The 448,128-nt window shown below is 65.5% G+C and carries 439 protein-coding genes, 11 tRNA genes, 1 other RNA gene and 1 riboswitch (2 of these 452 only partly in view); of the genes, 179 read left to right on the plus strand and 272 right to left on the minus strand.

The window, feature by feature from the left end; all coding sequences use genetic code 11:
• The 7 genes from ACVENA_RS08020 to ACVENA_RS08050 all read left to right on the plus strand — a co-directional run.
• On the plus strand, positions 1–337 hold the 3' end of the coding sequence (locus ACVENA_RS08020) for a pyruvate dehydrogenase complex dihydrolipoamide acetyltransferase (protein WP_449328351.1). Its footprint begins 989 nt before the window's first position; 337 of the gene's 1,326 nt are visible here — the last part of the coding sequence; the start codon falls outside the window, past its left edge; the stop codon is at positions 335–337.
• 91 nt (positions 338–428) lie between these two features.
• Complete coding sequence (locus ACVENA_RS08025; RefSeq protein WP_257549912.1) at positions 429–803, plus strand: endonuclease domain-containing protein; 375 nt, start codon at positions 429–431, stop codon at positions 801–803.
• Positions 796–2,193, plus strand: coding sequence for a dihydrolipoyl dehydrogenase (gene lpdA / locus ACVENA_RS08030; protein ID WP_449328352.1), 1,398 nt, complete (start codon positions 796–798; stop codon positions 2,191–2,193). Before ACVENA_RS08025 ends, lpdA begins: the two co-directional genes overlap by 8 nt.
• Positions 2,194–2,199: 6 nt before the next feature.
• Positions 2,200–2,793: a hypothetical protein gene (locus tag ACVENA_RS08035; protein ID WP_449328353.1), complete on the plus strand. Its 594-nt coding sequence runs from the start codon at positions 2,200–2,202 to the stop codon at positions 2,791–2,793.
• On the plus strand, positions 2,790–3,413 hold the full coding sequence (locus tag ACVENA_RS08040; RefSeq protein WP_449328354.1) for a phosphatase PAP2 family protein: 624 nt from the start codon (positions 2,790–2,792) through the stop codon (positions 3,411–3,413). The genes ACVENA_RS08035 and ACVENA_RS08040 overlap by 4 nt, the downstream gene beginning before the upstream one ends.
• A 54-nt stretch (positions 3,414–3,467) precedes the next feature.
• Positions 3,468–4,175 carry a hypothetical protein gene (locus tag ACVENA_RS08045; protein WP_449328355.1) on the plus strand — a complete coding sequence of 236 codons (708 nt, stop codon included), beginning with the start codon at positions 3,468–3,470 and terminating at the stop codon, positions 4,173–4,175.
• Positions 4,176–4,252: 77 nt separating this feature from the next.
• A complete protein-coding gene (locus tag ACVENA_RS08050) occupies positions 4,253–5,572 on the plus strand; it encodes a Xaa-Pro dipeptidase (protein WP_449328356.1) in 1,320 nt (439 codons plus the stop codon).
• A gap of 100 nt (positions 5,573–5,672) precedes the next feature.
• Here the strand turns inward: ACVENA_RS08050 and ACVENA_RS08055 are convergent, their stop codons facing one another.
• From ACVENA_RS08055 to ACVENA_RS08090, 8 genes are all read right to left on the minus strand, one after another.
• On the minus strand, positions 5,673–6,458 hold the full coding sequence (locus ACVENA_RS08055) for a tyrosine-protein phosphatase (RefSeq protein WP_449328357.1): 786 nt from the start codon (positions 6,456–6,458) through the stop codon (positions 5,673–5,675).
• A 2-nt stretch (positions 6,459–6,460) separates the two neighbouring features.
• On the minus strand, positions 6,461–7,264 hold the full coding sequence (locus ACVENA_RS08060) for a crotonase/enoyl-CoA hydratase family protein (protein WP_449328358.1): 804 nt from the start codon (positions 7,262–7,264) through the stop codon (positions 6,461–6,463).
• Positions 7,265–7,330: 66 nt separating this feature from the next.
• A complete protein-coding gene (locus ACVENA_RS08065) occupies positions 7,331–8,461 on the minus strand; it encodes a CaiB/BaiF CoA transferase family protein (RefSeq protein ID WP_449328359.1) in 1,131 nt (376 codons plus the stop codon).
• 76 nt (positions 8,462–8,537) lie between these two features.
• Positions 8,538–9,788 carry an acetyl-CoA C-acetyltransferase gene (locus ACVENA_RS08070; RefSeq protein ID WP_449328360.1) on the minus strand — a complete coding sequence of 417 codons (1,251 nt, stop codon included), beginning with the start codon at positions 9,786–9,788 and terminating at the stop codon, positions 8,538–8,540.
• A 45-nt stretch (positions 9,789–9,833) separates the two neighbouring features.
• Complete coding sequence (locus ACVENA_RS08075) at positions 9,834–10,616, minus strand: SDR family NAD(P)-dependent oxidoreductase (protein ID WP_257549932.1); 783 nt, start codon at positions 10,614–10,616, stop codon at positions 9,834–9,836.
• A 13-nt stretch (positions 10,617–10,629) separates the two neighbouring features.
• Positions 10,630–11,835, minus strand: coding sequence for an acyl-CoA dehydrogenase family protein (locus ACVENA_RS08080; RefSeq protein WP_449328361.1), 1,206 nt, complete (start codon positions 11,833–11,835; stop codon positions 10,630–10,632).
• Positions 11,832–12,917, minus strand: a complete 1,086-nt coding sequence (locus ACVENA_RS08085) for an acyl-CoA dehydrogenase family protein (protein ID WP_449328362.1) — start codon at positions 12,915–12,917, stop codon at positions 11,832–11,834. Before ACVENA_RS08085 ends, ACVENA_RS08080 begins: the two co-directional genes overlap by 4 nt.
• 104 nt (positions 12,918–13,021) lie before the next feature.
• The gene (locus ACVENA_RS08090) at positions 13,022–14,206 is read right to left on the minus strand and encodes an acyl-CoA dehydrogenase family protein (RefSeq protein ID WP_449328363.1); all 1,185 of its coding nucleotides are present in this window, start codon (positions 14,204–14,206) and stop codon (positions 13,022–13,024) included.
• Between the two features lie 120 nt (positions 14,207–14,326).
• On the opposite strand from ACVENA_RS08090, the gene ACVENA_RS08095 reads away from it, so the two are divergent.
• The 3 genes from ACVENA_RS08095 (at position 14,327) to ACVENA_RS08105 (ending at position 16,844) form a co-directional block, all read left to right on the plus strand.
• On the plus strand, positions 14,327–15,307 hold the full coding sequence (locus ACVENA_RS08095) for an NAD(P)H-dependent flavin oxidoreductase (protein WP_449328364.1): 981 nt from the start codon (positions 14,327–14,329) through the stop codon (positions 15,305–15,307).
• A gap of 77 nt (positions 15,308–15,384) precedes the next feature.
• Positions 15,385–16,482, plus strand: a complete 1,098-nt coding sequence (locus ACVENA_RS08100; protein WP_449328365.1) for a flavin reductase — start codon at positions 15,385–15,387, stop codon at positions 16,480–16,482.
• A gap of 125 nt (positions 16,483–16,607) precedes the next feature.
• Positions 16,608–16,844 (plus strand): hypothetical protein, encoded by a 237-nt coding sequence (locus ACVENA_RS08105; RefSeq protein WP_449328366.1) that lies wholly within the window; start codon positions 16,608–16,610, stop codon positions 16,842–16,844.
• A 9-nt stretch (positions 16,845–16,853) separates the two neighbouring features.
• Here ACVENA_RS08105 and ACVENA_RS08110 read toward each other — a convergent pair.
• Positions 16,854–16,929, minus strand: a tRNA-Lys gene (locus ACVENA_RS08110).
• A 42-nt stretch (positions 16,930–16,971) separates the two neighbouring features.
• Positions 16,972–17,505 carry a 2-amino-4-hydroxy-6-hydroxymethyldihydropteridine diphosphokinase gene (folK, locus tag ACVENA_RS08115; protein WP_449328367.1) on the minus strand — a complete coding sequence of 178 codons (534 nt, stop codon included), beginning with the start codon at positions 17,503–17,505 and terminating at the stop codon, positions 16,972–16,974.
• Between the two features lie 22 nt (positions 17,506–17,527).
• On the opposite strand from folK, the gene ACVENA_RS08120 reads away from it, so the two are divergent.
• A complete protein-coding gene (locus ACVENA_RS08120; protein ID WP_257549948.1) occupies positions 17,528–18,217 on the plus strand; it encodes a uracil-DNA glycosylase in 690 nt (229 codons plus the stop codon).
• On the opposite strand, the gene ACVENA_RS08125 is transcribed toward ACVENA_RS08120, so the two are convergent.
• Together ACVENA_RS08125 and ACVENA_RS08130 are read right to left on the minus strand one after the other, a co-directional pair.
• A complete protein-coding gene (locus ACVENA_RS08125) occupies positions 18,178–18,651 on the minus strand; it encodes an RNA pyrophosphohydrolase (protein ID WP_257549950.1) in 474 nt (157 codons plus the stop codon). The genes ACVENA_RS08120 and ACVENA_RS08125 overlap by 40 nt on opposite strands.
• The gene (locus ACVENA_RS08130) at positions 18,648–19,589 is read right to left on the minus strand and encodes an alpha/beta hydrolase (protein ID WP_449328368.1); all 942 of its coding nucleotides are present in this window, start codon (positions 19,587–19,589) and stop codon (positions 18,648–18,650) included. Before ACVENA_RS08130 ends, ACVENA_RS08125 begins: the two co-directional genes overlap by 4 nt.
• A gap of 185 nt (positions 19,590–19,774) precedes the next feature.
• Here ACVENA_RS08130 and ACVENA_RS08135 point away from each other — a divergent pair, with 185 nt between their 5' ends.
• From ACVENA_RS08135 to ACVENA_RS08155, 5 genes are all read left to right on the plus strand, one after another.
• Entirely contained in the window at positions 19,775–21,637 is a 1,863-nt protein-coding gene (locus ACVENA_RS08135; RefSeq protein ID WP_449328369.1) for a 2-oxoacid:acceptor oxidoreductase subunit alpha, read from the plus strand.
• Positions 21,634–22,671, plus strand: a complete 1,038-nt coding sequence (locus tag ACVENA_RS08140) for a 2-oxoacid:ferredoxin oxidoreductase subunit beta (RefSeq protein WP_449328370.1) — start codon at positions 21,634–21,636, stop codon at positions 22,669–22,671. Before ACVENA_RS08135 ends, ACVENA_RS08140 begins: the two co-directional genes overlap by 4 nt.
• Positions 22,672–22,711: 40 nt before the next feature.
• Positions 22,712–23,665 (plus strand): metal-dependent hydrolase, encoded by a 954-nt coding sequence (locus ACVENA_RS08145; protein ID WP_449328371.1) that lies wholly within the window; start codon positions 22,712–22,714, stop codon positions 23,663–23,665.
• A 145-nt stretch (positions 23,666–23,810) separates the two neighbouring features.
• On the plus strand, positions 23,811–25,091 hold the full coding sequence (locus ACVENA_RS08150; protein ID WP_449328372.1) for a class I SAM-dependent methyltransferase: 1,281 nt from the start codon (positions 23,811–23,813) through the stop codon (positions 25,089–25,091).
• Positions 25,092–25,108: 17 nt separating this feature from the next.
• Positions 25,109–26,293: a serine hydrolase domain-containing protein gene (locus ACVENA_RS08155; RefSeq protein WP_449328912.1), complete on the plus strand. Its 1,185-nt coding sequence runs from the start codon at positions 25,109–25,111 to the stop codon at positions 26,291–26,293.
• 83 nt (positions 26,294–26,376) lie between these two features.
• Here ACVENA_RS08155 and ACVENA_RS08160 read toward each other — a convergent pair whose 3' ends face one another.
• The 3 genes from ACVENA_RS08160 to purF form a co-directional block, all read right to left on the minus strand.
• Positions 26,377–26,760 (minus strand): hypothetical protein, encoded by a 384-nt coding sequence (locus ACVENA_RS08160; RefSeq protein ID WP_449328373.1) that lies wholly within the window; start codon positions 26,758–26,760, stop codon positions 26,377–26,379.
• Positions 26,761–26,823: 63 nt separating this feature from the next.
• On the minus strand, positions 26,824–27,558 hold the full coding sequence (locus ACVENA_RS08165) for an SDR family NAD(P)-dependent oxidoreductase (protein WP_257549968.1): 735 nt from the start codon (positions 27,556–27,558) through the stop codon (positions 26,824–26,826).
• A gap of 4 nt (positions 27,559–27,562) precedes the next feature.
• Positions 27,563–29,020 (minus strand): amidophosphoribosyltransferase, encoded by a 1,458-nt coding sequence (gene purF, locus ACVENA_RS08170; RefSeq protein ID WP_449328374.1) that lies wholly within the window; start codon positions 29,018–29,020, stop codon positions 27,563–27,565.
• Positions 29,021–29,164: 144 nt separating this feature from the next.
• Between purF and hisI the strand changes: the two genes are divergently transcribed.
• From hisI to ACVENA_RS08200, 6 genes are all read left to right on the plus strand, one after another.
• Complete coding sequence (gene hisI / locus ACVENA_RS08175) at positions 29,165–29,539, plus strand: phosphoribosyl-AMP cyclohydrolase (RefSeq protein WP_449328375.1); 375 nt, start codon at positions 29,165–29,167, stop codon at positions 29,537–29,539.
• Positions 29,532–30,071 carry a hypothetical protein gene (locus ACVENA_RS08180; RefSeq protein WP_449328376.1) on the plus strand — a complete coding sequence of 180 codons (540 nt, stop codon included), beginning with the start codon at positions 29,532–29,534 and terminating at the stop codon, positions 30,069–30,071. The genes hisI and ACVENA_RS08180 overlap by 8 nt, the downstream gene beginning before the upstream one ends.
• A gap of 65 nt (positions 30,072–30,136) precedes the next feature.
• On the plus strand, positions 30,137–30,568 hold the full coding sequence (locus ACVENA_RS08185; protein ID WP_257549977.1) for a MerR family transcriptional regulator: 432 nt from the start codon (positions 30,137–30,139) through the stop codon (positions 30,566–30,568).
• Between the two features lie 64 nt (positions 30,569–30,632).
• Positions 30,633–32,435 (plus strand): acyl-CoA dehydrogenase C-terminal domain-containing protein, encoded by a 1,803-nt coding sequence (locus ACVENA_RS08190; protein WP_449328377.1) that lies wholly within the window; start codon positions 30,633–30,635, stop codon positions 32,433–32,435.
• A gap of 46 nt (positions 32,436–32,481) precedes the next feature.
• Positions 32,482–33,966, plus strand: coding sequence for a phospholipase D-like domain-containing protein (locus ACVENA_RS08195; RefSeq protein WP_449328378.1), 1,485 nt, complete (start codon positions 32,482–32,484; stop codon positions 33,964–33,966).
• 58 nt (positions 33,967–34,024) lie between these two features.
• A complete protein-coding gene (locus ACVENA_RS08200) occupies positions 34,025–35,032 on the plus strand; it encodes a TIR domain-containing protein (protein WP_449328379.1) in 1,008 nt (335 codons plus the stop codon).
• On the opposite strand, the gene ACVENA_RS08205 is transcribed toward ACVENA_RS08200, so the two are convergent.
• From ACVENA_RS08205 to ACVENA_RS08230, 6 genes are all read right to left on the minus strand, one after another.
• Positions 35,033–35,884, minus strand: a complete 852-nt coding sequence (locus tag ACVENA_RS08205) for an HpcH/HpaI aldolase/citrate lyase family protein (RefSeq protein ID WP_449328380.1) — start codon at positions 35,882–35,884, stop codon at positions 35,033–35,035.
• Positions 35,884–36,336, minus strand: a complete 453-nt coding sequence (locus ACVENA_RS08210) for a MaoC family dehydratase (protein WP_449328381.1) — start codon at positions 36,334–36,336, stop codon at positions 35,884–35,886. The genes ACVENA_RS08205 and ACVENA_RS08210 overlap by 1 nt, the downstream gene beginning before the upstream one ends.
• Positions 36,337–36,338: 2 nt before the next feature.
• Positions 36,339–36,797, minus strand: a complete 459-nt coding sequence (locus ACVENA_RS08215; protein ID WP_449328382.1) for an N-acetyltransferase family protein — start codon at positions 36,795–36,797, stop codon at positions 36,339–36,341.
• Positions 36,794–38,632 (minus strand): acetyl/propionyl/methylcrotonyl-CoA carboxylase subunit alpha, encoded by a 1,839-nt coding sequence (locus ACVENA_RS08220; protein ID WP_449328383.1) that lies wholly within the window; start codon positions 38,630–38,632, stop codon positions 36,794–36,796. Before ACVENA_RS08220 ends, ACVENA_RS08215 begins: the two co-directional genes overlap by 4 nt.
• On the minus strand, positions 38,629–39,075 hold the full coding sequence (locus tag ACVENA_RS08225; protein ID WP_449328384.1) for an endonuclease domain-containing protein: 447 nt from the start codon (positions 39,073–39,075) through the stop codon (positions 38,629–38,631). Before ACVENA_RS08225 ends, ACVENA_RS08220 begins: the two co-directional genes overlap by 4 nt.
• Positions 39,076–39,151: 76 nt before the next feature.
• The gene (locus ACVENA_RS08230; RefSeq protein ID WP_449328385.1) at positions 39,152–40,750 is read right to left on the minus strand and encodes a carboxyl transferase domain-containing protein; all 1,599 of its coding nucleotides are present in this window, start codon (positions 40,748–40,750) and stop codon (positions 39,152–39,154) included.
• A 146-nt stretch (positions 40,751–40,896) separates the two neighbouring features.
• Here ACVENA_RS08230 and ACVENA_RS08235 point away from each other — a divergent pair, with 146 nt between their 5' ends.
• Complete coding sequence (locus tag ACVENA_RS08235; protein WP_449328386.1) at positions 40,897–42,984, plus strand: M13 family metallopeptidase; 2,088 nt, start codon at positions 40,897–40,899, stop codon at positions 42,982–42,984.
• A 20-nt stretch (positions 42,985–43,004) separates the two neighbouring features.
• Here ACVENA_RS08235 and ACVENA_RS08240 read toward each other — a convergent pair whose 3' ends face one another.
• Genes ACVENA_RS08240 through ACVENA_RS08250 form a run of 3 tightly spaced genes read right to left on the minus strand, consistent with a single transcriptional unit; the run spans position 43,005 to position 44,796 of the window.
• Positions 43,005–43,283, minus strand: a complete 279-nt coding sequence (locus tag ACVENA_RS08240) for a hypothetical protein (protein ID WP_257550002.1) — start codon at positions 43,281–43,283, stop codon at positions 43,005–43,007.
• Complete coding sequence (locus ACVENA_RS08245; protein ID WP_449328387.1) at positions 43,280–43,630, minus strand: hypothetical protein; 351 nt, start codon at positions 43,628–43,630, stop codon at positions 43,280–43,282. The genes ACVENA_RS08240 and ACVENA_RS08245 overlap by 4 nt, the downstream gene beginning before the upstream one ends.
• Entirely contained in the window at positions 43,627–44,796 is a 1,170-nt protein-coding gene (locus ACVENA_RS08250) for an isovaleryl-CoA dehydrogenase (RefSeq protein ID WP_449328388.1), read from the minus strand. Before ACVENA_RS08250 ends, ACVENA_RS08245 begins: the two co-directional genes overlap by 4 nt.
• Before the next feature lie 100 nt (positions 44,797–44,896).
• Here ACVENA_RS08250 and ACVENA_RS08255 point away from each other — a divergent pair, with 100 nt between their 5' ends.
• The 5 genes from ACVENA_RS08255 to ACVENA_RS08275 all read left to right on the plus strand — a co-directional run bounded on the left by ACVENA_RS08255 (position 44,897) and on the right by ACVENA_RS08275 (position 50,894).
• Positions 44,897–45,799 carry a LysR family transcriptional regulator gene (locus tag ACVENA_RS08255; protein WP_449328389.1) on the plus strand — a complete coding sequence of 301 codons (903 nt, stop codon included), beginning with the start codon at positions 44,897–44,899 and terminating at the stop codon, positions 45,797–45,799.
• A 240-nt stretch (positions 45,800–46,039) separates the two neighbouring features.
• Entirely contained in the window at positions 46,040–46,891 is an 852-nt protein-coding gene (cysD, locus tag ACVENA_RS08260) for a sulfate adenylyltransferase subunit CysD (RefSeq protein WP_449328913.1), read from the plus strand.
• 142 nt (positions 46,892–47,033) lie between these two features.
• Positions 47,034–48,935: a sulfate adenylyltransferase subunit CysN gene (cysN, locus tag ACVENA_RS08265; RefSeq protein WP_449328390.1), complete on the plus strand. Its 1,902-nt coding sequence runs from the start codon at positions 47,034–47,036 to the stop codon at positions 48,933–48,935.
• A gap of 2 nt (positions 48,936–48,937) precedes the next feature.
• A complete protein-coding gene (locus ACVENA_RS08270) occupies positions 48,938–49,681 on the plus strand; it encodes a 3'(2'),5'-bisphosphate nucleotidase CysQ (RefSeq protein ID WP_257550012.1) in 744 nt (247 codons plus the stop codon).
• 76 nt (positions 49,682–49,757) lie between these two features.
• Complete coding sequence (locus ACVENA_RS08275) at positions 49,758–50,894, plus strand: zinc-binding dehydrogenase (RefSeq protein WP_449328391.1); 1,137 nt, start codon at positions 49,758–49,760, stop codon at positions 50,892–50,894.
• A gap of 267 nt (positions 50,895–51,161) precedes the next feature.
• Here ACVENA_RS08275 and ACVENA_RS08280 read toward each other — a convergent pair whose 3' ends face one another.
• The 5 genes from ACVENA_RS08280 to ACVENA_RS08300 form a co-directional block, all read right to left on the minus strand.
• Positions 51,162–52,388, minus strand: a complete 1,227-nt coding sequence (locus ACVENA_RS08280) for a hypothetical protein (RefSeq protein WP_257550016.1) — start codon at positions 52,386–52,388, stop codon at positions 51,162–51,164.
• Between the two features lie 98 nt (positions 52,389–52,486).
• Positions 52,487–53,668 (minus strand): cell wall hydrolase, encoded by a 1,182-nt coding sequence (locus tag ACVENA_RS08285; RefSeq protein ID WP_257550018.1) that lies wholly within the window; start codon positions 53,666–53,668, stop codon positions 52,487–52,489.
• Between the two features lie 8 nt (positions 53,669–53,676).
• Positions 53,677–54,597 (minus strand): cysteine synthase A, encoded by a 921-nt coding sequence (gene cysK / locus ACVENA_RS08290; protein ID WP_257550020.1) that lies wholly within the window; start codon positions 54,595–54,597, stop codon positions 53,677–53,679.
• Entirely contained in the window at positions 54,594–55,262 is a 669-nt protein-coding gene (locus ACVENA_RS08295; protein WP_449328392.1) for an RBBP9/YdeN family alpha/beta hydrolase, read from the minus strand. The genes cysK and ACVENA_RS08295 overlap by 4 nt, the downstream gene beginning before the upstream one ends.
• 151 nt (positions 55,263–55,413) lie before the next feature.
• Positions 55,414–56,724, minus strand: coding sequence for an MFS transporter (locus tag ACVENA_RS08300; protein ID WP_449328393.1), 1,311 nt, complete (start codon positions 56,722–56,724; stop codon positions 55,414–55,416).
• 127 nt (positions 56,725–56,851) lie between these two features.
• On the opposite strand from ACVENA_RS08300, the gene ACVENA_RS08305 reads away from it, so the two are divergent.
• The 3 genes from ACVENA_RS08305 to ACVENA_RS08315 are packed head-to-tail and all read left to right on the plus strand — an operon-like array spanning position 56,852 to position 61,544.
• A complete protein-coding gene (locus ACVENA_RS08305) occupies positions 56,852–58,573 on the plus strand; it encodes a DUF885 domain-containing protein (protein ID WP_449328394.1) in 1,722 nt (573 codons plus the stop codon).
• Positions 58,574–58,626: 53 nt separating this feature from the next.
• Positions 58,627–59,772: a YARHG domain-containing protein gene (locus tag ACVENA_RS08310; protein WP_449328395.1), complete on the plus strand. Its 1,146-nt coding sequence runs from the start codon at positions 58,627–58,629 to the stop codon at positions 59,770–59,772.
• Positions 59,769–61,544: a TRAFs-binding domain-containing protein gene (locus ACVENA_RS08315; RefSeq protein ID WP_449328396.1), complete on the plus strand. Its 1,776-nt coding sequence runs from the start codon at positions 59,769–59,771 to the stop codon at positions 61,542–61,544. The genes ACVENA_RS08310 and ACVENA_RS08315 overlap by 4 nt, the downstream gene beginning before the upstream one ends.
• On the opposite strand, the gene ACVENA_RS08320 is transcribed toward ACVENA_RS08315, so the two are convergent.
• Positions 61,533–62,828 carry an RsmB/NOP family class I SAM-dependent RNA methyltransferase gene (locus ACVENA_RS08320; protein WP_449328397.1) on the minus strand — a complete coding sequence of 432 codons (1,296 nt, stop codon included), beginning with the start codon at positions 62,826–62,828 and terminating at the stop codon, positions 61,533–61,535. The two genes, ACVENA_RS08315 and ACVENA_RS08320, sit on opposite strands and share 12 nt — an antisense overlap.
• A gap of 58 nt (positions 62,829–62,886) precedes the next feature.
• Here ACVENA_RS08320 and ACVENA_RS08325 point away from each other — a divergent pair, with 58 nt between their 5' ends.
• Positions 62,887–63,093 (plus strand): DUF1674 domain-containing protein, encoded by a 207-nt coding sequence (locus tag ACVENA_RS08325; RefSeq protein WP_449328398.1) that lies wholly within the window; start codon positions 62,887–62,889, stop codon positions 63,091–63,093.
• Between the two features lie 83 nt (positions 63,094–63,176).
• Here ACVENA_RS08325 and ACVENA_RS08330 read toward each other — a convergent pair whose 3' ends face one another.
• Together ACVENA_RS08330 and ACVENA_RS08335 are read right to left on the minus strand one after the other, a co-directional pair.
• Positions 63,177–63,953: a SapC family protein gene (locus ACVENA_RS08330; protein ID WP_449328399.1), complete on the minus strand. Its 777-nt coding sequence runs from the start codon at positions 63,951–63,953 to the stop codon at positions 63,177–63,179.
• Between the two features lie 113 nt (positions 63,954–64,066).
• Complete coding sequence (locus ACVENA_RS08335; RefSeq protein ID WP_449328400.1) at positions 64,067–65,491, minus strand: FAD-binding oxidoreductase; 1,425 nt, start codon at positions 65,489–65,491, stop codon at positions 64,067–64,069.
• A 210-nt stretch (positions 65,492–65,701) separates the two neighbouring features.
• Here ACVENA_RS08335 and ACVENA_RS08340 point away from each other — a divergent pair, with 210 nt between their 5' ends.
• Both ACVENA_RS08340 and ACVENA_RS08345 read left to right on the plus strand, forming a co-directional pair.
• Positions 65,702–66,205: a hypothetical protein gene (locus tag ACVENA_RS08340; RefSeq protein WP_449328401.1), complete on the plus strand. Its 504-nt coding sequence runs from the start codon at positions 65,702–65,704 to the stop codon at positions 66,203–66,205.
• A 114-nt stretch (positions 66,206–66,319) separates the two neighbouring features.
• Positions 66,320–67,690 carry a DEAD/DEAH box helicase gene (locus ACVENA_RS08345; RefSeq protein WP_449328402.1) on the plus strand — a complete coding sequence of 457 codons (1,371 nt, stop codon included), beginning with the start codon at positions 66,320–66,322 and terminating at the stop codon, positions 67,688–67,690.
• Positions 67,691–67,798: 108 nt separating this feature from the next.
• On the opposite strand, the gene ACVENA_RS08350 is transcribed toward ACVENA_RS08345, so the two are convergent.
• The gene (locus ACVENA_RS08350; protein WP_449328403.1) at positions 67,799–68,815 is read right to left on the minus strand and encodes an NADP-dependent oxidoreductase; all 1,017 of its coding nucleotides are present in this window, start codon (positions 68,813–68,815) and stop codon (positions 67,799–67,801) included.
• A gap of 95 nt (positions 68,816–68,910) precedes the next feature.
• Here ACVENA_RS08350 and ACVENA_RS08355 point away from each other — a divergent pair.
• Positions 68,911–68,986, plus strand: a tRNA-Ala gene (locus tag ACVENA_RS08355).
• A gap of 68 nt (positions 68,987–69,054) precedes the next feature.
• Here the strand turns inward: ACVENA_RS08355 and ACVENA_RS08360 are convergent.
• The 3 genes from ACVENA_RS08360 to ACVENA_RS08370 form a co-directional block, all read right to left on the minus strand.
• A complete protein-coding gene (locus ACVENA_RS08360) occupies positions 69,055–69,915 on the minus strand; it encodes a DUF4349 domain-containing protein (protein ID WP_449328404.1) in 861 nt (286 codons plus the stop codon).
• 74 nt (positions 69,916–69,989) lie between these two features.
• Complete coding sequence (locus ACVENA_RS08365; RefSeq protein WP_449328405.1) at positions 69,990–72,287, minus strand: ATP-dependent helicase; 2,298 nt, start codon at positions 72,285–72,287, stop codon at positions 69,990–69,992.
• 10 nt (positions 72,288–72,297) lie between these two features.
• On the minus strand, positions 72,298–73,158 hold the full coding sequence (locus tag ACVENA_RS08370; RefSeq protein WP_449328406.1) for a Rossmann-like and DUF2520 domain-containing protein: 861 nt from the start codon (positions 73,156–73,158) through the stop codon (positions 72,298–72,300).
• Between the two features lie 258 nt (positions 73,159–73,416).
• Here ACVENA_RS08370 and ACVENA_RS08375 point away from each other — a divergent pair, with 258 nt between their 5' ends.
• On the plus strand, positions 73,417–74,688 hold the full coding sequence (locus tag ACVENA_RS08375; RefSeq protein WP_449328407.1) for an MFS transporter: 1,272 nt from the start codon (positions 73,417–73,419) through the stop codon (positions 74,686–74,688).
• On the opposite strand, the gene rsmD is transcribed toward ACVENA_RS08375, so the two are convergent.
• On the minus strand, positions 74,674–75,216 hold the full coding sequence (gene rsmD, locus ACVENA_RS08380; RefSeq protein ID WP_449328408.1) for a 16S rRNA (guanine(966)-N(2))-methyltransferase RsmD: 543 nt from the start codon (positions 75,214–75,216) through the stop codon (positions 74,674–74,676). The two genes, ACVENA_RS08375 and rsmD, sit on opposite strands and share 15 nt — an antisense overlap.
• On the minus strand, positions 75,213–76,058 hold the full coding sequence (locus tag ACVENA_RS08385) for a pseudouridine synthase (protein WP_449328409.1): 846 nt from the start codon (positions 76,056–76,058) through the stop codon (positions 75,213–75,215). Before ACVENA_RS08385 ends, rsmD begins: the two co-directional genes overlap by 4 nt.
• 154 nt (positions 76,059–76,212) lie before the next feature.
• Between ACVENA_RS08385 and ACVENA_RS08390 the strand changes: the two genes are divergently transcribed.
• Positions 76,213–76,650 carry a response regulator gene (locus tag ACVENA_RS08390; RefSeq protein WP_449328410.1) on the plus strand — a complete coding sequence of 146 codons (438 nt, stop codon included), beginning with the start codon at positions 76,213–76,215 and terminating at the stop codon, positions 76,648–76,650.
• Between the two features lie 102 nt (positions 76,651–76,752).
• Positions 76,753–78,072, plus strand: a complete 1,320-nt coding sequence (locus tag ACVENA_RS08395) for an AmpG family muropeptide MFS transporter (protein ID WP_449328411.1) — start codon at positions 76,753–76,755, stop codon at positions 78,070–78,072.
• 14 nt (positions 78,073–78,086) lie between these two features.
• Here the strand turns inward: ACVENA_RS08395 and ACVENA_RS08400 are convergent, their stop codons facing one another.
• The 8 genes from ACVENA_RS08400 to purB form a co-directional block, all read right to left on the minus strand.
• Positions 78,087–79,424: a bifunctional folylpolyglutamate synthase/dihydrofolate synthase gene (locus ACVENA_RS08400; RefSeq protein ID WP_449328412.1), complete on the minus strand. Its 1,338-nt coding sequence runs from the start codon at positions 79,422–79,424 to the stop codon at positions 78,087–78,089.
• Between the two features lie 128 nt (positions 79,425–79,552).
• Positions 79,553–80,404, minus strand: coding sequence for an acetyl-CoA carboxylase, carboxyltransferase subunit beta (gene accD / locus ACVENA_RS08405; protein ID WP_449328413.1), 852 nt, complete (start codon positions 80,402–80,404; stop codon positions 79,553–79,555).
• On the minus strand, positions 80,401–81,192 hold the full coding sequence (trpA, locus tag ACVENA_RS08410; RefSeq protein WP_449328414.1) for a tryptophan synthase subunit alpha: 792 nt from the start codon (positions 81,190–81,192) through the stop codon (positions 80,401–80,403). Before trpA ends, accD begins: the two co-directional genes overlap by 4 nt.
• Positions 81,189–82,400, minus strand: a complete 1,212-nt coding sequence (trpB, locus tag ACVENA_RS08415) for a tryptophan synthase subunit beta (protein WP_449328415.1) — start codon at positions 82,398–82,400, stop codon at positions 81,189–81,191. The genes trpA and trpB overlap by 4 nt, the downstream gene beginning before the upstream one ends.
• Positions 82,397–83,026, minus strand: coding sequence for a phosphoribosylanthranilate isomerase (locus ACVENA_RS08420; protein ID WP_449328416.1), 630 nt, complete (start codon positions 83,024–83,026; stop codon positions 82,397–82,399). Before ACVENA_RS08420 ends, trpB begins: the two co-directional genes overlap by 4 nt.
• 119 nt (positions 83,027–83,145) lie before the next feature.
• Positions 83,146–83,820 (minus strand): orotidine-5'-phosphate decarboxylase, encoded by a 675-nt coding sequence (gene pyrF, locus ACVENA_RS08425; protein ID WP_449328417.1) that lies wholly within the window; start codon positions 83,818–83,820, stop codon positions 83,146–83,148.
• Complete coding sequence (locus ACVENA_RS08430; RefSeq protein ID WP_449328418.1) at positions 83,817–84,161, minus strand: lipopolysaccharide assembly protein LapA domain-containing protein; 345 nt, start codon at positions 84,159–84,161, stop codon at positions 83,817–83,819. Before ACVENA_RS08430 ends, pyrF begins: the two co-directional genes overlap by 4 nt.
• An 82-nt stretch (positions 84,162–84,243) precedes the next feature.
• Positions 84,244–85,554 carry an adenylosuccinate lyase gene (purB, locus tag ACVENA_RS08435; RefSeq protein ID WP_449328419.1) on the minus strand — a complete coding sequence of 437 codons (1,311 nt, stop codon included), beginning with the start codon at positions 85,552–85,554 and terminating at the stop codon, positions 84,244–84,246.
• Positions 85,555–85,749: 195 nt separating this feature from the next.
• On the opposite strand from purB, the gene ACVENA_RS08440 reads away from it, so the two are divergent.
• Positions 85,750–86,019 carry a hypothetical protein gene (locus ACVENA_RS08440; RefSeq protein WP_449328420.1) on the plus strand — a complete coding sequence of 90 codons (270 nt, stop codon included), beginning with the start codon at positions 85,750–85,752 and terminating at the stop codon, positions 86,017–86,019.
• Positions 86,020–86,034: 15 nt separating this feature from the next.
• The gene (locus ACVENA_RS08445) at positions 86,035–86,508 is read left to right on the plus strand and encodes a calcium-binding protein (RefSeq protein ID WP_449328421.1); all 474 of its coding nucleotides are present in this window, start codon (positions 86,035–86,037) and stop codon (positions 86,506–86,508) included.
• A 69-nt stretch (positions 86,509–86,577) separates the two neighbouring features.
• Here ACVENA_RS08445 and rnk read toward each other — a convergent pair whose 3' ends face one another.
• Complete coding sequence (gene rnk / locus ACVENA_RS08450) at positions 86,578–86,952, minus strand: nucleoside diphosphate kinase regulator (protein WP_449328422.1); 375 nt, start codon at positions 86,950–86,952, stop codon at positions 86,578–86,580.
• Positions 86,953–87,210: 258 nt separating this feature from the next.
• Positions 87,211–87,888: a RadC family protein gene (gene radC / locus ACVENA_RS08455; protein ID WP_449328423.1), complete on the minus strand. Its 678-nt coding sequence runs from the start codon at positions 87,886–87,888 to the stop codon at positions 87,211–87,213.
• Between the two features lie 210 nt (positions 87,889–88,098).
• On the opposite strand from radC, the gene ACVENA_RS08460 reads away from it, so the two are divergent.
• From ACVENA_RS08460 to ACVENA_RS08495, 8 genes are all read left to right on the plus strand, one after another.
• Positions 88,099–91,254, plus strand: coding sequence for an intermembrane phospholipid transport protein YdbH family protein (locus ACVENA_RS08460; RefSeq protein WP_449328424.1), 3,156 nt, complete (start codon positions 88,099–88,101; stop codon positions 91,252–91,254).
• Positions 91,255–91,301: 47 nt separating this feature from the next.
• A complete protein-coding gene (locus ACVENA_RS08465) occupies positions 91,302–91,463 on the plus strand; it encodes a YnbE family lipoprotein (protein ID WP_449328425.1) in 162 nt (53 codons plus the stop codon).
• 10 nt (positions 91,464–91,473) lie between these two features.
• Positions 91,474–91,875 (plus strand): YdbL family protein, encoded by a 402-nt coding sequence (locus ACVENA_RS08470; RefSeq protein ID WP_449328426.1) that lies wholly within the window; start codon positions 91,474–91,476, stop codon positions 91,873–91,875.
• A gap of 207 nt (positions 91,876–92,082) precedes the next feature.
• Positions 92,083–92,418: an AtpZ/AtpI family protein gene (locus ACVENA_RS08475; RefSeq protein ID WP_449328427.1), complete on the plus strand. Its 336-nt coding sequence runs from the start codon at positions 92,083–92,085 to the stop codon at positions 92,416–92,418.
• Positions 92,419–92,472: 54 nt separating this feature from the next.
• The gene (locus tag ACVENA_RS08480) at positions 92,473–93,255 is read left to right on the plus strand and encodes a F0F1 ATP synthase subunit A (RefSeq protein ID WP_257550093.1); all 783 of its coding nucleotides are present in this window, start codon (positions 92,473–92,475) and stop codon (positions 93,253–93,255) included.
• Between the two features lie 39 nt (positions 93,256–93,294).
• Complete coding sequence (locus ACVENA_RS08485; protein WP_067108963.1) at positions 93,295–93,525, plus strand: F0F1 ATP synthase subunit C; 231 nt, start codon at positions 93,295–93,297, stop codon at positions 93,523–93,525.
• A 106-nt stretch (positions 93,526–93,631) separates the two neighbouring features.
• Positions 93,632–94,129 (plus strand): F0F1 ATP synthase subunit B family protein, encoded by a 498-nt coding sequence (locus ACVENA_RS08490; RefSeq protein ID WP_449328428.1) that lies wholly within the window; start codon positions 93,632–93,634, stop codon positions 94,127–94,129.
• Positions 94,122–94,655: a F0F1 ATP synthase subunit B family protein gene (locus ACVENA_RS08495; protein WP_449328429.1), complete on the plus strand. Its 534-nt coding sequence runs from the start codon at positions 94,122–94,124 to the stop codon at positions 94,653–94,655. The genes ACVENA_RS08490 and ACVENA_RS08495 overlap by 8 nt, the downstream gene beginning before the upstream one ends.
• A gap of 255 nt (positions 94,656–94,910) precedes the next feature.
• On the opposite strand, the gene ACVENA_RS08500 is transcribed toward ACVENA_RS08495, so the two are convergent.
• Positions 94,911–95,630 carry an SDR family oxidoreductase gene (locus ACVENA_RS08500; RefSeq protein ID WP_449328430.1) on the minus strand — a complete coding sequence of 240 codons (720 nt, stop codon included), beginning with the start codon at positions 95,628–95,630 and terminating at the stop codon, positions 94,911–94,913.
• Positions 95,631–95,699: 69 nt separating this feature from the next.
• Here ACVENA_RS08500 and uvrC point away from each other — a divergent pair, with 69 nt between their 5' ends.
• From uvrC to ACVENA_RS08535, 7 genes are all read left to right on the plus strand, one after another.
• Positions 95,700–97,634, plus strand: coding sequence for an excinuclease ABC subunit UvrC (gene uvrC / locus ACVENA_RS08505; RefSeq protein ID WP_257550107.1), 1,935 nt, complete (start codon positions 95,700–95,702; stop codon positions 97,632–97,634).
• A 38-nt stretch (positions 97,635–97,672) separates the two neighbouring features.
• Positions 97,673–98,065, plus strand: a complete 393-nt coding sequence (locus ACVENA_RS08510; protein ID WP_257550109.1) for a PaaI family thioesterase — start codon at positions 97,673–97,675, stop codon at positions 98,063–98,065.
• Positions 98,053–98,790, plus strand: a complete 738-nt coding sequence (gene recO, locus ACVENA_RS08515; RefSeq protein ID WP_257550111.1) for a DNA repair protein RecO — start codon at positions 98,053–98,055, stop codon at positions 98,788–98,790. Before ACVENA_RS08510 ends, recO begins: the two co-directional genes overlap by 13 nt.
• A 217-nt stretch (positions 98,791–99,007) precedes the next feature.
• Positions 99,008–100,009 carry a 3-isopropylmalate dehydrogenase gene (leuB, locus tag ACVENA_RS08520; protein ID WP_449328914.1) on the plus strand — a complete coding sequence of 334 codons (1,002 nt, stop codon included), beginning with the start codon at positions 99,008–99,010 and terminating at the stop codon, positions 100,007–100,009.
• Between the two features lie 13 nt (positions 100,010–100,022).
• A complete protein-coding gene (locus tag ACVENA_RS08525) occupies positions 100,023–101,231 on the plus strand; it encodes a trans-sulfuration enzyme family protein (RefSeq protein WP_449328431.1) in 1,209 nt (402 codons plus the stop codon).
• 17 nt (positions 101,232–101,248) lie between these two features.
• A complete protein-coding gene (gene apaG, locus ACVENA_RS08530; RefSeq protein WP_449328432.1) occupies positions 101,249–101,650 on the plus strand; it encodes a Co2+/Mg2+ efflux protein ApaG in 402 nt (133 codons plus the stop codon).
• Positions 101,647–102,441 (plus strand): LysR family transcriptional regulator, encoded by a 795-nt coding sequence (locus tag ACVENA_RS08535; RefSeq protein WP_449328433.1) that lies wholly within the window; start codon positions 101,647–101,649, stop codon positions 102,439–102,441. The genes apaG and ACVENA_RS08535 overlap by 4 nt, the downstream gene beginning before the upstream one ends.
• 107 nt (positions 102,442–102,548) lie before the next feature.
• Here ACVENA_RS08535 and ACVENA_RS08540 read toward each other — a convergent pair whose 3' ends face one another.
• The 4 genes from ACVENA_RS08540 to parE all read right to left on the minus strand — a co-directional run bounded on the left by ACVENA_RS08540 (position 102,549) and on the right by parE (position 107,032).
• Positions 102,549–103,865, minus strand: coding sequence for a serine hydrolase (locus ACVENA_RS08540; RefSeq protein WP_449328434.1), 1,317 nt, complete (start codon positions 103,863–103,865; stop codon positions 102,549–102,551).
• A complete protein-coding gene (locus ACVENA_RS08545; protein ID WP_449328435.1) occupies positions 103,862–104,452 on the minus strand; it encodes a hypothetical protein in 591 nt (196 codons plus the stop codon). Before ACVENA_RS08545 ends, ACVENA_RS08540 begins: the two co-directional genes overlap by 4 nt.
• Positions 104,449–104,970, minus strand: a complete 522-nt coding sequence (locus ACVENA_RS08550; protein WP_449328436.1) for an RNA polymerase sigma factor — start codon at positions 104,968–104,970, stop codon at positions 104,449–104,451. Before ACVENA_RS08550 ends, ACVENA_RS08545 begins: the two co-directional genes overlap by 4 nt.
• An 82-nt stretch (positions 104,971–105,052) precedes the next feature.
• Positions 105,053–107,032 carry a DNA topoisomerase IV subunit B gene (parE, locus tag ACVENA_RS08555; RefSeq protein ID WP_449328437.1) on the minus strand — a complete coding sequence of 660 codons (1,980 nt, stop codon included), beginning with the start codon at positions 107,030–107,032 and terminating at the stop codon, positions 105,053–105,055.
• Positions 107,033–107,203: 171 nt separating this feature from the next.
• Here parE and ACVENA_RS08560 point away from each other — a divergent pair, with 171 nt between their 5' ends.
• Entirely contained in the window at positions 107,204–108,040 is an 837-nt protein-coding gene (locus tag ACVENA_RS08560; RefSeq protein ID WP_449328438.1) for an outer membrane protein, read from the plus strand.
• A gap of 54 nt (positions 108,041–108,094) precedes the next feature.
• Here ACVENA_RS08560 and ACVENA_RS08565 read toward each other — a convergent pair whose 3' ends face one another.
• Both ACVENA_RS08565 and ACVENA_RS08570 read right to left on the minus strand, forming a co-directional pair.
• The gene (locus ACVENA_RS08565; protein ID WP_257550131.1) at positions 108,095–108,496 is read right to left on the minus strand and encodes a PaaI family thioesterase; all 402 of its coding nucleotides are present in this window, start codon (positions 108,494–108,496) and stop codon (positions 108,095–108,097) included.
• A gap of 9 nt (positions 108,497–108,505) precedes the next feature.
• A complete protein-coding gene (locus ACVENA_RS08570) occupies positions 108,506–109,192 on the minus strand; it encodes a GcrA family cell cycle regulator (RefSeq protein ID WP_449328439.1) in 687 nt (228 codons plus the stop codon).
• A gap of 111 nt (positions 109,193–109,303) precedes the next feature.
• Between ACVENA_RS08570 and ACVENA_RS08575 the strand changes: the two genes are divergently transcribed.
• Complete coding sequence (locus ACVENA_RS08575; RefSeq protein WP_449328440.1) at positions 109,304–110,176, plus strand: ABC transporter permease; 873 nt, start codon at positions 109,304–109,306, stop codon at positions 110,174–110,176.
• Positions 110,177–110,200: 24 nt separating this feature from the next.
• Here ACVENA_RS08575 and hspQ read toward each other — a convergent pair whose 3' ends face one another.
• The gene (hspQ, locus tag ACVENA_RS08580; protein ID WP_257550137.1) at positions 110,201–110,587 is read right to left on the minus strand and encodes a heat shock protein HspQ; all 387 of its coding nucleotides are present in this window, start codon (positions 110,585–110,587) and stop codon (positions 110,201–110,203) included.
• Between the two features lie 184 nt (positions 110,588–110,771).
• Between hspQ and ACVENA_RS08585 the strand changes: the two genes are divergently transcribed.
• Both ACVENA_RS08585 and ACVENA_RS08590 read left to right on the plus strand, forming a co-directional pair.
• Positions 110,772–111,395: a Yip1 family protein gene (locus ACVENA_RS08585; RefSeq protein WP_449328441.1), complete on the plus strand. Its 624-nt coding sequence runs from the start codon at positions 110,772–110,774 to the stop codon at positions 111,393–111,395.
• Between the two features lie 172 nt (positions 111,396–111,567).
• Positions 111,568–112,173, plus strand: coding sequence for a heme-binding beta-barrel domain-containing protein (locus ACVENA_RS08590; protein WP_449328442.1), 606 nt, complete (start codon positions 111,568–111,570; stop codon positions 112,171–112,173).
• Positions 112,174–112,662: 489 nt separating this feature from the next.
• Here ACVENA_RS08590 and ACVENA_RS08595 read toward each other — a convergent pair whose 3' ends face one another.
• From ACVENA_RS08595 to rlxS, 20 genes are all read right to left on the minus strand, one after another.
• On the minus strand, positions 112,663–113,655 hold the full coding sequence (locus ACVENA_RS08595) for a hypothetical protein (RefSeq protein ID WP_449328443.1): 993 nt from the start codon (positions 113,653–113,655) through the stop codon (positions 112,663–112,665).
• A 256-nt stretch (positions 113,656–113,911) separates the two neighbouring features.
• Complete coding sequence (locus ACVENA_RS08600; RefSeq protein ID WP_067183694.1) at positions 113,912–114,133, minus strand: helix-turn-helix transcriptional regulator; 222 nt, start codon at positions 114,131–114,133, stop codon at positions 113,912–113,914.
• A 1-nt stretch (position 114,134) separates the two neighbouring features.
• Positions 114,135–114,365 carry a DUF2274 domain-containing protein gene (locus ACVENA_RS08605; protein WP_449328444.1) on the minus strand — a complete coding sequence of 77 codons (231 nt, stop codon included), beginning with the start codon at positions 114,363–114,365 and terminating at the stop codon, positions 114,135–114,137.
• On the minus strand, positions 114,358–115,590 hold the full coding sequence (locus ACVENA_RS08610) for a TrbI/VirB10 family protein (protein WP_449328445.1): 1,233 nt from the start codon (positions 115,588–115,590) through the stop codon (positions 114,358–114,360). The genes ACVENA_RS08605 and ACVENA_RS08610 overlap by 8 nt, the downstream gene beginning before the upstream one ends.
• The gene (gene trbG / locus ACVENA_RS08615; protein WP_449328446.1) at positions 115,583–116,404 is read right to left on the minus strand and encodes a P-type conjugative transfer protein TrbG; all 822 of its coding nucleotides are present in this window, start codon (positions 116,402–116,404) and stop codon (positions 115,583–115,585) included. Before trbG ends, ACVENA_RS08610 begins: the two co-directional genes overlap by 8 nt.
• Entirely contained in the window at positions 116,401–117,216 is an 816-nt protein-coding gene (gene trbF / locus ACVENA_RS08620) for a conjugal transfer protein TrbF (protein ID WP_449328447.1), read from the minus strand. The genes trbG and trbF overlap by 4 nt, the downstream gene beginning before the upstream one ends.
• 3 nt (positions 117,217–117,219) lie before the next feature.
• Positions 117,220–118,524 carry a P-type conjugative transfer protein TrbL gene (trbL, locus tag ACVENA_RS08625; protein ID WP_449328448.1) on the minus strand — a complete coding sequence of 435 codons (1,305 nt, stop codon included), beginning with the start codon at positions 118,522–118,524 and terminating at the stop codon, positions 117,220–117,222.
• Between the two features lie 132 nt (positions 118,525–118,656).
• Positions 118,657–119,409 carry a P-type conjugative transfer protein TrbJ gene (trbJ, locus tag ACVENA_RS08630; protein WP_449328449.1) on the minus strand — a complete coding sequence of 251 codons (753 nt, stop codon included), beginning with the start codon at positions 119,407–119,409 and terminating at the stop codon, positions 118,657–118,659.
• A 4-nt stretch (positions 119,410–119,413) separates the two neighbouring features.
• Positions 119,414–121,888: a conjugal transfer protein TrbE gene (gene trbE, locus ACVENA_RS08635; RefSeq protein WP_449328450.1), complete on the minus strand. Its 2,475-nt coding sequence runs from the start codon at positions 121,886–121,888 to the stop codon at positions 119,414–119,416.
• On the minus strand, positions 121,882–122,154 hold the full coding sequence (locus ACVENA_RS08640) for a VirB3 family type IV secretion system protein (protein WP_449328451.1): 273 nt from the start codon (positions 122,152–122,154) through the stop codon (positions 121,882–121,884). Before ACVENA_RS08640 ends, trbE begins: the two co-directional genes overlap by 7 nt.
• Entirely contained in the window at positions 122,151–122,486 is a 336-nt protein-coding gene (locus ACVENA_RS08645; protein ID WP_449328452.1) for a TrbC/VirB2 family protein, read from the minus strand. The genes ACVENA_RS08640 and ACVENA_RS08645 overlap by 4 nt, the downstream gene beginning before the upstream one ends.
• Before the next feature lies 1 nt (position 122,487).
• The gene (gene trbB, locus ACVENA_RS08650; protein ID WP_449328453.1) at positions 122,488–123,492 is read right to left on the minus strand and encodes a P-type conjugative transfer ATPase TrbB; all 1,005 of its coding nucleotides are present in this window, start codon (positions 123,490–123,492) and stop codon (positions 122,488–122,490) included.
• Positions 123,489–123,860: a CopG family transcriptional regulator gene (locus tag ACVENA_RS08655; RefSeq protein WP_449328454.1), complete on the minus strand. Its 372-nt coding sequence runs from the start codon at positions 123,858–123,860 to the stop codon at positions 123,489–123,491. Before ACVENA_RS08655 ends, trbB begins: the two co-directional genes overlap by 4 nt.
• Positions 123,861–123,916: 56 nt before the next feature.
• On the minus strand, positions 123,917–125,944 hold the full coding sequence (locus ACVENA_RS08660) for a conjugal transfer protein TraG (protein WP_449328455.1): 2,028 nt from the start codon (positions 125,942–125,944) through the stop codon (positions 123,917–123,919).
• 410 nt (positions 125,945–126,354) lie between these two features.
• Positions 126,355–126,900 (minus strand): phospholipase D-like domain-containing protein, encoded by a 546-nt coding sequence (locus ACVENA_RS08665; protein WP_449328456.1) that lies wholly within the window; start codon positions 126,898–126,900, stop codon positions 126,355–126,357.
• Complete coding sequence (locus ACVENA_RS08670; RefSeq protein WP_449328457.1) at positions 126,900–129,119, minus strand: hypothetical protein; 2,220 nt, start codon at positions 129,117–129,119, stop codon at positions 126,900–126,902. Before ACVENA_RS08670 ends, ACVENA_RS08665 begins: the two co-directional genes overlap by 1 nt.
• Positions 129,112–133,452, minus strand: a complete 4,341-nt coding sequence (locus ACVENA_RS08675) for a DEAD/DEAH box helicase family protein (RefSeq protein ID WP_449328458.1) — start codon at positions 133,450–133,452, stop codon at positions 129,112–129,114. The genes ACVENA_RS08670 and ACVENA_RS08675 overlap by 8 nt, the downstream gene beginning before the upstream one ends.
• Positions 133,449–136,163 (minus strand): hypothetical protein, encoded by a 2,715-nt coding sequence (locus tag ACVENA_RS08680; protein WP_449328459.1) that lies wholly within the window; start codon positions 136,161–136,163, stop codon positions 133,449–133,451. Before ACVENA_RS08680 ends, ACVENA_RS08675 begins: the two co-directional genes overlap by 4 nt.
• Positions 136,164–136,198: 35 nt before the next feature.
• Positions 136,199–137,857 (minus strand): N-6 DNA methylase, encoded by a 1,659-nt coding sequence (locus tag ACVENA_RS08685; RefSeq protein WP_449328460.1) that lies wholly within the window; start codon positions 137,855–137,857, stop codon positions 136,199–136,201.
• A 429-nt stretch (positions 137,858–138,286) separates the two neighbouring features.
• Complete coding sequence (gene rlxS, locus ACVENA_RS08690) at positions 138,287–140,248, minus strand: relaxase/mobilization nuclease RlxS (RefSeq protein WP_449328461.1); 1,962 nt, start codon at positions 140,246–140,248, stop codon at positions 138,287–138,289.
• 225 nt (positions 140,249–140,473) lie between these two features.
• On the opposite strand from rlxS, the gene ACVENA_RS08695 reads away from it, so the two are divergent.
• Positions 140,474–140,785, plus strand: a complete 312-nt coding sequence (locus tag ACVENA_RS08695) for a hypothetical protein (RefSeq protein ID WP_449328462.1) — start codon at positions 140,474–140,476, stop codon at positions 140,783–140,785.
• On the opposite strand, the gene ACVENA_RS08700 is transcribed toward ACVENA_RS08695, so the two are convergent.
• From ACVENA_RS08700 to ACVENA_RS08720, 5 genes are all read right to left on the minus strand, one after another.
• Positions 140,782–141,270 carry a MucR family transcriptional regulator gene (locus ACVENA_RS08700; RefSeq protein WP_449328463.1) on the minus strand — a complete coding sequence of 163 codons (489 nt, stop codon included), beginning with the start codon at positions 141,268–141,270 and terminating at the stop codon, positions 140,782–140,784. The two genes, ACVENA_RS08695 and ACVENA_RS08700, sit on opposite strands and share 4 nt — an antisense overlap.
• Positions 141,271–141,406: 136 nt before the next feature.
• The gene (locus ACVENA_RS08705; RefSeq protein ID WP_449328464.1) at positions 141,407–141,595 is read right to left on the minus strand and encodes a hypothetical protein; all 189 of its coding nucleotides are present in this window, start codon (positions 141,593–141,595) and stop codon (positions 141,407–141,409) included.
• Positions 141,596–141,649: 54 nt separating this feature from the next.
• On the minus strand, positions 141,650–143,461 hold the full coding sequence (locus ACVENA_RS08710; protein ID WP_449328465.1) for a ParB/RepB/Spo0J family partition protein: 1,812 nt from the start codon (positions 143,459–143,461) through the stop codon (positions 141,650–141,652).
• 82 nt (positions 143,462–143,543) lie between these two features.
• Entirely contained in the window at positions 143,544–143,948 is a 405-nt protein-coding gene (locus ACVENA_RS08715) for a DUF2958 domain-containing protein (RefSeq protein WP_449328466.1), read from the minus strand.
• Entirely contained in the window at positions 143,945–144,868 is a 924-nt protein-coding gene (locus ACVENA_RS08720; RefSeq protein WP_449328467.1) for an ArdC family protein, read from the minus strand. The genes ACVENA_RS08715 and ACVENA_RS08720 overlap by 4 nt, the downstream gene beginning before the upstream one ends.
• An 856-nt stretch (positions 144,869–145,724) precedes the next feature.
• Between ACVENA_RS08720 and ACVENA_RS08725 the strand changes: the two genes are divergently transcribed.
• From ACVENA_RS08725 to ACVENA_RS08735, 3 genes are all read left to right on the plus strand, one after another.
• On the plus strand, positions 145,725–146,351 hold the full coding sequence (locus ACVENA_RS08725) for a hypothetical protein (RefSeq protein WP_449328468.1): 627 nt from the start codon (positions 145,725–145,727) through the stop codon (positions 146,349–146,351).
• A gap of 390 nt (positions 146,352–146,741) precedes the next feature.
• On the plus strand, positions 146,742–147,335 hold the full coding sequence (locus ACVENA_RS08730; RefSeq protein WP_449328469.1) for a TPM domain-containing protein: 594 nt from the start codon (positions 146,742–146,744) through the stop codon (positions 147,333–147,335).
• Positions 147,332–148,222, plus strand: coding sequence for a hypothetical protein (locus ACVENA_RS08735; RefSeq protein WP_449328470.1), 891 nt, complete (start codon positions 147,332–147,334; stop codon positions 148,220–148,222). The genes ACVENA_RS08730 and ACVENA_RS08735 overlap by 4 nt, the downstream gene beginning before the upstream one ends.
• 1 nt (position 148,223) lies before the next feature.
• Here the strand turns inward: ACVENA_RS08735 and ACVENA_RS08740 are convergent, their stop codons facing one another.
• Both ACVENA_RS08740 and ACVENA_RS08745 read right to left on the minus strand, forming a co-directional pair.
• The gene (locus ACVENA_RS08740; RefSeq protein ID WP_449328471.1) at positions 148,224–148,682 is read right to left on the minus strand and encodes a hypothetical protein; all 459 of its coding nucleotides are present in this window, start codon (positions 148,680–148,682) and stop codon (positions 148,224–148,226) included.
• 91 nt (positions 148,683–148,773) lie between these two features.
• Entirely contained in the window at positions 148,774–149,739 is a 966-nt protein-coding gene (locus ACVENA_RS08745) for an AraC family transcriptional regulator (protein ID WP_449328472.1), read from the minus strand.
• 467 nt (positions 149,740–150,206) lie between these two features.
• Between ACVENA_RS08745 and ACVENA_RS08750 the strand changes: the two genes are divergently transcribed.
• The 5 genes from ACVENA_RS08750 to ACVENA_RS08770 are packed head-to-tail and all read left to right on the plus strand — an operon-like array spanning position 150,207 to position 153,782.
• Positions 150,207–150,944, plus strand: coding sequence for a hypothetical protein (locus tag ACVENA_RS08750; RefSeq protein ID WP_449328473.1), 738 nt, complete (start codon positions 150,207–150,209; stop codon positions 150,942–150,944).
• 55 nt (positions 150,945–150,999) lie between these two features.
• The gene (locus ACVENA_RS08755) at positions 151,000–152,229 is read left to right on the plus strand and encodes a lysozyme inhibitor LprI family protein (protein WP_449328474.1); all 1,230 of its coding nucleotides are present in this window, start codon (positions 151,000–151,002) and stop codon (positions 152,227–152,229) included.
• A 3-nt stretch (positions 152,230–152,232) separates the two neighbouring features.
• Positions 152,233–152,658 (plus strand): hypothetical protein, encoded by a 426-nt coding sequence (locus tag ACVENA_RS08760; protein ID WP_449328475.1) that lies wholly within the window; start codon positions 152,233–152,235, stop codon positions 152,656–152,658.
• A gap of 12 nt (positions 152,659–152,670) precedes the next feature.
• The gene (locus ACVENA_RS08765; protein WP_449328476.1) at positions 152,671–153,348 is read left to right on the plus strand and encodes an SHOCT domain-containing protein; all 678 of its coding nucleotides are present in this window, start codon (positions 152,671–152,673) and stop codon (positions 153,346–153,348) included.
• 2 nt (positions 153,349–153,350) lie between these two features.
• Positions 153,351–153,782: a hypothetical protein gene (locus tag ACVENA_RS08770; RefSeq protein ID WP_449328477.1), complete on the plus strand. Its 432-nt coding sequence runs from the start codon at positions 153,351–153,353 to the stop codon at positions 153,780–153,782.
• A gap of 61 nt (positions 153,783–153,843) precedes the next feature.
• Here ACVENA_RS08770 and ACVENA_RS08775 read toward each other — a convergent pair whose 3' ends face one another.
• The 3 genes from ACVENA_RS08775 to ACVENA_RS08785 are packed head-to-tail and all read right to left on the minus strand — an operon-like array spanning position 153,844 to position 155,211.
• Positions 153,844–154,449 carry a lytic transglycosylase domain-containing protein gene (locus ACVENA_RS08775; protein WP_449328478.1) on the minus strand — a complete coding sequence of 202 codons (606 nt, stop codon included), beginning with the start codon at positions 154,447–154,449 and terminating at the stop codon, positions 153,844–153,846.
• Entirely contained in the window at positions 154,437–154,997 is a 561-nt protein-coding gene (locus ACVENA_RS08780; RefSeq protein ID WP_449328479.1) for a S26 family signal peptidase, read from the minus strand. Before ACVENA_RS08780 ends, ACVENA_RS08775 begins: the two co-directional genes overlap by 13 nt.
• A complete protein-coding gene (locus tag ACVENA_RS08785; RefSeq protein WP_449328480.1) occupies positions 154,990–155,211 on the minus strand; it encodes a helix-turn-helix domain-containing protein in 222 nt (73 codons plus the stop codon). The genes ACVENA_RS08780 and ACVENA_RS08785 overlap by 8 nt, the downstream gene beginning before the upstream one ends.
• Before the next feature lie 224 nt (positions 155,212–155,435).
• Between ACVENA_RS08785 and ACVENA_RS08790 the strand changes: the two genes are divergently transcribed.
• Entirely contained in the window at positions 155,436–155,648 is a 213-nt protein-coding gene (locus tag ACVENA_RS08790; RefSeq protein ID WP_449328481.1) for a helix-turn-helix transcriptional regulator, read from the plus strand.
• A 12-nt stretch (positions 155,649–155,660) separates the two neighbouring features.
• On the opposite strand, the gene ACVENA_RS08795 is transcribed toward ACVENA_RS08790, so the two are convergent.
• From ACVENA_RS08795 to ACVENA_RS08850, 12 genes are all read right to left on the minus strand, one after another.
• Positions 155,661–156,404, minus strand: a complete 744-nt coding sequence (locus tag ACVENA_RS08795) for a DNA -binding domain-containing protein (protein WP_449328482.1) — start codon at positions 156,402–156,404, stop codon at positions 155,661–155,663.
• 11 nt (positions 156,405–156,415) lie between these two features.
• Complete coding sequence (locus ACVENA_RS08800) at positions 156,416–157,294, minus strand: phytanoyl-CoA dioxygenase family protein (protein ID WP_449328483.1); 879 nt, start codon at positions 157,292–157,294, stop codon at positions 156,416–156,418.
• A 10-nt stretch (positions 157,295–157,304) separates the two neighbouring features.
• Positions 157,305–157,916 carry an acyl-homoserine-lactone synthase gene (locus ACVENA_RS08805; protein ID WP_449328484.1) on the minus strand — a complete coding sequence of 204 codons (612 nt, stop codon included), beginning with the start codon at positions 157,914–157,916 and terminating at the stop codon, positions 157,305–157,307.
• A 67-nt stretch (positions 157,917–157,983) separates the two neighbouring features.
• Positions 157,984–158,730, minus strand: a complete 747-nt coding sequence (locus ACVENA_RS08810) for a helix-turn-helix transcriptional regulator (RefSeq protein ID WP_329629598.1) — start codon at positions 158,728–158,730, stop codon at positions 157,984–157,986.
• Positions 158,731–158,919: 189 nt separating this feature from the next.
• On the minus strand, positions 158,920–159,354 hold the full coding sequence (locus ACVENA_RS08815; protein ID WP_449328485.1) for a DUF2147 domain-containing protein: 435 nt from the start codon (positions 159,352–159,354) through the stop codon (positions 158,920–158,922).
• Positions 159,355–159,362: 8 nt separating this feature from the next.
• Positions 159,363–160,220 (minus strand): metal-dependent hydrolase, encoded by an 858-nt coding sequence (locus tag ACVENA_RS08820; RefSeq protein WP_449328486.1) that lies wholly within the window; start codon positions 160,218–160,220, stop codon positions 159,363–159,365.
• Between the two features lie 193 nt (positions 160,221–160,413).
• Entirely contained in the window at positions 160,414–163,776 is a 3,363-nt protein-coding gene (locus tag ACVENA_RS08825) for a TonB-dependent receptor domain-containing protein (protein ID WP_449328487.1), read from the minus strand.
• A gap of 203 nt (positions 163,777–163,979) precedes the next feature.
• A complete protein-coding gene (locus ACVENA_RS08830; RefSeq protein ID WP_449328488.1) occupies positions 163,980–165,059 on the minus strand; it encodes a FecR family protein in 1,080 nt (359 codons plus the stop codon).
• A 9-nt stretch (positions 165,060–165,068) separates the two neighbouring features.
• Entirely contained in the window at positions 165,069–165,335 is a 267-nt protein-coding gene (locus ACVENA_RS08835; RefSeq protein ID WP_449328489.1) for a hypothetical protein, read from the minus strand.
• Positions 165,332–165,877 (minus strand): RNA polymerase sigma factor, encoded by a 546-nt coding sequence (locus ACVENA_RS08840; RefSeq protein WP_449328490.1) that lies wholly within the window; start codon positions 165,875–165,877, stop codon positions 165,332–165,334. Before ACVENA_RS08840 ends, ACVENA_RS08835 begins: the two co-directional genes overlap by 4 nt.
• Positions 165,878–166,558: 681 nt before the next feature.
• Positions 166,559–167,899 (minus strand): tyrosine-type recombinase/integrase, encoded by a 1,341-nt coding sequence (locus ACVENA_RS08845; RefSeq protein WP_449328491.1) that lies wholly within the window; start codon positions 167,897–167,899, stop codon positions 166,559–166,561.
• 167 nt (positions 167,900–168,066) lie between these two features.
• Positions 168,067–168,156, minus strand: a tRNA-Ser gene (locus ACVENA_RS08850).
• Between the two features lie 146 nt (positions 168,157–168,302).
• On the opposite strand from ACVENA_RS08850, the gene ACVENA_RS08855 reads away from it, so the two are divergent.
• The 5 genes from ACVENA_RS08855 to ACVENA_RS08875 all read left to right on the plus strand — a co-directional run bounded on the left by ACVENA_RS08855 (position 168,303) and on the right by ACVENA_RS08875 (position 173,663).
• On the plus strand, positions 168,303–169,508 hold the full coding sequence (locus tag ACVENA_RS08855) for a CaiB/BaiF CoA transferase family protein (RefSeq protein WP_449328492.1): 1,206 nt from the start codon (positions 168,303–168,305) through the stop codon (positions 169,506–169,508).
• A 73-nt stretch (positions 169,509–169,581) separates the two neighbouring features.
• Entirely contained in the window at positions 169,582–170,466 is an 885-nt protein-coding gene (gene yghU / locus ACVENA_RS08860) for a glutathione-dependent disulfide-bond oxidoreductase (RefSeq protein WP_449328493.1), read from the plus strand.
• A 155-nt stretch (positions 170,467–170,621) separates the two neighbouring features.
• Positions 170,622–171,068 (plus strand): TadE/TadG family type IV pilus assembly protein, encoded by a 447-nt coding sequence (locus tag ACVENA_RS08865; RefSeq protein ID WP_449328494.1) that lies wholly within the window; start codon positions 170,622–170,624, stop codon positions 171,066–171,068.
• A 1-nt stretch (position 171,069) separates the two neighbouring features.
• Positions 171,070–172,689, plus strand: coding sequence for a TadG family pilus assembly protein (locus ACVENA_RS08870; protein ID WP_449328495.1), 1,620 nt, complete (start codon positions 171,070–171,072; stop codon positions 172,687–172,689).
• A 119-nt stretch (positions 172,690–172,808) separates the two neighbouring features.
• Positions 172,809–173,663 (plus strand): PAS domain-containing protein, encoded by an 855-nt coding sequence (locus ACVENA_RS08875; protein WP_449328496.1) that lies wholly within the window; start codon positions 172,809–172,811, stop codon positions 173,661–173,663.
• A gap of 71 nt (positions 173,664–173,734) precedes the next feature.
• Here the strand turns inward: ACVENA_RS08875 and ACVENA_RS08880 are convergent, their stop codons facing one another.
• Positions 173,735–174,814, minus strand: a complete 1,080-nt coding sequence (locus tag ACVENA_RS08880) for an MBL fold metallo-hydrolase (protein WP_449328497.1) — start codon at positions 174,812–174,814, stop codon at positions 173,735–173,737.
• A gap of 145 nt (positions 174,815–174,959) precedes the next feature.
• Here ACVENA_RS08880 and ACVENA_RS08885 point away from each other — a divergent pair, with 145 nt between their 5' ends.
• Both ACVENA_RS08885 and ACVENA_RS08890 read left to right on the plus strand, forming a co-directional pair.
• Complete coding sequence (locus tag ACVENA_RS08885) at positions 174,960–176,153, plus strand: acyl-CoA dehydrogenase family protein (RefSeq protein ID WP_257550157.1); 1,194 nt, start codon at positions 174,960–174,962, stop codon at positions 176,151–176,153.
• A 110-nt stretch (positions 176,154–176,263) separates the two neighbouring features.
• Positions 176,264–177,403 (plus strand): acyl-CoA dehydrogenase family protein, encoded by a 1,140-nt coding sequence (locus ACVENA_RS08890; protein WP_449328498.1) that lies wholly within the window; start codon positions 176,264–176,266, stop codon positions 177,401–177,403.
• Positions 177,404–177,533: 130 nt separating this feature from the next.
• On the opposite strand, the gene ACVENA_RS08895 is transcribed toward ACVENA_RS08890, so the two are convergent.
• The 4 genes from ACVENA_RS08895 to ACVENA_RS08910 form a co-directional block, all read right to left on the minus strand.
• On the minus strand, positions 177,534–179,930 hold the full coding sequence (locus ACVENA_RS08895; RefSeq protein WP_449328499.1) for a TonB-dependent receptor domain-containing protein: 2,397 nt from the start codon (positions 179,928–179,930) through the stop codon (positions 177,534–177,536).
• Positions 179,931–179,932: 2 nt separating this feature from the next.
• Positions 179,933–180,868 (minus strand): FecR family protein, encoded by a 936-nt coding sequence (locus ACVENA_RS08900; protein ID WP_449328500.1) that lies wholly within the window; start codon positions 180,866–180,868, stop codon positions 179,933–179,935.
• Positions 180,861–181,544, minus strand: a complete 684-nt coding sequence (locus ACVENA_RS08905; RefSeq protein WP_449328501.1) for an RNA polymerase sigma factor — start codon at positions 181,542–181,544, stop codon at positions 180,861–180,863. The genes ACVENA_RS08900 and ACVENA_RS08905 overlap by 8 nt, the downstream gene beginning before the upstream one ends.
• Positions 181,545–181,630: 86 nt before the next feature.
• Entirely contained in the window at positions 181,631–184,834 is a 3,204-nt protein-coding gene (locus tag ACVENA_RS08910) for an autotransporter outer membrane beta-barrel domain-containing protein (RefSeq protein ID WP_449328502.1), read from the minus strand.
• Positions 184,835–184,994: 160 nt separating this feature from the next.
• Between ACVENA_RS08910 and ACVENA_RS08915 the strand changes: the two genes are divergently transcribed.
• The gene (locus ACVENA_RS08915; protein WP_449328503.1) at positions 184,995–185,711 is read left to right on the plus strand and encodes a 2OG-Fe(II) oxygenase; all 717 of its coding nucleotides are present in this window, start codon (positions 184,995–184,997) and stop codon (positions 185,709–185,711) included.
• Between the two features lie 606 nt (positions 185,712–186,317).
• On the opposite strand, the gene ACVENA_RS08920 is transcribed toward ACVENA_RS08915, so the two are convergent.
• Positions 186,318–187,670: a flavin monoamine oxidase family protein gene (locus ACVENA_RS08920; protein WP_449328504.1), complete on the minus strand. Its 1,353-nt coding sequence runs from the start codon at positions 187,668–187,670 to the stop codon at positions 186,318–186,320.
• 4 nt (positions 187,671–187,674) lie between these two features.
• Positions 187,675–189,108, minus strand: a complete 1,434-nt coding sequence (locus ACVENA_RS08925) for a flavin monoamine oxidase family protein (protein WP_449328505.1) — start codon at positions 189,106–189,108, stop codon at positions 187,675–187,677.
• Positions 189,109–189,395: 287 nt separating this feature from the next.
• Here ACVENA_RS08925 and ACVENA_RS08930 point away from each other — a divergent pair, with 287 nt between their 5' ends.
• Complete coding sequence (locus ACVENA_RS08930) at positions 189,396–191,702, plus strand: TonB-dependent receptor (RefSeq protein ID WP_449328506.1); 2,307 nt, start codon at positions 189,396–189,398, stop codon at positions 191,700–191,702.
• Positions 191,703–191,809: 107 nt separating this feature from the next.
• On the opposite strand, the gene ACVENA_RS08935 is transcribed toward ACVENA_RS08930, so the two are convergent.
• A complete protein-coding gene (locus ACVENA_RS08935) occupies positions 191,810–192,193 on the minus strand; it encodes a cupin domain-containing protein (RefSeq protein WP_449328507.1) in 384 nt (127 codons plus the stop codon).
• Between the two features lie 190 nt (positions 192,194–192,383).
• Between ACVENA_RS08935 and ACVENA_RS08940 the strand changes: the two genes are divergently transcribed.
• From ACVENA_RS08940 to ACVENA_RS08965, 6 genes are all read left to right on the plus strand, one after another.
• Positions 192,384–193,070 (plus strand): TetR/AcrR family transcriptional regulator, encoded by a 687-nt coding sequence (locus ACVENA_RS08940; RefSeq protein WP_449328508.1) that lies wholly within the window; start codon positions 192,384–192,386, stop codon positions 193,068–193,070.
• A gap of 234 nt (positions 193,071–193,304) precedes the next feature.
• Positions 193,305–194,213 carry a tyrosine-type recombinase/integrase gene (locus tag ACVENA_RS08945; protein WP_449328509.1) on the plus strand — a complete coding sequence of 303 codons (909 nt, stop codon included), beginning with the start codon at positions 193,305–193,307 and terminating at the stop codon, positions 194,211–194,213.
• A gap of 4 nt (positions 194,214–194,217) precedes the next feature.
• Complete coding sequence (locus ACVENA_RS08950; RefSeq protein ID WP_449328510.1) at positions 194,218–195,408, plus strand: IS91 family transposase; 1,191 nt, start codon at positions 194,218–194,220, stop codon at positions 195,406–195,408.
• A gap of 510 nt (positions 195,409–195,918) precedes the next feature.
• A complete protein-coding gene (locus ACVENA_RS08955; protein ID WP_449328511.1) occupies positions 195,919–196,122 on the plus strand; it encodes a hypothetical protein in 204 nt (67 codons plus the stop codon).
• A 6-nt stretch (positions 196,123–196,128) separates the two neighbouring features.
• Complete coding sequence (locus ACVENA_RS08960; protein WP_449328512.1) at positions 196,129–197,169, plus strand: ATP-grasp domain-containing protein; 1,041 nt, start codon at positions 196,129–196,131, stop codon at positions 197,167–197,169.
• A gap of 216 nt (positions 197,170–197,385) precedes the next feature.
• Positions 197,386–198,765 (plus strand): peptide MFS transporter, encoded by a 1,380-nt coding sequence (locus ACVENA_RS08965; RefSeq protein ID WP_449328513.1) that lies wholly within the window; start codon positions 197,386–197,388, stop codon positions 198,763–198,765.
• 1,216 nt (positions 198,766–199,981) lie between these two features.
• Here ACVENA_RS08965 and ACVENA_RS08970 read toward each other — a convergent pair.
• The 5 genes from ACVENA_RS08970 to ACVENA_RS08990 all read right to left on the minus strand — a co-directional run bounded on the left by ACVENA_RS08970 (position 199,982) and on the right by ACVENA_RS08990 (position 203,795).
• Positions 199,982–200,428 carry a hypothetical protein gene (locus ACVENA_RS08970; protein ID WP_440514786.1) on the minus strand — a complete coding sequence of 149 codons (447 nt, stop codon included), beginning with the start codon at positions 200,426–200,428 and terminating at the stop codon, positions 199,982–199,984.
• A gap of 755 nt (positions 200,429–201,183) precedes the next feature.
• Positions 201,184–202,113, minus strand: coding sequence for a nucleotidyltransferase and HEPN domain-containing protein (locus ACVENA_RS08975; protein WP_257542029.1), 930 nt, complete (start codon positions 202,111–202,113; stop codon positions 201,184–201,186).
• A 52-nt stretch (positions 202,114–202,165) separates the two neighbouring features.
• Positions 202,166–202,414 carry a sigma factor-like helix-turn-helix DNA-binding protein gene (locus ACVENA_RS08980; protein WP_257541689.1) on the minus strand — a complete coding sequence of 83 codons (249 nt, stop codon included), beginning with the start codon at positions 202,412–202,414 and terminating at the stop codon, positions 202,166–202,168.
• Positions 202,411–203,733, minus strand: coding sequence for a tyrosine-type recombinase/integrase (locus ACVENA_RS08985; protein WP_449328514.1), 1,323 nt, complete (start codon positions 203,731–203,733; stop codon positions 202,411–202,413). Before ACVENA_RS08985 ends, ACVENA_RS08980 begins: the two co-directional genes overlap by 4 nt.
• A tRNA-Ser gene (locus ACVENA_RS08990) sits at positions 203,706–203,795 on the minus strand. Before ACVENA_RS08990 ends, ACVENA_RS08985 begins: the two co-directional genes overlap by 28 nt.
• A gap of 214 nt (positions 203,796–204,009) precedes the next feature.
• Here ACVENA_RS08990 and ACVENA_RS08995 point away from each other — a divergent pair.
• The 10 genes from ACVENA_RS08995 to mazG all read left to right on the plus strand — a co-directional run bounded on the left by ACVENA_RS08995 (position 204,010) and on the right by mazG (position 213,145).
• The gene (locus ACVENA_RS08995) at positions 204,010–204,999 is read left to right on the plus strand and encodes a lytic murein transglycosylase (RefSeq protein ID WP_449328915.1); all 990 of its coding nucleotides are present in this window, start codon (positions 204,010–204,012) and stop codon (positions 204,997–204,999) included.
• The gene (locus ACVENA_RS09000) at positions 204,983–205,942 is read left to right on the plus strand and encodes a septal ring lytic transglycosylase RlpA family protein (RefSeq protein ID WP_449328515.1); all 960 of its coding nucleotides are present in this window, start codon (positions 204,983–204,985) and stop codon (positions 205,940–205,942) included. Before ACVENA_RS08995 ends, ACVENA_RS09000 begins: the two co-directional genes overlap by 17 nt.
• Positions 205,943–205,950: 8 nt before the next feature.
• The gene (locus ACVENA_RS09005) at positions 205,951–207,174 is read left to right on the plus strand and encodes a D-alanyl-D-alanine carboxypeptidase family protein (protein ID WP_449328516.1); all 1,224 of its coding nucleotides are present in this window, start codon (positions 205,951–205,953) and stop codon (positions 207,172–207,174) included.
• Positions 207,168–207,794, plus strand: coding sequence for a dTMP kinase (gene tmk, locus ACVENA_RS09010; protein WP_449328916.1), 627 nt, complete (start codon positions 207,168–207,170; stop codon positions 207,792–207,794). Before ACVENA_RS09005 ends, tmk begins: the two co-directional genes overlap by 7 nt.
• Positions 207,791–208,771 carry a DNA polymerase III subunit delta' gene (locus tag ACVENA_RS09015; protein ID WP_449328517.1) on the plus strand — a complete coding sequence of 327 codons (981 nt, stop codon included), beginning with the start codon at positions 207,791–207,793 and terminating at the stop codon, positions 208,769–208,771. Before tmk ends, ACVENA_RS09015 begins: the two co-directional genes overlap by 4 nt.
• A gap of 72 nt (positions 208,772–208,843) precedes the next feature.
• Complete coding sequence (metG, locus tag ACVENA_RS09020; protein WP_449328518.1) at positions 208,844–210,412, plus strand: methionine--tRNA ligase; 1,569 nt, start codon at positions 208,844–208,846, stop codon at positions 210,410–210,412.
• On the plus strand, positions 210,412–211,188 hold the full coding sequence (locus ACVENA_RS09025; protein ID WP_449328519.1) for a TatD family hydrolase: 777 nt from the start codon (positions 210,412–210,414) through the stop codon (positions 211,186–211,188). Before metG ends, ACVENA_RS09025 begins: the two co-directional genes overlap by 1 nt.
• Positions 211,189–211,351: 163 nt before the next feature.
• Complete coding sequence (locus ACVENA_RS09030; protein ID WP_449328520.1) at positions 211,352–212,116, plus strand: MBL fold metallo-hydrolase; 765 nt, start codon at positions 211,352–211,354, stop codon at positions 212,114–212,116.
• Positions 212,113–212,295, plus strand: coding sequence for a hypothetical protein (locus tag ACVENA_RS09035; protein WP_449328521.1), 183 nt, complete (start codon positions 212,113–212,115; stop codon positions 212,293–212,295). Before ACVENA_RS09030 ends, ACVENA_RS09035 begins: the two co-directional genes overlap by 4 nt.
• A 67-nt stretch (positions 212,296–212,362) precedes the next feature.
• Positions 212,363–213,145: a nucleoside triphosphate pyrophosphohydrolase gene (mazG, locus tag ACVENA_RS09040; RefSeq protein ID WP_449328522.1), complete on the plus strand. Its 783-nt coding sequence runs from the start codon at positions 212,363–212,365 to the stop codon at positions 213,143–213,145.
• A gap of 144 nt (positions 213,146–213,289) precedes the next feature.
• Here the strand turns inward: mazG and hflX are convergent, their stop codons facing one another.
• The 7 genes from hflX to dusB form a co-directional block, all read right to left on the minus strand.
• Positions 213,290–214,615 carry a GTPase HflX gene (gene hflX, locus ACVENA_RS09045; RefSeq protein WP_449328523.1) on the minus strand — a complete coding sequence of 442 codons (1,326 nt, stop codon included), beginning with the start codon at positions 214,613–214,615 and terminating at the stop codon, positions 213,290–213,292.
• A gap of 8 nt (positions 214,616–214,623) precedes the next feature.
• Positions 214,624–215,118, minus strand: a complete 495-nt coding sequence (hfq, locus tag ACVENA_RS09050; protein WP_449328524.1) for an RNA chaperone Hfq — start codon at positions 215,116–215,118, stop codon at positions 214,624–214,626.
• A 117-nt stretch (positions 215,119–215,235) separates the two neighbouring features.
• Positions 215,236–216,615, minus strand: a complete 1,380-nt coding sequence (ntrX, locus tag ACVENA_RS09055; RefSeq protein WP_449328525.1) for a nitrogen assimilation response regulator NtrX — start codon at positions 216,613–216,615, stop codon at positions 215,236–215,238.
• Positions 216,605–218,896, minus strand: a complete 2,292-nt coding sequence (locus ACVENA_RS09060) for a sensor histidine kinase (RefSeq protein ID WP_449328526.1) — start codon at positions 218,894–218,896, stop codon at positions 216,605–216,607. The genes ntrX and ACVENA_RS09060 overlap by 11 nt, the downstream gene beginning before the upstream one ends.
• A 92-nt stretch (positions 218,897–218,988) precedes the next feature.
• On the minus strand, positions 218,989–220,407 hold the full coding sequence (locus ACVENA_RS09065; RefSeq protein ID WP_449328527.1) for a sigma 54-interacting transcriptional regulator: 1,419 nt from the start codon (positions 220,405–220,407) through the stop codon (positions 218,989–218,991).
• Entirely contained in the window at positions 220,404–221,498 is a 1,095-nt protein-coding gene (locus ACVENA_RS09070) for a two-component system sensor histidine kinase NtrB (RefSeq protein ID WP_329628562.1), read from the minus strand. Before ACVENA_RS09070 ends, ACVENA_RS09065 begins: the two co-directional genes overlap by 4 nt.
• A complete protein-coding gene (dusB, locus tag ACVENA_RS09075; protein WP_449328528.1) occupies positions 221,495–222,493 on the minus strand; it encodes a tRNA dihydrouridine synthase DusB in 999 nt (332 codons plus the stop codon). Before dusB ends, ACVENA_RS09070 begins: the two co-directional genes overlap by 4 nt.
• Before the next feature lie 98 nt (positions 222,494–222,591).
• On the opposite strand from dusB, the gene ACVENA_RS09080 reads away from it, so the two are divergent.
• Together ACVENA_RS09080 and ACVENA_RS09085 are read left to right on the plus strand one after the other, a co-directional pair.
• Complete coding sequence (locus ACVENA_RS09080) at positions 222,592–223,770, plus strand: bifunctional 2-C-methyl-D-erythritol 4-phosphate cytidylyltransferase/2-C-methyl-D-erythritol 2,4-cyclodiphosphate synthase (RefSeq protein WP_449328529.1); 1,179 nt, start codon at positions 222,592–222,594, stop codon at positions 223,768–223,770.
• A gap of 51 nt (positions 223,771–223,821) precedes the next feature.
• Complete coding sequence (locus ACVENA_RS09085; protein ID WP_449328530.1) at positions 223,822–224,328, plus strand: CinA family protein; 507 nt, start codon at positions 223,822–223,824, stop codon at positions 224,326–224,328.
• A 6-nt stretch (positions 224,329–224,334) separates the two neighbouring features.
• On the opposite strand, the gene ACVENA_RS09090 is transcribed toward ACVENA_RS09085, so the two are convergent.
• Together ACVENA_RS09090 and ettA are read right to left on the minus strand one after the other, a co-directional pair.
• Entirely contained in the window at positions 224,335–224,760 is a 426-nt protein-coding gene (locus ACVENA_RS09090) for a PaaI family thioesterase (protein ID WP_449328531.1), read from the minus strand.
• A gap of 38 nt (positions 224,761–224,798) precedes the next feature.
• On the minus strand, positions 224,799–226,478 hold the full coding sequence (gene ettA, locus ACVENA_RS09095; protein WP_257550199.1) for an energy-dependent translational throttle protein EttA: 1,680 nt from the start codon (positions 226,476–226,478) through the stop codon (positions 224,799–224,801).
• A gap of 140 nt (positions 226,479–226,618) precedes the next feature.
• Between ettA and ACVENA_RS09100 the strand changes: the two genes are divergently transcribed.
• Together ACVENA_RS09100 and ACVENA_RS09105 are read left to right on the plus strand one after the other, a co-directional pair.
• Entirely contained in the window at positions 226,619–227,983 is a 1,365-nt protein-coding gene (locus ACVENA_RS09100) for a M20/M25/M40 family metallo-hydrolase (protein WP_257550200.1), read from the plus strand.
• A 259-nt stretch (positions 227,984–228,242) separates the two neighbouring features.
• The gene (locus tag ACVENA_RS09105) at positions 228,243–228,521 is read left to right on the plus strand and encodes a hypothetical protein (protein WP_449328532.1); all 279 of its coding nucleotides are present in this window, start codon (positions 228,243–228,245) and stop codon (positions 228,519–228,521) included.
• Here ACVENA_RS09105 and ACVENA_RS09110 read toward each other — a convergent pair.
• From ACVENA_RS09110 to ACVENA_RS09120, 3 genes are all read right to left on the minus strand, one after another.
• Positions 228,514–230,376 carry a CshA/CshB family fibrillar adhesin-related protein gene (locus ACVENA_RS09110; protein WP_449328917.1) on the minus strand — a complete coding sequence of 621 codons (1,863 nt, stop codon included), beginning with the start codon at positions 230,374–230,376 and terminating at the stop codon, positions 228,514–228,516. The genes ACVENA_RS09105 and ACVENA_RS09110 overlap by 8 nt on opposite strands.
• A gap of 123 nt (positions 230,377–230,499) precedes the next feature.
• A tRNA-Pro gene (locus tag ACVENA_RS09115) sits at positions 230,500–230,576 on the minus strand.
• A gap of 37 nt (positions 230,577–230,613) precedes the next feature.
• Positions 230,614–232,089, minus strand: a complete 1,476-nt coding sequence (locus ACVENA_RS09120; RefSeq protein ID WP_449328533.1) for a M20 family peptidase — start codon at positions 232,087–232,089, stop codon at positions 230,614–230,616.
• A 146-nt stretch (positions 232,090–232,235) separates the two neighbouring features.
• Here ACVENA_RS09120 and ACVENA_RS09125 point away from each other — a divergent pair, with 146 nt between their 5' ends.
• On the plus strand, positions 232,236–232,853 hold the full coding sequence (locus ACVENA_RS09125) for a sulfotransferase family 2 domain-containing protein (protein ID WP_449328534.1): 618 nt from the start codon (positions 232,236–232,238) through the stop codon (positions 232,851–232,853).
• 7 nt (positions 232,854–232,860) lie between these two features.
• Here ACVENA_RS09125 and ACVENA_RS09130 read toward each other — a convergent pair whose 3' ends face one another.
• The 4 genes from ACVENA_RS09130 to ACVENA_RS09145 are packed head-to-tail and all read right to left on the minus strand — an operon-like array spanning position 232,861 to position 237,360.
• Positions 232,861–233,682, minus strand: a complete 822-nt coding sequence (locus tag ACVENA_RS09130; protein WP_449328535.1) for a TauD/TfdA dioxygenase family protein — start codon at positions 233,680–233,682, stop codon at positions 232,861–232,863.
• Positions 233,682–234,524 (minus strand): phytanoyl-CoA dioxygenase family protein, encoded by an 843-nt coding sequence (locus ACVENA_RS09135; protein WP_449328536.1) that lies wholly within the window; start codon positions 234,522–234,524, stop codon positions 233,682–233,684. Before ACVENA_RS09135 ends, ACVENA_RS09130 begins: the two co-directional genes overlap by 1 nt.
• On the minus strand, positions 234,511–237,162 hold the full coding sequence (locus ACVENA_RS09140; RefSeq protein ID WP_449328537.1) for a class III lanthionine synthetase LanKC N-terminal domain-containing protein: 2,652 nt from the start codon (positions 237,160–237,162) through the stop codon (positions 234,511–234,513). The genes ACVENA_RS09135 and ACVENA_RS09140 overlap by 14 nt, the downstream gene beginning before the upstream one ends.
• 21 nt (positions 237,163–237,183) lie before the next feature.
• The gene (locus ACVENA_RS09145; protein ID WP_449328538.1) at positions 237,184–237,360 is read right to left on the minus strand and encodes a hypothetical protein; all 177 of its coding nucleotides are present in this window, start codon (positions 237,358–237,360) and stop codon (positions 237,184–237,186) included.
• Between the two features lie 148 nt (positions 237,361–237,508).
• On the opposite strand from ACVENA_RS09145, the gene ACVENA_RS09150 reads away from it, so the two are divergent.
• Complete coding sequence (locus ACVENA_RS09150; protein WP_449328539.1) at positions 237,509–238,678, plus strand: cytochrome P450; 1,170 nt, start codon at positions 237,509–237,511, stop codon at positions 238,676–238,678.
• 41 nt (positions 238,679–238,719) lie between these two features.
• Here the strand turns inward: ACVENA_RS09150 and ACVENA_RS09155 are convergent.
• The 3 genes from ACVENA_RS09155 to ACVENA_RS09165 all read right to left on the minus strand — a co-directional run bounded on the left by ACVENA_RS09155 (position 238,720) and on the right by ACVENA_RS09165 (position 241,550).
• Positions 238,720–238,795, minus strand: a tRNA-Ile gene (locus ACVENA_RS09155).
• A 68-nt stretch (positions 238,796–238,863) separates the two neighbouring features.
• Entirely contained in the window at positions 238,864–239,889 is a 1,026-nt protein-coding gene (locus ACVENA_RS09160) for a polysaccharide deacetylase family protein (RefSeq protein WP_449328540.1), read from the minus strand.
• Between the two features lie 35 nt (positions 239,890–239,924).
• Positions 239,925–241,550 (minus strand): histidine kinase dimerization/phospho-acceptor domain-containing protein, encoded by a 1,626-nt coding sequence (locus ACVENA_RS09165; RefSeq protein WP_449328541.1) that lies wholly within the window; start codon positions 241,548–241,550, stop codon positions 239,925–239,927.
• Between the two features lie 168 nt (positions 241,551–241,718).
• Here ACVENA_RS09165 and ACVENA_RS09170 point away from each other — a divergent pair, with 168 nt between their 5' ends.
• A complete protein-coding gene (locus ACVENA_RS09170) occupies positions 241,719–242,192 on the plus strand; it encodes an Lrp/AsnC family transcriptional regulator (protein ID WP_257550227.1) in 474 nt (157 codons plus the stop codon).
• A gap of 68 nt (positions 242,193–242,260) precedes the next feature.
• Here the strand turns inward: ACVENA_RS09170 and ACVENA_RS09175 are convergent, their stop codons facing one another.
• Together ACVENA_RS09175 and ACVENA_RS09180 are read right to left on the minus strand one after the other, a co-directional pair.
• On the minus strand, positions 242,261–243,547 hold the full coding sequence (locus ACVENA_RS09175) for a tetratricopeptide repeat protein (RefSeq protein WP_449328542.1): 1,287 nt from the start codon (positions 243,545–243,547) through the stop codon (positions 242,261–242,263).
• A gap of 168 nt (positions 243,548–243,715) precedes the next feature.
• Positions 243,716–244,012 carry an Hpt domain-containing protein gene (locus ACVENA_RS09180; protein ID WP_449328543.1) on the minus strand — a complete coding sequence of 99 codons (297 nt, stop codon included), beginning with the start codon at positions 244,010–244,012 and terminating at the stop codon, positions 243,716–243,718.
• A 68-nt stretch (positions 244,013–244,080) separates the two neighbouring features.
• On the opposite strand from ACVENA_RS09180, the gene ACVENA_RS09185 reads away from it, so the two are divergent.
• Positions 244,081–246,456 carry a hypothetical protein gene (locus ACVENA_RS09185; RefSeq protein ID WP_449328544.1) on the plus strand — a complete coding sequence of 792 codons (2,376 nt, stop codon included), beginning with the start codon at positions 244,081–244,083 and terminating at the stop codon, positions 246,454–246,456.
• A 200-nt stretch (positions 246,457–246,656) separates the two neighbouring features.
• On the opposite strand, the gene ACVENA_RS09190 is transcribed toward ACVENA_RS09185, so the two are convergent.
• The 25 genes from ACVENA_RS09190 to ACVENA_RS09310 all read right to left on the minus strand — a co-directional run bounded on the left by ACVENA_RS09190 (position 246,657) and on the right by ACVENA_RS09310 (position 268,112).
• Entirely contained in the window at positions 246,657–246,917 is a 261-nt protein-coding gene (locus ACVENA_RS09190) for a DUF1467 family protein (protein WP_449328545.1), read from the minus strand.
• Between the two features lie 3 nt (positions 246,918–246,920).
• Positions 246,921–248,555 (minus strand): ribonuclease J, encoded by a 1,635-nt coding sequence (locus ACVENA_RS09195; RefSeq protein WP_449328546.1) that lies wholly within the window; start codon positions 248,553–248,555, stop codon positions 246,921–246,923.
• Positions 248,552–249,337 (minus strand): type III pantothenate kinase, encoded by a 786-nt coding sequence (locus tag ACVENA_RS09200; RefSeq protein ID WP_449328547.1) that lies wholly within the window; start codon positions 249,335–249,337, stop codon positions 248,552–248,554. The genes ACVENA_RS09195 and ACVENA_RS09200 overlap by 4 nt, the downstream gene beginning before the upstream one ends.
• A gap of 1 nt (position 249,338) precedes the next feature.
• The gene (locus ACVENA_RS09205) at positions 249,339–250,139 is read right to left on the minus strand and encodes a biotin--[acetyl-CoA-carboxylase] ligase (protein WP_449328548.1); all 801 of its coding nucleotides are present in this window, start codon (positions 250,137–250,139) and stop codon (positions 249,339–249,341) included.
• Positions 250,061–251,494 carry an NADH-quinone oxidoreductase subunit NuoN gene (gene nuoN, locus ACVENA_RS09210; protein WP_449328549.1) on the minus strand — a complete coding sequence of 478 codons (1,434 nt, stop codon included), beginning with the start codon at positions 251,492–251,494 and terminating at the stop codon, positions 250,061–250,063. The genes ACVENA_RS09205 and nuoN overlap by 79 nt, the downstream gene beginning before the upstream one ends.
• Positions 251,491–253,047 carry an NADH-quinone oxidoreductase subunit M gene (locus ACVENA_RS09215; protein ID WP_449328550.1) on the minus strand — a complete coding sequence of 519 codons (1,557 nt, stop codon included), beginning with the start codon at positions 253,045–253,047 and terminating at the stop codon, positions 251,491–251,493. Before ACVENA_RS09215 ends, nuoN begins: the two co-directional genes overlap by 4 nt.
• The gene (nuoL, locus tag ACVENA_RS09220) at positions 253,044–255,077 is read right to left on the minus strand and encodes an NADH-quinone oxidoreductase subunit L (protein ID WP_449328551.1); all 2,034 of its coding nucleotides are present in this window, start codon (positions 255,075–255,077) and stop codon (positions 253,044–253,046) included. Before nuoL ends, ACVENA_RS09215 begins: the two co-directional genes overlap by 4 nt.
• A 114-nt stretch (positions 255,078–255,191) precedes the next feature.
• A complete protein-coding gene (gene nuoK, locus ACVENA_RS09225) occupies positions 255,192–255,497 on the minus strand; it encodes an NADH-quinone oxidoreductase subunit NuoK (protein ID WP_338113190.1) in 306 nt (101 codons plus the stop codon).
• Positions 255,494–256,105, minus strand: coding sequence for an NADH-quinone oxidoreductase subunit J (locus tag ACVENA_RS09230; protein ID WP_449328552.1), 612 nt, complete (start codon positions 256,103–256,105; stop codon positions 255,494–255,496). Before ACVENA_RS09230 ends, nuoK begins: the two co-directional genes overlap by 4 nt.
• A gap of 12 nt (positions 256,106–256,117) precedes the next feature.
• Positions 256,118–256,603 carry an NADH-quinone oxidoreductase subunit NuoI gene (nuoI, locus tag ACVENA_RS09235; RefSeq protein WP_449328553.1) on the minus strand — a complete coding sequence of 162 codons (486 nt, stop codon included), beginning with the start codon at positions 256,601–256,603 and terminating at the stop codon, positions 256,118–256,120.
• A 10-nt stretch (positions 256,604–256,613) separates the two neighbouring features.
• Entirely contained in the window at positions 256,614–257,057 is a 444-nt protein-coding gene (locus tag ACVENA_RS09240; protein WP_449328554.1) for a hypothetical protein, read from the minus strand.
• Complete coding sequence (gene nuoH / locus ACVENA_RS09245; RefSeq protein ID WP_257550264.1) at positions 257,054–258,100, minus strand: NADH-quinone oxidoreductase subunit NuoH; 1,047 nt, start codon at positions 258,098–258,100, stop codon at positions 257,054–257,056. The genes ACVENA_RS09240 and nuoH overlap by 4 nt, the downstream gene beginning before the upstream one ends.
• Positions 258,097–260,109, minus strand: a complete 2,013-nt coding sequence (gene nuoG, locus ACVENA_RS09250; RefSeq protein ID WP_449328555.1) for an NADH-quinone oxidoreductase subunit NuoG — start codon at positions 260,107–260,109, stop codon at positions 258,097–258,099. The genes nuoH and nuoG overlap by 4 nt, the downstream gene beginning before the upstream one ends.
• Positions 260,109–260,867 carry a hypothetical protein gene (locus ACVENA_RS09255; RefSeq protein ID WP_449328556.1) on the minus strand — a complete coding sequence of 253 codons (759 nt, stop codon included), beginning with the start codon at positions 260,865–260,867 and terminating at the stop codon, positions 260,109–260,111. The genes nuoG and ACVENA_RS09255 overlap by 1 nt, the downstream gene beginning before the upstream one ends.
• Before the next feature lie 67 nt (positions 260,868–260,934).
• On the minus strand, positions 260,935–261,714 hold the full coding sequence (locus tag ACVENA_RS09260) for a hypothetical protein (protein ID WP_449328557.1): 780 nt from the start codon (positions 261,712–261,714) through the stop codon (positions 260,935–260,937).
• Positions 261,715–261,725: 11 nt separating this feature from the next.
• Positions 261,726–262,307, minus strand: a complete 582-nt coding sequence (locus ACVENA_RS09265; RefSeq protein WP_449328558.1) for a hypothetical protein — start codon at positions 262,305–262,307, stop codon at positions 261,726–261,728.
• Entirely contained in the window at positions 262,307–263,596 is a 1,290-nt protein-coding gene (gene nuoF, locus ACVENA_RS09270) for an NADH-quinone oxidoreductase subunit NuoF (RefSeq protein WP_449328559.1), read from the minus strand. The genes ACVENA_RS09265 and nuoF overlap by 1 nt, the downstream gene beginning before the upstream one ends.
• A complete protein-coding gene (locus ACVENA_RS09275) occupies positions 263,586–263,807 on the minus strand; it encodes a hypothetical protein (RefSeq protein WP_449328560.1) in 222 nt (73 codons plus the stop codon). Before ACVENA_RS09275 ends, nuoF begins: the two co-directional genes overlap by 11 nt.
• Positions 263,804–263,962, minus strand: a complete 159-nt coding sequence (locus tag ACVENA_RS09280) for a hypothetical protein (protein WP_449328561.1) — start codon at positions 263,960–263,962, stop codon at positions 263,804–263,806. The genes ACVENA_RS09275 and ACVENA_RS09280 overlap by 4 nt, the downstream gene beginning before the upstream one ends.
• Before the next feature lie 115 nt (positions 263,963–264,077).
• The gene (locus ACVENA_RS09285) at positions 264,078–264,746 is read right to left on the minus strand and encodes a complex I 24 kDa subunit family protein (protein WP_449328562.1); all 669 of its coding nucleotides are present in this window, start codon (positions 264,744–264,746) and stop codon (positions 264,078–264,080) included.
• On the minus strand, positions 264,739–264,876 hold the full coding sequence (locus ACVENA_RS09290) for a hypothetical protein (protein WP_449328918.1): 138 nt from the start codon (positions 264,874–264,876) through the stop codon (positions 264,739–264,741). Before ACVENA_RS09290 ends, ACVENA_RS09285 begins: the two co-directional genes overlap by 8 nt.
• A gap of 104 nt (positions 264,877–264,980) precedes the next feature.
• Complete coding sequence (locus ACVENA_RS09295; RefSeq protein ID WP_449328919.1) at positions 264,981–266,198, minus strand: NADH-quinone oxidoreductase subunit D; 1,218 nt, start codon at positions 266,196–266,198, stop codon at positions 264,981–264,983.
• Positions 266,199–266,233: 35 nt separating this feature from the next.
• Entirely contained in the window at positions 266,234–267,154 is a 921-nt protein-coding gene (locus ACVENA_RS09300; RefSeq protein ID WP_449328563.1) for an NADH-quinone oxidoreductase subunit C, read from the minus strand.
• The gene (locus tag ACVENA_RS09305; protein WP_449328920.1) at positions 267,154–267,708 is read right to left on the minus strand and encodes a NuoB/complex I 20 kDa subunit family protein; all 555 of its coding nucleotides are present in this window, start codon (positions 267,706–267,708) and stop codon (positions 267,154–267,156) included. The genes ACVENA_RS09300 and ACVENA_RS09305 overlap by 1 nt, the downstream gene beginning before the upstream one ends.
• A gap of 29 nt (positions 267,709–267,737) precedes the next feature.
• On the minus strand, positions 267,738–268,112 hold the full coding sequence (locus ACVENA_RS09310; protein ID WP_449328564.1) for an NADH-quinone oxidoreductase subunit A: 375 nt from the start codon (positions 268,110–268,112) through the stop codon (positions 267,738–267,740).
• A 215-nt stretch (positions 268,113–268,327) separates the two neighbouring features.
• Here ACVENA_RS09310 and ACVENA_RS09315 point away from each other — a divergent pair, with 215 nt between their 5' ends.
• On the plus strand, positions 268,328–268,810 hold the full coding sequence (locus ACVENA_RS09315) for a YbjN domain-containing protein (protein WP_449328565.1): 483 nt from the start codon (positions 268,328–268,330) through the stop codon (positions 268,808–268,810).
• 65 nt (positions 268,811–268,875) lie between these two features.
• Here the strand turns inward: ACVENA_RS09315 and ACVENA_RS09320 are convergent, their stop codons facing one another.
• From ACVENA_RS09320 to ACVENA_RS09330, 3 genes are all read right to left on the minus strand, one after another.
• Positions 268,876–269,694, minus strand: coding sequence for an inositol monophosphatase family protein (locus ACVENA_RS09320; protein ID WP_449328566.1), 819 nt, complete (start codon positions 269,692–269,694; stop codon positions 268,876–268,878).
• Between the two features lie 95 nt (positions 269,695–269,789).
• Entirely contained in the window at positions 269,790–270,353 is a 564-nt protein-coding gene (gene efp, locus ACVENA_RS09325) for an elongation factor P (RefSeq protein WP_449328567.1), read from the minus strand.
• 108 nt (positions 270,354–270,461) lie between these two features.
• Entirely contained in the window at positions 270,462–272,429 is a 1,968-nt protein-coding gene (locus ACVENA_RS09330) for an OPT family oligopeptide transporter (RefSeq protein ID WP_449328568.1), read from the minus strand.
• Between the two features lie 123 nt (positions 272,430–272,552).
• Here ACVENA_RS09330 and ACVENA_RS09335 point away from each other — a divergent pair, with 123 nt between their 5' ends.
• Positions 272,553–272,705: a hypothetical protein gene (locus ACVENA_RS09335; RefSeq protein WP_449328569.1), complete on the plus strand. Its 153-nt coding sequence runs from the start codon at positions 272,553–272,555 to the stop codon at positions 272,703–272,705.
• Here ACVENA_RS09335 and ACVENA_RS09340 read toward each other — a convergent pair.
• Both ACVENA_RS09340 and thiE read right to left on the minus strand, forming a co-directional pair.
• Entirely contained in the window at positions 272,702–273,190 is a 489-nt protein-coding gene (locus ACVENA_RS09340) for a M23 family metallopeptidase (RefSeq protein WP_449328570.1), read from the minus strand. The two genes, ACVENA_RS09335 and ACVENA_RS09340, sit on opposite strands and share 4 nt — an antisense overlap.
• A gap of 29 nt (positions 273,191–273,219) precedes the next feature.
• Positions 273,220–273,846, minus strand: a complete 627-nt coding sequence (thiE, locus tag ACVENA_RS09345; protein WP_449328571.1) for a thiamine phosphate synthase — start codon at positions 273,844–273,846, stop codon at positions 273,220–273,222.
• Between the two features lie 44 nt (positions 273,847–273,890).
• On the opposite strand from thiE, the gene ACVENA_RS09350 reads away from it, so the two are divergent.
• Positions 273,891–274,295: a hypothetical protein gene (locus tag ACVENA_RS09350; RefSeq protein ID WP_449328572.1), complete on the plus strand. Its 405-nt coding sequence runs from the start codon at positions 273,891–273,893 to the stop codon at positions 274,293–274,295.
• Here ACVENA_RS09350 and ACVENA_RS09355 read toward each other — a convergent pair whose 3' ends face one another.
• The 6 genes from ACVENA_RS09355 to tkt all read right to left on the minus strand — a co-directional run bounded on the left by ACVENA_RS09355 (position 274,296) and on the right by tkt (position 280,484).
• Positions 274,296–274,574, minus strand: coding sequence for a hypothetical protein (locus ACVENA_RS09355; RefSeq protein ID WP_449328573.1), 279 nt, complete (start codon positions 274,572–274,574; stop codon positions 274,296–274,298).
• Between the two features lie 56 nt (positions 274,575–274,630).
• Complete coding sequence (locus ACVENA_RS09360) at positions 274,631–275,287, minus strand: O-methyltransferase (protein ID WP_449328574.1); 657 nt, start codon at positions 275,285–275,287, stop codon at positions 274,631–274,633.
• On the minus strand, positions 275,287–276,156 hold the full coding sequence (locus ACVENA_RS09365; protein WP_449328921.1) for a fructose bisphosphate aldolase: 870 nt from the start codon (positions 276,154–276,156) through the stop codon (positions 275,287–275,289). Before ACVENA_RS09365 ends, ACVENA_RS09360 begins: the two co-directional genes overlap by 1 nt.
• A gap of 99 nt (positions 276,157–276,255) precedes the next feature.
• Complete coding sequence (locus tag ACVENA_RS09370) at positions 276,256–277,452, minus strand: phosphoglycerate kinase (RefSeq protein ID WP_449328575.1); 1,197 nt, start codon at positions 277,450–277,452, stop codon at positions 276,256–276,258.
• 19 nt (positions 277,453–277,471) lie between these two features.
• Positions 277,472–278,479, minus strand: coding sequence for a type I glyceraldehyde-3-phosphate dehydrogenase (gap, locus tag ACVENA_RS09375; protein ID WP_449328576.1), 1,008 nt, complete (start codon positions 278,477–278,479; stop codon positions 277,472–277,474).
• A gap of 37 nt (positions 278,480–278,516) precedes the next feature.
• Positions 278,517–280,484 (minus strand): transketolase, encoded by a 1,968-nt coding sequence (gene tkt / locus ACVENA_RS09380; protein WP_449328577.1) that lies wholly within the window; start codon positions 280,482–280,484, stop codon positions 278,517–278,519.
• A 156-nt stretch (positions 280,485–280,640) separates the two neighbouring features.
• Between tkt and ACVENA_RS09385 the strand changes: the two genes are divergently transcribed.
• The 4 genes from ACVENA_RS09385 (at position 280,641) to ACVENA_RS09400 (ending at position 282,296) form a co-directional block, all read left to right on the plus strand.
• The gene (locus ACVENA_RS09385) at positions 280,641–280,841 is read left to right on the plus strand and encodes a hypothetical protein (RefSeq protein ID WP_449328578.1); all 201 of its coding nucleotides are present in this window, start codon (positions 280,641–280,643) and stop codon (positions 280,839–280,841) included.
• On the plus strand, positions 280,834–281,259 hold the full coding sequence (locus ACVENA_RS09390; protein ID WP_449328579.1) for a cell division protein ZapA: 426 nt from the start codon (positions 280,834–280,836) through the stop codon (positions 281,257–281,259). Before ACVENA_RS09385 ends, ACVENA_RS09390 begins: the two co-directional genes overlap by 8 nt.
• 186 nt (positions 281,260–281,445) lie before the next feature.
• Entirely contained in the window at positions 281,446–282,069 is a 624-nt protein-coding gene (locus ACVENA_RS09395; protein ID WP_449328580.1) for a 5-formyltetrahydrofolate cyclo-ligase, read from the plus strand.
• Entirely contained in the window at positions 282,066–282,296 is a 231-nt protein-coding gene (locus ACVENA_RS09400; protein WP_449328581.1) for a DUF2842 domain-containing protein, read from the plus strand. Before ACVENA_RS09395 ends, ACVENA_RS09400 begins: the two co-directional genes overlap by 4 nt.
• 81 nt (positions 282,297–282,377) lie before the next feature.
• Here ACVENA_RS09400 and ACVENA_RS09405 read toward each other — a convergent pair.
• Positions 282,378–282,454, minus strand: a tRNA-Asp gene (locus tag ACVENA_RS09405).
• A gap of 43 nt (positions 282,455–282,497) precedes the next feature.
• Positions 282,498–283,697 carry an AI-2E family transporter gene (locus ACVENA_RS09410; RefSeq protein ID WP_449328582.1) on the minus strand — a complete coding sequence of 400 codons (1,200 nt, stop codon included), beginning with the start codon at positions 283,695–283,697 and terminating at the stop codon, positions 282,498–282,500.
• Positions 283,698–283,890: 193 nt separating this feature from the next.
• Between ACVENA_RS09410 and ACVENA_RS09415 the strand changes: the two genes are divergently transcribed.
• From ACVENA_RS09415 to ACVENA_RS09430, 4 genes are all read left to right on the plus strand, one after another.
• Complete coding sequence (locus tag ACVENA_RS09415; protein WP_449328583.1) at positions 283,891–284,892, plus strand: hypothetical protein; 1,002 nt, start codon at positions 283,891–283,893, stop codon at positions 284,890–284,892.
• Positions 284,893–284,903: 11 nt separating this feature from the next.
• Entirely contained in the window at positions 284,904–285,368 is a 465-nt protein-coding gene (locus ACVENA_RS09420) for a hypothetical protein (RefSeq protein ID WP_449328584.1), read from the plus strand.
• Positions 285,369–285,442: 74 nt separating this feature from the next.
• On the plus strand, positions 285,443–286,504 hold the full coding sequence (locus ACVENA_RS09425; RefSeq protein ID WP_449328585.1) for a hypothetical protein: 1,062 nt from the start codon (positions 285,443–285,445) through the stop codon (positions 286,502–286,504).
• Between the two features lie 90 nt (positions 286,505–286,594).
• Entirely contained in the window at positions 286,595–291,664 is a 5,070-nt protein-coding gene (locus tag ACVENA_RS09430; RefSeq protein ID WP_449328586.1) for a hypothetical protein, read from the plus strand.
• A 96-nt stretch (positions 291,665–291,760) separates the two neighbouring features.
• On the opposite strand, the gene ACVENA_RS09435 is transcribed toward ACVENA_RS09430, so the two are convergent.
• The 4 genes from ACVENA_RS09435 to thyA form a co-directional block, all read right to left on the minus strand.
• Complete coding sequence (locus ACVENA_RS09435) at positions 291,761–293,065, minus strand: dihydrolipoamide acetyltransferase family protein (protein ID WP_257550312.1); 1,305 nt, start codon at positions 293,063–293,065, stop codon at positions 291,761–291,763.
• Between the two features lie 4 nt (positions 293,066–293,069).
• Positions 293,070–294,074: an alpha-ketoacid dehydrogenase subunit beta gene (locus tag ACVENA_RS09440; RefSeq protein ID WP_257551351.1), complete on the minus strand. Its 1,005-nt coding sequence runs from the start codon at positions 294,072–294,074 to the stop codon at positions 293,070–293,072.
• Between the two features lie 17 nt (positions 294,075–294,091).
• Positions 294,092–295,399, minus strand: coding sequence for a 3-methyl-2-oxobutanoate dehydrogenase (2-methylpropanoyl-transferring) subunit alpha (locus ACVENA_RS09445; protein ID WP_257550314.1), 1,308 nt, complete (start codon positions 295,397–295,399; stop codon positions 294,092–294,094).
• Positions 295,400–295,492: 93 nt separating this feature from the next.
• Positions 295,493–296,386, minus strand: a complete 894-nt coding sequence (gene thyA / locus ACVENA_RS09450) for a thymidylate synthase (RefSeq protein ID WP_449328922.1) — start codon at positions 296,384–296,386, stop codon at positions 295,493–295,495.
• Positions 296,387–296,465: 79 nt separating this feature from the next.
• Between thyA and ACVENA_RS09455 the strand changes: the two genes are divergently transcribed.
• Both ACVENA_RS09455 and ACVENA_RS09460 read left to right on the plus strand, forming a co-directional pair.
• Positions 296,466–296,996 (plus strand): JAB domain-containing protein, encoded by a 531-nt coding sequence (locus ACVENA_RS09455; RefSeq protein WP_449328587.1) that lies wholly within the window; start codon positions 296,466–296,468, stop codon positions 296,994–296,996.
• 103 nt (positions 296,997–297,099) lie between these two features.
• Positions 297,100–297,176: transfer RNA gene (locus ACVENA_RS09460), tRNA-Pro, on the plus strand.
• Between the two features lie 241 nt (positions 297,177–297,417).
• Here ACVENA_RS09460 and ACVENA_RS09465 read toward each other — a convergent pair.
• The gene (locus ACVENA_RS09465; protein WP_449328588.1) at positions 297,418–298,284 is read right to left on the minus strand and encodes an N-formylglutamate amidohydrolase; all 867 of its coding nucleotides are present in this window, start codon (positions 298,282–298,284) and stop codon (positions 297,418–297,420) included.
• Positions 298,285–298,422: 138 nt separating this feature from the next.
• Here ACVENA_RS09465 and cpdR point away from each other — a divergent pair, with 138 nt between their 5' ends.
• Together cpdR and ACVENA_RS09475 are read left to right on the plus strand one after the other, a co-directional pair.
• Positions 298,423–298,800, plus strand: a complete 378-nt coding sequence (cpdR, locus tag ACVENA_RS09470; RefSeq protein ID WP_297662596.1) for a cell cycle two-component system response regulator CpdR — start codon at positions 298,423–298,425, stop codon at positions 298,798–298,800.
• 213 nt (positions 298,801–299,013) lie between these two features.
• Positions 299,014–299,088: transfer RNA gene (locus ACVENA_RS09475), tRNA-Val, on the plus strand.
• Positions 299,089–299,131: 43 nt separating this feature from the next.
• Here ACVENA_RS09475 and ACVENA_RS09480 read toward each other — a convergent pair.
• Entirely contained in the window at positions 299,132–299,923 is a 792-nt protein-coding gene (locus ACVENA_RS09480; RefSeq protein WP_449328589.1) for an SDR family oxidoreductase, read from the minus strand.
• An 89-nt stretch (positions 299,924–300,012) separates the two neighbouring features.
• Here ACVENA_RS09480 and ACVENA_RS09485 point away from each other — a divergent pair, with 89 nt between their 5' ends.
• The 7 genes from ACVENA_RS09485 (at position 300,013) to ACVENA_RS09515 (ending at position 304,706) form a co-directional block, all read left to right on the plus strand.
• Positions 300,013–300,882, plus strand: a complete 870-nt coding sequence (locus ACVENA_RS09485) for an alpha/beta fold hydrolase (protein ID WP_449328590.1) — start codon at positions 300,013–300,015, stop codon at positions 300,880–300,882.
• Positions 300,883–300,926: 44 nt separating this feature from the next.
• On the plus strand, positions 300,927–301,655 hold the full coding sequence (locus ACVENA_RS09490; protein WP_449328591.1) for an energy transducer TonB: 729 nt from the start codon (positions 300,927–300,929) through the stop codon (positions 301,653–301,655).
• Between the two features lie 148 nt (positions 301,656–301,803).
• Entirely contained in the window at positions 301,804–302,775 is a 972-nt protein-coding gene (locus ACVENA_RS09495; RefSeq protein ID WP_449328592.1) for a helix-turn-helix transcriptional regulator, read from the plus strand.
• A gap of 115 nt (positions 302,776–302,890) precedes the next feature.
• On the plus strand, positions 302,891–303,367 hold the full coding sequence (locus ACVENA_RS09500) for a hypothetical protein (RefSeq protein ID WP_449328593.1): 477 nt from the start codon (positions 302,891–302,893) through the stop codon (positions 303,365–303,367).
• Between the two features lie 7 nt (positions 303,368–303,374).
• The gene (locus ACVENA_RS09505) at positions 303,375–303,848 is read left to right on the plus strand and encodes a hypothetical protein (protein ID WP_449328594.1); all 474 of its coding nucleotides are present in this window, start codon (positions 303,375–303,377) and stop codon (positions 303,846–303,848) included.
• A 10-nt stretch (positions 303,849–303,858) separates the two neighbouring features.
• Positions 303,859–304,194 carry a hypothetical protein gene (locus tag ACVENA_RS09510; protein WP_449328595.1) on the plus strand — a complete coding sequence of 112 codons (336 nt, stop codon included), beginning with the start codon at positions 303,859–303,861 and terminating at the stop codon, positions 304,192–304,194.
• Positions 304,195–304,214: 20 nt separating this feature from the next.
• Positions 304,215–304,706 (plus strand): hypothetical protein, encoded by a 492-nt coding sequence (locus ACVENA_RS09515; protein ID WP_449328596.1) that lies wholly within the window; start codon positions 304,215–304,217, stop codon positions 304,704–304,706.
• Positions 304,707–304,728: 22 nt separating this feature from the next.
• Here ACVENA_RS09515 and ACVENA_RS09520 read toward each other — a convergent pair whose 3' ends face one another.
• The gene (locus ACVENA_RS09520; RefSeq protein ID WP_449328597.1) at positions 304,729–305,652 is read right to left on the minus strand and encodes a hypothetical protein; all 924 of its coding nucleotides are present in this window, start codon (positions 305,650–305,652) and stop codon (positions 304,729–304,731) included.
• 517 nt (positions 305,653–306,169) lie between these two features.
• Here ACVENA_RS09520 and ACVENA_RS09525 point away from each other — a divergent pair.
• From ACVENA_RS09525 to ACVENA_RS09535, 3 genes are all read left to right on the plus strand, one after another.
• Entirely contained in the window at positions 306,170–308,473 is a 2,304-nt protein-coding gene (locus ACVENA_RS09525) for a catecholate siderophore receptor Fiu (protein WP_449328598.1), read from the plus strand.
• Positions 308,474–308,558: 85 nt separating this feature from the next.
• Positions 308,559–309,236: a Fe2+-dependent dioxygenase gene (locus ACVENA_RS09530; RefSeq protein ID WP_449328599.1), complete on the plus strand. Its 678-nt coding sequence runs from the start codon at positions 308,559–308,561 to the stop codon at positions 309,234–309,236.
• 13 nt (positions 309,237–309,249) lie between these two features.
• Positions 309,250–309,951 carry an energy transducer TonB gene (locus ACVENA_RS09535; protein ID WP_449328600.1) on the plus strand — a complete coding sequence of 234 codons (702 nt, stop codon included), beginning with the start codon at positions 309,250–309,252 and terminating at the stop codon, positions 309,949–309,951.
• A 9-nt stretch (positions 309,952–309,960) separates the two neighbouring features.
• Here ACVENA_RS09535 and ACVENA_RS09540 read toward each other — a convergent pair whose 3' ends face one another.
• The 4 genes from ACVENA_RS09540 to ACVENA_RS09555 form a co-directional block, all read right to left on the minus strand.
• A complete protein-coding gene (locus ACVENA_RS09540; protein WP_449328601.1) occupies positions 309,961–310,818 on the minus strand; it encodes an FAD:protein FMN transferase in 858 nt (285 codons plus the stop codon).
• A gap of 104 nt (positions 310,819–310,922) precedes the next feature.
• Positions 310,923–311,771, minus strand: coding sequence for a DUF4198 domain-containing protein (locus ACVENA_RS09545; protein ID WP_449328602.1), 849 nt, complete (start codon positions 311,769–311,771; stop codon positions 310,923–310,925).
• Positions 311,772–311,791: 20 nt separating this feature from the next.
• Positions 311,792–312,316 (minus strand): DUF2271 domain-containing protein, encoded by a 525-nt coding sequence (locus ACVENA_RS09550; protein ID WP_449328603.1) that lies wholly within the window; start codon positions 312,314–312,316, stop codon positions 311,792–311,794.
• Between the two features lie 11 nt (positions 312,317–312,327).
• On the minus strand, positions 312,328–312,981 hold the full coding sequence (locus ACVENA_RS09555; protein ID WP_449328604.1) for a PepSY-associated TM helix domain-containing protein: 654 nt from the start codon (positions 312,979–312,981) through the stop codon (positions 312,328–312,330).
• A 181-nt stretch (positions 312,982–313,162) separates the two neighbouring features.
• On the opposite strand from ACVENA_RS09555, the gene ACVENA_RS09560 reads away from it, so the two are divergent.
• A complete protein-coding gene (locus ACVENA_RS09560) occupies positions 313,163–313,954 on the plus strand; it encodes a hypothetical protein (RefSeq protein ID WP_449328605.1) in 792 nt (263 codons plus the stop codon).
• A gap of 138 nt (positions 313,955–314,092) precedes the next feature.
• Here ACVENA_RS09560 and ACVENA_RS09565 read toward each other — a convergent pair whose 3' ends face one another.
• Positions 314,093–315,775: a PP2C family protein-serine/threonine phosphatase gene (locus ACVENA_RS09565; RefSeq protein ID WP_449328606.1), complete on the minus strand. Its 1,683-nt coding sequence runs from the start codon at positions 315,773–315,775 to the stop codon at positions 314,093–314,095.
• 53 nt (positions 315,776–315,828) lie between these two features.
• Here ACVENA_RS09565 and ACVENA_RS09570 point away from each other — a divergent pair, with 53 nt between their 5' ends.
• Genes ACVENA_RS09570 through ACVENA_RS09580 form a run of 3 tightly spaced genes read left to right on the plus strand, consistent with a single transcriptional unit; the run spans position 315,829 to position 320,823 of the window.
• Positions 315,829–318,228, plus strand: coding sequence for an MFS transporter (locus ACVENA_RS09570; protein WP_449328607.1), 2,400 nt, complete (start codon positions 315,829–315,831; stop codon positions 318,226–318,228).
• A complete protein-coding gene (locus ACVENA_RS09575; RefSeq protein WP_449328608.1) occupies positions 318,218–319,609 on the plus strand; it encodes a HAMP domain-containing protein in 1,392 nt (463 codons plus the stop codon). Before ACVENA_RS09570 ends, ACVENA_RS09575 begins: the two co-directional genes overlap by 11 nt.
• On the plus strand, positions 319,600–320,823 hold the full coding sequence (locus ACVENA_RS09580) for a hypothetical protein (protein WP_449328609.1): 1,224 nt from the start codon (positions 319,600–319,602) through the stop codon (positions 320,821–320,823). Before ACVENA_RS09575 ends, ACVENA_RS09580 begins: the two co-directional genes overlap by 10 nt.
• Here ACVENA_RS09580 and ACVENA_RS09585 read toward each other — a convergent pair whose 3' ends face one another.
• Positions 320,824–321,156, minus strand: a complete 333-nt coding sequence (locus tag ACVENA_RS09585; RefSeq protein WP_257550376.1) for an STAS domain-containing protein — start codon at positions 321,154–321,156, stop codon at positions 320,824–320,826. It lies immediately after the preceding gene.
• 127 nt (positions 321,157–321,283) lie between these two features.
• Here ACVENA_RS09585 and ACVENA_RS09590 point away from each other — a divergent pair, with 127 nt between their 5' ends.
• From ACVENA_RS09590 to ACVENA_RS09600, 3 genes are read left to right on the plus strand one after another with little or no spacing between them, the layout of a single operon-like run.
• Entirely contained in the window at positions 321,284–321,712 is a 429-nt protein-coding gene (locus ACVENA_RS09590; protein WP_449328610.1) for an ATP-binding protein, read from the plus strand.
• 47 nt (positions 321,713–321,759) lie between these two features.
• Entirely contained in the window at positions 321,760–322,236 is a 477-nt protein-coding gene (locus ACVENA_RS09595) for an SET domain-containing protein-lysine N-methyltransferase (RefSeq protein ID WP_449328611.1), read from the plus strand.
• A gap of 12 nt (positions 322,237–322,248) precedes the next feature.
• Positions 322,249–323,454 carry a diaminopimelate decarboxylase gene (locus ACVENA_RS09600; protein WP_449328612.1) on the plus strand — a complete coding sequence of 402 codons (1,206 nt, stop codon included), beginning with the start codon at positions 322,249–322,251 and terminating at the stop codon, positions 323,452–323,454.
• Positions 323,455–323,461: 7 nt separating this feature from the next.
• Here the strand turns inward: ACVENA_RS09600 and ACVENA_RS09605 are convergent, their stop codons facing one another.
• A complete protein-coding gene (locus ACVENA_RS09605; protein WP_449328613.1) occupies positions 323,462–324,826 on the minus strand; it encodes a porin in 1,365 nt (454 codons plus the stop codon).
• A 207-nt stretch (positions 324,827–325,033) separates the two neighbouring features.
• Here ACVENA_RS09605 and ACVENA_RS09610 point away from each other — a divergent pair, with 207 nt between their 5' ends.
• From ACVENA_RS09610 to ACVENA_RS09620, 3 genes are all read left to right on the plus strand, one after another.
• Positions 325,034–325,936, plus strand: coding sequence for an SDR family oxidoreductase (locus ACVENA_RS09610; RefSeq protein WP_449328614.1), 903 nt, complete (start codon positions 325,034–325,036; stop codon positions 325,934–325,936).
• A 63-nt stretch (positions 325,937–325,999) separates the two neighbouring features.
• Complete coding sequence (locus tag ACVENA_RS09615) at positions 326,000–326,656, plus strand: DUF4328 domain-containing protein (protein ID WP_449328615.1); 657 nt, start codon at positions 326,000–326,002, stop codon at positions 326,654–326,656.
• Positions 326,657–326,736: 80 nt separating this feature from the next.
• Complete coding sequence (locus ACVENA_RS09620; protein ID WP_449328616.1) at positions 326,737–327,801, plus strand: hypothetical protein; 1,065 nt, start codon at positions 326,737–326,739, stop codon at positions 327,799–327,801.
• Between the two features lie 99 nt (positions 327,802–327,900).
• On the opposite strand, the gene ACVENA_RS09625 is transcribed toward ACVENA_RS09620, so the two are convergent.
• The 9 genes from ACVENA_RS09625 to ACVENA_RS09665 all read right to left on the minus strand — a co-directional run bounded on the left by ACVENA_RS09625 (position 327,901) and on the right by ACVENA_RS09665 (position 335,104).
• The gene (locus ACVENA_RS09625; protein WP_257550387.1) at positions 327,901–328,248 is read right to left on the minus strand and encodes a DUF2794 domain-containing protein; all 348 of its coding nucleotides are present in this window, start codon (positions 328,246–328,248) and stop codon (positions 327,901–327,903) included.
• Positions 328,248–328,967, minus strand: a complete 720-nt coding sequence (gene cysE / locus ACVENA_RS09630) for a serine O-acetyltransferase (RefSeq protein WP_449328617.1) — start codon at positions 328,965–328,967, stop codon at positions 328,248–328,250. The genes ACVENA_RS09625 and cysE overlap by 1 nt, the downstream gene beginning before the upstream one ends.
• An 87-nt stretch (positions 328,968–329,054) precedes the next feature.
• Entirely contained in the window at positions 329,055–329,690 is a 636-nt protein-coding gene (locus ACVENA_RS09635; protein WP_449328618.1) for a hypothetical protein, read from the minus strand.
• Positions 329,691–329,812: 122 nt separating this feature from the next.
• Positions 329,813–331,210, minus strand: a complete 1,398-nt coding sequence (locus ACVENA_RS09640; RefSeq protein ID WP_449328619.1) for a pyruvate dehydrogenase complex E1 component subunit beta — start codon at positions 331,208–331,210, stop codon at positions 329,813–329,815.
• A 1-nt stretch (position 331,211) separates the two neighbouring features.
• Positions 331,212–332,282: a pyruvate dehydrogenase (acetyl-transferring) E1 component subunit alpha gene (pdhA, locus tag ACVENA_RS09645; RefSeq protein WP_257550391.1), complete on the minus strand. Its 1,071-nt coding sequence runs from the start codon at positions 332,280–332,282 to the stop codon at positions 331,212–331,214.
• Positions 332,283–332,489: 207 nt separating this feature from the next.
• A complete protein-coding gene (locus ACVENA_RS09650) occupies positions 332,490–332,816 on the minus strand; it encodes an FtsB family cell division protein (protein WP_449328620.1) in 327 nt (108 codons plus the stop codon).
• A gap of 79 nt (positions 332,817–332,895) precedes the next feature.
• The gene (locus tag ACVENA_RS09655) at positions 332,896–333,714 is read right to left on the minus strand and encodes a universal stress protein (protein WP_449328621.1); all 819 of its coding nucleotides are present in this window, start codon (positions 333,712–333,714) and stop codon (positions 332,896–332,898) included.
• 1 nt (position 333,715) lies between these two features.
• Positions 333,716–334,183, minus strand: a complete 468-nt coding sequence (gene crcB, locus ACVENA_RS09660) for a fluoride efflux transporter CrcB (RefSeq protein WP_449328622.1) — start codon at positions 334,181–334,183, stop codon at positions 333,716–333,718.
• A gap of 17 nt (positions 334,184–334,200) precedes the next feature.
• Positions 334,201–334,262: riboswitch (Fluoride riboswitch) on the minus strand.
• A gap of 71 nt (positions 334,263–334,333) precedes the next feature.
• Positions 334,334–335,104, minus strand: coding sequence for a helix-turn-helix transcriptional regulator (locus ACVENA_RS09665; RefSeq protein ID WP_449328623.1), 771 nt, complete (start codon positions 335,102–335,104; stop codon positions 334,334–334,336).
• An 88-nt stretch (positions 335,105–335,192) separates the two neighbouring features.
• On the opposite strand from ACVENA_RS09665, the gene ACVENA_RS09670 reads away from it, so the two are divergent.
• On the plus strand, positions 335,193–335,951 hold the full coding sequence (locus ACVENA_RS09670; RefSeq protein WP_449328624.1) for a class I SAM-dependent methyltransferase: 759 nt from the start codon (positions 335,193–335,195) through the stop codon (positions 335,949–335,951).
• Positions 335,952–335,963: 12 nt separating this feature from the next.
• Here the strand turns inward: ACVENA_RS09670 and eno are convergent, their stop codons facing one another.
• Positions 335,964–337,238: a phosphopyruvate hydratase gene (eno, locus tag ACVENA_RS09675; protein WP_449328625.1), complete on the minus strand. Its 1,275-nt coding sequence runs from the start codon at positions 337,236–337,238 to the stop codon at positions 335,964–335,966.
• A 215-nt stretch (positions 337,239–337,453) separates the two neighbouring features.
• Between eno and ACVENA_RS09680 the strand changes: the two genes are divergently transcribed.
• The 5 genes from ACVENA_RS09680 (at position 337,454) to ACVENA_RS09700 (ending at position 339,476) form a co-directional block, all read left to right on the plus strand.
• On the plus strand, positions 337,454–337,993 hold the full coding sequence (locus ACVENA_RS09680; protein WP_257550399.1) for a hypothetical protein: 540 nt from the start codon (positions 337,454–337,456) through the stop codon (positions 337,991–337,993).
• A gap of 7 nt (positions 337,994–338,000) precedes the next feature.
• On the plus strand, positions 338,001–338,453 hold the full coding sequence (locus ACVENA_RS09685; protein ID WP_449328626.1) for a phage holin family protein: 453 nt from the start codon (positions 338,001–338,003) through the stop codon (positions 338,451–338,453).
• The gene (locus ACVENA_RS09690) at positions 338,453–338,824 is read left to right on the plus strand and encodes a hypothetical protein (protein WP_257550403.1); all 372 of its coding nucleotides are present in this window, start codon (positions 338,453–338,455) and stop codon (positions 338,822–338,824) included. Before ACVENA_RS09685 ends, ACVENA_RS09690 begins: the two co-directional genes overlap by 1 nt.
• On the plus strand, positions 338,805–339,179 hold the full coding sequence (locus tag ACVENA_RS09695; protein WP_449328627.1) for a hypothetical protein: 375 nt from the start codon (positions 338,805–338,807) through the stop codon (positions 339,177–339,179). Before ACVENA_RS09690 ends, ACVENA_RS09695 begins: the two co-directional genes overlap by 20 nt.
• An 81-nt stretch (positions 339,180–339,260) precedes the next feature.
• Positions 339,261–339,476 carry a DUF4170 domain-containing protein gene (locus ACVENA_RS09700; protein ID WP_106000506.1) on the plus strand — a complete coding sequence of 72 codons (216 nt, stop codon included), beginning with the start codon at positions 339,261–339,263 and terminating at the stop codon, positions 339,474–339,476.
• 189 nt (positions 339,477–339,665) lie between these two features.
• On the opposite strand, the gene ACVENA_RS09705 is transcribed toward ACVENA_RS09700, so the two are convergent.
• The 3 genes from ACVENA_RS09705 to ACVENA_RS09715 form a co-directional block, all read right to left on the minus strand.
• Complete coding sequence (locus tag ACVENA_RS09705; RefSeq protein WP_449328628.1) at positions 339,666–339,944, minus strand: ETC complex I subunit; 279 nt, start codon at positions 339,942–339,944, stop codon at positions 339,666–339,668.
• A gap of 67 nt (positions 339,945–340,011) precedes the next feature.
• On the minus strand, positions 340,012–342,480 hold the full coding sequence (gene hrpB, locus ACVENA_RS09710; protein WP_449328629.1) for an ATP-dependent helicase HrpB: 2,469 nt from the start codon (positions 342,478–342,480) through the stop codon (positions 340,012–340,014).
• A 164-nt stretch (positions 342,481–342,644) separates the two neighbouring features.
• Positions 342,645–343,658, minus strand: a complete 1,014-nt coding sequence (locus ACVENA_RS09715; RefSeq protein ID WP_257550415.1) for a polyprenyl synthetase family protein — start codon at positions 343,656–343,658, stop codon at positions 342,645–342,647.
• A gap of 104 nt (positions 343,659–343,762) precedes the next feature.
• Here ACVENA_RS09715 and ACVENA_RS09720 point away from each other — a divergent pair, with 104 nt between their 5' ends.
• The 3 genes from ACVENA_RS09720 to ACVENA_RS09730 all read left to right on the plus strand — a co-directional run bounded on the left by ACVENA_RS09720 (position 343,763) and on the right by ACVENA_RS09730 (position 345,831).
• Positions 343,763–344,050, plus strand: a complete 288-nt coding sequence (locus ACVENA_RS09720) for a chorismate mutase (protein WP_257550417.1) — start codon at positions 343,763–343,765, stop codon at positions 344,048–344,050.
• A complete protein-coding gene (locus ACVENA_RS09725) occupies positions 344,047–344,736 on the plus strand; it encodes a glutathione S-transferase N-terminal domain-containing protein (RefSeq protein WP_449328630.1) in 690 nt (229 codons plus the stop codon). Before ACVENA_RS09720 ends, ACVENA_RS09725 begins: the two co-directional genes overlap by 4 nt.
• A gap of 117 nt (positions 344,737–344,853) precedes the next feature.
• The gene (locus ACVENA_RS09730; protein WP_449328631.1) at positions 344,854–345,831 is read left to right on the plus strand and encodes an alpha/beta hydrolase fold domain-containing protein; all 978 of its coding nucleotides are present in this window, start codon (positions 344,854–344,856) and stop codon (positions 345,829–345,831) included.
• Between the two features lie 47 nt (positions 345,832–345,878).
• On the opposite strand, the gene ACVENA_RS09735 is transcribed toward ACVENA_RS09730, so the two are convergent.
• From ACVENA_RS09735 to ACVENA_RS09795, 13 genes are all read right to left on the minus strand, one after another.
• Complete coding sequence (locus tag ACVENA_RS09735; RefSeq protein ID WP_449328632.1) at positions 345,879–347,648, minus strand: hypothetical protein; 1,770 nt, start codon at positions 347,646–347,648, stop codon at positions 345,879–345,881.
• A 367-nt stretch (positions 347,649–348,015) separates the two neighbouring features.
• Positions 348,016–349,320 (minus strand): sensor histidine kinase, encoded by a 1,305-nt coding sequence (locus ACVENA_RS09740; protein WP_257551353.1) that lies wholly within the window; start codon positions 349,318–349,320, stop codon positions 348,016–348,018.
• A gap of 97 nt (positions 349,321–349,417) precedes the next feature.
• On the minus strand, positions 349,418–350,083 hold the full coding sequence (locus ACVENA_RS09745; protein ID WP_106000501.1) for a response regulator transcription factor: 666 nt from the start codon (positions 350,081–350,083) through the stop codon (positions 349,418–349,420).
• A gap of 112 nt (positions 350,084–350,195) precedes the next feature.
• Complete coding sequence (locus ACVENA_RS09750) at positions 350,196–350,501, minus strand: PepSY domain-containing protein (RefSeq protein WP_449328633.1); 306 nt, start codon at positions 350,499–350,501, stop codon at positions 350,196–350,198.
• 95 nt (positions 350,502–350,596) lie between these two features.
• Positions 350,597–350,671 (minus strand) — tRNA-Val (locus ACVENA_RS09755).
• A gap of 170 nt (positions 350,672–350,841) precedes the next feature.
• Positions 350,842–351,114, minus strand: a complete 273-nt coding sequence (locus tag ACVENA_RS09760) for an HU family DNA-binding protein (RefSeq protein ID WP_003044445.1) — start codon at positions 351,112–351,114, stop codon at positions 350,842–350,844.
• Positions 351,115–351,287: 173 nt separating this feature from the next.
• Positions 351,288–353,684 carry an endopeptidase La gene (gene lon, locus ACVENA_RS09765; protein ID WP_449328634.1) on the minus strand — a complete coding sequence of 799 codons (2,397 nt, stop codon included), beginning with the start codon at positions 353,682–353,684 and terminating at the stop codon, positions 351,288–351,290.
• Between the two features lie 224 nt (positions 353,685–353,908).
• Positions 353,909–354,244 carry a YbaB/EbfC family nucleoid-associated protein gene (locus tag ACVENA_RS09770; protein ID WP_257550443.1) on the minus strand — a complete coding sequence of 112 codons (336 nt, stop codon included), beginning with the start codon at positions 354,242–354,244 and terminating at the stop codon, positions 353,909–353,911.
• Complete coding sequence (locus ACVENA_RS09775) at positions 354,241–355,953, minus strand: DNA polymerase III subunit gamma/tau (RefSeq protein ID WP_449328635.1); 1,713 nt, start codon at positions 355,951–355,953, stop codon at positions 354,241–354,243. The genes ACVENA_RS09770 and ACVENA_RS09775 overlap by 4 nt, the downstream gene beginning before the upstream one ends.
• 157 nt (positions 355,954–356,110) lie before the next feature.
• An RNA gene (ffs, locus tag ACVENA_RS09780) (signal recognition particle sRNA small type) lies at positions 356,111–356,208 on the minus strand.
• 41 nt (positions 356,209–356,249) lie between these two features.
• Positions 356,250–357,131 carry a class A beta-lactamase gene (gene bla / locus ACVENA_RS09785; RefSeq protein WP_449328636.1) on the minus strand — a complete coding sequence of 294 codons (882 nt, stop codon included), beginning with the start codon at positions 357,129–357,131 and terminating at the stop codon, positions 356,250–356,252.
• Positions 357,131–357,466: a 2Fe-2S iron-sulfur cluster-binding protein gene (locus tag ACVENA_RS09790; RefSeq protein WP_449328637.1), complete on the minus strand. Its 336-nt coding sequence runs from the start codon at positions 357,464–357,466 to the stop codon at positions 357,131–357,133. Before ACVENA_RS09790 ends, bla begins: the two co-directional genes overlap by 1 nt.
• Positions 357,467–358,558: a cysteine desulfurase family protein gene (locus ACVENA_RS09795; protein WP_449328638.1), complete on the minus strand. Its 1,092-nt coding sequence runs from the start codon at positions 358,556–358,558 to the stop codon at positions 357,467–357,469. It lies immediately after the preceding gene.
• Positions 358,559–358,697: 139 nt separating this feature from the next.
• Here ACVENA_RS09795 and ACVENA_RS09800 point away from each other — a divergent pair, with 139 nt between their 5' ends.
• Entirely contained in the window at positions 358,698–359,354 is a 657-nt protein-coding gene (locus ACVENA_RS09800) for an alpha/beta hydrolase (RefSeq protein ID WP_058453864.1), read from the plus strand.
• 161 nt (positions 359,355–359,515) lie between these two features.
• On the opposite strand, the gene ACVENA_RS09805 is transcribed toward ACVENA_RS09800, so the two are convergent.
• Positions 359,516–359,680, minus strand: coding sequence for a hypothetical protein (locus tag ACVENA_RS09805; RefSeq protein ID WP_449328639.1), 165 nt, complete (start codon positions 359,678–359,680; stop codon positions 359,516–359,518).
• Positions 359,681–359,794: 114 nt separating this feature from the next.
• Between ACVENA_RS09805 and rpiB the strand changes: the two genes are divergently transcribed.
• Genes rpiB through ACVENA_RS09830 form a run of 5 tightly spaced genes read left to right on the plus strand, consistent with a single transcriptional unit; the run spans position 359,795 to position 362,983 of the window.
• The gene (rpiB, locus tag ACVENA_RS09810) at positions 359,795–360,247 is read left to right on the plus strand and encodes a ribose 5-phosphate isomerase B (protein WP_449328640.1); all 453 of its coding nucleotides are present in this window, start codon (positions 359,795–359,797) and stop codon (positions 360,245–360,247) included.
• The gene (gene glyA, locus ACVENA_RS09815) at positions 360,244–361,545 is read left to right on the plus strand and encodes a serine hydroxymethyltransferase (RefSeq protein ID WP_449328641.1); all 1,302 of its coding nucleotides are present in this window, start codon (positions 360,244–360,246) and stop codon (positions 361,543–361,545) included. The genes rpiB and glyA overlap by 4 nt, the downstream gene beginning before the upstream one ends.
• 5 nt (positions 361,546–361,550) lie before the next feature.
• Positions 361,551–361,769 carry a hypothetical protein gene (locus ACVENA_RS09820; RefSeq protein ID WP_257550465.1) on the plus strand — a complete coding sequence of 73 codons (219 nt, stop codon included), beginning with the start codon at positions 361,551–361,553 and terminating at the stop codon, positions 361,767–361,769.
• A 3-nt stretch (positions 361,770–361,772) separates the two neighbouring features.
• Positions 361,773–362,240: a transcriptional regulator NrdR gene (nrdR, locus tag ACVENA_RS09825; RefSeq protein WP_257550467.1), complete on the plus strand. Its 468-nt coding sequence runs from the start codon at positions 361,773–361,775 to the stop codon at positions 362,238–362,240.
• The gene (locus ACVENA_RS09830) at positions 362,237–362,983 is read left to right on the plus strand and encodes an RNA methyltransferase (RefSeq protein ID WP_449328642.1); all 747 of its coding nucleotides are present in this window, start codon (positions 362,237–362,239) and stop codon (positions 362,981–362,983) included. Before nrdR ends, ACVENA_RS09830 begins: the two co-directional genes overlap by 4 nt.
• A gap of 118 nt (positions 362,984–363,101) precedes the next feature.
• Here the strand turns inward: ACVENA_RS09830 and ACVENA_RS09835 are convergent, their stop codons facing one another.
• Positions 363,102–363,410: a chorismate mutase gene (locus tag ACVENA_RS09835; protein ID WP_449328643.1), complete on the minus strand. Its 309-nt coding sequence runs from the start codon at positions 363,408–363,410 to the stop codon at positions 363,102–363,104.
• A 213-nt stretch (positions 363,411–363,623) separates the two neighbouring features.
• Between ACVENA_RS09835 and rpsD the strand changes: the two genes are divergently transcribed.
• The 5 genes from rpsD to ACVENA_RS09860 all read left to right on the plus strand — a co-directional run bounded on the left by rpsD (position 363,624) and on the right by ACVENA_RS09860 (position 368,713).
• The gene (gene rpsD, locus ACVENA_RS09840) at positions 363,624–364,235 is read left to right on the plus strand and encodes a 30S ribosomal protein S4 (protein ID WP_257550473.1); all 612 of its coding nucleotides are present in this window, start codon (positions 363,624–363,626) and stop codon (positions 364,233–364,235) included.
• A 115-nt stretch (positions 364,236–364,350) separates the two neighbouring features.
• Positions 364,351–366,036, plus strand: a complete 1,686-nt coding sequence (locus tag ACVENA_RS09845; RefSeq protein WP_449328644.1) for a M28 family metallopeptidase — start codon at positions 364,351–364,353, stop codon at positions 366,034–366,036.
• A gap of 13 nt (positions 366,037–366,049) precedes the next feature.
• Entirely contained in the window at positions 366,050–367,033 is a 984-nt protein-coding gene (locus ACVENA_RS09850; protein ID WP_449328645.1) for an agmatine deiminase family protein, read from the plus strand.
• 152 nt (positions 367,034–367,185) lie between these two features.
• On the plus strand, positions 367,186–368,037 hold the full coding sequence (aguB, locus tag ACVENA_RS09855) for an N-carbamoylputrescine amidase (RefSeq protein WP_449328646.1): 852 nt from the start codon (positions 367,186–367,188) through the stop codon (positions 368,035–368,037).
• 19 nt (positions 368,038–368,056) lie between these two features.
• Entirely contained in the window at positions 368,057–368,713 is a 657-nt protein-coding gene (locus tag ACVENA_RS09860) for an FABP family protein (protein ID WP_449328647.1), read from the plus strand.
• A 149-nt stretch (positions 368,714–368,862) separates the two neighbouring features.
• On the opposite strand, the gene ACVENA_RS09865 is transcribed toward ACVENA_RS09860, so the two are convergent.
• From ACVENA_RS09865 to ACVENA_RS09875, 3 genes are all read right to left on the minus strand, one after another.
• The gene (locus ACVENA_RS09865) at positions 368,863–369,483 is read right to left on the minus strand and encodes a PilZ domain-containing protein (protein WP_257550483.1); all 621 of its coding nucleotides are present in this window, start codon (positions 369,481–369,483) and stop codon (positions 368,863–368,865) included.
• Between the two features lie 286 nt (positions 369,484–369,769).
• Entirely contained in the window at positions 369,770–371,107 is a 1,338-nt protein-coding gene (locus ACVENA_RS09870; RefSeq protein ID WP_449328648.1) for a sigma-54-dependent transcriptional regulator, read from the minus strand.
• Entirely contained in the window at positions 371,104–372,858 is a 1,755-nt protein-coding gene (locus ACVENA_RS09875; RefSeq protein ID WP_449328649.1) for a sensor histidine kinase, read from the minus strand. Before ACVENA_RS09875 ends, ACVENA_RS09870 begins: the two co-directional genes overlap by 4 nt.
• A gap of 190 nt (positions 372,859–373,048) precedes the next feature.
• On the opposite strand from ACVENA_RS09875, the gene ACVENA_RS09880 reads away from it, so the two are divergent.
• Genes ACVENA_RS09880 through ACVENA_RS09890 form a run of 3 tightly spaced genes read left to right on the plus strand, consistent with a single transcriptional unit; the run spans position 373,049 to position 378,439 of the window.
• A complete protein-coding gene (locus ACVENA_RS09880; RefSeq protein ID WP_449328650.1) occupies positions 373,049–374,395 on the plus strand; it encodes a dicarboxylate/amino acid:cation symporter in 1,347 nt (448 codons plus the stop codon).
• 19 nt (positions 374,396–374,414) lie between these two features.
• The gene (locus ACVENA_RS09885; protein WP_449328651.1) at positions 374,415–377,483 is read left to right on the plus strand and encodes a TonB-dependent receptor plug domain-containing protein; all 3,069 of its coding nucleotides are present in this window, start codon (positions 374,415–374,417) and stop codon (positions 377,481–377,483) included.
• A gap of 2 nt (positions 377,484–377,485) precedes the next feature.
• A complete protein-coding gene (locus ACVENA_RS09890; protein ID WP_449328652.1) occupies positions 377,486–378,439 on the plus strand; it encodes a DUF4886 domain-containing protein in 954 nt (317 codons plus the stop codon).
• 3 nt (positions 378,440–378,442) lie between these two features.
• On the opposite strand, the gene ACVENA_RS09895 is transcribed toward ACVENA_RS09890, so the two are convergent.
• Together ACVENA_RS09895 and ACVENA_RS09900 are read right to left on the minus strand one after the other, a co-directional pair.
• Positions 378,443–379,513 (minus strand): NAD(P)H-dependent flavin oxidoreductase, encoded by a 1,071-nt coding sequence (locus ACVENA_RS09895; protein WP_449328653.1) that lies wholly within the window; start codon positions 379,511–379,513, stop codon positions 378,443–378,445.
• A gap of 56 nt (positions 379,514–379,569) precedes the next feature.
• Positions 379,570–379,662: transfer RNA gene (locus ACVENA_RS09900), tRNA-Ser, on the minus strand.
• A 239-nt stretch (positions 379,663–379,901) separates the two neighbouring features.
• Here ACVENA_RS09900 and ACVENA_RS09905 point away from each other — a divergent pair.
• A complete protein-coding gene (locus ACVENA_RS09905) occupies positions 379,902–380,678 on the plus strand; it encodes a DUF1134 domain-containing protein (RefSeq protein WP_449328654.1) in 777 nt (258 codons plus the stop codon).
• 160 nt (positions 380,679–380,838) lie between these two features.
• Positions 380,839–381,645, plus strand: a complete 807-nt coding sequence (locus tag ACVENA_RS09910; RefSeq protein ID WP_449328655.1) for a hypothetical protein — start codon at positions 380,839–380,841, stop codon at positions 381,643–381,645.
• A 91-nt stretch (positions 381,646–381,736) separates the two neighbouring features.
• Here the strand turns inward: ACVENA_RS09910 and ACVENA_RS09915 are convergent, their stop codons facing one another.
• From ACVENA_RS09915 to petA, 4 genes are read right to left on the minus strand one after another with little or no spacing between them, the layout of a single operon-like run.
• Positions 381,737–382,291, minus strand: a complete 555-nt coding sequence (locus ACVENA_RS09915; protein ID WP_449328656.1) for an adenine phosphoribosyltransferase — start codon at positions 382,289–382,291, stop codon at positions 381,737–381,739.
• Positions 382,292–382,317: 26 nt separating this feature from the next.
• Positions 382,318–383,130: a cytochrome c1 gene (locus ACVENA_RS09920; protein ID WP_257550502.1), complete on the minus strand. Its 813-nt coding sequence runs from the start codon at positions 383,128–383,130 to the stop codon at positions 382,318–382,320.
• 31 nt (positions 383,131–383,161) lie between these two features.
• Positions 383,162–384,442 carry a cytochrome b gene (locus ACVENA_RS09925; protein ID WP_257550504.1) on the minus strand — a complete coding sequence of 427 codons (1,281 nt, stop codon included), beginning with the start codon at positions 384,440–384,442 and terminating at the stop codon, positions 383,162–383,164.
• Positions 384,443–384,455: 13 nt separating this feature from the next.
• Positions 384,456–385,013, minus strand: a complete 558-nt coding sequence (gene petA / locus ACVENA_RS09930; protein WP_297661676.1) for a ubiquinol-cytochrome c reductase iron-sulfur subunit — start codon at positions 385,011–385,013, stop codon at positions 384,456–384,458.
• 224 nt (positions 385,014–385,237) lie between these two features.
• Between petA and ACVENA_RS09935 the strand changes: the two genes are divergently transcribed.
• Together ACVENA_RS09935 and hemF are read left to right on the plus strand one after the other, a co-directional pair.
• Positions 385,238–385,696, plus strand: coding sequence for a tRNA (cytidine(34)-2'-O)-methyltransferase (locus tag ACVENA_RS09935; protein WP_449328657.1), 459 nt, complete (start codon positions 385,238–385,240; stop codon positions 385,694–385,696).
• Positions 385,693–386,553, plus strand: a complete 861-nt coding sequence (gene hemF, locus ACVENA_RS09940) for an oxygen-dependent coproporphyrinogen oxidase (RefSeq protein ID WP_449328658.1) — start codon at positions 385,693–385,695, stop codon at positions 386,551–386,553. Before ACVENA_RS09935 ends, hemF begins: the two co-directional genes overlap by 4 nt.
• Positions 386,554–386,607: 54 nt before the next feature.
• Here hemF and ACVENA_RS09945 read toward each other — a convergent pair whose 3' ends face one another.
• Together ACVENA_RS09945 and ACVENA_RS09950 are read right to left on the minus strand one after the other, a co-directional pair.
• Positions 386,608–387,504, minus strand: coding sequence for a hypothetical protein (locus tag ACVENA_RS09945; protein WP_449328659.1), 897 nt, complete (start codon positions 387,502–387,504; stop codon positions 386,608–386,610).
• Positions 387,505–387,564: 60 nt separating this feature from the next.
• Positions 387,565–388,308, minus strand: a complete 744-nt coding sequence (locus tag ACVENA_RS09950; protein ID WP_449328660.1) for a hypothetical protein — start codon at positions 388,306–388,308, stop codon at positions 387,565–387,567.
• A gap of 106 nt (positions 388,309–388,414) precedes the next feature.
• Here ACVENA_RS09950 and lipB point away from each other — a divergent pair, with 106 nt between their 5' ends.
• Complete coding sequence (gene lipB, locus ACVENA_RS09955; protein WP_449328661.1) at positions 388,415–389,068, plus strand: lipoyl(octanoyl) transferase LipB; 654 nt, start codon at positions 388,415–388,417, stop codon at positions 389,066–389,068.
• A 10-nt stretch (positions 389,069–389,078) separates the two neighbouring features.
• Positions 389,079–389,408, plus strand: a complete 330-nt coding sequence (locus ACVENA_RS09960) for a hypothetical protein (RefSeq protein ID WP_449328662.1) — start codon at positions 389,079–389,081, stop codon at positions 389,406–389,408.
• 110 nt (positions 389,409–389,518) lie between these two features.
• Here the strand turns inward: ACVENA_RS09960 and queE are convergent, their stop codons facing one another.
• The 8 genes from queE to ACVENA_RS10000 all read right to left on the minus strand — a co-directional run bounded on the left by queE (position 389,519) and on the right by ACVENA_RS10000 (position 396,288).
• Positions 389,519–390,151: a 7-carboxy-7-deazaguanine synthase gene (queE, locus tag ACVENA_RS09965; protein WP_449328663.1), complete on the minus strand. Its 633-nt coding sequence runs from the start codon at positions 390,149–390,151 to the stop codon at positions 389,519–389,521.
• 4 nt (positions 390,152–390,155) lie between these two features.
• Positions 390,156–390,839 carry a 7-cyano-7-deazaguanine synthase QueC gene (gene queC, locus ACVENA_RS09970; protein ID WP_449328664.1) on the minus strand — a complete coding sequence of 228 codons (684 nt, stop codon included), beginning with the start codon at positions 390,837–390,839 and terminating at the stop codon, positions 390,156–390,158.
• 181 nt (positions 390,840–391,020) lie between these two features.
• Positions 391,021–391,425 (minus strand): DUF3617 domain-containing protein, encoded by a 405-nt coding sequence (locus ACVENA_RS09975; protein ID WP_257550527.1) that lies wholly within the window; start codon positions 391,423–391,425, stop codon positions 391,021–391,023.
• Positions 391,426–391,562: 137 nt separating this feature from the next.
• Positions 391,563–392,486, minus strand: a complete 924-nt coding sequence (gene hslO / locus ACVENA_RS09980) for an Hsp33 family molecular chaperone HslO (protein ID WP_449328665.1) — start codon at positions 392,484–392,486, stop codon at positions 391,563–391,565.
• Entirely contained in the window at positions 392,483–393,406 is a 924-nt protein-coding gene (gene argF, locus ACVENA_RS09985) for an ornithine carbamoyltransferase (RefSeq protein ID WP_449328666.1), read from the minus strand. The genes hslO and argF overlap by 4 nt, the downstream gene beginning before the upstream one ends.
• Complete coding sequence (locus ACVENA_RS09990) at positions 393,406–394,593, minus strand: acetylornithine transaminase (RefSeq protein WP_449328667.1); 1,188 nt, start codon at positions 394,591–394,593, stop codon at positions 393,406–393,408. Before ACVENA_RS09990 ends, argF begins: the two co-directional genes overlap by 1 nt.
• 109 nt (positions 394,594–394,702) lie before the next feature.
• The gene (locus tag ACVENA_RS09995; protein WP_449328668.1) at positions 394,703–395,689 is read right to left on the minus strand and encodes an LLM class flavin-dependent oxidoreductase; all 987 of its coding nucleotides are present in this window, start codon (positions 395,687–395,689) and stop codon (positions 394,703–394,705) included.
• Positions 395,690–395,835: 146 nt separating this feature from the next.
• Entirely contained in the window at positions 395,836–396,288 is a 453-nt protein-coding gene (locus tag ACVENA_RS10000) for an Lrp/AsnC family transcriptional regulator (protein WP_257550539.1), read from the minus strand.
• Positions 396,289–396,360: 72 nt separating this feature from the next.
• On the opposite strand from ACVENA_RS10000, the gene ACVENA_RS10005 reads away from it, so the two are divergent.
• Together ACVENA_RS10005 and ACVENA_RS10010 are read left to right on the plus strand one after the other, a co-directional pair.
• The gene (locus ACVENA_RS10005; RefSeq protein WP_257550542.1) at positions 396,361–396,951 is read left to right on the plus strand and encodes a LysE family translocator; all 591 of its coding nucleotides are present in this window, start codon (positions 396,361–396,363) and stop codon (positions 396,949–396,951) included.
• Positions 396,952–397,014: 63 nt separating this feature from the next.
• On the plus strand, positions 397,015–398,031 hold the full coding sequence (locus tag ACVENA_RS10010) for an aldo/keto reductase (RefSeq protein WP_257550544.1): 1,017 nt from the start codon (positions 397,015–397,017) through the stop codon (positions 398,029–398,031).
• On the opposite strand, the gene ACVENA_RS10015 is transcribed toward ACVENA_RS10010, so the two are convergent.
• The 10 genes from ACVENA_RS10015 to glmU all read right to left on the minus strand — a co-directional run bounded on the left by ACVENA_RS10015 (position 398,016) and on the right by glmU (position 405,820).
• Positions 398,016–398,597 (minus strand): hypothetical protein, encoded by a 582-nt coding sequence (locus tag ACVENA_RS10015; RefSeq protein ID WP_257550546.1) that lies wholly within the window; start codon positions 398,595–398,597, stop codon positions 398,016–398,018. The two genes, ACVENA_RS10010 and ACVENA_RS10015, sit on opposite strands and share 16 nt — an antisense overlap.
• Before the next feature lie 16 nt (positions 398,598–398,613).
• Positions 398,614–399,483, minus strand: a complete 870-nt coding sequence (locus tag ACVENA_RS10020) for a dienelactone hydrolase family protein (RefSeq protein ID WP_449328669.1) — start codon at positions 399,481–399,483, stop codon at positions 398,614–398,616.
• A gap of 275 nt (positions 399,484–399,758) precedes the next feature.
• The gene (locus ACVENA_RS10025) at positions 399,759–400,418 is read right to left on the minus strand and encodes an HAD family hydrolase (RefSeq protein ID WP_449328670.1); all 660 of its coding nucleotides are present in this window, start codon (positions 400,416–400,418) and stop codon (positions 399,759–399,761) included.
• Positions 400,418–401,023 (minus strand): hypothetical protein, encoded by a 606-nt coding sequence (locus ACVENA_RS10030; RefSeq protein WP_257550553.1) that lies wholly within the window; start codon positions 401,021–401,023, stop codon positions 400,418–400,420. The genes ACVENA_RS10025 and ACVENA_RS10030 overlap by 1 nt, the downstream gene beginning before the upstream one ends.
• Positions 401,020–402,843: a glutamine--fructose-6-phosphate transaminase (isomerizing) gene (glmS, locus tag ACVENA_RS10035; RefSeq protein WP_449328671.1), complete on the minus strand. Its 1,824-nt coding sequence runs from the start codon at positions 402,841–402,843 to the stop codon at positions 401,020–401,022. The genes ACVENA_RS10030 and glmS overlap by 4 nt, the downstream gene beginning before the upstream one ends.
• 17 nt (positions 402,844–402,860) lie before the next feature.
• Entirely contained in the window at positions 402,861–403,238 is a 378-nt protein-coding gene (locus tag ACVENA_RS10040; protein ID WP_449328672.1) for a PIN domain-containing protein, read from the minus strand.
• Positions 403,235–403,666 carry a ribbon-helix-helix domain-containing protein gene (locus ACVENA_RS10045; protein ID WP_257550559.1) on the minus strand — a complete coding sequence of 144 codons (432 nt, stop codon included), beginning with the start codon at positions 403,664–403,666 and terminating at the stop codon, positions 403,235–403,237. Before ACVENA_RS10045 ends, ACVENA_RS10040 begins: the two co-directional genes overlap by 4 nt.
• 30 nt (positions 403,667–403,696) lie before the next feature.
• Positions 403,697–404,152, minus strand: a complete 456-nt coding sequence (locus tag ACVENA_RS10050) for an N-acetyltransferase family protein (RefSeq protein WP_449328673.1) — start codon at positions 404,150–404,152, stop codon at positions 403,697–403,699.
• A 1-nt stretch (position 404,153) separates the two neighbouring features.
• Positions 404,154–404,468 (minus strand): hypothetical protein, encoded by a 315-nt coding sequence (locus tag ACVENA_RS10055; RefSeq protein WP_257550563.1) that lies wholly within the window; start codon positions 404,466–404,468, stop codon positions 404,154–404,156.
• Positions 404,465–405,820: a bifunctional UDP-N-acetylglucosamine diphosphorylase/glucosamine-1-phosphate N-acetyltransferase GlmU gene (gene glmU / locus ACVENA_RS10060; RefSeq protein ID WP_449328674.1), complete on the minus strand. Its 1,356-nt coding sequence runs from the start codon at positions 405,818–405,820 to the stop codon at positions 404,465–404,467. Before glmU ends, ACVENA_RS10055 begins: the two co-directional genes overlap by 4 nt.
• A 60-nt stretch (positions 405,821–405,880) precedes the next feature.
• Between glmU and ACVENA_RS10065 the strand changes: the two genes are divergently transcribed.
• Positions 405,881–406,543 carry an HAD-IA family hydrolase gene (locus tag ACVENA_RS10065; RefSeq protein WP_449328675.1) on the plus strand — a complete coding sequence of 221 codons (663 nt, stop codon included), beginning with the start codon at positions 405,881–405,883 and terminating at the stop codon, positions 406,541–406,543.
• Here ACVENA_RS10065 and ACVENA_RS10070 read toward each other — a convergent pair.
• From ACVENA_RS10070 to ACVENA_RS10105, 8 genes are all read right to left on the minus strand, one after another.
• Positions 406,540–407,553: a nucleotidyltransferase domain-containing protein gene (locus ACVENA_RS10070; RefSeq protein ID WP_449328676.1), complete on the minus strand. Its 1,014-nt coding sequence runs from the start codon at positions 407,551–407,553 to the stop codon at positions 406,540–406,542. The genes ACVENA_RS10065 and ACVENA_RS10070 overlap by 4 nt on opposite strands.
• Positions 407,550–408,416 carry an HprK-related kinase A gene (locus ACVENA_RS10075; RefSeq protein ID WP_449328677.1) on the minus strand — a complete coding sequence of 289 codons (867 nt, stop codon included), beginning with the start codon at positions 408,414–408,416 and terminating at the stop codon, positions 407,550–407,552. Before ACVENA_RS10075 ends, ACVENA_RS10070 begins: the two co-directional genes overlap by 4 nt.
• Positions 408,413–408,694: an HPr-rel-A system PqqD family peptide chaperone gene (locus tag ACVENA_RS10080; RefSeq protein ID WP_449328678.1), complete on the minus strand. Its 282-nt coding sequence runs from the start codon at positions 408,692–408,694 to the stop codon at positions 408,413–408,415. The genes ACVENA_RS10075 and ACVENA_RS10080 overlap by 4 nt, the downstream gene beginning before the upstream one ends.
• Entirely contained in the window at positions 408,687–409,133 is a 447-nt protein-coding gene (locus ACVENA_RS10085) for a MarR family winged helix-turn-helix transcriptional regulator (RefSeq protein WP_257550578.1), read from the minus strand. The genes ACVENA_RS10080 and ACVENA_RS10085 overlap by 8 nt, the downstream gene beginning before the upstream one ends.
• A gap of 69 nt (positions 409,134–409,202) precedes the next feature.
• On the minus strand, positions 409,203–411,263 hold the full coding sequence (locus tag ACVENA_RS10090; protein ID WP_449328679.1) for a TonB-dependent receptor: 2,061 nt from the start codon (positions 411,261–411,263) through the stop codon (positions 409,203–409,205).
• The gene (maiA, locus tag ACVENA_RS10095) at positions 411,260–411,892 is read right to left on the minus strand and encodes a maleylacetoacetate isomerase (RefSeq protein WP_257550582.1); all 633 of its coding nucleotides are present in this window, start codon (positions 411,890–411,892) and stop codon (positions 411,260–411,262) included. The genes ACVENA_RS10090 and maiA overlap by 4 nt, the downstream gene beginning before the upstream one ends.
• Positions 411,893–412,040: 148 nt before the next feature.
• Entirely contained in the window at positions 412,041–413,063 is a 1,023-nt protein-coding gene (locus tag ACVENA_RS10100) for an SO2930 family diheme c-type cytochrome (RefSeq protein WP_257550584.1), read from the minus strand.
• Entirely contained in the window at positions 413,060–414,277 is a 1,218-nt protein-coding gene (locus ACVENA_RS10105) for a parallel beta-helix domain-containing protein (protein WP_257550586.1), read from the minus strand. Before ACVENA_RS10105 ends, ACVENA_RS10100 begins: the two co-directional genes overlap by 4 nt.
• Positions 414,278–414,388: 111 nt before the next feature.
• On the opposite strand from ACVENA_RS10105, the gene ACVENA_RS10110 reads away from it, so the two are divergent.
• On the plus strand, positions 414,389–414,790 hold the full coding sequence (locus tag ACVENA_RS10110; protein ID WP_257550588.1) for a DUF2147 domain-containing protein: 402 nt from the start codon (positions 414,389–414,391) through the stop codon (positions 414,788–414,790).
• A gap of 30 nt (positions 414,791–414,820) precedes the next feature.
• On the opposite strand, the gene ACVENA_RS10115 is transcribed toward ACVENA_RS10110, so the two are convergent.
• On the minus strand, positions 414,821–415,519 hold the full coding sequence (locus tag ACVENA_RS10115; RefSeq protein ID WP_257550591.1) for an aspartate/glutamate racemase family protein: 699 nt from the start codon (positions 415,517–415,519) through the stop codon (positions 414,821–414,823).
• A gap of 146 nt (positions 415,520–415,665) precedes the next feature.
• Between ACVENA_RS10115 and ACVENA_RS10120 the strand changes: the two genes are divergently transcribed.
• The 3 genes from ACVENA_RS10120 to ACVENA_RS10130 are packed head-to-tail and all read left to right on the plus strand — an operon-like array spanning position 415,666 to position 417,424.
• Positions 415,666–416,073: a DUF4383 domain-containing protein gene (locus ACVENA_RS10120; protein WP_257550593.1), complete on the plus strand. Its 408-nt coding sequence runs from the start codon at positions 415,666–415,668 to the stop codon at positions 416,071–416,073.
• Positions 416,070–417,131, plus strand: a complete 1,062-nt coding sequence (locus ACVENA_RS10125) for a hypothetical protein (protein ID WP_449328680.1) — start codon at positions 416,070–416,072, stop codon at positions 417,129–417,131. Before ACVENA_RS10120 ends, ACVENA_RS10125 begins: the two co-directional genes overlap by 4 nt.
• Positions 417,131–417,424, plus strand: a complete 294-nt coding sequence (locus tag ACVENA_RS10130; protein ID WP_257550597.1) for a hypothetical protein — start codon at positions 417,131–417,133, stop codon at positions 417,422–417,424. The genes ACVENA_RS10125 and ACVENA_RS10130 overlap by 1 nt, the downstream gene beginning before the upstream one ends.
• On the opposite strand, the gene ACVENA_RS10135 is transcribed toward ACVENA_RS10130, so the two are convergent.
• The 5 genes from ACVENA_RS10135 to ACVENA_RS10155 form a co-directional block, all read right to left on the minus strand.
• The gene (locus ACVENA_RS10135) at positions 417,414–418,979 is read right to left on the minus strand and encodes an FAD-binding oxidoreductase (RefSeq protein WP_449328681.1); all 1,566 of its coding nucleotides are present in this window, start codon (positions 418,977–418,979) and stop codon (positions 417,414–417,416) included. The two genes, ACVENA_RS10130 and ACVENA_RS10135, sit on opposite strands and share 11 nt — an antisense overlap.
• Positions 418,980–418,992: 13 nt before the next feature.
• Complete coding sequence (locus ACVENA_RS10140) at positions 418,993–420,462, minus strand: NAD(P)(+) transhydrogenase (Re/Si-specific) subunit beta (protein ID WP_449328682.1); 1,470 nt, start codon at positions 420,460–420,462, stop codon at positions 418,993–418,995.
• 112 nt (positions 420,463–420,574) lie between these two features.
• Entirely contained in the window at positions 420,575–420,856 is a 282-nt protein-coding gene (locus tag ACVENA_RS10145; protein ID WP_257550601.1) for a proton-translocating transhydrogenase family protein, read from the minus strand.
• Positions 420,857–420,880: 24 nt separating this feature from the next.
• Positions 420,881–422,002 carry an NAD(P) transhydrogenase subunit alpha gene (locus tag ACVENA_RS10150; protein ID WP_449328683.1) on the minus strand — a complete coding sequence of 374 codons (1,122 nt, stop codon included), beginning with the start codon at positions 422,000–422,002 and terminating at the stop codon, positions 420,881–420,883.
• A gap of 13 nt (positions 422,003–422,015) precedes the next feature.
• Positions 422,016–422,135 carry an aa3-type cytochrome c oxidase subunit IV gene (locus ACVENA_RS10155; protein WP_449328684.1) on the minus strand — a complete coding sequence of 40 codons (120 nt, stop codon included), beginning with the start codon at positions 422,133–422,135 and terminating at the stop codon, positions 422,016–422,018.
• A 233-nt stretch (positions 422,136–422,368) separates the two neighbouring features.
• Here ACVENA_RS10155 and ACVENA_RS10160 point away from each other — a divergent pair, with 233 nt between their 5' ends.
• Positions 422,369–423,802 carry a sigma-54-dependent transcriptional regulator gene (locus ACVENA_RS10160; protein ID WP_449328685.1) on the plus strand — a complete coding sequence of 478 codons (1,434 nt, stop codon included), beginning with the start codon at positions 422,369–422,371 and terminating at the stop codon, positions 423,800–423,802.
• A 10-nt stretch (positions 423,803–423,812) separates the two neighbouring features.
• A complete protein-coding gene (locus ACVENA_RS10165; RefSeq protein WP_449328686.1) occupies positions 423,813–424,325 on the plus strand; it encodes a hypothetical protein in 513 nt (170 codons plus the stop codon).
• Between the two features lie 7 nt (positions 424,326–424,332).
• On the opposite strand, the gene folP is transcribed toward ACVENA_RS10165, so the two are convergent.
• The 8 genes from folP to glmM form a co-directional block, all read right to left on the minus strand.
• Positions 424,333–425,463, minus strand: a complete 1,131-nt coding sequence (gene folP, locus ACVENA_RS10170) for a dihydropteroate synthase (RefSeq protein WP_449328687.1) — start codon at positions 425,461–425,463, stop codon at positions 424,333–424,335.
• 101 nt (positions 425,464–425,564) lie between these two features.
• Complete coding sequence (locus ACVENA_RS10175; protein ID WP_306998976.1) at positions 425,565–426,704, minus strand: site-specific DNA-methyltransferase; 1,140 nt, start codon at positions 426,702–426,704, stop codon at positions 425,565–425,567.
• Positions 426,705–426,925: 221 nt separating this feature from the next.
• Positions 426,926–427,948 (minus strand): DUF2804 domain-containing protein, encoded by a 1,023-nt coding sequence (locus tag ACVENA_RS10180; RefSeq protein WP_449328688.1) that lies wholly within the window; start codon positions 427,946–427,948, stop codon positions 426,926–426,928.
• Between the two features lie 14 nt (positions 427,949–427,962).
• A complete protein-coding gene (locus tag ACVENA_RS10185) occupies positions 427,963–428,859 on the minus strand; it encodes an oxidoreductase (RefSeq protein WP_449328689.1) in 897 nt (298 codons plus the stop codon).
• A 16-nt stretch (positions 428,860–428,875) separates the two neighbouring features.
• Positions 428,876–429,430 (minus strand): ribonuclease HII, encoded by a 555-nt coding sequence (locus ACVENA_RS10190; protein WP_449328690.1) that lies wholly within the window; start codon positions 429,428–429,430, stop codon positions 428,876–428,878.
• Between the two features lie 103 nt (positions 429,431–429,533).
• Positions 429,534–430,676: a bifunctional hydroxymethylpyrimidine kinase/phosphomethylpyrimidine kinase gene (thiD, locus tag ACVENA_RS10195; protein ID WP_449328691.1), complete on the minus strand. Its 1,143-nt coding sequence runs from the start codon at positions 430,674–430,676 to the stop codon at positions 429,534–429,536.
• Positions 430,673–430,897 carry a DUF1272 domain-containing protein gene (locus tag ACVENA_RS10200; protein ID WP_257550621.1) on the minus strand — a complete coding sequence of 75 codons (225 nt, stop codon included), beginning with the start codon at positions 430,895–430,897 and terminating at the stop codon, positions 430,673–430,675. Before ACVENA_RS10200 ends, thiD begins: the two co-directional genes overlap by 4 nt.
• Positions 430,898–431,021: 124 nt before the next feature.
• Positions 431,022–432,362 carry a phosphoglucosamine mutase gene (glmM, locus tag ACVENA_RS10205; protein ID WP_449328692.1) on the minus strand — a complete coding sequence of 447 codons (1,341 nt, stop codon included), beginning with the start codon at positions 432,360–432,362 and terminating at the stop codon, positions 431,022–431,024.
• 119 nt (positions 432,363–432,481) lie between these two features.
• Between glmM and ACVENA_RS10210 the strand changes: the two genes are divergently transcribed.
• Together ACVENA_RS10210 and ACVENA_RS10215 are read left to right on the plus strand one after the other, a co-directional pair.
• Complete coding sequence (locus ACVENA_RS10210; RefSeq protein WP_449328693.1) at positions 432,482–433,729, plus strand: dicarboxylate/amino acid:cation symporter; 1,248 nt, start codon at positions 432,482–432,484, stop codon at positions 433,727–433,729.
• The gene (locus ACVENA_RS10215) at positions 433,726–434,721 is read left to right on the plus strand and encodes an aldo/keto reductase (RefSeq protein ID WP_449328694.1); all 996 of its coding nucleotides are present in this window, start codon (positions 433,726–433,728) and stop codon (positions 434,719–434,721) included. The genes ACVENA_RS10210 and ACVENA_RS10215 overlap by 4 nt, the downstream gene beginning before the upstream one ends.
• A gap of 148 nt (positions 434,722–434,869) precedes the next feature.
• Here the strand turns inward: ACVENA_RS10215 and ACVENA_RS10220 are convergent, their stop codons facing one another.
• The 5 genes from ACVENA_RS10220 to ACVENA_RS10240 all read right to left on the minus strand — a co-directional run bounded on the left by ACVENA_RS10220 (position 434,870) and on the right by ACVENA_RS10240 (position 440,641).
• Entirely contained in the window at positions 434,870–435,418 is a 549-nt protein-coding gene (locus tag ACVENA_RS10220; protein WP_449328695.1) for a DUF1003 domain-containing protein, read from the minus strand.
• A gap of 6 nt (positions 435,419–435,424) precedes the next feature.
• Positions 435,425–436,126 (minus strand): NnrU family protein, encoded by a 702-nt coding sequence (locus tag ACVENA_RS10225; RefSeq protein WP_449328696.1) that lies wholly within the window; start codon positions 436,124–436,126, stop codon positions 435,425–435,427.
• A gap of 149 nt (positions 436,127–436,275) precedes the next feature.
• Positions 436,276–437,577, minus strand: a complete 1,302-nt coding sequence (locus tag ACVENA_RS10230) for an amidohydrolase family protein (protein WP_449328697.1) — start codon at positions 437,575–437,577, stop codon at positions 436,276–436,278.
• Positions 437,574–438,992 carry an amidohydrolase gene (locus ACVENA_RS10235; protein ID WP_449328923.1) on the minus strand — a complete coding sequence of 473 codons (1,419 nt, stop codon included), beginning with the start codon at positions 438,990–438,992 and terminating at the stop codon, positions 437,574–437,576. Before ACVENA_RS10235 ends, ACVENA_RS10230 begins: the two co-directional genes overlap by 4 nt.
• Before the next feature lie 2 nt (positions 438,993–438,994).
• On the minus strand, positions 438,995–440,641 hold the full coding sequence (locus tag ACVENA_RS10240; protein WP_449328698.1) for a peptide MFS transporter: 1,647 nt from the start codon (positions 440,639–440,641) through the stop codon (positions 438,995–438,997).
• A gap of 188 nt (positions 440,642–440,829) precedes the next feature.
• Between ACVENA_RS10240 and ACVENA_RS10245 the strand changes: the two genes are divergently transcribed.
• The gene (locus tag ACVENA_RS10245) at positions 440,830–441,411 is read left to right on the plus strand and encodes a nitroreductase family protein (protein ID WP_449328699.1); all 582 of its coding nucleotides are present in this window, start codon (positions 440,830–440,832) and stop codon (positions 441,409–441,411) included.
• A 70-nt stretch (positions 441,412–441,481) separates the two neighbouring features.
• On the plus strand, positions 441,482–441,829 hold the full coding sequence (locus ACVENA_RS10250) for a GntR family transcriptional regulator (protein ID WP_449328700.1): 348 nt from the start codon (positions 441,482–441,484) through the stop codon (positions 441,827–441,829).
• 215 nt (positions 441,830–442,044) lie between these two features.
• Here ACVENA_RS10250 and ACVENA_RS10255 read toward each other — a convergent pair whose 3' ends face one another.
• The 4 genes in view from ACVENA_RS10255 to ACVENA_RS10270 are tightly spaced (at most 2 nt apart) and all read right to left on the minus strand, a layout consistent with a single transcriptional unit that may run on beyond the window.
• On the minus strand, positions 442,045–443,889 hold the full coding sequence (locus ACVENA_RS10255) for a tetratricopeptide repeat protein (protein ID WP_449328701.1): 1,845 nt from the start codon (positions 443,887–443,889) through the stop codon (positions 442,045–442,047).
• Positions 443,890–445,263 (minus strand): PEP-CTERM-box response regulator transcription factor, encoded by a 1,374-nt coding sequence (gene prsR, locus ACVENA_RS10260; RefSeq protein WP_449328702.1) that lies wholly within the window; start codon positions 445,261–445,263, stop codon positions 443,890–443,892.
• Position 445,264: 1 nt separating this feature from the next.
• Positions 445,265–447,367, minus strand: a complete 2,103-nt coding sequence (gene prsK / locus ACVENA_RS10265) for an XrtA/PEP-CTERM system histidine kinase PrsK (RefSeq protein WP_449328703.1) — start codon at positions 447,365–447,367, stop codon at positions 445,265–445,267.
• Positions 447,368–447,369: 2 nt separating this feature from the next.
• On the minus strand, positions 447,370–448,128 hold the 3' portion of the coding sequence (locus tag ACVENA_RS10270; RefSeq protein ID WP_449328704.1) for a TIGR03013 family XrtA/PEP-CTERM system glycosyltransferase. It continues 630 nt past the right edge of the window; only the last 759 of its 1,389 coding nucleotides appear in the window; its start codon lies off the right edge, out of view; it ends in the stop codon at positions 447,370–447,372.

Below are 448,128 nucleotides of genomic sequence, written 5' to 3' on the forward strand. Positions count from 1 at the left end.
GTCGAAGATCTCGACCGAAATGTCCGAACTCGCCGCGAAGGCGAAGGAAGGCAAGCTCCAGCCCAGCGAATATCAGGGCGGCACCGCCAGCATCTCGAACATGGGGATGATGGGGATCAAGCAGTTCACCGCCGTGATCAACCCGCCGCAGGCGATGATCATGGCGATCGGCGCGGGCGAGAAGCGGCCTTACGTGGTCGACGACGCGCTGGCGATCGCCACGGTGATGTCGGCGACCGGCAGCTTCGACCACCGCGCGATCGACGGCGCCGACGGGGCACTGCTGATGAAGACCTTCAAGGAACTGGTGGAGAACCCGCTGGGGCTGGTGGCGTAAAATGCCCGAGGGGCCGCAAAGCCCCTCTCCCCTTGCGGGAGAGGGGTTGGGGAGAGGGGGGCGGCCTGTCGCACTCGCCAGAGCGAAGCGCATGCGGTCCGAACCCACCGATGCTGAAAGGGCTTTATGGCACCTCCTGCGCGGCAAGCGATTTTCGGGACACAAGTTCAAGCGTCAGGTTCCGATCGATCGCTACATCGTCGATTTCGTCTGTTTCGCACATCGTCTGATCATCGAGGCGGATGGCGCTCAACATGCGGAAAATGATTACGATGCAGAACGCGACGCGTATCTTGTCGAGCAGCGCTTTCGCGTCATCCGTTTCTGGAACAATGATATTCTGCTTAACATCGAGGGCGTGAGCGAAGCCATCTGGGCGGCGCTTCAGGACGAGACGTTCACCCCCTCTCCCCAACCCCTCTCCCGCAAGGGGAGAGGGGCTTTTGAAGGAGCCCATAATGGCTGACACCAATTACGACCTCATCGTCCTCGGCTCAGGCCCCGGCGGCTATGTCGCGGCGATCCGCGCGGCGCAGCTTGGGCTGAAAACCGCAATCGTCGAGCGCGAACTGCTCGGCGGCATCTGCCTCAACTGGGGCTGCATTCCGACCAAGGCGCTGCTGCGCTCGGCCGAAATCTATCATTATATGCAGCACGCGGGCGATTATGGGCTCAAGGTCGCGCAGATCAGCGCCGACATCGACGCGGTCGTGAAGCGGTCGCGGGGGGTCGCGAAGCAGCTCAATCAGGGCGTCGCGCACCTGATGAAGAAGCACAAGATCACCGTCCATATGGGCACCGGCAAGCTGACGGCGCCGGGCAAGCTCGAAGTCGCGGGCGAAAAGGGCAGCGAAACGCTGACCGCCAAGAATATCATCGTCGCAACCGGTGCCCGCGCGCGCGACCTGCCGTTCGCGCCCGCCGACGGCAAACGCATCTGGACCTATCGCCACGCGCTCGTTCCGCCTGAAATGCCGAAGAAGCTGCTCGTCATCGGATCGGGTGCGATCGGGATCGAATTCGCGAGCTTCTACAAGGATATGGGCGCCGAGGTGACGGTAGTCGAAATGCTCGACCGCCTCGTTCCCGTCGAGGACGCCGACGTCTCGGCCTTCCTTGAAAAGGCGCTCAAGAAACAGGGGATGACGATCCTCACCGGCGCCGGGGTCGAGGAATTGAAGGCGACCGCGACCGGCGTCACCGCGAAGATCAAGACGAAGGACGGCAAGGTCGAGCAGGGCGATTACAGCCACGCGATCGTCGCGATCGGCATCGTCCCGAACACCGAGAATATCGGCCTCGAAGCGCTCGGTGTGAAGACCACGAAAGGCCATATCGACACCGACGCGATGTGCCGCACCAACGTCCCCGGCCTATGGGCGATCGGCGACGTCACCGCGCCGCCGTGGCTCGCGCACAAGGCGATGCACGAATCGATCATCGCGGTCGAGGCGATCGCGGGCAATCATCCGCACGCGATGGATCCGCGCAATATCCCGGGCTGCACCTATTGCCGCCCGCAGATCGCGAGCGTCGGGCTGACCGAGGCGAAGGCGAAGGAACTTGGTTACGAGGTCAAGGCCGGAACCTTCCCCTTCATCGGCAACGGCAAGGCGATCGCGCTGGGCGAGGCGGAAGGCTTCACCAAGACGGTGTTCGATGCCAAGACCGGCGAACTGCTCGGCGCCCACATGATCGGCGCCGAAGTCACCGAACTGATCCAGGGCTATACGATCGGCAAGACCGCCGAACTGGTCGAGGATGATTTCATCGGCACCGTCTTCCCGCACCCTACGCTCAGCGAGACGATGCACGAAGGCGTGCTCGCCGCGTTCGGGCGACCGTTGCATATCTAGGCGCGCTTGAATCCTGCGATCCTTCATTTCTCCCGAACGGGCAGCGTCGTCAAGGCGCTGTTCTTTCTGGGCGTCGCGGCGATTGCGTTCGCTGTGGCGGCGCTGATGCACAGCGAGCGTGCATCGTCGTCGCCGATCGTCGTCGGCGCCCCGGACATGGTGCTGCCCGCACCGGCGCCGCATCGCGACCCGCTGACGCCGTTCAAGATACCGCTTCTCGTCATCGCTGGGGTTACCTGCCTTTTCTACGCCGGGCGGCACGGTCTGCGCGCGCTGACGCGGCAGACGGCGGTCCGGATCGAAGGGGGGTGGCTCCATTTCCATCCGAGCTATGGCGCCGACCCGAACCCCTTGCCGACTGCTGACATTGCGGAAGCGATCTGCGATCGCGCCGACCGACTGCCGGGCGAGATGTCGGGGGCGGTCAGGTTCGGCGCGCGCGCCCGGCACGGCCTCTATCTTCGCTATCGAACCGATGGAGCGAACCGAGAGCTGCGAGTGATCGACAACGACGTCGACGGCGGCACCGAGCAATTGCGCCGCTTCGCAGCACAAATCGACGCCTGGCGCCGGTCGGCGGCGGCAAAGGCAGAGCGATGATCGGCAAGCCAAAAGCTATTCTTGCGGCGATCATGCTCATCGTCGCGGTGATCCTGCTCGGCCTGATCGTCAGCGCGGGCTGGACCGTCACCGCCGACCTTCGCATTTCGAACGCGCTGTCGCTGCGCGTCGGGCAGAGCGATCCGGCGCTCATCGCTTTCATGCAGGGGGTGAGCTGGATCGGCGGGGGGACGCCGCGCTGGATCATCGTCATCCTGCTTTCGGCGCTTGTCTGGCACTGGTGCGGGCGGCGCTGCGCGGTTGCGCTCGCTGGAGCATCACTGCTGGCGAATCTCGCCTCGAACGCGCTCAAATTCGCGTTCGACCGCGCGCGTCCCGACATCATCGAGCATCTCGATCATGTGAACAGTGCTTCCTATCCGAGCGGTCATGCGACGAGCGCCGCGGTCGTCTATCTGCTGCTCGCCTGGCTCGCGCCATCGCGCTGGCGGCCGTTCGCCTGGACGCTAGCCACCGCGATGATCCTGCTCAACGCAGCCTCGCGCATCATGCTCGGCGTTCATTGGGCGAGCGACATCGCGGGCGGCACGATGCTCGGCGCAGCCTTCGCGCTGCTCGGGGCGTGGTGGGCGTCGCGGTCCGATCTAAGATTATCGTAAGTTTTCCCTGCTAACGCGGCGGTGGTGGGCCGCGATACGCGGGGGAGAATGGGTTTGAAGACCGTTGCTTACAGCAGGGCAAAGCTCGTCAAGACGGCGGTCGGCGCGCCGATCCTCGCGGTGGCGGGGCTCGCTTGCCTTGGCCGTTTCGGCCTGTTCGTCAGCGCGATCATCCTGATCGGCGCGGTCGTTCTGGTCGCTTGCGGGGTGCAGGCGGCGCGCAAGCTGATGGGCGATGCACCCGCGCTTCGCTACGATCGCGACCGGCTCACCATCTCGACCATGTGGTCGGAAAAGACGGTAGCGTGGCGCGACGTGGCGGCGGTCGGCACCTCGGCGCTCAACACCTATGCCTTCTACGGCCTGATCAAGGTCGGCAGCACCCAATATCTCGACATCAGGATGCACGGCGGCCTGCTGGCGAAGAAGCACCGGCTGCTCAGCGACATGCTCGATCTGGACAAGCCCGGACTTGCGGCGCTCCTCGACGATCTGGCAGCGCATCGGCAGGCGGCCGAGGGGCGTCCGGCGAGTCCGGCCGATCAAGCGGCGCCGGTCGGGGTTGTGACCGCGCCGCAGGCCGACATCTTCGACCCCGATGCCGCGCTCGCCAATTATCTTCGCCGCCAGCAGGCCGGCGAGCCACGTTCGCCGGAACCCGCGGCCGCGCCCGCCTTCGGTCGCCGCGATGCGCTCGAAAGCGCGCCGCGACCGTCGCTGACCGGGCCGCGCCCCGGCGGCTTCGGGCGAAAGATCGTCTGAGCCCTAAAATTCCGCTGTCCTAAAAAGTCTCGTTTTGCCATCTATCGGACAGGCAACAGCAACAGACGGGGCGGGATATGCAATCCAGTGTGAAGTTCGGCGGTTTTCTGCGGGGAATCGCTTTCGGCGCGAGCGCGCTTTTCGCGGCGGCCACGCTGCCCGCGACGGCGCAGGACGGGGCGGGGCAGACGGTGATCACCGCCGCGCGCTATCTCGACGTGCAGAGCGGCAAGATGGTCGAGTATCCGGCGATCTTCGTCGGCGCCGACGGACGCATCGCGAGCATCGCCGACGCGCGCACGGTGCGCTGGGGTGCCGGGGTCAAGCATATCGACCTGGGTGAGCGAACCCTGCTTCCCGGCCTGATCGACATGCACGTCCATCTGACCTCGCTGGCCGAGGTCGGCGGCTATCAGGGGCTGCGCTATACCGACAGCTTCTGGACCGTGATGGGCGTCGTCAACGCGAAGAAGACGCTCGATGCGGGCTTCACCACGGTGCGCAACGTTGGGTCGGCTGATTTCGGCGACGTCGGGCTGAAGCAGGCGATCGAGGGTGGCTATGTCCAGGGACCGCGGATCATTCCCGCGGGCTATGCGATCGGCGCGACCGGCGGCCATTGCGACGAGGGCGGCCTGCCGCCGTCGATGGATCACAAGGGACCGTCGGTCGTCGACAGTCCGCAGGAAGCGCGCGCCAAGGTGCGCTGGCTGCACAAATATGGCGCGCGCGTCATCAAGATCTGCGCGACCGGCGGCGTCTTCTCGCTCGGCGACAGCGTCGGCGCGCAGCAGCTCAGCTTCGACGAGATGAAGGCGATCGCCGACGAGGCGCATATGCTAGGGCTCAAGGTCGCGGCGCACGCGCACGGCGACGACGGGATCAAGACCGCGATCCTTGCCGGGATCGACACGATCGAGCATTGCAGCCTTGCGAGCGACGAGGCGATCAAGCTCGCGATCGCGCACAACACCTGGTTCGACATGGATATCTATAACGACGACTATATCCTCGCGACCGGGACCGCGAACGGCACCGAGCAGGAAAGCCTCGACAAGGAAAAGGCGATCGGCCTCGCGCAGCGCCAGACTTTTCAGCGCGCGGTCAAGGCGGGCGTGCACATGATCTTCGGCACCGACGCGGGCGTCTATCCGCACGGCGACAATGGCCGGCAGTTTGCCAAGATGGTCGAATGGGGCATGACCCCGCTGCAGGCGATCCGCGCCGCGACGCTGAATGGGGCCGAGGCGCTGAGCATGACCGGCGACGTCGGCACGATCGCGGTCGGCCGCTATGCCGACCTCATCGCGGTCGATGGCGATCCGCTGGCGGACGTGCGACAGCTCGAGCATGTCGACGCGGTGGTCAAGGGCGGGGTGCTGGTGAAGGAACTCTGATCGTCATTGCGAGCGGAGCGAAGCAATCCAGAGCGGTTTACGCCACCTCTGGATTGCCGCGTCGCTTCGCTCCTCGCAATGACGAGGGAGGCTTGGACGCTCAGACCACCAGCCGGTCGATCATCGCCTCGCGCATCGCGGGCGTCAGGTTGAGCACCGCTTCGGCATAGGTCGGGATGTCGCCATGGTCGCGCCGCACGGTGGCGAGCGCAGCCTCCAGATAGACGGGGTTCACCGACATCAGCGCGCGCACCGCGTCGTCGCTGATCGCAGCGCCGTGGCGCGCGCGAATATGCTGGGCGCCCTGCGCGATCCGCTCCTCGATCCGCCCGGCGGTATTGGTGAGCAGATAGTCCTGGATCAGGTCGTCCTCGTGCACGCCGAGCAGCCGGTGAACGATCGCGACGGCGAAGCCAGTGCGGTCCTTGCCGGCGACACAGTGGACGAGGCTCGGCGTGTCATATTCGGCGAGCGCGGCGAGATAGAGGCGCAGCGTCGCGACGAGCGCGGGGCGATAGGGCATCCCAGCATAGGTATCGATCATCCGCGCCCGCGCGGTCTCGAAATCGATCGCGCCGCCCGCGGCTGCGGCCTGCAGGTGCGGGGCGAGGCCCGCGGTGACGCCGCCTGCGAACAGCACGCGGCCCGCGAAATTTCCCGATCGGCGGCACGGGTGCACCTCGCGCTCGTCGTCGCCGCGCAGGTCGATGATCGTGTCGAGGCCGATCGCGTCGATTGCGGTCAGGTCCTCGTCGGTCGCCGCCTCGTGCTGCGCCGAACGCCAGAGCATTCCATTGCGCAACCGCCCGCCGCCTTCGACGGCATAGCCGCCATAGTCGCGGAAATTGTGGACGCCCGACAGGGGCAGGACGCGTTCGGCCTGCATCGTCATTCTCCCGTGAACACCGGCGGCCGTTTCTCGACGAAGGCGTTGATCGCCTCGCGGTTGTCCGCGGTTTCGTGAACGATCGCCTGATAGGCGGCGCTGAGTTCGAGGATGTCGCTCATCCGGCTTTGCTGCGCCTCGCGGAGCAGCCGCTTGGTGAGGCGTAGCGCGCGCGGCGGGTTGCAGACGATGCGCTCGGCAATCGCGACGGCGTGGTCGAGCAGTTCGGCGTCGGGAACGACTTCGGTGACGAGGCCATAATCCTTCGCCGCCTGCGCATCGAAGCGGTCGCCGGTCAGGAACAGTTCGGCGGCGCGCGGATAGCCGAGCACGCGCTGGAGCAGCCAGGCGCCGCCGTCGCCGGGGACGATCCCGACCTTGATGAAGCTGCACGCGAATTTGGCGCTCTCCGCCGCGATGCGGATGTCGCAGGTGCAGGCAAGGTCGCAGCCGAGCCCGATCGCATGACCGTTGACCGCGGCGATCATCGGGATTTCGCAGTCCATCAGCGCGCGGATCACCGCCTGCACCCCGCGGCGATAATTGGCGCGCGTCGAATCGGGCTGGTCGAGCACGCCGATGCCCTGGCGCTCCTGCATCGACTTGAGGTTGCCGCCGGCGCTGAACGCCTTGCCGCTGCCGGTCAGGATGATCGCGCTGACGCTGCGATCCTCGCCGAGCGAGCGGAGCGTGTCGATGATGTCGTCGCAGTCCGCATGGGTGCCGATCGCGTTCATGCTCTCGGGCTTGATCATCGTCAGGATCGCGATCTTGCCCCGCCGCTCGACACTCAGAAATTCACCCATCGAAAACTCTCCTGCACCCGCGAAGGCTATGCCTCGCGGATCATGCTTGCAAGCAAAGGATGGCGATCAGCGGACCGCGCCGCCGCCCCGAAGCGCCGCGATCCGCGCCGCGTCGTAACCGAGCGCGGCGAGCACAGCGTCGCCGTCGGCGCCGACCGCCGGGGCGGGGCGCGGGATATCGGTCACGCTCGCCGAATAGCGCGGCGCGGGGGCGGGCTGTGTGACGCCGCCGACGGTCAGGAAGGTTTCGCGTGCGACGTTATGCGGATGCTGCGGCGCTTCGTTCAGCGAGAGCACCGGCGCGAAACAGACGTCCGTCATCTCCATGATCTCGCACCATTCGTCGCGGGTCTTCGTCGCGAACAAAGCGGTGAGCTTGTCCTTGAGCGGTCCCCATTGCGTGGGGTCCATCTGCGCGTCGAAAGCGGGATCGGCGTCGAGCCCGGTCTTCTCGCGCAGCAGGGCATAGAATTGCGGCTCGATCGACCCGATCGAGATGAACTTGCCGTCGGCGCAGGCATAGGTGTCATAGAAATGGGCGCCGGTATCGAGCATGTTGGTGCCCGGTGCGTCGTTCAGCCGGCCCATGGCGAGGAAGCCCCAGCTCATGCCCGCGAGCAGCGCCGAGCCGTCGGTCATCGCGCAGTCGATCACCTGACCCTGGCCGGTCTTCGCGGCGTGGAGCAGCGCGCTCGCCATGCCGAAGGCAAGCATCATGCCGCCGCCGCCGAAATCACCGACATAATTGACCGGCGGCACCGGCTTCTCGCCCGCGCGGCCCACAGTGTGGAGGACGCCCGACAGCGCGATATAGTTGATGTCGTGTCCAGCGGCCTGCGAATAGGGGCCGAACTGGCCCCAGCCGGTCATGCGCCCATAGACGAGCTTTGGATTGTCGGCGAGCAGCACCTCGGGGCCGAGCCCCAGCCGCTCCATCACGCCGGGGCGATAGCCCTCGATGATCCCGTCGGCGCTCTTGCAGAGATCGCGCGCGATCCGGACGGCCTCGGGATTCTTCATGTCGAGCGCGATCGAGGTGCGGTTTCGCGACAGCGGGTCGCGCGGATCCATGAACCCGCTGGGACGATCGATGCGGATCACCTCGGCGCCATGGTCCGCGAGCATCATGCCGCAATAGGGGCCGGGGCCGATGCCTGCGAATTCGATGATCCTGATGCCGCTGAGCGGTCCCGCCATGTCGTGTCTCCCGAAAGATGCGGGGGCGGCCGTTGCGCCGCCCCCGAATATTGCTTCGCCCAGAGGGGCGCCGTGGTCAGATGCGTTCGATAATGATCGCGGGCGCCATGCCGCCCGCGGCACACATGGTGACGAGGCCGTAGCGGCCGCCCGAACGCTCAAGCTCGTCGAGCGCGGTGCCGATCAGGATCGAGCCGGTGGCGCCGATCGGGTGGCCGAGCGCCATCGCGCCGCCGTTGATGTTCACCTTCTCGCGGTCGAGGTCGAGGTCGCGGATGAACTTTTCCGCGACGACCGAGAAGGCCTCGTTGATTTCCCAGACGTCGATGTCTTCCTTCTTGAGGCCGGCCTTTTCGAGCACCTTCTTCGCTGCGGGAACCGGGGCGTTGAGCATCAGCGTCGGATCGTCGCCGATGTTCGCATAGGCGACGACGCGCGCGCGCGGCTTCAGCCCATGCTTGTCGGCATAATCCTTCGACGTCAGCAGGATCGCCGCGGCGCCGTCGACGACCCCCGACGAGTTGCCGGCATGGTGGAAATGCTGGATTTCAAGGTCGGGATAGCGGCGGTTGATCTGCTTCCGGAAGGTGAAGCCGTCGCCCATGTCGAAATCGGCGATCTTGGAGAAGCTGGGATTCAGCGCGGCAAGACCTTCGGCGGTCGTTTCGGGGCGCGGGAACTCCTCATGGTCGAGCGCGACGCTGCCGTCGGTATTGAGCACCGGAACGACCGACTTGTCGAAGCGGCCTTCCTTGATCGCCTTGTCGGCGCGCTGCTGGCTCACCAGCGCGAGCGCGTCGAGCGCTTCGCGGCTGATGCCTTCCATCGTCGCGATCGCGTCGCCGCAGATGCCCTGATGCGACTGGGGGTGGATTTCGTCGAGCGCTTCATGGCCCGAGCCCATCAGGCGCGGCGGCAGCCCGGCGTTGGCCTGTTCGGCGGCATAGGCGGTGGTGTAGCTCATCATCTCGGTGCCGCCGGCGATGACGCAATCCTCCATGCCGCTCATCACGCTCGCCGCGGCGAAGTTCACCGAGCTGATGCCGCCGCCGCAGAAGCGGTCGAGCGTCGTGCCGCTGGCCTTGGTGTCATAACCTGCCGACAGCGCCGCCATGCGGCCGAGGTCGCCGCCCTGCTTGCCGTTCTGGCTGGAGGTCGACCAGACGATGTCGTCGACGGTCGCGGTGTCGAGGTTGTTGCGGTCGCGGATCGCGGCGAGCACGGTCGCGGCGAGGTGCTGCGGGTGGAGGTGTGACAGCGCGCCCTTGCCGGGCTTGCCGATCCCGCGCGGGGTGCGGACGGCGTCGATGATATAGGCTTCGGACATGAGATGTTCCTTTCGGGAATGAGGTGATTGCGTAGAGTCAGGGATTTACCGGGGCGCCATGCGGATCGCGCCGTCGAGGCGGACGGCCTGGCCGTTGAAATAGGTGTTGCGGACCATCTCCATCGCGAGGCTCGCATATTCCTCGGCCTTGCCGAGGCGCTTGGGGAAGGGGACCGAGGCTTCCAGGCTCTCCTTGACCTTCGGATTCATGTTGCCGAGCAGGGGCGTGCCGAACACGCCGGGCATGATCGAATTGACGCGGATGCCGAGATCCATCAGATCGCGCGCCATCGGCAGGACGAGGCCGTTCACCCCCGCCTTGGCCGAGCCGTAGATCACCTGCCCGATCTGCGCGTCCTGCGCCGCGACCGAGGCGGTGAAGATGATCGCGCCGCGCTCGCCGTCTTCGAGTTCTGGCAGGGTCGCCATGCCCTCGGCGGCGATCGAGCCGATGCGGTAGCTCGCGGTCAATATGCCCGCCACGCCATATTCATAGTCGGCGGTCGGGGTGCGGCGGAATTTCCCCGTTTCCTTGTCATAGGCAAGCGTCTTGCCGCGACGCGAAGTCATCGCGCAGTGGACGGCGATGCGTTCCTGCCCGTGCGCCGCGCGCGCCTTGGCGAAGCCGTCGAGCACCGACTGTTCGTCAGTGATGTCGACATGGACGAACAGCCCGCCGATCGACTGCGCGACCTCTTCGCCGAGCGCGTCGTTGATGTCGAAGATCGCGACTTTCACGCCTGCGGCGGCGAGCGCTTCGGCGGTCGCGCGACCGAGGCCGGAGGCGCCGCCGGTGACGACGGCCGCGGTGGAGGAATCGAGTTTCATGGGGAGGCTCCTGTCAGGCTGGTATCTGGTTGAAGGGGATGCCCTTGTCGGGGCGGTGATCTTGCGGCAAGCCGAGGATGCGCTCCGCGATGGTGTTGAGCAGCGTCTCGTCGGAGCCGCCCGCGATGCGGCCCGTCGGTGCGTTGATCCAGCTCGATGCCCAATCGTCCTTGGGCGAGGCATGTTCGTCGAAGGCGAAACCGCCCGCACCCTGCAGGTCGAGCGCGAGTTCGGACAATTTCTGGCGCGAGCGCACCGCGACGAGCTTGTTGAGCGAGCCCTCGGGGCCGGGCGTCATCCCCGCCTCCATCATGCGCCGGGCGCGGACGTTGATCGAATCGAGCCCGGCGCGCATCGCATAGTTGCGCGCGATCTGCTGGCGGATGCGCCCGTCCTCGATCGCGGGCTTGCCGTTCAATCGCACTTCCTTCGCGAGGTCGATGAACAGGTCGAGATGCGGGCCGAAGCCGGCGCTGTCGGTCGCGACATAGCGTTCGATCATCAAGGTCGCGAGCGCGACCGCGAAGCCTCCGCCGACCGGCGACATGCGATGATCGTCGCTGATCTTCACATCGTCGAAAAAGACTTCGTTGACGTGACTGTCGCCGCCCGCGAGCTTGATCGGGCGCACGGTGACCCCGGGCGCCTTCATGTCGACCCAGAAGTAGGTCAGGCCCTTGTGCTTGGCGACGGTCGGGTCGGTGCGGACGACGATGACGCCGTAATCGCTATATTGCGCCCAGCTCGTCCAGACCTTCTGCCCGTTGATCTTCCAGCCGTTGCCGTCGGTTTCGGCGCGGGTGCGAAGCCCTGCGAGATCGGTGCCGCCCGAGGGTTCCGAAAAGAGCTGGCACCAGATTTCCTCGCCCTGCAGCGCCTTGAGCACGCGCTCCTTCACGAAATCGCGGTCGGGGCCGAACTGCATCAGCACCGGCACCGGCATGCCGAGCGAAATGCCGAAATAGACGTTGGGGAAGCCGTGCTTCATCTCCTCGGCTTCGAAGGTGATCTTCTCGATATGGCCGAGACCCTGGCCGCCGAGGTCGGTTGGCCAGTTGATCCCGGCAAAGCCGGCGTCGAACTTCGCCTTCTGATAGCGGCGACCGAGCGCGAGATCGTCTTCGACGCTCAGTCCTTTGCGCGCCGCCTTGCCGAAGGTCGGCACCATCGATTCGCACCAGGCGGCGGCCTTGGCGTGCCAGGCTTCGAGATCGCTCATGCTTCGTCTCCTGCAAGGCGGCCGACCAGCACATCTTCCCAGAAGAAGCTGCTTCCCTGTTCGAGCGCGAGGCTGCGCGCACGGCGCATGTGGAGGTGGAGGCCGATTTCCCACGTCACCCCGATGCCGCCATGAATCTGCACGCAGTCGCGCGCCGCGGTGTCATAGGCCTCGGTCGCCGACAGCCGCGCCGCGGCGGCGGCGGTGATGAAATCGGCCTGATCCTCGCGCGAGGCGGCGTGGATGCAGTTCGCGCGCGCGAGTTCGACGAGGCCGTAAAGCTCGGCGATGCGATGCTTGATCGACTGGAAGGCGCCGATCGGCTGACCAAATGCCTTGCGGGTCACGGCATAGTCGCGCGCGATCTCCATCAGCGCCTCGGCGCCGCCGGTCTGCTCGTGCGCGGTGACGACGGCCTGCAGGGCGAGAATATGGAGCGCGGCGGCGCGGGCGGCATCGCCGGTCGCCAGCGTATCGGCGGGGGTATCGGCGAAGGAAAGGTCGGCGATGCAGCGGCTGTTGTCGAAACTGTCGATGGCCGTGCGCTCGACCCCGGTCAGGTCGACCAGCACGAGCGTCGGTCCGCTCGCCAGCACCACCGCGACATCGGCGAACAGGCCGCCCGAAACGGCGCCCGCGATGCCGGTCAGCCGACCGCCGGTCAACGCGACCGGGGGCTGGTCGGGCAGGGGGTCGGGGCCGGCTGCGAAGGCGATCGCGCCGATCGTTTCGCCGCTGGCGAGACCGGGGAGCCAGCGCGCCCTCTGCTCATCGCTGCCGTAAAGCTCGATCGCTTTCGCGGCGCCAAAGCTCGAGGTCAGGAAGGGCGCGCCGCTCAGCGTGCGGCCCGCCTGATGCGCGATCAGCCCGAGTTCGATCAGGCCGAGCGCGAGTCCGCCATAAGCCTCGGGCAGCGCGAGCGCGGTCCAGCCCTGTTCCTTCGCGGTCGCCCAAAACGGCTGGTGATAGGCACCCTGCGTCTGGAGCAGCGGCAGCAACTCGTCCTTGCTGACCCGCGCTTCGAGCGCGCGGCGCGACTCGGTCGCGATCGCCTGCTGCCCTTCGTCGTACAAAATCGACATCGGCCCGATTCCTCTCGCCCTTGGTTAGCCCATCATCCGGACGTTAACGTAAACGTCAAGTTGTTTTGACGTTACGGCTTGCCGAGCGTCAACTGACAGGCATGTCAGGCACGCCCGGCTTTCCAGTCGCGCTTGATCTTTTTGGCGAGGCTCCATTTGTGAACCTCGGTCGGGCCGTCATAGATGCGGAAGGCACGGACTTCGCGGAAGACCTGCTCGACGATCGTGCGGTCGGTGACCCCGGTGCCGCCCATCACCTGGACGCAGCGGTCGGCGATGCGCATCAAGGCTTCGGACACCGCGACCTTCGCCATCGAGCTTTCGACGGTGCCGAGCGATCCCGTGTCGAGCACGCCCGCGCACCAGTCGATCATCAGTTCGGCCTGCTTGAGGTCGATCATATTCTCGGCGAGCATGAAGCCGACGCCTTCATGGTCGATCAGCGGCTTGCCAAACGCCTCGCGGCGGTTGGCATAATCGCTCGCGATCTCGTGGGCGCGGATGCAGCAGCCGAGCCAGCGCATGCAATGCGACAGGCGGGCCGGCGACAGACGCACCTGCGCATAGCGAAAGCCTTCGCCCGCCCGGCCCAGCATCTGGTCGGCGGGAACGCGCAGATTGTCGATGGTCAGCGTCGCATGGCCGCCGGGCATCGAACTGTCGATCGTGTTCGGAATTTCCTCGATGCGGATCGCCGGATCGGGCAGGTCGACGAGGAACATGCACGCGCCTTCCTCGGCCTTCGCCATGACGATCCCGACGCGTGCGCCCTCGGCGCCGGTGATGAAGGTCTTGCGGCCGTTCACGACCCAGTGATTGCCGTCGGGGCGGCATGTCGTCTTCATCATCGACGGGTCCGACCCCGCGCCGCCTTCATCGGCGGGCTCAGTCATGAAGAAGGCCGACCGCACGCGCCCTTCGACCATCGGTTTCAGGAAGCGTTCCTTGAGTTCGGGGCTTCCCTCCTTGCCGAGCAGATACATATTGCCCTCGTCGGGCGCCATCGTGTTACAGGCGAGCGGGCCGAGCGGCGACAGGCCCGACTTGATCAGCACTATCGCGGTTTCGCGCTGGTTGAGGTGGCTGCCGTCCTTCAGAATGTGCGGCGTCAGCACGCCCGCGGCGCGCGCATGCTCGCGCATCTCCATCACCAGTTCGTCGGTCGGCGCGCCATGATGGTCGCGGCGGGGATCCTTTTCATAGGGGATCACGGTCTCGCGAACGAAGGCTTCGACCTTCGCGGCGATCGCTCGCGCCCGATCCGATATGCCCATATCCGTCGTCATCATGATTTCCTTCGATGTCTAACCATTCTGGAGTCTCAACCCGACGTTGACGTAAGCGTCAAGTTAATTCAAGGGAGAAGGTAATGGTGCCGTAACGGCAGGAACAATGGAGAAGGACCGACAATGGCTTTCAAGACGCGCATTACCGAAATGCTCGGCATCGAACACCCGATCGTGCAGGGCGGGATGCAGAGCGTCGGCTATGCCGAGCTGGCAAGCGCGGTGTCGAACGCCGGCGGCCTCGGCATATTGACCGCGCTGACCCAGCCGAGCCCCGAGGCGCTGCGCGACGAGATCGAGCGCTGCCGGTCGATGACCGACAAGCCTTTCGGCGTGAATATGACGGTGTTCCCGACGATCAATGCGCCTGATTACAAGGCCTATGCGCAAGCGATCATCGATGGCGGCGTGAAGATCGTCGAGACCGCGGGCACGCAGGCAGTGCGCGAAATCTGGGAGATGTTGAAGCCGCACGGCGTCATCATCCTGCATAAATGCACCGCGGTCCGTCACGCGCTGTCGGCCGAAAAGGCGGGCTGCGACATCATCTCGATCGACGGCTTCGAATGCGCGGGCCATCCGGGCGAGGACGATATTCCGGGCCTGATCCTGATCCCCGCCGCCGCCGACAAGGTGAAGATTCCGATGCTCGCCTCGGGCGGCTTCGGCGACGGGCGCGGCCTTGTCGCCGCGCTCACGCTCGGTGCCGAGGGGATCAACATGGGCACGCGCTTCTGCGCGACGGCCGAGGCGCCGATCCACGACAATGTGAAGCAGGCCTATATCGACAATGACGAGCGCGGCAGCTTCCTGATCTTCCGCAATTTCAAGAACACCGCACGCGTCGGCCGCAGCCCGGTCAGCGAAGAAGTCGCGCGCCGTCTCGCCAATCCCGACGCGCAGTTCAGCGACGTGCAGGAACTGGTGTCGGGCGTCGCGGGCCGCGAACTGCTCAAGTCCGGCGATCTGACCAAGGGCGTTTTCTGGGCGGGCATGGTTCAGGGGCTGATCCATGACATTCCCACCTGCCAACAGTTGATCGACCGCATCATCGCCGAAGCGGATGCGATCATCGACCAGCGGCTCGCGGGCTTTCGCGCCTGAACTGCTGACGCCACGCCTTGCGGCAGGGTTGCGGGTGCCGCTATGCAGGCGGCTCCACAACCAGTCAGGGAGCAGGCTTGTCTATCGTCGAATATAAGGGCTTTGGCGGGGTTCGCCTCTCGGCCGATCTGATCGGTGACGAAAATAATCCGGTCGTCCTGCTGGTGCCCGACGCCGGACAAGGCCGCGAGGCGTGGCGCGCGGTTGCCGAGGCGCTCGTTCTTTCGGGGCGGCGCGTCGTCAATCTGGAACCGCGCCCGCTGTCCAGCTCCGGCTGGAGCGCCGACGAACAGGTCGCGCATGTCGAGGATCTGCGTGCGGTACTAGCCCAGATGGGGTCGCGCCCCGTCGTTGTCGCGGCGCGGCGCGGCGGCTGGATTGCAGCACAGGCGCTCGCCCCCGATGGCGCACATCTCGCCGCTGGACTCGTGCTGGTCGATATGCCGGCGACCGACGAGGCGGTCGGCGCGGCGCCGCGTCTCGCGCTGCCGACGCTTGTCGTGCGCGGCGGCTTCGCGCCTGCCGAATGCACGCCGGCGAGCGATGCTTTCCGCGCCGCGCTGCCGGTCGGCGAAAGCGCCGATATCGGGGAGGCTGACATGGCGTTCACCGCCGATCGCGGCGAAGCGCTGCTCGGCCAGCTCCTCGAATTTCTCGAACGACGGCAGCCGCGCGAGGCAACCGAGTTCAAGGCGGGGTCGGATCCGCGGACGCTGCGCGACGCGATGGGATGTTTCGCGACGGGGGTGACGATCGTCACCACTCTCGACGCAGCCGGCCAGCCGGTCGGCCTCACCGCAAACAGCTTCACGTCGGTCTCGCTCGATCCACCGCTGCTGCTCGTCTGCATCGCCAACACGGCGGGCACCGCGCCGGCGCTGCGGGGCGCAACGCACTTCGGCGTCAATGTGCTGCAGATCGGGCAGCAGCCTGCCTCGAACCGCTTTGCGGCGAAAGGCGAAGACCGATTCGCGAACCTGCCCTGGGCGCCCGGCCAGACCGGCGTGCCCTTGCTCGAAAGCTCGCTCGTCTCGTTCGAATGCGAGGGCGAGTCGCTGCACGAAGCAGGCGACCACTTCATTCTTGTCGGCCGCGTCGTGCGCGCGCAATTCGAACCGCACCGCGATCCGCTCCTCTATTTTCGCGGCAAATACCGGCGTCTGCATTTCGCCTGACCGCGCCGCTTCCTTTTGGACCGTGCCGTTTCGACGCCGAACCGAGCCATTGCGCGCCCTGTTTACGGAGCTTTCGCCGCGTTCGGCGGTTGATGCATCGATACCACCCATCAGGAGGATATGAGATGCACCCGATTTCCCGAGCCGCGATTGCCCTGACCGCCGCGTCGATCGCCATTGCTCCGGTCGCCGCTTCGGCTGCGCCGGCCATTGATGGAACACGCGCCGTATCGGCGACGAGCGGCGCGAACCAACTCGAAGGGAATTCGAGCTGGCTTATCGGGCTCATCGGCCTGCTCGCGGGCGTTGCCGCGATCATCATCGTTGCGAGCAACGACGACGATGCGCCGGTCAGTCCCTGACGGAAAAGATGGTGAGCCCTGCTGGGTTCGAACCAGCGACCTACTGATTAAAAGTCAGTTGCTCTACCGACTGAGCTAAGGGCCCATCGTGGTGCCGATGATCGGCACCAGAAAAGGAGGGGTCGCCCTAGTGCGCTGCGACGCTCTGGTCAACCGGCTTGGGGCGGATAAGGCGCGCGGCAAGCTGACGGATCGTGCGGCGGCTCAGCGGATGGCGCCAATCGGGCGCGATGGCGCGGAGGGGGCCGAGCACGAAGGCTCGCCTGGCCATCGCGGGATGCGGGATGTGGAGGGCGCCGTCGCTCCACGCGCCGCCCGACCATAATAATATATCGAGATCGAGCGTTCGCGCGCTCCAGCGCTGACCGGTGCGGCGGCCGAATTCGGTCTCGATCCGTTGCAGGCGTGCGAGCATTTCGGGCGGGCTGAGCGGCGAGGCGACCAGCGCAACCGCGTTGGCGTAGCGCCGGCGCGAGGGACCGATCGGCTCACTGGTGATGATCGGGCTGACATCGACCGGCTCGATATCGTCCGCCTCAAGCGCGCCCAGCGCCGCCAGCAGGACCCGCCGCGGATCACCGTGACGCGCGTGCCGACGGTTCGAGCCAAGCCCGATCGCATAAAGCGGCAAGGGCACGGGGAAGGGCGTTGCGCTGGTCATCCCCTGCGCCTATCGCAGCCGCGTGGAGATTGACAGCCCTTTGCCCGAAAGCGAGCCGCCGCGTGATTGCCCGCGCTGTCCGCGGCTCGTGGCGCTACGGCATGCGTGCCAGGCCGAATATCCCGACTGGTGGAATGCGCCTGTTCCCGCTTTCGGCGACCCCGATGCGTGGCTGGCCTTTGCGGGACTCGCGCCCGGCAAGCATGGCGCGAACCGCACGGGACGGCCCTTTACCGGCGACTATGCCGGCGATCTGCTGTTCGCGACGCTCGCCGAATTCGGGCTCAGTAAGGGGCATTATGCGGCGCGCATTGACGACGGGCTGACTCTCGACGGCGCGATCATCGTCAACAGCGTCAAATGCCTCCCGCTACAGAACAAGCCGATCCCCAGCGAAATCGCCCATTGCCGCCCCTTTTTCGAGGGGCAGATGGCGGCGCTGTCGAAGGTCAAGGTTGTCATCGCGCTGGGACGCATCGCGCATGATGCCGCGTTGAGAGCGGAGGGCGTTCGGCTCGCCGCCTGTCGTTTCGCGCACGGGGCGGTCCATGCGCTGCCGAGCGGGCGGCATCTCGTCGACAGCTATCATTGCTCTCGCTACAATACGAACACCGGGCGGCTTACGCCCGCGATGTTCGCCGACGTCTTCCGTACCGCGCTCGCGCTGCGCGATCAGACGAGCGAACGGAATTCCTCGACGACGGCGCGGTAGAGCTGGCGCTTGAACGGCACGATCAGCTTTTCGAGATCGTCGAGTTCGACCCAGCGCCACGAACGGAATTCGGGGTGCGGGGTCGCAATATTGACGTCGCCGTCGTCGCCCATGAAGCGCATCAGGAACCAGTGCTGGCGCTGGCCGCGGTATCGGCCGCCCCACATCTTGCCCATCAGATGGTCGGGCAGGTCGTAAAAATGCTCGGTCTTGCTGCGCGCGATGATCTCGACGAGGCCGCCGTGGATGCCGGTTTCCTCGCCAAGCTCGCGGATCGCCGCGTCCTCGGCCTCTTCGCCCGGATCGATCCCGCCCTGCGGCATCTGCCACGCGTCGGCCGACGAATCGAGTCGCTGGCCGACGAAGACGCGGCCGTCGCGGTTCGCCAGCATCACGCCGGCGCAGGGGCGATAGGGGAGGGACTCGTCGCTCATGCGGTCGCTTCGGTGACGATCGCCTTCAGCACTGTCAAGGCGCCGCGAATGTCGTCCCTCGCGCTCGGGATGCCCTGCGCGAGGCAGATATAGCCGTGGATATTGCCCTTCGCCTCGCGATAGGTCGTCGGCACGCCCGCCTCGATCAGCTTCGCGGCATAGGCCCGGCCCTGGTCGCGCAGCGGGTCGAGCCCGGCGGTGATCAGCAGCGTCGGCGGCAGGCCCTCGGCGGGAAAATCGATCGGCGAGGCGCGGCGATCGGCGGGGTCGGCGGCGTATTGCTCGCCGAACCAGATCATGCCGGCCTCGGTGAGCAGATGGCCCTCGCTGAAATCGCGGTAGCTCTGCCAGTCGTTGTGCGTCGTCACGGCGGGATAGATCGGATGGATCGCCACTACCGGCTTCGACGCTGGTGCGTCGCGCAGCGCGAGCGCGGTGACGATGGTCAGATTGCCGCCCGCGCTGTCGCCCGAGAGGACAAGGCCGGTACAGGGAATATTTTCCGCGACCCAACGCGTCGCCGCCTCGCAGTCGATCGGCGCGGCAGGGAAGGGATGTTCGGGCGCGAGCCGGTAATCGACCGCGACCACCGGCATGTCGAGGATGCGCGCGGCTTCGGCGCAATAGGGATCGTGGGTTTCGAGGTCGCCGATCACCCAGCCGCCGCCGTGATAGAAGACCATCACCGGCCCCGCCGCACGGTCGGGACGATTGTCATAGATGCGGATCGGGATGTCGCCCGCGGGGCCGGGAATCGCCTTGTCCTCGACCTTCGCGATTTCGCCGCGCGGCACGTCGGCCATCTGCCCCATCACGCGCATCATCTGGCGGCCCGCCTCGGGCGGCATCTCCTCCATTTTCGGGCCTTCCTGGGCATTCAGGAAAGCGAGAAAGGCGGCCACGTCGGGCCGGGTATAATGGGTCGTGCCGTCGGTCATCCTGTCATCCCTCGATTGTTTTTCGGCCCCAGCTATTCGGCATCGCCCGCCGATATTCAATCGCAAAATGAAACCCGTCACGCGCTTCGCCTTTGCAGCGCACAATTTTTTCTGAATTGCGGCTTGCGGCTCGCGGGCCTAGGCCCATGTCAGAGGTTCGCAAGATTCAAAGGCAGATACAGAAAATGGCGACAGCGGTAGCGGACGGAGCCGACCAGCGGCAGTCCCCTCTTTCCGACGCAGTGGTGGTACGATTTGCAGGCGATAGCGGCGACGGGATGCAACTGACCGGCGGTCAGTTCACGCTGTCGTCGGCCCTGGCGGGCAATGATTTCGCGACCTTCCCCGATTTTCCGGCAGAAATCCGGGCGCCGCAGGGGACATTGTTCGGTGTCTCCGCCTTTCAGATCAACTTCGGCTCGTCGTCGATCGACACCGCGGGCGACGCGCCCGACGTGCTCGTCGCGATGAACCCCGCGGCGCTCAAGACCAATGTGGGCAATCTGAAACTCGGCGGCCTGATCATCGCCGATGAGGGCGAGTTCAACGACCGCAACCTTGCCAAGGCCAAATATGAGTCGAACCCGCTCGACGACGGTAGCCTTGCGAAGTGGCAGCTCCTCAAGCTCAATATCAGCCAGCTCACAATGGATGCGGTGAAGCCGTTCGGGCTGGGCAACAAGGAAGCGTTGCGCTGCAAGAATATGTGGACGCTGGGGCTCGCGCTCTGGATGTTCGACCGCGATCGTCAGCCGCTGATCGACTGGCTGAACGCCAAATTCGCCAAGGCGCCCGAACTGGCGGCGGCGAACGTCGCGGCGCTCAACGCGGGCCACGCCTATGGCGAGACCGCCGAACTCGCGGGACCGCTCAAGCAGCATCATGTCGATCCCGCGCCGGTCGCGCCGGGCCTCTATCGCACGCTGACAGGGGCGGAGGGCATCGCGCTCGGCCTCGTCGCGGGGGCGCAGCTTGCCAAGCTGCCGATGTTCTTCGGCGGCTATCCGATCACGCCTGCGTCGGCGATCCTGCATCATCTGTCGCGGCTCAAGGAATATGACGTCACGACCTTCCAGGCCGAGGACGAAATCGCGGCGATCTGCTCGGCGATCGGTGCGAGCTATGGCGGCTCGCTCGGCGTGACCTCTTCGTCCGGCCCCGGCATTGCGCTCAAGGGCGAGGCGATGGGGCTCGCGATCATGACCGAGCTGCCGCTCGTCATCGTCAATTCGCAGCGCGGCGGCCCGTCGACGGGCCTTCCCACCAAGACCGAGCAATCGGACCTCTATCAGGCGGTTTACGGCCGCAACGGCGACGCGCCGATGCCGGTGATCGCGGCGCGCTCGCCCGGCGATGCGTTCGAATGCGCGATCGAGGCGTGCCGGATCGCGGTGCAATATATGACCCCGGTGATGCTGCTGACCGACGGTTATATCGCCAACGCCGCCGAGCCCTGGGCAGTCCCCGACCTTGCCAGTTATGAGGATTTCCCGGTTCAATTCCTGACCGAGGTCCCCGAAGGTGGTTTCAAGCCCTATGGCCGCGACGAAAAGCTCGCACGGCCATGGGTCAAGCCGGGTACCCCCGGCCTTCTCCACCGCATCGGCGGGATCGAGAAGGAGGTCGACACCGGCCACATCAACTATGCCCCGTCGAACCATCAGGCGATGACCGACATCCGCAAGGACAAGATCGACGGCATCAAGGTGCCCGATCAGGTCGTCGAACTCGGCGCCCAGGGCGGCAAGCTCGCGGTCGTCGGCTGGGGCTCGACCTTCGGTCCGATCCATCAGGCGGTGCGCCGCAAGCGCGCCGAGGGTGTGGACGTCAGCCATATCCACATCCGCCACATCTGGCCGCTGCCGGCGAATCTGGGCGCGCTGCTCAAAAGCTATGACAAGGTGATCGTGCCGGAGATGAACACGGGACAGCTCAAAACCGTGCTGCGCGACCAGTATCTGGTCGATGCGAAGCCGGTGAACAAGGTTTCGGGCCAGCCTTTCACCATCGCCGAAATCGAGAGCGCGATCGAGGAGGCGCTGCAATGAACGAAATGACCACCATCGCGCGGACGACGACGCTCAAGGATTGGGAGACCGATCAGGAGGTCCGCTGGTGCCCCGGCTGCGGCGATTATGCGATCCTGAAGGCGGTACAGCGCACCTTGCCCGACATCGGCGCGGTGCCGGAGAATACGGTGTTCATCAGCGGCATCGGCTGCTCATCGCGCTTTCCCTATTATATGGAAAGCTATGGCTTCCACACGATCCACGGCCGCGCGCCGGCGTTCGCGACCGGGTTGAAGCTCGCCAATCCCGAACTCGACGTGTGGATCGTCACCGGCGACGGTGACGGGCTGTCGATCGGCGGCAACCACACGATGCACCTGATCCGCCGCAATCTCGATTGCCAGATCATGCTGTTCAACAACGAGATCTATGGCCTGACCAAAGGGCAATATTCGCCGACCAGCCGTGTCGGCACGACCAGCCCCTCGACCCCATACGGCTCGGTCGACCGTCCCGCGCAGCCCGCGGCGTTCGCGCTCGGCGCCGGCGCGCGCTTCGTCGCGCGCGGGTTCGACGTCTCGAAGGAGTTGCCGAACGTGCTGAAGGCCGCGCACGCGCACAAGGGCGCTGCCTTTATCGAGATTTTCCAGAACTGTATCGTTTACAATAAAGACGTGTTCGAGGATTTCGCCGCGCCCAAGGGTGCCGAGGACCGCCAGCTCTGGCTCAAGCAGGGTGAGCCGATGCTGTTCGCCAAGGGCACGAAGGGCATCGCACTCGATAGTCAGGCGCTGACGCTGAAAGTCGTCGATGTCGTCGACGGCGACTGGCAGGCGGCGGGGGTGATCGTCCACGACGTCACCAACCGCAGCGTGGCGCATATGCTCGTCGAGATGCGTTTCGGCGAATTCCCGATGGCGCTCGGTGTCCTCTACGACGACCCGCGCCCGACCTTCGAGGCTGACGTCTGGCGCCAGAACAAGGCCGCGAGCGAAGGCAAGACGGCGGACCTGCAAAACCTGCTGAAGAAAGGGCAGACCTGGACGGTGACAGAAAGCGGGCCGGATCTTTGATCTCCTGCGAAGCCGGCCCGGACCGGCTCTATAAGCAGTCATGGACAATCTGACCCACAGTCTCGTCGGTGCCGTTCTCGGTCAGCTGGGGCTCAAGCGGAAGACCGGCCTTGCGATGCCGGCGTTGATTCTGGCCGCTAACCTGCCCGACATCGACGCGGGCTGCACCCTCTATGGCATCGAATCGCTCGCGATGCGGCGCGGGATCACGCATGGGCCGATTGCGTTGCTCGTTCTGCCCCTATTGCTGTGGGCGCTGCTGATCGCGCTCGATCGCTGGCAGGCGCGGCGCGGCACGCGGCCGGCGAAGCGCGTGCCCATCGATAAGGGCTGGTTGCTCGCGCTCTGCTATATCGGCTGTCTCAGCCATCCGGCGTTCGACTGGCTCAACAACTACGGCATCCGGCTGCTCGAACCCTTCAGTTCGCGCTGGTTCTACGGTGACACGCTGTTCATCATCGACCTTTGGATATGGCTTGCGCTCGGCCTGTCGGTCTGGCTCTCGTTGCGGAGCGAACGGCGTGGCCAGGCCGGTTGGCGGCGCCCCGCCTGGACCGGCTTTGCGGCGGTGTGCGTCTATATCGCCGCGAACGGCCTGATCACGAATGTTGCGGAGCGAACGACCACCGAAGCGCTGCGCGCGACCGGAAAGACCGACATAGTCGCCGTCGCCAGTCCGCCGCCGCTGGCCTTCTGGAAACGCGACATCTTCTGGCGCGCCGGCGATCGCTACGGCAGCGGCACCTTCGCGCCCGGCGTCGGGGGCACGCTCGACATTGTCGGCAAGCCGACGGGGATGGACGATCCGCGCCTTGCGACATGGGTGAAGGCCGACCCGGCGGCGCGTGCCTTTCTGTTCTGGGCGCGGATGCCGATCGCCGAGCGCGACGGCAATGCGATCGTCCTGCACGACCAACGCTATATGCAATCCTTCGCACGCGACCGATTCATGGTTCGCGTGACGGCGCCCGACACCGCCAGCCATCCTGAATGACCGCCGCGCAACCCTCAAAAGGCTATGCGCGTTCCTCGTTCGGAAACGCCGATCGCCGCGCGTTTCGCTCCCTTTCATCGTGTGACGCCATGACGGCGTGCACGGCCGATTGTCAGGATGCCGCTTTTGCGGCAGGAAGGCGATAATGAACACGCATGTCAGTCCCCGCCGCGGCAAGGAGCTGCTTCGCGCCGACCGGGCGTTCGGCTCGGGGGGGGCGCTGGCGCGGCTGATGGCGCTGGCGCCGGCGCGCTTTTTTCATCGTCAGCTCGACCGGATCGACGCCGGGCTCGCGCACGGAACGCTCGAGGGCTATTTGCCCGACGGCAGCGTGCGTATTCTCGGCGGGCGTGGCAAGGGGCCGACCGCGGTCGTCTATCTCAAAAGCTGGACCGCGCTGGTGCGGCTCGCTTTGTCGGGGTCGGTCGGCTGGTATCGCGCGTGGGACTTGGGGGAATGGGATTCGCCCGACCCGGTGCCGCTGTTCGACCTGTTCATGCGCAATGGCGAGGCGCTCGGCAATGCGGGGCGGTCGCGCGGGCCGTGGCGATGGATGGCGCGGGCGGCGCATTTCCTGAACCGCAACAGCCGCGCGGGCGCTCGCCGCAATATCCATGCGCATTATGACCTCGGCAATGATTTCTACCGCCTATGGCTCGACAAGGGGATGAACTATTCCAGCGCGCTTTTCGCCGATCCGGGCCAGTCGCTCGAAGACGCGCAGGCGGCGAAGGTCGATGCGATTCTGGACCGTCTCGACCTTCGATCGGGTAGTCGGTTGCTGGAGATCGGCTGCGGCTGGGGGGCGCTCGCCGAGCGTGCGGTCGAACGTCACGACGTGATCTATACCGGTATCACCCTGTCTCCCGCGCAGGCAGAGGTCGCGGACCGGCGGCTGAACGCCGTCGATCTGTCGGGCCGTTCGGCAATCGAGCTTTGCGACTATCGCGATGCCGTGGGTCCCTATGACGCGATTGCCAGCGTCGAGATGGTCGAGGCGGTGGGACAGGCCTATTGGCCTGCCTATATGGATGCGATCGCGCGGCTGCTGCGTCCCGGCGGGCGCGCCGCGATCCAGTATATCCTGATCACCGACGCGCTGTTCGAACGCTATGCGGCGAGCACCGATTTCATCCAGGCCTATATTTTTCCGGGCGGCTGCCTGATGTCCGAAAGCCGTTTTCGCGCGCTCGCCGAGGAGCGGGGTCTTGCGTGGCGCGACGTCCACCGCTTCGGCACCGACTATGCCGAGACACTGCGCCAGTGGCGCGAGCGCTTCGACGTCGCAGTCGCGGACGGGCGGCTGCCAGCGGGCTTCGACGAGCGTTTCGTGCGGCTCTGGCGCTATTATCTGCAATATTGCGAAGGCGGTTTTCGCGGCGGCGGTATCGACGTTGCGCAGGTCACTTTGGAAAAAACAGCCTGAAAACAGGGGAGAGAATGATGCGAAGATTTTGGGCGGCCGTGCTGTTGGGCACGGCGACGGCGGCGCTGACCGCCCCCGCGACGGCGCAGACCGCCGACACCATTTCCCAGAAACTGCCGGAGGATTTGAACGTGCTGTTTTGGAGCCAGGACCAGCGTGACGCCGCTTTCCGCACGATGGAGACGGTTCCCAAGGTCGTCGTCCACACGATCAAGGCGGGCGGCCCCGTTTACCCGCTGCCCGAGGGCAAACCGATCGACCTCGGCCTCGATGTCGACGCGCATATGGCGCAGCAACGCAACGCGGGACTGATCATCGTCCAGGACGGCAAGATCCGGCTCGAAAAATATGCGCTCGGCTATGCCGCGGCAGGCCGCTGGACCAGCTTTTCGGTCGCCAAGAGCTTCACCTCGACGCTCGTCGGCGCGGCGGTGAAGGACGGCTATATCAAAAGCCTCGACGACAAGGTGACCGTCTATATCCCCGGCCTGCGCGGCTCGGCCTATGACGACGTCAGCGTGCGACAGCTTTTGACGATGACGTCGGGCGTCAAATGGAACGAGGATTATACCGATCCCAAATCCGACGTCGCGCAGTTCAATCTGCAAAAGCCGGTCGCGGGCGAGGATATCACCGTCAGCTATATGAAGACGCTGCCCCGCGAGGCGCCTGCGGGGTCGAAATGGGTCTACAAGACCGGCGAGACCAATTTGATCGGCGTGCTGGTGTCGAGCGCGACCGGCAAGACACTGTCCGACTATCTGTCGGAGAAGGTGTGGAAGCCCTTCGGCATGGAGCAGGACGCGGTGTGGATGCTCGGGCCGACGGGGCATGAGATCAGCGGCTGCTGCATCTCGGCGAGCCTGCGCGATTATGCGCGGCTCGGCGAATTCATCCTGAACGGCGGCGTCGCGGGCGGGCAGAAAGTGCTGCCCGACGACTGGCTGCCCGCAGCCACCACCAAGCAGGCCGACATCGACTTGCCGGGGCGCGGCTATGGCTATCAATGGTGGACGAACGACGACGGCAGCTTCGCCGCGCAGGGCATTTTCGGTCAGGGCATCTTCATCGACCCGAAGCGTAAGCTGGTGATCGCCTCGAATGGCAACTGGCCGACCGCCACCGACCCCGAAGGCGTTGGCAAGGCGCGCGAGGCCTTTTACAAGGCGGTGCAGGCGGCGGTGGATCGGGAGGCGAAATAAAACCTGTCGCCCCCGCGAAGGCGAGGGCAGCTGGTCGCCTTGCGCTACGCTGATAGCGGCCCCCGCCTTCGCGGGGGCGACGATCAGGCCGCGGCGCCCGCAGCCCGCTGCGCGACCCAAGCTGCGGCGAAGGGAACGAGCACGCCCAACGCCATGATCCACCAGCTATCCGAAAAATCGGCGGCGCTATAGAGCGCCGCGCCGATCACTGCGCCGGCGACGACCCAGCCCGGGCCGTTGCCGCCCGAAACCCGCATAGCGAGCCACGCGCCACCGAAGGTGCCGACGAACCAGCCGACGATCAGCGCGATCGTCGAGCCCAGCGGGATCAGGATTTCTCCCGTATTAACGTCATATTCGGCGGGGGCGATCTCGCTGCCCGCATATTGCGCCAGCCAGAGCAGGGCGAAGGCGACGAGGATGCCGACCAAAGCGGCGATCGCCGATCGCAAGATGCTGTTTTTCATTCCCAAAACCTTCGCCCCAACTCCAAACCTGCCCGCATTTGGCACAGAGTTGCAAAGAACGGGTTAAGCGTCCAGCATCACTTTGGGCAGCGCGTGAAAAGCGGTGCTGTCGAAACCCTCGACCATCATCGCAGCGACGAATTCGCCGACCGCCGCGGGATCCTTGATGCTGTGCGGATCTTCGCCCGGATAGGCGCGCGCGCGCATCTGGGTGCGGGTGCCGCCGGGATCGAGGATCGCGGTGCGGACGCCCGAGATATTGCGCATTTCCGCGCCATAGCTGGTCACCAGCGCTTCGAGCGCGGCCTTCGACGCGGCATAGGCGCCCCAATAGGCGCGCGGGTTGCGTGCGACGCCGCTCGACAGCGCGAGCAGGCGGCCGCTTGTCGCACGGCGAAGTAGCGGGTCGAAATTGGCGATCAGCGCCTGCTGCGCGATCAGGTTCAGCGTCAGCAGGCGGTTGAATTCCTTGCCGTCGATCGCCGCGACCGGAGTCAGCGTGCCGAGCATCGCGGCGTTCAGGACCAACATGTCGAGCTTTTTCCAGCGCTCGGCCATCGCGCTCGCGAGGCGGGCGATGCTGTCGCCGTCGGTGAGGTCGAGCGGCGCGATCGTCGCGCTGCCGCCGGCGTTGTGGATGCGGTCCTCGAGGTCCTCAAGCCCGCCCGCGGTGCGCGCGGTGATCACGACATGCGCGCCGCGCGCCGCGAGCGATTCCGCGATCGCTTCGCCGATGCCGCGGCTCGCCCCGGTGACGAGCGCGACCTGGCCCGCCAATTCTTCAGATTTTATGGTCATGTCGTCAGACAACCCGCTCGGCAAGCAGCGAAAACTGATCGTCGATGCTGTTTTCGTCGAAATCGGTCAGCGTCGTCGGATAGTCGCCGGTGAAGCAGGCGTCGCAATATTGCGGAGCGTCGTCGGCGCGCTTCGCTTCGCCGAGCGCACGATAGAGGCCGTCGATGGTCAGGAAGGACAGGCTGTCCGCGTTGATGAAATTCGCCATCTGCCCGACCGTCATCTGCGCCGCGAGCAGTTTCGCGCGCTCGGGCGTGTCGACGCCGTAAAAGCAGCTATGCTGGGTCGGCGGGCTGGCGATCCGCATATGCACCTCGGCCGCGCCCGCATCGCGCATCATCTGCACGATCTTGAGGCTGGTCGTGCCGCGCACGATCGAATCGTCGATCAGCACGATGCGCTTGCCCGCGATCAGCGCGCGGTTGGCATTGTGCTTCAGCTTGACGCCGAGGTGGCGAACCTTGTCGCCCGGCTGGATGAAGGTGCGGCCGACATAGTGTGAACGGATGATCCCAAGCTCGAAGGGAATGCCCGATTCCTGCGCATAGCCGATCGCCGCCGGGGTGCCCGAATCGGGGACCGGAATGACGAGGTCGGCATCGACCGGATTTTCGCGCGCCAGTTCGGCGCCGATCGCCTTGCGCACCGAATAGACGCTCGTCCCGTCGACGATCGAATCGGGGCGCGAGAAATAGACATATTCGAAGATGCACGGCCGCGCCGCGCGTTCGGCGAAGGGGTGGTGCGACGTCAGTTCGCCCTCGCGGATGATCACCAGTTCGCCGGGCTCGACCGAGCGGACGAATTCGGCCCCGACGACGTCTAGCGCCACCGTCTCCGACGCGAGGATATAGGCGTCGCCCAGCTTGCCGAGAACGAGCGGGCGGATGCCGAGCGGGTCGCGGCATCCGATCATGCCCTCGGCGGTCAGGCAGATCAGCGAATAGGCGCCCTCGACCTGTTTCAGCGCGTCGATGAAGCGGTCGAGCAGGGTGCGGTAGTTGGACGTCGCGACGAGGTGGATGATCACCTCGGTATCGCTGGTCGACTGGAAGATCGAACCGCGACGCACGAGAATCTTGCGCAGCGCCGTCGCGTTCGAGATATTGCCGTTGTGCGCGACCGCGAAGCCGCCGGTCGCCAGGTCGGCGAACAAGGGCTGGACGTTGCGCAGCGCGGTTTCGCCCGTCGTCGAATAGCGGACATGGCCGATCGACGAATTACCGCCAAGCTGGCGCATGATGTCGTCGCGGTCGAAATTGCCCGCGACATGCCCCATCGCCCGGTGGGTGTGGAATTCCTTGCCGTCGAAGGCGGTGATCCCGGCGGCTTCCTGCCCGCGGTGCTGCAGGGCGTGCAGCCCCAGCGCGACCACGGCGGCGGCGCTTTCGGCGCCATGGATACCAAAGACGCCGCACTCCTCGCGGAGCTTGTCGTCATCGAAAGGATGCGTCGTCAGCATGTCGATCCAGGGGCAGGGGGCGGTGACTGCCGCGCATATAGGAGCGGTTGTTCCAAATGTCGCCCCCCAACTTCACACTATTGTCATCGAGCGCCGCCACCGGTGGGGTGACAGCGGCCCCGGTCCTGCTCTAAAGCGCTGCGCATGGACCCTGCCAGCGACGAAACCGACCGCTTCCTGCCGCGCTTCGACGCCGCGGGCCTCGTCACCGCGATCGTCACCGATGCGGAGACCGGCACGTTGCTGATGGTGGCGCATATGAACGCCGATGCGATCCGGCTGACGCAGCAGACCGGCGCGGCGCATTTCTGGTCGCGCTCGCGCCGCTCGCTGTGGCGCAAGGGCGAGACGTCGGGCAATGAGCTGACACTGGTCGAGATGCGCGTGGATTGCGACCAGGATGCGCTGCTGCTGCGCGTCCGACCGGCGGGGCCAGCGTGCCACACCGGGCGCCGCTCGTGCTTCTATCGCCGGGTCGAACGCGATGGGTCGCTGACGTTCCTTGATGACGATGCCTGATCGCCGCGCTCTCTGGTTGATCCTGCCGCTGTTGCTTGCCGGCTGCGACCGGGGGGCGCCCGATCGCGCGGGCAGCGAAATCGACGCGGGCAATCCGCTCGAAATCGCGGCGCGCGAGCGCGGGGTCGTTCGTCCCGACACGGCGACACCCACCGGCGTGTTCGAGCGAAGCCATGAACTGGGGCGCGACGCGATGTGCGCGGTCCCCGATGGAGCGGGGCGCTGGCGCTTCGCGGTCACGGCGTCCTTCGGCCCCGGCCTGCGCTGCACCGCGCGCGGCACGATGACGAGCGAGCGCGACGGTTGGCGGATGCGCTTTGCCGGTGTCGAGGACTGCGACATGCTGGTGCGCGAGGAAGAGGACGAGCTTCGCCTGCCCGGAAAGCTGTCGTCGCAATGCGACAGCCTGTGCCCCGCGCGCGCTTCGCTCGCCGGGCTCGATCTGCCGCGCGCGAGCTGGTCCGAAGAGGATGCGAAACGCTTGCGTATCAGCGACGGGCGCGGCAATATCATCGGGCTCTGCGGCGATTGATGTTGCAGGCGCCCTGCCGCTCGGCCAGCCTTGACGTTCACGTCAACGGAAACTATCCTCGCCGCATGACCGAAGAATACGGCCACGCCCATATCGATACGCCCGATCACCTCGGCCGCGACCAGTTCAGCATCACCGATCTGTCGACCGAATTCGGTGTCACCGCGCGCGCGCTGCGCTTTTACGAGGACGAAGGGCTGATCAGCCCTTCGCGCCGCGGCTTGTCGCGCATCTATTCGAAGCGCGACCGCGCGCGGCTCGCCTGGATATTGCGCGCGAAGCGCACCGGTTTCAGCCTGGCCGACATTCGCGAGATGATCGACCTCTACGACGTCGGCGACGGGCGCAAGACCCAGCGCCAGGTGACGATAGAAAAGTGCGAGCAGCGGATTGCGTTGTTGCAGCGCCAGCGCGACGATATCGATAGCGCCGTCGACGAACTGACACGGTTCATCGATACGGTCAAAAAGGTCGAGGCAGGCCGAAAAGTGCGCTGAGCTTCGGCTCCTGGCCTCCCCGGGCGAGATATTTGCCAACCCGTGATTTTCAGAAAGACGAGTCATGCCCGTTTACCGCGCCCCCGTTCAAGATACGCTGTTCCTGCTCAACGACGTGCTCGGCATCGATCGCTATGCGGCCCTGCCGGGCTTCGCCAATGCGTCGCCCGACATGGTCGAGGCGGTGCTGACCGAAGCGGCCAAATTCTGCGAGGAAGTGCTGTTTCCGATCAACTATTCGGGCGACCAGCAGGGCTGCACCCGCCACGACGACGGATCGGTGACGACGCCCGACGGGTTCAAAGAGGCCTATAAGGCCTATTGCGAGTCCGGCTGGACGCTGCTGACCCAGCCCGAGGAATTCGGCGGGCAGGGCCTGCCGCACGTCGTCGGCTTTCCGGTCGAGGAATATCGCATGGCCGCGAACCAGGCCTTCGCCATGTATCCGGGGCTGACGCAGGCCGCGGTCGCCGCGATCCTCGTCAAGGGATCGGATGAGCAGAAGGCGACCTATGCGCCGCGGATGATCTCGGGCGAATGGGGCGGGACGATGAACCTGACCGAGCCGCACTGCGGCACCGACCTCGGCCTGATCCGCACCCGCGCGGTGCCGAACGGCGACGGCAGCCACGCGATCACCGGCACCAAGATCTTCATTTCGTCGGGCGAGCACGACCTGACCGACAACATCATCCACCTCGTCCTCGCGAAGACTCCCGACGCGCCCGACAGCGTCAAGGGCATCTCGCTGTTCATCGTGCCAAAGTTCCTCGTCAACGACGACGGCTCGCTCGGCGAGCGCAATACGCTGTCGTGCGGCTCGATCGAGCACAAGATGGGTATCCACGCCAATGCGACCTGCGTGATGAATTATGACGGCGCGAAAGGCTGGATGGTCGGCGAGGAGAATAAGGGCCTCGCCGCGATGTTCGTGATGATGAACGCCGCGCGCCTCGGCGTCGGCATCCAGGGGCTGGGACAGGCCGACATCGCCTTCCAGAATGCGGTGCAATATGCGCAGGACCGCCGTCAGGGCCGCGCGCTCACCGGCCCCGCCGACCCGCAGGAAAAGGCCGATCCGTTGTTCGTCCACCCCGACGTGCGCCGGATGCTGATGGACGGCAAGGCGGTGGTCGAGGGGCTGCGCGCGCTCTGCCTGTGGGGCGCGCTGCAGGTTGACCTCACCCATGCCGCCGAAAGCGAGGAGGAGCGCCAGCAGGCCGACGACCTCGTCAGCCTGCTTACCCCCGTCATCAAGGGCTATGGCACCGACAAGGGGTTCGAGGTCGCGGTGAACGCGCAGCAGGTGTTCGGCGGCCACGGCTACATCGAGGAACAGGGCATGAGCCAATATGTCCGCGATGCCCGCATCACCATGATCTACGAAGGCGCGAACGGGGTGCAGGCGATGGACCTCGTCGGGCGCAAGCTCGCGCAGAACGGCGGCCGTGCGATCCAGGCCCTCTTCGCGATCGTCGACGCCGAATGCGCCGCCGCGAAGGGCAAGCCCGCCTTCGCCGATTTCGCGGGACGCCTCGAAAAGGCGAACGGCGAGCTCAAGGCCGCGACCATGTGGTTCATGGCGAACGGCATGACCAACCCGAACAATGTCGGCGCGGGTGCGCATCACTATATGCACATCACCGGCATCGTCGCGCTCGGCCTGATGTGGCTGCGCATGGCAGAAGCCGCGCAGAAAGCGCTCGACGACGGGCGCGGCAACAAGGAGTTTCTCGAGGCGAAGATCGTGACGGCGCGCCACTTCGGCGAACGCTTCATCCCCGACGCCGGCGCACTGCGCCGCAAGATCGAGGCGGGTAGTGAGGCGATGATGGCGCTGACGCCGGAGCAATTCTTCGCCGCCTGAGGAAAAGCGCTTGCAACCATCACCGCCATCATGCGTGCTGGCGGCGATGGGGAGCGAACTGACACCGATCGTCGTCGAGGGCCGCAACTGCTGGCGGATCGAGCGCGCCGACAAGGTGCGGATGATCGTCGATGCCGCCGATTATTATGCGCTGCTCGAACGGCTCATGGCCGATGCGAAGGAACGTATCCTGCTCATCGGCTGGGACTTCGACCCGCGCATCGCGCTGAAGCCCGACAGCCAAGGGAAGGGCGAACCGCTCGGCGACTATCTGCTCCGCCTCGCGAAGAACTGCCCCGATCGCGACATCGACATCCTGCGCTGGAATTTCGGCGGGCTCAAGCAGTTCGCGATGCCGCGCATCGTCTCGATGGTGCTGCGCTGGAAGCTGACGCGCTCGATCAGTTTTCGCCTCGACAGCGCGCATCCGGTCGGGTGCAGTCACCATCAGAAGGTCGCGGTGTTCGACGATCACCTCGCGGTGTGCGGCGGCATCGATGTCGGCGCGAACCGCTGGGACACGCGCGAGCACAAGGATGCCGATCCGCATCGCACCGCGCCCGACGGCAAGCCCTATATGCCGTGGCACGACAGCACGATGATCCTTGCGGGGCCGGTCGGCAACGCACTCGCCGACCTCGGCAACGAGCGCTGGCAGCGCGCGACGAAAAAGCCGCTGCGCGAATTGAGCGGCAAGGGAGAGAATTGGCCGGACGACCTCGACCCGGACTTCGAGGGCGTCGACGTCGCCATTTCGCGCACGCGCGCCGAATATGACGGCCATCCCGAAATCCGCGAGATCGAGCGCCTCTATCTCGACATGATCGCCGCCGCGAAGCGTTTCGTCTATTTCGAGAATCAATATTTCACCTGCGGCAAGATCGCCGCCGCGATCGCCGAGCGGCTGGACGAGGATGATCCGCCCGAATTCGTGATGGTGATGCCCAAGACCGCCGACGGCTGGCTCGAACAGATGGCGATGGACGCGGCACGCGTTCAGCTCGTCCGCGCGGTCGCGAAGGCGAAGCACGGCGACCGGCTGAAAGTCTATTATCCGCGCACGCAGGATGGCGAGCCCATCTATGTCCACGCCAAGACCGCGATCGTCGACGACCGGATGCTGCGCGTCGGATCGGCGAACATGAACAACCGATCGATGGGACTCGACAGCGAGTGCGACGTGACGATCGACACTGCGCTGCCCGCGAACCGCGGCGTCGAGCCCACTATCCGGCGCCTGCGCGAGTCCTTAATCGCCGAGCATCTGGACGTCGACCCCGAAGAGGTCGCGCACCATTTCGATGCCGCGGGATCGCTGATCGAAACGATCGAGGCGCTGCGCGGCGACGGCCGCTCGCTCGAAATGCTCGACCTCGTCCCGCCGGGGCCGCTCGACGAGTTCATCGCCGATAACGAACTGCTTGACCCCACGAGCCCCGATGCGATGTTCGAAGGCATCGCCGAGCGTGGGCTGAAGAAGAGCTGGCACCGCGGCCGCGACTGGATGCGACGGAGACTGCGTCGGTCGTGATTTAGGCTGTGCGCATAATCACTTGCGGGCGCTGCATTCGCTCATATGATGTTCTGCGATGCCGGACGCCGCTGCCATGCCTGTCGATCCGAAGCGGCCTTCCGCCTTCATCAGCCATCACAGTTCGCAGGTCGCCATCGCGCGGCGTCTCAAGACGCTGTTGGCGGCGCGCGGGATCGACGGCTGGCTCGCGCCCGACGATATTGCAGCGGGCACTGCTTTCGATCAGGCGATCCTGGATCAGATCGCGCGGTCCGATGCGATCGTCCTGCTCTTTTGCGCCCAGTCCGACCAGTCGCGCCATGTGAAGCGCGAATTGATGCTGGGTGAAGACGGCAACAAGACGATTCTTCCGGTGCGGCTGGAGGATGTCCCGGCGCAGGGGCTCGCCTATTGGCTCAAGGATTATCAGTGGATCGACTGGTTCGCGGGTGAGGAGCAGGCGGTCGACCGTATCGTCGCAGCAATATCGGGTAAGCCGACGCCAAGCGCGTTCGCGCCCACCGCAGCGACTCACTCTACCGCACCGCGCCGCCGGACCTTGTGGCTGCGGCTTGCGGGGGCGGTGCTCGTCGCGGCGCTGGCGGGGGGCTTATGGTGGCATTCTCGCGGATTGGATGCCGTGCCGGCGGGCGAGGTCGCCGCCAATCCGATCGAGCCGGGCATCTGGACCGGCAAGCGCGAGATGGTGCAGATATTGTTCCCCGAGCTTCCGCCCGAATATCAGAAACAGATCAAGGACATGGTTGAAACCGACCCCGATCCCGAGGACTGCATAAGCGAGAAAGTCGCTGCAAAGCCCGATGTCGAACTGTTCGACCCCCGGCATGAATCGCAATGCACGATCGGGTCGTTCAAGATGAACGGCGGCCGCGTGAGCGGCTATCTCAACTGCAAGATCGCGGGAGATCCGAAGGGCAATCTCCAGATCACGATCCGCGGCACTTATACGCGTACCAGCATGGAGTTCGACAATGTCGTCACCATGCAGACCAGTCAGGGCATGGTGCGCTTTCGCACCCACGAAACGCAGAAATGGCTGCGCGGCCCCGCTTGCAGCGCCTGATCAATCGGCCAGCGACAATATATGCTGCGCCTGCTTGAGGTGCGGCGCATCGACCATCTTGCCGTCGACCTGCAGCACGCCGACCCCCGGATTGGCGGCGAAGGCATCGACGATCGCCTGCGCGCGCGCGACCTCATCGGCCGAGGGCGTGAAGGCGGCGTTGATCGGCGCGACCTGCGAAGGATGAATCGCCATCATGCCGGTAAAGCCGTCGCGCCGCGCGCGCGCGGCATAGGCGGCAAGCCCCGCTTCGTCCTTGATCGCGGGAAAGACGGTGTCGATCGCCGCGACCCCCGCGCCATGCGCCGCGAACAGGGTCAGCGCGCGCGCGACCTCATAGGGTGAGGTGTAGCTGCCGTCCTCGTTCCGGCTCGTCGTCGCACCGATCGCCGCAGGCAAATCCTCGGCACCCCAGGTCAGGCCGACGAGTCGCTCCTTCGCTTCGCGATAGCTGCCGAGGGTGAAGATCGCCGCGGGCGTTTCGGTCGCGATCGGCAGGATCGGCGGTAGCGACGCATCGCGCGCGGATTCGCTGCGCAGGATCGTGTCGAGTTGCTGGATGCTCGGCGCGCCCTCGGCTTTGGGAAGCATGATCGCGTCGGGTCGCGCGGCGGCGATCGCCGCAACATCGGCTGCGGTCATATGCCCGTCGAGCGGATTGACGCGCACCAATGTGATGACCTCGCGTTCGCCTGCCAGATAGTCGGCAATCGCGGCGCGCGCCGCCTCCTTGTTCGCGAGCGAAACCGAATCCTCTAGATCGAGGATGATCGCATCGGCGCCCGACGCGGCCGCCTTGGCGAAGCGTTCGGGGCGGTCGCCGGGGACGAAGAGCAGGGAGCGGAGGCGCATCAGGCGTCCTTCTTCTTGATCAGCGCCGATCGTTCGCACTGGCAGACGGTCTCGTCGCGTTGGTTGATGCAGCGGTGCAGGAAGGTGACGATACCCGCATTCGGCCGCGATTTCGATTCCTTGAGGCCGATCACCTCGCTCGTCGCGCGCAGCGTGTCGCCGAGGAACACGGGTTTCGGCATCACCAACTTGTCGTAGCCGAGGTTGGCGACGAGCGTGCCGAGCGTCGTGTCGCCGACCGACAGCCCGACCATCAGGCTAAAGGTGAAGGTGCCGTTGACGAGAATCTGCCCGAACTCCGACGCCTTCGCCGCCTCGATGTCGAGATGCAGCGGCTGCGGATTGTGCGTCATCGTCGTGAACAACAGATTGTCGGTCTCGGTCACCGTGCGCCTTATGTCGTGCGCGAGCGTGTCGCCGATCGTCCATTCGTCGAAAAACCTGCCTGCCATCGTCAGTCCCTCAAATGCAATTTCATGCCGACATGGCTCTGCAAGAAGCCGAGCCGGGCATAGAAGCGGTGCGCCGCGGTGCGTGTAGACGACGACGTCAATTGGACAAGCTTGCAATCGCGTGCGCGGCACTGGTCCACCGCCCACAGGATCATCTGCTCGCCCAGTCTCTGTCCGCGCAGGTCGGCGACGATGCGCACCGCCTCGATCAGTCCGCGCCAGCTTCCGATAAAGGAAAGCCCCGGCAGGAAGCTCAGTTGCATCGTCCCGACGACGCGGCCGCCCAGTTCCGCCGCGATCAGGCGCTGGTTCGGGTCGGCGTCGATCGCCTCGAACGCGGCGAGATAACGCGGGTCCGATGGGTCGGCCTCGCGGCCCGGCGGAATCACATCCTCGGCGAGCATGGCGAGGATCGCGGGAAGGTCGGCCTTCGTCGCGTCGCGGAGGATAAAGCCGCTCATTCGGCCGCCTCGATCTTGGCGAGCAGCGCCTCGACCTGCACCTGTGCGCCCGCGACGGCATTGAGTTCGGCGACGACGCCGTCGAACGGCGCGGTCAGGCTATGCTCCATCTTCATCGCCTCGAGCGTCAGCAATTTCTGCCCTTTGGTTACCGCGTCACCCGCTGCGACATCGACCGCGATGATCTTGCCCGGCATCGGCGACAGGATCGCGCCGTCACCGGCGCTACCGCTCGCACCCCCAACCGCGCGCCATGGCGACAATTGCCAGACCGAGCCCGCTTCGGCGATCAGCATCGATGGCGCGGGCTCGTCGGCGCCGGGGCCGTGGAGCGTCACGTCCACGCGTTTGCCGTCGAGCAGGAAGGGCACGCTGCGCACATCGGGGGCGTTGAGGCGAAAGCCCGATTGGAGCGAGCGCGGCACCATCGCCATCGCAGCGTTGGTCAGCGCTTGGCTCGATGGCGCCGGCTCGGCGGCCATGCGGTCGCCGTCGCGGCCGATCAGCCCCGTATCGACCGTACCCGCCACGAAATCGGGATGATCGAGCGCGGCAATCAGGAAGGCCGCGTTCGTTTTTACCGGCCAGATCGCGCTGTCCTCCAGCATCTCCGACAGCATCGCGCGCGCTTCCTCTCGATCCTCTCCATAAGCGATGACCTTCGCGATCATCGGATCGTAGAAAGGGGAAACCTCGGCGCCCTCGTAAACGCCGGTGTCGATGCGGCCGAGATGTTCGGGAAGCTGGAAGAGTTCGAGCGTGCCGATCGAGGGCAGGAAGCCCTTCGCCGGGTCTTCGGCATAGAGCCGCGCCTCCATCGCCCAGCCGTTGATCGCCAATTGCTCTTGCGTTAGCGGCAAGGGCTCGCCCGATGCAACGCGAAGCTGCCATTCGACCAGATCGACGCCGGTGATTTCCTCGGTCACCGGATGCTCGACCTGAAGGCGCGTGTTCATTTCCATGAACCAGATGCGGTCGGCGCGCAGGCCCTCGCTGGCGTCGGCGATGAATTCGATCGTCCCCGCGCCGACATAGTCGACCGCCTTCGCGGCGCGCACCGCGGCGGCGCAAAGCTCGGCCCGCGTCGCTTCGTCCATGCCGGGGGCAGGAGCTTCCTCGATCACCTTCTGGTGCCGCCGCTGGAGCGAGCAGTCGCGCTCGAACAGGTGGACGACGTTGCCGTGGGCGTCGCCGAACACCTGCACCTCGATATGGCGCGGGGTCAGGATATATTTTTCGATCAGCACATGGTCGTTGCCGAACGACGCCGCCGCCTCGCGCTGGCACGAGGCGAGCGCGTCGGCGAAATCGGCCTCGGCATCGACCTTGCGCATCCCCTTGCCGCCGCCGCCCGCGACCGCCTTGATAAGGACGGGATAGCCGATCTGCGCGGCCTGCTCGGCGAGGAAAGCGGGGTCCTGATTTTCGCCCATATAGCCCGGCGTCACCGGCACCCCGGCCTCGGCCATCAGCTTCTTCGCGGCGTCCTTCAGCCCCATGGCGGTGATCGACGACGGTTTCGGCCCGACCCACACGAGCCCCGCATCGAGGACCGCCTGCGCGAACTCGGCATTTTCGGACAGAAAGCCATAACCCGGATGGATCGCCTCGGCCCCGGTCGCCTTGGCGGCGGCGATGATCTTCTCCCCCACCAGATAGGATTCACGCGCCGGCGACGGCCCGATATGCACGGCTTCATCGGCCTCGCGCACATGGAGCGCCTTGGCGTCGGCGTCCGAATAGACCGCAACGGTCCTGATGCCCATCTCGCGCGCGGTGCTGATAATGCGGCAGGCGATCTCGCCACGATTGGCGATGAGGAGGGATTGGATCATGGCCGATCCTCCCCGGCACGGGGAGGGGGACCATCCGCAGGATGGTGGAGGGGCACAGGCGGTTTGCCTTGTCGTTCGCTGATCTTCATCGCCCGTTCCTTGCACACGTCCATTATCCGCATCATCGCGCTCTCCAAATTGGTCATGATCGCCGTTGCCGGCACGCGCAGCGTCGCGACATGCTGCGACTTCAGGAAATTTGATCGGACCGCATCCTGTCGCGCAGCGCGCTCACCGTCATGCGTTCGCCCATCGACCTCGATCGCCAGCCGCACCGCCGGACAATAGAAATCCAGAATATAGATGCCCGCCGGGTGTTGGCGTCGAAACTTGAAACCATCCGGCCGCCCTCGCAACACCCGCCAGAGCATCCGCTCGGGAAGGCTCATTTCGCTGCGCAATTTGCGGGCGCGTTTCAGTGTGGCGCGGGGGCCGGTGATCATCGAGGGTGCCCCTCCACCATCCTGCGGATGGTCCCCCTCCCCGTGCCGGGGAGGATCTTATAGCGCTGCACCGTCATCACATCCTGAACACGCCGAAGCCGCGGTCTTCGACCGGGGCGTTCAGCGTTGCGGCGAAGGCCAGCCCCAGCACGTCGCGGGTCTGCGCGGGGTCGATGATGCCGTCGTCCCAGAGGCGCGCGGTGGCGTGATAGGGGTTGCCCTCGTCCTCGTACTTCTGGCGGATCGGCGCCTTGAAGGCTTCGGCCTCTTCGGGCGTCCATTTGTCGGCGTCGCGGTGGACGGTCGCCAGCACACTCGCCGCCTGCTCGCCGCCCATCACGCTGATCCGCGCATTGGGCCAGGTGAAGAGGAAACGCGGCGAATAGGCGCGCCCGCACATGCCGTAATTGCCCGCGCCGAAGCTGCCGCCGATTAGCACGGTGATCTTCGGCACCGTCGCGGTGGCGACTGCGGTCACCAGCTTCGCGCCGTGCTTGGCGATGCCTTCGGCCTCATATTTGCCGCCGACCATGAAGCCGCTGATGTTCTGGAGGAAGAGCAGGGGAATGCGTCGCTGCTGCGCCAGTTCAATGAAATGCGCGCCCTTGACCGCGCTCTCGCTGAACAGCACGCCGTTGTTCGCGAGGATCGCGACCGGAAGACCCCAGATATGCGCGAAACCGCAGACGAGCGTGCTGCCGTAGTTCGCCTTGAACTCGTGAAATTCGCTGCCGTCGACGATGCGCGCGATCACCTCATGGACATCGTAAGGCGCGCGCACGTCCTGCGGGATGATGCCGTAAAGCTCCTCCGCGGCATATTTGGGCGGGCGCGGGTCTTTCATCGTCACCTCGAAGCCTTGCTCGGCGCCGAAGGTCGAGACGATGTCGCGCACGATCGTCAGCGCATGTTCGTCATTCTCGGCGAGGTGATCGACGACGCCCGATTTCTTCGCATGCAGGTCTCCGCCGCCCAGGTCCTCGGCGCTGATCTCTTCGCCCGTCGCGGCCTTCACCAGCGGCGGGCCGGCGAGGAAGATGGTGCCCTGATTGCGGACGATCACCGTCTCGTCGCTCATGGCGGGCACGTAAGCGCCACCCGCGGTGCAGCTTCCCATCACGCAGGCGATCTGCGGGATGCGCTTGGCGCTCATATTCGCCTGGTTGAAGAAGATGCGCCCGAAATGGTCGCGGTCGGGAAAGACCTGATCCTGATGCGGCAGATTGGCGCCGCCGCTGTCGACGAGATAGAGGCAGGGCAGGCGGTTCGCCTCGGCGATCTCCTGCGCACGGAGATGCTTCTTCACCGTCATCGGATAGTAAGTGCCGCCCTTCACCGTCGCGTCGTTGCAGACGATCATCGCCTGCCGCCCCGACACGCGGCCAATGCCGGCGATCATGCCGGCGCCCGGCACCTCGCCTTCATACATGTCGCCCGCCGCAAGCTGCCCGATCTCGAGGAAGGGCGAGCCCGGATCGAGCAGCCGCTCGACCCGCTCGCGCGGCAGCAGCTTGCCCCGCGAAGTATGCCGCTCGCGCGACTTTTCGTTGCCGCCGAGTGCCGCTGCGGCGACCCGCGCATGGAGTTCGTCGCGCAGGCCGCGATTGTGCGCGGCATTGGCGCGAAACGCGTCGCTTTCCGCATCGATCATCGTTCCCAGAACAGGCGCGCTCACGTCTCTCACTCTCCCGCTGAAGTCTGGCGGGATACCCCGCCGCTCGTCGACCCACAAGGACCGCAGGCCGAAAATGGTTGGCATTGAAACCGGATCGTCACAGGCCTATGCCCTATCGCATCCCCCATGAAAGCAAGGCCGACCCCATGAAAAAGACCGTCTTCGCCATCCTTCTGTCCACCGCCGCGATCGTCGCGGGTCCGGTCGCCTGTTCGAAGGGCGGCGACAAGGCCGACGCCAGCTACACCGTCGGCACCGAACTCGGCATCAGCAAGACCGCGATGGACACCAGCGTGAAGCCCGGCGACGACTTTTACGCCTATGCCAACGGCAATTGGCAAAAGACGACCGCGATCCCGGCGGACCGCTCGTCGACTGGCGCCTTCTACATAGCCTTCCTCGAAACCGAAAAGCGCACCCGCGAGCTGGTCGATGCGATCGTCAAGAGCGGCGGCGATCCCAAGACCGACGACGGCCGCATCGCCGCTTTCTACAATGCCTATATGAACACCAAGGCGATCGACGCCGCGGGGATGAAGCCGGTCGAGGCCGATCTCGCGCGCTTCGCGGCGATCACCGACAAGGCCTCGCTGTCGAAGGTGCTGGGTGAGCAGACGCGCGCCGACGTCGATCCGCTGAACGCGACCGATTTCAACACCGAAAATCTGTTCGGCATCTTCGTGACGCAAGGGCTCGCCACGCCCGGTGAGGTGATCCCCTATGTGCTGCAGGGCGGTCTCGGCCTTCCCGAGCGCGAATATTATCTGTCGGCCGATCCCAAGATGGCGACGATCCGCACGCAGTATCAGGCCTATATCGCCAAGCTGCTGACCGCCGCCGGCCAGAGCGATGCCGAGGCGAAGGCGAAGCGCATCTACGACCTCGAGGTCAAGATCGCGAAGGCGCACGCGAACCGCGAGGACAGCGAGGATTTCGCCAAGTCGGCGGGCGTCTGGGCGAAGGGCGATTTCGCGACCAAGGCGCCGGGCATCGACTGGGACGCATATTTCGCGGCCGCCGGGCTCGACAAGGCGGCGAAGTTCGGTGCCTATCATGCGCGGGCGATCACCGGCCTGTCGGCGCTCGTGGCGTCGGAGCCGCTCGATACGTGGAAGGACTGGCTGGCGTTCCATCAGATCAACAGCCACACCGACGTGCTTCCGAGCGCGCTCGATAATGCGCACTTCGCTTTTTACGGCACGACGCTTTCGGGCACACCGGAGCAGCGCAGCCGCGACAAGCGCGCGCTCGATGCGCTGAACACCGACCTCGGCGACGCGGTCGGCCGCGTCTATGCCGAGAAATATTTCCCGGCATCGGCGAAGGCCGAGGTCGGCGATATGGTGAAGGGCATCAAGGCGGCGTTCGCCACGCGCGTAAACGCGATCGACTGGATGGCCCCCGAAACCAAGAAGGAAGCGATCAAGAAGGTCGAGACGATCGTCGTCGGCGTCGGCTATCCCGAAACCTGGCGCGATTACGGCAGCTACACCGTCAGCACCGACAATGCCTATGCCAACGAAGTCGCGGGCGAGAAGGCCGAATATGCGCATCAGCTCGCCAAGATCGGCAAGCCGATGGACAAGGCCGAATGGTGGATGACGCCGCAGACGGTCAACGCCGTCAACCTGCCGGTACAGAACGCGCTGAACTTCCCCGCCGCGATCCTGCAGCCGCCCTTCTTCAACGCCGCCGCCGACCCCGCCTATAATTATGGCGCGATCGGCGCCGTCATCGGGCATGAGATCAGCCACAGTTTCGACAACAACGGTGCGGCCTTCGATTCGACCGGGGCGCTGCGCAACTGGTGGACGGCGGCCGATCTCAAGAAGTTCGAGGAAGCCGGCGCCGCGCTCGCCGCGCAGTTCGACACCTACAAGCCGTTCCCCGACCTCGCGGTGAACGGCAAGCTGACGCTGGGCGAGAATATCGCCGACGTCGCGGGCTTGCAGGCCGCTTACGACGCCTATCACGCCTCGCTCGGCGGCAAGGCCGCGCCGGTGATCGACGGCTTCACCGGCGATCAGCGCTTCTTCATCGCCTATGCGCAGACCTGGGCGACCAAGATGCGCGACGAGGCGCTGCGCGCGCGCATCGCGACCGACGGCCATGCGCCGGGCATGTACCGCGCGCTCACCGTCCGCAACCTCGATGCCTGGTACAAGGCGTTCGACGTCAAGGAAGGCGACAAGCTCTACCTCGCGCCCGACAAGCGCGTGCGCGTGTGGGGATAACGCCAAGGCAGGGCGGGGCATCAATCGGCCCCGCCTTCCTTCTTCGCGGGCCTCTTGCGGATCAGGTGACTGTAGACGCCGACCAGGTTGATGCAGAGCAGCGCGACATTCTGCCAGCCGATGCCTTCGCTGTCGGGTTGCAGGAAGCCCCAGGCGATCAGCGCGAGGCTGCTTGTCACGAAGATCACGAACGCCCAGCCGTTCCACCGCTCGCCGAGATTGAGCGACACGAGCAGCGCCGCAAGCGTCGCCGCGGCGGCGCCATAATATTGCAGCGCGTCGAGCAGGGTCTGATTCATGCGAAACCGCCGATCAGGGCGAAAAGCCCCGCCCCGCTTAGCACGGGCCAGGCGATGTGGCGGCCCTTCGTATAAACGGCGTTGAAGAGGCCCGTCGCCAGCCAGGCTGCGCCGATGGCTGTCAGCAGCCCCTTCGGTGTGCCCGGCCACGCAACCGCCGCCGCCGAAACGAGCATCAGCACCGATGTCGCGTGCCAGGCGAAGCGGACGATCCGGCGGACCAGCGCGTCGGCGAGCAGACCGCCGCCGCTCCGCAGCAGCGGCGCGATCAGGCGCCGGTAGCCGAGCAGCGAATGCACCAGCGCTGCCGCCACCATGAAGGCAGCCGACAGCCCGGTCCAGATCATGCGCCGGCGCCGATCAGTTCGCGGCCGATCAGCATCCGGCGAATCTCGTTGGTCCCCGCACCGATGTCGAGCAGCTTGGCGTCGCGCCAGTAACGCTCGACCGGCCAGTCCTTCGTATAGCCCGCGCCGCCGAGCGCCTGGATCGCCTCGCCCGCGACCTTCACCGCATTCTCGCTCGCGAGCAGGATGCAGCCCGCGGCGTCGAAGCGCGTCGTCTGCCCCGCGTCGCACGCCTTGGCGACATTATAGACGTAGGAGCGCGCAGACTGGAGCATCACATACATGTCGGCGATCTTCGCCTGCATAAGCTGGAACGACCCGATCGGCTTGCCGAACTGCTTGCGCTCGCGAACATAGGGAATGACCGTGTCGAGGCACGCCTGTATGATACCGAGCTGAAGCCCGGCGAGGACGACCCGCTCATAATCGAGTCCCGACATCAGCACGCCGACGCCGCCGTTCTCCGGTCCCATCACCTGGCTTTCGGGCACTTCGCAGTCGGTAAAGACGAGCTCGGCGGTCGGCGAACCGCGCATCCCGACCTTGTCGATCTTTTGCCCGATGCTGAAGCCCGGCATGTCCTTTTCGATCAGGAACGCGGTGATCCCGCGCGATCCCGCCTCGGGGCTGGTCTTGGCATAGACGACCAACGTGTCGGCATAGGTTGCGTTGGTGATCCAGAACTTCGTGCCGTTGAGGATGAAGCGGTCGCCCTTCTTCTCGGCCTTCAGTTTCATCGACACGACATCGCTGCCCGCACCCGCTTCGGACATCGCAAGGCTGCCGACATGCTCGCCGCTGATCAGCCTGGGAAGATATTTCGCCTTCTGCTCGGCATTGCCCCAGCGGCGAATCTGATTGACGCACAGGTTCGAATGCGCGCCGTAGCTGAGGCCGATCGCGCCCGACGCCCGCGAGACTTCCTCGACCGCGATGACATGTTCGAGATAGCCGAGCCCGAGCCCGCCCCATTCCTCTTCGACAGTGATGCCGTGCAGGCCGAGCGCGCCCATCTGCGTCCACAGTTCGTCGCGCGGGAACCAGTCCTCGGCGTCGGCTCTGGCGGCGAGCGGTGCGATCTGCTCGTCGGCGAAGCGGGCGGTGGTCTCGCGGATCATGTCGGCGGTTTCGCCGAGCGCGAAGTCGAAATCGGGGGTAGCGCGCATGAGCATCCCTTCGGTCAGGGGCGGAACATCGTCCCTGTCTGCCCGAAAGCGCGTTCATATGAAAATTGAAACTACGCGCGATTCAGCATAAGGAAAATTTATGATCAAGCGGTCCCACATCCGGCAGTTCCTCGCGGTCGTCGACGCCGGCAGCTTCACCCGCGCCGCGCAGCAGATTCGCGTGACCCAGCCTGCGCTGTCGACGGGCATCGCCGACCTCGAACGCATCGTCGGCGCGCCGCTCTTCATCCGCAATCGCCGCCAGATCCGCCTGACCGAGGCGGGCGGGCGCTTCCTGCCGATCGCGCGCGACCTCGAACGCGGCTTTCGCGCCGCCGACGGCTTCGGCCGCGTCGAAGAGGGCGACAAGCCGCTGCTGCGGCTCGGGACGATCCGGTCAGTTCCCGGCGAAATTCTGCAGAATATCGCGGCCCTGCTTGCACGCGATTTCGGGCTCGAGATCAGCGAGAATAGCGAGTCCGAACTGCGCGCGGCGATCCACGGCAGGCGTCTCCACATGGCGATCGTCCCGCTGCGTCCCGGCGAGCGAGCGCCCGATGTCGTGCCGCTCTATGAAGAGCCTTTCGTGATGTTCGTCGCCGCCGATCATCCGCTCGCGGGGCGGGATGAGGTCGACCCGGAAGAGCTGGCCTCCGAAACGATGATCGCCCGCCGGTCGTGCGAATTGCTCGACGCGACCAGTCGTTTCTTCACCCGCCGCCGCGTCCGCCCGCGCTTCGCGTTGCGCAGCGACAGCGACGAGCGCTGCCTGCGGATGGTTGCCGCGGGAGTCGGGATCACCACCGCGCCCATATCGCTGGCGATCGGCGGCGTCGCCCCGCTGAAGGTCACAGGCTATGACTTCCGGCGTGAACTGGGACTGGTCCTCGATCCGGCGTGGCGAGCCTTGCCCGCGGTTGAGCCGCGATTGAGCCGCGTCCTCGAAACGATCGGCTCGATCGGCACCGAATGGCGGCAGGAAAAAGTCGATGCCGCCGGATGAGCCAGCGATCTCACAAGCCAGACTTGCAACGCCCAAAGGCCATAATGTTTGCCCATGGGCCGGGCGCGGCGTTACGGCGACCGGCATATCCCGTCCATTTGGACGTAGGGCGAAATGAAGAATGCGCTAATCCGTTGCCCGGCGGACATATGAGGAGGCTGGTTGGTGTCGTCTGATTTGCGGGCAGGATCGTCCGGGTTGACCCATCTCGATCGGCTGGAGGCCGAGAGCATATATATCATGCGCGAAGTGATGGCCGACGCCGCCAAGCCCGTCATGCTCTATAGCGTCGGCAAGGACAGCGCGGTGATGCTGCACCTGGCGCGCAAGGCCTTCTATCCCTCGCCGCCGCCGTTTCCGTTGCTGCACGTCGACACCACGTGGAAATTCCGGGCCATGTACGAACTGCGCGACCGCATGGCGCGCGAGAGCGGCATGGAACTCATCGTCTATCAGAACCCCGAAGCGAAGGAGCGCGGGATCAATCCGTTCGATCACGGCCCCTTGCACACCGACATGTGGAAGACCGAAGGGTTGAAGCAGGCGCTCGACCTTTACGGCTTCGACGTCGCTTTCGGCGGCGCGCGGCGCGATGAAGAGAAGAGTCGGGCGAAAGAGCGTATCTTCTCGTTCCGCACCGCAAGCCATGGCTGGGATCCCAAGAAGCAGCGTCCCGAGCTTTGGAACCTCTACAATGCGAAGAAAGCGAAAGGCGAGAGTATCCGCGTCTTCCCGATCTCGAACTGGACCGAGCTCGATATCTGGCAATATATCGCGCGCGAAAATATCCCGATCGTCCCGCTCTATTTCGCCGCGCCGCGACCGACCGTGGAGCGCGACGGGCTGTTGCTGATGGTCGACGACGACCGCTTCCCGCTGAAGGAGGGCGAGGTGCCGGTGGAACGTTCGGTGCGCTTCCGCACCCTCGGCTGCTACCCGCTCACCGGCGCGGTCGAGAGCGAGGCGGCGACCTTGTCCGAAGTGATCCAGGAAATGCTGCTGACCACGACCAGCGAACGCCAGGGCCGCGTCATCGACAAGGACGGCGGCGACGCGTCGATGGAAAAGAAGAAGCAGGAGGGGTATTTTTGACCCGCCACGTCAATCTTCAGATTGACGAAGGGTCAACCCCCGCGAAGGCGGGGGCCTCTTTCGGAACCAATGGACGAAGCGGGATTGCGCTGCGAGTCACGCGCCTCGCAGCGCCCTTCGCGGGAATAACGAAGTTAAAGATATGACCGACCCTATCTATGTCACCGACGCGCTGATCGCCGAGGACATCGACGCCTACCTCGCGCAGCACGAGAAGAAGTCGCTGCTCCGTTTCATCACCTGTGGCTCGGTCGATGACGGCAAGTCGACGCTGATCGGGCGGCTGCTCTATGACAGCAAGATGATCTTCGAGGATCAGCTCGCCGCGCTCGAAGCCGACAGCAAACGCGTCGGCACGCAGGGGCAGGAGATCGACTTCGCGCTGCTCGTCGACGGCCTCGCCGCCGAGCGCGAGCAGGGCATCACGATCGACGTCGCCTACCGCTTCTTCACCACCGAAAAGCGCAAGTTCATCGTCGCCGACACGCCGGGGCACGAACAGTACACGCGCAACATGGTCACAGGCGCTTCTACCGCCGACCTCGCGGTGATCCTGATCGACGCGCGCAAGGGGGTGCTGACGCAGACGCGGCGGCACAGCTTCCTCGCGCATTTGCTCGGGATCAAGCACATCGTGCTCGCGGTGAACAAGATGGACCTTGTCGGATACGACAAGGCGGTGTTCGACCGCATTACGCTCGCCTACCGCGCCTTCGCGAGCGAGATCGGCATCACCAGCTTCACCGCGATCCCGATTTCGGGTTTCAAGGGCGACAATATCACCGGCCTTTCGGTGAACACGCCCTGGTTCAAGGGACCGGCGCTGATCGAGCATCTCGAGAGCGTCGAAATCGGCAGCACCGCCGCCGAAGCGAAGCCCTTTCGCATGCCGGTGCAATGGGTCAATCGCCCCAATCTCGATTTCCGGGGCTTTTCAGGGCAGCTTGCCAGCGGAGTGGTTAAGCCGGGCGACGCGGTGCGCATCCTGCCGAGCGGCAAGACGACGACCGTCGGCCGCATCGTGACGCTCGACGGTGACCAGCAGGAAGCCGTCGCAGGCCAGTCGGTGACGCTGACGCTCGCCGACGAGGTCGATTGCTCGCGCGGCGACGTGATCGCGGCCGCCGATGCACCGCCTGAGGCCGCCGATCAGTTCGAGGCGACGCTCGTCTGGATGGCCGATGAAGCGATGATCCCGGGCCGCGCCTATTGGCTGAAGCTTGCGACGCAAAGCGTGTCGGCGACGGTGCAGGCGCCGAAATATGAGATCAACGTCAACACGCTCGACCATCTGGCGGCGAAGACGCTCGATCTGAACGGCATTGGTGTCGTCGAACTGTCGACCGACAAGCCGGTCGTGTTCGAATCCTATGCCGACAATCACACGCTCGGCGGCTTTATCCTGATCGACAAGCTGACCAATGCGACCGTCGCGGCGGGGATGCTGCATTTCAGCCTGCGCCGCGCGCAGAATGTTCATTGGCAGGCGACCGACATCGACCGCGACATGCGCGCGAACCTCAAGAACCAGCGCCCCGCGCTGCTTTGGTTCACCGGGCTGTCGGGGTCGGGCAAGTCGACGATCGCCAACCTCGTCGAAAAGAAACTGCACCGGATGAACCGGCACAGCTTCCTGCTCGACGGCGATAATGTCCGGCACGGGCTCAACCGCGACCTGGGGTTCACCGAGGCCGACCGGATCGAGAATATCCGCCGCGTCGGCGAGGTCGCGAAGCTGATGACCGATGCCGGGCTGATCGTCATCACGGCGTTCATCTCGCCGTTCCGCGCCGAGCGTGAGATGGTGCGCGCGATGCTGCCCGAAGGCGAGTTTCTCGAAATCTTCATCGACACGCCGCTGGCCGAGGCCGAACGCCGCGACGTCAAGGGCCTCTACAAGAAGGCGCGCGCCGGACAGCTCAAGAATTTCACCGGGATCGACAGCCCCTATGAGGCACCCGCCACGCCCGAGATCCGCATCGACACGACCGCGATGTCGCCCGAGGCAGCGGCCGATCTGATCATCGATCGCTTGTTGGGGTGAGCATGACCGAGAATGACGAGCAACTCGCCGCCCGCCTCGCGACCGCCGCGGGGGCGATCCTGATGACGCTTCGGACGCGAGGCGATCTTGCGGGCAAGGAACTCGGCAAGGCCGGGGACGCCGAGGCCAACGCGCTCCTGTGCCGCGAACTTCGCGCCGCGCGTCCCGACGATGCGCTGTTGTCCGAAGAAGAGAAGGACAATCCGGCGCGTTGCGACCGGAGCCGCGTGTGGATCGTCGATCCGCTCGACGGTACCCGCGAATATGGCGAGGGGCGCGACGATTGGGCGGTGCATGTCGCGCTGGCCATCGACGGCATCGCGACGGTGGGCGCGGTCGCGCTGCCGGGGCTGGGCATCACGCTGACCTCGGGCCACCCGCTGCCGCTTCGCCCCGCAAACGCGCCGTTCAAAATGCTCGTCAGCCGCACGCGGCCTGCCGCCGAGGCCGTCTTCGTCGCGGAGAGACTGGACGCGGAGCTTGTCGCCATGGGTTCGGCAGGCGCAAAGGCGATGGCGGTGGTGCGCGGCGAGGCCGATATCTACCTCCACACCGGCGGCCAATATGAATGGGACAATTGCGCGCCCATTGCGGTGGCGCAGGCCGCCGGACTGCACGTCAGCCGCGCCGACGGGGCACCGCTTCGTTATAACAGGCCGGATCCGTATCTTCCCGATCTGTTGATCTGCCGAAAGGAATTGGCCGCGGACGTCCTCCGGCTCGCCGCGGAATATTCTCACGCCTGACGGCCAAGCCATTGCCAGCAAGGCCGGCGCGCCCTAATTCGGTTGCATCGAAAAACCGAACCACGGGAGACGCGCGATGACCGACCTGCCTGAAACCAACACCGTCATGGTGACGCTCGTGAAGCCCGAGGGGCAGCTCGAGGTCTATTTCGAGCGCCGCGCGATGCCTGAGCCGAAGCCGCACGAGGTGCTGGTCAAGGTGCTGACGACGCCGATCAACCCATCCGACCTTGGCCTGTTGTTCGGCGGCGCCGACATGACGACCGCGCGCGCGGGAACGCGTGACGGGCTGCCGATGATCACCGCCGATGTGCCGCCGGCGGGAATGCGCGCGATGGGTGGACGGATCGGCGATGCGCTGCCGATCGGCAACGAAGGCTGCGGCACCGTCGTCAAGGCCGGGGACTCGCCCGAAGCGCAGGCGCTGCTCGGCAAGACCGTCGCGCTGCTCGGCGGCGAGATGTATGCCGAATATCGCTGCCTGCCCGTACAGATGGTGATGCCGCTGCCCGAGGGCACCGATCCGGTGGACGGTGCTTCCTGCTTCGTCAATCCGCTCACCAGCCTGGCCTTTACCGAAACGATGCGGATGGAAAATCACAGCGCCATCGTCCACACCGCCGCCGCCTCCAACCTCGGCCAGATGCTCGTCAAGATTTGCGCCAAGGACGGCATTCCGCTCGTCAATATCGTACGCAGCGACGCACAGGTCGAGATATTGAAGGGCATCGGCGCGCAGCATATCGTCAACAGCAGCGATGAGGGTTTCCAGGACAAGCTGGTTGCGGCGATCGTCGAAACCGGCGCGACGCTGGGCTTCGACGCGATCGGCGGCGGCAAGCTGGCGGGCCAGATCCTCTCGGCGATGGAAGTGGCGGCGGTGAAGCGCATGACCACTTACAGCCGCTATGGTTCGGACACGTTCAAGCAGGTCTACATCTATGGAGCGCTCGACGTCGGTCCGACGATTCTCAACCGCAGCTTCGGCCTGACCTGGTCGCTGTCGGGCTTTCTGCTCACCCCCTTCATGGCGAAAGCGGGGATGGAGGTCGTCGGCCGTATGCGCCAGCGCGTCGTCGATGAACTGACGACCACTTTCAAGAGCCATTACAGCCACGAAATCTCGCTGACCGAAGCGCTGAACCTCGACACGGCGCACGCCTATAATGCGAAGCGGACCGGCGAGAAATATCTGATCCGTCCGCATGGGTGAAGAGGTGCGGGGGCGATTAGGATAGAATAGCGAAGGGTTGCCTTCGACCGCAAAAGCGGCGCTCCTCGTCTCATAGCCTCATCATTCCCGCGAAAGCGGGAACCCAGCGTGGCGGAAGCCGACGCACGCTCTGGGTTCCCGCTTTCGCGGGAATGACGAAGGTTGGGAAGGGCCGCAATCCACCCCCGTTTTCGGTCATTCACCGTTGATCCATATCCTCGATATCCGATCCACGGACTCCTGTATCCGGACCGGGCAGGGGACGGATCAGGGCGTCGGCAATTCCACAGCTTCAGGCATGGTCTTGTCGACCGGCGCCGGAACAACGTCGGTCACGCCGGGAAAATCCATCCGAGTCATGACCTGTCCGGCACAGCTGTAGGTTGCGCGATTCTCGATTCTGGCTTCCACCATCCGCGCAGCCGCATCGGGCTGGAAAGCCGCCATCGCGGCCCTGGCATCATCGAAATTCCGCGCATAGCCCATGCCGCTGTACCTGCCGCCTGCGGCAAGCTGCGCATCGAGAAAAGGCGTCGCGTCGGCCAGATAGGTATATTCGCCTGCCTTGACCTCAAAAGCCGGAGCGCCGAAACAATTGGTCGTGTTGGGCAGAACCGTGCCCACGGCATCGGTCTGCAATATATACCAGCCCGGGGTCAGTTTAACGACCTGCAATTCATAGGCGGCCTTTTTGTCCCGGCTGACGAATTCGCTGCCGTAAGTGGTGTGATCCCCTTTTTTCTTCCAGTCGCGCGGTTGGTAGAAAAGGTCGCCATTCTCACGGTCGAAACGACGGATCTGAACGCGGCCGGAGCGCCCCGCGCTTCCGGCGTCGTTGCGGCGGAAGGCAAGGACCAGCCCGCCCTCGTTTTCGGCGAGCGCAAGCGGTACCTTGGGATCGACTTTCTTGCCCAGGAACAGCGAGGGCGGACCCGCCAGCGGGCCGCGCATGTTCAGCCTGTCATCGGCGACAGGGGTGAAGCTGGTCATTTCGGTAACCTCGCCTTCGACCGCTTGTGCGCCGACCATGGTTTCGAAATAATTTTGCCGCTCGGCGTCCGACAAGGCGGCTATCTTCGCGCTCTGTGCCGCGGGAAGCTCGACCAGCCGCCATCCCTTGATCAGCAAACAGTTGCGCCGGTTGGCGCGGCGCATCTGGCCTTCGACGATCGCCGCACCGATGGCCGCGCCGATTCCGCCGCCGATTCCCGCCGCAAGCGGCGAGATGGCGGGATTATATAGCGCGGGATTGTATATCGGCACCGACCCGGCCGGCGTCTGCGATCCCCGTGCGATCAAGCGGCAGGTTTGCCAATCGGCATCATATTCCGCCCGGGTGGCGCCGGGCTTGTTGTAAAAGCGGCTGTCCTTGAGATCGCGCGCCGCGTCTTCGGCGATTTCCTCGGGCGTGTCCGCCCCGCTGTTCGCCGCGCGCGCCGCAACCGGCTGCACCATCAGCGCAGCCGCCGTCAAAGACACTATCGCCTTTTTCATATCTGCTCCCCCTTTGACCCCCGAGCCGAAGCCCAAGGCTTCTGCGCTGGTATCGAAGGGCGCGGAGTGGGCATCCCAGCCGCGATTTTCGACGACGCCTAGCGCTTCATGCACTGACGCGTGTCGTCGCGCTTATATTCGCTGCAGTTCCACAGCGCCTTCTCGAACCCCGCCTTGTCGTCGCGGAGATAGGAGAAGGTCATCGCTGCACGCTGCATGTCGCTCATCGTGTCGCTGTCGGGTTTGAGCGTCGGATTGGTCCAGCCCATGAACTTGCAATAGGGCTTGTCGCCGCAGAGGCGGAGCGCGGTCGTGACGAAACTTTCGGGCGCGGCGCGGCGGTCAAGCGCGACATAGATGGTGTCGCGGCCAGCGGCTTCGCCGGCGCCGGCGACGACCTTCGGCGCGCCGACCGCGGCATTGGCGTCGACCCCCGCGAGTTCGATCGGCGGCGCGCCGACTGCAAGCGCGTGGGCAGGGGAGAGCGCCGCCATTTTGGCGACCCCGCCGTCATTCCCCGACACGGTACCGCGAAACGCGCCCGGCGTTCCCCAATAGCCCGGCCAGCGGAAGAAGAGGTGGGTGTCGACGATCGCGATCTTTTCCAGGCTGTCGCTCCAATAGGGGCGCACCCAGTCGGTGTGATAATGGGTCGCGAGCCCGACCCTGGGGTCGGTCGTTCCCGACAACATGCTGTCCGCATTCGCCTGCGCCCGCGTCCAGGCGGCGTCCGAATAGCGGCGGTTCAGCGCGCCGTCGCAGGTGAAGGTGAATTGGCATCCGGTGGTACGCTCGGACCCCTGAAACACGACGCCGCAGATCGACTTGGGAAAGGCGGGATGCCGCGCCCGATTGATCACCACCTGCCCGACCGCAAGCTGCCCCTTCGAATCGTCGCCCGCCTCATAGAGCATTGCCGCGGCAAGGCAGTCGCGCGCGCGGACGCGGGCGTCGCCGCTTCCGGCATAGAGGAAGGGCCGCGCGGCGACGAACCCCCTGGTGACGAGCGGAATCTCCGCGTTCTGCGCGCGGGCGTCGGCTTCGGTGACCGGCGCGAGTTCCATCGGCTGGACGTCGGGAACGACATCGGCGGGCGGCGCGACCGGGTGCGGCCGCGCGCCATGCCGACCCGCGTTCGTCTGTCCGCTGGCATAAAGCACCGCGACGATCGCCGCGGCGGCGATCAGGACGAACAGCCAGCCGGTCCAGTCTAGACGCGGCGTCGCCGCTGGGCAGTCGCGCCGCAGCGACGTCGCCGATGAATCGCCGGTCAGGCGCATTCGAGGGGTCAGATTTCCGGCAGGAAGTCGGGAACCGAAAGATAGCGCTCGCCGGTGTCGTAGTTGAAGCCGAGGATGCGCGTGCCGGGCGGAAGCTCGGCCAGCTTCTGCTCGATCGCCGCCAGCGTCGCGCCCGACGAGATGCCGACGAGCATGCCTTCCTCGGTCGCGGCGCGCAGCGCCCAACGCTTGGCGTCGGCGGCCTCGACCGTGATCACCCCGTCGAGAAGGTCGGTATGGAGATTGCGCGGGATGAACCCGGCGCCGAGGCCCTGGATCGGATGCGGGCCCGGTTGGCCGCCCGAAATGACCGGCGATTGGGTCGGCTCGACCGCGAACACCTTCAGGTTCGGCCAATGCTGCTTGAGGAACTGCGTCACCCCGGTGATATGGCCGCCGGTGCCGACGCCGGTGATCAGCACGTCGATCGGCGTGTCCTTGAAATCGGCGAGGATTTCCGGCCCCGTGGTGCGGAGGTGGACGTCGACATTCGCTTCATTCTCGAACTGCTGGGGCATCCAGGCGCCGGGGGTCGTCTCGACCAGTTCGATCGCCCGCTCGATCGCGCCCTTCATCCCCTTTTCGCGCGGGGTGAGGTCAAAGGTCGCGCCATAGGCGAGCATCAGGCGCCGGCGTTCGAGCGACATGCTTTCGGGCATGACGAGGATCAGCTTGTACCCCTTGACCGCGGCGGCCATCGCCAGGCCGATGCCGGTGTTTCCCGACGTTGGCTCGACGATGGTGCCGCCGGGCTTCAGGCTGCCGTCGCGCTCGGCCGCCTCGATCATCGCCAGGCCGATGCGATCCTTGATCGAACCGCCGGGATTGCTGCGTTCGGACTTGATCCAGACTTCGGCGTCCGGAAACAGCTTTGCCATGCGGATATGCGGCGTGTTCCCGATGGTATCGAGGATCGAATTGGCTTTCATGATCGGTACGCTCTTTCCTTGAATTCAAACCGCGGGTCGCGGCGGACGCGGTTCGGCCAGTCTCCGGCGCGCAGCCACTGGCTTTCGTCCGCCAGCGCAGGCGTCGGCGCGGGTTGTAACGAGGCGAGCAGATACTGTCCATAAGGCCAGTCCCCGATGCCCGAGTCGGCGTTGATGTGCCCGAACGGTCCGGCGTTGACGAAGCGCGCGTCCCACTGGCGCGCGAGGCGCCAGACATAGGCGGTCTTGGCATAGGGATCATCGTCGCTCGCCACGACGATAATTGGCGTCTGCGACGTGAAGCCGGGGGTGTCGGCGAAGCCGGTGATGCGCTTTTCGTGCCGCAGTCGCCCAAGGTCGGGCGGCGCGACGAGCAGCGCCCCCGCGATACGAGCCCGCGTCGGAGTGCTCGCCGCCGCGAACCAGTGTGCGAAGGCGTGGCAGCCGAGGCTGTGCGCGGCGATCAGCACCGGCGCGCTTTCGGCCTCGATCGCCTCGGCGATCCGGCGCGTCCACGCTTCGCGGTCGGGGTGCGACCAGCGGCCGAGTTCGACTCGCTCGGCGTTCGCGAACTTGCGTTCCCACAGGCTCTGCCAGTGAGTCGGGCCGCTGTTGTGAAGGCCCGGAATGGTCAGGATTTTATGGCGAATTTGGCTGCCTTGCATGGCGGGTTCTCCATCGATGGGAGGAGGGGGAACCGCGGTGACGGGTACGTCCTGGATAACTCAACAAAATAAATTGACAATAGCTTTGTGGCGAAAGGACAGCGGCGTGCGACGAGCTGACTCCGGGCCTGCGAAGCGGTGCGGAAATGCGTCAGTCGCCCATGTCGAACCGCGCCTCGAAGGTCCGGGCGCGCCGCAGTTCGGGAAAGAGCCACGCCCAGAGCGCGGTGACGCCGATCGCCGCCGCGCCGCCGACGACGACGGCGCTGATCGGTCCCAGCGCCGCAGCCATCGCGCCCGCGCGCATCTCGCCGAGCTCGTTCGATGCCGAAATCGCGAGGCCCGACGCCGCGCTGACCCGCCCGCGCATATGATCGGGGGTGTTGAGCTGGATCAGCGTGCCGCGCACGAAGACCGAGAACATGTCGGCCGCGCCCATCAGGACGAGCAGTGCCAGCGAGAGCAGCAGATTGGTCGACAGGCCGAAAGCCACCGTTCCGGCGCCGAAGACCGCGACCGCCCACAGCATCTTGACCCCGACGTTGCGCTCGATCGGGCGGATCGCAAGGCCGAGCGCGACGACCGCGGCCCCGACCGCCGGCGCGGCGCGCAGGAGCCCGAGTCCTTCGGAGCCGACGTGCAAGATGTCGCGGGCATAGACGGGCAGCATCGCGGTCGCGCCCGACAGGATGACCGCGAACAGGTCGAGCGTGATCGTGCCGAGCAGGAAACGCTCGCTCCAGACGAATTGCAGACCGTCGACCATCTCGCGCAGCGGATGGCGGCGCACCTCGGCGGGCGGCGGCAGCACGGGCCGCACCCGGCTGATCGTCCAGGCCGAGATGACGAGAAGGATCGCGGCGAAGATATAGACCGACGTCGGATGCGCGGCATAGATCAGGCCGCCCGCCGCGGGACCGATCACCGACGCCGATTGCCAGGCGATGCTGCTCATCGCGATCGCGCGGGGCAGGATCGCGGGCGGGACGATGTTGGGCGCGATCGCGCTCATTGCCGGCCCCGAAAAGACGCGCGCGACGCCATGCATCGCCGCGAGGCCGAACAGCAGGTTCAGCGTCAGCCCGTCGGTCCAAGTGAACAAGCCGAGCACGGCCGCAATCGCAAAATCGATGGCGTTGGAAAAGATCGCGACGCTGCGCCGCTCGAACCGGTCGGCGGCCCAGCCCGCGACGGGGGTCAAGAGCGCGATCGGCACGAACTGGACGAGTCCGAGCAGGCCGAGCTGGAACGACGCTTCCTTGATCGTCATGCCGTAATCGGTGCGCGCGGTGTCGTAGAGCTGGTATCCGATCACGACGACCACCGCGATCGTCGCCATCACCGCGGTGAAGCGCGCGATCCAGTAATAGCGATAGTCGGGGATGCTTAGCGGAGAGGGATCGAGGATCGCCGGGCCCGGCATCTCCGGCTCTTCGCCGTCTGGGGGAAATATCGTTGCCATCGGCCTCACGCCCTAGAGGGGAATTCGGCTCTGTCCAGAGCGCATGGCCATGCCGTTCGTCGATTAACGGGTGTCATTCGTCGGACGCGGTGGCAGAAACCCGCCATCGATTGAGGGAGATGATCGAATGACACGTCAATTTGCCCGCTTCGGCGGTGCCGCCATGGCCGCGGCGCTGCTCGTCCTCACCGCCTGCAACGGATCGGGCGACAAGCCCGCGTCGGGATCGGAGGCGAAGAACTGGACCGAGTTTCGCGACAATTTCCTCGCGGGCTATTTTCCGCTCAACCCCAATTTCGCGGTCTATCAGGGCAAGCACGAATTTGATGGTCAGCTTCCCGACTGGTCGGCCGACGGCCTTCAGAAACAGATTGCCTTCCTTGAAAAGACGATCGCAGACGCCAAGGCGTTCGACGGCAAGATGACCGATGCCGAGAAGTTCGAGCGCGACTATCTGGTGCATGTCGCGCAGGGGCAGCTCTTTTTCCTGAAGGACGCCGATTTCCCGCACAAGAACCCGGCCTATTATGTCGGGCAGCTCGACCCCAACGTCTATGTCTCGCGGCCCTATGCCGACGCCCCGACGCGGATGAAGGCGTTTATCGCCTATGCGCAGAAAGTCCCCGCGGCCGCCGAGCAGATCAAGGCGAACATCAAGCTGCCGCTGCCCGCGACCTTCGTCAAATATGGCACCGCGGGCTTCGGCGGTTTCGCCGATTATTATACCGGTGACGCCAAGAAGGCCTTTGCCGAGGTCAAGGATCCCGAGCTTCAGAAGCAGTTCGACGAGGCAGCGGCGAAGGCCGCGGCGGCGATGAAGGATCTCGCCGCCTATATTGGCTCGAAGCCGGGCACCGCCGACGGCTATGCGATCGGGGCCGACAATTTCGCCAAGATGATCCTGACCAACGAAGCGGTCGATACCCCGCTGGATGAGCTGGAGCGCATCGGTCAGGCCGACCTCAAGCGGAACCAGGATGCGCTGAAAGCCGCCTGCGCGACTTACGCCGCCGGGATGACGATCGCCGATTGCATGAAGAAGATGAATTCGGACAAGCCCGCCGATGGTCCTGTCGCCGAGGCCCGGCGCCAGCTTCCGGCGCTCCGCGCGTTCATCGCCGAAAAGGATCTCGTCTCGATCCCCGGCACCGAGCAGGCGCAGGTAGAGGAATCGCCGCCGTACAACCGCCAGAACAGCGCCTATATCGACATTCCGGGGCCGTATGAGAAAGGCCTGCCGTCGGTCTATTACATTTCGCCGCCCGACCCGAGCTGGGACAAGGCGACGCAGGATGCCTTCGTTCCGGGCAAGAAGGATCTGCTCTTCACGTCGGTCCACGAGGTGTGGCCGGGCCACTTCCTGAACTTCCTCCACTCAAACCGCGCGGAAAGCATCTTCGGCAAATTGTTCGTCGGCTATGCCTTTGCCGAGGGCTGGGCGCATTATACCGAGGAGATGATGTGGGACGCGGGACTCGGAGACGGCGACCCCGAAACGCATATCGGCCAGCTTTCGAACGCGCTGCTCCGCGATTGCCGCTTCATCTCGGCGATCGGGCTCCACACCAAGGGGATGACCGTCGCGGACTCGGAAAAGCTGTTCAAGGAGCAATGCTATCAGGACGATGGCAATGCGCGGCAGCAGGCCGCGCGCGGAACCTATGATCCGCTCTACCTCAACTACACGATGGGCAAGCTGATGATCCGCAAGCTCCGCGACGACTGGACCAAGGGGGACAGGACGAAGTGGAAAGCGTTCCACGACGAATTCCTCTCCTACGGCGGCCCGCCGATTCCGATGGTGCGCGCCGCGATGATGAAGGAGGACGCGCCGAAGGCGGTCTTCTGAGGCTGGCGAATCGAATGACCCGCGGCTAGCCTCTCGTCCAAAGGGGCTAGCCGATGGTCGATGTCTTCATTTCCTATTCGCGCGACAACAAGGCGCGCGTGGCTGAGATTGCCAATGCGGTCGCGGCGGCGGGCTATGACGTGTGGTGGGACGCCGAACTGCCGCCGCATCGCTCCTACGGCGACGTGATCACCGAAAAGATCGGCAGCGCGAAGGCGGCGATCGTCGTCTGGTCGCAGACATCGGCGCAGTCCGAATGGGTGCGTGCCGAGGCCGATGTCGCGCGCAATCAGAAAAAATTGGTGCAGACGTCAATCGACGACGTGATGCCGCCCTTGCCCTTCAATCAGATTCAGTTCGCGGAGCTCGCGGATTGGAACGGCGAGCCCGATCATCGCGGCTGGCGCAAGGTGCTGATGAGCCTGGAAGAGCTGTGCGGACGGGAAGCGGCGCCCGTAGCCGCTTCGCAACCCGCACCGCCGGGACCGGCTCCGGTTGCCCGGCAGGATTCGACTCCGGCCCGAAAATCATCCTTTCTGCCATGGGCGCTGCTGGGGCTTGCGGTCGTTGCCGTCGCCCTGCTCGCGTGGAAGCTCCTTCAATCATCACCCGGACCCGCGACGGTAGCGGCACCTGCCGAAGCCACGGCCACGGTGGCGCCCAAGGAAGCCGACGCAAGCACGGCACCGGCTACGGTGCCATCCGCCGAAGCCTTCACGCTGGCGGCTGTGATCGACGATCCCGACGGCTTCACCAACATCCGCTCGGGCCAGAGCACCAAGGCGGCGATTATCGGTAAGGTGCTCGAGGGCGAGAAATTTCTGACCTATCAGCAGCCCGGTTCATGGTGGCGGGTGCGCAAGGCAGACGGCACCACGGGCTTCATGTTCCGCAAATATATCCGGCTGATCGAGGGGGGAGCGACGCCGCCTGCCGATACGAGCAAGGGCGCGATCATCGCCGATTCCTCGAAGCGCGTACTGACCGCGACCGACGTCGCGGGTCTCACTCCGGAGCAGGCACGGCTGGCGCGGAACGAGATTTTCGCGCGCCACGGCCTGCGTTTCAAGGACCCGAGCCTGCAAGCCTATTTCACGTCCTTGCCCTGGTATCGGCCGACCAGCGACAGCGTCGCACTTTCGGCGGTCGAAAAGGCGAATGTCGCACTGCTCCAATCGGCCGAAACCGTCCCGCAATGACAGCATCAGCCGCCGCCGTCGAAGCCGAGGTTGCGCACCGGCTGGGGCAGGGCGATGCGCTGAGTGCGTTCGACTGCGCAGCGGCGGCGCGGCGCGACGGGATCGACAGCCCACGGCTGCGCTATCTGATGGTGCGTGCGCTCGCCGCGTCGGGCGACAGCCTCGGTGCGATGCACCTTTATGAGCAACTCGGCCTGGCGGCGACGGGCGACGTCGACAGCCTGGCGCTTGCAGGTCGTATCTGGAAGGATGAGGCCTTCGATCATGACGGTGTCGAGCGCGCCGGTTTCCTGCGCAAGGCCGCTGCCGCTTACGACCATGCGTTTCAGGCGTCGGGCGCGGACTTCCCGGCCATCAATGCAGCCAGCCTTTATGCGATGCTCGGCGAGCGCGAGCGCGCGGCAGCGCTGGCGGGACCGATCGCGGCGAATGGCGCCGCCGACAATTATTGGGATCAAGCGACTCTCGTCGAGGCGCTGCTGCTGCTCGGACGCGGCGAGGAGGCGCTGGTCCATGCCCGCGGCGCTCACGCGCAGGCGGGAACGCGGGCAGGCGATCGCGCCTCGACCTGCCGCCAGATCGCCCGGCTGGCGGCCAGCGGTGCGATCGACGGGGGCCATGGGGCGGATATCGCGGCCTTGCTGCGTCCCGCGCCGGTCGGCGTCTATTGCGGCCGCATGTTCCGCGCCGGCGGGGAGGGCGAGGCGAATGCCGCAAGGGCGATAACCGAAACGCTGGGCCGCCAACCGCTTTCGGCGCTGATCGGCCCGCTGGCGTGCGGTGCCGACATATTATTCGCCGAAGCTGCGCTCGATCGCGGGATCGACCTGACCATCGTCCTGCCCTTTGCCGAGGATGATTTCATTGCCCAGTCGGTCCAGTCGGGCGGCGGCGAATGGGTTCCGCGCTATCGCCGCTGCCGGGACGGTGCCGCGATGGTCCATTTCGCCAGCAATGCCGGCTATGTCAGCGATGATTGCCAGTTCATCCTCGGCTCGCACACCGCGATGGGGCTGGCGAAGCTGCGCGCGCGCGAACTCGAAACGGTGGCGATCCAGCTTGCGGTGGTCGATCCGGCGGTGGCCGCGCGTTCGGGTGCGGAGATTGCCGGAACCAACGCCGATATCGCGCTCTGGCAGGGCGGAGGCGGCGAAACGCTGACGATCCCGGTCGGCGGTCTCGACCGCAATCTCGACTTTCCGCCCGCGCCCAAGCCGCCCGCGGGCACGCAGCGGGGCCTTTACGCGATCCTGTTCGCCGACTTCGCGGGCTTCTCGAAGCTCGGCGAAGCCGAACTCCCGGTCTTCGCGCAGGAGGTGATGGGGGGTATCGGGCGCATCCTCGACCAATTCGGCGACGCCGTGCTGTTCCGCAACACCTGGGGCGACGCGGTCTATGCGGTGATCGACAACCCCGCGGCGGCGGCGCGGATCGCGCTCGCCATGCAGGAAAGACTCGACGTGCTGCCCGCCGGGCTGGGGCTCGAAGGACATAAGGCGGGGATGCGCACCGGCATCCATTTCGGCCCGATCTATCGCGGGGTCGACCCGGTGGTCGGCAACGAGCTTTGGTACGGCACCGAGGTCACGCGCACCGCGCGGATCGAGCCGGTGACATTGGTCGGGCAGGTCTATTGCACCCAGCCGCTCGCCGCGATGCTCGCGCTCGAAAATGCGCGCGATTTCGATTGCGATTATGTCGGAAAGGTGGGGCTCGCCAAGGATTATGGCGAACTGGCGCTCTATCGTCTCTCGCGCCGCTCAGGCGGCTGAGGGCGCACGCAACCGGGCGATGAAGAAACCGTCCAGTCCGCCCGCATGAGCGAGCAGGCCGGGCAGCGTGCGGATGCAACCGCTGTCATCAGGGACGATACCGCCGGGCAGTTCGTCCGCCGTCACGGGGTCGATGGACCAATCGCGATGCCAGTCGAGAAAGGTCGCGACCTGGTCCTCTCCTTCGGCGCGTTCGAGCGAGCAGGTCGCATAGACCAAAGTGCCGCCCGGTTTGACCCATTTTGCGGCACGCGCGAGCAGTTCGCCCTGCAATTCGGCCATTTCCTGGATCTGGCGCGGCTCGATCCGGTGCAACACGTCGGGATGACGACGAAAAATGCCGGTCGCCGAGCAGGGGGCGTCGAGCAATACCGCGTCGGCGGGGGCTTCTGGCTGCCACTGGCGGATGTCGCCCCGGACGATTTCGGCGGCAAGTCCGGTGCGCGCGAGATTGTCCGAAAGCCGCGCGAGCCGCTTCGCGCTCGAGTCGACGGCAACGACGTTCCAGCCTGCAGCCGCAAGCTGCATCGTCTTGCCGCCCGGCGCGGCGCAAAGGTCGAGCAGCGTGCACCCGCCTCCCGGTCCAAACAGGCGCGCGGGGAGGCTGGCGGCGAGATCCTGCACCCACCACCCGCCGTCGCGATAGCCCGGCATCGCCTCGACCGCCTGGCCGCGCGGCAAGCGGCGGTGCCTTGGCGCAAGCCTCACTGCCTCGCTCCACGCGTCGTCGCCGGGTTCGGAAGCGAAGCTGAGATCGATCGGCGGCGGCGCGCTCCACGCTGTCGCGGCTGCCGAGACGATCTCCTCACCCCATTGCGCCGCCCAGCGCTCGGCGACCGCTTCGGGCAGGGTGGCGCTTTCGGGCAGGCTCCACTCTTCCTGCTGGGCGCGCGACAGAAGCGCGTGGACAAGGCGGCGCGGGCCGCCCGCAACGAGCGGAAGCGCGGTCGATACCACCGCGTGTGGCGATGTCTTGAGGACGAGCAATTGCGCCAGCGCCAGCCGAAGCACCGCGCGCGATTTCACGTCTTCGGGCAGGGTCTGTTCGGTCGCCCCGTCGATAAGGGCGTCGAGGTCGCCCATCCAGCGCAGCGTTTCGGATACGATGGCAATAGCGAAAGCGCGATCGGCGGGAGGCAATCCTTGCGTCGCGGCGTGTGCGGCGACCTCAAGCGGATCGCCGCGGCGCAGGACGGCGTCGAGCAGGCGAAGCGCGGCCCGCCGCGATGCCGTGCCCGGCGGATCGGCTTCGGCCGCGCGGCGGCGTTTTTTTGGATCGGCCATGGCTTTCCATCCCGTTATGGCTGGCGCAGGGCAAGCGAAATCCTGTAGGAAGGCCTGCATGGCCAAGAATGATGATATGATGATGGGCGCAACGCCCCGCGCGACGCGGCGCCCGGCGCATGTGAAACCGCCCGCGGGCTGGACGAACAGCCCCGTGCCCGAACCCAAAGCCCTTCATGAGGATAAGGCGGAAGACCAGCCGGGCGGACGCAACCCCGTGCGCTATGGCGATTGGGAGCTGAAAGGCCTCGCAATCGATTTTTGAGGCCGGCGGCAACCGGCAAGACCGTCGCCGCAGTGCGGGAGGCGGTTCGGCCCCGGCACTCGCGGCGACGATCTTCTATTCCTTCAGACCGCAGGAACCTGAACCAGTTCCGGCACCCGGCCCGACTTCACCTGCTCGGCGAAGACTTCGCGCATGAGCTGAAGCGAGAAGAGGTGCGCGAAGATCAGCGCGAGGATGCCGTTCTGCATCATCTTGCGAAGCACGTCGCCACGCAGTTCGCGCAGCTTGTTCTCGTCGACCATCTGGAAGCCGCGATAGATATAGGGCTTGTCGCTGCCTTCGGGCTGGATCGCGACTTCGCCGTCCATCAGCAGGTCGGCCTTCTTGAGCTCTTCCATGAAGAAGCCGGTGCGCTGGCCCGCTTCCTCGAAATTCTTGCAGAATTCGAGGATGGCGTTGACCTGCTCGGTCGGCTTGCCGTCTGCGAACAGCGCGTCGCCTTCCTCGAACTTGCCGATCGCCGCCGACGTCGGGTCGAAGCATAGCGACAGATCCTCGCTGTCGGGGGTAAGCCGCGCGAGGAGGAAAGGATAACGGCGGATATAGGCGGGGACATAGACCGGATTGAGCAGCTTGCCGTCGCTGTCGACGAAGGTGTTCACGCCTTCGTTGAGGCCCATCAGCGCCAGCGGCACCGGATTCTCGCCCGCCGAAAAGACGATCGGATAGAAACGGCAGGCCGATGTGAACTCGTCCGACGTCAGCGGCACCGCGTGCTGATTGACCAGGAATCCCGCGTTGTCGAGCGGTCGAGCGCGGAAATCAGCGTGATCGACGCTCGAAAGCGGAACGATGTCGTTATAGAAAATCGGCAGATTGTTGGCGGGCGCGGTGGCCATGGCGAAACTCCGGATCATGCGCCCCGAGGGTTTCGAGGCAAAATGGCTAATGGCGCGCCTTATTGGCAGGCGCGGCGCGGCGCAAGGGGCGATGGCGCGGAGCGCCGCCCCAATCAGCCGATCAGTTTCCCGGGATTGAACAATCCGGCGGGATCGAGCCCCGACTTGATCGCGCGAAGCGCGGCGAGGCGCGCCGGGCTGTCGAGCTCGGCCAATATATCGCGCTTCATCTGCCCGATGCCATGCTCGGCCGAAATCGAGCCGCCGAGTTCGACGACATGGGTGTAGACGAGGCGGCTCGCCGCGGCGCCATGCGCGGCCAACCAGGCGGCACCGTCGGTGCCTTCGGGAGGCTGGACGTGATAATGGATGTTGCCGTCGCCCAGATGCCCGAAGGATACGGTCCGGATGCCCGGAAAGGCGGCCGCGAGCCGGCCCGGGTTATCGGCGATGAAGCGCGGCATCAGATCGACCGGAACGCTGACATCATGCTGCAGCGCCGGGCCCTCGGCGCGCTCCGCTTCCGATATCGAATCGCGAAGGCGCCAGAAATCCTCGCTTTCCCGGTCGTTTTTCGCCATTGCGACGTCATGGATCAGGCCGGCGTCCAGCGCCCCCATCAGTTCGCGCTCCATCAGTTCGCCAAGCAGCGAGGCGTCGTCCCCCGCGAGTTCGACCAGCGCATACCAGGGGCTGGATTGGGCAAGCGGATGGCGGGTCTGGGGAATGTGGCGCAACACCGCTTCCAGGACGTGGTTCGGCACGATCTCGAACCCTTCGAGCACGTCGCCAAGCGCCGCATCGAGGCGGCGGAGCAGCAGCAGCGCATCGTCGGGTGAGGTCAGGCCGATCCAGGCCGTCTGGCGCGCCGAATTGGCTGGAACGAGACGCAGGCTTGCCGCGGTCACAACCCCCAACGTCCCCTCGGCGCCGCAGAGCAGATGTTTGAGGTCATAGCCGCGATTGTCCTTCTTGAGCGGCGCGAGTCCTTCGAAAATGCTGCCGTCGGGAAGAACCGCCTCGATTCCGGTGACAAGCGCGCGCATCGTGCCGTGGCGCAGAACCTGCGTTCCGCCGGCGTTGGTCGAAACGAGTCCGCCGACCGTCGCCGATCCCTTGCCGCCCAGCGTCAGCGGGAAGCGCAGCCCCTTGTCGAGCGCGGCGTTATGGAGATGTTCCAGAATGACGCCCGCCTCGGCCACGACGATCCGGGCCGTGGTGTCGATCTCCCGGATATGGTTCATGCGCCGCAGGCTGAGGAGCAATTGCCGCCCGGACGCATCGGGCGTCGCACCACCCACCATGCCGCTGTTTCCTCCCTGCGGAACGAGCGCGACTCCTTCGGCCGCGCAGGCGCTGACAACGGCCGCGACCTCGGCGGTGGTCGCCGGCGACAGCATCGCCGCCGTTTGCCCGTGATATTTGCCGCGCCAATCGGTGAGCCACGGTGTCAGGACATCGGGATCGGTGCTGAACCCCTTTGGCCCTAGAAGACCGGCGAGCCTGGCGAGCAGCGCGGGAGAAGGGGAATGCGGCATGGCGGACCTCCGGAAAATCGACGCCGACCGGCCAGTTGGGCCTCGACAGCAATTCATTTGATGTTCAATCAGGGGCGTTAAAGGGGGCGATGGACGATAGACGGCTTTTCGTCCAGCATCGAAGCGGGAGTTGCGGGTGATCATCATCTTCTGTCAAGGCGCCGGAAGGACGGCCGCACGACCGTGCTGACCATTGCGACCCTGTTGGCGATGATCTGGGGCCCCGCCGCGGATGCGCCGATGACTTCGACTCCGCCCGAACCGTTGGTCGCCATTGCGATTCCTTCGCCGGAGGACCAGACGGCGGGCTTTTGGCAGATGGTGATCGAGCAGCGGCTGATCATCCGCGTCCCGGCGCAGCGGTCGCCGCTGAACAATTTCTCTGCCGCCCCCGCTCCCCAGGCACGGACACGGCAACTTCCGGTCGAGTGGAAGGAAAAGAAGGCCCCGAAATGCATCGCGATGCGGAACATCGCGGGAATGCAAGCGACCGAGCATGACAGCATCGATCTGCTCACGCGGCAGCGGCAGCGACTGCGCGCAGAGTTGAGCCGCGGATGCCGCGGGCTCGACTTTTACGCCGGCTTTTACATGCAGGGAACCAAGGACGGGCAGCTTTGCGAGGATCGGGACGAGATTCACGCCCGGACCGGCGCCAAATGCCAGATCAAGAAATTCCGCCTGCTGGTTCCCGTCGCACGCGACGAGGATTAATCGCGGCAATCAACGCCTTTCCTTGACTTTTCGTCCTCACTTCCGCAAGGGCGCCGCAGCGATGGCGCTCGTGGGTCGCCGCGCCGTCACATTTTTTCCGGACAGTTTGCCCTTATGAAATTTGCCGACCTCGGCCTTTCCGATGAACTTTTGCGCGCCGTGACCGAGGCGGGCTATGACGAACCGACGCCGATTCAGGCGGGCGCGATCCCGTCGGTGCTGATGATGCGCGACATGATCGGCATCGCTCAGACGGGGACGGGCAAGACCGCGTCCTTCGTACTGCCGATGATCGACATATTGGCGCATGGCCGCGCCCGCGCGCGGATGCCGCGCTCGCTGATCCTTGAGCCGACGCGCGAACTGGCGGCGCAGGTCGCGGAAAACTTTGAAAAATACGGCAAGTATCACAAGCTGTCGATGGCGCTGCTGATCGGCGGCGTGCAGATGGGCGACCAGGTCAAGGCGCTCGAAAAGGGCGTCGATGTCCTCATCGCGACTCCGGGCCGGCTGATGGATCTGTTCGAGCGCGGCAAGATATTGCTCACCGGCTGCAACCTGCTCGTCATCGACGAAGCCGACCGGATGCTCGACATGGGCTTCATTCCCGATATCGAGAATATCTGCACCAAACTGCCTGCGAATCGTCAGACCCTGCTCTTCTCGGCGACGATGCCGCCGCCGATCAAGAAGCTGACGGATAAATTCCTCTCGAACCCCAAGACGATCGAGGTCGCGCGTCCGGCCAGCCGCAACGAGAATATCGAGCAGTTCGTCGTCAAGACGTCGGAGCGCGGCAAGCGCGACACGCTGCGCGGCCTGATCGAAGCCGAGGATGTCGGCACCGCGATCATCTTCTGCAACCGCAAGACGACGGTGCGCGAACTCGCGAAGTCGCTGCAGCGTTCGGGCTACATGGCCGGCGAAATCCATGGCGACATGGACCAGTCGAGCCGTATCGCCGAACTCGATCGCTTCAAGGCGGGGACGATCAACATTTTGGTCGCATCGGACGTCGCGGCGCGCGGGCTGGACGTGAAGGGCGTCAGCCACGTCTTCAATTTCGACGCTCCCTGGCATCCCGACGATTATGTCCACCGCATCGGCCGCACGGGCCGCGCGGGAGCCAAGGGCAGGGCGTTCACGCTGGTCACGCCGTCAGACGACGAAGCGCTCGATAATATCCAGAAGCTGACCGGCTATCAGATTCCGGTTCACGACACCGGCAAGGCGGATGCGCAGGCAGAGCGCGAAAGCGACGAGCAGCGCGAACCGCGACGCGGCGGCCGCGCCGAACGCGGCGGGCGCTCGAACGTCGAGAAAGCGCCCCGTGCACCCAAGCGTGCGGCGGAGAAAAAGCCCGAAGCGCCGAAGAAGGATAGCGGACGCAAACCCGCACCGGCTTCGCGACACGACGATGATGGCCCCGACGATGGCTGGAATGGCCCGATGCCGGGATTTCTGTCCGTGGGCTTCGGGAATTGAGTTGATCGTCGCCCCCGCGAAGGCTGGGGCCGCTGGCGGGCTGCTTCTGCATCGCTGCGTAAGACGACGGCGGCCCCAGCCTTCGCGGGGGCGACGGCCGGAAATGTCTTACAACCGAACCAGCATCTTGCCGATATTCTCGCCTGAAAACAGACCGAGAAAAGCGTCGGGCGCCGCATCCAGCCCCTCGCGCACGGTCTCGCGCATCGTCACCGCGCCGCTCGCGATCAACCCGCCCATGTCGGCGTAGAATTCCTCGGCGCAGTCGATGAACTGGTCGGTGTAGATAAAGCCCTCCATGCGGATGCGCGCGGGGATGGTGCGGATCAGATGCTTCATCTCCTGCGGCTTACCGTCATTGTAAACGTCGATCATGCCGCAGATCGCGAAGCGCGCGAAATCATTGGCGGCCCAGAAAGCGGCATCGAGATGCTCGCCGCCGACATTGTCGAAATAGACGTCGATGCCCGGTTTGCCGAGACGTTCGAGCGCCGCGGCAAGCTGCGGCAGGACCAGCCCGGCCTTGTAGTCGACCACCGCATCGGCGCCGAGCTCGTCGACCCAGCGGCCTTTATCCACGCCGCCCGCCGAGCCGATGACCGTCATCTCGCGCGCTTTGGCGATCTGGACCACCGCCGAGCCGACCGCACCCGCCGCCGCCGAAACGAAGACCGTGTCGCCAGGCTTCGCCGCCGCAACGCGCAGCAGCCCGATCCAGGCCGTTCCGCCGGTCAGGCCCATATTGTGCAGAAAGGTCTGGGGCGAAAGGCCCGCCGCCAGCGCCTCGGCGGGCAGCTTGTTCGGCATCATGTCGAGCCCGATGACGCCGCCATCGCGCCAGCCCCCCATATGCAGGATCAGGTCGCCCGGCGCGAAACCGTCCATCCGGCTCTCGATGACCTCGCCGATCGCGCCGCCGGTCATCGGCTGGTCGAGTTGAAACCCCGCCGCGTAACTTTTCGCGTCGTTCATCCGTCCGCGCATGTAGGGATCGACCGATAGCCAGAGATTGCGGACGCGGATCTGGTCGGCGTCGAGCGGGCTGTCGGGAAGGTCGCGCAATGCGAAATCGTCGTGCGTCGGCAGTCCCTGCGGACGGCGGATCAAATGCCATGCCTTGCTCATGGTGCCCGTTTCCCCCAAATTTTCCGGTCGCGGCGACAATCGTCAGAAAAGCCGTTGCCACTGTCAACCAGTCTCGCTAAGAGCCGCCCGGTCGCGGGGCCGTAGCTCAGATGGGAGAGCGCTGCAATCGCACTGCAGAGGTCAGGGGTTCGATTCCCCTCGGCTCCACCAGCGACCCATTTCCGATAATGTGAAGGCGTATCGACCGGGGACAGCTTTGCCGCCCCCGGCCTCTGTCGTCAGGCAGCAGGTGCCGGCGGTTCGGTCGGACGGCCGCGGAAACGCCGCCACAGATAGATGGCCAGCGCCGCGAGCAGCGCCCAGGGCAAGATCGCCGCACCGAAGACCAGCACAAACGATAGCAGCGTGCCACCGCTGCCGAGCAGCGCGCTCCAGGCGTTGCTGAATGGATTTTCGTGGCCGATACCCGGCAGTCCGCCGTCGCTGACATAGTTGAACGCGACGCTGGTCCACGCGATGCGCGCTTCGCCTTCACGACGACTCTGGCGCTCGTCGCCGAGCTGTCCGCGAAGCTGGGCGACCTGCGCCAGCAATTCGGCGCGCTCGCGCTTGTCGAGCCCGCCTGCCTTCAGCCGCTCCTCGATCCGCGCGATTTCGGCTTCGGAGCCCGCGCTGCGTTGTTGCGAGGCGAGGATTCCGGTTCCGACATCCTCGCCCTTCACGCTTGCGTCAGCGAGGACGCCTTCGGCCTTTTCGACGCTGGCAAGAGCGCTCGCGCCGAATTTGCGCGCGATCCCCGGTTCGAGCTTGAACTGCGTCTGCGCCTCGACAAGCTTCTCGTCGTCGAGCTGGTAGCGGACATCGACAATGCGGCAGCGCTGGACACCGAGCGTCTCGCACGCCGCGGCATGCTCCTCCTGAACCTTGGCGATGCGGTCGTCGGCGAGGCGGAAGGTATAGGAATAATCGAAGGCGACACCGGGCGCCGCGTTCAGGGCGACGTCGGGACCGGCGGCGTCGCCGGCGGCGGTTTCGGTGGCTGGGGCATTGGATGTGGAAACGCTTGCATCTTCGGACTGCTTTTCCGAGCAGCCGACCAGGGCGAGCGCCATCGCGCCCGCTAAGAGTCTATTTCGCATGCAGATTCTCCCAAAACGCGACTCGTCGATCGCAGGAGATGGAATATCATAAGTGATGTAGTTGACAATAAGATTCAGGCGGCGCGGACAAAGCCGTCGAGGACCTTCTTGCTGCCTGCCTGATCGAATTCGACGTCGAGCTTGTTGCCGTCGATGTCGATGATCTCGCCATAGCCGAACTTTTCGTGAAACACGCGCATCCCGATCGCGAGGTCGGAGCGCGGCTTGGCGCCGACCGAGGCGGCGGGGCCGCGCTCGCTGGGCGCGGGGGCGCGCGTGATCGTCGAGGATTGCGCCGCGGCGCGCTGCCATGCTGGTCCGCGCGTCATCGTGCGCGCGGGATTGCGGTCCGCGACATGCGCAAAGGGATCGCCCTGCGCCGACCAGTTGGCGCGCCACAGGCTCTGCCCACCGCCGAAGCTGTTTTCGCTTGCCACATGCTCGGGTGGGATTTCGCCGATGAAGCGGCTCGGGATGCTGCTCATCCACTGGCCATAGATGCGGCGGTTCGCGGCGTGATAGATGCTCGCGCGCTGCCGCGCACGCGTGATCGCGACGTAAGCGAGGCGGCGCTCCTCCTCCAGGCTCGCGGTACCGCCTTCGTCCATCGCGCGCTGCGACGGAAAGACGCCGTCCTCCCATCCGGCAAGGAAGACATGGTCGAATTCGAGGCCTTTCGCCGCGTGGATCGTCATGATCGTGACGGTCTCGCTGCTGTCGTCATTGTCGCGGTCCATGACCAGACTGACATGCTCGAGGAACGCCTCGAGCGATTCATATTCCTCCATAGCGCGGACGAGTTCGGAGAGGTTTTCGAGCCGCCCCGCCGCCTCGGCGCTGCGATCGGCCTGCAGCATCGCGGTATAGCCCGATTCGTCGAGGATGAGCTGGGTCAGCTCGGGATGCGACAGCTCGCTCGCCTTGCCCTGCCAGCCGCGCATCTGCGCGACGAAATTCGCAAGCTGACGTCGCGCCTGCGGTGTCAACTCGTCGGTCTCAGTGATCCGCGACGCGGCGTGGAACAGCGGCGCGCGCTCGTGCCGCGCGAACTGGTGGATGCGCGCGAGCGCCTTGTCGCCGAGCCCGCGTTTCGGGACGTTGACGATGCGCTCGAACGCGAGATCGTCGGCGGGCGACTGGACGAGGCGGAGGTAAGCGAGCGCATCGCGGATTTCGGCGCGCTCATAGAAGCGGAAGCCGCCGACGATGCGGTACGGCATGCCGATCGCGATGAAACGATCCTCGAACTCTCGCGTCTGGAACTGCGCGCGGACGAGGATAGCCGCACGGTCGAGCGATATGTGCTGGCGCTGAAGGTCTTCGAGTTCCTCGCCGATCCGCCGCGCTTCCTCCGGCCCGTCCCACACGCCGACGACGCGCACCTTGTCGCCTGCGTCAAGCTCGGTCCATAGCGTCTTGCCGAGCCGGTCCGAGTTCTGCGCGATCAGCGCCGAAGCGGCGGCCAGAATCTGAGGGGTCGAGCGGTAATTCTGTTCGAGGCGGATCACCGTCGCGCCGGGGAAATCCTTTTCGAAACGCAGGATGTTCGCTACCTCTGCGCCGCGCCACGAATAGATCGACTGATCGTCGTCGCCGACGCAGCAGATATTCTTTCGGCTTTGCGCGAGCAATCGCAGCCAGAGATATTGGCTGGCGTTGGTGTCCTGATATTCATCGACGAGGATATATTTGAAGCGCTGCTGATACTGTTCGAGCACGTCGCGGTGCGTTTTCAATATCACGAGCATGTGGAGCAGCAGGTCGCCGAAATCGCAGGCGTTCAGCGTCTTCAGTCGCGCCTGATAGAGCGCATAGAAATGTTGCCCCTTGCCGTCGGCATAGGCCTCGCGATCCGCGACATCGAGGTCGCCCGGAACCAGCCCGCGATTCTTCCACTTGTCGATCAGCCCCGCGAGCTGGCGCGCGGGCCAGCGCTTTTCGTCGAGCCCTTCGGCCTGGATAAGCTGTTTGAGCACGCGAAGCTGGTCGTCGGTGTCGAGGATGGTGAAATTGCTTTGCAGCCCCACCAGTTCGGCGTGGCGGCGCAGCATCTTCGCGCAGATGCTGTGGAAGGTACCGAGCCACGGCATCCCCTCGACCGCGTCGCCGATCATCCGCCCGATCCGCTCGCGCATCTCGCGCGCCGCCTTGTTGGTGAAGGTGACGGCGAGAATTTCCGACGGCCACGCGCGCCGCGTCGCGATGATATGCCCGAGCCGCGCGGTCAGCGCCGCGGTCTTGCCGGTGCCCGCGCCCGCGAGCATCAGCACCGGCCCTTCGGTCGTCAGCACCGCCTGCCGCTGCGGACCGTTGAGGCCGGCGAGATAGGGCGGGTCCGAGGGATCGGGCGGAGAGGCGGGGGGGCTGTTCACGCGCGAACGATTAGGGAACAGCGGCGGCGCTGTCCAGAGCGCGGCGAAGCGCCGACGGCCCGGTCCGTCCCAATTCGTCGAGCGTCGCGAGCGCCATTGCGCGATAGGCGGGACGCAGGGCGGGGCAATCGGCGGCGAGCGCGTCGAGATGGCCCGCGACCGTCCGCTCGTCGCCGCGCAGCAGCGGCCCCGATAGCGCCCTGAAACCGCGTTCCAGACTGTTTTCGAGCGCCGCGCGAACGAGCGGGGCGAGCAGCGCCGCGGGATCGTCCACGCCCGTTGCGGTCAGCGCGTGCGAGGCGCCCGCCATCAGCGTCACGAGATGGTTGGAGGCATGGCAGAGCGCGGCGTGATACAGCGGACGGCGCTCCTCGGCGATCTCGACCGCCACGCCGCCGAGCAGGCCGACGATTTGACGCGCGATGTCGCTGGCCTCCGGCGATGAGCCGGTGACTGCAAATCGTGCCCGCTTCATGCGCTCGATTTCACTCCGGGTGTCGCCGGTGAAAGTCATCGCCGGATGGATCGCCGCGGTCAGCGTCCCGGTGCCGCGCAGCGGATCGAGGATCGCGGCACCGCTGCTCCCGCTGACATGAAAGACGAAGGGCGCTGCGCCCGCAGGCAGCGCGGCGGCAAGGTCGGCGGCGACGGCTTCGAGCGCGTCGTCCGAAACCGCGATGGCGATGACGTCGCAACTACTTGCGAGATCGTTCAACCGGGGCGCTGCGATGGCGTGCGCAACCGCACGGGCCTTGTCCGGCGATCGCGCCCATAGCAGCGGCGGCCGCGCCGAGTGCGGTGCGAGGGAGAGCGCCAGCGCTTGCGCCACACGGCCCGCGCCGACGATGCCGATCTGGTGGAATGCGGTCATGATGTGTGTCTAGCGCGGTTGATGCCGCTTCGCCAATTGGATGAGCTTCTTATAAACCGCCCAATTGTTCATCGTCATCCCGGACTTGATCCGGGATCCATTCTTACCAGCGTTGAGGGAATGTATCCCGGATCAAGTCCGGGATGACGACGGGAGTATTGCAATTCTCCTCGGGCTATCCGGCTGCATTCCACCTTGCACAAAATACCCCAACCCGTCCAAAGCGGCCTGATCGAAACAAGGGGAGGGGCGTTGCCCATGGATCTGGCACCATATCGCAAGCATCGCCGCATCCTGACCGCGAGCCTCGTCGGCACCGCGGTCGAATTCTATGATTTCTATGTCTATGCGACGGCGGCCGCGCTGGTGATCGGGCCGCTCTTCTTCCCCGCCGAATCGCCGTCGGCACAGCTTATGTTCAGTTTCATGAGCTTCGGGCTCGCCTTTCTCGCGCGGCCCGTCGGCGCGATTGTCTTCGGCCATTATGGCGACCGCATCGGGCGCAAGTCGACCCTCGTCGCCTCGCTGATGCTGATGGGCGCTTCGACGCTGCTGATCGCCTTTCTGCCGACCTATGCGATGGTGGGCTGGGTCGCGCCGCTGCTACTCTGCATCCTGCGCTTTGGGCAGGGGCTGGGGCTCGGCGGCGAATGGGGCGGGGCGGCGCTGCTCGCGGTCGAGAATGCGCCGCCCGGATGGAAGTCGCGCTTCGGCATGTTCCCGCAATTGGGGGCGCCGGTCGGCTTTATCGCCGCGAACGGGCTGTTCCTGCTGCTCGGGCTGATGCTGAGCGACGCCGATTTCGCGAGCTGGGGCTGGCGCATCCCCTTTCTCTTTTCGGCGGTGCTCGTCGGCCTCGGCCTGTGGGTGCGGCTGAAGATTGGGGAGACGCCTGATTTCAAGGAAGCGCTGGAGCAGGACGCACCCGTCGGCGTCCCGCTCGGCGAATTGCTGCGCCACCACCTGCTCGCGACGCTCGCCGGCACCTTCGCGGTCGTCGCCTGTTTCGCGATCTTCTACCTCTCGACCAGCTTCGCGCTGGCGCACGGGACAACGACGCTCGGCTATCCCAAGGAGCAATTCCTGCTCGTCCAGCTCGGCGCGATCCTGTTCATGGCGGGCGGCATTATCTTCGCGGGCTATGCGAGCGATGCGTCGAGCGCGCAACGCGTACTGACGTGGGGATGCGGCGCGACGATCCTCGTCGGGCTGCTCTTCGGGCCGTCGCTGGCGTCGGGAAGCTGGCCGATCATCTTTGCCGGGCTCGCGGCGGCGCTATTCGTAATGGGCCTCGTCTATGGCCCGCTCGGAAGCTGGCTGACCGCGCTGTTCCCGGTGCGCGTGCGCTACACCGGCGCGTCGGTGACCTTCAACGCCGGCGGCATATTGGGTGGCGCGCTCGCGCCGATCATCGCGCAGGCACTGAGCGACTGGCGCGGGACCGACGTCGTCGGTCTCTATCTCGCGCTCGCCGGGGTCGTGAGCTGGATCGGACTGCTGATGGTGCGGAAGACGTCACGCCAGCCGTAGCAGCGTCAGCTTCGCCTTGCCGACCCGGCGCTCGGTATCGATCGCGAACCCCGCAACGTCGACGCTTTCGCGCTCGCCGGTCTCGACCGAAATCCAGCTATCGGGTCCGACCCAGCCCAGCCGGTTGAGCTTGTCGAGCGCGACACTTCCGGCTCCGGTCTCGTAAGGCGCGTCGAACAGCAACAGATCGAAGCTGCGGCGAGCAGGGCCGAGGCCAAGGACGGAGCCTGCGCGAACATCGGCGCGCGCCGACGCGTCAAGTGAAGCGAGATTCTTGCGGAGCGCATCAAGGGCGTCGCGATCCTGCTCGCCAAACAGGCAGTGTGCAGCGCCGCGCGACAGCGCCTCGATCCCGAGCGCGCCCGAGCCCGCGAAAAGGTCGGCGACATACAGCCCCTCGAAACTGCCGACGCGGCTGGCGAGCATCGAGAAGAGCGTCTCGCGCGTCCGGTCCGCCGTGGGGCGCGTCGCGTCATTCTTCGGCGCGATCAGCTTGCGGCCGCGCCATTCGCCCGCGATGACTCTCATTTGTCGAGCCGGCGCCGGAACTGGAACAACTCGTCCCGCGGCACGATCTCGACCTGCCCCATGTCGAGCCCTTCGAGGGTGAACTGCCCATAACGCGTGCGGATCAGGCGGCTGACCTGAAGGCCGAGATGTTCGAGAACGCGGCGCACCTCGCGATTCTTCCCTTCGGTCAGCGTCATCTCGATCCACTGGTTGCGCCCGGTGCGGCGTTCGAGATTGGCGTCGATCTTGCCGTAACGGATGCCGTCGATCTCGATCCCCTCGACCAGGTCTTCGAGCTGTGTCTGGCTGATGTCGCCGAAAGCGCGCGCGCGATAGGTGCGCTCGACTCCGCTCGCGGGGAGTTCGAGCTGGCGCTTGAATTCGCCGTCATTGGTGAGGAGCAGCAGCCCTTCGGTATTATAGTCGAGCCGCCCGACCGGCATCAATCGCGGCAAGCCCTTGGGCAGGATGTCATAGATCGTCTTGCGCCCCTTGGGGTCGCGCGCTGCGGTCAGGCAGCCCGCGGGCTTATGGAAACGATAGAGGCGCGTCGAGACGGGCTTCGCGACGGGGCTGCCATCCACCGTCAGCCCGTCGAGCGACGACAGCAACGGCGCGGGTTGCGCGATCGTTTCGCCATTGAGCGCGATACGGCCTTCCTCGATCATCCGCTCGACATCGCGGCGCGACCCGACTCCGGCGCGCGCAAGCAGTTTGGCGATGCGTTGCGGCCCGTCCTCGCGTTCGGGCTCGGTCTTGGGGTTGCGAGACGGCGCGGCGGCGCGTGCGGCGCGGCGGCCGCGCGGGGCATCGGCGGGCGCCGAAGGGGGCGCGCTGCGGGGTGGGCGGCGGCTGTTCATGGGAACGGATGCGGCTTTCTTGTCGTTTTCAGACACAAACTGTGTCTTTGTGATCACGCTCATAGCCTGAAAGCGATCGCTTCGTCGATGGCAAGCCGAAGCGATATTGCAGGAAGGGCGAGAGCGAGTCATGGCGTCGGTAAAGGGAGTCATCATGCTCTTCGCGTCTCGCCCGTCGTGCATCAAGCGCCTGTTGGTCATCGAGGATGACCCGCTGGTGGCGTTCGACAACGAGCGGACGCTGAAGCACGGTGGCTACGACGTCGTCGCGACGGTCGATTCGGGTGAAGCCGCGGTCGCGGTGATCGCTTCGGCGCATGTCGATGCGATCGTTCTCGACCTTGGCCTTGCGGGCCATATGACGGGCCGCGACGTCGCCCGCCTTGCGCGGGACCGCGGCATTGCGGTGCTGCTGGTGACCGGCGAAATCCCCGCCGATGCCGCGGACATCGCCGTCGCCTGCCTCGGCAAGCCGCACAGCGCCTCGGCGCTGTTGTCGGCGGTGAAAGCGGTCGAGACGATGACCTGCAAGAAGAAGGCGCCGCGCAAGGTCAACGGCCTCGTCACCTTCTGGCGCCCCGAAGCGGCGTGACCGCGCGGCATTTCGGCGCAGCGTCCCAATTAGCCGCTTCCAATTTGCCTCCGACGCTTTAGGCCATGGGCATCGTGTCCAGGCGTTAGGGGAGAGCCGATTTTGCAAGCAGACAGCGTGACCCCGGCGCCGCAGGGCTGGTGGGACAGCATCCGGCCCTATCTGGAACGCGCGCCGATCGCCGCCTTCCTGCTCGGCGTGTCGTCGGGTTTCCCCTATGCCATGATCGGCGCGACGCTGACGACGCGGCTCGCGCAGGACGGGATCGACAAGAAGACGGTGACCGCCTTCACGCTCGCCTTCCTCGTCTATAATCTGAAACCCCTGTGGTCGTGGGTCGTCGACGGCGTCCGGCTGCCCGTGATCGGCCGCCTCGGCCAGCGCGTGTCGTGGATGATCGTCGCGGCGGTGCTGGTGATGGCGGCGGTCGCGAACCTTGCCGTTCAGGACCCCAAGGCCGATATCTTCCAGGTCGCTATCGCGGCGATCCTCGTCGGTCTGGCGGGGGCGACCTTCGATATCGTGATCGACGCCTATCGCATCGAGATATTGAAGCCCGAACAACTCGGTATCGGATCGGGAATGAGCCAGTACGGCTGGCGGATCGGATCGGCGGGCGCAGGCGCGCTCGCGCTCTATCTCGCCGCGCGGCACGGGTGGGAACCCGCCTATCTGGCTTGCGCGCTTCTCGCTCTGCCGGCGGTCGTCGCCGTCCTCTGGCTCGGCGAGCCCGACCGGCATCGCGACCCCGCCGAGCGCAAGGGCGGCAGCGCGATCGTCCAGTCGATCATCGGCCCCTTCGTCGAATTCTTTCAGCGGCAGGGCGCGTTGCTCGTCCTGCTCTTCGTCCTCGTCCACAAGATCGGCGACACGCTGGCGAACCTGACCTTTCGCCTGTTGTTCGACGACCTCGGCTATACGAATGACGAGATCGCCATCTATGACGTCGGCATCGGCTTCTGGGCCTATCTGATCGGCATTTTCGTCGGCGGCGTCCTCTATGCCCGCATCGGGATGAAGCGGTCGGTGCTGATCAGCCTGGTTCTGATGGCGGTTTCCAATTTCAGTTTCGCGCTGCTCGCCGCGACCGGCAAGAGCAACCTCGGCATGGCGGGCGCGATCGGGTTCGAGAATTTCGCCAGCGGCATCGGCGGGGTCGTCATCGTCGCTTATTTCTCGGCGCTTTGCGACCTGCGCTTCACCGCCGCCCACTATGCGCTGATTTCCTCGGCGGCGAGCATCATCGGGCGGTTCGTCACCGGCACCACTGCGGGCGCGCTGATCGAAAGTTTCGGCTATGTGCAATTCTATCTGCTCACCACCGTCGCCGCGGTACCCGGCATATTGCTGTTCTGGTGGATGATGCGCACCGGGCTGGTCGATCTGTCGGTCGGTTCGGCGGGCAAGGCGCACGGTGACTAAAAACGGGGTGAGGGTCAGCCGGGCGTTTCGCCGTTCGCCTGCAATATCTCGCCCGCCAGATAGAGCGACCCGCAGATCAGCACGTCGGCGGCGGAGCGCCGATCGCGGATGAAAGCGAGCGCCGCTGCCGGGTCGCTGCACGGTTGAACCTCGGCGACACCCAATTCGCGCGGCACCCGTCGGCAGAGATCGGCCGGATCATGATGCTCATGCCCCAGAATCGGCACCGCCTGAAACGACGCGATCTTGTCCGCGAACGGACGCAGGAAACCGATCGCATCCTTGTTGCTCAGCAGGCCGCAGACGATGTGGAGCGGCGGTCGGTCGCCGAGCGCTCTCGCCAGCGCCGCGCCGGCATCGGGGTTGTGTCCGCCGTCAAGCCACAGCGCTGTGCCGGGCCGCAGGATCGCCGTCAGCGGTCCCGCGCCGAGCCGTTGCAACCGCGCGGGCCAGTGCGCGCGCTGCATCGATGCAGCAAGCGCCGCGTTGGATATTTCAAATGCCGTCTGATGGCGAAGCATCGCCACGGCAAGCGCGGCATTGTCGGCCTGGTGGGCACCCGCCATCGCGGGTAGCGGCAAGTCGAGCACACCGCGCGCATCGCGGTAGTGCAGGCCGCCTTCGTGGACCGCCGCGTCCCATGCTTCGCCGCGGCCGAGCAGCGCGGCTCCGGCCTTGGCAGCTTGCTTCGCGATTTCATCGCGCGCGCTCGCAGGATAGGCTTGAGTGACCAGCGGCACCCCCGCCTTCGCAATGCCCGCCTTTTCGAAGGCGATGCGGTCCAGCGGAGTAGCGGGGACATTCGCCTCGGGCGCAAGCAGAAAGGCTTCGTGATCGATGCCGAGCGACGCGATGCCGCAAACCGCCGGGCGCGCGATGATGTTCGTCGCATCGAGCCGTCCGCCGAGCCCGACCTCGACGATGCACGCATCGGCGGGATTACGCGCGAAAGCGAGGAAGGCGGCGGCGGTCGTGACCTCGAAGAAGCTCGCTTGCAACCCTTCGGCGACATCGAGCACTTCGCCGAGGAGTGCGGCGAGCAAGCTGTCGTCGATGAGCTTGCCTGCAATCCGGATACGCTCGTTGAAGCGGACAAGATGCGGGCTGGAATAGACGTGCGTCGTCAGCCCCTCTGCCTCGATCGCGGCGCGCAGGAAGGCACAGGTTGATCCCTTGCCGTTGGTGCCCGCGACGTGGAGCACCGGCGGCAGATCGTTCTGCGGATCGCCGAGCCGCGCGCAAAGTTCGGTGATGCGTTCGAGCCCGAGGATATCGCGCCCCGGCGACAGCGCCGCGAGGCGATCGAGCTGCGCTTGCACGGCGGGGTCGGAGCTATAGGCGTGGTCGGGCATGTCTGCTCCCTCTCCCCTTTAAGGGAGAGGGCCGGGGAGAGGGGGAATCTCCGAATACGGCCTGTATGAAATGAAGCCGGAAGAGAGTCCCCCTCTCCCTGACCCTCTCCCCTAAAGGGGAGAGGGGACTACGCCGCCTTTTCCGGTGCCAGATAACCGATCAGGCGACCCAGCGTCTCAGGCAACTGCTTGCGGTGCACCACCATGTCGATCATCCCGTGATCGAGCAGATATTCGGCGCGCTGGAAGCCTTCGGGCAATTTCTCGCGGATCGTGTTCTCGATCACGCGCTGGCCCGCAAAGCCGATCAGCGCCTTGGGCTCGCTGATCTGGACGTCGCCGAGCATCGCATAGCTCGCGGTGACGCCGCCTGTTGTCGGATCGGTGAGCAGCACCACATAAGGAAGGCCCGCGCGGCGTAGACGCTGAAGCGCGACGGTCGCGCGCGGCATTTGCATCAGCGACAGCGTGCCTTCCTGCATCCGCGCGCCGCCTGCGGCGGTGATCGCGATATAGGGGACGCCGCGCTTGATCGCCTGCTCGACCCCGGTGACGAAGGCCTCGCCCACCGCGACGCCCATCGACCCGCCCATGAAGGCGAAATCCTGCACGCCGATCACCGCGCCCTGGCCCGAAATGCGGCCGAACGCATTCTGATAGGCATCGCGGTCGCCGGTCTGCGCGCGCGCCGCCTTGATGCGATCGACATATTTCTTGGTGTCGCGGAACTTCAGCGGGTCCTCGGGCGCCGGCGGCGAGGCGATAAGCTCGTGGACGCCGCCGTCGAAAAGCTGCGCGAAGCGTTCCTTGGCGCCGATGCGGTCGTGATGGTCGCAGCGCGGGCAGACGTTGAGATTGTCCTCCCACTCCTTGACGAACACCATCTGCTGGCACTGGCGGCATTTGTGCCAGAGATTGTCGGCGGTATCGCGCTTGGCGGTGAAGGGCAGGGCGTTGCGGACGCGGTCGAGCCAGCTCATGCGGCGATCTCCTTTGCGCCGTGAATAGCATCGGCGAGGGTGCGGGTGAAGGCTTCGACGTGCGGTGCGGCGCCGTCGCCATGTTCGGCGATGATGTCGATGAAGGCCGAACCGACGACGACGCCGTCAGCGACCCGCGCGATGGCAGCCGCCTGCTCGGGTGTGCGGACGCCGAAGCCGACCGCGACGGGCAGATCGGTCGCAGCCTTGAGCCGCGCCACGGCATCCTCGATGCTCGCCTGCGCCGCCTGCTGCAGCCCGGTGATCCCGGCGACCGAGACATAATAGAGGAAACCGCCTGCGCCATTCAGCACGTCGGGCAGGCGCGCCGCATCGGTGGTCGGGGTGGCGAGCCGGATCAGGTTGACCCCCGCGGCGCGGAGCGCAGGGCCGAGTTCGGCGTCCTCCTCCGACGGAATATCGACGCAGATGACGCCGTCGACGCCCGCCTTCGCGCATTCGGCGGCGAACCAGTCGGCGCCGCGGATCGTCATCGGATTGGCATAGCCCATCAGCACGAGCGGCGTGTCGGGATGGCGCGCGCGGAACGCAGCGGCGATGGCGAAGATGTCGGCAGTCGTCGTGCCCTTGGCGAGGCTGCGCAGATTCGCGGCCTGGATCGCGGGCCCATCGGCCATCGGGTCGGTGAAGGGCATTCCAAGCTCGATCACATCGGCCCCGCCCGCGACGAGCGCGTCGAGGTTCGCGGCGGTATCGCCGTCGCCCGCAGTGATGAAGGCGACGAGCGCGGGGCGCGGCTTCGCGAAGGTGGCGGCGAAGCGGGTCACAGTTTCACCCCCAGTGCGTCGGCGACGGTGAAGATGTCCTTATCGCCCCGGCCCGAGCAGTTGACGATGATGATCTTGTCCTTGTCCAGCGTCGGCGCGATGCGTTCGGCAGCGGCGATGGCATGGGCAGATTCGAGCGCCGGAATAATCCCCTCCAGCTTCGTCAGTTTCTGGAAGCTCGCCAGCGCCTCGTCATCGGTGACGGGTTCGTAGCGAACGCGACCGACCTCGTGCAGCCAGCTATGTTCCGGCCCGATGCCCGGATAGTCGAGCCCCGCCGAAATGCTGTGCGCCTCGGTGATCTGGCCGTCTTCGTCCTGCAAGAGATAGGTTTTGTTGCCGTGGAGGATGCCGGGGCGCCCGCCCGCGAGGCTCGCGGCGTGCTTGCCGTCGAGGCCTTCGCCCGCCGCCTCGACGCCGACGATCTCCACCTCGGGATCGTCGAGGAAGGGGTGGAAAAGGCCGATCGCGTTCGACCCGCCGCCGACCGGCGCGATCAGCATGTCGGGCAGACGGCCCTCGGCTTCGAATATCTGTTCGCGCGCTTCGTTGCCGATCACCGACTGGAAGTCGCGGACGAGTTCGGGATAGGGGTGCGGCCCCGCGACGGTGCCGATGATGTAGAAGGTGTCGTGGACGTTGGCGACCCAGTGGCGCAGCGCCTCATTCATCGCGTCCTTCAGCGTCTTCGCGCCGCTCTCGACCGCGACCACCTCGGCGCCGAGCAGCTTCATGCGGAACACGTTCGGCTGCTGCCGCGCGACGTCGACCGCGCCCATGAAGATGGTGCAGGGCAGGCCGAACAGCGCCGCGACGGTCGCGGTCGCGACGCCGTGCTGGCCCGCGCCGGTCTCGGCGATGATCCTCGTCTTGCCCATCCGCTTCGCGAGCAGGATCTGGCCGATGCAATTGTTGATCTTGTGCGCGCCGGTGTGATTGAGGTCCTCGCGCTTGAGATAAATCTTCGCGCCGCCGAGATCGGCCGTCAGCCGCTCGGCGAACCACAGCGGGCTGGGGCGGCCGACATAATGTTTGAGCAGATAGTCGAACTCGGCCCTGAACGCCGGGTCGGCCTGCGCGGCGCGATAATGGCGTTCGAGGTCGAGGATCAGCGGCATCAGCGTTTCGGCGACATAGCGGCCGCCGAACGCGCCGAAATGGCCGCGCGCGTCTGGCTGGGTGCGGAGGCTGTTGGATAGGTCGGTCATCGTCCCGCCGCTTTAAGGAAAGCCGCCATCTTGTCCACATCCTTGACGCCCGGCGCGCTTTCGACGCCCGAGGAGACGTCGACGAGCGGCGCGCCGGTCTCGGCGATCGCCTGCGCGACATTGGCCGGGGTCAGCCCGCCCGCGACGCCCCAGTCGATCGTGTGGCGATGATTTTTGAGCAACGACCAGTCGAAGCGCGCGCCGGTACCGCCGGGCAGCGCCGCGGCGGGCGCGTCGAACAGGATGCGGTCGGCGGCGCCGTCGTATTTGCGGACGCGTTCGAGCGTCCCGGCGTCGGCGAGCCCAACCGCTTTCCACACTTCGACGGGAAGCAGGCGTTTGACCGCCGCGAGCCATTCGGGCGTCTCATTGCCGTGAAACTGGACGATGTCGGGGCGCACCTGTCCCAGCGCCTCGCCGGTGAGTTGCTGCGAGGCATTGACGAGCAACAGCGCGACCTTGACCCGCCCCTCTGCGCGCTGACGCAGTTCGGCCGCGGTCTTCAGGTCGACGTGGCGCGGGCTGGGCTCATAATGGACAAGGCCGACATGCGTCACGCCGAGACGGATCGCGGCGTCGAGCGTTTCCGGGGTCGAGAGGCCGCAGATTTTGACGAATGGGGGCATATTTTTCCGGATCTCATTGCTCCGTTCGCATCGAGCGAAGTCGAGATGCCCCTCGACCTTGTGCTGTTCCGATGGGTGTCTCGACTTCGCTCGACACGAACGGGAATGGAGAGAAGTTTCTAAAGCGTCGCCTCGATCTCGCGCGCGGCGCGGTCGGGGTCGGTCGACTGGCTGATCGGGCGGCCGACGACGAGGATCGAGGCGCCGTCGGTCATCGCCTGCGCCGGGGTGACGACGCGCTTCTGGTCGCCCAGCTTGCCGTTCGCGGGGCGGACGCCGGGGACGACAAAGAAGCCGCCCGGCCATGCCTTGCGCGCCGCTTTCACTTCCTGCCCCGAGCAGACGATGCCGTCGAGCCCGGATTCGCGCGCGAGTTCCGCGAGGCGAACGACCTGGTCGTGCGGATTACCGCCGACGCCGATGTCGCCCAAATCGGGCGCGTCGAGGCTGGTCAGCACGGTGACGCCGATGACCTTGGTGGCGGTTCCCGCCGCCGCCTTCGCTTCTTCCATCATCGCGCGGCCGCCTGCGGTGTGAATGGTCAGGATCGCGGGTTCGAGCGGGCGCAGCGCCTGAATCGCCTTGGCGACGGTGTTGGGAATGTCGTGCAGCTTGAGGTCGAGGAAGATCGGCAGGCCGAACTTCGCCATCTCGTGCACCCCATGATGACCGTTGGCGCAGAAGAATTCGAGGCCGAGCTTCAGTCCGCCGACATGATGCCGCACCTTCTGTGCCAGCGTCAGCGCGGCGTCGAGGTGCGGAGTGTCGATGGCGAGATAGATGGGCGATGTCATGGCTTGTCCGTCGGGAAGAGGTCGGTGGGGGCGGGGGGAACGTCGTTCACCGGCGCCGCAGCAGGAGCGGGTTCGACCGGGCGATTGGCGAGCGCGCGCATGTCGGCAAGCTGCCGCTCGCTGCCGTCGAGGCGGCGCTTCAGCGACCAGCGCGTCGTGCGCAACGCCACCCACATCGGCACCGCGCCGATCAGGAAGGAGGCGAGGATGACGAGCGGCAATTTGGTCTCGGCCTCCCAGCCGGGCCAGATGGTCACGGTCACGACGCGCCAGTTCGCCATCGCGAAGATGACCAGCACGGCGGTCAGCAAGACCCAGATGATCGTCCGCAGGATTCCCACTTGGCTTGCTCCTCCGTTGGGCTTTGGACGACCCTATGCCAGAATGTCGCGGGTTTCCAGCCCTTAGCCGGGATGAGCGGCGTCAGCCGAACACCCGGTCGAAGATCGTGTCGACATGCTTCATATGATAGCCGAGGTCGAACAGCGCGGTCAGCTCGTCGGGCGACAGCTTCGCGGCGACGTCGGTATCATTCTTGAGCAGATCGAGCAGCGACAGCGTTCCGTCGCTCTCCCACACTTTCATCGCGTTGCGCTGAACGAGCGCATAGCTGTCCTCGCGGCTCGCGCCCGCCTGCGTCAGGGCGAGCAGCACGCGCTGCGAATGGACGAGCCCGCCCATGCGGTCGAGATTCTTCTGCATCCGTTCGGGATAGACGAGCAGCTTGTCGACGACGCCGGTCAGCCGCGCGAGCGCGAAATCGAGCGTGATCGTCGCGTCGGGGCCGATGAAGCGCTCGACCGACGAGTGGCTGATGTCGCGTTCGTGCCACAGCGCGACATTTTCCAGCGCCGGGGTGACGGCGCTGCGCACCATGCGCGCGAGGCCGGTCAGATTCTCGGTCAGCACCGGATTGCGCTTGTGCGGCATCGCCGACGAGCCCTTTTGGCCGGGGGAGAAATATTCCTCGGCCTCCAGCACCTCGGTGCGCTGGAGGTGGCGGACCTCGACCGAAAGCCGCTCGATCGACGAAGCGACGACGCCCAGCACCGCAAAGAACATCGCGTGCCGGTCGCGCGGGATGACCTGCGTCGACACCGGCTCGACGGTCAGGCCGAGCTTCGCGGCGACATGCGCCTCGACCCGCGGGTCGATATTGGCGAAGGTGCCGACCGCGCCCGAAATCGCGCAGGTCGCGATCTCTGCGCGCGCGGCCTGAAGGCGAAGCTTGCAGCGCGAAAATTCGGCATAGGCCTCGGCCAGCTTCAACCCGAAGGTGACGGGTTCGGCATGGATGCCGTGGCTGCGACCGATCGTCGGGGTCAGCTTATGCTCGTAAGCGCGGCGCTTGATCGCTTCGAGCAGTGCGTCGAGGTCGGCGAGCAATATGTCGGCCGCCTCGCTGAGTTGTACCGCAAGGCATGTGTCGAGCACGTCCGAACTGGTCATGCCCTGATGCATGAAGCGCGCCTCGTCGCCGACGTTTTCGGCAACCCAGGTCAGGAAGGCGATGACGTCATGCTTGGTCACCGCCTCGATCGCGTCGATCGCCGCGACGTCGATCGCGGGACCCGTCGCCCACCAGTCCCACAGCGCCTTCGCGGCCGATTGCGGGACGACGCCCAGTTCGGCGAGCGCATCGGTCGCGTGCGCCTCGATCTCGAACCAGATGCGGAACCGATTCTCCGGTGACCAGATCGCGGTCATTTCCGGTCGGGCATAACGGGGAACCATCGGATTTCCTTTTCAATTTTGGGGCGACATCGCAGAATCCGTTCGGAAACGCGATGGGGCGCCCCCTAGCAGGGACGGGCGGTTTCGCCAATCGCCCGCCGTCCGCAACTTTCGGCAAATCGGGTGGGTTGCTTTCTTGCCCCTTTGGAAAAGTCGGCAGGTCCGGACCGGTCCCGCCGCAACAGGAGTGAAGTGATGCTTAAATATGTGCTTTTGATCGGTGCCGCCGCTGTCAGCTTCCCCGCCCTTGCGCAAACGGAACCCGCCGGCGATCAGCCGGCGCCGACCCAGTCGGAACCCCCGGCGGAACCGACCACGACGACCGATCCCGCCCCGGAACCCGACCAGAAAGCGGATACCGAAAAGGCGCAGCCCGCCCCCGACAGCACGACCACGCCGACGCAGGATCCGGATTCGGACAAGCAGGATGAGCCTGCCCCCGAACCCGATTCGCCGCCGCAGTAAACAGGAGATTTCATCATGTTGAAGCATATGCTTATCATCGGCGCTGCCGCCGTAAGCATGCCCGCTTTCGCGCAGGAGACCCCGCCTGCCGATCCTGCGGCGCCGCCGCCGACCGAACAGCCGGACCCGTCGACTACTACGCCGACCCCGGCACCCGCGCCGGAGAGTCCGCCGCCCGAAAGTGCGCCGCCTGCTGGCGACGCGACGGCGCAGCCCGCCCCCTCGGGCACGGCCGCGACCCCGGCGCAGATCGCGCAGATCGTGAACAGCGAGTTCGCATCCTATGACGCGGACAAGAGCAACGACCTCAACCAGGAAGAATTCGCGGCCTGGATGAAGAAGCTGCGCACGGCGACCGAACCGTCGATCGACCCCGAATCGGAACAGGTCAAAACCTGGATCGGACAGGCGTGGACGGCAGCCGACGCCGACAAGTCGGGCGCGGTCAGCAAGGAAGAGCTTACCGGCTTCCTGACCCGCGGCGCCTGATAAAGGCCCGTCACGCGGCGCACGATACGGCCGCTGGAGCGATCCGGCGGCCGTATTGCTATGACTGGTTCAACCGGCGGTTGCGGGCTGGACGACGCCGACGACCGACAAGGTACGCTCGTGTCCGTCGCGGTCGGGCCAGCGGATCGACTGCCCCTGCCGCAATCCGATCAGACCGGCGCCGACGGGGGTGAGGATCGAGACCCGGCCCGCCGCAATGTCGGCCTCATGCGGATAGACGAGCTGGACCGTCCGGGTTTCGCCACTGGCCTCATCGACGAATTCGACCTGGCTCGACATGGTGACGACGTCGCGCGGCATGGTCTTAGCGCTATGGACCGTCGCGCGCGCGATCTCATCGCTGAGTAGCGTGCTGACCTGGGGCATGCGCTTTTCGACGCTGACGGCCAGGTCTGCCAGGGCATCGGCTTCGGTATCGATCATATGGATGGAGGGCCGCCGGCGCGGCTTACTTTGGGTCGTCATGGTGCAGGCTTTCCACAAAGGGGGAGGGGTGGGAGCGCCGCGCGCTGCTACACCCGATAAAATTGAATTTCGCCCCGGGTCTCGGGGCGCGACGCACCGGAACCCGGGGCTATATGCCCGCGAGAAGCTGACCCCCGTGAAAACGGAATCGAAGATGGCGGTGCCGATTCTGCATCCGCCGATGATGTCGCACCCGCCCCGGTAAGTAAAGCCGGATCAGATAAGGCCCATCGCGCGCAGGCTGCGATAATCGGAGCCGCCGACGATGATATGGTCGTGAAGGACGATGCCGAGCTTTCCGGCCGCTTCCGCGATATCACGGGTGATCGCGATGTCCTGGCGGCTCGGCTCGGCGTTTCCGCTCGGATGATTATGGACGAGGATGATCGCCGCCGCGCCGAGTTCGAGCGCGCGCTTCACGACCTCGCGGACATAGATCGCCGACTGGTCGATCGATCCCTCGCTCGCGACTTCGTCGCGGATCAGCATGTTGCGCGAGTTGAGGTAGAGGACGCGCACCCGCTCGATATCGATCGGCCCCATGTCGGCGCGCAGCCAGTCGAGCAGTGCATCCCAGCTCGACAGCAGCGGCTTGTCGCTGAGCGCGCCCTTCAGCATCCGCAGGCTGGACGCCTGCACGATCTTCAGCGCCGCGACCGCGCTGTCGCCCATGCCATCGACGCGCCGCAGCACATCGGGATCGGCGCTGATCAATTGCGCGAGCGAGCCGAATTCGCGGAGCAGCGCCTTCGCCAGCGGCTTGGTATCGCGGCGCGGGATCGCAAGCGCGAGCAGATATTCGACCAGCTCGTAATCGGCCATGCTTTCGGGCTCGCCGAGCAGCCGCGTCCGCAGCCGCGCGCGATGTCCCGCATGATCTGGCGCATCCCCCATCGATGTCGGCATAACCAGCTTGTGGGGCGCACTCAACGGCCATAAGGTTCGCTGCCTATGGCAACGTCCTTATTTCCGGAGCCAAATGCGCCAATTCGGCGTTATTTGTCGGAACAGGGTCAGCCCGCCGGGGCGCATGAGGAACGAATATCAGCGTCATGACGTCATCGGCCGCTTTGCCTTTCCCGTCTCGATCCGCACGGCGCGCTTATGGCTGATGCGGACGACAACCCGCCACTCAGGCCGCACAAGCGGACGATCCTGTTCAAGAAGCGCTGGCTGACCGCGGGCGCGGTCATCGCGCTTGCAGGCGTGCTGTGGCTCGCGCGCGAGCCGATCGCCGATCGGGTCATTCGCGACCAACTCGACGATCGCGGCATTCCGGCGCGCTATACGATCGACGCGATCGGCTTTCGGCGCGAGCGCCTGTCGAACCTTGTCATCGGCGACCCGGCGCGGCCCGATCTGACCGCGAAAACGGTCGAGGTCTCGCTCGGCTATGGCTTTTCGGGCCCCTATGTGGCGGGGATCCGCGCCGATGGGGTGCGACTCTACGGTCGGTTCGTCGACGGACAGATATCGCTTGGCTCGCTCGACAAGTTTCGCGATCCGACCGACACGACGCCCTTCGCCTTGCCCGACCTGTTCGCCGAACTCACCGATGCGCGGGCCCGGGTCGAGACACCGTGGGGCAATATTGGTGCGGCGCTGAACGGGCGCGGCAACCTCCGCCGCGATTTCACGGGGAAGCTGGCCCTTGTTGCGCCGGACTTCGTCGCGGCGGGGTGCGAGGTCGCGGGCACGACCTTCTATGGCGCCGTGCGCGTGCGCGATGTGCGGCCCAGCCTATCGGGCCCCTTGCGCGCGAAAACGCTCAGTTGCGCAGACGGCAACGTCACGGCGGTATCGCCGCAAATCGCGCTCGACCTATCGCTATCGGAGAATCTGCAAAGCTGGAAAGGCAGCGCCGATGCCGCGCTCTCCCGGCTGGCGGCAGGATCGGTGATCGCCGACCGGCTCGGCGTGAAAGCCGGTTTTTCGGGCACCGCCGAACGCACGACCCTCTCAGTCGATGCCGAGATGGCGCGGCTGCGCGGCACCGGCTTTGCCGCGCAAAGCGTGACCCTCGACGCCAAGGGCACGGTCGGACGCGCGGCACCCGCGATCGAAGGCCGCATCGCTTTCGCCCGTGCGAGCGGCAGCGAAGCGCTGCGGCGCACGATCGTCGACGGCGCGAAAGCCGCCGACGGCACGCCGCTCGGCCCGCCGGCGAAGCGCGCCGCGGCGGCGCTCGCCCGAATGCTTGCCGATGTCGGCGGCACCACGCGCTTCGCGCTCGCGGGTGAGGGACAGAGCGCGCGGATCGAACTGATCGCGCCCGAAATCGCCGCCACCAGCGGCGCGCGCATTAACGGCGGCTCCGACAGCCGCATCGCCTATATCTTCGGAACGCCGACACCCGCGGTCACGATGCTGGGAAGCTGGACCTTCGGCGGCGGCGACCTGCCCACGGGATCGCTGTCGCTCGATCGCCGCAGCGACGGCGTGATCAGCGGGACCGCGCGCTTCGAACCTTATAGCGCGGAGGGTTCGCGGCTCGCGCTCGCGCCGATCCGCTTTTCGGGCAATGGCGGCCTGCTGCGCTTCTCGACGCGCGCCGAACTGTCGGGACCGCTGGCGGGCGGGCGCATCGAGCGGCTGACCGTGCCGTTGAGCGGCGCGCTGTCGGCCACGGGCGCGCTGGCGCTCGATGGCGGCTGCACCCGCGTCGGCGCCGAGCGGATCGCGATTTCGGGCTTCAGGCTCGGCCGCGCCGGCATTGATCTGTGCAGCCGCCCCGGGGCGCCGCTGCTCAGCGTTGGTCCCGGGGGGCTGCGCGGAGCGATCCGTATTCCGTCGCTCGCGCTACGCGGCGCGAGCGGTTCGTCGCCCTTCGCCTTCGATGCGCGCGACGCCGAAGTCGACCTTGCGTCGCAGCGCTGGGCGCTGGCGCTCGCCGACGTCCGGCTTGGCGAGGGCGACAACGTCACCCGCTTCGCCGCCGATCGGATCACGGGCCGGCCCGGGGCGGGCGGCATGACGGGCGATCTCGCCGGCGCCAGCGGCAAGATCGGCGCGGTCCCGCTCAACATGAGCGAGATCGCGGGCCGCTGGCGCTATGCGGGCGGCGCACTGACGCTCGACGGCGGCCTGCTGCTGACCGACGCGGCGGCGCCGGCGCGCTTCGCGCCGCTGATCAGCAAGAACGCAAGCTTGCGCTTCGTAAACGGCACGATTGAGGCGACGGCTGGCTTCAGCGAGCGCGAGAAGGGGGTCAAGATACTCGACACGGTGATCCGCCACCAGCTCGGCGACGGCACCGGCGGCGCCGACCTGATCGTCAAGGAAATCCGCTTCGACGATCACTTCCAGCCCTCCACGCTGACCCCGCTGGCGCTCGGCGTCGTCGCCAATGTTCAGGGAACGGTGGTCGGCGATGGTCGGATCGACTGGACACCCGGCGGCGTCAAGAGCCGCGGAACCTTCGCGACCGCCAATACCGATCTTGCCGCCGCGTTCGGCCCGGTCACCGGGCTGACCGCGACGCTGACCTTCGACGATCTGATCGGCCTGCACTCGGCGCCGGGGCAGAAAGCGTCGATCAAGGAGATCAACCCCGGCATCCCCGTCGTCGATGGCACGATCGATTATCAGCTCATCGGTGGCAACCGCGTCCGCATCGAGGGCGGGCGCTGGCCCTTTGCGGGCGGCGAGCTGCTGCTACACCCCGCGACGCTCGATTTCGCCGCCGACCAGCCGCGCCGGCTCAGCTTCGATGTCGTCGGGGTCGATGCCGCCACCTTCCTCCAGCAGTTCGGCTTCGACAATATCAACGCCACCGGCAAATTCGATGGAACGCTCCCGGTCGAGTTCGACGGGCTCGGCGGCCGCGTCGTCGGCGGCCGCATCGATGCGCGCTCGGGCGGCGGCACGATCGCCTATGTCGGCGAATTGTCGAATCACAACCTCGGCACGATTGCCAATTTTGCCTTTGGTGCGCTGCGCAGCCTCAAATATGACGATTTGACGATCATCCTGAACGGGGATCTCGACGGGGAAATGGTGACCGATATCCGCTTCGGCGGCGTGGGGCAGGGCGAGGGCGCAACGCGCAATTTCCTGACCAATCAGATCGCGAAGATCCCGCTGGTGTTCAATATAAAGGTCACCGGGCCCTTCCGCCAGTTGGTAACATCGGCCAAGGGCTTTTATGACCCGTCGGTCTGGATCGAGCAGAATTTGTCGAGATTGATAGAAGAGCAGGAGGCGGCGACATCCGGCGCCTCTCCAACCGTTCAGCCCCCAGAAAGCGAGCCCGTGCGATGAAGAGCAGAACAAAGGAAGCAAGGAGGCCGGGTATCGGCGATCGATGCATGATCATGGTGGGAGCGGTCATGCTGGGCGGCTGCGTCCAGATCGCGACCCCCGACAAACCGATCGAGATCAACCTGAACATCAACATCAAGCAGGAAATCGTTTACAAGCTGGATGGTGATGCCAAGAAGCTCATAGAGCAGAATAGCGGCATATTCTGACGAGATAGGAATGATGATGGTGAAACAGTGGAAACCGGCAGGATGGGCGATGGCCGCAATTACGGCGACGGCAGCGGTCGGTCTGATCGTGCCCTCGGCGATGGCGCAGCGCGATCCCGCCTATGAAGCCGCGCGCTCGGCCGGACAGATCGGCGAGGAGCCCACCGGCTATCTGGGTTTCGTCTCGACCCCGACCCCGGCGGTGCGTCAGCTCGTCACCGACATCAACATCAAGCGCAAGGCCGCTTACACCAGCGGCGCGCCGCAGGGCAGCACGGTCGAGCAGTTCGCTTTCGTCACCGGCTGCAACCTGATCGCCAAGACGAAGCCGGGCGAGAAGTACAAGGCGCCCGACGGCCGCTGGCTGACCCGCGACGCGAGCCCGCCGGTGCGCGATACGCGCTGCCCGTAACGAGACGATCTACAAGGCGGCTTCCGGGCCGCACATGCCGCCGCGCCCCTAAACGCGGCGGCATTTTTGTGCGGGGCAGCAGAAGCATTGACTTCGCGGGGCGGCATTCCTAAACGGGCCGCGCCTTAGGGGTCTCCCGAATTTTCGGGCCTTTTTTCGCGGGCGGAATCGGAATATTCCGGTTTTGTTTCAGGAGGATGGCGCAAGATGACGGAGAATGGCAGCGATCCGGAACACACTTCGGAGGATTCGCGCCTGGTCTCGCTCGAACAGCGATTGGACCGGGCCGAAGCCGCAGAAGCGAAGCGGAGCGGGGTCAATCCACCCGAAGCCGACGCCAATTACCGGCTCGGCAACCGGGTATTGGCCGAATTGCTGGGTGGTTTGCTCGGCGGGGCGTTGATCGGATGGCTGATCGACCGCTTCGCCGATACTTCGCCTTGGGGTTTGTTGGGGATGTTGGCCCTCGGGATCATCGTCGCCTTCAGGAACATCTTCCGGATCGCCAATGCGGCCTCGCGCGGCAAGAACGGTTCGGAATAGGTCAGGTTCAGCCCGGCGGCGCAAGGCGCCGGGACGTATTTTGGAGTGACGCGCGTGTCCGCTGAGGCCGGTAAATTCGACCCGATGCACCAGTTCACCGTCGAACCGATCGCGAAGCTGTTCGCGGTCGACGGACGCGAAGTGTGGCTGACCACCAGCGCAGTCTGGATGGCCGCTGCGGCGATCCTCCTCTGGGTCTTCATGCTCGGCGGCATGAAGCGGCAGCTCGTTCCGGGCCGTTGGCAGATGGCGGTCGAAGGCTTCACGGGCTTCATCTCGTCGATGATGTCGACGAACATCGGGTCCGAAGGGCGCAAATATACGCCCTATGTCTTCTCGCTCTTCATGTTCATATTGTTCTGCAACATTCTGGGAATGGTGCCTTTTGCGCTCGGCGGGCTGCATCCGCTGACCGTCACCAGCCATTTCACCATCACCGGCGTGCTTGCGGTTCTGTCGTTCGCGATCGTGCTCGTCGTCGGCTTCTGGCGTCACGGCCTGCATTTCTTCTCGCTCTTCGTCCCGCACGGTACGCCGTGGCCGATGATCCCGTTCATCGCGCCGATCGAGTTCGTGTCGTTCATGGTGCGCCCGTTCAGCCTCGGCCTGCGACTGTTCGTCGCGATGACCGCGGGGCACGTGCTGCTCGAAGTGTTCGCCAACTTCATTGTCCAGAGCTCGGGCGCCGGCGCCGCGATCGGCCTGCCGGTCGGCCTCGCCAGCATGGCGCTGATGATCGGGATCAGCGCGCTCGAACTGCTCGTCGCGGGCATCCAGGCCTATGTTTTCGCCCTGTTGACCTCGCTCTACATCAACGACGCGGTCAACCTTCACTAATCGTTTCAAATCCTATAGTTAGAATAAGGAGTTAATTTCATGGACGCACAAGCAGCGACGCTCATCGGTGCCGGTCTCGCCGCGATCGGCGCCGGCATGGCCGCCATCGGCGTGGGCAATGTCTTCGGCAGCTTCCTGGAAAGCGCGCTGCGCAATCCGGCGGCCGCTGACGGCCAGCAGGGCCGCCTGTTCATCGGCTTCGCCGCCGCCGAACTTCTCGGCCTGCTGTCGTTCCTGATCGCCATCCTCCTCTATCTGAAGGCGGCCTGACACCGGCGCCGCGCCGTCCGGTTCAGCCGGACGCGCGGCGGCTTATGCGATGCGCCTTTCCAGCAGGGATGGCGCACCGGTTTCGTCGTCAATCGGAAGAAACAACATGCCACAGATCAATCAGCTGGCGGAGAACTGGTATCTCGCCTCGCAGCTCTTCTGGCTCGCGCTGATTTTCGGCGCGGTCTTCGTGGTGATCGGTCTCGGCATGTATCCGAAGATCGAGGCCACGGTCGATGCGCGCGACCGCAAGGTCGCCGACGACCTCGCTGCCGCCAAGGCGGCGCATGCGCGGGCGGATGATCTGGAAAGCCAGTATCGCCAGCAGAACGACGCCGCGCGCGCCGGGGCGCAAAAGGCGGTGCAGGACGCAAAGGACAAGGCCGCGCGTGACGCCGAAAAGCGTCTCGCCAAGATCGACGCCGAACTGTCCGACAAGATGACGGCCGCCGAGGCCGACGTCGCGGCGGCGCGCAAGTCGGTGATGGCGGAAATCGAATCGGTCGCGGCCGAAGCCTCGGCCGATCTCGTCGCCAAGCTGTCGGGCGTGAAGGTCGCGGCGGCGGATGCCAAGGCGGCGGTGAAGGCGGTGCTCCATGGTTGAACTGATCCTGTCCGAAGCAGCGCACGGCGCCGAGCCCGCGGGCGCGCTGTGGTCGTCGCCGAGCTGGTGGGTCGCGCTGGCGATGACGATCTTCTTCGTCGTCCTGATCTGGAAAAGGGCGCCCGCCGCAATCGGCGCGATGCTCGACGGAAAGATCGCCGCGATCGCGAAGCAGCTCAGCGAGGCCGAACAGCTTCGCCTCGACGCCGAATCGCTCAAGGCCGAATATGAAGCCAAGCTCGCCCGCGCGGCGAAGGAAGCCGAAGAACTGCGCGCGCGTGCCGAAACCGAGGCCGAAGCGCTCGTCGCCAAGGCCAAGACCGACGCGACCGCATTGATCGCGCGCCGCAAGCAGATGGCCGAGGACCGCATCGCCGCGGCCGAAGCCCAGGCGCTGACCGAAGTCCGCACCGCGGCGACCAAGGCGGCGACCGAAGCAGCGGCGAAGCTGATCGCCGACAAGCACGACGCCAAGGCCGACAAGGCGCTGGTCGACAACGCCATCGCGGCGGTCGCCAAGGGCTGAGCCTTTCCGGCATCGCTGAAACAAGGCGCCCGCGGATTTCCGCGGGCGTTTTGCTGTGTGCGGGACGGGATGTCGGCTATCGACCGATTGAGGACGCCCGGCATCTCCTAACTTTGTCATCCCCGCGAAAGCGGGGACCCAGAGCGTGCGTCGGCTAACCCCACACTGGGTTCCCACTTTCGCGGGAATGACGAAAGTGGGGAGTGTCCGCTCTCCACCCCAAAGCGGAAGCCCGAAACGCCGCCTGATCGCCTCTCAAAACCGCAGCATCACCCGCCGCGCCAGCGCCGGCGAGATGCTGTTCACGAACTGCAACAGCTTGACCATTCCGGCATTGACCTCGCGCCGGCCGGTGCGGATGCCGTGGACGATCTCCGCCGCGCAATCATGCGCGCTCATCTTCTTGCCGCCACGGCCCGCCGTCATCCCGGTTTCGACCACCGGCGGCAGCGCTTCGATCACCCGGACGTTGCTGTCCTTCAACAGATGCCGGATCGCCTGCGTATAGCTCCGCAACCCCGCCTTGGTCGCGCAATAGACCGATCCGCCCGCGCGCGGCGCGATGGCGAGGCCCGAGGTGACGTTGACGATTGCCGCTTCGGGCTGCGCGCGCAGTGCCGGCAGCAGCCGGGTGCAGAGCGCAATCGGCGCGTCGAGATTGGTGCGGATGCAATGCGCGGCGCTCTCCAGCGTCTCGGGCCGGTCGAGTTCATAATCGCTGCCGACCCCGGCATTGTTGACAAGCAGCGCGAGCGGCTTGCCCGCGACGCCGTTCACGACCGCGTCGACGCCCGCCGGGGTCGAAAGATCGCCCGCGATCGTCCCGAAACCCAGCCCTGCCATCGCCCGCAATTTGTCGGCCGAGCGCCCGGTGACGATCACCTCGGCGCCTGCGCCCTGCAATTGCAGCGCGATCTCACGCCCGATCCCGTCGCTGCCGCCGGTGACCAGCGCCAGCTTTCCGCTTATGTCCATAGCGACCCCTCCGATGTTTTCCCGCGCGCACTATGGCGGGGCGCATCGCCTTCGCCTACATGCAAATTCATGGTTCGCCCCAACGCCCCCGACAGATTCAACGAGGAAAAAGCCACCTATGTGGTCCGCGGCGAAGGCGAGGGCGCCGACAAGCCCGACCTCGAGCGCGGCGCCGAGGCGATTCGCAGCGTCGTGCGCAAATTGCCGGTGCGCCCCGGCGTCTATCGGATGCTCGATGCGCGCGGCGAGGTGCTCTATGTCGGCAAGGCGCGCGCGCTCAAGAACCGCGTCACCAATTACACGCAGGTCGCGCGGCTGCCGCAGCGGCTTCAGCGGATGGTCGCGCAGACGCGCGCGATGGAAATCGTCACCACGACGAGCGAGGCCGAGGCGCTGCTGCTTGAGGCACAGCTCATCAAGCGTTACCGTCCGCCATACAATGTCCTGCTGCGCGACGATAAGAGCTTTCCCTTCATCCTGCTCCGCATGGACCATGATTTCCCGCGCGTGCAAAAGCATCGCGGCGCGCGGCGTGCGAAGGGGCGCTATTACGGGCCGTTCGCCAGCGCTGGGTCGGTGCATCGCACGCTCAACGCGCTGCAAAAGACCTTCCTGCTGCGCAGTTGCACCGACAGCTTCTTCGCTAACCGCTCGCGGCCGTGCCTGCTCTATCAGATCCGCCGCTGCTCGGCGCCGTGCGTCGATCGTATCGGCAAGGCGGATTATGCCGCGCTGGTGAGCGACGCGCAGGATTTCCTCGAAGGCCGCTCGACCGCCGTCCAGAAGCGCCTCGGCGACGCGATGACCAAAGCGGCCGAGGCGATGGATTTCGAACAGGCCGCAGTACTCCGCGACCGGCTGAAGGCGCTGACCTTCATCCAGGGCAGCCAGTCGGTCCACGCCGACGGGCTCGGCGATGCGGACGTGTTCGCGCTCGCCGCGAAGGGCGGGCAGCTCTGCATCGCGGGTTTCTTCATCCGTGGCGGGCAGAATTGGGGGCATCGCAGCTTCTTCCCTGCGCACGTCGCCGGCGTGCCCGAGGAGGAGGTGATGGCAAGCTTCCTCATGCAATTCTACGAGGGCGTGCCACCGCCAAAGCTGATCCTCGTTGACCGCGAGCCCGACGAAAGCGCGCTGCTCGCCGAGGCGCTGGGCGAGACGGCGGGACGTAAGGTCGAGATCAGCGTGCCCCAGCGCGGCAACCGCAAGCGCCTGCTCGACCAGGCGGTGCGCAACGCGGGCGAGGAACTCGACCGGCGGCTCGCCGAAAGCAGCAGCCAGGCAAAGCTCGGCCGCGAACTCGCCGATCTGTTCGATCTGGAGGATGCGCCGCAGCGCATCGAAATCTACGACAACAGCCATATCCAGGGCACCAACGCCCTCGGCGCGATGGTGGTCGCGGGCCCCGAAGGCTGGATCAAGGGCGCCTATCGCAAGTTCAACATCAAGCGCGCCGAGACCCAGCCGGGCGACGATTTCGCAATGATGCGCGAGGTGTTCCAGCGCCGTTTCGCGCGCGCGCTGGAAGAAGACCCCGAGCGGACCAAGGGCGAATGGCCCGACCTCGTCCTGATCGACGGCGGCAAGGGGCAGGTGTCGGCGGTTTCGGCGGTGTTCGCCGAACTCGGCATCGACGATCTGCCTTACGTCGGGGTCGCGAAAGGGCCCGACCGCAATGCGGGGCGCGAGACCTTCTATCTGCCCGACGGTCGCGAATTCACCTTGCCGACGAACAATGCGGTGCTCTTCTACATTCAACGGCTGCGCGACGAGGCGCACCGCTTCGCGATCGGCGCGCACCGGCAGAAACGCGCGAAAGCGATGGGAAGCTCGCCCCTCGACGAGGTGCCGGGAATCGGCCCGGCGCGCAAGAAGGCGCTGCTGATGCATTTCGGCACCGCCCGCGCGATCCGCGGCGCGAGCCTGGAGGATTTGAAGAAGGCGCCGGGCGTCAGCGCAGGCGTCGCGCAGGCGGTGCATGATTTCTACAATCCGGGCGGCTAACCGTTCGCCGGAAAAACAGGACAAAAGGGAGAGGACAGATGGATTTCACCGCGATGATGCCGCTGGCCGGAACATTGGGCGTCACCATCCATGAGGGGAGCAAGGATTGTGTCGCGGGCAAGCTCCCGGTGCGCCCTGACATCTGCACCGCGGGCCATATCGTCCACGGTGGCGCGATCATGGCCTTTGCCGACTGTCTCGGTGCGGTTGGCGCCTTTCTGACGCTGCCCGAGGGCGCGAGCGGCACGACGACGATCGAGAGCAAAACCAATTTCCTTGGCGGCGGCCCGGTCGGATCGGTGCTCGTCGGCGAAGCAACCCCGGTCAAGATCGGCAAAAGGCTGTCGGTATGGCAGACGCGCATCCGCACCGAGGAGGGCGCCGACGTCGCGCTGGTGACCCAGACGCAGATGGTGCTTTGGCCGTCCTGACCACCGAGGCGATCGTCTGCGCGGTGCGGGCGCATGGCGAGCATGGCGCGATCCTGCGCGCACTGACGCCGCAGGCGGGGCTCGTCGCGGGCTATGTGCGCGGCGGGCGCTCGCGGCGGCTGCGGCCGATCCTGATGCCGGGCAATGCAATCGCGCTCGAACTGCGCGCGCGCACCGAGGATCAGCTCGGCGGTGCGACGGCCGAACTGCTGACGAGCCGCGCCCCCTTGCTCGCCGAACCGCTGGCGGCGGCGGCGATCGACTGGGTAACCAGCCTGACCGCCGCGACGCTGCCCGAAGGCCAGCCCTATCCCGCGCTGTACGTGGCGCTGGCCGCCGTCCTCGACGCGGTCGAGGTGGCGCCCTCGGCGCGGCAATGGGCCGCGGCGCTGGCGCGCTACGAATTGCTGCTGCTCGCCGAACTGGGTTTCGGGCTGAACCTGGAGGAATGCGTCGCGACGGGGGCGGCGGACGATCTCGCCTTCGTCAGCCCCCGGTCGGGAGGGGCGGTCAGCACGGGCGCGGCCGCGGGCTATGAAGAGCGATTGTTTCGCCTGCCGCCCTTCCTGCGCGGCCACGATAGCAATCCATCAACGGAAGACGTCCTCGACGCGCTGGCGATCACCGGTCACTTTCTCGACCGCGACATCATCGACGGGCGAAACCGCGACTTGCTCACCGTAAGGGAAAGATTGGTCACCCGACTGGGCAGGGCGGTTGCGTGACTCGCGGTCGCTGTCTAGAGCGGCAGCGTCTTTGGGTATCAAGTCCCGTGCTCCCGCGAAGGCGGGAGCCCATCTCCGGTAGGCTCTATATGGAACCGGCAGATGATGGGTCCCCGCCTTCGCGGGGACACGGTGCCTCAGATGCTCCTGCTGCTTTCGAAAGGGCGACATTTTGAACATCCTGCTGCTCGCTGGCGACGGTATCGGTCCTGAGATCATGGCGGAGGCGGAGAAGGTGCTTGCGGCGCTGGCGCTGCCCGTCACGCTCGATCGCGCGCTCGTCGGCGGGGCGGCCTATGAAGCGACCGGCCACCCGCTCCCGCCCGAAACGCTCGCCAAGGCCAGGGCCGCCGATGCCATCCTGTTCGGTGCGGTCGGCGATCCGCGGTTCGACAATGTCGAGCGCCATCTGCGCCCTGAACAGGCGATCCTCGGCCTGCGTTCCGAACTCGGCCTGTTCGCCAACCTGCGCCCTGCCAAGCTGTTCGCGGGGCTGGAGGACAGTTCGGCGCTTCGCCCCGAAGTCGCCTCGGCGATCGACCTGCTGATCGTCCGCGAACTCAACGGCGACGTCTATTTCGGCGAAAAGGGTGCGCGCACCACCGCCAATGGCGAGCGCGAGGGTTATGACGTCATGGCCTATAGCGAAAGCGAAGTGCGGCGCATCGCCCATGTCGCTTTCCGTGCCGCGCAGGGCCGTCAAAAGCGGCTCTGCTCGGTCGACAAGGCCAATGTCCTCGAAACCTCGCAGCTCTGGCGCGACGTGGTGATCGAGGTTGCGGCCGACTATCCCGATGTCGCGCTGTCGCACATGTATGTCGACAATGCCGCGATGCAGCTTGTGCGCAACCCCGGTCAGTTCGATGTCGTCGTCACCGGCAACCTCTTCGGTGACATCCTGTCTGATCAGGCGTCGATGTGCGTCGGCTCGATCGGGCTCCTCGCTTCGGCGTCGCTGAGCGACGGCAAACTGGGCCTTTACGAGCCGATTCACGGCAGCGCGCCCGATATCGCGGGCAAGGGCATCGCCAACCCGCTCGCGATGATCCTGTCGCTCGCGATGCTGCTCCGCCATTCGGGCGGCGACGAAGCGAGCGCGGCGCGGATCGAGGCGGCGGTCGCGAAAGTGCTCGCGGACGGCGCGCGCGGCGCCGATCTTGGCGGGACGATGAGCACGACGGCGCTCGGCGACGCGGTCGTCGCGGCTTTGAACGACTAGAGCGGACAGGCATATGAAGAAGAAAACGGGTTTCGATCGCGACACGACGCGGGGCTGGCACCCCGCGACGCAGGCGGTGCGCGGCGGCACCTGGCGCAGCGAGCATGGCGAGACGTCCGAAGCGCTCTTCCTGACCTCGGGCTACACCTATGAGAGCGCCGAGGAAGTCGCGGCGCGCTTCTCCGGCGACGAACAGGGCATGACCTATTCGCGCCTCCAGAACCCGACCGTCGCGATGCTCGAAGAGCGGATCGCGCTGCTGGAAGGGGCGGAGGCATGCCGCGTCCAGGCGACCGGCATGGCGGCGATGACGACTGCGCTGCTGTGCCAGCTTTCGGCGGGCGACCATATCGTCGCGGCGAAGGCTGCCTTCGGTTCGTGCCGCTGGCTGGTCGACAGCCTGTGCCCGCGCTTCGGGATCGAGACGACGGTCATCGACGGACGCGACAACGACGCATGGGAAAAGGCCATCAAGCCGAATACCAAGGTCTTTTTCTTCGAAACGCCTGCGAACCCGACGATGGATATCGTCGACATGAAGCATGTCTGCGGCCTCGCCCGCGCGCATGGCATCACCAGCGTCGTCGACAACGCTTTCGCGACCGCGGTGCTTCAGCGCCCGATGGAGTTCGGCGCCGACGTCGTCGCTTATTCGGCGACCAAGCTGATGGAAGGGCAGGGCCGCGTGCTTGCCGGGGCCGTCTGCGGCACCGAAAAATTCATCAACGATGTGCTGCTGCCGTTCCAGCGCAACACCGGGCCGAACCTGTCGCCGTTCAATGCCTGGGTGGTGCTCAAGGGGCTCGAAACGCTCGACCTGCGCGCACGGCGGCAATCGGAAAATGCCCTGACGGTCGGCAAGGCGATCGAGGGACGCGTCGCCCGCATCCTCCATCCGGGGCTGGCGAGCCACCCGCAGCATAATCTGGCGATGAGCCAGATGGACGATTGCGGCCCGATCTTCTCCTTCGTCCTCGATGGCGGCGCGGCGCAGGCGATGGCCTTCCTGAACGCGCTCGAACTCGTCGACATCAGCAACAATATCGGCGACGCCCGCAGCCTCTGCTGCCATCCCTGGACGACGACGCATTACGGGGTCAGCCCCGAGGCGCGGCTCGACATGGGGGTCGAGGAAGGGATGCTCCGCATCAACATCGGGCTCGAGGATCCGCGCGACGTGATCGCCGATCTGGACCAGGCATTGACCCGCGTCGGGCTTTGAGCGACGCTAGGGTGGAGATGATCGACTCTTTCTTCCCTTTTGCGGCGACCACGGGGCCGATCACCGTGCGCGTTTCGGTGAGCTATCTGCCCGAACAATCGCATCCGGCGCTCGGCCGCTGGTTCTGGGCCTATCATGTCCGGGTCGAAAATCACGGCGACATCGCCGCGCAACTGCTGACCCGTCACTGGCGGATCAGCGACGGCCGCGGCCAGGTGAGCGAGGTCGAGGGGGAGGGTGTCGTCGGCGAGCAGCCGCTGATCGCCCCCGGCGGCGCGTTCGACTATGTCTCGGGCTGCCCGCTCGCGACCCCCGAAGGATCGATGGTCGGCAGCTATACGATGGAAATGGGCGACGGATCGCAGATGCTCGTCGCGATCCCCCAATTCCCGCTTCAGGCGCCGGCGACCGCATCATGAAACGCACCCATCTGCCCCTGAACGCCCTGCGCGTCTTCGATGCCGCTGCCCGGCACCTGAGCTTCACGCGCGCCGCCGACGAACTCGCGGTGACCCCCGCCGCGGTGGGGCAACAGATCCGCGCGCTCGAGGATATGCTCGGCGTCGTTCTCTTCCGCCGCACGCCCAAGGGGCTTGAGCTGACCGGCGAGGCCGAGGCCGGGCTCGACGCGCTGCGGCAGGGGTTCCTGCAATTCGAGGAATCGGTGCGCGCGATGCAGGCGGGACAATCGTCGCAGTCGCTGACGATCGCCGCGCCGCGCGACCTGACCGCCAAATGGCTCGCGCCGCGGCTCGCGCGCTACAGCCAGCAGGCCCCCGACGTGCGCTTCACGCTCGTTTCGGCCGATGGCGGGATCGACTTCACCGAAGCGAACCTCGACCTCGCGATCTTCTGGACCGACGGCGCGGGCGAACATGAGGGCGTTCCGCTCGCCGAGCCTGCGATGGTGACCGTCGCCGGACCCGGTGCCGAAAGCGACACGCGGATCGCCTGGCCCGGCTGCCCGGTCGAGGACGGCGAACCGGCGTTGCGGCTCGGCGACGCAGGGCTTGCGATCGAAGCCGCTGCCAACGGGCTGGGACAAGCCAATGTCCCTGCGATGCTCGCCGAGGCTGACATAGCGGCGGGCCGGGTCCGCCTGGTGCGGGAACCTTTTGCCGCCAGTCGCGGTTACTGGCTCGTCGCGCCGACGCCGCAATGGCGGCAAGCGAAGGTCAAGGCACTCGTCGCCGCGCTGACGGCACAATAGCAATAAGCGGTGTGTCCCCGCGAAGGCGGGGACCTATCCCCCGCCGGTTCCATCTCGCGCCATTCGGAGATGGACCCCCGCCTTCGCGGGGGAACAGGCTATGGTGATTATTTCGCCGCCAGCGCCAGCAGCCGCGCCACCAGACCCGAAAACACCGCCGTATCGACGTTGGCGTCGGCGTTGTTCCAACTCGCGGTGACAATGAACCATTTGCCGTCAGTCTTGCGCTGCCCGAGCAGGCTCATCGCCAGCACCCCATTTTCCGACCCGCCCTTGTAGCCGAGATAGCGCCACGGCTCCGCTGCGACCGGCCCCAGGCCATTATTGATCGCCAGCGCCGCCATCGCCTGCTCCGACCCGCGTTTCCTGAGGTCGATCATCAGCCGCGCTATATCCTCCGGCGATGCGAACCATTCGAGACTGTCGATGAAACGCGGTCCAGCGGTAAAGCTGACGCCGTCAACATTGCCGAGAACGAGCTTGTCGGCGTTACCGTCGATCAGCTTGCGCTGCGCTGCATCGTCGGCTGCGACGAATTTCCCGCGCAGATCGGTGAAATTATTGCCCTTGAGCGCGAAAGCCTCGACCGTGGTCAGAAAGGGGATGCTCCGCGACGGATCGCTATTGCCCGCCGCGCGCATCCGCGCCTCGATCGCATCGCGGCCGAGCAGGTGGATCAGCGTGTCGGCGGCGCCATTGTCGCTGACCGAGATCATCCAGTTCGCGAGCGTCTGGAGCGTGACCGGCATGCCTTTCGGCCAGTTCGCGGTCGCGGCCGAAGAGAAACTCAGGTGCGACAGCGGGACGACATCGCTCCAGCGGCGCCTGCCGGCGGCGATCTGCGCCGCCAGTTCGTCGAGCACATAGAGTTTGAAGGTCGATCCGACCGCAAATTGCCGGTCGGCATGCGCCGCGGCGATCGGGCGGAAACTGTCACCATCAACCTCGGCAACCAGAAAGCCCGTCGTGCCGGGCAGCGCCGCGATCTCACCCGAAACCCGCGCGTAGCTATCGTCGGCCACCGTGAAGCCGGTGATGCGAAGCCCGGTGACCCGCTCGTCGGGCGCGCCGCCCGCATCGAGCAGCACCGTCGCGACGCCCTTTTCAAACCGCAATTTCAACGTGCCCGAATGTCCATCGGACGAATGCGCGCCTTCGGCGGCGATCGCGCGGCCATATTGCGCGATGATCCCCGCGGTCATCGTCTTGAACTGGGCCTCGGGCACCGCGGCCTGAAAGGAGAGCGCGAAATAGGCGTCGAAGGCCATGTTGCCATTGATGACATCGACGAGCTCTGCCGCGCGGCGATCGAAAGCCGTCGCGCTTTCAGGGGAGGCGTTTGCCGCCGGTGGCTGATGGGCAAGCGCGGGCGAGCCATGCAGGGCCGTCATCGAGGCGAGCAGGATCGCGATCATGGTCTTCATGGAACATCTCCCTTGAAAGAGGCCGCACGATCGACCCGTTCGATCTGCGCGCGTATCCTTGCGGCGGCATGGCGATTGAGCAGCCATATTCCGCCGAACACCAGACATTGAAAAGCGAGAACCAGAACGAAGGCAAAAGGATTCTCCAACCCGCGTGCCTCGGCCAGTCCCGCCAGGAACAGCAGCAGTCCGGGCAGGAACGGGGCGAGATACCAGCGGCCGACATTGGCGAGCAGATGCTCCTCACGCACCAGCCTCGCCCGGTAATAGCCGCGCACATCCTGTCCCTCGGCATCGGGATCAGGGCGGGACGATCGGTGGGCGAGCTGTCGGCCGACAATCACCGCAGCGGCCATTGTCAGCAAGCTGCCGGCCTTCAGCAGGAACCCCGGCAGGATGACCGCGTAAATGCCGAACACCGCCAGAACCAGTGCCGCGCCAATATATTCGCGTCGATTGCGCCGCCGAACGACGTTGCTCAACCGCGCGGCCCGGCGCTTGACGTCATCAAGTGCGAGTGGCGTGAAGGAGACTTCATCGTCCCGCCACAGGGCGCGAAGCTCCGCTTCGTTGCGAAAATCGATCATGGGGCCTCTCCAGCCGCGAAGCGGCGCGTCAGCATGGTCTTGAAACGATGGATCCTGGCGGCGGCAACAACGGGTGAAACGCCGGTGACGGCCGTGATTTCGGCGCCCGTGACGCCTTCGAGATAGAGCAATAATATCTGTCGGTCGGGCGGATCGAGCCGCTCGACGATCGACAGGATCAGCGCCATTGCCTGTCCGCTTTCGGCGGCATCGAAGGGCGAGGGGGCGGCATCGGCAATCTCGATGTCGTCGAGGCTCGCCCAGCCGGGCGCGTTGCGGCGGCGGTGCGCCAGCATGTGCGATGTCGCGCGATTATGCGCGACGCGCCACACCCAGGTGCTCAGCGCGCAGCGGCCGTCGAAATGGGCGAAGCTCTGCCACAGCGCGACCTGCACATCCTGCTCGAGGTCGCGGCGAAGATCGGGGTCAGCCTCATAGCCGCGCGCCATGCGGGCAAGGGCGGGCCCGAAGCGGTCGATCGCCTCGGCAAAGGCCCGGTCCTGTTCGGCTTCGTCCACGCCATGCTCCGAAATTTCGTGTCGCATAGCCTCTTAGTCGGCGGTGGCGGGAATTTCTGACGCGGCGTCGCGAAATTATTTATCAGGCATCGATCGCCGCCTCGTCGAGGGTCGCGGCATTGGCCTGGATGAACTGGAAACGATGTTCGGGATGCTTGCCCATCAGCCGGTCGACCAGATCCTTGACCAGATGCCGCTCCTCATATTCCTGCGGCAGCGTGACGCGCAGCATCGAGCGCGTCGCCGGGTCCATCGTCGTTTCCTTGAGCTGGTTCGGGTTCATCTCGCCGAGTCCCTTGAAACGCCCGACCTCGACCTTTTTCCCTTTGAAGACCGTGGCTTCCAGCTCGGCGCGATGCGCGTCGTCACGGGCATAAGCCGATGTCGCGCCCGCCGTGAGGCGATAGAGCGGCGGCTGCGCGAGATAGACATGCCCATTGCGCACGATGTCGGGCATCTCCTGAAAGAAGAAAGTCATCAGCAGGGTCGCGATATGCGCGCCGTCGACGTCGGCGTCGGTCATGATGACGATCTTGTCGTACCGCAGCCGGTCGGCATCGCAATCCTTGCGCATCCCGCAGCCGAGCGCGAGCGCAAGGTCGGCGATTTCCTGATTGGCGCGGATCTTGTCGGCGCTGGCGCTCGCGACGTTCAAAATCTTGCCGCGGATCGGCAGGATCGCCTGCGTCTTGCGGTCGCGCGCCTGCTTGGCGCTGCCGCCCGCGCTGTCGCCCTCGACGATAAATAATTCGGTGCCTTCGGGGCCGTCATTGGCACAGTCCGTGAGCTTCCCCGGCAGGCGGAGCTTGCGGCCGCTGGTGGCGGTCTTGCGCTTCACTTCGCGCTCGGCCTTGCGCTTCAACCGCTCGTCCATGCGTTCGAGGATCAACCCGAGCAGCGCGCGGCCGCGGTCCATATTGTCGGACAGATAATGGTCGAAATGGTCGCGCGCCGCATTTTCAACGAAGCGCGCGGCCTCGGGGCTCGACAGCCGGTCCTTGGTCTGGCTCTGGAACTGCGGGTCGCGGATGAACACCGACAGCATCATCTCGCCGCCGTTGAACACGTCTTCCGCCGTGATCTGCGCCGCCTTCTTCTGGCCGATCAGCTCGCCGAACGCGCGCAATCCCTTGGTCAGCGCGGCGCGCAGCCCCGCTTCGTGGGTGCCGCCGGCGGGGGTCGGAATGGTGTTGCAATACCAGCTATAGCTGCCGTCGGACCAGAGCGGCCAGGCGATCGCCCATTCGGCGCGCCCCTGGTCGCCGGGGAATTCCTGCCGCCCCACGAACGGCTCGGCGGTCGCGCATTCGCGGGTGCCGATCTGTTCCTTCAGATGATCGGCCAGTCCGCCGGGAAACTGGAACACCGCCTCGGTCGGGGTATCGTCGCCGATCAGTTCGGCGGCGCATTTCCAGCGGATCTCGACGCCCGCGAACAGATAGGCCTTCGACCGCGCCATGCGATAGAGGCGCTGAGGCTTGAAGCGGCCATGCTCGCCGAAGACCGCGGGGTCGGGGACGAAGGAGACGCTCGTCCCGCGCCGGTTCGGCGTCGGGCCCAGTTCTTCCAGCGGTCCCTGCGGAACGCCTTGCGAGAAACCCTGCCGATACAATATCTTGGACCGCGCAACTTCGATCACGGTTTCAATCGACAGCGCGTTGACCACGCTGACCCCGACGCCGTGCAGGCCGCCAGAGGTCGCATAGGCCTTGCCCTCGAACTTGCCCCCCGAATGGAGCATGGTCATGATGACTTCGAGCGCCGACTTGCCGGGAAATTTCGGGTGCGGATCAACGGGCATACCGCGCCCATTGTCGATCACGGTCAGGCGATTGCCGACGTCGAGCTCGATTTCGATCCGCGTCGCATGACCCGCGACCGCCTCGTCCATGCTGTTGTCGATGACCTCGGCGGCGAGGTGGTGAAGCGCCCGCTCGTCGGTGCCGCCGATGTACATGCCGGGGCGGCGGCGCACCGGCTCCAGTCCTTCGAGCACCTCGATCTGCGAGGCGTTGTAGCTGTCGGTCGCGGGCTGGCTGCTGTCGAACAAATCGTGACTCATGGCGTGGATATAGGGGGCCGGAAAGGCCGCTGGCAAGCGCGGTTTTCAAGCCGTTACGGCAGGCGGAGGCCCGGCTCGGCTCGTCCCGTTTTCGGCACAAGGATGAAACTCCGTTCCGACCGGCGGGTTGGTCCGCCGACTGCAAAGTCGTTCAAAAAGTGGAGAAAACATATGAAATTCGCAGCTCTCCTCGCTGCTTCGGCAGCATCCGTTCTGGCGGTTCCGGCCTTCGCGCAAAATGACCGCGATCCTGCACAGGACTTCAACGGACCTTATATCTCGATCGGCGGCGGCGCTTCCCTGCAGGGCAGCGACCGCGGCGAAACCCTGGTCTTCGATACCGACGGCGACGGCGTTTACGGCGACACCGTGACCACCGTGGGCGGAACCGACGCTTTCTCGCCGGGCTTCTGCAACGGCCGCGCGACCGGAACCGCCAATATCGCTTGCCGCAACGACCGCGACGGCGCGAATTATTTCGGTCGCCTCGGCTATGACAAGCGCATGGGCAATTTCGTCCTCGGCGCGGTTATCGAGGGCGGCCGCAGCGAAGCGCGCGACAGCGTCAGCGGCTTTTCGACGACGCCCGCGAGCTATGAGATGAGCCGCAAGGCCGACTGGCAGGCCAATGCGCGGCTGCGCGCGGGCTATACGCCGGGCGGCGGCGCGCTCTTCTATGTGACGGGCGGCCCTGCTTATACGCGGCTCAACAATCGGTTCGCGACCACCAACACCGCCAACAGCTTCGCCGACAACGGCAAGACCAACGGCTGGGGCTATGCCGCCGGCGGCGGCGCCGAAATCATGGTCACGAACAAGATCGCGGTCGGTCTGGAGTATCTCTATACCGACGTGAAAGACAAGGATTATATGGTGAACGTCGGGCCCGGCACTGCCGACCCCGCGACCAATCCGTTCCTGCTGGACGGTGGCGCGACCGATATCCGGCGCAGCGATCCGCACTTCCGCACGCACGCCGTGCGCGGAACCCTGAGCTACCGCTTCTAACCTCTTGGGAAGCGGGAAAGGGAGGCGTCGGGGCTCGTCCCCGGCGCCTCTTTCCTATTTCGCAGCCGGTGGCGCGGGAAAGATCGCGAAATTGCCGTTGGCGCTGGCGACGAGCCGATCGTCCTGAAACAGGCGCGCGTCGATATTGGCGATGCGCTTGCCCCGATGAAGCACGGTCGCGTCGCAAATTAGCGGGCCTTCGCGTACCCCGACATGATAGTTGAATTTGATCTCCAGCGTCGCGCACCAGAAATCGTCGGGAAGCAGGCTGGTCACCGCACCGCCCATCGCGGTATCCGCGAGCGAATAGGCGACGCCGCCGTGCGCGACGCCTTGCGGATTGAAATGCTGATCGCGCTTGATGTCGATCGTCATCCGGCAACGCCCGTCGCCGCGCTCGACCATTTGCAGACCGAGCGCGCGCGCGAACTGAAAATCCTGCCCGAAAGGTCTCAACGGACGCCCTTAACGAACCCGGGGCCCGCCGAAGGGCGGGGGCGGGGGCGGGCGGCGCGTGCCGCGCGGAAGCTGCGCCTGATAGGCGCGGCCGCAATGCTCGACGCAATAGGGGAAGCCCGGATTCACCGCTTCGCCGCAGAAATGGAAGTCGGGCTCGCCCGGGTGCCCCATCGGCCAGCGGCAGATGCGGTCGTTGAGGTCGAGCAGGCTCGTCTTGTCGGCGATTTCGGGGCTGGGCTTTGCGGGCACCAGCCGACGCGGCGGCGCGGGCGGGATCGGCGCCTGTTGGTCGCCCGGCCCCTGACGGATGAAACCGCCCGGGCCGATCGACACGATCCGCGGCGCATCGGGCTTCGGCGGCGCTTCGGCGGCGTCGGCTTCGACCGCGGGGCGCGGCTCGACCGCCGGCTTCGGTTCGGCCCGCGGCGGGGCCGCCGGACGCGAGAAAGCGGGCGCCGCCGCACGCGGCGGGGCAACAGGCGCAGCCGGCTTCGGCGTGGCGGGCTTGGGCGCCTTCACCACCTTTTCGGTGGCCTTCACCGGCGACGGGCGCGATTTCAGGCCCAGGCGGTGCGCCTTGCCGATCACGGCGTTGCGGCTGACCCCGCCCAGTTCGTCGGCGATCTGGCTGGCGGTCAGGCCCTTTTCCCACATGCTGCGCAGTTGCTCGATGCGCTCATCGGTCCATGACATTCGTTTCGTTCCTTATCATTCCACGCTGCTCGCCAGCCGGCGATCCCGAAGGACCGGCGCCGTCACTGCCCAGCTTGCGGTAAGATCGGGGAGGCGATAGGCGAGAACGCCATGAACGACCAGCCCCAAATTTCGCATCCCGACTCGGCCAATTCCGCCGCGGTCCCGGCTTTCGCCGAACCCGGCGTCCCGCAAATCCGGACGCTCAACGTTCCGGCGATGCAGGCGCTATATGTCAAGGAGGTGCGGCGATTTTTCAAGGTCCAGCTGCAAACTATCTGGGCCCCGGCGGTCACGACCTTGCTGTTTCTCGTCATCTTCACCGTCGCGCTCGGCGGCGCGGGGCGCAAGGTCATCGGCGTTCCCTTCGCCGATTTCGTCGCGCCCGGCCTGATCATGATGGCGATGCTGCAGAACAGTTTCGCCAATTCCAGCTTTTCGCTGCTGGTCGGCAAGATCCAGGGTACGATCGTCGATTATCTGATGCCGCCGCTGGCGGTGGGGGAGTTGATCATCGCGTTGATCGGCGCCGCGATCACCCGCGCGGTGCTCGTCGGTCTGGCGCTGTGGGTCGCGATGCTCCTCTGGCCCGGCGTTCATGTCGGCCCCGACCATCTATGGGCGGTCGCGCTGTTCGGATTGCTCGGCGCAATGATGCTGAGCTTCCTCGGCCTCATCACCTCGATCTGGGCCGAGAAATTCGATCATGCCGCCGCGGTCACCAATTTCGTCGTAACGCCGCTCGCGCTGCTGTCGGGAACCTTCTATTCGGTCGACCGGCTCGCGCCCTGGTTTCAGGGCGTCGCGCACGCGAATCCCGTCTATTATGCGATCATGGGCTTTCGCTACGGCTTCATCGGCACGGTCGATTCGACGATCGCGCATCCGGTGCTGACCGCAGCGGTCACGCTGATCGCGGTCAACGCGGCGCTCGGCGCGCTGACCTATCGCCTGCTGACTTCGGGGTGGAAGCTGAAGGCCTGACAAGCCTCCCGCAAAGCCCGATCCCTAGTGACGGTGGATCGGGCGGACGCGGTAACGCCCCTGCACCAGCCCGTCGAACATCGCGTCGACCTGCGGATGGTCAACCGGACCATGCTCGCCGTCGATCACCAGATTCTGCTGGCTAACATAGGCGATATAGGCCGAATCCTCGCTCTCGGCGAGAAGGTGGTAATAGGGCTGTTCCTTCGCGGGTCGGATCGCTTCCGGGATCGCTTCATACCATTCGTCGCTGTTCGCGAAGACCGGATCGACGTCGAAAACGACGCCCCGAAAGTCGAACATGCGGTGCCGCACGATATCGCCCGGCGCGAAGCGCGCGCGTTCGATCAGCGGCGCGGCCGCACGGCGCGGATTCGGGTCGCGGAAATCGGGGGAGGTTTCTGACGTCATATCCTCAATCTATGGCTATTTACGCACGGTTCAAGTCCGTTACACTCCGCCCGGATCGCGACAGGCCGAATTTGCCCTGTGATCGCGGTTACAGATGCACTGGCCGACGGGGCTAGCGTGCAATTCGGCCTTCGCATGACCGAAACGGGAAATGGGCCGCCAGAATCCAGGGAGACGTATTGCCATGACCGACACACCAAATCCTCTTCCGCCCGCGGCATCCGGCCTTTTTCAGCGCGCGAAGGATATCCTCCTCAAGCCAAAGGAGGCCTGGCCCGCCATTGCGGCCGAGCCGGCGACGGTTCAATCGATCTATGTCCCCTATGTGCTGCTGCTGGCCGCGATCGGCCCGTTCGCCCAGCTCGTCGGCGGGCAGGTCTTCGGAATCACCTTTCTGGGCGTGACCTACCATCCGCCGCTGGCTGGTGCGCTCGTCTCGGCGGTGCTGTCCTATGGCCTGACGCTCGCGAGCGTGTTCCTTCTCGCGCTCGTCATCGACGGCCTGGCGCCGAGCTTCGGCGGACAGAAAGACCAGACCCAGGCACTGAAGGTCGCGGCCTATGCCGGAACCGCAGGCTGGGTAGGCGGCATCTTCGGGCTGATCCCGGCGCTCGCCATCATCGGAATGCTCTTCGCGCTCTATGGCCTCTATCTTCTCTATCTGGGGCTGCCGGTGCTGATGAAGGCGCCGGAGGACAAGGCGCTCGGCTATACGGCGGTTGTGATCGTCGTGGCGATCATCTTGTTCCTGGTCGTCGGCGCGGTTGTCGCGGCCGTGGCCGCCCCTTCGATCGTCACCATCAGGTGACGCCTGCTTTCGCAGGGCTTCCAGCGCTGTTTTGAAACGCAGCGCTGGGGGCAAGCCTGTGTCGCGACCTATGCAAGAAAATGGTCACACGATTGAAAATCTTTAGTTGGTTATCGCGCGCGACCCGATGTTAGCATCCCTCGATCGATGAGGAGAGAGGGAGAAGATCGCGATGCCGAACGATATTGCCTATTCGCGTAAACTGGGTCCGTTGACGCCGCTCGTCGGGGAATGGGAGGGCGATGTCGGGGTCGATCTGTCCTATCACAACAAGGACGACTGGACGACCGAGACCACTTATTTCGAAAAGGCGTCGTTCAAGCCGATCCCGCTTCAGGAAAACGGCCAGCAGACCCTGTGGGGCCTGAACTACAGCATGACCGCATGGCGTCACGGCGAGGAGGCGATGGACCCTTTCCACGACGAGATCGGCTTCCTGCTGTGGGACAAGACCCATGGCGAAGTCATGCGAACGGTGGTGTTCGGGCGCGGCATCGCTATCCTCGCGGGCAGCAGCGCCAAGCCCGACGACAAAGTTCTGACCTTCGACGCCGCGCCGGGCCAACCCTGCTACGGCATATTGCAGAACAAATATCTGCTCGAACGCGCCGAAATCCGCGATTTCAAGAGCAATTTCACAATCAACGACGACGGCACGTTCAGCTATACGTCGGACCTGATGCTCCGGCTCTCCGCCACGGGTGCGGAGATGCACCACACCGACCGCAACACCTTGCGTCGCGTCAGGCGCTATCATCCGAGCGCCGAGAACGGCTGACCGCAGGCGGAATCCGAACTATCTCGAAAAAGCCCAGGGGAACCTGGGCTTTTTTTCAAATGGCCGAGATGTTTGAAAACAGGAAAATGGAGGGAGTGAGGGATTCGAACGAAAACGACTAATGACTGAAGCCATGTCGCTTTTTTAGCTCGATCCCGCTCTGGAGCCACGATTGAGGCCACGCCAGGACGTTTTCCACCTTAAAGCCCGACACTTCCAAGCGTTTGCGGCGGTGCTGCGGTCTTATAGCTGGTCGGTGTCAGTGGTTCAACCTCGGCGGTTCATGGGGTCTTTGGCCCGGGTCGCGTTGACAACAGATTTCCGCCAAAGTCGGAGGGCCGCGAGGTCAAAGAAGCCCTCGAAGGACGGGACGGACTTGTCGCTGCGGGCGGCTATGTAGTGTTGGTTGTTCCGGTTGGAGGCTTCTTCGTTCTCAGCTGCATATGGCTTGCGCTATCGCATCGCCGCCCGTTGAAGCCCCCCAGCCAATCACCGTATCTCTAAATCCATCCGAACCTGTTTCAGCACGGACGGAGGAATCGTTGCGGTCGGACAATGGACCCAATTACCACCACCCTGAAAGGTCAGGACGCCGGGACTGGTGGCTGTGACTGCGGCGTTATTGGTAACCAGTTCGGCTGCTTCAATTACGCGAAAGGGGATGCGGTAGCGGTTGCCGCCTAGAGCTTCGATGTGCCTGCCATCCCAATATGCAAAATATTGCTGTTGAATTGCGTCAGGGCAATCACCTGTCGTGGCATAAAAGCCCTTCTCGACGGGCGGAGCGGTGCTTGCGCCGTCAGCCGTAGAAGCTTGCGCGCAGCCTTCCCTGTCGACGAGCTTGCCGCTGTCATTGCGCCGCTCCACGGGGTCGATGCCATTGTTCGTCCAGCCCCATGTGACCTTGGTGACGGGACCGCAGCGGCCGTTGAAGCCGCCCGGCAGGTCCAGCACGTCCCGTCCGCGGCGCTGGACGATCATGGCGGGGGCAATCCAGCCCATGAAGCCGTTGAACGCCTTGTAGCCGCTGGCCGAGGAGACAATGAAATCCACCGGCGGCCCCTGATCGCCGTAGGCGGGGCCGCTGGTGGCGCAACCATGTCCCGGTGTGGTGACGACGAAATCCGGCGTGCCGTCCGCGTTGAAGTCAGCGGTGACGAAGCCACCCCGCTTGCTTTCAAAGTGCTTCTCCACAAGGGCGAAGACATCTCCACCGCCGGTCAGCGGGGCAAAGCGCATGGGGACGAAACGCTCCCCCTCACCGCGGCATTGTCCACGCGCGAAGGTTTCCCATGCGCTCAAGGCAGCGGGTGGCAATGTGGTTGGGCTAGTCGGAGCGGCAACCGGAGCGGCGGCGGCAGCAACCGTGCGCTGGGCGGCGGCCGCCCCATTGGCATTTTCGTTGGCGGTGGTCTGCGATCCGCAGGCCGTCAAAGCGGCAGCCATAAGACCCAATGCCGCTATTCTTTCCAATGACGCCATTTTTATCCTCCTTGCTACCGCCATCAGTGCCCCAAAAGGACGCCCGGCAGCCGATTCTATGCGCATAGGTGCTACCGCACGGACGCCGCGCATGTCTTGGTGGCGTTATCAAGAATATCTAAAGGATGAGAAAGGAGGGGGAATATTCTGTGAATCTGTCTGTGGATTTGGTCGGTTTTCACTGTGTGACACCCATTGTGCATGACGAAGAATTATGAGCCCGCCGAAGCCGCAATCAAACGTCTGCCACTCCATGCTAGACCTTGCGGCGCTTCCCCTCGAAGCCGTCTTTGACGTCCGCAATCCATGCGACGACTTCGCGTTCGCTCCATCGTGACGTGCCAGGCGATGGCTTATAGGGTTTAGGAAAACGACCATCGTTGACCATCGCATAAATCATCGTCTTGCCGAGGCCGACGCGGCGGCAAACCTCCGGCAGTTTCAGGAAGCGTTCGGGCTTTTCCCAGTTGTCGGGCATGTCAATGTCTCCGCCTTTGGCGAGACGGCCGCGCTTTCGCGAAGGCGCGGTCGCTCGCAAGAAAGCTGTCGAGCATGAAGGGGATAAGGTCCGGCACGGACTCCCGCCGACCATAGGCGGCTTCATAGGCGTCCGCGTAGGCATTCAGCGCGTCGGACAGGTCGGGCATGACGCTGATCGTAATCTTGACAGGCGTGCGCTCGGGCAGTTTCGGCAATTTGAGGTCAACCATTCCCGCCTCCCCACGGCCGACCGACCACAATGTCTTTGTGGACGATGACCCGCAGCGGCCAGCCGGGGCGGACGCGCATAGTCGGCTGGATATTGAGATTGCGGGTGACGAGCTGGTCGCCCGCCCTCGCACCGCTCTGCTGGGCGGATTCGCGGATCGCGCGCACAAGATCGCTCTCGGTGCTGCCAAAGCTCAATTGCGAGCCGACGCCAAGCAGCGTCGACAGCGCGACGCCCTTCAATAGCTGCCATGCGTGCCGGTCGATCTTGTCGGACAGTCCCGCATAACCCTGCGTATCGGTCGCCGGAACATTGTCGATGCGGATCGACGACCCATCGGGCAGGATGATGCGTTGCCATACCACCAGCGCGCGGCTCTGACCGAACGCGACGACGCTATCGTAACTGCCGACCAGCCGCGACCCCTGCGGGATAAGCAGGCTCCGCCCGGTCACGCTGTCATGGACATTCTCGGTGATTTGCGCCGTGACCAGCCCCGGCAGGTCCGAATTAAGCCCGGTCATCAGGCTAGCCGCGATGACGCTCCCGGCCTGCAAGGTCCACGGCGAGACTGGCGCGGTCAGCCTATGCGGGTTCACGTCGCCGCTATCGTTCGCCTTGCCAACCATCGCGTTCTTGCGCTGCTGGGCGTTCGGATCGTCGGCCGCCTGCACGGGCGCGGACATATCGGGGGCTGCCTCGGCCGCGACCGCGGTAGGGCGGGCCGCTGCGGTATTGCCCGCGACTTGCAACATCACGCCGGACTCGCGGGCCGCGCGCTGCTCGGCCGCTATGCGTTGGCGCTCGGCTTCCGCTTCCTGCGCGGCGCGCCGTGCGGCCTCGTCGCCGTCATCCTCCGGCATCATATCCAGCCCGCGCTGATGATTGAGAATCGGACGCCCCAAATCACCGGGCAACGGCGCGCCAAGCTGCGGAACGTCGCTATAGTTTGTCGGCGCGCCCGCAAGGGCATCGGGCGGGGCTTTCGCTCCGACCAGCTTGTCATCTGACGGGGCCACCAGGCCAATGCTCGCGGGCTTCAGGGCCAGCCATGCGACGCCGACAATCGCGGTCGATCCGACGGCGGCAATGGCGACGATCGCGCCGCGGCGGAAGCGCGTGACGCGCCCCGGCGCGGCGCGGAGCACGAGGGTTTCGGGATCGACCTTGGGCGGGACGGGCTTCGGCGATGCGTTCTGGGCGGGCGATTCGACGGGTTCAGTCACGACCGTGCCTCCGCTTCGGCTGCACGCTCGAAATCCGCACGACCTTCTGTTTCTTGCCGCCGAGGCGGAGTTCGGCCGCACCGAACAGCCGATCGACGACATAATAGCGTCCGGCCATGCGATAGTTGACAAGCTGGGCCTCGCCGTCATCGCCGATGACGAACAGCGGCGGCGCCTCACCCACGGCGATCGACGGCCGAAACTCGATAAAGGTCTGCCGCCCATCGTCGAACGCGCGCACGGGCCGCCATGCGGGCTTGTCACCGCTGATCCCATAGTTGAAATTCAACCGTTCGATCGCGAGGCCCGACGCGATTGGCTCCGCCGCCGCTGCCGCGTCTTGCTGCCTGCGCAACGCAATCAGCTCGTCCTGCGGATAGGTCCACGACAGCGCCGTCATCGCGTCGGTCGCCCGGCTCGCCAATTCGATGTGATAGACGCGCTTGTCGGTCGTGATGACCAAGTTCGTGCGAAGTCCCGCCGAAAAGGGCTTCACGAATATATGGGTACGCTGACTGGCACCGCTCCCGCTGGTTGTGTCGCCGACCGTCCAGCGAACGGTATCGCCAGCGGCGACCGACGTGATCGTCTCGCCCGGCTGCAACACAATGTCGGTGATGCGCTCCGGTGCGGCATAGAGCCGATAGAGCGCGCCTTCCGAATAGGGGTAAATCTGCACGGCGCGGACGAATCCGGCGCTCGACGGTTCGCGCAGCGCGGCCTTGTTGGCGGCGGCGACCTTCGCGGTCGGCTGGGCTGCGGCGGGAACGGCGAGCGCGGCAAGGCTCGCCGCCAGAATGACGGCGCGGATCATGGTTCGGTCCTTTCGGGGGTTTGCGAAGGTTCGGGATCGAGCTGCGGGCCGAGGGGCCCTTCGACGGGCTCAGGCGGCGCGACCAGTTCGTCCGGCGTCGGAAAGCGTTTGAGCGGCTTGAGAACCTCGGTGTCGAGTTCGCGGGACCAGTCGATGGCATCGACATAGAGTCCGAGCGGATTCTTGCGCAGCACGTCGGTGGATCGCGGCGGCTTGATCTTGACGGTCAACATCGCGGTCCAGCGCGAGGTGCCGGACAGGCTGCCGCGCTCATATTCCTGTTCGGTCCATTTGACCTGAAAGCTGCTGTCCGACGCGCGGACCACGCTTGTCACCTGAACAGAGACGGTGCGACGGCCGACCTCCGCGAACGGATTGTCGGCGCGGGCATATTCGCCAAGGAACAGCGAGGCACGTTCGGTCGCGAAGTCGTAGGCCGACAGCCAATTTTCGCGCATCAAGACCGGATCGAGCGAGCGCGACCGGACATTGGCGATGAACCGACCAAGGTGCCAGGCGATCTGCGGATCGGTGGCCTTGTATTCGGTGGCAGCGGGCGCAACAGCGCGGGCCTCGCCAAGCCGATCGACCTCGACGACATAGGGGACGACGCGGCTTTGCATTGACTGCCACACCAGGCCCGACGACAGGCCGATTGTGAGGACGAGGCCTCCAAACGCCATAAGTCGCCAGTTCTTCGCCTGCACGCGCGCGGAACCGATGCGCTCGTCCCATAATTGCCCGGCGCGCTGATAGGGTGTCGCGGGTTCGGGCGTCTGCCCGTAACGCTGCACGGCTCTTTTGAATCGCATGACTTAATCCCTTTCTTTTATGTCGGGGGCTGCGCCCGCGCCGCCGCGGTCGCCCGACTGGATCGCGTGGATCGCCATCTGGCGGCGGTGCCGGCTGGCCTGGGTGGCGTGGAGTTTTTGCGCCCATGCCGGCGGCGATGCGTCGCCACTGGCGGCGCTGGCATTGGCTGCGCTCGATGCACCGCTGGCTCCCGCGGCCCAGGCGGCTTGCTGACCGCGCGCGGCGGCAGCACGAAGCCCGAGGGCATTGTGCATCCTGTTGGCGGCGGCGCCCTTCGCAGCGGTCGCCATACCGCCGATACCGGCGCCCACGGTGGCGGTGCCCGATGTTTCCTGACCGAGCTTGTAGGCAGTCGATGCAGCGCTCCCCATCGACGTGCCGGCGCGCAGCGCACCAAGGCCCGCGCCGGCTGCGCCTCGCGCAGCGCCGAGCGCACCGGCGCCGCCCATCACGATCGTGCCGCCGGCCAGTGCTGCGGTCGCGGCGACCGATCCCGCGCCGAGTTGTGGCGCGCCCGCGATCAGACCGGAAGCGATCGACGGCGTGAAGATGCCGAACAGTCCCAGCACGAGGGCGGCCAGCGCGAGGCTCATCGCCTGCGCCAGATCGACCTCCTGCCCCTGCAAGCCGTTGATGAAATCGGAGAAGAAGTTGGAGCCGATGCCAACGATGACGGCGATCACCATCACCTTGATGCCCGAACTGACGACCGACCCAAGCACGCGCTCGGCAAGAAAGCTGGTGCGGTTCCACAAGGCGAAGGGAACGAGGACGAAGCCGACGAGCGAGGTCAGTTTGAACTCGAGAATGCAGATGAACATCTGCCCCGCGAGCGCGAAGAAGGCGAGAATGACGACCAACCATGCGATGCAAAGCACCGCAATCTCGATAAAATTGTTGAAGAAGTCGATCGGCCCGACCAACTCCTTCGCCTGCAAGAGCAGCGGCCAGGCCGCCTCGAAACCCGTTCCGGCGAGCCGCCCCGGCATCAGCAAATCCTCGGCGCTGATCGTGCTGCCGCCCGCTGTCAGGCCAAGCCCGGCGAACGAGCGAAAAATGATGTCGGTCAGCGTCGGAAAGCTGTTCAATATCAGCGCGAAGGCGCCGACATAGAGAATCTTCTTGAGGAACTTGCCGATGACGTCGTCCTCGCCGCCGAGCGCCCAGAACAGGCCGGCGAGCGTGATGTCGATGCCGATCAGGATCGTGGTCAGGAATCCCACATCGCCGCCGAGCAGCCCGAAGCCGCTGTTTATGTAGGTGACGAACGCCTGCATGAACTGATCTATGATGTTCATATCGTCCATGTTCGCGGGACTCCTTGGGAATAAGGTCGAAGGGTGTCGCGGGGACCGCTGGCCGGGAGTGGGAGGAAGCCATGCGGCCCCCGCGACGAGACGGCGCTCGCCGGGGAGCTGGGGCGCAGCGCCGCCCCAAGCTCACTGACGCGGCGTGTAAGCCTTACCGTCGCCGAGGAATCGGGTTGCCCGCGCGCGGGCCTCGCGCTCGCTTTGTCCGCGCCGCGCGGCTTCGAGCGATTCCTTGCGGAACTGCGAGGCCATCAGGTTTTGAAGCTGAAATTGCTGCTTGGTCGCGAGCGCGAGAAGCTGGTTCGTTGCCTGCTGCGCCTGCAAGCTGCCTTCGGCGCCCTGGCTCTTGGCGACGATCTCGCTGAGCGCCTGCGCGTCGTCGCGGACATTCTCGACGATGCCGCTTTGGACCTGCATCGTCTGCCGGAACGCGGCCATTTCATTGTCGAGACGCTGTTTCGCGACCGCAATCCGCTGATCACGCTCCATCACCTCGCCGACGCTGCCCGGAAATTGCCGCCGGAATTGCTCGTCCAGTTCATCGACGCGGAAGTCGATACCCTGCGCCTGCCCCATCAACCGGTCGATCTCGCCGAGCGTCTGGCGAAGCTGGTCGAGCTGCGGAAAGTCGATGCGCGCGAGGTTCTTGCCCTGGTTGACCAGCATCTGCGCTTCGTTCTGCAAGGATCGGATCTGATTGTTGACCTGCTGGAGCGTCCGGGCGGCGGTGAGCAGATTCTGCCGGTAGTTGGTGGGATCGAACACGCTGATCTGCGCCGATGCGGGCGCACTCGTCATGCCGGTGCCGGCGATGACAGCGCCGATCGCGCCGAGGCCAACGGCCGAGGTGAGCAGATATTTGCGGACGGGAGAGCAGGACATGCTGTTATTCCTTTTCTGCTGGAGAGTGGACGACGGGGAATCGGCCAAGCAGCTCGGCCGCCCAGTCGAGGCCGGCTTGGGTCAGGAAGTGCGCGGCGAAGTCGTCCGCGCCATGTTCGGCGAGAATTGCGTCGATGCGCTTCTGCGTCTCGGGGTCCGATGCGCCGCAAAGGGCGAGTGCGATCGGACCTAGCCCCAGCTCGAGCAGCCGGTTGCCGCGCGCGGATTGCAGGTAATATTGCCGCTTGGGCGTCGCACGGCTGACCAGTTCGATTTGCCGCGCATTGAGTCCGAAGCGGGTATAGGCGGCTTGGCTCTGCGGCTCGATCGCCCGGTCATTCGGCAGCAATATGCGCTGTGGGCAGGATTCGATGATCGCAGGGGCGATGCTGGAATCCGCGATGTCGGCGAGCGATTGCGTCGCGAACACGACCGCGACATTGCGCTTGCGGAGAACCTTCAGCCATTCGCGGATGCGCGCGGCAAATAAGGGGTGGTCGAGGAACACCCAGGCTTCATCAAGAATGAGCAGCGTCGGCTGCCCGGTGAAGCGTTCTTCGAGACGATGGAAAAGGTAAGTCAGGACCGGAGCAACAACACCTGCCTGTCCCATCAATGCTTCCGTCTCGAAACATTGCACGTTGGCAATCGCAAGGTCGTCCTCGGCGGCGTCGAGCAAGCGGCCGAACGGTCCTTCGAGCGTGTAGGGCGCGAGGGCCGAGCGCAGCGGCGCCGATTGCAGCAGCAGCGACAGGCCAGTCAGCGTCCGTTCCTCGACCGGGGCGGTGGCGAGATTGGTCAGCGCCGACCAGAGCGATTCCTTGATTTCGGGCGTGACGACGACAAGCTCATGCGCGAGCAGCGCCGCGATCCACTCGGCTGCCCATGCGCGTTCGTCGGCGCGGTCGATATGGCGCAAGGGCTGAAAGGCAAAGGCAATGGCACGGCCGCCGCCGATACCGCCCGCGTCATCCTCGCCGCCCAGCCCGAGCGCGTGATGCGCGCCGCCCATCGCCAGCACTGCGGCGCGCGCAGAAAAGCCCTTGTCGAAGATATAGACTTGGGAATCCGGGTAGCGCCGGAACTGCAAGGCGAGCAGCGCGAGCAACACCGACTTTCCCGCGCCGGTCGGGCCGACGATCAGCATATGCCCCACGTCGCCGACATGCGTTGAAAGCCGGAACGGCGTCGATCCGCTGGTTTCTGCATAGAGTAGCGGCGGCCCATCCAGATGGGTATTACGCGCCGGCCCCGCCCATACCGACGATAGCGGCATAAGGTGGGCGAGGTTCAGCGTGTGGACGATGGGTTGCCGGACGTTGGCATAGACATGCCCCGGCAAGCTCGACAGCCAAGCCTCCACCGCGTTGATGCCCTCGCGGATGCAGGTGAAGCCGAGGCCGTTGACGATCCGCTCGACGGCGCGAACCTTCTCTTCGACGCGGCCCCGATCGGTGTCAGCGACAGTGATCGTCGTCGTCAGATAGCCGAAAGCGACGTGATCGGCGCCGAGCGCCTGCAACGCCAGGTCGGCATCGACGACCTTGTTATCGGCGTCGGAATCGAGAAGCTGGGCGGGCTGGTTGTAAATCACCTCGCGCAGCATCGCCGTCACCGACTTGCGCTTGTTGAACCATTGGCGGCGCAGCTTGGTCAGCGCCTTCGTCGCCTCGGTCTTATCGAGAGCTATAAACCTTGTGACCCAACGATATGAAAAATCTTCGTGATTGAGCGCATCGAGGATTCCGGGCCGGCTAAGGTTCGGAAAACCCAGGATGGTCAGCGTCCGCAAATGCTGGTCGCCAAGCATCGGCTCCAACCCGCCGGTCAACGGCGTATCGGTCAATATGGCGTCGAGATACATGGGGGTTTCGGGGACCGCGACGGCATGGCGGCGCGTCGAAATGGTGCCGTGGAGGAAGGTGAGCGTCTCGCCATCGTCGAGCGCGCGCACCTCCGGCATGAAGCCGGAAAAGAGATCAAGCGCGCGATCGGTTTCGGCGATGAAGCCGACGAGCGCCTGCCGCCAATCGCGTCCCTTCACATCGTCGCTGCGTTCGACCAGCGCGCGGCCCGCCGTATCGGCCTGATCGGGCGGCGGCAGGAAGGTGAGCGTCGCATGGTAGCGGCTCTCAAAATGCGCGCCCGCATTCTCGAAGCTCGCGCGCCGTTCCTCGTCGACCAGCCACGATGCGGCGTCGGGAAAGTCGCTATCGGGATAGCCCAGCGCCTCGCGGCGTTCGGCCTCGAAGTGGAGCGCCCAGCCTGACCCGAAACGCTTGAGAACATTGTTCGCGCGCGCGCAGGCGGCGACCAATTCCGCCTCCGTGGCGGATTCCAAATCCGGCCCACGAAAGCGCAAGGTGCGCTGAAAGCTGCCGTCCTTGTTCAGCACGACGCCGGGGGCGACGAGCGCCGCCCAAGGCAGATGGTCGGCAAGCCGGTCGGCACGATTACGATATTCGCGCAGGTTCAGCATGTCAGATACCCCCGCTGGCGAAGGTGGCGAGTGACGATGGGCGCGAAATCGGGGTCACGCTTCGCGGCGAATACCGCGAGCGTGTGACCCCCCGCCCACATCACCAGCCCCGCAATCCATTGCTGCAAGCCGAGTCCGAGCGCGGCGGCGATCGTGCCATTGACGATCGCGATGGCGCGCGGCGCACCGCCGAGCAGGAGTGGTTCGGCCAAGGCGCGGTGCATTGGCGCCTCGAAGCCTTCGATATGCGAGCCTGCGCCGATCATGCGATCAACGCCCCGCCGCCGAAGCTGAAGAAGCTGAGAAAGAAGGAACTGGCCGCGAAGGCGATCGACAGGCCAAAGATGATCTGGATGAGGCGCCGGAAGCCGCCCGCCGTCTCGCCGAACGCGAGGGTCAGGCCGGTCACGATAATGATAATGACGGCGACGATCTTCGCGACCGGGCCTTGGACCGATTCCAAAACCTGCTGCAACGGTTCCTCCCACGGCATCCCCGATCCGGCGGCCTGCGCGGTCGCGGCAATGGCGATGCCGAGCAATGCCGCAGCAGCGGCGGTTACGGCCTTGTTCGGTTGGCGGACGCGGGACAGGCGCATGTCATTCTCCTTCAAATGCGGTGGAATCGGAGGTGAGGTCGAGGACGGCGTAACCGCCCTGCGCGTCGAGGCCGGCGACGCGCGCTATCGTCTCGACGCGCCTCGCGAGGCCGCGCCCGGAAATGAACACGATCCTGTCGATGGCCTCGGCAATCAGCCGGCGCGGGACGGTGACGACGCTTTCCTGAACAAGCTGTTCGAGCCGATAGAGCGCCGCCGTCGCGCTGTTCGCGTGGACGGTCGCGATGCCGCCCGGATGCCCGGTGTTCCATGCCTTGAGCATGTCGAGCGCTTCGCGGCCGCGCACTTCGCCGACGACGATGCGGTCGGGGCGAAGACGGAGCGTCGATCGCACAAGATCGGCCATCGTGACCGCGCCGGTTCCGCTCGGGCCGATCGCGCGGGTGCGAAGCGCGACCACATCGGACGTCGCGCATTGCAGCTCGCGCGTGTCCTCGATGAGGATAACGCGCTCGTCGAGGCCGGCCATTTCGGCAAGCAGCGCATTGGCGAGCGTCGTCTTGCCCGATGACGTGCCGCCCGCGACGAGGATATTCCGGCGCTCGACAACCGCCATCGACAAGAGCCGCGCCGTGTCGGCGGGCATGATGCCGTCCTTCACATAGTCGAGCAGCGTATAGATGCGCGCGGCGGGCTTTCGGATCGAGAAACAGGGCGCGAGACTGACCGGCGGCAAGACGCCTTCGAACCTTTCGCCCGCGCCTTCACCGTGTGGGGGCAACTCGGCCGAAATGATCGGGGCCGCCGCATGGGCTTCGGTGCGCGCATGGCTCGCGACCAGGCGAATGATGCGCTCGATCTGTGCCGGGTCATAGCGCGTGCCGGTGTCGGTCCGGCCTTCGCCCAATTTGTCGAGCCGCAACACCCCGTCGGGGTTCACCATGATCTCGATAACGGCGGGGTCGGACAGTGCCGCGGCGATGCCCGGGCCCATTGCGGTGCGGAGCATCGCGCGGCGGCGATCGGATGAAAGTGCCTCGCTCATCGTGAGCCTCCATTGTCTTTCGGGGGTGCCGCAAGGGTGCGCTGGCCGCTGGCGAGGGCTTCGCCAACGCGGGTAACGAACGCCTCGAAGCGGTCGCGGCCAATCGCGCGCGCCGCCTCGTCGGCTTCGGGCAAGGGTGCCTGCACCATCAGTTCGTAGCGGACGAACAGGGCGAGGCTTTCGAGCAGGATATGGCCGTCGCGCTCGATGCGCCCGAGCGCCATCGACATGCGATCGAGCCGCTGATTGAATCGATTTTCCAATTCGCTCGCGGCCTGCCGGTTAAGCCAGGCTGTCAGCGCGTCGGTCAGGATCGCCGATTTCGACGCGCCGGGAGCGGAAGCCAGCGCCTCAAAGCGGTGGCTCAAATCCTCCGGCAAGAATAGTTGGTAGCGGACGCGCTTGGGTTTGATCGACGCCATCGTCAGAAACTCGGAAGCGTGTCGCTATCGCGACCCTGATTGATGGTGTGGGCGCGGATCAGCGTGCCGGTCGTGCCGGCGCGATCCATTGCGTGCTTGTCGACGACAGGGTTGGCGTCGTCGTTGTCGAGGCCGAGAAGATCGAGCTGTTTGAGCGGCTCCGCCTTCTTTGCCGATTCTTCGCCGAGGCCGGGGTGACGCTGTTGTTGCAAGCCGCCGTCCTCGGCCACGCTGGCTTCCTCGTCGATCGCCGTGAGCCGGATATCGGTTGCGCGAACCATCCCGGTCCAGTCGTCGGGGCGGCCCTTGGGGCGGTCGGGGTAATCGCCAATGGCAAGCGCGGGCGGCGGGACGAGCCGCGCGCGGAAATTGGCGTCCTTGTAATATTGCAGTTTCTTCGCCCGGATCGGGGCCATGCCCGACACAAGAACCAGCTCGTCAGCGGGCGGAAGCTGCATGACCTCGCCTTGGGTCAGCAGCGGGCGCGCCGTCTCCTGCCGGCTGACCATGACGTGCGCGAGCCAGGGGGCGAGCCGATGGCCCGCATAGTTCCGCATGGCGCGCTGCTCGGTCGCGACGCCGAGAGCATCGGAAACCCTCTTCGCCGTCCGCTCGTCATTGGTCGAGAAAACGACGCGGACGTGGCAGTTATCGAGGATCGAATTATGCTCGCCGTAGGCTTTATCGACCTGATTGAGGCTTTGGGCGATCAGATAGACCCTGATCCCGTAGCCGGCCATGAAGGCGAGGCTCGTCTCGAAGAAATCCAGACGGCCCAGCGCCGGAAATTCGTCGAGCATCATCAGGAGTTGATGCTTGCGCTCCTGCATCCGGTCGGCATCCAGCTTCTCGGTCAGGCGACGGCCGATCTGGTTGAGCACCAGACGGACCAGTGGCTTGGTCCGCGAAATGTCCGACGGCGGAATGACCAGATAGAGCGATACGGGATGGTCGGCTTCGACCAAATCCGCGATCCGCCAGTCGCAACGCGACGTGACCTCCGCGACGGTCGGGTCGCGATAGAGGCCGAGGAAGCTCATCGCTGTGGAGAGGACGCCCGAGCGTTCGTTCTCGCTCTTGTTCAACACCTCACGCGCGGCCGATGCGACGACGGGATGAACCTGCGGCGCCTCCTTGGTGCCGAGGTGATTGGTGGTCATCATCCGGCGCAGCGTCGTCACGAACGGGCGCTGCGGATCGGACAGGAAGGTTGCGACGCGCGCGAGTGTCTTATCCTCTTCGGCGTAGAGAACATGAAGGATCGCGCCGACGAGAAGCGAATGGCTGGTTTTTTCCCAGTGCGACCTTCTTTCGAGCGCCCCTTCGGGGTCGACGAGAATGTCCGCGATATTCTGAACGTCGCGAACCTCGTTCACGCCCCGCCGGACCTCCCGCAGAGGGTTATATTTGGCGGAAGCGGAGTCGGTCGGATTGAACAACAGGACGTTGCTGAAGCGCGCGCGCCAGCCCGCGGTAAGCTGCCAGTTCTCGCCCTTGATATCGTGGATGACCGCCGAACCGGTCCAGCTCAGCAGCGTCGGGATGACGAGCCCGACGCCCTTGCCGCTGCGGGTCGGGGCGAAGGCCATGACATGCTCCGGGCCGTCGTGGCGAAGATAGCGTCCGCGCTTGCGCCCCAGAAATACGCCCGCGTCTTGGAACAGGCCGGCCTTGTCGATCTCACGCGGCGTCGCCCATCGAGCGGAGCCATAGGTGGTAACCTGGCGCGACTGGCGCGCGCGCCATAGCGACCCGGCGATGGCGGCGGCGCAGCCGAGGAAGCCGCTCGCGCCAGCGAGCATCCCCGCCTTGTCGAATATGTGCGGCGCATAGGCGTCGTAGTGATACCACCACGGGAAGATGGACCACGGCCGATAGACGGGCGTGTCTCCAGCCATGAACCAGGCGGGTCCTAGCTGCGATTGATAGCCGAGCTGCGCCGCACACCATTGCGTCGCGGCCCAGATGCCCGCAATGACGATCGCGAACACGATAAGGATTTGGCCGATCAACAGCTTGGTGGGGGTCAAGAGTTCGCTCCGGGAGGACGGAAGTGTCCAGACCCGGTAAATCGCACCGATCAGCCGACGCGAGACAGTGACGCTAGGATGCTCGGTTCATGCTCGGTCGCCGCGTGCGCACTCAGTAGCAGCTGAGCGGCCAGAGGCTTTGTCGGCTTCGCGCCCGAAACCAGCCATCCACTGTGACTTCAGGTGTGATCAAAAGCAGACGCTCAACCCATCGCAGTGAATCGTTGCGCTACAGCCGAGCCGCGCGCCGAGCATCGCGTCAGTTACGTGTCCGGTGAATGGCATCGAGACGCACTAGGATGCCAACGATTAACCTCGAGGAACGCAGGAGCAGGTAGCGCTGCGCGATCGACCACCCTGACCCGCGCGTTCCATCGCCGCAGCCGTAGGTTTTCATCTCAAAGGGCACGTCAACTGTTTGCCATTGAAATCACGGCGTCGAGCAGGACCTTTACAGCCGCGACCGCCGGGCCTTCTACCAACATCCCGCACTCCAGGTTGGTCGACTTCGATCGCCTCAACAGGTTCGCCGAGCCCACATAGGCGGCGACGCCGTCGGCTAGGACGATCTTTGCGTGGAACGTCTCGTTCGCGCTATCGGTGCCGCCGTAGTCGATGATGCGCGTCGCGATTGAGTCGATCCGCTTCCCCTCGGCGCCGCATGCGAGGAGCTGCGTCGCGTCGCGGAGCACCAGGATGCGTTCGGTCGCGATTGTCGCCTCGAAGAGGTCGGCCGCCCAAGCCGCGCCGACCCGGTCGATGTAGGGGATCATGATGGTAAAGCGCTGGCGCGCGAGACCGGCGACGTGCTGGAATGCGTCCGTCGTTCGGGTGAGCGCGACGTATTCGCTTCCAATGTCCGCGGCAAGCGCGCTGGCGAGCCGGCTTGGCTCGGGCGGCATGGTCACAACGAGGCGCGCCGTGGCCTTCGGCGAGACGAGGATCTCTCCGGGCATCAGGCGATGCCGGGATCGAAGTAGCCGACGAGGTTCGGCGCGGTCCGGGGTTCCCACTCGGGGCCTTTGCCCCCCTTTAGGACCGAGCGAGAGAGCAGCAGGTTAGAGGCGATGCAACTCACCTCGGATACCATGACGCATGCCGGGCAGGCGCCGCCGCGCGAGTCGCAGAGGCTGCCCGATCCGCAGCGCAGGTTCCTTGGGTCGAGCGCGCGCTTGAGGAACGCCTCGGCGTAGTTGCGCCACATCGCCGAGATGTTGCCGAGGTCCGGCGTCATCCCCTTGCGGTAGATCACGAACGACAGGTCGGCGGGGAATATGTGCTCGCCGATCCCGTCCCGGTCGACGCCGGAGGTGTCGGCGAGCGAATGCATCATTTGGTGCGAGAGCGTGTGCAGCAGGAGGTAGACGTAGGCGGGCAGCGTGCGCGGGTAGCCGCCTTGCCCCTCACGGTCCTTGAACTTCTCGAGGAAGGGGCCGAAGTCGGCGTAGCGCTCGAGATACGCCCGCCCGACATGGTCGGCCGGTGCGTCGACGATCTGATTGGCCTCCAGCCAGCGCAGGACCCGCGCCTCGTCGAGACGGAAGTATAGCGCCTCGTTGAGCTGCTGCGTGACGTATATCGGCCGCTTGTTGTCCGCGATCGGCAGCTGGTCGAAGGCTTTAAGCCGGACCGGCATATCGACGCGCTGGCCGTTGTGCTCCCGCTGGTAGATCGGTGTCGCCGACACGCGCGTGTAGCCGAAGCTGAATTCGCAGATTGGCAGTCCGCGGATTAAGACCAGGCGCTCCATGCCGAGATGCCTGAGCAGCGAACCGACGGTCTGCTGGTATTTCGCCTTCCGGGTCGGGTCGTTCACCACATCAGTCAGCGCGACGTCGGGGTCTATCACGTCCACCGCCGCGTGCCGCTTCATTGCCTGATCGATGTGCTCTCGCACGAACGCATCGTGCTGCACAGTGAGGCGAATCGGGTCGTAGCGGCGGGTCCAGTCCTCGCGCACGGCGATTGCCTGCAGGACGGCGGAGCTGCCGAGTTGGCCGCGTTCGGCGATGCCGTCGGCGAACCATGCCTCTCGCAAGGCGGTCGCCGCCTCGCGGTGCCGCCTTGCGGCGTCGGCCCGGCCGGAGGACTCCGCCTTCTCCGCCATGCGCATGTAGGTCTCGTATTCGTCCCACTCGTCCACACGCGTCAGGTCGGACTCAACGCCCTTGCGGATCTCGTCCTCCGAAGGCTCGGCGAACGGTATCTCGTGTATCTGCGCCAGCTTGGCGACCAGGCCATCGCCCCGCTTCGGCGTCATGAGCTCGACGACCGCGCTGTCCTCGAACACGATGAAGCTGGTCCTCTGGACGTAGAAGGTCGAGTTCGCCCGGTACGATACCGGGAGCATATTGACCTCGATCCACTGGAACTGCCGGCCGCCGTCGTTCTGCTGCATCTGCAGGCGCTCGAGCGTGTCGGGGTTCGCCTTCTTGAGCGCCCGGGTCTCGCCGCAGCCCTCGCAGACGTATCGCCATTCCGAGAACACTGGGGCCGCATTCCGCAGCTTGAAGCTCGACGATCCGCAGGTGCACATTTTGATCTGCCGGGCGGTGCCGGTCTGCGGATCGAAGTTGTAGTTGAAAGGGCTGAGCGGCTCGATGTCGCCGGACCAGTGGGCGTAAACAACGTCGACCTGCGTCCAACGGGCCTCGTGGCCGTTACACTTCCTCGGCAGCGGCTGCCTCGCCTGGTCGGCGACGCTGTCGAACTCGCGCGTCGAGCCGCAGATGCCGCACCGGTAGAGGAGCGGATAAGGGACGTATCCGACCTTGTCCGGGCTCGTCATCTGGAAATCGACCCGCTGCACGCGCGCCTCGCCCGACTTTGAATCCCGGAACGGCGTGTCGAGGACGAGTTCGGGCAGGGCGTCAGGCAGCACCTTCATTACCCGGTCGCGCCAGTTGGTCACCGCGTCGTTCAGGTTCTCGAAGATCAGGTCGATCGTGGTCGGCTTGAGATCCTTCGCCTCGTTTGGCAACGGAACCGAGCGGCATATGCCCTTGCCGCCCTCCCACGTCATCAGCACGCCGGGCGCGTAGGAGCCCGCGATCTGCACACGCGAGCGCGACATCGTCGGCGGTTCTAGCGGATCGGGGTCGGTCCGTGCGGCGCCGATCGACGAAGGTCGCCGCGCCGGAGTGTTGCGCCAGTCTTTTCCAGCCTTCTCAGTCATCGCTGCCCCCGTCCGCGTCGAGTTCCGAGGCGCTGCCGCGCTGGGTCCTGATCGCCTTCATCACCTTCGCGATGTCCCGCCGGTCGACGTCCGCGGATCTGCCGCGGGCCCGCGGATCGCGCATCGCCGCGACGATGTAGCCGGCCTCGTCGACGTCCCGCAGCGACGTCATCGGCGGCTTAAACACCGGCACGTCGGTCCAATAGTCGCGCAGACTTGAGATCGTCGCGAGGCTCGAGATGTGCCGCGCGAACCGCTCGACCTGGTTGTCGACCAGGCCCCGGTAAAACTCCTCGTAGTGCGGCGACCCGAGATTCGACGTGCCCTTGCCGGCAAAGCCGCTCGCGCGCAGCATGAACGAGATCAGTTCCTTGGTGAAGCCGAGGTGGTCGCGCTTTTCCAGCGCCGCGAGGCGGCTGACTTGGTCCATGTGCGGGACCTCGTACTTACGGGCGTCGTCCTTGGCGATGAAGTCGCGCGCCTCGCGCAGCATAGCCCAAGCCTGCACATAGGACGCCATGGTCCGCTTGATCGCATTCTCCGCCCAGCGCTCGACCGCCGGCGGCGCGATCATGCGCTCGAGGAAGCGGTGGAAGATGTCGTGGGTCTCGACCACGTACCGGTCACGCCTGCTCTGCGGAGTGGGGAGCAGCATGACGAAACCCACGTGCGTGCGGCCGACGCGGCTGGATGCCTGGATGTATTCCGCGATGTCGGACGGCAGACCGGCGAAGAACATGCTGTTGAACCGGTCGACGTCCACGCCGTGGCTAATCGCCGACGTCGCCACGATGTTGCGGACCGTGTGGGCGACGTCGGGGTAATCGGCACACGCGAACGACCGGTCGGCAGCCTCCATCACCGCCTGAATCTCCTTCATGTCGATCCCACCCGAGATCAGCCGGCTTTCGAACGGGGCGTGGGCGCGACCGATGCGCCGGTGCTCCTGCTCAACTGCCGCGCTGAGGGCGTCGATCACCTGGTCGCCGCCCTTTTTGTTGGTCACGTATGCAAGGGCGATCCGGTGCAGGTCGATCAGCGCCATGATGTCGGCCTCGCGGCCCTGCCCAACGGCACGGTCGATGGCCCCGCGGTGCCAGTCGCCGGCGCGCCCCGCCGAGACAGCCGCGCGGATTGTCGCGATCGTCTGCGGACGCTTTCCCTCGTCGAGCATTCCGTCCCAAAGCGATGTGATGATGCCGTGGAAGGCGGCGAGCACGCCGACGGTCGTCACGGTGTGCGTCGCATCGTTCGTCATCAACGAGACGTAGAGGCGCATCCACGGCGCAGTCGCCTCCGGTGCCTGCGCGAACGGTAGCGAAGCGGCGAACGCGACGCGGTCGCCGTTTTCGGCGGGCGAATCTGCGGGAGCTGCGAAGAAGGAGTGGTAAAGGTCCGGACCCGGATAGGGGAACCGGAGCGGAATGCGCTGGTAGAGTGTCTCCAGCTGGCGCTCGGGGGTCGAGATCGTGGCGGTCGCGGCAATGATCTTCGGCATGCGCGCCGCCCCCCAGCCGTCGCCAGTCCAGCGCCTGGCCACGCCGAGCGCGTCTCCGGCCATGTCGGCGATGTCCTCGAACGTCGTGTCGAGCAGGGTGTCGAAGAGGCCGCTGAAGGTGCCGAGGCTCTCCTCGAGGAGATGCGCCTCGTCCTGAATTAACAGGGACGGGAAGGGATCGTGGAAGACATGCTGTCCGGTGTGGTAGGCGGGATAGACGTTGGAGCAGCGGTCGGCGGCGGGATCTCGCTTGAGGTCGGACTCGCTACGCGGATTGTCGAGGTTGCCGCGGTGGTCGATGCGCCGCGCGAGACCGAACATTCCCAGCACCTTGCTGATGGTGCTGGTGTTCTGTCCGAGCATTGCCAGCTTGTCGACGGTGCCGAGCACGATCGACGGAGCCCGCGCGTAGACGGCGTCGTCGGTGAGCAGGAAGGGTAGCGGGTGACGGCCGCCGTGCGCTTTGTTCCATTCGCAGGCATTGTTGAAGCAGAGGATCGCGGCGCGCTTGCCGAACTGACCGTCGGATTCGTCGCGCCTGAGACCGGTGTTCTCCCCGCAGACCGGACATTCCGGGATCTTGTCGAACGCCTCGCGCGCGTCGACGTAACGCCGGCCGCGGTCGCGCTCTTGGTCGTCGCCGGTCTCGCCGTCGAGGGCGCTGTCGTCGAGATGGTCGTGGTCGCTCGTCAGCGGGATGTCCGACTTGAACGCGCCGTAGTGGTTGGGTGTGTTCTGGCTGCCGACCCAGAAGCCCATCTCGAACGGCCAAGCGCCGACGCCGTGCTGCTTGCGCACGAGCTCCGCCCTGACGACCAGCTTCAGCAAACGCTGCGCCTGCTGGAGCGTGAGGAGCCGGAGCGGGTAGCGGATCATGGCGGTGATCCCGCGGTCCTTGCCGCGGAGGCGGTCCAGGAACATCGCGAACAGCAGCGTCCCGTAGAACGCCTCAGACTTCCCGCCACCGGTGGGGAAGTAGAGCAGGCTAACACCGTCCTCGTCGAGCAGTGGATCGTGCGCCTCGCGCCATTCATCCATCCGCGAAGCGAAGACCGGCACGTGGGCGAGCACGAACGCCATCTGGAAGAGGCGCCATCCGCGGCTCGGGTCGAACGCGTCGCGCAGCGCGAAAGCCTCGTTGGTCATGGTCCATGCCCGCCACGGCGCCGCACGTCGCTCGAGCCCGTGCCGGTCGCCGCCTTCACCGGCGGAGAGTGCGTCGGCGGCCTTCTTCGATGCGATCAGCAGCTCGACACCGCGCTCTATGTATCGCGCCTCCGCCCGCTGGGCCGCGATGTCCTTCCGCAGCCGGGCCGTCTCGATCGCGGCATCCGCCGGTTCGAGACCCGCGGTGACGGTGCCCGTGAGCTGCGCCTCCTGACGATCGATCCAGGCCAGATACTCTCGCGGCAGCTCGAGCAGCCTGGAAGCGTCGAACGACGGATCCTTTAGGACGACGAACTGGAAGGGGAGGTCAAGGTTGCGCGCGACGATCCTCGGCTGCGCGAAGCGCGGCGCGCATGTCGTGCGCAGCCGCAGGTTGCTCCCTTCGATCTGCGCCTCGACACCGCAGTTGAGACCGATGGCCGGATATTCCAAGTGCTCGCGGAAGCGATAGGACGGCTCCACCCGGTCCAGCCGCAGCTGGCGGTGGGCGTCGGCCGGGATCTCGATCGTCAGGCCGGCGTTGAACACCGTGTTGCAGCGGTCCCGCGCGTCGGTTGGGGTTGGCTCGGGCGACTGATTGTCGAGCATGATGCGCATCGAGATCGCACTGGCGTCGAGGAAGTCGGTCTGAAGCTCGACCTTTACGACGACGCGGGACAGGTCCGGGATGAGGCGGTTGCGGTCGACAGGACGTGCCGACAGCGCCGCGACCGCAGTCCGCCACTTCTCCTCGCTCAGCGTCTCCCCCGGCTGCACGGAAGCGTCGCGCCAGGCGATAGTCGCGCCCGGGCCGGTCACCCACGCCTCTAGCTGGGTGGCGACCGCGTCGCCTAGCGACCGATTGTAGGTATCGATGGTCGAGGCCAGTTCTGAATCCGCCGCGTCGCACTTGAACTCCAGTGTCGGCAGATCCAGATCGAGCCGCGTCCACTTTCCGGGTATGGGCGCAGGATCAACGAGCCCGAGCGGCAGTTCGCGGCGGTCGCGGACGAGCCGGGCGATCGGCGGAAGTGGCGGCTTCGCGTCCTCGGGGGTGTTCTGGTCGGTGTCGGCGACGTCCTCCGACGGCTGCACGGTCTCGTCCGTGTCGACGTCCTCCGTCAGCAGCTTGATGCCGTGTGCGGCATAGGCCTTCCGCCGGACCTCGGCCAGGATCTGCGCACGGGTCGCCCGCACCTTTGATCGCTTCGCCTCGTCCATGCCCTTCCAGTCGGGCTTGTCCACGCCGGCGGCCTGGAGGGCGGGCATGCGCTCGGTCCGGATCACGTCGTCGATCTGCTGCTGAATGTTCGCGCGCAGCCGGAAGTCGAAGTCGAGCTCGCCACCGCCCGCGATCAGGTCGGTCCATTCCGGGATGACCCTGACGTATACCGAGAACCGCGGCGTGACGCGCATCGTCGCGCCGGACCCGGCGACCGTGATCAGGTCGACGCCGATGGCGGCGACCCGGATGTCGGTCGTCTCGTCTGCCTGGCCGGAGGTGTCGAACCGCGGCAGGAGCTGTCCCGCGAAGATGCCTCGCCTCGGCGAGCTGCCGAGCAGATAGCGTCCGCGATCGTCGCCACCGGCGACGCGTCCGACCAGCGCGTTCACCAGCGCGTCGCAGACCGCCTCCTTCAGCTCGACGTCGATCTTAGAAAGCTCGCTGTTCGACTTACCCTTCATCATCCCCTGAAGCTCCTGACATTGTCGACAACGGCCACGTGCTCCTCGGCCATCGACCGCAGCAATCGTATTTGATCGGTGCGGTCGCGGTTGCTCGCCATCGCGGCGTGCGGATCGGTGAGGATGCCCCGAAACGCGTCGTGAAAGACATTGCCGTAGCGCAGCCGGTGCGAGCGCTGCGCGACCACTGCCCAGCGCCAGAAGTTGCTCGCTATGCCCTCGCCAATCCCGAGGGCTCCGGTGAATCGCATGAACGTCTCGCGATCGCTCGGCGCGTGTGGGACCACGTCGTGCAGAGGCTTTTCGAGCTCGTCGGCTAGGTCGATCCAGTAGCGCGCCCGCTCGGTTGTGACCGACCGGTCGCCCATCCGCGCGACGAGCGTCCGCAATTTCGCCTGGATCGACGGCTGCGGGATCGCCGCGAACCTTTCGGCCACCAGCTCGTGATAGTCGCGGATCTCCTCTGAAGCGGTGGCCTGGATGTTCACCAGCGTGCGCGCCCGCTCGACGAAGCTGTGGCCGATCACGCAGACCTCGTCGCCGGGCTTCACCGCCGAGGCGGGACGCTCCACGAATGAAGTGGTGGTAGCGCCGTCGTCACGCAGCACGATCTCGGTGCTTCGACGCGCGATGATGCGCTGCTTGTTCTTGAGTTCGATTTCGACGAGGTTGCGTTCGCCGCGACCGCCCCCGCTGAGGTCGACCACGGTGCCGTTCGGGAACTCGATGTCGTCGGTGGGCATCTCGAAGCGGACGACGTGACGGCCGATCTCCTCGACCCTGGCGTTCGCCTTCGCCGCGAAGCTGCGGAGCCGGACGGCCAGCGGCGCGATCCCGATCTCGGCCCCGAGCCGCTCGGCATCTCGGGCGGCGAATGCCAGCGTATCAGCGTCCGCCAGCACGGTCACCTGCTCGGGCAGCCATGGCTGGCTGAGCGTGGTCAGGATGGCGGTCCGCGTCGGCGCGACAATAACCACCCGTTTGAACTGGTTCCGTGCGCCGGGCGGCAGGTCGGCGACCGTCCTGAGCACACGCTCCCCGCCGAACCGGACGAACTCAGAATCGATGCGCGCCGCCAGCTTCGGCTCTGCGACACGCAGGCGGTCCGCAGCGAACTCTGCGACCAGGTCCGACCGGAAGACAAATACCGATTTCGAGCTCGACCGCGCCGCCGGAGTCAAGACCGCATCGAACAGCGTCGTCATCGGGGTCGCCGCGTCGAAGGCCCGCATGATTTCCCGTGCCTTGCCGAGCGTCCCATCGTCGGCGTCCACCTGGCTTGCCAGGGCGCGGGAATCGGCGAGCGTGGCGAGATCGGCGCCCGCCCGGTAGACGGACATCAGATCGTTGGCCGCCGCCGTCGAGGTTTCCCGTTCCATGAAGCGGCCCAGCTCAGCGAGGGATCCAGGCAAAGAAGCCGTCCGTCGGATGGTTGCCATGAGGTTTCGCGCCGTCTCGGCCCCCTTCAGATCGCCCCTGTCCGAAAGGCTATTCGCAAGGCGGCGGACCGCCTCTATCCCGTGCGCCGTGTCGCCGAAAAACCCGTCGGCCTCGATCCGGTCGCCGCCCTCGAACGCCGCCGCTACTGTTGAGATCGGCTGAACGATGTCCGAGGTCTGGGAATAGGCCACGTGCCCTGGCGCCGGGACCTGTTTGCCGTTCTTTCCAGGTCGGCGCGTGCCGAGGATGTCGAACCGGGCTGTCCGGTAGGTCCACGGGTCGTCGGCGATGGCCATGATGCCGGTGGAGGGATGGACGTCACGCAAGCAGGCCACCATCTCGACGGCCTTCTCGACCCAATTCCATCCGAGCCTGCTGCGGGCGTTCCGCGTCAGGTCGAGGATCAGGAGGTCGGGGCTGCGCTTGATTGCGCGGAGGTCCACGCCGATTCGCTCGCCGGCGCGCAGCGTGTAGAGGAAGAAGTCCGCCTTGTCAGGGTCGTCTGCCTCGTTCGAGCGACTCTGCTTGCCGATGTCTGTCTTCGACCGCGTCCGCCATAGGAGCGTGCTGTTTGCCGCCCGTTCGCCGCGCGGCGTCGCGTGGGGGACGATCTCATCAAGGATGGGGTGCTCGAACTCGGCATAGTCGCGACCGTCCGATGCGCGCCCGGTCAGGTTGCGCACCCGGCCCAGGACCTGGTGGAAGTCCTTCGCCGCATCGCCGCCACCGTTCATGTAACGCTTGACGTGCTCGAAGTTGGCCGCGCCAAGCTCATGGCGGTCCACCTGCACCTGTCGGGCCTGGGCATGGGTGCTGCGCGCATAGGGGAAGACGACCGCGCGGACCTCGTCCGACCGGCGTCGCACTGTCTCGCTCGCGCCCTTCGACACTAGCCGCTCCGTGTCGGCGCTGCCGACCGCCGCGATCGTCAACAGTCCGGCGATGGCGGACGGGGAAATTCGCACCGGCGGCCACGGCATCACCACCTGCACCGAGCCGTCCGACGCTACCTCGGCGGCCGACCGGACGAGACGTTCGTAAGCGGGTGTGACGGCGGCCACCTCGCTCAGTCCCAGCTGATGGAACGGTTGGGCGGCGAGCGCTGCCATGTATCGCTCAATGTCCCGCGGTTTGCGCGCGGGGACGGCTGGCTTCGTCGGTGCTGCACTCGCCGATTGAGCGCGCGCGGCGCTCACCTTCGCCATCTTCAACAGCAGGGCCTGGCGCTTGTCGAGTGTGGCCCGACGCTGCTCGGCGCGGTCGTCCAGGCCCATATTCGGCGGCTTCTGGAATGGCCGGTCCCGGGACATCAGGCGTCGCTCGTTTCCGGCACGTGCCGGTATGCGGCGCTGGCCGCGGCTTCGCAATCCCCGTCAGCTTCCTCGAGCGCGTCGGCGAATGCCGCCGGGGATGGAAGGTCGAGTTGTCGCAGAAGCGTCACCGACACCGCGGCGGTGCCCGACACCCGGCGGTAGCGTTGATCGACCGCAGCGGTGTTGAGGAGCTTGACCGCTAGGTCCAGCATTTCGGGATCGTCTGCGGTCAACACAATGGTGTGGTTCTCGCTGACGAAGCCGCCCCACTTCGACTTGACCGACGGGTCTACCATTGCCGCGACCAGCCGCCGGGGCTGCTTGTCGTTGGTCGTGCGCTGCATGACTGCGGCGGCGCTGGTGACGATGGCGGTGCTGTCCTCGGTAAAGGTGACGAAGTCGGTGCCCGCGTTCTTCTTTCCGTACGGCAGGCACGTGGTGCCGGGCCGCACGTTCTTGGCCCAGATGAGCGGGTATCCGCGCTGACGTCGGCGGAGCTTGGCGACGAGGCGGCCTTTCTCCCGGTTCCACACGAAGTATCCGGCGCGCGCCGTCACGCCGTAGTCAGCCAGCGTTGAACCGCCGACTAGAGTCGGATCGATGGCAGGCAAGGGCCAGGCGTCACCCGCCTCCGACGGTAGCGTCTGCTCGGTGACCGGGGCGGCCGACGGCACCGCGCCGACCACAGGGAAGCGGACGGTCGCCGTCGCGTCGTGCGACTTGCCCTTTCGGGCGATCAGCACGCTGATGTCCTGCGCCACGTCGATGAAGACGCCGTCGCGGCCCGGGATCGAGCCGACCGCGATGACTTCTGCCTGCGAACGGATGAAAGCGCGCATCCGGTCATACAGCGGGCCGGCGCGGAAGCTCGACGGAATGACCAGTGCGACGATCCCGCCGGGCTTGGCGTGCCGGAAGCACAGCTCAGCGAAGAGCGCGTACTTGTTGACATGCCCACCGTGCGCGACCTTTCGCCAGCCCATGCCGCTCACCTGGTCGAGGCCGACGCGGCCATAGGGCGGGTTCGCGATCACCAGTCCATACGATGCCGGGATCGTGACCTGCAGCGCATCGCCGTTGATGATCACCTCGCGGTGGAGGGGCGAGCCCAGGCGCTCCGCAATCAGGCGTCCGGAAAGGGTGGCGAGGCCGGTGTCAATCTCGATGCCGTTGAGGCGATATGCCACCTCGTTCGGGTTCAGCCCGGCGATGGCCATGCGGCCGGCGAGAGTTGACAGGAAGGCGGCGCCACCCGCCGCCGGATCGAGCACGGTGTCCGTCTGGATGTCGAAGCCCGCCTCGATCGCGAGGTCCACCACCGCGTCGGCGACGGCCGGAGGCGTGAAGTAGGTGGCCTGCGATCGGCGGACCTTGGTCGGCAGCAGCAGTGTGTAGAGAGTCCCGACCCAGTAGTGGCGCTCGTCGACTGGGAGTGCCCGCAGCGCGCGGCGGAAGACGTCCAGGCTGGGCTCACCGATGTCGGCAAGCAGGTCGAGGCAGATTTCGACGCGGGCTTGCGGCGTGCTCGCCCGCTTGACAAGCGAGCGAGCAGTCGTGCGCGCATGCGCGAGCAGCGTAGCCTTGCCCCCCCTCTCGTTCACTGCGATTCCCCATGCGCCGACCACCTGCGCGCAGTAGTCATAGCGGGGCTGCACTCGCTCGTAAAACCGATTAGCTGCCGTTTCTTATTGACCGTGGTTCACTTCGTTAGACAGTTGTTCGACTTAGTCAGAGCCGCAGTCCTATCTCAGCAAAACCGACATGAAGACCTGCACAGCTTTTTCGGGCGGCGAAGCCTCGCTGCGCAAGGTTGCGAGGCAGCTTATGGATTCGCGGGTCTTAGACACCGAGCAACCTACAACGCCGTCCGAACCGATTGGCGCAACTGAACCTCGCGTCCAGTCCCGGCTGTTGCGTTGCACATGTCTGAGTCTGAAATGGACGAGCGCTTGCGTTTGAAAAGCGGGCGGAGTGATCTAAAGGGCTAAATCTGGATCTTAGCGGTGTCGGCAGCCGTTAAACGAGCGTCCGCCTCTCGCCCTTAGGGGTCTGAAAGTTGCCAGTCAGGTCACGGCCAGATTGGGTCACGAAATATTCGGCCCGCTGCGCTGCCGTCCGAATGTCCAGCTTATGCCGCCCTCGCGCATTATGCCCGACACATTCTTGCCGATTTGCCGCTCCATCACCGGACGCCACGGAACCAGCGTGAAATCGCGCGACCGCTCGACAAGCGCATGGCGTCCGCTCGTCATATCGACAGCGCGGACCAGACGGCCCTGAATCGGCTCGTGCGGCTTTGCTTCGGCAAAGGGCTTGCCGACCTCATCCGATAGCTGACCAGCGACGCGCAACAGCTCCCGCCGCTGGAGCGTGGCGAGCATGTCCCGGCGATAGATGGTCTGCCCGTCCTGCTCCTTGGCAAGCTGCTCGGCGATCAGCCATTGCCGCCGCGCGGCCTGCGCGGCGCGGACCTCACGCCCGAACCCGGCATCGCGCACCGGCGCTGGCGCATCGGCGACCAACTCGCGGTCGAGCCAGGTCGCGGCGTCCACCTCGGGCAGCTTGTCGAGCGGCACGGCCGACAGCGTTTCGACGGTGACAGGCCGGTCGCGAAGCTGACGGGCCTCGAACTTTTCCACCTTGCCCAGATGATCGGGCGTGATGATCCAGCTTCCGTCAGGTTCGCGCTCGATGCCCCGCGTAACCCGGCGCATCGCTTCAAGCCTGCGGACATGCGTTTCGGCAAAGCGTTCGCTGGCGGTCGGATCGTGCTGCAAATGCGCGTCCACCGTATAGCGCCCGCCATTGGCGGCGGCGACCTCGACTATGGTGCGATCTGCGGGGCGCACACCGGCGCTGCGCGGCGCGATCTGGACGATGGCGTCTTTCGGAATAGGCTCGACTGCTTCGCCCTTGCCGATCTCGGCATAGTGGGTGCGACCGTCGATGCCGTCGATCAACAGATAATGCCGGTCGCTATGCTCGTCGGCGAGGCCGCGCATGACGACGCGGCCGACGATCGGCGGCGCTCCTTCGGCCGCCGGATCGTATATGACGCGATCGGCGGACGCGCGTTCCAGATTCCGCGCGGTCAATTCGCGCTGCATGGTGCGGATAATGTCGCCGCGTTCACCGATCCGGCGCAGCGTGTTCGCGAGGTCGGGTTCGAGCCGCCAGCTATCGCCGCCGATATGCGAAGCGAGGGCCATGCGTCCGAGCTTCTGCAAGCGGCCGATGCGAAGCGACTGCTGAAAGGGATCGGCGTCGCTCGCGCTGACCAATCGGCCCGTGTCCATGTCGCGGATCAGCTGCCGGTCGATGACGGTCAGCCGTTCCTCGTTCACGTCGCCGCGAAGCCGCTCCGCAATCTCGAGGTCGGTGCGCGGACCAAGATCGAGGTTCACTATGTCGATGGCGCGTTCGCGAAGTCCGTGCGAAATATATTCGCGCGCAATCACCAGGTCGTCGCCGCGATCATTCTTGCCGCGCAGCACGACGTGGGTATGCGGGTGGCCGGTGTTGAAATGATCGACCGCCACCCAGTCGAGTTTCGTTCCTAGATCCTGCTCCATCTGCGTCATCAGCAGGCGCACAAACGGCTTCAAGTCCTGATACTGGTCCGCGTCCTCGGCTGACACGATGAACCGGAACTGGTGTCGGTCGCCCGACGACCGTTCGAGGAACGCCTTGCCGTCCGCCACGTCTTTGTCGGCTGAATATAGCTCGCCGGGCTGGCCCTCGCGGGTCACGCCGTCGCGCTGGATATAGCTGAGGTGAGCGCGGGCGCCGCCCATACCTTGTCCGGCCAGCTTGACGGGGCGCATCTTGACGATGACGCGGCGCGAGCGGAACGCCCCAAGCCGGTCGCGCGAGCGCAGGACGCGCGCGACGCTAGCGCCGCGGCCGATCCGGCTGCCGTCGAAGCCGCCGCGCTTGCCGGTTTTCATGCCGGCGCGCTTGGCCGCCTTCACGACCTTGTTCAGATAGCGCGCATCTTGGCCTCGGCCTATGCGGCCCAGGCGCGGCACAAAATCATCGTCGCGCATATGGCGTCCTTCCGGTCTGGAATGACGCTCCCCGCTGTCAGACATGGCGCGTCGGCGCGGCGAGGCAAGGAGTCTCGCGATTTGCGGCCGAAAGCCGCAGATAACCGCCATTCATGACGGCCTTGTCTCGCGGCTTAGCCGCGTGTCTCGCAACCTTCCTGAAAAAACGATGTGCAGACAAAGGCTTAATAGTGAATCGCGGTAACGCGAGACACTATTTTTATCTTGCCGTTCGCGCTTTCATCCTCCCAGCCACCCCATCCGGACAGGCTTTCGCTCGCGCCGAACCGGGACTATGGCCGCGATGTGAGAAATGGCGGAACGACGATTGCGGGGCAGATAGAACGGCTGATCGTTCGGCTGGACGGCGCTGCGGTGTGCGATGGCTGCGTGACCGATCGGCTCAATCTGTCGGTTCCCGCCCAAGTCAATGTCGTCACCCGCGCTCTTGGCGGGGTGCGCGGGTTCGAGCGCAAGAGGGACGAATGTGCGCTTTGCGGCAGCACCAAAACGGTGATCCGGCACGATGCACGTTAGGCAACGGGAGCTTTCGGGGAGCGTCTGCGCCGCGTTGGCGCGGTCGCGGCGGGCGCCGTTTTTGCCTTCGTGACCGAGGCTTTTCGGCCTCCTTTCGTCCCGAGGCCGATCTCTTTGGCGAGCACGCGTCGGCGCTCGGAATAGTCGGATGCGACCATTGGATAAGACGCGGGCAGGCCCCATTTGGCGCGATATTCGTCAGGGGTAAGCCCATGATCGGTAGCAAGATGCCGCCTCAGCATCTTCATTTTCTTGCCATCCTCAAGGCAAACGAGGTGGTCCGCCTTCACCGATGCGCGCACCGAGACGGCGGGTTTCAGTTCGGGTTCGGCTTCGGCGGGTTCGCCGCCAAGTGCGGCCAGGGCGCCGTGAACCCGCTCGATCATCGTCGCCAGGTCGGCGAGCGCGACATTGTTGTTCGAGACGTGCGCCGCGACAATGTCGGCGGTCAGCGTAAGCAAGGTTTCGTTCTGCTCGTCGGCCATGATCGTCTCCCTTGATCTGTTCGGGACCGGGGTAGGTAACAGATAGAAGAACGTCAAATTTTGTCTTGAGCGCACAAGAAAAAGCCGCGCGGCTGCGAAGCGCCGCGCGGCAGAATATTGGAGTAAAACTGTCGCTCTAACGGATCGAATACGACCTCCAGACGACAAGACATTGCACGATCCGGCACGGCCTGTTCAGCAGCGCCGCCTTTTCCATCGCACGGTCGAACGAACGATAGGTGCCGTAAGGCGACCAGAGCGTGCCGCGCACCTCGGGGTGCGGGTATTGCTGTTCCAGCACATAATTGGGACGTTCAGGAGCCATGATGCCCTCCATCAAAAAGGAGGGATGGCGGACGCGCCGCCATCCCTGTGAGGGTCAAGCCGCGAGCGGTTCGGGCTGCGGCTCGGACTCTTTCGGTGCGGGCAGTGCGACGACCGCGCCGGGGCTGGTGGGATCAGGCTCGCTCCCGGCCCGCACCGCTGCGACCAGTTCGGCCGCCGTAACGGTACCGACACCGCCACGATCCGTGTAGGCGGCGGGCGGGAACGCCATCCATTTCGGCACCCAGCTATCGACCTTGGCGCGCCCGTTCGCGCCGCCGATGTGATCGCGAACGATCTGCTTCAAGGTCTTGGTCTTTTCGCCCGCGTTGGCGGTCGCGACGGGTTCGCCCGCGACCTCGGTGATGATGCGGGTCAGCACCATCTTGTCGCGCAGCCCCTCGAAAAAGGCGTCGTCAGCTTGCCAGTAGCGAGCCATATCGACACCGATTTCGCCGCCGACCGCTTCGACGGCAGCGCTGCCGACGGCAAGCGTTTCGCCCATGACGACGGCAATCACCTGCATGACGGCGCGATCTGTGAGGCCGAGCAGGGCGAAGAACAGCCCGACGAGGCCGGACGGATCGCCGTTGCTGCCGGTCACGGTCGGTTCCTCGGGCGAGTAGTTGAGCAGGTCGAGAACGGCGCGGCGCTTCGCGTCGAAGTCGGTTTCGCCCTTGCAGGTTTCGACCGATTCCCGCACCGCGTCATTGCGGGCGGCCTGACCCTCGACCCGCACGGTCCAGAGCGGCGAGCCGACGATGGCATGGGCGACCATCAAGCGTAGCGCGACCTTGGGATGGCCGGTCAGCGCCGCGCGCACGGCGGCATGACGGTGCAGGTCGATATAGTTCTGCATCGTCCCCGTCACCTCGGGGCGCGGCACCTTCGGACCGATGTCGACCACTTCGCCCTTGGCGATCCGCTTCGCTTCCTTATCGGTCACATAGCCTTCGCGAAATTCGACCTCGCCATTGGCGCGAACATCGACATAGACGCGACCGCCCTTCGTCTTGGGCATCCTAACATATTCGTAGGCGTGGAAATATTCGCTCGGCGGAATGATGACCACATCGCTCCATCCGTTGTCCAGATAGGCGTCGCGGCGCTCGTCGATCGCCGCGTTCTGCGCGGTCCAGAAGGCTTCGGCATCCGCGAAATAGCTATCCTGCTCGAACAGGTCGAGAGTGATACCCTTCATGCCTTCGGTGTCGAACAGCGCGTTCTTGACCGGGATGCACGCACCGCCGAACAGCCAATCCTTAAGCTGGCGGCCAGTCGGTGCCCATTGCTGGGGGTCGTCGAGCAGCGCCAGCCATGCCTTCTGCTGCCCCTTCGTTGCCAAGGTCAGATGGCGGACGGTGGTGCGGTCGATTTTGCCCTTGCGGAACAGACCCCGGATGCGGGGAATGAGATTGCCGAGCGCGAGGATACGGCGCACCATCAATTCGGGCATACCGAAGGTCGCGGCAATATCCTCGATGTCGCGGCCTTCCTTGACGAGCCGGGTGAAGCTTTCCCATCGCGTCACCTCGTCGGGGTCGAGCCGCTTGATGTTCTCGATCAACGATGCCTCGATGGCGGCGGCGTCGTCGCCATCCTCGAGAATGGCGCACGGCAACGGGTCGATTTCGATGCCGCTGGCAACGCTTTCCTCCGCGACGATCTTCGCGGCGGTGAAGCGGCGCGCGCCCGCGACGATCTCATACGCGTCGGGGCTGCAATTCGGCCGGACGATCAGCGGCACGAGAACGCCGCGCTTGCGGACGGTCGGCAATATGTCGGACACATCCGGCGCCTTTTTCGCGTAGCGCATATTGGCTTTGCTGATCGACAGCTTGCCAAGGTCGATAAATTGGAGTTTCATTGGTCTGCTCCTATGAGCGCCGGTCCGTCGATTTTTGCGAGTGGGCGGACCGGCTTAGTCAGCGGCGAAAACGCGCCGCGCGTTATCCGCCCATCGGCGGAATCTCGTCATCGTTCACCGCGCGCGCGAGGCGGCGAAGCAGGGTTTCAGCGGTGCTGATCGACCCGGTACGGCGCGCCCATCCCGCCCATGTCGAAAGCGGGTGGCCGGTCTGGAAATGAATGTCGCGCTCGATACCGAGGCCGAACGGCAAGCGAACGCTGGCCAGTTCGGACAGGCTGAAACTGCCTTCTTCGGGACAGCCGAAACCCAAGTCGGCAAGGCCGCGCAGCGTGTCGCCATCCTCGGCCAGTTCGGTCGCCAGCCAAGTGGCCGCGCCCACTGGATTGAAGAATTTGACCACCGGAACGGGGTCGAAATTTTCAAGATGGGCGGCGGCGTCGTTCGCGCGCAAGGCAGCGTGAAGCTCGGGGGTCAGGAGGATCATGCCGCTTCCCTCCGTTCTTCGCCCTCGCGGAAGGCGAGGATATAGTCGGCGGCTCTGGTCGCTTGGGCGGTTGCGCGGAAAATGGCGCGCTTGTCCTCGCGCAAAATGTCGAGCCAATAGCCGAGATAGTCCGCGTGCCGGACGGTCGGCACCAAGCCCAAGGTCGCGCCGATGAAGGCGGAAGATATTTCCGCGATCAATTCCTCGCGCGCATATTCGGGCGAGCCGAAACCGCCCTTCATTTCGCGGCCGAGCCGCTTCGCGCCGCCCGTCCAGTGCGAAAGTTCGTGAAAGGCGGTATCGTAAAAATCGTTGGCGTTGCGGAACGCGGCGAGCGGCGGCACCTGCACATAATCTTGCGCCGGGACATAGAAGGCGTCGTTGCCACCGATCCGAAAATCGGCGCCGGTCGCGGCAATCAGCGCCTCGGCCTCGGGGATGACCTCGGGCAGCGGACGCGGCGCGGGATCGCCCGCGATCTTCTCGGGCAAGCCTTCGCATTGCGCGACATTAAAAACGGAAAAGCATTTGAGGAACGGGATAGCGTTGGGTTCCTCGCCGCTCTCGGCGGCGCGGACCTTCTCGCCATCGGGAACGAAGCGGTCGGCATAGACAACGAGCGTTCCCTTTTCGCCCTTTTTGACATTACCGCCTGCGCCCAAGGCTTGGCGGAAGGTCAACCAGCCCGACACGGGATAGCCGCGTTCCATCGCCGCCGACCAAAGCAGGAGGATGTTGATGCCGGAATAGCGGCGTCCGGTCACGGCGTTGCGGGGCATGGTCGGGGCGGCGTCCCAAGGCTGCACCCAAGGGAAGCGGCCTTGCTCCAGTGCGGCGACGATCTTGGCGGTGACATCGGCGTAAAGGTCGCGCGCGTTTCCACCGCTGCGCGCACGGCGCGCAGTCGTTCCCTTCGTCATGGTGTTACTCCATCCGGTCGTGCGATTTCACAGTGCGCCACCGGTCGCATCTCGATCAGCGGCATCTATACTTTTACAGGATAGTCGAAATAGTCTCTATACTATTGATTTCTTGACACAAACCCATCGTGCCTGGTGGGTCCGAGCAAGAAAAGGGCCGCGACCAGCGGCCCCAGAAAAGGAACGAAAACGCATCGGCCGCTCGTGCGGCCGATCCCTTTTCGACAGGGACATGGAGCGCAGAGCCGGCCCGCTTCCATCGCACCCGGAGCCGTCCTCGCAGGGTCCCAAGGGACGCGCGGATTTCTTGGCGGCAAGAGGCACGGGAGGGTTAGCGCAGCTTGGCAAATGGGGCCGGCGCTTCTCGAAGGGAGAAGCAAAAGCCGGCGGCCCCATTGGCTTAGCGAAGCTTATCCCGACGCAACTCCTTGCCGCTGAAAATCCGTGTGGCACGCCAGGGACACTGAGAGGCCGGCGAAGGGAGCGATGGATGCGGCTGGCTCCAGATCCCCATCGCGCGCCGCGCGCGCGATTCCACAGCTTTAGCTGCCCCGGCGCCACAGCTTCAGCAGCCGAACAGTGGGCCGTCTCGGTTTGCCTGTCCGCCTTGAGAGAGGGAGCTTCTCGAATCGGGATCGGGGTGGACCACCCAGTGCCGCCACACGATCAGCCGTCCAGTACCGAATAATCCCATGCCCGGTTCCTTATGGTCCGCGACATGCGGGGACCGACCGTCCATTGTCTCTTGGGCGCAAACGGATTGTCCATCGGGATGACGCGCGACTTGACGGGAGAAATCGCAATGCGGGGCGAGTTGAATCTGAACCGGGGTAGAATGTTTGGCGCGGCAGCCTGCGTGAGCCTGATCCTCTCCGGCTGCGGCGGCGCGCCCGACGTTCAGCTCCCCGCCGACCGGACGGAAAGCGCGGGGCTCTGCTATGGCGCCACTCTGGCGCTGACGCAGGAAAAGGTCGGGAAGGGTTCCGTCCCGCTCGACGACGCGAGCCACGCGCTGCATTTCGCGCTGCTCGCCGCGACGGACGGCGACCTCGGCGACCCGGCCAAGGTCGTCAGCAAGATCGAGAGTATCGGTACACAGGACAAGGGATTGCAGGACAAGCTCGCCGCCGACAAGAATGCCGGAAGCTACGCTGCCCCCTGCGCCAAGGCGTTCCCGGAGACACAGGCGGGCACGTTCAAGGGCCTGCCGCCCGATACGCGCGACACGCGCACCCAATGCTATGTGCTGTCGACCGTGCTGCTTCAGATCTTCGCGCAAAGCGAGATCGCGCCCGATCCCCGCGCCGCGACGTGGGTGAAGCTCAACGGCCAGCTCGAACAATTGTCGAACAACGAGGTCTATCCTGCGGAGGATGACAATCATATCGGCGAGATCGCGATGCGGGCGCTGGCCCAGGCGGTGCGGTGGGGGCCACCGGTCGACGCGATGGCGGCGTGCGGCGAGCGTTACCTGAAGGACTGACCGCGATGCCGGAAGGGGAGCGCGCGGCGATATGAGCTACACCACCGTCTACGACATCGCGAACGACAGCATCGACTGGCAGTTTCCGCTGATCGGGCTGGCGCTGATCCTCGTCGGCGCGGTGATGAAATGGGGGTTCGGAAAACCGGGCTGGAACAGCTATCCGATCATGGCGATCGGCGTCTTCACGATCCTCGCGTCGGGCGCGGTGCCGTGGTGGGACTATCGCCGCGTCACGCAGGCGGTGGCGAGGGGGGAGGCGCAGCAGGTCGAAGGCTCGATCCACGATTGGCGCATCGCGCGCGGACGCGGCAGGCGCAAAAGCACGGGCACCACTTTTTATAGTCATTACGAGCGTTTTTCGGTCGGCGACGTCGCTTTCGATGTCAATTGGGGGGCGCTGCCAACCGCGGCAGCACCGAGGAGAAGCCCTCGGTTCGCCTGGCGAACGGCATGCCCGCGCGCATCTGGTATCTGCCGATCGACGGCCCCGGCAAGCCGCCGCGCATCACGCGCATCGATCTGGGCGCGGTCGGCTGGGCCGATGCGGTGCAGGCGGACGATGCCGGTATCGCCTTCCGGCTGGTGCAGGGCCGGGTCGCCGACGAGGCCAACGTCCTGCCCGCCGCCCGGAAGGTGCGGCTCGACACCCTGCTCGCCGCCTTCGAGCAGGCGAGCGGGCACCGGCTCGTCGTCGTCACGACGCCGTCGCTCGGCGGGATCGACATCGCGCGCTTCGCGGCCGAAATCGCCGATCGCCGGGGCATGGCGGACGCCGGCATATTGCTGCTGGTCGCGCCGAACGAGCGGCAGGCACGGATCGCGGTCGGGCGCAACCTCGCCGCCCGCCTGCCCGACGCCGCGGCGCAGGCGATCATGGACGGCGCGATCCTGCCGCCGTTCCGGCGCGGCGACATTCCCGGCGGAATCGAGGCGGGCGTGGAGAGGATCATCGCCAGGGTGGCGGGGCCGGAGAACCCGTGAACCGGGTCCTGAACCCGCCGGTGATCGCCGCCGTGCTGCTGTTGCTGCTGGCGGGCGCGGCGTCGCTCGGCTGGCTGTGGCTGCGTGATGGCCGGGTGACGCCCGCCGCGATCGTCATCCTGTTCCTGCCGGTGGCGATGTTGATCGCGGGCATGGCCGCGTGGGGAACCGACCGCTCGCAGATCGGCATCACCGCCTGGGCCCTCACCATGTTCGGTGCGCTGATCCCCGCCGTTTACGCACTGCAAAGCGGCCCCGGCTGGCTCGTGCAATGGCGGTTCATGGCGATCTTCGGCGTTGCCTATTTCGCGATCCTGACCATGTTCATGCTATGGCTCGCGGCCTGGACGGCGTGGGTGGCGCCCGCGCCCGGCGCCATGCCATTGCCCGAACATCGCTTGAAGCGGCGGATCGAATCGCTGGCGAATGCCGGGCTCGAGCTGCGCGTCGAGCGCCCGGCGGACCGGCCAGGGCAGTTGCTGGTGACGCGCGGCTTTCGCGACGGCAAGCGGTCGATCGGGATACGGCTGACCTTCGTCTCCGGGGGGCATTGCGTGCTGGCGCGCGAGGTGTCGCTGATCCGCGGCGACAAGCCGATGGACGCAAGCGAGGCGCGAATGAGCAGCAGCCTCCGCTCGCGCGACGGCACTCACCCCGATGCCGCCCTGATCTATGACGCCAGCCTGACCGTGACGCCGCCGAGTGCGGCCATTCGGCGGCAGATCGCGCTGCGTATCATGGACGATCGCGTCGAGATTGCGGGAGACAGGGATGCGGCCTCGGCTCCCGCCAATCTGGCGCATGTGCTGACCGAACTGGTCCACCAGTCGGGATGGGGATGGCAGGGCGTGTTCGCCGACTGGCAGCGAGGCTGTCGCAAGGCGTGACTCAGTTCGCCCCGACCGATCCCAGAATGCGCGCGGAACGAATGCGGTCGACTACCACGACATGATCGGCACCCCCCATGGGGCCGTAATGACCCGCGTCCCGCGATCTTCGCCCGTCGAATTCCATAACAACAGCGACCGTGCCGCCCATGCGGTCCATTTCTGCACGCAAGGCCGGATCAGGTGCAGCGGTCGGCGCAAAATCCAGCCAAACGGCCTCGGCGTTCCCGCTCCGCTCGGTGGGGATGGCCTTTGCCCCGGAAAGAAAGGCTGAGCGCTCGAAGCCCGACAGCCACACGCCCTGCATAGGTTCCGCGGGCAATAGCACGAGGCATTGGGCGTAATCGAAAGCAGGGCAATCCATGTTCGACGGCGCGCCCGTCTCATCGCTTTCATCACTCACGCGCCCCTGACCCGCCATGTCGGTACTTGCCGAGCAGCCGGTGACCATCATTGCCACGCCGATCGCCCACCGTATTACCATTTTCGCCTCTCCGAGTTGCAGACGTGCATATCAGCGCAGCCGAAACCGATCCCACTCTATCCGGTTCTCAGGCACTTTTCCCGCGCAAATCCGACGGGGTCATTCCGAAGCGTCGACGGAAGGTGCGGTTGAAATAGGACAGGTCGCCAAAGCCGCAGGCATAGGCAATCACCGCGATCGTTCCCGGCGCCTGTCCCGGATGCAGCAGCAGGCGATGCGCCCGGTCGAGCCGCTGACCGAGGACGTGAGCGGAAAAGCTGCTGCCTTCCTCCTGGAACAGGCGGCGGACATAGCGCGGGCTGATCCCGCAGCGCCTTGCGACATCCTCGACGCCCAGGTGCGGGTCGCACAGCCTGCGTGCGATCTCGGCCTTGATCGCCCGCAGCCGCGCCGCTTTCACGCCGGGCTGTTCGGGCAGCGGCGGGCCGTCGATATCCGCCGCCGCGATGGCGGCGATCAGGTCGCGGATATGCCCGGCAACAAGCGGCCCCGCCGCGCCCGCAGCCGCCTCGGCGCGCAGGCGGAGCATGTCGACATAGGCATGGAGAAGGCCCAGCAAGTCGTTCTGCCGCGGCACCACCCGCATCGCCAGGTCGTCTGCGTCCGAATAGAAGGCGCGCAGATCGTCGAGCGCGATGGCGATATTGGTGAAACGGCTCCGGCTCGGGCAACCTATGGCGCTGACCTCGCCGCCGCGCACGAAGATCGAGTCGCCCGGCGCCAATATATGCTCCTGCCCGCCCTGCCTGACTTCCAGCGACGCGTCGGCGGTGATCAGATAGAGCATCTCCGCCGGGTCGGCGGCGATCAGATGGCGCGTTCGCGTTACCCGCACCGGCGATGCGAAGACCGAGGCATAGGCGGCACCCGGCAGCGCGCACAGCGTTCCTTCGGCGTGAAATGGCGTCTCCGCCGCCGGCTCTATGTCGATCCGAACCATCGCCTGGCCGAAGACCTCGCGCCACATCGGCAGGCGCTCGCGTGCCGGAATCGAGGCGGTCGATAATCGCTGCGACAGAAAAGCCGAATCCACGCCGCCCCCCCTCCACTGGCATCGCGCCGCCAACGATGGCGGGGAGTGCCGAGCGACCCACCCTATCGACCGAGTGCCGCGTGGTCCACCTCGCGTTCCGTCTGATCCGAGACGGGTGCGAGCTGGCATGGCATGACGGCGGGGCAGGGAGAAAATGATGCGCGAACACCCATTGCCGAATCCGATACCCGCCGATTTCTCGCCGGCGCCCGGAACTTGACGCGGGAGTGGGTGCGTCGACAGCGACCCGTCGGCGTATCCGCGGGCCGAACAGGGGGACACTGCCGATCGGCTTCCCTCTGTCCCTGTCCGGTCTCCCCCGTCGGGCCTGCCCGTACTTTGTGCAGCACGGGCAGGCCCTCCCTCCGAAAAGCCTGGAGATAGGAACCATGACCCGCAAAGGGCAAGCAAGGGCCCGATTTCCAGGATCGCCAACCCGGCGGCCTTGGCGCGCACTGCTCGCATCCGTGCTGGTTCTTGCTGCCGTGCCGACCGCGGCGCAGGATGAACGGCCACGCTGGTATGGCGTCGATCATGGCGAGCAGACGCGGCTCGTTTATGGCGTGCCCGAGAGCGACGATACGTCGCTGATCTTCATCTGCCAGAAGGGCGGTCCGGAACTATCGGTCTATATGACCCATCCACCGCTTCGCGCGGCGGCAGGGCAGAGCCTGCCGGTTCGTCTGAGCAACGGGCGTGCGGTCTCGGCCTTTCGCGCAACGGTGCAGACGCAGGAGATGGACGATCTGCTGCATCTGATGGCGCAGGTTCCGCTCGATGCGCCGCTCGAATCGATACTGGCGGCGGAGGGACAGTTGACGATCGACCTGGGCGGGGTCACGGCGCGCTATCCGCTCGATGGCGTCGTAGCGGCGGCGCGGCCGCTGATCGCGCTCTGCGGCACCGCCGCGCGGGCGGCGCCCGCCGCCGACCTCGCCGTAACCGTGACGAACAAGACCCGCCGCCGCGTCGAGCAGATCGCGCTTCGCGAGCCAGACGATATCGAACTGAACTCCGACGCCTTCGGCTATGACGGGCTTGCTCCGGGGCGCCGGCGGACCTTCACCATCCCCGGCGGCGGCGGAGTTTGCACTTATGAAATCTCGGTCCTGTTCGAGGAGAAGGAGGAGGATTGCTGCAACGATCCCTTGCCCATCGGCCAGCAGAACCTGTGCGACGATCCGCGCATTGTCGTCCATGACTAGCTGGCCGGTTCTTCGCTTTAGCGGCCTGCTCCTGTCCGCCGCCCTTGCCCCAGGCGTGACGGCTGCCCCTGCGGCCGCGCAGTCGGCGCCCCCTGTCAGCGTTCCGGCGAGCTTCGATTGCGGCAAGGCGACGCGCGCAGTCGATCGCTTCATCTGTGCCAACGCCGCCTTGCGCTGGCAGGATCTGGCGCTGTCGCGAAGCTACCGCGCCGTACTGGACAAGCTGAGCGGCTCGGCGCGCGCGGCGCTCGTGGCGGAGCAGCGCGACTGGGTGAGCGAACGCGACCGCCGCTGCGCCGCCGACCGCAGCTTCGCCGAGTTGAACGATCCCGCCTCTTCGGTCCATGATCAGGCCTATGACTGCATGATCATCGTTTATCAGGGTCGCCGCCAGACCCTCGGCGACCGTGCCGCGGCGCCGATCGCGACACGGGTGATTGGCGAAATCGACCTTGGCCCCATCGCCCGTGCGCGGCCCGAACTGGCCGAGAAGGGGCGGGTGCCGGTCGCTGGGATGCGGCTGTCGCCCGACGGCCGCCATGTTGCCATCCTGTTGCCCAGCCGCGAGCTCGACGGCCCCGACCAGTTGTGGCTCTTTCGCGTGGCTGACCGCAAGCTGACGGCCGTGACACCGCGTCCCGACACGCGCGCGCAGCATCCCGCCGACGCCCTGACCGCGATCACCGGGCTGGCCTGGCGAGGTGACACGCTGTTCGCGATCGCTTCGCTATGGGGCGACGGCAGCGACGGCGAGAGCGGTCCGACCGCCTATTACGCCGCGACGGTCGCGGGCAGCCGCCGCCTGCCCGATCGGCCGCCCGAGGCGGCGGACCGGTGGGAATCGGTGACGGGCGGGCTGGTCTATCGCGAGGATGAATTTTCCGACGACCTCGACGCAGTGGAGTCGCTGCGCGGCAACGAAGGCTGGCTGGTCTGGGCGGCGGATCGCGGCCACGGCACCGTCGACCTCCACATCCGCGCGCGCAAACCGCTTGGCACACCGTATCTCGTGGCGTGGGGCGGTTGGGAGCTGGCGTCCTTCCTGTTCGACGACGCGCGCTCGCGCCTGAACTATCCCGCCGACGTCGGTATCATGCGCTTCGACATGGCGACCCGCGCCGAGCGCCGCATCGCGGGCACCTGGCGCGGCGACCGGCCCTATGCTGTGTCCGCGGATCAGGGCACGCTGCTGTGGGTGACGCGCAACGCCTGCGGCGATGAACATGAGGCCGACCCAGACGCGCCCGAGCGCTTCTGCCTCGCCGCCATGACGAACGGCGCCTGAACCATGGGTTTTTTCGCGAACCTCCGCGACGCGCGCTGGAAGCCAAGCCTTACCGACCCGGTATCGAGCACGGCGCAGGTCGTGTCGTCCACCATGCAGGCGGAACAGGTCGCGGACCGGATCAACGCCAGCGGGTGGGACGCGAAAGCGGGCGGAGAGCCTTTGGGCGCCTTCTTCGGGATGCCCGCCAGCGTCACCATCAACGGAGAGCCCACGACGGCCAAGGCCCTTTCTGCTTTCGAGACGATGACCGGGATGGACTTGAACGGCGACGGGCGGGTCGGCGGGCACGGCGGGCAGGCCATCGGCGAAGAGGCCGCCACGGACGGCGCGAACAAGCTCCGCCATCTCCAGACACTGCGCGGCGACGGCCTGATTTCCGAAGCGGGTTATCAGGCCAAACGAGCCGACATCCTGTCCGGGCTTTGAGGGGGATAGGCGATGGGCGATTGGGCCATATTCACCGTGGGGATGATGCTGTTGGGACCGGTCGTCATCCTGATCGTGGGCCTGATCGGGAGCATGACCGTGCGCGGCATCGCAAGGGGCGGCGCATCGGCCGCCACCGCGCGGTGGGGATGCGGGTTGGTCGGGCTGACGGCGATCTGCGGCTTTTGCGGCGTGATGGTGGCGTCCGCGGGCGGCGCCCTCCATCCCCCGCTGGTGACGGTCGCCGCGCCCTATGTCTGCGACGGGACGGTCGAAACCCAGTCGCGGAACTATTCCTACAAGCCGGGGCAGCAGGGTGTCGCGCGCAATATCTTCTGTCTCGATCCGGATGGTGGCCGACGCGACATCACCTTGCGCGCCGCCGGCGCGGCAGCCGTCTATTATACGCTGATCTTTCTGGTCGCGGGGCTGGTGCTGGTCTTTCTGGTCCGGCTGTTGAAGCCGCGCCGATCCGCCGACGCCCAATCGGATATCGTCGCGGACTTCGGCAAGAGGATGGCCGAGCGGCTGCGCACCGACGCCGATATCGTGCGCCGCCCCGCCGCGCCGCCCGTCACGGGCGGCGGCGTCGAGGACCGGCTGCGGCACCTGCAATCGCTGCGCGACGGCGGCCTGATCAGCGAAGAGGAATATCAAGCCAAGCGCACCGAGATATTGGCCGGCCTGTGAGGATGCGCCGGACTCGCCTCGGCCTCGCGACGCTACTCTGCGCCGGTGTTGCGGGCTGCGCGAGCCGGGAGCAGGCGGCGCGTGACACATTGGCCCAGGCATTCACATGCCCGGTCGAGCGCGTGGCGGCGACGAAAGTCGATGGCGTGCGCTGGAGTGAAGTGCAGCGGCGCGCGAACCCCGTCCCCGACCCGCCCACCGAAATCCGCGCCGACCCGGTGCGGCTCGCCCAGTGGACCGAGAGCCATCATGCGTCCTTCTCTCCCGGCTTCGACCATAATTATGAGGGATTCCGCGCCGCCGGATGCGGGCATGAAGTCGAATACCTCTGCTTCTGTCCGCTCGAAGCGCCGATCGCGAAGCAAGCCGCCTGCCACTGCGAAGCGCCGTCGGTTCCGCTGCTGCCGGCACCGCGAGACCGAGAGTCGCAATGACCATAGACAGCGACACCACGGACATAGCGCACACGGCACCTTTCAATCGGTTTGGGTCGGTTCATCGTCGTATGAAGAAGATTGCGCGGCGGCCGGAAGCGACCGGACTGCCCGCGCCGTCTGTTCCCGCACGCTCCAGCGCAAACAGAGTCGATGGCGACGCGAGATTCGAGGCGATCGCCTTCCTCCCTTTCGCGGACGAACCATCCCAAAGCTGCCGAACATAGGCACGGGTTTCGGCCGGCAATTCTCGGCCTTGCGAAACGAAGGCGGCATAGCGCGCCGGCCCCGCATTATAGGCGCCGAACAGGCCCGGATAGCCGAAGCGGTCATACATGAGCCGCAGATAATAGGTTCCGGCCATGATGTTGTCGCGGGGGTGGTGTGGGTCATTTCCCAGACCGAGCCGCGCGCGCATATCGGTCCAAGTTCCCGGCATGAGCTGCATGAGGCCCATTGCCCCCGCGCGGCTGACGATCGGGCGACCGTCGAGCGTCGTCCGTCCGCCGCTTTCGGCGCGCATCACGCGCTCGATCCATTCGACCGGGACGCCATAGCGCGCCGACGCCTCGGCGATATAGGGGCGCCAGTGATCGACCGATTCTGCGTTGGCAGGCGAAGCCGCGAGCAGCGCGAGCGCGGCGAGTGTGATCCTCACCGCCGCCATAGGAGCTGCGCCCGCCCGACAATATCGCCCGCGTCGGTAACGCCGAAATAGCGCCCGTCGAACGACGCGGGGCTGTCGGCCATCAACAGGAAATATTCCCCCGGTCCGAGCGCGCGGCAGCCCGACCACCACGGCATCGGCTGCCCCGCGCCGTCGCGATCGAGCCGCCGCGCGACAAGCCGCCCGTTGACCATCACGCGCGCACCCACCGCGCACACTTCATCGCCCGCCGCGGCGACAACGCGCTTCACCAACGGAACATTCGCCGGAAGATAATGGCGGCGCGCCGCGAACATCCGATACTCGACCGGCACTCTCGCGATCACCATGTCGCCGCGCGCGAGCGGCGCGGCCCCGCCGACCGCATAGAGGCCGACCGGCGCGCTGGCGCTGGCGTTCCAAACAAGGCGCGGACGGGGTTCGATCAGCAGGGTCGAAACAAGCGCGCCCGCAAGACTGCCGAGCGCGAGACTCCAGACCAGCAACCGCTTCGGGTGGATGGGCGAAGGCGACTCCGGCGCCGGGGCTATGGCCGCGCGATCAGTCACGACCGATTCCCACATCGGCCGTGCCGCGCGACCAGCTTTCGAGGTCGTCGGGGTGATAATAGATCAGGCGGCCGTGGCGGCGGAAGCGCGGCCCTTTGCCGCTGGCGCGCAGCTTTTGCAGCTTGCGCCAACCGATGCCGAGATAATGGGCGGCCTGCGCCGTATTGAGATAGGGACGGCCCGACGACCCCAGGCGATTTGCATCGGTCGACATCGCTTCCGCGCTCCTGCAATTTTGCTCGGCGGGGGTGCTATCGCGGCAGGAAGGGCAGGCAGAGGCCCGCAATCGGCGCTCCTCATTTTCGGGCCAGGCCATGAAAATGCGCGTGCCGCATATATTCCGCACCGCCGCGTGATTATATTCTATGGAGTTGCGGGCCGATTGGCCGTGGTCATGCGACCATGAGTTGCCGCGGCCGACAGATTCTTGCAGACAATTTGAAGGAGCTGCGCGACCTCCACGCGATGACGCAGGAGGATTTGGCGGGCGCGGCGCAGATCGACCGCAGTTCGATCAGCATGATCGAGCGTGGGAAATTTGCGGCATCGATCGACATGATCGAAAAGATCGCCGCTGCCTTTCAGGTCGGGATCGACGAAATGCTCCAGCCGGGCCTCGCCGAGAGATCGCGCAAGCGTCTCGGCAAATAGCCGGCTCAGGGATCAGGGAAAGGCGCCGCTGATCCAGTCGGCGGGCTTCGACACTGCCGCGCGTCGGGCCGCTTCGACGAGGCGCTGGCTGCGTCGTCGCCACGGCGCCGCATTGACCCGCCAGTTGACGATGCCCGCGGTCCCGAACAGCGCATCGGCAATGTCGCGCTGGCTGGCGCCGGCCAGAAGCGCATCGTGGACGCGCAAGACCTGACTCCACCGCCCCGCGCGCCGCTCGGCGGGAAAATGGCCGCGCCGCCACCGGCCTTCGCGCGCGAGCGCGATCAGGCGGGCGAGGGCGGCGAGCGCGGCCGCATCGAGCCGCGCGACATGGACGGTGAGCGCGACGGGGCCGCCGCATAGGCTGCCGGAAACGATGTCGAGACGCAGCGGGCGCGCGGCAGTCCCGAACAGCCAATGCTCGCCGTCCGCGCTTGCGGCCATCGCGCGCGTCTCGGCGACGCGCGATAGGTCGAAATTGCCGCCCCCGCGCGAACAGGTGCGCGCGGTCGCGATCAGCAGGAAGGGATCGACGGCCGCGGTCCATATCGGGCGGGCTGCGCGGGCGTCGGCCTCGAAAGCCGGGCGGTTGCGAAGCCCGAAGGCCGGGGCGGCATTTTCCTCCCGATCGGCCTCGGCCTGATAGTCGGGACGGCGGCGTAGCCATTCCCAGGCGAAGGCGTGGCGCCCGCAGGCGTCGAGCCATTCATAGGCCGACGGGTCGCGCCAGTCGGCGAGAAGCCGACCGGCGGACATGATCCGTCCCGTTATCCGCCCACAAGGCCGGCGCGAGCGGCTTCCTGCTCGGCGATATGGTCGGCGATGGCCTCGGCCTGTTCGGGCCGCAGCGCGTCGATCGCCGCAAGGCCGTCGATCACGGGATTGCCGAGCAACACCGACGGGCATTGCCCTTCGACATTGCCGAGGTTGGGACGGTGCTGGGCGTAGCCGACGAGGGCGGCGAGGTCGGGATCGAACTGCCGCGCGACCTCGGGCGGATAGACGAGATACTGGTTCTCGAAGGTCCGCAGCCAACCGAGGCAATAGCCGACGATCACGGCGCGCCGCACCGCGTCCGATATATTGGCGCCGGCGCCGTGGACGATCGAGCCGAGGAACAGCAGCGCCGACCCCGGCGCCATGTCGGCAACGATCGGCGGGACAGTCAAGGGATCGACCCCATCGTCGCGGTGGCTTCCCGGCCAGAGCCGGGTTGCGCCATTGTCGGCGGTGAAGGGATCGACGGGCCAGATGACGTTGAGCTGATAGTCCATGCTGGTCTTGCCGCCGCCCCATAAATCCTGATCGCGGTGCGGCACCTGCGCGAGCGCGCCGGGATGGATTTCGACGGCCTGCGTCAAGTTGAGGACGATGCGGTCGCACCATGCGCCGAGAATGGTTTCGGCGATGGTCAGGATCAGTGGATGCCGGACGAGCGCGGCGGCGTGGTGCGAGCGCCGGAGCAGCGCCCCGAAACGCTTGGTGCGCGCGCCATAGAAGCCGCCTTCGCAAAAGGGTGTCGTCTCGAAGCGCGGCGACAGCTCGGTCTCGAGCGCGGCGATGGCGTCGGGCGCGATGGAGTTCTCGACGATGCAATAGCCGTCGGCGAGCAGCATCGCGGCGAGGCGGGCAGGATCGTGCGTCATATCGCTCCCCTCAAGCCAATTCGGCCGCGGCCGCCGCGATCGTGTCGGGCGCGTAGATGCCCGTCGCGGCGAGCAGCGCCGGCGTGTCGGCGCCGATGTCGAGACGGAAAGCGCAGATCGAACTGCCCTGATGGGTCCGCGCGGGGCCGAGCGGCGCGGCGCGCCAGCCCATCGCGAGGACGGTTTCGCGAAAGACCGCGGTGACGACGCCCGTCAGCACCGACACGCGGCTTTGCAGCGCATGATCGACCATCGCCGAAATCAGCCGGTTGCGGACCGCGCGTCGCCCATCGCGCCCGAGCCGCGACGGCAGGCATAGCCGGGTGATCTCCATGACGTGCGGACCGCATGGGATCTCGCCATCGCAGAGGCCGGCGAAGTGGTCTGCGAGCAAGTGCGGGCGGATCGTCGGCAGCAGCCGCATCGACCCGGCATGTTCGCCGTCGGCATCGACAGCGATCAGATAATGGGCGTTGCCGCCGTCATAATGGTCGATTTCATATTGGCCGGCGACGACGGGAACGTCCCACCCGAGCTGGTCAACGAACTGCCGCTTACGGTCGCGGAACATCGACGCGGCGAGCGGATCGGCGAGCGAACAGCCGTGGCGGATAAGAATCATGACATTGGCTCCCTTGGTTGTTCACAACAAGGGAGCAGGCAGCCGGACGACTGGGGATCGTCAAAATTTATGAACCGATATCGTCGGAAGGGATGAGGCCCACGCGGCGCGCCACATGGGCCAGTTCGGTGCGGCTGCATACGCCGAACGCTTGCCGAAGATGGGCCATATGGGTTCGGACGGTCGTGGGTTTGAGGTCCATGATAAGCGCGATCTGCTCGTCCGTGCGGCCCATCGCGGCCCATTTCAGGCATTCGAGGCGGCGCGGGCTGATCTGCGGAACCTCGCTCTCGTCGATAGGAACCGGATAGCCTTGCAGCCGCCGCGCCTCGGCAAAGGCTTCGTCGGCGATCCACGCTGCGGCGCGGCAGAGGGCGGCGGACGGAAGCGCGTTCGCGTCGGTCGCGAAGGTGCAGCAACCGGCAGGCTCGCCCGGCACGGCGACCGGGACGGTAAAGCCGATGCGCAGGCCGTGGTGGATCGCTTCGTTCAAGATGCGGACCTGCTTTGGATCGGACGGCAAGCCGCGGCGCAGTTCGTGCCAGGTGAACGGGCGGTTGGTTCGCTGCGATGCGAGCAGGGCGGGATCGTGCCGGAAATATTGGCGCGCCACGAAGATATGGCCCCATTCGCCGAAATTATGAAGGAACAGGAGGCGTCGGCCGGGCCGCGTGAACCAGAGGGCGTGGACGATGGCGAGCCGGTTGAAGCCCAGTTCGCGGACGGCATCGAGCGTGACGTCGAAGATGGCCTCGCCGCTTCGGGCGGCGCGCACCTGCTTCCTGTGCTGCTCGATCAGCCGGTCGAGCGGCATGACAGCGGACCGAACACGCCACGGTCAAGGCGAGCGATGGTATTGAATATATTCCGCAAAGTGCGGCGGACGGATGATCCTGCCGTTTGGCGGGCGATCGCGCCTAGCGCGCGCATTCCCTGCATGACAGCGGCGACGCACCGCTGTTCGGCCGCGCCGCAAGCGCATCACGCACGGCCGCCGCAAGGGTCAACGCACGCGCGTCCATAGCTTCGTCCTGCAGAAGATCGCCGCCTTGCAACCCTTCACCTCCAGCTTGCCATCGGCGCGGAGCGTCAGCGTGCCGGTCGCCGCGCCGTCGCCGGATTCGGGATCATAGAGCGGGCCGCCCTTCCATTGGGCAGGACCACCCTCGAACCCTTGCAGCACGACCAGCCCTTTCAACCGCCGCTCGCGCAATTTGCGGTCGGGGTTCCTGACGTCGCGATGGTCGGGGTTGGCCCGCAGGGGAGCGGCATCGACGATCTTGCCGCAGAGGGATGGACCACAGCGGTAAATCTCGACGCGCCCCCCTTGGCTGCCGGTTGCCCAAGTGCCGGTGATGGCGCCGCTCCCCTGCGAAGCCGCGGCCGTTCCCCCTCCGGCGGCCGCAACCAATGTCATCGCGAGTAAAATCCTCTTCATGCCATCGCTCATTTCGGCATCGGCGCGACGAGCGGCGGCGACAGAGTTGCGAGAGCGCGTTGCGCCAGCGCGCGGTCGTCGTGCTGCCACGGATGGAAGTTCGGCCGGAAATAGGCGAAGAGGTCGCGCAACAGCAGCCGCATCAAACCGGGCTTGCCGTAAAGGTAGGAAAGCAGCCCGGTCCACGTCCGCAGGTTGTTCTTGCCATCCTGCCGCAGCAGGTCCGCGGTGTTGCGAAAGACGACATAATGAAAGCGGACGCCCGCCGCGAGCATGGTGAAGGACCGCAGCGTCCAGCACCGGAACGGCGACCGGCTTCGCATGGCGAGTACCAGCGTGTCGTATGCGACCGCCTTATGCTCAATTTCCTCGATAGCGTGCCAGCGCCACATGCGTTGCTCCTCGACGTCGGCTCCCGCGAGGTGCGCCGGGTCCGACAGGATCGCGTTGGCGAGCGTCGCAGTGAAATGCTCGAGCGCGCAGGTTCCGGCGAGCTGCATCAGCGGCGGGCGCTTGCGTGCCCATGCGATCGTGCGGGCCGCGCGGTCCTCGGACGATGTAAGGTCATAGCCTGCATCGCGCGCCTGCCGGTTGAAAAAGACATGCTCGCGCGAGTGCGTCGATTCCTGAAAGATGAAATCGTCGATCTGCTCGCGCAACGCCTCGGGCGCTTCGTCGCGGTAATGGCGCACCGCCGACATGAAGAATTTTTCGCCGACCGGGAAGGTCGAGGACAGCGCGTTATAGAAAGCCGTGCGACCTGCATCGCCACCGTGCCACCAGCGGCGCGCGGTCATTCCGCGCCCGAATTTCCAATTGCGCCGTTCGATCACCGGCGCCGCCGGATGTTCGGTCTGGAGTGTCATATCTGCCTCCGTCATTGCCGGACAAATAGGCCGCCGCCCCGTTGCCGGGATATTGGTCGAGGCGGCGGCCCAGTTATCCCTCAGGGGAGAGGGAGTGCGAGAGACTGTTTTCCGGTCCAAAAAAGCCGGGCCGATGCTTGCCCGGGAGCAAGCGAGGCATCGGCCCGAGGCGTTCCCCCAGTGGAGAGAGGACTCAGAATTTCTTGGCGATGCTGAACCCGATGATGCGCGGGTCGAGGGTGAAGACGTTGGTCGTCAGGCCGCTGTCGTCGGAGTTCAGGAAGGCATCGGTGATCGGCGTCGAGTTGAATACGTTCTTCACATAGGCTTCGATCGACAGGTCATCGGGACCATCGACGCGCAGCGAAATATTGAAGTTGGTCCAGTCACGCAGCCGGTCATAGGGGTTCAGGTTGTAAACCCGCGCCCACGATTTCGCCTGCCAGTAACCGTCGCCGCGAACCGTCGCGCTCCAACCGTCGTTGAAGGGGATGGTATATTCTGCGCCGAGGTTGACCGTCCAATGCGGCGAGTTGGGCAGTTCGTTGCCCGACACGTCGCTATACAGGCCCGCACCGCCGTTCAGTTCGGGATAGTTGGCGACGTCATAGGCTTGGCCGGTCGCCGGATCGTTGATGGCCAAACCATTGCTAAAGAGGCCGCCGATCCCCCCACACAATTTCCATGAGTTCACAAGGGCATGGTCTCGCGCAAGCCAGCCTTCGACAACGGGGGTCGGCAACACGCAGTTGGAGGGCAACTGCACCCACGGCTTGACCACGGTGTAGTTCGGGTTGCCCAGCGTACGGTTCATCGGGTCGATCGACTTCATCCCCTTGCCGATGCGCGTGCCGAGATAGCCGACATTGGCGTTGAAGCGCAGCCGATCGACGGGCTCAAAGATGGCGGACAGTTCGCCGCCCCACATCTTCGCATCGAAATTCTCGTTGACCGCCGTGCGGTCGCGGATCTGCGACACCTGATAATTGCTGTAGTCATAGAAGAAGGCGCTGGCGTTGAGGATCAGCCGCCCGCCCATCAGCGCGTTCTTGGCGCCGATCTCGAACGCGTTGACGAATTCGGGCTCGAAAGTCGGGCCATAGTTGACGCCGGTGAGTTGCCCCAGCGGGAAAAAGCCCGGAAAAAAGCCACTTGCAGCAAAAAGATTATAGTCGGCCTGCGTCATGATGCCGCGTTCCAACAGTTCGTCCGGATCGGCCGCGAAACCCGGCGTCGGCGGATTGGCCCCTCCCGCCTTGTAACCGCGGCTGTAGAAGGCATAGAGCAATGTCTGGTCGGTGAATCCCAGATCAGGTTTCCAGTCGAGACCGATGCGGCCGGTGAACTCTCCCCATTTCTGTTCGAGAACACCGGTCGAGGGATAACCCATGTTGACGAGCCCCAACCCCGTCGCCGTCGGCGCCGTCAGCAATTGGCTGGGCACCAGCGTGAAACTCTTTTCGTCATGCGTGTAACGTAGTCCCGCCGTTAGCTTCAGGTCGGGGTTGATGTTGTAATAGGCTTCCCCGAAGGCCGCATAGCTTTCGAGCTTATAGGGGTTGGAACTGCGGAAATAATTGTGCCCTTGGCCGTTAATGCTCTCGACCGGATTCGGATCGATATAGGGACAGCGCGAATTTTCAATCGGCGTCGGCGCGCCATGAAGGGAAAAAAGATAGAAATTGGTGAATCCGCACGTCGTAATATCGCCAGTCTGGTTTGACGGCGGAAGCATCGCGAGGAGCGTGAAGATATTCGACATGACATAATAATCGGTCTGCGTCTTAAACTTCGTATAATTGCCGCCGACGCTGAAATTGAACGGTCCGTCGAAGCTCGACTGCAAGCGGAATTCCTGCGCGAACTGCTTGGAGGTCGCCGACGATATGTCGAAAACGCCGAGCGTGTCGGAGCAACCGATCTGCGGATCGCAGAAGACGCCGCCCGGAGTCAGGTTCCGGTACGGACTGGGGCTATTGTTGGTAACACTTTTGACAAGCCCCGAAGAGTCCCCAAACAGTGGAAACGTGTTGAACCTGTTGTAGTCCTGAAAGCTGTAGACACTGTCCCAATTGAACATGGTCTGCGACGAAAAGGTCAGTCCGTCCACGACATCGACATCGAGATTGAGTTCAAGAATGTCAGATTTTGCCCGATAACGCGGATCGTTGAAGGAAGCGATTTCTCGCAGATTGCGCGATTGCATCGCGCCGCCATAAGGGTCAACATAATTGATCACGTGCGCTCGCTGGCCATCAGGCGTAGCGCCGTAGCCAAACGAATCATCCACGATCCCGAGTCCAATGATGAAGGGTAGTGAAAGCCCGTTCGGCGTCCCGAACGCACCGTCGTCATACAGACTGCCCGCCTTGCAACCCGTGCTGAACAGGCCTTGGCGAAGGGGGGTGTAGAGGCCCGGATCATACCCAGGATAGTTCGTATCCGCGGTCGGCGTCGATCCGATCATCTCCGGGCTGTCGTCGCGGTGGCAAAGCTGCTTGCCGGTGCGCGAGCGATTGTCGTTCTCGCGAAACCGTTCCCAGACGACATTGCCGCGCAGCCAGTCGTTCTCGAACCCCAGCGTCGCGCGCAGCGAATAAAGATCGCGGCCGTTGACGCGGTTCTTGGTCACGCTGTTATAGTCGTAGCCGTCGCGGTCCGTCAGCGACCCGGCGATGCGCAGACCGAAATGATCGGGAACGATCGGGATGTTCAGCATTCCGCTCATCCGGCGGCTGTCGTAATTGCCGACCTCGCCCTTGATGTTGCCCTCGAAGCGATCGAGTTTCGGCTTGGCCGAAATCAGATTGATGACGCCTCCGGTGGCGTTGCGGCCATAGAGGGTGCCTTGCGGCCCACGCAGCACCTCCAGCCGTTCCATGTCGAAGAATTCCTGCTCGAAAAAGCGGTTGTGAATGACGCCGACATTGTTGAAGCTGACCGCAACGCCGGGGTCGGTCGTGGCCGAAATGGCCTTTGTGCCGATGCCGCGGATCGAGACGTTGTAGCTGGTGAAATTGGATTTGCTGAACGTAAGATTCGGCACAGCGCGCATGATGTCGGAGCCGCTTTCGATCTTCTGCTCGGTCAGATCGTCCTGCGACAGCGCGGTCATCGCGATCGGCACGTCCTGAATGGACTCGACCCGCTTCTGCGCGGTGACGACGATTTCGTTGGCACGGTAGTCATCGGCCGCGGCCGTCGCCGCGTTTCCCGACGCGGTATCCTGCTCGATGACATAGGCGCCCTGCGCGGTGCGCCGCGCCTTGAGGCCGCTGCCCTGCAACGCCGCGCCCAATGCCTGATCGGCGGTCAGCGCGCCGCGCACGGCGGGGGCGCTGTGGCCTCGCACGTCGGCGGGCTGGAACACGACCTCGCTGCCGGTCTGGCGCCCGATCTGGGTCAGCGTATCGGCGAGCGACTGCGCCGGAATGTCGACCTGCTTCGCCTCGGCCGCCTGCGCCTGCGCCGGGCTGGTCATGCCGACCGCCAGCGCGGCGACCCCGAGATACATCGCCGCCTTGAACGAAATTGCGGTGCGTGTTGCGGATTTCATGCTTGCCTCCCCCATGTGATGCCATCGCGCCGTTAGCGGCGTCAGACATCAGAACGTGGCCCGCGCAAAAACCCTTCACCCCAAGGACCAGATTATGGCGCAATCAGCGCCAAAATGCAGCCATTACGTAGCGTCAAATTTGCATGAAAAAAATTTAATCGCCGCCCCGGTTTCGGGGCGCGGAAGTCTTTTTCGCGCCGAACCTATCGGCCCTTGGCGCTCAACTCGACGCCGCCATCGGACAGGTCGCGCTGGCGGACGGGCAGCAATTCCCCGACGATCGCGGCGAAGCGTTCGGGGTTGCCGGTGCGGAACACGCCGCTGACGCGCAGATTGCCGGTGGCGGCATCGCCCAGGACGATCTGCTTGGCCGAATAGCGGTTCATTTCGGCGACGGCCTCGGCAAGCGATGTATCCTTGAACTCGACAAAGCCCTCGCGCCAACGAAGCGCCTGAGCCACGTCCACTTTCGCCACGACGGGCTTCGCGCCCTCCGTCGTCACCAGTGCTTGGCCGGGGGCGAGGACGACCGGCACCATGACGGCTGAGGGTTCGCGCGGGCCGTCGTCGGCGTCGTCAACGACCACCTTGCCTTCGACGAGCGTGATCTTCATGCGGCTGGCGTCGAGCCGAACCGCGAACACCGTGCCCAGCGCCGTGACCTGATTGGCGCCCGCGCGAACGACGAACGGCCGGTTCGGGTCTTTGGCAACCGCGAACAACGCTTGTCCGCGGAGCAGCCGGACGATGCGGCGCTCCGCGATATAGCCGACACGAATGGCGCTATCGGTGTCGAGCGTCACGGCGGTTCCGTCCGCCAGTTGCACGGTGCGGCGCTCGCCCTTGGCGGTAGCGAACTCGCCCTCGTCGGGCAAATCGGACGTTGCACTGGCCGCTGGCGCGGATTGGGCCGCGAGCTGCGGCGCGTCAGCCTGTGGCCCGAAAGACAGCAGGCCGGTGCCGAGCGCGACGGCGGCGAGCAGCGAGGCCGCGACCCCGACGCCGACCCCGGCCCACAAGCCACGCCTCGGCTTCGGCCGAATGGCGAGGGCGGAGGCGCGCATCGCGTCCATCACCGGGTCGCTCGGCGGGTTCTCGTAAAGTCCCCAGGCCGCTTCGGCGCGTTCATAGGCGGCGACGTTCGCGGGCGAATCGGCTTTCCATTCATCGAACGCGGCCTGATCGGCGGCGCTGAGCGGGCCGTCCTCGACGCGGACAATCCACGCGGCGGCGGCTTCGTCCGGCGTCATGCCGCGAACCGACAAGGGGCGGGGCTGGTTCATGGCTGGCGGTCAGTCCTTCGCGTCGGATTCGGCTTCAAGCGCCGCGACGCGCTCCTTGAGCAGGAAGCGGAACAAAGGATTGTCGTAAGGGCGCATCTCATCTTTCACAATGTTGAACATCCTGACATTTTCCGGGCTGCCCGCTTTCCATAGCTCGAACGCTTCCAGATCTTCCGGGCGGGGCGGATCGTCCGGAAACCCGACACGGTTGAACCAGGCGGCGGCGGCCTCCAGGCGCTCGCGCTGCTCCCAAGTCGGGCCGGGCTTTCGCGTCATTGCTCGCCGCTGCTTCGTTGCATGACGTGCCAGACAGCGACCCGCATGTGCCTCTCGACGGAGGATACGGAGATGCGAAGTCGGGCCGCTACGTCCTTCACCTTCATTCCCTCCACGCGCCTGAGCAAGAATACCGCCCGCGTTTCCTCGGGCAATTCGAGCAGCATCGCAGAGGTCAACTCAAGCTGCTGCCGATATATAAGAACGTGCTCCGGCGAAAAATCCTTCTCGCCGTGTCGATTTTGATCGAATGGTTCGTAAAGATGATCGCGGTGCGTAATCTTCTTTCGCAAATGATCGGTCAGAACGCTGCTTGCCGTCTCGAACACATAGGCGCTGATATTCTGGCGCTCCAGCTCGGACGCGCCGCCGCGTTTGAGCAGACGCTCGAACACGTCTTGAACCATGTCCTCCAGGTCGCTGCGATCCTTCGTCCTGCGACCAAAATAGGTAAGCAGCGAGCGGCGAAATTTGCGGTCGAGCCGATTGAGGACCGCCTTGTCTTGCTCGCTATACTCGATTGATCGTCGCTGGTTCACCATGTCCCTCACCCTCGCGCGCGAGGATGATTCACAATTCGGACGGGCGCAAGACGGGTTGTGATGACGCGGTGGTGAGCCTTGGCTGGTCAACATACAATCGACGAAAGACCGGCGTTTCAGATGCTTCGAGCATCGGCGCGGCCGAAGTGGCGCCGCTTTTGACCCAGGCCGGGCGGTGCGCTATGATGGCGGCAGCGAACACGCCGGTCTGGCGCGTTCCACTTCCCTGACAGACCAGCTTTCTGCGGCGCACTGTCGTTGAGACTCAGGGCGTAGGTCTTGCGAAAGGCGCATAGGGTCATGGGACAGAGAAGCGAAGATTTCGACATGAACCTCGCCTGCGATTGCGGGTTCAAGGAGGTCGTTCGGGTCGTCACGCCGCTTGCGGGGCCGGTCCGGCGAACCTGCCCGGAGTGCGGTTCCACGCAGCTTCATGCCTGCGACCTGTTCCTCGAATCGCGAGATATGATCGAGCAGGTCGATGACCTAGTGAAGAGCGCGATCGGAAGTTTCAGACCCCTTAGCGTTCCAGTGCCGTCCGCGACCAAACCGTCAAAATCCGGGCCGCCTGGTCGGCCTAAGCCTGCCGACAGGCGACCCTGATTTCGGCGCTGGGACTTTGGGTCGTCGCCCATCCAATTATTAGCGGAGCAGTGCGGCGATGGCCGCACCGCTTGCCGCCTATGCCGCCCGCGCGCGAGCCGGAAAGCGGAAATCCGCCGAAACCGGCTGCGGCACCCGCCGCCGCGAACGTTCGCCAGTCTCCTTCGACGGGCGCTCGACCAGCGCAACCGGAGACGGCAGGGTCGTGACAAGCATGTCGGCCCAAATCTGCGCCAATTCCCGACGACGTGGCATGTAAGCCGCCCGGTTGTAGGCGCCTTCAACTTTCTCCTTCGGGACGTGGGCTAGCATCAAGTCGATGATCTGCCGGTCGCCCGCATTGCCTTCGCGGTTCGCCCATTCGTTCATAATCGTCGAGAAAGCGGCGCGGAAACCGTGCGGTACATGATAGCCGTGATAGCCCGCGCGGTTGAGCAGATAGCCGATAGCGTTCTCGCTCATGGGCCGATGGGGATGGCGATTGCTCGGAAAGAGCAGGGGACACGCCCCCGTCAGCGGCCATAGCGCCCGCAAGATGGCGACGGCCTGATACGACAGCGGCACAAGATGATCGCCGCCTTCTTCATTTTTGCGATCAAGGTCACCCTTCATGCGCGCGGCGGGAATCCGCCAAAGTGGCTCATCCCCATCCAAGTCCTCGAACTCGTCCCAGCGCGCGCCGCGCAACTCGCCGGGACGCACGGCGGTCAGGGCGAGGAAGCGCATGGCGAGGCGCGTCACCGGGCGGGCATAATCCTCTTCGACCTTGCCGATCATCTCGCGCAGCTTTTCAAGGTCGGTGATCGCCGGTTGCCGACCCTTGCGAAGCGGCTTCAACACGGCGGCCAGCTTCTCGGCGGGGTCGGACGTCGCGACGCCTTCGGCGATGGCATAGACATAGACGGCGGAAATGCGCTGCCGGACACGTTTCGCAATTTCAATCGACCCGCGCGCCTCGATCGCGCGCAACACCTTGAGGACGATCGGCGGAGTCAGGTCCATGATCGGATATTTGCCGATGGCGGGAAAGACGTCGCGCTCAAGGCTGCGAATCACGTCGTGGGCATGAGCGACCGCCCATTGCGACTTGAATACCTCGTGCCATTCCTTCGCGACCCGCTCGAAGGTGCAGGCGGCTGCCTTGCGATTCGCTTCGATGGTCAGCTTCTTCACGATCGCGGGGTCTTTGCCTTCGCTTAGGATCGCGCGGGCTTCGTTGCGCTTGGTCCGCGCTTCGACGAGGCTCACCATCGGATAGATGCCGAAGTGCATACTCTTCTGCTTGCCGCCATAGGCGTAGTTCCATCGCCAGAGCTTCCCGCCGTTGGGCTTTACGAGAAGATAGAGGCGGTGGCTGTCCGTCAGCTTGTAAGCCTTATCGCGGGGCTTGGCGCTGCGTAGTTTTGCGTCGTTCAACATTGCTTTTCTCCGAGACCACGTTTTCGCGCACCGGGACCACGTTCTGGGACCACGCCGAAGGCGGAGGCGACTGAACATGGCCGAACCCGGTAGGGCTCGGAAACGACGGTTTTATGGGAAGAAAAACAATCCTGGTGGTCTGCGCTGAACCCCTTTGGAAGAGGCTCTGGAGGAGAGTGAGGGATTCGAACCCTCGGTACCGTTGCCGGCACTTCGCATTTCGAGTGCGACGCTTTCGACCACTCAGCCAACTCTCCTCGCTGAGAGGAGTGCCCCCTAGCGGCGGCTCGGACATCTTGCAAGCCTCTCGTCACATTTTGGCCGCGCCCGATCGTCGCCCTGCCGAAAAAGGGGGATTGCGGCGCAAAGGCGCTTGGCAGCGTCGGCGCGCGGCTGCTAGCCGATGGAAAACATCGGGGAGAAACGACGCGTGCCGCTGACCGGAATAAGGGTGCTCGATTTCGGCCGCTACATCGCGGGCCCCTATTGCGCGGCGCTGCTCGCCGATTACGGCGCCGATGTCATCCGCATCGAGGCACCGGGCGGCAACGACGACCGCTTCACCGTGCCGGTCGCCGAGGACGGATCGGGTGCGATGTTCATGCAGATGAACCGAGCCAAGCGCTGCCTGACGCTGAAGCCCGGCAGTCCCGAGGGGCGCGAGATTGTCCGCCGCCTCGTCGAAACCGCCGACGTCGTCGTCGCGAACCTGCCGCACGACGCGCTCGTCAGGCTGGGGCTCGATCATGACAGCCTGTCGGCGATCAACCCGCGCATCATCCTCGCGACCGCCTCGGCTTTCGGTAGCGAGGGGCCGCTCGCGAAGAATGTCGGGTTCGACGCGGTGGGACAGGCGATGTCGGGGGCGGTGCATCTGACCGGCACGCCCGATCAGCCCTGTCGCGCACAGGTCAATTATGTCGATTTCGGCACCGCGCTGCATACCGCTTTCGGCGTCATGGTCGCGCTGCGCGAGCGCGAGACGACGGGGAAGGGGCAATGCGTGTCGGGGTCGCTGCTCGGCACCGCGCTCGCGATGACCAATGCGCTCACCATCGATCACGCGCTGAACGGGATCGAGCGCCAGCCGATCGGCAATCGCAGCTACAGCTCGGCGCCGACCGACTTGTTCCGCACCCGCGACGGCTGGATCGTCACGCAGATCGTCGGCGGCGGCATCTTCGCGCGCTGGGCGGAACTGGTCGGCCGCCCCGAACTCGTCGACGATCCGCGCTACGCCAGCGACATATTGCGCGGCGATAATGGCGACGACCTCAGCGTCATCATGCAGCAGTGGTGCATCGGCCGGACGAGCGCCGAGGCGATCGCCGAACTCGCCGCCGCGCGCGTCCCCGCCGCGCCGGTCCTGCGCCCCCATGAAGCCTTGGCGCAGCCGCAGGTCGCCGCGATGGGGCTGGTCGAGCCGGTCGCCTATCCGGGCGCGGTGAAGGAGGTGCCGATGATCCGCGCCCCGATCCGCCTGTCGGCCAGCGCCAGGCCCGCGCCCACGCGCGCGCCGCAGGTCGGCGAGCATAGCGACGCGATCCTCGCCGAACTCGGTTACGACGCCGAAGCGATTTCGGCTTTGCGAGCGCAAAATATTATTTGAGCCGCCGGTGCTGGACGGCGGTACCTCGCAGCATTAGATACCGATCAGTATAGATTTAGCTCAGGAGTTCCCGATGACCGATCAAGCCGAATATGTGCCGCCGAAGATCTGGACCTGGGACAAGGAAAGCGGGGGTCGCTTTGCCAACATCAACCGCCCCGTCGCCGGTCCGACGCACGACAAGGAGCTGCCGATCGGCCAGCATCCGCTGCAACTCTATTCGCTCGGCACGCCCAATGGGGTGAAGGTCACGGTGATGCTCGAGGAACTGCTCGCGGCCGGCCACAGCGGCGCCGAATATGACGCATGGCTGATCAACATCGGCGAGGGCGACCAGTTTTCGAGCGGCTTCGTCGGCGCCAATCCGAACAGCAAGATCCCCGCGCTTATCGACCGCAGCGGGCCGGCACCGATCCGCGTCTTCGAATCGGGCGCGATCCTGATTCATCTCGCCGAGAAATTCGGCGCTTTCCTTCCCACCGATCCCGCGAAGCGCGCCGAGACGCTGTCATGGCTGATGTGGCAGATGGGGAGCGCCCCCTTCCTGGGCGGCGGCTTCGGTCACTTCTATGCCTATGCGCCGTTCAAGCAGGAATATCCGATCAACCGCTACGCGATGGAAGTGAAGCGCCAGCTCGACGTGCTCGACCGGCAGCTCGCGATAAGCGAATATATCGCGGGGTCCGACTATACGATCGCCGATATGGCGATCTGGCCTTGGTACGGCGCGCTCGCGAAAGGTCTCGTCTATGAGGCAGGCGAGTTTCTGCAGGTGCAGGAGTATCGCAACGTCCAGCGCTGGACCGACCAGCTCGCGGCGCGCCCCGCGGTGAAGCGCGGGCGGATGGTCAACCGGGTGGTGGGCGACCCGGCGAGCCAGCTTCGCGAACGCCACGACGCCTCCGATTTCGACCTCCGCACCCAGGACAAGCTGGAGGCGCAGCAGTCCGCCGAATGACGGATTTTCCGCGCACCGCCTGCCGGGGCCGTTAACGTTCCGGCAGGAGGCACGGAGTTGCGAGCCTCGCACGCCGCGCTCCTTCTGTAAAATCTGCAAAATCGACGCGCAGCCGCTTCGACCCCGCCTTCATCGCCCCGCGCCATGCTGGGCGGATGATGGCTCCCGATCCCTTGCAGCGGTCCGCTCGTTCGCTTCCCGCCCGTCTGGCGCGAAGCGAGCGGGCGGCCGCGATGGTCGAGATGGCGCTCGTGCTGCCGCTCTTCCTCGCGCTCCTCATGGGCATATTGGTCTATGGCCAATATTTCCTGCTCGCGCACAGCGTCCAGCAAGCGGCGAACGACGGCGCCCGCGCCGCGATCGTCGGGCTAGATGCCGCCGACCGCAGCGCGATCGCGACCCGCGCCGTCGACCGCAGCATGCAGGCGATCGCGGGCTTCACCCCCGCCACGCGCAATGTCGCGGTGAGCGAGACCAGCGACGCGGTAACCGTCGCCGTCACCTATAATGTCCCCGCTACCAGCCTCATCCGCTCCTCCTTCGTCCCTTCGCCGGGCAACGTCATCCGCGCCCGCGCGACCTTTGAGCTTCCGGTGGACTGACATGGCGTTCTTCCGCACCCTTCTGAAAGACCGACGCGCCGGCATCAGCATCGCCTCCGCTTTCGCGCTCACGATGCTGATCGGCGCGGCTGCGCTTGCGGTCGATTTCGGCTCCTTCACCCTCGATCGCCGCAAACTGCAAGGGATCGCCGACGCCGCCGCGCTCGCCGCAGCCGGGCGACCCGGCCAGGAACGCGCGGCGGCCGAGCGAATCATCGCCGCCAACTGCAATTGCGCCATCGCTATCGCGTCGCTGACGACCGGCACGTATCAGCCCGATCCTGACGTTCCCGCCGAACAGCGCTTCACGGCAGGGGGCGGCGCGCCGAACGCGGTCCGCATCGTGCTGACCCGCGACCGGCCAATGTTCTTCGGCCGCTTCGTGACCGGCCGCGACGAAACAGTCATTGGCGCCTCGGCCACAGCGGCGCGGCGGGGCTATGCCGCCTTTTCGCTCGGCTCGCGCGTCGCGGCGCTCCACGGCGGAGTGCCGAACGCGTTGCTGTCGGCGCTGACGGGAAGCCAGGTCAATCTGTCGGTGATGGATTACAACGCCCTCGCAGGTGCTGACGTCGATCTGCTCGCTTTCTCCGACGCGCTGCGGACCGAGCTCGGCGCCAATGTGCTGACCTTCGGCCAGACGCTCGACACGCAGGCGACGCTGCCGCAGATACTGTCGGCGCTCGCGGCGGCGAGCGACGGGCAGGCAGCCACCGCGCTCAGCGCGCTCGCGACCAAGGCGGTGCCGAAAACCCTCTTTCCTTCACGCGCGATCGATCTCGGCCCGCGCTCGTCGAGCATTCGCGTCGATGAAGCGAACCCGGTCAAGGTCAACGCGCTCAGCCTGCTACGCTCGATGCTGCTGCTCGCCAATGCAAACCGCCAGGTCGATCTCTCGGTCGCCAGCAATCTGCCCGGCGGATCGGGGGTCGACATCGCGCTGCTCATCGGCGAGCCGCCCGCGGACTCTCCGCTGATCGCGGTCACCGACACCCAGCAGGTCGTCGTGCGGACCGCACAGGTGCGGCTGAAGCTGGTGACCAAAGTCGCGCTACCGCTCGCGAGCGTCGAGATTCCGGTCTACGCCGAGCTCGGATCGGCCTCGGCGCGGATTACCGATATCGATTGCTTTGCCGGGGACAGCGACGCCGTAACGCTCGGCATCACGACTTCGCCTGCGAAGCTCGCCATCGGGTCGGTCACCGACAGCGATTTCCGGAATATGCAGCGCCCGCTCGACCCTGCGCCGGTCAAGCTCGTCAAACTGCCGCTCGCCAATGTCGAGGGGAAAGCCGAACTCGTCCTCTCCGACCTCAACGAAAAGCCGGCGCGCTTCACGCGGGACGACATCGACGACGGCACGGTCAAGACCGTCGAAAGCAGCGGGCTCGTCGCGGGCGCAGCCAAGTCGCTCGCCGACCGGATCGACCTCAAGGTCAACATCCTGGGTCTTGGGCTCGGCCTCAACGCGCTTTCGGGCGTGGTTGGCGAGGCACTGGGTCTCGCCGCGCCGGTGCTCGACGGGGTGTTGGAGGGACTGACCGAAACGCTCGGCGTCCATGTCGGCGAGGCCGACGCGCGGGTGAATGCTTTGCGCTGCGGACGCGCGAAGCTTGTCTGATCCCATATCGGCGCCGATCCGGATTCGCTTGCCCGCCGCCGGGCGCCACTTCCGCTCATAAAGCAGCAAAGGACTTCATGGGGAGGCGAGGTGTGGCAAGGGTCGGAGAAACGCAACGCGTGTCGGCAGCGGACTTCATTCGCGGCTTCGGCAATTGGCGATTGCAGGCGGCGCGAAGACCGGTGGTCGTCACCCATCACGGCAAGGATGCCCATGTGCTGATTTCGCTCGACGATTATCGCCGGCTGGGCGATGCAAGCGCGCCTTCATCGGCACTGCGCGACTCGCTTGCCGATCTGGTCGAATCGATCCGCGACGGCGCAATCCTTATCGACCGCGAGCGCCGGATCGCTGCGGTCAATCCCACCGCCTCGGACATGCTCGAAACCGCGGCGGCAGAGCTGATCGGCCGCCCGCTCGCCGACGCCGTGCCAGCGCTCGGTGGCCATCTGCTGCTCGCTCACGTCAACCGTCTGCTCGATCATCGCGAGCGTTTCGCGGGTGATGTCCCAGGTCTGCTGCGGCCGCGCCAATGGCAGCATGTCGAACTGGTGCCGCTGCCGGTCGGCGGCGCAATCGTCCTGCGCGACATCAGCGCCGCGATGGACGGGCAGGCGATGGACGATGCGCGGCGCGCGCTAGCCGATGCGATCGAGGTGCAAGGGGAAATCGGCCGGGCGAGGATTTCGGTGCGCGAAGCGGTCGAGGATGCGAACGAGGCACTGACCGCGATGATCGGCGTCGATCCCGCCGCAATCCGCCGCGTGCGCTTTTCGGCGCTGATCGCGATGGGCGAACGCGCGGCTTTTCTCGACGCTCTCGAAACCCTGTTCCGCACCGGTACGCCCGCGCGCCTGACCTCGGCACTGGTAACGCGCGAAGGCGCGGCGCTTCCGGTCACGCTGGCGATGGCCGAACGGCGCGGCGCCTACGCCAGCGAAGGCGCGGTCGTGGTCGTGACCAGAGCGGGGTGACCTTGATTGGAATCGTCATTGCGAGCGAAGCGAAGCAATGACGAGGTGGATCAATCCGCAGTCATCGCACTCTAAAACCAGTTGCCGCGCGTGATCGCCTTGCTTCCGACCGGAAGCGAATAGCTGTCGCCGTCCTCGCCGACGATCAGCGGCCCCTCGAACTTGCCCTTTGCACCACCAAGAAACGCCGCGTCGAGATAGCGCCCCGGATAGGGCGGCACGATGTGGGTGAGCACCAGCATCTTCACATGCGCGGCCTCGGCGCTTTCGGCGGCCTGCGCCGGGCTGGCGTGATAATCGAGGATATCGTGCATGATCTGGGCGGTTTGCGGTCGCCCCGTCGCCTTCAGCCGCGCCGCGAGCATCGTCACCATTTCGGGCTGCAATGCTTCGTGGATCAGCAGGTCGGCGCCCTTGGCGACACGTTCGACCATCGGCGATTTCGCGGTATCGCCGCTGATCACGACGCTGCGCCCCTTGTAATCGAAGCGATAGCCGACCGCGGGCTGGACCGGACGATGATCGACCGGGAAGGCCGTGACCTTGAGCCCATCGGCTTCATAGACGACCACCGGCCCCGTCGGCACCGCGAATGGCATCGCCGTTGCGCCTGCAGCCTCGGGCGGCGTGATCACCGGGCCATGGTGCGCGGTGCGATAGCCGTTGTCGGCGGCATAGACCGCGTCGAAACCGCCGATCACCGCCTCAACCCCGGTCGGGCCATAGACGGGGAGGGGACTCTTGTTGCCGCTCCCCGTCCAGCGCAGCAGCATCATCGGGCCGAGGCCGTCGATATGGTCCGAATGATAATGGGTCAGGAACAGCGCCCGAATTTTGCCATTGGGCAGGCCCATCAGCGCGATGTTCCGCGCACCGCCTTCGCCGGCATCGACGACGACCATCGCCTTGCCCGCGATCACCACGGTGCAGGCGCCCGCACGGTCGCGGTTGGGCAGCGGCGACCCGGTGCCGCACAGCCCGACATGCAGGCCGTCGGGCAGCTTCGCCAGATTGTCGCGCCCCGCCTGGCTGTCGAGCCCGCGCTGATAAAGCCAAAGGCCGATCGGCCGCTGGAACAGCATCGCCGCGCCCGCCGCGACGGCCAGCAGCAGCAAGAGCGCCGTCAGCGCCCGCAAGCTCTTTTTCATCATCCCCTCCCGCGCGATAGTCTTGTCTCTCTGGACAAGACGCAAAGCCCGGCGCAGTCTTTCATAAAGCGTTGCGGCCTGCAACTTACCTTTACGTAAACGTGAGCGCCTCCTATAAGGGCGCCATGGCCCAATGGGAGAATCGATAATGGACATGGAGTTCAGCCCCGAAGACCTCGCCTTCCAGAAGGAAGTGCGCGAGTTCATCGCCGAAAATTACCCCGCCGACCTGCGCGGCAAACAGGATGAGGGCGACGAGCTCAGCAAGGAGGACTTCCTCGCCTGGCACAAGATTCTCTACAAGAAGGGCTGGGTCGCGCCCGCCTGGCCGGTCGAATATGGCGGCACCGGCTGGACGCCGACGCAGCGCTTCATCTGGTCGGAGGAGACCGCGCGCGCCGACTGCGTCCGCCTGATGCCCTTCGGCCTCGCGATGGTCGGCCCCGTCATCTACACCTTCGGCACCCCCGAACAGAAAGCGCGCTTCCTGCCGCGCATCCTGTCGGGCGAGGATTGGTGGTGTCAGGGCTATTCCGAACCCGGTTCGGGCTCCGACCTCGCCAGCTTGCGCACCGTCGCGGTGCGGGACGGCGACGAATATGTCGTCAACGGGCAAAAGACCTGGACGACGATGGCGCAGTATGCCGACTGGGGCTTCTTCCTCGTCCGTACCGACAAGGATGCGAAGCAGCAGGAAGGCATCAGCTTCCTCCTCATCGACATGAAGTCGCCCGGCATCACCGTTCGCCCGATCATCACGCTCGGCGGCGAGCATGAGGTGAACGAAGTGTTCCTCGAGGATGTCCGCGTCCCCGTCGACCAGCGCGTCTATGAAGAGAATAAGGGCTGGACCTGCGCCAAATTCCTCCTCGCGCACGAACGCACCGGCATCGCCGGCGTGGCGGCATCGAAGCGCGGGGTCGAAAAGGTGAAGGCAATCGCGCGCACCGAACTCGACGGCGATCAGCCGCTGCTCGCGAACCCCTTCTTCAAGCGCAAGATGGCCGAACTCGAAATCGACCTGACCGCGCTCGAATTCACCGAATTGCGCAGCCTCGCCGGTGCCAATGCCGGCAAGGGACCAGGACCTGAATCGAGCCTGCTCAAGATCAAGGGCTCGGAAATCCAGCAGCGCCTGACCGAACTGACGCTGGAAGCGGTCGGCCATTATGGCGCGCCCTATTTCCGCGGTTTCGGGGAGGGCGACAACGAGCATCCGATCGGGCCCGACTATGCCCATCGCGCCGCGCCGACCTATTTCAACGTCCGCAAGACGACGATCTATGGCGGATCGAACGAGATTCAGCGCAACATCATCGCGAAGATGGTGCTCGGCCTTTGATCGAATAATCGACGTCATTCCGGCGCAGGCCGGAATCTCGACCTCTCGCCATGATGCGGCGGCGAGATCCCGGCCTTCGCCGGGATGACGGTGGAATAGAGGATAAGATAGTGGATTTCACCTACACCGAAACGCAGGACATGATCCGCGACACGCTGTCGCGCTTTCTGGCCGACACCTATGATTTCGAAACGCGCCAGAAGTTCATCAATGGCGATCTGGGCCGCGATCCCGCGATCTGGACCGCGCTCGCGCAGGAACTGGGGATGCTCGGCGCCGCGTTCAGCGAAGAGCAGGGCGGCCTTGGCGGCGGCGCGCTCGAAAATGCGATCATCATGGAGGAACTGGGCAAGGTCATCGCGATCGAGCCCTATCTGCCGACCGTCGTCATCGCGGGCGGCGCGCTCAAGGCCGTCGGCGGCGCGCAGGCCGATGCGATGATCCCCGAAATCATCGCGGGCAACGCGATTGTCGCTTTCGCCTATGCCGAGCCACAAGGCCGCTACGACCTCGCGAACCTCCGCACCACCGCGAAGAAGGACGGCGCGGGCTATGTCCTGAACGGCCACAAGGGCGTCGTCTATGCCGCGCCGTGGGCGACGCATCTGCTCGTCACCGCGCGCACCGGCGGCGGCCAGCGCGACACGGACGGCGTGTCGCTGTTCCTGATCGACGCCAATCTTCCGGGCATCGTCCGCCGCGACTATCCGACCGTCGACGGCAATCGCGCCTCCGAAATCTATTTCGAGAATGTCGCGATCCCCGGCGACGCACTGCTCGGCGGCGAGGGAACCGGCCTGCCGCTGATCGAGCAGATCGTCGACGAAGCCACGGTCGCGGTCTGCGCCGAGGCGACCGGCGTGATGCAGAAGCTTCACGAAGGCACGCTCGAGTATACGCAGCAGCGCAAGCAGTTCGGCGTGCCGATCGCCAAGTTCCAGGTGCTCCAGCATCGCATGGTCGACATGTTCATGGAGGTCGAGCAGGCGCGTTCGATGACGATCATGGGCACGTTGAAGCTCGACCTGCCCGCGAACGAGCGCATGGCGGCGGTGTCGGCGGCCAAGAGCAAGGTCGCGCGCGGCGCCAAATTCGTCGGCCAGAACGCGATCCAGACCCACGGCGGTATCGGCATCACGCAGGAACTGGCGATCGGCCATTATTTCAAGCGCGCGACGATGATCGAGGGCCAGTTCGGCAGCGCCGACCATCACCTGGGCCGCTACGAGCGCATCGCGCTGGCGGATTGACGCCATAAACGCCCCTCCTCTTCAGAGGAGGGGTTGCGAGACTTGCGGACTTGTCCGCTAGTCGCAGCGGGGTGGTGCCCTGAACCGGCGTCCACCACCCCAACCCCTCCTCTGAAGAGGAGGGGCTATTTCAGTAGGCGACGTCGACGGCAATCCGGATCGTCCGGGGGCGGAGCGGGGTGATATAGCCCGCGCCGCCCTCGACGAACGGCGTGCCGAGCGCGAAGCGATTGCCGCGCGCGTCGAATATATTGGTCAGCGTCAGCGACAGGCCGCGATGTTCGGTGCCGAGGCGCAGCGCCAGGCCGGTGTCGACATAATCCCCCTGACCCTCGCCGAGCACCGGCCCGATGCCCAGCCGCGACGGCCCGATATAATTCGCCCAGCCGTTGACGCGCAGCTCGGTATCGGCCCCGACGGGCGCGACATAGGTCACCGCCCCTCGCACCGCATGGCTCGCAACATTGGGGATGCGCCCCAGCTTGGCAGGGGCGTCGGCAAAGGCAGCCATCGCCAGTGGCGACAGTTCATCGACGCGGCTGTGGTTATAGACCGCACCGAGATCGAAGGAGAGCGCGGCGACCGGACGGAAGGCAACCGCACCCGAAATGCTCGTGATCCGGCCATTGCCGATATTGGCGGTGGTCGGAAAACCATTGCCGTCGATGAAGTCCGCCTGAATGTCGCGCCAGCGCGTGTGGGACACCGACAGGCTTGCGTCGAACGGCGTCCGTCCCTTTTCGCCGAAGCGAACCCCGCCTTCCCAGGTCCGCACCTGGTCGTTGCGGAACCGGCGCACGAAATCGCCGTCGATGGCAAGGCCACCGGGGCGGAATCCCTCCTGATAGCGGGCATAGAGGCGCAGATTCTCGAATGGCGTCGCGAGCAGCGAGAAAGAGGGAAGGAGGTCGGTTTCGGTGCGGTGCGCGGTCGTCGCGCGACCGGCCATGGCGATGGCAAGGGGGACGCTATCGGCTTCGCCGCCGAGGCGCGCATGGGAAATCCGCCCGCCCGCCGACGCGATCAGATGCGGCAAAAGTTCAAGCGTCGCCTCGGCATAGCCGGTGAATTCGGTGATCTCGTTGGTCACACCCGGCACTGCGGCGCGGAAGAGCGCGGTGCCATATTGGCGCCGTTGACGGGTTCGGTTGTCGACGATGCTCGCGCCGATCACCCAGCCGAAGCCGTCGACGAAGGGGCGGGATAGTCGCGTTTCGCTGACGAACATGCGGGTGCGGTTATACTGGTCGAGTATCCGTGGCTCTTCGTCCGGCTTTCCGGCGTCGAACCGCTCGAACAGCCGGTGGCTGACGACGGCGTTCGACGACTGGAAATGCAGGCCGTCCCAGTCCTTCTGAATGACAACGGTGCCGAGCCCGTAGCGCGTCCGCGCATTCTGCTCGACCAGCGAACTGCGCGTCAGCGGCGGCGCATCCTTGTCGGCATATTGCGCATCGTCGGACGTGATCGCCTGATAGACACCGCTGAGGTCGATCGTCCAATTGTCGCCCGCCTCGATCCGAGCGGCGGCGCGGCCGCCCCATATATGGGTGCGATTGACGTCATTTTTTCCGAGCAATGGATTATCGATATAGCCGCCGTCGGTCAGCATATAGCCGAGCAGGCGCACCGCGCTGCCGCCATCGCCGACGGGGACGTTGACGATTCCCGCGATGTCGCCGCCGGGGTCGCCGTGCTGGGTCGCCGAAACCCCGGCGATCGCCTGCAACCGGGTTTCGCGCGGATCGGGCGCCTTGGGGACCGAACGGATGATCCCGCCGAGCGATCCCGCGCCATAGAGCGTTCCCTGCGGCCCTTCGAGCACCTCGACGCTGTCGATGTCGTAGAGGCGGAGGTCGGGATCGGGCGCGTTGTAGCTGAGCCGGACATCGCCCAGATATTGCCCGACCGTCGCCTGCGTCGGACCGGTAAAGCTCGAATCGGCGATGCCGCGGATGAACAGCTTGTTGCGGCCCGCCCCCAGATAGGTCGAGGAAATCGTCGCAACGCGCGACAGGATCGAGTCGGTTCCGCGCTCGCCGCCGAACGCGAGATCGTCGCCATCCAGCCGGGTGGCGACGCCTGCGAAATGCGAATAGGGAAGGTCGGTCTTGCTCGCGGTGACGATGATCGCTTCATCCGCCGACGCAACGACCAGCGCCGGTTCGCGTGCCCGCGGTTGCGGCGCGGCCCGCGGCAACAGGCGATGGGCGACTTTCGGGGGCGGCGTGCGGCGCTCGATCCGCCAGCTCGTCGCATTGACCCGCACCGCACGGGCATCGGTTCCCGCGAGCATCTGCTTCAGCGCATCCTGCACGTCCATCCGTCCGCGCACCGGCCTGACGTCGGCCTGCCACAGGCGCGCATCGGCAACGCTGATGCTGACGCCCGCCTGCCGGCTGAGCTGCGGCAGCGCCGTCGACAGCGCGCCGCCCGGCACGTTGAACGCCCGCTCCTCGGCCGCCGCGACTTGCGCCGGCAGGCCAACGAGCGCGAGAACCAGCAGGGGCGTTTGCCAGCGCGCCATGGCTAGCGTGTCAGCACCCAGCCATTGCCGCGCCGTTCGGCAACCGTGCCCGATAGTGCGGCCAGATCGGCGACGGTGCGCGCGCGATCCTTGTCGATGATCAGCGCACCGCGGAAGGATTGCCCTTCGGCGCCGGGGGCGACCGCGACCTCGATTCCCGCCGTACGCTTCAAATCCTCGGCAACGGTGGTGAGCGGCGCGTCGTTATAGACGAGCAGCCCGGTGCGCCAGCCGCCGACATTGGCGACATCGACGGGATGCACCTGCGGCGGCTTGGCGTCGGCGTCGCCGGCCTCGATCGCTTGTCCGGCGACGACGCGAACCTTGTCGCGCTGGGGGTTGTAAAGCACCACGCCTTCCGACACCGCGACCGAAGTCCGGCGGTCGCGGCGGACGACGTTGAACGCCGTGCCGAGGTCGACGATGCGGGCGGCACCCGCCTCGACGAGGAAAGGGTCGCTTTCACGGTGGACGACATGGAACATCGCTTCGCCCGATTCCAGCCGTGCGAAGCGGGGGCGATCCTTGTCGAGCTCGACGACCGAGGCGCCGTTGATCTCGATCTTCGACCCGTCGGCAAGCATGATCGAGCGATGCTCGCCCGCCGCCGTCTCGATCCGGTTCGTATCACCGAACAGACCAAGCTGCGGCAGCGCTACCGCTGCGACGAATGCGGCCGCGACCGCGCCACCCAGCCACAGGCGCCGCGCCGGGCGGCGCGGCGTTTCCGGCCGGATCACCACCGAAGGCGCCCGCTCGGACGGCAGGGCATCCAGGTCACGGTCGAGGCTCGCGAGCGCGTCATAGAGGTCGGCATGGCCGGGGTCTTCGGCCAGCCAGTCGGCGAAGCCGTCCCAATCGTCGAACGCGGGGTCGCGCTGCCGGATGATCCAGTCGCTTGCGCGGGCCTCGGCGGCGGTTTTCGCATCGTCAAACATCGAACTGCCTCCGGGTCCGGGCGATCGCGGCATAGACCTTGCGCAGATCGGCTTCGACGGTGCTCAGGCTGATGCCGATTTCGGCCGCGATCTCGCGCTGCTGGACCCCATCGATGCGAAAGCGGCGAAAGATGCGCGCCGGCCGCTCGCCGGTCGCCGCGATCGCCTGTTCGACCAGCACCAGTTGCTCGCGCGAAATCAGCGCCGTTTCGGCAGATGGACCTTCGGCGATCGACGCGTCGCTCCACGCCGCATCGCGCAGCGCGCTCTGCCGCGCCGAGCGATAGCGGTCGAGCATCAGATTGTTCGCCGCGCGCATCACATAAGCGAGCGGTTCGGCAATCGGCCCCATGCCGCGTTCGGTCAGCCGCATCCACAAATCCTGAAACAGATCCTCGGCCGCATCACCCGCGCCACGCACGTCCAGAAAGCGGACGATGCGCTCGCGGTTGGCGAGCAACACGCCTTCGATGCCCTGGACGGCGTCGGTTCGATCACTCGCATCGGTCATGGATTGCTTGCCGCGGAATGCCATTGTCTGTCGGCCCGCGCCCAATCGGCGCGTGCTGTTCGGCCCCCTGATACTGCCGCCATATAGCGCGCGGCGTGCGCCATGCAACCGCGTCGGCATGGCGGGGCCGGCATGGCGGGCAGGAACGGCGGATAATATCATCATCTCCTTTTTATCCTTTGAGCCTTGGCAAGGGGGAAGCGGGGGTAGGGAGGGGCTTCCCCCTTGCTGCGGGGCCAGCCAATGGGGGATTAAAGGCCGACCCGCAGGCTCGCACGGAACGCCCAGCCGATGTGGCTTTGCTGTTCTTCCGCAGACACTTCGCCGGCGACCTGAAAGGCCGAATTGCCGGCGATGCCGCGGAAACGGCCGACCCAGCCGCTCGTGCGATCCTCTGGAACCAGGGTGAAGGGCGTGCCGTCCTTGAACGACGCGACGGTTGCGCCCAGCGAGCCGCCGACGATCTGGCGCCGTCCGCCTTCGAGTTCGAAGCGCGTCCAGCCGTCATATTCGTCGGTGCCGCCGAACTGAAGGCCGAGCGCCACCGTGCCCGACACCGCCAGTTCGTCGCTGCTGCGGCCCTGCACGGTCAGGTCGAGCGCATCGCCGCCGCCGGATTCGGCATAGCCGTCTTCCTTGAGCTTGTAATAGTCGACCGCGACGGTGGGGCGGATCGTCAGCCCGCCGAGGCGCGCGTCCTTGGCGACCGAGCCCGACGCCGAATAGAGCGTCGCGTCCCATTTGCCGCGCATCGTCTTTTCGATGTCCTCAGCCCCTGCGTCGGCGCGGAAGAAGCGCGTGCCCTTCAGGCTGATCGGCGCGCCCGAAACGCGCGCGCTCGCCAGCCATCCGTCCGATTGCAGGCGCCAGTGGAGCGACCCTTCGAACTGGCTCGACGACACTTCATTGTCGTTGCTGCTGTTGCCGTCCTTGCCGCTCAGGAAAGCGATCGAGCCGCCGAAGTTGCCGACGTCGCTCTTGATCTCGGCACCCATCGACAGGCCCCAGCCGCTGACATTATAGCCCGCGGTCTGGCCGACACCCTTTGCGGTGCCCCACACGGCCTGGTTGATCCAGTAGCGCCACTTGCCTTCGTCCTGGAACGGCGCGTTCGGATCCTGCAGGTGCCGCGCCAGCGCGCGCGAGCCCGAGGTGACGGTCTCGAACACCCCGCCTTCATGCTCGGGCAGCATCTGGCGAAGCTGGTTGTGGAACTGGTCGCCGTTGGTGATGCCGAGGAACACATCCTCGACCTTCTGGTCGGCAGTCACTGCATCGATCACCGCGTCGAAGGCGCCCGCTTCGGACCGGTTGAGGCCAAGCTCGGTGCTGCTCTTGCGTGCCACATTGACGATGAGCTGATTGGCGTTCGAGCTGAGCGTGCCCTTGTAGAGGAAGGGCAGCAGCGTCGATTCGGTGGTCAGATTGCTCGCGCCGGTCAGCGTCCCGGCGGTCAGCACGATATGGTTGCCCTCGGCCTCCTCGAGGCTCGACAGCTTGAGCGCGAGTTTCGAGTCCGCGCCGAAGCTGGCCGTGCCGCCGACGGTCAGCGCGGTGCCGGTGCTGCCGTCGTCGAGCGTCACCGCCAGGACGCCCTTGTTGGTGACCGCAAGCGAAGCGATCGACGCCGCGCCGCTCACGTCGAAGGTACCGCCATCGACCGACACCGCGAGCCCCTGCGAATTGGCGAGGCTGCCCGAAAAGCGCGACGTGCCGCCGATGGTCAACGTATCGCTGCCGCCGCCGAAATCGGCCGCGCCGCTGAACACAGAGGTGCCGGCGAGCGTCATCGTGTCGTTGCCGGCGCCAAAGCGCGCATTGCCCGCATAGGTGGCGTCGCCCGACAGGTTCAGGCGATTGTCGCCCGCGCCGAAATAGCTGTTTCCCTTCACCGAACCGTCGGCGATGTCGAACAGGTCGTTGCCGCCGCCGAAGCGGACGTCGCCGACGATACTCGGCGCGGCGATGCCGCTGGCGACCGCGGTCTGCTTGACCGTCGCGCCATTGCCATTCGCCGACAGGTCGATCGCGATGTTGCGGTCCGAGGTCGCGAGCGCGCCGGTGGCACTGATCGTCCCGCTATTCTCGATCGTATCGACGGTGCCCGACAGATCGACGATCGCGCGCGCGGTGCCGGCATCGCCCGCCGCCTTCGCGCTGATCGCTCCGCTGTTGCGGATGAGAGCGACGTCGCCACCCGCCTCGACGATTATGCCGGTCGAGATGGCGGAGGCGTCCTTGCCGCCGGATGCCTCGACCTTGCCCGCGACGCGGATTTCGGGCGTGGTCGCACCGCTGCCGACGCGGATCGCCGTCGCCGACGCGCCGTTCGAGATCGCCGACACACCGCCATTGATCCCGACGCCACCAGCGATCGTCACGTTACGGCCCATGCCGCCGAGCTGGATCGCGGCCGCGTCCTTGCCCGCATAGAGGCCGTTGCCGACGACCGTGCCGTCGATGATCAGGCCCAGACCGGTTCCGGTGCCCGCAACCGCGCCGATCGTGATGTCCTGGCTGGCCGAACCGATGCGCAGCGCGGGCGCCGAGCCATAGGACTGGATCGCGCCCGATCCTTCCTTGGCGTCCTCGATGCCGTCCTTGTCTTCGTCCTTGTCGTCGGGCTTGGTGTCCTTCGGGGGCACCGCGACGACGATGCCGCCGGTGACATTGCCTTCGATCGACAGTGCCGGACCACCGATCAGCAGGTCGTCGGCGTCGAGCTTCGACGGGTCGGCGGGGGCCGTGGTATAGCGATAGCCGGTCGACGTCAGCGTGCCCTGCACGACGAGCGCGCCGTTGATATTGCCCGCGAGCCGCGCGGCAGTCGCATTCTCGCCGACCGCGGTGATCGTGCCGGCCAGGCGGACATTGCCGGTCACGTCCTGCAAACCGACGCCCAGCGCATTGTCGCCGAGCACCGAAATCTTGCCGTCGTTGGTGAAATTGCCCGTCAGTGGCCCGCCGAGGCGGATGCCCGCCGAGTCATTACCCTCGATCGTGATCTCGCCGCTGTTGACGATATTGCCGGTGAACGCGCCGCCGGTCGCGATGCCGGTGCGACCGCTGCCCACCGCATAGGGCCCGTCGATGTCACCGTCCTTGTCGATGTCGGTCGGCGCATAGCTTTCGTCGATGATGATCTTGCCGGTCGCCGAATTGGCGATCGCGCCGCTGACGCCGCCGTTCGCAAAGACCCCGGTCGCGTCGTCCGAATTGGTGATCTGGATCGTCCCGTCGTTGGTCAGCTTGTTGTTGCTGTCGATGGTGACGGCGGTGCCGCTCGTCGGCTTGACCGATCCCGCCGAGGTGATCTTCACATCGTCGGCGGCGCCCGATTTGACCGTCGAGGTGCGCACCGGCGTGGTGGTCGCGGTGCTGATGCTCGTTTCGGCCTGAGCGGTGGTGGACAGAACGGCGGCAAGGCAGGTGGAGGCCAGCAAGGTCGTGCGCATGAAATCCCTCTTTTGATGTCGACCGGGTTGTTCCCGGAACCGACCTCAAGACGGAGGCACCGCGCGCCAGCCTTGAAAGAAATTTGATCGCAAGAAACGGGGCGGAGCGGCGCTCCACCGCGGATAGGGGGCCGACACCTGCCTTGACCGAAGGACGACCATGCCGACCCACGACATTTCCCGCAGCGTAGCCGGTCTCGATAGGGAAGCGCTCGCAACCGATCTCGGGGGCAGAGGCTGGCATGTTGTTCCCGGCCTGCTGTCAGCGGCCCGATGCGCCGCGCTCAGGGCCGATTATGCGGCGGGCGCCCTCTATCGCAGCACAATCTCGATGCAGCGGCACGGCTTCGGCCGCGGCGAATATCGCTATTACCGCTATCCGCTTCCCGATCCCGTCGCGGCCCTTCGCACGGCCTTCTATCCCCCGCTGGCCCGGCTCGCGAACGATTGGGCGGCGGCGCTCGGGCGGACATCAGCCTATCCCGCCGACCATGCTACCTTCCTCGCCCAATGCGCGCTCGCCGGCCAGCCCCGCCCGACGCCGCTGATCCTTCGCTATGGCGCCGGCGATTATAATTGCCTGCATCAGGATCTGTACGGCGAACTCCATTTCCCGTTCCAGATCGCTATCCTGCTTTCGCGTCCGGGCGCGGATTTTGACGGCGGCGAATTCGTCCTCACCGAACAGCGCCCGCGGATGCAGTCGCGCCCGCACGTCGTGCCGCTGAAGCAGGGCGACGCAGTGATCTTCGCGGTCAACGAGGCCCCGCGCCAGGGCAGCCGCGGCCCCTATCGCGTCAAGCTGCGCCATGGCGTCAGCGAAATCCGCCGCGGCGAACGCTTCACGCTGGGCGTGATCTTTCACGACGCGGTGTAGGAAGGGGGCGAGGCTCGGATTACATTCGTCGATGACGAGTTGAATGGCCGTTTTCGACTGAACCCCGTCATCCCGGCGAAGGCCGGGATCTCGCCGGTGCGACATGGCGATAGGGTGAGATCCCGGCCTTCGCCGGGATGACGGGAGCCGTTAGTAGATGTCCGCTTCCCACCCCAAAATCGCCGCTCGCGATAAAGTCGCGCATGAAAAGCAAGGTGGCGGACAGGGTGGTTTTATTAATTTAAACCTATGTATTTGAAATGACTTTTCAAATCACGTCCACGTAATTTCGGACCCACACGGTTCCACCGCGCGTCTGAATTCATGATTCAGTCCGTGCAACTCTTCTGCCATTGTTCGCTACGATTGTCTAACATTTTCTTTTGTACTCCATCGCAGATCGACAACAGTCCAATCTATTTATCATCAGAAGATTTGAGGCCTGAAGTTGGCAGGTGCGAGATCGGGAAGCGAACAAACGGGGAGGCGTTCGATGGGTATGACTGGCCGATTGCAGACCGACAGCTATGAATAACTAATTATAAGAAGCGGATATTGCTCGCTGGCGCTGGGATGCGATGCCAAATAGGCGGTTGCTCGCCAGTGTCAGTCCGCGCGCCGCACAGCCTCGGCGGCGCGCGCTCCCGCGCGTAAGGCACCCTCGAGGTAGCCTGGGAATTCAGCCGCGGTTTCGGTCCCGGCCCAGTGGATGCGCCCGCACGGTTCGTGCCATGCGTGACCATAGCTGGTCAAAACGCCGGGAGGCAGATGCGCGGCGTAGCCCCCAAGCGACCATGGCTCGTCCAGCCAGTTCTGCTCGACATAATCCAGCGGCTGCGACGCCTGGGAGCCGAAATAGTGCACGAGATCGGCAACGACCGCTTTGCACCGCGCCGCGGGATCGAGGGCGCTCATCGCGAGCGCGTGGCGCGCCTCGATCAACCCGACAAGCACGCCCAGACCATCATCACCAAGCGATTGATCGAAGACGGTCCCCAAGTGGCGGTCGCCGCTGATCGCCGAGCCCGTGAGGCCGCGATGACGCCAGAAAGGCGTTTGATAGGCGACATGGACCTTGATCACCGCGCCCATCGGCATCCGCCGCAGTAGGCCGGCCCGTTTCGCGGGCAGAGCCGGCGCGAAATGGATTTGCGACGCGAGCATCGGGGGTGCTGCGACGATGACATAGTCGGCGGCATAGGTGCCGCGCGAGCTGACGACACGCGCGCCCTCCGCATCCTGTTCGACTGCGACCACCGGACTGTTCAGCTCGACGTCGCCGTCGAGACGATGCGACATCCGCTCGGGAATCTGCCAGGCACCGTCGATGAACTTATCCTGCTGCGCGCCGCCCGCGACGCCGATCATCGTTTCCAGTCCCCCGCTGCGCCGGAGCATGTCGAGGAAGAATAGGTATGAGGCCTGGCTCGCGTCGGCGCAAAGCAACGCCGCCGCGACCGTCCGCACGAAATAACGCGCCGCCGACGTTCGCACGTGCCGGGCGGTCCAGCTTTCGAGAGAATGCGCATCCCATTCCTGCGCGCGCCGCGCCGTCCACGGTGCTTCGGCCGGAAGCGCGTCCATGTCACACCGCCAGCGCCTCGCGATCAGGCCCAGCTCGAGCAGCGACGCGATGGGAAGTTTCGGCGTTTCCCCATAACGCACGACGCGGCCGTCGCGGCTCAACAGGTTCGCGCCGTCGGCATATTGCGGATAAACGTCGATCCCCAGTTCGCGCGCCTGGGTCAGGAGAAAAGTCTGCTGCGGCCCAACCCATTGCCCGCCGAAATCCACGACCTGGCCGCAAATCTCGCCCCGCATCGCGCGGCCGCCGACGCGATCGCGCGCTTCGAGCACCCGCACCGTCTTTCCCGCCCGCTTCAAATCGAGCGCGGCCTTGAGGCCCGAGAGCCCCGCGCCGATAACGATCGCGTCGAAGCGGGCATCCGGAGCGGCCATTTTCCTACTCCCCGGTCAAAACCCGGTGCAACGCGCGCGATGTCGTAATTCCCTGCTCGATCGCACCATCGATCGCACTGCGCCACGCGCTTGCCCAATCGCCGCTCGCAAAGAAGATGCGGCCGTGTGGCGCCTGCAAATCCTTGAGCGCCTTCGAAATCTGGCCCGGCCGCGAAATGCACCAGGCCCCCTTCGAATAGGGGTCGTTGTTCCAGTCGTGCGCCTTGACGTCGACGACGACCGCGTCGGGCAGGAACTGCCTGACCACTTTCTGCACCTCGCCCTTGTCCATGATCCGGAGCGGGTGATCGCCCGAACCGAAAGCGATGAGATGCGTGCGCCCGTTCGCGGCGCCGTCCCAGAACATATGATTGATCGGACTGGGGCCGGTCCCCGGCGCCCATGCGGTAAAGATCGGCCGTTCGCCCTCGAGCAGGATATGGATCTTGTTCGCCTTGCCCGCATGGCCTTCGACCGAGACGTCGAGCTTTTGCCTGGGAAGCGGCGGACGGAAGCCGACGTCCTTGAGGGTGTTCAGTGGCAAGGTGGAAATCGCGGCCCGCGCCGACCAGGCCTTGCCATTCGGGCCGACGACACGCACCCCGTCGCTCGTCGTTTCGATCGTGGCGACCGGGCTGTTCAGTTCGATGGTCGCCCCGCAATCCGCCGCCAGCGCGGAATATAGCGAGCGCATCCCACCCTTGAGCTTGAAGCGGCTCACGACATCGGACTCGAGTTCGAGACTATAGCCACTGAGGGCGACCAGCCGGACGATATCGACCCACGAAACATTCTCCGCCGCGCCGCCGCTGCTCGCCGCGAAAATCGTCGCCGCCAGAATGCGCCCTTCGGTCGTCAGCGACGACGCGGCAATCTTGTCCGCGACGGACATGGTATCGGCCGCGACCCAACCCGCGTCGGCGAACGGTTCCGCCGGCCGCGGCATGATCGCGCGCGCATCCGCGAACATCGCCTGCACGGGACCGTAAAATTCGGCGCCCCGCTCCGACAATCTGGCGTGGTGGCGCGTCCCCGCTTCGTCGAGATAGATGACCTCATCGGCAAAATTCCCGGGCGATTCCTCCAGTTCGACGCCGTAGCGGTTGATCTCCGCCCACACATGCGGCTGGAACCAATGCACCCAGGTGCCCCCCATGTCGTTGGGCTTTCCGTCGAACTCGTCGGTAAAGGTGCGGCCGCCGATCCGGTCGCGCGCCTCGAGGATCAGCACCTTGTAGCCATGCCCTTTCAGCTCGCGCGCCGCGGTCAGCCCGGCAAAGCCGGCGCCGACGATGATCGCGTCATAGTCGCCCTTCCCCTCGCCCCCGCCGTTGGCGGCGCGCGCCTGCGCGATCGAGGATGCCATGACGCCCGCCGCCGCCGTAGCCAGCACGGTCCGGCGCGAGGGAAAACTCTGCTGCGATCGATCGTCACTCATTGCGGATGCCCTTTTCCAAATCTGTTCCGGCGACCTTCCGAACACAATATTTGTCATATGTCAAATTTTTGTTGCTCCCGTTTCGACTCGTGCAGCGCGGCGAGCAAATCATGGCGCGCACCCATCCTCTGACCTGTCGGAACAAAGGGATATTGAATATTTTTATGGGTTTAGCTAAAAATTAAGACGATTGACCAATTTTGGACATATATCTAATATTGAGCGGTGGCCGGACATGCCGAGCGCGACCGACGCTCCCCGGCCGCTCATTTGGAAGGGGACCCGGAATGAAGAAGACTTGCCTGTTTTTGCTCTCCACTGCGTGCGCAGTTACCCTCGCGGTGCCGGCGGCCGCCCAGCAGTCGCTGGCTGAAGACACCGCGCGATCGGGCGATGACGACATCGTCGTGACCGCGCAGCGCCGCGAAGAGGGGCTGGAGGATGTTCCGATCGCGATCACCGTCCTCAGCGGCGACAGCCTCGAACGCTTCCGGTTCAACGATGCGACCCAGATCGTCCAGCAAATCCCCAACATGAGCGCGACCAATACGCTGGGCGCAAGCGCGCCGCTCTTTTCGGTGCGGGGCATGAGCAACGCCGATTTCAACCCGTCGTCGAATACGCCCGTCCCGATCTACAGCGACGATATCCTGATCAACAACGTCACCGGTCAGGGGTTCGCGTTGTTCGACCTCCAGCGGGTCGAAGCGCTCAAGGGTCCGCAGGGCACGCTGTTCGGATATAATTCTTCGGCCGGTGCCATCCAGTTCATCTCGCGGCGCCCGACCGACAGTCTCGAAGGATCGGGCTCGGCGTCGATCGCGGAACATGGCGAGCGGACGCTCAATCTGGCGGTTGGCGGTCCGCTGATCGGCGACAGCGTCCGCGGCCGGATCGCCTTTTTCGGTCGCCGCGACGACGGCGACTTCATCAACATCAACAATGGCGAGCGGATCGGGAAGGATAATCGCTGGGCCGTCCGCGGGCTGCTCGATATCGACCTCGCCGCGAACGCCAGCGTTCTGATCAAGGCCCAATATGGCAAATATGACGGCGACCCGGCGATCCGGCCCACCGAACAGGATGTCAACAATCTGACCGGCGAAACATTGGGCGGAAAGCGCGAGATCCGCCAGGAACTCGCGCAATATGAGAATGTCGAATATGGCGAACTGTCTTCGCGCCTGAAGGTCGATCTGGGCGCAGTGGGGCTCGATCTCATAACCGGCTACCTCGACATCAAGTCGGGCCTTTCGACCAATTTCTTCGACGGCACACAGGTCGGCCTCCTCGATCTCGGCTATGGCGCCGGTCCGGTGCAGACCCCGCTCTACGGCGTCCAGGGCGGCACCGCGCACAGCAAGCAATTTTCGCAGGAGGCGCGGCTCACCTCGCAGACCGACGGGCCGCTGTCGTTCATCCTCGGGGCCTATTATCTCAAGGAAAAGCTCGACGGGAGCATCTGGTTCTTCGCCGGCGACGATTCGGGGGCCTTCGGCTACTTCGGTTCCGACCCCGCGGCCTTCCTGACCTACAGCATCTACAAACAGAATCTCTCGTCGTTCGCGCTCTTCTCGCAATGGGACTATAAATTCACCGACAAGCTCAAACTGACGCTGGGCGGCCGCGTATCCTGGGACAAGCGTTCGCTCGACCTGACCTTCGCCAACTATGACGGCGCGACGACGTTCGTGAACGGCGCGACCGTCGATCCGCTGCACCCGAAATTCTCGGACGTCACGGATCTGTCCGGTCTCGATCGCACGCAGCAAAAGCTCGATTGGACCAACTGGAGCGGCCGGCTCGCTATCGACTACCAGCCGTCGCCCGACGCCTTGCTCTATGCGAGCCTGTCGCGCGGCGTGAAAAGCGGGGCTTTCAACACGGCCGCGCTCGTCGATATTTCCGAGGCGAATTCTATCGGTCCGGAAACCGTTCTCGCCTATGAAACCGGCGTCAAGCTGACGCTGGCGGATCGCCGCCTGCAAACCAACCTCGCGGCCTTCTATTACGACGTCGACAATTATCACCAGAAGGTTGTCGACCAGTTCGCCCGCGAATTTCTGAGCAGCGCCGACAAGGTCGAGTTCTACGGTTTCGAATTCGAAGCCACCGCGCGTCCGGTCGATATATTGACGGCGAAGCTTGGCGCCGGTTGGCAGAAGGGCAAATATAGGCGCTTCATCGAACCGACCGGCTCGGGTCCCGTCGACCGCTCGGGCAACACCGTTCCGGGCACCGGCAACTGGACCGTCAACGGATTGGTGCGACTGGACCTGCCGGTGGCGAACGACGCGGCGCTGATCTCGCCGCAGATCGATTTCAGCTTCGTGCAAGGGTCCTATTATTCGACCGGCAACGACGTGAAGGCGCCTCAGCTCAGCCCCGCTCGGAAGACCGACGATTTCTTCAATCTCAATCTCCGGCTGACGCTGCAGGACGCCGACGAAAGATACGGGATCACCTTCTTCGTCCAGAATGTCCTCGACCAGTTTCGCGTGCTGCGACGCAATCCGGTCACCTTCCTCGACAATTCGCTGAGCGGCTATTCGCCCCCGCGAACCTTCGGCGTGAGCATCAACGGGCGCTTCTAGAATCCGGACGCCATAGTGTGAGACCCCGCAACATCCGAACGGGTAGCACTCCCTGACTTGGCCCGGCGCATTTTCCAAGATTGCGCCGGGCTCCTTTTCAGCATCGGTCAGGCGGCCCCGAGAGCCGGGGACATGGCGTAAACCTTCCGAAAATCCTCACTGAATTCCGCCGTTCCCGAATAGCCTTTCGGTAGAACGAAGCAGTCGCCGGCGCCAAAGGACTGCGCCTCGCCGGTCTCGCTCCTGAAATCGACATGGCCCGAGACGATGTGCCAGAGTTCGTCGCTCGGATAAGCGGCGATGCTGACCCGGCCGGCCGACCCTTGCCAGACCCCGACGTCGATCTGCCCGTCGGCGCTGCGGTAGAAGGAGTGCGCTCCTCCTAGCACCACCGCTCCTTCCGGACCGGGCAAAGCGTGCAAGCCGTCGATCGCCACGGCGGAATCGAGTGCCACGAGCTTATGCGGAGCAGATGTTCGGCTCTTGTCCATTTTTCGTTCCTTCGACGCAGGGGGAACGGCAACGGTCGCCTATCCCACCGTCAAGACGGTTCCTCATTTTTTTGACATATGTCAAGAATTGCATTTGATGACGCGAGCGGCTTAACCGGTTTGCCGGCCCGAAAGTCCGGGGGTAGTGGTTGTTCAAGCCCACAGCTGGCGCTGGAAGAAAGGTATCGGGGTGCCCGATCTGAATTTTTCGGTTTTGAGGTTCGTCCCGCGCGAAGGCGGATATGCACGCGGCCAGGAAGGCTTCGAGCTGATTCTGAAGACTGCCGTCTCGGTGCTCGTCGAGCATGGCTACAAGGACATGACGCTTCGTCGCATTGCCAAGGAATGCGGCATGAAGGCGGGCAATATCTCCTATTATTTCAAGTCGAAGGACGATCTCGTCCGCGCGCTTCTCCAGGCGATATCGGGCAGTTACGAAGCGGCGATCAGCGAAGCGACCGCCGGCGCCGACGGTGACCCGGAAAGCAAGCTGACCCAGCTGATTTCCTTCATCCTTCAGGACGGCACGACACGCCAGACCAGTTATCTGTTCCCCGAGCTATGGTCGCTCGCGAACCATGACCCCTTTGCGAAACAGTGCGTCGACGAACTCTATCTTCGCGAACATGAGCGCTTCGACGAAATCATCGGCGAACTGAACCCCGCCCTGTCGGCGAGCGACCGCTCCGTCCTGTCCACCTTCATACTGTCGTCGATCGAGGGGATCGCTGTGTTCGCCGGCTACGGCAAATATTGGCAAGATGCCATGCCGCAGTTGCAGGCAACCGCCTGCCACTGCTTCCTCGAATTCGTAAAATCGGCTAAACCCGGCGCGGTCGGCACCATTTCCACCAACAGGCTTGAGCTGAATATCTGAATCGAGCCCGTCGAAGTCCGAGGGTCCGGGCGCCGTTACAAACTGGACGAAGGGCTTGCGCGCCAGAAGCTTCAGCACCGGTATGCGATCGCCTAATGGCTTTGCCCGATGCACGAACCACTGCGTGGATTGGCGCTAGCCTCGACGTAAAGCCATCCAGCGATCGCCGCTCCTGATTGAACGTCGGCTGCCATAGGCAGAGCTTTTCGACCCCTTCAACTGAGGAGTCGAGCGATGAATGAGCTTGTACAGATTGGTCCGATCAGCCCGCTGCGCCAGCGCCTGCTGGACGACATGGCGCTGCGCAGGTTCGGGCCGGAGACGCAGCGTAATTATTTGCGCGACGTCGGGCGGTTCGCAACCTGGCTGCAGCGCTCTCCCCACACCGCGACCGCCGAGGATATCCGCCAGTTCCAGTTCGAGCAGCTCGAGGCGGGCGTCCCGGCGCCCACGATGAACAGCATCGTTGGCGCGCTTAGGTTCTTCTTCACGCACACGCTCGACCGCCCCGATCTTGCGCGTAAGCTGATCCGCACCAAGCAGGTTCGCAAGATCCCGGTCGTTCTGACCATGGCCGAGGTGAAGCGTCTGCTTGATGCCACTCGCTGCCTCAAGCATCAAGCTGCCCTGTCGGTCGCCTATGGCGCAGGCTTGCGCGTCGCCGAGGTGTCGGCGCTCAAGGTCAGCGATATCGACAGCAAGCGCATGCTGCTCCGGATCGAGCGCGGTAAGGGCGGCCGCTACCGCAATGCCATGCTGCCCGAAGGCCTGCTCCTGCTGCTGCGCGACTGGTGGCGCGCCGGGCGGCAGCAGGGCGTGCTCCTGCCGGAGGGCTGGCTGTTCCCGGGACAGAGCGCCTCGGCTCCGATCAGCACCCGCCAGCTCTACCGCGTCGTCGTCGAAGCCGCCGAGGCCGCGGATATCTCCAAGCGGGTCGGACCGCATACGCTGCGCCACAGCTTCGCCACCCACCTGCTCGAGGATGGCGTCGATATCCGCGTCATTCAGGCGCTGCTCGGTCACGCCAAGCTAAACACCACCGCCTTCTACGCGCAGGTCGCAACGAAGACCGTTCGGTCGGTCGTCAGTCCGCTCGACAGGCTTGCGCTGGCCGCGCCGGACGAAGAGGCGCCTGACGGCTAAGGCGATGCGCGCCTCGCTCGAGGTCGCCGACATCTTCCGTGCCGCGGGGCCTGCCTATCGCATGGCCCATGCCGGACATCTGAGCCTACACCAGCTCAAGATCATGTCGGCGATCGAACATTGCCGCACCGCCGCGCTCGGCGGCCATGTCGAAGCCTGCACCGACTGCGGGCATTGGCGGATCGCTTACAACAGCTGCCGCAACCGGCACTGCCCCAGGTGCCAGGGCGCCGCGGCACGCGCCTGGCTCGAAGCCCGCGAGGCCGACCTGCTCCCGGTCGGCTATTTCCACGTCGTCTTCACGCTCCCCGCCGAGGTCGCCGCCATCGCCTATTATAACAAGGCCCTCGTCTATGACCTGCTGTTCAAGGCCGCGGCCGATACGATGCTGACCATCGCTGCCGACCCGAAGCACCTCGGCGCCCGGATCGGCATCACCGCCGTTCTTCACACATGGGGATCTGCACTCACCCATCATCCCCACATCCACATGATCGTGCCGGGCGGCGGCATCTCGCGCGATGGAACGCGCTGGATATCCGCACGCCCGGCCTTCCTGCTCCCGGTCCGCGTGCTTGGCGCGCTCTTCCGCCGCCTGTTCCTGACCCGGCTGCACGCCCTCCATGACCGCGGGCAGCTCGCATTCTACGGCAGCATGTCGGCGCTTGCCGAGCGGCGCGCTTTCCTTCGCCACCTCTCGCCCGTCAGGAAGAAGCGCTGGGTCGTCTACGCCAAGCCGCCGTTCGCCGGCCCCGAAGCGGTCCTCGCCTATCTGTCCCGCTACACCCACCGCGTCGCCATTTCGAACAGCCGCCTCCTCCGGTTCGACGAAGCCGGGGTCACCTTCCGCTACAAGGACTACCGCAAGGCCGGTGACGGACGGCAGCAGGTCATGACCCTCGTCGCCGACGAGTTCCTCCGCCGTTTCCTCCTCCACGCCCTGCCGCGCGGGTTCCACCGCATCCGCCACTATGGCCTGCTCGCCTCCGCCAGGCGCAAGGCTCATCTCGAACGCGCCCGCCGTCTGCTCAATGTCGCCCCCGCGCCGGCCGACGATCCGCCCGCCGAGCTCGAAGCTCAGCCGCTGTGCCCGTGCTGCGGTGGCACCATGGTCATCATCGAGGTGTTCGAGCGCCGATATCAACCCCGGGCGCCACCCCGGCCCGCACCCTTATCCGGGATACAGGCGCCGTGACCCGGCACGGCTCATCCATTCCCATACCCGGCGCAGCCCTGCGTCCGGAAGCGGACACACTTGCGCTCGCCCTGCCCAAAAGCAGACGCCGGAACCGCAAAATCGGCCCGTCCGCTTTTCGGCGTCCGCTTTTGCGATCCAAATTCAGCCGGTCCGATCTCAGATGCGTCCGATTTTGGGCAGCAACGTCCAGCACTACGACCTGCGTAAAACCGCTTTCCCCATAGCTCAGCCCATGACCCCCGCGGTTCGGGCATCGAAGACTTTCCGACGCCTGACGGCGTCCGAAACTCTCAACGATAGCCGTCCGTCTGATTTTGATGCCTGACCCCTGCTAGCCGCCGTTCCGCGATGGGCACGATATCCGCTGCCTCTATCGAATCACGGATTATTCTTCCTCAGATTTGCAGAAACCTGCCCCGTCGTGTCGAGGGTTCAGATCGGACCTTTCTGTTGTTCGTTCCCAAGCGATTGCAAGATATGCTTCCTATACTTGCAAGGGAGGGAATCATGACGGGATTGATGGAAGGTTCGCCTGTAATTTTTCATTATCAACCTACCGACGTTAAGCAACTTAGCTCGCCTGAGGACTTAAGGCGTTGGGAAGAGGCTATGAAAACCAAGGTCGGCTTCAAGGCCGATTTTTCCAACCTTTCGGGCACCTGCTGCGAATCATACTGCGGGGGTTCGGCCGACGATTGCGATTCGGACTGATCTAACGTGCCGATCGTCCTGATCACTTCGCTCAAGGACGATTTGCATGCATTTGTGATCAGGGACGAGCTTAAACGGAGGGGCGTCGACTGCCACTATGTGACGGTCGACGCCGTCCACGAGCAGACTACGCTGGGCTGGGCGAACGACGGCGCCTGCATCCTCACGATCGATGGACGCCCATGTGCGATCGCGGATTTGGATGCCATCTGGTGGCGTCGATCGGCGACTGTGCAAAAGGGCAGAGAAAGCCTTGGCGACGTTCAAGACGATTTCATCAACCGTGACTGGCGGGCCGGCCTTCGGGGCGCATTGACCGCCGGCTTTGATGGCAGATGGATATCGCACCCGGACGCCACGGATGCCGCATCGTTCAAGGCGAACCAACTCAAGGTGGCACGCGACGTCGGCCTGACCGTGCCCCGGACATTGATATCAAATGAGCCTGGTCGCGTACGACAATTCATCGGCGATCTTGGGGGCCGAGCGGTAGTGAAGAATGTAAGCGGCACCCTCAAAACCGCGCTCTTCGCAGCAACGGTGACGACGGAGAATTTGCCACCCGACGCAAGCATCCTGGCTTGCCCGACCATCTATCAGGAAGTGGTCGAGGGACAGGATCACCTTCGTATCTCGATCTTCGGAGATCGCTTCTTCGCGGCCCGGATTTCGACTCCCGAACTCGACTGGCGCAAGGCGCTGCCGACTGATATTGAGATGGTCCAGCTGGACGGCGAGCTTCAGCGGCGGCTGGCGGCATATCAGCAACGGTTTTCGCTCGAGATGGGAATCGTCGACATCAAGTTGCGAGCCGACGGAACGCCAATCTGGCTAGAGAATAATCCCCAAGGCCAATTCCTGTTTATCGAGGGGATCACCGGATTTCCGCTCGCGGCACACTTCGCGGACTTTCTGGCGGCAGGCTCGAATATCGGCCGGAACAAGGGTGCGGTTGCGACGGAGAGTCAGGTCGAACTTTCGGCCCAATTGGCGCTTGATCATCCGCCTCCGCATGCAAAGTTGACGACACAAGCGGGTCATCGTTGACCGGCTCGCCGGGCTCACCCAGGATCGCGTCGCGGACGCCCCAACAGCCGGGATCAGGCGCTTTGCAGACAATGGTCGGGCGACCGCCATCAGCGACCCGTGAGCTTGGCTGATCGAGTCGATCAAATGCTGAAAGGTTGGATGAGCCGTCTGTAATATGCGATGGACCGCGGCTGACCGCTGTCATAGCCTCCGCCAATCTTCGGGGGACAATGCATGACGAGCCACGCTAAGCCGAGCACTGTGTTTGGGCATCCCGCCGGCCTGACAGTCCTGGCCGGCACCGAGATGTGGGAGCGCTTCTCCTTTTACGGAATGCAGGCGCTGCTCATGCTCTACATGACCAAGCATCTGCTCCAGCCCGAACATGCGCGGGGCGTGCTGGGCCTGGCCAGCTTCCGCGAGGCGCTGGTCTCGATCTTCGGCCCGATGACCGACCTTGCCTTCGCTGCGCAGACCTATGGCATCTATTCGGGCCTGATCTACGTCACGCCGCTGGCAGGCGCATGGCTCGGCGACCGCGTGCTGGGAAAGACGCGGACGGTCTCGGTCGGTTGCATACTGATGGCGTGCGGACACCTGGCGATGGCGTCGGAGCCGTTCTTCCTGCTCGCGCTGACGCTAATTGTGATCGGAGCGGGCTGCGTGATCGGCAATATGGCCGCGCAGGTCGGCCAACTCTACGCGCCCGGCGATCACCGGCGCACCCGCGCCTTCGGGCTCTATCTGCTGGCGCTCAATATCGGCGCGCTGATCGCGCCGCTGGTGGTGGGTACGCTGGGGGAGAAAGTCGGCTGGCACTATGGCTTCGGCGCGGCGGGGCTGGGCATGTTGATCGGCCTGGTCATCTATCTAACCGGCCGTCGTCACTTGCCGCCTGACCGGATCAGCAAGCGCAGCGACCATCCGAAGCTGACGGCCCGGCAATGGCGCGTGCTGGGGGTGCTGATGCTGATCCTCCTCCCCTATCTGCTCGCCAGTTCCGCGCTGTTTCAGGCGTATGGCGTGATGTTCGTCTGGGCCGACACCGCGGTGGATCGCGTCGTGCTCGGCTGGGAAGTGCCGGTCACTTGGGTGGGCATCTTCGATGGAGCGATGACGATCGTCGGGGTGCTGATCGGTAATGCGTTGTGGAAGCGGCTGGCCGATCGTGGACGCGAGATGAGCGATCTTGCAAAGTTGGGCATTTCGTGCGCGGGCATGACGCTGGGCTATCTCTACATTTCCGCGGTGTCGCTGCTTCCTGTCGTGCCAGTGCTGCTCTGGCTCGGCTTCTATCTGATCATCGATCTGTTCACCGTATGGATGGAGGCCCCGCCCCAGGCGATCATCTCGCGTAGCGCCCCGCAATCGGTGACCGCGACGATGATGGCGGTGTTCAAGCTCGCCAGCGCCTTCAGCTATTTCCTGCTCGGCTGGATGGGGCGCTTTTACGAACCGCTTGGACCAGCTCTCTACTGGCTTCTCATCGCTTGCCTGCCGTTGGCCGGCCTTATGCTGCTGCTCGCAATGAAACGCCCGGTCGAGCGCGTGTTGGACGATGCCGCACGTCATGGAACCGCGCCGGACGGAGCCGCCGCGGCGGGGCTGGCGTGACCCTCGGTCGGCGGTTGCGCCGGTAATCGCTACCTCATGCGTCAACGACCGCTTCTGAACTCAGCCACGCATGTCGTGGACGGCTTCAATGAGGCGCGAAGCTGCCTATTCCCGCTCGAAGAGGGGAATAGACGCAAAATCGTTGGCCGCGCGCCTGCTGCGAGATTGCCGACCAGACTTCCGGACTTCGCCCTGATCGCTGCGGCGTCGGATTGGCACCGCCGTCTGGCTGGTAGAAGTGCCGCGCTGCCGCTCGATCAAGTTGCGGAGACTTTCCGTCAGGACCAAGGTCGCGGCGCCCATCTTGACGATCTCGACTTCACCCCTTGCGATGAGAAGGTAGAGGGAACTGCGGCTGAGTCCCGTAAATCGGCAAGCATCTGGAACCCGCATGCTGATGGGCTCTATTGCAAGCGGTGAGGACGGTGGTGGGGCAGGGGACTTAAATGGCACAACGGCACCCTCGCTCTTGAACGGTGACGGGGCGGCTGGAAGGGTTGCCGCCCCGTCTCGCCCGATTATCCAAATTTGTGCTGCGCCGTTCCACACGACGTTTGTGCGCCAATGCCTGTTTTTCTACGCCCGGCTACCGCAACTCGCCCCGTTGGATGCTCTGGGTTGTCGCCGGACGCTCCGCATACGGGAGCATCGCCACGCGTTTGCGGACGCCGGCGGGGTGTCGAGGGACAGCGGCTTTCGGCCGGAGGGACGATCTACACGTCACCCGGACGCCGGTTCAGCGCTTCCAATTCGCGCGCGGTTGATCCGCCGCTCAGGTCATTTTCGTCCGCCATATTCGTGTCCGGCGAGAGTGCGATGCGCAGCCTCGAAACGTAGCAGAATACCGTCACTTTGCGGAAACGAGGCAGCGGTGTAGTCGGATTGTCGCCTCGATAAGTGGCGGAAAAGCGCTATGCACCCGTGCGTAAGGTGTGTGATTATAGATTGTGGGTCCGATGCGAAGCATCGCGGCCCGAAAAATGCGGCTCCGGCAATTGAGCGAGCCCAGGGGCGATTGACCGTTTTGGGGTGGGGAGCTGTCCCCTCGTGAACCCCGGCGAAAGCCGGGGCCCAGTGCGGCAACCTGTGACGTTCGTATCGGAATTCTGGGCCCCGGCTTTCGCCGGGGTTCACATCCCGTTCGGCAGCAATCGGTCGTTTGCCGTCATTCGGCCATCCCCGGCGGCGAGCGGCCGAAATGGGGTGGGAGCGGACGTCAATCCGTGACGCTGAAGGGCGCGATTCGCTCTATCGCTTGCCGATATGCTGATCGATCGAACTCGAACGGGCCGAACCCAGAATAGTCTCGATTGGGTCGGTGAGGTTGCGCGAAGCGATCCCAAAGCACGCGCTCCCCTTCTATGCGGACATGAGCCATGAGGGGCCAGCAACCGGCCTCACCACAATCGCAAAACAGCGCATAGATTTCGCCCGATTCATCGCCTTCGACTGGTTCCTGCTGCCCAGAAAAATAGTCCGAGAGCGGGCCGAGATTGGAGTATGATGGCACTATCCCGCCGTAGCCACCCGCAGGATCGTTGAAACCGCTTGCTCGTTCGAACTCAGCCACAAGGTCTGCGAGGCGACTGCCGTCGATACAGGGCATCAGGGCAGGTGTTTGCCCGTCCAGATACTCGCATTCGAAATAAATAGTGTTGGGCATGGCCGGGCTATGAAGGGTTGGCTCATCGACTGTCAACGTCGGTAGACGGTCGTTTGCCGCCATGTCGGCAGCGCGGATGCAGCGCCCGAAATGGGGTGGTAAGCGGAAATGCCTACCGTTATTGCGGTGCCGACAATGAGCAGTCTGACAACAGAAGCGATTGCGTTTCGTGCGGCGAGCCTATGGGTCGTCGGGATATTCGCTTTGGCAGTGATCAACGCTTACTCGTATCGTCCTCGGCGGGGACAACGAGATTCCCGATGGCTCGTAATCCCGGGCCTTCTTGCCAAGTTTGCAGTCCTCCTGGGTCCCGTTGGCCTCGCGCTAATCATCGGGCGAGCGACTATCGAATGGGGTAAAACTCCAGCGATGGCCGCTGTCGCGATCTGCATATTGGCTGGGTATCTGGCAAGTTCGTTCTTGGTTCAGGTTCTGCGAAACGCAGCCTGCTCAATCATGGGCGCTCCGGCTCAGCCAATCCATATATGGAGGCAAGTTAAACGGTCGAAACGACGGTAGCTCCGGAGCGGCTAATGTCTGCAATCGGTCGATTTCAGCCGTTGATGGTGAGGGGTCTTGCGTCAGGAATGCAGTTGGTGAGGATGATTTTAAGAGGGCAAGATAAAAGCCGTGCCAGCCTTCGGCACGCGATGGTCGGATTTCTGCGGCTTTGAGCGTATGGCACCGGGCAAACATGCCATACCCGGCACGCGAAACCGCGCGCAGCCGCGCGGTTTTTGTATGGCATTGGACGATCAGGGGCGAGTTGAAGCGTTTGCTTCGAGTTGGGCTATCCGCTCCGAGCAAATCGCGTGGACCGCGCGGCCGAGTTCCTCGACGCAACTACCAAGCCACGTCAGCTCCTCTCCGGTGATGCGGTAATGCTTCGAATAGCGGGCCTTCACATAGGCCTCTTTCAGCTTTTCAAATCTTGCCCGGTCCTCGCGGCGCTCACGTGGCCAAGCATCGACCAAGCGCATGTCGATGCGCTCAGCCTGCGTGCGCAGGAAGGCGAGATTGTGGACGTGCGGGGTATAGAAGGTGCAGACCAACAGGACGCAATGATAAAGCGTCTCCGCTGTCTGATGATATTCAAATGCCGCGTGCTTCAATAGGCCTTCTTGAACCGCGTATCGAGCGAGCTTTTCCCGACCCATTGCTGACGGAAACCATTCGTCAAAATATTCCCGCGCCATCGCCAGCGCCTGCTCCGGCGTTTTTGGCTTGGGCGTGTGGAGCGGCTTGTCGTCATATTCGTAGAGCGCGATTCCGTCGCGCGCGACGTCCATGAAGAAATAGCGGCCATGGGCGAGGCCATCGTTCACTTCCTGCAGCGTGTGAACGATGAAGTTGACCGGCGTCTTGAGCGTCTTGTCGATCGCGAGTTCGCGAATGAGCCGGTCTTCGAGCTTGCCCCAGAAATCGACCTTCTCCGTCAGACGCTTGTCGTTGACGATGATGAGAAGGTCGAAGTCGGAGCGGTAGCCCTTGGCGGTGTGCGGCTCATCGACCCAGCCGCCGCGCGCGTAGCTGCCGTAAAGGATGATCTTGTCGATCCGCCCTTTCTTCTTCCAGCCCATGGTGCCGAGTGCGATCGCATCTTCGAACTCTTCGAAGACGATTGCCTTCACGCGTTCAAGCTCGCGCTGTTTGTTGGCGGGAAGATGGTCGAGGTCGGTTTTCATCGCTGGCGGCACCCTGTCGGCGCGGCGGCTGATTGGCAAGGTCGAAGCGGCGTCACTGCCGCCAGAATTGCCACCACCTGCGGTTCTTTCCATCGACGGCCTGAGCGATGACCCGCAAACTGCGGATCATCGCTTGTTCGACCTCGGCAATGCTGACGCCATGGCGCTCGGCAAGCTGGCGATAGCTGAGCTCCTCGACACGGTGACCGAGAAAGATGGCGCGGTCGGCCTCGCCGATCCGATCGACGGCGCGCTCATATTGACGGAGCAGGTGGCGCCGCGCGCGGGTGTAGCGGCTCACCGCTTCCTCCCGTCGCAATAGTTCGCCCAATCCTCCATCATCAGGCGGCGCTTTTCGAGGAGGTTGCCGCGCCGATAGGCGGCCTCGACCTTATTCGCGACCGTGTGGGCGAGGGCGGCTTCGGCAACGTCGCTCGGGTGGTTCGTTTCCTCGCTCACCCAATCCCGGAATGACGAGCGGAACCCGTGGGCCGTGTATGGCTCGCCCATTTCCCGGAGCAGCTTGGTCAGCGTCTGATCCGACAGCGGTCGATTGCGCCGCATACCGGGAAAGACAAGATCGCACCCCTTGATGCGGAGCCGCGCGCACCGCTCGACGATGCGCAGCGGGCGGCGGGTGAGGGGAACGACATGCTCCCGATAGGCCTTCATGCGGTCCTTGGAGAGTTTCCACAGCCTCTTTTCTAGGTCGAACTCACCCCACGTCGCCCCGCGAACCTCCCCCGACCGGGCGGCCGTGAAAATCGCAAATTCGAGCGCGAGGCGGCTGAACGATTCCCGCTCACGCAATCGCTGCACGAACGCGGGAACATCTTCATAGGACATCGCCGCGAAATGATTGTCCCGGCGGGGCTGGCGGGGCAGGCCTTTCGTGATCGCCCGCATCGGGGCATCGGTATCGCGATAGCCCGACGCATAAGCCCAATCGAGCACGGCGCCGATCCGTTGGCGGACCCGGCGCGCCGTCTCGGGCTTCGCTAGCCAGATTTCCGCGAGCAGGTCGCGGATCATAGGACCGGTGATCTGATCGACCTTGAATTTTCCGATGTGCGGGAAGGCGTAAAGCTCCATCGTTCGCATCCATTGCGCGTGATGCTTGCCGTTGCGCCACGTCTTCGAGTGTATCTCGTAGGTTGTGACGGCGGCGTCCTTGAAGGTCGGCACTGCCTGTCGCTTGCGGCGCTCAATTTGAGGATCAACGCCCATCTCGATCTGGCTGCGAATTTCTTGCGCCATTTCGCGCGCCTGAGCCAGACTGACTTTCTGGCAGCTGCCAAGGCCGAAATCGCGGCGCACGCCGTCGCTCTGGACCCGGCACACCCAGCTGCTGGTGCCCCCCGGCCGTTCGAGGCGCATGAGGCCGTCGCCGAGACTCACGCGCCGCTGTTTTTCCTTGGGCCTCGAGAGCCCGTTCGAAGTGCTTTTCATCCCTCTGATCATAAAATTTGTTCCCACATTGGCAAAAATGTCGGCCTGGATCATGTGGGACGCACAGGGATGCGAATCGCATCTCAAACCCGCAGCTAAGCTGGGGTTTCGGAGACGGTTCGGGAAAGAGTGGGATTGAAACCTGGCGGACAGGGTGGGATTCGAACCCACGGTGAGCTTGCACCCACGGCGGTTTTCAAGACCGCTGCCTTAAACCACTCGGCCACCTGTCCACTGCCGCCGACATAGCGCGCGGCGCCCCCGCGGCAAGCAAAAGATCGACGGCTCGGTTCGCCGCGCGAATGACTCGACCTGTCTCGCGGCGGATGGCGAAGCCGCGTGCATCTGGTTCAATCCGATTCTATGGGGTGGGACATGATGCACGCTAGAGGTTTCAGAATCGGTCGTCTTTCCAGCCTGCTGGGCTTCACCCTCTCGGCCTGGTCGATGGTGATGTCGGGCCCGCTCTACGCACAGAGCGACGCGGGCTTCGACGCCTATGTCCAGTCGTTGTGGCCGAAAGCTCAGGCGCGCGGGGTTTCGCGCGCGACCTTCGACCGAGTGACGTCAGGATTGCGCTATAATCCCCGCGTCATCGCGCTCGACCGCGACAATCTCGGCGCGCCGCCGAATCCGAACACGCCGATCCCGGCTTTCGCGCCCTATCGCGTGAAACATGTCGATGCGGCGCGGATCAACGGCGGGCGGCGCGTCCACGACCGGCTGCTGCCCCTGCTGTCGCGTATCGAGCAGCGCACCGGGGTACCGACGAGCATCATGATCGCGATCTTCGGCCACGAAACCGCCTATGGCGCGGTGACCGGCAATTTCGATCTGCCCGAGGCGCTGGCGACGCTCGCCTATGAAGGGCGCCGCCGCACCTTGTTCGAGCCCGAATTTATCGCGACGCTCGAAATGGTGCAAAAGGGCGTGCCGCGCGACGTGCTCAAGGGAAGCTGGGCCGGCGCCTTCGGCTATCCGCAATTCCTCCCCTCGGTCTATCTGCAAGTGGCCGAGGACGGCGATGGCGACGGCGTCGCGCGCATCTGGTCGAGCGAGGCCGACGCGATCGAATCGATCGGCGCCTATCTGCGCCGCGCCGGCTGGCGGGCGGGGCAGCCGTGGGGCGTCGCGGTGCAGGTTCCCGCCGGCTATAATCGTGCCGCGATGGCGAGCCGCCTGCAGCCGACGCGCTGCCCGCGCGTCTTCGCGCGCTACAGCCGCTGGCGCTCGATGGCCGAATGGCGCGCCGACGGTTTTCAGACGCTCAGCGGCCGCTGGCCCGACGGGCAGGTGCAGGCAACCTTGCTCGAACCCGATGGTCCGGGAAAAACCGCTTATTTGCTGACTGGCAACTATCGTGCGATATTGGACTATAATTGTTCCAACTTTTACGCACTGTCTGTGGGGTTGCTGGCGGATGAAATCGATCGTTAGGGAGGGGGCCCTGATCGCGGGGGCGGCGTTGCTGCTTTCGGGATGCGGGGCGATGGATGGCAAGCGCGAAGGCGGGCCCACTGCGGGCCCGGCGCCCGCACCGCTGGTCGAACGGGTCAGCGACACGCCGGTCAAGCTCGGCGATCCCTACACCGTCGCCGGGGTCACTTACACGCCCATCGACATCCCCGATTACGACGATGTCGGCTATGCGAGCTGGTATGGCGACGAGCTCGCCGGCAAACCGACCGCCAATGGCGAAATCTTCGACCCCGACGGCATCAGCGCCGCACACAAGACGCTGCCGCTGCCGAGCTATGTCGAGGTGACGGCGCTCGATACCGGGCGCACGATCCTCGTCCGCGTCAACGACCGAGGGCCGATGACGAACGACCGGCTGATCGACCTGTCGCGCGGCGCAGCCGAACAGCTCGGCATCACCGGCGGCAACGCCGCGGTGCGGGTGCGCCGAACCAACCCGCCGCAGGCCGAACGCGCGCAGCTTCGCGCGGGCCGCGCGGTCCCCGAACGGATCGCGACCCCCGACTCGCTGCTCGCGATCCTGCGCAAGAAGCTCAAGGCTCAACCCGCGCCCAAGCCTGCCACCGCGCCCGTCGCGGCGCAGCCCGCGCCGCCGGTGGCGTCGGGCAAGGTCAAGCCCGGCGACGACCGCCTCGCTGTCCAGCCGTCGAAGCCGGCGTCGAAACCTGCTCCCGCGAAACCCGCCACCGCTACGGGGGCCTATCAGGTTCAGGTCGGCGCCTTCAGCACCGAAGCGCGCGCTGCCGCCGCGGCCAAGTCGATCGGCGGGACGGTGGCGAAGGCGGGCAAATATTGGCGGGTCCGCATGGGGCCGTTCGCCAATGAAGCCGAGGCGCGCACCGCGCTCGGCAAGGCCAGGGATAAGGGCTTCCGCGACGCGGCGGTCGTTCGCGACCGTTGACGGCCGCGATGCGAAGGCCCTTTTTCATCGTCAGGGCCGCAATCGGCGGCGCCGCGGCGCTGGCGCTTATCGCGGCCTTTCCGGCGGCTTCGGCAGGCGATGCGCCTTCGAAGTCGGCGCCCGCCAGCCGCCCGCTCTATATGACGCAGGCGCCGATCGTGATGCTCAAGGATCTCGATTCGGGCGCGATCCTCTTTTCGCGCGGCGCCGAAAAGCGCTTCCCGCCCGCCTCGATGGCGAAGGTGATGACCGCCTATATCGTCCTCGACCTGATCGAAAAGGGCGAACTGCCGCGCGACAAGATCATCACCGTCGGTCAGGCGACGTGGAAGAAATGGAACGGCAGCAACGGCGGCTCGACGATGTTCCTGCGCTCGGGCGAGAAAATCTCGGTCGATGAGTTGCTCAAGGGGCTGATCACCGTATCGGCCAACGACGCCGCCGCCGCGCTGGCCGTAGGGATCGACGGCAGCGAAGAGGCTTTCGTCAAGCGAATGAATGTGATGGCTGCAAAACTTGGCATGACGTCGAGTCATTTCGGTACCCCGAACGGCTGGCCCGACGGCGGCGTCACCAAGGTCAGCGCCGCCGACCTGATCCTGCTCGCTGATCGCCTGATCCGCGAGCATCCGCGCGACTATGCGCGCTATTTTTCGCTGCCGAAACTGCAGCACGGCAAGAGCCCTGACGGCAAGCCGATCGTCCAGCCGAACACCAATCCGATCCTCGGCCGCGTCGAGGGGGTCGACGGGCTCAAGACCGGCCATACTGCCGAAGCGGGCTATTGCTTCCTCGGCTCGGCGAAACGCGGCGGGCGGCGGTTGATCATGGTCGTCGCCGGCATGGCGAGCGACAAGGCGCGCCGCGATGAGGCCGCACGGCTGATGACCTGGGGCTTCGAGCAATGGGAAGGGCGCGAACTCGTGCCCGCGGGCGCGAAGATCGGCCGCGTCGACGCGGGGCAGGGGCGTGCGCCCGCCGTCCTTGCCGAAGCCGCGATTCCGGTGCGGATGACGGTCCCGCGCGGCTACACCGGCGGCTACAGTGCCGTGATGCGCAGCCGATCGCCCGTTCCGGCGCCGGTCGCGCGCGGGACGCGGGTCGCTGATCTTGTCGTCACCCCCGACGGCCTGCCGCCGCAGGTCACGCCGCTGCTCGCCGCGAACGATGTCGGCGCAGGCGGTTTCGGGGCAAGGCTGCGCACCGGATTCTACCGGCTGACCGGCTGGTGAGCGGCCGCTTCATCACCCTCGAGGGCGGCGAAGGGGTCGGCAAGTCGACCCAGATCCGCGCGCTATCCGCCGCGCTCGCCGCGCGCGGGGTCGAGGTCGTCGCGACCCGCGAACCCGGCGGCAGCGCCGGCGCCGAAGCCATTCGCGCGCTGCTGATGGAAGGAAGCGACGACCGCTGGGATGCGCGGAGCGAAGCGTTGCTCTTCGCCGCGGCGCGCGCCGACCATGTCGCGCGCACGATCCGCCCCGCGCTGGATCGCGGCGCCTGGGTGCTCTGCGACCGCTTCGTCGACAGCTCGCGCGCCTACCAGGGCGGCGGCGGCGGCATCACCGACGCCGATCTGCTGGCGCTGCATGGCTTCGGCTCGCTCGGCCTGCTTCCCGACCGCACCTTCTTGCTCACCGTCAGCGCGCGCGAGGCCGATCAGCGGCTCGCGCTACGCGACGCCGCGGGCGCCGACCGCATGGGCAGCAAGCCCGCCGACTATCAGGCCCGCCTCGCCGCGCGCTTCGCCGAGATGGCAGCGGCCGAACCCGACCGCTGGCGCGTGATCGACGCCGACGCGCCCGCCGAAGCGGTGACCGCCGCGATCCTCGCCGAACTGGAACCCTGGCTGTGACCTTGATCGGCCATAGCGACGCCGAAAAGGCCTTTCTCGAAGCCTGGCAGGGCGGGCGGATGCACCATGCCTGGCTGCTCGCCGGGCCGCAGGGGATGGGGAAGGGGGCTTTCGCCGCGCGCGTCGCACGCTTCCTCGCCACCCATGGTCAGGCGGGTGCAGGGCAGGCGATCACGCTCGACGACCCGGGCGATGCCGCCGCGGGCAAGCTGGTCGAGGCAGGCAATCACCCCGAGATCATCCAACTCGCGCGCCAGCCGAAGGACAAGGGAAAGGAACTCGCGCGCAACATCACCATCGATCAGGTTCGCGGCGTTATCCGCCGGCTGCACCTGTCGCTGTCGCTTGGCGACTGGCGCGTGATCATTGTCGATGCGGTCGACGATCTCGAGACCGATGGCGCCAATGCGCTGCTCAAGACGCTCGAGGAGCCGCCCGCGCAGACATTGTTCCTGCTCGTGAGCCATTCGCCGGGGCGCTTGCTGCCGACGATCCGCTCGCGCTGCCGAATCCTGCGTTTTCAACCGGTTGAGCATGACGTCATGATGGCGTGGCTCCACGATCTGCGCCCGATGATCGATACGGCCGAACTGCGCGCGATCGTGTCCGCATCGGGCGGCGTTCCCGGCAAGGCGCTTGCGCTGATCGATAGCGACGTTGCGGCGATGGAGGCAAAGCTGCTGGCGATCGCGGCCGGCGGCGACCCCGGCAATCGCCTGCGCGAAGCGCTCGCGCGCGAGGTCGGCGGGACGAGCAATCGCGCGCGGCTCGAGCTGGTGATCGATATCGTTCCCGGCCTGCTCGCGCGGCTGGCGCACGAGCGTCCGATCGCCGAGATCGCGCCGGTGCTCGCGCAATGGGACCGGGTGCAGCGCACCGTGCGCGACGCGGTTCGTGGGTCCTATGACGGCGCGATGGTCGGTTTCGAGATCGGCAACTGCCTTGCCGAACTCGCACCGCGCGAGCGCGCGCGATAACCCTGCCCTTGGAAAGGGGGGAGGGCGAAGGCCGCCCTTCCCCTCGCGCCCCGCAACCGCTAAGGCGCGCGCATGTCCGAGCCTTTCTATATCACCACCGCCATCAGCTATCCCAACGGCCGTCCGCATATCGGCCACGCTTATGAAGCCATCGCCACCGACGTCATGGCGCGGTTCCAGCGCGCGCGCGGCCGCGACGTGCGCCTTGTCACCGGCACCGACGAGCACGGGCTGAAGATGTTCCAGACCGCGCGCGGTCAGGGTCGCGAAACGATCGATCTCGCCGATGAAATGTCGGGATATTTCCGTGAGATGTATGCCAAGCTGAACATCAGCTATGATAATTTCATGCGCACCTCCGATCCCGCGCATCATCGCGCGTCGCAGGCGATCTGGCAGGCGATGGAAGCGAATGGCGACCTTTATCTCGACCGCTACGAGGGCTGGTATTCGGTTCGCGACGAGGCTTTCTACGACGAAGACGAACTCACCGACGGGGAAGGGGGCGTCCGCCTGTCGCCGCAGGGCACCCCCGTCGAATGGACGGTCGAGGAAAGCTGGTTCTTCCGCCTGTCGAATTATCAGGACAAGCTGCTCGCGCTCTATGCCGAACGGCCCGATTTCATCCGCCCCGAAAGCCGCCGCAACGAGGTGCTGCGCTTCGTCGAGGGCGGGCTCAAGGATCTCAGCGTCTCGCGCACCAGCTTCGACTGGGGGGTGCCGGTGCCGGGCTCGCCGGGGCATGTCATGTATGTCTGGGTCGATGCGCTGACCACCTATCTCTCGGGGCTTGGTTATCCCGATACCGACGGAGATTTCGGCAAATTCTGGCCCGCGAATATCCATATGATCGGCAAGGATATCGTTCGTTTTCATACGGTTTACTGGCCGGCCTTCCTGATGAGCGCCAAATTGCCGCTGCCCCAACAGGTGTTCGGCCACGGCTTCCTGCTCAACCGCGGCGAGAAAATGTCGAAATCGCTCGGTAATGTCGTCGATCCGATGGAGCTGGCCGAGCGTTTCGGGGTCGATGCACTACGCTATTATCTGCTCCGCGAAGTCAGTTTCGGACAGGACGGCAGCTATTCGGCCGAAGCGATCGTGCGCACCGCCAATGCCGACCTCGCGAACAGCTTCGGCAATCTCGCGCAGCGCAGTTTGTCGATGATTTTCAAGAATCTGGATGGAGTAATTTCCACCGATTACACGCCGTCGCAGGAGGATGCCGACCTGCTCGCCGACCTGCTCGCGATGGCCGAAGAGCGCCTGCCGCGCGAATTCGAGCAGCTCGCTTTCTCGATCGGGATCGAGGACTGGATCCGCGCCGTCTTCGCCTGCAACCAATATGTCGACGCACAGGCGCCCTGGGCGCTGCGCAAGGTTGATCCCGAACGGATGCGCGCGGTGCTGATGACCTTGTTCCAGGCGGTGCGGACGCTCGCGATCGCGATCCGCCCGGTGGTGCCCGATGCCGCCGACAAATTGCTCGACCAGATGGGCATCGCCGCCGACGCGCGCGATTTCGCGGCGCTTGCCGACCGTGACTGGTTCGCAAAGCTCGTCGCGAGCAGTTTCACTCTGGGCCAGCCGGTTCCCATCTTTCCTCGCCTCGAGCTGCCGGAGGTGGAAGGGGAGGCCTGATGCTCGTCGATTCGCACTGTCACCTCAACTACAAGGGCCTTGCCGAACAGCAGAGTGAGGTGCTGGCGCGGGCTCGCGAGAGAGGCGTCACGGCGATGCTCAACATTGCAACGCGCGAGAGCGAATGGGACGATGTGCTCGCCGCTGCCGAAGCCAATGCCGACGTCTGGGCTAGTGTCGGCATCCACCCGCACGACGCCGATCATCACCCCGACGTCGATACCGCGAAGCTGGTCCGCCGCGCCGCGCACCCGCGCGTCATCGGGATCGGCGAGACCGGGCTCGATTATTATTACGACAAGAGCGATCGCGTGCGGCAGCAGGACAGTTTCCGCCGCCACATCCATGCATCGCAGGAAACCGGCCTGCCGATCATCGTCCACACGCGCGAGGCCGAAGCCGACACGCTCGCGCTGCTTGGCGAGGAGATGGGAAGGGCGGTCTTTCCCGGCGTGATCCATTGCTTCACCGCCAGCGACAATTTCGCACGCCGCGCGCTCGATCTCGGCCTCTATATCTCGATTTCGGGGATCGTGACGTTCAGGAATGCCGCCGACCTGCAGGCGACCGCGCAGTGGCTGCCGCAGGATCGACTGCTGATCGAAACCGACTCCCCCTTCCTCGCCCCCGTCCCGCACCGTGGCAAGACCGGCGAGCCGGCCTTTGTCGCCGACACACTCGCCTATCTCGCCAACCTGCGCGGGGAGGAGGCCGACACGCTGGCGGCCGCAACGAGTGCCAATTTCTATAATCTTTTCAATAAGGCGGCACCATGACGTCACAAGGCGTCGAGTCTCCAAAATCCGTTCGCCCTGAGCTTGTCGGAGCCTGCCCTGAGCGCCTGCAAGGCAGTCGAAGGGGGCCGTTCTTTCTTTTGACGCAGCAAGAAGAAGGACGGTGCTTCGACAAGCTCAGCACGAACGGCTTGGTGCTGAAATCATGAAGCTCCGCATCCTCGGTTGCGGCACCTCGTCAGGCGTACCGCGGATCGGCAACGACTGGGGCGCGTGCGACCCCGACAATCCCCGCAACCTGCGCAGCCGCGCCTCGATCATGATCTCGCTCGGCGGCTTTCGCATCCTTGTCGACACCAGCCCCGATATGCGGCTGCAACTGCTCGACGCCGGAGTGGGCGAGGTCGATGCCGTCATCTGGACCCACGAGCACGCCGACCACACGCACGGCCTAGACGACCTGCGCCAGATCATGCACCTCCGCCGTTCGGCGGTGCCCGCTTATGCACGCGCGCATGTACTCGACATATTGAAGTGGCGTTTCACTTACGCCTTTGCGGGCAACGCCGGCTATCCGGCGTCGGTCGATCCGATCGACCTTCACGATCATCAGTCGATCGGGCCGATCGAGGTCTCGGCGCTCGAAATGCCGCACGGCCCGATCAAGGCGACCGGACTGATCTTCAGCGACGGTGCGCACAAGATCGCCTATGCGACTGATTTTTCGAAATTCACCGACGAGATGGTCGATTTCTTCCAGGGCGTCGATCTGTTCGTTATCGACTCGCTCCGCCGCTATCCGCATCCGACGCATCCGCATCTGGCGATGACGCTCGAAGGGCTCGCCAAAGTCGGTCATCCGCGCGCGATCATCACGCACATGGACAATACGATGGACTATGACGATCTGGCGGCCGAATTGCCACCAAGCGTCGAGCCGGGCTATGACGGGCTGGAGGTGCAATTATGAGCGGCAACAGCGCGGTCGACCTGATCTGGTTCGCCGGAGCCTTCGCGCTGGTGCTGAGCGCGCTCGTCGCGCGCCGGATCAAATTCTCCGATGGCATCAAGATGGCACTCGCGTGGATCGCGATCTTCGGGCTGATCTTTCTGGCAGTCTGGACGTTCCAGACGGTGCGCGGGGGATGAGGCGCCAACGTCTGCGCCCCTCCATCTCCCTATCTATTTAACATAATATATATTATCGGATAATGAGATGACCGAAACCAAGCCCCCCTCGGCTGCGTCCCCCATCGATCGCCTGCTTGGCGTCATGGCCCGGCTTCGCAACCCCGACGGTGGCTGCGAATGGGATCTGGCGCAGGATTTCGCGACGATCGCGCCCTATACGATCGAGGAAGCCTATGAGGTTGCCGACGCGATTGCCGGCGGCGATCCCGCGGCGATTTGCGACGAACTCGGCGACCTGCTGCTCCAGGTCGTCTTTCACAGCCAGATCGCAACCGACCGCGGCCTGTTCGGCTTCGACGACGTCGCGACCGCAATCAGCGACAAGATGGAGCGCCGCCATCCGCATATCTTCGGTGATACCAGGACCGACGATGTCCGCGTCCAGTGGGAAACGATCAAGGCGGCCGAACGCGCCGCCGACGGTTCCGGAAGCGCGCTCGACGGCGTCGCGCTGTCGCTGCCGGCGCTGCTCCGCGCGCAAAAGCTGCAGGGCCGCGCCGCGCGCGTCGGCTTCGACTGGCCCGATACCGATGGTCCGCGCGCCAAGATCGCCGAGGAACTCGACGAAGTCGTGACGGCACCCGACGATACGGCGCGCGCCGAGGAGATTGGCGACCTGCTCTTTGCGGTGGTCAATTATGCGCGCCATCTTGGCGTCGATGCCGAAGGCGCACTCCGCGCCGCGAACGACAAATTCGCCCGCCGCTTCCATGGCGTCGAGGAGCGCGCGGGGCCGGATATCGCCACGCTGCCGCTCGATACGCTCGAAGCGTATTGGCAGGCGGTCAAGGCGTCGGAACGAAACTGACGCTAGATTAAACCCGGTTCGTCATTGCGAGCGAAGCGAAGCAATCTCCAGCCATCGACCTTGCACGATCCTGGTAGCTGGAGATTGCTTCGTCGCTGCGCTCCTCGCAATGACGATGTCAACCTTGCTCCAGCCTTGCTCCCGCTACTCATCCCCCGTCGGCCAAAGACGCCCGAACCGCGCGCGATCGGCGGGATCGAGCCGTACCGTCAGCACATGCCCTTCACCCTCGGCAACATCGGACAGCACTTCACCGCGTGCGTGGAGCCATGCCATCGCCTCGCCTTGGTCGAAGCGCAGGAAAATCTGCTCGACGCGGTGACGCGCGGTCAATTGTGACGCCATGAGCGTCCGCGCCGCCTCGACGCCCTCGCCCGTCATCGCCGATATGACCGCGACGTCGGGCCGTCGCGCCGCCATCTCGTCGATCCGCTCCCGCGCATCGACGTCGGCGGTGTCGATCTTGTTCCAGATTTCGATCTGGGGGACGGCGTCGTCCTCCCCTTCCCCATCTTGCGATCCGTTGACGCCCAGCGAATCGAGGATCGCGCGGACGTCGTCATATTGGGCTTCGCTATCGGGATGCGCGATGTCGCGGACGTGCACGATCAGGTCGGCGGTCGTGACTTCCTCCAGCGTCGCGCGGAACGCGGCGACAAGTTCGGTCGGCAGGTCGGAGACGAAGCCGACGGTGTCCGACAGGATCGCCTTGTCGATCCCCGGCAGCCGGATTTCGCGCATTGTCGGGTCGAGGGTCGCGAACAGCATGTCTTCCGCCATGACGTCACTTCCAGTCAGGCGATTGAAAAAGGTCGACTTTCCGGCGTTGGTATAGCCGACGAGCGCGATCACCGGCCAGGGCGCGCGCTGGCGTTTCGACCGCTGAAGCTGGCGGGTGCGGCGGGCATCGTCGAGCTGGCGGCGGATGCGCGCCATCCGGTTGCGGATCATCCGCCGGTCGGCCTCGATCTGCGTTTCGCCCGGCCCGCCGAGAAAGCCGAAGCCGCCGCGCTGGCGTTCGAGGTGGGTCCAGCTTCGCACGAGCCGCCCCGCCTGATAATCGAGATGCGCGAGTTCGACCTGCAATCGTCCCTCGGCCGTCGCCGCGCGCTCGCCGAAGATTTCGAGAATTAATCCTGTCCGATCAATGACTTTTGTCTCAAACTCGGTCTCCAGATTGCGCTGCTGAATCGCGGTAAGTGCCGCATCGACAATGACGAGCTGCGCGGCACGTTCGACAACATCGGGCTTGATCGCCTCGATCTGCCCCACCCCGATCAGCGTCGCCGCACGCGTCTGCCGCAGCCGCAGCGTATGAACCGCCACGACGTCAAGGCCGATCGCCAGCGCGAGCCCCTTAGCTTCCTCGGCGCGCGCATCGAGGTCGCGCGACAGTCGCTGGCCGTGCCATTCGGGCACGATCAGCAGCGCCGCGGCGCCGCGGGTGACGTCTCCGTCGCTATCGCTCATCGGATCGATCAGGCGTCGCCGTCTTCGTCGCCATTGTCGGTGAGATTGATCGGCCCGTTCGGCTGAACGGTCGAGATCGCATGTTTGTAGACAAGCTGCACCTGCCGCTCGCGCTCGAGCAACATGCAGAATAGGTCAAAGGCGACGATATCGCCCTGGAGCATCACGCCGTTCACCAGGAACATCGTCACCGATTCATCCGACCGCCGCACTGCGTTCAGAAACACGTCCTGCAGCGCCTTGCCCTTGCTCGCCGGCGCATCGCGAATGTCGCTGCCCAACGACGCGAGGTCGAAATCATGCGACGGCATTACCGTCGAGATCGCGTGCTTGTAGACAAGCTGCGATTGGCCATCGCGGCGCAGCAGCAGCGAGAAATTGTCGAACCAGGTGATGATGCCCTGCAATTTGACGCCCTTGACCAGGAACATCGTCACCGGCGTCTTGGTTCGGCGCAGGGCATTAAGGAAAAGATCCTGGAGATTCTGATTCTTGTCGGACATATTTGCCTCCTTGGTTTTGGCGGTGAAACCGCAGGTAAAGCACCGCCTTGCGGCGCTGCGACCGTCTTCGCATCCGCAATATGCGGCAAAGCTCCGCACAGGTCTAGCGGAAAGCCGTCAGCCTTCGCCGTCGTGATTGTCCGTCAGTCCGAGCAGCTTGAGCTTCCGATGCAGCGCCGAACGCTCCATGCCGATGAAGGTTGCGGTGCGCGAGATATTGCCCGAAAAACGGTTGATCTGGATGCGCAGATACTCGCGCTCGAAATTCTCCCGCGCTTCCTTGAGCGGGATCGCGGTGATCGACTCGCTGTTCGGTAATATGTCGGCGCCGCCGCGGACCAGTTCCGCCGGCAGCATGTCGGCGTCGATGCGGCCCAGCCGGTCGCTCGGCGCGAGGATCATCACGCGCTCGATCACGTTGCGCAGTTCGCGGACGTTGCCCGGCCAGTCGTGCGCCTGAAGCGCCGCCATCGCCTCGCCGCTGATCTCGGGCGGCGGCGCGCGGCGATCGGCGGCGTAACGGCGAACGAAATGATCGCACAGGCTGGCGATGTCGTCGCGCCGCTCGCGCAGCGGCGGGATATGCACCGGCACGACATTGAGCCGGTAATAGAGGTCTTCGCGGAACCGGTTTTCGGCGATTTCGACCGTCAGGTCGCGTGCCGAGCCCGAAATGATGCGGACGTCGACGCGGATCATCGTCCGCCCACCGACGCGCGTGAAGCTCTGGTCGGTCAGGACGCGAAGAATCTTGCCCTGCGTCGTCAGCGGCATGTCGGCGACCTCGTCGAGGAACAGGGTTCCGCCATGCGCCTGTTCAAGCAGGCCGACACGGATCGAGCCATCCTCGGCCTCCGAACCGAAGAGTTCGATCTCGACCGTTTCGGGGTCCATCCGCGCCGAGGAAATCACGCGGAAGGGCGCGCTATGTCGCCCGCTCCAGCCGTGGAGAACGCGCGCGGCGACTTCCTTCCCGACGCCCGGCGCCCCGGTGATGAGGACGCGGCTACCCGTTCCGGCGACACGCTTCAGCGTCGCGCGGACATTGTTGATCGCGGCGCTGGTGCCGGTCAGTTCGTCAGACGGCCCCGCTTTCTCGCGCAATTGCTCATATTCGAACTTGAGCCGCTCGCTCTCGGTCGCGCGCGCGACGAGGTGGAGAAGTCGCTCGGCCTCGAACGGCTTTTCGATAAAGTCGAACGCACCGCGGCGGATTGCCGCGACGGCGGTATCGAGGCCGCCGTGGCCCGAAATGACGATGATCGGCAAGGTCGGATCGAAAGCTTTTATCGCCTCGACCAGCCCCAACCCGTCGAGCCGCGACCCCTGGAGCCAGACGTCGATCAGCGCGAGCGAGGGCCGCCGCTGGCGGATCGCATCGAGCGCCGCATCGCTGTCCGACGCCGTGCGCGCCTCATAGCCTTCGTCCTCCATGACGCCGGCCACCAGTTCGCAGATGTCGCGTTCATCGTCGACGATCAGGATATCAAGCGCCATATTCTTCTCTGTCCTGCCGGTTCCGGACCCGTCCGGGAACCGATTCACCCTGCCCTGTTACCAATTCCCCCCCCTTGCTTGCCAACGACCGCAACCGCCCCGGATGCAGGGTCAGCGTCACGCATGTGCCCTGTCCCGCCGGATTGTCGCAGAATTCGAGTTCGCCATAATGCTGCTCGACGATCTTCTTGACGATCGCGAGTCCCAGCCCGGTGCCGCCCTGGCGCGTCGTCATATAGGGTTCGGCGATCGTATCGCGGGCCTGCGGCAGCCCGACCCCGTCGTCGCTGACCCGAATGACAATGACGTCGCCCTCACCCGTCGCGAGCTCGGCGCTGATGTGGCCGATCGGCGATGATGCGACATTATCGGATTTTTCTTCAATCGCTTCGACCGCATTCTTGACGATGTTCGTGAGCGCCTGCGACAGCAGGCGGCGGTCGCAGACAAGCGGCTCGATCTCGTCGGGCGTCTTCACGCTGAAGGCGATCTCTGGCTTTGCCACCTCGAACAGGAAGACCGCCTGGCGCAGAATGTCCCGAATATCCTCGACCCCAAAAGTCGGCTTGGGCATGCGCGCGAAGCTGGAAAATTCGTCGACCATGCGCCGCATATCGTGCACCTGGCGAACGATGGTATCGGTCAGACGGCGGAAGGTCGGCGCATCGCCCTCGACCTTTTCGCCGAACCGGCGCTGAAGCCGCTCGGCGGCAAGCTGGATCGGGGTCAACGGATTCTTGATCTCGTGCGCGATGCGCCGTGCGACGTCCGACCAGGCGGCGCGGCGCTGATCGAGCAATTGCTGCGTGATGTCCTCGAAACTCAGCACGAAGCCATCGCCTTGCGCCACCGCCTTCGCCGCCAAGGTCGCGGGCTCGGCATCGCGGCGCACAAGCTGGACGACACCTTCACGCTCGCCACTGGTCAGCAGACCCGCGAGTTCGGGGGCGACGTCGGCCAGCGGCCGGCCGGTAAGGTCGGCCGCACTCTGCCCGATCAACCGCTCGGCCGCGGCGTTGACGAGCAGGATATGATGGCCGGCATCGACCGAAACGACCGCCGACGATACTCCGCTCAGCACTGCTTCGATAAAGCTCCGCCGCGCTTCGAGCTGGGCGTTGGCGGTCACAAGCGCACCCGTCTGTCCCTCCAACTGTTCGGTCATGCGATTGAACGCGCTCGTGAGCACCGCAATCTCATCCTCGCGCGCCGGGGGAGTAACCCGTACCGACAGGTCTCCGCCAGCAGCGGTCCGCGTCGCGCCGATCAAGGTGCCAAGCGGCCGGACGATACGGTCCGCGACAACGATGGCGGCAATCACCGCCAAGGCGAGGAGCAACAGCGAACCGAGATAGAGCGCGCCGTTGAACTGCAATTGCAGCTTTTGCGATCGATCAAACAGGTCGTTATAGTCGGCCAGCACGGTCCGCGCCCTGCCGAATTGCAAAAGACCCAATGCGCCGGTGTTGCGCGCGACATAGAGATAAAGCCGTTTGTCGCCCTTGATCTTGGTCGCGGCCTCGATGCGGCGGTCGGTCTGATGGATGATGATCGGCTTTCCGTCGTCGAGAGCCTTGATATCTTGGGGAGAAATACGCTCCGATGCATCCCTTTCATCGGGTTCTATCATGGCTTCCGTAATATACTCGCCGGAGTCACCCATTCTTATGATGGCCGACTCGTTCAATCCCCTGAACAACACCTGCTGCACATAGAAAAACTTGAAATCGGAATCGTTGAATGAAGCATATTTAATGGCCTTGCTGATGTCATTGGCCATCACCAAGGCGTTTTGCTCAACTTGCTTCTGATTCTCCTGATAATAGCCCTGCGCCAGGTTAGCGGCGTTTTCGAACATGCCGCGCGATCGGTCTGAGAACCAGAAATCGACGCCGAACTGGAACAGCAGCGAGGCGAAGATCACGACCAGCAGCGTCGGCGTTGCCGCGAGCAAGGAAAAGAGTGCCACCAGCCTGACATGCAGGCGGCCATTGCCCCCTGCCATCGAACGCATCGCACGGGCGCGCGCAATCCGGCTGCCGACGAGCACGATCAGCGCCATCGCCGGCACGAGGTTCACGACCATGATTGCCGCGACGAGCGCGGGCGTCAGCAGCCTTTCGCTCTGCGCGTCGCCGGTGACGAAAATATAGGTGGCGATCGCGACGCTGATGATGATCGCCAGCGTGTAATATTCGGGCGCCGCAAAGTGCCAGCCCCGCGAATCCGCGGTCGGATCGGTAGAATCGCTTTCGACACCAAGGGAAGCGGCAGGCTCCATTGTTGCCTTGCTACGACAATCCTGTTGCATAGAAAACACACAAAGTGCGGACGCGCGCCGATATGTGCGCTTTTTGCCGTTGGTGCGAGGCGTCAGGGGCGCGCGGGGTCGATGTCGAGTTGCCCCAGCCGCTTGCGCAGCGTGTTGCGGTTGATCCCCAGCCGGCGCGCCGCCTCGAGCTGGTTGCCGCGCACCTCGCGTAGCGTCCGGCGCAGCAGCGCGGTTTCGACGATCGCTTCGAGCGCGCCATGGATCGCGCCGTCCTGATCCGATGCGGACAGCGCCTCGCGCGCCCAATCGTCGACCGCGCGCGCGATCAGCTCGGCGGGGGCGGCGATCGCCGCGCTCTCGCCATGGTCGCGCAGCACCGCCTCGACATCGCGCGCGCCGACCGATGTGTCGCGCGACAGCACCGCGAGGCGCTGAACGACGTTCCCAAGCTCGCGGACGTTGCCCGGCCAGTCGTGGCGTTCGAGAAGCTGCATCGCCGCGGGCGCGAACTGGCGGTCGGGAAGCCCCGATCGCCGCCCCGCATCGACGAAATGGCGCACAAGCGCGGCAATGTCGCTGCGCCGGTCGCGCAGCGGCGGCAGCGTTACCGGAATGACGTTGAGGCGGTAGAAAAGATCCTCGCGAAAGCGCCCGTCGGCAACCAGCGTGCGCATGTCGCGGTGCGTCGCCGCGACGACGCGGACGTCGGCGCGGAGCGCCTGGCTGCCGCCGACGGTCGAATATTCGTTGCTCTGGAGCACGCGCAGCAGCCGCGTCTGCGCCTCCAGCGGCATGTCGCCGATCTCGTCGAGGAACAGAGTGCCGCCCGCCGCCTGCTCGAAACGGCCCGCGTTGCGGCTGGTCGCGCCGGTGAAGGCGCCCTTTTCGTGGCCGAACAGTTCGGCCTCGATCAGTTCGCGCGGGATCGCGGCCATGTTGATCGCGACGAATGGTCCACCCCGCCGCAATCCCGTCGCGTGGATCGCGCGCGCGACGACCTCCTTGCCGGTGCCCGATTCGCCCAGGATCAGCACCGCGAGATCGTTGGTCGCGAGCCGTGCGATGGTGCGGTAGACTGCCTGCATCGCTGGCGCGCGGCCGACCAGCCCGTGACTGTCGGTCTGCCCCGGATCGGCCTTGACCGCGGGCTGGCTGCTCCGTTCGAGCGCGGCGCGGACGCTCGCGGTCAGTTCCTCGAGGTCGAACGGCTTGGGCAGATAATCATAACTGCCGATCCCGGTCGCGCGCACCGCGGTGTCGAGCGTGTTCTGCGCCGAGAGGACGATCACCGGCGTGTCGGGATCGACGCCCACGCCGGGCAGCGAGTCGATGCCGTCGCCGTCGGGCAGCACGACATCGGTGATGATCAGGTCGGCGCGATGGTCCGCCAGCCAGGCGTTACGCTCGCCGATGCTCGAAACCGACGCGAAGGTGCCGCATTCGGCGTCCAATGTTTCGCGGATGATCAGCGCGATCGCCGGATCGTCCTCGACGAGCAGGATCGTCTTGCTGCCGGTCATGCGCCCCGCCCCTGCTTCGACACGGCGGGCAGGTGGACGCGGAAGCGCGTCCAGTCGCCGTCGCGGAGATGCTGCGCGGTTCCGCCCATGTCGCGCGCGAGCTTGGCGACGAGCGCGAGGCCGAGCCCCCTGCCCTCGCGCTTCGTGGTGACGAAGGGATCGAACAGGTCGCCGCGGATATCGGCGGGGACGCCGGGACCATTATCGCTGACGCTGACCTCGATCGGCAGCGCGATGCGGCCACGCCCGTCGCCATTGTCGATCGACAGACCGTGGCGATAGGCGGTCGCGATCCGCACGATGCCATCGTCGCGCCCCGCCAGCACCTCGCAGCCGTTGGTGATCAGGTTGAGCAGAATCTGGACCAGCGCATCGTGATTGCCGTGCACCAGCGGCAGCGACGGGTCGAAATCCTCGACGAAGCCGATGCCCGGGAACTGGCGCGCGCGCGCGGTCTCCATCGCCTGATGGATCGGCTGATAGAGGTTGACCGGGCCGCAGGCGATCGGCTGCCCGCGCGAGAAATGCTCCATCTGGTCGATCAGCGTCGTGATCCGGTCGACCTCGGCACAGATCAGGGTCGTGAAGCGTTCGCCGCTGGCATCGGCCTTGCGCGCGAGCAGTTGCGCCGCGCCCTTGATCCCCGCGAGCGGGTTCTTGATCTCGTGCGCGAGCATCGAGGCGGCGGCGCCCGCGGCGCGGCCCGAACGGCCGATCGCGCCGCCCATCAGATCGGCCTCGCGCTGCGACGGCACGAGCGTCAGGATGCGGTGGCCGCTGCGGCCATAGGGCACGAGCTGCATGTCGACGAAGACCGACCGGCGCCCGCCGAGCGTGATTTCGGCGCGGTGCGCGAAAAGCGCGGGAGCGGCGGGATCGTTCATCCGCTGGCGAAAGCTGCGGTCCATGCCGATCACATCGTCGATGACGCGCCCCACCATCGCCGCGCGCCCGATATTGCAGAGCTGCTCGGCGGCGGCGTTGACGAACAGGATCACCCCGCCCCGGTCGATCAGCAGCGTGGCGACGGGATGCGACTGGATGATCTCGTCATGGTCGAACATCGGAATGCTCGACGTCAGCGCGCTCACGCGGCGGCCTTGCTCAGATAGGGTCCGTAGAATTGCTCGAGCGCGTCGAGCACACCGCGGCTGTCGGGGATCTGGTTGACCTTGTTGCGGAACTCGGCCGATCCCGGCAGGCCCTTGACGTACCAGCCGAGATGCTTGCGCGCCATATTGACCCCGGTCATCTCGCCATAATGGTCGAGTATCGCGCGATAATGCGTTGTGATGATTTCATATTGTTCGTCGATGCCGGGGTCGGGACGCTCGCCCTCCCCGCGCAGCGCAGCCATCACCTGCCCGAGCAGCCACGGCCGGCCATAGGCGCCGCGGCCGATCATCACCCCGTCGGCGCCGCTCTGCACGATGGCGGCGCGGGCATCATCGGCCGAGCAGATGTCGCCGTTGACGATGACCGGGATCGACACGGCGTCCTTGACCGTGCGGACGAAAGCCCAGTCGGCGGTGCCGCGATACATCTGGTTGCGGGTGCGGCCGTGCACGGTGACCAGCTTCGCGCCCAGATCCTCGGCGATATGCGCGAGTTCGGGCGCGTTCAGGCTGTCGACGTCCCAGCCCATGCGCATCTTGACGGTCACGGGGACCGACACCGCTTTCACGCAGGATTCGATCAGCGCGGCGGCGAGCTTCAGGTCGCGCATCAGCGCCGATCCCGCGTCGCCATTGGTAACCTTGCGCACCGGACAGCCCATGTTGATGTCGATGATCGCCGCGCCGCGATCCTCGTTGAGTTTGGCCGCCTCGCCCATTTCATAGGGGGTGCAGCCGACAAGCTGCATCGACACCGGCTCCTCGACCGGGTGCCATGCCGCCTTCTGAAGCGACTGGCGCGTTTCGCGGATCGCCGCCTGGCTAGCGATCATCTCGGTGACGTTGAGCCCCGAACCATAGCGGCGAACGAGGGTGCGGAACGGCATGTCAGAGACGCCCGTCATCGGCGCGAGGATCACGGGATCCGCGATGGTGATGGGACCGATCTGGATGGGCCGAAGCGGCGCCATGGCGGGGAGCTTTCGTCGAAATTGCCTAAATTTTGAGCACGCCCCTACACGCTAAGCGGCTTTCCCGCAAGTCGCGGCTGCGCTAACCGGCGCGCGACATGGCCGAGTCCCCGCCTTCCCCTTTTCCCCGCATCGGGGTCATCCTGCTCGCCGGCGGTCGGGGAAGTCGCACAGGTTTCGACCGGCCGAAGCAACTCGAAACGCTCGGCGGGAAGCCGGTGCTGCGCTGGAGCCTCGACGCCTTCGCCGCGCATCCCGCGATCTTAGGCGGCGTGCTGGTGGCAAATGATGACGTCATGGCGGCGATTGGCGCGCTGCCCGAAGGCTGGATTTCCGCCGATCCCGGCGCCGAACGCCAGCAGTCGGTAGCCAATGCGCTCCCCGCGCTCGCCGACTGGAATGAAGATGCGATCGTTCTCGTTCATGACGCGGCTCGGCCCGGAGTCGGCGCCGATGTCATCGACCGGTTGATCGCGGCCCTGCACGAAAGCGATGCCGCAATCCCCACGCTGCCGGTTCCCGACACGCTGGTCGAGCAGGCGGCTAACGAAGCCGGCGATGCGGTCGATCGCGCCGCTCTCGCGCGCGTCCAGACGCCGCAGGCGTTCCGGCTCGGCATCTTGCGCCAAGCCCATGCCGCCGCGGCGGGTGAGACCGCCACCGACGATGCACAGCTCGTCCGCCGCCTCGGCGTTCGGGTCGCCGTGGTTCCGGGCGACGCGCGGCTCCATAAACTGACATATGCTGAAGATATGGCGATCCTTTCCGGGCTCTTGGGGGCAGCGACAATGATGCGAACCGCGGTCGGCATGGGCTATGACGTCCATCGCCTCGTGACGGGCAAGCCGCTGTGGATCGGTGGACTGGAAATTGCGCATAGCCATGGTCTTGAGGGGCACAGCGACGCCGACGTCGCGCTCCATGCGATCACCGACGCGATCCTCGGCGCACTCGCCGACGGCGACATCGGCGACCATTTCCCGCCGAGCGACCCGCAATGGCGCGGTGCCGCCTCGCACCGCTTCCTCGCCTTCGCCGCCGAGCGGGTCGCCGCGCGCGGCGGGCGCATCGATCATGTCGACCTGACGATCATCGCCGAAGCCCCCAAAATCGGCCCGCATCGTCCGGCGATCCGCGCCCGTATCGCCGAAATCCTTGCGATTCCGCTGGAGCGCGTTAGTGTAAAGGCCACAACGACCGAGCGGCTGGGCTTCACCGGCCGCCGCGAAGGGATCGCCGCACAGGCGGTCGCCACCCTGTCACTTCCGGAGAATTGAACCTTGTCGTCGATCGTCGAAACGCGCCAGACCGCGCGTGAAGAAGCCGCCATGTCAGTCCTCGCCGCCAACCGCGCCGCCCGGCGCACGGTCGCCGTGGCCGAAAGCTGCACTGGCGGCATGGTGTCGGCCGCACTGACCGACATCGCGGGCAGTTCCGACGTGTTCAGCGCCGGCTTCATCACCTATTCGGGCGATGCGAAGAAGCGCCAGCTCGACGTCAGCGGCGAAATATTGGAAACCTTCGGCGAGGTCTCGCTCGCGACTGCCTGGGCGATGGCAGCAGGGGTGCTGGCGAACAGTGACGCCGATGTCGCAGTTGCGATCACCGGCATTGCCGGGCCCGGCGGGGGATCGGAGAAGAAGCCGGTCGGCCAGGTCGTCTTCGCGCGCGCGCTGCGCGGTCAGGATCCCGACGATTATTTTACCCAGCGGGTACAGTTCGACTCGAAAGATCGCGCCGCCATCCGCCACGCCGCAACCCTATTCGCGCTCGACCTGCTTCAGCCCGGCAGGGACTCGCTGCGACCGTCGGAGGATATCGAGCTTCCGGCCTAAACGGCGCTACGGAATCGCGTAGGTCACATTCGCCTGTCCGACCGGCTTGTCCGCATCGTCGGTCCAGATACGAATATCCATCACCGCCAATCGCTTGCCGAGCCGCAGCAGATGCGCGTCGGCGAATACCGGCCCCGGACGGCACGGGCGCAGAAACTGATAGTTAAGCGCGCTCGTCACCGCCATCGCGACCGGGCCGATATGCGCGAGGACGAGCGCATAGGCCGCCATGTCAGCGAAGCCCATCTGCGTCGGGCCGGAGATCAGCCCGCCGGGGCGCAGCGCCTGCTCGTTAGGATCGATCCGCGCGCGGATATGGCCTGGCGCCGCCGAGACGACATGACCGCGCGAACCCGGCTTCGCATGGGGGAAGGCCTCCGCCATGAAGGCGTTGAGCGCGTCCGCGTCCATGCGGATCGCGCCGGACGACATGGGTGCCGAAATCGGAGCCGCCTCCCCCGCCATGCCGGTCAGCGCGTCAGCTTCTTGTAGGTCGTGGCGTGCGGCCGCGTCGCCTCGTCGCCGAGACGGCGGATCTTGTCCTCTTCATAAGCCTCGAAATTGCCTTCGAACCATTCGACATGGCTATCGCCCTCGAAGGCAAGAATGTGCGTCGCGAGGCGGTCGAGGAAAAAGCGATCGTGGCTGATGACCACCGCGCAACCCGCGAAATTCTCCAGCGCTTCCTCGAGCGCCGCGAGCGTTTCGGTGTCGAGGTCGTTGGTCGGTTCGTCGAGCAACAGCACGTTGCCGCCGGCCTTCAGCATCTTCGCCATATGGACGCGGTTGCGCTCGCCGCCCGAAAGCTGGCCGACCTTCTTCTGCTGATCGGTGCCCTTGAAGTTGAAGGCGCCGACATAGGCGCGCGTCTGCATCTCGTGCTTGCCGATCGACATCATGTCGTGACCGCCCGAGATTTCCTCCCAGACATTCTTGTTCGGATCGAGCGCGTCGCGGCTCTGGTCGACATAGCCGAGGCGAACGGTATCGCCGATCGCGACGCTGCCGTTATCAGGCTGTTCCTGTCCGGTGATCAGCTTGAACAAAGTCGATTTGCCCGCGCCGTTCGGCCCGATGACGCCGACGATGCCGCCGGGCGGCAGGGTGAAGGACAGGTCCTCGAACAGCAATTTGTCGCCATAGGCCTTCGAGATGCCCGTCACCTCGATCACCTTGCCGCCGAGGCGCTCGGGCACCTGGATGACGATCTGCGCCTTGCCGGGGGTCCGGTTTTCCTGCGCCTCGACAAGCTGGTCGAAGCTCTTGATACGCGCCTTCGACTTGGCCTGACGCGCTTTGGGCGACTGCCGGATCCATTCGAGCTCGTCGCGGATCGCCTTCTGGCGCCCCTGATCCTCGCGCGCCTCCTGTTCGAGTCGCTTGCCCTTCTTGTCGAGGTAGGTCGAATAATTGCCCTCGTAGACGAAGTAGCGGCCGCGATCGAGTTCGAGGATCCAGTTCACGACATTGTCGAGGAAATAGCGATCGTGGGTGACGAGGATGACGTTGCCCGGATAGTCGACCAGATGCTTTTCCAGCCATGCGACGCTTTCCGCGTCCAAATGGTTGGTCGGTTCGTCGAGCAGCAGGATCGACGGCTTTTCGAGCAGCAAACGGGTCAGCGCGATACGGCGCTTTTCGCCGCCCGACAGATTTTCGACGCTCCAGTCGCCGGGCGGGCAGCGGAGCGCCTCCATCGCGATTTCGAGCTGGTTGTCGAGCGTCCAGCCGTCGACCGCGTCGATCTTTTCCTGCAGCGTGCCCATTTCCTCCATCAGCGCGTCGAAATCGGCATCGGCGGGCGGATCGGCCATCAGCGCGCTGATCTCGTTGAAGCGGTCCATCATGTCGGCGACCGGGCGCACCCCATCCATGACATTTTCCTTGACCGTCTTGTTCGGATCGAGCTGCGGCTCCTGCGCCAGATAGCCGACGGTGATGCCCTCGCCCGGCCACGCTTCGCCGGTGAAATCCTTGTCAATGCCGGCCATGATCTTCATCAGCGTCGATTTGCCGGTGCCGTTCGGGCCGACGATGCCGATCTTGGCATCGGGATAGAATTGCAGGCTCAGATTGTTGAGCGTCGGCTTTTGCGCGCCGGGATAGGTCTTGGTCAGACCCTTCATCACGAAACTATATTGGGCGGCCATCGATATGCTCCGAACAGAGGCTGGGCCGCGCGCTCGCGGCCGGAAGAGTTGGGCGCCGGTTAGCGAAAGGGCGCGGGGTTGGCAATCATTGGGGCAATCGAGGCTTGCGAGGGGCGGAGGCGGCCCGCTAGGACTGCGTCATGACAGGCTCATCCACCCCCGCCCGCCTTGTCGGGATCGCCGCCCTGCTTCTCGCAACCGCCGCCAGCGCCGCACCGAGCGCAGTCGACCTCGCGCAAAGCGGCGACGACCCGGCCTGGTCGATTACCGAGGATCTGACCACCGAAATCGGCCCGCGGCCCGCTGGCAGCGATCGTGAAGCCGCGGCGCGGCGCTGGGCCGTCGACCGGCTGAAGGCGATGGGCTTCGCCAATGTCCGCGAGGAAGCCTATCAAATGCCGGTATGGCAGCGCGGCGCGGAGGAGGCCTGGCTCACCGCGCCCTTCCTGCCGCAGAAGCTGACCGTCGTCGGGCTCGGCAACAGCGGCGCGACCGGGCCGAAGGGGATCGAGGCGGAGGTCGCCTATTTCGACGGCTATGACGCCCTCGTCGCCGCGCCCGACACGGCGGTGAAGGGCAAGATCGTCTTCGTCGACAATCAGATGAAGGCGGCGCAGGACGGCAGCGGTTACGGCTATTTCGGGCGCGGGCGTTTCATGGGGCCGAGCGTGGCGGCGAAGAAGGGGGCGCTCGCCATCGTCATCCGTTCGATCGGCACCGACAGCCATCGCATCGCGCACGCGGGCGTGACCAATTTCGACGACGGCGTGACCCCGATCCCCGCCGCCGCCATTTCCGGCCCCGACGCCGACCAGCTCGTCCGCCAATGGCAGCGCCGCCCGGGCGCGCTGCGCCTGAAGCTGCTGCTGACGCCGCGCCGGCTGGAGCAGCAGGCATCGGGCAACGTCATCGCCGAGGTGCCGGGAAGCGATCCCGCCGCGAGTCCGGTGATCGCCGCCTGCCACCTCGATAGCTGGGACCAGGGCACCGGCGCGATCGACGATGCGGCAGGCTGCGGGATCATCGCCGCTGCGGCGAAGCACGTCATGGCCGCGGGCCAGCCGCGCCGCACGATCCGCATCCTCTGGGCGGGCGCCGAAGAAGTCGGCGGGTTCGGCGGCAAGGCCTATTTCGATGCGCATGGCAAGGAACGCCACGCCGCCGCGCTCGAATCCGATTTCGGCGCCGACCGCGTCTGGCGCGTCGATTTCAAGCTGCCCGACAGCGCGAAACCGCTGACCGAGCGGATCGCGGCGGCGCTCGCGCCGCTCGGCATCACGCCCGGCAGGACTCCCGCCAGCGGCGGCACCGACATCGGCGCGCTCACCGCCGCCGGCACGCCGATCGTCGACCTGCAGCAGGACGGCACCCGCTATTTCGACATCCATCACACGCCCGACGACACGCTCGACAAGGTCGATCCGGCGCAATTGCGACAAAATGTCGTCGCCTGGACCGCGACTTTGGCGATTCTCGCGAACAGCAGCGATTCCGAGCTTCCCTGATTGTTTCGGGGAAATGACAGTTTTCTGCGCGCACGGGACATCTCAATTATTTTTGTTGACGATTCACGCGGAAAGGCTAAATCCCGCCGCTCGCGGGACGGGAAAGTTTCCCCAGCGCGGAAAGGCATTTTAGGGAGCCCACACATCATGAAGAAGTTTGCTGCTATCGCCGTTGCCGCCAGCATGTTCGCCCTCGCCGCTTGCGGTGAGAAGGCTGCTGACGAAGCTGCCACCACCGAAGCTCCGGCTGCGGACGCGGTTGCTGAAGAAGGCGCCGACGCCGCTGCTGCTGGCGCCGATGCCGCCGCTGCTGGTGCCGACGCTGCCGCTGCTGGCGCCGACGCTGCTGCCGCTCCGGCCGCTGCTGCTCCGGCTGCTGCCGCTGCTCCGGCCGCTGACGCCAAGGCTGCTGCTCCGGCTGAAGAAAAGAAGTAAGTCGCAGCCCTTCGGGGCAATGACTGAAACGAACAAGGGCGGTCTTCCTTCGGGAAGGCCGCCTTTTTCGTTGCCCAAAGCCTATTTGCCCCAGCTTATTTGATCTGGGCCTGGATGCTGATCGTGAAGCTGGTCGGAACGCCGGTCGACCCCGCCATCGTGCCGCGCGGCCGCAGGCAGACATATTTCACCGCCGGATCATAGGACGCGACCGGCGTATAGGTGCAGGCGGCGAAGCTTGCAGGGCGGGTCGCCGAACTGGAATAGCGAATATCGGTCGCGCTGCTGAAGGTCAGCCCGCTCGTCGGCGATCCCTGCGTGAAAAGCGGATTCGCCGCCGTCCCCACCGAAATCTGAAGCGGCAGCGTATCGACGATGAACATGCTGTTGTTGTCGACCGACGCCGGCCCGCTGTTGCGGACTTCCAGCGTGTAACGCACGATGCCGCCCGGGATCGCCTTGGGATCGATCGCCCCGTTGACGGGATCGGAGACGAGCGCCGACGTCTTGGCAATGTCGAGCGTCGCGTTCGATGCCCGTTTCGTGTTGGTGATCGTGCAGTTGATGACGTCGCCCATCTGCGGCGTCACGCTGCCGCCGACGACGGTCGGCAGCACGGTCGATGAGGAGGCGCCGTTGGCGCAGCTCAGAACCGCCGAATATTGGCCGAGGCTGGTCGTTCCCGCTGGCGCCTCATCAAAGCTGTAGGCGGTTCCCGCGGCGACCTGCGTCTGCGCGGTCGACGCATTGCCGACGCTTGCTCCGGTGCCGGTCGTGGTCATCGTCGCGGTGACCGTCGCCCCTTGCGCAATGGTCATCACGAACTGGTCGCCCGCGAACTGGCGCCCCGACGCCGCCAGCGCCTTGGTCAGGCGGAGATGCGGATAGGGCGTCTCGGTAAAGCTGCACTGGACGGCATCGCCAAAGCGCAGCGTACCGAAATCATAGGAGGTGGTGACGACGCCGTTCGGCATGACGGTCGGCGAGCCCGATGCGGCGTTGCTGCACGTCAGCGTCGAGCGATATTGGCTGAGCGCGCTGCTGCTGCCCGCCGCCATCGCCTGGTTCAGCGTCAGCGGGATCGCCGCGGTGCTCGACAAGGCGGCGGCGGTGAAGGGCCCCAGCCCTGCCCCGCTCGACGTGCCCGACGCCAGCACCGTGCCGCTGCCGGTGGCGTTGATCGAAAAGGCGAATTGGTCGGCCGCGTTAATCCGCGTTCCCGAAATCTGGGTGTTGAGCCGGATCGAGGCGAAGCGCACCGCGAACATCGCCCCCTGGAGCCCGCCACCGACCATCGTGGTCGTCACCTGCGTCGGCGAGGTCGACCCCATGATATAGGCGCCCACCGTCCCCGCAGCGCCGCTTTCGGTGAAGTTGCTCGTCCCGACGCCCGAGACCGAAGGATAGGTCGATCCGCTGATCGGCCCGGCGCGGTCGAGCTCCTGCCAGCCGCCACCGTTGGTCTGGAAGCGCAGCGATTCATTCTCGTTGCTCGACTCGCCGTCGGCGGCGACAAACATGAAATTGCTGATCGTTCCCGACGCCGGCGGGGTCAGCGCGATGTTCGAGATCGTCACCGTCGTCGTGCCCGCCGCGGTCTGATAGAGGATCGGACGTCCCGCGATGCCGAGAAAGGCCGTGTTACCGACCGCCGCCCCGGTCCATGACGGTGCCGCCGCCGATGTTGCCGCCGACCCCGAGACCTTCAGCCGAAAACTCATCACCGTGCCGTCGGGCAAGGTGTAGGAAAAAGCCTGCCCGTTCGTGCTCCGCGCACTCGTATCGTTGTAGCTGCCGAGATCGAGCCAGCAATAGGTCTGCCAGTCGGCGGGACCGGTCGACCCCTGCGAGGTCGCATAATAGCAATTGGCCGCAAATGCGGGGCTCGCGGCGCACAGCGACGCGACCAGCGCGCACAGCGCTGCAATCCATTTTCCCGGACGGAAGCCCACCATCATCAAATGCCTTGGTCCCATTTGCGAGGGACCGTCCTAAAGACAAATGTTTATCAGCGCGTTAAGGGTGATTGGCGCACGTTCAGGACGCATAGCCCGTGCAATTACGGGGCCTTTTGGGAAAGCTGGTCGGGGAGACAGGATTCGAACCTGCGACATCCTGCTCCCAAAGCAGGCGCGCTACCGGGCTGCGCTACTCCCCGACCGTGCGGGCGCCTTAGACAGGCTGAGGCCCCAAGTCTATCCCGCAGACGTCGCGATCAGCCGCGCGTAGAAATCGATCATCTTCTTGAAGCTGTCGATCGCCATATGCTCGTTGGTGCCGTGGATCATCGCCGATTCCTTGAGCGAGACGCGCAGCGGCATGAAGCGATAGACGTCCTCCGACACGGGTTCCATGCTGCGGCTGTCGGTGCCCGCGACGACCAGCATCGGCGTCAGCACCGCGTCGGGCGCTTCCGCACGCGCGGTGGCGGCGATCCATTTCCAGCCCTGCGAACTCGTCGACGAAACGCGCGAAGGCTCGCGCGGCGGCTTGACCCAACTGAGATCGACCTTCGCATCACCGACCGCCGCCTTCGCGCGCGCCATCACGTCAGCCGAACTGTTCCAGGGCGCGATGCGATAGTTGATCAGCGCGTTAGCCGATTGCGGCAGGACATTCTCCTTGGGGCTGCCCTCCAGCATCGTCGGCGCGATGGTGGTGTGGAAGGCCGCAGCGGTCGAGGGCGTATCGGCGATCCCGCCCTTGAGCAGCCGCCCGAACAGCCACTGGTTGGCGACCGCCATCTTGGTCGTCCCGCCCTTCTTCGCTGCAAGCGCTTCGATCATCTGTTCGCCGGGGCCGCGAATTTCCAGCGGGAACGGCTTGTCGGCGATAGCGAGCACCGCCTTGGCGAGCGTCGCCACCCCCGTTTCGGCCGGCGGCATCGAGCTGTGGCCGCCGGGCGCGTTCGCGGTGACCTTCAGGGTCGCATAGCCCTTTTCGGAAATGCCGATCATGATCGCGGGGCCGTCGATCACGGGCGTATCGGCGAGAATGAGGCCGCCCTCGTCGAGCGTGTAGATCGCCTTGACGCCTTCGGCCTTGAGCTTTGCCGCCGCCGCGACCGCGCCCGACCCGCCGGCTTCCTCGTCATGGCCCGAAACCAGATAGATGCCGCGCTTCGGCTTGAAGCCCGATTTCGCGAGCGCGTCGACCGCCTCGAACAGGCCGATCAGCGAGCCCTTGTCGTCGACGGTGCCGCGGCCCCACACCGCATTGTCGGCGATCGTCCCCGCAAACGGCGGATATTTCCAGTCCTTCTCGGTTCCGGGCGTGACCGGCACGACGTCCTGATGCGCCATCAGGATGATCGGCGCGAGCGACGCGTCGCTGCCCGGCCAATAATAGACGAGCGTCTTGTTCGGCAGGATCGTGCGCGTCATCGCGCCATGCGCGGCGGGATAGGTCGAGGCGAGCCAGGCGTGCAGCCGGTCCCATTCGGCGAGCTGGTTATCGGCCGGGTCCTGGTTCGACACGGTGGGAATCTGCGCGGCTTCGCTGAGGTGGCGAACGGCGGCGTCGAGGTCATAGGATGGAGCGGCGGCGATCCGGACGTCGCTTCCGTCGGCGACGTTCGCGGGAGCAAAGCTTGCGGTGCGCACCGCAACCGTCGCCGCGGCAACGGCGACGAGCGCTACGCCGCCCAAAATGATGATCCCACGTTTACGCATATGACTCTCCCCTTCTCGGATTTTCAGAAGACCGCGAATGGTTCCGGTTTGCAACCCAATTAGGGCCCATACTCAATTACAGCGGCAAAAAGCACGAGCGTCCGCTAAACGGACATTGGAAATTACCGAATCTGACTGGGGCGAAAATGATCTGCCATCGCTGGAAAACGCTCTTCATCCACATCCCGAAAACCGGGGGACAGAGCATCGAGCAGGTTTTTCTCGACAAGATGGGCCTCGATTGGGACTCCCGTGGTCCGCTGTTGCTGACGACCAACCATGACCCTGAGGCCGGCCCGCCCTTTCTCGCCCATCTCACGGCCGGGGAATATCTGTCGAAAGGCCATTTGGCGCCGATCGATTTCAACGATTATTTCCGATTCACCGTCGTGCGAAACCCGTGGGACCGCGCGGTGTCCGAATATAAATACAGATATGCGCGCGAGATGGATTTCCGGGACTTCATCCTCACGGCCTATCCCGCCCCCGAAGGCAGCAACGAGGAGCGGCACCTCATGCCGCAATGGTCATTCGTGCACGACGAGAACGGACAAAGCCTGGTCGATCACATCATCCGGTTTGAGGAGTGCAGCCGGCAATTCGCCGAGATATCGACGCGGATTTTCGGCGAGCCTATCGCCCTGCCGCATGTCAACCAATCGCCCGACCGCCGTCCCTACCGGGAATTTTACGACGCGGAAACGCGCGAGGCGATCGGCCGCCGGTACCAATCCGATATCGCGTGGCTCGGCTACAAATTCTGACCGGCGTTCAAACAAGGACCACCGCACCACGCATATCCCGCCGCAGCCCGCTGTCGTCGTAGGGGAGCACGCGATGCATCGTCCAGCGATTGTCCCACGCCACCATATCGCCCGCGCTCCAATGATGTCGGAACAGGAAATCGGGACGCGTCGCAAAATCGACGAGTTGTCGAAACAACGCGAGGCTTTCGTCGCGTCCCCAGCCGATGACTCGCTCCATATAGGGCGGGCTTAACCGTAACGATCTGCGCCCATCGGCGAGAGTCTGGACCAGCGCGTGCCGCGCACGCGGCAGGCGTGACCGCTCGTCGGCCGACACCGGCGGCACATCTGCGGTAAGGATCATATGCTCGAAACTATACTCGACCGACAATGTCTCTATTCTGCTCTGCAAATCGCGCGGAAGCGCGTCAAAGGCCGCGACCAGGTCGGCGAATTCGGTGTCGCCACCGCCCGTTTCGATCGCTTCGGCGCGCAGCAGGACGGCCCGGATGTCGCGCTCGCGATAGACGCCGTCGGCGTGCCACAGCCAGTTGAGACGCAAGAGGCACGCTTTGTCGCTGTCCGATCGCAGCAAGGTGCCGTCCTCTTCGAAATTGGCCGACCGGAAAGTCTTCTTCGTGCCGAAGGTCTGAATTTCCCCGAAAATCCCGGCCAGCGCGACATGCATGGCATCGTCGGCCAACAGCCCCGGAAAGATCAGAACGCCGAACCGGCTGAGCGCATTATCCAGTCGTTCGCGGGCGCTCTCCGCCAACAGGCTGGCCGGATCGTCGACCTGCACCAGCGCACCGAACCCTCGCGGTCGGGGAACGATGTCGAACGGCATCAGACGATCCTGACGAAGGCGGGATGGCGAAAGGGCGTTCCTTCGGGTTTGCCCGCCAGGATACGGATCGGGTCGCCGCACGCTTCGTCCGCCGCCAGCCGATCGACCTCGGCGAGGCCCTGATCGGGGCGCGGGCAGCAGGTGACGTCGTCGCCGAACACCCGCAAGGATATCGTCCGCCTCCGCGTCCCGGCAGCGGTCGGCGCTCCGCCATGCAGGATCGCCGGGTGGAACAGCAATATGTCGCCCGGCTCCACCGCCCACCGGACAATGGGAAAAGCGCCCCGGTCCGCCTCGATCTCGGGCAGCGGCGGCCAGATGCCATCCTCGAACATGGCGGCACGCTCGTCCTCCGCGTCGAAAGCGGTCGGATTATAGAGCGGCCCCCGATGCGACCCGCGGACGAATTCGAGAGAGGTAGCCGCCGCAACCGGATCGAGGCTGATCCATGCGGTCGCCATATGATGACCCGCCATCGGCACGTAAGGCAGATCCTGATGCCAGGGCGTCCGCCGCGTTGCGCCTCCTTCCTTGCGCCAGACCTGCTCATAGAGCAGCCACAGATCCTTTGTGCCGAGCACGTCGGCGATCAGCAATGCCAGGCCGCTTTCCATCGCGAAAGCGCAATAGTGCGAAAGGGCTTCGGGGTTGGCATGATCCTGAAAGAACGAGCCCTCGACGCCCGCCAGCACGTCTCCGGCATAGGGGCCGGGATTGGCGATGCTCCAATCGAACAGGCGTTCCGCCGCGTCATATTGCGCGCGCGACAGGGCTGCGGGAATGCGAACGACGCCATCGGTCTCAAAGGCCACGCGGGCGTTCTTCAGTTCATCGGCCGTCATCGGTGCCTCCGCGCCTTCCCCTGCCCCATCGATCCGCGGCGTCCCGAAGCAGTCCGCCATCCAACAGGGTTCGCTTTTCGTCCTGCACCGCAAGCGCCAGCGCCGCAGCCGGGCCCATGAAGCCGACCCACAGGTCGGGCGTCACGATCGACGGGTCATCGGATATCCAGACGTCACGACCGCCCTTCCCGATCCGCATGAAATCCAGATTGGCGGCGAGGCGGCCGATCTTGTCCGCAGCGAGCGTCCGGTGCCGCTCCATGGCCGAAACCATTTGCCAAAGCTCCAACTGCCCTGCCAGACCATGGCAATAGGTTGGCGTGGCGATCGCCGGAAGCTCGGCCAGCGACGCGACGGCCCAATCGATCTCCTCGGCCAGCCCGCAATCCGCGCCGGGGCCCGCAAGCACCGACCATAGGAAACCGGCCGTTCCGTGGCACCAATTGCCCGGCGCGTGGCGCTGGTCGCTGTCCAGACGCATCCGCATGCCCTGCCCGTTCGCTGCGTCCATTTCGCGCCGCGCAAGCCCCTTCAACGTGGCGACCGAGAGGGCGGCGGCTCCCGGGTCGCCGGTGCGCCTCGCCCAATAGCCAAGCGCCGCGGCGATGCCGGCGCTCCCGTGCGCGCAGCCGAGAAAATCAGAGCCGGCGCTATCCCTGACGCGCCAGACCGTCAAATCCTCGACCATGGTCCTGCAATCTTCCAGCTTCCGTATCGCAACCCTGCCGAGATCGAGCGGCCAGTCATCCTCGATCAGTTCGGACATAGCGGCGGCGGCGAACAAGGTACCGGCGCTTCCCGAGAAGAGGTCGAGCTCCCGATCGTCCGCTGCGGCTGCGGCGAGGCGGGCGCGGGCGGCCGCCAGATATTGATTCGTGCCGAGCGCTCGTCCCGCGACTGCAAGCGCCAAAGCGACGCCGGCATTGCCGGTAAAAAGGCCGGCTGCCTGACCGCCCGCTGGCCTGGACGCCAGCCATTCGGCGGCTCCGGCGATGTCGTCGCGGCAATCGACATCGACCGTGCTGCTCGCCACCAACAGGCCAATCAGAATCCCCGCAGCTCCGATATTGATCGCCTCGCATTCGAAATGGCGCTGGAAATGCGCGTTGCGCCAGTAACGCATGCCGCCATCTTCGATCCGGAATTCCGTCGTCGCGTCGACCGCCGCCTTGATGGCGAGGTGAAGACGCGGGTCATCGAGCGACGCGCTGCTCGGCGTCTCGCCCTGTTCGTCAGACAACCCGTCCTCGTCGTTCAGCGCGTCGAGAAGGTCGATACAGGCCTCGGCCGATGGCCGCTCCAGCGGATCGGCGGCCGTCATCCGGTCCACTACATCGGCGGCTTCCCTTGCCCCTTCGCGGCGGAGAAGGTCGGCAAGAATACCGGGCTGCGCCGCGAGCAGCCCCGGCGGAAAGCCGGTCACGGCATGAAAGAGGCTGACGCCGAGGGCGTAAATATCCTGGGCGGGATGCGCGGGCGCGCCATTTGTCGCCTCGGGCGGCATATAAGCGTCCGTGCCGCGCCCCGAAAGGCGCGAGCCGACGCGCTCGGCAAGCTCGAAATCGATCAGGGTGACGGCGCCATCGCGGGCGATTGCATTCTCCAGCTTTACATCGCCGTGAACCCAGCCGCGGCAGTGTACCTCGGCCAAGGCCTTCGCCATCGACGGCATTGCTTGCATCCGCACCGACTGTGGCAGGTCCGCAAGGAGGTCGCCCGCCACGTCCTCCATAGCCAGGCTCGGCATTTCGCCACCGCACCAGGCAGTCACGCGCGGCGCACAACCTTGCATCCCGGCGATTTCATTAAGCGCCTGAAATTCGCGTGCGATATGCTCTTCGGCGCTGCCATCGTCGGGGTAGCGTGTCGCGCCGGGCAGACGCTGGCGAACCACCAGCGTCGCCCCGCTGTCACGGTCGGCCGCGAACAGCAACCGTCCATGAGCGGTTTGCTTGATTTCACCAAGAACGACCAAATTCAGGTCGCCGATCGCCATGGGTTTGCCCGCAACCTCATCCCAGGCGGCGACAGCGAAGCCGGGAAGCGGCGGTTCGATCCCGACCGGCGGTTTTCCCCCGATGATCCGTTCATCCGCGACCAAATGGCCGCCGGGCAATCGCACGGCGGCGTGAATGATCCCGCGGCTGTCGACGATCCGGTTCCGCGCATCGAACGCACCGAACCGAAAGGCCACGGCCGAGCCGGGCCGTACATGCAAGCTCGTCCGGATCGCGGGTGCGGCGCTCTTCGGCCACAGTCGATCAACGGCGTGAATCACCTTGCGCGCGTGCGCGTCATCGGCGGGATAGAGGGTCGCGATCTTCCCGACCTGTTCGGCTCCGCCCTCCCCGGCATTGATCGCGGCGATCGCATCGAGCGAGGCCGGAAGCTTGAAGGGAACGCGCAGTTCCGCCAGAAGCGGCGCCAGCGTGCGGGCAAAGGTCGCCGCTTCGCCGACCGCAACGGCGACATGCACCTTCCATCCCTGCGCGACATCCGTGGCCGCCGAGGGTGCGTGAAACTGCCAGCAACAATTTCCGTCCCGCCATCGGCGCACGGTCCAGTCATCACCGAGCTGTTCGCTTAAAAAGGAAAGCGCTTCTTCATAATCATGAAGAAGCGCCGTCCGCCCCGACATTATCGGAGACCTATAGTGGGATCAGTGCCGCGTTGCCTGGCACGTATGCCAAGGGCAGCGATGCCCGGCGTGAAGATCATTATCCGCGCTCACCGTCGCGGCAGCAGATACAGCTTTGAAATCGATATCGCCGCCAGCGAGCATCTGTTCTTTCACGATTTCGAACTCGCGGCGCATCACGTTCAAATTGGCCTGCATGGTACATTCCTCCAATTAGGGCGCGACCCGAAATCGAAAGATTTCGGTTGGATAATGTCAACTTAGGTTACAGGATGTCAAGCTCGATATCGCTTTACGCTTCGGTCGGAGAAGAAATTTGTCGGACATATTGGCGTCTTTGCCTTTCATGGACGCCGATTTCAAAAGCCGCAGCATCGATGCGGTCAGCCAGCTCGCAGCCGTCGCCAACGCCCCCCTGTTAAAATTTGCGCTTCCGTTTGGCGGCGAGGCTTGGCTGGTGACGGGTCATGCACTTTCCAGCAACCTTCTGGCCGATCATCGGCTTTCCAAAATATCGCCGCTTCAGGACCCATCCGCTCCCGAAACGCATCCTCTATATCGCCACCTGCTCATAGCCGATCCGCCCGAGCATACACGGCTTCGACGCCAACTCCGACACGCCCTGGCATATTGGACGAGCGCGAGGATCGAGACTCTGACGCGCGAGATCATCGCTCGCCGCCTGGCGATCCTCGACCGCGACGAGACGCACTTCGATCTTGTGACCCGCGTCGCCATGCCCGTGGCTTTGGAGATCACCTGCACGATCGTCGGCATTCCGCTCGACGACATGGCAAAGATACACGCATGGAACGACAGGCTGACACGGTCGGATTTGGGCGGCGAGAACCGGGCGAACGAGATTGCGGACGAAATCGAAACCTATCTTGCGGGCCTCGCTGAGGAGGACACCGACCATGCCGGCGATGGCGCCTTGGCAATTCTTGGCAGAGCGGCATCGCGCGGCGATCTCGACAATCGCGAAGCGATGGCCCTTGCCTATCTCCTTCTCTCGGCCGGTTATGAGACAACGGGGCATCTGCTGTCGTCCGCAGTCTGGTTGCTCGCCGATGGCCACGAAACCTGGCGGGCCATTGCAGAAGATGACGATGCCGCCGTGCGCGCCATCGAGGAATGCCTGCGGCTCAACCCGTCGCTTGAACTCGCGACCCCGCGATATGCGCGTGAAGACTTAGAGATAGCCGGCATCACCGTTCGCGAGGGCGATCTGATTTTCATCGCCCTTGGCGCGGCGAATCGCGATCCGTCCGTCTTTATGGCGGGCTCGCTTCTTGATTGCTCTCGTTCCGGGCTGGCCCGGCATCTGTCATTCGGGCGAGGGCCACATATCTGCCCGGGCGCGGGCATTGCACGCGTTGCCTCCCGAACCATTCTGCAGGAATTGGCGCGTCGCTTTCCCGATCTGACGCTTGCCACCGGTCATGAACTCGAATGGATTCCGGGCCTGGTGATGCGCGGTTTGCGCTCGCTACCCATTTTCGTCGGCGGCGAATAGCAAGCCCTGCCGTGCCGCATCGCAACCATGAGGGGAGGTTATGGTGGGCCCGGCAGGACTCGAACCCGCAACCTAGCCGTTATGAGCGGCCAGCTCTAACCATTGAGCTACAGGCCCCCTTTCACACCCGGCGGGGGATGTGCGGGCGATAGCGGAGCATGACGGCGATTGGCAAGCGGCTTGGGTCAGCCGGCCGGCGCTTTCCGCTCAGCCATCGCCAGGATCGCCGCGGCGTCGGTCGCCTCCACCCGGCGCAGCGCAAGATGGTCCAGCACATTGTCCCACCAGCGATAAAAAAGATCGAGATCGGCATCGCTTCGGACATAAGGGGTGTTTCCGGGCTGCAGCGACGGCGAATGGAAAGAGAAATTGAGCACCGGAAGCCCCCGGTCCAATGCGATATCGATCGCGCGGCACGCGCGCTCCGCGGGAATACCCTCGGGTGTCAGCGCGATCCGTTCGACCAGTCCGAGCCGCGCCAATGCTGCCCGCATACGCGTGCCGTTACGCGTGAGGCGATGATAGAGGCTCTTTCCCTTCAGCCCCATAAGACCACCGAACACCGTCGTCACCGGCACCTCGAGCACCGCGCCATGCGCCGTCGGCACCCACCAGGGCTTGAGCGGAGCGGCGCGATAATCCGGACCGTGCCCGCTGCGGTAATCGAACCCCGCACGCACCGACGTGTCGCACCGGAAGCCGAGCTCGGCGAGCATCGTGGCGGTTTCGGATCCCAGGCCGTAACGCCCGGCCCGATAAACCGTGGGCGCCACCCCGAACCGATCGCGGATCGCGTCGCGCAGCGCTGCCATCTTGGCACGCTGCAAAGCGGGCGGCAGATTGCCGGTATAACTGTTGCGCTCGTTCACCGGCTCGTCGTGCGGGGGCGTCACCCAGGGATGAAGCTGTGCGCCGATCTCGCATCGCCCCCGTGCCTGGGCGTCGCCCAATATGGCGACAGCGCGGTCATCCGCGACGATCGGCCAGTCGACCAGATAGATGGGCTTCACCCCCGCCCGTTCGAAATAACTCTGGCATTCGGCGAGCGCAGGGACCGAATCGAGCCGGTATCCGGTGCGCGCGAACGGCGCCGACCAATCGAAATCCTCCTCGGTGTCGCAGGTCACCCAGAAACGCGGTCGCTCGCCGTCTTCGAGACCGACAAGTCCCGCAGCCGCCGGATATGCGTGGAAACTGCCCGCAGGCTGCACCTTTTTCCCTTCCGCCCCCAGCCCGCTCGCGCGGGCTATTCGCCCTGCTGGACGCCTAGCTCGGTGCTTGGGTTGGCCGAGGGCAGATGCAAGGTCAAGGCGTTATGCCCAATATCGAGTCGTCCTCCCGCCCCGCGTGCCAGGCTGTCGACCAGGCGCAACGAAAAGCCGAGGCTCAGAATCGCCGCGCCGGGGGCTTCGCCTTCGGGACTGAAACCGGGATCGAGCAGGTCGGCGGCGGTCGCGAAACGGATCGCGAGCGGGCGGACGATGCGCAGTTGCAGCGTATCGTCCTGCGCGGCTTCGGTCACGAGCTGCCCGACAAGCACCGAGCCGGGTTCCGAAATATCGACAAGCGCCGTCAACAGCCGGCCGATCATGCGCCGCGAATTGGCATCGCCGACCTGTGCGACGAACGGTCCGCCGACCCGCGAAATGCTGAGGCCGACCTGCTGATCGGCCAGGATCGCACCCAAATCCATCTCGACCTGCGTCATCACGGCGCCAAGGTCGGCCGTCTCGCCGGGCGGCAGCGCCACTTGCGGTCCGGTGGCGCGAGTCGCGGTGTCGAGATCTTCGATGATCGCCTGGATCGCGGCCGCGTCGGCGACGATCGCTTCCGCCATCGCGCGATAGGAGGCGCTGACCGGCCCGAACATCTGGCCCGAGATGATCTGGGCAAACCCCGAAATCGCATTGAGCGGGCTGCGCAATTCGTGGATCAACTGGCGGATCGAATCGCCCGACTCCTCGGCGGCCGGACGTCCATAAGGCATTTCGCTCGGCTGCGGGCGGCGCGCGCTGCCGCGATAGCCGCGAAACTGCCCGGTTGCCGAATCGAACCAGGGCACGGCCGAAAAGCGCCACTCACCGGCATCGGTCGCTGCGCCCTCTAGAACCATGCGGGCGTTGACGATTTCCGCGCGCTGGCGAAAGGCACCCGCAGCCGCGCCATCGGCACCCGGCTCCCCGCCGAGGGCGGATTCGGCGATCGACAGGCCGATCGCCGCGCCGCGCGTGATGCCGTCGACCCAGCGAATCAGCCCGTCCGGCCCCGCCTCGAACAGGAAGCCGGTGCTGGCCTTTCGCGCCGTGGGTTGCGCCCGCGCCGACTGGAAACGGTCGATGCGGCGGACAAGCTCGCTGATCTGGCTCGGCGCGCCGTCCGCTGCCGTCAGCGACTCATCGACCTGCGGTTCGGCGGCAACCGAAACCGCGGCCGGTTGCGGTAGCGCGACAGACCCCGCACCCAGGCTTTCGAGCGCACGCCGCACAGAATCGGACAGGTCGTCGCGCCCGGCGAGAATCGAGCGCGCGGTCGCAGCGGTTGCGGGAAGCAGCGCGAGCCAGTCCGCTTCCGCCAACCGCGCGCGCCGAAGCATCGCCGCCGACACGGCGGGCACGTCATTGGCATAGAAGGCGACGAGCGGCGCAAAGCGACCGTGGCGCGCGATCGCCGCGGCGCAATCGCGGCGTATCTTTTCGGGCACCTGCGACCGCAATATGGCGAGCGCGTGCAGCGCACGCCGAACATCCTCATCGGACAGTTGATTACCGCGCTGCGCCAGAATATCGGAGATTTGGCGCCACGCCGCGATGCGCGAACGCGGATCGCCCGGCGCCTGGCGCAAGATGGTCGCGATCATCGAGTCAGCAGTCACGCGAAGCCGGCCCCACACTCTGTTCGTTGGTTAGCGTAAGCTTAGCGGCTAGCGTGAATCATCCGGTCATGAAAGTGCCTTAACCATCCACGTCACATTGTGGGACAATTGCAATCGGCTGAAATATTATTATGGTCATCGCAGTTTTGGAAAGCGGATGTTTCAATGATGGCCACCCAGAAATTCGATCAGATCGACTTGCAGATACTCGCCGAGCTGCAGAAAAACGGGCGGATGACCAATGTTGAGCTGGCGCAGATGGTCGGGCTGACGGCGCCGCCCTGCCTGCGCCGGGTGCGCGCGCTCGAGGAGTCGGGCGTCATCCGCTCCTATCACGCCGACCTCGATGCAGCGAAACTCGGCTATGGTATCACGGTCTTCGCGATGGTGAGCCTGCGCAGCCAAGCCGAGTCCGACCTCAAATCCTTTGAAGACTATGTCGGACAGCTCCCCGAAGTGCGCGAATGCTATATGCTGAACGGCGAGATCGACTTCCTGCTCAAGGTCGTCGCGCGCGATCTGCAGAGCTTCCAGTCCTTCCTGACCGCGCATCTGACATCGGCCCCCAACGTCACGAGCGTGAAGACCTCCCTCACGATCCGCACCGCCAAGCAGCTTTCAGGTATTCCCGTCGAAACCTGACAACAATTCGACTCGACAAAAAAGGCGCCTCCCACCGGGAAGGCGCCCTTTCTTTGCAAACGGTGCGATCAGTTGGCGGGGGCTGGCGCCGCCGCGGGTGCGGCCGGTGCCGCCTTAGCCTGGACATGGACGGTCCACAGCTTGGCGAGGCGGGCCCGGTTACCCTGCACCTTCGCGAAGCTCGCGACCGCCGCATCCGACTGACCGGCCAGTGCCTGCGCGACGCCGAGGCGATATTGCGCGACCGGATCGGCCGATGCGATCGCTTCATAGATCGGAATCGCCTTCGCGACTTCGCCGATGCTGACAAGCGCGTCGGCGGTGCTGCGCGCGACCTTGGGATTGGAGGTCAATCCCGGCTTGCCGGCGTCGGCGATCAGGCCCGACCGGTCGGCGTTCGCACGTTCGGTCTGCGAGGCGAGAAGCGGGCCGAAGCGCGCATCGCTCTTCGGGAAGATGTTCTTGGCAGCCCCTTCGTTGATCACCGAGACGACCTCTCCCGGGAAGCCGGCGTCGGTGGCGAGCGCGGTATATTCCAGATATTCGCCGCGGTCGGTCATCGCGCCCGTGGCGCGCATCAGGCGCAGGATGTCGAGGTTGAGATCCTTGTCGCCCCCGACCTGCTGCAACAGGATATAAAGCGTGTTGCGCCAAATCTCCGGCTGCGGATAGTCGCGCACCCGCAACGTCAAAATGTCGAGCAGATCGTCGGTCCGCTTCGCGGCCTGAAGCGCCTTGGCCGGACGGACATAGAGATCTTCGGATGCCGGTCGGCCGGCGGCATGCGCCGCTTCGATCCCGGCCTTTGCGATGGCAATTCCCTGGTCGACCTGACCGGCGTTCAGATAGCTGTCCATCAGCAGAACGGGCAGCGACTCTTCGGCCGATCCCGCGGCCTTGGCGGCTTCGAAACGCTGGATCGCCTTCGGATAATTCTTCTTCACATAAGCGAAGCGGCCCGAATAAAAATTATAGAGACCCGCATCGGACGCCGGGACAAAGCCCGAATCGAGCGCAATGTCGAGGCCCTGCTCCTGCAACGCCTCATCCTTGTTCAGAATGCCGAGTTGCAGCGTGTAGAAACCGAGGAAATATTTGTCGTCGTTGCTGCTCGCGACGCTTTGCCCTTCGGTCACGGCCGCCTGGAGCGCGGCCGCATCCTTCTTTTTGGCGGCGTCTTCCATTTTCTTGCCGACGGGGCCGAACGCCTTGCTCGGGCTGAGCGACGGCCCCTTCGCCGCCTCTTCCTTCTTCGGCTTTTCCTTCGCCGCTGCGGGGGCGGCCATAGCCATCATCGAGCAGCCGAGAATAGCCGCCATCGCCGTTGCGGACATCGGGCGGAAACGGGTGAACATCAAAATCTCTCCTCAGAAACGGCCGACTTGCCGTGAGACAAGCGGGGGCCAGCCGCAGTTCAGAACGCGGCTAGACCCGTAGCGTTGCCAAGGCAAGACGGCCGGGATCGATATTTCCATTGGCGGCGGGCGGCTGAACGAGAATTGAACCCGCCGATACAGGCGCGCTTATGCGATGCTCTCGATCGCCGCGTTGATATCGCGCAGGACGGCGGGATCGCCGGGCACGCCGTCCATCGCCGCTTCGGCAAGCTGGATCAACGGGATGATGCCAAAGGTCGCGGCCAGGCTTTTCAACCGTTCGGCGGCGACATGCCAGTTCGCGTCGCAACGCGATCGGCGCATCAGGTCGGCAAGCTCGCGCGCGCCCGCGGCAAAGCTCAGGCGCAGCTCGCGCGCCGCAACCGGATCGTCGCCGACCGCCGCGCTGATATACCGGTCGAGGGGTCCGCTATCGAACGACATTCCACAGCCTTGTCATATCGTGGTTAAGTTTCCGTTCCATGGCCGGCATTTGATGCTAAGATGGCAGGATGACGGGGGAAAAGAAGATCGTCGGATTGTGGCGGGATTCCGGGGCAAAGCCGGAATCGAACGGCGCGGGCGAAGCTGCCCCGGCAGACGCTGCGACGCCCGAATCCGTGCCCCAGCCCGAAGCCGCCGAGCCGGTGGAGCGGGATTGGCTCGATATGTCGGCGCTCGCCGAAACCGAAGATCATGACATGTCCGGCGAAGCCGAGGCCTCCTCGGCATTCCGCGACCGCATTGCCCCTGTTCTGCTGATTCTCCTGGCTCTGGGTTGGACGATCTTCGCGCTCGCCACCGCGACCGGCGGCTTCACCCGCGCGCCCGCGCTGGCCGACTCGCCCGCGCTTGTGGCGACGATCGCGATGCCGCTGACCCTGCTCGCGGTGCTGTGGATGGCGCTGCTGCGCTCGGGCCGCTCCGAACAGGCGCGGTTCGCGCGCGCAGCCGGGACGCTTCGCAAGGAAAATGACGCGCTCAACGAGTCGATGCGCGCGCTGGCCGCGCATCTCGCCGACGCGCAGCGGCAACTCGCCGAACAGGCGCGCAGCGTGCAGCAACTCGGGCTCGATACGGTGACCCGGCTCACCGAAAGCAGCGACAAACTCGCGACCAATGCGTCGGTCATCGCCAATGCGCACGACCAACTCGCGCGGTCGGGCGATGTCGCAATGCAGCGGATGGACGGGCTGCTCGCCGGACTGCCACGGATCGACGATGTCGCACAGCGCCTCGCGGTCAACTTCCGCGAGGCGGGACTGGTCGCGCACCAGCAAGGCGCCAACCTCGAAGCGAGGCTTGCCGCGCTGTCGGAAGAGGCAACCAGGGTCGCGGAAACGGGCGGAGTCTCGGCCGCGAGTCTGCACGAAGCGATTGGCGCACTGCAACAGCAGGCAAAGGATACCGAAGCCGGACTGGCCGAAGCATCCGCCCACATCACCGAAGCGCATGATATCGCCTTCGCCCGCATGACGCAGGCGGCGGCGAGTGCGCGCGACGATCTCAAGGCGACGGTCGCGGCCGTGACCGCGCAGATGGACGGCAGCTGGCGCCAGTTCCGCGAGGGCGTCGATATCGCCGCGGCGCAGCTCGACGCGCGCCTCGCCGCCGCACGCGATGCCGGCGACGCGATGGGGGCGCAATTGACCGCGCATGGCGCGGCGAGTGAAGCGCTTGCCGCGCGAATCAAGACGCATGTCGCCGACGTCGGTCAGCAGCTCGAGCTTCTCGACGTCAGCGTTTCGGCGAGTACGGGCGTGATCGGCCGGGCGATCGACGACACCAAGGGCCAGCTCGCTGCCTTCATGGCGGAAGTGCAGACCGGCAACGGCTCGACGCACCAGCTCATCACCCAGGCCGAATCGCTGCTCCTCGCGCTCGACGCGGTCACGCGCGAGCTCGACGAGACACTGCCGCACGCGCTTGACCGCATGGCCTCGCACGGCAAGACGACGCAGACCGCGCTGGCCGAGATCAAGCCGATGCTCGAAGCGTCCGAACTGGTGGCGCAGTCCGCGCTGTCGCACGTCAGCGCAGTCAAATCGACGCTGCAGGCCAACGAAGAGAAGATGGCGACGCACGCCGAAAGCCAGCAGGCGCTTGCCGAGCGCGTCAACGCCTCGCTCGCCGAGGCCGACGCCGCGCTCGCGCGGCTGCGCAGCGGCGCCGACGATTTCGCCGAACAGGGCGGCGCGCGGATGATCGCGACGCTCGGCGAGGTCCGCACGACCGCCGATGCGGCGGCCGAGGAAGCGCGCCGGACGCTGGAAAATCTTGTCGCCGGCGCGCGCGAGGCGATGCAGGCGACCGCGACCGAAGCGATCGACGCCGCCTTCAAGTCGGAGATCATGGCGCAGCTCACCGCGATCGAGGACGCCTCGCAGCGCGCGGTCGAGGCCGCGAACGGCGCCGCCGACCGGCTGATGCGTCAGCTCATCACGATCATGGACACCAGCGCCAGCGTCGAACAGCGCGCGATCGAGGCCGAACAGGCGATCGCCGCATCCGACCGCGATTCGCTCGCGAAGCAGGTCGGAGTGCTGACCGAAGCGCTGAAATCGACCGCGATCGACATGACCAAGATCCTGTCGAGCGAAGTCAGCGACACCGCGTGGGACGCCTATCTGAAGGGCGACCGCGGCGTTTTCTCGCGCCGCGCGGTCAAGCTGGTCGAGAATAGTGAAGCCAAGGAAATCCTGCGCCTCTATCAGAATGACGACAGCTTCCACGCGTCGGTGAACCAGTTCATCCACGATTTCGAGGCAATGCTGCGCCTGCTGATCGGCGCACGCGACGGTTCGGCGATCAGCGTCACCCTGCTGTCGTCGGATATCGGCAAACTCTATGTAGCATTGGCGCAGGCGATAGACCGGCTGCGGAACTGATCTGATTTTAGCGATGGCGGCTTTCGACCGGTTGCGGCCACCCGGCCTCTCCTAACTTTGTCATCCCCGCGAAAGCGGGGGCCCAGCGCGTGCGTCGGCTGCCCCCACACTGGGTTCCCGCTTTCGCGGGAATGACGAAGGTTGGAAGGGGACTGATCCCCACCCCAAGTTGCTCGTTCTTCTGAAGAAGGCCGCCCGGATCAGGCCCGCCCGCCGAGCACGTCGGGATCGGCCCAGCCCTGCAGATAGCCGACATAGAAGATCACAAAACCGATCGTCGCGACGATCGTCATCTGGAGCAGTATGCGTCCGGGACGGAAGCGCGCGGGGGCGCCCGGCTCCTGCCCCTTGACCAGCGGAACCGCATCGTCGTCCGCGCCGCGGCCGTGGAAGGGCAGCACGAAGAAGGCGCTGAACGCCCAGAAGAGCGTGTAGATCGCGAGGGCCGAGGTCCATTTCATCGCTCAGATATCCACGATCAGCACGTCGGTGATCGGTTTCTTGCCGGTCCAGTCGGTAGCGACGCGGCGAACGCCGAGGCGGATTGCTTCCTTCAGCGCATCGCGGTCGCGCGCCTTCCCGTTCGCCGCCTGCTCGGCCGCCTCGTTCAGTTCCTCGATAAAGGACTCACGGTCGTCCTCGACCGGCACCCCGCGATAGTGGATGGCGCTATCGACGAACTTGCCGCCCGACAGCACCACCGCGACCGAAATCTGGCCGTTCAGCGCCAGCTTGCGCCGCTCGTTGATCGTCTCGCCATCGGCGGGGAGGATCACGTCGCCGTCGAGGAGCAGCCGCCCCGACCGCACCCGCTCGACGATCCGCGCCGGGCCGGGCGCGAGGCGGACGAGATCGCCGTTTTCCTGCACCAGCGCGTCGGGCACGCCCCTTTCGAGCGCGAAGCGCGCCTGTTCGTGCATGTGGCGGATCTCGCCATGCACCGGCACGATCAGCTTCGGACGCAACCAGCCGTAGAGCGCGGCGAGTTCGGGCTGGCCCGGATGGCCGCTGACGTGGATATGCGCCTGCTTCTCGGTGACGGTCAGCACGTCCTTCGCGGCGAGTTGGTTCATGATCCGCCCGATCGCGACCTCGTTCCCCGGAATCTGCTTCGAGGAGAAAACGACGGTATCGCCCGCCTCGAGCTTGATCTGGTGGACGTCGCCCGCCATGCGCGCAAGCGCCGCGCGCGGTTCGCCCTGCCCGCCGGTCGCGATGACCATCAGCTTGTCGCGCGGCAGCCGCATCGCCTCGTCGAAATCGACCGTCGGCGGGAAATCTTTCAGATATCCGACCGACCGCGCGACGCCGAGGATACGGTCGAGCGAACGCCCGGCAACGCACAGCGTGCGCCCCGTCGCCTTCGCCACCGCGCCCAAGGTTGCGAGCCGCGCGGCGTTGGAGGCGAAGGTGGTGACGACCACCCTGCCCTTCGCCGCGCCGACCGCGTGCATCAGCCCGTCGCGGACGCTGCCTTCGCTTCCCGACGGCTCGGCATTGAAAGCGTTGGTCGAATCGCAGACGAGAACGTCGACGCCCTCGTCGCCGACCGCGGTCAGTGCCGCGGCGCTCGACGGGATGCCGAGGATCGGATCGTCGTCGAGCTTCCAGTCGCCGGTGTGGAAAACGCGGCCATAGGGCGTGTTGATCACCGCAGCGCTCATTTCGAGAATCGAATGCGCCAGCGGCATCAACCGAATATCGAAAGGGCCGACCTGAAAGCTCGCGTCGATGTCGACGACCTTGATCTCGACCTCCTTCTCCAGCCCCTCTTCGGCGAGCTTGTGCGCTATCAGCCCCGCGGTGAACCGGTTGGCATAGAGCGGCACGCCAAGGTCGGCGGCAAGATAGGGGATGGCGCCGATATGATCCTCGTGCCCATGGGTCAACACGATGCCGAGCAAATCCTTCTTACGGTCCTCGATATATTCGAGATCCGGCATGATGATGTCGATGCCCGGATAATCCGCGCTGCCGAAGGTCACGCCAAGGTCGAGCATGATCCACTTGCCGTCGCAGCCATAGAGATTGGCGTTCATGCCGATCTCGCCGGACCCGCCGAGCGCGACGAAAAGCAGCTCCTTGCCGGGAGTCGTCATGCGCGCATATTCCTTTGATGATAGAGGTGCATCAGCCCGTTCAGCGTCAGGTCGGGCTCGATGCGGTCGAAGAGGTGAGCCTGCTCCTGAAACAGGGTCGCGAGGCCGCCGGTCGCGATGACGGTCAGCGGCGTGCCGATCTCGGCCTTCATGCGGGCGATCAGGCCCTCCATCATCGCCACATAGCCCCAATAGACGCCGATCAGCATCTGGCTTTCGGTGGTGCGGCCGATCACGCTGGGCGTCGCAGGCGCCTCGATCGCGATGCGCGGCAGCTTGGCCGCAGCGGCGACGAGCGCTTCGAGCGAGAGATTGACCCCCGGCGCGATGATCCCGCCCAGATAGGCGCCTTCGGGCCCGATATGATCGAGCGTCGTCGCGGTGCCAAAACTGATGACGAGCTTGTCCCGGCCGGGCGCGACCGCCTGCGCCGAAATCGCGTTGACCGCACGGTCGGCGCCGACCGATTGCGGCTCGTCGACCTTGAGCGCGATGCCCCAGCTCACCGGCTCGCGCCCGGCGACGAGCGCGTCGACGCCGAAATATTTATGCGCCAGCAGTTGCAGATTGTGCAGCGCGCGCGGCACCACGGTCGAGATGATGACGGCGTCGACCTCGGCGCGATCGTGCCCCTCGATCCGCATGAGCTGGTCGAGCCAGACCATATATTCGTCGGCGGTGCGGCGGTCGTCGGTCGCAATACGCCAGCGCGCGAGCAGTTCGGCTCCGCGAAACAGCGCGAATTTGGCGTTGGTGTTGCCGACATCGATCGCTAGCAGCATCTTAGTTCCCCTTCACGGACCGTTGCAGTTCGACGTCGCCCGCGTGGATCAACATGACTTCCCCGTCGGCGCGGCGCAAGCGTAGCGCGCCGTCGGGCGCGAGCCCGTCGAAGGTGCCGTCGATGCCCTGTTCGGACACGCGCAGCGGCGTCCCGACCGGATGCCCAAGCGGCAGCCAGGCGCGGACGACGCTTGCGACGCCTTCCTGTCGCCACGTCCACAGCGCGTCGACCAGCGCGACCGCCAGCGCCTCGGCAAAGCGGTCGCGGTCGATCGCGATGCCGACCCCCGCAAAGGAAAAGGTCGCGCGGTCGGGCAGTTCGGGCGCCGAGGTGAGATTGACCCCGATTCCGATCACCACCGCATTGCCGCTGCGCTCGAGCAATATGCCCGAACATTTCGCGCCATCGACGAGCAGATCGTTCGGCCATTTGAGCTGAAGCGGAACCGAGGGCGCGAAGATCGTCACCACCTTCGCCAGCGCGACCGCCACGACCAGCGCCAGCGTCGCGGGCGACGGATCGCCCGCGGTAAGCTGCACGACGGTCGAGCCCATGAAATTGCCCTGCCCGTCATCCCACGGACGCCCGAGGCGACCGCGCCCAGCGGTCTGACGGTCTGCGACGAGCCAATGCCCCTCGCCGACATGCTCGCCGCCTGCCAGCCGCGCCAGCAGGTCGGCGTTGGTCGAACCTGTCTGCGCGATCCGCTCGATCGGCGGGATCAGAACAGCACCGCCGCGGCGCTGGCGGAAAGCGCCGCCAGCACACCGATGAAGAGATAGCCGATGACCGACAGCCACAGCGCACTCGCGGTGATCACCGCATCCTCGACCACCGTACCAGTGCCCTTCGGAAACTCGGTCTCAGACTTCTCGTCAAAGTACATCGTCTTGATGATCGCGATATAGTAGAAGGCGCCGATCACCGAAGCAACGATGCCAGCGACCGCCAGCGGCACGAGGTTCGCGTTCACCGCGGCCTCGAACACCAGATACTTCGGCCAGAAGCCGAAGAGCGGCGGGATGCCGGCGAGGCTGAACAGGAACACCGCCATCGCCGCGGCGAGGCCGGGACGGCGCTGCGAATAGCCCGCGAGCGCCGGGATGCTCTCGATCTGGTGGCCTTGATCGTCGCGGAGCTGCATCACGACGAGGAAGCTGCCGATCGTCGTCACGACATAGACGAGCAGATAGGTCAGCACGCCCTCGACCCCCTGCTGGGTTCCCGCGGCAAGGCCGATCAGCATATAGCCGACATTGTTGATCGACGAGTAAGCAAGCAGACGCTTGATGTTCTTCTGTCCGATCGCGCCGACAGCGCCGAGGATGATCGAGGCGAGCGCGAGGAAGATCATGATCTGCTGCCACGCGCCGACCGCCGGCCCCATCGCTCCAATCACGACGCGCGTCATCAGCGCCATCGCCGCGACCTTCGGCGCGGTGGCGAAGAAGGTCGTTACCGGCGTGGGCGCGCCTTCATAGACGTCCGGGGTCCACATATGGAACGGAACCGCGCTGATCTTGAACGCCAGCCCCGCGATCACAAAGACGATGCCGAAGATGATCCCGATGTTGAGCTCGCCGCCGACGGCCTGCGCGATGCGCGCGAAATCGGTCGTCCCGGTGAAGCCATAGAGCAGCGAGATACCATAGAGCAGAATGCCCGACGCGAGCGCACCGAGAACGAAATATTTGAGCCCCGCTTCGCTCGACCGCTCATCGCTGCGCATGAAACTGGCGAGAACATAGGAAGCAAGGCTGTTGAGTTCGAGCCCCACGTATAGCGTCATCAGATCGCGCGCCGACGCCATGATTCCCATGCCGAGTGCAGCGAACAGAATCAGCGCCGGATATTCGGCGCGCATCCCGTCCTTGAAGAAGCGCGGCGCGATCAGCACGCAGACGAAGCTCGCGGCATAGAGGAGCAGCTTGGCGAAGCCGCCAAAGCCATCGACCGACAAGGTTCCCGAAAACACTGTCGTTTCGACACCGACCAGCGAAAGGACCGCAGCCGCAGCCGCAGCGAGCGTCAACATCGCCGCAAGCTGATAGGTGCCGACACTGCGATCGCCCAGGAAGGCGCCAAGCATCAGGGTGATCAGCCCGCCGATCGTCAGGATCAGCTCGGGCCAGACGAGAGCGAGATCGGCGGTCATTGGACGCCTCCCGCATGATGCGCTTCGCCCTTGGCGTCTCCATGCGCCGGAGCGGCCGCCTTCGGCTTGCCTGCCGTGACGTGCGCGTCGCCTGCGGGCTTGGCCGGGGCGAGCCGCGCGACCACCGTGGTCACGTCGCCGCGCATCGGCGCGAGGAAGCTTTCGGGATAGACGCCCATCCACAGCGCGACCGCGGCCAGCGGCACGAAGATCGCCCATTCGCGGGGATTGATATCGGCCATGGCCTTCACATCGTCCTTGGTGAGGTCGCCGAACACGACGCGGCGATAGAGATAGAGCATGTAAGCGGCGCCGAGAATGATGCCGGTGGTGCAGACGAGCGCGACCCAGCTCGACGCTTCATAGATGCCGGCGAGGCTCAGGAATTCGCCGACGAAGCCGCTCGTTCCCGGCAGGCCGATCGACGCCATGGTGAACAGCATGAAGAAGAGCGCATAGGCCGGCATGTTGACCGCAAGCCCGCCATAGCGGCTGATCTCGCGCGTATGCAGCCGGTCATAGATCACGCCGACGCAGAAGAAGAGCGCGGCCGACACGACGCCGTGGCTGAGCATGACGATCAGCGCACCCTCGATCCCCTGCTGGTTGAACGCGAAGAGGCCCGCAGTAACGATCGCCATATGCGCGACCGACGAATAAGCGATCAGCTTCTTCATGTCGCTCTGCACCAGCGCGACGAGGCTGGTGTATACGACCGCAACCATCGACAGACCGAAAACCAGCCACATGAGCTGCGCCGAGGCATCGGGGAACATCGGCATCATGAAACGGATGAAGCCGTACGAACCCATCTTGAGCAGCACGCCCGCCAGGATCATCGAGCCTGCGGTCGGCGCTTGCACGTGCGCGTCGGGAAGCCAGGTGTGGACCGGCCACATCGGCATCTTGACCGCAAGGCTGGCGAAGAAGGCGAGCCACAGCCACGTCTGCATTTCCGGCGGGAAATTATAGACGAGCAGCGTCGGAATGTCGGTCGTCCCGGCCTCGCGGATCATCGCGATCATCGCGATCAGCATCAACACCGAGCCGAGCAGCGTGTAGAGGAAGAATTTGAACGCCGCATAGATGCGATTTTGCCCGCCCCAGATACCGATGATGAAATACATCGGGATCAGGCCGGCCTCGAAGAAGATGTAGAAGAGTAGCAGATCCTGCGCCATGAAGACGCCCAGCATGACGACTTCCATGACGAGGAACATCGCCATGTAAAGACCGACGCGCTTCGTCACCGACTCCCAGCTCGCAAGGATGCAGAGCGGCATCAGGAAGACGCTGAGGAGGATCAGCATCAGCGCCATGCCGTCGATGCCGAGCGCATAGTTAAAGCGGCCGAAGAGCGGCGCGGATTCGACGAACTGCCACTGCGCGCCGCCGATGTCGAAATTCGCCCACAGCATGACGCCGAGCGCAAAGTCGAGCAGCGTCGCGACGAGCGCGATCATCCGCGCGCTGCGGTCGTTCGCGAAGACGCAGAGGATGGCAGCGATCGCGGGGACCGCCAGCATCAGCGACAGGATGGGAAAGCCGCTCACAGGAACTTCACCATGGCCCAGCTGGCGAGGCCGACGAGACCGAGCAGCATCACGAACGCATATCCATAAACATAACCCGATTGCAGCCGGACCGCGAGCCGGGTCCCCCCTTGTACGAGCGCCGCGACGCCATCGGGACCGAAGCGGTCGATGGTGCCTTCATCCCCGCGCTTCCAGAAGAAGCGGCCGATCGCGAAGGCGGGCTTCACGAACAGGACGTTGTAGAGCTCGTCGAAATACCATTTGTTATACAGGAACTGGTGCAGCAGCCTGAACTGCGCCACGAACTTCGCCGGCAAGCTGGTGTCGCGGATGTAATTGTTCCACGCAATCACCAGACCGATCGCCATCGCGGTGAACGGCATCCACTTGATCCAGGTCGGCACCAGGTGCGCCGCGTGCATCAGATGCTCGTCGAAGAAGAGGCTGCCCTTCCAGAAGGCGAGCCCGCCCTCGGGATCGATGAACTGATGGTGGAAGACGAAACCCGCGAACACCGCGCCGAGCGACAAGACGCCGAGCGGGATCAGCATCGAGAGCGGGCTTTCGTGCGGATGATAGCCCGCGGTGCCATCGCCGTGCGTATCATGGTGATGCGCATGGGCATGATCGTCATGGCCGTGCGCGTGATCGTCATGCACCGCATGCTGGATATGCTCGCTCTGATCCCAGCGCGGCTTGCCATGAAAGGTCAGGAAGACGAGGCGCCACGAATAGAAGCTGGTGAGCAGCGCCGCGAAGGTGCCGACCCAGAAAGCGACCTGACCGCCGCCGCCCGCGGCATAGGCCGCCTCGAGGATGCCGTCCTTCGAATAGAAGCCTGCAAAACCCGCGACGCCCGCGATGCCGACGCCGGTGATCGCCAGCGTCCCCGCCATCATCGCCCAGTAAGTGAGCGGGATGTGCTTACGCAGCGCGCCGTAATAGCGCATGTCCTGTTCGTGGTGCATCGCATGGATCACCGAACCCGCGCCGAGGAACAGCAGCGCCTTGAAGAAGGCGTGGGTGAAAAGGTGGAACATCGCCGCACCATAGGCGCCGACGCCCGCGGCGAAGAACATGTAGCCGAGCTGCGAACAGGTCGAATAGGCGATGACGCGCTTGATGTCCCACTGGGTCGTGCCGACCGTCGCGGCGAAGAAACAGGTGGCGGCGCCGACGAAGGTCACGACGCCCGCTGCGACCGGCGCGGCCTCGAACATCGGCGACAGGCGGCACACCATGAACACGCCCGCGGTGACCATCGTCGCGGCGTGGATCAGCGCCGACACCGGGGTCGGGCCCTCCATCGCGTCGGGAAGCCAGGTGTGCAGGCCGAGCTGCGCCGACTTGCCCATCGCGCCGATGAACAGCAGCAGGCAGAGCACGGTCATCGTGTCGAAGCGGTGGCCGAGAAAGCCGATCGTCGACCCCGCCATACCCGGCGCGGCGGCCAGAATCTCGGGGATCGATACGGTGCCGAACACGAGGAAGGTGCCGAAGATACCGAGCATGAAGCCGAGGTCGCCGACGCGGTTGACGACGAACGCCTTGATCGCGGCGGCATTGGCGCTCGGCTTCTTGTACCAGAAACCGATGAGCAGATAGGATGCGAGGCCGACGCCCTCCCAGCCGAAGAACATCTGGACGAGATTGTTCGCGGTCACGAGCATCAGCATCGCGAAGGTGAAGAGCGACAGATAGGCGAAGAAGCGCGGCTGGTCCGGGTCCTCCGCCATATAGCCCCAGCTATAGAGGTGGACGAGCGCCGACACCGTCGTGATCACGACGAGCATCACCGCGGTCAGCGTATCGACGCGCAGCTCCCAGTTGAACTGGAGCGCGCCCGAGGACACCCAGTGCAGCACCGGCGTCACGCCCGCCTCGCCCGTCCCTGCAACGAACGACAGGAAGATCGGCCAGCTCAGCGCGCAGCTCAGGAACAGCGCACCCGTGGTGATGATTTTCGACGGAACATTGCCGATGACGCGCTGACCGAGGCCAGCGACAATCGCCGCGAGCAGCGGCAGGAAAACGATCGCCTGGATCATGCGAAAACTCCGTCGTTCCAGCGAAAGCTGGAACCGCTCGCGACCTGACGCCGCGTTGCCGGGAGGGCGATCCCAGCTTTCGCTGGGATGACGAGGATGGTGTTGATCACCGGTTTACCCCTTCATCCGGTTGGCATCGTCGACGGCAATGGTGCCGCGGCCGCGGAAATAGATAACGAGAATGGCAAGGCCGATCGCCGCTTCGCCCGCGGCCACCGTCAGCACGAACATCGCGAACACCTGGCCGACGAGATCGCCGAGCGCCGCGCTGAACGCGACGAGGTTGATGTTCACCGCGAGCAGGATCAGTTCGATCGCCATCAGGATGACGATGATATTCTTGCGGTTGATGAAGATGCCAAGCACGCCGAGCGTGAACAGCACCGCCGAAACGGCGAGATAATGGCCGATCGAAATCACAATTCCATCCCCTGCCCGACGCCTGGATCGACCAGACGCGTCGCGTCCTCCGGACGGCGCCGGTTCTGTGCCGAAATATTCTGAGTCCGCACCCCCCCGCGCTGGCGGTGGGTGAGCACGATCGCGCCGACCATCGCGACGAGAAGGACAATGCCTGCGGCCTCGAACAGGAAGATATAGCGCGTGTAGAGCAGTTCGCCGATTTGCTGGATATTGCTGGTGTCGGCCGTGGCCGGCGCCGCGCGTGCGGCAAGGTTGACCCCGCCAGCACTCCACGCGCCCAGCGCAAAGATCAACTCGGCCGCCAGGATGACCGCGACAAGCGCACCCAAGGGCATGTAGCGCACGAAACCCGCGCGCAATTCGGCGAAATCGATGTTGAGCATCATCACGACGAAGAGGAACAGCACCGCAACCGCACCGACATAGACGATGACGAGCAGCATCGCGATGAATTCGGCCCCGACAAGCAGCATCAGCCCAGCCGCATTGAAAAAGGCGAGGATCAGCCACATGACGCTGTGGACCGGGTTGCGCGAGAAAATCACCATGACCGCGGAGGCGATGACGAGCGTCGCGAAGAGCCAAAAGGCGATGACCTGAATCATATGCGCGCGCCCTTATCGATAGGGCGCGTCGGCGGCAAGATTCGCCGCGATCGCGCGCTCCCATTTGTCGCCGTTGGCGAGCAGCTTCGCCTTGTCATAGAGCAGCTCCTCGCGCGTTTCGGTCGCGAATTCGAAGTTCGGCCCCTCGACCACCGCATCGACCGGGCAGGCTTCCTGACAGAAGCCGCAATAGATGCACTTGGTCATGTCGATGTCGTAGCGCGTCGTGCGGCGCGAGCCGTCATCGCGCGGCTCGGCCTCGATGGTGATCGCCTGCGCCGGGCACACCGCTTCGCACAGCTTGCACGCGATGCAGCGCTCCTCGCCGTTCGGGTAACGGCGCAGCGCATGTTCACCGCGGAAACGGGGCGACAAAGGGTTTTTCTCGAACGGATAGTTGATCGTCGCCTTCGGCTTGAAGAAATATTTGAGCGTCAGCCAATGGGCTTTGACGAACTCCCAAAGCGTGAAGCTTTTGACGAGATGGGCGATTGTCATTGATCGAATCCTACCTCACCCACGAACAAAGGCCAGCAAACAGAACATGCTCACCTCCGGCAATGGGCGTGACTTCGGCGACGGCTGCGGCGCGGCGTGATGACCAAGAAAAACCGAACAAAGTCATCGTAACCAAAGAGTGGTCGAGCCGGTTGACATATGAGAATGACATTGAGGCATTGGATGTATTTTCCCACCCGTCATAATCGCCATCAAGAGACCGATTTCCAGACCCGCTTATGCTCAGCTTGGGGCGAGCCTTCCCATCTGATGTGCCGTCTGACGAGCTAAGTACAGCTTCCAACTGCACCATCTGATCCAAGTGATTTTTCAAATCACAGGTAATTTTACCGGTCGAAGGACGCGGCGGTGCTGGCACTGCTGGCTCCGCCAAAGCCGGAGAGCTGGCAGCGGCCAATGACATGGCGCCCGACAAAAATATGTGAGCGTTCATGCCCCATACCTCGTCAGCATCAGATAGCCGGAGATCAGGAAGATCCAGAACAGCGAGATCGGCAGAAAGACCTTCCAGCCCAGCCGCATGAGCTGGTCGTAGCGATAGCGCGGGACGGTCGCCTTCACCCAGCTGAAGGCGAAGAAGAAGAAGAGTATCTTCGCGAACAACCAGATGATGCCGGGGACGGCATAGAGCGGCGCCCAGTCGATCGGCGGCAGCCATCCGCCCCAGAAGAGCACCGCGTTGAGCGTGCACATCAACAGCACGTTGGCATATTCGCCGAGCCAGAAGAGCGCGAAGCTCATCGACGAATATTCGGTCTGATAGCCCGCGACGAGCTCGCTTTCGGCCTCGGTCAGGTCGAACGGCGTGCGCGCGGTCTCGGCCAGCGACGAGATGAAGAACAGCACCGCGAGCGGGAAGAGCAGCAGGTTGAAGCCGAAGGCGTTGACCAGCCCAAGCCCATGCCCCTGCTGCGCCTTGACGATCTCATTGAGGTTGAAGCTGTCGGCGAACAGCACGACGCCGATCAGGATGAAGCCGATCGAGACTTCATAGCTGATCATCTGCGCCGAGGCGCGCATCGCGGAAAAGAAGGGATATTTCGAGTTCGACGACCAACCCGATAGGATGACGCCGTAGACGCCGAGCGAACTGATCGCGAGGATGTAGAGCAGCCCGACATTGATGTCGGCGAGCACCGCGCCCGAATTGAACGGGATCACCGCCCACGCCATCAGCGCCACCGTGAAGGTGATGATCGGTGCGATCAGGAACAGGCCGCGGTTCGCGCTCGACGGGATGATCGTTTCCTGCAGGAACACCTTCAGCCCGTCGGCGAAGCTCTGGAGCAGGCCGAAAGGCCCGACGACGTTCGGCCCGCGCCGCAGCGCCATCGCCGCCCAGATCTTGCGGTCGGCATAGATGATCATCGCGACCGCGAGCATCAGCGGCAGCGCGATCAGCAGGATGCCGCAGATCGTCGCGACGCCCCACGCCCATTCGTAGGACATGCCGAGAGATTGGAAAAACTCGGTCATTCCGCCGCCTCCGCATAATCACCGCCGTGGAGCAGTTCGTCCGAACAGCGCTGCATCGTCGGCGACGCGCGGCAGATGGCGTTGGTCAGGTAGAAATCCTTGATCGGCGACGGGATCGCGCGCGCCTCGGGCTTCGCGGGCAGCTTCGGAACCGACCAGCCATAGTCGGCGAGCCCTTCCGCGCCCAGCGCCGGAACCGCCGCGATCATCGCCGCGCGGCACTCGGCGAAGCTGTCGAAGCCGACCGACACGCCCAGCGCATCGGCAAGCGCGCGGAAGATGCTCCAGTCCTCGCGCGCATCGCCCGGCGCGAACACCGCCTTCTCGCTACGCTGGATGCGGCCTTCGGTGTTGACCGTGGTGAAATCCTTCTCGGTCCACGCCGCGGCGGGCAGGATAACGTCGGCCGCGTGCGCGCCCTTGTCGCCATGGTGGCCGACATAGACCTTCAGCGTCCCCGCGAACGCCGCGAAATCGACCTCGTCGGCGCCGAGGAAGAAAGCGAGCTTGGGCTTCGCCGCGATCACGTCCCTGATCCCGCCCGGCTGTGCATAGCCGAGCATCAGCGCGCCCATCCGCGCGGCCGAGAAATGGACGACGTTGAAGCCGTTCCAGCCGTCCTTGACCGCGTTCACGCTCTTTGCGAGCGCCAGCGCCGCGCCATGCACGCCCGGCACCGACAGCGCGCCGCCGCCGAAGATCAGCATCGGTCGCTCGGCGCCCTTGAGCGCGTCGAGCGCCGCCTGCGGCAGCTTCGCGACCAGCGAGGCATCGTCGCCGAGCCATTCGACCTTGTAGGTCAGGTCGATCTCCGGCCCGATGCCATAAACCTTGGCGCCCTTCTTCCACGCTGCCTTGCGGACGCGCGTGTTGATCAGCGGCGCTTCCCAGCGCAGGTTGGTGCCGACGAGCAGGATCACGTCGGCATTCTCGGCCTCGGCAATCCCGGTGTTGAAATTGACCGCCGACAGGCTGGTGACGTCATAGTCGAGCCCGGTCTGGCGCCCCTCGAACAGATTGCCGCCAAGCGCGGTGACCAGCGCCTTCGCGGCGAACATCGTTTCGCAATCGGCCATGTCGCCCGCGATCGCCGCGACCGACGACCCCGCCTTCGCGGCCTTGATCGCGTCGAACGCCTCGGCCCAACTCGCTTCGACAAGCTGGCCGCTTTTGCGGATGTAAGGCCGGTCGAGGCGGCGGCGGATCAGGCCGTCGACATGGTGGCGCGTCTTGTCGCTCGCCCATTCCTCATTCACATCGTCGTTGACCCGCGGCAGCACGCGCAGCACCTGCCGCCCGCGGCTGTCGATGCGGACGTTGGTGCCGACTGCGTCGCTCATGTCGATGCCGAGCGTCTTGGTGAGCTCCCACGGCCGCGCCTCGAACGCATAAGGCTTCGACGTCAGCGCGCCGACGGGGCACAGATCGACGACATTGCCCGAAAGCTCGCTGTTCACCGCGCGCTCCAGATACGACGTGATCTGCATATTCTCGCCGCGATAGATCGCGCCGATATCCTCGACCCCGGCGACTTCTTCGGCAAAACGGACACAGCGCGTGCACTGGATGCAGCGCGTCATCACCGTCTTGACGATGGGCCCCATATATTTCTCGGTCACCGCGCGCTTGTTCTCGTCATAGCGTGAAGCGCCGCGGCCATAGGCGACCGACTGGTCCTGCAGATCGCACTCTCCGCCCTGGTCGCAGATCGGGCAGTCGAGCGGATGGTTGATGAGCAGGAACTCCATCACCCCTTCGCGCGCCTTCTTCACCATCGGGCTATCGGTCTTGATGATCTGCCCCTCGGCGGCGGGCAGCGCGCACGACGCCTGCGGCTTCGGCGGCCCCGGCGCGACCTCGACGAGGCACATGCGACAATTGCCGGCGATCGACAGGCGCTCATGATAGCAGAAGCGCGGGATTTCCTTCCCCGCCAACTCACACGCCTGCAGAACGGTCGCGCCCTGCGGAACGTCGATCTCTACGCCATCTATGATGACCTTAGGCATCAGCGTTTTCCATTCGTTTCAATCGACGCGGAACGTGCTCCGTGTGCATAGCGGCTCCACAGGCCCTCGACCGCAAAAGTGCGAATATTAGCAGGAGTCAGAGACAGGGATTGCCCTTGGCTCAGGCAGGTCCCGAGGGACGGACCGAGCGCTTGCGCAGCCGCGCGTTCTTCCTTGCTGCCCGGCATGCTCCGCAAGATGGCGTCCACACCCGCCGTATTCTCGAAGGTCAAGCAATCCGAAAAAGCACCGACAATCTGTGCGGCATATAGGTCGGGACCGTCGGAGACATATTTCCGATCGACATTTTCCAAGCTTCCGGGCGGAAGCGATGGGGGTTGTTCGTGCGCAGCCAAATAATCCTCTTCCTGAAGCATGGACCGCAACTCGCGCGGCGAAAACCGATAGCTTAGCGCCGAAACATCCCAGTCGGCCTGATTGCCTAGACACGTAGACATGCCCAGATAATCTCCGATATCTTTCTGGGATATTCCCAGTTTTTCATAACGGATCGACTGGGAGTCGCTATTTTCGAGAAGTGCCGCGACTTTCCGTTGATTCTTGCGATAGAGACATTGAGCGAATCCCTTTTTGATGACGCCGGCATGTTCGGCCTCAACAACTTTCGGCGGCACCGGTATATGAGAACCGGTCTGCACCTCAGGCTTCAACTGCGCTTGCACGGCCATCGGCGCGGCACACAAGCAAATTGCCGTCAGCATCAACCTCAACTGCGGGGGGAGTTTTTGCGTTTTCATGCCAGCGCGCCCTGCGGGACGCTGATTTCTACGCCGTTTGCGGTAAGTCCAGGCATACCCCATCTTCTCAATTCGCTTTCGCCGGAACCGGGCCGGCGTTCCGGACGAACCGGTTCCATAGACCATCCGCAGCGAAGGCGCGGACATTCGCCGTGTTGAGTGAAAGCGTCTGTCCCCGCATCAAACAGGCTCCCAGAGCCGGCGCCAGCGAGCGCGCCGCCTGCTTCTCTTCGTCGCTGCCCGGCATCGTCCGCAGCAGCGTGTCCGCGCCCGCGGTATCGCGAAATGCAAGGCAATCGGCGAACCGGCCCAGCGCACGCGGGGAGGCCGAACCCTCGGTGATATAGCGGCGATCGATCGCTTCAGTCGCGTCCTCGGGCAGCGCCGGCGCCGCCTTGAAGCGCGCGAGATAGGCTTCTTCGAGCATCATCGAGCGAAATGCCGTGTTCGACACGCTAAGCTGACGATGCTCGGACGCAGCCGAGTTCAGTTCACCGCAGAAATTATCCCTGCTGATTTGCTGCCAGAAGCGTTCCTGCGTCGTATCCGCGGCATAATATTCGATGCCCTCGGGATCGCTGTTTTCGAGCAGCCTGTCGACGCGGTCGGGAATGCGACCATAGACGCAGCGCGCGAAATTCTTGCGTTCCAGCCCCGCCTCGCGCGGATTGACCTCAACCGGCTTCTTCAGAAAGCGCGTACCGACCTGCGCCTCGGGCTGCATGCCGTCGCCGGACGGCTTGGCATGCGCCGCGAAGGGCGCCGCGCAAAGCAGCAGCACGGCGGAAATCGCAGCGCCGCCCTTACAGGCCCGGCGGCTTTTCGGATGGAAAGGATGAAAGATCATATCAACCCTCCTCAACGTCCTTGCGCCGCCAACAGACGGAAACTGGCGGTTGCAACGATGGCACGAAGACCGGCGATGCCCGTATCCAACCGCGCATCCTGGCTGCAGAGCGCGACGACAGGCCCCAATTTCGCGGCCGAAGCGGCCTCGGCGTCCGACCCAGGTTCGGTAGCGAACAGGTTTGCGACGTCATCGGGCGACGAACGCGCAACGCACATCGCCACCTTGTCGGATGCCGAGAAGGTCGAAACCTCCTTGCCGGAAGCCGCTTTCGCAAGACGCACGTTGAGCGGCGCGCCGTTTCCGCGCATCAACGCCTCGGCCAGCGCCGCAGCGAACGGAAGATTGCTTCCTCGCAGTCTTTCACCGCGCGTGCCGACTTGCTTGGCGCATTCCTCATTCGCCCGGACAAGATTTCGCAGGCCATTGCCATAAGATGTCGCACGGAAATCCTGGGTCAGAATATCGGTAACCTTCTCCGGGCTTTGCGCCGCCACACAGGCGGCGTAGCGCGCCAACGTCTGCCGCGCGACCGGATCGGCGGCTGGCCCGCTATCGGATGCCGCCGCCAACAAGGCGATTGCGATCACCATCACTCCGCGGCCTCCAGCGCCCCGCCATTCTCGGCGATACGGCGTTCCAGTTCAGGTCGGAAATGGCGGATCAGACCCTGGATCGGCCACGCCGCCGCGTCGCCGAGCGCGCAGATGGTGTGGCCTTCGACCTGCTTGGTCACGTCGAACAGGGTGTCGATCTCGCTGATGTCGGCGTCGCCGGTGCGCAGCCGCTCCATCACGCGCCACATCCAGCCGGTGCCTTCGCGGCATGGGGTGCACTGGCCGCAGCTTTCATGCTTGTAGAAATAGCTGATGCGGCTGATCGCCTGAACGACGTCGGTCGACTTGTCCATGACGATCGCGGCGGCGGTGCCGAGGCCCGAGCCGAGCGCCTTCAGCCCGTCGAAATCCATCGGCGCGTCCATGATCTCGGCCGCCGGAACCAGCGGCACCGACGAGCCGCCGGGGATCACCGCGAGCAGATTGTCCCAGCCGCCGCGGATGCCGCCGCAATGTTTTTCGATGAGGTCGCGGAACGGGATGCCCATCTCTTCCTCGACGACGCACGGGCGCTCGACATGGCCCGAGATCTGGAAGAGCTTGGTGCCCTTGTTGTTCTCGCGCCCGAAGCTGGAGAACCACGACGCGCCGCGGCGCAGGATCGTCGGGACGACCGCGATGCTCTCGACATTGTTCACCGTCGTCGGGCAGCCATAGAGGCCCGCACCCGCCGGGAACGGGGGTTTCAGGCGCGGCTGGCCCTTCTTGCCCTCCAGGCTCTCGATCATCGCGGTTTCTTCGCCGCAGATATAGGCCCCGGCGCCGCGGTGGACGAAGACGTCGAAATCATAGCCCGACTTCGCGGCATTCTTGCCGAGCAGGCCCGCGTCATACGCTTCCTGCACCGCCGCGAAGAGCGTTTCGGCCTCGCGGATGAACTCGCCGCGAATGTAAATGTACGCCGCGCGCGCGCGCATCGCGAAGCCCGCGATCAGCGCGCCCTCGATCAGCTTGTGCGGATCGTGGCGGATGATCTCGCGATCCTTGCAACTGCCTGGCTCGGATTCGTCGGCGTTGATGACGAGGAAGCTCGGGCGGTCGGCGCGCGGCTCCTTCGGCATGAACGACCATTTGAGGCCCGTGGGGAAGCCCGCGCCGCCGCGGCCGCGCAGGCCCGACGCCTTGACCTCCTCGATGATCGCGTCCTGGCCGCGCTTCATCAAATCCTTGGTCTTGTCCCAATCGCCGCGCGCCTGCGCGGCCTTGAGGTTCCACGGCTGGAACCCGTAGAGATTGGTGAAAATGCGGTCCTTGTCAGCGAGCACGAGATGAGCCCCCCTTCAATACGAACTTCGTCGAATAGCCCCATAGGATTCCGGCCGGAACCGCCAGCAAGGCCATGATGATGATCTGCCTTTCGGAGAGCTGATTGCCGAGCAGCAAATTGATCAGCAGCATGAGCGGCAGATAGATGGCCGCCCAGACCAATCCCGAGCGAAAAGGATGGGTCCTGACATCGAGCGCCGAACGCGTCATCGCCGCTCGCCCTTCTTCAGCATCTTGTACGCGACATAGCCGAGCGCGAGCACCAGCAGCGGCCCGATCAGCGCGAAGGTAACGCGCAGCACGAAGCCCAGCACGACCAGCGCGCCGATGATCGCGAGGATCGTGATGATATCCTTCTGGCTCACGCGACCTCTCCTGCATCGTCACCCCGGACTTGATCCGGGGTCCCGCTATTCACCGCCGCAAAGCGGGATGCCGGATCAAGTCCGGCATGACGAAGAAACGGGGTGCTGGCCTTCATCACCACGCCTTCCGGTAATCGTGATTGGCCTTGACCATTTCCTTCAGCGTCGTCGGGCCGCCTTCGGGCTCGCTGGTGTGACGCTTGGGGTTCTGTGTGCCCGCCTTCGGCTGCTTGCCCGCGGCGAGATCGTCGAGCAAGCGGACCGTGCTGTCGTAATCGAGATCTTCGTAATTATCGTCGTTGATCTGGACCATCGGCGCGTTGGTGCAGGTGCCCATGCACTCGACCTCGGTCAGCGTGAACAGGCCGTCGGGCGTGGTCTTGCCCTTCACCATGCCGCGATTCTTGCACGCGGCCATGACGTCGTCCGACCCGCGCAGCAGGCACGGCGTCGTGCCGCACACCTGCACATGATAGCGGCCGACCGGTGCGAGATTGTACATGGTGTAGAAGGTCGCGACCTCGTAGGCGCGGATGAACGGCATATCGAGCGCGGCGGCGACATATTCGATCACCGGCACGGGCAGCCAGCCCTGCGTGTTCGTCTCCGTCCCGACCTGCCGCTGCGCAAGGTCGAGCAAGGGCATCACCGCCGAGCGCTGCCGCCCCGCGGGATAGCGCGCGACGACGGTCTTCGCCTTTTCGGCATTCTCGGGCGTCCACGCAAAAGCGCCCCAGCGCGCGCGGACTTCGGCTTCGTCGGGGATTTGAGGTGCGTCAGCCATCGATATCCCGGCTTTCCTGTTTCTTGTGGCGGCGTGCGTATAGGCTACTGGCGACAAGCAGCATTATGCCGCCAAGCGCGCCGAGGGACGCCGCCCCTTCGGCGACATCATGGCCCGAATGTCCGAGCATCCAAACGCCCAGACCGCCGCCGACCGCTGCCAGAAGCAGAAGCCCGGCCAGCAGGGAGTGCGTCCGCCTCGACGCAGGCGTGGCTCCAAGTGTCGGGTGCGACGTCACCGGTCGCACTCCCCGAACACGACGTCGATCGCGCCGATGATCGCGGTGGTGTCAGCCAGCATGTGGCCCTTCGCCATCATATCCATCGCCTGCAGGTGCGAAAAGGCCGTCGGGCGGATCTTGCAGCGGTAGGGCTTGTTGGTGCCGTCGCTGACCAGATAGACGCCGAATTCGCCCTTGGGGCTTTCGGTCGCCACATAGACTTCGCCCGCCGGGACGTGGAAGCCCTCGGTATAGAGTTTGAAGTGATGGATCAGCGATTCCATCGACTGCTTCATCTCGCCGCGCTTCGGCGGCACGACCTTGCGGTCGAGGCTGGCGATCGGGCCGCTCGGCATGTCGCGCAGGCACTGCTTGATGATGCGCGCCGACTGATAGACTTCCTGCACGCGGACCATGAAGCGGTCGTAGCAGTCGCCGCGCGTGCCGACCGGAATGTCGAACTCGACCTTGGCATAGGCGTCATAGGGCTGCGACTTGCGGATGTCCCACGGAATGCCGCTGCCGCGGATCATCGGGCCCGAAAACCCCCACGCCAGCGCGTCTTCCTTGCTCACCGTCGCGATATCGACGTTGCGCTGCTTGAAGATGCGGTTGTCGATGACGAGGCTCATCGCGTCGCCGAACAGCCTCGGAAGCCGCGTCTCGCACCATTCGCCGATGTCGACGAGCAGCTTTTCGGGGACGTCCTGATGGACGCCGCCGGGGCGGAACCATGCCGAGTGCATCCGCGCACCGCTCGCGCGCTCGAAGAAGTTGAGGCAATCCTCGCGCAGCTCGAACACCCAGAGGTTCGGGGTCATCGCACCGACGTCCATGACGTGCGACCCGATGTTGAGCATGTGATTGCAGATGCGCGTCAGCTCGGCGAACAGGGTGCGCAGATATTGCGCGCGCGCCGGCACCTCGAGGTCGAGCAGTTTCTCGATCGCGAGGACATAGCTGTGCTCCATGCCGAGCGGCGAGCAATAGTCGAGCCGGTCGAAATAGGGCAGCGCCTGCAGATAGGTCTTGTATTCGATCAGTTTCTCGGTGCCGCGGTGGAGCAGCCCGACGTGCGGATCGACGCGCTCGATGATCTCGCCGTCGAGCTCCATCACCATGCGCAGCACGCCGTGCGCCGCGGGGTGCTGCGGGCCGAAGTTGATCGTGTAGTTGGTGACGACCTGGTCGCCCGCGGTGTCGGCGGTGTCGACCGGATAGCCTTCGAACATGTCGCTGCCGTGGTGCTTGACCTGAGGAGCGTCGGTCATGCGTCACCTCCTGCTTTGGGCTTGCGCGGTGCGCGCGGCTTGGCCGGAGCCTTCGTCTTCGCGGGCGCCTTTTCGGCTTTTTTCGTCGCGGGCGTCTTGGCCTTTGCCGCTGCCGTCGTCTTCGCACCGTCGCGGCTCGGCTTGGCGGCCTTCAGGTTGGTCTTGGCGCCCGCGCCCGTCTGCGCGGTCTTTTCGGTCGTCTTCGGGGTCGGCGGCGGCGCCTTCTTCGCGGCCTCGTCGTCGGCCTTCTTGACCTTCTGCGCGGTCATCGGGGTCGGCGCGCCCTTGCCCGGCGCCTCGCCGGTTCCGCCGGCCTTTTCGTCGCCCGGCAGCACATAGTCGGCGCCTTCCCACGGGCTGAGGAAGTCGAAGCTGCGGAAATCCTGCGCCAGCTTCACCGGCTCATAGACGACGCGCTTGTCCTCTTCGCTGTATCGCAGCTCGATATAGCCGGTCAGCGGGAAATCCTTGCGCTGCGGATGTCCCTGGAAGCCGTAATCGGTCAGGATGCGGCGCAGGTCCGGGTTGCCCGCGAACAGCACGCCGTACATGTCGAACACTTCGCGCTCGAGCCAGCCGGCGACCGGCCAGACGGGCACGATGCTCGGCACCGGGGTCGCTTCGTCGGTGCAGACGCGGACGCGCAGGCGGTGATTCTTCGTCACGCTGAGCAGATGATAGACGACCTCGAAGCGCTCGGCGCGGTCGGGATAGTCGACCCCGGCGATTTCCATGAGCTGCTGATAGTCGAGATTGTCGCGAAGGCTGATCATCACGCCCGCGACGGCATCGCGGCGCACGGTGATGCTGTCCTCGCCGACAGCGAAAACATGCTCGATCAGGTCGTCGCCGAGAAGCTTCTTCAGCGCGGCGCCGATACCGTCGCGGGGGGCGATCAGGGGAGCGGGGCTGGTCATCAGCGTTCGATCGTCCCGGTGCGGCGAATCTTCCGCTGCAACTGCATCACGCCATAGAGCAGAGCCTCGGCGGTCGGCGGGCAGCCGGGGACATAGATGTCCACGGGCACGATGCGATCGCAGCCGCGCACCACCGAATAGCTATAGTGATAATAGCCGCCGCCGTTGGCGCAGCTGCCCATCGAGATCACATATTTGGGGTTCGACATCTGGTCGTAGACGCGGCGGAGCGCCGGAGCCATCTTGTTGCAGAGCGTCCCCGCGACGATCATCACGTCGGACTGGCGCGGCGAAGCGCGCGGCGCGACGCCGAAACGCTCCATGTCATAGCGCGGCATGTTGACGTGAATCATCTCGACCGCGCAGCAGGCGAGCCCGAAGGTCATCCACCACAGCGAGCCGGTGCGCGCCCAGTTGAACAGGTCCTCGGTCGAGGTGACGAGAAAGCCCTTGTCGCCGACCTCGCTGTTGAGATCGTCGAAAAAGCCCGCGTCGGGGCTTGTCCCCGGCGCCACCGGGAACATATCGGGGTTCGTTCCCGGAACGACCGGCATCTGGCCGGGCATGATGATGCTGGAGCTGCTCATTCCCAATCCAACGCGCCTTTTTTCCATGCGTACACAAGGCCGATCGCAAGCTCGGCAAGGAAGACCATCATCGTCGCCCAGCCGGCCCAGCCGATTTCCTTGAGGCTGACCGCCCAGGGAAAGAGGAAGGCGGCTTCGAGGTCGAAGATGATGAAGAGGATGGCGACAAGATAGAAGCGCACGTCGAACTGGCTGCGCGCGTCCTCGAATGCGGGGAAGCCGCATTCATATTCGGTCAGCTTCGCCGGGTCGGGCCTGTGCGTGCCGGTCAGGCGCGCGACGCCCATCGGCAGGAAGACGAACGCCGAGGACAGGCCAACGGCGATGACCAGAAAGATCAGAATCGGCAGATATTGCGTCAGATCGACCATGGGAGCTCGCAGTCTATTCAGGTGTTTGCCACCGTTATCGCGGGGCGCTTTAGGCCAGTGCGCCGCGCCCCGCAAGCGCCGCGGGCAGGATTTTCGTTACCATTGTGACCAAAGGCATAAGGAAGGCTGGTCCGATCACCTAATGCTGTGTTACGCCGCCTGCGTGGGTCGGCGTTTCGGGTGATTATAACCCATTTTTCAATCAGGGAGCTGACATGCGATCATTTTCTTTCGGGACCACGCTGGCGATGGGCGCCGCCCTCGCGCTTTCCGCGACGCCGGCGCACGCCGAACTGGTCAATGCGAAAAATCCGGCCACGATCAAGGCGATCGTCGAGTCGCAAGGATGGCCCGCCACGCTGGTCAGCAAGGCCGACGCGGACCCCTATATCGAAAGCAGCCGCAACGGGCTCAAATTCCTCATCATCTTCATGAACTGCGAAGACCATAAGAATTGCAAGACGCTGCAATATTACATGGGCTTCAGCGACGCCAAGGATGTGTCGCTTGAGCGGTTCAACCAATGGAACAAGGAAAAGCGCTTCGCGCGCGGCTACAGGGATGACGAAGGCGACCCGGTCCTGGAGATGGACGTCGACGTCGATTTCGCCGGCATCCCGCGCGAGAATCTGGGCGAGACCTTCAACACCTGGGCCTCGCTGATGGACAGCTACCGCGAGTTTATTTTCGACAAGTAAGACGACTTCCTCGTTCGTCACCCCGGACTTGATCCGGGGTGACGATCAGGAGTGATGAAGCAGGTTCACGAGTTGCGCAGCGCGCCCGCGACCAGTTTCTGCAGCTTGCTATGCACTGCGCCGCTGCCCGCGATAAATTCGCTGCGCTCGATCGAGCGGTCGCCGCCACGGAAATCGCTGACGAAACCGCCGGCCTCGCGCACCAGCAATATGCCGGCGGCGACGTCCCAGATGTTGAGGTCGCCTTCCCAGAAGCCGTCGAAGCGTCCCGCCGCGACCCAGGCGAGGTCGAGGCTCGCGGCACCGAAGCGGCGGATTCCGGCGACCTCGGGCGCGACCGCGCCGAAGATGCGGCTCCACTGCGCCATGTCGCCATGCCCCATGAACGGGATACCGGTCGCGATCAGGCATTCGTTGAGATGACGACGCGACGCGACGCGCAGGCGCCGGTCGTGCAGCCATGCGCCGCGGCCGCGCTCGGCCCAATAGCTTTCGTCGGTCACCGGCTGATAGATCAGCGCTGCGGTGACGTCGCCCCAGCCGCCGCCGAACTTCGGTTCCTGCACGGCGATCGAGATCGCGAATTGCGGGATCGCGTGCAGGAAGTTCGAGGTGCCGTCGAGCGGGTCGATGATGAAGCGCGGTTTGCCCGGCTCGCCCTCGATCTCTCCGGCTTCTTCCATCAGGAAACCCCAGCCCGGACGCGCGTGGGTCAGTTCGTCGTAAAGGGTGCGCTCGGCGGCTTGATCAGCCTTCGACACGAAGTCGGCAGGCCCCTTCTGCGAGACCTGAAGGTGCTCGATCTCGCCGAAGTCGCGCCGCAGCTTGGTGCCGGCCTTGCGCGCGGCGCGTTCCATGACGGTGATGATGCCCGATACGGCCATTTGCTTTCCTCCAACACGTCATCCCAGCGAAAGCTGGGATCGCTGTCGGCAATGTAAAACGCTAGCGGCCCCAGCTTTCGCCGGGGCGACGAAAATCAATCCGCGCGGCGGACATATTCGCGGTCATAGACATTGACCACGATGCGGGTGCCGCTGGTGATGTGCGGCGGCACCATCACGCGCACGCCATTGTCCAGGATCGCGGGCTTGTACGACGACGACGCCGTCTGGCCCTTCACCACCGCGTCGGCCTCGACGATCGTCGCTTCGATCTGCTCGGGCAGTTCGACCGAAATCGGGCGTTCTTCCCACAGTTCGAGCACGACTTCCATGCCGTCCTGCAGGAACTCATGCGCGTCGCCGACCACCTCCTTCGAGATGGTGATCTGCTCGTACGTATCCTTGTCCATGAAGACGAGATCGTCGCCCTCGGCATAGAGATACTGGAAATCCTTGGTGTCGAGACGGACCTTCTCCACCGTGTCGGCGCTGCGGAAGCGGTTGTTGAGCTTGCGCCCGTCGATGAGGTTCTTGGCTTCGACCTGCATATAGGCGCCGCCCTTGCCCGGCTGGGTGTGCTGGATCTTGGTGACCTTCCAGATGCCACCTTCATATTCGATAATATTGCCGGGACGGATTTCAACGCCGGTGATTTTCATCGCGCACACTCGCTTCAACAAGGATGGAAAGAGCCGCCGGCGCGCGTAGCCGCACACCGGTTCAGGAGCGCGCCCTTAGCGGCGGACGCGGCGGAGGGCAAGCGGTGCTTATTCGGCGGGCGTCGCGTCGATCCGCCGACGCGTCCGCGCATAAGCGAACCAGCCGAGCGCCGCGAGCAGGCCGAGGCCGATGAATTGGGACGCCGTCCCGAACCCGTCGCCGACGATCGCGAGGCGGTCCGCGTCGCCGACCGCCGCGACCGTGCCCGCGAACACCAGCCCGTAAAGGCTGTCGCCGACCACGAGCCCGGTCGCCAGCAGAACGCCCATCCGCCGCCCGAATTCGGGGCGGCTCGTCTTGTCCGACATGCGGTTCCAGAAATGGCCGATCACCGTGCCGATGATCGTCGGCAAAGTCACCGACATCGGCAGATACATGCCCATCGCCACGGCGAGCGGCGGCAGCCGCGTCCTGCCCGCCCGGCCCAGCCCTTCGTCGAGGAGGATCGCACCGACACCGATCGCGGCGCCCAGGCCAACCAGATCCCAACGCAGCGTCCCACCGAGCACGCCTTGCGCGATCGATGCGATCAGCGACGCCTGCGGCGCCGCGAGGGCATTCGGTCCGGCCCCGGGGGCACCGGCGAAACCGAATGCGGTGTTGAGCAGATCGAGCACCGGCGGGATGATAAACGACCCCGCCAGCACCCCCAGGATCAACGCGACCTGCTGCTTCCACGGTGTCGATCCGACCAACTGGCCGGTCTTCAGGTCCTGGAGATTGTCGTTGGCAACGATGCCGACCCCGAACACGAAAGCGGTCACGAAGAGCGCAAAGGCGATCAGCGGCGCGCGATCCCCCGCCGCCACGTCACCGCCAAACACCGCAGCAACCAGCACCGCGGCGATCAGGATGGACAGGATGCCGATCCCCGACACCGGGCTGTTCGAGGTTCCGACCAGCCCCGCCATATATCCCGTGACCACCGCGGTCGCGACGCCGACCACCAGAATGAACAGCAAGGCGAGCAACAGGGCCGAGCCGGTATGACCCGCCAGCGGGCCGCCCTGCACGAAATTCCACAGCAAAAGTCCGATAGGGATGAACAGCGCCAGGCTGACTCCGCCGACGATCTTCCCCGGCATGTCGCGCTCGGTCAGGTCGAGCACCCGCCCGGCCTCGCGCGCCCGCGCCGCTTCCGCGATTCCCTGGAGGCCGGCGATGATGCTGCCGCTGATCCGAATCAGCGCCCAGATCGCTGCGACCGCAATCGCGCCGGCACCGACGAAACGCACCTCCTGGCTGAACACCGCGCCGACGATATCGTCGGCCGCGCCGGGCTTTCCGGCGCTGAGCCACGGAAGCAACACGAACCAGGAAATCGCCGCGCCGATCGCCATCGCGATCCCCGTCGCCAGCCCGATCAGATGCCCGACGCCGATCAGCCCCAGCGACATGGTGCCCGCGACGCCGCTCACTCCGGCGCCGAGCTTGAAATTCTTGGCGACCTCGCCCGCCGCCACCTTGAGCGCGGTCATCACGCCATAGAAGGCGGCGACCAGCGCGCCGAGAATGATCGTCGAAAGGCCGAGCCGATTCTCGCGCGCGCCTTCGTCCCCCGCCATGCCGACACGCAGAATCTCGGCGCCCGCAACGCCCTCCGGATAGGGAAGGTCCGAATTGATCACCAGCGCGCGGCGCAGCGGCACCGACAGCATCACCCCCAGCACCCCGCCCGCCGCGCAGGTCAGCATCGTCGTCCAATAGGGAAAATTCGTCCACCAGCCGACGATGACCAGGCCGGGAAGGATGAAGATCATCGTTGCTACGGCGCCCGCCGCGCTGCCGATCGTCTGGACGATGTTGTTTTCGACCATGTTTGATCCGCCGAGCGTTCGCAGCACCGCCATCGAGATCACCGCCGCGGGAATCGCGGTCGAAAAGGTCAAGCCGACGCGCAACCCGAAATAGACGTTCGCCGCCGTGAACAGAAACGTCAGCAATCCCCCGAGTATGATCGCGCGCAGCGTCAGTTCGCGCATCGCCGCGCTGCCGTGGTTCCCGTTGGTCATCATGGTCTCCCTCGCCGCAACCTGTCGCGGGCGGCGCGCTTCGAGGCAAGCGAAAAGGCGACGAACCGAAGCGGATTTGACGCATCGATCCAATATATCCGCCAGCCCGCGATTCATAAGGCGCGCATGACGAACATCGATCTTCCCGACCGGGCCCCGCCCCGCACGCCGCCAAAGCCGGCCCGGCGCCCCACGCCCTGCGCCGGCCTGTTCGGATGGCGCAAAGGCGACAATGACAAATCCGGCAAGGCGCCCGAACGCGAGCATCCGTTTGCCTAATTCCCTCTCCTTACGCCCACTCTCGCTCCCGTCAGCAGCGGATAGGGATTGATCGGCTCGCCATCCTGCCAGCCGCTTCCCGGCACCGTCGCGAGCATCTGGAAATGCAGGTGCGGAAAGGACGGGTCGGCATTGCCGCTTGCCCCGACCGTGCCGATCACCTGCCCGCGCTTGACCGCCTGCCCCTCGGCAAGGCCGCGGCGATAGCCCTGCAGATGCGCATAATAGAGGATCAGCCGACCGTCCGCCGAGCGCTGATAGATGGTGAGTCCACCGCGCTTCGACGCGAACAGTTTCTCGATCCGCCCGTCCATCGCCGCGAGCACCGGGGTGCCGAGCGGCGCCTGTATGTCGATCGCGCGATGAACGCGTCCTTTGGGGCGGCTCCTGTCCCAGCTATCGACGAGATCCGACGCACGCATCCCCTCGACCGGGATGATGATGCCGAGCTCGGATGCCGCTCCGATCGTGGCGAAAGCGGCCACGGCGCAGAAAAGCCTGAGCCCGGTCCCCGTCACCCCGCCATCAGCTTATCGAACGCCCGCACCGCTGCCGCCGGGCCCTCGGGATGTGCCCAAACGCCGCCCGAAACCGCGAGGAAATCCGCGCCGGCCTCAACCAGCGCCTTGGCATTGTCGACGGTGATCCCGCCGATCGCGACGCAGGGCAGTTCGAACAATCCCTGCCACCATGTTAAAATTTCAGGGTCGGCCTGATGCTCGACCGCCTTGGTCGTCGTCGGAAAAAAGGCGCCGAACGCGACATAGTCCGCCCCTGCCTCGCCCGCTTCCATCGCAAGATGGCGGCTGTCGTGGCAGGTCACGCCGATCTGCGCGCCCGGCCCGAGCAGGCGCCGCGCCTCCTGCGGATCACCGTCGCCCTGTCCCAGATGGACGCCATCGGCGCCGAGCCGCTTCGCGAGCGCCATGTCGTCGTTGACGATGAACGCGGTATCATGCGCGGCGCAGATCGCCTGCAACGGTTCGGCGAGCCGCGCCGCCTCGTGCTGACCCACATCCTTGACGCGGAACTGGAACGCCGCGACCGGCACGGCCGACAGCGCTTCCTCGAGTTTCGCGGGGAAATCGCCTCCGACGTCGAGCGGAGAGATCAGGTAAAGCTGGCAGGCGGGCGTGGTCATGGCGGGTTCATAGCGATGCGGCGATTATCCCGCAAATGCAGAACATGCCGCGCCTCGCCCTTCCCCTTATCGCTGCCGCTTTCACGCTGTCCGCCTGCGCCACGACGCCGCGCAGCGGCGACGGGCCGCCACCGCTTCCCGACGCGAGCAGCGTCGCGCTCGGCCAGCGCGCCTATGCCGACGGGCCGATCATTCAACCGGTCGCGGTTCTGGAGGACAGCCGCTGCCCCGAAAATGTCATGTGCGTCTGGGCCGGGCAGCTTCGCCTAAAGATGCTCTGGGTTCGCCCCGGCGGACGATCGCAGCCGTTCGAGGTCATATTGGGCAAGCAGACGCCGCTCGCCGACGGCACGATCCTGATCGAAAGCGTTTCGCCCGCACGCCGGACCGATCGCCCGATCAAGCCCGAGGATTATCGCTTCGCTTTCCGCTTCATGGGCGGGCTCTAATCAGACCACCGCTCCGTCATCGCCTTTCACGGCTACTACGCCGCTCGGCGACCATTCTGTCTTTTCTGAAACGGGAGGAGACGGCGCGATTATCGCCAATATCGCCTCTTTAGCGTGCAAAACCATCCCACCGACAAAAATATAACCGCCAACGGCAATCAGATTGGACTTATCGTTGAGCAAGCCGATATTCAGCGTATCGCTATAGGTTGGCGCCCCGCTTTGGAAAAAGCCAACCGCCATAAGAACCGCCCCAATAACTGCTAGTATGATTCCCATCGCACACCCCCATCGAGCATAATACTAACATATCGTGCGCCCAGCCGGGAGAAACGTCAACGCACCCGCGCCAGCACGAATCCGTCCCAGCCCTTCGCCCCCACCGTCTGGATCGCGGTCGCGTCGAGCCGCGGATCGGCGCTTAGCCGGTCGAACAATGCGCGCGTGCCTTCGATCCGCTCGTCGCCGCTGTTCGCATCGAGCACCCCACCCTCGCGCACGACATTGTCGACGATGATCGTCGTGCCGCTGCGCCCGAGCCGAATCGCCTCGTCCACATAAAGCGCATTATTCTGCTTGTCGGCGTCGATGAAGACGAAATCGAAGGGCGCGCCCGGCGCCATCGCGGCCAGGCTGTCGGCGGCCGGGCCGACGCGGATGTCGACCTTGTCCGCGACGCCCGCCCGTTCGAGATTCGCGCGCGCCACCGCCGCATGATGCGCCTCGAGTTCGAGCGTTACCAGCGCGCCACCTTGAGGCAGCGCCCGCGCGAGCCAGATCGTCGAATAGCCGCCGAGCGTCCCGACTTCGAGGATATGCTTCGCGCCCTCGGTCTGGGCGAGCAGGAACAGCATCTTGCCCTGCGCCGCCGACACGTCGATCGGCGGCAAGCCCTGTGCTGCATTATTGGCAAGCGCGGCGGCAAGCGCATCGTCGTCGCCGAGCAGTTTCCCGGCGATATAATCGTCGACGGCTTGCCAGCCAGTAGCCATTACGCCACCGAGGCCGCGTGAATCTCGTCGATCGCGCCGCCGAGCGAGGCGTTGAACTCGTCGTCGCTCATCTGGTGGCGGAGATCTTCGAGCAGGGCGCGGCTAAAGCTCGCGATGATGCCGGGGTTTTTCGCCAGTTCGACACAAGCTTCGGGGCGCGCGAAGCCGCCCGACAGCGCGACGACGCGCAGCACCTTCGGATGATCGACGAGCGGCTGGAACAGGCCCGGTTCGGTCGGCAGCGACAGCTTGAGCATGACCGGCGCGCCGTCCCAGGCGTCGAGCTCGGCCAGCATTTCCTGAAGCAGCAGACGGTCGGCGGCGTCGCGTTCGGCGCTCTTGATGTTCACTTCGGGTTCGATGATCGGGACCAGGCCGTGCGCGGCGATGCGCTTCGCCTCGGCGAACTGCTGGCGCGCGATCGCCTTGATCCCCGCGGGATTGGCGAGGTTGACGACGCTGCGCATCTTGGTGCCGAACACGCCCTTGGCGACCGCGCGTTCGCACAGCGCATCGAGGTCGGGCATCGGCTTCATGAGCTGGACGCCGTCGGCCTCGGCTTCGAGCCCCTTGTCGACCTTCAGAAAGGGAACGACGCCGCGTTCCCAGAGCAGCGCCGGAACCGGCTTGCCGCCTGCCTCGCCGTCCATTGTGCGCTCGAACAGGATCGCGCCGATTACCTTTTCGCCGTTGAAGCAGGGCGCGGTGACGATGCGGCTGCGCATCGCGTGGATCAGGCCGAACATCTCTTCGTCGTTTGCATAGGCATCTTCCTCGATGCCATAGCCCTTGAGCGCCTTGGGCGTCGAACCGCCGCTCTGGTCGAGCGCAGCGATGAAACCCTGTCCCGACTTGATCTGATCGAGCATCTCGGCATTCGCGGTCGTCATAACATCTCCGGTTGATTGCATACGTATGTGGTGGCGCGCATAGCTTCCCGGCGAGCGGGAAGCAAATACGCGGTGAAATCAGGCCTTGAGCGCGTCCACGCCGGGCAGCGGCTTGCCTTCCATCCATTCGAGGAAAGCGCCGCCCGCCGTCGAGACGAAGGTGAAATCGCCGGCGACACCGGCGTGATTAAGCGCTGCGACCGTATCGCCGCCGCCCGCGACCGAAATCAGCGAGCCCTCGCGGGTCAGCGCAGCAGCGGTCTTTGCAAGCGCGACCGTCGCCGTATCAAAGGGCGGCGTCTCGAACGCGCCGAGCGGACCGTTCCAGACGAGCGTGCGGCAATTCTTGAGCACGTCGGCGAGCGCTTCGACCGCGGCGGGACCAACGTCGAGGATCATCTCGTCGGCCACGACCTCATGCACATTGACGGTGCGCGTCGGCGGATTGGGCGCGAACTCTTTCGCGACCACGACGTCGTAGGGAAGATGGATCGTGCAGCCCGCGGCATCGGCGGCGTCGAAGATCGCGTTGGCGGTGTCGACGAGATCATGCTCGCACAGCGACTTGCCGACGTCGACCCCGCGCGCGGCGAGGAAGGTGTTCGCCATACCGCCGCCGATGATCAGATGATCGACCTTGCCGACGAGATTGCGCAGCACGTCGATCTTGCTCGACACCTTCGCGCCACCGACCACCGCGGCGACCGGATGCGCGGGATTGCCGAGCGCGGCGTCGAGCGCGTTGAGCTCGGCCTCCATCGCGCGGCCCGCATAAGCCGGAAGGCGGTGCGCGATGCCCTCGGTCGAGCCGTGCGCGCGGTGCGCGGCCGAAAAGGCGTCGTTGACATAAAGATCGCCGACCTCGGCGAGCGCATCGGCGAAGGCGGGGTCGTTCTTTTCCTCGCCCGGATGGAAGCGCGTATTCTCGAGCACCGCGACGTCGCCCGGCGCGAGCACCGCGACGCCCGCCTTCGCGCCTTCGCCGATGCAGTCGGGGATGAACATCACCGAATGGCCGAGCACGTCGGCGACCCCGTCGATGACGAGGCTCAGCGACTGGGTCGGGTTCTTCGCGCCCTTCGGCCGTCCGAAATGCGCGAGCAGCAGCACGATCGCGCCCTTGTCCGACAGCTCGCGGATCGTCGGCATCGCCGCGCGGATGCGCGTATCGTCGGTAACCGCGCCGTCGGACATCGGGACGTTGAGGTCGACGCGGACCAGCACCTTCTTGCCGGTGACGTCGCCGATGTCGTCGAGGGTCTTGAACCCAGCCATTGCGGCCTCCCCGTCAGGCTTAAAGGAACTTTGCGATCACGCCCGCAGTGTCGATCATGCGGTTTGAGAAGCCCCATTCATTATCGTACCAACTCAGCACGCGCACCAGCTTGCCGTCGATCACCGCCGTTTCGAGGCTGTCGATGGTCGAGCTCGCCGCATTGTGGTTGAAGTCGATCGAGACCAGCGGCTCCTCGGTATAGCCGAGCACGCCCTTCAGCGGGCCTTCGGCGGCCGCCTTGAGCACCGCGTTCACCTCTTCCGTAGTCGTGTCACGCGACGGCGTGAAGGTCAGATCCACCACCGACACATTCGGGGTCGGAACGCGGATCGACGACCCGTCGAGTTTGCCCTTGAGTTCGGGCAGGACGAGGCCGACGGCCACGGCCGCGCCGGTCGAGGTCGGGATCATCGACATCGCGGCGGCGCGGGCGCGACGCGGGTCGCTATGGATCTGGTCGAGAATCTTCTGGTCGTTGGTATAGGCGTGGATCGTGGTCATCAGCCCGCGCTCGATACCGATCGCCTCGTGCAGCACCTTGGCGAAGGGCGCGAGGCAGTTGGTGGTGCAGGACGCGTTCGAGATGATCAGATGATCGGCGGTGATCTGATCGTCGTTGACGCCATAGACAACGGTCAGGTCGACTTCCTTGGCGGGAGCCGAGATCAGCACGCGCTTGGCACCGGCGTCGAGATGCTTCTGGCCGCCGGCCTTGTTGGTGAAGAAGCCCGTGCATTCCATCACGATGTCGATACCGTTCGCGGCATGCGGCAGCGCGGCGGGATCGCGCTCGGCGGTCACCTGAATGCGCTTGCCGTTGATGATCAGGTCGTTGCCATCGACCTCGACGCTGCCGTTGAACGCGCCATGCACCGAGTCATGGCGAAGCAGGCGGGCATTTGCCTTGGCATCGCCAAGGTCGTTGATCGACACCAGTTCAAGGTCATGGTCGGTACGTTCCAGAATGGCGCGGGCCACATTGCGGCCGATGCGTCCGAAACCGTTGATTGCGACTTTCACTGCCATGTCGGGGAGTCCTTTCTGCGGAGGAGGCGGTCGGTGCTTAGTGGCCGAGGCGCGCCAGAATCTGGGGGGCGATGACATCGACGGTCAGGCCGAAATGCCGATAGAGATCGTCGATCGGCGCCGACGCGCCAAAGCTGTCGATGCCGAAGCGGAGGCCGTCGCGGCCGGTGTAGCGTTCCCAGCCGAAGGTCGTGCCCGCCTCGATCGAGACGATCAGCGCATCGGCGGGCAGAATGTCGGCCTGATAGCCGGCGTCCTGTTCGTCGAACAACTCGGTCGAGACCATCGAAACGACATCGGCGCCCTGCCCCGCTGCTTCGAGCTTGTCAGCGATTTCGAACGCGAGCGAGACTTCGGAGCCCGTCGCGACGAGCACCACCTTGCGCGCCGCCGCGGCATCACGCAGGCGGTAACCGCCTTTCGCGCAAAGATTTTCGGTGACGTCATGGCGCAACGGCGGCAGATTCTGGCGGGTCAGCGCGAGCAATGACGGACGGCTTTCCTGCGCCAGCGCGAGCGCCCAGCATTCGGCGGTCTCGACCGCATCGGCGGGGCGCATGACGAGCAGGTTCGGCATCGCGCGCAGCGATTGAAGATGCTCGATCGGCTGGTGCGTCGGGCCATCCTCGCCCAGGCCAATGCTGTCGTGAGTCATCACATAAACGACGCGCTGCTGCTGGAGCGCCGACAGGCGGATCGCGGCGCGGCAATAGTCGGCAAACACTAGGAAGGTGCCGCCATAGGGGGCGACGCCGCCGTGCAGCGCCATGCCGTTCATCGCCGCGGCCATGCCGAATTCGCGAATGCCGTAATAGACATAGCGGCCCGAATAATCGCTTTTCGTCAGCGGCTTGGTCGACGATGTTTTCGTATTGTTGGAACCCGTCAAATCGGCGCTTCCGCCGACCAGCGCGGCGATGTCGGCGGTGAGCGCGCCCAGCGTATTTTCCGACGCCTTGCGCGTCGCCACCTTCGGCGGCTCGGCGATCAGGCCGTCGAGATAGGCCTTGAACGCCGCGCCCGGCACCAGCTTGCCGCTCAGGCGATCCTCAAAATCCTTTTTCTTTTCGTTGTTTGCGAGACGACCATTCCATTCGGCGTGAAGCTTCTCGCCCTTCTCCCCGAACGCTTTCCACGCATCGGCGATGTCGGCGGGAATGACGAACGGCTCGGCGGTCCAGCCGAGCGTCGCACGCGCCGCGGCGACTTCGTCGGCGCCGAGCGGCGAGCCGTGGGTCGCCGAGGTGCCCTGCTTATTCGGCGCGCCGAAGCCGATCAGCGTCTTGCACGCGATCAGCGACGGGCGGCCGGCGGCAAGTGCACCGTCGATCGCGCGGCGGATATCGGCGGGGTCGTGCCCGTCGCAGCTATCGACGTGCCAACCGGTCGCGGCATAGCGCGCCCGCACATCCTCGCTCGTCGACAGATCGGTCGATCCGTCGATGGTGATCTTGTTGTCGTCCCACAGCACGATCAGGCGGCCGAGCTGCAAATGCCCGGCGAGGCCGATGGCTTCGTGGTTGATGCCCTCCATCAGGCACCCGTCGCCGGCGATCACCCAGGTGCGGTGATCGACCAGATCGTCGCCATAGATCGCATTGAGGTGCCGTTCCGCGATCGCCATGCCCACGGCGGTCGCAACCCCCTGCCCGAGCGGCCCGGTCGTCGTCTCGATGCCCGGAAGCTCGAAATTCTCGGGATGCCCCGCGCACGGGCTGCTGAGCTGGCGGAAATTGCGGATATCGTCCATGGTCGGCCGCGCGTAGCCGGCAAGGTGCAGCGTTGCATAAGCGAGCATCGAACCATGGCCCGCCGACAGGACGAATCGGTCGCGATCGGCCCATTTCGGATCGGAAGGATCGAATTTCAGATAATCCGAATAAAGCACGGTCGCGACGTCGGCCATGCCCATGGGCATCCCCGGATGGCCGCTGTTCGCGGCCTGGACGGCGTCCATCGCAAGCGCGCGGATCGCGTTGGCGAGCTGGCGTTCGGGCAGTGTCATTGGTCCCCCGGAAAAGGATGTGAAGATGGCCGGATTCGGTGGGGACAGCCCTTCGCGATGGCGGGCGCAGGAGTCAACCGCTGCGGCACAAAATAGCGGCAATTTCGGCGCCGAGAGGCGATTGCACCCCATGACCGGCACTGCTAACCCATGAACATGGAACTCGACCTTGACGAATCCAGCCTGGCCATCGGCCGCATCGAACGAGCGCTGAGCCGGATCGAGACGGTGCTGACCGAACGAGCGAATCGTCCGGCAACCGAGCCAGCGCCCGGCGACCAGTCGGCCCTGAAGGCCGAGGTTGTGGCGGTGATCGGCGAACTCGACCGGCTGATCGCGGAGGCGAAAAATGGCTGACGTCAAACTCAACATCGCCGGACGCGCCTATGACGTCCATTGCGCCGACGGGCAGGAGCCACAGCTTCTGAACCTGGCGACCGTGGTCGACGAAAAGGTGCGCGCGATGCCGGGCGGCACCGAAGTCCGCCAATTGCTCTTCGCGGCGCTGATGCTCGCCGACGAAGCGCAGGAGGCCAGGGGCAAGGCCGCCAAGGCCGAGCCGCAATCCGATTCGCTCCGCGCTGCGGTGGCGCTCGCCGAAAGCCGCGAAGCGCAGGCACGCGACGAACTGAAGGCCGCGCGCGCCGAACTCGATGCGCTCAGAAAGGCGCCGCCCTCGTCCGCGACGAGCGTCAGGCCGTCGCACGACCGCGCGCTGCTCCAGATCGCCGACCGTATCGAGACGCTGGTGACGCGGATCGAGCAAATGCCCTAAATCCCTTGAGACCGCGATGCAGCCGCCCTACATAGGGGGCGGCGGGCACTGCCCGGTACGAGCTTTTGCGAAAATCCCTGAGGCGATACATCATCCTAGGGGGCTGTCCCTGCCCGGACCCTGGTCCGACGTATATGGTCCCCACCTGACGTTACTGGCGTCAGAGGATCTTCCAGCAAACGACCCATGGTGGTCCCGCCACCCGCCATCAACGTTCAGAGGAGCGGAAACGACATGCTTTCCGACGACCTCGCCCAACAGAAGCAGAAGCTCCGCGAGAAGCTGCGCTTCCGTCGCCGACATTTCGCCGCCAATCTGGACGCCATGGCGCGGCTCGCGGCGTTTCGCGCCCCTCCCGCCCCGCTTGCCGATCTCGTGGCGACATCCTTTCCCGTCGCCGCTTATGCCGCCTGGGGCTCGGAACCCGACATATTGCCAATGTTGACAGAGGAAACATTGGCGCTTCCTCATCACGAGGGACGCATCGAAACCATGGATTTCCGCCGCTGGCAGTCTGGCGACCCGCTCGTCAAAGGCCCGTGGGGAACGCCGCAACCCGCGGACGACGCCGAGTTTTTGCTCCCCGCCCTGATCCTCTGCCCCCTCGTCGGCTTCGACCGCCACGGGGGACGCCTCGGCCAAGGCGGCGGGCATTATGACCGCTTTTTCGCGGAGCATCCGGATATCATACGGATCGGAATCGCTTGGTCGGTACAGGAAGTTGACACTGTTCCCATCGAGCCGACCGACGCAAAACTCGATGCCGTGCTGACCGAACAGGAATATATTATGACCGGAGACCGACTGTGAGCCAGCTACCCGCCGACCCGCCGCCGAGCTGGCGCAAGCCCGCGGGCATTTTCCTGATATTGGCGCTGATCGCGCTGTGGGCGACGCTGATCGTCGCGCTGTCGCCGTGGGTCGGCACTTGGCCGATCCTGATCCAGGCGGTCTTCTATCTCGTCGCGGGGATCGTCTGGGTGCTGCCGCTGAAGCCGCTGCTGCGCTGGATGGAACTGGGGCGGCGGCGCGGCTGAAGCGCCGCGCCGACCCCGTCATATTCCGGTTCTGGAAAGGTCCCAAGCTGCGGTGGCCATTTCGCCCGAAAGGGCAGGAAATGGCGCGAGTGACGGGGCTCGAACCCGCGACCTCCGGCGTGACAGGCCGGCACTCTAACCAACTGAGCTACACCCGCGTGTGCTTGGGAGCAGCGCCAATATGCGCCGCGCTTCGGCCTGTCAACCGTCGCTATCGCCCTTTGTGCGATTTAATCGATCGCGCATCTCGTCGGTCGTCGTCAGCGTGCCGCGCTCGAACAGGAAACCCGCAAGATCCGGGGTTCCGGTCGAATGAAGGACGGTCTGCAGGATCAGCAGAAGCGGCACCGCGAGCAGCGCACCGGGCGTCCCCCACACCCACCCCCAAAAGCTCAGCGACACGAGAATCAGCAGCGGATTGATCGTCAGCCGCCGCCCGAGCACCAGCGGCGTGACGAGATTCGCCTCGACCAGATGCACGCCGATGAAGATCAGCGCGGGCAGCAGCGCGAAACCCACCGCGTCGAAGGTCATCAGCCCGCCGAGCCCGAGCAGCACCGCGGCGACGATCGGCCCCAGATAGGGCACGAAATTGCACAAGGACACGATCCCGCCCCACATGAAGGGCGACGGCATCCCAAGCGCCCAGAGCAGCAGCGAGACGATGAGCCCCAGAATCGCGTTGATCATCGTGATCGTCGCCAGATAGTCGGCGGTCGCGTCGACGACATTCTGGATCACCCGCGCGGTCTGCATCGCGCCATCGAAGCTGCCGCGGCGACGGATCGTCCCACGCCGCAGCCGCGTCCAGCCGGCGAGGAAGAAGAAGATGACGAGCACGGCGAAGAAGAGTTGGATCGCCGCCGCGGGCGCCGCCGAGATGAAATAATCGACGACCGATGACGGCGCCTGCGCTGCGACCGCCTGTGCCGTCGCCTCGGTCCCGCTTGCCACCGACATCAAGGTTCGGTCCACAAAACGCTGAAAGCTAGCATAAAAATCGATAAGAGGCGCAAGGTTGCTCTGGATACGCGGAATCGATTCGGGAATCCGCGCGAACCAGCCGGTCGCGGGCACGACGATGATCGCCAGCGCCGCATTGACCAGCATCAGGAAAGCCGCGAGCGACAGGAAGGCCGCCAGCCCAGACGGCACGCTGCGCCGCTCGAGCCATTCGAGCAGCGGCACCAGCGCGATCGAGATGACGATCGCCGCGGTCAGCGGCAGGAAGAATTCCGCCCCCGCCTGCAATGCAAAGGGCAAAGCAAGGCAGAAGGCCGCGCCGACGATCAACGCCAATGCCGCAAGCAGGCGGTCGCGGCGAAAATCGTCGATTTCGATCTGGTGCAGGGGACCGGAGCGCGCCGGTCGCGTGTCCTTCTTCCCCCTGTCCTCGGCCACGACGTCTATCTCCCGCTCAACCGCTTCTTCCTACGCGAGCTTTGTTCGCCGCGCCAGCCACGCCGGATTCGCCGGCCTGCTTGCCGCTTTGTCCCGATACGGGTCAAAATCCCATTTTCTATCGGTATTTTAACCAGAAATTTTTCTTTTTCCGCGATGGCGAATTCCAAGGACCAGCTTTGGAGTCAAAATCATGGTGAAAGCGCCTGTGGGGGGCGCGAAGCATCATTCGCTTCTTCTTCCCTCCTGTTCAGCCATCGCGCTCGTCGCGACATGCATCATACCCACCGCGGCCCACGCCGCGGGAACGCTCGCCGGCACGACGATCAGCAATACCGCCAGCGCCAGCTTCGATAACGGCGGCGGCACGCAGACGATCGATTCGAACCGCGTCGACCTGAAAGTCGACGAACTGCTCGACGTCACCGTCGCCGGCAACGCTACCGACGTGCCGACGGCGCCCGGAGCGACGAACCAGGTTCTGACCTATCGCGTCACCAACACCGGCAACGGCCCCGAAGCCTTCGCGCTCAGCACGATCGCCAACGTCGGCGGCGACAATTACGATCCCGTCGTCACGCAGATCTTCATCGACACCAACGGCAATGGCACCTGGGATCCGACCGACACCCTCTATGTGGCGGGGTCGGAATCGCCGCTTCAGCCCGATACGGCGATGACCGTGTTCGTCCTCTCGACGACCCCGGCGTCCGCCGCCGACGGCAATCGCGGGATCGTCACGCTTGTCGCTGCGGCAAAGACCGGCACCGGCGCGCCCGGCACCAGCTTCGCAGGCAAGGGCGAAGGTGGCGGCGATGCGATCGTAGGTTCGACCGGCGCCGACGGACAGGACAATGGCGCCTATAAGGTGTCGGCGGCGACCGTGACGCTCGTCAAATCGGCCGTGGTCGTCGATCCGTTCGGCGGCAGCGAACCCGTTCCGGGCGCCACCATCACCTATACGATCACCGCGACCATCGCCGGATCGGGCTCGGTGAACAGCCTTGCGATCATCGACAATGTGCCTGCGGACACCGCCTATGTGGCCAATTCGATCAAGCTCGGCGCCACGGCGCTGACCGACGCGAGCGATGCCGATGCGGGCGATTACGACGGCACGCGAATCCGCGTCCAGCTCGGCACCGTCGCAGGCGGCCAGACCCGCGCCGTTACCTTCAAGACCAAGATCAAATGATGGAGATGCGTATGCGTATCGCTCTTATTCTTTTGTCGGCCGCCCTTGCTCCTGCTCCGGCGCTTGCGGCCAACCAGGTCGCGCTCGACAACAGCGTGTTCGTCGAACGGGTGACCACCGACGCCAGCGGCAAGCAGCGGGTGCTGCTCGAGGAGCCGAAGATCGTCGTGCCCGGCGACCGGCTCGTCTTCGTGCTCAACTATCGCAACGCCGGCGCCCAGGCCGCCGACCGCTTCGTGGTCACCAATCCGATGCCGTCGGCGGTCCGCTTCGCCGATGCGGGCGACACCCGGCCGATCGTCTCAGTCGATGGCGGCCAGACCTGGGGCACGCTCGACACGCTGACCGTTCCGCTCGCCGACGGCACCCGCCGTCCGGCTCAGCCCGCCGATGTCACGCACATCCGCTGGGCATTCCAGAAGCCGATCCCGGCCGGGGGCGCGGGGAAGCTCATGTTCAGGGGCATCGTCAAATAACGACGTGATCAAAACCGCTTAACGGTTGCCGGCGGTGGGGAATTTGGCAGCCAATCAAGCCTGGGGAATCAGCTATGACCAGCAAGCTGACTTACTGGGGGACCATCGGTGTGGCAGCGGCGTCCGTCGCTGCCGCCGGCCCGGCCTATGCGGCCGGGACGACCGCGGGAACCTCGATCACCAATACCGCCACCGTCGACTATAAGGTCGGCGGCGTTTCGCAAGGTCAGGAGAGCGCGTCGAATAGTTTCACCGTCGACCGCAAGATAAACCTGCTCGTCGAAGAGGTGGGAAACGTCACAACTAATGTCGTGCCGGGACAAAGCAATGCCGTCACGACCTTCCAGCTCACCAACAGCTCGAACGAAGTGCTCGACTTCGCGCTCGCGGCGACGCAGATCACCGGCGGCACCGCCTCGCACGGCGGCACCGACACGTTCGATACGACCAATATCCGCATCTATCGCGACAATACGTCCAGCGGCACGGTCGGTGACTGGGACGCGGGCGACGCGCTCGTCACCTATATCGACGAGCTCGCGGTCGACACGCCGATCCGCCTGTTCGTCGTCGCCGACATTCCGGCGGGCCTCGCCAACAATGCCGTCGCCGGGGTGACGCTGCGCGCCACGGCGCGCGAAGGCGGTGCTGCGGGCACGCAGGGCCTGGCGATCACCCAGACGACCGGCGCGAACACCGCGGGCAAGGATACCGTCTTTGCCGATACCGCGGGCGTTGCCGGCGATGCGCCGCGCGACGGATCGCACAGCGACAACGACGACTATACCGTCCAGACGGCAACGCTCGCGGTCACCAAGACCAGCCGCGTCATCTCGGACCCGTTCAACCTGACGAGCAATCCGAAGCTGATTCCGGGCGCTGTCGTCGAATATTGTATCGCGGTCGCCAACAGCGGCAGCGCCGACGCGACGTCGGTGGTCATCAACGACCCGGTTCCGGGCCAGCTGACCTTCGTCACCAGCTCGATCCTGCTGAACGGCACGGTCACTGGCGGCACCTGCAACGCCAACGGCGTCGCGGGCGGCAGCTATACGAACCCGAACGTATCGGGGACGATCGCGACCGTCGCGGCGGGCGACACGCGCACGCTCGTCTTCCGCGCGACGGTCAACTGACCGGACGGAATGACGGGGCAGCGGGAATAGGCAAATCGCCTGCTTCCCGCTGCCCTTTCGGGACCAGCGATGCCATTCCGCCAAGCCTATATGTCCCTCGTGGCCGCTGTGGCCGCGGCAGCCATGCTGCCCGCGGCCCCCGCGCACGCGCAGGTGATTTCCAATACCGCATCGGCCCAGTGGTCGGATAACGGCCAGCCCGGCCAGATTCTGTCGAACCGCGTCGACGTGACCGTCCGCGCCCGTCCACCCGAACAGCCGGTGATCAGTACCTATCGCCTCGTCGGGAGCGGCGGCGACAAGACCGCACCGCTCGTTCCGACCCGCTGCGCCGCCGCCAATCCGGGCGCGCGCGCCGCCGCCGGCAGCCTGATCCAGCTCGCCGGCGCCTATGCCGGCATTTCGACGGCACCGGCCTCGCTCCAGAGCAGCGACGCGTTTCGCGCCGGCGAAGTGCTGGTGGTCGGCGTCGCGCTCGCCTCGGCGAACGTCGATCCGAATGCGATCGACACGCTGCCGGTGGTGCTCGATCTCGCGAACGGCGACAGCGAGCGCATCACCCTCACCGAAACCGCCGCGAACAGCGGCGAGTTCGCGGGCTTCATCAACACGGTCGGGGTTCCGCCCGCCGTCGTCGTGGGCGATTGCCGCCTGTCGGTCGATCCGGGGTCGCCGATCCAGCTCCGCGTCACAGACCAGGCCAACGCCAGCCTCGTCGCGACGGCGACGATCGATTTCCTCGTCGATCCCTTCGGCATGGTGTTCGACAGCGGCGACGGCTCGGCGGTTCCGGGCAGCCGCGTCACGCTGATCGACACCGCGACCGGCCACCCCGCGCAGGTGTTCGGCGACGACGGCACCTCCGCCTATCCCGCGACGATCGTCACCGGGCAGGATGTCGCCGACGCGAGCGGGCGGGTCTACAGCTTCCCGGCAGGCGATTATCGCTTCCCCTTCGTCGCGCCCGGATCCTACCGCCTGATCGTCGAGCCGCCCGCACCCTATAGCGCGCCGTCGAAATCAAGCGCCGCCGATCTCGCAGGCCTGCGCCGCCCCGACGACGGCCTGCCCTTCACCATCACCGATGCGAGCTATAGCCGCGTCTTCACGCTCGACAGCCCGGCGCCGGTGCGCGTCGACATTCCGGTCGACCAGCCCGGCCTGCCGCTCGTCCTGCGCAAGACCACCTCGACCCAGACCGCGGTTCCGGGCGACGTCGTGCAATATCGTATCGAAGTCGCGAACCGCGACGCCCGCCGCTCGACCGGTGTGGTGACGGTCAGGGACACGCTGCCCGCCGGGATGCGCCTGCGCGCCGACACGGTGCGCGTGGACGGCGCACGCGTCGATGCCGCCGTCAACGCCAACGGCCGCGACTTCACCGTCGCCCTGCCCTCGATCGCCCTTTCGGGCAGCGTACTGCTTACCTATGTGGCCGAAGTCACCGTATCGGCGCAGCCCGGCAGCGCGCTCAATCGCGCCTCGGCCGCCGACAATCGCGGCACCGAGAGCAATGTCGCCGAAGCGACGATCGCGATCAAGCGCGACCAGCTCGGCGACCGCATGACGATCATCGGCCGCATCACCGACGGCGGCTGCGCGGTGAACCCCGGCAAGGCACCCGGCATCGCGGGCGTCCGCGTGATGCTGCAGGACGGCAGCTACACCGTCACCGACGAGGGCGGCCGCTATCATTTCGAGGGCGTTCGCCCCGGCCTGCACGTCGTTCAGATCGACCCGTCGACGCTGCCGCTCGACCGCGAGGCCGTCGATTGCGCGCGCTCGACCGCAAGCGCGGGCAGCGCAATCTCGCGCTTCGTCGAGGGTCGCGGCGGCTCGCTGAAGCGCGCCGACTTCCGCGCCGCCGCCGCCGCGCCGCGCACCGCGCCGGACAAGATGCAATTCGCCGCGCCCAAGCCGATGAGCGATCCCGACGCCGCCGGCGCGCACCGCGACTGGCTCGCGGGCCAGGCGCCGGGCATCGGCTGGCTCTTTCCCGACATCGACCATAATCCGCGCACCAAGGCGATCCGCGCCGCGATCAAGCACGCACCGGGGCAGAAAGTCGCGCTGACGATCAACGGCAAGCCCGTCGACGCGCTGACCTTCGAAGGCGTGAGCAAATCGGCCGACGGACAGGTCGCGGTCAGCCTGTGGCGCGGGATCGAGATTCGCGAGGGCGACAACCGCCTCGCCGCGACGGTGACCGACGCCGATGGCGCGGTCGTCGAAACGCTCGAACGCAGCGTCCATTATGCGATCACCCCGATGCGCGCGACGCTGATCCGCGAGAAATCGGTGCTGGTCGCCGACGGCGTCACGCGCCCGGTCATCGCCGTGCGCCTGACCGACCGCGACGGCAAGCCGATCCGATCGGGCCTGACCGGCGATTTCAGCGTCCCCGCGCCCTATTATCCCGCCGTCGAGGCCGACGCGCAGCAGGCGCGCCAGCTTTCGGGCCTCGAACGCGCGCAGCCGGTGTGGCGCATCGATGGCGATGACGGCATCGCCTATATCGAGCTTGAACCGACCACCGCGTCGGGCACGCTGACGATGGATTTCACCTTCCGCGACGACAAGGTCGAGCGCAAGCAGACGATCGAAACCTGGCTCGATCCGGGCGACCGTCCGTGGACCGTCGTGGGCTTCGCGGCAGGCACGATCGGCTACAACACGCTCGACGACCGCATGGAGCCTGTCGCCGACACGCTCGACGACCTCAATGCCGACGCGCGCCTCGCGCTCTATGCCAAGGGTCGCATCCAGGGCAAATGGCTGATGACGCTGGCCTATGACAGCGACAAGGATCAGGACGACGCACGCTTCGGCGGCGTGATCGACCCGCGCGCCTATTACACCATCTACGCCGACCGGGGCGAAACGCGCTACGACGCCGCGTCGGTGCGCAAGCTCTATCTGCGCCTCGAACGCCCGCAATTCTATGCGATGTTCGGCGACATCGAAACCGGAATTTCGGAACCGCAGCTCGCCCGCTATCAGCGCGCGCTCAACGGCGGCAAGGCCGAATATCGCGGCCGCAACATAGCCGCCACCGCCTTCGCCGCCGACACCCCCTACCGTTTCCGCCGCGACGAGATTCAGGGCAACGGCCTGACCGGCCCCTATCAGCTCGGCGCGCGCGACATATTGCCGAACAGCGAGCGGATCGTCATCGAGACGCGCGACCGGCTGCACAGCGAGCGGATCGTGAACAGCGTCACGCTGACCCGCAACATCGATTACGACATCGACTATCTGGCGGGCACGCTGCGTTTCCGCGCGCCGGTGCTCAGCCGCTCGTCGGCGCTCGATCCGCAATTCATCGTCGCCGAATATGAGGTCGATGGCGTTGGCGAGCGCGTGTTGAATGCGGGGGCGCGCGTCAGCTATCGATCGACCGACGAAAAACTGCGCGTCGGCGCAACGATGATCCACGACGAAGACAACAGCACCAAAACGAACCTCGGCGGCGTCGACGCACGCTATCGCCCGAACGCCGATACCGAAGTACGCGCCGAATATGCGGTGAGCGACGCCAAGGCGAAGAACGGCGGCGCAGCGGCGGTGGGAACCGCCAAGGCGTGGCTGATCGAAGCCGAGCATCACAGCCGCAGCATGGACGTCCTCGCCTATGTCCGCGAGCGCGAAGCGGGTTTCGGCACCGGTCAATTGAACAGCGGCGAGGACGGCACGCGCAAATTCGGCTTCGATGCCCGCGTCAAGGCCAGCCGCAGCCTGTCGCTGACGGGCAGCGCGTGGCAGGAGGATTATCTGAACGTCGATGCGCGCCGCCGCGCCGCTAAGGCGCTGGTCGAATATGACAATGGCACCACCGTGATGCGCGCGGGCCTGACCCATGCCGACGATCGCCTCACCGACGGGTCGCGCAATACGTCCGACATCGTCCAGCTCGGTGCGACGCAGCGATTGTTCGACAAGAAACTCGAGCTCGACGCACAGACCGAATTCGCGCTCGGCGGCGACGACGCCAGCGTCGATTTCCCGACTCGTCACCGCATCGGTGCGCGCTACGCGGTGACACGCGACGTCAATCTGGTCGGCAGCTATGAGATCGCCGACGGCGACACGGTCAAGGCACGCACCGCCCGCCTCGGCTTCGACCTCGCGCCTTGGGCCGGGGCGCGGCTGCTCGCGACCGCGAACCAGCAGGACATCGGCGAATATGGCCCGCGCAGCTTTGCCGCCTATGGTCTGTCGCAATCGCTGAAACTCGACGAACGCTGGTCGATCGATCTGTCGGTCGACGGCAACCGTACCCTCGGCGGCATTCGCGCCAGGGACGTGCTCAACGCCGCGCAGCCGGTCGCCTCGGGCGGCTTCCTCGGCGACAACGGCACGCTGACCGAGGATTTCCTCGCAGTCAGCGCGGGCGCGACCTATCGCACCCCGCGCTGGACGTTGACCGGTCGCGCCGAATATCGCGACGGCGAACTCGCCGACCGCACGGGCCTGACGCTCGGTGCGCTGCGCCAGCTCGGCGAAGGCCAGGCGCTCGGCGCGCTCTTCACCTATGCGAAGGCGAGCGGCAGCGGGACCACGCCCACGACCGAAGTCATCAGCTTCGAGGCGAGCTGGGCGCACCGTCCCGCCGATTCGCAGCTTTCGTGGCTCAACAAGAGCGAATTTCGCTCGGACAAGGTGCGCGGCGCGGTCGCGGGTCAGGCCGGGCCGATCGGCGGCGCCGCGCTGACCATCGACGGCGACGCGACCAGCCGCCGCCTGCTCAACAGCCTGTCGGTGAACTGGACCCCGCTCAAGACTCATGGCGGCGAGTGGACCGAACGCGCCGAGATCGGCTTCTTCTGGGGTACCCGCTACAGCTTCGACCGCTTCGGCGAAGACGACGTAAAGGGCTGGTCGAACCTGCTCGGCGCCGATTTCCGCTTCAACCTCGGCGAGCATGTCGATGTCGGCGCTTCGGGTACCGCGCGGATCGGCACCGGCGGCGACACCATCGCCTGGGCCGCGGGGCCGACGGTGACGCTAGCGCCGATGAAGAACGCCAACGTCACTTTGGGCTATAATTTCGCGGGCTTCCACGACCGCGATTTCGAGGACGCGCGCTTCTCGCGCTCGGGCGCTTATGTGACGTTCCGGCTGAAGTTCGACCAAACGAGCTTTGCTGGATTGGGGCTTTAGTGCTCGTCATTGCGAGGAGCCGAAGGCGACGCGGCAATCCAGAGCCGGCGTGAACCGCCCTGGATTGCTTCGCTTCGCTCGCAATGACGAGGTTTATCAATCCGCGAACAGCAGGACCGGCGTCTCGATCAGCTTCTTCAGCGCCTGAACATAGCTCGCGGCGTCCCAGCCGTCGACGACGCGGTGGTCGCAACTGATCGACAGGTTCATCAGCTTCGCGCGGCGAATGTCGTCGCCGTCAAAGACGGGACGCTCGACGATCTTGTTCGGCCCGATGATCGCGACCTCCGGCCGGTTGATCACCGGCGTCGTCGCGATGCCGCCGAGCGGACCCAGTGAGGTAACCGTCAGCGTGCCGCCGGTCAGTTCCTCGACCTTCGCCTTGCCGGCGCGCGCGGCCTCCGCGAGACGCGTGATTTCGCTTGCAAGCTGCCAGACATTCTTGTCCTGCGCGTCGCGGATCACCGGGACCATCAGCCCCGCGTCGGTCTGCGTCGCCATGCCGAGATGCACGGCGCCATAGCGCGTCACCACGCCGCCTTCGTCGTCATAGCGCGCGTTGATCATCGGAAACTGCGGGATGGTGCGGCAGATCGCGACGATCAGGAAAGGCAGCATCGTCAGCTTGGGGCGCTGGCCGCGATTGGCGTTGAGGTCGGCGCGCATCTCTTCGAGCGCGGTGACGTCCATTTCCTCGACATAGGTGAAATGGGGGATCGCGCGCTTCGACGCCGCCATATTCTCGGCGATCTTGCGCCGCATTCCGATGACCTTGACCGGCTCATCCGCGCGCGCGCGGCTCGCGCCGGGAGCATGATAGCCCTGCCCGGCGCCGTAGCGCAGGAAAGCGTCGAGGTCGGCATGGCGAATGCGGTCGCCCTCGGCCTGAACCTGCGACAGGTCGACGCCGAGATCGCGCGCACGAGCGCGGACGGCGGGGGAAGCGAGAACGGCCTTATCTCCCCTCCCGCTTGCGGGAGGGGTCGGGGGAGGGCTTGTTTCGGCGGTGACCGGCGGGGCGGGTTCGACACGCCCTCCCCTAGCCCCTTCCGCACGCGGGAGGGGAGCTTCTTCCGCCACCGATACCTCTTCTGCCCCCGGCGTTTCCACGACGACCTCTTCCTCGACCGCTTCCGCGGCGGGTACTTCCGCGACCTCGCCCTCGGTCTCGATCACCGCGAGCGTCGATCCGATCGCGACCATGTCGCCGACCTCGCCCGCCAGTTCGACAACGATCCCCGTTACCGGCGATTCCATTTCGACGGTCGCCTTGTCGGTCATCATGTCGGCAAGCTGCGCGTCTTCTTCGATGCGGTCGCCTACACGCACGTGCCACGCGACGATTTCGGCCTCGGCAATGCCTTCGCCGATGTCGGGCAGACGGAATGAATAGCGGGCCATGGCGTCAGTCCTTCAAGATCTTGGTCAGCGCGGTCGCAATGCGGACCGGGCCGGGGAAATAGGCCCATTCGAGGCTGTGCGGATAGGGCGTGTCGAAGCCGGTCACGCGCTCGACCGGCGCCTCCAGATGATAGAAGCAGCGTTCCTGCACCAGCGCCGCCAGTTCGGCGCCGAAGCCCGAGGTGCGCGTCGCTTCGTGGATGATCAGGCAGCGCCCGGTCTTCTTCACCGACGCCTCGATCGCCTCGACATCGAGCGGCAGCAGCGTGCGCAGGTCGAGGATTTCGGCGTCGACGCCCATCTCCTCGATGATCGTCTTCGCGACATGCACCATCGTGCCATAAGCGAGCACGGTCACCGCCTCGCCTTCGCGCACCGTCGCCGCCTTGCCGAGGTCGATGCGGTAATAGCCCTCGGGCACCGCGCTCGCATCATGCTTCGACCAGGGCTCGACCGGGCGGTCGTAATAGCCGCTGAACGGGCCGTTATAGATGCGCTTGGGCTCGAGGAAGACGACGGGGTCGTTGTCCTCGATCGCCGCGATCAGCAGGCCCTTGGCATCATAAGGGTTCGACGGGATCACCGTCTTGACGCCGCAGATATGCGTCATGATGCTCTCGGGCGACTGGCTGTGCGTCTGGCCGCCGAAGATGCCGCCGCCGAACGGCGTGCGTACGGTCATCGGGCAGATGAAGTCATTCGCCGAGCGGTAGCGCAGCCGTGCCGCCTCCGAAACGAGCTGGTCGAGCCCCGGATAGATATAGTCGGCGAACTGGATTTCGGGAACCGGGCGCAGGCCATAGGCGCCCATGCCGACCGCGACGCCGATGATGCCGCATTCGTTGATCGGCGTGTCGAACACCCGCGTCTTGCCATGCTTTTTCTGAAGGCCCGCGGTGGCGCGGAACACGCCGCCGAAAAAGCCGACATCCTCGCCCATCACGACGGTGGCGGGATCGCGTTCGAGCATGATGTCCATGGCGCTGTTGATCGCCTCGATCATGTTCATGGTCTTGGTCTCGGCCATTATTCGGGCTTCCAGTTGGGGCCGAACTTGGCCTCCTGCTCGGCGAGCATCTGGGCGCATTGCTCCTTGAGGTGCCACGGCATCTCCTCGAACACGTCCTGAAACATCGTCTCGAACGGCTGGTGCATACCGTGACCCAAAATGCCGAGCTTTTCTGCCTGCTTCTGGGTCGTCTTCACCAGATCGTCGAGTTCCTTCGCCTGCGCCGCATGGCGCTCTGCATCCCATTCGCCGAGCAGTTCGAGATGCTGCGCCAGCCGCGCGATCGGATCGCCGAACGGCCAGACCGTCGCCTCGTCGGCGGGGCGATAAGCGCTCGGGTCGTCCGACGTGCTGTGTCCCTCGCTGCGATAGGTGAAATGCTCGATCAGCGTCGGGCCGTTATTCGTCCGCGCGCGGTCCGCGGCCCACTGAGTCGCCGCATAGACCGCGAGCGGATCGTTGCCGTCGACGCGCAGCCCGGCGATGCCATAGCCGACCGCGCGCGCCGCGAAGGTCGTGCGCTCGCCGCCCGCAAAACCCGAGAAGCTGGAAATCGCCCACTGGTTATTGACGACGTTGAAGATGACCGGCGCATTATAGACGGTCGCAAAGGTCAACGCCGAATGAAAGTCGCCCTCGGCCGACGATCCTTCGCCGCACCATGTGGTCGCGATGCGGTTGTCGCCCTTCGACGCCGAGGCCATCGCCCAACCCACCGCCTGCGGATACTGCGTCGCGAGATTGCCCGACACGCTGAAGAAGCCATGCTCGGGCGCCGAATACATGATCGGAAGCTGCCGGCCGAGCAGGTGATCGCCGCGGTTCGAGTAAATCTGGTTCATCATCTGGATCAGCGGATAATCGCGCGTGATCAGAACGCCCTGCTGGCGATAGCTGGGAAACACCATGTCGGTGCGGTCGATCGCCATCGTCGAGGCGACCGAGGTCGCCTCCTCGCCGGTGCATTTCATGTAGAAGCTGGTCTTGCCCTGCCGCTGCGCGCGGAACATGCGATCGTCGAAGGCGCGGACGAGCATCATCGTGCGCAGCATCGTGCGCAGCCGGTCGGGCGACAGCTTCGGGTCCCACGGTCCCTTGGCCGCACCGTCGAAATCGAGCACGCGGACGAGGCCATAGCAAAGCTCGCGCATCGCATCGGGCTTGGTCGCTTCGCCGGGACGCGGAGTCGCGTCGACCGCGGGAATCGCGATATCGCCGAAATCGGGGGTGTCGCCGGGGCGATAGCGCGGCTCGGGAATATGGAGCGACAGCGGCGGCAGATTGCTCGCCGAACGCCCCGGTTTCGCCTTCGGCGATTCGGGCATATCTTCTTCCCTTCGGGGCGCGAATCAGCGCCTAGTTATATTTCGTGCTGGCGACATATTATTTCAGTCGCCATGGAAATGCAACGCCGGTGGTCAGACTGCGACGGGCGCGGAAATATGGGATTGCGGCGCATAGGCTTCGACCGCAAAATCATCGAACCGGTAGTCGAAAATGCTCGAAGGACGGCGGAGGATGCGCAGCTTCGGCGCACCCTCGGGAACCCGCCGCAACTGCTCCTCGACCAGTTCGGCATGGTTGAGATAAAGGTGCACGTCGCCGCCGGTCCACACGACCTCGTGCGCGTGAAGATCGCATTGCTGCGCGATCATCCGCGTCAACAGCGCCGCCTCGAAGATGTTGAAGGCAAAGCCGAGCCCGAGATCGCACGAGCGCTGAAAGAGCAGGCACGACAGCCCGCCGTCGCTGCGGACGTGGAATTGATAGGTCATGTGGCACGGCGGCAACGCCATCCGGTCCAAATCGGCGACGTTCCAGCCGGTGAAGATATGGCGGCGCGAGCCCGGATTGGTCTTGAGCGACTCGATCAACGCCGCGATCTGGTTGTGCCCCTCTGCGGCGCGGCGGAAGAGTCCCTCGCCTGCCGCTTCGTAGCGCGGCCAGTTCACCCATTGATGACCGTAGACGGGACCGAGATCGCCCCACCGTGCCGCGAAATCCGCGTCGGCGACGATCCGCGCCTCGAAATCGGCCGCGCTGATCGCCTCGCCGGTCGTGCGGCGATAGCTATCGAGCGGCCAGTCGGTCCAGATCTTCACCCCCTGCGCCACCAGCGCGCGGATATTGGTGTCGCCGGTCAGGAACCAGAGCAGTTCGCGCAGCGCAGTCTTCCAATAGACGCGTTTCGTCGTCAGCAGCGGGATCGCGTCGTCCTTCAGCGAGAATCGCATCGTCTCGCCGAACAGCGAGCGCGTGCCGACTCCGGTGCGGTCGACGCGCTCGTCGCCTTCGGTCCAGATGCGCCGCATCAGGTCGAGATATTGCAGCTCATAATGGATGGAATCGGACAAAAGACGCTCCTCGCTGTCGCTCTCTTTGCTAGGCCCCGTGCCGCGGCTCGACAAGGGGGTCGGCGGTGCGGGGCGGCAATCCTCCGATACGGCTCAATCGCCGCTTGGGCGACCGTGGCGCCCGTCGCACAAGCGCGGGATGATCCTGCGCGAACCCATCGACAAGCGACCGCATGTTGCGGGAGCCGCCGGCTTCGTGCCCCGCGACGCCGAAGATGCGATCGCGCGCCATCTGCTACGGCCGATGCTATTCGCCGATCGCGAAATCGCGCTGCTCGCGGGCTTCGACGCCTATGGCCGGCTTGCCGGACTCGAAAGCGTCGCGGGCGATACGAGCGGGCGCTGCGTCATCACGCCTGCCTGCTGGAACCGCCTCCTCGGCCGGCGCATCGCGACGGTGCTGATGGCGCACAACCACCCGTCCGGAATCGCGCGGCCCAGCGAGGCCGACCTTCGCTGTACGCAGGAAGCCGGGCAATTCCTGCGCCTGATCGGCATCGACCTGTCGGATCATCTGATCTTCGTCGAGAACGGACATTTCAGCTTTCGCAGCGCCGGGCTGATCTAGAAAACAATCGTCGGGACCATGCCGATTGGCGCTTGATGTTCGCAAATTGCGCGTCTAGAGGACCGCCCTGCCTTCGCGCCGGTCTGCCGGCGCAAAGATCGGTCGGGGAGTAGCTCAGCCTGGTAGAGCACTGTCTTCGGGAGGCAGGGGCCGGAGGTTCGAATCCTCTCTCCCCGACCAGCTTATTTCCGCGATCGATATGGGACCGCAACGCGGCCGAGCCAGCGCGCGAAAAGCGGCACCCTGCCGGATCGGTTTCTTTTGTAATCAACGGCTCTTGTAAGTCGGCGCGACAATGCATAGATTGTCTTTACGCCACCGTGGTTTTCCCCCTTTCCATCGTGGCGAGTGCCCCGTCGCAAGACGCGGGTGCGTCCTCCCTGGACCCTGGCCACCTCGTACTTCGGTACGAGGTGGTTTTTTATTCAGCGGCCAGCGGCAGGACATCGGCCCCAATCCGCCCTGCCCTTTCGACGAGCCCGGAAAACCAGTTGCGAAGCGCCGCCATGCGTTCGGGGTCGGGGGTGCGGTCGGCCTGAAGATAGAGGCTGCGGTCGATCTCGATCTGCACCGCCTGAATCGCATCCGCCGGCTTGCCGTGCGTCCGAACGATATGTCCGCCGGCATAAGGCTGGTTGCGCGAGACGGGAACGCCGAGGCCCTCGGCTTCGTCGACGATCAACTCGATCAACGCTTCGTCCGCGGTTCCGCCGAAACGATCGCCGATGACGATCCCCGCACCGTGTCCCGGCTGTCCGCGCGGGATCGGCGGCATACTGTGCAGATCGATCAGGATCGCCCGGCCGAACCGCCTTTGGGCAACCGCCAGTTCGGCGGCGAGCGCGCGATGGAACGGCCGGTGCAGCGCGTCGAGCCGCCAGTCGAGTTGCGGCCCGTCGATCGGGCGCTTCCACAGCGATCCGCAATCGGCAAGGCGCGTCGGCACGACCCCAAGTCCGGCGCGCTCCTTGCGCCCCGGCGCCGAAAAGCGGGGACGAAGCGGCGGCGCGACTTCGCCCGGCGCCATCTGCCCTTCGCCGCGATTGCAGTCGGCGACGGCCCGCGCCCACATCGCCTGTACCAACGTCGCACCCGCCTTTACCGCATCGGCGGCGATCAGGTCGCACCAGCCATCTTCGAGGCGTTCGAGCACCGATCGATCGACCCGCGCCGCGGCCAGTATCTCGGGCGGGTAAATACGCCCCGCGTGCGAGACCGACACGACGACCGGACCGGGTTCTGCCGGCCGGTCGACGGCGATGGCGGCAGGGAGCGAAGCTAAGGGCATCGGCGAAGCGTGCCAAAAATCGACAGAGGAATCCAGTGCGACGGGATTTGTTAAAGGTCTCGCGCTATCAGGGGGACGCGCTAAACAGGGGGCGCGGACCAGACTCGCGCGCCGCCGGACCAGGGAACAGATTGCCAGATGATTCGCATATTGCTTGCCGAAGATGATGATGTGATGCGCGAATATCTGGCGCGCGCGCTGACCGGCGCCGGCTATCATGTCACCGCTGTCGATCGCGGCACCGCGGCGGTCCCCTATATCGATTCGGGCACTTTCGACCTGCTGCTCTCGGACATCGTCATGCCCGAAATGGACGGGATCGAGCTTGCCCAGCACACGGCGAAGGCGGCGCCGCAGACGCAGGTTATGTTCATCACCGGCTTCGCCGCCGTGTCGCTCCGCGCCGAGGAAAATGTGCCGCAGGCGAAGCTGCTGTCGAAACCTTTTCACCTCAAGGATCTGGTGCGCGAGGTCGATAATCTCTTCGGCCGCGCCGACCGATCGAGCCAACCCTGACAGCGAGTGCCGTATACCGGGATCGTCATTGCGAGGAGCGTAGCGACGAAGCAATCTCCAGCCATCGCCATGGAGCAGCGATAGCTGGAGATTGCTTCGTCGCCTGCGACTCCTCGCAATGACATGATGAAAGGCTCCGGCGTCGCCACACTCCAAACGAAAGGCTTGCCAAGCGGCGCCGAGGCCTTTAGGGGGCGCGTCACCCCAAGGGATGGGCGTGTAGCTCAGTGGTAGAGCACTGTGTTGACATCGCAGGGGTCGCAAGTTCAATCCTTGCCACGCCCACCATTCAAAACGCCGCCACCCGCACGGGCTGGCGGCGTTTTTGCATTCAGGCCATCCCTTTCGCCAGGTCGCCGCGCGATGCGTCGCCGATCTGGCTGCCGCCGTCGCAGTCGAGGATCGTCCCGGTGATATAGCTCGCGGCGGGCGAACAGAGGAAGACCGCCGATTCGGCGACTTCGGCAACCTTGCCCCAGCGCTTCATCGCGATCCGGTCGTAATGCGCGGCCCGCGTCTCCGCATCGGGCGCGAGCCGCTTCATCCCCTCGGTATCGGCGATCGGCCCCGGCGAAATGCCGTTGACACGCACCTCCGGCCCCCATTCGAGCGCGAGGACGCGGATGAGCTGGTTGATCCCGGCCTTCGCGGCGCAGGCATGGGCCTGCAACGCGGAGGCGTTGATCGCCTGCCCCGCGGTGATCGCGATCAGCGAGGCGCCAGGGCGATTCAGCAGGTCGTGACAGCCACGGAACACGTTGAACGTCCCGTTGAGGTCGATGTCGACCACGGTGCGAAAGGCGTTCGACGACATGCCGAGCACCGGCGCCAGGAAATTGCCCGCCGCGCCCGAAATGACGATGTCCAGCGGCCCCAGCCTGTCGGCCACCGTCTCCATCACCCCGCGAATCGCCGCATAGTCGCGTACGTCGCCCGACAGGCCGATCGCGCCGGAACCGATCTCCTCGGCCGCCCGCGCCGCCTTGTCGGGATCGCGGCCCGCGACCGCCACTTTCGCGCCGAGTTCGGCGAAGCGCCTGGCGATGCCAAGGTTGATCCCGCTCGTGCCGCCGGCAACGAACGCGGTCTTGCCCGCCAGCAGATTATCCCGAAAGGTCGACATGCTCCAGTTTCTCCCAGTTGCGGCGATGGGGCTTGACGGATCGAGACCAGTCGCCTTTTGAAACGCAACCAGACAACAAGGAAGCGCCGATGGCAAGTGCCGGTCCCACCTCGAACAGTTTCGTCTCGCAGCGATTGAAGCTGCACTATGTCGATTGGGGCAACCAGGATGCGCCGCCCCTGCTCCTCGTCCACGGCGGCCGCGATCATTGCCGCAACTGGGACTGGGTGGCCGAGAAACTGCGCGACCGCTGGCACGTCATCGCGCCCGACCTGCGCGGCCATGGCGACAGCGCCTGGGCGCCCGACGGCAATTACGAGATGGGCGCTTTCGTCTACGATCTCGCGCAGCTCGTCCATCAGCTCGACCTCGCGCCGGTGACGATCGTCGCCCATTCGATGGGCGGCAATATCGCGCTGCGCTACACCGGCCTCTATCCCGAGAATGTCCGCAAGCTGGTCGCCATCGAGGGGCTCGGCCCATCGCCGAAGGTGCTCGCCGATCGCGCCGCAACCCCGTTCGCCGAACGCTTTCGCAAATGGATCGACGACAAAAGGCTGGCGGCGGGCCGCACGCCGCGCCGCTATGCGGCGCTCGACGATGCCCTCGCGCGGATGATGGCCGAAAATGCCTATCTGACCCACGAGCAGGCGCGCCACCTCACCATCCACGGCATCAGCCGCAACGAAGACGGGACGTGGAGCTGGAAGTTCGACAATTATCTGAACGTCTGGCCGGTAGTCGACCTGCCACAGGCCGACATCGAATCGCTCTGGTCGGCTATCGCCTGTCCGACTTTGCTCCTCTATGGCGCCGATAGCTGGGCCTCGAATCCCGACAAGGACGGCCGCATCGCGCATTTCCGGAGTGCGGAAGTGATCGAGTTCGAGAATGCCGGTCACTGGCTCCATCACGACCAGTTCGACCGGTTCATGTCCACGCTAGACGATTTCCTCTAAACCGGCGGCGAAAGCGCGCGGCGGTCGCGCGCTCGGGATGCGCCATGGTCTATACGGGGCAGCTTTCGGGCCGGCAGCACGCCGCGGCGGGCGGCGCGACGCTGGTCGCGCTGCTCGCGGTCGGCCTGATTCTGCTGAACGGGCTCGACCTCCAGATTGTCCGCAAGGCGAGCGAGACGATCGTCGCCATCGCCCTTCCCGCTCCGCCGCCCCCGCAAGAAGAAGCGAAACCCGCGCCGGCCGAGAGCGACAAGGCCAGCGGCAAGGCTTCGGCCGCGAACAAGCACGCCAGGGCGGCGCCCATCGCCGCGCCCAAGCCCAAGCTGTCACCGATCAAGCCTCCACCGATTCCCGCGGCGCCAACACCCGGCATCGGCAGCGACGCCTCGGCGGGGGCAATGCCCCTCCCCGGCCCCGGATCGGGCGCGGGCGGCAGCGGCAATGGAACCGGCGCGGGCGGATCGGGAAGCGGCACCGGCGGCGGATCGAAGGCGGTGTGGCGCAGCGGCACGATCCGCGACAGCGACTACCCAAGGGATGCCGCGCGCGCGAAGACCGGCGGCGAGGTCGAGGTGCGCTTCACGATCCAGTCGACGGGGCGCGTCACCGGCTGCCGCGTCACCCGATCGAGCGGCGATGCGTCGCTCGATGCGACGACGTGCCGGCTGATCGAGGACCGCTTCCGCTTCAGGCCCGCGACCAACAATGCGGGCGATCCGATTGCCAGCTCCTATGGTTGGCGACAAAGCTGGTGGCTGGAGAAACGGCGCTAATTTCTCCCGCCCACAGAGCGAATCATCCCCTTTGGATTGTCACGCATTGCCGGTGCGCGATTGACGCAAAGGGATTCAGGTCATAGCCTCCGCCAAACAAAAATGACTGGGTCTCTATTCTCATAACTCCGCGGCGGGGAGTGCGTGTATGGAGAATGATGCGGCCACCTTCCGGTTTTCGCTTGCCGAGATACCGCAGCCTCAACGTCGGGAAATGGTGCGGGAGGTCGCCGGGCGCGCCATTGCGAACCTCGACCTCACCCCCAAGACCGACGATCCGCAGATGGAAGTCGAAACCCGGTTTTTGCCTGGGTTAACCGTCACCGATGCCTGGGTCTCCCCGCATCTTGCATCCAGTTACGATCTCTCGCGCGGCGACGATGACTTCACGCTGCTATGGAGCAGTTCGCCTGCCAAGGGAGGAGTTTTGCAGTTCGGCAGCGAACTGCCCGCCGACGGATCGGCCGCTCTCCTTTCCTGCGCCGACCGGATGGATTTCGAAACGCATGAAGCCTTTCCGCATGTGTCGGTGAAGCTGCAACGTTCGCTCCTGTGCCCATTGCTGCCCGACGCCGAAGCCGCGCTCATGCGGCGCATACCACCAGACAATCCGGCGATGCGGCTGCTGAAATCCTATCTCGGCAGTTATCGCGCGCTGCATGATACCGGCCCCACGGCCCAGTTCGCGCACCGCGCCGCAATCCATATGGCCGATCTGGTGGCGCTGGCGATCGGAACGGATCGGGACGCGACAGAACTTGCCGCGGGGCGGGGACTGCGGGCCGCACGGCTGGACGCCATCAAGCGCTGGACGCTTGCCCACCTCATTTCTCCCGAACTCGGCATTCGATCGGTCGCCGACGCCGCGGGTTTGAGTGTGCGGGTGGTTCAGTTGCTTTTCGAGGCGGACGGTGTGACCTTCACCGCCTTCGTCCTGCGCGAAAGACTGGCGCTGGCGCATCGCCGTCTGTCCATGCCGCATCTTGCGAAACGGACGATCGCGGAAATCGCCTATGGCTGCGGGTTCGGGGATCTCAGCTATTTCACGAACAGCTTTCGCAGGGCCTATGGCGAAACCCCCTCCGACGTCCGGCACAGAGCCCTTGCCCGCCCCCATTGACGGGTTTCGTTTCCGCACAAATTGCCGCTTCGCCGTGGCCCAAGACGGCCTTTCGAAGGCCGTTGCAAGATAACCGCATCACAGAGCTTGCCAAACAGGGGAGGAAGTTCGTCCGATGTCGCGACCTTTATTCATATCACTTACGCTTGCCGCCGCCGCGACGCTCGCGGCCTGTTCGGGGGCCGAAAAAAATGGCGATCAGGGCAAGGAAACGCAAAATGCCGCCGACGCATCGCTTCCGCCTGCCTTGTCAGGAGAAGCGGGCTTTACCCTGGCCGCCGACTGTTCGGCCAAGCTGAAATCGGTTTCCAATCTTTACAGCACCCTCGCGGCGCAAAGCAGCGGAACCGATGCCGAAGACCTGGCGAAACGCGCGTCGCAACGCGACACCGCCGCGACCGCCTTCGCGCAGATTGCCGAACGCGCGGCGGGCACGATCGGCAAGACCCCGGAACAGGCCGCGCAGGCCATCCGCGATGCCGACGCCGCGGTGCATGCCGAGTTCGAGAAGCGCCCGTTCGAGGATTTCGCCACCTGGGTCACCAACGAGGTCGATACCAAGTGCCGCGAAGCCCTGTCCGGCAAGAGTTGACCCGGCCATGGCCGTGCTGGCGACGGCGCTGAAAACAATCGCCGTGCTGACGTGCAGCCTGTTGCTGGCGGCCGTCGTCGGCACCATCGGCAGCGTCTTTCTCGAAGTCCTTCTGCCGCGTTTCTTCAGCGCGCTGCTGCCCTATGCGATATGGCTGGTCGTCGGCATCTATTGCGGACTGCTCAGCTTCGGCGGCGCCGGAGCCTGGGCATCGGGCCATGCCAGCCCGTGGGCATGGCGCGGTCAGGCCAGCCAGGCCGAAGGGGACTGGATCACGCTGCCCGGCGCGAAACGGGTCGGAACGACGGTCGCCGTCGTCGCCATTCTGGAGCTCGTACCGCTCGGCGTATTTTTCCACCTCGTCAGCCACGACGGTCATTCGCTGACCTTCTTCGTTTCGGCCCTGATCGGAACGATCCTCGGCCGCTGGTCGCTGATGCCCGGCGACGGCGCCCCCCTATCCGGCAATCCGATACGATAAGGAGTTTTCCATGACCGCGACCATTCGCCCCGGCGAGAGCATCATCGACACCTGGACGCTCTTCTATCTCCCGCCCGGGGGCGGCAAATACAACGGCAAGCTGACCGTTACCAATCAGCGGCTCCTTTATGATGCAAAGCTCGACGCCAGCCTTATCGGCACGCTCGGCAATTACGCCGCCGATGGCGAGCTGGCGATCGAGAAGACCGATATCCGGGCCATCGACGTGCAGCGCAAATTGTTCAGCAAGCGCGCGACCGTGACCCTCGCCGACGGCAGCCAGCACATCTTCGACTATGGCGCGATGAACATCGACAAATGCGTCGCGGCGATCGAGGCGCGATGATCGCAGGGACCGGCTTCAGAATGCTGCGCGCCGCCGCTCTCGGGGCCGCTTTCGCAGCCGCGCTGCCCCTGTCCCCCGGCGCGGCGGCGCAACAGGCCGAAACCTATGGGGACTGGATGGTCCAGGGGCCGGCGGACGGCGCAATCACCGCCAGCACCGCCACCCCGGCCGGATCGCTGTTCGGCATGGTGTGCGACCGCTCGAAATGCGACGCCTTCTTCAATCCGAAAATCGCGTGTGACGACGGGCACGACTATCCGGCCCTGATCGGTTCGCCGACGGCGACCTTCGCCGTCAGGATGCACTGCGCGACGGTCGGTGCCTTCCGCGCCTTCATTCTTCCCCTTGACGGCGGATTGGCGGAAGCGATGGCGGAGGGCGGCGAGCTTGGCATCGCCTTTCCGCTCGGCTCGGGTCAATTCGGCGAAGCCCGCTTTTCGCTGACCGGCGCGGCGCAGGCAGCGGCGCGAGCGCACGAACGCATGGGGTTGTCGCGCAAGCCCGCCACATAGCCGACGGCGCCCCGGCCCGGCTCTATCGCGGCGTCCGCATCATTCGGATCATATGGCCGAGGCCGACGACCAGCGCGACAACGACCTGCATGAGATAGAAGGCCAGCCAGACCAGCCAAGCAGCGAACAACAGCAGCCCATACCAGCCGGCTGACTGGATATCGAAGATGCCATAGATCGCCAGCATCCCGATGCTGACGGCCAGCAAGCCCAGATTGAGAAGGCAGCCGATCCGTCCGCGCTGCGCATCGCGCGCCTTCAGGTCCGCGATCGCTGCCGGGGTGAAATGATCGAGCACGCGCTGCATCGCGGCGCGGGCCGGCGGCGGGACCGGGACCATCAGTCCGATCTCCTCGACCGCATAGGCGCCGAGCGAACGGGACGAGCCCTCGAAAGTGGAAACGAACGCCAGATAGTCGGCGCCGGGGCGCGGTGCGGTCCGCCCCAATACCCCCGGTGCCACGGCCGTCAGGCTGGACGACAAACCACCGTGCAAGGCGAAATATCGCGCGCCGACCTGAACCCCTTCTTCTCCAACGCGAATATCGACCCCGGCCTCCGGCGCATCGAGGTCGCATAGCGACAGCGCCAGTTTGGAGAGGGCGTCGCCGTCGCCCTTGTCGTGCGCGCCCTGCAAATCGCGCTGGAACCGCGCCCAATCGGACGCAGTCACCGTCCAGCCGGCGATGAGGCTCGCGCTTCCCTGCTCCGCGAGGCGCCGCATATATCGCCAAGCCCGCCACGCCTTTGCAATATAGGGCGGCACGATGAAAAGGCTGAGAAAGAATATCGCGGACGAGAAGGCGCCGGGCAGCGCAATCAATGTCTCGGTCGTCGATGAAGCTGTCTTCGCCGCCGCATAGTAGGATGTCGTCACCTTATCGCCCAGCACGACGAAAGCCGCCGTCAGTAGCAGGCCGATCAGCGGCACGCTAATCCAGATCAATCCCGTTCGGATCGGATTGCGCATCCCCCACATCAAACACCCACTTCATCGCCGCGATATCTTTTTGCGGCGTCACGCACCGATTGTCTTGGACGGGGACGAAGGGCGATCTTGTCGAAAACGAATATGGGCGGTTGCGCGCCTTGCCTTTCAACGGCTCTCTGCCCCGTCCGGTGGACGCGCCTTCGCTCGTCGTCTCGAATAAAGGTCTTCCGAATGGATCGTCATCCCGACGAAGGCCGGGATTTCGCCGGTGCGTCAATCCGATAGGGTGAGATCCCGGCCTTCGCCGGGATGACGGGAAATAGGAGCCAGGATTTCGGCCGCACCCGACCATGCTCCCGGCCGACGCTCCGCAAAAACACCGGGCAAGGAGGAGCCTGACGGCGCCCGTCCTTCGCTTCTGCGACAAAATAGCGACAATATCGCGAATGATTATCAATAAACATTGACTCTGCGAACGACTCTCAATAGCGGCGTCCCCGTCACGATCTTCGAACCGAAAAAGGGGAAATCCATGTCATTCTTGCGTTTGCGCGAAACCATGTCGGCGGCGGCTCCAGCCTATCTGGCGCTGAGCTGTTTCGGTCTCGCCGCATCTCCCGCGACCGCGCAGGACGGCGGACAGGAAGCGAAACAGCCGGTGCTCGGCGGCGTGACGGTCACCGACACCGCCATCGACGACGAAGGCTATAAGGTCGACAAGCCCTCCTCGCCCAAATTCACCCAGCCGCTGCGCGACACGCCGCAGACGATTCAGGTCATCAGCAAGGAGTTGTTCAACGAACAGGGCGCGACGACGCTGACCGAAGTGCTGCGCAACAGCCCCGGTGTCGGCACCTTCTACGCCGGCGAGAACGGCAATACGACGAGCGGCGATTCGATCCGCATGCGCGGCTTCGATACGTCGAGCAGCATCTTCGTCGACGGCATCCGCGATCTGGGATCGGTCTCGCGCGATATCTTCAACACCGAAGCGGTCGAGGTCGAAAAGGGCCCGGCGGGTACCGACAACGGCCGCACCTCGCCGACCGGCGCGATCAATCTGGTCAGCAAGCGCGCCACGCTCGAAAGCGCGCTGTCGGGCACGCTGTCGGTCGGCGTCGACGGGCAGAAGCGGATCACCGCCGATGTCAACCAGACCCTCGGCGGCCTCAGCAACAGCGCGCTCCGGCTCAACATGCTGTGGCAGGACAGCGACGTTCCGGGCCGCGACCATGTCAATAACCAGCGGCTCGGCCTCGCCGCCTCGCTCGGCCTCGGGCTCGACACCGCGACCCGCGCCTATCTGAATCTGCTCTATGTCGATCAGGACAATATCCCCGACGGCTATGTCCCGACGATCGCCCTTCCCGGCTGGGAGCCCCAGGCCGGGCTGGAATCGCTGGTCGGCCACCCGGTCGATTCGAAGAATTTCTATGGCACGCGCAAGGATCATGACGATGTGAAGGCGCAGATGGCGACGCTGATCATCGAGCATGATTTTTCGGACAATGTCCGGCTGTCGAACGTCGCGCGCATCGGCCAGACCGAGCAGGATTATCTGCTGACCGCCTTCATGTCGACGGGCGCCAACATCGTCGGCAATCCGGCCAACCCCGACGATCTGTCCGCCTATACGCTGACCCGCGGCACCCCCACGATCCGCGACGCACGGAACCGCATCCTGACCGATCAGCTCAACCTGCGCGCCGATTTCTCGACCGGAGCGATCGAGCATAATCTGAGCATCGGCGCCGAGCTGACCAGCGAAAAGCAGGTGATCTTCAGCCACAGTTCGACGGGCACGCTCCCGGACGCCAATCTCTACAACCCCGACTGGAACGACACGAGCGACTATACCCATTCGCGCAACGGCGCGGTCGCCCGCGGCAAGACGAACACGCTCGCTTTCTACGCCTTCGACACCGCCAAATTCTTTGATGGGCTGTTGCTGGTGACCGGTGGTATCCGCGTCGATCATTACAAGACGACCTATTTCGCCAACGCGGCTTGCGGCGGCTCGGGCCGTGGCGCCGTGCCATGCGGGACGGCCCCCGTCGGCACGATCGTCACTACGGCGGACCTGAAGGCCAAGGATACGCTGTTCAACTGGAAGCTGGGCGCGGTGCTCAAGCCGGTCGAGCCGCTCAGCCTTTATGTGAACTATGCGCTGTCGCAGCAGCCCCCGGGCGGCGAAGCCTTCACCTTGGCCACCGGCAACAGCGCCAACAACCCCGACTTCGAGCCGCAAAAGGCCAAGACGATCGAGGCGGGTGTGAAGTGGGACGTGCTTGACGGCGCGCTCGCGGTCAACGCGGCGATCTTCCAGACCAAGGTGCTGAACGAAATCAACGCCACCGATCCCTCGGACATCCAGAGCGGATCGAAGCGGGTGCGTGGGGTCGAGCTGTCGGTGGTCGGCAACATCACCGATGCCTGGTCGATCTCCGCCGGCTATGCGCATCAGAAGACCAAGGTCACGAACGGCAGCGGCATCGCGGCGGACGGCAGCGAAGGCCTGACCTATTCGCCCGACGACAGCTTCTCCTCCTGGACCAGCTATCGCGCGCCCTTCGGGCTCGAGATCGCCGGCGGCGTCCGCTATACCAGCGGGATGCGGCGCGGGACCGATGGCGCGGTCGGCACGCCGCCGCGCACCCAGGGCTATACGGTCGTCGATGCGCTGCTCGGCTATGCGGTCAACGACAATGTCAAACTGCGTCTGAACGCCTATAATCTGTTCGACAAAGATTATGTCGCGGCGATCAACAAGAGCGGCTATCGCTACACGCCGGGGCAGCCGCAGACCTTCCTGTTCAGTGCCGATTTCCGTTTCTAGGGAGCCGGAACGGGGCTTGGGGCGATGGGGCCTGGGCGGGGGGCGTGCCTCCCGCCTTCGCCGTTTGAAAAGGATTTGAGCCGGCATGTTGCTGCATATCCCGAACGTCCTGACGCCGGAGGAGGCGGCGGAATTCCGCCGCCGCCTCGATGGCGCCGACTGGACCGACGGGCGCGAGACGGTCGGCGCGCAGGGCGCGAAGGTCAAACGCAACGAGCAGGTGCCCGACACCTCGCCGCTCAAGACCGAACTCGGCGCCGCGGTGCTCGCGGCGCTGAAGCGTAGCCCGCTCTTCTTCGCCGCCGCGCTGCCGCGCAAGATATTGCCGCCGCGCTTCAACCGCTATGCCGGCGGCGGCGCCTATGGCTTTCATGTCGACGGCGCGGTGATGAAGCTGGCGACGGGCGAGCATCTGCGCTCCGACCTGTCGTGCACGCTCTTCCTCAACGATCCCGCCGATTATGACGGCGGCCGGCTGATCATCAGCGACACCTATGGCGAACACGCCGTCGCGCTGCCCGCCGGCGACGCGATCCTCTATCCCTCGAGCAGCCTTCACCGCGTCGAGCCGGTGACCCGCGGCGCGCGGCTCGCATCCTTCTTCTGGATACAGAGCATGGTGCGCGACAACGACCTTCGGCGGATGCTGTTCGAGATGGACACCGCCATCCAGAAACTCACGCTCGACGGAGCCGACGACAATGCTGTCCTCCAACTCACCTGCGTCTATCACAATCTCCTCCGGCGCTGGTCCGAAACCTGAGCCCGAGACGGCGATGCGGGCGCGCGAAGCAGCGGTATCGGCCCGCGGCGTTTTCGCGAACGCGGGCTTCGTGACGACCGGCCGTTATGGCGAAGATCGGAGGCCCAATCTGCCCGCCGCGGCGCTCGCGGCCCTGCTGACGGCGGGGCTGTTCGCCGTGCTGCTCCACACCGGCTATCACCGCGCGCAAGTCGAGGCCGCCAAGCTGGCGGTGGTCAACCTGTCGATCGCGCCACCGCCCCCGCCGCCCGCATCTCCGCCGAAGGAAGTGCCGCCGCAGCAAAAGGCGCCGGTCTTCGCCCCGCGCCCGCTGGTTGCGATTCCGACCGATCAGCCGCCGATCCAGACCTCACCCGATCCGGTTCCGGCGCCGCCGGTCCCGGCACCCGCGCCGCCGGCGCCGCCGGCCCCGCCCGCGCCGCCTTCGACGGTGCAGGCGAGCGATCTCGGCACGCGCATGGTATCGGGCGCCCCGCCGCGCTATCCCACCGAAAGCCGGCGGCACCGCGAGCAGGGGACGGTGCTGCTGTCGTTGACGCTCGACGTCGACGGTTCGGTCGCGGCGATTTCGGTCGCGCGCAGCAGCGGCTTCGACCGCCTCGACGAAGCGGCGCTCCGCGCGGTGCGCAAATGGCGCTGGGCGCCGACGATGCGCAGCGGTCAGGCGGTGAAGGTCAAGGGACTGGTCGAGATCCCGTTCGTCCTGCGCGGATAGGCCCGCGCCTCAGCCCAGCATCGCGCGCCATTCGCGCGAGACATGTTCGCGATCGCCGGCGACCATCGATGCCGCGAGCCCCTGCGCATCGGCGAGCGCGATCGCCTTCTCCGGTCCCAACACGGTCAGCGCGGTCGCCCAGCCGTCGGCCATCATGCAGTTTCGGTGCAGAACCGTCACCGACGACACGGTGCTGACGATCGGCCGCCCGGTCATGGGATCGAAGCTGTGCGAATAATGCCGCCCGTCCGCCACGAAGCCGCGTCGGTAGTTGCCCGAGGTCGCCACGGACAAATCGTGCAGCGCGATGCGCCACGGCGGGATCGACGTCGTCGGCGGCATCTCGACATCGACCCACCACGGCTGGCCATCGGGCCTTATCCCCTCGCCACGCAATTCGCCGCCCAGTTCGAGCAGGAAATGACGCACACCCTGCCCGAGCAGCCATTCGGCGGCGAGATCGACGCCATAACCCTTGGCGATCCCCGACAGGTCGAGTTCAGCGCCTTCGCCGCGCCGGATGCGGCTATTCTTCAGTTCGACGCGCCGATCCGCGACCGGCTGATCGCGCGGAACGCAGTCCACCGGACCGCGGCTCCCAAAGCCCCAGCCTTCGGTAATCGCTCCCAAACCGGGATCGAAGGCGCCGTCGCTCGCCCCCGCGATCTCCAGCGCCGCCGCGACCACATGAGCAAATTCGGCAGGAATCTCCCGCCACGCGCCCGCGGGCGCGCGATTGAAGCGCGATAAATCGGAGTCAGGCTCCCACTGGCTCATCTGCCGGATGACGCGGCCGAACGCCGCCTCCACCCCCGCCGCGAGATCGGGCAGAGCGGAGACCGCGTGCAGCGACCAGCTCGTCCCCATCGCCTCGCCCGACAGAATCTGAATCTCCCCCGCGCCGGTCCGCGCCGCAAAGGCGGCGGGCGTCAGCGCGCGGGGGATCAGGATGCGGTCGCCGGGTTGTTCGCTCAGGGCGCCATCACCTCGAGCGTGGTGACATAGCCCGCTCGGCGCTGCGGCGCGGCCGATGCCGGCGGCGGGCCGCCCTCGCCACCTTCGCCGCGCGCAGTCTGCGGCGTCGTGACGTTCATCCAGTATAGGCCGGGCTCGGGCCAGGTCACCGCGACCTTGCCCTCGGCATCGGTCTTGAGGTCGATCTGGCCGAGCTGATCGCGATAGCGGATGCCGCCGGGGATCACCGTGACCGGCAGGTCCACCGCGGGCTTGCCGTCGAGCAGGAACTGGAACGTCGCCGCCTCGCCCGCGAACAGGTCGTTCGGATGCGTCACGGGAACCATCTCGATCCCCTTGCCGGTCGGCTTGAACAATGTCGTCGTCGGTTCGCCGACCGTCACGAAAATCTCGTTGCGGTTGTTCGCCTCGGCGGTCTGGACATTGGTCGCCCCCGCCGGGAGCCGCTCGGCAAGGTTGGCGGCAGTGGTGCCGCGCGGCAGCCGCTCGGTCTTGCCGTTCAGCTCATAGCTGCCCATCAGCGAATCCGACACCGACGCGATGCGGTAGGTGCCCTTCTGCGTCAGATGAACGTCGAAGGTGCTGCGATAGCGCCCCGTCGCCTTGTTCTCGATCGTCACTTCGCTGCCGTCGGGCGCCCACGCATGGACGGCATCGAGCCGCAGCGGCTGATGCTCGAAATAGAAAAGGTCGTTCGACACCGCGGCATCGACCGTCACCCACACGTCATCGCCCGACAGCACCGTCGACGACGGCATCATCCACTGGCGATGCGCGCTCGCCGGAACCGCGGCCATCGCCGCCAGCGCGACCGTCGCCGCGAAACCCCAAATCTGCTTCTTCATTGCCCTGCCCTTTCGTTGGATCAGCGGAAGGCGACCGTGACGGCGCCGAGTTCACTCTTGCCCGCGGCGCGCCCGCCCGGGCCGGCCTTGGCAGGCCAGGTGAAGGGGATGCGGAGCAGTTCGCGTCCGCCGACCTCGCGCGCGGCCTCGATCACCAGCACATAATTGCCCGGCGCCGTGGCGCCGAGCTGGGCGCGGCTGAACGAGATTTTCTGCGCGCCCGGCGCGCGCGTTGCGCCGGTGATACCGTTCGCGGGAAATGTCATCGTCCGGCCCGAGGCACGCCACCACTGGCGCACGTCGCGCAGCCATTTGGTGCCCTCGTTGTTCTTCATGTCATAATCGTACCAGACCGCGACGGTCTTGGCCGGAGCGCCCGCCTTTTCGACCCATATCGCCACATAGGGCCGGTGATATTCGGCGACCTTGAGCTGCGGGATGGTGATGGTGACGTCCATCGTCGCGGGCGCCGCGGCCAGGACCGGGGCGGTCAGCACGGCGCTCAGCGAGCCGCCGATCAGAAGCGTGCGCGAAGGGGACTGCATGAAGACTCTCCTTAGTGGATGAAGATGATCGCGATGGCCGCGGGAAGGATCAGGCCGGCGCCGACGAGCGGCCAGGTGCTCTTGCGCTTCGCCGAATGCAGCCAGAGCAGGAACAGGCCGGTGATCGCGAAGATCAGGCAGGCGAAGGCGAAAACATCGATGAACAGGCTCCACTCGCCGCCCGAATTGCGCCCCTTGTGGAGGTCGTTGAGATAGGAAATCCAGCCGCGATCGGTGACCTCGCTCGACACCGCGCCGCTCGCGCGGTCGATCGCGACCCAGGCATCGCCGCCGGGGCGCGGCGCGGGCAGATAGACTTCGTCGGCGGACCATTCGGCCTCGCCCGTCGCCTTGACCGGGAAATGATCCTCGACCCACACCGCGACGGGCCGCGGCAGAACGCCCTTGCCCCCGGCCGGATCGGCGCCGAGCTGGCCCAGCACCGCCTGTGGCATCTGCGCCGTCTTTTCGACGACGACGGGCGCCCCCTCGATGTCGGCGGCGTGATTGAGCGTGAAGCCGGTGATCGCGAACAGCAGCAGGCCGATCAGGCTGATCGCCGAGCTCATCCAGTGCCACATATGCAACTGCTTCAGCCAGAAGGCTTTGCGGCTCTTCTTGACCGGCGGGCGCGGGGATGTGCGCGAGGATGGGGGTGCGTGCATGGGGACTTCTGGTTGAAAACGATGCCCGCCATTATCGAGAACGATTCGCAATTACAATAGAATTACGCGCATCGCCGCACCTCGGCACCGACGATATTTCATGGTCCTATCCTCTGCTTATGTTAACGGGGCGTGGGTATAGATCGCGCGCGCTGCCGCCTGTCGCAGCTCGGGGAATGACATGATCCGCCTCTTCCTATCCATCGACATGGTCGGCTCGACCCAGTTCAAGGCCCGTTTTTCGGGCCAGGGAAGCCAGGGCTGGCTCGAGGTGTTCCAGGCCTTCTTCTGCAACTTCCCGCTGATCCTTGCGGGGCAGGTCGGCTTCGAGTTCATCGATGACGAGCGCACGCCGTCGATCGACATCTGGAAGGCGATGGGCGACGAGGTCATTTTCGCCGCCGAGCCGCAGAGCGCCGAAGAGGCGGCGTCGATCCTGCGGGCGCTGCTCCGCGCGATGGCACTCTACGAAAGCCGTTATTTCGAGCGCATTCCGCTGCGGCTCAAGGGCACCGCCTGGCTCGTCGCCTTCGGCGAACAGAATATCGAGCTCGACATCGCGGAACTGGCGGCGGGCGACGGGGCGCGGCATATCGACTATATCGGTCCAGACGTCGATCTCGGCTTTCGCCTTTCCAAATATGCGCGACCGTCGAGCCTCGTCGTCTCGCTCGACCTGCTCGAACAGTTGCTGGGCGCCCGCAACGCGAGCGACCTCGCCTTCCACCTCGTCGGCCGCGACGAACTCAAGGGCGTGATGTTCGGCCGCCCCTATCCGATCGTCTGGGTCAGCGACGCCGAAGCCGGCTTCGACTTCCTGCCGTGGGAGATCGAGGAATGCCCGCTCGTCGCCGCGGCGGCCGACGCGCCGCCGAGTGAGCCGGAACAACTGATGGGCGCAATCGCCGACATGCGGCTCTATCTGCGCAAGATGCACGGCGTCGACCGCGCGCCGCTGGTGCTGGGAAGTTAGGCCTGGTCCGTTGAGGGAATCGTCATCCCGGCGAAGGCCGGGATCTCGCCAGTGCGTCAGGCCGAAACGGCGGGATCCCGGCCTTCGCCGGGATGACGAGACAAGAACACGGAGTTTCGGGGTTTACTCGATCATGCCCTAACCGCCCCCCGCCGGCCCTTCGTAGCAGACCACCAAAATCGCGATATCGTCGGACTGCGGAATTTCGCCGACGAAGGCGCGCACGCTGTCGGCGAGACCTTCGGCGATGTAGCGCGCCGACGGATGCTCGCGGCTGCGCTCCAGCGCCGCCCGGATGCGCGCGGCGGTATAGAGTTCGTCGTCCGGCCCCGTCGCCTCCGACACGCCGTCGGTGAACAGGACCACCGCGTCGCCGGGCGCCAGCGTGAAGCGATCCGAGCGATAGGCGACATCGTCGAAGATGCCCATCGCCATGCCCTGCTGCTTCTCCAGCCGCTCGACGCAGCCGTCCGCGCGCACGATGAAGGGCGCTTCGTGGCCGGCGTCGCTATAGACGACGCTGCCGTCGCGAAGGTCCAATATGCCAGCGAGCGCGGTGACGAACATCTCCGCCACATTGTCGCGCGCGAGTTCGGCGTTGACGCGCGTCATGATCTCCGCCGTCGAGGTCGCGGACAACGCCTGCGCCTTGAACAGCGTCGTGGTCATCGCCATGAACAGCGCCGCCGGCACCCCCTTGCCCGCGACGTCGCCGACGACGAAGAACAGCCGGTTCCGGTCGATCAGGAAATAATCGTAAAGGTCGCCGCCGACCTGCTTCGCCGGTTCGAGCATCGCAAAGACATCGAGGTCGGTGCGCCCCGGAAAAGGCGGGAATTTGCGCGGCAGCATCCCGACCTGAATGTCGCGCGCCGCGGTCAGCTCGCCCTCGACGCGTTCGCGCGCCGCGGTCGCGGTCTCGACCTCGATCAGATAGCGCTGCAGCCGCGCGATCATTCCCGACATCGCCTCGGCGAGGCTGCCGACCTCGTCGCGCCGCGCGCCGCCGAGCTCCTGTATCGCGAGCAGTTCGCGCTCGTCGGGCTCGAAGCTGCGTTCCTCCATCCCGCGGGTAAAAGCGGTAAGCTGCGCCAGCGGCCGCACGATCCGCCCGATCAGCAGCCAGCCGACGGCGAGCGAAAGCGCGAACATGACGACCCCGACCGCGATCGACTGGATCAGCGCCTTGCGCAGGCTCGCGTCGAGTTGGTGCAGGTCGATGTCGGCCCCGATGACGTAGGTGCGCCCGTCGCGCATCCGCATCGGTTTGTAGATCGACCGGAAGCGGCCGAAGCTGTCGCTATATTCGTCGAACCGCACCCGTCCATCGCGAAAGCTCTCGCGCAAGCGGGCAGGCGCCGTATCATAGAGCGCGAAGAAGCGCGTCTCTGTCCCCGATTGCATTTCGGCGATCGTCGCGCTGGTCGCGACGGTGCGTATCTGCGGTCCGAACTGCATATAGGTATAGGCGTAGACCAGCCCCGACTCGTTCGCGAAATGCGACAGCCGGTCCTGCACGATGTCGAATTGCTCGGGTGAGACCGACGTCGCGTCGCTGATTCCGTCGTGATAGCCGCGCGGCACGATTTCCTGCACCGCATTGGCCGCGGTGACGAGCTGCCGGTCGATTCCGGCCAGTATCTCGGCGCGATCGATCGTATAGAGGACGACCGAATAGGCCGTCGCCGCGATCAGGTTGAGCGCGAACAGCAGCAACAGCAGCTGGGGCTTGAGCCCGAATTTTCGCTTGCGTCCCGTCATCGCCCCTGCCGCCACCATCGCTGCTTTTGCCCGTGCTGACAACCGTGCGGCTGACTTCATCAATATTTTGTTGCTATGCGATGCGGCATTGCGGGGCGAAGGGGCGAAACATCTTGATCGACAGGCTGAACCGTCTGCTGCGCGTCGAGCCGGGGGAGTGGCCGAAACTCGCGCAGTTCGCGCTGTTCGGCTTTCTGCTGCAAATGGGGCTCGGGATCGGTTTCAGCGCGGGCGACGCCGCTTTCTTCAGCCATGTCGGCGCCGACGCGCTGCCGGTGATCTTCATGCTCACCCCGGCGGTGATGCTCGTCTACACGGGCGTGTTTTCGGTCCTGATGGTGCGCTTTTCGCTGAATCATATGGTGATGGCGACCCTCGCGATGCTCGTCGCGGGCGGCGTGATCCTGTGGGCGCTGCTCGGCCGCGCGGGCGACAGCGCGCCGCTCTATTACGTACTGAAGCTCTATCTCGCGATGTGGTATATCGCGCTCTACAGCCTGTTCTGGAACTTCACCGACGCCTATTTCGACATTCAGGACGCCAAACGGCTGTTCCCGCTGTTCGCCGCATTTTGCGCGCTGGGGACCGCGGCGGGGGCGCTGATCGTCAATCTGCTCGCCGCGGTCGTCCCCTTGCCGGGTTTCCTGCTGCTTTGGGCCGGCATTGCCCTCGCGACGATGCCGCTCGCCCGGTCGCTCGGCCGCCGCTGGCCGCAGCTCAGCGAAAGCGACTCCGAAGAGACCGGGCAACCGGCGGGGGTCGCGGCGCAGGTCGCGATGATGGCGAACAGCTTTCGCTCCTCGCGCTATACGCTTGCCCTGACGGCAACCCTGTTCGTCACGCTGCTGATGACCAATCTTGCCGAATATCAATATGCCGCGGTGCTGCAGCAGGGGCGCAGCGAGGCCCAGCTCGCGGCGCTGTTCGGCGCGCTCTATGCGGCGTCGAACATCTTCAACCTCCTCGTCTGTCTGTTCGTCTTCAATCGGCTGGTGATGCGCCTCGGCGTCCGCAACGTCGCCTTCATCCTGCCCCTCACCTATTTCGCGGTGTTCGGCTTCTTCTTTCTCAGCAGCGGCTATGCGGCCGCGATCGCGGCCTTTTTCGCCTATCATGGCGTGCTGACCTCGATCGAATACAACAATCAGAATCTGTTGTTCAACGCGGTGCCCTCGGCGATCAAGCGCCCGCTCCGCACCGTGATCGAGGGGATGTGCGAACCGCTCGCCAGCCTGATCGCGGGCGGCTTCCTGCTCTATGCCGCCAAATATCTGGACCTGCGCGAGCTTTCGGGAATCGGAGTGATATTGGGCGCGCTGCTGATCGCGGTCGTCGTTCTGCTGCGCCAGCTCTATCCGGCCGCGATGGCGGGCAACATGCGGCAGGGCTGGCTCAATTTCGGCGCGCCCGCTCCCACGCTGACGCCCGAGGCCGAGGCGCGGCTGCGCGATCTCGCGGTGTCCCATGCTCTTGCCGCCGGCTTGCACGGCGAAACGAGCCAGCCCCGCCTCGCCGATCCGGACGCCATCGCCGATCTCCTCGCGGAGGCCCCCCGGCAAAGCCCCCGCGAGCGCCGCCGAAGCGCGGCGATGATCGCCGATTTCGGCGAGACCGCCATTCCGCATCTGGTCGCCGCGCTGCGCGATACGCGCCGCCAGCAGGGCGAACGCGCGGTGGCGGCGCGCGCGCTCGCCAGCCTGTCGCAGGCACAGTTCGCGGCGCAATCGGACGCGATCGTCGCCGCCGAACTCGACGCGGCGCAGCGGGTGATCGACAGCGCCCGGCGGCTCGACGCGGCCGACGATGGCTCGGGCCTTACCGGCCTGCTCGCCCGCGCCCAACGCGAACGCGCGAGCACCGCGATCGATTTCCTGCTCGAACTGCTGGCGCTGCGCGGCCTGCTGCCCGATTTCGACTTGCTGATCGTGTCGCTCCATTCCGCCAATGCCAAGGTGCGCGCCAACGCCATGGAGGCGGTCGAGACGGGCATCGGCCATGCGCTGTTCCGTCACGTCGAAGCGGTGCTGCGACCGCCCGAACGGGATGCCGCCGCGCCGCCATCCGGTGACGAGGTCGTCGCTCTCGCCGAGACCGCCCTCGACAGCGGCGCCCCCGTCGAGGTCGCCGTCGCGCTCGCGCTGCTCCACCAGCGCCTTTCGCAAGGCGAATTTGCTCGCCGGACCGCGCCTCTAATCCGCGTGGGAATGCCCGATCCGCTGCGCCGCCAATTGCTCGCGCTGCTCGGCTTGCAGCGTGCGACCGGTCCGAGCCGTGTCGACCTGATCGACGCATTGCGCCGAACCCCGAACTTCGCCGCCGCGACGCTCGAAGCACTCGCCAGCCTTGCCGAGGCAGCGCGGACCGAGCCTCTTGTCGATGCCTGGAGCGGCGTCACCGCCAGCGGCGACCGCTTCTGGATCGCACACGACGATATCGGGCGGGTCGCCGTGCGGCACCCCGATCTCGCGCTGGTGATGCTGCGCGTGCAGGACGGGCGCAACCATGCGGCGTAACCGGAAAATCGGCATCCAGACGCTGCTGCTGCGAATATTCCTGCCGGTGGTCGCGCTCGCGGCGCTGCTGGGGGCGATTTTCGTCTACAACCGGATCAACGCCACGATCCTGCGCCAGTTCGACGACCGGCTGATCGCAACGAGTGCGCTGACGGGCGTGCTGATCGATCCGGCCGATCACGACTGGCTGATCGACGCAGCAAAGACCAGGCGCGACCCGGCGGCGATCGAGCAGGACATCCGCTATCGCCGGAACGTCGAGCCGATGCGCCGGATTCGCGAGCGGCTGGGGCTCACCTATATCTATACGCAGGTGACGAGCGGCCGGGCCGAAGTGCGCTACATCCTCGACGGCACCGAGGGTGAGGAGCATACGGCGATCGGATCGCCCGACACCCTGCCCGAAGAGACGATGGCCGGGCTCGGCGACGTGCAGCGTCGGCAGGATATTTATGTCTCGCCGGTCGAATATCAGGAAAAATGGGGGCTGCTGAAAACCGCGGCGGCGCCGGTCTATGGCGCCGACGGAGCGATCGGCGGCACGGCCGGCGCCGACGTCAATGTGTCGGTCATTCGCGTCGCGACCCAGAACGCCCTGTTCCTGAGCGCAATGATCGGCATCGCCTCGCTTCTCGCCTGCCTGCTGGTCACCTTGCAGATCGTGCGGCGCGTCGCGCGGCCGATCGAGCGGCTGACGCAGGAAGCGCTGCGTATCGCCGCCGGCGATCATCGCCCACCCGCCGATGGGCAGGCCCCGCGCGAGGTGCGCGATCTCACCGCTTCACTCGCGGCACTGAGCGCCCACGCGACCGCCGATCTCGAAAGCGCCGCCACGCGCGCCGCGCAACATCGGCTGGCTGCGAGTGAAACGTGGCTGTTCGGCGGCGAAGGCAGGGCGCCGGTCATGCCGGCGGACGGCCCGCACGACCGTCCGTCCGAAACCCTCGCGCCGCACGCCGCCCCGGTCGATTCCGAACGGGAGCATGCGACAATCCCGGCCGAGGTCATCGATCATATGGCGATGCTGGCGTCGATCGCGCCGTTCGACAGACTGTCAGCCCGCGAGCTTCTGCTCGTCGCGCAGCACGTCCGCCCGCGATTGTCGCAGCCGGGCGCGCTGCTGATCGAGCGCGGCCAGCCCGCGCAGATGCTGCACATCGTCATCGCAGGCTGGGCGATGGCGGGAGAATTGCGCGCTCCGCCGCTCTTCGATGTTCCATCGCTGCTCTTTTCGCTTCCCGCCGCACAGGATTACCGCGCGGGCGCCGAAGGGATGCAATCGCTTTGCCTCGCGCGCGCGCACCTGTTCACCATCGCGCGCGAATGCCCGGAGTTCATTGTCGGCCTGCTCGACATGAAGGCGCTGCCGTCATGCGGATAAGGTCGATCATCCTTGCCGCGGCGATCCCGCTGCTGCTGCTGCTTGCGGCAGTGAACGGCGCCCTCCTCTATTTTCAGACGAAGGCCGAGATGCGACGCGGCCTCGACGAGCGCGCGCTTGCGGTGGCGATTACCACCGCCGAATTTCTGTCGACGATGGACGATCCGGCGGAATCGGTCGGCAGCGCGCCGCGCCGTGCGGCGCTGGTGTCGGCAGCACGGCACGTCGAAGGTCTCGAAGGCCTGTATCTGGTGGGTTCTACCGGCCGGATCACCGCGCTCGTGCCACCGGACCGACCGTGGACGCCAAGCCGTGCCGCTCCGCGCGCCGCGGCCGAGGTCGGTGCGATGACGAACGCCGACGGAAACCGCCATGTCGTCGCGCGCGCGCGTGTCGCGGGCGGCGGCTTCGTGGCCGCTCGTATCGATGCCGAACCGCTGTTCGCGCGGCTGGACGAGCTCTTGCGCTGGATCGTCGCCGGGATCGCGGCGGCGGGAGTCCTCGGCCTGGCCGCCGGCTGGCATGTCGCGCGACGAATCCAGCGCGAACTGGCGGTAAGCCGGCAGTTGATGACCGCGCTCGACACGGGAGGTCCTACGCCCGATACGAGCGCGCTGACCATTATCGAAGCCTCCGATCTGGCCGCCGCGCTCCGCCTGCTCGACGCCAATCGGCGCGCCACGCTTTCGGCAATCGACGCGCGGCGAACGCTCGAGGATCGCGACCGGACCGACATCGCGGCCTTTGCCACCTGGCGCGCTGCGGCCTTTCCATCGCTCGATACGACGGTTGCGGGCGGAGGGATCGCAGCCCGGCTATGCGGCGACGCAGCGCCCGGCTGCTTTTTCGCGCTCTGCACAAACGAGGATCGGGCTGCGCTGATCGTCGGCAAATGCAACGGCGACGACGCGCGCGAAGCATTGGCGCGCGCGGTCGCCGCGCGCGATTTTCTGAAACGGCACTGGCATGAAGGGACTCCCGACGAAGCGCTGGCCGCCGTGCGCGAGGCTTTCGCCGCGCTGCGGCTTCATCATCTGGCGTGGAGCGAGCGCAATCCGCCGACCGCCCCCTGCCTGCTGGCGATCATCGATGAGGCAACTGCCGCGGAATCCTATGCCCGTATGGCCCCCGACGCGCCGCCCGCAACAACGGTCGAGCGGATCGACGCTTTGCTCAAATTGGACGGCGTCCTCGCCGTCGTCAGTCCAGCCTGATCAACGGAGCGCGGCAAGCCCCGCATCGACATCGGCCTCGATGGCAAAGATCGGCGTGAAACCGCTGATGTCGAAAACCTCGTGAACCGCCGGCGACAGGCCGGTCAGCACCAGCCGGTGGCCGCCCGCCTTCGCCGCTTTCATGCCCTTCAAAAAGACGCGCAGCCCGGCCGAACTGACATAGGCGACCCCGGCCAGATCCATGATCGTCGCCGCATGCTGCTGAACGCGATCGGGCAGCACCGCCTCGAGTTCCGGCGCGCTGTTGCTGTCGATTCGGCCCGATGCCGCGACGAGCCAGGCACCGTCGAGTTGCTGTTCGCTGATATCCATCGTTCCGTCCCATTGCCTGTCGGCGCGCGCCGCCGCGCACCCTTTATGTAGCGATTGTCAAATTTTTCCACTCGATTAAGCTGATGTCCCGCAGGCGCAAGCCCTGCATTCTGGAACGATCGGCAACGTGGCGACCGAATTCAACTGCACCCTGTCCGATAGCCGCGCCGGTTTGCAGGCGATGATGGACGGCGCGGAGGCCTTTCTCGCGGACAATGCCATTCCCGATCGGACCGCCGCCCGGATCCTGATCGCGCTGGACGAGATCGTCAGCAATATCTTCGCCCATGGCGTCCGCGAGGGCGAGCCGACCGTCGCGGTCGGCCTGCGCATCGCGGAGGGCCAGATCGCGGGCGAGATCGTCGACGACGGCATCGCCTTCGATCCGCTCGCCGCCCCGCCGCCCGACACCGGGCTGTCGCTCGAAGATCGGCCGATCGGCGGGCTCGGCCTTCATATCGTCCGCGAAACGATGGACGAAATCCGCTATGATCGCGATCACGGACAGAACCGTCTACGATTCCATAAGATGTTCGCGCTAAAGGATTCGGACTAGGGACCGCGGCGCCGCCTGTGGGGGCACGGCGCCAAGGGGGAAACTGCATGTTCACATCGTCGCGCAAATTCGTGCCCGATCCGGCGGCGCCCGCGCCGCTGCTCGCGGTCTGCCGCGACACGGCGCTGGGGCTTTGCGTCCGGGCGCTCGGCGCCTGCGCTGCGGGAAGCGTGATCGAACGCTTCGACGGCGACATCGGCCCGCGCGTCTCTCAGCATAGCCTGCAAGTGCGGCCAGGGTCGCACATCGCGGGAACGCGGCATATCGGCTATCTGTCGCACGCCTGCGACCCCAACTGCCGCCTCGACATGGCGCGCTTCGAGCTGGTGGCACTGCGCGCGATCGCGGCGGGCGAGTTGTTGTCGATCGATTATGCGGCGACCGAGGACCGGCTCTATGCGCAATTCGCCTGCGCCTGCGGCGCGCCCGGCTGCCGCCGCTGGATCATCGGGCGCGACGAGCCAATCAGCCCGGCCGGCGTTCGCTATCTGGCGGGACTGCGCGGCGCCGTCGCTCCCGTCTGACGAGGTCAAGCGATGACGGCCCCTTGGTGGCAACGCGACGACCTTCGCCATGATGCCGACCGGCTGATCTTCGCCGGCCGCGACGTCGCGACGCTCGCCGCGGCCGCGGAAGGCCCGCTCTATCTCTATTCCGCCGCGCGTATCCGCTCCAATCTGGCGCGGCTGCACGCCGCGCTCGCCGAAACCGGCCACCCGCACCGCCTCTATTATGCGATGAAGGCCAACCGCCATCCGCCGCTGCTCGCGATGCTCGCCGCGACCGGACAATGCGGTATCGACATCTGCTCGCCCCGCGAACTGGAGCGTGCGCTGGCCTGCGGCTTCACCGCCGACCGGATCAGCTTCACCGGTACCGGCGTCGCGCGCCGCGATCTCGACATGCTCCTCGCGCACGACGACCTCGTCATCAATTGCGATTCGATCGGCATGATCCGCCGGATCGGCGAGCGCGTGCCCGGACGCGCGATCGGCATTCGCGTCAATCCGGCGCGCGGAGTCGGCTATGGCGACAGCGAGCGCCTGACCTATGCCGGAGCGCGGACAACCAAATTCGGAATCTACCGCGAACAGTGGGCGGAGGCGCTGGCCGCCGCGCGGGCGCACGATCTTCGCGTCACCAGCCTGCATTTCCATGTCGGCTGCGGCTATCTCGACGAACAGCTCGCCGATTGGGAAGCGGCGCTGGAAGCGGGCCTCGCTTTCCTCGCCGACCTCCCCGACGTGCGCGTCGTCAATATCGGCGGCGGCCTGGGCGTGCCGCACCGCGCATCGGACAAGCCGCTCGATCTTGCGAAATGGGCGGCGCTGCTGCGGCGCCATTTCGCCGGTCGCGCGGTCGAGATCGCGGTCGAGCCCGGCGATTATCTGGTCAAGGATGCCGGGATGCTCCTGCTCGGCGTCACCAATGTCGAGCGCAAGCAGGACACGCTGTTCGTCAGCGTCGACGGCGGCTTCAACCTGCACCCCGAACCCGCCTTCTACGACCTCCCATGCGAGCCGGTAGCCTGCGTCCCGCGCGCGTCGGACCCGGCGTCGTTCGAGCGCTGCACCATTGCCGGCAATATCAACGAGGCGCTCGACCTCTGGGCCGAGGACGTCGTGCTACCCCCGCTCGAAGAGGGCGATGTCATCGCCCTGCTCAACGCCGGCGGTTATGGCGCCGCGATGAGTTCGGACCATTGTATGCGCGGCACCTTCCGCGAAACCCTGCTCGACTGAGAATAGATCAGAAATCGAACTGGGTGCGCAGCCCGAAGGCATCGGCCGAATAATTGCGGTCGCCGGTCACCGTTCCCAGCGCGGCATCGTCAACCATCAGATGCCCGTAATTGGCCGTCAGGCGGACATAGGAAATCGGCGCCCAGACCAGCGAAACGCCCAGCGTCCGCTGGCGCCCGCCGACGATCCCGGCGTCGTTCAGATCGAGATGGTCGTAGCGCGCGTTGATCTCGATCGCGCCGGGGCCGCCCTCGGTGATCGGGCGCTTCGGCGACAGCCGGTCGAACGCGCCATCCTTGTACCCGCGGCTGTCGCCGCGCGTCAGGACATAGCCGACCTCGGCATAGCCGCCGAAGAAGGTCGGGTTTGCAAAGCCGGGACGGCTTGCCTTTTGCCAATAGGCTTCGCTCGCGACGTGGAAGGGCCCGTTGATCAGCGCAGCCTCCAATCCGAGCCCGCGTTCGCGCGACACGGTGAAGACGCCGGTATCGACGAGGCGGGCATCGGTCGTATGGACGAACGGACGCGGCGCATAACGCACCCCGTTCGGCCCGTCGTTGAGCTTGCGCCAGTGCGCCGACCCGGCGAGGTGGAGCTGCGTGTCGCCGAATTTGGGCATCCACACCGCGCGGCCGTCGAGGCTGAAGCTGTTGTTCGTATCGCTGAGCAGGTCATTGGCATTGTCGCCGAATATCCCGCCCTGAAGCAGCAAGGCCTTGCCCTTATACTGCCCCGACAGGCCGACACGGCGCTTGAAATTGAACGCCTGGGTAAAGGCGGCGCGCTCGGTAAAGCTGTTGAACAGATCGCTCGTCAGTTCGTCGAGCGACCAGAAGGGCTTGATCTGACCCGCGGTCACCGAAAAGGGACCGGGGCCATAGGTCAGATAGACATCGGCCAGTTCGACCCCGCTGTTGGCGACGTCGATATCGACCCGATAGCTCACCCCGCCCGGGATCTTGCCGTCCACGCCCAGATAGATGCGGCGGAACTCGGTGCCGACGCCGCCGCGCGCCCCGGTCACGCCCGCCGGCGCGTCGATGCTCGCGACATCGACCTGCATCCGCCCGCGCGGCTTGAAGCTCCAGCCATCGGCGGTTCTGATCTCGGGCGCTCCTTTCCAGACGATTTCGGTCGCGGGCTTTGCGGTCACCGCGGGCACGGCAGGCGTCGGTGTCGTCACGGGCGCGGGTGCCGGTTGCCCGGTCGCGGCGTCGAGCCGCGATTCGAGCGTCTGCACCTGCGCCTTCAGCGCTGCGATCTGCGCGCGCAGGTCGGCGGCCTCCTCGGCGGTCATCGCCTGCGCATGCGCCGCCTGCGGCAGGATGAACATCGTCGTCGCCAGAAAAGAGGCGGTCAGAAGGTGGCGCATCGGGGAATTGCTCCGCTGTGATAGGTGACAATCTCGCGGCGCTCCTATGACCGCTACATGACAGTTGCACGTCATTTCGATGACATTTCGGTTACCGAATAGCTTTTCATTCGCCCCTTGCCTGCCCGCGACGAACGGCTAAGGACGTGCCAGCTTTCTGACCAGTTTTCGCGGGCAACCTTTCGGCGCCCCTTTCAGGAGATCATCATGACGATCAAATTTGACGGACGTGTTGCCATCGTGACCGGCGCGGGTGGCGGGCTCGGCCGCGCCTATGCACTCGAACTGGCGCGCCGCGGCGCGAAGGTCGTGGTCAACGACCTCGGCGGCGCGCGCGACGGCACCGGCCATTCGGACGCCGCGCTCCAAGTCGTCGAGGAAATCCGCGCCGCTGGCGGCACCGCCATGTCGAACGGCGGCAGCGTCACCGAATATGATCATATGGCCGAAATGGTCGCCAAGGCGAAGGCCGAGTGGGGCAGCGTCGACATATTGATCAACAACGCCGGCATCCTGCGCGACAAGAGCTTCGCCAAGATGGAGCCCGCCGACTTCGACCTCGTCGTCCAGGTCCATCTGCTCGGCAGCGCCAACGTCACCAAGGCGGCGTGGGACATCATGCGCGAGCAGGCCTATGGCCGCATCCTGATGACCGCCTCGTCGACCGGCCTCTACGGCAATTTCGGCCAGGCCAATTACGGCGCGGCGAAGCTGGGCCTCGCCGGCCTCACCAAGACGCTCCATCTCGAAGGCGCGAAATACAACATCCGCTGCAACACGATCGCGCCGGTCGCGGGCACCCGCATGACCGAAGACATCTTCCCGCCCGAACTGTTCGAGAAGTTCACGCCGGAGAATGTCGTCCCCGCCGCGCTCTATCTGGTCAGCGAAGACGCGCCGACGAACATGATCGTCGGCGCCGGCGCCGGCGCCTTCCACGCCGCCTATGTCACCATGACCCCCGGCGTCGCGCTGCCCGAGGGCGAGCGTACCCCCGAAGGCGTCGCCGCCGCATGGGACAAGATCATCGACCGCAACGGCGAGACTGTCCCGCAATCGGGTGCCGAGCAGTCGATGGCGGTGATGAAGGCATTGCAAGCCCTGGGCTGAGCCTGATACCCCATCCTTCCGAAGGGGGCGCCGGGGCGGCGCCCCCGGAAGCGGGGGGACAATATGGCCGAAATGAGCCTGGCCGACGGCATCGATCTGCTTCAGCGGCGCGCGAAACTTGTCAAATTTCTGTTGGCCGGGGGATTCGTCGTGATTGCCGCGGTCCTCATGGGGCAGATCGCCGAGCTTCTGGGATATGTTTCGCTCGATGAAAGCGTCGAACTGACCGGAGCATCGGGGCTCTACGCCATCGTCGGGATGGCCGACGGCGTGCTCACGCTTGTCACGATCGTCTTTTTCGCCATGTGGATATATCGCGCGGCCGCCAACGTTGTCGCCGCCAACGTCGCTGGCTTCGCCTACACGCCCGGATGGGCGGTGGGCTGGTATTTCATTCCCTTCGCCAACCTGTTCAAACCCTTTTCGGCGATGCGCCAGATCTGGAACGCGAGCCATGGCGAACAAGGCGAACGGCTGGATTACGCAGAGGGCCTGCTCGCATTATGGTGGGGTTGCTGGATAGTCTCCAACATCGCCTCCAACATATCCTTCCGCATGACCTTCAACCCGTCTTCGGCGGAATCGCTTCTCATGGGACAACAGGTGGGCCTCGTCGCATCGGCGGTCAGCCTGGTGCTCTACCCCGCCGCCTATCGGCTGGTGGACCGGATCACCGAAGCGCAGCGCGCGCAGCTCAACGCTGCCCATATTTTCGCGTGATATATCGTATTGTAACACTAACACAGTTTTGCTAAAAGCCGCGTGGGGCAAGGGGATCGATCCAGAAAGGGACGACCCCGATGTATAGTGAAAGCGACCTGCAAGCCGCGGTCGATGCGAAGGTGTTGACGCCGGAGGCCGCGGAGGCCTTTCGGTCGCACATCGCATCGGTGCGCGAAGCCCCCGGAGCGGACGAGGAATCCTTCCGCCTCATCACCGGTTTCAACGACATCTTCGTCAGCATCGCCGCGGTGATTCTGCTCGTCGCGGTCGGCTGGATCGGCGAATCGATCCATCCCGCCCTCGCCGGCGCTTTCGTTGCCGCATCGGCGTGGGGTCTCGCCGAATATTTCACGCGCAAACGCCGCATGGCACTGCCGAGCATCGTGCTCGTCCTCGCCTTTTCGGCGGGGGTCTGCGCGACGATGATCGGATTCCTGTTCAAGCATGGCGAGGACATCTTCGGCCCGCGGCTCGGCGATACGACCGCGGCTATCCTCTTCGGCTCCATCGCCGCGGTGACGGCTGTCGCGACCTGGTTCCACTGGAAGCGCTTCATGGTGCCGATCACCGTCGCTGCCGGCACCGCCGCGCTCGCCGCGACCGCGGTGGCGCTCGTGCTGGCCGCAACCGGCGTGCCCAGCCCCGACGGCACACTGCCGATGATCCTCGTGCTGATCGCCGGCCTCGGCGTCTTCACTCTCGCCATGTGGTGGGATCGCAGCGACCGGGTACGCCAGACGCGCCGCAGCGACGTCGCCTTCTGGCTCCACCTGCTCGCCGCGCCGATGATCGTCCACCCGATCTTCCACCTGCTCGGCGTGACGCGCGGCGACGATATCGGCAGCGGCGCGGCGGTGCTCGTTGTCGCCATCTACATCGCCTTCGGCTTGATCGCGCTCGCGATCGACCGCCGCGCGCTGCTCGTCTCGGCGCTCGCCTATGTGCTGTTCGCAATGACGCAGCTCTTCCGCACTTTCGGCGCGGTCGAACTCAACGTCGCGCTGACGGCGTTCGTGATCGGGTCGGCGCTGCTGCTGCTCTCGGCCTTCTGGCAGAATGCGCGGGCCGCGGTCGTGGGCCTGCTGCCCGACAATCTGGCGAACCAGTTGCCGGCCACCATTCGGGCGACGGTTCAAGTCTAACTGCAAGCGTCATCCCGGCGGAGGCCGGGATCTCGCCGGGGCGTAATGCTCAAAGGGCGAGATCCCGGCCTTCGCCGGGATGACGGCGTGGGGGCGCCGTCAGTCCCCGACCAGCTTCATAAGCTTGCGCTCGACGGGGGCGAGCACGCCCGCAAGCTCGTCCCCGCGCTTCAATATCGCCCCGGCTTCGGAGACAAGGGCCCACATGCCCTGCCGGCTCCGCAAGGCGGGGCGTTTTTCTATGCGATATTCGGGGCGCTCGGCGGCGCGGCGAAAGGCGGAGAAGATCGCGGCGTCGCGGTGGAAGTCCATCGCATAGTCGCGCCAATGCCCCGCGGCGACCATACGGCCGTAGAGGTCGAGGATGCGCATCAATTCAGTGCGCTCGAAACCGGTCTGCTGCGGTGCCGCCCGATTGCCGAACGGCAGAGGCGTCACCGTTCCCATCAGGCGCTTTTCCGACTCCCCTTGCGCTGCGGCGCGTCGGCTTCCCCTTTGAGCGCATCGCGCTCCGCGACCAGCATCGCGATCTGCTTCTGCATCTGCTCGAGCTGGCATTGCAGCAGTTCGAGTTTCTGCGTCGCGGGATCGAAGGTCTCGCAGCACGGCGTGCCATAGGGCACGAACTCGCGCGCATATTCGCTGGCGTCGAGCAGGGTCGAGCGCGCCGGGATGCCGACCATCACCGCGCCTTCGGGCACGTCCTTGGTCACCACCGCATTGGCGCCCACGCGCGCCCGCGCATGGACGGTGACGGGGCCGAGAATCTGGGCGCCCGACCCGACGATCACATCGTCGCACAGCGTCGGGTGGCGCTTGCCGCCGATGCCGTTGGCGGGATCGGTGCCGCCCAGCGTCACGTCCTGATAGATGGAGACATTATCGCCGATCTCGGCGGTCTCGCCGATCACGACGCCAAAGCCGTGATCGATGAACAAATGCCGCCCGATCTGTGCACCCGGATGAATGTCGATCCCGGTCAGCCAGCGCGACAGATGATTGACGAAGCGCGCAAGGAAGAACAGGTCCGCCTCAAACAGCCAGTGCGCGATGCGGTGCATCCCGACCGCGAGCAGCCCCGGATAGAGCAGGATTTCCCAGCGTGTCCGCGGCGCGGGATCGCGCGCCTTGATCGAATCCAGATAGGCGATCAGCCCGTTGAACATGCGTCTGTCCCCTGCGACCCTATTTCTGTACCGCGCAAGATAGATGTTCGGTGGCGGCATTTCCACCCCCGCGCGTGCTTTTGTCGCTCAGCGCCCGAAAAGACCGATCCGCAACAGCCGCAACTCCTCGCTCCGCCAGCGCCGTTCGCCATCGCGCGCGGTGATCGCAGCGGCCCAGCGGTCGAGCATCAGCAGGGCCTTTTTCCCCCGAAAAGACGCGCGCGGCGGGATCGGCTGGTCGCGGGCATCGGCGAAGAGTTGCCGCGCCTCCGCTTCGCCTTGCTGAAGCCCGGCGCCCCACAGCAATCCCCAGCGCACGCCGCCAGCGCCGCCCGAAAGGGAGAACAAGGCTTCACCGAACCCCGCCGCCGCGTCGCGCCGTTCCGTTTCGTTTTCGGCAAGCAGCATTGCCTCTGCCGCATCGACGAGCGCGTCGAGACCGCTCTGCTCACCCCACGCGGCCTGCAATTCGGCGAGCAGCGGCTCGCCCTTCGGCAACATCGCGGGATCGCTCGCGAGCAGCGCCATCATGTCGCGCCACCAGGCGAGCTTGATCTGCCCGATCATCGGCTCGCGCGCATCGCGGAGCAGCTTGGTCAGCCGCTCGGCGAGCGCCCATAGCGCGGTGACGGCCAGCCGCCGCTCGCGCGGCACCGCCACCATGACGCGCGGGTCGCGGATGTCGGGGTAAGGACTGGCTTCGGATTCGGCGTCGCCGTTCATGCGCAGCGCGGTATCATCCCATCACCGTCATTGCGAGCGAAGCGAAGCAATCTCCAGCCCGCGACCTGTATGCCGATAGCTGGAGATTGCTTCGTCGCGTCGCTCCTCGCAATGACGAGGCGTTATCCCCGGTTGGTGATCGCCTTCACCGCCGCGATCACCCGCGGTGTGTCGACCAGTGCCGCCTTTTCGAGATTGTCGGCATAGGGCAGCGGCACATCCTCGTTGCAGACGCGCACCACCGGGGCGTCGAGATCGTCGAAGCCCTGCTCCATCGCGACCATCGCGAGCTCGCTGGCGATCGAACAGGTCGGCCAGCCCTCCTCGACGACGACGAGGCGATTGGTCTTCTTGAGGCTGGCGAGCACCGTCGCGATGTCGAGCGGACGGATCGTGCGCAGATCGATCACCTCGGCCTCGATCCCCTCGCCCGCCAGCGTATCGGCGGCTTCGAGCGCCAATCCGACGCCGATCGAGTAACTGACGACGGTGACGTCGCTGCCTTCGCGCATGACGCGCGCCTTGCCGATCGGCAGGACATAGTCGACGACGTCGGGAACGTCGAAGCTGCGGCCATAGAGCAGCTCGTTTTCGAGGAAGACGACCGGGTCCTCGCTGCGGATCGCGGCCTTGAGCAGGCCCTTGGCATCGGCGGCGTCATAGGGCGCGATCACGATCAGGCCGGGGACGCTCGCATACCAGGGGGCATAATTCTGGCTGTGCTGCGCGGCGACGCGCGACGCGGCGCCGTTCGGTCCGCGAAACACGATCGGACAGCGCATCTGGCCACCCGACATGTAATTGGTCTTCGCGGCCGAGTTGATGATGTGGTCGATCGCCTGCATCGCGAAGTTGAAGGTCATGAACTCGATGATCGGCTTGAGGCCGCCCATCGCCGCGCCGGTGCCGAGCCCGGCAAAGCCATATTCGGTGATCGGCGTGTCGATGACGCGGCGCGCGCCGAACTCGTCGAGCAGGCCCTGCGTCACCTTATAGGCGCCCTGATATTCGGCGACCTCCTCACCCATCACGAAGATGCGGTCGTCGGCGCGCATTTCCTCCGCCATCGCATCGCGGAGCGCCTCGCGGACCGTGAGCTTCACCGTCGCCGTACCCTCGGGAATCGACGGATCGGCGGCGCGCACGGCGGGTGCGGGCGCCTTGACCGTCGCCCCAGCGGAAGCTGGGGCCGCTGGCGTCGGCTCGCTCTCATTGGCGGCCCCAGCTTCCGCTGGGGCGACGTCCTTGGCGGGCGCAGGCGCAGGCGCCGCCTCCTCCCCCTCGCCCGCGATCGTTGCGATCACGGTGCCGACCTTCACATTGTCGGTGCCTTCGGGAACCAGGATCGACGCGATCGTGCCTTCGTCGATCGCTTCATATTCCATCGTCGCCTTATCGGTCTCGATCTCCGCCAGAATGTCGCCCGACTTCACCGTGTCGCCTTCCTTGACGAGCCACTTGGCGAGCGTGCCCTCTTCCATCGTCGGCGACAGCGCCGGCATCTTCAGTTCGATCGCCATCTCAATATTGCTCCACCAGCACGTCGGTATAAAGTTCGTGAAGTTCGGGCTCGGGCGCGCTTTCGGCGAAGTCGGCCGCGTCGCTCACGATCTGGCGGATTTCCTTGTCGATATCCTTGACCTTGTCCTCGGTGATCCCGGCGTCGAGCATCAGCTTCTTGAGATGCTCGATCGCATCACTCTTGTCGCGCACCGCCTGCACTTCCTCGCGGCTGCGATATTTGGCGGGGTCGGACATCGAGTGGCCGCGATAGCGATAGGTCTTGAGTTCGAGCAGGATCGGCCCCTTGCCCGCGCGCACCCATTCGAGCGCCGCTTCGGCCGCGCCGCGCACCGCGAGCACGTCCATGCCGTCGACCTGCATCCCGGGAATGCGGAAACTTTCGCCGCGGCGATAAAGCTGGTCCTCGGCGCTGCTGCGGTTGACCGAGGTGCCCATGGCGTACTGGTTGTTCTCGATCACGAAGATGATCGGCAGCTTCCAAAGCTCGGCCATGTTGAAGCTCTCGTACACCTGGCCCTGGTTCGCGGCGCCGTCGCCGAAATAGGCCATGGCGACGCCGCCGTCGCCGCGATATTTGTGCGCGAAGGCGAGGCCCGTGCCGAGCGACACCTGCGCGCCGACGATGCCGTGACCGCCATAGAATTTATGCTCGACGCTGAACATGTGCATCGAGCCGCCCTTGCCGCGCGAAATGCCCGCGGCGCGACCGGTGAGTTCGGCCATGATCACCTTGGGGTCGATGCCGTAGGCGAGCATGTGACCGTGGTCGCGATAGCCGGTGATGACGCTGTCCTTGTCGCCGTCGAGCGCCGACTGGAGCCCGACCGCGACCGCTTCCTGGCCGATATAGAGGTGGCAGAAACCGCCGATCAGTCCGAGGCCGTAAAGCTGCCCCGCCTTCTCCTCGAAGCGGCGGATGAGCAGCATTTCGCGATAGAATTTCTCAAGCTCTTCGGGCGTCGCCTGATAGGGAGCGGGCTCGCTCGGCTGCTCGCGGTTGGTGGCGGGCGCTGGGGTGGAAGCGGATTTTTTCGGCGCGGCAGTCTTACGCGCGGGTTCTTTGGCCAAGGCGGATTTCCTCTTGCGGTTAGCCGTTACGGCAAGGCCCCCTATAGGAGAGCGACGGCCCGCTTGGCAACGCCCGCTTGGCGGGCACAGGGCCCGGCGTTACGTATGCATTTTTTGCAATCAGGGAGTGGAGAAGAAGGGGCGTCCTACCCTTCAGACCATGGACCCTGAAACAGGCTCAGGGTGACGAATGTTTCAGGGGCCAGCTTAAGGCTTCTCGTTACCGTCCATCGGGATAGCGATCTCGTCGGGGTGCATGACCCCCAGCTTCTCGCGCACATATTCGTCGGCGAGATCGGGGTCGACGCGGCGCCGGTCGAGCAGATTGACCCTGTTCTGCAATTCGCCCTGCTTCTTGGCGAGCTGGTTCAGCACGATGCGCTTCTTCTCGACCGACTGACTGTAGTCGCCCCAGGCATAAAGCCCCGTCGGCCCGAAGATCGCATAGCCGATCATCGCCAGCACCGCGATCAGCGCCACCGCGGGACCAATGGCCCGATTCATCGATTTGCGGAATTTATGGCGCTGCGTCATTTCGGCCCTTGAATCAGAGTTGATTCGCGGCGTCAAGGGCATCAAACCCCGATGGAAGGAAAATGCCCGCCGCCTCTCATCAATGCGCCAGCATCACGGGCATGTCGGCCGCGGCGAGCAGATGGCGCGTCGTGCCGCCCAGCAGCCATTCGACCACCGCCGGATAGCGATAGGCGCCGGCCACCAGCAGGTCGGCGCCGACGCCATGCGCTTCGCGCACCAATTGTGCGCCCAAATTCGCATGGTCAGGCGCCACAACGTGCAGCGCGGCCTCCGTTCCGGCTTCGGCCAGCAGCCGCGTCAGCCCGCGCACGGCATCGTCGCGCGCACCGATGCGGATGCCGGTGACGCGATGTGCGTGCCGCAACCACGGACCGGCGCCCTCGATCGCGTGGCGCGCGGCCTCGCTGTCGCTGAGCCCCACGGCGATATGCGCGAAAGCCGCACGCTCGCTGCCGCGCCAGCCCGGCGGCACGATCAGCACCGGCTTGCCGCTACGAAAGATTGCGGCATGAAAGGCGTCGGCGCTGTCGAGATTGGGCTCGCGCACCAGCACGAGGATGATCACGTCGGCCGCCTTCGCTTCCTCGCAGAGCAGCGCCGCCTCGGCCCCGACCAGTGCCTTCCATCGCACCGGCGGCGTGCCCTCGGCCGCGCCGGCATTCCAGGCCAGAAAAGCCGAGCGGACGGCCTGCGCGCGTTCCTGCGCAGTGCCTTCCCAGCGTTCGCGGAGGAGCTGGATGTCGATTTCCTCGGGCGCGACGACCAGATGTTCGGGATCGACGACGACATGCAGCGCCTCGATGCTGGCGCCGCCCAGCGACCGCGACGCGACGACGGCGGCGTCGAGGCAGGCGGGGGCGCTCGCGGCGCCGGTCAATATGGCGAGCAGCCGCATGTCAGCCCCGCATTCCGTGCAGCGCCGACGATCCCGCATATCCGGCCCAGACCGCCAGCAGGCACAGCAGGACCGAAAGCAGGACGTTCGCCGCCGCGCGCGCCGGCTCGCCGGATTGCAGCAGCGCGAGCGTCTGCAGACTGAAGGAGGAAAAGGTCGTATAGCCGCCGCACAGACCGACCAGGATGAAGAGGCGCACGTCGGGCGGCACCGTCAGGCGCCCGCCGGGTTCGGTCAGCGCCGCGAACAGGCCGATCGCGAACGATCCGGTGACATTGATGACGATCGTGCCCCAGGGCATGGCCTCGCCCAGACGCGTGGTGATCAGCAGGTTGATCCAGTAGCGCAGCAGCGTGCCCGTGGCGCCGCCCGCGGCAAGCCAGAGCGCGGTCACCATCGCGCCGGCCCCATCGGCTTTCGTTGCGAAATCATCATGTCCCATCTCCTCGCGCGGGAGAAGGACGAACACCTACCCGCGCATCATGGCGCAAGGCAGGAGTCATCAGCCGGCATGGCGGTTATCGGGGAACTCCATCCCCATCGACGGCGATCATAGCGCCAATCGGCGGCGATGACAACGAGCTGGGACAACGCGCGAACACGCCGCTGCGGGAGCCTCTCAAACGGGTCGCAGGAAAACCAGCCGGAAATCGCCGCGCTCCACGTCGGCGAGCGTGAACTGGAAGAAATTCAACTGTCCCCCGACGGGATGGTCGAATCCCCGCGCGCCGCCCTCGTGCGCCAGGATCGCCTGCCGCTCCCATAACGACGCGAACTCCGCGCTGTCGGCCCGCAGTCGCTCGACGACGGCGCGCACGCGCGGATCGGCCAGCGACCGTCCGTAATCGTGGCGGAACTCCGACAAAAGGCGCTCGGCGCGCGCGTGCCAGTCGGGAAGCAGGTCGCGCGCTGCGGGATGGAGGAACATGTAGTGGAGCAGGTTCGGATGCGCCTCCCCATCGAACAGGCCGGTGAACAAGGTGTGCGCCGCCGCGTTGGCGCAGCAGACATACCAGGCGGGATCGAGGCCATAGGCGGGCCAGGGCAGCGCCTCGACCGCCGCGGCCAGCTCGGGCGGCGCGGCCTCCACGGGCACGGCGGGGGCTAGGTCGGGGTCGCGCCGGTCGGCGAGCGCGAACATGTAATCGCGCTCGGCGCGGGACAGGCGCAGTGCGACGGCGAGGCGGGCCAGCGTCGCCGCCGAAGCACGGACGTCGCGCCCCTGCTCGATCCAGGCGACCCATGTCGTCCCGATTCCGGCGAGGTCGGCCAGTTCCTCGCGGCGCAGGCCCGGCGTCCGGCGGCGGCGCGACGCCCCCGCCGGCGCCATCGATTCGCGCCGGGCGCGCACGAAGGCGCCGAGCAGCCTGCGTTGTTCGTCCGTCTGCATGGATCAATTTATAACAGGATAATTATCTCTATTGTAACAGGGTAATTTACAGCGATCATCGCGGCGAAACCCGTTGGAGAAAATACGCATGACCGCCCATCACGATCAGATCGTTCAGGATCAATTCGGCCCCACCGCCAACGCCTATGTCGCCAGCAGCGTCCACGCGGCGGGCGCGGATCTCGTCCGTATCGGCGAGCGCGCGGCGAGCGCGCGTCCCCGCCGCGCGCTCGACCTGGGCGCGGGCGGCGGCCATGTCGCCTATGCGCTGGCGCCCCATGCTGAAGAGGTGGTCGCGTGCGACCTCTCGCCCGACATGCTGGCCGCGGTCACCGCCGAAGCCGGCCGGCGCGGCCTCGGCAATATCGCGGTCGCGGCGGCGGCGGCAGAGGCGCTGCCCTTCGCCGACGGCAGCTTCGATTTCCTTGCTTGCCGCTTTTCGACCCATCATTGGCGCGACGCCGAAGCCGGATTGCGCGAGGCGCGGCGCGTTCTGGCCGATGGCGCGCCGGCCATTTTCGCCGACGTCGTCGCCCCCGGCGGCGCGGCGCTCGACACCCATTTGCAGGCGGTCGAGGTGCTGCGCGATCCTTCGCACGTCCGCGATTATGCCGTCGCAGAATGGGCCGCCATGCTCGCGCGGGCCGGTTTCTCGATCCGGGCCCTGACGCGGTCGCGGCTGCGCATGGATTTCGCCGACTGGACCGCAAGGATGCGGACCCCGCCGGTGCAGGCGGACGCCATCCGCGCGCTCCAGCAGGCCGCGAGCCGCGATGTCACGACGCATTATGCGATCGAGCGCGACGGCTCTTTCACGATCGACGTGGCTCTGTTCGAGGCCGAATAGCCCGCAAGCCGATCAGCCGAAAATCGCCATCCCCGGATAGCGCGCCATGTCGCCCAGTTCCTCCTCGATACGGATGAGCTGGTTGTACTTCGCGAGCCGGTCCGACCGCGCGAGGCTGCCGGTCTTGATCTGGCCGCAGTTGGTCGCGACCGCGAGGTCGGCGATCGTCGAATCCTCGGTTTCGCCCGAACGGTGCGACATGACGGCGGTGTAGCGCGCGCGGTGCGCCATATCGACCGCATCGAGCGTTTCACTGAGCGTGCCGATCTGGTTGACTTTGACGAGCAGCGAGTTGGCGAGGCCGGTTTTGATGCCTTCCTCCAGACGCAGCGGATTGGTGACGAACAGGTCGTCGCCGACGAGCTGGCACTTGTCGCCGATCAGGTCGGTCAGCGCCTTCCAGCCCGCGAAATCATCCTCGCTCATCCCGTCCTCGATCGATTTGATCGGGTAATCCTTGACGAGCGCGGCGAGATAGTCGGCCATCTGTTCGGGGCTCAGCGACAGGCTCTCGCCGCTGATCTCGTACTTGCCGCCCTTGAAGAATTCGGTTGCGGCGCAATCGAGCGCGAGCACGACGTCGCTGCCGAGCTTGAAGCCCGCCTGCTCGACCGAGGCGGCGATGAAGTCGAGCGCATCGCGCGTCGAGGCGAGGTTCGGGGCAAAGCCGCCCTCGTCGCCGACCGAGGTCGACAGCCCTTTCTGCGCGAGGCCCTTCTTCAGCGTGTGGAAAATCTCGCTGCCCCAGCGCACCGCGTCGGCGATGCTGCCCGCACCGACCGGCATGATCATGAATTCCTGCACGTCGATCGGATTGTCGGCATGTTCGCCGCCGTTGATGATATTCATCATCGGCACCGGCAAGGTGCGCGCCGAGACACCGCCGACATAGCGGTAGAGCGGCAGGCCGCGCGCATCCGCTGCTGCTTTTGCGGCGGCGAGGCTGACGCCGAGGATCGCGTTGGCGCCGAGGCGGCCCTTGTTCGCGGTGCCGTCGAGGTCGATCATCGCCATGTCGAGCTCGCGCTGATCCTCGGCATCGAGGCCGATCAGCGCATCGGCGATCTCGCCGTTCACCGCCGCGACCGCCCTGGTCACGCCCTTGCCGAGATAGCGCGCCTTGTCGCCATCGCGGAGCTCGACCGCTTCATGCGCGCCGGTCGAGGCGCCCGAGGGCACCGCGGCGCGGCCGAAGCTGCCGTCCTCGAGCAGCACATCGACTTCGACGGTGGGATTGCCGCGGCTATCGAGGATTTCGCGGCCGTGGATGTCGATGATGGCGGTCATGGGAACTGTCCTGCTGAAGCCCGTGCGGCGGGGCATTGGAGAAAGCGCCCGCCTGTTATCGGCGCCGTGCCGCCAGCGCAACCACCGCATAGGAATTTTGACGAGCTATGGAACCATTGGCCGCGCCTTGCTATATATCTGGACAGGACCAAAGGGCTCACGACCGGCACTCCCCTGACGGCACGAGGCTCGATAAAAGAAGAGGATAGTGCCCCATGGCCAAAGCCGCCACTCCCACCGCCAAGAAAGCCACGCCCAAAGCGCCCGCGAAAGCCGCCGCAACCAAGGCCGCGCCCGCGCGCAAGCCCGCCGCGGCAAAGGCGACGGCCAAGGATCATCCGATCCGCGACCAGCTCGCGGCGACGCGCGACACGATCCGATCGGAAGCGTCGAAAAAGGCCGCTTCGCTGAAGGAAGAGGCGACGACGCTGAAGAATCAGGCGTCGGCCAGGGCGCGCGACGCTGCGACCAAAGGCAAGGACAAGGCCGCTGAAGCCGTCGGCAGCCTCGCCAAGATGCTTGAGGACAGCGCCGGCACCGTCGACAGCAAGTTCGGCAAGCAGTATGGCGACTATGCCCGTTCGGCCGCGTCGACCGTCGCCGGTCTCGCCACGACGCTCGACAAGAAGGATCTCGACGAGCTCGCCGCCTCGACCAAGGACATGGTCAAGAAGAATCCGGCGGTCGCCGTCGGGGCCGCGGCGGTGATCGGCTTTGTGCTGGCCCGCATGCTCAAGGGCGGCTCGAACGACTGACAGCCGCTTGCCGTCCTCCGACCCCAACCTCCCGCCCGCTTCCGGGCCGCGCAGCTTCGACGGCGTCAGCCACGGCTATGCGCCCGATGGACGGCCCGTCGCGCCGCCGCCGGTGCCGCTCGAGAAGATCGTCGATGACGTCATCGACAATCTCTCGGCGACCGCGAAGGCCGAACTGGCCCTGCTCGAAGCGCGCAGCGAGCTGGCGCTGCACGGCGCAAGCTGGACCGCGGCGTGGGGCGCGATCGCCGCCTCGGCGCTGGGCATCGCGATGCTCGCGCTCGCGTTCGGGGCGATCCTGGTGCTCGCCCCGCATATCGGCCCGCTGCTCGCGACGCTGATCGTCGTCGGCGTGCTGCTCGCCATCGCCGCCTTTGCGGGATGGCGCGCGCAGCGCAGCTATGGCGACATCCGCACCGCGCTGCGGCGCGACCTGACCAGCGAAAGGAGCGACGACTGATGCCGGGGACGCGCAACCGCCTGATCAACGCCGCGCGCCGCTCGATGCTTCAGCGCGCCGAACTGCACCGGCGGCTCGACGTCGCCAAGGCGGCGTTCAAGCCGGGAGCGCTCGTCGATCGCGGCAAATATCGCCTCGGCGAGAAGGTCGACGATGCCGCGCATATCGTGCGGCAGGAGTTTCGCGACAATCGCCTGCCGATCGCGCTTGCCGCGGTGGCGGGCGTGGCGTGGCTGTTTCGCGAACCGATCAAGGACCATGTGCCGAAGCTGGCGCAAAAGGCGCAGGATCTGGCGGACGCCGTCCTGGACAAATTCCGGCCCGATGCGGCCGAGCCATATCTGGAGGAAGATGATGAAGCCGCTGAGTGAAACCGCCAACGACGCCCGCGCGAAAGCGAGTGAACTTGCGGAGAAAACCGCCGAAAATGCGCGCGCGACCGCCGAAGCGGCGAAGGCGCGCATCCAGGACGGCTATGGCCGCGCCCGCGCCGCGACGAGCGAGCTTGCCGCGAAAGCAGGCGAACAGGCCGATGCCGCGCGCGAAGCCGCAGGCGAGGCTTATGCAAAGGGCAAGGCGCAGGCAAAACGCGCGAACAGCAAGCTCAAAACCGCGGCCGAGAAACAGCCGCTGGCGCTTGTCGCGGGGGCCGTCGCGATCGGCGCGCTGCTCGGTTCGCTGCTGCCGAAATCGGTTCGCAGGGATCGCGCCGACGACGAGGAATGAGCCGACTTGCCGTAGCGGCAAAGCGCTGGTAGGGGCGCGCATCCTCCCCTCCCCAGCGCTAACCCGCAAGGAAAGCTAGCCATGAGCAAATTGCACCTCGTGTTCGGCGGACGCGTCAGCGATCCGCAGGGCCTCGATTTCGTCGACCTGAATGCGCTCGACGTCGTCGGCCTGTTCCCCGATTACAAATCCGCCGAAAAGGCGTGGCGTAGCGCAGCCCAGCGCACCGTCGACGATGCCGAAATGAAATATGTCGTCGTCCACCTGCACAAGCTGTTGCAGCCGGACGCGGAATAACACCAACCTCGTCATTGCGAGCGCAGCGAAGCCGTTCCGGCTAATTGGAACTTAGAGCATTTCCGATTAAATCGTCATCCCGGCGAAGGCCGGGATCTCTTCCTCGCGTCCTGGCGCACCGGCGAGATCCCGGCCTTCGCCGGGATGACGAGACAGGAAAGGCAGGGTTTCAGCCTAATCCCAACACGCTCAGCGGAAATTGTCGGCGTAGGCCTGAATCTTCAGCGTCCGGACCGGCGTCGGCGCGACCTCGACCTCGATCCCGTTCTTCTCGGCATAGGCGACCGCTTCGTCGCGGGTCGCGAAGCCCAGCCGAAGCTGGCGCCGCGTGTCGCCGCTGCCCGCCCAACCCATCAGCGGATCGGCCTTGCGCGCCTCGGCGGGCGCATATTCCAGCATCCAGCGCTGCGTGCCGGCACGGCCCGACTGCATCGCATTCTTGGGTTTCTGGAAGATACGCGCTTTCATCGACACTCGTCCTGACAGGGTGACTCTGCCGCCGCCTTAGCGCCAAGCTACGTCCACGAAAAGAGGCCTATTGCCCATCGCGCCGCGCCTGCGCCGCCTTGGTCAGCAACGTCGGCCGCGCGGACGCCGGGTCGTCGGGCCAGCTATGCTTGGGGTAGCGCCCACGCATCTCCTTCGCGACCTCGGACCAGCTTCCGCTCCAGAAGGAGGCGATGTCGCGGCTCGTCTGGATCGGGCGGTGTGCGGGCGAGGTCAGCGCGAGGACGAGCGGCACCGGCGGATCGCCGATCGCCGGATGGCGCGCGAGGCCGAACATCTCCTGCACCCGCACGCTGACCGTCGGGCCGCCGTCGGCGCCATAGTCGATCGCATGGCGACTGCCTGCAGGGGTTACATAATCGGCGGGCGCGAGCTTTTCGAGCAATTGCCGCGCGGGCCAGTCGAGCAGGCCGGACAGCGCGTCGGCAAGCCGCTGGTCGCCGATATCGCGCAGCCCGCGCGTCTTGTCGAGCAAGGGCGCGAGCCAGATGTCGAGGCTGTCGGCGAGCGCGGGCGCCGATAGCGCATCGAGCCCCGCAAAGGACGCGCGCTGGCGCAGCGCCTGCGACACCGGCCCCCAACCGATCAGCCCGAGCCCTTTTTCACGCACCGCCGCGAGGCGCACCGCGACATCGTCCTCGGCGCCTTCGGCCCGCCCCGCCTGCCCGCTCGACAGTGCGATCGCGCCGAGGCGGCGCTCGCGGCGGTGGTCGACGCGGTCGCTATCCGCATCGTAGCGGCTCGCTGAGCGGCTCTCGATCCGGTCGGCGAAGATCGCCTCGACCTCGGCGAGCGTGATCGGGGCCGCGCCGAGGATGCGCACGCCCGCCGCGTGCCCCTGCGCGTCGGCGATGGCGAGCCATTCGCTGTTCGCCAGCGGATCGAGCGGATCGAGCTTGTAGGCGCGGCCGCCCGCGCTCAGATAGTCGCCGCGCTGCCCCGCGCGCTGCCGCGCGACGCGGTCGGGCCACGCGGTCGCAATCCAGCCGCCGACCGAGCGTTCGCCGAGTGCGCCCGCATTCGCCGCCAGCCGTTCGCCAACCCCGGCCAGCCGCCGCGCGAGCCGCCACGCCCCTTCGGCGCGGTCGCCCTTCATGCCCCGCCAGCGCGAAAGCCGCGCCTCGACATCGACCCCGCGTCCGCCGAGCCCCGGCTCGGTGAGCAACACCGCAAGCTTGGCCGCCAAATCGGCCTCCCCCGCACGTGCTGCGTCGATCAGCATATGCGCGAGCGGCACCGGTAGCGGAATTGCGGCGAGCGCCTTGCCGTGCGCGGTGATCCGTCCGTCGTAGCCGAGCGCGCCGATTGCCTGGAGCCGCGCCTTGGCTTCGGCGATGGCGGCGGGCGACGGGGGGTCGAGCCAGCCCAGTTGGCGCGGATCGACGATGCCCCAGCTTGCGCAGTCGAGTACGACGGGCATCAGGTCGTTCTCGTGAATTTCGGGCGGGTCGAAGGGCGGCATCCCCGCGGTCGCGGCGGCTTCCCACAAGCGATAGGCGACCCCCGGCCCCTGGCGCGCCGCGCGGCCCGCGCGCTGGGTCGCCGACGCCTGGCTCGCGCGCTCGGTGACAAGCCGCGCAATCCCGGCGGCCTTGTCGAAGCGTGGGCGCCGCGACAATCCCGCGTCGATCACGATCCGCACGCCTTCGATGGTCAGGCTCGTCTCGGCGATGCTGGTGGCGAGGATCAGCTTGCGTCCGCCGTCGGGGTCGCGAACCAGCGCTTTCCGCTGCGCAGCCGGATCGATCTGCCCGTGCAGCCGGTGGACGACGAGCGGCAGCCCCGCCGCTTCGACCGCCGCCGCGGCGCGCTCGATGTCGGCGGCGCCGGGCAGAAAGGCGAGTATATCGCCCTCTTTTTCGTCCGCCATCGCCTGCCGCACCGCCGCGAGCACCGACGCCTCAAGCCGATCCTCGGCGCGGCGACCGACATGGCGCAGGTCGAGCGGCCAGCTCTTGCCTTCGCTCCTCACCACCGGCGCATCGCCGAGCAGCGCCCCGAAGCGGGCGCCGTCGAGCGTTGCCGACATGGCGACAAGGCGGAGGTCGTCGCGCAGTCCCTGCTGCGCATCGATCGCGAGCGCCAGCGCGAAATCGCCGTCGAGGCTGCGTTCGTGGACTTCGTCGAACAGCACCGCCGAGACGCCGTGCAACTCGGGGTCGGCGAGGATGCGGTTGCGAAACAGCCCCGGCGTCATCACCAGCAGCCGGGTCGCCGCCGACTGCTTGCTGTCGAGCCGCGTCGCATAGCCGACGCGCCCACCGACAGCCTCGCCCATCTCCTCGGCGATCCGCTCGGCCGCGGCGCGCGCCGCAAGCCGACGCGGCGACAGCAACCACACCGCGCCCTTGCACCACGGCTGATCGAGCAACGCGGGCGCGACCCGCGTCGTCTTGCCCGCCCCCGGCGGCGCGACGACGACGGCATTGGGCTTCAGCAGCAGCGCCGCCATGATGTCGGGCAGCACCGCGTCGATGGGGAGCGGAATTTTTGTCATGGGCGCGTTACTGGCCTCATCATCACAACGCCAACCTTGCGATATTCCAATCCGTGTCCCCGCGAAGGCGGGGACCCATCTTCTGCCAGTTCCACCTTGCACCGGCCGGAGATGGACCCCCGCCTTCGCGGGGGAACATGCATATGAGAAATGGGTGAAAAAGCCTAATAAGCGCGGGCGACCGCGAAGGCGACGGCTTCGGTCAGCGCGTTCTTCGCCTGGCTTGCGCGAAAACCGCCGATCGCATCGACCGCGCGCTGGCCGTAATGGCGCGCCCGCGCCAGCGTGTCGGCGATCGTGTCGTGCTTCAACAGCAGGCTCTTGGCATGGGCAAGGTCGGCATCCGACGTGCGGTGCCCGACGATCGCCTGTTTCCAGAACTCGCGCTCCTCGGCGCTGCCGCGCGCATAGGCGAGGATGACGGGCAGCGTCACCTTGCCGTCGCGGAAGTCGTCGCCGACCCCCTTCCCCATCGTTTCCGCGTCGGAAACATAGTCGATCGCATCGTCGACGAGTTGGAAGGCGATGCCGAGGTTGCGGCCATAGGCGTCGAGCGCGGCTTCGGTCGCGTCGTCGCGCTCGGCAACGACCGCGGCGATCTTGCATGCGGCGGCGAACAGCTCGGCGGTCTTGGCGTTGATGATCGCGAGATACTGGTCCTCGCTCGTCTCGATCCGGCGCTGCGCCGAAAGCTGGTTGACCTCGCCCTCCGCGATCACCGCCGAGGCGCGCGAGAGGATCTTCAGCACCTTCAGCGACCCGTCCTCGACCATCACCTCGAAAGCGCGGCTGAACAGGAAATCGCCGACCAACACCGAGGCGCTGTTGCCCCAGATGATGTTCGCGGTCTTGCGGCCGCGGCGCAGGTCCGACCCGTCGACGACATCGTCGTGGAGCAGGGTCGCGGTATGGATGAACTCGACCGCGGCGGCGAGCTTGCAATGGCGATGCCCAGGATAGTCGAGCAGCTTGCCGCAGGCGAGCGTCAGCATCGGCCGCATCCGCTTGCCGCCGCCCGCGATCAGGTGGCCCGCCAGCTCGGGAATCAGCGGAACTTCGGACTGCATCCGGTCGAGAATGACCGCATTCACTTCGTTCATGTCGGCGGCGACGAGCGCCATCATCGGGTCGAGCGAGGGCGGCCGGTCGCCGTGGAGCTGGTGGATGTCCGCAGTCATGACAAGCGCCGCATTGGCCGCGCGCCTGCAAATTTGCAACGACTTTCGGCTTGCCTTGCTCCCCCGCCCGGTGCCAAGCGTGCCGGGCATAAGAGGAGCCGCGCATGGACGATCAACTCAGCCGTTACCGCCAGAGCATCGACAATATCGACGCGGCGCTCGTCTATATGCTGGCGGAGCGGTTCAAGGTGACCAAGGCGGTCGGCGAACTCAAGGCGCGGATCGACCTGCCCCCCGCCGACCCGGACCGCGAGGCGCGACAGGTCGAGCGGATGCGCAGCCTGGCGCGCGACGCCGATCTCGATCCCGATTTCACCGAAAAATTCCTGCGCTTCATCATCGACGAAGTGATCCGTCACCACGAACAGGCCAAGCGGGAGAGCGAGGCATGACCCATCCGATCTTCGCCAAATGGCCGGCCGAGCACCCCGACCGGCTCCAGCTTTTCGGCGCGCCGACCCCCAACGGGGTCAAGGTCAGCATCATACTCGAAGAAACCGGCCTGCCCTATGAGGCGCACCGCGTCGACATCATGGCGAACGAAAGCCACGACCCCGCTTTCCTGTCGCTCAACCCGAACGGCAAGATTCCGGCGATCTACGACCCCGACGGCCCCGGCGGCAAACCGCTCGCGCTGTTCGAATCGGGCGCGATCCTGATCTATCTTGCGGACAAGACGGGGCGGTTCCTTCCCGAGGACGCCGGCCGCCGGTACGAAGCGATCCAGTGGCTGATGTGGCAGATGGGCGGCGCCGGGCCGATCTTCGGTCAACTCGGCTTCTTCCACAAATTCGCTGGCCGCGACTATGAGGACAAACGCCCTCGCGATCGCTACGCGGCGGAATCGGCGCGGCTGCTCGGCGTTCTCGACGGCCGGCTGGCGGAGCGGACGTGGATCATGGACGAAGATTACAGCATCGCCGACATCTCGCTGCTCGGCTGGGTGCGCAACCTGATTACCTTCTACGACGCGGCGGAAATCGTCGGGTTCGAGCGGTTCGAGCATGTCCAGGCCTGGCTCGACCGCGGGCTCGCGCGTCCGGCGGTGCAGCGCGGATTGGTCGTCGGAGCGGCCTGAACCGCACATGGTGGATAAGTAGCCGCAGCGTCCGCGTCGGCGCTTGCTCGCGACAACCGGCTCCTTCACCATTGGGGCGGGGCGCGATGATCATGCTCCGCGGACCAGGAGGATGACATGCTGCGCCGATCCGGTCTCGTGACGACATTGTTGGCGAGCCTGACGATCGCCCCGGCGGTCGTGACGGCCGGAGCAGAAGCCAAGCCCACGCCGCCAGCGCCAGCGGGCGTCTGGCAACCTCCGTCCGGTCTTCGCCAGATACCGATCTGGCCCAGCGAAAGACCCGACGGCGCCGATGCATCGCAGCCCGCGGAGAGCGCGGTGACGGCGGATCGCCCCGTCGCGGGGCGCCCATGGACTTTCATCCTCAATGTCTCCGTCCCGACGATGACCGTGTTTCCCGCCAAGGGCCGGAACAGCGGCGTATCGATGATCGTCTTTCCCGGCGGCGGGTTTCAGGGGCTCGCCATCGATCTGGAGGGAACCGAGATATGCGATTGGATGACGGCGAAGGGCATCACCTGCATTCTCCTGAAATACCGCGTCCCAAAAAGCGCCCATCATTGGGACAAGGGTTGCAAATGCCATATCACCCCCGACGTTCCGCGCGCGCTTCAGGATGCCCAGCGGACGATCCGCCTCGTCCGCAGCCAGGCCAAGGCCTTGATGATCGATCCGGCCAAGATCGGCGTGATCGGCATGTCGGCGGGCGGATACCTCGTCGCGCAGACCAGCAACCTGTTCGATCCGGTCTATAAACCCGTCGACGACGCCGACAGGCTGAGCAGTCGTCCCGATTTCGCGATCGCGCTTTATCCCGGCCACCTCTGCCGCACCGGCGCGACGCTCGACCCCGATCTGCACGTCACCAAACAGACCTCGCCGACTTTTCTGCTGCAGGCGTGGAACGACCCGGTCGACGATATATGCAACAGCACGCTCTATGCGCGCGCGCTCGACGACGCCGGCGTGTCTGCCGAGGTTCATCTGTTCGCCAAAGGCGGCCACGCGTTCGGCCTGAGGCCGAACGAACACGGCATCACCCGCTGGCCGGAACTGGTGGAAAATTGGCTGAAGGAAATGGCGTTTCTTTAGGGTCAGGACCCTAAGCCCATCGGTCGTCGTCGACGTGGTCGACGCGGCTAGAGCCGGTCCATCCGCAGCCAGCGCGCATCCCCCAGCCAGGCCTTCGACAGGGCTCTGTCGGCCGCCGCGGCTTCCAGCTTATTCCCTTGCCTGGCCTCGCTGCGACTTAGGCCATACAACGCCCAGCCGTTGTTCGGCGTCTGCGCCAACGCGCCGCGAAACGCCGCGCTGGCATCGGCATAGCGCCCCGCCTCGAACAGCGCCGCCCCCAGCGACTGCCGGACCGGATAATACCAGTAAGCGGGTTCCTGATAGGGAATCCGTCCCTCGATCTCGATCGCCTGCCGATAGAAGGCGATCGCCTCGTCATGGCGACGCTCGGTCGCGGCGAAGCGGCCACGCGCAACCAGCTCGGCGAGTTTCACCAGATCATCGGCCGGAACGCCCTGCTCGATCATGCCCTTCATGGCGTCCGATGTTCTGAGCCGCGCCATCGCCGCCAGCTCGGCCTCGAAGCCGGCTCGATCGCGGAGGCGGGCATAAGCGATGCTGCGGGCATAATGGCGCATCGCGGTGGGGTAAGCGAGGCGCGCATCGGGCGCCGCCATCGCCAATATGGCTTTCGGTTCGGCAAATTGCGCCATTGCCAGATAAGGCGCCGCGTCGATCGACTGGATCCACGCGATCCGTTCCGACGTCGCGGGGTCGAGCACCGTGCCGAGCCGCTGCGCCTCGCGGATTGCGGTGGGCATGTCGCCCGCCATCTGCGCCGACGTCACGATGAAGTGGATATTGTGCGGATAATAGCCGTAGCGGACGAGACCATGATCGCCGGCGCTGCGAATGAAGGCTTCGTCAGCGCGCGCCGCCGCGACGTTCACGCGGATCGAATCGGCGTGGCGCCCGCGCAGTTGATAGATATGCCCCGGCATGTGCACGAGATGCGCCGCGCTCGGCGCACGCGGGTTCGCCAGCCGGTCCGCAGCGGCCTCGGCACGCTGCGGATCGCTCGCTTCCATCAGGTGTATATAGAGATGGTTTGCCTGAACATGCGCGGGATTGCGGCCCAGCACCGTTTCGATCAGCCGCACCGCTTCGCCGCTGCGGGCCACCGGCGTTTTCTTGTCGCTCTCCCAATAATTCCACGGACTCGTGTCCATCGCGGCCTCGGCGGCGAGCACCGCGACATCGTCGTCACCCGGAAAGCGGCGCGCAACATCGAGCATCGCGTCGGCATAGGCCATGTCCAGCGCCGCGCGATCCGCGCCCGGATCGCGCGAATAGCGATGCGCGACGGCTTCGATCAGCGCCCGTTCCATGGGAGACGCCCCGTCGCGCCGCGCCATCGCCCGGTCCATCGCGTCGAGCGCCGCCGCATGGTCGCGGTCGTCCATCGGCGCGTTGATGTTCGGGCCGAGAGCGACCGCCTCGCCCCACCAGCACATCGCGCATTCCGGGTCGAGCCGCTGCGCCTCGCGGAACGAGCGCACCGCGCCCGCGTGGTTGAAGCCATAGGTCAGGAGAAGCCCCTGGCTGAAATAGCGCCGCGCCTGCGGATCGCGTGTCGAAACGGGAAACGGTGAGGCGGCGAGATCGGCGAAAAGCGGGATCGACCCCGCCGCGCTTGCCGGCGCCGCGAACGCCGAGGCGATCAGAAGCTCGCGAGCCAGGGCGGATCCTGCCTTTTCCGCTCCACACAACAGAGTGGCGAGGCGACTGGGATCGAGAGCATCGAGAGCAGCGGCCGAAAAAACCGGCAATGTCGTAGAGCTTGAAAGCGAAAACCCGATCCCGAAGATCGCGGCTAATTTGAAGGCTCCGTGCATCCCAGTTCCCCCTTCCCCAAAGGTGAATCCGCAATAGCAGCGGGAAGCTAACATGGAGGCCAGCTTATTCAAAGCGCGACGATTTCGGTTCCGACGACCGGGACGGAAAATGTCCTGAAACGACCGGAAGCCGACCTAGCTTACATCGTCATCCCGGACTTGATCCGGGATCCATTCTCTCAACGCCGGGTGAATGGATCCCGGATCAAGTCCGGGATGACGAAAGAGTAGCGCGCAGCATCTCCTATCTTCGTCATTCCCGCGAAAGCGGGAACCCAGGGCGGGGTCAGCCGACGCACGCTCTGGGTTCCCGCTTTCGCGGGAATGACGAAAGTTGGGAAGGTGCCGCTCCCCGCCCCAAACCCGCCTACCCCGCCGGCAGCCTGAGCCGCACGAGCAGCCCACCCAGATCCTCGCTTTCCTCCAGCGCGATGCTGCCGCCGTAAATCTCCGCCACATCGCGGACGATCGCGAGCCCCAGCCCGGTTCCCGGCTTGCCGCTGTCGAGCCGCACGCCGCGGTCGATCACCCGCTCGCGATCGGCGGGCGAGATGCCCGCGCCATCGTCCTCGACCAGTATCTCGGCCATATTGCCGTCGCGCTGGATCGTCACGAACACGCTGCCGCCGCCATATTTGGCGGCGTTTTCCAGCAGATTTCCGATCAGCTCGTCCAGATCCTGCCGCTCCAGCCGTGCGACCAGCGTCCGGTCGCCCGCCGCGTCGAGGCGGACATTGGGATAGAGCAGCCCGACCGCGCGCGAGACGCTGTCGACGCTCTCGCGCACATTGGCGCGCGCCTGCGCCGCGCCGCGGCGGCCGACCGCGCGCGCGCGCGCGAGGTGATGCTCGACCTGCCGCTGCATCGTCGCCGCCTCGCGCCGCACCGTGTTCGCGAGGTCGCTGTCGGAGCCGGTCGCGCTGTTCACCAGCACGGTCAGCGGCGTCTTGAGCGCATGGGCGAGATTGCCCGCGTGCAGCCGCGCTTCCTCGGCCTGTTTTTCATTATGCGCGAGCAGCGCGTTGAGTTCGTCGACCATCGGCTGTACCTCGAGCGGCAGCGGCGCGGTGACGCGGCGGTTCTGCCCGCCGCGCATCGCCGCGATCGCGCGGCGGATATGGCGCAGCGGCAGCAGCCCGTAGAAAGTCTGGAGCGCCGCGAGGATGATCAGCCCCAGCCCGAGCAGCGCCAGGCTGGGGATCAGCGTCGCGCGCACCGCGCGGACCTGAAGGTCGAGCGCGTCGCGCGACTGGGCGATCTGGAAGCGCCAGTTGGTCTTGCTGCCCGGCAGGATGACGTTGCGTTCGAGGACGCGCAGTTCCTCGTCGGGAAACTGATTACTGTTATAGGTGTGGAGCGCGGTATCGATATGCTCGCGCGGCGGCCGCAGCGTGCGCTCCCACAAGGAACGCGAGCGATAGGGTTCCTGCCCCGCCCCGCTGATCTGCCAGTAGAGACCGCTATAGGGTTCGAGGAAGCGCTGGTCGCCGAGCGGCTCGATCAGCCGCACCTCGCCGTCGGGACCGATTTCGGACGAGCGGATCATCGCGATCAGCACATATTCGAGGCTCGAATCGAAATTGCGCGTGATCGCCCCGGTCAGCACCCGGTCGAGCGCGAAGCCGCCGCCGATCAGCAGCACCGAAATCCAGATCGCCGCGATCGCGATCATGCGCCGCGCGAGGCTGCCGGTGACGCGGCTGGTCAGCGCCGCGGGCCGCGGCGGCGTTTCGGTCACGGCAGCCGGGGCGGCGTCCGCCACGCGCGACTCAGCCCTGCGGATCGTCGAGCTGGTAGCCGAGACCGCGGATCGTGGTGATGATGTCGGCGCCCAGCTTCTTGCGGATGCGCGTCACGAACACCTCGATCGTGTTCGAATCGCGATCGAAATCCTGATCGTAGATATGCTCGATCAACTCGGTGCGCGACACGACCTTGCCCTTGTGATGGAGCAGATAGGACAGCAGCTTATATTCCTGCGCGGTGAGCTTGACCGGCTCGCCGTCGAGCGTCACGCGGCCCGAGCGCGTGTCGAGGCGGACCTTGCCCGCGATCAGCTCGCTCGACGCATTGCCCGAGGCGCGGCGGATCAGCGCGCGCAGGCGGGCGATCAGTTCCTCGGTCTGGAACGGCTTCGCCAGATAATCGTCGGCCCCCGCGTCGAGCCCCGCGACCTTGTCCGACCAGCTGTCGCGCGCGGTCAGGACGAGAACGGGGAAGTTCCGCTTCTCGCGCCGCCAACGGTCGAGCACGGTCAGCCCGTCGATCTCGGGAAGCCCGAGGTCGAGGATCGCCGCGTCGTAATTTTCGGTCGAGCCGAGGAAATGGCCGTCCTCGCCATCGGTCGCGAGGTCGACGGCGTAACCGGCACCTTCCAGCGTGGCCTTGAGCTGCGGGCCCAGCGTGGGCTCGTCCTCGACAATCAAAATCCGCATTCAGGCGCCTTTCCTTTGCGCACCGGCATTCCGGCCGCCGTGTCACGACTGTGTATCAAGTCCGAACGATCATCGCAAAATGTCGTTGCGGTCCTCGTTCGGTAATGGGGTGTCAGGGTTTGCGGCCGACGATCCGGCCGGTGCGGGCGTCGACATAGACGATGACGACCTGCGAGCCGTCCATGAATTTGAGCGCATAGATCATCCGCCCGGAATCGAACTGCGGCCCGCCGAGATAGGTCATGCCGTTGTAGGGCGGTCGCGCCTTCACTTCCGCCACCAGTCGGTTGAGCGGAATGACCTGCCCCTGCGCCGCGGCGTCGCGCATATTGTCCTGATCGCGCTCGACGCGCGCCGACGCGGGCGAAGCGGCAAGGAGCAGGACGGAAGCGAGCGAGAGGAACAGGGTGCGGATCATGGCCCGTGCTTCTAATGCGAACGCATTGAATAAGCGATGAATGAAGCGGACAGCCGATATTCGGCCTCTGCGCCGCGCCGGTCGGGTCGGGGGAATGGTGGGCGCGACAGGGATTGAACCTGTGACCCCACCCGTGTGAAGGGTGTGCTCTACCGCTGAGCTACGCGCCCATTCCATGCCGACCGAAAAGCCGACGGCTTCCGAAAGCCGGCCGTCCATAGCCGCTCGCGCGGGTAATGCAACGCCCATTCGACATCGATCGTCCGGGATCGCCAGGAATCAAATCAGGCCGCGGCTTGCGCCACGGCCCGAAAAGATGTCACCCAAAGGTGCGGTCAACTTAGTTGACGGCATCCTTGAGGGCCTTGCCGGCCTTGAACTTCGGCTGGTTCGACGCCGCAATGGTCATCGTTTCGCCGGTGCGCGGGTTGCGGCCGGTCGACGCCTTGCGCTTGCTGACCGCGAAGGTGCCGAAGCCGACGAGACGGACTTCGCCGCCCTTCTTGAGCGCGCCGGTGATCGAATCGAACACGGCTTCGACCGCCTTGCTCGCATCGCCCTTGGTGAGGCCGCTCGAGTCAGCGACGGCGGCGATCAGGTCTTGTTTGTTCATGCCTAAGGAACCCCTGTGAGTGGTTGGTTGATCGAATGATTCATGGCCCGAAGCCATGGCGCGCCACTAACGATGTTTCGGCCCGGCTTGTCAAAGCAAAAAACGCAGAAAACCGCTCCAAAACGCCGATTTTACGACGAATCAGGACGAATGGAGGGTGATCGGCCGGCCGATCAGTGGCGAATCGCGCTTTCGGGGTCGCCGCCGGGCGCATGCGGGGGCGATGCGGCAAGCTCGTCGGCCTCGGTCCATTCGATCGGCTCGACCGGCGAAACCAGCGCCTCGGCCAGCACCTGGTCGACATGGTTCACCGGAATGATCTTGAGCTTTTCGGTGATGTTCGCCGGAATCTCGACCAGATCCTTTTCATTTTCCTCGGGAATGAGCACGGTCGTGATGCCGCCGCGCAGCGCCGCGAGCAATTTCTCCTTGAGCCCGCCGATCGCGAGAACGCGGCCGCGCAGCGTGACTTCGCCGGTCATCGCGACGTCCTTGCGCACCGCGATGCCGGTGAGGGTCGAGACCATTGCGGTGACCATGCCGACGCCCGCCGACGGGCCGTCCTTCGGCACCGCGCCTTCGGGCAGGTGGATATGGATATCCTTGCGCGCGAACAGGCTGGGCTTGATGCCATAGGCCGGCGCGCGCGCCTTCACGAAGGACAGCGCGGCCTGCACCGACTCGGTCATCACTTCGCCGAGCTTGCCGGTGGTGCGAACCTGTCCCTTGCCCGACGCGGTGACCGCCTCGATCGTCAGCAATTCACCGCCGACCTCGGTCCAGGCGAGGCCGGTGACCGCGCCGACCTGATCCTCGCCGTCCGAGACGCCGTGGCGGAACTTCTGTACGCCCGCGAACTCGGCGAGATTGTCGGGAGTCACGCGCACATTCTCCGCCTTGCCCTCGAGAATCTTGCGCAGCGCCTTGCGCGCCAGCCGCGCGATCTCGCGCTCGAGGGTGCGGACGCCCGCTTCGCGGGTGTAATAGCGGATCAGGTCGCGAAGGCCTTCGTCGGTCAGTTCGAACTCGCCCGCCTTCAGGCCATGCGCCTCGACCTGCTTCGCGATCAGGTGACGCTTGGCGATCTCGACCTTCTCATCCTCGGTATAGCCTTCGAGCCGGATGATCTCCATGCGGTCGAGCAACGGCTGCGGCAGGTTGAGCGAATTCGCCGTCGTCACGAACATGATGTCCGAAAGATCGACGTCGACCTCCAGATAATGGTCCTGGAACTTCGCATTCTGTTCGGGGTCGAGCACTTCGAGCAGCGCCGACGCCGGATCGCCGCGGAAATCCTGGCCCAGCTTGTCGATCTCGTCGAGCAGGAACAGCGGGTTCATCGTCCCCGCCTTTTTCAGGTTGGTCACGATCTTGCCCGGCAACGATCCGATATAGGTGCGGCGATGGCCGCGAATCTCGGCCTCGTCGCGCACGCCGCCCAGCGACTGGCGCACGAATTCGCGCCCCGTCGCCTTGGCAATCGAGCGGCCGAGCGAGGTCTTGCCGACACCCGGCGGGCCGACGAGGCACAGAATCGGGCCTTTCAGCTTGTTGGTGCGCGCCTGCACCGCCAGATATTCGACGATCCGGTCCTTGACCTTTTCGAGCGCATAATGGTCGTCGTCGAGGACGGCCTGCGCCTTGGCGATATCCTTCTTGAGTTTCGATTTCTTGCCCCACGGCAAGCCGGTCAGCGTGTCGAGATAGTTGCGCACGACGGTCGCCTCGGCCGACATCGGCGCCATCGCGCGCAGCTTCTTGAGCTCGGCGTTCGCCTTGGCCTTGGCTTCCTTCGACATTTTGAGGCCGTCGATCTTGAGCTGCAACTCGCCAAGATCGTCGCCGCCCTCGCCGCTGTCGTTGCCGAGTTCGCGCTGGATCGCCTTCAACTGTTCGTTGAGATAATATTCGCGCTGGCTCTTTTCCATCTGCCGCTTCACGCGGCCGCGGATCTTCTTCTCGACCTGGAGCACGCCGAGTTCGCCCTCCATGAAGGCAAAGACCATTTCGAGCCGCTTCGCCGGCGCATCCTCGACGAGCAGCGCCTGCTTGTCGGACACCTTGATGTTGAGATTGCCCGCGACCGAGTCGGCGAGGCGCGACGCATCGTCGATCTGCGAAAGCTGCACCGCGGTTTCGGCGGGCATCTTCTTGTTGAGCTTGGCATAGTTTTCGAACTGGTCGACGACCGACCGCATCAGCGCCGCGGTGTCGACGCTGTCGTCGGTCGAGTCGGCGACCGGCTTGACGCTCGCCATCACCGCCTTGCCGTCATCTTCGAGCTTCAGCAGCTCCGCGCGCTCCTTGCCCTCGACGAGGACGCGGACGGTGCCGTCGGGAAGCTTCAGAAGCTGCAACACGGTGGCGATCACGCCGGTGTCGTAAAGGTCGTCGCGCTGCGGGTCGTCCTCGCCGGGATCGAGCTGGGCGACGAGAAAGATTTCCTTGTCGGCTTCCATCGCCGCTTCGAGCGCGGCGACCGAACGGTCGCGGCCGACGAAGAGCGGAACGATCATGTGCGGGAAAACGACGATATCGCGTAGCGGCAACAGGGGGAAAGATTGCGTCATTACGGCTCCTGAGCGAGCCCCGGCTTCGGCGGCTCCGCCCTTCTTATAGGGTGATCATCGCTAATATGGCGTAACTTGCCGCGCATTCAATGACGGTGGGGTGAACGGGTAAGGCTCGCTCTCCCGTCTCAATCCGTCATCCCGGCGAAGGCCGGGATCTCGCCCCAGCGTTTTGATGCACTGGCGAGATCCCGGCCTTCGCCGGGATGACGGATGAAAGGACGTCAAAACGGCAGCTTGAACCCCGGGGGTAGCGGCAGGCCGCTCGTCATCTTGCCCATTTCCTCGTTGCTCACCGCATCGGCCTTTTCGCGCGCATCGTTGAACGCGGCGGCGAGCAGGTCTTCGAGCATCTGCTTGTCCGACGGGACGATCAGGCTGTCGTCGATATGGATCGCCTTGATGCGCCCCTTGGCCGTCGCGACGATCCTAACGAGGCCGCCGCCCGAAACGCCCTCGACCTCGAGCGTGTCGAGCTTGGTCTGCGCCTCCTGCATCTGCGCCTGCACGGTGGCGGCGGCTTCCTGCGCCGCCTTCATCATTTCTTCGATCGATTTCATGGCTGGGACCTTTGGTGATGATTGTCGTCTTCGACAAGCCTCGCGTCGGGAAAAGCCGCCAGAGCGGCCTTCACGACGGGCAGTTCGCGGATGCGGGTGTCATTGTCGGCCCCCTTTGCCTCTTCGATGTCCTTGAGGCTCGGGCGAGCCGGACCGTCACCCGGCCGCACCTGCCAATGGCTTCCGGTGTGCGCACGAAGCGTGTCCGCAAGCTGGCGGGCGAAATCCCCATCCAGCACCGGCGCAGGAGCATAAACGAGCAATCCGGGTTCGAGTTCAACCACCCGCACCTCGTCATGAACCAGCCGGACCAGTTGGGATTTTTTCAGATCCTCCAGCACCCGCAGAATCTGCGTAATCGTCAGCGCCGATGCTGGCGGCTCGCCGAGGTTCGACGCGGCGGGTTCGGCAATGACCTCGACAGCCTGCGGCTCTGCCCCCGCCGCCGCAGCCGGGACGGCCAGCGGCATCGTCGGCACGCCGCCCTTTTCGAGCAGCTTCGCCAATTCCCCCGGATCGGGCAGCGAGGCCGCATAAATCACGCGGAGCAGCAGCATTTCGAGATGTTCGAGCGGATTGTTCGCGCGCAACACCTCGTCATGCCCCTTGAGCAGCAATTGCCAGAGGCGGTTCAGCGGCGCGAAACCCAGCTTCTTCGCCCAGTCGCCGATCCGCTCGCGATCGGCCTCGGCCAGCGCGGGATCGTCGTGACGCGAAACCTTGGCGAGCGTGACCGCGTGGGTCAGGTCCATCAGCCCGCGCACCATCGCGACCGGTTCGATTCCCAGCGCATATTGCGCTCGGGCGAGGTCGATCGCGCCGCCGCTGTCGCCCTCCAATATCGCCGCCATCAATTGCGCGATCGACGACCGATCGGACAGGCCGAGCATCGCCCGCACCTGTTCGGCGCCGATCTTGCCGCCGCCGTCGAGGTCGGCGTGCGCAATCGCCTGATCGAGGATCGACAGGCCGTCGCGCACCGACCCTTCGGCGGCGCTCGCGATCAGCCAGACCGCGGGCGCCTCGGCCTCGACACCTTCCTTTTGCAGGATGGCGCTGAAATGCGCGAACAGCATATCGGGGGTGATACGGCGAAGGTCGAAGCGCTGGCAGCGCGACAGCACCGTCACCGGCACCTTGTTCACTTCGGTGGTCGCGAACAGGAATTTGACGTGCGGCGGCGGCTCTTCGAGTGTTTTCAGCAACGCATTGAAGGCGTTACGCGACAACATGTGCACTTCGTCGATGATGTAGATCTTGTAGCGCGCCGACACCGCCGCATAGCGCACCGCCTCGATGATCTCGCGCACGTCATCCACGCCGGTGTTCGACGCGGCGTCCATCTCGATCACGTCGATATGACGGCCTTCGGTGATCGCGCGGCACGGCTCACAGACGCCGCACGGGTCGATCGTCGGCCCGCCCTGCCCGTCGGGGCCGATGCAGTTCAGCGCCTTGGCGATCAGCCGCGCGGTCGAGGTCTTCCCCACCCCGCGCACCCCGGTCATCAGAAAGGCGTGCGCCAGCCGGTCGCGCGCGATGGCGTTGCCCAGCGTCTTGACCATCGCATCCTGCCCGATCAGCTCGGCAAAGGTCTGCGGGCGATATTTGCGGGCAAGGACGCGGTAAGGACCGCTCGAAGCGGGCGCCGGAGTCTCCGGCAAATCCATCCCCAGCATCGGGGTATCGTCGTCGGCGGAATCGCTCATGGGGTCTGTCTTAGGGGCGGCCGGAGCGCTTGTCGAAGGGGAATAAGGGTAGATCAAACCACGTCACCCCGGACTTGATCCGGGGTCCCGCTCAGCAACGGTGAAAAGCGGGACCCCGGATCAAGTCCGGGGTGACGATGAAGTCTGACGATAGTCTGGAGGTGGGAGCCGGAACGACCCGCAGCGAATTCGTTGCGGCTGCTTCCTTCCGGACCTGACCGGGTTGGCGAAGACTGCGTCCGCCCGACTCCCGGCGCGCATATGGCGGCGGCGGCGCGGAAATGCAAGCCGCGCGGTCAGTCGAACGGATTCTCCACGAAAGCGCGGGCCACATCGGCAAGGATAGCATCTGCGGCATCGCCGTTCACCGTCGGACGGTCGAGATAGGCGGCGATCATATATTTGTTGCCGTCGGGCGCCTCGACGAAGGCGACGTCGTTATAGGCGGTGCCGCATGATCCGGTCTTGTCGCCGGCGATCCACGCCGGTGGCAGCCCGGCGCGAAGGCGCGCGCGGCCGGTCTTGCTGCCGATCAGCCAGCCGCGCAGCGTCCGCCGGTCATCGGCGGTCAGATGATCGCCATAGACGAGCATCGCGCCGCTTTTCGCCATCGCCGCGGGGCTGGTGGTGTCGCGCGAATCGCCGGGCACATTCTCGTTGAGTTCGGGCTCGGTTCGGTCGAGCCGCGTCACCGCATCGCCCATCGCGCGCATATGCTGGGTAAAGCTCGCGGGCCCGCCCGTCGCCTTGAGGATCAGATTGGCCGCGGCATTGTCGCTGATCCTGACGCTATGTTCGGCGGCGGCCCCGAGGCTGAGTTCGCCCGCCGCGAGTTGCGTTTCGCTATAGGGCGAATGCGGCAGCAGATCGGCGCGGGTCAGCGGCAAGGGCGTGCGCAGCGGCAGGCCGCCGCCCGCCGCGCCGCGCAGCACCTGCCCCGCGAGCAGCAGCTTGAAGGTCGAGCACATCGCAAAGCGTTCGTCGGCGCGGTGGCCGAACAGCAACCGGCCGGTGGTGTCGGTCACCGCGACGCCCAGACGCCCGCCCGAGCGGCGCTCGATGTCGGTGAGTTGCCTGGCGAGCAGCACCGAATCGCCCGTCGCCTCGCGCACCGGAGCGGAGGCGGCGGAACAGGCCGCAAGGCCAAGCAGCGCGGCGACGGCAATGGCCGCGCGCATCAACGCGGCCCCTGCATATTGCGGCTCTCGGACGGAATATGGACGATCAGCCCGTCGAGATCGCCGGTCAGGACGATCTGGCAGGCAAGCCGGCTGGTGCGGCGCACCCCGGCGGCGAGGTCGAGCATATCTTCCTCCTCCTCGCTCGCGGGCGGCAAGCGGTCGAAATGCTCTTTGGCGACGATGACGTGGCAGGTCGAACAGGCCATCTGCCCCTCGCACGTCCCTTCGAGCGGCATCAGATGCGCCTGCGCGACGTCGAGCAGGACATCGCCCGCGCTCGCTTCGGCCTCGGTGCGCCCCTTGCCGTCGGCGTGGATGAAGGTGACGCGCACTCAATTGACTCCCTGAAGCCGCGCCGCATCCTTGATCGCGGTCAGCCCGGCGCGCAATTCCGCTTCGCTGGTATAGCGTCCCCAACCGAGCCGGATCGAGGCGCGGGCGTCGGCCTCGCTCACCCCCATCGCGCGCAGCACATGGCTGACCTTGCCCGATCCGCTGCCGCACGCGCTGCCGAGCGAGAAAGCGACATCGCGCGCGTCGGACATCAGACGGAGGCCATTCACCCCGTCGCGCCGGACATTGAGATTGCCGTGATAGCGCGGCGCCGCGGCGCCGCCCAGCGTCCATTCGGGCAGCATGTCCATCGCCAGCGACCAGAGCCGTTCGACATGCGCCGCATCCGCATCGAAGCGCTCGGCCGCGAGCGCCGCGGCGGCGCCGAACCCGGCGCACAGAGCCGGGGAAACGGTGCCCGACCGCATCCCCTGTTCCTGCGCGCCGCCGACCATCAGCGGCTCGAGGTCGACACCGTCCTTCACCCACAGCGCGCCGATGCCCTTCGGCCCGTGAATCTTGTGCGCCGAAAGTGCGATCAGGTCGGCGCCGTCGGGGATGGCAACGCGGCCGTACCCCTGCACCGCGTCGCAGAGCAGCAGGCTCCCCTTCGCGTGCGCGGCGGCGGCGAAAGCGGCGACCGGCTGGATCGTCCCGACCTCGTTGTTCACCAGCATCGCCGCGACAAGGCCCTGCTCGGGGATCAGCGCGTCATCGGGCGGCAGCGCGATCCCCGCGCCGTCGACCGGCAGGATCGTCGCGTTCAGCCGCTCGAGACATTGCAGCGACGCGGCATGTTCGATGCTCAGCCCCGCGACCCCGCCCGGCTTCGCCTGCGCGCCGCGAAACAGCGCCCAGTTGAGCGCCTCGGTCGCACCCGAGGTGAAGAAGACGCGCCCACCCTTCGGCAGCAGCGCCGCCACCTGATCGCGCGCCACCTCGACCGCCGCCGCTGCGGCGCGGCCCGCCTTGTGCGTGCTCGACGGGTTCGCGAAACCATCCCCCTCGCCCGGCCCTTCGAGCCAGCGCAGCATCGCCTCGCGCGCCTCGGGAGCGAGCGGCGTCGTGGCCTGATAGTCGAGGTAAATCATTCCGCGAAACGATCCTTATTGCGAACGATTCGCAAAAGTTGCAAGTCGAGACCTATTTTCTATATAGGCGCGCATCCAGCTCCGCCACCCCGCCGTCCGGCGAATCGGTGACCAGCCCCGAACCAAAGAAGGTGCGCCCATGCCCGACGTTATTTTCCCCGGCCCCGAAGGCCGTATCGAAGGCCGCTTCTCGCCCCCGCCGCGCCCGCGCGCGCCGGTCGCGCTGATCCTGCATCCGCACCCGCAGGGCGGCGGCACGATGAACGACCGCATCACCCAGGCGATGTACAAGAGCTTCGTCGCGCGCGGCTTTGCGGTGCTGCGCTTCAACTTCCGCGGCGTCGGCCGCAGCCAGGGGACGTTCGACAACGGCATCGGCGAACTCAGCGACGCCGCCTCGGCGCTCGACTGGGTCCAGTCGATCCACCCCGAGGCACAGACGACCTGGGTCGCGGGCTTCAGCTTCGGCGCGTGGATCGGAATGCAGCTTCTGATGCGCCGCCCCGAGATCCGCGGCTTCCTGTCGGTCGCGCCGCCCGCGAACATGTACGACTTCAGCTTCCTTGCCCCCTGCCCCTCGTCGGGAATCATCGTCGCGGGCGGGCAGGACGAGATCGTCCCCCCCGCCGCGATCCAGAAGCTGGTCGACAAGCTGCGGACGCAGAAGGGGATCACCATCCATCACGACGAAATCCCGCGCGCGAACCATTTCTTCGAGCATGAGCTCGATCAGCTCATGAAGTCGCTCGATAATTATCTGGATATGCGCCTCGCCCCCGATTCGCCGATTCGGTGATGAATCAAACCTGGTCATTGCGAGCGGCCCTTCGGCTGGCCGGCAGGCCGGCCGCTCAGGATAAACTTCGACTTTGTCGAAGCCGCGCGGCAATCCAGAGCAAGCGTAAACCGCCCTGGATTGCTTCGCTCCGCTCGCAATGACGAAGGTTTTTGTCGGATCTATTTCGTCGGCACCAGCCAGATCGCGATATTCGCGAACATCACCAGCGCCGCGACGAACATCAGCAGCGCGCGCTTACGGTCGCCGGTGCGGAAAATATACACCGCGCCGCCGGTCAGCGCGACCCCGGCGAGCATCAGCAGGGACAGGATGGTGTCGGACATAGGGCGGCTTTATCGCCCGCGTCACAAATTTGCCACCTGGCTTATGGTCAATCCGGGCCGCTTCGCCTAAAGCGCGCTCATCGATTCCCTGTCACCCCTGCGGGAGCCGCCCCGATGCGCATCGCGATAGCCTCTGACCACGCCGCTTACGAGCTCAAGGCCGTGCTCGCGGCCTGGCTGCGAGACCTCGATCACGAGGTGCTGGACCTCGGTCCAGCGACGGCGGACCGGGTGGATTATCCCGACTTCGGCTACAAGCTCGCCGAGGCCATCGCCGATGGCCGTGCCGAACGCGGTATCGCGCTGTGCGGTTCGGGGATCGGCATTTCGATCGCGGTCAACCGCCATCCCGCCGCGCGCTGCGCATTGGTGAGCGACCCCTATGCGGCGGCGCTCTCCCGGGAGCATAATGACGCCAATGTGCTCGCAATGGGCGCGCGGCTGATCGGCGAGGATATGGCAAAGGCCTGCGTCACATCCTTTCTCGTCGGTGATTTTGCCGGCGGCCGCCATGGCCCGCGCGTCGACAAGCTTTCCCACCCGCCCCAACTGGAGACCAGCCGATGACCACCGAAACGCTCGACAAGCCCATCAAATCGGCCGGCTATTTCACCGACGGCGTCGCCGCGACCGACCCCGCCGTCGCGGCGGCGATGAAGCATGAACTCGACCGCGAGCAGCATCAGATCGAACTGATCGCGTCGGAGAATATCGTCTCCAAGGCGGTTCTCGAGGCGCAGGGCAGCGTCTTCACCAACAAATATGCCGAAGGCTATCCGGGCAAGCGCTATTATCAGGGTTGCGGCCCGTCGGACGAGGTCGAGACGCTGGCGATCGACCGCGCGAAACAACTGTTCGACTGCAATTTCGCCAATGTTCAGCCGCATTCGGGCGCGCAGGCGAACGGCGCGGTCATGCTCGCGCTGACCAAGCCCGGCGCGACGATCATGGGCATGAGCCTCGATGCGGGCGGTCATCTGACGCACGGCGCGGCACCCGCGATGTCGGGAAAATGGTATAATGCGGTGCAATATGGCGTGCGCGCCGACGACCATCTCGTCGATTTCGACCAGGTCGAGCGCCTTGCGAAGGAACATCGCCCCTCGCTGATCATCGCGGGCGGTTCGGCCTATCCGCGCACCCTCGACTTCGCGCGCTTTCGCGCCATCGCCGACGATGTCGGCGCGCTGTTGATGGTCGATATGGCGCATTTCGCGGGACTGGTCGCGGGCGGCGCGCATCCCTCGCCGATGGAACATGCGCATGTCGTCACCACGACGACGCACAAGACGCTGCGCGGCCCGCGCGGCGGCATGATCCTGACCAATGACGAAGCGATCGCGAAGCGCATCAATTCAGCGGTCTTCCCCGGCCTGCAGGGCGGCCCGCTGGTCCATGTCATCGCCGCGAAGGCGGTCGCCTTCGGCGAAGCGCTGCGCCCCGAGTTCAAGGCCTATGCCAAGGCGACGATCGCCAATGCGCAGGCGCTCGCGAACCGGCTGAAGGCGCGCGGCGCCGACGTCGTCGCGGGCGGCACCGACACGCACCTCGCGCTGATCGACCTCCGCCCGCTCGGCATCACCGGTCGCGACGCCGACGAGGCGCTCGAACGCAGCGCGATCACCTGCAACAAGAACGGCGTTCCTTTCGACCCGCTGCCGCCGGTCAAGACCAGCGGTATCCGCGTCGGTTCGCCCGCCGGGACGACGCGCGGCTTCGGCATCGCCGAGTTCGAGGCGATCGGCGACATGGTCGCGGACGTGCTCGAAGCGCTGCGCGACAAGGGCGAGCATGGCGACGTCGAAGCCGACGTCCGCGGCCGCGTCCGCGCGCTCTGCGAGCGCTTCCCCATCTATCAGGGCTAAGAGCGATGGCGCGGCAGCACCCCGAAGAACCGACGCTGGTCGAGTTGACGATCGAAGAGGTCAAGGCGATGGGCAAGCAGGGGATCGATCATCCCTCTACGCGCCCTGTCCTGACCGGCGGCGTCATCGGTGCGATCGCGGGCGCGGTGCTGCCGGTCGTCACCTGGCCGGTCGGCCTGTTCGCGGGCGCCGCCATCGCGCTCTATTCGCGGGTGAAACGCTGACCCATGCGCTGCCCCTATTGCGGACATGAAGACAGCCAGGTGAAGGACAGCCGTCCGACCGAGGACGGCGCCGCGATCCGCCGCCGCCGCCAGTGCGAGGACTGCGGCGCGCGCTTCACGACCTTTGAACGCATCCAGCTTCGCGAGGTCGCGGTGCTCAAGGCGGGTGGCACCCGCGAGCCCTTCGACCGCGAGAAATTGATGCGCAGCGTCCAGATCGCCTGCCGCAAGCGCCCGATCGACGGCGCGCGGATCGAACGGCTCGTCTCGGGCATCCAGCGCCAGCTCGAAACCTCGGGCGATAACGAAGTGCAAGCGGCGCAGATCGGCGCAATGGTGATGGAGGCGCTGAAGGGCTTCGACAATGTCGCCTATATCCGCTTCGCAAGCGTCTATCGCGACTTCACCGAAGCCAAGGATTTCGAGGAATTCGCCTCGTCGATCACCGAGGCGGCGCGGCCCAGCAAATGACCGCGGCCGCCCCGCCCCCCGTCATCGTCCTCGTCCGTCCGCAACTTGGCGAGAATATCGGCAAGGCGGCGCGCGCGATGCTCAATTTCGGGCTGACCGAACTGCGTCTCGTCGCCCCGCGTGACGGCTGGCCGAACCCCGACGCGGGTCCCGCGGCATCGGGCGCCGATATCGTGCTGGCCGAGGCCACCGTTTACGACAGCCTTGCCGAGGCAGTCGCCGACTGCACGACCGTCTATGCTACCACCGTGCGCAAGCGCGGCGTGACCAAGCCGGTGCTGACGCCCGTCGCCGCGGCGACGCAGGTTCATGCAAGTGCAGGCCGCTCGGCCTACGTCTTCGGGCCGGAGCGGTCGGGGCTGGAAACCGACGATGTCGCGCTGGCGCACGCCATCGTCACCGTGCCGATCAATCCTGAATTCGGTTCGCTGAACCTCGCGCAGGCCGTGATCGTGCTCGCCTACGAATGGTCAAAGGGCGTCGCATTGGCGAGCCCGCCCACGGTCGATCTCGATCCGCCCGCACCGCAGGGCGAACTCGAACAATTGATCGAGCATCTGAATCGCGACCTCGACGCCGCCGGCTATTTCTTCCCGCCCGAGCGGACCGAGGCGACGCTACGCACCTTGCGCACTGCGATCACCAAGACGGGCTGGTCCTATAACGACGTCCGGATGATGCACGGCATCATCACGACACTGGGAAGAAAGCGCAAATCTGCGCGGGATGCCGAAGAATCTTAAGATGGCTATCACCGATCGGAAATCCTCGCTCCCCCGCGAAGGCGGGGCCATCTCCGGTAGGCGCCATCTGGAACCGGCAGATGATGGATCCCCGCCTTCGCGGGGACACGGTGATATTTTAACCCCGAATCCCGTCCCAGCGATCGAATTCATGCGCGATCGACTGTTCGACCAGTTCGTTCCACACCGCGCGGATGCGGTCGGGATCAAGCCCCGCCGCCGCCGCCTCGCGCGCGACATTGTCGAGAACCTGCGCCTTGCGCGCTTCGTCGCGGACAGTGCCGCGATCGCTCTTGATCCGCGCCGCGGCATCCATGTAACCGAAGCGGCGGACGAGCAGCGCGACCAATTCGCGGTCGACGGCGTCGACCCCGATCCGGACTTCGGTCATCGTTTCGCACTGTTCGGGAAGTTTGGCGGCTGTCATGCGCGCTGCCTTTAACGGCTTTTTCCGCGCTGTCGAGGCGGGTGTCTCGCCTCGCCCCGCAACGCTTGACTTTCCGCCCTTCCCCGTCTAGTCGCGCGCCTTCGCAATGGACCCCGCACCCCGGTGAAGCGGTGGTCGCATATGGAAATCTCCATATGGTGCGACCCGGGATACCGCCGAAATCCTTCGGCACACAGCATATTGGAGACGACAATGTCGAAGCGCCAGAGCGCCAAGTATAAACTCGACCGCCGCATGGGCGAGAACATCTGGGGTCGCCCGAAGAGCCCGGTCAACCGCCGCGAATATGGCCCCGGCCAGCACGGTCAGCGCCGCAAGGGCAAGATGTCGGACTTCGGCATCCAGCTCCGCGCGAAGCAGAAGCTGAAGGGCTATTACGGCGACATCACCGAAAAGCAGTTCAAGAAGAACTATTTCGAGGCGTCGCGGATGAAGGGCGACACCGGCCAGAATCTGATCGGCCTGCTCGAACGCCGCCTCGACGCGGTCGTCTATCGCTCGAAGTTCACGCCGACCATCTTCTCGGCGCGCCAGCTCGTCAGCCATGGTCACGTCTATGTGAACGGCGTGAAGTGCAACGTCGCGAGCCGCCTCGTGAAGCCGGGCGATGAAATCACCCTCGGCAAGAAGGCGCAGGAAATGGCGCTGGTCGCCGAAGCGCAGAGCCTGCCCGAGCGCGACCTGCCCGAATATCTGTCGGTCGACGGTACCAAGACGACCTACGTCCGCGTGCCCACGCTCGACGAAGTGCCTTATCCGGTGAAGATGGAGCCGAATCTGGTCGTCGAATTCTATTCGCGCTGATCCGGTTTCGACCGAAACGCGTTCAAGGGGGCGGTCCGAAAGGGCCGCCCTTCTTGCATCGGAGCCGCGCGGCTGGCACAAGTCCGGCGTCGCAAACGAACTCCAAGGACATTCCATGCTTCGCTTCCCCCGAACAACCGCGGCTTTCGCGGTCCTTCTGTCCGTTGCCGCGTGCAGCGGATCCGACAAGGCGGCCGGCCCCGACGCGGCCTCGCTTCCCGACGTCCAGTTTCCCGAGCTGTCGCTGCAGACGCTGCAGGGCGTGACCAAGGAGCTTTCGTCGGATGCCTATGAAGGCCGCGCGCCGGGCACCGCGGGCGAGGAAAAGACCCTCGCCTATCTGATCAAGCAGTTCGAGGACGCGGGGCTCAAGCCCGGCAACAACGGCAAGTGGACGCAGGACGTGCCGCTGGTCGAGATCACCGCGAAGAACGCGACACCGCTCAGCTTCACCGGCGGCAAGGCGCCGGTCACGCTGAACTACGGCAACGACTATGTCGCCTTCAGCTATCGCGTCCAGCCGAAAACCGAGGTCAAGGACAGCGACGTCGTCTTCGTCGGTTACGGCATCAACGCCCCCGAAAAGGGCTGGAACGATTATGCCGGGCTCGACGTCAAGGGCAAGACCGTCATCATCCTCGTCAACGACCCCGACTGGCAGACCCCCGAGGCCAAGGGCGAGTTCGGCGGCCGCGCGATGACCTATTATGGCCGCTGGACCTATAAATATGAGGAAGCGGCGCGCCAGGGTGCCGCCGCGGCCTTGATCGTCCACGACACCGAACCCGCCGCCTATGGCTGGAACGTCGTGGAAAGCAGCAACACCGGCACCCAATATCTGGCCGAGACCAAGAATGGCGGCGCCGACCAGACCGCGGCGAACGGCTGGATCCAGCTTGCAAAGGCGAAGGAACTGCTCGCGAGCGCGGGGCAGGATTTCGACAAGCTGCGCGCGGCGGCGGGCAAGAAGGGCTTCAAGGCGGTGCCGCTGACCGGCGTAAAAGCTTCGTTCGGTTTCGACAACCAGATCGCGAAGAAGATGTCGCATAACGTCATCGGCGTACTGCCGGGGGCGAAGCGCCCCGACGAATATGTGCTCTATACCGCGCACTGGGACCATCTCGGCCGCTGCACGCCGGTGAACGGTGACGATATCTGCAACGGCGCGGTCGACAATGCGAGCGGGGTCGCGGGACTCGTGACGCTCGCGCAGGCCTATCAGAAGGCGCCCGCGCCCGATCGCAGCATCGTCTTCCTGGCGGTGACCGCAGAGGAATCGGGGCTGCTTGGGTCGGCCTATTATGCGGACAACCCGATCTTCCCGCTCGCTCAGACCGTCGGCGGCGTCAACATGGACGCGCTGAACCCGAACGGCCCGGCGAAGGACATCGTCGTCGTCGGGCGCGGCAAGTCGGACCTCGACACCTATCTGGAAAAGATCGCCAAGGCGGCGAAGGTGACGATCGTCGACGAACCGACGCCGGAGAAGGGCTTCTATTACCGCTCCGATCATTTCAGCTTCGCAAAGCACGGCGTGCCCTTCTTCAACTTCGGCTCGGGCGAAGACCTGGTCGATGGCGGCAAGGAAGCCGGCAAGAAAGCGGCCGAGGATTATGAGAAAAACCGCTATCACGCGCCTGGCGACGAATATGCGGCGATCAAGAATTGGGACGGCATGCTCGCCGACCTCAAGCTCTTCTATGCCGCAGGCCGCATGCTCGCCTCGACCGACGCCTGGCCGAACTGGGTGAAGGGCGACGAGTTCCGGGCCGCGCGCGACAAGTCGCGCCCGGCGAAGTAATCGGACGGCGCCCATGACGCTGCGCATGTTTGCCGAATGGGCGCCGCACGAAGCGGTATGGATCGGCTTTCCGCACCTCGACGAGGAGTGGGCGGGCCAGATCGACGCGGCGCGTGCCGATGTCGCCGCCTTTGCGGGCGCCGTCCATGACGGCGGCCGCGGCGAGGAGGTGCGGCTGGTCGTCAACGACGAGCGCCAGGCAGCCATCGCCGCGGAGCTCGTCGAGGCGGGCGTGCGCATAATCGTCCAGCCGCTCGGCGACATCTGGTTGCGCGATACCGGGCCGATCGTCGCGGGCACCGGCGCCACGCGGCACGCGCGCAATTTCGAGTTCAACTGGTGGGGCGAGAAATTCGTCATGCCCGGCGACCGCGAAGTCGGCGCGGCGCTCGCGGCGGCGAGCGGGCTGCCGGTCGACGATCAGGACTGGGTGCTCGAAGGCGGCGCGATCGACGTCGACGGCACCGGGCTCTGCGTGACAACCGAAGAATGCCTGCTCAACAGCAACCGCAACCCGACGCTGACGCGCGAAGACATCGCGGTCAGGCTGCACCAGTCGCTCGGCATCGAGCGGCTGCTGTGGCTCGGCAAGGGGCTGATCGGCGATCACACCGACGGCCATGTCGACAATCTGGCGCGCTTCGTCGGCGAAGGCCGGCTCGCGATTCCCGTCGCGGCGGGCGATGACGACCCCAATGCCGAAATCTATGCCGATGCGCGCGCGCGGGCCGCGGCGTTCGGGGGCATCGAGATCGTCGATCTCCCCTCGCCCGGCCGCGTCGAAGTGGGCGGCGAGCTTGCGGCGGCGAGCTATATGAACTTCTATATCGGCAACACGGTCGTCGTCGTGCCGACCTATGGCGTGCCGAACGATCAAGCGGCGGTCGATGCGCTTGCCGCGCTCTTCCCCGATCGCCGGGCCGTCGGCGTGCCGGCGCGCGGGATCATCGTCGGCGGCGGCAGCTTCCACTGTTCGAGCCAGCAGCTTCCGGCATAATCACCTTTATGGTCATCCCGGCGAAGACCGGGATCTCGACCTTGCATCCCAACGCACCGGCGAGATCCCGGCCTTCGCCGGGATGACGGAAATGAGGCATCGGCATCGGCTTTTGCGCTGGCAAGATGCGCCACCTCGCCTATATCCGCTCCATGACCCGCACGATCTCCGTCGCCGCGCTGCAGCTCCCTCTGCCCGGCCCCGCCCAGCCGAATATCGATGCAGTCGGCGCGCTGGTCGAAGAGGCCGCCGCGAAGGGCGCGCAAATCATCCTGCCCCCCGAACTCTTCGAAGGCCCCTATTTCTGCCAGGTCGAGGAGGAAGAACTCTTCGCCAATGCGCGGCCGACCGCTGAGCATCCGAGCGTCACCGCGATGCAGGCGCTCGCTGCCAGGCTGAAGGTCGCGATTCCGACGAGCTTCTTTGAAAAGGACGGGCCGCATTATTACAACACGCTCGCGATGATCGGCCCCGACGGCGCGATCATGGGCACCTATCGCAAGAGCCACATCCCCGACGGCCCCGGCTACGAGGAAAAATATTATTTCCGCCCCGGCAATACGGGGTTCAAGGTCTGGGACGTCTTCGGCACGCGGATCGGCGTCGGCGTCTGCTGGGACCAATGGTATCCCGAATGCGCGCGCGCGATGGCGCTGATGGGGGCCGAACTGCTTTTCTATCCGACCGCGATCGGATCGGAGCCCTATGACGCCGATCTCGACACCAGCCGCATGTGGCGGCGCGCGATGCAGGGGCATGCGGTGTCGAACTGTATGCCGGTGATCGCCGCGAACCGCATCGGCGCCGAGGGCGAGGCGAATTTCTATGGCCACAGTTTCATCACCGATGAATGGGGTGATCTGACGCAGGCATTCGGCGCGAGCGAGACCGGCGTTCTCGTGGAGGCGATCAACCTCGATCGCGCCGCGAAGCACCGCGCCGGCATGGGCTTTTTCCGCGACCGCCGACCGCAGTTCTATGCGCGGCTGGCCGAAGATATCTGACAGACCCAAAGGGGGCAGCATGGACATACCCAAGGACATCTTCACCGAGCCCGAGGACGTCGATCCCGATACGCTCGCCAATCTCGGCCCGCTGCGGCGGCTCGCGGGCGTCTGGGAAGGGACGCGCGGCGTCGACGTGAATCCCAAGGCCGATGGCCCCGAGACGCGCAAATATTACGAACGGATCGAGATGCATCCGATCGACCCGCAGGCGAACGGGCCGCAGCTTTTCTATGGCCTGCGCTATCACGTCCATATCAACACGCCCGAGGAGGACATCGCCTTTCACGACCAGGTCGGCTATTGGCTCTATGAGGCGGCGACGGGTCTGATCATCCAGACGCTCGCCATCCCGCGCGGCCAGATCGCGATCGCCGCGGGGCACGCCAAGCCCGGTGCGAAGCAGTTGATCGTCAAGGCGACACGCGGACAAACCGAATATGGCATCTGCTCGACCACCTTCCTCGAACAGGCCTTTCGCACCGACAGCTACGAGCTGACCGTCGATTTCCACGACGACGGGTCGTGGAGCTATGTCTCCGACACGATGCTGATGGTGAAGGATCAGGGGCTGTTCCGGCATCGCGACCACAACCGGCTGAGCAAGATCGCCGAACCCGATCTCAACCCCTGGGCCAAGATCGCGAAAGGCGCGGCGCAGGACACCGGGCACTAATTCGGCACCACTCCCATTCCGTTCGTGTCGAGCGAAGTCGAGACACCCATCGCCTGGCGCTGCCTCGATGGGTGTCTCGACTTCGCTCGACAAGAACGGGACGGTGGGTCGTCCCCGCCTTCGCGGGGATGCACATGCCGGGACTCTGCCTAGTTCTGAAAGCGACGGATGCTTTCGAGGTCGGCACGGTCGAGCGGCTGGGTCAGCCACAGGCCGCCGCGCGTCCCGCGCGACCAGCGCACGATCGCCTTGCGGCGGATTCCGCTCGCGAGCACGAGATCGAGTTCCTTGCCGACCTCCAGATGCCCGTCGTGGACGAAACCCGCGCCGCTCTGCGACAGGTCGACGAGCTCGATCTCGCTCGTGCCTTCGTCGGTCACCACCTGCGCGCTGCTGTGGACGGGAAGTCGCGGCTGACGATAGCCGCTCGCACGCTGTTCGGCAGCGAGCTGTTTGAGCACGTCGGCGACGTCGACCTCCTCGTCGAACGCGACGCCGCAACGGCCGCCTTCGGACCACACGACCTTGCCCCGCACGGTCACCGCATCCGAAAGCGCGATTTCGAGCTGTTCGCCGACCGTGATCGGCACATCGGCGGCGAGCATCATGCCATTGTCGGACATGTTGCGCACACGCCACAGGCCAACGTCGCCATCGCGCGTGACCTTCGCGATGCGCCACACGGTGCGATAGCGGTCAGCGCCACGGCGATCGGCCTCGCCCGCCGGTAGCGGCTCAGGCGTCGCGCTGGAGAGGAGCGGTTTCTTCATGCCATCCTCGTTAAAAGCAGCACCGGAAGAATGGGAATATGTCATAATATACTCAGCACAACTCGATGCCGGCGCCTAATATTAGCAAAATTTCGCATAATATTCAACGACACTAGAAATCACAGTTAACCTAAATTCAACGAACTGGCCTTCGCACCAACGACCATGGCGGGCGATTATGAATAAAATCCCCAATTTGCAGAATTTAACGGCACCATAGTGGCAGCATTAAGCGATCGCGCCCGTCGAAAAGCGCCGGGACGGATCGAACGAGCCGGAAACGCCCTCAGCCTCGATAGATTTTCGGATCGATGCCGTGGCGCGCGATCTTGTCATAGAGCGTCTTGCGCGGGATGCGCAGGAACGCGAGCGTCGCCGCGATATCGCCGCCCGCACTCGCCAGCGCGTCGCGAATGGCGTGCGCCTCGAACTGCGCCACCCGCTCGGGCAGCGCCGGCGGCACCTCACCCTCGTCCAGGGCCGGCGTATCCAATCCGAGCACCTCGCTATAGGCGAAATTGCGAAGCTCGCGGACATTGCCCGGCCAGTCATGTTCGATCAGGTGGCGGCGCGCAGCATCGCCCAGGGTGAAATCCCGCGCGCCCATGCGGCCTGTCGCTTCCTCGACGAAAGAGGCAAAAAGCTGCGGGATATCGACCCTGCGCTCGCGAAGCGGCGGCATTCGCAGCCGCACGACGTTGAGGCGATAGAAAAGGTCTTCGCGAAATTCGCCGGCACGAACCGCCTGTTGCAGGTCGCGGCGCGACGACGCGATAATGCGCAGGTCGACCCCGCGCGGCTCGCTCGCGCCGATCGGGCGGATCTTTCGCTCCTCGACGACGCGGAGCAGCGTCGCCTGGATCGCGAGCGGCATATTGTCGATGCCATCGAGGAACAGGGTGCCGCGATGGCTCTGTTCGATCCGCCCTTCGCGGGCAATCGGGCCATAGCCGGGGGCGCCGCGATCGTGGCCGAACAGTTCAACCTCGGCGAGCCCTTCGGGAAGCGCACCGCAATCGACCGCGACGAACGGGCGGCCCGAGCGCGGCCCCTTACGGTGGAGGAGCAGCGCCGCGAGTTCCTTGCCCGTACCCGTCTCGCCTTCGACGAGCACGTCAATGTCGGCGCGCGCGATCTGGACGATCGTCGCGCGAAGCTGCGCCATGACCGGGCTGTCGCCGATCAGCGGGCTGTCGACGCTGGTCTCGGCCGCGGCGCGCAACATCCGGTTGTCGAGAATCAGACGCCGGGAGGTGAGCGCCTTGCGAACGGCTGCGATCAGATGATCGGTCGCGTAGGGCTTGGCGAGGAAGTCGAACGCCCCGCCCTTCAGCGCCCCGATCGCCATCGGCACGTCGGCGTGCCCGGTGATCAGGATGACGGGGATTTCGGGGTCGATCGCGCGGATGCGCGCGAAGAATTCGAGGCCGTCGAGGCGCGGCATGCGGATATCGGTGACCACCGCGCCGCTGAACGCGTCGTCGATCGCCGCGAGTGCCGTCTCGGCATCGGCGAAGGCCCGGACCTCGATATCGGCGAGTTCGAGCGACTGCACGGTCGCCGCGCGCAAGGCGTCGTCGTCGTCGACGAAAATGACCTGCTGGCGAGTCACGAATTCGCTCATGCGCGGCGAACCTCCAGCCGAAAGGCCGCGCCGCCCAGCGGCGAGGCGACGCTGTCGAGCGCTCCCCCGAACTCGCGCGCGATATCGCGCGCGATGCCCAGCCCGAGGCCGAGCCCGTCGGCCTTGCCGGTGACGAAGGGCGTGAAAAGATTGTCGGCGACGTCGGGCGCAATCCCCGGCCCATTGTCGGAGACGGTGATCGCGATATCGCCTTCCGCTCGCGTTTCGATGCGGATGCGCGGATCATGGCGGCCGGTCAGCGCGTCGAGGGCATTCTGGAGCAGATTGACGAGAATCTGTTCGAGCCGCACGCGGTCGGCGATGCAGCGCATTCCCGGCGCTTCGCCGACGCGCTCGACCATGACGCCATGTTCGCGGATGCGATCGCCGACGAGCAGCAGCGCGCCGTCAATCACCCGCGCGATCTCGACCGGGCCGAGCGCGGGCGTGCTGCGCCGCGCGAAGCTGCGCAATTCGGCGATGATCGCGGCGATCCGCTCGGTCAGCGCAACGATCGTCCCGATATTGTCGCGCGCTTTGCCCGGATCGCCGCGGTCGAGAAAAGTGCCGGCGTTTTCGGCAAAACCACGGATCGCCGCGACCGGCTGGTTGATCTCGTGCGCGACACCCGCGGTGATCTGACCGATCGTGCCGAGGCGGCTCGCCTGCGACAATTCCTCGCGTGCGGCGCGGAACCGCCGGTTCGCCTCGACCAGATCGGCGGTGCGCGCCGCGACCTCGCTCTCCAGCATGTGGCGTGCTTCCTCCTGCAACCGCCGCTTCTCGCGCGCGCGGAACACCCAAGTCAGCAGCGCGGCGAGCAGAATGAAGGCGATCAGGATCGCGGTGCGCGCGGTCGCATTGGCGCTCGCCTCGGCGGGCGCGAGCGGCTGGAAGGCGTGCAACTGCGCGCCTGCCATCGGCACCGGAACCGTCGCTTCGCGGTAGCGCGCGTCGCCGTTCGCCCAGGTCGCTCCGTCTTTCGTGAGAGGGAGCGGCGTGAGTGGCAGATCGCCGAATTGCAGCACCGCACGAATCGCCGCGCGCGTCCGCTCGTCGATCGGCGCGAGGGTATGAAAGCGCCAGTCGGGGCGGCTGGTGATGATGACGACGCCATGATCGTCGGTGACGAAGGTCGCGAGCGGCTGGCGCGCCCATTCGGCTTCGAGGCCGCCGAACTCGACCTTGACGACGATCACGCCGAGCGCCCGGCCGCCTTCCTCGACGCGGCGGGCGATGAACAGCCCGGGCCGGCCGCTAACCGTGCCGAGCGCGAACAATTCGGCGCTGCCCTTTGCCATGGCGTCGCGGAAATAGGGGCGAAAGCCGTAATTCTGGCCGACGAAGCTCTGCGGGCGGCGCCAGTTGCTCGCGGCGATCGTCCGGCCGTCGCGCGCGATCAGGTAGATGACCGCGGCATCGGTGCGATCGGCGAGCAGTTCGAGCTTGTCGTTCATCCGCCGCGCCGCCCCGGCATCGCCGCTGCCCAGCACGGTGCGGACGTCGGGATATTCGGTGAGCACCAGCGGAAGCAGGCGGAATTTCTGAAGCTCGCCCGCCAGCCGGCGCGACGCGCTTCGCGCCTGCTGCTCGGCGGCGGCGTCGGATGCGACGCGCGCATGGCCCGCTGCCCAGCCGAAGGCGGCGACCGCGATCATCGCCAGCAGCAGCAAGGCGAGCAGGGCCGCCCAGATCAGGCGCCGCCCAGCACCCGGCGCGTGCGAATCATCAAGGATGACCGGAGTCGTCATATGTGCGGATTATCGCACATATAAGTTCATGGTAAGCGGAAAATCGCACATTCGAAACGGGGAAATATCGCACCCCCCTCCGCAATGGCCTTATTTTCTGCCGTTTTTCGGATAATGCGAAGTTCGTGGACCGGCGATGGGGCCGGCCATAATTTTGGGGAAGCAACGGCGAAAGGCCGTGCTCGGGAGGATGTACGTGGCAGCCATCATAATCGACGAGACCGGACGGGCGCCGGCGGGAACGACACCGTTCTACCGCCACCTCTATGTCCAGGTGCTCGCCGCCATTCTTCTGGGCGTGATCATCGGCCATCTCTGGCCCGCGACCGGCGAGGCGCTGCGGCCGCTCGGCGACGGCTTCATCAAGCTCGTCAAGATGATCATCGCCCCGGTGATCTTCATCACCCTCGTCACCGGCATCGCGGGAATGACCGAATTGCGTTCGGTCGGCCGTGTCGCGGGCAAGGCCTTCGCCTATTTCCTCTTCTTCTCGACACTGGCGCTGATCGTCGGCCTGATCGTCGCCAACACGGTGCAGCCGGGCGCGGGCATGAACATCGACCCGAAGACGCTCGATGCCGGCGCGGTGTCCGGCTATGTCGAAAAGGCGAAACACAGCGGACTGGTCGATTTCATCATGTCGGCGATTCCGACGACGCTCGTCTCGGCGCTCACCGGGGATTCGCTGCTCCAGGTGTTACTGGTCTCGATCCTGTTCGGGATTGCGCTGTCGATGGTCGGCGAACCCGCCGCGCCGGTGCGCGACCTGTTCGAGCGCGTCGGGCTCGTCATCTTCCGGCTTGTCGCGATCCTGATGCGCGCGGCGCCGGTCGGGGCGTTCGGCGCGATGGCCTTCACGATCGGCAAATATGGGGTCGGATCGCTCGCGAATCTCGCCGGGCTGCTCGCGACCTTCTATCTCACCTCGGCGATCTTCGTGGTCGTCGTGCTCGGCATCGCGGCGCGGCTCGCGGGCTTTTCGATCTTCAAGCTGATCCGCTATCTGCGCGCCGAGCTGTTGCTCGTGCTCGGCACCTCCTCGTCGGAAAGTGCGCTGCCCAGCCTGATGGAGAAGATGGAGCGCGCCGGCTGCGCCAAGTCGGTCGTAGGGCTGGTGGTGCCGACGGGCTACAGCTTCAACCTCGACGGCACCAACATCTATATGACGCTCGCCGCGCTGTTCATCGCGCAGGCTTGCAATGTCGACCTGTCGCTCGGCCAGCAGGTCGCGCTGCTGCTCGTCGCGATGATCAGCTCGAAAGGCGCGGCGGGCGTCACCGGCGCGGGGTTCGTCACGCTGGCCGCGACGCTGTCGATCGTGCCGTCGGTTCCGGTCGCGGGCATGGCGCTGATCCTCGGCATCGACCGCTTCATGTCGGAATGCCGCAGCCTCACCAATTTCATCGGCAATGCGGTCGCGACGGTCGTCGTCGCTCGCTGGGACGATGCGCTCGATCGCGATCGGCTGCGACTGGCGCTGGACGGCGGCGCGCCGTCTCCGCTGGCCGCGCCGCCCGTCGAACAGGACATGGATTAAAAGCAGAGGGAGAAGGAAAATGAGGGGTTCGACATCGGCATTGCTGCTCGCGAGCACGGCGATCTGCCTGTTCGCGGGCGCTCCCGCCCGGGCGCAGGATAATGCACCCGCCGCGCAGGACGACGCGGCCGGTGGCGGGAGCCAGGGCGGCGACGCCTCCGACATCGTCGTCGTCGGCACACGGATCGAAGGCGCGCGCGTCACCGAGGCGCTGCCGGTCGTCGTTCTCGATCAGGACCGCATCGACGCCGTCGGCGCGGTGAGCGGCGATGAGCTGATCCGCAGCATTCCCCAGATGGGCGACGTCAGCTTCAACCCCGGCAACAATGCGCAGACCAGCAACGCGGCGCGCGGCGACGTCGGCTCGGTCAACCTCCGCTCGCTGGGGGTCGGCAACACGCTGGTGTTGCTCAACGGGCGCCGGATCGTTACCCATCCCGCCAGTCAGGGGCTGTCCGATACCGGTACCGTGCCGGTGCTGAGCTATAATTCCAACGCGATCCCGACGACCGGGCTCCAGCGGTTCGAGGTGCTGCTCGATGGCGCCGCCGCACTCTATGGCTCGGACGCGGTCGCCGGCGTCGTCAATACGGTGCTCAAGGACAATTACGACGGCCTGCGGCTCCAGGCGCAATATGGCGGCGCCGAAGGCACCCATTTGCGCGAGTTCCAGGGCAATATCCTGGCAGGCAAGAATTTCGATCGCGGCAATATCACCGTCTCGTTCGAATTTACAGACCGCTCGGCCCTGCGCGCCGAGGATCAGGATTTCACCGCGTCAGCCGACCTGCGTCCGCTGTTCGCCGATTATCCCGATTTCGCCGATTCGACGACGCCCGACGGGCGCGCGACGCGCGGTCCCTGGCCCGCTCTGCAGGTTCAGATCGCCGGCGGCCGTCCCCGCCTCGGCTCGACCAACATGACCACGGCGGCCGGCTCTTTCACCGTTCGCCCGCCGAGTTTCGGCGGCTGCACCTATCAGCTTTCACCCGACCTCTGTCTGGTGAACACCTCGCTCGCGACGAACAACACGTTCCGGAACCTGCGCTACGACACCGCGATCGGCACCACCGTGATGCCGCGCGTCAAGCGCTACAACGGCTTCGCTAACGGGCATTACGATCTGACCGATACGCTGACCCTGTTCGGCGAGTTCGGCTATTATTATTCGGATACGCTGCGGGGCCAGCCGGCGGTGATCAACCTCAACCAGATATGGATCCCGGCGACCAACTATTACAATCCCTTCGGGCCGGTCGGCAGCCCCAACCGCATTCCCGGCCTGACCAACGTCCCCGACGAGGGGCTGCCGGTGCTGCTCACCAATTACCGCTATGTCGATGCGGGGCCGCAGACGGTACATGTCACCGGCGAGCAGCTTCGCGCGCTGCTCGGCATCCGGGGCGAGACCGCGGGCTTCAAATGGGACAGCGCCTTCACCTATTCGGAAGCGAGCGCGCACGACAGCAGCTTCGCGGTGCGCAGTTCGGCGCTTCAGCAGAGCCTCGCGCTGTCGACCCCCGACGCCTATAATCCGTTCAACGGCGGGTGCGCCACGGCAACGACCTATGGCGACTGCACGCCCAGTTCGCAGGTCGCGCTCGATGCGATCGGCTTCCAGCTTCAGCGCCGGTCGAAGACGACGCTGACGATGGGCGATTTCCGCGCCTCGCGTCCCGACCTGTTCAAGCTGCCGGGCGGCGATGTCGGCGTGGCGTTCGGCGTCGAAGTCCGGCGCGAGACGCAGCGCGACGACCGCGACGCCGCGGTCGACGGCTCCGATCCCTTCGTCGACATGGTGTCGGGCGCGATCACGATCAGCGATGCCGCCGCAGTCAGCGACAATCCCGACACCTATGGCAAGCGCACCGTCGCCGCCGCCTATGCCGAATTGGCGGTACCGTTGGTGTCGGAGGATATGAACATCCCGCTGATGCGGCGCTTCGACCTCCAACTCGCCGGACGCTATGAGCATTACAGCGATTTCGGCAGCGTCGCGCGGCCGAAGATCGCCGCGGCGTGGGACGTGTTCGACGGCCTCCGCTTCCGCGGCTCTTTCTCGCAAGGCTTCCGCGCGCCGAACCTCGAACAGGTCAACGCGGTCGAATATGCCCGCCTCGCGACCAGCCAGGATTTCCTGCGCTGTGAGGTCGACCTGCGCGCCGGGCGGATCGACAGCTTCACCGCCTGCGGCAACAATGTCGGCTATTCGCGCCGCGTGTCGGGCAACCCCGACCTCAAGCCCGAAAAGAGCACCAACTATAATCTCGGCGCAGTGTTCGAGCCGGCCTTTATCCCCGCCGATCTCGGCCGGGTGACCTTCACGGTCGACTATTGGTCGATCCGGCAAAAGGGCATCGTCGGCATCCTCGGCAACGACACAGCGATCGCGCTCGACTATCTGCTGCGCCTGCAAGGATCGTCGAACCCCAACGTCGTCCGCGACGCCGCCAACGCCGACGATGTCGCGGCCTTTGCGGGAACCGGCATCGCGCCGGTCGGCCGTATCCTGACGGTGCGCGACCAGTTCATCAACCTGTTGCCGCAGACGGTGCGTGGGCTCGATTTCGGCTTCTACTGGCGGTCGCCCCAAACCGGAATCGGCAAGTTCGACCTAGCGGTCAACGCGACACGGCTGCTCAAATTCTCGCGCGCGCCGGGCGACGCGGTCGACATGCTCGTCGCCGCGCGCGAAGCGGGCGACATCAACGCCGCGACGCCGCTGCCCGAGACGGAGAATCTGATCGAGGCCAACGGCCGCCCGAAATGGCGCGGCTCGGCATCGCTGACCTGGTCGCTCGGCCAGTTCCAGCTCGGCGCCTTCGCTCGCTATACCGGCGCGGTCGACGAAACGGGCTTCGTCGACGCCGATGGCAATCCGTGGCGGGTCAAGTCGCAGCTTACCGCGAACCTCTATGCCCAGGTCCGCATCCGCGACCGGGACGGGATCGGCGGCGACATGCGCTGGCGCGTCGGCGTCCGCAATATCGCCAACAAGAAGCCGCCGCTGTCGTCGGAGGGCTATCTGGGGTCACTCTACAGCCCCTATGGCCGTTATTGGTACAGCTCGATCACCACGGAGTTCTGAGGATGAAACACGGGTCCGGTATCTGGCTCCTGATCGGCTGCGCCGGACTCGCCGTCGCGCCGGCGGTCACGGCAAAGGAGAGCGCGCCCGCGCCCACCGCCGCCGGCGCGGCATCCCCCACACCGCAAACAGCCGCGCCGAAAACGGCGCCGCGAACGATCCTGTTCATCGGCAACAGCTTCACCCAGGGCGCGCATTCGGCGGCGCGCAACTGGCACGCGGATACGGTCACCGATCTCAACGGCGCCGGTTATGGCGGTGTTCCGGCGCTGTTCAAGGCCTTTTGCGAGCAGGCGGGGCTCGATTATGCCGTCAGCCTCGAGACGCAGGGCGGCAAGTCGCTCGGCTTTCATTACGACGAGCGGCGCGCGCTGTTCGACAAGCCGTGGGACGTCGTCGTCCTCCAGGAATATAGCGTTCTCGACCGCGCCCGGCCCGGCGATCCCACCACCTATATCCGCGATGTCGGCCGAATGGTCGCCTTGTTCGAAAAGCGCAATCCGGCGGTCGATATTCGGCTCGCCGCGACGTGGACACGCGCCGACCAGACCTATACGCCCAAAGGCCATTGGTACGGCAAGCCGGTGAGCGCAATGGCCGACGACCTGCGTGCCGCCGCCGAAGAGGCCCGCGCCGCCAACCCCACCGTCAGAGGCATATTACCCGTGGGCGAGACGTGGAACCGGGCGATGACGACCGGCGTCGCCGACCCCGATCCCTATGACGGCATCACCTATGGCCAGCTCGATCTTTGGACCTACGACCATTATCACGCGAGCGTTGCGGGCTATTATCTGTCCGCGCTGGTCACCTTTGGCGCGATCACCGGCGTCGACCCAACCAGTCTTGGCGCGCACGAAAAGAGCGCCGACGCGCTTGGCCTGTCGGACGCGCAGACGGCCGCGTTGCAGGCGGTCGCGCGCGACGAACTGGCGCGATTGAAAACCGCGCGCTGATCGCTACGCGCGCCGCGCCGCTTCGAGCTCCGCCGCCAACGCTGCGACGAGTTCGGTCGCCGGCACCGCGCGCGCCAGCGGCGCGCCCTGCCCCGCCCATTGCGCCCCATACCCATGCTCGCCCCGCGCCTTGGCGGCGGCATGCAGCGCTTTGCCCAGATCATAAGTGATCGGATAGGCGGGAATTTCGGCCGGATCGATCGCGGCATCCTGCGCGGCGAAGCGATTGGACAGGATACGCGCGGGTCGGCCCGATACGGCGCGCACCATCGCGGTATGACGCGCCGCATCGCCGAGAAGCGCGGCGCGATAGGCCGCGTCGGCCAGGCTCTCGTCGCAGGCGACGAAAGCCGTGCCGAGTTGCGCGGCGGAGGCGCCAAGGTTGAGCACGGCGGCGATGCCCGCGCCGTCCATGATCCCGCCCGCCGCGATGACCGGCCGGTCGAGCCGCTGCGCAAGCAAGCGGGTGAGCGCCATCGTCCCGAGCCGGTCGTCGCGCGCGTCGGGATCGAATATCCCCCGGTGGCCGCCCGCCTCCCATCCCTGCGCAACAATGGCGTCGATCCCGGCGGCAGCCACAACTTCCGCCTCGGCAAGACTGGTAGCGGTGGCGAGCAGCATGATCCCCGCAGCACGCAGCGCCGCGATCACCTTCTCGGTGGGCAGACCGAAATGGAAGCTCACGACCGGCGGGCGCTCGTCGATCAGCATTTGCAGCATCGCGTCATGGCCGACGAAGCTACGATAGATTTCACCGAGCGTTTCCGGCGGTTCGGCATCGAATTCGGCGAACAACGGGCGAAAACGTTCGATCCACCGGCGCTCGCGCCCGGTATCGGCGATCGCGGGCCGGTGGCAGAACAGATTGACCTGAAACGGCCGCGCCGTGCGTGCGCGCACCGCGGCGATCATCCCCCGCGCCCCGTCGACGTCGGTCGCACCGACGCCGATCGAACCCAGCGCCCCCGCCTCGCTGACCGCCGCCGCCATGTCGGGCGACGATACGCCCGCCATCGGTGCCTGAATGATCGGCAGATCGATGCCGAGAAGCGAGAGTAGATCGTGAGGGGCCATGGACAAGCCCTAAGACCGTTTCGGCCGGACTTCAAAACCAAAGGCGTTGGGAAGGGTGGCGGAGACGGAGGGATTCGAACCCTCGGTACCGGATTTACCAGTACGACGGTTTAGCAAACCGTTGGTTTCAGCCACTCACCCACGTCTCCGCATGGTCTGCCGCGCTAACGGCAGGCTGGCTTAGGCGGGTCGCTATAGCCATGCGCTTCGCGCCTCGCAACGCCTAACATTGCTCCCTTTCGACCTTATTTTTCGCGGTTCATGGCAAAAAGGATTCGATCCGGCGTAAAATCGACTCAAGTCATCGCCCATTCATTGCCCGCGATTCACAGTCGGAGTCATGGTAAACCCGTCCGGCGCATCTGGCGCGGACCGATTTGGGGGACATATGCGTAAAACGCTTGCCACTTTTGCCGCCACCACCCTGGCATCGATCGGGCTGATGCTCGCGCCGGTCGCGGCGAATGGCCAGATGACCTCGGTCGACCCCAACACCGCGATCGATTCCGATCTCGACAACCCCCAGCCCGTGACTCCGGCGCCTTCCGTGAACGATCCGGCACCTGCCGATCCGACCCTGAACAGCGACCTTGCCACCGGCGACGAACAATATTCGACGACACCCGACACCGGCGTCGCGACCACCACCGCCGATAGCGCGACGACCGCCGCCTCCGATGGCTCGACCTACAAGAAGGACGACCTGATCGGCGCCGCCGAGGGCGTGTTCGGCAAGGGCGCGCAAGGCCTGGCGGGACTGATCGAGGACATCCTCAAGAAGCAGGGCGAGCCCAACGCCTATATCGTCGGGCGCGAGGCCGGCGGCGCGCTGGGCATCGGCGTTCGCTATGGCTCGGGCACGCTCCACCACAAGATCGAGGGCGAACGGCCGGTTTACTGGACCGGCCCGTCGATCGGCTTCGACGCGGGCGCCAACGCGGGCAGCACCTTCGTCCTCGTCTACAATCTCTTCGACACCGAGGATATCTACAAGCGCTATCCGGCGGGCGAAGGGGCAGCCTATCTCGTCGGCGGCTTCAACGCGAGCTATCTGCGCCGCGGCGACGTTGTGTTGATCCCGATCCGGGTCGGCGTCGGCGCGCGACTGGGTGTCAATGTCGGCTATATGAAGATCCGCAAGAAGCAGAATTGGGTGCCCTTCTAAGGCCCCGAGAGCTTGCCAAGGGGGCGAGCATAGCCCGCGCTTCGGCGCGGGCTTTTTCTTTGCGCGCAGCAAAATAGTCGAAGGCGATGATTCACTTCTTCATTTCTTGCTTACGGAAGGCTGTTCGACCATTCTGCTTCAGGATGTCGGGGAGGATAAAATGATTGCTTCGCTCTTGGGAGCTTTGGCGCTCATCGGAAATGCGCAAACTATTCCCGATCCGCCAGTCTCGCGCTGGATCTTGCGAGACGATCCGGCAAGGTGCCAACTGGAACGGCAAAATATCGAACCATCCGCCATTTTGGCGATCGAGACCGTGCCGGGGATCGACAGCTACAACGTGGCTATCGCCAGCCCGCAAATCAAAGGTTCCACGCCGCTTTCCCCCGCCGCGCTGACCTTTGCTCCATCCCGGAAAAAATTGAACGGGCTGGCGCGCGCCACAAAACTGCCGAACGGCATGCCCGTAATTCGGATGCAAGGCGTCGCCCTGGATTTCCTCACCGGGCTTGAACATGCTGAAACGGTGACCATAACGACCAAGACCGGTATCGAAGGCGCCGCCCAGATCGCTGGTGCAGCCAAGGCCGTCGAGGCGCTTCGCAAATGCACCGCCGACCAGTTGATCGATTGGGGCGCCGATGCTGGCCAGTTCGCCCCCGGCGGCAAGCCACCGGTGGCGTTGAAGGACCGGGACGATTGGCTCTCGAACAAGGAACTGATGGATATTGCGAGACAGTCCGGACAGTCGGATGTCGATGCTCTGTTCCGTGTCACCATCACGGTAGACGGCGTCGTCGATGGCTGTCGTGCCGCGACGGATAATATCAGGAGCGGGATAGAAACCGTTGCCTGCGGTGCAGTCGTGGGCAAGACCTTGTTCACTGCTGCAAAAGATGCCGGCGATCACCCCGCTCGCGGCGTCGCCACATTTCGCGTCGGCCTCAGCCGCCAGCCATCCCTCTGAAATCAGATCTCTTTCTTGATGATCGACCCAGTGGACCGCTGACGCTTGTTGGCGAACCTGCCTATCCGCAATTTGCCAACAGCTAACATTGCTAATCCCCGTCGAAGGCGATCAGCGTCTCGCATGTCAGCCCCGCGGCCTTGAGCCGCTGTGAGCCGCCCAGATCGGGGAGGCCGATCACGAACAGCGCGGCCGCGACCTCGGCGCCGACGCTCTGCATCAGTCTTGCGGCGGCGAGGATCGTGCCGCCGGTCGCGAGCAGATCGTCGACGAGCACGACACGATGCCCCGCGGTCACCGCGCCTTCGTGCAGTTCGAGGCGGTCGACGCCATATTCGAGCTCGTAGTCGACGCCGATGGTGACGCCCGGCAGCTTGCCCGCCTTGCGCACCGGGACGAGACCGACGCCCATCGCGGTCGCCATCGCCGCACCGAACAGGAAGCCCCGCGCTTCGACCGCGACGATATAGTCGGGACGATAGGCAGCGGCGCGGGCGCTCAGGCGGCGGACGCTCTCGGAAAAGCCGGCGGCATCGCCGATCAGCGTGGTGATGTCGCGGAACTGGATGCCCGGCTTGGGAAAGTCGGGGATGGTGCGGACCAGCGACACAAGGTCGAGGTCGGGCCGAGGCGGGAGAGCGATCATCGGCGTGACCGCCCTCCCCCGAAGGCTCAATGCTTCTTGTCGGCCCAGATGTTCCGGTACGACATATAGGTCAGGCCGGTGAAGATGAGCAGGAAGATGAAGGCTGCCCAGCCCACCTGAACGCGCTTCACCAGCTTCGGCTCGGCGGTCCACACCAGGAAGGCGGCGACATCGCTCGCCATCGCTTTCACCGTGTTCGGCGAACCGTCAGCAAAGGTCACCTGGCCGTCGTGCAGCGGCGGCGCCATCGCGAGGTTGAGGTTCGCGAAATAGGGGTTGTAGTGCAGGCCCGTCGGCGGCTGCAGTTCCTTCGGCAGGTTCGCCGGCGGATTCTGGAAGCCGGTCAGCAGCGAATAGACATAGTTCTTGCCACCTTCGCGCGCCTTGGTGATCAGCGACAGGTCGGGCGGCAACGCATTGTTGTTCGCCGCGCGCGCCGCGGTTTCATTGGCGTAGGGCGCCGGGAAATGATCCGACGGCAGGCCGGTGCGCGTCGACGGTTCGCCGGTGTCGGGGTTGACCGACGGGATCGTGTCATAGCTCTTGGCAAAGCTCTTGATCTGCCCCTCGCTATAGCCGAGATCCGCGATGTCGCGGAAGGCGACGAGGTTCAGGCTGTGGCACGCCGAACAGACTTCCTTGTACACCTGCATCCCGCGCTGCAGCTTGGCCTTGTCCCAGTGCGGGAGCAGACCGTCGCTCGACAGCGCAAGATGCTTCGGTTCCTTGTGGAACGCGTGCGAAGCATTGGCTTCGTTGGAAAGCGGCGTGGTCAGGATCGCGCACAGCAGGGCTGCGATGAAACCCAGACCGACGAGAAAACCGAGCGGACGAACCATGGCTGTATCAGCTCCTATTAAAGTCCGGCGCTCAGGCCGTGGCCGCCGACGTGTCGTCGGCATGCTTTGCGAGGACCGCTTCCGTGATCGAATTCGGCATCGGCAGCGGACGTTCGATCCGCGAGACGATCGGCAATATGATCAGGAAGTGCGCGAAATAATAAGCCGCGGCGAGCTGGCTCATGATCACGTACGGCTGTTCGGCCGGACTCTTGCCGCAGAACCCCAGGATGAACACGTCAACGACGAGAACCCAGAAGAAGATGCGGTTGAGCGGACGATAGTTCGACGACTTGACCGGCGAGCTGTCGAGCCAGGGCAGGAAGAACAGCAGCGCGATCGCCGCGAACATCGCGATGACGCCCCACAGTTTCGCATCGATCCACAGGAAGTTGAAGGTAAAGGCGCGCAGGATCGCGTAGAAGGGCCAGAAATACCATTCGGGCACGATGTGCGCGGGGGTCGAAAGCGGGTTGGCGGGGATATAATTGTCCGCATGGCCGAGCAGGTTCGGGCTGAAGAAGGTCAGCGCGACGAAGACGAGCAGGAACACGCCGACGCCGAAGCCGTCCTTTGCGGTATAATAGGGGTGGAACGGGACGGTGTCCTGTTCGTCCTTCACCTCGATGCCCGTCGGGTTCGACGACCCCGGAATATGCAGCGCCCAGATATGCAGGATGATGACCCCCGCGATCACGAACGGCAGCAAATAGTGGAGCGAGAAGAAGCGATTGAGCGCGGCGTTGTCGGGCGCAAAGCCGCCGAGCAGCCAGACGCGGATCGGATCGCCGACGACCGGAATCGCCGAGAAGAAGCCGGTGATCACCTGCGCGCCCCAGAAGCTCATCTGCCCCCAGGGAAGGACATAGCCCATGAAGGCGGTCGCCATCATCAACAGGAAGATCACGACGCCGAGCAGCCACACCATTTCGCGCGGCGCCTTGTACGACCCGTAATAAAGGCCGCGGAAGATGTGCAGATAGACGACGATGAAGAACATGCTCGCGCCGTTCATATGCGCGTAGCGGATGAACCAGCCGGCGTTCACGTCGCGCATGATATGCTCGACCGAATTGAAGGCGACGCCCGCATTGGCGGCATAATGCATCGCCAGCACGATACCGGTGACGATCTGGATGACCAGCGCGGCACCCGCGAGGACGCCGAAGTTCCAGAAATAGTTGAGGTTGCGCGGAACCGGATAGCCGGGACCGGTGGCATTGTAGACAAGCCGCGGAATCGGCAGCTTCTCGTCCATCCACTTCATCAGCGGATGCTGGGGTTCATATGGCTTGGCCCAGGGAAAGCTCATCTTATCTCGCTCCTCAGCCGATCGTCACGACGGTGTCGCTGTTGAATTCATAGGGCGGCACAGCCAGATTCTTGGGTGCCGGGCCCTTACGGATGCGCGCCGCGGTGTCGTAGTGCGACCCGTGGCACGGGCAGAAATAACCGCCGTAATCGCCGCGGTTCTCGCCCTCGGCGGCGCCGAGCGGCACGCAGCCGAGATGGGTGCAGACGCCGAGCGTGATCAGCCAGTTTTCCTTGCCGGGCTTGGTGCGCTCGTCGATCGTCTGCGGGTCGCGCAGTTCGCTCAAGGGAACCTTCTTCGCCTCCGCGATCTCGACCGGGGTCAGGTTGCGGACGAACACCGGCTGCTTGCGCCAGCTCGTCTTGATCGCCTGCCCCGGCTGAATCGCCGAAATGTCGATTTCGGTCGACGACAGCGCAAGCACGTCAGCGGAAGGATTCATCTGATTGACCAGGGGAAGCACCACCGCGGCCGCACCGACACCGGCGAAACTGACCGCCGCGATATTGATGAAGTCCCGGCGCCGCACGCCATCTTCGATGCCGGCGGTAGTTTCGGTTTCACTGGCCATTCGACTGCCCTTGCATGGGTGAACTGACAAAGTTCCCGAAGAAGGATGGCCCGCCCCGTTGCGCGCGCACAAAACGGCGCAGCCCGGCGGCCCCTCCGGGAATTGCGGGCCTGATAGCCGCACAGTCCGGGCTTGCCAACAGGCAATTTCCCCTTCGTCCCATCGATCGGCCCTTCGGACCCTAAGCTCTCGATTCCTTCGCCCGCCGGGACTATGGCCGCGGCATGGAAATCGCCCTGTTTCAGCCCGATATTGCCGGCAATGTCGGCACGATCCTGCGCACCGCCGCCTGTTTCGGGGCGCCCGCGCATATCATCGAGCCGTGCGGTTTCCCCTTCGGCGACGCGGCGCTCAAGCGCGCCGGAATGGATTATGCGGTGCGCGCCAATGTCCGGCAGCATCTCGGCTGGGACGCGTTCCGCCAATGGGCACAGATCGGCGGCCAGCGCCTTGTCCTGCTCTCGACCGCGGGCGCGACTCCGCTTCCCGACTTTGATTTCGATCAAGGCGATGTGCTGCTCTTCGGATCAGAGAGCGCCGGCGTTCCGCACCATGTCCACGAGGCCGTCGCCGCGCGGGTCGCGATTCCGATGCAGCCCGGCTTTCGCTCCTTGAATGTCGCGGTCGCGGCTGGCATCGCGCTCGCCGAGGCGCTCCGCCAAACGAAAGGCTTTTCCGCATGATCTCGCTCGACCCCCAGCAACAGGCGGCGCGAAGCTGGTTCGAGTCGCTGCGTGACCGCATCTGCGCCGCGTTCGAGGCGATCGAGCGCGAGACCGGCAGCGACGCGCACTTTACCTACACGCCATGGGACCGCGAGGCCGAGGGGATCGCGCCCGGCGCGGGCGGCGGCGGCGTGCGCGCGGTGATGACGGGGCAGGTCTTCGAAAAGGTCGGAGTGAACGTCTCGACCGTCGGCGGCGAATTCGCGCCCGATTTCGCGGCGTCAATCCACGGCGCGGGCGAGGATCCCAGCTTTTTCGCGACCGGAATCAGCCTCGTCGCGCATATGGCGAACCCGCATGTGCCCGCGGTGCACATGAACACGCGCTTCCTCGCGACGACGAAGCGCTGGTTCGGGGGCGGCGCCGACCTCAATCCGCCAATTCCATACCAGGAGGACACCGACGCCTTTCACGCGCGCTTTCGCGCCGCCTGCGCGCCCTATGGCCCCGACGTCTACGAACGCTACGCCAAATGGGCCGACGATTATTTCTATATCCCGCATCGCGGCGTGCATCGCGGCGTCGGCGGCATCTTCTACGACCATCTCGAATGCGGCGACGATGCCGAATTCGACCGCAATTTCGCCTTCACGCAAGGGGTCGGCGAAGCCTTCCTCGACATCTTCCCGCAGATCGTGCGGCGGCGCATGGGCCTGCCCTTCACCGACGCCGACCGCGAGGAACAGCTCATCTGGCGCGGGCGCTATGCCGAATTCAACCTCGTCTACGACCGCGGAACGCTGTTCGGGCTCAAGACCGGCGGCAATATCGACGCGATCCTGATGAGCCTGCCGCCGCTCGCCAAATGGAGCTGACACGAAGAAGGGCGCCCCGCCTGCGGAGCGCCCTTGTTTCCGATCAGCGCCCGGTCAGGCGAAAACGCCGGCGTTGCTGTCGGTATTGACGCAGCGATAGATCGCTGCCGGCGTCGCAACCGACAGCAGGATCAGCGGAACATAGATCAGCAGGCCGAAAATGACGGCGAACAGGATCGTGCCCGCGCCCGCGCCGGGGCTTCCCATCGCGCCGAAGATGCCCCCCGCCGCTCCCGCGATACCGCCGAAGATCAGATTGGCGACCATCAGGAAAACGAACGACATGATCGCGATAATCACGTTGAAACCGACGATCGTCCACTGCGACGCGCCGGTCAATTTCCAGGACGCGCCCAGGGCAGCGAACGGGTTCGACCGGCGGTGCGCCGCCATCCACGGTCCCGCGACCCCCAGCCGCCCGAACAGCCACAAGAAAAAGACGATGATCGCGATATAGACGATGATCCCAAAGGCGATCAGTCCGCCCGACACGCCGCCGTTCATGAAGATTTCGGGCGACAGGCCACTCACCCCGAACAGCGCGACCGCGAACAGTCCGACGATCAGGAGGATGATATACATGGCGATGACCATCCCGATGTAGAGGATGAACAGCGCCCCGACATAGGCAGCGCCGGCGCCGAGCGACCAGCCGATGTCCGCAGCCGGATCGCCGCCGACCAGGCCGCTGCGCCAGACGAGAAGGCTCGCTGCGAACATCACCGTTCCCGCGATGATCGCAAAGAAGAAGATTTTGCCGAAAGCGCTGAGCGCGGCGGAAGGATCGTTGGGCGACGCCGCCATCGACGCGAAGGTGCTGCCGAGCAGCAGCCAGCCCAACAACGCGATCGCCACCAGCGCCCCGCCCAGATACAGCAGCATCCGCGCCCAATTGGCGCCCAGAAAGGCGAACGTCTCCGAAAACGCCGCCCCTATGCTCATTTTGGCCATGTCTCTTCCCCTGTTGTTAACCCCGACTGTCCTTCACGTCTTTCGTCCCGATGGAACGAATTATTGGAAAATGTCCCCCGCGCCCCTCGCCGCCAATTGCCGATAGACCGATGCGAGCACCGCCGTGTTGAGCAAGCCGAAGCCCGCGGACACGGCCGAATTGATCACGCTGCCGATCAGATAGCCGAAAGAGCCGCGGACGCCGAAGATGCCGGTCACCTGCTGAACGATCAGCGAAATGACGATCAGGACGATCAGGAACAGGAAAACGAAGAAGGCGACCCGCCAGCCGTTGCCGCTCGTCAATTGCCAGCTACCCATCAGGGCCGCGAACGGATTCTTGATATTGCGGTCCGCCAGCAAGGGATAGGCGGCGGCAAGCCGGCCAAAGAGATAGATCGCCGGCACGATCAGCAGCAGAAACGCAATCCCCATCAACAGCGATTGCACCACGAACATCGCGATCATCGTCGGGATCATCGCCAGCGTAAAGAGCAGCGCCTCGCCGACGCTGGTGCCCGCCCGGGCGAGCCACAGCCGCAGAATCGCGAGCGATCCCAGCGTCGATGCCATGGTGATCGCCAGAAGCCACGGGAATTGCTGCTTCAAATCCGCGATGAGCATCGCATTGAGCTGTTCCGGGGTGATATTGCCGGGCGGCGAAAGCGGCACGGGGCCGAGCAGCGCCATCATCATGCCGGGCTGGAAAAAGAACAGCCCGGCCAGCACGCCGGTCAGCGGCAGGTGCGCGCGAACCAGCATCGTCGCATCGTCCCATGCCGCGCCCATGTCGAATTTTGTCATTGATACCCCATTATTTTCTTTTCCCGGTTGCGGTCGAAACTGACGGCCTTCGTCCCCAATGTCCAGCCTCTTGCATCTGCGCCCGCGAGACGGCACTTACCCCGCGATGACCCGACTTTCTGCACCCGAATGGATCGTCGCACCCGGCCGGACCGATTATGCCGCGGCGCTCGCCGACATGGAGCAGCGCGCCGCCGCGATCCAGGCGGGCACGGGACGCGAGCGCATCTGGCTGATCGAGCATCCGCCGCTCTACACCGCCGGGACCAGCGCCGATCCCGCCGAACTGCTCGACCCGCGTTTTCCGGTGTTCGATGCCGGACGCGGCGGGCGCTATACCTATCATGGCCCCGGCCAGCGTGTGGGCTATGTCCAGCTCGACCTCGCGAAACGCGGGCGCGACGTGCGCGCCTATGTCTCGGCGCTCGAAGGCTGGGTGATCGACGCGCTCGCGCTGCTCGGCGTCGCCGCGCGCCGCGCCGAAGGCCGCATCGGCATCTGGACAGACGATCCGGACGGCCGCGAAGCCAAGATTGGGGCGATCGGCGTCCGGGTGAAGCGCTGGGTCACGCTCCACGGCTTTTCGCTCAACGTCGATCCCGACATGACGCATTTTTCGGGCATCGTGCCGTGCGGGATCGCCGAGTTTCCGGTCACCAGCCTCGCGATGCTGGGGAAGCAAGCGTCGTTCGCCGAGGTCGACCGCGCGCTGGCCGACGCCTTCCCCGCCTTTCTCGACAAGCTGCGGGCGAGCGACTAGGAACGGCGCCATGACGCGGATCATCCTCAGCTCGCTCCTCCTGCTTTCGCTCGCGGCCTGCGGCAACGAGCCATCGGGCAAATCGACCGCCAAGCTCGACGCGGTCGAGGTTCAGCCGGGCTCGATCAGCGATTCGATGATCATCCTCGACAATGCGGCGGGCGACGGAACCGCGGTCGACAACAGCGTGCCCGACGACGGAACCAAGAAGGACGGCGCCAAGCCCGCAGCCGATACGGCCGAGGGCGACGAGGTCGCATCGGAGAATCCCGATGCCGTCGAGGCGCCGGTGGCGAAGAAAGCGGTGGCCGCCGACAGCACGGCGACGAAGACCGAATAGTCCGAGTCCGCTCGTCATTGCGAGCGGAGCGAAGCAATCCAGAGCGGTTTACGCCTGCCCTGGATTGCCGCGCGGCTTCGCCGCTCGCAATGACGGTGGATGTAATCTCTCTATCGCAGCCCCAGCGATTTGTGCGTCTGCAGCGACAGGCGCCAGCGCGGATCGGCCATCACCAGATCGATACACGCCTGAACATTAGCCGCCGCGTTCGGATCGTCGAGCGGCTGGATCAGCCGGTGCGCGAAATCGAGCTCCGCGAGCGCCGCGACGTCGCTGCCCGGCTGCGGCCAGACGAGCTTCAACTCGTCGCCGCTCCGCTGGACAAGCTCGCTCCCGGCCTTGGGGCTGACACAAATCCAGTCGATGCTGCGCGGCACCGCGTGCGTGCCGTTGGTCTCGATCGCGATCGTGAAGCCTTCAGCGTGCAGGGCGTCGATCAGCGGCGCATCGACCTGGAGCATCGGCTCGCCGCCGGTCAGCACGACGTAGCGGTCGCCCGCCCCGTCGCCCCAGCTTTCGCCGATCACCCGCGCCAGCGCCGCCGCATCGGGATATTTCGCGCCGAGCGTGCCGTCGGTGCCGACGAAATCGGTGTCGCAGAATTTGCAGATGGCTTTCGCCCGATCCTGCTCGCGCCCGGTCCACAGGTTGCAGCCCGCGAAGCGACAGAAAACCGCGCGGCGCCCCGCCTGCGCGCCCTCCCCCTGCAGGGTCAGGAAAATCTCTTTGACGGCATAAGCCATCGGATCAGGCGTAACGTGTCGGGTCGGCGAGGCCGGCCTCGGCGAAGCCCTTGTTGCGCAGCCGGCAGCTGTCGCACGCGCCGCAATGCAGGCCGTCCGGGGTCGGGTCGTAGCACGACCAGCTCATCCCCGCGTCCATGCCGAGCCGCACCGCCTCGGCCGCGATATCGGCCTTGGTCATATATTGGAGCGGGGCCTGGATGCGGAAGGCGACGCCCTTGTCGCCGTCGCGCGTCGCCAGCGCCGCCAGCTTCTCGAAGCCCGCGATGAAATCGGGGCGGCAGTCGGGATAGCCCGAATAGTCGAGCGCATTGACGCCGATCATGATGTCCTCGGCCTGCCGCGCCTCGGCCAGCCCGAGCGTCAAGGACAGGAAAATGAGGTTGCGCGCAGGAACGTAAGTGACCGGAACCTCGTCCCCCACCCCGTCCTTGGGCACGTCGATGTCGGCTGTCAGCGCCGATCCGCCGAAACGGCGAAGGTCGAGCGGCAGCACGATATGCTCGGCCGCGCCGACATCGGCGGCGATGCGCGCCGCCGATTCGAGCTCGACGCGGTGGCGCTGGTTATAATCGACCGTGAGCGCGACGATGCGCGCGCCGGCTTCGCGCGCCAGCCCCGCGCAGACCATCGAGTCGAGCCCGCCCGACAGGAGGACGATCACCGTCTTTCCGGAAAGATCTTGCATCGGCGCCAGATAGGCCCCTGCCCTCGCAGGCGCAAGTGTTGCGGCGCACCAAAGAAATGGGCCGCGCGGCGGTTGCGGCACGGCCCAGTTCGGCACGAAACCGTTAGGGAGAAGGACACACATCGGTGCGTCGCCTCTCCCAATTAGCAGAGCGTGGTTAACAAGCCGTTGCCGACGCCGATCAGCAGCCGCCGGTGCGCCGCGCCTCGATCGCCTGCGAGAAGGGGCGGCCTTCGGCGATCCCCTGGGTGTCGATCTGGACGAGCCGGTTGGTTTCGCTGCGGATCGTCGTGCGGCCGTGCCCGGCGCCCGGACAGGTGTAATGGACAGTCACCGAGTTCGGCGTATCCTCGATGATATAGCGCGAGCAGTTCGCGCGCGGATGCTCGATCTGGATCATCCGCCGCGCATCGCCGAGGCACATCGTCTGCAACACCGCGTCCTTGCCGCGCTCGCGGAGTTGCCAACTGCCCTTTTCGAGCCGGTCGAGCATTGCAAGCGACGGCGCCTGCGCCGGAACCGCGGTCGCCGCGGCGAGGCCGAGCGCCGCGAGAGACGTTCTGAAAAGCGGGGAAAAGATCGCCATATTTCCTTCCATCTGGTCGTCCTTCATGGACGGAAATGCGACCCCATCGATATGGAGGTAGCAAGGCAGATGATGGATTTCAACCGCTTGGCGCTGATTTGCCCCGTTTCACCGTTAGAATGACCCGGGTGGTGGCGCTAAGCGGCCGTCCCATGTGCGGCGATCTCGTCGAGCGAGATGGGGAAGATGCGCGAGCAGAAGGCGCAGTCGACATTGACCAGCCCCGCCTCGTCGGCCATTTCGCCGCGCTCGGCTTCGGGAAATTTCGACAGCACGCCGGCGAAATAATCGGTGCTACAGCGGCAGCCGCGCGAGACGAAGCGCCCGGCTTCGACCCGCACCTCGTCCTCGTGGAACAGCCGCCACGCCAGCGTCTCGAGCGATGTCGCGGGGTCGGTCAGTTCCTCGCCCTTCAACGTCTCGGCGATCGTGCGCGCATGCTCCCATTCGGGATGGTCATGGCGCACGTGCAGCCGGTCGCGCCCGGCCTCGCCCTCGGGAAGATGCTGAAGCAGCAGGCCGCCCGCGACGCATCCCGCCTCGGCATCGTGGCGCGCGGCGAGCCTGATCAGGCCGGGAATCTGCTCCGACTGCTCGAAATAATGTTCGGCCGCGTCGCCGATCGAGGCGCCTTCGAGCGGGACGATGCCCTGATAACGCTCGCCCCCCGCCGCCTGGTCGAAGGTGATGGCGAGAAAGCCCTCGCCGAACAGGGCGAACAGGGTGGGATCGGCCCCCACCTCGGCCAGTCGCTCGGCATCGAACTTCAGATAGCCGCGCAGTTCGCCGCCCTTGTAATCGCAGACGAGCAGTTCGACCGGCCCGCCGCCGGTCTGCGCCTGCAGGGTGAGCTGGCTCTCCTCGCCCTTCAGCGTCGAGCCGAGCAACGCGGTCAGCACCAGCGCCTCGGCGAGCAGTTTTTCGGCGACGGGCGGATAGCTATGCGCCGCCATCACCGTATTCAGCACCGGGCCGAGGCGGATCAGCCGTCCGCGCACGTGGCGATCGGCGATCGTGAAGACCAACGGCTGGTCGAACCAGGTTTCCGGCGTTTCGCTCACAACTTGCCGAGCGCCCACAGCAGGACCGACTTCTGCGCATGAACGCGGTTCTCGGCCTCGTCCCAGACGCGCGACTGCTGGCCGTCGATCACCGCGTCGACGACTTCCTCGCCGCGATGCGCGGGCAAACAGTGAAGAAAGAGCGCGTCGCTCTTCGCCGCGCCCATCAGCCGCTCGTCGACCTGATAGGGCGCCATCGCCGCGAGCTTGTTGTGCGCATGGTCCTGCCCCATCGACACCCAGGTGTCGGTGACGACGAGGTCGGCGCCGGCGACCGCCTCGCGCGCGTCACGGACGATGTCGATGCGCGCGCCACGCGCCCGCGCCGTCTCGACGAAGCCCGCGTCGGGTTCATAACCCTGCGGCACCCCGGCGCGGACGTTGAAGCCGAACAGCCCCGCCGCCTCGATCAGCGAGGCGAGGACATTGTTGCCGTCGCCAAGCCATGCAAGCTCCAGCCCCGGAAGCGCCTTTCCGCTCTCGACGATCGTCAGCAGGTCGGCGACGATCTGGCACGGATGCGACAGATCGGTCAGCCCGTTGATCACCGGAACACCGGCATATGCGGCCAGTTCCTCGATCTTGTCATGATGATCGGTGCGGATCATGATCGCATCGGCGTAGCGCGACAGGACGCGCGCGGTGTCGGCGATCGTCTCGCCGCGGCCGAGCTGGCTGGTGCCCGCGTCGAGGATCATCGGCACGCCGCCCAATTGGCGGATCGCGAGATCGAACGAGCAGCGGGTGCGCGTCGAATTCTTCTCGAACACCATCGCCAGCACATGATCGGCGAGCGGCTTGTCGGCGTCGGGTCGCGCCTTCGGCCAGCCCGCCCGCGCCGCCTTGCGATCGATCGCATCGGCGAGCATCGCCGCGACGGCGTCTCCGCCCGCGTCGGACAGGTTCAGGAAATTCGGCATTACGCTTCGGGCGGCGTATAGCTCGCCGCCCCCGCCGACAATTTCTCGATGCACTCGTCGATATGGCCCTGCTCGATGTTGAGCGGCGGCAGAATGCGGATGACATTGTCGCCCGCCGCCACCGTCAGCAGCCCGTGATTGTCGCGCAGATGTGCGACGAAAGCGCGGCTGTCGGACTTCATCTTGACGCCGAGCATCAGGCCCATGCCGCGCACGCTCTCGAAGAGATTGTCGTGGTTCGGAATAAGCTGTTCGAGCGCGCCGCGCAGCCGTTCGCCGGTCGTCTTGACCTGATCGAGAAAGCCGTCCTCGAGGATCACGTCGAACACCGCCTGCCCCGCCGCCATCGCGAGCGGATTGCCGCCATAGGTCGAACCGTGGGTGCCGATGGTCATGCCGCGCGCCGCCTTTTCGGTCACGAGGCAGGCACCCATCGGGAAACCGCCGCCGATGCCCTTCGCGCTCGCGAGGATGTCGGGGGCAAGGCCGTATTGCTCATAGGCATAGAGCGAGCCAGTGCGCGCGACGCCGCACTGGACCTCGTCGAAGATCAGCATCAGGTCACGCTCGTTGCAGATGTCGCGCAGCCCCTGCAGGAACGGCTGCGATGCGGGGCGAATGCCGCCCTCGCCCTGCACCGGCTCGACGAGGAAGCCCGCGGTGCTGTCATCGACGAGATCGAGCGCCGCATTGAGATCGTCAAAGGGCGCATAGGCGAAGCCGGGCAGCAGCGGGTCGAAGCCCTTGCGCAGCTTTTCCTGATTGGTCGCCGAGATGGTGCCGAGGGTGCGGCCGTGGAAGGCGTTGTTGAAGGTGATGAGCGTATGCTTGTGCGCATTGCCCGCGCTCGAATGATAGGCACGCGCGGTCTTGATCGCGCATTCGACCGCTTCAGCGCCCGAGTTGGTGAAGAACACCGTGTCGGCGAAGGTGTTATCGACGAGCCGCTGGGCAAAAGCCTCGCCCTGCGGGCTGCCGTAGAGGTTCGACACATGGATCAGCGTCGCGGCCTGGTCCTGAATCGCCTTGGTCAGGTGCGGGTGGCCGTGGCCGAGCAGATTGACCGCAATGCCGCTCGCGAAGTCGAGATAGCGCTCGCCGCGCTCGCCGATCAGATAGGCCCCCTCGCCTCGCACCGGACGCACGGCGCACCGGGGGTAAACGGGCATCAGCGGCGTGATCGACATGTCAGACACCTTTCCGTGAGGAACAAAGGAAAAAGGCGACCCCGAAATGGGCCGCCCTCGTTCGGGCCGTCCCTATACTGCCGCGGCCGGAGCCGCGTCAACATGGGGCTTAGAGCCCCTTCGCCGCCTCCATCGCGAGCGCGACCGAGCGTTTGCGCGCATCATGGTCGTACATCGACGAGGCGATGATGATCTCGTCGGCGCCGGTGCGCGCCTGAAACGCCTTAAGCCCGGCAGCGACGTCCTCGACGGTGCCGACCGCCGAGCATTGCAGCACATGGTCGAGGATCGCGCGCGCATTGGGCGGCAGACCGTCCTTGTAGCCCGCGAGCGGCGGCTTCATCTTGCCCGGATTGCCGGTGCGCAGCGCGACGAACGCCTGCTGCTGCGACGAGGCGAGCAGTTCGGCCTCCTCGCGCGTATCGGCAGCGAAGACGTTGAACGCCGCGGCGGCGTAAGGCTCCGAAAGCTGCTCCGACGGCTTGAACTGGCGGCGGTAGATGTCGAGCGCTTCGTCGAGCGCGTCGGGCGCGAAATGGCTGGCGAAAGCATAGGGGAGCCCCAGCATCGCCGCGAGTTGCGCGCCGAACAGACTCGACCCCAAAATCCAGAGCGGCACCTTCGTCCCCTCGCCCGGCACCGCGCGGATGCCGAGGCGATCGTCGCCCGCGAGGAAGGCCTGCAGTTCGACCACGTCCTGCGGGAACTGTCGCTCGTCGCTCGCGAGATTGCGGCGGAGCGCGCGGGCGACAACGCCGTCCGAGCCGGGCGCGCGCCCGAGACCGAGGTCGATGCGGCCGGGGAACAAGGCCTCCAGCGTCCCGAACTGTTCGGCGATCACCATCGGCGCATGGTTCGGCAGCATGATCCCGCCCGCGCCGATGCGGATGGTGGAGGTCGCCTGCCCGATATGCGCGAGCACGACCGAGGTCGCGGCACTCGCGATCCCGGCCATGCCATGATGCTCGGCGACCCAATAGCGTTCGTAGCCCAATGCCTCGGCATGGCGCGCGAGATCGGCGGCGTTGGCGAGCGATTGCGAGATCGTGCCCGTGTCGGTCACGGGGGCGAGGTCGAGGAAGGAGAGTTTCACCATGCAACTGATATGCGATGGGTGCGCGGGAGGTTCAAGCACCCAACCTCGTCATCCCCGCGAAGGCGGGGATCCAGCTTGAAGCGGATGGAGCAGGGCAAAGCTGGATCCCCGCCTTCGCGGGGATGACGGAACAGGGTAAAGCAAGGTCAGGCCCGCTCGTCCTTCGGCGAATCCATCAGCACATAGGTGGTGATCGAATGCACCTGCGGCAGCACGCCGAGCACCTCGGTGTGGAAATGCTTGTAGGCCGCCAGATCCGCCGTCTCGACGCGGAGAAGATATTCGATCGTCCCGGTGATGTTGTGGCATTCGCGCACCTCGGGCGCCTCGGCCATCGCGGCCTCGAAACCCGCTTGCGATTTCTTGGTGTGCGACGACAGGCCCACGGTCACATAGGCAAGGAAGGTCAGGCCACGCTTCGCGGGGTCGATCACCGCGCGATAACCCTTGATCACTCCGCTGCGTTCGAGCTCCTGCACCCGGCGCAAACAGGCCGAGGGCGACAGGCCGACGCGATCGGCCAGCTCGATGTTCGAGATTCGCCCGTCGCGCGACAATTCCTGCAATATATTGCGGCTTATCGCGTCAATTTTGCTCATAGGTTGCATCATATACAGAATTTCGGTTCAACTTTGCAATCCGGCGTTCTGAGAGCCCGATATATTGCGTGCATGGAACAAACCGCCCTCGCCGCGCTCTCCGCCTTTGCCGTCGTCACCTCGATCACGCCGGGGCCGAACAATATGATGCTGATGGCGTCGGGTGCCAATTTCGGCCTCCGCCGCACCATCCCGCACGCACTTGGCGTCGGGATCGGCTTCACCCTGATGATCGTCCTCGTCGGCGTCGGACTGATGGAATTGTTCGACCTGTTTCCGGCTCTCAACACCGCGCTCAAACTGGTCAGCGTCGTCTATATGCTCTGGCTCGCGTGGAAGATCGCGCATGCCGCCGCGCCGAGCGATGGCGAGAATCCGGGCGGCAGGCCGATGAGCTTTTTCCAGGCGGTGCTGTTCCAGTGGGTCAACCCGAAGGCCTGGTCGATGGCGCTGACCGCGATCGCGCTTTATGCCCCCGACCGCAACCTCGCCGCGGTGCTGCTCGTCGCGCTCGTCTTTGGAATCATCAACCTTCCCTCGACCAGCCTGTGGGCGGTGATGGGCGTGTCGCTGCGCGGCTGGCTGTCGAGTCCGGGGCGGCTGCGCGCCTTCAACTGGACGATGGCGGCGCTGCTGGTGGGGTCGCTCGCGCTCCTTCTCTGACCCGATTGCAAGGTTGCGGATCGCAACCTAAAGACGGCGCTCCCCCTACAGGAGAAGAGAGCCATGCAAAGCCGCCGCCTCGGAAAAAGCGCCATCCACGTCTCCGACATCTGCATGGGGACGATGACGTTCGGCAGCCAGACCGACGAGGCGGAAGCGCATCGGATCCTCGACCGCTGTTTCGACGAGGGGATCGATTTCTATGATACTGCCGAAGGCTATCCGGTGCCGCCCGACACCAAATGGGTCGGCCGCACCGAGGAGATCGTCGGGCGCTGGCTGAAGACCAAGAAGCGCGACGCGATCATCCTCGCGACCAAGGTTTCGGGGCCGAGCCATCTCTGGTTCAAATCGCCGTGTCGCGGCGGGATGACGGCGCTCGACCGCCACAACATTCGCAGCGCGATCGAGGGCAGTCTGGCACGGCTGCAAACCGACTATGTCGACCTTTATCAGACGCACTGGCCCGACCCCGACGCGCCCTATGACGAGATGATGGACGCGCTCGACGAACTGGTCCGCGAGGGCAAGGTCCGCGTCCTCGGCTGCTCGAACGAGACGAGCTGGGGGCTGATGAAATCGCTCGCCGCGTCGGAGCGGCTGGGCGCCGCCCGCTATCATACGATCCAGAATAATTTCAGCCTCAACAACCGCCGCTTCGAGGATGAACTGGCGCAGGCCTGCCGGCAGGAGGGCGTCAGCCTGATCCCCTATTCGCCGCTCGCCGGTGGGGTATTGTCGGGCAAATATCAGGGCGGTGCCCGGCCCGAAGGCGCGCGCTTCTCGCGCTACCTGGCGATGGAGGGCCGGCAGGCCGCGATGGGGCAGCGCTTCGTCAATGAACGCAGCCTCGCCGCGACGGAACGCTATCTGACAATCGCCAAAGAAGCGGGATTGCACCCGGTGACGATGGCGACCGCCTGGTCGAAGCAGCATGATTTCGTCGCCTCGACGATCGTCGGCGTCAGCGCTTATGATCAGGTCGAACCGATCCTTGCGGCGAAGGAGCTGGTGCTGAGCGACGATCTGATGAAGGCGCTGCACAGGGTCGGCAAGGACATCCTCTACCCGATGGGGTGACCGATCCGGCGGAGCGTCGGCCATTCGAGAACAAGCGCCTCGCCGACCTTCAGCGCACGCCAAACCTTCGACGCCGCGTTGAAGGCTGCGAATATATCCGCTTGGGCGGCTTCGAACCGCGCACGCTCCTCGCCGCTGAGCGTCGCGCGCACCCGCGCCGCCTCGCCGAGCGCCGCCTGCTGCGCGGCGCTACTGGCACGCGTCTCGCTGCGCCAGCCGATATCAAACAGGAAAGCGGCAAGTTCCGACAGTTCGCCTTCGCGCCCCTGCGCCTTCAGCAGCGCCGCCCCCTTCGCTGCCTGCTTGCGCGCCGCGCGGCGATGGTCCTTGGCATCGGCGCCTTCGGGTCCGCCGATATGGAACGAGCCGGCATTGCCGCCCGCCGCAATCTGCCCGAACACGCCGCTCTTCAACCCGAGCACCGCCTCGACGACGAAATGCACCATATCGTGCGGCAAGTCGGGATCGAAGCCCGGCGCCGGGTCCATCTCCAACATCGGCCCCGAACTCCGCTCGATCCGCATCGCATAGCGCCGCTCGCCCGACCGGATGAAATGAACCTTCATTGCAGCATAGATGACGTCAGAGGCTCGCCTTGAACAGTTCGAGCATCCGTCCCCACGCTTTCTCCGCCGCCGCCTCGTCATAGGCGCGGCCGTCGGGCGGGCACCAGCCGTGCATCGCGCCCTTGTAGACCTCGACCTCGTGCCATTCCGGGCGCGGGTCGAGCACGGTCTTGAGCCGGTTCTTTTCTTCCGGGTCCTTCTGATCGTCATTGTCGGCGATGGCGAAGAGGAAACCCGCCTGCGTTTCCGGGATCAGCAGATGCGGGCTGTCGGGCTTGTCGGTGCCGACCGCCGCGCCGTGAAAACTCGCCGCCGCCTTGACCCGCGCCGGGTTCAGCGCCGCGGTATAGATGACCATCGGCCCGCCCATGCAATAGCCCGCTGTGCCAAGCCCTTTCGCGGTATCGACCTCGGCCTGCGCGTCGAGGAAGGCGAGATGCGCTTTGGCGTCGGTCTGCACGAGCGTGCGGTTCAATTGCTTGAGGTAGCCGAACAGCGTCTCGCGCACCCCCGGATCGTCGAAGTCATGCCCGGCATGGACGACCGGCGCTTTGGCCCAGCGATAGAAGGGGTTCACGCACAGCACCGCATAGCCCTCGCCCGCCAGCCGCTCGGCCATCTGACGAAAGGCAGGGCGCAGGCCGCGAATGTCGGGCCAGATCAGCACGCCGGGATGCTTGCCCTCGGCCGGCGCGACGAAATACGCATCGACGGTCCCGTCGGCGGTCTTGATCTCCACATCACGGCCCTTGACCGGCCCGGCGGCGCAGGCCGCGGCGGGCAGGATCGAGGCGATCGCGCCCGCGCCGACCAGCGCCCCGAAATCGCGGCGGCGAACGGGGATGCCGGCGCGATCCAGATCGGCTTCGGTGATGTCGTCGCACATGGGCTTTCTCCTCTTTCCGGCATTGATGCGCTCCGCCATGCCAAAAGCCGCTGCGGCAAAGGGCGATTCGGGGAAAGGCGCGGAAAACTGCGCAACTTCACACTGGAATCGCGTTGGCAATGCCAATCAACACGAGCACAACTAAGCACGGCGGGGAATAATAGGAAAGGCCCGGCGCGCGTCCTCCACTTCGTCATTCCCGCGAAAGCGGGAACCCAGCGGGCCAGCGCCGCTACTGGGTTCCCGCTTTCGTGGGAATGACGAAAGAATGGACCTCAACGATGGAGCAGAACCTCATCGTAGCTATGCGCAACCTGATGCACGCCGACCTCGCGAAGCTTCGCACCATGCGCGATGCGGTCGAGGATATGCCCCGCGCCGCAGAAACCGATCACCGTCATTCCCGCCGCGAGCGCCGCACGGGCGCCGATCGGCGAGTCCTCGATCGCGAGGCAGGCCGCGGGATCGAGGCCAAGCCCCTTCGCGGCGGCGAGGTAGATGTCGGGGTGCGGTTTGCCGCGCTCCCAGCCGTCGGCGCTGTAGACATGCCGCCCGAAATGATGCGCGAGCCCGAAGCGATCGAGCGACGCCGCGATATAGGCGGGGCTGCTCGACGACGCGATCGCGCGCGGCCGGTCGCCGAGCGTGTCGAGAAATTCCGGCGCGCCAGGGACCGGCGAAAATCCCTCGGCGAACCGGATCTGCGCCCGCGCACGATGCTGTTCGCGAAAATCGGCGGGTAGCGGACGCCCGAAACGCTGGACGATCCGCCGCTCGGTCTCCTGCCAATTATGTCCGCAATAGTCGCGCAGGCACTCCTCATAGGTCGTGGGCAGCCCGATCGCGGTCAGGCTTTCGGCGAGCGTCCGGTTCGCGCGCACCTCGCTGTCGGCGATGACGCCGTCGAAGTCGAAGATGATGGCAGCGGGGGTCATCAGCACCGCCTATCGAGGAAATCGAACAGCTCGCCCGCCCATTTCCGGCGCTGCTTGATGAGGGCGACATAGGCCTCGGGTCGCCACGCCTGCAGATCGGCAATGACGTCCGCCAGCGCCACGATATCGTCGAGGCCCGTTTCCGCCAGCGTGCTGGCGCGACCTCTGGCATCGACCGCGCCCCAGATCAGGATGGCGCCATCGACGGGCTGCGCCGTCCCTTTCAGCGTCACCTGCAGGCGCTCGCCCCGCGCCGCAGCGAGAAAGGCGGCAAAGGCCGGTTTGCGATGATGGTCGAGCTGCCGCGGTTCGGTCAGGGTCAGATAGCGATAGCCCTGATATTCGATCTCGCATTTCTGTTCGACGACGTGGATTCGCCCGGTGCGCCGGTCGCGAAAGAGGAAATCAAGCGTGTGCCGCTTTCCGTCATGATGCACCGTCGGCCGCCCCAGATTCTCATAGGGAGAGCGAGCATCCCGACACCAGAGATCGACCAGCGTTTCAGAAAAAATGCCGAACAGACGTGCGAGATATTTGCCCCGCGCCGCCTCCGCATCGTTCTGACGAAATACCGCCTGAAAGGGGAGCGCAGCGTCCGCACTCACTCCACCGTCACCGATTTCGCGAGATTGCGCGGCTGGTCGACGTCGGTGCCCTTCGCAACCGCGACATGATAGGCGAGCAACTGCACCGGCACCGCATAGACGAGCGGGGCGATCAGCGGGTGGACCTTCGGCATCTCGATCGTCGCCATGCAGCCCTCGCCGGCTTCGGCGAGACCCTCGGCGTCGCTGATCAGCACGATCTTGCCGCCGCGCGCCATCACCTCCTGCATGTTGCTGACGGTCTTTTCGAACAGCGGGCCGCTCGGCGCGAGGACGATCACCGGCACCGCCTCGTCGATCAACGCGATCGGTCCATGCTTCATTTCGCCCGAGGCATAGCCTTCGGCGTGGATATAGCTGATTTCCTTGAGCTTCAGCGCACCCTCGAGCGCGAGCGGATAGTCGGGGCCGCGCCCCAGATAGAGCACGTCGCGCGCCGGAGCGACGAGGTGCGCCATCTTCGCAATCTCCTCGTCGTGCGCAAGCGCGGCGTTCAGCGCGGCGGGCGCCTCGATCAGGTGGCGGACGATTTCGCGCTCTTCGGCCTCGCTGAGCTTGCCTTTCTTGAGCGCGAGGTGTGCGGCGAGCGCCGCGAGCACCGCGAGCTGGCAAGTGAAGGCCTTGGTCGAGGCGACGCCGATCTCCGGCCCGGCATGGGTCGGGAGCAACAGGTCGGCCTCGCGCGCCATGCTGCTGGTCGGTACGTTGACGACGACCGCGATTGTCTGCCCGTTCGCCTTGCAATGGCGCAGCGCCGCGAGCGTGTCGGCAGTCTCGCCCGACTGCGAGATGAAAAGCGCGAGCCCGCCCGGCTGGAGCACCGGGTCGCGATAGCGGAATTCCGACGCGACATCGATGTCGACCGGGACGCGCGCGAAGGTCTCGAACCAATATTTGGCGACCATCCCGGCGTAGAAGCTGGTGCCGCACGCGACGATGGTGATGCGTTCGATCTTCGACAGGTCGAAGTCCATCTGCGGCAGCGCCACCGTCTGTTCGAGCGGGCGGATGTAGGAGGAGAGCGTCTGCGCGACCACCGTCGGCTGCTCGAAAATCTCCTTCTGCATGAAGTGGCGGTAATTGCCCTTCTCGACCGCCGCGGCGGTGACGCCCGACGTCGTAACGTCACGCTCTACGGGATTATTTTCACTATCGAAAATCTGCGCGCCATCGCGGGTGATGACGACCCAGTCGCCCTCCTCCAGATAGGCGATCTTCTGCGTGAGCGGCGCGAGTGCAAGCGCGTCGGAACCGAGATAGGTCTCCCCTTCCCCATAGCCAACGACGAGCGGCGAGCCGAGCCGTGCGCCGATCAGCAGGTCGGGATGCTGGCGGAACGCAATCGCGAGCGCGAAGGCGCCGCGAAGCTGCGGCAGCACCGCCTTGACCGCATCCTCGGGCGACTGACCCGCCTCGACCTGTTCGGAGACGAGGTGCGCGACAACCTCGGTATCGGTCTCGCTCTCGAAGCGGCGGCCGCGCGCCTGCAGCGCTTCGCGTAGCGGCTTGAAATTCTCGATGATGCCGTTGTGGACGAGCGCGATTTCGCCGGTCGCGTGCGGATGCGCGTTGCTCGTCGTCGGCGCGCCGTGCGTCGCCCAGCGCGTGTGCGCGATGCCGACGGTGCCGGGCGCGGGATTGCCCGCGAGTTCCTTGACGAGATTATTCAGCTTCCCCTCGGCGCGGCGGCGGATGAGCCGGTCGCCGTCGACCGTGCAGACGCCCGCCGAGTCATAGCCGCGATATTCCATGCGCCGCAGCCCGTCGACGAGGCGATCCGCGACCTGGGTCTTGCCGATAATTCCGATGATTCCGCACATGGGGGATGGGCTTTCTTCTAGAGCGTATAGGGGACACGGATGCCCGGCATCGACGCCGGGAAATCCTTTGCATTTCGGGTAACGAGCACGCGCCCGCGCGACTGGGCGGTGGCAAGGATGATGGCGTCGGGCGATTTCAGTCCGGGCCGGTCGCGGCGCAAGGCCGCCGCACGCCCGGCAATTTCCTCATCGACTTCATCGATGCCAAAACCGGACAGCAATATCTGGGCGCGGCGCAGCCCCTCCCCTTGGCCCTTGGACATGACATCGATCCATACCATTCGGCTGACCCACAGGCGGCCGCGCTGAAGGGCGCGCTCGATTTCGCTGCGCGGTTGGGGAAAGCCGCGCAGCACATCGATCAATATATTGCTGTCGAAGGTGAAACCGCTCACTTGCCCGCTTTTTTCTTCTTCGGGTTCGCACTGGCCTTGCCGGACGTCTCCCTCGCTACGGCAAGTTCGGGATAGGCTTGGCCCAATTCAATCCCATGCTCGGCCGCCCAGGCTTTATGGATTTCATGCTCGCGGTCGTCCTGTTCGTCGAACAGGTCGGGAAATTCGGCGCGAACCTCCTCATAATCGGAGTCCCAGGGCCGCGTCCAGGAAGCGCGTTCGCGCCGCTGCCATTCGACCGCATCGCCGATATCGGTGCGATCCTTCCACGCCCCGAACCCGACCTCCAGCCAGTCATTGGGCGCTTCCGCACGATAGGATGCCACCGCCTCGCGCAGGATCGACGCGCGCGACTTGCCCTGCTCGGCGGCGAGCTGGTCGAGCCACTTGATGTCCTCATCGGGAAGGTCGGCGAGAATGCGAGTCATGATATACCGATATCATATCATGATATCATGTCAATCGAAGAGCTTCCGATAAACGAGAAAGCCCGGCTTTTCGGCGATCCGATCATAGAGTTTCATCGCGGTCGCGTTCGTCTCGTGCGTCTGCCAATAGACGCGCGACAGCCCCTGCCCGCGTGCCGCGGCATAGACCGCCTCGATCAGCGCGCGGCCGACGCCCTTTCCGCGCGCATCGACGGTGGTGAACAGGTCCTGCAAATAGAGCGACGGCAGTAACGCCGTGGTGCTGCGGTGGAACAGATAATGCGTCAGGCCAAGAAGCGCGTCGCCCTGCTCGGCGACGAGCGCGAACATCGGCTCATAGGGATCGAAGAAGCGCTCCCATGTCGCGGCGGTGATTTCGGGCGCCAGCGCAGCCGCGCCGATGCGGCCGTAAAAGGCGTTGTAGCCGTCCCATAGCGGCAGCCAGCGGTCGTAGTCGGCGCGCTGGACAGACCTGACGGTCACCATCTCAGACGCGCCCGAAATTGCGGTCGACGAAGGTCATCGCGAATTGCGCAGGGTCGGCGGGGCGACCGTTACCGGCCTCGAACCGCAGCTTGCCCTCTTCCCAGATCCTGCGGATCTGCGCGGGCAATTCGGGCGGGAACTTCATCTGCTTCGCGACGATCTCGGTCCAGCTTCCGGTCTGCCCCAGGCTCTGGCGCAGCGTCGGCTCCATCGCCACGCAATAGGCGCGCGTCGGCTCGTCGAGATGGCCGATCGCGTTCAGCACCCAGGCATCGACATAGCGCAGGAAAGGCTTGTCGTCGTAGCGGTCGCTCATTTCTTCGCCTCCGCCGCCTTCTTCTTGCGCATCGCGTCGTGGAAGCGGTCGGCCCAGCCGGGTTTCACCGACTGCTCGGCGCGGACGAGGCGAAGCTCGCCGTCCATCACGTCGGCGGTTACCGTGCTGCCCGCGCCGACGATCGCGTCGCGACCGATCTTCACCGGCGCGACGAGCGCGCTGTTCGACCCGATGAAGGCATTGTCGCCGATCTCGGTCCTATATTTGAAATAGCCGTCGTAGTTGCAGGTAATCATCCCCGCGCCGATATTCGCCCCCGCGCCGACGCTGACGTCGCCCAGATAAGTGAGGTGGTTGGCCTTGGCGCCCTTGCCGAGCACGGCTTTCTTGGTCTCGACGAAATTGCCGATCTTCGCTTTCTCGCCCAGCACGGTGCCGGGGCGGAGGCGCGCGAAGGGACCGACCTCGCAGCCTTCGCCGATCGCCGCGCCTTCGATATGGCAGTTGGCGCGGATCGTCACCCTGTCGGCGACCGTCACGCCGGGGCCGAAGAAGACGTTGGGCTCGATCGTCACGTCGCGGCCGAGTTCGGTATCCCACGAGAACCAGACGGTATCGGGCGCGCGCAGCGAGGCGCCGCCCGCCATCGCTTCCTCGCGCTTGAACGCCTGCCACTGCGCTTCGGCAGCCGCGAGTTCGGCGCGGCTGTTGATGCCGGCGACGTCGTCGGGGTCGGTCTTGACGACCGCGCAAGACCGGCCGTCGGCGTTGGCGATGTTGACGATATCGACGAGATAATATTCCTTCGCCGCATTATCGTCGGTCACGCGCGCGAGCAGCGCGAACAGGTCGCGCGCCTTCGCCGCCATCAGCCCCGAATTGCACAGCCGCACCGCGCGCTCGGCCTCGGTCGCATCCTTGTGTTCGACCATCTTCACGACGCGATCACCTTCGGTGATTACGCGGCCATATTGCAGCGGATCGGCGGGCTCAAACGCGAGCACGACGACCGCGGGGGCATCGGGGGCGCCGAGCCGTTCGATCATCGCCTGCATCGTCGCGGCCGGAACGAAAGGCACGTCGCCATAGAGGATCAGCACATCGCCGTCGAAACCCGCAAGCGCGCTCTCGGCCTGCTGCACGGCATGACCGGTGCCGAGTTGCGGCTCCTGTACTGCAAGCGCGGCGCTGCCCGCCAGCGCGGCCTCGATCTGGTCGGCCTTGTCGCCGACGACGACGACCTTCTTCGCAGGAGTCAGCGCATCGACGCTCGCCATCAGGTGGAGCAGCATCGGCCGGCCGGCGATCGGGTGCAGCACCTTGTGGAGGTCGGACTTCATGCGGGTGCCCTTGCCCGCGGCGAGGATGATGGCGGCGATCTGCTTGGTCATGTCGCGCGCCATGCCAGCAAATCATTGCGGATTCCAGCACATCGCGCCATGCGGACCGATATGAGCGATTTCCCTTTCCGCATCCTTGGCTTCGACCTCGACGGCACGCTCGTCGATACCGCCGCCGACCTGACCGCTGCCGTGAATCACACGCTGTCGCTGATCGACCGCGCGCCGCTGAGCGAGGCGGAGGTGCGGCCGATGATCGGGCTCGGCGCGAAGCATATGCTCGAACAGGGGCTCCGCGCGACCGGCGGCGCGGAGGAGGGTGTCGTGGAGCGGCTCTATCCCGACCTGCTGCGCTATTATGAAGCGCATATCGCCGTACACAGCCGGCCTTTTCCTGGCCTGACCGCCGCGCTCGACCGGCTCGATGCGCTCGGCGTCCGTACCGCGGTCGCCACCAACAAGGCCGAGGGAATGGCGCGAAAACTCCTCGGGGAACTGGGCCTCGCGGATCGCATGGCCGCGATCGTCGGCGGTGACACGCTTGCCGTCCGCAAACCCGCCGCCGAACCGATTCTGGCGATGATCGAGCAGAGCGGCGGCGGCCGCGCCGCGTTCGTCGGCGACAGCATCTTTGACGTCACGGCAGCCAAAAATGCCAACGTGACCAGCATCGTTGTCCGCTTCGGCTTCCTCGACCGGCCGGCCGAGAAACTGGGCGCCGATCATGTCATCGACCATTATGACGAGCTGGTGCCGCTGCTCTCGGGGCTTTAGCGCTTCCGCCACTTCGTCCACAAATGCCGCGACAGCATCAGCGGCGGCATCCGAAGCCAGTGCGAACGGATGTAGAAGGCCTGCTGGAGCGCGAAATGCGTCGCATGACCCCAGTCGTCGCGCGCGAGCAGGCGGCGCCTGAACCATAGGTCAGCGGGGTCGTGCCTGTCCCACCCCGAAGGCAGCGCCGAACCGTAAAGGTCGCGCGCCAGCCTCGCCGCCCGATGCACTGGCGCGTGAAGACCATGCCGGTCGGCGCGGGCATCGAGCTCGCCCCAGAAACCGGGATCGGCCGCGGCGAAATCGCGCGTCAGGGAATGAAAATCCCACAAATTGCGAAGCCCGCCCTGCAGATCGCCATCGGCGAGCAGATGCGCGGCGCAGTGACAGGCCATGTCGGTCGGGCACAGCACCGCAAAGCCGTTCCCGGTCATCACCGCATCGCTGACGAGCGACAGGGCATCGGGCGCGATGCGGTGGGTCTGGGGCAGGATCGTGTGATGGACGTCGATCATCCGGTCGCGCGCCTTGTGGATCAGCGGCGGCAGCTCGTGCATATGCTCGCGGTAATAGGCGTCGTCATAGGGGTCGGACTTGACCCACTCCCACCCCGCCTCGAGCAGTTCATTCTCCGCGCGGCCGATGTCGCTGACGAGGACGAGGATGTCGAGGTCGCCGATCTGCCGCCCCTCGGCGCACGACAGGCCCGCGGCGGCATAGGCGGTGCCCTTGAGCAGCACGAACTCGATGCGCTCGCTCGCAAGCGCGCGGCGCGCCATTTCAGCTTCCCACAAAGACTGCGCCTGCGCGACCGCCGCCGCCGCGCGCTGGTCGGCGAACAGCGCGGCGACGGCGGGCGGCAGATCCGCGCCGTCCAAACGATGCGCGAGCGTCGCCAGCATCGCCTCCGCCCGCGCGACCGAGATCACGCCGTCCCATTCGCGTGGCGCCAGCGACGCAGCCTCGCGCCGCCCGGCGAGCAGGTCGACGAGGGCGCGGGTCGCGCTCATCGGACGGACTCGGCGAAAAGCTGCTCGACCAGCGCCATGCCGGTCGCGCTGTCGGGGTAGGAAATACCGAACGCCGGCGTTCCGCGCACCAGCCGCGTCAGCGCTGCGAAACCCGCTTCGCCGAGCGCGACATAGTTGGTCGAGGCTTCGGTCAGACGCACGAAGGCCTCACCCTCGCCCATCGGCTCGATCGCCGCCTCCCCGCCGAAGCGCGGAAAGAGCAGCAGCACCGGGCGAGCGGGCTCGTGCATCGCGGCGATGGCGTCGGGGCGCGGGATCAGATGGCGGATATCGCCCTTCGGCGTTCCCGCGAGCAGCGGGCCGAGCCGTGCAGCATCGACCCGCGCCGCGACCTCGGCGATCGCCGCATTCTTGAGGCTGACCGCGCGCGGGAACGCCAGCGCGTCGCCGCCCGCCGGGTCGATCAGCGTGAACTCGTCGCCCATCAGCCGCCAGCCATCCTCGCCGAGCAGTGCCGCCAGCGTCGATTTGCCCGACCCCGACTCGCCCGACATGATCACCGCACGCCCGTCGCGCGCGACGGCGCTCGCGTGAAGCAGCAGATGCCGCCGCCAGCCGAGCGCGACCTGCAAATTCATTCCCATTTCGGCGGCGAGCAGCCCCATCGAGAGCGGCAGCGGCAGCGCGTCGGGAATCACGAAATCGCCGCCGATCTGCACCGAGGGGCGCAGCCAGCGCCGCCACGGGCGCGCCGCAAACAGCCGCACCGTCGCATCGGCAGGCCGCGCGTCGTCCTGCGGATAGCTCGCATAGAGCCGGTCGAGCGCCGCGACCGGCGCGCGCCAGTCGCTGCCGATGCGAAACTGGACCGGGCCGACCGCGATGCGCGTGCTGTGCCTCACGCCTCCGCCACCAGTCCCATCGCCGCGAGTTCGGCCAGCCGTTCGGCAAGGAGTGGCGTTGGATCGCCGTCGCCGCCCAGGTCGAAGCGCGCCGCCAGCCGCTCGGCAACCGTCGCCGCATTGCAGGGGTCGCCGGCCATCACGGCCAATATCTCGGGCATCAGCTGGGTCATCAGATGCGTCTGCATCGATCGGCGGTCGAACAGCACGGTCAGCTCGCCGAGCGCCTCGATGCGCAATGTCTCCGGCGGCGCCGCGCGATAGACGCGGTCAGCCATAGTCTTCGGCGGCCGCGGTCAGCTTCGCCAGGATCGCCATCAGCGTCGCGCGCTCGCTGCCGCTGAGGTTCGATTCGAGCTGCGCTTCGCTGGCGAGCGCTGCGGGCACGATGGCGTCGTAGAGCGAGCGGCCGGTATCGGTCAGTTCCAGATGGTGCGAACGCCCGTCGGCCTCGTGCGCCTGGCGCGCGATGAGATGGCGGTCGGCGAGCGCCTTGGCCGCGCGGTTGACCGTCACCTTGTCCATCCGCGTCGCGGCGACGAGTTCGCGCTGCGTCTTGGGCTTGCCTTCGCCGAGCACCGCCATCAGCCGCCACTCGGGAATCTTGAGCCCGAAGCGGTTCTGATATTCGGCGGCGATCCGGCTCGACAGCGTGTTCGACGCGATCGACAGGCGGTAAGGCAGGAAATTGTCGAGATTCAGCTTTTTCGCGGCCATGCCTTCAAAATCCCCAACGCTGGTCCCGGTGCGCTCCATCCTATCGCCTGATTTCGCGCTGTGAAGCCTTCAGAAGCCGAGCCGCGCGCCGATCCAGAGCGTGCGCGGCGTCGCACGCTCGACGATCCCCGCCGACGAGATCGCCGCGGGCACGAGGGTGTTGGTCAGATTCTCGCCCCGCGCCTCGATGCTGACCGCATCGGTGACGCGCCACGACAGGCCCGCATCGAGCGTCAGCGCGTCGTCCAGCACCTGAAGCCCGAGATCGTCCTCATTCTGCTTGCCGATATAGCGCAAGGTCGCAAAACCGCCGAACGGGCCGCTCGCGGTCGATCGCAGCGACACGCTGCCGCTGTTCTTCGCGATCTGCGCCGGGCGGCGGCCATCGAGGCTCGCCGCAGCGCCCGCAGCATCGACCTTCGCATCGGTAAAGGCCCAGGTCGCGCGCAGCGCCACCGGGCCGAGCTGCTGGTCGGCGGCGAATTCGATCCCCTTGCTGTCGATCGCACTCAGATTTTGCCGCTGGCTGAGGTTCGGCGCGAGCGTCACATTGGCGATCGCGTTTTCGAGCCGGTTGCCGAAGAAGGTTACCGACAGCTTGGTGCCGTCGCGGCTCCAGTCCGCGCCGACCTCGCCGCCCCATAGCCGCTCGGGTTTGAGCAATTCGTTCGCGGTGGTCGTATCAGCGCCTACCCGGAACGGGCGATAGAGTTCGTTGAGAGTCGGCAGACGCCAGCCGCGATAGGCCGCGGCGCGCAGCGCGAAGCCGCCCGAGGTCCAGCGCACGCCCGCGCGGCCGCTCCCTTCCCAGCCGCTTCGCGCTGGAAAATCGAGGTCGGTGATCAGCGACCCGCCGATGTTGCGTTCGAGCCGATAGCCGGTGCCGAGCCACCAGCGGTCGATGCGGCCCCCGAGGGTCCAGAGCAGGCCGTCGCCCGCTTCGCCCGAGGTCCATTCGGCGAATGCGCCGACCGTGTCGCTGCTGCCTCCGGCGATGCGGTGGCGGCCCGGGGTGGTGCCGGAGAAGAAATAATCCTCTTCGGTGCGGCCGGTGGTGCGGCGCCAGTCGACGCCGACGCGGAGCGGATTGGCATCGCCGATCGCGGGCCGTACCTCGACGCGCGCGCCGATCCCGGTCGCGGGAACGCTTTGGAAGAGCGCGGGCGCGACGCTGTTCCGCCCCGCCGCGACGCTCGCGAAGCCGCTGTCGAAATCGCGAAGCTGGAGATAGACGAGCGCAAGCCATTGCGTCGCACCCCACGGATCGTGGACGAAACGCAGGCTGGCATCGATCCCGTCGAACTTGCTCGTCGTGTAATCGGTGCCGCGGTCGCGACGGTCCGAAAAACCGCGCAGGCTCGCCTCGATCCGGCTGTCGTCGCCGGCGTCGAAGCGCAGGCGGATACCGAGCCCGCCCTGCTCGTAGGGCGCGGCGCGATCGACCGCGCCGCGCTGGCCTTTCACGATCGGAACGAAGCCGTCGCCGCGGCTGTAGCGGCCGTCAATTGCCACCTGCCCATTGCCGAGATTGCCGCCCGCGCTGGCCGAAAAGTCGAGGCTGTCGCGGCTACCATAGGCGGCGCTCGCTTCGGCGCCGTCGGTCATCGTCGAATAGAGGCCGATCGTCCCCGCAAGCGCGCCGGGTCCGTCGACCCCGCTGCCGCCGCCGCGCGTGACGATGATGCCGCCGAGGTTGATCGCGTCATAGGCCGACCAGGCGACCCAGCCGCCAAAGGGATCGGCCTGCGGCACCCCGTCGAGCGTGACCAGCGCGCGGCTCGACGCATTGCCGCCGAGCCCGCGCAAGGTCACCCCCTGGCTCGTCGGATGCGCGGTGCGCCCGTCCGAGCGGCGGAACTGGACGATCCCCGCTTCGTCGCGGAGACGATTTTCGATGCGGGCGCCGAGGCCGAGGTCGAGATTCGAAATCAGGCTCGCGGCCTGGACAATGTCGCTGTCGGACGGGCTGAGCGCACCGCTTCCGTTCACGATGATCACCTGCGGCGGCACCGGTGCCCATTGGATACAGCAATAGGTGACATCATCCTCGGTCTGATCGGTCACCACGTCCTGCGCCATCGCCGTCGCCGGCAGCGCCAGCGCGGCGACTCCGATCAGAAAGCGGATCACGCCGCTTTCACCGCATCGGGATGCGCGCGTTGAAATGCCTCCAACTCCATGCACGCCGCGTCGATCTCGATCAGGCGCGGATAATGATCTATCGGCACTTCGAAACGCCGCGCATTGTACATCTGCGGCACGAGGCAGCAGTCGGCGATCCCCGGTGCATCTCCGCCGAGATATCTGCCTTCGCCCGCCATCGCTTCGAGCGCGTCGAAGCCCTGCAATATCCATTCGTGAATCCAGCGGTCCTTGGTCTGCTCGTTCAGCCCCAGATCGCGGGTCAGATATTTGAGGATGCGCAGATTGTTGAGCGGATGGATGTCGCACGCGACGACATAGGCCTGCGCGAGCGCGACCGCGCGCGGCATCGCTTCGTCGGGGATCAGCCGCGGCTCGGGAAACGCGCGGTCGAGCCAGTCGATGATCGCAAGGCTCTGGATGATCGTCTCGCCATCGGCGACCAGCATCGGCACGAAGCCCTGCGCATTCTGCGCCAGATATTCGTCGCTCTTCTGCTCGCCCGCGATCAGGCTGACCTCGACGCGCTCATAGGCGAGGCCTTTCAGGTTCAGCGCGATGCGGACGCGGTAGCTGGCCGAGGAGCGGAAATAATCGTGGAGGACGAGAGAGGTCATAAGGTTCGGCGCACCATCCGCTTGTTGCGTCATCCCGGCGAAGGCCGGGATCTCGACGGCGCGTCAGGTCTCGACGATGAGATCCCGGCCTTCGCCGGGATGACGAATATGGGCTGGGTCCATATCATTCAAGCCCGATCGCCTGCTCTCACTCCCCTTTCGGCATCTCCGATATCCATTCCCGCAGCAGCGCCGCGCCCTCCTTGTGCACCGTCGAGCGTCCCAGTTCGGGCATCGCGATCCCGGGGTCGAGGCTTTCGAGGCGATAGATGAGGAAGCTGTGATCGGGGTTGCCCGGCGCAATCGCGAAGTCCATCCCGCCGCTGCCGCGCCCCGCCGCCGTGGGGCGCTTGCCGATACCGTAATTGACCCCGACCGGGTCGTTCCAGCGCAGGAACAGGCCGCTGTTCGACGCGCTCCCTTGCGGGTTGTGGCAATGCGCGCAATTCGCCTCCAGATAGGCGCGGGCGCGATCCTGCACCGTGCCGCTCGTCGGGTCGTCCCAGCGCGGCATGACCGGCTTCAACGCCTCGGGATTATCGAAATAGAGCCGCTTCGCATCCGCGTTCATCGCCGTCGGCAGCACGAGGTTGCGCGCCTTGGGTCCGATCGGCTCGATCGTTCCCGCCAGATTGTGGCATTCCTTGCACTGGTTGCGGTTGGGCACGCCGTACTGGATGCTGTGCATTTCGCCGTCGGGGCTTTTGAACGTCACCGGCACGCGGCGCCCGGCGATGGCGAGCGAGGCGTCCTTGCCGTCGGCGTCCCAGATATAGGGGAGCGCGACCCAGCCCTTGGCGCGGTGGATCAAAAGCCGCGTCTCGACCGGGCGCCCGCCGTTCCAGTCGGGCCAGCCGAAGCTCTTGACGATGACGGTGCCGACCGGAAAATCGATCGTCCCGTCCGCGCGCACCTTCGCCTTCTGCCCCGCGGGGATCGAGACGAAGCGATGCTTTTCGGCATAGTCGCTGAACAGCGGCGTCTCCAGCGTATAGGCGAAGCTTGCGACCGGCCGCGCGGGATCGTTCGCGGCGAACAGCCCGAATGCCGACAGCTTCGGCGGCATCGCGTCGCCGTCGATCAGCGCCTGATCGACATGCGGCGGCGCCCCGCCGCTCGCGCCGCTCGCGCAAAGCAGCGCCGCCACCAGCGCCGCGACCGCGCGTTTCACCGGACTTTCGCCTCCATGGCTTCGGGCAGCGTGATGCCGGGGAGCGGCGCGGGCGGCGTGCCCTTCGACAGGTCGGCGGGCACCGGCTTCGCTTCGCTCTGCGGCGTCGTCACGTCGGGCAGGCCCAGCGACAGCACCCCGACCTTGTCGAGCACCACCGCGTCGCCCGCGCCGTCCCACAGGATCGGCGGAATCGCGCCGCCCAGCGCCGCCGCGATCTCGGCACCGCCAGCGAAGGCGGGGGCATAGCCCGCCTTGCCGTGCTGATTGTCGCGCACGACGATCGCTTTCGGCAGCGGCTGATATTTGGGGTCCTTCTGATCGTAGCGATAGCCGACGATCATCACATTGGCGGTGCCGTTCTGGTCGAAAGCGTTGCCGAATATCTCGACATGGGTGTTCGCCATCACCAGCACCCCGGTGCCGGTCGGCACGCTCGCGACGATATTGCCCTTCGGCGCGAAATTCGGCGTGCTGTTGTCATTGACGATATTCTCGAACACCCGGACATTGTGCCCGCCCTGCTGCGGCAGGTTCGGCAGGTCGAACACCAATATGCCGCCGGTATTCTTCGTTGCGATATTGTCGTGGACGTCGGCGTCGAAGCTGTTTTCGATCTCGATCCCCGCGACATTCTCGGTCGCGATCGAATCGCGGACGACGATATTCCTCGACTGGCCGACATAGATGCCCGCGTCGGACGCGCCGCGGACATAGACGCTGTCGATCAGCACGTCGCTGCTCTCGACCGGATAGACGCCATAAGCGCCGTTGGTCGCCTTCGGCCCGGCGGTCCATTCGACGCGAAGCTCGTGATAGACGATGCGGTCGGCGCCCTTCGACTTGATCCCATCGCCGCGCGTGTTGAGCACCGCGAAATTGGTGAGGAAAACATCGTCGGAGGTGACGAGCAGCCCCTCGCCCGCCCCCTGCTGACCCGAAAAGTCGAGGATCGACCCCGCGCCGTCCTTGGTTCCCGCGCCGCGCACGGTGACATTGTCGACGTCGAGCGACAGGCCGTCGGTCAGCTTCCATACCCCTGCGCCGAGTTCGACCGTGTCGCCGGGCTCGGCGAGGATCAGCGCCTCCTGCAGCTTTTCATTGGCGTCGGGCGTATCGGCGCTGACGCTGATCGTCTTGGCCGCCGCCGGGCTGGCGATGAAAGCCGCGACGAGGGCAAGCGTCGCCGCGTGGCAAAAGCCGTGGAATCGCATAGGTCTCTCCCTTGTTTGGGGGGATCATGCGGCAAGACTTGACGGATGCCAAGCAGGTTGCTGACATGGCTGTAGCTAATAAGCCGGGGAGAGGTCGCAGTGGTTCAAAGAATGATATGGGCGCTTGGCGCCCTGGTCGCCGTTCCGTCCGTAGCCGCCGCGCCCGCGTCGGTCGGTGGGCGCTGGAAGACCGACGACGGGAAAGCCATCGTCGCGATGGCGCCGTGCGGCGCGAAGATGTGCGGGCGGATCGAGCGCCTGCTGATCAAGCAGCCGGCGGGCGGCCAACTCGACGAGCGCAACCCCGACAAGGCGAAGCGCGGCCGCGCGGTGACCGGGCTGCAAATCTATTGGGATCTCGTACCCACCGACGACGGCTGGCGCGGTCAGGGCTATAGTCCGGAGGACGGCCGCTATTACAAGGCGCACCTGCGCGTCGCCGGCAACAAGCTCACGATGAAGGGCTGCGTCGCGGTCTTCTGCCGCACCGTGACCTGGACGCGGGTGAGCTAGTTCCCCCTCCCGCCTGCGGGAGGGGAACCGTTAGGGTGCATCCCCCAATATCCAGTCCACCCCCGCCGCAACATGGATGCGCGTCGTGTCGTAGATCGGCAGGACATTGGCGTCCGGATCGACCAGCATCACCAGTTCGGTGCAGGCGAGCACCAGCGCCTGCACATCCTGCTTGGCGATGTCGGTGATGAAGGTCCGCATCGTGCGGCGCGCGTCTTCGGTCACCTTGCCCTGCATGAGCTGGTCATAGATGATATCGTCGATCACCTCGGCGCGCGAGGCGTCATAGGGCGCGAGGGTCAATCCGTGGCGGACGAGGCGCTGGCGGAACCAGGGTTCGGCCATCACGTTGCGGGTGCCGATCACCGCCGCCGACCTGATCCCGTCGGCCTTCATCTTCTCGCCCGTCTCGTCGACGATGTGGAGCAGCGGGATAGAGATCGCCGCCGCGACATCCTCTGCGACCTTGTGCATCGAATTGGCCGCGATCATCAGCGCGGTCGCGCCCGCATCCTCCAGCCGCTTCGCCGATGCGATCAGCACCTCTTTCGCATGGTCCCATTGCTCGGGGGTCGAAAGGCGCGAAAGTTCGCAATAGTTGAGGCTTTCGAGCAGGATCGGCGCCGAGCACGACGTCCCGATCCGCTTCTGCACCCCCTTGTTGAGATGACGGTAATAAAGCTCGGTCGAGGCCCAGCTCATGCCGCCGATCAGGCCGATTTTGCGCATATGATCATTTCCCTGGTTCGAATTTTTGCCTGCCTTACCGGCAAGTTGCCGCCCGGTCGAGGCGCAGCTTGACCCGCCGCGCCGAATATCGTTCATCTGGGACGAAGGGCGGACGGCGTGCGCCGCGCGGAAGGAGGAGCCAAGCGATGGACCCGATACGCAGATGGGGCTGGATCTATTTCGCCGCGCTCGTCGCGGTGGTGATCGTCGGCTATGTCCCTGCGTTCGAGGATGCCGACGGCAATCTTTTCGGCCTGTTCAAGCTCGATCTCTATGACGACGCGCTCCACCTCGCCTCGGGCCTGTGGGGCGGGATCGCCGCCTGGCATTCGCGCCGCGCCGCCGAACAATATTTCCGGGTCTTCGGCCCGCTCTATTTCCTCGACGGGGTGCTCGGGCTCATCACCGGCATGGGCTATCTCGACGGCGGCATCTTTCTCTATGGCCCCATCGATCTGCCGCTCATCACCCGCTTCTTCGCCAATCTGCCGCACCTGATTCTCGGCGGCTGGGCGGCGTATGTCGGCTATGCGATGGCGCGGAAGACCGCGTGACCGAGCGGAAGAAGCGTCGCTTCAAAAAGCGCTACGCGCTGGCGCTGCTGATCTTCGCACTGATCCTCTGGCCGATCCTCTACATCGAACTCGGCTGCGGGCCATCGGCGCAGGCCGCCGCACCTTACCGGCCGCTGCTCGCCAACGCGGCCGACCGGCGGCCCGAGGCGCGCACGCTGCTGACCTATCCCGAATGGCACATCGTCTATTCGGCCGAGAGCCTTGGCCGCCATCTTCGGGATAAACCGCCAAGCAGCTATCGCTATTTCCGCGATATCGGCAGCTTCTGGTCGAGCTATTGCGCGCTCAATCGCGCCGCCGACCCCGGCGATGCGGGCGATGCGAAGGTGATGCTCTATACGATCGGGATCAGCTTCAGCGCCGAAATGGCGGTGAAGGCGGCGTGGGAAAACACGATCGGTCGCGCCTTCGAATGGATCGGCGGCTATCGCAGCGCCGAGGATCGCTATGCCGCAGGGGTACAGCAGCGTTACGGCGCCTTCATGCACGAAACGCCCTGGTATCGCTTTCCCTTCGGGCAGGCGTTCACCGGCCTCTGGCACACCGATTTCGGCGGGGTGCGCGGGGTCGAGCGGCGCGTCGCGCTCAGCCTCGAATATGGGGTGAAGACGGGCTATGCAAAGCTCATCGGCTGGGCGAGCGGCACCGCACTCGGCGCCGACGCGGTGCGGATGCGGCTGGTGCTGGACGCGACTCCCGAACAGGTCGCGGCGATCGACCCGCGGCTGAAGGTCATTTCGTCCGGCGCGCAAGGCACCATCGTCGACGCGCCGCGCTATGCCCAGTTCACCGACCTCGCGCAGAAGATCGCCGCTGCGGGCATCACCTTCCGCGAGATTGCGGGCAATGACGATATCTTCCTCACCGTGCTCGCGCCCGCGTCGAAGCCGGCGGGCAAGCCGCTGCTGACGATGGCGCTCGGCGACCGGCCGGGCTGGGAACGGCGCGGCTATCTGGTCAAGGTGCCCGCGCTATCGGCTCGGCTCGCCGCGCTCCCCGCCGAGGGCGCGACCCTCGAACATATCTACGATTACTGATGAAACGCACGCTGATCGGCGCCGTCCTTGCCCTGCTTGCCTGGGCAGCGATCATGCTCGCCCTGCCCTTCGTCGGCCCGTCGGGGCGGCAGGTTGCGGTGGTCGGCGACACGGGCAAGGCACTGCGCACGATCGCCGATGCCGGCGGGCGCGTCGTCGCGGTGCGCAAGAATGCGGTGATAGCGGTCGCGACCGACGATCGGGGGTTCGTGTGGCGGCTCTACCGGAACGGGGCGCCGCTGGTGATCGAGGGCCGGATCGCCGCGGCCTGTTTTCCGGTTGCTACGCGCTAGGCGCGTAACGATCATACCAACTATTCCGGAACAGCTCCTCCGGGTCCCATTTCCTCTTCTCGGCAACGAACGCATCGAACTCGGGATAGGCTCGCCGAAGCTGCTCGCCCGAATAATGAAGCTGATAGGGCAGAAAGAAGCGCCCGCCATGCTTCGCGGTCAGGTCGATCAACTCGCGGGTCAGCCGATCCATCTCCGCATTCCCCGCAGCATCGGCCGACTGGTTGATATAGAGAACGACCGAAAACGCCCGTTCGGGGGCGTAGCTCAGCGCATTCTCTTCCTTTTCGACTGCGCGGATCGAGGCGTTGAGCAGATTGGTCCTGTGCCGCTTGAACACCCCGCGCAGCTCGGCGACGAACGGCAGCAGCGCCGCGCGCGGCACGAAATATTCGTGGAGGATGTCGGTCTCGTCGCGCAGCTTGTTATAGAGATAAGGCACCGAGTCATGCATCGGGTCGTTGCGCGACACGAGGCACGCTTCGCCATCCTGCATCGCCTGCGCCCGCGTCACGGTGCAGCTTTCGATGCGATGCTCGACGTTCTTCTCGGTCCACCATTTGAGCGATTTGAGCCAGTCGGCGCGCTTCGACATATTGACCGTCAGGCGGCGCAGCTTGACCGCGCCGACCTCCGACAAGGGCGCGCGCTCCAGCCCCGCCTCGTCGGGCACTTTGGCATAGCTGTAGACGAGCGCTTCCTCGAGCAGACTGCCCGGCGCGGTCGACAAATGGGTGTAGGTGAGCCCGACCTCGGGATCGGCCTCGAGCGCCGCGAAGGTCTTCGGAAAATCCTTCGTCGCGATTACCGCGCGCGCCGAGCGGTAGATGTCGTTCGGCACCACATCGAGCGTCGCCTCGGTGACGATCCCGAACAGGCCGTAACCGCCAACGACATGGCGAAAGAGATCGGGATTCTCCGCACGCGACGCGGTGACGACGCGGCCGTCGGCGAGCATCACGCGCAGCGCGCGGATCGATCCCATCATCGCCCCGGCGCGGTGGTCCATGCCGTGCGCGTTGACCGCGATCGACCCGCCGACGGTAAAGACGTCGGTCGACTGCATCGCCTTGATCGCGAACTCGGGATGGATCTTATTCTGGATATCGTGCCAGCGCGCACCCGCGCCGACGGTGATTATGCGTGCCTCGCGGTCGAGCCGAACCGCGTTCATCCGCCGCATGTCGACGACCACACCGCCCTTGGCGAAGGCTTGCCCGCCCATGCTGTGCTTGGCGCCCGCCGCGGTCACCGGCAGCTTGTTCGCGCGCGCATAGGCGAGTGCGTCGGCAAGCTGCGCTTCGGTCGCCGGCGCGACGATGCCGCGGATCGCGGTGCGGTTGAGGCAGCTTTCATCGTTGATCGTGCCGCCCGTCTGCGCCCAGTCGGGCTCGGCGGCGGCATCGGCCTGTGCCTTGTCGAAAGCGAGCTTCGCGACGTCGGGGCCGCAATCCTTGACGCCGTCGGGGTCGGCGGCCAGCGGCGCGGCCCAGATCGCCGCGCCCGTCGCCGAGGCCGCAGCTACGCCGCCGACGACCCAGCGCTTTTTGACCATCCCGCCGTGGCCCTTAGTGCCCGCCGCCGTTGAGCGCCTTGACGATGTCGTCGGCCATCTTCTTGGCGTCGCCGAGGAGCATCATGGTGTTGTCCATATAGAAGACGTCGTTGTCGACGCCGGCATAGCCGACCCCGCCCATCGAGCGCTTCACGAACAGCACCGTCTTCGCCTTTTCGACGTCGAGCACCGGCATGCCGTAGATGGGCGAGGTCTTGTCGGTCTTCGCCGCCGGGTTGGTCACGTCGTTGGCGCCGATGACGAAAGCGACGTCGGCCTGCGCGAACTCGCCGTTGATATCCTCCAGCTCGAACACTTCGTCATAGGGGACGTTCGCCTCGGCGAGCAGCACGTTCATATGGCCCGGCATACGCCCAGCGACCGGATGGATCGCATATTTGACGTTGACGCCTTCCTTCTTGAGCACATCGGCCATTTCGCGCAGCGCGTGCTGCGCCTGCGCCACCGCCATGCCGTATCCGGGAACGATGATGACATTCTCGGCCTGGCTCATCAGGAAAGCGGCGTCGTCGGCGCTGCCCGGTTTCCACGGGCGCTGTTCCTTCGCCCCGCCGCCCGACGCCGCCGCATCGGCGCCGAATCCGCCCGCGATCACGCTGATGAAGCTGCGGTTCATCGCGCGGCACATGATGTAGGACAGGATCGCGCCCGACGAGCCGACGAGCGCGCCGGTGATGATCATCGCGGTGTTGCCAAGGGTGAAACCCATCGCCGCCGCGGCCCAGCCCGAATAGCTGTTGAGCATCGACACGACGACCGGCATATCGGCGCCGCCGATCGGAATGATCAGCAGGAAGCCGATCAGGAAGCTCAAGGCCGTGATCGTCCAGAAGACGGCCGGCGACTGGTCGGTCAGGAAATAGCCGATCAGGCCGATGATCGCCGCGAGCGTGCCGAGGTTGATGATATGGCGGCCGGGCAGCATGATCGGCGCACCCGACATGTTGCCGTTCAATTTGAGGAAAGCGATCACGCTCCCCGAGAAGGTGATCGCACCGATCGCGATGCCGAGGCCCATTTCGACGCGGCTGACGGTGAAGATCTGCCCCGCCGCATCGGCGATGTGGAAGGCCGAGGGATTGAGATAGGCCGCCGCCGCCACCGCCACCGCGGCGAGGCCGACGAGGCTGTGGAACGCCGCGACAAGCTGCGGCATCGCGGTCATCGCGATTCGCCGTGCCATGACGATGCCGATGATCGCGCCGATCGCGATCGCGCCCAATATCTCCGCCATCGCGACGGCATCGATGCCGACATAACTGTTCGCGGCATCGCCGCTTTTCCACGGCGCATGGGTGATCAGCGTCGTCACGACCGCGATGGTCATGCCGATCATGCCGTAACGGTTGCCGCGCCGCGACGAGGCGGGACTCGAAAGCCCGCGCAGCGCGAGGATGAAGAGGATGCCCGAGGCCAGATAGGCCAGTGCCACCCAGGGATTGATCGGTGCTACTTCGTGCATGTGAAACTCTTCCCCCTGACCGTCATCCCGGCGAAGGCCAGGATATCATCGCCGCGTTCGACCTCGTCGGCGAGACCCCGGCCTGCGCCGGGGTGACGAATGAACCAGCGCCTTAGCGCTCTTTCTTCTTGTACATCGCGAGCATGCGCTCGGTGACCGCAAAGCCGCCGAAGATGTTGATGCTCGCCATCACCACCGCGGCGAGGCCGAGCCATTTCGACGACGCCGATCCCGCAGCTGCGCTGGCGATCAGCGCGCCGACGATGATCACCGACGAAATCGCGTTGGTCACGCTCATCAGCGGCGTGTGCAGCGCCGGGGTCACCGACCAGACGACGAAATAGCCGACGAAACAGGCCAGAAGAAAAATCGAAAAGATGGAAATGAAGTCCATTGCGTATCTCCCGCTAGCCGCCGGTCAGGCGAGCAGCCGTTCGTTGACGACCTTGCCGCCCTGCGTCAGGCGCACCGCATTGCCGATTTCCTCGTCGAGCACGGGCTTGCCCTGTTCCTTGTCCCAGAAGGCCGAGAGGAAGTTGAAGAGGTTGCGGCTGAACAATGCGCTGGTGTCGGCGGGCATCAGCGCGGCGATATTCTTCGCGCCGATCACGGTGACGCCGTGAATCTTCTTCGCCTCGCCCGACACCGATCCTTCGACATTGCCGCCGCTTTCGGCCGCCATATCGACGATCACGCTGCCGCTGCGCATCGTCGCAAGCTGCGCGTCGGAGATCAGCCGTGGCGCGGGGCGCCCGGGGATCAGCGCGGTGGTGATGACGATATCCTGCTTGGCGATATGCGACGATACGAGTTCGGCCTGCGCCGCCTTATATTCGTCGGACATTTCGGTAGCATAGCCGCCTGTGCCTTCGCCCTCGATCCCCGCGACCGTCTCGACGAAGATCGGCTTGGCGCCGAGCGACAATATCTGTTCCTTGGTCGCCGCGCGCACGTCGGTCGCGCTGACCTGAGCGCCAAGGCGGCGCGCGGTTGCGATCGCCTGCAGCCCGGCGACGCCGACCCCCATGACGAAGGCCTTGGCGGCGCTGACCGTGCCCGCCGCGGTCATCATCATCGGAAAAGCGCGGCCATAGGCGTTCGCCGCCATCAGCACCGCCTTGTAGCCCGCGAGGTTCGACTGGCTGGAGAGGATGTCCATCGACTGCGCGCGCGTGATGCGCGGCATGAATTCCATCGCCAGCGCTTCGAGGCCGAGCTTGGCATAGTCGTCGACCCGCGCGCGCTCCCCGAACGGGTTGAGCCCGGCGGCGAGCCAGGCGCCGTCGGCAAAGCCCTTCAGCCCCGCGGGGTCGGGTCCCTGAACCGCGAGGATGATGCCCGCGCCCTTCAGCACCTCGGCGCGGCTGCCAACGGAGGCCCCTGCGGCGACATAGTCGGCGTCGGCGATCGACGCCTGCTCCCCCGCTCCCTTTTCGACGGCAAGTTCGGCACCCAGCCCAATGAATTTCTTCACGGTTTCGGGAGTCGCGGCGACGCGGGTCTCGCCGGGGGCGAGCTCCTTCAATACGGCGATGCGCATGCCGGAGGGCCGGTCAGGAGATCAGAAGGACGACGATGATCGCCACGACCGCACTCGCGATTGCGCCGACCTTGAACAGGCTCAGGAAACCCGCATAGGTTTCGTTCGCCGCTTTCATTTCCTGCTGTGCCATGACCTGTCCCCTTTGCCATTCTGTCCGAAAGGCACGCGCCCGCGCGCCCAGAATCGAAATATCGCGCCGGTCTTAGCCACGCCGCCCCCGATGCTCAAGGACACTTTGGTCAAATCGGACTGCGGCAAAAGCCGAACGGCCTTAATGCCCCTTTTACCCCTAGCGGCTACAACTTGGCGCGACCGCGGAATCCGGCATGGCAAATGTCGCCAAAAGGGGGCAGAATCAGAACGATGGCGAATGCGCGCGACACGCGAATGGTGATGATCGTCGACAGCGAGCCTGCCCAGCAGCGCTTTCTGTCGGCCCTGGTCTCGCGCGGCGGCTGGCGCAGCGTCGTCGCGGGCGATACCGACACCGCGCTCGCCAAGCTCGGCACGCAGGAGGGGATGACGCTCGACGCCGTGCTCGTCGACCAGGGCACGCCGGGGATGCCGATCGCCGAATTCGTCGCCGAACTGCGCCGCTGGCGCCCGGCACTGCCGTTGATCGTCATCACGATGCGCAACGGGGTCGAGATCGCGGTCGCGTCAATGCGCGCGGGCGCGAGCGATTTCGTGCAGAAGCCGATCGCCCCCGACCGGCTGCTCGGCGCGCTCGACCGCATCGTCGCGCCGAACGGCCCGCAAGGCGAACTCCGCCCGCTCACCGAAAAGCTCCGCGCCCCGCTGGCGTTCGAGGAGATTATCGGGTCGAGCCCCAATTTCCGCAGCGCGCTCGCCATCGCCGCCAAGGCCGCGCGCGCGCGCGTCCCGGTAATGATCAACGGCAAGCCCGGTACCGGCAAGGAAGTCTTTGCCCGCGCGATCCACAGCGCATCGCCGCGCGCGCGCGGCCAGCTCGTCATGGTCGATTGCTCGGCGGTGTCGCCGGGGCTGATCGGATCGGGGCTGTTCGGCCACGAACGCGGCGCCTTTCCCGGCGCCTTCGACCGGCAGGTCGGCCGCCTGGTACAGGCCGACGGCGGCAGCATCATCATCGACCATGTCGAATGCATTCCGCTGGAAACGCAGGCAAAGCTCGTCGAATTCCTGAACAGCGGCGAAGTCCAGATGATCGGCGGCTCGATCCGCCAGAGCGTCGATGTCCGCATCATCGCAACGAGCACCAGCCCGCTCGACAAGCTGATCGAGGCGGGGCATTTCCGCGAAGACCTCTTCTACGCGCTGTCGACCGCGCAATTCACTTTGCCCTCGCTTTCGGAGCGCCGCGGCGACGTCGGCCCGCTCGCGCGCCATCTGCTCGCGCGCATCGGCGGCCTGCCCGGCATGGGGCCGATCGGCATCACCGACGACGCGCTGCGCCTGCTCGCCGCTTATGCCTGGCCAGGCAATGTCCGCCAGTTGCAGGACGTGCTGTTCCGCGCCGCGACGTCGAGCAAGACCGACGTCCTGACCAGCGCCGATCTCAAGGCAATCGAAGCCGCGCTCGGCGGCGGCACGCCGGGGGGCGAAGGCGATGTCGCGATCAACGGCGAAGCGATCGGTATCACGCTTTACTTGCCAGACGGCAATTTGCGGCCGCTGGAAGAGATCGAAGCCGACGTCATCCGCCTCGCCATCGGCCACTATCGCGGCCGCATGAGCGAAGTCGCGCGGCGGCTGGGGATCGGGCGCTCGACGCTCTATCGCAAGCTCAGCGATCTGGGGATCGATACGGCAGCTTGAGAGAGCAAATATGAGAATATATGACAACCCACCGAACAGCGATGCCTTATATCTGGGCGATGGCGAATGGATGAGTTGGGACGACTTCGGCGAAGATGAAGATTTCGACGAAGTTATCGAACAACCGGAAGCGAGCGAAGCACCATTCGACCCCGATCCCCGTCTCACAGAAATCTTCGACCGTCTACTCGGTACGGCTAGGGATTATCACGACCTTACCGGCAAGCATCTGCAAGTTTATGGCGATCTCGGCGAGCTGCATGGCGCGATAAAATATGGAATCCGGCTTCACCGGAACTACGCACAGGGTTCAGATGGCCGATTGGGAAATGACCTGATCGAGATCAAGACCATTAGTCCGATCAAATCAACCAACATTATCGAACTGAATCTCAGCAGAAACTTCAGCAAGATTCTTATCGTCAAAATCGATGAGAACTTTGAAATTCATTCAAAGTTGATTGGGCGCAAATCTCTTCGCAAGAAGCAAGGCAAGAAGCGCATCAACTGGAGCGCATTTTAGCTGACTGTCACCCCGTCAACGCCGCATCTCTGAGCCCGCGCCATACCCGCAGTGCCTGCCGGTTCTCCGCCACGTCATGCACGCGCAGCAACTGCGCACCCTGCGTCGCCGCCTGATAATGCAGCGCCACGCTACCGCCCAGCCGCGCGTCGGCGGGTGCCTCATTATCGAGCGCCCCGATCATCCGCTTGCGGCTGGCGCCGAACAACAGCGGACAACCGAGCGTGTGGAACAGCGCCAGCGCGTTCACCAGCGCCAGATTATCGCCGACACCCTTGCCGAAGCCGATGCCCGGATCGACGATGATCTTCGCGGGGTCAATCCCCGCCGCCTTGCACGCCGTGACGCGCTCGGCGAGCAGGTCGTAGACGTCGAAAACGGGGTGCTCATAAGAGCCGCCCTCGTGCGGATCGCTCTTCGCCGACGGCGCGTGCATCAGCACGACCGGGCAGCCGGCCCGTACGACGACCTCCATCGCCCGCTCGTCGTAGCGGAGTGCCGAAATATCGTTAACGATCGTCGCGCCGGCCGCCAGCGCGGCCTCCATCACAGCGGCCTTGCGCGTGTCGATCGACACCGCGACGCCGCCCTTCGCAAGCGCCGAAACGACGCCTTCGACGCGGCCGATCTCGTCGCCTTCCCAAATCAGCGGCGCGCCCGGCCGAGTCGATTCGCCGCCGACATCGACAATCGCAGCGCCCGCCGACGCCATGGCGAAACCCGCGTCGACCGCCGCCGCGGTGTCGACATGCTTGCCGCCGTCCGAGAAGCTGTCGGGGGTGACGTTGAGGATGCCCATGAGCTGCGGCTCGCCCAGCCGCACGACGCGCTCGCCGAGCTGGAGATTGCCGCGCGGGCGCGCCACCGCGGCGCGCTGCGCCGTTGTAGCTTCGGCGAGCCGGTCGGGCATCGCCGCGATCCACGCGTCGAGTTCGGGCACCGGAACGATCGCCGATTTGACGCTGCCGTCGTCGCGCAGGCTGACGTGCCACGCCGCGAACCAGACCATCGTGTCGGCAAGGCGCAGGCAGGCGTCGTCCAGCTCGTGCGGACGATCGACGAAGCAGGCCGGGCGGAGGTAGACGCGCGCGTCTTCCCACGTCGTGCCGAGGTCGGGTTTGGTCAGCGGAGCGAACATAATCCCTACCCTTTTTCCGTCATTGCGAGCGAAGCGAAGCAATCCAGAGCGGTTTACGCGAACCCTGGATTGCTTCGCTTCGCTCGCAATGACGCAGTCTATTACGCCTCGTTCGCGAGCAGCCAGTCCTGCCGCACCGCGTCGATCACGCGCAATTGCTTGCCGTCGTCGATATGCCAGAAAGTCCAGCCGTTGCAGCTTGGCGCGCCCTGAACGCCGGCGCCGACCTTGTGGATCGACCCCGCGTCCTGTCCGGCGCAATCGAGCGAGCCGTCGACGCGCACTACCGCCTTCCAGCGGCGTTTGGCGTCGGTCAGCACCGATCCTGGCGCGATCATTCCGCCTTCGACGAGCGTCCCGAAGGCGACGCGCGTCGCGGCTTTCGGCGCCATCATCGTCTTTACCGTGCTCTCGTCGAGCGGCAGCGCCATTTCGATGCGCTCTTTCGCCGCCGCGATATAATCATCCTCGCGCTCGATGCCGATGAAATGGCGGCCGAGGCGCTTCGCGACCGCTCCGGTGGTGCCGGTGCCGAAAAAGGGGTCGAGGATCACGTCGCCGGGGTTCGAGCAGGCGAGCAGGATGCGATAGAGCAAGGCCTCGGGCTTCTGCGTCGGGTGGACCTTGTGCCCGCCCTTCTTCAGCCGCTCCTGCCCGCCGCAGATCGGGATCAGCCAGTCGCTGCGCATCTGCAATTCGTCATTGAGCGTCTTCATCGCGCGATAGTTGAAGGTGTAGCGCGCCTTCTCTCCCATCGAGGCCCAGATGAGCGTCTCGTGCGCGTTGGTGAAACGCGTGCCCTTGAAATTGGGCATCGGGTTCGCCTTGCGCCACACGATGTCGTTGAGGATCCAATAGCCTTGATCCTGCAAGGCAGCTCCGACGCGGAAGATATTGTGATAGCTGCCGATGACCCAGATGCTGCCGCCGGGCTTCAGGATGCGTTTCGCTTCCTTCAGCCACGCATGGGTGAAGCGGTCATAGGTCGCGAGGCTGTCGAACTTGTCCCATTCGTCGTCGACCGCATCGACCTGGCTGCCGTCGGGGCGATGCAGGTCGCCGCCGAGTTGCAGATTATAGGGCGGATCGGCGAAGATCATGTCGATCGACGCGGCGGGCAGCGAGCGCATCATATCGATGCAATCGCCCTGCAGGATGCTGTCGAGCGGCAGGTCGGCCGGAACCGCCTTCGGTGTCCGCTGCTTCGCCGCCGGGGCCTTGACCCGTTCCATCACACCCATGCCGCTTGCCCCTGTTTCCATTGCAAAGAAGGCCTTGATGAGTCCGGCGGAGTCCGCCGTCAAGCCCAGGACTCTAGGGATTCCGCGTGTCGAAATGGTTAAGGGGAGGAGAACGAAAGGAGTCTGCCACGACATATGGAGTCTGTCGCGACTCGCGGACTCAACCACTGGTGGTGTGACGATCGGGACTCACTCGCGGAAAAAATTTCGCGCAGCGATGGCTACCAGCGGTTCGAGACCTTCTCGGCGAAGCCCGGCAGGTCGCGGACGGTCAGCGCGGTGCCGTCGTCGAGGATCGCTCGGCCGGAGAAATAGCCGAAGACCTGATCCTGCTCGGTCTGGACCATCCCGGCATCGACCTTCGCCCAGCGGTTGACCGCGGGCGCGAAATCCATCTCGAAGCGGCCGTCGTTACTCGTAAAGCGCCACGGCGCGCTGTCGGGCGCGCCATTGGGCATATGGAAGGTCACCTGATCGAGCTTGTGCGCGCGGCCATCGACGAACAGCATATTCTCGCTCGCCGCCGAGGTGTCGCCAAAACCGTAGCCGATGTTGAAACCGAACGGGCGTCCGTCGACCAGCCCCGACGCCGATCCCCAATACCAGACATTGTCATAGGTCCAGACGCCGCGCCCCCAGTCGAGCACCGCAAAGCCAGTTTCCGGCACGAAATCATGCGATTCGGACCCGTTTTTCACACGCCCCTGCGCTGGCATGCAGTTGATCTTCTGGTTGTAGTAAAAGGCCTGCATATCGTCGGCGAAGGGCGTTGCGATCACCATCCGGTCCATCGCGGGCTGATCGAGCCAGATCTCGCCCGACAGCCCGCGACCGTCGTCGAAATCGGGCGCATGGACGGTCAGCCGCCGTCCGCCGGGCTCGTGCCGGAAAGCGAGTTCGAGCCCGCCCTGCGTTTGAACGATATCACCGCGATCGGCGCTCGGCGGCAGCGCCATGCCGCCCATCGGTTCCGCGACCAGCGCACCGTGATTGACGAAGCTCCGTCCCCGCAAATCCATCCACGACACGCCGAGAAAGCCCACATAGCCATTGTCGGCGACGGTCAATGCGAGCCCGAAATCGGCATCGAGCACGCAATAATAATCCCATTCCTTGATCCGCGCCGGATTGGCGGCGATCGCGGCGCGGTCGTAGCGGCGCACCTCGCGCGTCGCATAGCCGGGGTCGATCAGATGCCCGGCGGCGTCGTGCAGCGGGCCCGCGCCCATAAGATGCTGCGCCATCCCCCGCGTCCCTTTCACAGCCCCGGATCGACGCCGGTGAGATCGATCGAACGGTTCCACAGCTCGCGCGCCGGTTTCGGGTCGCGCGCCTTGCCGCTGGCGCGCGCCGGGCCCGAACGCCCCGATATCTCGCCCAGGCCCTGCGGCCCCAGATAGTCGCCGCCCTGCACATGCGCGCCGGTCGCCGCCTGCAAGGTCGGCCAGGCGCCCTGCGCCGCGCTGTTGAAGAAGGGGGTCGCGAGCGGCGTCATGCCGCGCAGCGGGAACGGCAGGTGCCGCGTGAGCTCGGTCAGCGCGACGCCCGGATGACAGCCGATCGCCTGCGTCGCGCGGCCCGCGGCGCTGAGCCGCCGGTCGAGCTCGAACATGAAGAGCAGGTTCGCGAGCTTGCTCGTCTGGTAGCGCTGCCAGTGATGATAGCTGCGCTGCGCGCCAAGGTCGCTGTAATCCATCGCCCCACCCTTGTGCGCAAGGCTGGCGGTGACGACGATGCGGTCGTCGACATGGCCGTGGACCAGCCCGGTGAAGGCGAAGGTGCCGAGGTGGTTGACCCCGAATTGCAGCTCATACCCCTGCTTCGTCAGCGTCCGCGGCGGGATCATCACCCCGGCGTTGTTGATCAGCGCATCGATCCGCGGCCCCGCCAGCACCACTTTCGCCGCCTCCTTCACCTGATCGAGATCGGCGAGGTCGAGCGGCTGGAACGACAGGTCGGCGGCGGGCGTATCGGCGCGGATGCGGTCCATCGCCGCCTCGGCGCGGCCCGCGTCGCGGCAGGCGAGCACGACATGCGCGCCGCGCGCCGCCAGCAGCTTCGCCGCCTCGAAACCGATCCCGGCGTTGGCGCCGGTGATCAGGAAGCGCCGTCCGCTCTGGGTCGCAACGTCATCGGCCGTGAATCCGCTGCGCATCGCCCTCTCCCGTCCGTCAGATCAGCATGAGCTGCGCGACCGGTGCGAAGCTCGCGCGGTGGTGCGGCGTCGGCCCATGCTTGCGCAGCGCCGTCATATGTTCGGGCGTGCCATAGCCCATATTTCGTTCCCAGCCAAAGCCCGGATAGTCGCGCGCCGCGGCGACCATGAAGCGGTCGCGATGCTCCTTGGCGATGATGCTCGCCGCCGAAATGCACGGATGGAGCGCGTCGCCGCCGACGATCGCGCGCGCGCGGTAGCGCCATTTGGGCAGGCGGTTGCCGTCGACCAGCACCTCGTGCGGGTCAAAGCCCAGCGCCTCGACCGCGCGGGCCATCGCGAGGAAGGTCGCCTGCAGGATGTTGATGCGGTCGATCTCCGCGACGCTTGCCTCGCCGACGCCCCAGCGGCAGCGTGCCTTGATCAGAATCTCCAACTCGCCGCGGCGTTTCGCGGTCAGCTTCTTGCTGTCGTCGAGCCCGGCGATGCCGCCCTCGCATAGCAGCACCGCCGCCGCGACGACCGGCCCCGCAAGCGGCCCGCGCCCGGCTTCGTCGACGCCGACGATCATTGGTCCCCCTCCCGCTTGCGGGAGGGGTCAGGGGAGGGTCTGTCGAGATCGGGCACGCGGGAAACATGCCCTCCCCCAGCCCCTCCCGCAAGCGGGAGGGGAGCTAGATCCGCCACGGCGGGTATCTCCGATATTCGCCCGCCTGATAGAGGCAGAGGCGATTGCCAGAGGGATCGGTCAGCCGCGCCTCGCGCCAGCCCCATTCCTCGTCCTTCGGCATCTGCTCGAACGGCACCCCGCGCCGGGCGAGATAGGCGACCCAGGCATCGAGGGCGCCGCTTTCCAGATAGGTCGTCGTGCCGCCCGCCGTGCCATCGCCGACATGAATCGACAGGGTCACGCCATTCGCGGCCTCGAACCTTGCGTATCCATTTTCAGGGCTGTCGACGATCTGCGTCAGGCCGAGTTGCTTGTAGAAAGCGACCGACGCCGCATAATCGTTCGCCGGCAGCGTGATCTGGTTGAGCGCGGGTCCGGTGAACAGTCCGTCGTTGCGCACCGCCTGCTGTCCCATCGGGCCATGCCCGCTCCCCAGCCCCGGCGCATCGAGCAGCGACAGCCGTACGAAATCGCGCGCGCGCGCGATCGCGGGTTCCAGCGGCATCCCCTGCGCCAGCCCGGTCGCGATCGCGCTCGCCAGCGTGCAGCCGGTGCCGTGGCTGTGCGGCGTGTCGATGCGCGGCGCTTCCCAGCGCGCGACCTCACCCTCGCCGGTTTCGAAGAGGCGGTCGATCACCGTCTCGCCCTCGGCATGGCCGCCCTTCACCAGCAGCGAGCAGCCATGCGCGAGCACCGCCTCTTCGCCGCCGAGCGCTTCGAGCTCGGGCAGGTTCGGGGTCGCGACCATCGCGCGATTCAGCAGCGCGCGAAACGCCGCGATCGTCGCGGCATCGGCGAGCACCGATCCGCTCGTCGCGATCATCACCGGATCGAACACCACCGCGACCTCGGCCAGATCGGGCCGCGTCAGTCGCTCGGCGACCGCGGCGGCCGTCTCCGCGCTGCCGATCATGCCGATCTTCACCGCATCGACGCCGATGTCCGATGCGACGCTGTCGATCTGCGCGAGCACCATGTCGGTCGGGATCGCATGGACGCCCTGCACGCCCAGCGTATTCTGCGCGGTGATCGCGGTGATCGCGGTCATCGCGTGGCCGCCGAGCATCGTCACCGCCTTGATGTCGGCCTGGATGCCCGCACCGCCGCCGCTGTCGGAGCCGGCAATAATCAGAACGCGTGCAGTCAACGCTTGAACTTTCGCTCCGTCGAAGCCGGGAATTTGTGCAGCGCCGCGCCCTCGCGCAGCGGTCGGTCGAGCAGGTCGCCGCCGCAATTGGGGCAGCGCTCGTCGAGCTTGTCGGCGCAGGTCGCGCAGAAGGTGCACTCGAACGAGCAGATGAACGCGCCGTGGATGTCGGCGGGCAGATCGCGGCCGCAACGTTCGCAATCGGGTCGCATTTCAAGCATATGGATATTCCTTAAAGGCCGTTCGCCCTGAGCTTGTCGAAGGGCCGTTCTTCCTGCACCGTTCATAGAGAAGAGAACGGTGCTTCGACAAGCTCAGCACGAACGGGGGGAGACTATTCGGTGCTCAATTCGCGGCCGCGACACGCACCGCATCGCAGATCATGTCGACCACCTGTTCGACCTGCCCGGCATCGTCGCCTTCGGCCATCACCCGGATCACCGGTTCGGTGCCTGAGGTACGGATGACGAGGCGGCCGCGGCCGTTCAGTGCCGCTTCGCCCTCGGCGATCGCCGCCTGGACGTCGCCATTCTCGAGCGGCTTGCCGCCGGCGAAGCGGACATTCTTCAAAAGCTGCGGCACCGGATCGAATTGGTGCAGCAATTCGCTCGCGGGTTTTTCCGACCGCACCAGCTCGGCGAGCACCTGCAGCGCCGCGAGCGTGCCGTCGCCGGTCGTCGCATGATCCGACAGGATCATATGCCCCGACTGCTCGCCGCCGACGTTGAACCCGCCGCTCTTCATCCGCTCGAGCACGTAGCGGTCGCCGACCTTGGTGCGTTCGAGCCGCAGCCCCTCGCCCTCCAGAAAGCGTTCGAGCCCCAGGTTCGACATCACCGTCGCGACGATCCCACCGCCTTTCAGCAGCCCCTGCCGCGCCCAGCTCGCGCCGATCAGCCCCATGATCTGGTCGCCGTCGACGATCGCGCCCTTTTCATCGACGACGATCAGCCGGTCGGCGTCGCCGTCGAGCGCGACGCCGATGTCGGCACCGCTCGCGACCACGGTTTCCTGGAGCAGGCCGGGGGCGGTCGAACCGCAGCGGTCGTTGATGTTGACGCCGTTGGGCTCGACCCCGATCGCGACGACGTCGGCCCCCAATTCCCAGAACACCGTCGGCGCGCTGTTATAGGCGGCGCCGTTGGCACAATCGAGCACGATCCTGAGGCCGTCGAGCCGGACCGATTCGGGCAGGCTCTGCTTCACGTCGTGGATATAGCGGCCGCGCGCGTCCTCGATACGCTTCGCGCGGCCGACATGCGCAGGCTGGGCGAGCGCCGGCTCCTGCGTCAGCCGCTGCTCGATCTGCGCCTCGTCCTCGTCGGACAATTTATAGCCGTCGGGGCCGAATAATTTGATGCCGTTGTCGGCATAGGGATTGTGGCTCGCCGAGATCATGACGCCGAGGTCGGCGCGCATCGATCGCGTCAGCATCGCGACCGCCGGGGTCGGCATCGGCCCGACCTGCACCACGTCCATGCCGACGCTGGTGAAGCCCGCGACCAGCGCATTTTCGAGCATATAGCCCGACAATCGCGTATCCTTGCCGATCACGACGCGATGCTTGTGGGCGCCGCGCAGGAAATGCGCGCCCGCCGCCATGCCGACGCGCATCGCGACCTCCGCGGTCATCGGAACCTGATTGGTCAGTCCGCGAATCCCGTCGGTTCCGAAAAACTTGCGCATGCCACCTCTGCTACTTAATCCGGGTCGCAGGACAAGAGCCGACCCCGGCATATAGGGAGGCCCTAGGTCACCCGTTTTTGCTTGGCAAGCTGGGCTCTCTTCCTTTGGGGGATTTGAACTTGAAATCGGCATGGATCATCCTTTCGGCGCTGGTCGCCGGCATGTTGCTCGGGATCGGGATCGAGATGGCGTCCCCCGACACCGGCACCGCCTCGCTGCCTTTCATCGAACCGGTGGGTATCCTGTGGCTGAACGCGCTCAAGATGACGATCGTCCCGCTCGTCGTCGCGTTGCTCGTCACCGGCATCACCGCCACCGCCGACGCCGCGCGCGCGGGCAAGCTCGCGGGGCGCGCGGTCGCGACCTTCATCGGCGCCAATATTCTCGCCGGACTGATGACGCTGCTGCTGCTGCCGCTTCTCCTGAAGCTCTTTCCGCTTTCGTCCGCTGCCGCCGAAGGGCTGCGCCACGGGCTCGGCGGAACCCCCGGCACGGGGGCGTCGCCGAGCTTCGCCGACTTCCTGCTGTCACTCATCCCGACCAATCCGATCGCCGCCGCGGCGGAAACCGCGATCCTGCCGCTGATCGTCTTCACCACCATCTTCGCTTTCGCGATCACCCGCGTCGGCGGCGCCGAGCGCGCGATCCTGTCGGGCCTGTTCAAGGCGCTCGGCGACGCGATGCTCGTGGTCATCGGCTGGGTGCTCGCACTCGCGCCGATCGGCGTCTTCGCGCTCGGCTATGCGCTCGCGGTCAAGGCCGGGGTCTCGGCCTTCGGCGGGCTGCTCCATTATGTGCTGATGCTCTCGGCAATCGGGGCCGCGACGATCCTGCTCGGCCTGCTGCTCGCGGTGCTCGTCGCCGGCATTCCCCTGCCGCGCTTCCTCCGCGCGATGGTACCGCCCTTCGCGGTGGCGCTCAGCACCCAAAGCTCGCTCGCCAGCCTGCCCGCGATGCTGCGCGCGACCGCCGATCTGGGCGTCGATCCCAAGAAGGCCGACGTCGTGCTGCCGCTCGCGGTCGCGCTGTTCCGCTTCACCAGCCCGGCGATGAACCTCGCGGTGGTCGTCTATGTCGCGTGGCTGTTCGGCATTTCGCTGTCGCCATGGGCGCTGGCGGTCGGCCTCGCGGTCGCGCTGGCGGCGGCGCTCTCTTCGGTCAGCCTGCCCGGGTCGATCAGCTTCGTCACCTCGATCGCGCCGATCGCGATCGCGATGGGGGTGCCCGTCGCGCCGTTGGGGCTGCTCGTCGCGGTCGAGACCTTTCCCGACATCTTTCGGACCATCGGCAATGTTATCGCCGATGTCGCCGCCACCAAATTCGCCGCCGATGGAGTCGACAGCGACAGCACAGGAGAAACGCCATGAAATATCGCAAGCTCGGCCAGGGTCTCACCGTCTCCGCGATCGGCATCGGCTGTATGCCGATGATCAAGGGCGGCAATATCCTCTATGGCGAGGCCGCCGACATGGACGAGGCGATGCGGACGATCCACCGCGCGATCGACCTTGGCGTCACCTTTTTTGATACCGCCGAAATCTATGGCCCGTTCAGCAACGAGGAACTGCTCGGCGAAGCGATCCGCGGCAAGCGCGAGGGGCTCGTCATCGCCACCAAATTCGGCTTCAAATTCGACGGCAAGCAGATCGTCGGCGTCGATGGCTCGCCCGAAAATGCGCGCCGCGCCTGCGAAGGTTCGCTCCAGCGGCTCGGCATCGACACGATCGACCTCTTCTATCAGCACCGCGTCGACCCCTCGGTGCCGATCGAGGATACGGTCGGCGCGATGATGGAGCTCGTCAAGGAAGGCAAGGTCCGCCACATCGCGCTGTCCGAGGCCGGCCCCGAAACGCTGCGCCGCGCCGCCAAGGCGGCGCCGATCACCGCCTTGCAGAGCGAATATTCGATCTGGGAGCGCGACGTCGAGGCCGAAATCCTGCCCGTCTGCCGCGAGCACGGCATCGGCTTCGTCCCCTATTCGCCGCTCGGCCGCGGCTTCCTCGCGGGCGCCGTGCGCAGCCGCGACGAACTGCCGGAGAACGACTGGCGGCGAAACGACCCGCGTTATTCGGATGAGAATCTGCCCGCAAACCTCGCGATCGTCGACGCGATCGCCGGGGTCGCTGCAAAACATGGCGTGTCGAACGCGCAGGTCGCACTCGCCTGGCTGCTCGCACAGGGGGACGACATCGTGCCGATCCCCGGCACCAAGCGTCGCGCGACGATGGAGGACAGCGTCGCCGCCGCCGACCTCACCCTGACCGCCAACGACCTCGCTGCGATCGAAGCCGCCGCGCCGGTGGGCGGGACGAGCGGTCCGCGCTATGGGGAACAAGGTATGCGGATGGTGCGGCTGTAGGATTTCCGGGTTTCGACCGAACTCCGTCATCCCGGCGTAGGCGGGGATCTCGCTGGTGCGTCATTACGATAGGGTGAGATCCCGGCCTTCGCCGGGATGACGAAAGTGGCTGGGAATGCCCGCTCCCCACCCCAAAGCCGCCGTCCCCCTACCCCCTCCGATCCAACCGCTCGCACAAGTCCTCGACCTTCTCGCGAAGCTCGTGAAACCGCATCTGATCGAGCTTTTCGTGCAGCCGCATGATCTCCAGCTCGGCGCGCAGGTTGATCTCATAATCCAGTTTCTCGGTCAACCGGTCCTTCGCCGCCTGCCGGTTCTGGCTCATCATGATCACCGGCGCCTGGATCGCGGCCAGCATCGACAGCATCAGATTGAGAAAGATGAAGGGAAACGGGTCGAAGCTGAGCCCCAAACCCTCGAACGCTTTCGAGTTGATCAGCATCCACACGAACAGCACGATCGCAAAGCCGATGATGAACCCCCACGATCCGCCGATCGCCGCGACACGGTCGGCCAAGCGTTCGCCGAAGCTCGTCTGCGACGGATCGGGGTCGTCATCGCCGCCGTCCGGGCTGCGGCTCGTCGGCGCGCGTTCGGCGATCGCAAGAATGACGCGCTGCTCGCCCCCGTCGAGTTGGTCGTAAGCGCGGCCGAGCAGGCGCAGCGACAGGTCAGCGACTTTTTCCTCTTGATTCATCGCGCCCTATCCCACCCAGCGCCAGATCCCCGCGACCATATAGCCGAGCGCACCATGCGCCCAGGTCGCGGCGAGCCACAGCACTATTCCGCCAAACAAGGCATGTCCGCGCGGGATGGTGTTGCCCCATGGGGTCGTGCCCGCGACCTGCCGGGCGAAGGGAATGAAGCTCGTCCGCGCGGCCCAGTGCCGCCACGCATCGCCCATCAGACGCGCTTTCTTCGCGTCCTGCCCCGCCGATCCGACGAGCGCGAGAAAGGCGATGATCGCCGACAGCGCAATCTGACCCGGCGTCGGCATCACCAGCACATGCGCGAGCGCCCAGAGCGCAAAGCCCCACATCATCGGGTGGCGGGTGATCGCGAAGACCCCGCGCGGCGCGCCCTGCGCGCTCGCTGCGGCACCCGGCGCGGGCAGCGCGGGATTGCCGATCAGCGACCCCATGAACAGGATGCTCGCGAGCAGCACGAGCAGCGAAGCGACCGCCCACGGCGGATCGCCGACGGTCCAGAGCGGCGGCTCGGGCGGCAGGCCGCGAAACGCCTGCACCATCAGGACGAAGGTCGCGATCGCGACGACCGAATAGACGATCAGGAATCCGCGCTCGCCGAGCCCTCGCGCCAGCCCGTCGCGCAGCGGGTGCGACAGGGCAAGATGCGAGCCGACGAACAATGCGCCGGTGACGACAAGAAGCGAAATGGGCTGCATCGGAGTCCTCTCCTCCCAGCGCCGCCGTCCATTTCCTTGTCATCCCGGCGAAGGCCGGGATCTCACCCGAGCGTAATATCGCTAGGTCGAGATCCCGGCCTTCGCCGGGATGACGAAATGGGAAAAACAAACGCTGCCATCACCTGTAATCACCGATCATACGCCTTCGGCAACGCGCCTTCCTCGGGCGTCAGATACCGGTCGCGCAGGCGGTCCTGACGCGTGGTCAGCGACTGGCGCTTGCCGTCGATCCATATCTGCACCGGGCGGCTGCCGAGTTCGAGCGGATCATGATCCCAGATCACGACGTCGCCGGCGCGGCCCGGTTTCAGCGAGCCGATGCTGCCCTCCATCCCCACCGCGCGCGCCGGGGCGCTGGTTATCGCGGCAAAGGCCTGATCCCACGTCAGCCCGCTCGCACCCGGCAGCTTCGTCAGGCCGACGAGGTTGCCCGCATATTGGGTGGTATAGCCCATCTTGTGCGCATCGTCGTCGTCGAAGACGCCGACCGACACATCGACCCCGGCCGCCTCCAGCCGCCCAGCGTTCGACTGGGTCGCACCCAGCCGCTCGAAACTGTCGGGCAGGTCGCTGAGCGGCGAGACGATCGCCGGCACTTTCGCCGCCGCAATCTCGCGCGCGACGAGCCAGCCTTCGGTCGCCCCGACGAGAACGAGTTTCAGCGCGGGAAAATCTCCCTTCAGCTTCAGCACGTTCAATATGTCGGCGGCGCGGTCGACGCGGACGAATAGCGGCGTCGCGCCGTTGATCACCCGCACCAGCGCCTCGGCGTCGGCGCGCTGGATCATCGCGTCGTTGCCCCATTCGGCGAGCGTCGCAGGGTTGCGGGCATAACTGCGCGCGGCGAGCAACTGCTCGCGGAACAGCAGGAAGGTCGCGGCGCGGCTGCCGCCCGCCTTCGCCGATCCGTCCTCGCCGAAGGCGACGAACTGCAGCGCGCGCGGTTTCGTCACCATATCCATGTCGTCGGCCAAGTCGATGACCGCGCCCTGCCCCGCGAACAAATTGCTGCTGTCCCCCGGCGCGACAATCGCGCGGGTGACGCCCGCCGCGCGATTGACCGCGACCGGCGAGCCCATCGGGTTGAGCGCGGGCGCGATGTCGAGCCCCGCCGAAAAGCGCGACCGGCTTGCCGAACGGTCGTTGCTGCCCGCCACCGAATCGACCTCGACCAACCCGACACGGCTGAACGCCGCAACGATGCCGGGGGTGACGTAACGGCCCTCAGCATCGACGCTTTCGACGCCCGCGGGAACCGCAACGCCGCGCCCGGCGGCAATGACCTTGCCGCCGCGCACGACGACGGTGCCGCCATCGACCGGCGCGCTACCGTCGCCGATGACGAGTTTCGCGTTGGTGATGGCGATATCCTGCGCGGCTGCGGGAAGCGCGATCAGCGCGGCGGCGGAAAGAAGAAGCGTGCGGATCATTTCACATCCCCCTCGCCCGGCTGCCCCAGTTCGAAGTCGGTCACCGGCCGCCGTTTCGGATCGTTCGCGTCGAACATCAGCGCCCCGTCGATCCAGACCTTTTCGGGGCGGGTATAGACGCTGAACGGATTGCCGTTCCACAGCACGACGTCGGCCATCTTGCCGGGTTTCAGGCTACCGACCCTGTCAGCCAGGCCAATCGCCTTCGCAGGATTGATGCCGAGCCAGGTCCATGCCTGTTCGTCGCTGATCTGCATCCCCATGCGGCGCCCGGCGGCGAGCGCCTTGGCGGCTTCCTGATTGAGGCGCTGAATCTGGTTCGCGTCGTCCGAATGGACGACCGTGCAGGCCCCCGCCTTGTACACCAGCGCGATATTCTCGGGCACCGAATCATAGGCTTCCATCTTGAAGCCCCACCAGTCGGCCCACATCGCGACGCAGATGTCCTCCTTCTTGAGCAGGTCGGCGATCTTGTACGCCTCGACCGCATGGTGGAAGGCTGCGACCTTGTAGCCGAACTCGTGGCTCATATCGATGACGTTCGCCATTTCGTCGGCGCGGTAGCAATGGTTCTGGATCAGAATCTCGCCCGACAGCACGCCCACCAGCGTTTCCATCGCCAGATCGCGGTCGACGGCTTTCCCCTCGTCGAGTTTCTTCTTGTAAGCGACCGCTTTCGCCCAGGTCTGGCGGTCGACCGCCATATTGCCCATGCGGGTCGAGGGCATCCGACCCTTGTTGCCATAGACGCGCTTCGGATTCTCGCCGCACGCCATCTTGAGACCATAGGGCGCGCCGGGGAATTTCATCCCCTGCACGGTGCGCGCGGGCACATTCTTGAGCACGACCGAGCGGCCGCCCATCAGGTTCGCGCTGCCCGGCAGGATTTCGAGCGTCGTGATGCCGCCATTGACGAGCGCGCGGGTAAAGCCCGGGTCCTGCGGCCAGACGCTGTGCTCGGCCCAGACCTCGGGCGTCACCGGGCTCGTCGCTTCATTGCCGTCCGAAAGACCCTCGACGCTCGGGCTCGGATAGTCGCCGAGGTGGCTGTGGATGTCGATCACGCCGGGGGTCAGAAATTTGCCCGTCCCGTCATAGACGTCGGCGTCGGTCGGCAAGTCCATGTCGGGGCCGCCGAGCGACAGGACCTTGCCGCTCGACAGGACGATCGAGCCATGGTCGATCCGCCCGCCCTCACCGTCGAAGATGGTGACGTTCCTCACCACCGTCAGGCGCGAGGGATAGGGCTTGTAGGTCGAGGGATAGGGGTCCTTGTCGAACCGCGCTGGCCGGTCGACCGCGACCGTCGCGGCCGGCTTGTCGCTCGCCGATTTCGCTTCGGTTCCCGTCGCCGCGCAGCCGACGAGCGCCAGCGACACCGCGGCGAGCAGCCCGCCCTTCACGCCCCCGATCATCGTCATGCCCCCCTGGGTTCGGGATGGACCCCCGCGGCCTGCGCTTCGCCAAGCTCGCTCTCGCCGGCCACCGCGTCCTGACGATCGCGCAGCGTATCGAGGTGCATCCACTTCTTCACGATCGGCGACAGCGCCAGCACGACGATGCTGACGCCGATCGTGATCAGGCCGATCTCCTGATAGATGGCGAGCGTCGCCTCCTTGGTCATGTCGCCGCTCTCGCCGCCGGTCGCTTCGCCGATCTTGCCCGCGACGAAATTGCCGACCGCGGTCATGTAGAACCAGGCCCCCATGATCAGCGAGGCGAGGAAGCTCGGCGCCAGCCGGTTCATTGCGCTGAGCCCGACGGGCGACAGGCAGAGCTCGCCGGTCGTGTGGAGCATATAGAGCAGGAAGACGAAGAGCACCGGCGTCGCCACCTCGGGACCGACGCTGTTCGCGCCCCAGACGAAGACGAGGAAACCCGCGCCGACCTGCGCCAGCGCCAGCGCGAATTTCGCGGGCGCCGACGGCTCGAGCCCGCGCTTGCCGAGCCATTGCCACAGCGCCGCGAACATCGGCGCGAACAGGATGATATAGATGGGGTTGATCGACTGGAACACCGACGCGGGCACGCCGCCCTTGTCGACATAGCGGTCGGTGTAGAGGTTGAAGCTGCCGCCCGCCTGTTCGAACAGCCCCCAGAACAGCGGGTTCAGCGCGATCAGGAAGAGGATCGCGAACATGCGCTCGCGCGGTTCCTTGTCGAGCTTGAAGCTCTCGTAGAGGACATAGCCGAGCAGCGCGACGCCCGAGACGATCAGCAGATTCTGGATGACGCCCTGATATTGAACAAGCGCCCACATCACCGCAACCGCGGCGAGGCCGATGCCGTAGATCGCGAATTCCTTCTGCCGCGCAAGCGGCGCGGGGGCTTCGCCGGCGCCGAGCAGCACCTTCTTGCCGAGCACGAAGACGATCAGCCCCGCGACCATGCCAATACCCGCGAGACCGAAGCCATAGGACCAGCCGATCTTCTGCCCCAGATAGCCGACGAGGATGGTGCCGAGCGCGGCACCAACGTTAATCCCCATATAGAAGATGGTGTAAGCGGCGTCGCGGCGCAGGTCGGTCAGGCGATAGAGCTGGCCGACCATCACCGAAATATTGGCTTTCAGGAAGCCCGAGCCGACGATGATCAGCGCAAGCGCGAGCCAGAAGATGTTGATGGCGCCATCGGCCTGCTTGGTCGCGGCGTCGGTGATGCCGTGATCGCCCTCGAACGCCATGAACAAATGGCCGAGCGCGAGCAGCACGCCGCCGAACAGCACCGCCTTGCGCTGCCCCAGATAGCGGTCGGCGAGATAACCGCCAAGCACCGGGGTGATATAGACGAGCGCGGTATAGGCGCCATAGATCAGATTCGCCTTGCCGTCCGAGAACAGCCAGTGCTGCGTCAGGTAGAAGATCAGCAGCGCCCGCATGCCGTAATAGGAAAAACGCTCCCACATCTCGGCGAAGAAGAGCATGTAGAGGCCCTTGGGATGGCCCGCGAATTCGGGTTTCTTGCTGCCCGCGATCAGCGCGCCGATGCTGAGGAATACAGCGAGGAGGACGAGCGCGATGACCGCGATCCAGTCCCCTTCATTCCACAAGGCCATGTCTTTCATGCGATTGCGTCCCTTACCCCGATTGTCGTGTCTGCGGCGTTTTTTGCCGCGCATATCGGGCAACCTAGCGCGAAAATTGCGCAAGGGAAGAATCTAATTGCGCGTGAAACCATGTCGACCGCCGTGAATTTATTGCGAACCGTTCGCAACACTTGCGCGGCGGCGGAAAGACGCCCAAAGGACGCCCCATGTTCAACGACACCTCCTCGCTCCGCTCGCATCTCGCCACCCGCCGCTCGGGCAAGGCGCGCGACATGGTCGCGCCCGGTCCCGACGCTGCGACGCTGCGCACCATCATCGCGCTCGCGCTGCGCACCCCCGATCACGGCAAGCTCGCGCCGTGGCGGATCGTGACGGTCGCCGACGACCAGCGGGATGCGTTCGCCCAATTGCTCAAGCAGGCGTGGGTCGATGAGAATCCCGGCGCCGCGGGCATGGACCTGTCGGCGTTCGACCAGTTCGCGCATCAGGCTCCCACCCTGATCGTGCTGCTCTCGACCCCGGTCACCGACAGCAAGATTCCGCTGTGGGAGCAGCAGATGTCGGCGGGCGCAGTCGGCATGAACCTGCTCCACGCCGCGCACGCGCATGGCTTCGTGGGAAGCTGGCTGACGGGCTGGGCCGCCTATAGCCCCGCGGTCGCCCGTGCCTTCGGCGCCCACGCGGGCGACACGATCGTCGGCTATTTCTTCCTCGGCACGGCGGGCGCCGACCTTTCCGAACGGCCGCGCCCGGAATATGACGATGTCGTGAGCGCCTGGGACATATAATATCAAACGAGGGCTCTGTTACCTAATATCCTGATTTGACTGTGCTGCTGTCTTATGGCATTAAGGCGCCATGCTCGATCAATCCAAACCCGTGTACCAGCGTCTGCGCGACACCATCGCCAACGCGATTCTCGACGGCACCTACCGCGACGGCGACATGCTGCCCTCGGTGCGGTCGCTCGCCGCCGAGGAAGGCGCCAATCCGCTGACGGTCGCCAAGGCCTATCAGACCTTTCAGGACGAGGCGCTGGTCACGGTGAAGCGCGGGGTCGGCATGTTCGTCGCCGAAGGCGCGACCGACCGGCTGCGCGACCTGATGCGCGAGGATTTCCTGGCCAACATCTGGCCCCCGGTCGCCCAGCAGATGCGCCGCATCGGGTTGGATGCGCGCGAGCTGCTCGACCTGAGCGAGGCGTAAGCCTAACGGCGGGTTTCGACCAGAAGCGGCCACTCTTCTCCCCTCCCGCAGGCGGGAGGGGTCGGGGGTGGGCAGCGACGTCGCGATGGCCCACCCCGCTGCGACTAACGAACAAAGTTCGTAAGTCTCGCTGCCCCTCCCGCAAGCGGGAGGGGAAATCAGCGCCATCCTTCAATGGCCGCTTCCCACCCCAAAACAGCCAGCCGCAGCTCGCCTTACCGCCCGATCTGCCCGGCCTTGTCGCGCAAATCCTGCGCCGCCTGCCGGTTGCCCCGCTGCTCGAGCAGGTCGGCATAGAGGAGCATGATCTCGCCGTTCAGCGGTTGCAATCGATACGCCATGGCGATCAGCGGCAGGGCGCGGTCGCGCGCTCCCTCGGCGGCATAGGCGCGCGCCAGATCGCGCAGGATCACGGCATCACGGTTGCCGATCCGGCGCTGCACCCGCTCGAAATGCGCGGCCGCCTGATCCCAATGTTCGATATCCATCGCCAGATGCCCCGCCAGCCGATCGGCGGCGATGCTCGATGGCTGGCTGTCGCGCAGCGTCAGAATCGCGGCGCCCGAACCGGCAGGATCGCCGGCGCGGAACAGCGCGTTGGCGAGCCGCAGCGTCGTGCGTTCGCCCGCGTCGAGGGCGCGCGCGGCGCGATAGGATTCGACCGCCAGCCCGAAACGCCCGCCCGCAAGCGCCGCGTCGCCGAGCAGGATATGCGCGTCGGCGACCCCGCGGTTCGCATCGCGCAGTCGCATCGCGCGCGCGATCGCGCTGCCATAATTCCCCGCCGCCATGTCGGCGGAAATCGCGGGGACCGCCCGCGCAGGGTCGAGCGGCGCGGCGTCGGCGGCGGCCGCGAGCGATCCATAGCCATTGTCGACCGCGAACGGCCCCGCCTCGCCAGGCGCCAGTGCCGCCGCGCGCGCCGTATCGTCGGCCGCTTCCCCCTTGCGCCCCAACTCCGACGCCACGCGCGCCGCCAGAAGCAGCGACCAGCTATCGGCATCCGTCCGGTCGATGATGGGCTCCAGCGCCTCGGCGGCGGCATCGGCATCGCCGTCGGCCCAATTGGCGGCCGCCAGAATACGGCGAGCGGTCAGATTATGCGGCTGCTCGGCAATCAGCCGCTCGGCCCAGTTCACCGCCACCGCCTGGCCGCCCAGTTCGAGTTCGACGATCGCGCTGAGCAGCATGACGCCGGGTTGATCGTCGAGTTCGCCGCGCGTGCGCTGAAGCAGGCTGCGCGCGAGGGCATAGCGGCCCGCGCGCGCGGCGAGAACGGCCTGGAGATAATAGAGCCGGGGATCGCGCGGGACGAGCGTCGCGGCATGGCGCAGCGCCGCGAGCATGTCCCGGTAGCGGCCAAGGTCGCCGAGCGTCGCCGCCTGGTCGATCAGTGCGTCGGCGTTGTCGGGATCGGCAGCGAGCGCCTTTTCATACCAGCCGAGCGAAGCGTTCAGCCCGTCCTGCGTGCGGGTCAGATTGGCCTTATATGCCAGCGCCGCGCTATTCCGTCCGTCGAGTTCGATCGCGAAATCGACCGCGTCGCGCGCGCCCAGCGTATCGGCATTGGCATCGCGAAAACGCGCGATGTCGACCCACAGCGCCGAATCGCGCGGCCGTTCGCGCACCGCCCGATCATAGGCGTCGCGCGCCGCGCCCAGATCGCCGTCGGCGAGGTGGACGTCGCCCGCGACCCACGCCGCTTCGCCGATCATCTCGGGCGCGATCGGCCCGGCGTCGAGCGCCGCGAGTGCGCGCTTGCCATCGCCCTGCAACGCATAGGCGCGTGCGAGCAGCGGGCGCAGATAGTCGTCGTTCGCCCCCGCCGCGAGTGCCGCCTTGACCGATGCCTCGGCACCCGGGCCGTTGCCCAGCCGCAGCTGCGCGCGCGCCAGTTCGACGCGCGGCCGGATCGCCGCCGGATCGTCGGCGATCGTGCGCTGCAATTCGGCGCTGCGTGCCAGCCATTGCTGGCGCGGACCGTCCGGACGCGCGTCGCCGCAACCGGCCAAGGCTGCCGCCGCGATCAGCGACGCCAGTAAAGGCCGGGCCAGCGTCATTCAGGCCTGCATCCGATATTGCTTGAGCAGGTCATAGAGCGTCGGGCGGCTGATCCCGAGCAGCTTCGCCGCCGACGAGATATTGCCTTCGCTCTGCATCATCGCGCGGCGGATCGCGACGCGGTCGGCCGCCTCGCGCGCCGCGCGCAAGTTGAGCCAGCTTTCGTCGCTCTCGCCGTCGCTCCCCAGGTCCAGATCCTCGCGCATCACCAACCTGCCGTCGGCCATGATGACGGCGCGCTTGATACGATTCTCCAGTTCGCGGACATTGCCCGGCCAGCGCCCTTCATCGATCGCCTGCAGCGCGTCGGGCGCGAAGCCGCGGACCGAGGGGTTCATCGCGGGCGCATATTGATGGAGGAAATGGCGCGCGAGCAGCACCGCGTCGCCGGGCCGCTCGGCGAGCGACGGAATCTTCACCACCATTTCGGCGAGCCGGTAATAGAGGTCATCGCGGAAGCTGCCCTCGGCGATCATCGCATCGAGATCGCGGTGCGTCGCGCAGACGATGCGCGTATCGACCGCAATCGCCTTGCGTCCGCCGATCCGTTCGATCGTCCGCTCCTGCAAAAAGCGCAGCAGCTTGACCTGCAGCGGCAGCGGAATGTCGCCGACCTCGTCGAGGAACAAAGTGCCGCCGTGCGCCAGCTCGATCTTGCCTTCGGTCGTCTTGACCGCGCCGGTGAATGCTCCCTTCTCATGCCCGAACAATTCGCTTTCGAGCAGATTCTCGGGGATGGCGGCGCAGTTGATCGCGACGAAAGCACCGTCGCGCCGCCCGCTCGCCTCGTGCAGCCCGCGCGCCAGCAATTCCTTGCCGGTGCCGCTCGCACCGAGCAGCATCACCGATACGTCGAGATCGGCGACCCGCTCGATCGTGCGCGCGACCTTGATCATTTCGGGCGCGCCGGTGATCATTCCGCCGAGGACGCGATGATCGCCCGCCCCCTGGCTCGCGAGCCGCGCATTCTCGACCTCGAGGTCGCGGACATGAAAGGCGCGGCGGACGATCAGCCCCAGTTCCTCGATGTCGATCGGCTTCTGGTAGAAATCCCATGCTCCGCTGGCGATCGCCGTCAGCGCGCTCGCACGCTCGCCATGCCCCGATACGACGATGACCTTGGTATCGGGCTTGTTCGCCAGGATCGCCTTCAGCACCCGAAACCCCTCGCGCGTGCCGTCGGGATCGGGCGGCAGGCCGAGGTCGAGCGTCACCACCGCCGGTTCCTCGGCGCGCAGCAGTTCGATCGCGCTGTCGTGATCGCCCGCGATCAGCACGCGATAATCGTCATAAGCCCATTTGAGCTGCGCCTGCAGCCCCGGGTCGTCCTCGACGATCAGCAATGTCTGCGCTTCGGTCCCCGCGTCCCTCATCCTATGCCACTTTCCCCAAAGGCTCCCCTGTTCCGGCATCCTCGCGCGCGTCGGCCAGCGGCAGCCACAGCGTGAAATCGCTGCCCTTCCCCGGCTCGCTCGCGACCTCGATCGCCCCGCCCATCGCCTGCGCGAGCCCCAGCGCCTCGAACGCGCCCAGCCCGAAACCGCCGTCCTTGGTCGACACGAAGGGCTTGAACAATTCGTCGCGGATGAAGGCGCGCGTCATGCCGCCGCCCTGGTCGATCACGTCGATCCGCGCCCGCCCCTGCTCGGCGACCGCGACGACCTGCACCGGCGTGTCGGCGGGCGAGGCGTCGATCGCATTGGCGACGAGATGCTGGACGATCTGGCGGATCGATGCCGCGTCGCCCCACGCCGCAAGCCCCGCCTGACAGCCGACGAAGAGCGCGCGGCGCGGCCGCACCTCGGCCGCGACGTCGCGCAGCAGCGGCTCGACGAGCGTCCGTCCCGCCTCCACCGCGCGGCGCTCGCGCGGCGACAGGCGGACGAGCAGGTCGGACAGGCGCCCGGCCGAAATCTTGAGCGTCCCGATCATGTCGGCGCGGAATTCGGGCTTGTCGGCATGCCGCTCGGCATTGCGCGCGAGCAGCGAGAGCTGGCTCGCCAGATTCTTGATGTCGTGCATGATGAAGGCGAAGCGGCGGTTGAACTCGTCGAAGCGCTTCGCCTCGGACAGCGCCTCCAGACTCTGCGATTCGGCAAGGTAGCTCGCCGCCTGCTGCCCCGCGATGCGCAGCACGTCGAGGTCTTCCCAGTCGAGCGCGCGCGACACCGGCGGGCGATGCAGCACCGCCACCGCGATCATCCGCTGGAAATGCAGCACGGGCACCACGACCCAGGCGCGCGTGTCGTCGAGCAGCCAGTCGGGGATCGCAAGGCCCTCCCCATCGGGCACGGCCCCGCGGCGCTCGGCATCGAGGTCGACGATGTGCCGGCTTTCCTGCAACATGAAGCTCGACCGCAGCGGCAGCGCCGCCCCCTCCTCCAGACCCGCGGGCCAATGCCATTGCTCGGCGACGCGGAACGCCCCCTGCGCGTCGGGCAGCAGGAGCAGCGCGCCGGGGCTGCCGGTCAGCTCCGCAAGCGCCTTCGCCACGCGGCGGTGCAGGTTGCGGTCGTCCTCGCCGTCTCCTTGCGCCAGCGTCGCGGTGAAGCGCATCCATTCGGCGCGATAGTCATAGCGATGCTCGAAGAAATGTTTCGAGATCATCACTGCCAGCCACGCGCGCGTCCGCGCCGACAGCAGCAACAGCCCGCCGGTGCCGAGCGCGACGATCAGGAAGACGCCCTGCGCCAGTTCGCCGTAATCGCCGCCGACCAGCCGCGCGACCGCGCCGGCGAGCCCGATCAGGATCAGATAGGCCGCGGCACCGAGCAGGACCAGCGTGCGCGTCGCGACGCTGCGCGACAGCCGGATGCGCTCGCGCCCGACATCCATCGCCGCGAGGACGAAGGTCGGCGCCATCATCAGCGCGACTGCGGGGATCAGGTGGATCAGCGTCGACGCGGGCTTGCCGGTCAGCGCCCCGATCAGCTGGACATTGAGCTCATAGGCCCAGAGCATCGCGAAACCGCCCGCGACCGCCATCACCGGCATCCGGAGGCCCGCGCTCGCCCGGCGCGCCGCGCCATCGACGAGCAGCAGTCCGCCGACCGCAACGATCATCGCCGATACGCCAAGCGTCGGGCCCAGCCACGCGCCGGCCGCCGCGCTCCGCATATGCACCGCGATTCCGCCGACCAGCGTGATCGCGGCGATCGTGACGAGCAGGCGAAGGATCAGGCGCAGCGGTGCCGGCATCGGTGCGGGCGCCGGCCAGAAGGTCGCGCCGAGCCAGCCGAGCATCGCCAGGTCGCGGAGCGACCGCGCCACCATCGCCTGCGACGATCCGGGCGCGAAACGATAGAGCGCGGCACACCAGACGGCGCTCGCGATCGCGGCGACGACCAGCCAGCGCGGCGCCGGCATCAGCGCCGCCATGCGTTCGCGCGGCCGCGAAAGCAGCCATAGCGCGACGCCGCCGAAACCCGCGAACGCCAGCGCCGACAAAGGCTGCGACAGGGCGCCGAGCGTCGCCACCGTCAGCGCGCGCCCTCGGGCCACAGCACGACGCGTACCGTCTGGAGCAGGATCAGCAGGTCGAGGAAGGGCGAATAATTCTTGGCGTAATAGAGGTCATATTCCAGCTTCACCCGCGCATCCTCGATCGACGCACCATAGGGATAGTTGATCTGCGCCCAGCCGGTCAGCCCCGGCTTCACCATGTGCCGCTCGGCATAATAGGGCAGTTCGCGGGTCAGTTCCTCGACGAAGCTCGGCCGCTCGGGGCGCGGGCCGACGATGCTCATCTCGCCCTTGAGCACGCACCAGAGCTGCGGCAGTTCGTCGATGCGAAGCTTGCGGATGACATGACCGACGCGCGTGACGCGCGGATCGTTCTCGCTCGCCCACACCGCCTTGCCCGCCGCCTCGGCATCGGTGCGCATCGAGCGGATCTTCAATATGTCATAGGCTTCGCCATAGAGGCCGACGCGCGACTGGCGATAGAAGACCGGCCCCCGGCTGTCGCACTTGACCGCGATTCCGGCGATCAGGATCAGCGGCAATCCGACGACGAGCACCAACAGGCTCGCGACGATGTCGAACACGCGCTTGCCGACGCGCGAGATACGCTGTCCCGCCGAAAAGCCGTCGGAAAAGATGAGCGCGCTCGGGTTGGTCGTCGCCAGGTCGACGCGCCCCGTCTCACGCTCGATGAAGCTCGCGATGTCGTTGACGTGCACGCCCGTGGTCTTGACGCGCAGCAGGTCGGCCAGCGGCAGCGCGCCGCGGCGCTCCTC

This window comes from Sphingopyxis sp. 550A (assembly GCF_053569535.1).

Excerpts from the sequence above, each read along its gene's own strand:
- ACVENA_RS09335 (WP_449328569.1), top strand. The coding sequence starts at position 272,553 with ATGACGAACATCGATCTTCCCGACCGGGCCCCGCCCCGCACGCCGCCA.
- ACVENA_RS09110 (WP_449328917.1), bottom strand. The coding sequence starts at position 230,376 with ATGATGGTGGGCTTCCGTCCGGGAAAATGGATTGCAGCGCTGTGCGCG.
- ACVENA_RS09365 (WP_449328921.1), bottom strand. The coding sequence starts at position 276,156 with ATGCTCGATCAGATCAAGTCGGGACAGGGTTTCATCGCTGCGCTCGAC.
- ACVENA_RS08970 (WP_440514786.1), bottom strand. The coding sequence starts at position 200,428 with ATGCCCAACACTATTTATTTCGAATGCGAGTATCTGGACGGGCAAACA.
- ACVENA_RS08225 (WP_449328384.1), bottom strand. The coding sequence starts at position 39,075 with ATGATCACCGGCCCCCGCGCCACACTGAAACGCGCCCGCAAATTGCGC.
- leuB (WP_449328914.1), top strand. The coding sequence starts at position 99,008 with ATGGCGGAGGCGGAGAAGGTGCTTGCGGCGCTGGCGCTGCCCGTCACG.
- ACVENA_RS09760 (WP_003044445.1), bottom strand. The coding sequence starts at position 351,114 with ATGAACAAACAAGACCTGATCGCCGCCGTCGCTGACTCGAGCGGCCTC.
- ACVENA_RS08670 (WP_449328457.1), bottom strand. The coding sequence starts at position 129,119 with ATGACTGAGAAGGCTGGAAAAGACTGGCGCAACACTCCGGCGCGGCGA.
- ACVENA_RS08905 (WP_449328501.1), bottom strand. The coding sequence starts at position 181,544 with ATGATGATATTATCCGCCGTTCCTGCCCGCCATGCCGGCCCCGCCATG.
- ACVENA_RS08375 (WP_449328407.1), top strand. The coding sequence starts at position 73,417 with ATGGATCTGGCACCATATCGCAAGCATCGCCGCATCCTGACCGCGAGC.
- ACVENA_RS08715 (WP_449328466.1), bottom strand. The coding sequence starts at position 143,948 with ATGATCCTCCTGACCCCCGAGCTTCACGCTGCCTTGCGCGCGAACGAC.
- ACVENA_RS09560 (WP_449328605.1), top strand. The coding sequence starts at position 313,163 with ATGATCCGCCTCTTCCTATCCATCGACATGGTCGGCTCGACCCAGTTC.
- ACVENA_RS09715 (WP_257550415.1), bottom strand. The coding sequence starts at position 343,658 with ATGACTGCGGACATCCACCAGCTCCACGGCGACCGGCCGCCCTCGCTC.
- purF (WP_449328374.1), bottom strand. The coding sequence starts at position 29,020 with ATGCTGACGACGCATCCTTTCGATGACGACAAGCTCCGCGAGGAGTGC.
- ACVENA_RS08155 (WP_449328912.1), top strand. The coding sequence starts at position 25,109 with ATGCGAAGATTTTGGGCGGCCGTGCTGTTGGGCACGGCGACGGCGGCG.
- ACVENA_RS09920 (WP_257550502.1), bottom strand. The coding sequence starts at position 383,130 with ATGGTTCGTCCGCTCGGTTTTCTCGTCGGTCTGGGTTTCATCGCAGCC.
- ACVENA_RS08570 (WP_449328439.1), bottom strand. The coding sequence starts at position 109,192 with ATGTCATGGACCGATGAGCGCATCGAGCAACTGCGCAGCATGTGGGAA.
- ACVENA_RS09390 (WP_449328579.1), top strand. The coding sequence starts at position 280,834 with ATGGCTGACGTCAAACTCAACATCGCCGGACGCGCCTATGACGTCCAT.
- ACVENA_RS10005 (WP_257550542.1), top strand. The coding sequence starts at position 396,361 with ATGGAACAAACCGCCCTCGCCGCGCTCTCCGCCTTTGCCGTCGTCACC.
- lpdA (WP_449328352.1), top strand. The coding sequence starts at position 796 with ATGGCTGACACCAATTACGACCTCATCGTCCTCGGCTCAGGCCCCGGC.
- cysD (WP_449328913.1), top strand. The coding sequence starts at position 46,040 with ATGCGCGAAGTGATGGCCGACGCCGCCAAGCCCGTCATGCTCTATAGC.
- ACVENA_RS09620 (WP_449328616.1), top strand. The coding sequence starts at position 326,737 with ATGTATAGTGAAAGCGACCTGCAAGCCGCGGTCGATGCGAAGGTGTTG.
- ACVENA_RS09625 (WP_257550387.1), bottom strand. The coding sequence starts at position 328,248 with ATGGGAACGGTGACGCCTCTGCCGTTCGGCAATCGGGCGGCACCGCAG.
- ACVENA_RS08185 (WP_257549977.1), top strand. The coding sequence starts at position 30,137 with ATGACCGAAGAATACGGCCACGCCCATATCGATACGCCCGATCACCTC.
- ACVENA_RS09090 (WP_449328531.1), bottom strand. The coding sequence starts at position 224,760 with ATGTCGTCCGGCGCGATCCGCATGGACGCGGACGCGCTCAACGCCTTC.
- ACVENA_RS08140 (WP_449328370.1), top strand. The coding sequence starts at position 21,634 with ATGAACGAAATGACCACCATCGCGCGGACGACGACGCTCAAGGATTGG.
- ACVENA_RS08605 (WP_449328444.1), bottom strand. The coding sequence starts at position 114,365 with ATGGTTGACCTCAAATTGCCGAAACTGCCCGAGCGCACGCCTGTCAAG.
- ACVENA_RS09320 (WP_449328566.1), bottom strand. The coding sequence starts at position 269,694 with ATGGCCGTATCGGGCATCATCACCGTCATGGAACGCGCCGCGCGCAAG.
- trpB (WP_449328415.1), bottom strand. The coding sequence starts at position 82,400 with ATGACCGACCTATCCAACAGCCTCCGCACCCAGCCAGACGCGCGCGGC.
- ACVENA_RS09720 (WP_257550417.1), top strand. The coding sequence starts at position 343,763 with ATGGACGATCAACTCAGCCGTTACCGCCAGAGCATCGACAATATCGAC.
- radC (WP_449328423.1), bottom strand. The coding sequence starts at position 87,888 with ATGGGGGATGCGCCAGATCATGCGGGACATCGCGCGCGGCTGCGGACG.
- ACVENA_RS08645 (WP_449328452.1), bottom strand. The coding sequence starts at position 122,486 with ATGCGCCTGTCCCGCGTCCGCCAACCGAACAAGGCCGTAACCGCCGCT.
- ACVENA_RS09530 (WP_449328599.1), top strand. The coding sequence starts at position 308,559 with ATGTTGCTGCATATCCCGAACGTCCTGACGCCGGAGGAGGCGGCGGAA.
- ACVENA_RS08275 (WP_449328391.1), top strand. The coding sequence starts at position 49,758 with ATGACCGACCTGCCTGAAACCAACACCGTCATGGTGACGCTCGTGAAG.
- ACVENA_RS09030 (WP_449328520.1), top strand. The coding sequence starts at position 211,352 with ATGAAGCTCCGCATCCTCGGTTGCGGCACCTCGTCAGGCGTACCGCGG.
- ACVENA_RS09845 (WP_449328644.1), top strand. The coding sequence starts at position 364,351 with ATGCTTCGCTTCCCCCGAACAACCGCGGCTTTCGCGGTCCTTCTGTCC.
- rsmD (WP_449328408.1), bottom strand. The coding sequence starts at position 75,216 with ATGAGAGTCATCGCGGGCGAATGGCGCGGCCGCAAGCTGATCGCGCCG.
- ACVENA_RS09540 (WP_449328601.1), bottom strand. The coding sequence starts at position 310,818 with ATGGGGACGAGCTGGTCGCTGCACGCGGTCTCCGCTCTGCCCGATCTC.
- ACVENA_RS09240 (WP_449328554.1), bottom strand. The coding sequence starts at position 257,057 with ATGAACGCTCACATATTTTTGTCGGGCGCCATGTCATTGGCCGCTGCC.
- ntrX (WP_449328525.1), bottom strand. The coding sequence starts at position 216,615 with ATGGCGCTTGATATCCTGATCGTCGACGATGAACGCGACATCTGCGAA.
- ACVENA_RS09680 (WP_257550399.1), top strand. The coding sequence starts at position 337,454 with ATGGCCAAAGCCGCCACTCCCACCGCCAAGAAAGCCACGCCCAAAGCG.
- ACVENA_RS10010 (WP_257550544.1), top strand. The coding sequence starts at position 397,015 with ATGCAAAGCCGCCGCCTCGGAAAAAGCGCCATCCACGTCTCCGACATC.
- ACVENA_RS09730 (WP_449328631.1), top strand. The coding sequence starts at position 344,854 with ATGCTGCGCCGATCCGGTCTCGTGACGACATTGTTGGCGAGCCTGACG.
- nuoI (WP_449328553.1), bottom strand. The coding sequence starts at position 256,603 with ATGACAATCGCCCATCTCGTCAAAAGCTTCACGCTTTGGGAGTTCGTC.
- ACVENA_RS09740 (WP_257551353.1), bottom strand. The coding sequence starts at position 349,320 with ATGATCGCGATCGCGGCGATCTGGATTTCGGTGCTGCTGATCGGCGGC.
- ACVENA_RS08705 (WP_449328464.1), bottom strand. The coding sequence starts at position 141,595 with ATGGCTCCTGAACGTCCCAATTATGTGCTGGAACAGCAATACCCGCAC.
- nuoL (WP_449328551.1), bottom strand. The coding sequence starts at position 255,077 with ATGATCCAGGCGATCGTTTTCCTGCCGCTGCTCGCGGCGATTGTCGCT.
- ACVENA_RS09635 (WP_449328618.1), bottom strand. The coding sequence starts at position 329,690 with ATGAACGGCGACGCCGAATCCGAAGCCAGTCCTTACCCCGACATCCGC.
- ACVENA_RS09880 (WP_449328650.1), top strand. The coding sequence starts at position 373,049 with ATGTACGTGGCAGCCATCATAATCGACGAGACCGGACGGGCGCCGGCG.
- ACVENA_RS08810 (WP_329629598.1), bottom strand. The coding sequence starts at position 158,730 with ATGCCGCTCGACCGGCTGATCGAGCAGCACAGGAAGCAGGTGCGCGCC.
- ACVENA_RS09060 (WP_449328526.1), bottom strand. The coding sequence starts at position 218,896 with ATGGAGCCTGCCGCTTCCCTTGGTGTCGAAAGCGATTCTACCGATCCG.
- ACVENA_RS09670 (WP_449328624.1), top strand. The coding sequence starts at position 335,193 with ATGACCGCCCATCACGATCAGATCGTTCAGGATCAATTCGGCCCCACC.
- ACVENA_RS08955 (WP_449328511.1), top strand. The coding sequence starts at position 195,919 with ATGACGGGATTGATGGAAGGTTCGCCTGTAATTTTTCATTATCAACCT.
- ACVENA_RS08085 (WP_449328362.1), bottom strand. The coding sequence starts at position 12,917 with ATGTCGATTTTGTACGACGAAGGGCAGCAGGCGATCGCGACCGAGTCG.
- ACVENA_RS09035 (WP_449328521.1), top strand. The coding sequence starts at position 212,113 with ATGAGCGGCAACAGCGCGGTCGACCTGATCTGGTTCGCCGGAGCCTTC.
- ACVENA_RS09745 (WP_106000501.1), bottom strand. The coding sequence starts at position 350,083 with ATGCGGATTTTGATTGTCGAGGACGAGCCCACGCTGGGCCCGCAGCTC.
- ACVENA_RS08995 (WP_449328915.1), top strand. The coding sequence starts at position 204,010 with ATGGTGATGTCGGGCCCGCTCTACGCACAGAGCGACGCGGGCTTCGAC.
- argF (WP_449328666.1), bottom strand. The coding sequence starts at position 393,406 with ATGCCGAATTTCCTGAACCTGTCCGACGCGGGCGGAGACGCCGTCGCG.
- ACVENA_RS09655 (WP_449328621.1), bottom strand. The coding sequence starts at position 333,714 with ATGCGGCTGCTCGCCATATTGACCGGCGCCGCGAGCGCCCCCGCCTGC.
- ACVENA_RS10020 (WP_449328669.1), bottom strand. The coding sequence starts at position 399,483 with ATGTGCGACGACATCACCGAAGCCGATCTGGATCGCGCCGGCATCCCC.
- rpsD (WP_257550473.1), top strand. The coding sequence starts at position 363,624 with ATGTCGAAGCGCCAGAGCGCCAAGTATAAACTCGACCGCCGCATGGGC.
- ACVENA_RS09185 (WP_449328544.1), top strand. The coding sequence starts at position 244,081 with ATGACGGGGGAAAAGAAGATCGTCGGATTGTGGCGGGATTCCGGGGCA.
- ACVENA_RS10180 (WP_449328688.1), bottom strand. The coding sequence starts at position 427,948 with ATGGCGCAGCATCTTATGGGCGCGGGCCCGCTGCACGACGCCGCCGGG.
- ACVENA_RS08210 (WP_449328381.1), bottom strand. The coding sequence starts at position 36,336 with ATGGCAGGCAGGTTTTTCGACGAATGGACGATCGGCGACACGCTCGCG.
- rlxS (WP_449328461.1), bottom strand. The coding sequence starts at position 140,248 with ATGCGCGACGATGATTTTGTGCCGCGCCTGGGCCGCATAGGCCGAGGC.
- ACVENA_RS09300 (WP_449328563.1), bottom strand. The coding sequence starts at position 267,154 with ATGACCAGCCCCGCTCCCCTGATCGCCCCCCGCGACGGTATCGGCGCC.
- ACVENA_RS09395 (WP_449328580.1), top strand. The coding sequence starts at position 281,446 with ATGGTGGTCCCGCCACCCGCCATCAACGTTCAGAGGAGCGGAAACGAC.
- ACVENA_RS10105 (WP_257550586.1), bottom strand. The coding sequence starts at position 414,277 with ATGCGATTCCACGGCTTTTGCCACGCGGCGACGCTTGCCCTCGTCGCG.
- ACVENA_RS10070 (WP_449328676.1), bottom strand. The coding sequence starts at position 407,553 with ATGAGCGCGACCCGCGCCCTCGTCGACCTGCTCGCCGGGCGGCGCGAG.
- queC (WP_449328664.1), bottom strand. The coding sequence starts at position 390,839 with ATGCAAGATCTTTCCGGAAAGACGGTGATCGTCCTCCTGTCGGGCGGG.
- ACVENA_RS09960 (WP_449328662.1), top strand. The coding sequence starts at position 389,079 with ATGACGCGGATCATCCTCAGCTCGCTCCTCCTGCTTTCGCTCGCGGCC.
- ACVENA_RS09025 (WP_449328519.1), top strand. The coding sequence starts at position 210,412 with ATGCTCGTCGATTCGCACTGTCACCTCAACTACAAGGGCCTTGCCGAA.
- nuoH (WP_257550264.1), bottom strand. The coding sequence starts at position 258,100 with ATGACCGAGTTTTTCCAATCTCTCGGCATGTCCTACGAATGGGCGTGG.
- ACVENA_RS08160 (WP_449328373.1), bottom strand. The coding sequence starts at position 26,760 with ATGAAAAACAGCATCTTGCGATCGGCGATCGCCGCTTTGGTCGGCATC.
- ACVENA_RS09480 (WP_449328589.1), bottom strand. The coding sequence starts at position 299,923 with ATGTCGACCTTTCGGGATAATCTGCTGGCGGGCAAGACCGCGTTCGTT.
- ACVENA_RS08785 (WP_449328480.1), bottom strand. The coding sequence starts at position 155,211 with ATGTCGACCGATGCAAATCGCCTGGGGTCGTCGGGCCGTCCCTATCTC.
- ACVENA_RS09370 (WP_449328575.1), bottom strand. The coding sequence starts at position 277,452 with ATGGCTGGGTTCAAGACCCTCGACGACATCGGCGACGTCACCGGCAAG.
- ACVENA_RS08665 (WP_449328456.1), bottom strand. The coding sequence starts at position 126,900 with ATGCCCGGAGAGATCCTCGTCTCGCCGAAGGCCACGGCGCGCCTCGTT.
- ACVENA_RS08595 (WP_449328443.1), bottom strand. The coding sequence starts at position 113,655 with ATGGCGTCATTGGAAAGAATAGCGGCATTGGGTCTTATGGCTGCCGCT.
- ACVENA_RS08420 (WP_449328416.1), bottom strand. The coding sequence starts at position 83,026 with ATGCCCCCATTCGTCAAAATCTGCGGCCTCTCGACCCCGGAAACGCTC.
- ACVENA_RS10165 (WP_449328686.1), top strand. The coding sequence starts at position 423,813 with ATGAGAATATATGACAACCCACCGAACAGCGATGCCTTATATCTGGGC.
- ACVENA_RS08240 (WP_257550002.1), bottom strand. The coding sequence starts at position 43,283 with ATGAATCAGACCCTGCTCGACGCGCTGCAATATTATGGCGCCGCCGCG.
- ACVENA_RS09950 (WP_449328660.1), bottom strand. The coding sequence starts at position 388,308 with ATGACAAAATTCGACATGGGCGCGGCATGGGACGATGCGACGATGCTG.
- ACVENA_RS08840 (WP_449328490.1), bottom strand. The coding sequence starts at position 165,877 with ATGGTGAACCAGCGACGATCAATCGAGTATAGCGAGCAAGACAAGGCG.
- ACVENA_RS10045 (WP_257550559.1), bottom strand. The coding sequence starts at position 403,666 with ATGACTCGCATTCTCGCCGACCTTCCCGATGAGGACATCAAGTGGCTC.
- ACVENA_RS09555 (WP_449328604.1), bottom strand. The coding sequence starts at position 312,981 with ATGCACGCACCCCCATCCTCGCGCACATCCCCGCGCCCGCCGGTCAAG.
- ACVENA_RS09835 (WP_449328643.1), bottom strand. The coding sequence starts at position 363,410 with ATGACAGCCGCCAAACTTCCCGAACAGTGCGAAACGATGACCGAAGTC.
- ACVENA_RS09290 (WP_449328918.1), bottom strand. The coding sequence starts at position 264,876 with ATGCTCGGACATTCGGGCCATGATGTCGCCGAAGGGGCGGCGTCCCTC.
- ACVENA_RS09080 (WP_449328529.1), top strand. The coding sequence starts at position 222,592 with ATGGCCGAGTCCCCGCCTTCCCCTTTTCCCCGCATCGGGGTCATCCTG.
- ACVENA_RS08885 (WP_257550157.1), top strand. The coding sequence starts at position 174,960 with ATGGACATGGAGTTCAGCCCCGAAGACCTCGCCTTCCAGAAGGAAGTG.
- ACVENA_RS09830 (WP_449328642.1), top strand. The coding sequence starts at position 362,237 with ATGACCGCGGCCGCCCCGCCCCCCGTCATCGTCCTCGTCCGTCCGCAA.
- ACVENA_RS10015 (WP_257550546.1), bottom strand. The coding sequence starts at position 398,597 with ATGAAGGTTCATTTCATCCGGTCGGGCGAGCGGCGCTATGCGATGCGG.
- ACVENA_RS09535 (WP_449328600.1), top strand. The coding sequence starts at position 309,250 with ATGCGGGCGCGCGAAGCAGCGGTATCGGCCCGCGGCGTTTTCGCGAAC.
- ACVENA_RS10120 (WP_257550593.1), top strand. The coding sequence starts at position 415,666 with ATGGACCCGATACGCAGATGGGGCTGGATCTATTTCGCCGCGCTCGTC.
- cysK (WP_257550020.1), bottom strand. The coding sequence starts at position 54,597 with ATGAAAGCCAATTCGATCCTCGATACCATCGGGAACACGCCGCATATC.
- ACVENA_RS09195 (WP_449328546.1), bottom strand. The coding sequence starts at position 248,555 with ATGACGACTCCCGGCAAGGAGCTGCTTTTCGTCGCGCTCGGCGGGTCC.
- ACVENA_RS09360 (WP_449328574.1), bottom strand. The coding sequence starts at position 275,287 with ATGGCTACTGGCTGGCAAGCCGTCGACGATTATATCGCCGGGAAACTG.
- thiE (WP_449328571.1), bottom strand. The coding sequence starts at position 273,846 with ATGACCACGCCCGCCTGCCAGCTTTACCTGATCTCTCCGCTCGACGTC.
- ACVENA_RS09150 (WP_449328539.1), top strand. The coding sequence starts at position 237,509 with ATGGACGCCGATTTCAAAAGCCGCAGCATCGATGCGGTCAGCCAGCTC.
- ACVENA_RS09190 (WP_449328545.1), bottom strand. The coding sequence starts at position 246,917 with ATGAAATGGACCTCGGCCCTCGCGATCTACACGCTCTTCTGGGCGTTC.
- pyrF (WP_449328417.1), bottom strand. The coding sequence starts at position 83,820 with ATGACATCGCCCATCTATCTCGCCATCGACACTCCGCACCTCGACGCC.
- ACVENA_RS08075 (WP_257549932.1), bottom strand. The coding sequence starts at position 10,616 with ATGAAACTCGATTCCTCCACCGCGGCCGTCGTCACCGGCGGCGCCTCC.
- ACVENA_RS08280 (WP_257550016.1), bottom strand. The coding sequence starts at position 52,388 with ATGAAAAAGGCGATAGTGTCTTTGACGGCGGCTGCGCTGATGGTGCAG.
- ACVENA_RS09255 (WP_449328556.1), bottom strand. The coding sequence starts at position 260,867 with ATGAAAACGCAAAAACTCCCCCCGCAGTTGAGGTTGATGCTGACGGCA.
- trbB (WP_449328453.1), bottom strand. The coding sequence starts at position 123,492 with ATGAGCGAGGCACTTTCATCCGATCGCCGCCGCGCGATGCTCCGCACC.
- ACVENA_RS08190 (WP_449328377.1), top strand. The coding sequence starts at position 30,633 with ATGCCCGTTTACCGCGCCCCCGTTCAAGATACGCTGTTCCTGCTCAAC.
- tkt (WP_449328577.1), bottom strand. The coding sequence starts at position 280,484 with ATGACACTGCCCGAACGCCAGCTCGCCAACGCGATCCGCGCGCTTGCG.
- ACVENA_RS08845 (WP_449328491.1), bottom strand. The coding sequence starts at position 167,899 with ATGTTGAACGACGCAAAACTACGCAGCGCCAAGCCCCGCGATAAGGCT.
- ACVENA_RS08470 (WP_449328426.1), top strand. The coding sequence starts at position 91,474 with ATGATGATGGTGAAACAGTGGAAACCGGCAGGATGGGCGATGGCCGCA.
- ACVENA_RS08270 (WP_257550012.1), top strand. The coding sequence starts at position 48,938 with ATGACCGAGAATGACGAGCAACTCGCCGCCCGCCTCGCGACCGCCGCG.
- ACVENA_RS08165 (WP_257549968.1), bottom strand. The coding sequence starts at position 27,558 with ATGACCATAAAATCTGAAGAATTGGCGGGCCAGGTCGCGCTCGTCACC.
- ACVENA_RS09175 (WP_449328542.1), bottom strand. The coding sequence starts at position 243,547 with ATGTTCACCCGTTTCCGCCCGATGTCCGCAACGGCGATGGCGGCTATT.
- trbL (WP_449328448.1), bottom strand. The coding sequence starts at position 118,524 with ATGGACGATATGAACATCATAGATCAGTTCATGCAGGCGTTCGTCACC.
- ACVENA_RS08250 (WP_449328388.1), bottom strand. The coding sequence starts at position 44,796 with ATGCGCGCTACCCCCGATTTCGACTTCGCGCTCGGCGAAACCGCCGAC.
- ACVENA_RS10160 (WP_449328685.1), top strand. The coding sequence starts at position 422,369 with ATGGCGAATGCGCGCGACACGCGAATGGTGATGATCGTCGACAGCGAG.
- ACVENA_RS08765 (WP_449328476.1), top strand. The coding sequence starts at position 152,671 with ATGGGCGATTGGGCCATATTCACCGTGGGGATGATGCTGTTGGGACCG.
- ACVENA_RS08350 (WP_449328403.1), bottom strand. The coding sequence starts at position 68,815 with ATGAGCAAGGCATGGCATTTGATCCGCCGTCCGCAGGGACTGCCGACG.
- ACVENA_RS10065 (WP_449328675.1), top strand. The coding sequence starts at position 405,881 with ATGAGCGATTTCCCTTTCCGCATCCTTGGCTTCGACCTCGACGGCACG.
- ACVENA_RS10080 (WP_449328678.1), bottom strand. The coding sequence starts at position 408,694 with ATGGCTGACCGCGTCTATCGCGCGGCGCCGCCGGAGACATTGCGCATC.
- ACVENA_RS09690 (WP_257550403.1), top strand. The coding sequence starts at position 338,453 with ATGCCGGGGACGCGCAACCGCCTGATCAACGCCGCGCGCCGCTCGATG.
- trbE (WP_449328450.1), bottom strand. The coding sequence starts at position 121,888 with ATGCTGAACCTGCGCGAATATCGTAATCGTGCCGACCGGCTTGCCGAC.
- ACVENA_RS08775 (WP_449328478.1), bottom strand. The coding sequence starts at position 154,449 with ATGGCGGCGGTGAGGATCACACTCGCCGCGCTCGCGCTGCTCGCGGCT.
- ACVENA_RS09890 (WP_449328652.1), top strand. The coding sequence starts at position 377,486 with ATGAAACACGGGTCCGGTATCTGGCTCCTGATCGGCTGCGCCGGACTC.
- ACVENA_RS09135 (WP_449328536.1), bottom strand. The coding sequence starts at position 234,524 with ATGACGGCCGATGAACTGAAGAACGCCCGCGTGGCCTTTGAGACCGAT.
- ACVENA_RS09665 (WP_449328623.1), bottom strand. The coding sequence starts at position 335,104 with ATGCAGACGGACGAACAACGCAGGCTGCTCGGCGCCTTCGTGCGCGCC.
- ACVENA_RS08125 (WP_257549950.1), bottom strand. The coding sequence starts at position 18,651 with ATGAGCGACGAGTCCCTCCCCTATCGCCCCTGCGCCGGCGTGATGCTG.
- ACVENA_RS08400 (WP_449328412.1), bottom strand. The coding sequence starts at position 79,424 with ATGCCCGACCACGCCTATAGCTCCGACCCCGCCGTGCAAGCGCAGCTC.
- folP (WP_449328687.1), bottom strand. The coding sequence starts at position 425,463 with ATGTTCGCTCCGCTGACCAAACCCGACCTCGGCACGACGTGGGAAGAC.
- ACVENA_RS10225 (WP_449328696.1), bottom strand. The coding sequence starts at position 436,126 with ATGCAGCCCATTTCGCTTCTTGTCGTCACCGGCGCATTGTTCGTCGGC.
- ACVENA_RS08760 (WP_449328475.1), top strand. The coding sequence starts at position 152,233 with ATGGGTTTTTTCGCGAACCTCCGCGACGCGCGCTGGAAGCCAAGCCTT.
- lon (WP_449328634.1), bottom strand. The coding sequence starts at position 353,684 with ATGACGCAATCTTTCCCCCTGTTGCCGCTACGCGATATCGTCGTTTTC.
- ACVENA_RS09005 (WP_449328516.1), top strand. The coding sequence starts at position 205,951 with ATGCGAAGGCCCTTTTTCATCGTCAGGGCCGCAATCGGCGGCGCCGCG.
- ACVENA_RS08285 (WP_257550018.1), bottom strand. The coding sequence starts at position 53,668 with ATGCGCCTGACCGGCGATTCATCGGCGACGTCGCTGCGGCGCGACTGC.
- ACVENA_RS08700 (WP_449328463.1), bottom strand. The coding sequence starts at position 141,270 with ATGGCCGACGAGCAGAACGAAACCTTGCTTACGCTGACCGCCGACATT.
- nrdR (WP_257550467.1), top strand. The coding sequence starts at position 361,773 with ATGCGCTGCCCCTATTGCGGACATGAAGACAGCCAGGTGAAGGACAGC.
- ACVENA_RS08360 (WP_449328404.1), bottom strand. The coding sequence starts at position 69,915 with ATGCGAAATAGACTCTTAGCGGGCGCGATGGCGCTCGCCCTGGTCGGC.
- bla (WP_449328636.1), bottom strand. The coding sequence starts at position 357,131 with ATGCGCGCGGCCATTGCCGTCGCCGCGCTGCTTGGCCTTGCGGCCTGT.
- ACVENA_RS09140 (WP_449328537.1), bottom strand. The coding sequence starts at position 237,162 with ATGTCGGGGCGGACGGCGCTTCTTCATGATTATGAAGAAGCGCTTTCC.
- ACVENA_RS09500 (WP_449328593.1), top strand. The coding sequence starts at position 302,891 with ATGTCGCGACCTTTATTCATATCACTTACGCTTGCCGCCGCCGCGACG.
- ACVENA_RS09695 (WP_449328627.1), top strand. The coding sequence starts at position 338,805 with ATGATGAAGCCGCTGAGTGAAACCGCCAACGACGCCCGCGCGAAAGCG.
- ACVENA_RS08545 (WP_449328435.1), bottom strand. The coding sequence starts at position 104,452 with ATGATCGATTTTCGCAACGAAGCGGAGCTTCGCGCCCTGTGGCGGGAC.
- ACVENA_RS09100 (WP_257550200.1), top strand. The coding sequence starts at position 226,619 with ATGACAGGCTCATCCACCCCCGCCCGCCTTGTCGGGATCGCCGCCCTG.
- ACVENA_RS08130 (WP_449328368.1), bottom strand. The coding sequence starts at position 19,589 with ATGACCGACGGCACGACCCATTATACCCGGCCCGACGTGGCCGCCTTT.
- ACVENA_RS08050 (WP_449328356.1), top strand. The coding sequence starts at position 4,253 with ATGCAATCCAGTGTGAAGTTCGGCGGTTTTCTGCGGGGAATCGCTTTC.
- ACVENA_RS09805 (WP_449328639.1), bottom strand. The coding sequence starts at position 359,680 with ATGTCCGACACCATCCTGTCCCTGCTGATGCTCGCCGGGGTCGCGCTG.
- ACVENA_RS08485 (WP_067108963.1), top strand. The coding sequence starts at position 93,295 with ATGGACGCACAAGCAGCGACGCTCATCGGTGCCGGTCTCGCCGCGATC.
- ACVENA_RS08305 (WP_449328394.1), top strand. The coding sequence starts at position 56,852 with ATGACACGTCAATTTGCCCGCTTCGGCGGTGCCGCCATGGCCGCGGCG.
- ACVENA_RS08910 (WP_449328502.1), bottom strand. The coding sequence starts at position 184,834 with ATGCGCACGACCTTGCTGGCCTCCACCTGCCTTGCCGCCGTTCTGTCC.
- ACVENA_RS08540 (WP_449328434.1), bottom strand. The coding sequence starts at position 103,865 with ATGAAGACCATGATCGCGATCCTGCTCGCCTCGATGACGGCCCTGCAT.
- ACVENA_RS09770 (WP_257550443.1), bottom strand. The coding sequence starts at position 354,244 with ATGAAATCGATCGAAGAAATGATGAAGGCGGCGCAGGAAGCCGCCGCC.
- ACVENA_RS09265 (WP_449328558.1), bottom strand. The coding sequence starts at position 262,307 with ATGGTGATCGCAATCGCCTTGTTGGCGGCGGCATCCGATAGCGGGCCA.
- trbF (WP_449328447.1), bottom strand. The coding sequence starts at position 117,216 with ATGCGATTCAAAAGAGCCGTGCAGCGTTACGGGCAGACGCCCGAACCC.
- queE (WP_449328663.1), bottom strand. The coding sequence starts at position 390,151 with ATGGCTTATGCCGTCAAAGAGATTTTCCTGACCCTGCAGGGGGAGGGC.
- ACVENA_RS09000 (WP_449328515.1), top strand. The coding sequence starts at position 204,983 with ATGAAATCGATCGTTAGGGAGGGGGCCCTGATCGCGGGGGCGGCGTTG.
- ACVENA_RS09750 (WP_449328633.1), bottom strand. The coding sequence starts at position 350,501 with ATGATCCGCACCCTGTTCCTCTCGCTCGCTTCCGTCCTGCTCCTTGCC.
- ACVENA_RS08090 (WP_449328363.1), bottom strand. The coding sequence starts at position 14,206 with ATGATGACGACGGATATGGGCATATCGGATCGGGCGCGAGCGATCGCC.
- ACVENA_RS10135 (WP_449328681.1), bottom strand. The coding sequence starts at position 418,979 with ATGGTCAAAAAGCGCTGGGTCGTCGGCGGCGTAGCTGCGGCCTCGGCG.
- ACVENA_RS08340 (WP_449328401.1), top strand. The coding sequence starts at position 65,702 with ATGATCTGGGGCCCCGCCGCGGATGCGCCGATGACTTCGACTCCGCCC.
- apaG (WP_449328432.1), top strand. The coding sequence starts at position 101,249 with ATGATCGACTCTTTCTTCCCTTTTGCGGCGACCACGGGGCCGATCACC.
- ACVENA_RS08795 (WP_449328482.1), bottom strand. The coding sequence starts at position 156,404 with ATGTCCGCCGGTCGGCTTCTCGCCGACTGGCGCGACCCGTCGGCCTAT.
- ACVENA_RS09615 (WP_449328615.1), top strand. The coding sequence starts at position 326,000 with ATGGCCGAAATGAGCCTGGCCGACGGCATCGATCTGCTTCAGCGGCGC.
- ACVENA_RS08500 (WP_449328430.1), bottom strand. The coding sequence starts at position 95,630 with ATGGACATAAGCGGAAAGCTGGCGCTGGTCACCGGCGGCAGCGACGGG.
- ACVENA_RS09230 (WP_449328552.1), bottom strand. The coding sequence starts at position 256,105 with ATGATTCAGGTCATCGCCTTTTGGCTCTTCGCGACGCTCGTCATCGCC.
- ACVENA_RS10130 (WP_257550597.1), top strand. The coding sequence starts at position 417,131 with ATGAAACGCACGCTGATCGGCGCCGTCCTTGCCCTGCTTGCCTGGGCA.
- ACVENA_RS08055 (WP_449328357.1), bottom strand. The coding sequence starts at position 6,458 with ATGCAGGCCGAACGCGTCCTGCCCCTGTCGGGCGTCCACAATTTCCGC.
- hemF (WP_449328658.1), top strand. The coding sequence starts at position 385,693 with ATGATCTCGCTCGACCCCCAGCAACAGGCGGCGCGAAGCTGGTTCGAG.
- ACVENA_RS09490 (WP_449328591.1), top strand. The coding sequence starts at position 300,927 with ATGGTCTATACGGGGCAGCTTTCGGGCCGGCAGCACGCCGCGGCGGGC.
- ACVENA_RS08235 (WP_449328386.1), top strand. The coding sequence starts at position 40,897 with ATGAAAAAGACCGTCTTCGCCATCCTTCTGTCCACCGCCGCGATCGTC.
- ACVENA_RS10145 (WP_257550601.1), bottom strand. The coding sequence starts at position 420,856 with ATGGACTTCATTTCCATCTTTTCGATTTTTCTTCTGGCCTGTTTCGTC.
- ACVENA_RS10085 (WP_257550578.1), bottom strand. The coding sequence starts at position 409,133 with ATGGCCGCGAAAAAGCTGAATCTCGACAATTTCCTGCCTTACCGCCTG.
- ACVENA_RS08465 (WP_449328425.1), top strand. The coding sequence starts at position 91,302 with ATGATCATGGTGGGAGCGGTCATGCTGGGCGGCTGCGTCCAGATCGCG.
- ACVENA_RS09700 (WP_106000506.1), top strand. The coding sequence starts at position 339,261 with ATGAGCAAATTGCACCTCGTGTTCGGCGGACGCGTCAGCGATCCGCAG.
- ACVENA_RS08200 (WP_449328379.1), top strand. The coding sequence starts at position 34,025 with ATGCCGGACGCCGCTGCCATGCCTGTCGATCCGAAGCGGCCTTCCGCC.
- ACVENA_RS10115 (WP_257550591.1), bottom strand. The coding sequence starts at position 415,519 with ATGCGCAAAATCGGCCTGATCGGCGGCATGAGCTGGGCCTCGACCGAG.
- ACVENA_RS09495 (WP_449328592.1), top strand. The coding sequence starts at position 301,804 with ATGGAGAATGATGCGGCCACCTTCCGGTTTTCGCTTGCCGAGATACCG.
- ACVENA_RS09550 (WP_449328603.1), bottom strand. The coding sequence starts at position 312,316 with ATGCAGTCCCCTTCGCGCACGCTTCTGATCGGCGGCTCGCTGAGCGCC.
- yghU (WP_449328493.1), top strand. The coding sequence starts at position 169,582 with ATGACCGATCAAGCCGAATATGTGCCGCCGAAGATCTGGACCTGGGAC.
- ACVENA_RS09705 (WP_449328628.1), bottom strand. The coding sequence starts at position 339,944 with ATGAAAGCGCGTATCTTCCAGAAACCCAAGAATGCGATGCAGTCGGGC.
- ACVENA_RS08460 (WP_449328424.1), top strand. The coding sequence starts at position 88,099 with ATGGCTGATGCGGACGACAACCCGCCACTCAGGCCGCACAAGCGGACG.
- ACVENA_RS09350 (WP_449328572.1), top strand. The coding sequence starts at position 273,891 with ATGCCGCGCCTCGCCCTTCCCCTTATCGCTGCCGCTTTCACGCTGTCC.
- ACVENA_RS09435 (WP_257550312.1), bottom strand. The coding sequence starts at position 293,065 with ATGGCCCGCTATTCATTCCGTCTGCCCGACATCGGCGAAGGCATTGCC.
- parE (WP_449328437.1), bottom strand. The coding sequence starts at position 107,032 with ATGAGTCACGATTTGTTCGACAGCAGCCAGCCCGCGACCGACAGCTAC.
- ACVENA_RS09800 (WP_058453864.1), top strand. The coding sequence starts at position 358,698 with ATGCCCGACGTTATTTTCCCCGGCCCCGAAGGCCGTATCGAAGGCCGC.
- ACVENA_RS08865 (WP_449328494.1), top strand. The coding sequence starts at position 170,622 with ATGATGGCTCCCGATCCCTTGCAGCGGTCCGCTCGTTCGCTTCCCGCC.
- ACVENA_RS08335 (WP_449328400.1), bottom strand. The coding sequence starts at position 65,491 with ATGCCGCATTCCCCTTCTCCCGCGCTGCTCGCCAGGCTCGCCGGTCTT.
- ACVENA_RS09385 (WP_449328578.1), top strand. The coding sequence starts at position 280,641 with ATGGAACTCGACCTTGACGAATCCAGCCTGGCCATCGGCCGCATCGAA.
- ACVENA_RS08205 (WP_449328380.1), bottom strand. The coding sequence starts at position 35,884 with ATGCGCCTCCGCTCCCTGCTCTTCGTCCCCGGCGACCGCCCCGAACGC.
- aguB (WP_449328646.1), top strand. The coding sequence starts at position 367,186 with ATGACCCGCACGATCTCCGTCGCCGCGCTGCAGCTCCCTCTGCCCGGC.
- nuoN (WP_449328549.1), bottom strand. The coding sequence starts at position 251,494 with ATGACCGCCGATCTCGCTCTCGTCTGGCCCGAGCTGATCCTGACGATC.
- ACVENA_RS09275 (WP_449328560.1), bottom strand. The coding sequence starts at position 263,807 with ATGACGCGTTCGGCGCTCGATGTCAGGACCCATCCTTTTCGCTCGGGA.
- ACVENA_RS08590 (WP_449328442.1), top strand. The coding sequence starts at position 111,568 with ATGCCGAACGATATTGCCTATTCGCGTAAACTGGGTCCGTTGACGCCG.
- prsR (WP_449328702.1), bottom strand. The coding sequence starts at position 445,263 with ATGAGGGACGCGGGGACCGAAGCGCAGACATTGCTGATCGTCGAGGAC.
- ACVENA_RS08195 (WP_449328378.1), top strand. The coding sequence starts at position 32,482 with ATGGGGAGCGAACTGACACCGATCGTCGTCGAGGGCCGCAACTGCTGG.
- ACVENA_RS08370 (WP_449328406.1), bottom strand. The coding sequence starts at position 73,158 with ATGACCGCATTCCACCAGATCGGCATCGTCGGCGCGGGCCGTGTGGCG.
- ACVENA_RS08320 (WP_449328397.1), bottom strand. The coding sequence starts at position 62,828 with ATGGCCGATCCAAAAAAACGCCGCCGCGCGGCCGAAGCCGATCCGCCG.
- hspQ (WP_257550137.1), bottom strand. The coding sequence starts at position 110,587 with ATGACGTCAGAAACCTCCCCCGATTTCCGCGACCCGAATCCGCGCCGT.
- ACVENA_RS10200 (WP_257550621.1), bottom strand. The coding sequence starts at position 430,897 with ATGCTTGAAATGCGACCCGATTGCGAACGTTGCGGCCGCGATCTGCCC.
- ACVENA_RS09870 (WP_449328648.1), bottom strand. The coding sequence starts at position 371,107 with ATGAGCGAATTCGTGACTCGCCAGCAGGTCATTTTCGTCGACGACGAC.
- cpdR (WP_297662596.1), top strand. The coding sequence starts at position 298,423 with ATGATTCGCATATTGCTTGCCGAAGATGATGATGTGATGCGCGAATAT.
- ACVENA_RS09775 (WP_449328635.1), bottom strand. The coding sequence starts at position 355,953 with ATGAGCGATTCCGCCGACGACGATACCCCGATGCTGGGGATGGATTTG.
- ACVENA_RS09795 (WP_449328638.1), bottom strand. The coding sequence starts at position 358,558 with ATGATTTACCTCGACTATCAGGCCACGACGCCGCTCGCTCCCGAGGCG.
- ACVENA_RS08920 (WP_449328504.1), bottom strand. The coding sequence starts at position 187,670 with ATGGCCGCTCCGGATGCCCGCTTCGACGCGATCGTTATCGGCGCGGGG.
- ACVENA_RS09445 (WP_257550314.1), bottom strand. The coding sequence starts at position 295,399 with ATGCCCGAATCGCCGAAGGCGAAACCGGGGCGTTCGGCGAGCAATCTG.
- ACVENA_RS10025 (WP_449328670.1), bottom strand. The coding sequence starts at position 400,418 with ATGACCCCCGCTGCCATCATCTTCGACTTCGACGGCGTCATCGCCGAC.
- ACVENA_RS09905 (WP_449328654.1), top strand. The coding sequence starts at position 379,902 with ATGCGTAAAACGCTTGCCACTTTTGCCGCCACCACCCTGGCATCGATC.
- ACVENA_RS10140 (WP_449328682.1), bottom strand. The coding sequence starts at position 420,462 with ATGCACGAAGTAGCACCGATCAATCCCTGGGTGGCACTGGCCTATCTG.
- purB (WP_449328419.1), bottom strand. The coding sequence starts at position 85,554 with ATGGTTCCCCGTTATGCCCGACCGGAAATGACCGCGATCTGGTCACCG.
- ACVENA_RS09120 (WP_449328533.1), bottom strand. The coding sequence starts at position 232,089 with ATGCGTAAACGTGGGATCATCATTTTGGGCGGCGTAGCGCTCGTCGCC.
- ACVENA_RS09925 (WP_257550504.1), bottom strand. The coding sequence starts at position 384,442 with ATGAGCTTTCCCTGGGCCAAGCCATATGAACCCCAGCATCCGCTGATG.
- ACVENA_RS09860 (WP_449328647.1), top strand. The coding sequence starts at position 368,057 with ATGGACATACCCAAGGACATCTTCACCGAGCCCGAGGACGTCGATCCC.
- ACVENA_RS09415 (WP_449328583.1), top strand. The coding sequence starts at position 283,891 with ATGGTGAAAGCGCCTGTGGGGGGCGCGAAGCATCATTCGCTTCTTCTT.
- ACVENA_RS09440 (WP_257551351.1), bottom strand. The coding sequence starts at position 294,074 with ATGAACATGATCGAGGCGATCAACAGCGCCATGGACATCATGCTCGAA.
- ACVENA_RS08880 (WP_449328497.1), bottom strand. The coding sequence starts at position 174,814 with ATGATGAAAAAGAGCTTGCGGGCGCTGACGGCGCTCTTGCTGCTGCTG.
- ACVENA_RS10230 (WP_449328697.1), bottom strand. The coding sequence starts at position 437,577 with ATGATCCGCACGCTTCTTCTTTCCGCCGCCGCGCTGATCGCGCTTCCC.
- ACVENA_RS09285 (WP_449328562.1), bottom strand. The coding sequence starts at position 264,746 with ATGGCTGACGCACCTCAAATCCCCGACGAAGCCGAAGTCCGCGCGCGC.
- ACVENA_RS08385 (WP_449328409.1), bottom strand. The coding sequence starts at position 76,058 with ATGAACAGCCGCCGCCCACCCCGCAGCGCGCCCCCTTCGGCGCCCGCC.
- ACVENA_RS10150 (WP_449328683.1), bottom strand. The coding sequence starts at position 422,002 with ATGCGCATCGCCGTATTGAAGGAGCTCGCCCCCGGCGAGACCCGCGTC.
- trbG (WP_449328446.1), bottom strand. The coding sequence starts at position 116,404 with ATGATCCGCGCCGTCATTCTGGCGGCGAGCCTTGCCGCGCTCGCCGTT.
- ACVENA_RS08025 (WP_257549912.1), top strand. The coding sequence starts at position 429 with ATGCGGTCCGAACCCACCGATGCTGAAAGGGCTTTATGGCACCTCCTG.
- ACVENA_RS08220 (WP_449328383.1), bottom strand. The coding sequence starts at position 38,632 with ATGATCCAATCCCTCCTCATCGCCAATCGTGGCGAGATCGCCTGCCGC.
- glmM (WP_449328692.1), bottom strand. The coding sequence starts at position 432,362 with ATGCGCAAGTTTTTCGGAACCGACGGGATTCGCGGACTGACCAATCAG.
- ACVENA_RS09510 (WP_449328595.1), top strand. The coding sequence starts at position 303,859 with ATGACCGCGACCATTCGCCCCGGCGAGAGCATCATCGACACCTGGACG.
- ACVENA_RS10235 (WP_449328923.1), bottom strand. The coding sequence starts at position 438,992 with ATGATCGGGGGCGTGAAGGGCGGGCTGCTCGCCGCGGTGTCGCTGGCG.
- ACVENA_RS08475 (WP_449328427.1), top strand. The coding sequence starts at position 92,083 with ATGACGGAGAATGGCAGCGATCCGGAACACACTTCGGAGGATTCGCGC.
- ACVENA_RS09330 (WP_449328568.1), bottom strand. The coding sequence starts at position 272,429 with ATGATGACCAACGGGAACCACGGCAGCGCGGCGATGCGCGAACTGACG.
- ACVENA_RS08315 (WP_449328396.1), top strand. The coding sequence starts at position 59,769 with ATGACAGCATCAGCCGCCGCCGTCGAAGCCGAGGTTGCGCACCGGCTG.
- ACVENA_RS08150 (WP_449328372.1), top strand. The coding sequence starts at position 23,811 with ATGAACACGCATGTCAGTCCCCGCCGCGGCAAGGAGCTGCTTCGCGCC.
- ACVENA_RS08805 (WP_449328484.1), bottom strand. The coding sequence starts at position 157,916 with ATGATTCTTATCCGCCACGGCTGTTCGCTCGCCGATCCGCTCGCCGCG.
- ACVENA_RS08800 (WP_449328483.1), bottom strand. The coding sequence starts at position 157,294 with ATGACGCACGATCCTGCCCGCCTCGCCGCGATGCTGCTCGCCGACGGC.
- nuoG (WP_449328555.1), bottom strand. The coding sequence starts at position 260,109 with ATGCCTAAGGTCATCATAGATGGCGTAGAGATCGACGTTCCGCAGGGC.
- ACVENA_RS09975 (WP_257550527.1), bottom strand. The coding sequence starts at position 391,425 with ATGGCGATCTTTTCCCCGCTTTTCAGAACGTCTCTCGCGGCGCTCGGC.
- thyA (WP_449328922.1), bottom strand. The coding sequence starts at position 296,386 with ATGCGGCGCATCTGGACCGAAGGCGACGAGCGCGTCGACCGCACCGGA.
- ACVENA_RS08870 (WP_449328495.1), top strand. The coding sequence starts at position 171,070 with ATGGCGTTCTTCCGCACCCTTCTGAAAGACCGACGCGCCGGCATCAGC.
- ACVENA_RS10110 (WP_257550588.1), top strand. The coding sequence starts at position 414,389 with ATGATATGGGCGCTTGGCGCCCTGGTCGCCGTTCCGTCCGTAGCCGCC.
- ACVENA_RS08215 (WP_449328382.1), bottom strand. The coding sequence starts at position 36,797 with ATGAGCGGCTTTATCCTCCGCGACGCGACGAAGGCCGACCTTCCCGCG.
- mazG (WP_449328522.1), top strand. The coding sequence starts at position 212,363 with ATGACCGAAACCAAGCCCCCCTCGGCTGCGTCCCCCATCGATCGCCTG.
- ACVENA_RS08820 (WP_449328486.1), bottom strand. The coding sequence starts at position 160,220 with ATGACACTCCAGACCGAACATCCGGCGGCGCCGGTGATCGAACGGCGC.
- gap (WP_449328576.1), bottom strand. The coding sequence starts at position 278,479 with ATGGCAGTGAAAGTCGCAATCAACGGTTTCGGACGCATCGGCCGCAAT.
- ACVENA_RS08825 (WP_449328487.1), bottom strand. The coding sequence starts at position 163,776 with ATGAAATCCGCAACACGCACCGCAATTTCGTTCAAGGCGGCGATGTAT.
- ACVENA_RS08965 (WP_449328513.1), top strand. The coding sequence starts at position 197,386 with ATGACGAGCCACGCTAAGCCGAGCACTGTGTTTGGGCATCCCGCCGGC.
- ACVENA_RS09895 (WP_449328653.1), bottom strand. The coding sequence starts at position 379,513 with ATGGCCCCTCACGATCTACTCTCGCTTCTCGGCATCGATCTGCCGATC.
- ACVENA_RS09200 (WP_449328547.1), bottom strand. The coding sequence starts at position 249,337 with ATGCTGCTAGCGATCGATGTCGGCAACACCAACGCCAAATTCGCGCTG.
- ACVENA_RS08895 (WP_449328499.1), bottom strand. The coding sequence starts at position 179,930 with ATGGCGCGCTGGCAAACGCCCCTGCTGGTTCTCGCGCTCGTTGGCCTG.
- ACVENA_RS09315 (WP_449328565.1), top strand. The coding sequence starts at position 268,328 with ATGCGATCATTTTCTTTCGGGACCACGCTGGCGATGGGCGCCGCCCTC.
- ACVENA_RS09995 (WP_449328668.1), bottom strand. The coding sequence starts at position 395,689 with ATGGTGAAACTCTCCTTCCTCGACCTCGCCCCCGTGACCGACACGGGC.
- ACVENA_RS09505 (WP_449328594.1), top strand. The coding sequence starts at position 303,375 with ATGGCCGTGCTGGCGACGGCGCTGAAAACAATCGCCGTGCTGACGTGC.
- glmU (WP_449328674.1), bottom strand. The coding sequence starts at position 405,820 with ATGACCAAGCAGATCGCCGCCATCATCCTCGCCGCGGGCAAGGGCACC.
- ACVENA_RS09180 (WP_449328543.1), bottom strand. The coding sequence starts at position 244,012 with ATGTCGTTCGATAGCGGACCCCTCGACCGGTATATCAGCGCGGCGGTC.
- ACVENA_RS08855 (WP_449328492.1), top strand. The coding sequence starts at position 168,303 with ATGGAAAACATCGGGGAGAAACGACGCGTGCCGCTGACCGGAATAAGG.
- ACVENA_RS08065 (WP_449328359.1), bottom strand. The coding sequence starts at position 8,461 with ATGGCGGGACCGCTCAGCGGCATCAGGATCATCGAATTCGCAGGCATC.
- ACVENA_RS09725 (WP_449328630.1), top strand. The coding sequence starts at position 344,047 with ATGACCCATCCGATCTTCGCCAAATGGCCGGCCGAGCACCCCGACCGG.
- ACVENA_RS09575 (WP_449328608.1), top strand. The coding sequence starts at position 318,218 with ATGCGGCGTAACCGGAAAATCGGCATCCAGACGCTGCTGCTGCGAATA.
- ACVENA_RS08040 (WP_449328354.1), top strand. The coding sequence starts at position 2,790 with ATGATCGGCAAGCCAAAAGCTATTCTTGCGGCGATCATGCTCATCGTC.
- ACVENA_RS08640 (WP_449328451.1), bottom strand. The coding sequence starts at position 122,154 with ATGATCGGCGCAGGCTCGCATATCGAAGGCTTCGAGGCGCCAATGCAC.
- lipB (WP_449328661.1), top strand. The coding sequence starts at position 388,415 with ATGACCCGACTTTCTGCACCCGAATGGATCGTCGCACCCGGCCGGACC.
- ACVENA_RS09935 (WP_449328657.1), top strand. The coding sequence starts at position 385,238 with ATGGAAATCGCCCTGTTTCAGCCCGATATTGCCGGCAATGTCGGCACG.
- ACVENA_RS08900 (WP_449328500.1), bottom strand. The coding sequence starts at position 180,868 with ATGTTTGACGATGCGAAAACCGCCGCCGAGGCCCGCGCAAGCGACTGG.
- ACVENA_RS09485 (WP_449328590.1), top strand. The coding sequence starts at position 300,013 with ATGGCAAGTGCCGGTCCCACCTCGAACAGTTTCGTCTCGCAGCGATTG.
- ACVENA_RS09465 (WP_449328588.1), bottom strand. The coding sequence starts at position 298,284 with ATGCCCTTAGCTTCGCTCCCTGCCGCCATCGCCGTCGACCGGCCGGCA.
- ACVENA_RS08975 (WP_257542029.1), bottom strand. The coding sequence starts at position 202,113 with ATGAAAACCGACCTCGACCATCTTCCCGCCAACAAACAGCGCGAGCTT.
- ACVENA_RS09425 (WP_449328585.1), top strand. The coding sequence starts at position 285,443 with ATGACCAGCAAGCTGACTTACTGGGGGACCATCGGTGTGGCAGCGGCG.
- ACVENA_RS09295 (WP_449328919.1), bottom strand. The coding sequence starts at position 266,198 with ATGTTCGAAGGCTATCCGGTCGACACCGCCGACACCGCGGGCGACCAG.
- ACVENA_RS09085 (WP_449328530.1), top strand. The coding sequence starts at position 223,822 with ATGTCAGTCCTCGCCGCCAACCGCGCCGCCCGGCGCACGGTCGCCGTG.
- ACVENA_RS09640 (WP_449328619.1), bottom strand. The coding sequence starts at position 331,210 with ATGGCGATCGAACTGAAGATGCCGGCGCTGTCGCCGACGATGGAAGAG.
- ACVENA_RS09990 (WP_449328667.1), bottom strand. The coding sequence starts at position 394,593 with ATGTCGATCACGCCGCTGATGCCCGTTTACCCCCGGTGCGCCGTGCGT.
- ACVENA_RS08105 (WP_449328366.1), top strand. The coding sequence starts at position 16,608 with ATGCACCCGATTTCCCGAGCCGCGATTGCCCTGACCGCCGCGTCGATC.
- ACVENA_RS10175 (WP_306998976.1), bottom strand. The coding sequence starts at position 426,704 with ATGGGTGTGATGGAACGGGTCAAGGCCCCGGCGGCGAAGCAGCGGACA.
- rnk (WP_449328422.1), bottom strand. The coding sequence starts at position 86,952 with ATGATCGATACCGAAGCCGATGCCCTGGCAGACCTGGCCGTCAGCGTC.
- ACVENA_RS08390 (WP_449328410.1), top strand. The coding sequence starts at position 76,213 with ATGCTCTTCGCGTCTCGCCCGTCGTGCATCAAGCGCCTGTTGGTCATC.
- ACVENA_RS08440 (WP_449328420.1), top strand. The coding sequence starts at position 85,750 with ATGCTTAAATATGTGCTTTTGATCGGTGCCGCCGCTGTCAGCTTCCCC.
- ACVENA_RS09130 (WP_449328535.1), bottom strand. The coding sequence starts at position 233,682 with ATGCCGTTCGACATCGTTCCCCGACCGCGAGGGTTCGGTGCGCTGGTG.
- ACVENA_RS09145 (WP_449328538.1), bottom strand. The coding sequence starts at position 237,360 with ATGCAGGCCAATTTGAACGTGATGCGCCGCGAGTTCGAAATCGTGAAA.
- ACVENA_RS09885 (WP_449328651.1), top strand. The coding sequence starts at position 374,415 with ATGAGGGGTTCGACATCGGCATTGCTGCTCGCGAGCACGGCGATCTGC.
- ACVENA_RS09820 (WP_257550465.1), top strand. The coding sequence starts at position 361,551 with ATGGCGCGGCAGCACCCCGAAGAACCGACGCTGGTCGAGTTGACGATC.
- ACVENA_RS09515 (WP_449328596.1), top strand. The coding sequence starts at position 304,215 with ATGCTGCGCGCCGCCGCTCTCGGGGCCGCTTTCGCAGCCGCGCTGCCC.
- ACVENA_RS08720 (WP_449328467.1), bottom strand. The coding sequence starts at position 144,868 with ATGACGAAGGGAACGACTGCGCGCCGTGCGCGCAGCGGTGGAAACGCG.
- ACVENA_RS08325 (WP_449328398.1), top strand. The coding sequence starts at position 62,887 with ATGGCCAAGAATGATGATATGATGATGGGCGCAACGCCCCGCGCGACG.
- ACVENA_RS09945 (WP_449328659.1), bottom strand. The coding sequence starts at position 387,504 with ATGGCCAAAATGAGCATAGGGGCGGCGTTTTCGGAGACGTTCGCCTTT.
- dusB (WP_449328528.1), bottom strand. The coding sequence starts at position 222,493 with ATGGCGCCGCTTCGGCCCATCCAGATCGGTCCCATCACCATCGCGGAT.
- ettA (WP_257550199.1), bottom strand. The coding sequence starts at position 226,478 with ATGGCCGCCCAATATAGTTTCGTGATGAAGGGTCTGACCAAGACCTAT.
- hfq (WP_449328524.1), bottom strand. The coding sequence starts at position 215,118 with ATGTCCGACAAGAATCAGAATCTCCAGGATCTTTTCCTTAATGCCCTG.
- ACVENA_RS10000 (WP_257550539.1), bottom strand. The coding sequence starts at position 396,288 with ATGAGCAAAATTGACGCGATAAGCCGCAATATATTGCAGGAATTGTCG.
- ACVENA_RS10055 (WP_257550563.1), bottom strand. The coding sequence starts at position 404,468 with ATGAGCGACCGCTACGACGACAAGCCTTTCCTGCGCTATGTCGATGCC.
- ACVENA_RS08830 (WP_449328488.1), bottom strand. The coding sequence starts at position 165,059 with ATGAACCAGCCCCGCCCCTTGTCGGTTCGCGGCATGACGCCGGACGAA.
- folK (WP_449328367.1), bottom strand. The coding sequence starts at position 17,505 with ATGACCAGCGCAACGCCCTTCCCCGTGCCCTTGCCGCTTTATGCGATC.
- cysE (WP_449328617.1), bottom strand. The coding sequence starts at position 328,967 with ATGTTCAACGGGCTGATCGCCTATCTGGATTCGATCAAGGCGCGCGAT.
- ACVENA_RS10050 (WP_449328673.1), bottom strand. The coding sequence starts at position 404,152 with ATGGTGACCGTCAGGTCTGTCCAGCGCGCCGACTACGACCGCTGGCTG.
- ACVENA_RS08835 (WP_449328489.1), bottom strand. The coding sequence starts at position 165,335 with ATGACGCGAAAGCCCGGCCCGACTTGGGAGCAGCGCGAGCGCCTGGAG.
- uvrC (WP_257550107.1), top strand. The coding sequence starts at position 95,700 with ATGGTTCGCCCCAACGCCCCCGACAGATTCAACGAGGAAAAAGCCACC.
- ACVENA_RS08245 (WP_449328387.1), bottom strand. The coding sequence starts at position 43,630 with ATGATCTGGACCGGGCTGTCGGCTGCCTTCATGGTGGCGGCAGCGCTG.
- ACVENA_RS08180 (WP_449328376.1), top strand. The coding sequence starts at position 29,532 with ATGCCTGATCGCCGCGCTCTCTGGTTGATCCTGCCGCTGTTGCTTGCC.
- glmS (WP_449328671.1), bottom strand. The coding sequence starts at position 402,843 with ATGTGCGGAATCATCGGAATTATCGGCAAGACCCAGGTCGCGGATCGC.
- ACVENA_RS08945 (WP_449328509.1), top strand. The coding sequence starts at position 193,305 with ATGAATGAGCTTGTACAGATTGGTCCGATCAGCCCGCTGCGCCAGCGC.
- eno (WP_449328625.1), bottom strand. The coding sequence starts at position 337,238 with ATGACCGCCATCATCGACATCCACGGCCGCGAAATCCTCGATAGCCGC.
- ACVENA_RS08915 (WP_449328503.1), top strand. The coding sequence starts at position 184,995 with ATGCCGACCCACGACATTTCCCGCAGCGTAGCCGGTCTCGATAGGGAA.
- ACVENA_RS09355 (WP_449328573.1), bottom strand. The coding sequence starts at position 274,574 with ATGGGAATCATACTAGCAGTTATTGGGGCGGTTCTTATGGCGGTTGGC.
- ACVENA_RS08575 (WP_449328440.1), top strand. The coding sequence starts at position 109,304 with ATGAACGACCAGCCCCAAATTTCGCATCCCGACTCGGCCAATTCCGCC.
- ACVENA_RS09310 (WP_449328564.1), bottom strand. The coding sequence starts at position 268,112 with ATGGTCGATCTGACGCAATATCTGCCGATTCTGATCTTTCTGGTCATC.
- ACVENA_RS10190 (WP_449328690.1), bottom strand. The coding sequence starts at position 429,430 with ATGATCGTCGGCGTCGACGAAGCCGGGCGCGGGCCGCTTGCGGGGCCG.
- ACVENA_RS08560 (WP_449328438.1), top strand. The coding sequence starts at position 107,204 with ATGAAATTCGCAGCTCTCCTCGCTGCTTCGGCAGCATCCGTTCTGGCG.
- ACVENA_RS10185 (WP_449328689.1), bottom strand. The coding sequence starts at position 428,859 with ATGCGCAGCGGATTCACGGCCGATGACGTTGCGACCCAGAGCGGACGG.
- ACVENA_RS09065 (WP_449328527.1), bottom strand. The coding sequence starts at position 220,407 with ATGACCGGCAGCAAGACGATCCTGCTCGTCGAGGACGATCCGGCGATC.
- ACVENA_RS09610 (WP_449328614.1), top strand. The coding sequence starts at position 325,034 with ATGACGATCAAATTTGACGGACGTGTTGCCATCGTGACCGGCGCGGGT.
- hisI (WP_449328375.1), top strand. The coding sequence starts at position 29,165 with ATGGACCCTGCCAGCGACGAAACCGACCGCTTCCTGCCGCGCTTCGAC.
- ACVENA_RS08080 (WP_449328361.1), bottom strand. The coding sequence starts at position 11,835 with ATGAGCGATCTCGAAGCCTGGCACGCCAAGGCCGCCGCCTGGTGCGAA.
- ACVENA_RS08145 (WP_449328371.1), top strand. The coding sequence starts at position 22,712 with ATGGACAATCTGACCCACAGTCTCGTCGGTGCCGTTCTCGGTCAGCTG.
- ACVENA_RS10250 (WP_449328700.1), top strand. The coding sequence starts at position 441,482 with ATGCTCGATCAATCCAAACCCGTGTACCAGCGTCTGCGCGACACCATC.
- ACVENA_RS09915 (WP_449328656.1), bottom strand. The coding sequence starts at position 382,291 with ATGATCGCTCTCCCGCCTCGGCCCGACCTCGACCTTGTGTCGCTGGTC.
- ACVENA_RS08930 (WP_449328506.1), top strand. The coding sequence starts at position 189,396 with ATGAAGAAGACTTGCCTGTTTTTGCTCTCCACTGCGTGCGCAGTTACC.
- ACVENA_RS09850 (WP_449328645.1), top strand. The coding sequence starts at position 366,050 with ATGACGCTGCGCATGTTTGCCGAATGGGCGCCGCACGAAGCGGTATGG.
- hflX (WP_449328523.1), bottom strand. The coding sequence starts at position 214,615 with ATGAGCGATAGCGACGGAGACGTCACCCGCGGCGCCGCGGCGCTGCTG.
- ACVENA_RS08300 (WP_449328393.1), bottom strand. The coding sequence starts at position 56,724 with ATGGCAACGATATTTCCCCCAGACGGCGAAGAGCCGGAGATGCCGGGC.
- ACVENA_RS09260 (WP_449328557.1), bottom strand. The coding sequence starts at position 261,714 with ATGATCTTTCATCCTTTCCATCCGAAAAGCCGCCGGGCCTGTAAGGGC.
- metG (WP_449328518.1), top strand. The coding sequence starts at position 208,844 with ATGTCCGAGCCTTTCTATATCACCACCGCCATCAGCTATCCCAACGGC.
- cysN (WP_449328390.1), top strand. The coding sequence starts at position 47,034 with ATGACCGACCCTATCTATGTCACCGACGCGCTGATCGCCGAGGACATC.
- ACVENA_RS09170 (WP_257550227.1), top strand. The coding sequence starts at position 241,719 with ATGGCCACCCAGAAATTCGATCAGATCGACTTGCAGATACTCGCCGAG.
- ACVENA_RS08095 (WP_449328364.1), top strand. The coding sequence starts at position 14,327 with ATGGCTTTCAAGACGCGCATTACCGAAATGCTCGGCATCGAACACCCG.
- ACVENA_RS08925 (WP_449328505.1), bottom strand. The coding sequence starts at position 189,108 with ATGAGTGACGATCGATCGCAGCAGAGTTTTCCCTCGCGCCGGACCGTG.
- ACVENA_RS09565 (WP_449328606.1), bottom strand. The coding sequence starts at position 315,775 with ATGAAGTCAGCCGCACGGTTGTCAGCACGGGCAAAAGCAGCGATGGTG.
- ACVENA_RS08675 (WP_449328458.1), bottom strand. The coding sequence starts at position 133,452 with ATGATGAAGGGTAAGTCGAACAGCGAGCTTTCTAAGATCGACGTCGAG.
- ACVENA_RS08255 (WP_449328389.1), top strand. The coding sequence starts at position 44,897 with ATGATCAAGCGGTCCCACATCCGGCAGTTCCTCGCGGTCGTCGACGCC.
- accD (WP_449328413.1), bottom strand. The coding sequence starts at position 80,404 with ATGAGCTGGCTCGACCGCGTCCGCAACGCCCTGCCCTTCACCGCCAAG.
- ACVENA_RS08585 (WP_449328441.1), top strand. The coding sequence starts at position 110,772 with ATGACCGACACACCAAATCCTCTTCCGCCCGCGGCATCCGGCCTTTTT.
- ACVENA_RS09585 (WP_257550376.1), bottom strand. The coding sequence starts at position 321,156 with ATGGATATCAGCGAACAGCAACTCGACGGTGCCTGGCTCGTCGCGGCA.
- ACVENA_RS08135 (WP_449328369.1), top strand. The coding sequence starts at position 19,775 with ATGGCGACAGCGGTAGCGGACGGAGCCGACCAGCGGCAGTCCCCTCTT.
- ACVENA_RS09525 (WP_449328598.1), top strand. The coding sequence starts at position 306,170 with ATGTCATTCTTGCGTTTGCGCGAAACCATGTCGGCGGCGGCTCCAGCC.
- ACVENA_RS08345 (WP_449328402.1), top strand. The coding sequence starts at position 66,320 with ATGAAATTTGCCGACCTCGGCCTTTCCGATGAACTTTTGCGCGCCGTG.
- ACVENA_RS08950 (WP_449328510.1), top strand. The coding sequence starts at position 194,218 with ATGCGCGCCTCGCTCGAGGTCGCCGACATCTTCCGTGCCGCGGGGCCT.
- ACVENA_RS09580 (WP_449328609.1), top strand. The coding sequence starts at position 319,600 with ATGCGGATAAGGTCGATCATCCTTGCCGCGGCGATCCCGCTGCTGCTG.
- ACVENA_RS10240 (WP_449328698.1), bottom strand. The coding sequence starts at position 440,641 with ATGAAAGACATGGCCTTGTGGAATGAAGGGGACTGGATCGCGGTCATC.
- ACVENA_RS09735 (WP_449328632.1), bottom strand. The coding sequence starts at position 347,648 with ATGCACGGAGCCTTCAAATTAGCCGCGATCTTCGGGATCGGGTTTTCG.
- ACVENA_RS08710 (WP_449328465.1), bottom strand. The coding sequence starts at position 143,461 with ATGAAACTCCAATTTATCGACCTTGGCAAGCTGTCGATCAGCAAAGCC.
- ACVENA_RS09595 (WP_449328611.1), top strand. The coding sequence starts at position 321,760 with ATGTTCACATCGTCGCGCAAATTCGTGCCCGATCCGGCGGCGCCCGCG.
- ACVENA_RS08310 (WP_449328395.1), top strand. The coding sequence starts at position 58,627 with ATGGTCGATGTCTTCATTTCCTATTCGCGCGACAACAAGGCGCGCGTG.
- ACVENA_RS08445 (WP_449328421.1), top strand. The coding sequence starts at position 86,035 with ATGTTGAAGCATATGCTTATCATCGGCGCTGCCGCCGTAAGCATGCCC.
- ACVENA_RS10220 (WP_449328695.1), bottom strand. The coding sequence starts at position 435,418 with ATGAATCAAGAGGAAAAAGTCGCTGACCTGTCGCTGCGCCTGCTCGGC.
- ACVENA_RS08535 (WP_449328433.1), top strand. The coding sequence starts at position 101,647 with ATGAAACGCACCCATCTGCCCCTGAACGCCCTGCGCGTCTTCGATGCC.
- ACVENA_RS08295 (WP_449328392.1), bottom strand. The coding sequence starts at position 55,262 with ATGCAAGGCAGCCAAATTCGCCATAAAATCCTGACCATTCCGGGCCTT.
- ACVENA_RS08495 (WP_449328429.1), top strand. The coding sequence starts at position 94,122 with ATGGTTGAACTGATCCTGTCCGAAGCAGCGCACGGCGCCGAGCCCGCG.
- ACVENA_RS08490 (WP_449328428.1), top strand. The coding sequence starts at position 93,632 with ATGCCACAGATCAATCAGCTGGCGGAGAACTGGTATCTCGCCTCGCAG.
- ACVENA_RS09875 (WP_449328649.1), bottom strand. The coding sequence starts at position 372,858 with ATGACGACTCCGGTCATCCTTGATGATTCGCACGCGCCGGGTGCTGGG.
- hrpB (WP_449328629.1), bottom strand. The coding sequence starts at position 342,480 with ATGACAAAAATTCCGCTCCCCATCGACGCGGTGCTGCCCGACATCATG.
- ACVENA_RS09420 (WP_449328584.1), top strand. The coding sequence starts at position 284,904 with ATGCGTATCGCTCTTATTCTTTTGTCGGCCGCCCTTGCTCCTGCTCCG.
- trbJ (WP_449328449.1), bottom strand. The coding sequence starts at position 119,409 with ATGTCCTGCTCTCCCGTCCGCAAATATCTGCTCACCTCGGCCGTTGGC.
- ACVENA_RS09430 (WP_449328586.1), top strand. The coding sequence starts at position 286,595 with ATGTCCCTCGTGGCCGCTGTGGCCGCGGCAGCCATGCTGCCCGCGGCC.
- glyA (WP_449328641.1), top strand. The coding sequence starts at position 360,244 with ATGACCACCGAAACGCTCGACAAGCCCATCAAATCGGCCGGCTATTTC.
- efp (WP_449328567.1), bottom strand. The coding sequence starts at position 270,353 with ATGAAAATCACCGGCGTTGAAATCCGTCCCGGCAATATTATCGAATAT.
- ACVENA_RS09605 (WP_449328613.1), bottom strand. The coding sequence starts at position 324,826 with ATGCGCCACCTTCTGACCGCCTCTTTTCTGGCGACGACGATGTTCATC.
- ACVENA_RS08070 (WP_449328360.1), bottom strand. The coding sequence starts at position 9,788 with ATGTCCGAAGCCTATATCATCGACGCCGTCCGCACCCCGCGCGGGATC.
- ACVENA_RS09650 (WP_449328620.1), bottom strand. The coding sequence starts at position 332,816 with ATGACGCAGCGCCATAAATTCCGCAAATCGATGAATCGGGCCATTGGT.
- ACVENA_RS08680 (WP_449328459.1), bottom strand. The coding sequence starts at position 136,163 with ATGGGCCTGGACGACCGCGCCGAGCAGCGTCGGGCCACACTCGACAAG.
- ACVENA_RS08600 (WP_067183694.1), bottom strand. The coding sequence starts at position 114,133 with ATGCCCGACAACTGGGAAAAGCCCGAACGCTTCCTGAAACTGCCGGAG.
- ACVENA_RS08510 (WP_257550109.1), top strand. The coding sequence starts at position 97,673 with ATGGATTTCACCGCGATGATGCCGCTGGCCGGAACATTGGGCGTCACC.
- petA (WP_297661676.1), bottom strand. The coding sequence starts at position 385,013 with ATGGCCAGTGAAACCGAAACTACCGCCGGCATCGAAGATGGCGTGCGG.
- ACVENA_RS10245 (WP_449328699.1), top strand. The coding sequence starts at position 440,830 with ATGTTCAACGACACCTCCTCGCTCCGCTCGCATCTCGCCACCCGCCGC.
- ACVENA_RS10155 (WP_449328684.1), bottom strand. The coding sequence starts at position 422,135 with ATGGCACAGCAGGAAATGAAAGCGGCGAACGAAACCTATGCGGGTTTC.
- ACVENA_RS10215 (WP_449328694.1), top strand. The coding sequence starts at position 433,726 with ATGAAATATCGCAAGCTCGGCCAGGGTCTCACCGTCTCCGCGATCGGC.
- ACVENA_RS08060 (WP_449328358.1), bottom strand. The coding sequence starts at position 7,264 with ATGGGTGAATTTCTGAGTGTCGAGCGGCGGGGCAAGATCGCGATCCTG.
- ACVENA_RS08770 (WP_449328477.1), top strand. The coding sequence starts at position 153,351 with ATGCGCCGGACTCGCCTCGGCCTCGCGACGCTACTCTGCGCCGGTGTT.
- ACVENA_RS08330 (WP_449328399.1), bottom strand. The coding sequence starts at position 63,953 with ATGGCCACCGCGCCCGCCAACAATCTGCCGATTTTCTATAACGACATC.
- ACVENA_RS09545 (WP_449328602.1), bottom strand. The coding sequence starts at position 311,771 with ATGAAGAAGCAGATTTGGGGTTTCGCGGCGACGGTCGCGCTGGCGGCG.
- maiA (WP_257550582.1), bottom strand. The coding sequence starts at position 411,892 with ATGACCTCTCTCGTCCTCCACGATTATTTCCGCTCCTCGGCCAGCTAC.
- ACVENA_RS09125 (WP_449328534.1), top strand. The coding sequence starts at position 232,236 with ATGATCTGCCATCGCTGGAAAACGCTCTTCATCCACATCCCGAAAACC.
- ACVENA_RS08935 (WP_449328507.1), bottom strand. The coding sequence starts at position 192,193 with ATGGACAAGAGCCGAACATCTGCTCCGCATAAGCTCGTGGCACTCGAT.
- ACVENA_RS08815 (WP_449328485.1), bottom strand. The coding sequence starts at position 159,354 with ATGAAGAGGATTTTACTCGCGATGACATTGGTTGCGGCCGCCGGAGGG.
- ACVENA_RS09910 (WP_449328655.1), top strand. The coding sequence starts at position 380,839 with ATGATTGCTTCGCTCTTGGGAGCTTTGGCGCTCATCGGAAATGCGCAA.
- ACVENA_RS10255 (WP_449328701.1), bottom strand. The coding sequence starts at position 443,889 with ATGACGCTGGCCCGGCCTTTACTGGCGTCGCTGATCGCGGCGGCAGCC.
- ACVENA_RS08525 (WP_449328431.1), top strand. The coding sequence starts at position 100,023 with ATGAAGAAGAAAACGGGTTTCGATCGCGACACGACGCGGGGCTGGCAC.
- ACVENA_RS09865 (WP_257550483.1), bottom strand. The coding sequence starts at position 369,483 with ATGAAGAAACCGCTCCTCTCCAGCGCGACGCCTGAGCCGCTACCGGCG.
- ACVENA_RS09305 (WP_449328920.1), bottom strand. The coding sequence starts at position 267,708 with ATGCCGGTCGTTCCGGGAACGAACCCCGATATGTTCCCGGTGGCGCCG.
- ACVENA_RS09600 (WP_449328612.1), top strand. The coding sequence starts at position 322,249 with ATGACGGCCCCTTGGTGGCAACGCGACGACCTTCGCCATGATGCCGAC.
- rpiB (WP_449328640.1), top strand. The coding sequence starts at position 359,795 with ATGCGCATCGCGATAGCCTCTGACCACGCCGCTTACGAGCTCAAGGCC.